General features: G+C 62.0%; 407 protein-coding genes and 14 pseudogenes (2 of these 421 running past the window's edge). 223 read left to right on the top strand and 198 right to left on the bottom strand.

Features of this window, described 5'->3' with window-relative positions; translation table 11 throughout:
* The 10 genes from X728_RS159075 to X728_RS159125 all read left to right on the top strand — a co-directional run.
* Positions 1 to 410, top strand: partial view of a type I secretion system permease/ATPase gene (locus tag X728_RS159075; protein ID WP_081732335.1) — the 3' portion only. Its footprint begins 1,372 nt before the window's first position; 410 of the gene's 1,782 nt are visible here — the last part of the coding sequence; the start codon falls outside the window, past its left edge; it ends in the stop codon at positions 408 to 410.
* Between the two features lie 48 nt (positions 411 to 458).
* Entirely contained in the window at positions 459 to 1,796 is a 1,338-nt protein-coding gene (locus X728_RS159080; RefSeq protein WP_023830930.1) for an HlyD family type I secretion periplasmic adaptor subunit, read from the top strand.
* Positions 1,797 to 3,211: 1,415 nt separating this feature from the next.
* A complete protein-coding gene (locus X728_RS159090) occupies positions 3,212 to 4,651 on the top strand; it encodes an NAD(P)/FAD-dependent oxidoreductase (RefSeq protein WP_023830928.1) in 1,440 nt (479 codons plus the stop codon).
* Between the two features lie 21 nt (positions 4,652 to 4,672).
* Entirely contained in the window at positions 4,673 to 5,848 is a 1,176-nt protein-coding gene (locus X728_RS159095) for an acyl-CoA dehydrogenase family protein (protein ID WP_023670851.1), read from the top strand.
* 13 nt (positions 5,849 to 5,861) lie between these two features.
* The gene (locus X728_RS159100; protein ID WP_023830927.1) at positions 5,862 to 7,217 is read left to right on the top strand and encodes an LLM class flavin-dependent oxidoreductase; all 1,356 of its coding nucleotides are present in this window, start codon (positions 5,862 to 5,864) and stop codon (positions 7,215 to 7,217) included.
* Positions 7,218 to 7,227: 10 nt separating this feature from the next.
* Positions 7,228 to 7,569, top strand: coding sequence for a DUF3088 domain-containing protein (locus tag X728_RS159105; RefSeq protein ID WP_023727409.1), 342 nt, complete (start codon positions 7,228 to 7,230; stop codon positions 7,567 to 7,569).
* Between the two features lie 4 nt (positions 7,570 to 7,573).
* A complete protein-coding gene (locus X728_RS159110) occupies positions 7,574 to 8,755 on the top strand; it encodes an acyl-CoA dehydrogenase family protein (RefSeq protein WP_023830926.1) in 1,182 nt (393 codons plus the stop codon).
* A complete protein-coding gene (locus X728_RS159115) occupies positions 8,752 to 10,107 on the top strand; it encodes an LLM class flavin-dependent oxidoreductase (protein ID WP_023830925.1) in 1,356 nt (451 codons plus the stop codon). Before X728_RS159110 ends, X728_RS159115 begins: the two co-directional genes overlap by 4 nt.
* Positions 10,108 to 10,181: 74 nt before the next feature.
* Positions 10,182 to 11,276 carry an LLM class flavin-dependent oxidoreductase gene (locus X728_RS159120; protein WP_023830924.1) on the top strand — a complete coding sequence of 365 codons (1,095 nt, stop codon included), beginning with the start codon at positions 10,182 to 10,184 and terminating at the stop codon, positions 11,274 to 11,276.
* Between the two features lie 51 nt (positions 11,277 to 11,327).
* Entirely contained in the window at positions 11,328 to 12,188 is an 861-nt protein-coding gene (locus tag X728_RS159125; protein WP_023701135.1) for an NADPH-dependent oxidoreductase, read from the top strand.
* 6 nt (positions 12,189 to 12,194) lie between these two features.
* Here the strand turns inward: X728_RS159125 and X728_RS01000000166435 are convergent, their stop codons facing one another.
* Both X728_RS01000000166435 and X728_RS1000000171410 read right to left on the bottom strand, forming a co-directional pair.
* A complete protein-coding gene (locus tag X728_RS01000000166435; RefSeq protein WP_245266082.1) occupies positions 12,195 to 12,896 on the bottom strand; it encodes a LysR substrate-binding domain-containing protein in 702 nt (233 codons plus the stop codon).
* Positions 12,811 to 13,215 (bottom strand): LysR family transcriptional regulator, encoded by a 405-nt coding sequence (locus X728_RS1000000171410; RefSeq protein WP_245266081.1) that lies wholly within the window; start codon positions 13,213 to 13,215, stop codon positions 12,811 to 12,813. Before X728_RS1000000171410 ends, X728_RS01000000166435 begins: the two co-directional genes overlap by 86 nt.
* Before the next feature lie 336 nt (positions 13,216 to 13,551).
* On the opposite strand from X728_RS1000000171410, the gene X728_RS159130 reads away from it, so the two are divergent.
* Both X728_RS159130 and X728_RS159135 read left to right on the top strand, forming a co-directional pair.
* On the top strand, positions 13,552 to 15,147 hold the full coding sequence (locus X728_RS159130) for an ABC transporter substrate-binding protein (protein WP_023824720.1): 1,596 nt from the start codon (positions 13,552 to 13,554) through the stop codon (positions 15,145 to 15,147).
* Between the two features lie 94 nt (positions 15,148 to 15,241).
* A complete protein-coding gene (locus tag X728_RS159135) occupies positions 15,242 to 16,837 on the top strand; it encodes an ABC transporter substrate-binding protein (RefSeq protein WP_023830923.1) in 1,596 nt (531 codons plus the stop codon).
* A gap of 80 nt (positions 16,838 to 16,917) precedes the next feature.
* Here X728_RS159135 and X728_RS01000000166430 read toward each other — a convergent pair whose 3' ends face one another.
* Positions 16,918 to 17,880, bottom strand: coding sequence for a hypothetical protein (locus tag X728_RS01000000166430; protein ID WP_245266080.1), 963 nt, complete (start codon positions 17,878 to 17,880; stop codon positions 16,918 to 16,920).
* Positions 17,867 to 18,358 carry an FAD/NAD(P)-binding protein gene (locus tag X728_RS1000000171405; protein WP_245266079.1) on the bottom strand — a complete coding sequence of 164 codons (492 nt, stop codon included), beginning with the start codon at positions 18,356 to 18,358 and terminating at the stop codon, positions 17,867 to 17,869. The genes X728_RS01000000166430 and X728_RS1000000171405 overlap by 14 nt, the downstream gene beginning before the upstream one ends.
* A 186-nt stretch (positions 18,359 to 18,544) precedes the next feature.
* Here X728_RS1000000171405 and X728_RS01000000166425 point away from each other — a divergent pair.
* Both X728_RS01000000166425 and X728_RS01000000166420 read left to right on the top strand, forming a co-directional pair.
* A pseudogene (locus tag X728_RS01000000166425) lies at positions 18,545 to 19,903 on the top strand (LLM class flavin-dependent oxidoreductase).
* A 23-nt stretch (positions 19,904 to 19,926) separates the two neighbouring features.
* Positions 19,927 to 20,983, top strand: a pseudogene (locus X728_RS01000000166420) (rhodanese-like domain-containing protein).
* A 31-nt stretch (positions 20,984 to 21,014) separates the two neighbouring features.
* Here the strand turns inward: X728_RS01000000166420 and X728_RS159140 are convergent.
* The 5 genes from X728_RS159140 to X728_RS159160 form a co-directional block, all read right to left on the bottom strand.
* On the bottom strand, positions 21,015 to 22,277 hold the full coding sequence (locus X728_RS159140) for an NAD(P)/FAD-dependent oxidoreductase (protein WP_023830919.1): 1,263 nt from the start codon (positions 22,275 to 22,277) through the stop codon (positions 21,015 to 21,017).
* An 8-nt stretch (positions 22,278 to 22,285) separates the two neighbouring features.
* Positions 22,286 to 23,503 carry an acyl-CoA dehydrogenase family protein gene (locus tag X728_RS159145; protein WP_023727399.1) on the bottom strand — a complete coding sequence of 406 codons (1,218 nt, stop codon included), beginning with the start codon at positions 23,501 to 23,503 and terminating at the stop codon, positions 22,286 to 22,288.
* A gap of 15 nt (positions 23,504 to 23,518) precedes the next feature.
* Positions 23,519 to 24,556 (bottom strand): ABC transporter substrate-binding protein, encoded by a 1,038-nt coding sequence (locus X728_RS159150; RefSeq protein WP_023830918.1) that lies wholly within the window; start codon positions 24,554 to 24,556, stop codon positions 23,519 to 23,521.
* 9 nt (positions 24,557 to 24,565) lie between these two features.
* Entirely contained in the window at positions 24,566 to 25,750 is a 1,185-nt protein-coding gene (locus X728_RS159155) for an LLM class flavin-dependent oxidoreductase (protein ID WP_023670870.1), read from the bottom strand.
* Positions 25,751 to 25,813: 63 nt separating this feature from the next.
* Positions 25,814 to 27,424, bottom strand: a complete 1,611-nt coding sequence (locus tag X728_RS159160) for an ABC transporter substrate-binding protein (protein WP_023830917.1) — start codon at positions 27,422 to 27,424, stop codon at positions 25,814 to 25,816.
* Positions 27,425 to 27,737: 313 nt separating this feature from the next.
* On the opposite strand from X728_RS159160, the gene X728_RS159165 reads away from it, so the two are divergent.
* The 8 genes from X728_RS159165 (at position 27,738) to X728_RS22495 (ending at position 34,848) form a co-directional block, all read left to right on the top strand.
* On the top strand, positions 27,738 to 28,724 hold the full coding sequence (locus tag X728_RS159165) for an ABC transporter permease (RefSeq protein ID WP_023670872.1): 987 nt from the start codon (positions 27,738 to 27,740) through the stop codon (positions 28,722 to 28,724).
* Positions 28,725 to 29,723: an ABC transporter permease gene (locus X728_RS159170; protein ID WP_023670873.1), complete on the top strand. Its 999-nt coding sequence runs from the start codon at positions 28,725 to 28,727 to the stop codon at positions 29,721 to 29,723.
* A gap of 2 nt (positions 29,724 to 29,725) precedes the next feature.
* Entirely contained in the window at positions 29,726 to 30,724 is a 999-nt protein-coding gene (locus tag X728_RS159175; protein ID WP_023670874.1) for an ABC transporter ATP-binding protein, read from the top strand.
* Entirely contained in the window at positions 30,702 to 31,649 is a 948-nt protein-coding gene (locus tag X728_RS159180) for an oligopeptide/dipeptide ABC transporter ATP-binding protein (RefSeq protein WP_023670875.1), read from the top strand. Before X728_RS159175 ends, X728_RS159180 begins: the two co-directional genes overlap by 23 nt.
* A gap of 20 nt (positions 31,650 to 31,669) precedes the next feature.
* Positions 31,670 to 32,725, top strand: coding sequence for an aldo/keto reductase (locus X728_RS159185; protein ID WP_023670876.1), 1,056 nt, complete (start codon positions 31,670 to 31,672; stop codon positions 32,723 to 32,725).
* Between the two features lie 61 nt (positions 32,726 to 32,786).
* Complete coding sequence (locus X728_RS01000000166415) at positions 32,787 to 33,425, top strand: NAD(P)H-dependent oxidoreductase (RefSeq protein ID WP_023670877.1); 639 nt, start codon at positions 32,787 to 32,789, stop codon at positions 33,423 to 33,425.
* 407 nt (positions 33,426 to 33,832) lie between these two features.
* On the top strand, positions 33,833 to 34,024 hold the full coding sequence (locus X728_RS159190; RefSeq protein ID WP_023670878.1) for a hypothetical protein: 192 nt from the start codon (positions 33,833 to 33,835) through the stop codon (positions 34,022 to 34,024).
* Positions 34,025 to 34,662: 638 nt separating this feature from the next.
* Positions 34,663 to 34,848, top strand: a complete 186-nt coding sequence (locus tag X728_RS22495; protein ID WP_023681021.1) for a hypothetical protein — start codon at positions 34,663 to 34,665, stop codon at positions 34,846 to 34,848.
* Between the two features lie 747 nt (positions 34,849 to 35,595).
* Here the strand turns inward: X728_RS22495 and X728_RS159195 are convergent.
* Positions 35,596 to 35,967 (bottom strand): response regulator, encoded by a 372-nt coding sequence (locus X728_RS159195; protein WP_023670881.1) that lies wholly within the window; start codon positions 35,965 to 35,967, stop codon positions 35,596 to 35,598.
* A 486-nt stretch (positions 35,968 to 36,453) separates the two neighbouring features.
* Between X728_RS159195 and X728_RS159200 the strand changes: the two genes are divergently transcribed.
* Entirely contained in the window at positions 36,454 to 37,146 is a 693-nt protein-coding gene (locus tag X728_RS159200) for a class I SAM-dependent methyltransferase (protein ID WP_023830916.1), read from the top strand.
* A 54-nt stretch (positions 37,147 to 37,200) separates the two neighbouring features.
* Here the strand turns inward: X728_RS159200 and X728_RS159205 are convergent, their stop codons facing one another.
* From X728_RS159205 to X728_RS159225, 5 genes are read right to left on the bottom strand one after another with little or no spacing between them, the layout of a single operon-like run.
* Entirely contained in the window at positions 37,201 to 37,467 is a 267-nt protein-coding gene (locus X728_RS159205) for an acyl carrier protein (protein WP_023670883.1), read from the bottom strand.
* Between the two features lie 55 nt (positions 37,468 to 37,522).
* A complete protein-coding gene (locus tag X728_RS159210; RefSeq protein WP_023830100.1) occupies positions 37,523 to 39,079 on the bottom strand; it encodes an AMP-binding protein in 1,557 nt (518 codons plus the stop codon).
* Entirely contained in the window at positions 39,069 to 41,096 is a 2,028-nt protein-coding gene (gene asnB / locus X728_RS159215) for an asparagine synthase (glutamine-hydrolyzing) (protein ID WP_023697128.1), read from the bottom strand. The genes X728_RS159210 and asnB (X728_RS159215) overlap by 11 nt, the downstream gene beginning before the upstream one ends.
* 6 nt (positions 41,097 to 41,102) lie before the next feature.
* Positions 41,103 to 42,083 (bottom strand): NAD(+) synthase, encoded by a 981-nt coding sequence (gene nadE, locus X728_RS159220; RefSeq protein WP_280790677.1) that lies wholly within the window; start codon positions 42,081 to 42,083, stop codon positions 41,103 to 41,105.
* A complete protein-coding gene (locus tag X728_RS159225) occupies positions 42,080 to 44,695 on the bottom strand; it encodes an AMP-binding protein (RefSeq protein ID WP_306413759.1) in 2,616 nt (871 codons plus the stop codon). The genes nadE and X728_RS159225 overlap by 4 nt, the downstream gene beginning before the upstream one ends.
* Before the next feature lie 477 nt (positions 44,696 to 45,172).
* Between X728_RS159225 and X728_RS159230 the strand changes: the two genes are divergently transcribed.
* Positions 45,173 to 45,898 (top strand): AAA family ATPase, encoded by a 726-nt coding sequence (locus X728_RS159230; RefSeq protein WP_023670888.1) that lies wholly within the window; start codon positions 45,173 to 45,175, stop codon positions 45,896 to 45,898.
* Positions 45,899 to 45,977: 79 nt separating this feature from the next.
* Here X728_RS159230 and X728_RS159235 read toward each other — a convergent pair whose 3' ends face one another.
* Together X728_RS159235 and X728_RS159240 are read right to left on the bottom strand one after the other, a co-directional pair.
* Entirely contained in the window at positions 45,978 to 46,190 is a 213-nt protein-coding gene (locus X728_RS159235; protein WP_023670889.1) for a DUF768 domain-containing protein, read from the bottom strand.
* Between the two features lie 88 nt (positions 46,191 to 46,278).
* A complete protein-coding gene (locus tag X728_RS159240; RefSeq protein ID WP_023670890.1) occupies positions 46,279 to 47,757 on the bottom strand; it encodes a calcium-binding protein in 1,479 nt (492 codons plus the stop codon).
* A gap of 1,001 nt (positions 47,758 to 48,758) precedes the next feature.
* Here X728_RS159240 and X728_RS159245 point away from each other — a divergent pair.
* From X728_RS159245 to X728_RS159265, 6 genes are all read left to right on the top strand, one after another.
* Entirely contained in the window at positions 48,759 to 49,985 is a 1,227-nt protein-coding gene (locus X728_RS159245; protein ID WP_023670892.1) for a glycosyltransferase family 4 protein, read from the top strand.
* Entirely contained in the window at positions 49,982 to 51,241 is a 1,260-nt protein-coding gene (locus X728_RS159250; RefSeq protein WP_023691498.1) for a polymerase, read from the top strand. The genes X728_RS159245 and X728_RS159250 overlap by 4 nt, the downstream gene beginning before the upstream one ends.
* 1 nt (position 51,242) lies before the next feature.
* Positions 51,243 to 53,240 carry an asparagine synthase (glutamine-hydrolyzing) gene (gene asnB, locus X728_RS159255; RefSeq protein WP_023706585.1) on the top strand — a complete coding sequence of 666 codons (1,998 nt, stop codon included), beginning with the start codon at positions 51,243 to 51,245 and terminating at the stop codon, positions 53,238 to 53,240.
* A 1-nt stretch (position 53,241) separates the two neighbouring features.
* The gene (locus X728_RS159260) at positions 53,242 to 55,443 is read left to right on the top strand and encodes an exopolysaccharide transport family protein (protein WP_023706586.1); all 2,202 of its coding nucleotides are present in this window, start codon (positions 53,242 to 53,244) and stop codon (positions 55,441 to 55,443) included.
* A gap of 69 nt (positions 55,444 to 55,512) precedes the next feature.
* Positions 55,513 to 57,681, top strand: a complete 2,169-nt coding sequence (locus X728_RS1000000167675) for a polysaccharide biosynthesis C-terminal domain-containing protein (RefSeq protein ID WP_031194976.1) — start codon at positions 55,513 to 55,515, stop codon at positions 57,679 to 57,681.
* Positions 57,682 to 57,896: 215 nt separating this feature from the next.
* Entirely contained in the window at positions 57,897 to 59,102 is a 1,206-nt protein-coding gene (locus X728_RS159265) for an acyltransferase (protein WP_050589855.1), read from the top strand.
* Between the two features lie 49 nt (positions 59,103 to 59,151).
* On the opposite strand, the gene X728_RS159270 is transcribed toward X728_RS159265, so the two are convergent.
* Both X728_RS159270 and X728_RS159275 read right to left on the bottom strand, forming a co-directional pair.
* Positions 59,152 to 60,288 carry an NAD-dependent epimerase/dehydratase family protein gene (locus X728_RS159270; protein WP_023737042.1) on the bottom strand — a complete coding sequence of 379 codons (1,137 nt, stop codon included), beginning with the start codon at positions 60,286 to 60,288 and terminating at the stop codon, positions 59,152 to 59,154.
* 158 nt (positions 60,289 to 60,446) lie between these two features.
* Complete coding sequence (locus tag X728_RS159275) at positions 60,447 to 61,124, bottom strand: helix-turn-helix transcriptional regulator (protein ID WP_023689781.1); 678 nt, start codon at positions 61,122 to 61,124, stop codon at positions 60,447 to 60,449.
* Positions 61,125 to 61,378: 254 nt separating this feature from the next.
* Here X728_RS159275 and X728_RS159280 point away from each other — a divergent pair, with 254 nt between their 5' ends.
* A complete protein-coding gene (locus X728_RS159280) occupies positions 61,379 to 63,097 on the top strand; it encodes a PAS domain S-box protein (protein WP_023824741.1) in 1,719 nt (572 codons plus the stop codon).
* 101 nt (positions 63,098 to 63,198) lie between these two features.
* Here X728_RS159280 and X728_RS159285 read toward each other — a convergent pair whose 3' ends face one another.
* A complete protein-coding gene (locus X728_RS159285) occupies positions 63,199 to 63,876 on the bottom strand; it encodes a response regulator transcription factor (RefSeq protein WP_023670902.1) in 678 nt (225 codons plus the stop codon).
* A gap of 634 nt (positions 63,877 to 64,510) precedes the next feature.
* Between X728_RS159285 and X728_RS159290 the strand changes: the two genes are divergently transcribed.
* The 9 genes from X728_RS159290 to X728_RS159330 all read left to right on the top strand — a co-directional run bounded on the left by X728_RS159290 (position 64,511) and on the right by X728_RS159330 (position 75,081).
* The gene (locus tag X728_RS159290; protein WP_023681041.1) at positions 64,511 to 65,239 is read left to right on the top strand and encodes an NDP-sugar synthase; all 729 of its coding nucleotides are present in this window, start codon (positions 64,511 to 64,513) and stop codon (positions 65,237 to 65,239) included.
* 49 nt (positions 65,240 to 65,288) lie between these two features.
* Entirely contained in the window at positions 65,289 to 66,440 is a 1,152-nt protein-coding gene (locus X728_RS159295; protein WP_023670904.1) for a DegT/DnrJ/EryC1/StrS family aminotransferase, read from the top strand.
* Entirely contained in the window at positions 66,437 to 67,111 is a 675-nt protein-coding gene (locus tag X728_RS159300) for a sugar transferase (RefSeq protein ID WP_023681043.1), read from the top strand. Before X728_RS159295 ends, X728_RS159300 begins: the two co-directional genes overlap by 4 nt.
* A gap of 44 nt (positions 67,112 to 67,155) precedes the next feature.
* A complete protein-coding gene (locus X728_RS159305; RefSeq protein WP_023711226.1) occupies positions 67,156 to 68,160 on the top strand; it encodes an SDR family NAD(P)-dependent oxidoreductase in 1,005 nt (334 codons plus the stop codon).
* Positions 68,157 to 69,434: a hypothetical protein gene (locus tag X728_RS159310; RefSeq protein WP_023741171.1), complete on the top strand. Its 1,278-nt coding sequence runs from the start codon at positions 68,157 to 68,159 to the stop codon at positions 69,432 to 69,434. Before X728_RS159305 ends, X728_RS159310 begins: the two co-directional genes overlap by 4 nt.
* Positions 69,421 to 70,680, top strand: a complete 1,260-nt coding sequence (locus X728_RS159315) for a polysaccharide biosynthesis/export family protein (RefSeq protein ID WP_023681046.1) — start codon at positions 69,421 to 69,423, stop codon at positions 70,678 to 70,680. Before X728_RS159310 ends, X728_RS159315 begins: the two co-directional genes overlap by 14 nt.
* Before the next feature lie 71 nt (positions 70,681 to 70,751).
* Positions 70,752 to 71,666, top strand: a complete 915-nt coding sequence (locus X728_RS159320) for a class I SAM-dependent methyltransferase (protein ID WP_245266077.1) — start codon at positions 70,752 to 70,754, stop codon at positions 71,664 to 71,666.
* A gap of 335 nt (positions 71,667 to 72,001) precedes the next feature.
* On the top strand, positions 72,002 to 73,714 hold the full coding sequence (locus X728_RS159325; protein WP_023737037.1) for a type I secretion system permease/ATPase: 1,713 nt from the start codon (positions 72,002 to 72,004) through the stop codon (positions 73,712 to 73,714).
* A gap of 71 nt (positions 73,715 to 73,785) precedes the next feature.
* Positions 73,786 to 75,081 carry an HlyD family type I secretion periplasmic adaptor subunit gene (locus X728_RS159330; protein ID WP_348528062.1) on the top strand — a complete coding sequence of 432 codons (1,296 nt, stop codon included), beginning with the start codon at positions 73,786 to 73,788 and terminating at the stop codon, positions 75,079 to 75,081.
* 289 nt (positions 75,082 to 75,370) lie between these two features.
* Here X728_RS159330 and X728_RS159335 read toward each other — a convergent pair whose 3' ends face one another.
* Entirely contained in the window at positions 75,371 to 76,801 is a 1,431-nt protein-coding gene (locus tag X728_RS159335; protein ID WP_023830914.1) for a hypothetical protein, read from the bottom strand.
* A 523-nt stretch (positions 76,802 to 77,324) separates the two neighbouring features.
* On the opposite strand from X728_RS159335, the gene X728_RS1000000172045 reads away from it, so the two are divergent.
* On the top strand, positions 77,325 to 77,585 hold the full coding sequence (locus X728_RS1000000172045; RefSeq protein ID WP_081732334.1) for an aminotransferase class I/II-fold pyridoxal phosphate-dependent enzyme: 261 nt from the start codon (positions 77,325 to 77,327) through the stop codon (positions 77,583 to 77,585).
* A gap of 1,295 nt (positions 77,586 to 78,880) precedes the next feature.
* On the opposite strand, the gene X728_RS159340 is transcribed toward X728_RS1000000172045, so the two are convergent.
* Positions 78,881 to 79,393, bottom strand: a complete 513-nt coding sequence (locus X728_RS159340; protein ID WP_023753040.1) for a response regulator — start codon at positions 79,391 to 79,393, stop codon at positions 78,881 to 78,883.
* Between the two features lie 53 nt (positions 79,394 to 79,446).
* Between X728_RS159340 and X728_RS01000000166400 the strand changes: the two genes are divergently transcribed.
* From X728_RS01000000166400 to X728_RS0134395, 6 genes are all read left to right on the top strand, one after another.
* A complete protein-coding gene (locus tag X728_RS01000000166400; protein WP_245263538.1) occupies positions 79,447 to 79,869 on the top strand; it encodes a hypothetical protein in 423 nt (140 codons plus the stop codon).
* The gene (locus X728_RS159345) at positions 79,862 to 80,089 is read left to right on the top strand and encodes a hypothetical protein (protein WP_245263537.1); all 228 of its coding nucleotides are present in this window, start codon (positions 79,862 to 79,864) and stop codon (positions 80,087 to 80,089) included. The genes X728_RS01000000166400 and X728_RS159345 overlap by 8 nt, the downstream gene beginning before the upstream one ends.
* Before the next feature lie 98 nt (positions 80,090 to 80,187).
* Positions 80,188 to 80,433 carry a hypothetical protein gene (locus X728_RS0134400; protein WP_023670916.1) on the top strand — a complete coding sequence of 82 codons (246 nt, stop codon included), beginning with the start codon at positions 80,188 to 80,190 and terminating at the stop codon, positions 80,431 to 80,433.
* 117 nt (positions 80,434 to 80,550) lie between these two features.
* The gene (locus X728_RS1000000172225; protein WP_155923930.1) at positions 80,551 to 80,865 is read left to right on the top strand and encodes a hypothetical protein; all 315 of its coding nucleotides are present in this window, start codon (positions 80,551 to 80,553) and stop codon (positions 80,863 to 80,865) included.
* Positions 80,866 to 81,594: 729 nt separating this feature from the next.
* Positions 81,595 to 81,771, top strand: coding sequence for a hypothetical protein (locus tag X728_RS1000000170930; protein WP_155929682.1), 177 nt, complete (start codon positions 81,595 to 81,597; stop codon positions 81,769 to 81,771).
* 1,060 nt (positions 81,772 to 82,831) lie between these two features.
* Complete coding sequence (locus tag X728_RS0134395) at positions 82,832 to 83,254, top strand: acetate/propionate family kinase (RefSeq protein ID WP_023830908.1); 423 nt, start codon at positions 82,832 to 82,834, stop codon at positions 83,252 to 83,254.
* A 305-nt stretch (positions 83,255 to 83,559) separates the two neighbouring features.
* Here X728_RS0134395 and X728_RS159375 read toward each other — a convergent pair whose 3' ends face one another.
* The 8 genes from X728_RS159375 to X728_RS159410 all read right to left on the bottom strand — a co-directional run bounded on the left by X728_RS159375 (position 83,560) and on the right by X728_RS159410 (position 93,359).
* The gene (locus tag X728_RS159375; RefSeq protein ID WP_023729554.1) at positions 83,560 to 84,312 is read right to left on the bottom strand and encodes a GGDEF domain-containing protein; all 753 of its coding nucleotides are present in this window, start codon (positions 84,310 to 84,312) and stop codon (positions 83,560 to 83,562) included.
* 165 nt (positions 84,313 to 84,477) lie between these two features.
* Positions 84,478 to 85,185 carry a thermonuclease family protein gene (locus tag X728_RS159380; RefSeq protein WP_245266076.1) on the bottom strand — a complete coding sequence of 236 codons (708 nt, stop codon included), beginning with the start codon at positions 85,183 to 85,185 and terminating at the stop codon, positions 84,478 to 84,480.
* Positions 85,186 to 85,198: 13 nt separating this feature from the next.
* Positions 85,199 to 86,398 carry an ABC transporter substrate-binding protein gene (locus X728_RS159385; protein ID WP_023830906.1) on the bottom strand — a complete coding sequence of 400 codons (1,200 nt, stop codon included), beginning with the start codon at positions 86,396 to 86,398 and terminating at the stop codon, positions 85,199 to 85,201.
* 98 nt (positions 86,399 to 86,496) lie between these two features.
* Positions 86,497 to 87,246, bottom strand: a complete 750-nt coding sequence (locus tag X728_RS159390) for a transglycosylase SLT domain-containing protein (RefSeq protein ID WP_023830905.1) — start codon at positions 87,244 to 87,246, stop codon at positions 86,497 to 86,499.
* A 34-nt stretch (positions 87,247 to 87,280) separates the two neighbouring features.
* Entirely contained in the window at positions 87,281 to 87,649 is a 369-nt protein-coding gene (locus X728_RS159395) for a hypothetical protein (RefSeq protein ID WP_023830904.1), read from the bottom strand.
* 73 nt (positions 87,650 to 87,722) lie between these two features.
* Positions 87,723 to 90,512 carry a type I secretion C-terminal target domain-containing protein gene (locus tag X728_RS1000000170140; protein ID WP_031194965.1) on the bottom strand — a complete coding sequence of 930 codons (2,790 nt, stop codon included), beginning with the start codon at positions 90,510 to 90,512 and terminating at the stop codon, positions 87,723 to 87,725.
* Positions 90,513 to 90,553: 41 nt separating this feature from the next.
* Positions 90,554 to 91,378: a VCBS domain-containing protein gene (locus X728_RS159405; protein WP_031194963.1), complete on the bottom strand. Its 825-nt coding sequence runs from the start codon at positions 91,376 to 91,378 to the stop codon at positions 90,554 to 90,556.
* Positions 91,338 to 93,359, bottom strand: a complete 2,022-nt coding sequence (locus tag X728_RS159410; RefSeq protein WP_023830901.1) for an Ig-like domain-containing protein — start codon at positions 93,357 to 93,359, stop codon at positions 91,338 to 91,340. The genes X728_RS159405 and X728_RS159410 overlap by 41 nt, the downstream gene beginning before the upstream one ends.
* A gap of 323 nt (positions 93,360 to 93,682) precedes the next feature.
* On the opposite strand from X728_RS159410, the gene X728_RS159415 reads away from it, so the two are divergent.
* Positions 93,683 to 94,621, top strand: a complete 939-nt coding sequence (locus X728_RS159415; protein ID WP_023830900.1) for a transglutaminase-like cysteine peptidase — start codon at positions 93,683 to 93,685, stop codon at positions 94,619 to 94,621.
* 85 nt (positions 94,622 to 94,706) lie between these two features.
* On the opposite strand, the gene X728_RS159420 is transcribed toward X728_RS159415, so the two are convergent.
* The 4 genes from X728_RS159420 to X728_RS159435 are packed head-to-tail and all read right to left on the bottom strand — an operon-like array spanning position 94,707 to position 100,289.
* On the bottom strand, positions 94,707 to 95,348 hold the full coding sequence (locus X728_RS159420) for a ribbon-helix-helix domain-containing protein (RefSeq protein WP_023830899.1): 642 nt from the start codon (positions 95,346 to 95,348) through the stop codon (positions 94,707 to 94,709).
* Complete coding sequence (locus X728_RS159425) at positions 95,338 to 96,627, bottom strand: HlyD family type I secretion periplasmic adaptor subunit (RefSeq protein WP_023667951.1); 1,290 nt, start codon at positions 96,625 to 96,627, stop codon at positions 95,338 to 95,340. Before X728_RS159425 ends, X728_RS159420 begins: the two co-directional genes overlap by 11 nt.
* 43 nt (positions 96,628 to 96,670) lie before the next feature.
* Entirely contained in the window at positions 96,671 to 98,803 is a 2,133-nt protein-coding gene (locus X728_RS159430; RefSeq protein ID WP_023691465.1) for a type I secretion system permease/ATPase, read from the bottom strand.
* A 37-nt stretch (positions 98,804 to 98,840) separates the two neighbouring features.
* A complete protein-coding gene (locus X728_RS159435; RefSeq protein WP_023681072.1) occupies positions 98,841 to 100,289 on the bottom strand; it encodes a TolC family protein in 1,449 nt (482 codons plus the stop codon).
* Positions 100,290 to 102,170: 1,881 nt separating this feature from the next.
* Between X728_RS159435 and X728_RS159450 the strand changes: the two genes are divergently transcribed.
* From X728_RS159450 to X728_RS159465, 5 genes are all read left to right on the top strand, one after another.
* The gene (locus X728_RS159450; RefSeq protein ID WP_023830898.1) at positions 102,171 to 102,887 is read left to right on the top strand and encodes a pentapeptide repeat-containing protein; all 717 of its coding nucleotides are present in this window, start codon (positions 102,171 to 102,173) and stop codon (positions 102,885 to 102,887) included.
* 499 nt (positions 102,888 to 103,386) lie between these two features.
* The gene (locus tag X728_RS159455) at positions 103,387 to 104,574 is read left to right on the top strand and encodes a magnesium transporter (protein WP_031194960.1); all 1,188 of its coding nucleotides are present in this window, start codon (positions 103,387 to 103,389) and stop codon (positions 104,572 to 104,574) included.
* A gap of 538 nt (positions 104,575 to 105,112) precedes the next feature.
* Positions 105,113 to 106,330, top strand: coding sequence for a tetratricopeptide repeat protein (locus X728_RS159460; RefSeq protein WP_196815051.1), 1,218 nt, complete (start codon positions 105,113 to 105,115; stop codon positions 106,328 to 106,330).
* Entirely contained in the window at positions 106,327 to 107,151 is an 825-nt protein-coding gene (locus X728_RS1000000167670) for a FecR domain-containing protein (protein ID WP_031194959.1), read from the top strand. Before X728_RS159460 ends, X728_RS1000000167670 begins: the two co-directional genes overlap by 4 nt.
* Positions 107,152 to 107,166: 15 nt before the next feature.
* Entirely contained in the window at positions 107,167 to 109,212 is a 2,046-nt protein-coding gene (locus X728_RS159465; protein ID WP_031194956.1) for an adenylate/guanylate cyclase domain-containing protein, read from the top strand.
* Positions 109,213 to 109,297: 85 nt separating this feature from the next.
* On the opposite strand, the gene X728_RS159470 is transcribed toward X728_RS159465, so the two are convergent.
* The 4 genes from X728_RS159470 to X728_RS159490 form a co-directional block, all read right to left on the bottom strand.
* The gene (locus tag X728_RS159470) at positions 109,298 to 110,272 is read right to left on the bottom strand and encodes a L,D-transpeptidase (RefSeq protein WP_023691458.1); all 975 of its coding nucleotides are present in this window, start codon (positions 110,270 to 110,272) and stop codon (positions 109,298 to 109,300) included.
* A gap of 313 nt (positions 110,273 to 110,585) precedes the next feature.
* Positions 110,586 to 110,843: a hypothetical protein gene (locus X728_RS159475; RefSeq protein WP_023830893.1), complete on the bottom strand. Its 258-nt coding sequence runs from the start codon at positions 110,841 to 110,843 to the stop codon at positions 110,586 to 110,588.
* Positions 110,844 to 111,064: 221 nt separating this feature from the next.
* Positions 111,065 to 111,268 (bottom strand): hypothetical protein, encoded by a 204-nt coding sequence (locus X728_RS159485; protein ID WP_023667962.1) that lies wholly within the window; start codon positions 111,266 to 111,268, stop codon positions 111,065 to 111,067.
* Between the two features lie 290 nt (positions 111,269 to 111,558).
* Entirely contained in the window at positions 111,559 to 112,470 is a 912-nt protein-coding gene (locus tag X728_RS159490) for a LysR family transcriptional regulator (RefSeq protein WP_023691455.1), read from the bottom strand.
* Between the two features lie 176 nt (positions 112,471 to 112,646).
* On the opposite strand from X728_RS159490, the gene X728_RS159495 reads away from it, so the two are divergent.
* The 5 genes from X728_RS159495 to X728_RS159520 all read left to right on the top strand — a co-directional run bounded on the left by X728_RS159495 (position 112,647) and on the right by X728_RS159520 (position 118,579).
* Positions 112,647 to 113,849, top strand: coding sequence for an MFS transporter (locus tag X728_RS159495; protein ID WP_023830892.1), 1,203 nt, complete (start codon positions 112,647 to 112,649; stop codon positions 113,847 to 113,849).
* Positions 113,850 to 114,148: 299 nt separating this feature from the next.
* The gene (locus X728_RS159500) at positions 114,149 to 114,976 is read left to right on the top strand and encodes a transporter substrate-binding domain-containing protein (RefSeq protein ID WP_023687783.1); all 828 of its coding nucleotides are present in this window, start codon (positions 114,149 to 114,151) and stop codon (positions 114,974 to 114,976) included.
* Between the two features lie 144 nt (positions 114,977 to 115,120).
* Positions 115,121 to 116,401 carry an FAD-binding oxidoreductase gene (locus X728_RS159505; protein WP_023830891.1) on the top strand — a complete coding sequence of 427 codons (1,281 nt, stop codon included), beginning with the start codon at positions 115,121 to 115,123 and terminating at the stop codon, positions 116,399 to 116,401.
* A 19-nt stretch (positions 116,402 to 116,420) separates the two neighbouring features.
* On the top strand, positions 116,421 to 117,392 hold the full coding sequence (locus X728_RS159510; protein WP_023712239.1) for an amino acid ABC transporter permease: 972 nt from the start codon (positions 116,421 to 116,423) through the stop codon (positions 117,390 to 117,392).
* 623 nt (positions 117,393 to 118,015) lie between these two features.
* Positions 118,016 to 118,579, top strand: a complete 564-nt coding sequence (locus X728_RS159520; RefSeq protein WP_023667968.1) for a sigma-70 family RNA polymerase sigma factor — start codon at positions 118,016 to 118,018, stop codon at positions 118,577 to 118,579.
* Here the strand turns inward: X728_RS159520 and X728_RS1000000168405 are convergent, their stop codons facing one another.
* From X728_RS1000000168405 to X728_RS159570, 11 genes are all read right to left on the bottom strand, one after another.
* Complete coding sequence (locus tag X728_RS1000000168405; RefSeq protein WP_023667969.1) at positions 118,580 to 118,756, bottom strand: hypothetical protein; 177 nt, start codon at positions 118,754 to 118,756, stop codon at positions 118,580 to 118,582. It abuts the gene before it with no gap.
* A gap of 141 nt (positions 118,757 to 118,897) precedes the next feature.
* Positions 118,898 to 119,116, bottom strand: a complete 219-nt coding sequence (locus tag X728_RS159525; RefSeq protein WP_023681089.1) for a hypothetical protein — start codon at positions 119,114 to 119,116, stop codon at positions 118,898 to 118,900.
* Between the two features lie 73 nt (positions 119,117 to 119,189).
* The gene (locus X728_RS159530; protein WP_023830889.1) at positions 119,190 to 120,092 is read right to left on the bottom strand and encodes a class I SAM-dependent methyltransferase; all 903 of its coding nucleotides are present in this window, start codon (positions 120,090 to 120,092) and stop codon (positions 119,190 to 119,192) included.
* A 4-nt stretch (positions 120,093 to 120,096) separates the two neighbouring features.
* Positions 120,097 to 121,074: a GNAT family N-acetyltransferase gene (locus X728_RS159535; RefSeq protein ID WP_245266075.1), complete on the bottom strand. Its 978-nt coding sequence runs from the start codon at positions 121,072 to 121,074 to the stop codon at positions 120,097 to 120,099.
* A gap of 8 nt (positions 121,075 to 121,082) precedes the next feature.
* Complete coding sequence (locus X728_RS159540; protein WP_031194951.1) at positions 121,083 to 122,246, bottom strand: glycosyltransferase; 1,164 nt, start codon at positions 122,244 to 122,246, stop codon at positions 121,083 to 121,085.
* 6 nt (positions 122,247 to 122,252) lie between these two features.
* Positions 122,253 to 123,185 (bottom strand): beta-xylosidase, encoded by a 933-nt coding sequence (locus X728_RS159545; protein ID WP_023687790.1) that lies wholly within the window; start codon positions 123,183 to 123,185, stop codon positions 122,253 to 122,255.
* Positions 123,178 to 123,939 carry a TIGR04290 family methyltransferase gene (locus tag X728_RS159550; RefSeq protein WP_023681093.1) on the bottom strand — a complete coding sequence of 254 codons (762 nt, stop codon included), beginning with the start codon at positions 123,937 to 123,939 and terminating at the stop codon, positions 123,178 to 123,180. The genes X728_RS159545 and X728_RS159550 overlap by 8 nt, the downstream gene beginning before the upstream one ends.
* Positions 123,940 to 123,942: 3 nt before the next feature.
* Positions 123,943 to 124,746, bottom strand: a complete 804-nt coding sequence (locus X728_RS159555; RefSeq protein WP_023830886.1) for a sugar phosphate nucleotidyltransferase — start codon at positions 124,744 to 124,746, stop codon at positions 123,943 to 123,945.
* A complete protein-coding gene (locus X728_RS159560; protein WP_023830885.1) occupies positions 124,746 to 125,846 on the bottom strand; it encodes a glycosyltransferase in 1,101 nt (366 codons plus the stop codon). The genes X728_RS159555 and X728_RS159560 overlap by 1 nt, the downstream gene beginning before the upstream one ends.
* A gap of 14 nt (positions 125,847 to 125,860) precedes the next feature.
* Positions 125,861 to 126,457 carry a histidine phosphatase family protein gene (locus X728_RS159565; RefSeq protein WP_023826375.1) on the bottom strand — a complete coding sequence of 199 codons (597 nt, stop codon included), beginning with the start codon at positions 126,455 to 126,457 and terminating at the stop codon, positions 125,861 to 125,863.
* Entirely contained in the window at positions 126,454 to 127,557 is a 1,104-nt protein-coding gene (locus X728_RS159570; protein ID WP_023681094.1) for a myo-inositol-1-phosphate synthase, read from the bottom strand. Before X728_RS159570 ends, X728_RS159565 begins: the two co-directional genes overlap by 4 nt.
* An 85-nt stretch (positions 127,558 to 127,642) precedes the next feature.
* On the opposite strand from X728_RS159570, the gene X728_RS159575 reads away from it, so the two are divergent.
* Positions 127,643 to 129,457 carry a hypothetical protein gene (locus X728_RS159575; protein ID WP_245263028.1) on the top strand — a complete coding sequence of 605 codons (1,815 nt, stop codon included), beginning with the start codon at positions 127,643 to 127,645 and terminating at the stop codon, positions 129,455 to 129,457.
* Between the two features lie 8 nt (positions 129,458 to 129,465).
* Here the strand turns inward: X728_RS159575 and X728_RS159580 are convergent, their stop codons facing one another.
* The 9 genes from X728_RS159580 to X728_RS159620 form a co-directional block, all read right to left on the bottom strand.
* Entirely contained in the window at positions 129,466 to 129,651 is a 186-nt protein-coding gene (locus X728_RS159580) for a hypothetical protein (RefSeq protein ID WP_023667982.1), read from the bottom strand.
* A 94-nt stretch (positions 129,652 to 129,745) separates the two neighbouring features.
* Entirely contained in the window at positions 129,746 to 130,786 is a 1,041-nt protein-coding gene (locus X728_RS159585) for a UDP-glucuronic acid decarboxylase family protein (protein ID WP_023681096.1), read from the bottom strand.
* Between the two features lie 23 nt (positions 130,787 to 130,809).
* The gene (locus tag X728_RS159590; RefSeq protein WP_023830884.1) at positions 130,810 to 131,913 is read right to left on the bottom strand and encodes a glycosyltransferase; all 1,104 of its coding nucleotides are present in this window, start codon (positions 131,911 to 131,913) and stop codon (positions 130,810 to 130,812) included.
* On the bottom strand, positions 131,910 to 133,004 hold the full coding sequence (locus X728_RS159595) for a glycosyltransferase (protein WP_023667985.1): 1,095 nt from the start codon (positions 133,002 to 133,004) through the stop codon (positions 131,910 to 131,912). Before X728_RS159595 ends, X728_RS159590 begins: the two co-directional genes overlap by 4 nt.
* The gene (locus X728_RS159600) at positions 133,001 to 134,131 is read right to left on the bottom strand and encodes a glycosyltransferase (RefSeq protein WP_023830883.1); all 1,131 of its coding nucleotides are present in this window, start codon (positions 134,129 to 134,131) and stop codon (positions 133,001 to 133,003) included. The genes X728_RS159595 and X728_RS159600 overlap by 4 nt, the downstream gene beginning before the upstream one ends.
* A 2-nt stretch (positions 134,132 to 134,133) precedes the next feature.
* A complete protein-coding gene (locus X728_RS159605) occupies positions 134,134 to 135,234 on the bottom strand; it encodes a glycosyltransferase family 4 protein (protein ID WP_023681099.1) in 1,101 nt (366 codons plus the stop codon).
* The gene (locus X728_RS159610; RefSeq protein ID WP_023725527.1) at positions 135,219 to 136,511 is read right to left on the bottom strand and encodes a TIGR04295 family B12-binding domain-containing radical SAM protein; all 1,293 of its coding nucleotides are present in this window, start codon (positions 136,509 to 136,511) and stop codon (positions 135,219 to 135,221) included. Before X728_RS159610 ends, X728_RS159605 begins: the two co-directional genes overlap by 16 nt.
* On the bottom strand, positions 136,508 to 137,581 hold the full coding sequence (locus X728_RS159615) for a GDP-mannose 4,6-dehydratase (RefSeq protein WP_023696367.1): 1,074 nt from the start codon (positions 137,579 to 137,581) through the stop codon (positions 136,508 to 136,510). Before X728_RS159615 ends, X728_RS159610 begins: the two co-directional genes overlap by 4 nt.
* The gene (locus tag X728_RS159620) at positions 137,578 to 138,684 is read right to left on the bottom strand and encodes an SDR family NAD(P)-dependent oxidoreductase (protein ID WP_023681102.1); all 1,107 of its coding nucleotides are present in this window, start codon (positions 138,682 to 138,684) and stop codon (positions 137,578 to 137,580) included. The genes X728_RS159615 and X728_RS159620 overlap by 4 nt, the downstream gene beginning before the upstream one ends.
* A gap of 217 nt (positions 138,685 to 138,901) precedes the next feature.
* Here X728_RS159620 and X728_RS159625 point away from each other — a divergent pair, with 217 nt between their 5' ends.
* Positions 138,902 to 139,177, top strand: a complete 276-nt coding sequence (locus X728_RS159625; RefSeq protein WP_023667991.1) for a hypothetical protein — start codon at positions 138,902 to 138,904, stop codon at positions 139,175 to 139,177.
* Between the two features lie 215 nt (positions 139,178 to 139,392).
* On the opposite strand, the gene X728_RS159630 is transcribed toward X728_RS159625, so the two are convergent.
* The 4 genes from X728_RS159630 to X728_RS159645 form a co-directional block, all read right to left on the bottom strand.
* On the bottom strand, positions 139,393 to 139,719 hold the full coding sequence (locus tag X728_RS159630; RefSeq protein ID WP_023681103.1) for a low affinity iron permease family protein: 327 nt from the start codon (positions 139,717 to 139,719) through the stop codon (positions 139,393 to 139,395).
* Between the two features lie 110 nt (positions 139,720 to 139,829).
* Positions 139,830 to 140,312 carry a DUF2269 domain-containing protein gene (locus X728_RS159635; RefSeq protein ID WP_023687798.1) on the bottom strand — a complete coding sequence of 161 codons (483 nt, stop codon included), beginning with the start codon at positions 140,310 to 140,312 and terminating at the stop codon, positions 139,830 to 139,832.
* Positions 140,312 to 141,598, bottom strand: a complete 1,287-nt coding sequence (locus tag X728_RS159640) for an SDR family oxidoreductase (protein WP_023725526.1) — start codon at positions 141,596 to 141,598, stop codon at positions 140,312 to 140,314. Before X728_RS159640 ends, X728_RS159635 begins: the two co-directional genes overlap by 1 nt.
* Positions 141,599 to 141,763: 165 nt before the next feature.
* Positions 141,764 to 142,786: an NAD(P)/FAD-dependent oxidoreductase gene (locus X728_RS159645; protein WP_023699997.1), complete on the bottom strand. Its 1,023-nt coding sequence runs from the start codon at positions 142,784 to 142,786 to the stop codon at positions 141,764 to 141,766.
* Between the two features lie 122 nt (positions 142,787 to 142,908).
* Here X728_RS159645 and X728_RS159650 point away from each other — a divergent pair, with 122 nt between their 5' ends.
* From X728_RS159650 to X728_RS159685, 8 genes are all read left to right on the top strand, one after another.
* On the top strand, positions 142,909 to 143,250 hold the full coding sequence (locus X728_RS159650; RefSeq protein WP_023696361.1) for a DUF768 domain-containing protein: 342 nt from the start codon (positions 142,909 to 142,911) through the stop codon (positions 143,248 to 143,250).
* A gap of 156 nt (positions 143,251 to 143,406) precedes the next feature.
* On the top strand, positions 143,407 to 144,441 hold the full coding sequence (locus tag X728_RS159655; RefSeq protein WP_031193032.1) for an ABC transporter substrate-binding protein: 1,035 nt from the start codon (positions 143,407 to 143,409) through the stop codon (positions 144,439 to 144,441).
* A gap of 76 nt (positions 144,442 to 144,517) precedes the next feature.
* Positions 144,518 to 145,219 carry an ABC transporter permease subunit gene (locus X728_RS159660; protein WP_245266097.1) on the top strand — a complete coding sequence of 234 codons (702 nt, stop codon included), beginning with the start codon at positions 144,518 to 144,520 and terminating at the stop codon, positions 145,217 to 145,219.
* The gene (locus X728_RS159665) at positions 145,219 to 145,890 is read left to right on the top strand and encodes an ATP-binding cassette domain-containing protein (protein WP_023829136.1); all 672 of its coding nucleotides are present in this window, start codon (positions 145,219 to 145,221) and stop codon (positions 145,888 to 145,890) included. Before X728_RS159660 ends, X728_RS159665 begins: the two co-directional genes overlap by 1 nt.
* Positions 145,887 to 147,062: a branched-chain amino acid ABC transporter substrate-binding protein gene (locus X728_RS159670; RefSeq protein WP_023830882.1), complete on the top strand. Its 1,176-nt coding sequence runs from the start codon at positions 145,887 to 145,889 to the stop codon at positions 147,060 to 147,062. The genes X728_RS159665 and X728_RS159670 overlap by 4 nt, the downstream gene beginning before the upstream one ends.
* Positions 147,050 to 148,012: a PQQ-dependent catabolism-associated beta-propeller protein gene (locus X728_RS159675; protein ID WP_023830881.1), complete on the top strand. Its 963-nt coding sequence runs from the start codon at positions 147,050 to 147,052 to the stop codon at positions 148,010 to 148,012. The genes X728_RS159670 and X728_RS159675 overlap by 13 nt, the downstream gene beginning before the upstream one ends.
* Positions 148,009 to 148,734 (top strand): ABC transporter ATP-binding protein, encoded by a 726-nt coding sequence (locus X728_RS159680; RefSeq protein ID WP_023830880.1) that lies wholly within the window; start codon positions 148,009 to 148,011, stop codon positions 148,732 to 148,734. The genes X728_RS159675 and X728_RS159680 overlap by 4 nt, the downstream gene beginning before the upstream one ends.
* Positions 148,731 to 149,537: an ABC transporter permease gene (locus X728_RS159685; protein ID WP_023830879.1), complete on the top strand. Its 807-nt coding sequence runs from the start codon at positions 148,731 to 148,733 to the stop codon at positions 149,535 to 149,537. Before X728_RS159680 ends, X728_RS159685 begins: the two co-directional genes overlap by 4 nt.
* Position 149,538: 1 nt before the next feature.
* On the opposite strand, the gene X728_RS159690 is transcribed toward X728_RS159685, so the two are convergent.
* The 13 genes from X728_RS159690 to X728_RS159750 form a co-directional block, all read right to left on the bottom strand.
* Positions 149,539 to 149,955, bottom strand: a complete 417-nt coding sequence (locus tag X728_RS159690) for a c-type cytochrome (protein WP_023712217.1) — start codon at positions 149,953 to 149,955, stop codon at positions 149,539 to 149,541.
* Positions 149,936 to 150,814: a cytochrome c oxidase assembly protein gene (locus X728_RS159695; RefSeq protein WP_023704606.1), complete on the bottom strand. Its 879-nt coding sequence runs from the start codon at positions 150,812 to 150,814 to the stop codon at positions 149,936 to 149,938. Before X728_RS159695 ends, X728_RS159690 begins: the two co-directional genes overlap by 20 nt.
* The gene (locus X728_RS159700) at positions 150,811 to 151,152 is read right to left on the bottom strand and encodes a hypothetical protein (protein ID WP_023687807.1); all 342 of its coding nucleotides are present in this window, start codon (positions 151,150 to 151,152) and stop codon (positions 150,811 to 150,813) included. Before X728_RS159700 ends, X728_RS159695 begins: the two co-directional genes overlap by 4 nt.
* Positions 151,152 to 151,757, bottom strand: coding sequence for a cytochrome c oxidase subunit III (locus tag X728_RS159705; protein WP_023704607.1), 606 nt, complete (start codon positions 151,755 to 151,757; stop codon positions 151,152 to 151,154). Before X728_RS159705 ends, X728_RS159700 begins: the two co-directional genes overlap by 1 nt.
* Positions 151,754 to 153,730 carry a cytochrome c oxidase subunit I gene (ctaD, locus tag X728_RS159710; RefSeq protein ID WP_023830878.1) on the bottom strand — a complete coding sequence of 659 codons (1,977 nt, stop codon included), beginning with the start codon at positions 153,728 to 153,730 and terminating at the stop codon, positions 151,754 to 151,756. The genes X728_RS159705 and ctaD overlap by 4 nt, the downstream gene beginning before the upstream one ends.
* Positions 153,727 to 154,740 (bottom strand): cytochrome c oxidase subunit II, encoded by a 1,014-nt coding sequence (coxB, locus tag X728_RS159715; RefSeq protein ID WP_023729516.1) that lies wholly within the window; start codon positions 154,738 to 154,740, stop codon positions 153,727 to 153,729. Before coxB ends, ctaD begins: the two co-directional genes overlap by 4 nt.
* Positions 154,737 to 155,270, bottom strand: coding sequence for a c-type cytochrome (locus tag X728_RS159720; RefSeq protein ID WP_023681119.1), 534 nt, complete (start codon positions 155,268 to 155,270; stop codon positions 154,737 to 154,739). Before X728_RS159720 ends, coxB begins: the two co-directional genes overlap by 4 nt.
* Positions 155,267 to 156,058 carry a substrate-binding domain-containing protein gene (locus X728_RS159725; protein WP_245260968.1) on the bottom strand — a complete coding sequence of 264 codons (792 nt, stop codon included), beginning with the start codon at positions 156,056 to 156,058 and terminating at the stop codon, positions 155,267 to 155,269. The genes X728_RS159720 and X728_RS159725 overlap by 4 nt, the downstream gene beginning before the upstream one ends.
* Positions 156,059 to 156,116: 58 nt before the next feature.
* The gene (locus X728_RS159730; RefSeq protein ID WP_023830877.1) at positions 156,117 to 157,994 is read right to left on the bottom strand and encodes a methanol/ethanol family PQQ-dependent dehydrogenase; all 1,878 of its coding nucleotides are present in this window, start codon (positions 157,992 to 157,994) and stop codon (positions 156,117 to 156,119) included.
* On the bottom strand, positions 157,991 to 158,773 hold the full coding sequence (locus X728_RS159735; RefSeq protein WP_023826387.1) for a heme-binding protein: 783 nt from the start codon (positions 158,771 to 158,773) through the stop codon (positions 157,991 to 157,993). Before X728_RS159735 ends, X728_RS159730 begins: the two co-directional genes overlap by 4 nt.
* 273 nt (positions 158,774 to 159,046) lie before the next feature.
* Complete coding sequence (locus X728_RS159740) at positions 159,047 to 160,096, bottom strand: chemotaxis protein CheB (RefSeq protein ID WP_023700011.1); 1,050 nt, start codon at positions 160,094 to 160,096, stop codon at positions 159,047 to 159,049.
* A 141-nt stretch (positions 160,097 to 160,237) separates the two neighbouring features.
* On the bottom strand, positions 160,238 to 161,206 hold the full coding sequence (locus tag X728_RS159745) for a manganese catalase family protein (RefSeq protein WP_023681124.1): 969 nt from the start codon (positions 161,204 to 161,206) through the stop codon (positions 160,238 to 160,240).
* A gap of 367 nt (positions 161,207 to 161,573) precedes the next feature.
* Positions 161,574 to 164,726, bottom strand: a complete 3,153-nt coding sequence (locus tag X728_RS159750; protein ID WP_023830876.1) for a GAF domain-containing protein — start codon at positions 164,724 to 164,726, stop codon at positions 161,574 to 161,576.
* 220 nt (positions 164,727 to 164,946) lie between these two features.
* Between X728_RS159750 and X728_RS159755 the strand changes: the two genes are divergently transcribed.
* From X728_RS159755 to X728_RS159765, 4 genes are all read left to right on the top strand, one after another.
* Positions 164,947 to 165,201, top strand: coding sequence for a hypothetical protein (locus X728_RS159755; RefSeq protein WP_023700013.1), 255 nt, complete (start codon positions 164,947 to 164,949; stop codon positions 165,199 to 165,201).
* Positions 165,202 to 165,329: 128 nt separating this feature from the next.
* A complete protein-coding gene (locus X728_RS01000000166390; RefSeq protein ID WP_023700014.1) occupies positions 165,330 to 166,388 on the top strand; it encodes an alpha/beta hydrolase in 1,059 nt (352 codons plus the stop codon).
* Between the two features lie 20 nt (positions 166,389 to 166,408).
* Positions 166,409 to 166,939, top strand: coding sequence for a DUF1003 domain-containing protein (locus X728_RS159760; protein WP_023681128.1), 531 nt, complete (start codon positions 166,409 to 166,411; stop codon positions 166,937 to 166,939).
* 243 nt (positions 166,940 to 167,182) lie between these two features.
* Positions 167,183 to 167,575, top strand: a complete 393-nt coding sequence (locus X728_RS159765; protein WP_023700015.1) for a response regulator — start codon at positions 167,183 to 167,185, stop codon at positions 167,573 to 167,575.
* A gap of 186 nt (positions 167,576 to 167,761) precedes the next feature.
* On the opposite strand, the gene X728_RS1000000170135 is transcribed toward X728_RS159765, so the two are convergent.
* The 3 genes from X728_RS1000000170135 to X728_RS159775 form a co-directional block, all read right to left on the bottom strand.
* On the bottom strand, positions 167,762 to 167,938 hold the full coding sequence (locus tag X728_RS1000000170135) for a hypothetical protein (protein ID WP_023700016.1): 177 nt from the start codon (positions 167,936 to 167,938) through the stop codon (positions 167,762 to 167,764).
* A gap of 192 nt (positions 167,939 to 168,130) precedes the next feature.
* On the bottom strand, positions 168,131 to 168,367 hold the full coding sequence (locus X728_RS159770; protein WP_023668023.1) for a hypothetical protein: 237 nt from the start codon (positions 168,365 to 168,367) through the stop codon (positions 168,131 to 168,133).
* Between the two features lie 19 nt (positions 168,368 to 168,386).
* On the bottom strand, positions 168,387 to 169,226 hold the full coding sequence (locus X728_RS159775; RefSeq protein ID WP_245260969.1) for a Crp/Fnr family transcriptional regulator: 840 nt from the start codon (positions 169,224 to 169,226) through the stop codon (positions 168,387 to 168,389).
* Between the two features lie 310 nt (positions 169,227 to 169,536).
* Between X728_RS159775 and X728_RS159780 the strand changes: the two genes are divergently transcribed.
* Complete coding sequence (locus tag X728_RS159780; protein ID WP_023696344.1) at positions 169,537 to 172,866, top strand: DEAD/DEAH box helicase; 3,330 nt, start codon at positions 169,537 to 169,539, stop codon at positions 172,864 to 172,866.
* A gap of 70 nt (positions 172,867 to 172,936) precedes the next feature.
* Here X728_RS159780 and cyoD read toward each other — a convergent pair whose 3' ends face one another.
* The 5 genes from cyoD to X728_RS159800 all read right to left on the bottom strand — a co-directional run bounded on the left by cyoD (position 172,937) and on the right by X728_RS159800 (position 178,081).
* Entirely contained in the window at positions 172,937 to 173,347 is a 411-nt protein-coding gene (gene cyoD / locus X728_RS159785) for a cytochrome o ubiquinol oxidase subunit IV (RefSeq protein ID WP_023668026.1), read from the bottom strand.
* Positions 173,344 to 174,030, bottom strand: coding sequence for a cytochrome (ubi)quinol oxidase subunit III (locus X728_RS159790; RefSeq protein ID WP_023668027.1), 687 nt, complete (start codon positions 174,028 to 174,030; stop codon positions 173,344 to 173,346). Before X728_RS159790 ends, cyoD begins: the two co-directional genes overlap by 4 nt.
* A complete protein-coding gene (gene cyoB, locus X728_RS159795) occupies positions 174,027 to 176,027 on the bottom strand; it encodes a cytochrome o ubiquinol oxidase subunit I (protein ID WP_023830874.1) in 2,001 nt (666 codons plus the stop codon). Before cyoB ends, X728_RS159790 begins: the two co-directional genes overlap by 4 nt.
* A 2-nt stretch (positions 176,028 to 176,029) precedes the next feature.
* On the bottom strand, positions 176,030 to 176,920 hold the full coding sequence (gene cyoA / locus X728_RS23100; protein WP_050589854.1) for a ubiquinol oxidase subunit II: 891 nt from the start codon (positions 176,918 to 176,920) through the stop codon (positions 176,030 to 176,032).
* Between the two features lie 270 nt (positions 176,921 to 177,190).
* Positions 177,191 to 178,081 carry an MBL fold metallo-hydrolase gene (locus X728_RS159800; protein ID WP_023668030.1) on the bottom strand — a complete coding sequence of 297 codons (891 nt, stop codon included), beginning with the start codon at positions 178,079 to 178,081 and terminating at the stop codon, positions 177,191 to 177,193.
* A 299-nt stretch (positions 178,082 to 178,380) separates the two neighbouring features.
* Between X728_RS159800 and X728_RS159805 the strand changes: the two genes are divergently transcribed.
* A complete protein-coding gene (locus X728_RS159805) occupies positions 178,381 to 179,538 on the top strand; it encodes a hypothetical protein (protein ID WP_023691420.1) in 1,158 nt (385 codons plus the stop codon).
* Positions 179,539 to 179,607: 69 nt separating this feature from the next.
* Here the strand turns inward: X728_RS159805 and X728_RS159810 are convergent, their stop codons facing one another.
* The 3 genes from X728_RS159810 to X728_RS159820 are packed head-to-tail and all read right to left on the bottom strand — an operon-like array spanning position 179,608 to position 182,494.
* Positions 179,608 to 180,129: a ferritin-like domain-containing protein gene (locus X728_RS159810; protein WP_023687824.1), complete on the bottom strand. Its 522-nt coding sequence runs from the start codon at positions 180,127 to 180,129 to the stop codon at positions 179,608 to 179,610.
* Between the two features lie 47 nt (positions 180,130 to 180,176).
* Entirely contained in the window at positions 180,177 to 181,319 is a 1,143-nt protein-coding gene (gene glf / locus X728_RS159815; RefSeq protein WP_023733195.1) for a UDP-galactopyranose mutase, read from the bottom strand.
* A gap of 2 nt (positions 181,320 to 181,321) precedes the next feature.
* A complete protein-coding gene (locus X728_RS159820) occupies positions 181,322 to 182,494 on the bottom strand; it encodes a glycosyltransferase (RefSeq protein WP_023817827.1) in 1,173 nt (390 codons plus the stop codon).
* A gap of 353 nt (positions 182,495 to 182,847) precedes the next feature.
* On the opposite strand from X728_RS159820, the gene X728_RS159825 reads away from it, so the two are divergent.
* Positions 182,848 to 183,765: a hypothetical protein gene (locus X728_RS159825; protein ID WP_023681142.1), complete on the top strand. Its 918-nt coding sequence runs from the start codon at positions 182,848 to 182,850 to the stop codon at positions 183,763 to 183,765.
* 259 nt (positions 183,766 to 184,024) lie between these two features.
* On the opposite strand, the gene X728_RS159830 is transcribed toward X728_RS159825, so the two are convergent.
* Positions 184,025 to 184,327, bottom strand: a complete 303-nt coding sequence (locus X728_RS159830) for a hypothetical protein (protein WP_155923928.1) — start codon at positions 184,325 to 184,327, stop codon at positions 184,025 to 184,027.
* 16 nt (positions 184,328 to 184,343) lie between these two features.
* On the opposite strand from X728_RS159830, the gene X728_RS159835 reads away from it, so the two are divergent.
* Both X728_RS159835 and X728_RS159840 read left to right on the top strand, forming a co-directional pair.
* Positions 184,344 to 184,853 (top strand): pyridoxamine 5'-phosphate oxidase family protein, encoded by a 510-nt coding sequence (locus tag X728_RS159835; protein WP_023691415.1) that lies wholly within the window; start codon positions 184,344 to 184,346, stop codon positions 184,851 to 184,853.
* 40 nt (positions 184,854 to 184,893) lie between these two features.
* Entirely contained in the window at positions 184,894 to 185,493 is a 600-nt protein-coding gene (locus X728_RS159840) for a cupin (protein ID WP_023830873.1), read from the top strand.
* Between the two features lies 1 nt (position 185,494).
* Here the strand turns inward: X728_RS159840 and X728_RS159845 are convergent, their stop codons facing one another.
* From X728_RS159845 to X728_RS159860, 6 genes are all read right to left on the bottom strand, one after another.
* Positions 185,495 to 185,791, bottom strand: coding sequence for a SemiSWEET transporter (locus X728_RS159845; protein WP_023681146.1), 297 nt, complete (start codon positions 185,789 to 185,791; stop codon positions 185,495 to 185,497).
* Positions 185,792 to 185,806: 15 nt separating this feature from the next.
* Positions 185,807 to 186,373, bottom strand: coding sequence for a hypothetical protein (locus tag X728_RS159850; RefSeq protein ID WP_023830872.1), 567 nt, complete (start codon positions 186,371 to 186,373; stop codon positions 185,807 to 185,809).
* Positions 186,374 to 186,489: 116 nt separating this feature from the next.
* Positions 186,490 to 187,266 (bottom strand): exodeoxyribonuclease III, encoded by a 777-nt coding sequence (xth, locus tag X728_RS159855; protein ID WP_023668041.1) that lies wholly within the window; start codon positions 187,264 to 187,266, stop codon positions 186,490 to 186,492.
* A gap of 68 nt (positions 187,267 to 187,334) precedes the next feature.
* A complete protein-coding gene (locus X728_RS1000000168400; RefSeq protein WP_245259911.1) occupies positions 187,335 to 187,547 on the bottom strand; it encodes a hypothetical protein in 213 nt (70 codons plus the stop codon).
* Positions 187,544 to 187,699 carry a hypothetical protein gene (locus tag X728_RS0134385; protein ID WP_155923927.1) on the bottom strand — a complete coding sequence of 52 codons (156 nt, stop codon included), beginning with the start codon at positions 187,697 to 187,699 and terminating at the stop codon, positions 187,544 to 187,546. Before X728_RS0134385 ends, X728_RS1000000168400 begins: the two co-directional genes overlap by 4 nt.
* 63 nt (positions 187,700 to 187,762) lie before the next feature.
* A complete protein-coding gene (locus tag X728_RS159860; protein ID WP_023681150.1) occupies positions 187,763 to 188,290 on the bottom strand; it encodes a ferritin-like domain-containing protein in 528 nt (175 codons plus the stop codon).
* A 422-nt stretch (positions 188,291 to 188,712) separates the two neighbouring features.
* Between X728_RS159860 and X728_RS159865 the strand changes: the two genes are divergently transcribed.
* Positions 188,713 to 190,113 carry a phospholipase D family protein gene (locus tag X728_RS159865; RefSeq protein ID WP_023830870.1) on the top strand — a complete coding sequence of 467 codons (1,401 nt, stop codon included), beginning with the start codon at positions 188,713 to 188,715 and terminating at the stop codon, positions 190,111 to 190,113.
* A 91-nt stretch (positions 190,114 to 190,204) separates the two neighbouring features.
* Here the strand turns inward: X728_RS159865 and X728_RS23175 are convergent, their stop codons facing one another.
* Positions 190,205 to 190,501, bottom strand: a complete 297-nt coding sequence (locus X728_RS23175) for a hypothetical protein (RefSeq protein WP_023830869.1) — start codon at positions 190,499 to 190,501, stop codon at positions 190,205 to 190,207.
* Positions 190,502 to 190,574: 73 nt separating this feature from the next.
* Complete coding sequence (locus tag X728_RS159870; protein WP_023830868.1) at positions 190,575 to 191,567, bottom strand: YihY/virulence factor BrkB family protein; 993 nt, start codon at positions 191,565 to 191,567, stop codon at positions 190,575 to 190,577.
* 184 nt (positions 191,568 to 191,751) lie between these two features.
* Here X728_RS159870 and X728_RS1000000170130 point away from each other — a divergent pair, with 184 nt between their 5' ends.
* From X728_RS1000000170130 to ligD, 3 genes are all read left to right on the top strand, one after another.
* Positions 191,752 to 191,976 (top strand): hypothetical protein, encoded by a 225-nt coding sequence (locus X728_RS1000000170130; protein WP_155921617.1) that lies wholly within the window; start codon positions 191,752 to 191,754, stop codon positions 191,974 to 191,976.
* Complete coding sequence (locus tag X728_RS159875; protein WP_023687836.1) at positions 191,973 to 192,266, top strand: hypothetical protein; 294 nt, start codon at positions 191,973 to 191,975, stop codon at positions 192,264 to 192,266. The genes X728_RS1000000170130 and X728_RS159875 overlap by 4 nt, the downstream gene beginning before the upstream one ends.
* 165 nt (positions 192,267 to 192,431) lie before the next feature.
* The gene (ligD, locus tag X728_RS159880; protein ID WP_023830867.1) at positions 192,432 to 195,077 is read left to right on the top strand and encodes a DNA ligase D; all 2,646 of its coding nucleotides are present in this window, start codon (positions 192,432 to 192,434) and stop codon (positions 195,075 to 195,077) included.
* Here ligD and X728_RS159885 read toward each other — a convergent pair.
* Both X728_RS159885 and X728_RS159890 read right to left on the bottom strand, forming a co-directional pair.
* Positions 195,057 to 195,941, bottom strand: coding sequence for an alpha/beta hydrolase (locus X728_RS159885; RefSeq protein WP_023830866.1), 885 nt, complete (start codon positions 195,939 to 195,941; stop codon positions 195,057 to 195,059). The two genes, ligD and X728_RS159885, sit on opposite strands and share 21 nt — an antisense overlap.
* 182 nt (positions 195,942 to 196,123) lie before the next feature.
* Entirely contained in the window at positions 196,124 to 196,594 is a 471-nt protein-coding gene (locus tag X728_RS159890; protein ID WP_050589853.1) for a GFA family protein, read from the bottom strand.
* A 192-nt stretch (positions 196,595 to 196,786) separates the two neighbouring features.
* On the opposite strand from X728_RS159890, the gene X728_RS159895 reads away from it, so the two are divergent.
* The 4 genes from X728_RS159895 (at position 196,787) to X728_RS159905 (ending at position 199,903) form a co-directional block, all read left to right on the top strand.
* The gene (locus tag X728_RS159895) at positions 196,787 to 197,011 is read left to right on the top strand and encodes a hypothetical protein (RefSeq protein WP_023830864.1); all 225 of its coding nucleotides are present in this window, start codon (positions 196,787 to 196,789) and stop codon (positions 197,009 to 197,011) included.
* A gap of 384 nt (positions 197,012 to 197,395) precedes the next feature.
* Entirely contained in the window at positions 197,396 to 198,889 is a 1,494-nt protein-coding gene (locus X728_RS159900; protein ID WP_023830863.1) for a trehalose-6-phosphate synthase, read from the top strand.
* Positions 198,890 to 199,135: 246 nt separating this feature from the next.
* Positions 199,136 to 199,300, top strand: coding sequence for a hypothetical protein (locus X728_RS1000000170925; RefSeq protein WP_023821865.1), 165 nt, complete (start codon positions 199,136 to 199,138; stop codon positions 199,298 to 199,300).
* A 339-nt stretch (positions 199,301 to 199,639) separates the two neighbouring features.
* Positions 199,640 to 199,903 (top strand): hypothetical protein, encoded by a 264-nt coding sequence (locus tag X728_RS159905; RefSeq protein WP_023830862.1) that lies wholly within the window; start codon positions 199,640 to 199,642, stop codon positions 199,901 to 199,903.
* 225 nt (positions 199,904 to 200,128) lie between these two features.
* Here the strand turns inward: X728_RS159905 and X728_RS1000000170125 are convergent, their stop codons facing one another.
* The gene (locus X728_RS1000000170125) at positions 200,129 to 200,305 is read right to left on the bottom strand and encodes a hypothetical protein (protein ID WP_023681160.1); all 177 of its coding nucleotides are present in this window, start codon (positions 200,303 to 200,305) and stop codon (positions 200,129 to 200,131) included.
* A gap of 117 nt (positions 200,306 to 200,422) precedes the next feature.
* Positions 200,423 to 200,977: a response regulator gene (locus tag X728_RS159910; RefSeq protein ID WP_050588792.1), complete on the bottom strand. Its 555-nt coding sequence runs from the start codon at positions 200,975 to 200,977 to the stop codon at positions 200,423 to 200,425.
* 158 nt (positions 200,978 to 201,135) lie between these two features.
* Between X728_RS159910 and X728_RS159915 the strand changes: the two genes are divergently transcribed.
* A complete protein-coding gene (locus X728_RS159915; RefSeq protein WP_023729494.1) occupies positions 201,136 to 204,249 on the top strand; it encodes a CheR family methyltransferase in 3,114 nt (1,037 codons plus the stop codon).
* Positions 204,246 to 204,662, top strand: coding sequence for a response regulator (locus X728_RS159920; RefSeq protein WP_023804850.1), 417 nt, complete (start codon positions 204,246 to 204,248; stop codon positions 204,660 to 204,662). The genes X728_RS159915 and X728_RS159920 overlap by 4 nt, the downstream gene beginning before the upstream one ends.
* 181 nt (positions 204,663 to 204,843) lie before the next feature.
* Here X728_RS159920 and X728_RS159925 read toward each other — a convergent pair whose 3' ends face one another.
* From X728_RS159925 to X728_RS159930, 3 genes and pseudogenes are all read right to left on the bottom strand, one after another.
* Positions 204,844 to 205,089, bottom strand: a complete 246-nt coding sequence (locus tag X728_RS159925) for a hypothetical protein (protein ID WP_023687844.1) — start codon at positions 205,087 to 205,089, stop codon at positions 204,844 to 204,846.
* 90 nt (positions 205,090 to 205,179) lie between these two features.
* Positions 205,180 to 205,582, bottom strand: a pseudogene (locus tag X728_RS1000000170120) (SDR family NAD(P)-dependent oxidoreductase); the annotation flags it as partial.
* Positions 205,583 to 206,192: 610 nt separating this feature from the next.
* Entirely contained in the window at positions 206,193 to 206,978 is a 786-nt protein-coding gene (locus X728_RS159930) for an SDR family NAD(P)-dependent oxidoreductase (protein ID WP_031194922.1), read from the bottom strand.
* Positions 206,979 to 207,506: 528 nt separating this feature from the next.
* Here X728_RS159930 and X728_RS159935 point away from each other — a divergent pair.
* From X728_RS159935 to X728_RS159950, 4 genes are read left to right on the top strand one after another with little or no spacing between them, the layout of a single operon-like run.
* Positions 207,507 to 207,968 carry a hypothetical protein gene (locus X728_RS159935; protein WP_155923926.1) on the top strand — a complete coding sequence of 154 codons (462 nt, stop codon included), beginning with the start codon at positions 207,507 to 207,509 and terminating at the stop codon, positions 207,966 to 207,968.
* A complete protein-coding gene (locus X728_RS159940; protein ID WP_023830857.1) occupies positions 207,965 to 209,185 on the top strand; it encodes a divalent metal cation transporter in 1,221 nt (406 codons plus the stop codon). Before X728_RS159935 ends, X728_RS159940 begins: the two co-directional genes overlap by 4 nt.
* Complete coding sequence (locus X728_RS159945; RefSeq protein WP_245260251.1) at positions 209,182 to 209,544, top strand: hypothetical protein; 363 nt, start codon at positions 209,182 to 209,184, stop codon at positions 209,542 to 209,544. Before X728_RS159940 ends, X728_RS159945 begins: the two co-directional genes overlap by 4 nt.
* Positions 209,545 to 209,546: 2 nt before the next feature.
* Complete coding sequence (locus tag X728_RS159950; protein ID WP_023830856.1) at positions 209,547 to 209,879, top strand: hypothetical protein; 333 nt, start codon at positions 209,547 to 209,549, stop codon at positions 209,877 to 209,879.
* Positions 209,880 to 209,949: 70 nt separating this feature from the next.
* Here the strand turns inward: X728_RS159950 and X728_RS159955 are convergent, their stop codons facing one another.
* Positions 209,950 to 210,525: a GNAT family N-acetyltransferase gene (locus tag X728_RS159955; RefSeq protein ID WP_245266074.1), complete on the bottom strand. Its 576-nt coding sequence runs from the start codon at positions 210,523 to 210,525 to the stop codon at positions 209,950 to 209,952.
* Between the two features lie 202 nt (positions 210,526 to 210,727).
* On the opposite strand from X728_RS159955, the gene X728_RS0134370 reads away from it, so the two are divergent.
* From X728_RS0134370 to X728_RS159980, 5 genes are all read left to right on the top strand, one after another.
* Complete coding sequence (locus tag X728_RS0134370) at positions 210,728 to 211,048, top strand: hypothetical protein (protein ID WP_031194920.1); 321 nt, start codon at positions 210,728 to 210,730, stop codon at positions 211,046 to 211,048.
* A gap of 635 nt (positions 211,049 to 211,683) precedes the next feature.
* Complete coding sequence (locus tag X728_RS159965; RefSeq protein WP_023725490.1) at positions 211,684 to 212,094, top strand: DUF427 domain-containing protein; 411 nt, start codon at positions 211,684 to 211,686, stop codon at positions 212,092 to 212,094.
* A gap of 40 nt (positions 212,095 to 212,134) precedes the next feature.
* Positions 212,135 to 212,554 carry an HD domain-containing protein gene (locus X728_RS159970; RefSeq protein WP_023830853.1) on the top strand — a complete coding sequence of 140 codons (420 nt, stop codon included), beginning with the start codon at positions 212,135 to 212,137 and terminating at the stop codon, positions 212,552 to 212,554.
* Between the two features lie 332 nt (positions 212,555 to 212,886).
* Positions 212,887 to 213,393 carry a ferritin-like domain-containing protein gene (locus X728_RS159975; protein WP_023668075.1) on the top strand — a complete coding sequence of 169 codons (507 nt, stop codon included), beginning with the start codon at positions 212,887 to 212,889 and terminating at the stop codon, positions 213,391 to 213,393.
* Positions 213,394 to 213,520: 127 nt separating this feature from the next.
* The gene (locus X728_RS159980) at positions 213,521 to 214,567 is read left to right on the top strand and encodes an ATP-dependent DNA ligase (protein ID WP_050589852.1); all 1,047 of its coding nucleotides are present in this window, start codon (positions 213,521 to 213,523) and stop codon (positions 214,565 to 214,567) included.
* Positions 214,568 to 215,222: 655 nt separating this feature from the next.
* On the opposite strand, the gene X728_RS159985 is transcribed toward X728_RS159980, so the two are convergent.
* Complete coding sequence (locus tag X728_RS159985; RefSeq protein WP_023830851.1) at positions 215,223 to 216,050, bottom strand: Ku protein; 828 nt, start codon at positions 216,048 to 216,050, stop codon at positions 215,223 to 215,225.
* A gap of 154 nt (positions 216,051 to 216,204) precedes the next feature.
* On the opposite strand from X728_RS159985, the gene X728_RS0134365 reads away from it, so the two are divergent.
* Both X728_RS0134365 and X728_RS159990 read left to right on the top strand, forming a co-directional pair.
* Positions 216,205 to 216,747, top strand: a complete 543-nt coding sequence (locus X728_RS0134365; protein ID WP_023700055.1) for a hypothetical protein — start codon at positions 216,205 to 216,207, stop codon at positions 216,745 to 216,747.
* 22 nt (positions 216,748 to 216,769) lie between these two features.
* Positions 216,770 to 217,390, top strand: coding sequence for an isochorismatase family cysteine hydrolase (locus X728_RS159990; RefSeq protein WP_023687850.1), 621 nt, complete (start codon positions 216,770 to 216,772; stop codon positions 217,388 to 217,390).
* Positions 217,391 to 217,702: 312 nt separating this feature from the next.
* On the opposite strand, the gene X728_RS1000000170115 is transcribed toward X728_RS159990, so the two are convergent.
* Positions 217,703 to 218,083, bottom strand: a complete 381-nt coding sequence (locus tag X728_RS1000000170115; protein ID WP_155923925.1) for a hypothetical protein — start codon at positions 218,081 to 218,083, stop codon at positions 217,703 to 217,705.
* 312 nt (positions 218,084 to 218,395) lie between these two features.
* Here X728_RS1000000170115 and X728_RS01000000166380 point away from each other — a divergent pair.
* Both X728_RS01000000166380 and X728_RS159995 read left to right on the top strand, forming a co-directional pair.
* Positions 218,396 to 224,256 (top strand): annotated as a pseudogene (locus X728_RS01000000166380) (HAMP domain-containing protein).
* Positions 224,257 to 224,350: 94 nt separating this feature from the next.
* Positions 224,351 to 226,342 carry a response regulator gene (locus X728_RS159995; protein ID WP_245266073.1) on the top strand — a complete coding sequence of 664 codons (1,992 nt, stop codon included), beginning with the start codon at positions 224,351 to 224,353 and terminating at the stop codon, positions 226,340 to 226,342.
* 544 nt (positions 226,343 to 226,886) lie between these two features.
* On the opposite strand, the gene X728_RS1000000170110 is transcribed toward X728_RS159995, so the two are convergent.
* From X728_RS1000000170110 to X728_RS160015, 6 genes are all read right to left on the bottom strand, one after another.
* Positions 226,887 to 227,063 (bottom strand): hypothetical protein, encoded by a 177-nt coding sequence (locus tag X728_RS1000000170110; protein WP_023729484.1) that lies wholly within the window; start codon positions 227,061 to 227,063, stop codon positions 226,887 to 226,889.
* A gap of 26 nt (positions 227,064 to 227,089) precedes the next feature.
* Positions 227,090 to 227,407, bottom strand: coding sequence for a hypothetical protein (locus X728_RS160000; RefSeq protein ID WP_023668087.1), 318 nt, complete (start codon positions 227,405 to 227,407; stop codon positions 227,090 to 227,092).
* Between the two features lie 268 nt (positions 227,408 to 227,675).
* A complete protein-coding gene (locus tag X728_RS160005; protein ID WP_023830848.1) occupies positions 227,676 to 228,647 on the bottom strand; it encodes an SDR family oxidoreductase in 972 nt (323 codons plus the stop codon).
* A 183-nt stretch (positions 228,648 to 228,830) separates the two neighbouring features.
* Positions 228,831 to 229,472, bottom strand: a complete 642-nt coding sequence (locus X728_RS160010; protein ID WP_023704645.1) for a hypothetical protein — start codon at positions 229,470 to 229,472, stop codon at positions 228,831 to 228,833.
* 455 nt (positions 229,473 to 229,927) lie between these two features.
* Entirely contained in the window at positions 229,928 to 230,908 is a 981-nt protein-coding gene (gene ftsZ / locus X728_RS0134335; protein WP_023696303.1) for a cell division protein FtsZ, read from the bottom strand.
* A gap of 318 nt (positions 230,909 to 231,226) precedes the next feature.
* Positions 231,227 to 232,096 (bottom strand): LysR family transcriptional regulator, encoded by an 870-nt coding sequence (locus tag X728_RS160015; protein ID WP_023804862.1) that lies wholly within the window; start codon positions 232,094 to 232,096, stop codon positions 231,227 to 231,229.
* Between the two features lie 234 nt (positions 232,097 to 232,330).
* Here X728_RS160015 and X728_RS0134330 point away from each other — a divergent pair, with 234 nt between their 5' ends.
* Positions 232,331 to 232,486 (top strand): DUF1127 domain-containing protein, encoded by a 156-nt coding sequence (locus tag X728_RS0134330; protein ID WP_023712171.1) that lies wholly within the window; start codon positions 232,331 to 232,333, stop codon positions 232,484 to 232,486.
* Between the two features lie 141 nt (positions 232,487 to 232,627).
* The gene (locus tag X728_RS160020) at positions 232,628 to 233,764 is read left to right on the top strand and encodes a DUF930 domain-containing protein (RefSeq protein ID WP_023830847.1); all 1,137 of its coding nucleotides are present in this window, start codon (positions 232,628 to 232,630) and stop codon (positions 233,762 to 233,764) included.
* An 83-nt stretch (positions 233,765 to 233,847) separates the two neighbouring features.
* Here X728_RS160020 and X728_RS160025 read toward each other — a convergent pair whose 3' ends face one another.
* The 6 genes from X728_RS160025 to X728_RS160050 all read right to left on the bottom strand — a co-directional run bounded on the left by X728_RS160025 (position 233,848) and on the right by X728_RS160050 (position 240,437).
* Entirely contained in the window at positions 233,848 to 234,591 is a 744-nt protein-coding gene (locus X728_RS160025) for a ribonuclease activity regulator RraA (protein ID WP_023830846.1), read from the bottom strand.
* Positions 234,592 to 234,614: 23 nt separating this feature from the next.
* Positions 234,615 to 235,778: a mandelate racemase/muconate lactonizing enzyme family protein gene (locus tag X728_RS160030; RefSeq protein ID WP_023691380.1), complete on the bottom strand. Its 1,164-nt coding sequence runs from the start codon at positions 235,776 to 235,778 to the stop codon at positions 234,615 to 234,617.
* Between the two features lie 31 nt (positions 235,779 to 235,809).
* Entirely contained in the window at positions 235,810 to 236,907 is a 1,098-nt protein-coding gene (locus X728_RS160035; protein ID WP_023830845.1) for an ABC transporter ATP-binding protein, read from the bottom strand.
* A gap of 124 nt (positions 236,908 to 237,031) precedes the next feature.
* The gene (locus X728_RS160040) at positions 237,032 to 237,922 is read right to left on the bottom strand and encodes a carbohydrate ABC transporter permease (RefSeq protein ID WP_023830843.1); all 891 of its coding nucleotides are present in this window, start codon (positions 237,920 to 237,922) and stop codon (positions 237,032 to 237,034) included.
* On the bottom strand, positions 237,919 to 238,878 hold the full coding sequence (locus tag X728_RS160045; protein WP_023830842.1) for a sugar ABC transporter permease: 960 nt from the start codon (positions 238,876 to 238,878) through the stop codon (positions 237,919 to 237,921). Before X728_RS160045 ends, X728_RS160040 begins: the two co-directional genes overlap by 4 nt.
* Positions 238,879 to 238,958: 80 nt before the next feature.
* A complete protein-coding gene (locus X728_RS160050) occupies positions 238,959 to 240,437 on the bottom strand; it encodes a sugar ABC transporter substrate-binding protein (protein WP_023696294.1) in 1,479 nt (492 codons plus the stop codon).
* A gap of 205 nt (positions 240,438 to 240,642) precedes the next feature.
* Here X728_RS160050 and X728_RS160055 point away from each other — a divergent pair, with 205 nt between their 5' ends.
* From X728_RS160055 to X728_RS160075, 5 genes are read left to right on the top strand one after another with little or no spacing between them, the layout of a single operon-like run.
* On the top strand, positions 240,643 to 241,353 hold the full coding sequence (locus tag X728_RS160055) for a GntR family transcriptional regulator (protein WP_023691374.1): 711 nt from the start codon (positions 240,643 to 240,645) through the stop codon (positions 241,351 to 241,353).
* A 54-nt stretch (positions 241,354 to 241,407) separates the two neighbouring features.
* The gene (locus tag X728_RS160060) at positions 241,408 to 242,574 is read left to right on the top strand and encodes a mandelate racemase/muconate lactonizing enzyme family protein (RefSeq protein ID WP_023830841.1); all 1,167 of its coding nucleotides are present in this window, start codon (positions 241,408 to 241,410) and stop codon (positions 242,572 to 242,574) included.
* Positions 242,575 to 242,629: 55 nt separating this feature from the next.
* On the top strand, positions 242,630 to 243,988 hold the full coding sequence (locus tag X728_RS160065) for a mandelate racemase/muconate lactonizing enzyme family protein (RefSeq protein ID WP_023830840.1): 1,359 nt from the start codon (positions 242,630 to 242,632) through the stop codon (positions 243,986 to 243,988).
* A 45-nt stretch (positions 243,989 to 244,033) separates the two neighbouring features.
* Positions 244,034 to 244,360 (top strand): NIPSNAP family protein, encoded by a 327-nt coding sequence (locus tag X728_RS160070; RefSeq protein WP_023712163.1) that lies wholly within the window; start codon positions 244,034 to 244,036, stop codon positions 244,358 to 244,360.
* Positions 244,361 to 244,368: 8 nt separating this feature from the next.
* Entirely contained in the window at positions 244,369 to 245,571 is a 1,203-nt protein-coding gene (locus tag X728_RS160075) for a mandelate racemase/muconate lactonizing enzyme family protein (protein ID WP_023830839.1), read from the top strand.
* Between the two features lie 74 nt (positions 245,572 to 245,645).
* Here X728_RS160075 and X728_RS01000000166375 read toward each other — a convergent pair whose 3' ends face one another.
* Positions 245,646 to 246,284: a MarR family winged helix-turn-helix transcriptional regulator gene (locus X728_RS01000000166375; protein WP_023744514.1), complete on the bottom strand. Its 639-nt coding sequence runs from the start codon at positions 246,282 to 246,284 to the stop codon at positions 245,646 to 245,648.
* A gap of 116 nt (positions 246,285 to 246,400) precedes the next feature.
* Here X728_RS01000000166375 and X728_RS160080 point away from each other — a divergent pair, with 116 nt between their 5' ends.
* Together X728_RS160080 and X728_RS160085 are read left to right on the top strand one after the other, a co-directional pair.
* Entirely contained in the window at positions 246,401 to 247,930 is a 1,530-nt protein-coding gene (locus tag X728_RS160080) for an MDR family MFS transporter (RefSeq protein WP_050589851.1), read from the top strand.
* Between the two features lie 69 nt (positions 247,931 to 247,999).
* Positions 248,000 to 248,911 (top strand): amidohydrolase, encoded by a 912-nt coding sequence (locus X728_RS160085; protein WP_023830837.1) that lies wholly within the window; start codon positions 248,000 to 248,002, stop codon positions 248,909 to 248,911.
* Between the two features lie 49 nt (positions 248,912 to 248,960).
* On the opposite strand, the gene X728_RS160090 is transcribed toward X728_RS160085, so the two are convergent.
* A complete protein-coding gene (locus X728_RS160090) occupies positions 248,961 to 249,746 on the bottom strand; it encodes a glucose 1-dehydrogenase (protein ID WP_023830836.1) in 786 nt (261 codons plus the stop codon).
* A gap of 83 nt (positions 249,747 to 249,829) precedes the next feature.
* Between X728_RS160090 and uxuA the strand changes: the two genes are divergently transcribed.
* From uxuA to X728_RS160115, 5 genes are all read left to right on the top strand, one after another.
* Complete coding sequence (gene uxuA / locus X728_RS160095) at positions 249,830 to 251,014, top strand: mannonate dehydratase (protein WP_023830835.1); 1,185 nt, start codon at positions 249,830 to 249,832, stop codon at positions 251,012 to 251,014.
* Between the two features lie 202 nt (positions 251,015 to 251,216).
* The gene (locus X728_RS160100) at positions 251,217 to 252,506 is read left to right on the top strand and encodes a D-arabinono-1,4-lactone oxidase (RefSeq protein ID WP_023815861.1); all 1,290 of its coding nucleotides are present in this window, start codon (positions 251,217 to 251,219) and stop codon (positions 252,504 to 252,506) included.
* Positions 252,503 to 253,675: an alanine racemase gene (locus tag X728_RS160105; RefSeq protein ID WP_031193055.1), complete on the top strand. Its 1,173-nt coding sequence runs from the start codon at positions 252,503 to 252,505 to the stop codon at positions 253,673 to 253,675. Before X728_RS160100 ends, X728_RS160105 begins: the two co-directional genes overlap by 4 nt.
* Before the next feature lie 79 nt (positions 253,676 to 253,754).
* Complete coding sequence (locus tag X728_RS160110; RefSeq protein WP_023830834.1) at positions 253,755 to 255,467, top strand: aldehyde dehydrogenase family protein; 1,713 nt, start codon at positions 253,755 to 253,757, stop codon at positions 255,465 to 255,467.
* 49 nt (positions 255,468 to 255,516) lie between these two features.
* Entirely contained in the window at positions 255,517 to 257,169 is a 1,653-nt protein-coding gene (locus X728_RS160115) for an FAD-binding dehydrogenase (protein ID WP_023702125.1), read from the top strand.
* Positions 257,170 to 257,408: 239 nt separating this feature from the next.
* On the opposite strand, the gene dgoD is transcribed toward X728_RS160115, so the two are convergent.
* Both dgoD and X728_RS160130 read right to left on the bottom strand, forming a co-directional pair.
* Positions 257,409 to 258,557, bottom strand: coding sequence for a galactonate dehydratase (gene dgoD, locus X728_RS160125; protein WP_023685304.1), 1,149 nt, complete (start codon positions 258,555 to 258,557; stop codon positions 257,409 to 257,411).
* A 7-nt stretch (positions 258,558 to 258,564) separates the two neighbouring features.
* The gene (locus X728_RS160130) at positions 258,565 to 259,254 is read right to left on the bottom strand and encodes a FadR/GntR family transcriptional regulator (RefSeq protein WP_245266096.1); all 690 of its coding nucleotides are present in this window, start codon (positions 259,252 to 259,254) and stop codon (positions 258,565 to 258,567) included.
* Between the two features lie 245 nt (positions 259,255 to 259,499).
* Between X728_RS160130 and X728_RS160135 the strand changes: the two genes are divergently transcribed.
* The 4 genes from X728_RS160135 (at position 259,500) to X728_RS160150 (ending at position 263,837) form a co-directional block, all read left to right on the top strand.
* Positions 259,500 to 260,489, top strand: a complete 990-nt coding sequence (locus X728_RS160135) for an arabinose ABC transporter substrate-binding protein (protein WP_023668118.1) — start codon at positions 259,500 to 259,502, stop codon at positions 260,487 to 260,489.
* Positions 260,490 to 260,559: 70 nt separating this feature from the next.
* Positions 260,560 to 262,071 (top strand): L-arabinose ABC transporter ATP-binding protein AraG, encoded by a 1,512-nt coding sequence (gene araG / locus X728_RS160140; protein ID WP_023736035.1) that lies wholly within the window; start codon positions 260,560 to 260,562, stop codon positions 262,069 to 262,071.
* An 11-nt stretch (positions 262,072 to 262,082) separates the two neighbouring features.
* Entirely contained in the window at positions 262,083 to 263,033 is a 951-nt protein-coding gene (gene araH, locus X728_RS160145) for an L-arabinose ABC transporter permease AraH (RefSeq protein ID WP_023830832.1), read from the top strand.
* 24 nt (positions 263,034 to 263,057) lie between these two features.
* A complete protein-coding gene (locus X728_RS160150; RefSeq protein ID WP_023704660.1) occupies positions 263,058 to 263,837 on the top strand; it encodes an SDR family oxidoreductase in 780 nt (259 codons plus the stop codon).
* A gap of 62 nt (positions 263,838 to 263,899) precedes the next feature.
* On the opposite strand, the gene X728_RS160155 is transcribed toward X728_RS160150, so the two are convergent.
* Positions 263,900 to 264,847 carry a GlxA family transcriptional regulator gene (locus X728_RS160155; protein ID WP_023830831.1) on the bottom strand — a complete coding sequence of 316 codons (948 nt, stop codon included), beginning with the start codon at positions 264,845 to 264,847 and terminating at the stop codon, positions 263,900 to 263,902.
* A gap of 86 nt (positions 264,848 to 264,933) precedes the next feature.
* On the opposite strand from X728_RS160155, the gene X728_RS160160 reads away from it, so the two are divergent.
* The 7 genes from X728_RS160160 to ugpC all read left to right on the top strand — a co-directional run bounded on the left by X728_RS160160 (position 264,934) and on the right by ugpC (position 272,068).
* Positions 264,934 to 265,641, top strand: coding sequence for a DJ-1/PfpI family protein (locus tag X728_RS160160; RefSeq protein WP_023691357.1), 708 nt, complete (start codon positions 264,934 to 264,936; stop codon positions 265,639 to 265,641).
* 121 nt (positions 265,642 to 265,762) lie between these two features.
* Positions 265,763 to 266,497 carry a FadR/GntR family transcriptional regulator gene (locus X728_RS160165; RefSeq protein ID WP_023668124.1) on the top strand — a complete coding sequence of 245 codons (735 nt, stop codon included), beginning with the start codon at positions 265,763 to 265,765 and terminating at the stop codon, positions 266,495 to 266,497.
* Positions 266,494 to 267,690, top strand: a complete 1,197-nt coding sequence (locus X728_RS160170) for a PLP-dependent transferase (RefSeq protein WP_023830830.1) — start codon at positions 266,494 to 266,496, stop codon at positions 267,688 to 267,690. Before X728_RS160165 ends, X728_RS160170 begins: the two co-directional genes overlap by 4 nt.
* Before the next feature lie 26 nt (positions 267,691 to 267,716).
* Complete coding sequence (locus tag X728_RS160175) at positions 267,717 to 268,994, top strand: sugar ABC transporter substrate-binding protein (RefSeq protein ID WP_023685297.1); 1,278 nt, start codon at positions 267,717 to 267,719, stop codon at positions 268,992 to 268,994.
* A gap of 231 nt (positions 268,995 to 269,225) precedes the next feature.
* Complete coding sequence (locus X728_RS160180; RefSeq protein WP_023685296.1) at positions 269,226 to 270,149, top strand: sugar ABC transporter permease; 924 nt, start codon at positions 269,226 to 269,228, stop codon at positions 270,147 to 270,149.
* Entirely contained in the window at positions 270,149 to 270,997 is an 849-nt protein-coding gene (locus X728_RS160185; RefSeq protein ID WP_023691354.1) for a carbohydrate ABC transporter permease, read from the top strand. The genes X728_RS160180 and X728_RS160185 overlap by 1 nt, the downstream gene beginning before the upstream one ends.
* A 3-nt stretch (positions 270,998 to 271,000) precedes the next feature.
* Positions 271,001 to 272,068 carry a sn-glycerol-3-phosphate ABC transporter ATP-binding protein UgpC gene (ugpC, locus tag X728_RS160190; protein ID WP_023830829.1) on the top strand — a complete coding sequence of 356 codons (1,068 nt, stop codon included), beginning with the start codon at positions 271,001 to 271,003 and terminating at the stop codon, positions 272,066 to 272,068.
* A 2-nt stretch (positions 272,069 to 272,070) separates the two neighbouring features.
* Here the strand turns inward: ugpC and X728_RS160195 are convergent, their stop codons facing one another.
* A complete protein-coding gene (locus X728_RS160195) occupies positions 272,071 to 272,946 on the bottom strand; it encodes an AraC family transcriptional regulator (RefSeq protein ID WP_023687910.1) in 876 nt (291 codons plus the stop codon).
* Between the two features lie 213 nt (positions 272,947 to 273,159).
* Here X728_RS160195 and X728_RS160205 point away from each other — a divergent pair, with 213 nt between their 5' ends.
* The 6 genes from X728_RS160205 (at position 273,160) to X728_RS160230 (ending at position 282,173) form a co-directional block, all read left to right on the top strand.
* Positions 273,160 to 274,626: an alpha-glucosidase/alpha-galactosidase gene (locus X728_RS160205; protein WP_023830828.1), complete on the top strand. Its 1,467-nt coding sequence runs from the start codon at positions 273,160 to 273,162 to the stop codon at positions 274,624 to 274,626.
* A 145-nt stretch (positions 274,627 to 274,771) separates the two neighbouring features.
* Complete coding sequence (locus tag X728_RS160210) at positions 274,772 to 276,859, top strand: ABC transporter substrate-binding protein (protein WP_023830827.1); 2,088 nt, start codon at positions 274,772 to 274,774, stop codon at positions 276,857 to 276,859.
* A 99-nt stretch (positions 276,860 to 276,958) separates the two neighbouring features.
* On the top strand, positions 276,959 to 277,966 hold the full coding sequence (locus X728_RS160215) for an ABC transporter permease (protein ID WP_023830826.1): 1,008 nt from the start codon (positions 276,959 to 276,961) through the stop codon (positions 277,964 to 277,966).
* Positions 277,967 to 279,103, top strand: a complete 1,137-nt coding sequence (locus tag X728_RS160220) for an ABC transporter permease (protein WP_023687914.1) — start codon at positions 277,967 to 277,969, stop codon at positions 279,101 to 279,103.
* A gap of 10 nt (positions 279,104 to 279,113) precedes the next feature.
* A complete protein-coding gene (locus X728_RS160225; protein ID WP_023704663.1) occupies positions 279,114 to 280,781 on the top strand; it encodes an ABC transporter ATP-binding protein in 1,668 nt (555 codons plus the stop codon).
* Positions 280,782 to 280,802: 21 nt separating this feature from the next.
* The gene (locus X728_RS160230; protein WP_023756329.1) at positions 280,803 to 282,173 is read left to right on the top strand and encodes an alpha-glucosidase/alpha-galactosidase; all 1,371 of its coding nucleotides are present in this window, start codon (positions 280,803 to 280,805) and stop codon (positions 282,171 to 282,173) included.
* Between the two features lie 29 nt (positions 282,174 to 282,202).
* Here the strand turns inward: X728_RS160230 and X728_RS160235 are convergent, their stop codons facing one another.
* From X728_RS160235 to X728_RS1000000171380, 3 genes and pseudogenes are all read right to left on the bottom strand, one after another.
* Positions 282,203 to 283,849, bottom strand: coding sequence for an acetolactate synthase large subunit (locus X728_RS160235; protein ID WP_023714588.1), 1,647 nt, complete (start codon positions 283,847 to 283,849; stop codon positions 282,203 to 282,205).
* A gap of 107 nt (positions 283,850 to 283,956) precedes the next feature.
* Complete coding sequence (locus X728_RS1000000170920) at positions 283,957 to 284,307, bottom strand: AraC family transcriptional regulator (protein ID WP_245266095.1); 351 nt, start codon at positions 284,305 to 284,307, stop codon at positions 283,957 to 283,959.
* 21 nt (positions 284,308 to 284,328) lie between these two features.
* A pseudogene (locus X728_RS1000000171380) lies at positions 284,329 to 284,865 on the bottom strand (cupin domain-containing protein); the annotation flags it as partial.
* Positions 284,866 to 285,113: 248 nt separating this feature from the next.
* Here X728_RS1000000171380 and X728_RS01000000166365 point away from each other — a divergent pair.
* Positions 285,114 to 285,647, top strand: coding sequence for a glutathione S-transferase family protein (locus tag X728_RS01000000166365; protein ID WP_280791135.1), 534 nt, complete (start codon positions 285,114 to 285,116; stop codon positions 285,645 to 285,647).
* Between the two features lie 125 nt (positions 285,648 to 285,772).
* Complete coding sequence (msuE, locus tag X728_RS160240) at positions 285,773 to 286,333, top strand: FMN reductase (protein WP_023685284.1); 561 nt, start codon at positions 285,773 to 285,775, stop codon at positions 286,331 to 286,333.
* Positions 286,334 to 286,493: 160 nt separating this feature from the next.
* Here the strand turns inward: msuE and X728_RS160245 are convergent, their stop codons facing one another.
* The 9 genes and pseudogenes from X728_RS160245 to pcaQ all read right to left on the bottom strand — a co-directional run bounded on the left by X728_RS160245 (position 286,494) and on the right by pcaQ (position 296,040).
* Positions 286,494 to 287,525, bottom strand: coding sequence for a hydroxyacid dehydrogenase (locus X728_RS160245; protein WP_023830823.1), 1,032 nt, complete (start codon positions 287,523 to 287,525; stop codon positions 286,494 to 286,496).
* A gap of 253 nt (positions 287,526 to 287,778) precedes the next feature.
* On the bottom strand, positions 287,779 to 289,224 hold the full coding sequence (locus tag X728_RS160250) for an aldehyde dehydrogenase (RefSeq protein ID WP_023830822.1): 1,446 nt from the start codon (positions 289,222 to 289,224) through the stop codon (positions 287,779 to 287,781).
* Positions 289,225 to 289,318: 94 nt separating this feature from the next.
* Positions 289,319 to 290,102 (bottom strand): annotated as a pseudogene (locus X728_RS01000000166360) (coniferyl-alcohol dehydrogenase).
* Between the two features lie 2 nt (positions 290,103 to 290,104).
* Positions 290,105 to 291,169 (bottom strand): branched-chain amino acid ABC transporter permease, encoded by a 1,065-nt coding sequence (locus tag X728_RS160255; protein ID WP_023830821.1) that lies wholly within the window; start codon positions 291,167 to 291,169, stop codon positions 290,105 to 290,107.
* Positions 291,166 to 292,062 carry a branched-chain amino acid ABC transporter permease gene (locus X728_RS160260; protein WP_023830820.1) on the bottom strand — a complete coding sequence of 299 codons (897 nt, stop codon included), beginning with the start codon at positions 292,060 to 292,062 and terminating at the stop codon, positions 291,166 to 291,168. The genes X728_RS160255 and X728_RS160260 overlap by 4 nt, the downstream gene beginning before the upstream one ends.
* The gene (locus tag X728_RS160265; RefSeq protein ID WP_023830819.1) at positions 292,059 to 292,787 is read right to left on the bottom strand and encodes an ABC transporter ATP-binding protein; all 729 of its coding nucleotides are present in this window, start codon (positions 292,785 to 292,787) and stop codon (positions 292,059 to 292,061) included. The genes X728_RS160260 and X728_RS160265 overlap by 4 nt, the downstream gene beginning before the upstream one ends.
* Positions 292,784 to 293,527: an ABC transporter ATP-binding protein gene (locus tag X728_RS160270; RefSeq protein WP_031194904.1), complete on the bottom strand. Its 744-nt coding sequence runs from the start codon at positions 293,525 to 293,527 to the stop codon at positions 292,784 to 292,786. Before X728_RS160270 ends, X728_RS160265 begins: the two co-directional genes overlap by 4 nt.
* A gap of 20 nt (positions 293,528 to 293,547) precedes the next feature.
* Entirely contained in the window at positions 293,548 to 294,846 is a 1,299-nt protein-coding gene (locus tag X728_RS160275) for an ABC transporter substrate-binding protein (protein ID WP_023830817.1), read from the bottom strand.
* A gap of 276 nt (positions 294,847 to 295,122) precedes the next feature.
* Positions 295,123 to 296,040 carry a pca operon transcription factor PcaQ gene (gene pcaQ, locus X728_RS160280; RefSeq protein ID WP_023685275.1) on the bottom strand — a complete coding sequence of 306 codons (918 nt, stop codon included), beginning with the start codon at positions 296,038 to 296,040 and terminating at the stop codon, positions 295,123 to 295,125.
* A gap of 92 nt (positions 296,041 to 296,132) precedes the next feature.
* On the opposite strand from pcaQ, the gene pcaD reads away from it, so the two are divergent.
* The 6 genes from pcaD to pobA are packed head-to-tail and all read left to right on the top strand — an operon-like array spanning position 296,133 to position 300,948.
* Entirely contained in the window at positions 296,133 to 296,942 is an 810-nt protein-coding gene (gene pcaD / locus X728_RS160285; RefSeq protein ID WP_023830816.1) for a 3-oxoadipate enol-lactonase, read from the top strand.
* Positions 296,935 to 297,348: a 4-carboxymuconolactone decarboxylase gene (pcaC, locus tag X728_RS160290; protein ID WP_023668153.1), complete on the top strand. Its 414-nt coding sequence runs from the start codon at positions 296,935 to 296,937 to the stop codon at positions 297,346 to 297,348. The genes pcaD and pcaC overlap by 8 nt, the downstream gene beginning before the upstream one ends.
* Positions 297,338 to 298,093 (top strand): protocatechuate 3,4-dioxygenase subunit beta, encoded by a 756-nt coding sequence (gene pcaH / locus X728_RS160295; protein ID WP_023830815.1) that lies wholly within the window; start codon positions 297,338 to 297,340, stop codon positions 298,091 to 298,093. Before pcaC ends, pcaH begins: the two co-directional genes overlap by 11 nt.
* On the top strand, positions 298,093 to 298,707 hold the full coding sequence (gene pcaG / locus X728_RS160300) for a protocatechuate 3,4-dioxygenase subunit alpha (protein ID WP_023696239.1): 615 nt from the start codon (positions 298,093 to 298,095) through the stop codon (positions 298,705 to 298,707). Before pcaH ends, pcaG begins: the two co-directional genes overlap by 1 nt.
* 16 nt (positions 298,708 to 298,723) lie before the next feature.
* The gene (locus X728_RS160305) at positions 298,724 to 299,776 is read left to right on the top strand and encodes a 3-carboxy-cis,cis-muconate cycloisomerase (protein ID WP_023830814.1); all 1,053 of its coding nucleotides are present in this window, start codon (positions 298,724 to 298,726) and stop codon (positions 299,774 to 299,776) included.
* The gene (pobA, locus tag X728_RS160310; protein WP_023830813.1) at positions 299,776 to 300,948 is read left to right on the top strand and encodes a 4-hydroxybenzoate 3-monooxygenase; all 1,173 of its coding nucleotides are present in this window, start codon (positions 299,776 to 299,778) and stop codon (positions 300,946 to 300,948) included. Before X728_RS160305 ends, pobA begins: the two co-directional genes overlap by 1 nt.
* Before the next feature lie 13 nt (positions 300,949 to 300,961).
* Here the strand turns inward: pobA and pcaF are convergent, their stop codons facing one another.
* The 3 genes and pseudogenes from pcaF to X728_RS160320 form a co-directional block, all read right to left on the bottom strand.
* Positions 300,962 to 302,167: a 3-oxoadipyl-CoA thiolase gene (gene pcaF, locus X728_RS160315; protein WP_023830812.1), complete on the bottom strand. Its 1,206-nt coding sequence runs from the start codon at positions 302,165 to 302,167 to the stop codon at positions 300,962 to 300,964.
* Between the two features lies 1 nt (position 302,168).
* Positions 302,169 to 302,957 (bottom strand): annotated as a pseudogene (locus X728_RS01000000166355) (CoA-transferase subunit beta).
* Positions 302,954 to 303,811 (bottom strand): CoA transferase subunit A, encoded by an 858-nt coding sequence (locus tag X728_RS160320; protein WP_023696235.1) that lies wholly within the window; start codon positions 303,809 to 303,811, stop codon positions 302,954 to 302,956. Before X728_RS160320 ends, X728_RS01000000166355 begins: the two are co-directional and overlap by 4 nt.
* 116 nt (positions 303,812 to 303,927) lie before the next feature.
* Here X728_RS160320 and X728_RS160325 point away from each other — a divergent pair, with 116 nt between their 5' ends.
* The 12 genes and pseudogenes from X728_RS160325 (at position 303,928) to X728_RS160370 (ending at position 315,833) form a co-directional block, all read left to right on the top strand.
* A complete protein-coding gene (locus tag X728_RS160325) occupies positions 303,928 to 304,698 on the top strand; it encodes an IclR family transcriptional regulator C-terminal domain-containing protein (RefSeq protein ID WP_023690763.1) in 771 nt (256 codons plus the stop codon).
* 206 nt (positions 304,699 to 304,904) lie between these two features.
* Positions 304,905 to 305,630, top strand: coding sequence for a GntR family transcriptional regulator (locus tag X728_RS160330; RefSeq protein ID WP_023830811.1), 726 nt, complete (start codon positions 304,905 to 304,907; stop codon positions 305,628 to 305,630).
* Positions 305,631 to 305,633: 3 nt separating this feature from the next.
* Positions 305,634 to 306,668 (top strand): ADP-ribosylglycohydrolase family protein, encoded by a 1,035-nt coding sequence (locus X728_RS160335; protein WP_023830810.1) that lies wholly within the window; start codon positions 305,634 to 305,636, stop codon positions 306,666 to 306,668.
* Positions 306,665 to 307,639 carry a PfkB family carbohydrate kinase gene (locus X728_RS160340; protein WP_023752094.1) on the top strand — a complete coding sequence of 325 codons (975 nt, stop codon included), beginning with the start codon at positions 306,665 to 306,667 and terminating at the stop codon, positions 307,637 to 307,639. Before X728_RS160335 ends, X728_RS160340 begins: the two co-directional genes overlap by 4 nt.
* A 33-nt stretch (positions 307,640 to 307,672) precedes the next feature.
* Positions 307,673 to 308,734: an ABC transporter substrate-binding protein gene (locus X728_RS160345; protein ID WP_023749929.1), complete on the top strand. Its 1,062-nt coding sequence runs from the start codon at positions 307,673 to 307,675 to the stop codon at positions 308,732 to 308,734.
* 65 nt (positions 308,735 to 308,799) lie between these two features.
* Positions 308,800 to 309,669 (top strand): ABC transporter permease, encoded by an 870-nt coding sequence (locus X728_RS160350; RefSeq protein ID WP_023685260.1) that lies wholly within the window; start codon positions 308,800 to 308,802, stop codon positions 309,667 to 309,669.
* Positions 309,669 to 310,457 carry an ABC transporter permease gene (locus X728_RS160355; protein ID WP_031194901.1) on the top strand — a complete coding sequence of 263 codons (789 nt, stop codon included), beginning with the start codon at positions 309,669 to 309,671 and terminating at the stop codon, positions 310,455 to 310,457. Before X728_RS160350 ends, X728_RS160355 begins: the two co-directional genes overlap by 1 nt.
* On the top strand, positions 310,457 to 311,521 hold the full coding sequence (locus X728_RS160360; RefSeq protein ID WP_023707705.1) for an ABC transporter ATP-binding protein: 1,065 nt from the start codon (positions 310,457 to 310,459) through the stop codon (positions 311,519 to 311,521). Before X728_RS160355 ends, X728_RS160360 begins: the two co-directional genes overlap by 1 nt.
* Positions 311,522 to 311,624: 103 nt before the next feature.
* Positions 311,625 to 312,789 (top strand): annotated as a pseudogene (locus X728_RS01000000166350) (Gfo/Idh/MocA family oxidoreductase).
* 54 nt (positions 312,790 to 312,843) lie between these two features.
* A complete protein-coding gene (locus X728_RS160365; protein WP_023705643.1) occupies positions 312,844 to 313,758 on the top strand; it encodes a sugar phosphate isomerase/epimerase in 915 nt (304 codons plus the stop codon).
* Positions 313,759 to 313,774: 16 nt separating this feature from the next.
* A pseudogene (locus X728_RS01000000166345) lies at positions 313,775 to 314,944 on the top strand (fatty acid desaturase family protein).
* 85 nt (positions 314,945 to 315,029) lie between these two features.
* Positions 315,030 to 315,833 carry a 3-methyl-2-oxobutanoate hydroxymethyltransferase gene (locus X728_RS160370; protein ID WP_023682254.1) on the top strand — a complete coding sequence of 268 codons (804 nt, stop codon included), beginning with the start codon at positions 315,030 to 315,032 and terminating at the stop codon, positions 315,831 to 315,833.
* On the opposite strand, the gene hutH is transcribed toward X728_RS160370, so the two are convergent.
* Positions 315,834 to 317,342 (bottom strand): histidine ammonia-lyase, encoded by a 1,509-nt coding sequence (hutH, locus tag X728_RS160375; protein ID WP_023687937.1) that lies wholly within the window; start codon positions 317,340 to 317,342, stop codon positions 315,834 to 315,836.
* Positions 317,339 to 318,340: an ornithine cyclodeaminase family protein gene (locus X728_RS160380; protein ID WP_023687938.1), complete on the bottom strand. Its 1,002-nt coding sequence runs from the start codon at positions 318,338 to 318,340 to the stop codon at positions 317,339 to 317,341. Before X728_RS160380 ends, hutH begins: the two co-directional genes overlap by 4 nt.
* Before the next feature lie 109 nt (positions 318,341 to 318,449).
* Between X728_RS160380 and X728_RS160385 the strand changes: the two genes are divergently transcribed.
* The 7 genes from X728_RS160385 (at position 318,450) to X728_RS160415 (ending at position 327,625) form a co-directional block, all read left to right on the top strand.
* Positions 318,450 to 319,883, top strand: a complete 1,434-nt coding sequence (locus X728_RS160385; RefSeq protein ID WP_023830809.1) for a DHA2 family efflux MFS transporter permease subunit — start codon at positions 318,450 to 318,452, stop codon at positions 319,881 to 319,883.
* Between the two features lie 272 nt (positions 319,884 to 320,155).
* Entirely contained in the window at positions 320,156 to 321,142 is a 987-nt protein-coding gene (locus X728_RS160390; RefSeq protein ID WP_023668176.1) for an ABC transporter permease, read from the top strand.
* Positions 321,143 to 321,202: 60 nt separating this feature from the next.
* Positions 321,203 to 322,228 (top strand): sugar ABC transporter substrate-binding protein, encoded by a 1,026-nt coding sequence (locus X728_RS160395; RefSeq protein WP_023668177.1) that lies wholly within the window; start codon positions 321,203 to 321,205, stop codon positions 322,226 to 322,228.
* Positions 322,229 to 322,306: 78 nt separating this feature from the next.
* Positions 322,307 to 324,430, top strand: a complete 2,124-nt coding sequence (locus tag X728_RS160400) for an SMP-30/gluconolactonase/LRE family protein (RefSeq protein ID WP_023830808.1) — start codon at positions 322,307 to 322,309, stop codon at positions 324,428 to 324,430.
* Positions 324,427 to 325,476: a hypothetical protein gene (locus X728_RS160405; protein WP_023830807.1), complete on the top strand. Its 1,050-nt coding sequence runs from the start codon at positions 324,427 to 324,429 to the stop codon at positions 325,474 to 325,476. The genes X728_RS160400 and X728_RS160405 overlap by 4 nt, the downstream gene beginning before the upstream one ends.
* Positions 325,476 to 326,972, top strand: a complete 1,497-nt coding sequence (locus tag X728_RS160410; RefSeq protein ID WP_023714820.1) for a sugar ABC transporter ATP-binding protein — start codon at positions 325,476 to 325,478, stop codon at positions 326,970 to 326,972. The genes X728_RS160405 and X728_RS160410 overlap by 1 nt, the downstream gene beginning before the upstream one ends.
* 245 nt (positions 326,973 to 327,217) lie before the next feature.
* Entirely contained in the window at positions 327,218 to 327,625 is a 408-nt protein-coding gene (locus X728_RS160415) for a carboxymuconolactone decarboxylase family protein (RefSeq protein ID WP_023668181.1), read from the top strand.
* Positions 327,626 to 327,670: 45 nt separating this feature from the next.
* Here the strand turns inward: X728_RS160415 and X728_RS160420 are convergent, their stop codons facing one another.
* The 12 genes from X728_RS160420 to X728_RS160475 form a co-directional block, all read right to left on the bottom strand.
* Positions 327,671 to 328,558 (bottom strand): amidohydrolase, encoded by an 888-nt coding sequence (locus X728_RS160420; RefSeq protein WP_023830806.1) that lies wholly within the window; start codon positions 328,556 to 328,558, stop codon positions 327,671 to 327,673.
* The gene (locus X728_RS160425) at positions 328,558 to 329,694 is read right to left on the bottom strand and encodes a VWA domain-containing protein (protein WP_023830805.1); all 1,137 of its coding nucleotides are present in this window, start codon (positions 329,692 to 329,694) and stop codon (positions 328,558 to 328,560) included. The genes X728_RS160420 and X728_RS160425 overlap by 1 nt, the downstream gene beginning before the upstream one ends.
* Before the next feature lie 232 nt (positions 329,695 to 329,926).
* The gene (locus X728_RS160430) at positions 329,927 to 330,808 is read right to left on the bottom strand and encodes a MoxR family ATPase (protein WP_023830804.1); all 882 of its coding nucleotides are present in this window, start codon (positions 330,806 to 330,808) and stop codon (positions 329,927 to 329,929) included.
* Between the two features lie 7 nt (positions 330,809 to 330,815).
* Positions 330,816 to 331,820: a molybdopterin cofactor-binding domain-containing protein gene (locus X728_RS1000000172040; RefSeq protein WP_023733134.1), complete on the bottom strand. Its 1,005-nt coding sequence runs from the start codon at positions 331,818 to 331,820 to the stop codon at positions 330,816 to 330,818.
* 1 nt (position 331,821) lies between these two features.
* Complete coding sequence (locus tag X728_RS1000000172035; RefSeq protein WP_023830803.1) at positions 331,822 to 333,189, bottom strand: xanthine dehydrogenase family protein molybdopterin-binding subunit; 1,368 nt, start codon at positions 333,187 to 333,189, stop codon at positions 331,822 to 331,824.
* An 11-nt stretch (positions 333,190 to 333,200) separates the two neighbouring features.
* A complete protein-coding gene (locus tag X728_RS160445; RefSeq protein ID WP_023826543.1) occupies positions 333,201 to 333,683 on the bottom strand; it encodes a (2Fe-2S)-binding protein in 483 nt (160 codons plus the stop codon).
* A gap of 60 nt (positions 333,684 to 333,743) precedes the next feature.
* The gene (locus tag X728_RS160450) at positions 333,744 to 334,538 is read right to left on the bottom strand and encodes an FAD binding domain-containing protein (protein ID WP_023830802.1); all 795 of its coding nucleotides are present in this window, start codon (positions 334,536 to 334,538) and stop codon (positions 333,744 to 333,746) included.
* 16 nt (positions 334,539 to 334,554) lie between these two features.
* Complete coding sequence (locus tag X728_RS160455) at positions 334,555 to 334,998, bottom strand: SRPBCC family protein (RefSeq protein ID WP_023746977.1); 444 nt, start codon at positions 334,996 to 334,998, stop codon at positions 334,555 to 334,557.
* A gap of 113 nt (positions 334,999 to 335,111) precedes the next feature.
* A complete protein-coding gene (locus X728_RS160460) occupies positions 335,112 to 335,939 on the bottom strand; it encodes an AraC family transcriptional regulator (RefSeq protein WP_023830801.1) in 828 nt (275 codons plus the stop codon).
* Positions 335,940 to 336,089: 150 nt separating this feature from the next.
* Complete coding sequence (locus X728_RS160465; protein ID WP_031194897.1) at positions 336,090 to 336,860, bottom strand: SDR family oxidoreductase; 771 nt, start codon at positions 336,858 to 336,860, stop codon at positions 336,090 to 336,092.
* A 39-nt stretch (positions 336,861 to 336,899) separates the two neighbouring features.
* On the bottom strand, positions 336,900 to 337,898 hold the full coding sequence (locus X728_RS160470) for an ABC transporter permease (RefSeq protein ID WP_023673048.1): 999 nt from the start codon (positions 337,896 to 337,898) through the stop codon (positions 336,900 to 336,902).
* A gap of 41 nt (positions 337,899 to 337,939) precedes the next feature.
* Positions 337,940 to 338,731 (bottom strand): ATP-binding cassette domain-containing protein, encoded by a 792-nt coding sequence (locus X728_RS160475; RefSeq protein ID WP_245259973.1) that lies wholly within the window; start codon positions 338,729 to 338,731, stop codon positions 337,940 to 337,942.
* 415 nt (positions 338,732 to 339,146) lie between these two features.
* Between X728_RS160475 and X728_RS160480 the strand changes: the two genes are divergently transcribed.
* Both X728_RS160480 and X728_RS160485 read left to right on the top strand, forming a co-directional pair.
* Positions 339,147 to 340,136 (top strand): sugar-binding protein, encoded by a 990-nt coding sequence (locus tag X728_RS160480; RefSeq protein WP_023673050.1) that lies wholly within the window; start codon positions 339,147 to 339,149, stop codon positions 340,134 to 340,136.
* Between the two features lie 179 nt (positions 340,137 to 340,315).
* The gene (locus X728_RS160485; RefSeq protein WP_023712091.1) at positions 340,316 to 341,098 is read left to right on the top strand and encodes a FadR/GntR family transcriptional regulator; all 783 of its coding nucleotides are present in this window, start codon (positions 340,316 to 340,318) and stop codon (positions 341,096 to 341,098) included.
* Between the two features lie 18 nt (positions 341,099 to 341,116).
* Here the strand turns inward: X728_RS160485 and X728_RS160490 are convergent, their stop codons facing one another.
* Positions 341,117 to 342,055, bottom strand: coding sequence for an NAD(P)-dependent oxidoreductase (locus X728_RS160490; protein ID WP_023682235.1), 939 nt, complete (start codon positions 342,053 to 342,055; stop codon positions 341,117 to 341,119).
* A gap of 117 nt (positions 342,056 to 342,172) precedes the next feature.
* Here X728_RS160490 and X728_RS160495 point away from each other — a divergent pair, with 117 nt between their 5' ends.
* Entirely contained in the window at positions 342,173 to 343,063 is an 891-nt protein-coding gene (locus tag X728_RS160495; protein WP_023712090.1) for an NAD(P)-dependent oxidoreductase, read from the top strand.
* A 118-nt stretch (positions 343,064 to 343,181) separates the two neighbouring features.
* Positions 343,182 to 343,958: a FadR/GntR family transcriptional regulator gene (locus tag X728_RS160500; RefSeq protein WP_023725423.1), complete on the top strand. Its 777-nt coding sequence runs from the start codon at positions 343,182 to 343,184 to the stop codon at positions 343,956 to 343,958.
* 149 nt (positions 343,959 to 344,107) lie between these two features.
* Here X728_RS160500 and X728_RS160505 read toward each other — a convergent pair whose 3' ends face one another.
* The 6 genes from X728_RS160505 to X728_RS0134290 all read right to left on the bottom strand — a co-directional run bounded on the left by X728_RS160505 (position 344,108) and on the right by X728_RS0134290 (position 349,657).
* Positions 344,108 to 345,214, bottom strand: a complete 1,107-nt coding sequence (locus X728_RS160505; protein WP_023673056.1) for a Gfo/Idh/MocA family oxidoreductase — start codon at positions 345,212 to 345,214, stop codon at positions 344,108 to 344,110.
* Positions 345,215 to 345,247: 33 nt separating this feature from the next.
* Entirely contained in the window at positions 345,248 to 346,084 is an 837-nt protein-coding gene (locus X728_RS160510) for an ATP-binding cassette domain-containing protein (protein WP_023712088.1), read from the bottom strand.
* On the bottom strand, positions 346,081 to 347,271 hold the full coding sequence (locus X728_RS160515; protein WP_023829208.1) for an ABC transporter permease: 1,191 nt from the start codon (positions 347,269 to 347,271) through the stop codon (positions 346,081 to 346,083). The genes X728_RS160510 and X728_RS160515 overlap by 4 nt, the downstream gene beginning before the upstream one ends.
* 82 nt (positions 347,272 to 347,353) lie before the next feature.
* A complete protein-coding gene (locus X728_RS160520) occupies positions 347,354 to 348,322 on the bottom strand; it encodes a sugar ABC transporter substrate-binding protein (RefSeq protein ID WP_023687959.1) in 969 nt (322 codons plus the stop codon).
* 62 nt (positions 348,323 to 348,384) lie between these two features.
* Positions 348,385 to 349,296, bottom strand: a complete 912-nt coding sequence (locus X728_RS23835) for a polysaccharide deacetylase family protein (protein ID WP_023752956.1) — start codon at positions 349,294 to 349,296, stop codon at positions 348,385 to 348,387.
* Entirely contained in the window at positions 349,271 to 349,657 is a 387-nt protein-coding gene (locus X728_RS0134290; protein ID WP_031194894.1) for a hypothetical protein, read from the bottom strand. Before X728_RS0134290 ends, X728_RS23835 begins: the two co-directional genes overlap by 26 nt.
* Here X728_RS0134290 and X728_RS160525 point away from each other — a divergent pair.
* Positions 349,656 to 350,900 (top strand): aminotransferase class I/II-fold pyridoxal phosphate-dependent enzyme, encoded by a 1,245-nt coding sequence (locus tag X728_RS160525; RefSeq protein ID WP_023752957.1) that lies wholly within the window; start codon positions 349,656 to 349,658, stop codon positions 350,898 to 350,900. The genes X728_RS0134290 and X728_RS160525 overlap by 2 nt on opposite strands.
* 21 nt (positions 350,901 to 350,921) lie before the next feature.
* On the opposite strand, the gene X728_RS160530 is transcribed toward X728_RS160525, so the two are convergent.
* The 4 genes from X728_RS160530 to X728_RS160545 all read right to left on the bottom strand — a co-directional run bounded on the left by X728_RS160530 (position 350,922) and on the right by X728_RS160545 (position 354,218).
* Positions 350,922 to 352,388, bottom strand: coding sequence for a PLP-dependent aminotransferase family protein (locus X728_RS160530; RefSeq protein ID WP_023829210.1), 1,467 nt, complete (start codon positions 352,386 to 352,388; stop codon positions 350,922 to 350,924).
* Position 352,389: 1 nt separating this feature from the next.
* On the bottom strand, positions 352,390 to 352,596 hold the full coding sequence (locus X728_RS160535) for a LacI family DNA-binding transcriptional regulator (protein ID WP_023705614.1): 207 nt from the start codon (positions 352,594 to 352,596) through the stop codon (positions 352,390 to 352,392).
* Positions 352,597 to 352,810: 214 nt separating this feature from the next.
* Positions 352,811 to 353,722 carry a myo-inosose-2 dehydratase gene (iolE, locus tag X728_RS160540; RefSeq protein ID WP_023752959.1) on the bottom strand — a complete coding sequence of 304 codons (912 nt, stop codon included), beginning with the start codon at positions 353,720 to 353,722 and terminating at the stop codon, positions 352,811 to 352,813.
* A 208-nt stretch (positions 353,723 to 353,930) separates the two neighbouring features.
* Positions 353,931 to 354,218: a DUF3175 domain-containing protein gene (locus X728_RS160545; RefSeq protein WP_023673065.1), complete on the bottom strand. Its 288-nt coding sequence runs from the start codon at positions 354,216 to 354,218 to the stop codon at positions 353,931 to 353,933.
* Positions 354,219 to 354,449: 231 nt separating this feature from the next.
* Between X728_RS160545 and X728_RS160550 the strand changes: the two genes are divergently transcribed.
* The 7 genes from X728_RS160550 to X728_RS160580 all read left to right on the top strand — a co-directional run bounded on the left by X728_RS160550 (position 354,450) and on the right by X728_RS160580 (position 362,437).
* Positions 354,450 to 355,622 carry an MFS transporter gene (locus tag X728_RS160550; protein ID WP_050589864.1) on the top strand — a complete coding sequence of 391 codons (1,173 nt, stop codon included), beginning with the start codon at positions 354,450 to 354,452 and terminating at the stop codon, positions 355,620 to 355,622.
* Positions 355,623 to 355,781: 159 nt separating this feature from the next.
* Positions 355,782 to 356,810, top strand: coding sequence for a LacI family DNA-binding transcriptional regulator (locus X728_RS160555; RefSeq protein ID WP_023682222.1), 1,029 nt, complete (start codon positions 355,782 to 355,784; stop codon positions 356,808 to 356,810).
* A gap of 326 nt (positions 356,811 to 357,136) precedes the next feature.
* Positions 357,137 to 358,261: a sugar ABC transporter substrate-binding protein gene (locus tag X728_RS160560; protein ID WP_023682221.1), complete on the top strand. Its 1,125-nt coding sequence runs from the start codon at positions 357,137 to 357,139 to the stop codon at positions 358,259 to 358,261.
* Positions 358,262 to 358,354: 93 nt separating this feature from the next.
* Positions 358,355 to 359,920, top strand: coding sequence for a sugar ABC transporter ATP-binding protein (locus X728_RS160565; RefSeq protein WP_023687963.1), 1,566 nt, complete (start codon positions 358,355 to 358,357; stop codon positions 359,918 to 359,920).
* Positions 359,917 to 360,897, top strand: a complete 981-nt coding sequence (locus X728_RS160570; RefSeq protein ID WP_023733121.1) for an ABC transporter permease — start codon at positions 359,917 to 359,919, stop codon at positions 360,895 to 360,897. The genes X728_RS160565 and X728_RS160570 overlap by 4 nt, the downstream gene beginning before the upstream one ends.
* Entirely contained in the window at positions 360,894 to 361,880 is a 987-nt protein-coding gene (locus tag X728_RS160575) for an ABC transporter permease (protein WP_023673071.1), read from the top strand. Before X728_RS160570 ends, X728_RS160575 begins: the two co-directional genes overlap by 4 nt.
* 2 nt (positions 361,881 to 361,882) lie before the next feature.
* A complete protein-coding gene (locus X728_RS160580) occupies positions 361,883 to 362,437 on the top strand; it encodes a gluconokinase (protein ID WP_023733120.1) in 555 nt (184 codons plus the stop codon).
* Here X728_RS160580 and X728_RS160585 read toward each other — a convergent pair.
* Positions 362,432 to 363,580, bottom strand: a complete 1,149-nt coding sequence (locus tag X728_RS160585) for a hypothetical protein (RefSeq protein WP_023830800.1) — start codon at positions 363,578 to 363,580, stop codon at positions 362,432 to 362,434. The genes X728_RS160580 and X728_RS160585 overlap by 6 nt on opposite strands.
* An 86-nt stretch (positions 363,581 to 363,666) precedes the next feature.
* On the opposite strand from X728_RS160585, the gene X728_RS160590 reads away from it, so the two are divergent.
* Positions 363,667 to 365,235 (top strand): acyl--CoA ligase, encoded by a 1,569-nt coding sequence (locus tag X728_RS160590; protein WP_081732319.1) that lies wholly within the window; start codon positions 363,667 to 363,669, stop codon positions 365,233 to 365,235.
* A gap of 65 nt (positions 365,236 to 365,300) precedes the next feature.
* Here X728_RS160590 and X728_RS160595 read toward each other — a convergent pair whose 3' ends face one another.
* On the bottom strand, positions 365,301 to 365,750 hold the full coding sequence (locus X728_RS160595) for an Rrf2 family transcriptional regulator (protein ID WP_023673075.1): 450 nt from the start codon (positions 365,748 to 365,750) through the stop codon (positions 365,301 to 365,303).
* A gap of 259 nt (positions 365,751 to 366,009) precedes the next feature.
* Entirely contained in the window at positions 366,010 to 366,996 is a 987-nt protein-coding gene (locus X728_RS160600) for a sulfate ABC transporter substrate-binding protein (RefSeq protein ID WP_023707711.1), read from the bottom strand.
* Between the two features lie 240 nt (positions 366,997 to 367,236).
* On the opposite strand from X728_RS160600, the gene X728_RS160605 reads away from it, so the two are divergent.
* Together X728_RS160605 and X728_RS160610 are read left to right on the top strand one after the other, a co-directional pair.
* The gene (locus X728_RS160605; RefSeq protein ID WP_023682213.1) at positions 367,237 to 367,509 is read left to right on the top strand and encodes an AbrB/MazE/SpoVT family DNA-binding domain-containing protein; all 273 of its coding nucleotides are present in this window, start codon (positions 367,237 to 367,239) and stop codon (positions 367,507 to 367,509) included.
* On the top strand, positions 367,509 to 367,907 hold the full coding sequence (locus tag X728_RS160610; protein WP_023705604.1) for a type II toxin-antitoxin system VapC family toxin: 399 nt from the start codon (positions 367,509 to 367,511) through the stop codon (positions 367,905 to 367,907). Before X728_RS160605 ends, X728_RS160610 begins: the two co-directional genes overlap by 1 nt.
* A gap of 14 nt (positions 367,908 to 367,921) precedes the next feature.
* Here X728_RS160610 and X728_RS160615 read toward each other — a convergent pair whose 3' ends face one another.
* The 7 genes and pseudogenes from X728_RS160615 to X728_RS01000000166340 all read right to left on the bottom strand — a co-directional run bounded on the left by X728_RS160615 (position 367,922) and on the right by X728_RS01000000166340 (position 380,764).
* Positions 367,922 to 368,962, bottom strand: a complete 1,041-nt coding sequence (locus X728_RS160615) for a sulfate/molybdate ABC transporter ATP-binding protein (RefSeq protein ID WP_023673079.1) — start codon at positions 368,960 to 368,962, stop codon at positions 367,922 to 367,924.
* A 69-nt stretch (positions 368,963 to 369,031) separates the two neighbouring features.
* A complete protein-coding gene (cysW, locus tag X728_RS160620) occupies positions 369,032 to 369,916 on the bottom strand; it encodes a sulfate ABC transporter permease subunit CysW (protein WP_023690809.1) in 885 nt (294 codons plus the stop codon).
* A complete protein-coding gene (cysT, locus tag X728_RS160625) occupies positions 369,909 to 370,760 on the bottom strand; it encodes a sulfate ABC transporter permease subunit CysT (RefSeq protein WP_023687973.1) in 852 nt (283 codons plus the stop codon). Before cysT ends, cysW begins: the two co-directional genes overlap by 8 nt.
* A gap of 18 nt (positions 370,761 to 370,778) precedes the next feature.
* Entirely contained in the window at positions 370,779 to 371,807 is a 1,029-nt protein-coding gene (locus tag X728_RS160630; protein ID WP_023733117.1) for a sulfate ABC transporter substrate-binding protein, read from the bottom strand.
* 230 nt (positions 371,808 to 372,037) lie between these two features.
* On the bottom strand, positions 372,038 to 372,721 hold the full coding sequence (locus tag X728_RS160635; protein WP_023830799.1) for a M15 family metallopeptidase: 684 nt from the start codon (positions 372,719 to 372,721) through the stop codon (positions 372,038 to 372,040).
* A 219-nt stretch (positions 372,722 to 372,940) separates the two neighbouring features.
* A complete protein-coding gene (gene pbpC / locus X728_RS160640; RefSeq protein ID WP_031194886.1) occupies positions 372,941 to 375,046 on the bottom strand; it encodes a penicillin-binding protein 1C in 2,106 nt (701 codons plus the stop codon).
* A gap of 83 nt (positions 375,047 to 375,129) precedes the next feature.
* Positions 375,130 to 380,764 (bottom strand): annotated as a pseudogene (locus X728_RS01000000166340) (alpha-2-macroglobulin family protein).
* A 277-nt stretch (positions 380,765 to 381,041) separates the two neighbouring features.
* Here X728_RS01000000166340 and X728_RS01000000166335 point away from each other — a divergent pair.
* The 8 genes and pseudogenes from X728_RS01000000166335 to X728_RS160675 all read left to right on the top strand — a co-directional run bounded on the left by X728_RS01000000166335 (position 381,042) and on the right by X728_RS160675 (position 396,510).
* Positions 381,042 to 382,981: pseudogene (locus tag X728_RS01000000166335) on the top strand (autotransporter assembly complex family protein).
* Between the two features lie 2 nt (positions 382,982 to 382,983).
* Positions 382,984 to 389,031: a translocation/assembly module TamB domain-containing protein gene (locus X728_RS160645; RefSeq protein WP_023830797.1), complete on the top strand. Its 6,048-nt coding sequence runs from the start codon at positions 382,984 to 382,986 to the stop codon at positions 389,029 to 389,031.
* A 254-nt stretch (positions 389,032 to 389,285) separates the two neighbouring features.
* Entirely contained in the window at positions 389,286 to 391,013 is a 1,728-nt protein-coding gene (locus tag X728_RS160650) for an ABC transporter substrate-binding protein (protein WP_023830796.1), read from the top strand.
* A gap of 223 nt (positions 391,014 to 391,236) precedes the next feature.
* The gene (locus X728_RS160655; RefSeq protein ID WP_023668188.1) at positions 391,237 to 392,271 is read left to right on the top strand and encodes an ABC transporter permease; all 1,035 of its coding nucleotides are present in this window, start codon (positions 391,237 to 391,239) and stop codon (positions 392,269 to 392,271) included.
* A gap of 13 nt (positions 392,272 to 392,284) precedes the next feature.
* Complete coding sequence (locus tag X728_RS160660; RefSeq protein ID WP_023668189.1) at positions 392,285 to 393,442, top strand: ABC transporter permease; 1,158 nt, start codon at positions 392,285 to 392,287, stop codon at positions 393,440 to 393,442.
* A 47-nt stretch (positions 393,443 to 393,489) separates the two neighbouring features.
* On the top strand, positions 393,490 to 395,706 hold the full coding sequence (locus X728_RS160665; protein WP_023668190.1) for an ABC transporter ATP-binding protein: 2,217 nt from the start codon (positions 393,490 to 393,492) through the stop codon (positions 395,704 to 395,706).
* Between the two features lie 142 nt (positions 395,707 to 395,848).
* Positions 395,849 to 396,076, top strand: a complete 228-nt coding sequence (locus X728_RS160670; RefSeq protein WP_023668191.1) for a hypothetical protein — start codon at positions 395,849 to 395,851, stop codon at positions 396,074 to 396,076.
* Positions 396,073 to 396,510: a TA system VapC family ribonuclease toxin gene (locus tag X728_RS160675; RefSeq protein WP_023668192.1), complete on the top strand. Its 438-nt coding sequence runs from the start codon at positions 396,073 to 396,075 to the stop codon at positions 396,508 to 396,510. The genes X728_RS160670 and X728_RS160675 overlap by 4 nt, the downstream gene beginning before the upstream one ends.
* Positions 396,511 to 396,566: 56 nt before the next feature.
* Here the strand turns inward: X728_RS160675 and X728_RS160680 are convergent, their stop codons facing one another.
* Positions 396,567 to 397,157, bottom strand: a complete 591-nt coding sequence (locus tag X728_RS160680; protein ID WP_023735994.1) for a transglycosylase SLT domain-containing protein — start codon at positions 397,155 to 397,157, stop codon at positions 396,567 to 396,569.
* Positions 397,158 to 397,373: 216 nt separating this feature from the next.
* Between X728_RS160680 and X728_RS160685 the strand changes: the two genes are divergently transcribed.
* Positions 397,374 to 398,912 carry a trimethylamine methyltransferase family protein gene (locus X728_RS160685; RefSeq protein WP_023821802.1) on the top strand — a complete coding sequence of 513 codons (1,539 nt, stop codon included), beginning with the start codon at positions 397,374 to 397,376 and terminating at the stop codon, positions 398,910 to 398,912.
* 78 nt (positions 398,913 to 398,990) lie between these two features.
* Complete coding sequence (locus tag X728_RS160690) at positions 398,991 to 401,432, top strand: FAD-dependent oxidoreductase (RefSeq protein ID WP_023712071.1); 2,442 nt, start codon at positions 398,991 to 398,993, stop codon at positions 401,430 to 401,432.
* Positions 401,433 to 401,529: 97 nt separating this feature from the next.
* Here the strand turns inward: X728_RS160690 and X728_RS160695 are convergent, their stop codons facing one another.
* On the bottom strand, positions 401,530 to 401,922 hold the full coding sequence (locus X728_RS160695) for a DoxX family protein (RefSeq protein ID WP_023707718.1): 393 nt from the start codon (positions 401,920 to 401,922) through the stop codon (positions 401,530 to 401,532).
* Between the two features lie 208 nt (positions 401,923 to 402,130).
* Here X728_RS160695 and X728_RS160700 point away from each other — a divergent pair, with 208 nt between their 5' ends.
* Positions 402,131 to 402,619 (top strand): hypothetical protein, encoded by a 489-nt coding sequence (locus tag X728_RS160700; protein ID WP_023705593.1) that lies wholly within the window; start codon positions 402,131 to 402,133, stop codon positions 402,617 to 402,619.
* Between the two features lie 75 nt (positions 402,620 to 402,694).
* Here the strand turns inward: X728_RS160700 and X728_RS160705 are convergent, their stop codons facing one another.
* A complete protein-coding gene (locus X728_RS160705; protein ID WP_023823190.1) occupies positions 402,695 to 403,471 on the bottom strand; it encodes a VOC family protein in 777 nt (258 codons plus the stop codon).
* Between the two features lie 192 nt (positions 403,472 to 403,663).
* On the opposite strand from X728_RS160705, the pseudogene X728_RS01000000166330 reads away from it, so the two are divergent.
* The 7 genes and pseudogenes from X728_RS01000000166330 to X728_RS160735 all read left to right on the top strand — a co-directional run bounded on the left by X728_RS01000000166330 (position 403,664) and on the right by X728_RS160735 (position 409,611).
* A pseudogene (locus X728_RS01000000166330) lies at positions 403,664 to 404,379 on the top strand (gamma-glutamylcyclotransferase).
* A gap of 135 nt (positions 404,380 to 404,514) precedes the next feature.
* Entirely contained in the window at positions 404,515 to 405,870 is a 1,356-nt protein-coding gene (locus X728_RS160710) for an NAD(P)-dependent oxidoreductase (protein WP_023830795.1), read from the top strand.
* A 5-nt stretch (positions 405,871 to 405,875) separates the two neighbouring features.
* Complete coding sequence (locus X728_RS160715) at positions 405,876 to 406,718, top strand: methyltransferase domain-containing protein (protein WP_023830794.1); 843 nt, start codon at positions 405,876 to 405,878, stop codon at positions 406,716 to 406,718.
* Between the two features lie 12 nt (positions 406,719 to 406,730).
* A complete protein-coding gene (preA, locus tag X728_RS160720) occupies positions 406,731 to 408,044 on the top strand; it encodes an NAD-dependent dihydropyrimidine dehydrogenase subunit PreA (RefSeq protein WP_023830793.1) in 1,314 nt (437 codons plus the stop codon).
* A 109-nt stretch (positions 408,045 to 408,153) separates the two neighbouring features.
* Positions 408,154 to 408,672 (top strand): Rrf2 family transcriptional regulator, encoded by a 519-nt coding sequence (locus X728_RS160725; RefSeq protein WP_023690826.1) that lies wholly within the window; start codon positions 408,154 to 408,156, stop codon positions 408,670 to 408,672.
* 26 nt (positions 408,673 to 408,698) lie between these two features.
* The gene (locus X728_RS160730) at positions 408,699 to 409,157 is read left to right on the top strand and encodes a carboxymuconolactone decarboxylase family protein (protein WP_023690827.1); all 459 of its coding nucleotides are present in this window, start codon (positions 408,699 to 408,701) and stop codon (positions 409,155 to 409,157) included.
* Between the two features lie 76 nt (positions 409,158 to 409,233).
* Complete coding sequence (locus X728_RS160735; protein ID WP_023804949.1) at positions 409,234 to 409,611, top strand: DoxX family protein; 378 nt, start codon at positions 409,234 to 409,236, stop codon at positions 409,609 to 409,611.
* Positions 409,612 to 409,613: 2 nt separating this feature from the next.
* On the opposite strand, the gene X728_RS160740 is transcribed toward X728_RS160735, so the two are convergent.
* The gene (locus X728_RS160740; RefSeq protein ID WP_023830792.1) at positions 409,614 to 410,336 is read right to left on the bottom strand and encodes an SDR family oxidoreductase; all 723 of its coding nucleotides are present in this window, start codon (positions 410,334 to 410,336) and stop codon (positions 409,614 to 409,616) included.
* Positions 410,333 to 411,172, bottom strand: a complete 840-nt coding sequence (locus tag X728_RS160745) for an SDR family oxidoreductase (protein WP_023821794.1) — start codon at positions 411,170 to 411,172, stop codon at positions 410,333 to 410,335. The genes X728_RS160740 and X728_RS160745 overlap by 4 nt, the downstream gene beginning before the upstream one ends.
* 99 nt (positions 411,173 to 411,271) lie before the next feature.
* On the opposite strand from X728_RS160745, the gene X728_RS160750 reads away from it, so the two are divergent.
* Entirely contained in the window at positions 411,272 to 412,144 is an 873-nt protein-coding gene (locus X728_RS160750) for a helix-turn-helix transcriptional regulator (RefSeq protein WP_023697054.1), read from the top strand.
* 9 nt (positions 412,145 to 412,153) lie between these two features.
* Here X728_RS160750 and X728_RS160755 read toward each other — a convergent pair whose 3' ends face one another.
* Positions 412,154 to 412,783 carry a TetR family transcriptional regulator C-terminal domain-containing protein gene (locus X728_RS160755; protein ID WP_023668211.1) on the bottom strand — a complete coding sequence of 210 codons (630 nt, stop codon included), beginning with the start codon at positions 412,781 to 412,783 and terminating at the stop codon, positions 412,154 to 412,156.
* 255 nt (positions 412,784 to 413,038) lie between these two features.
* On the opposite strand from X728_RS160755, the gene X728_RS160760 reads away from it, so the two are divergent.
* From X728_RS160760 to X728_RS160780, 5 genes are all read left to right on the top strand, one after another.
* Complete coding sequence (locus tag X728_RS160760; protein ID WP_023830791.1) at positions 413,039 to 414,367, top strand: aspartate aminotransferase family protein; 1,329 nt, start codon at positions 413,039 to 413,041, stop codon at positions 414,365 to 414,367.
* 69 nt (positions 414,368 to 414,436) lie between these two features.
* Positions 414,437 to 415,687, top strand: coding sequence for a Zn-dependent hydrolase (locus tag X728_RS160765; RefSeq protein WP_023830790.1), 1,251 nt, complete (start codon positions 414,437 to 414,439; stop codon positions 415,685 to 415,687).
* A 62-nt stretch (positions 415,688 to 415,749) separates the two neighbouring features.
* The gene (hydA, locus tag X728_RS160770; RefSeq protein ID WP_023830789.1) at positions 415,750 to 417,201 is read left to right on the top strand and encodes a dihydropyrimidinase; all 1,452 of its coding nucleotides are present in this window, start codon (positions 415,750 to 415,752) and stop codon (positions 417,199 to 417,201) included.
* A complete protein-coding gene (locus tag X728_RS160775; protein WP_023668216.1) occupies positions 417,198 to 417,575 on the top strand; it encodes a hypothetical protein in 378 nt (125 codons plus the stop codon). Before hydA ends, X728_RS160775 begins: the two co-directional genes overlap by 4 nt.
* A gap of 16 nt (positions 417,576 to 417,591) precedes the next feature.
* Entirely contained in the window at positions 417,592 to 417,975 is a 384-nt protein-coding gene (locus tag X728_RS160780) for a hypothetical protein (protein ID WP_031194883.1), read from the top strand.
* Positions 417,976 to 417,992: 17 nt separating this feature from the next.
* On the opposite strand, the gene X728_RS160785 is transcribed toward X728_RS160780, so the two are convergent.
* Positions 417,993 to 418,403: a cupin domain-containing protein gene (locus tag X728_RS160785; protein ID WP_023830788.1), complete on the bottom strand. Its 411-nt coding sequence runs from the start codon at positions 418,401 to 418,403 to the stop codon at positions 417,993 to 417,995.
* A 104-nt stretch (positions 418,404 to 418,507) separates the two neighbouring features.
* On the opposite strand from X728_RS160785, the gene X728_RS160790 reads away from it, so the two are divergent.
* The 5 genes from X728_RS160790 to X728_RS160805 are packed head-to-tail and all read left to right on the top strand — an operon-like array spanning position 418,508 to position 422,865.
* On the top strand, positions 418,508 to 419,299 hold the full coding sequence (locus X728_RS160790; protein ID WP_023830787.1) for an ABC transporter ATP-binding protein: 792 nt from the start codon (positions 418,508 to 418,510) through the stop codon (positions 419,297 to 419,299).
* Positions 419,289 to 419,825 (top strand): endonuclease domain-containing protein, encoded by a 537-nt coding sequence (locus tag X728_RS01000000166325; protein WP_023830786.1) that lies wholly within the window; start codon positions 419,289 to 419,291, stop codon positions 419,823 to 419,825. Before X728_RS160790 ends, X728_RS01000000166325 begins: the two co-directional genes overlap by 11 nt.
* Positions 419,826 to 420,704: an ABC transporter permease gene (locus X728_RS160795; RefSeq protein WP_023804954.1), complete on the top strand. Its 879-nt coding sequence runs from the start codon at positions 419,826 to 419,828 to the stop codon at positions 420,702 to 420,704.
* Entirely contained in the window at positions 420,701 to 421,855 is a 1,155-nt protein-coding gene (locus tag X728_RS160800; protein ID WP_023712052.1) for an ABC transporter permease, read from the top strand. Before X728_RS160795 ends, X728_RS160800 begins: the two co-directional genes overlap by 4 nt.
* 38 nt (positions 421,856 to 421,893) lie before the next feature.
* A complete protein-coding gene (locus X728_RS160805; protein WP_023830785.1) occupies positions 421,894 to 422,865 on the top strand; it encodes an ABC transporter substrate-binding protein in 972 nt (323 codons plus the stop codon).
* Positions 422,866 to 422,913: 48 nt separating this feature from the next.
* Here X728_RS160805 and X728_RS160810 read toward each other — a convergent pair whose 3' ends face one another.
* The gene (locus X728_RS160810; RefSeq protein WP_023668224.1) at positions 422,914 to 423,372 is read right to left on the bottom strand and encodes an Lrp/AsnC family transcriptional regulator; all 459 of its coding nucleotides are present in this window, start codon (positions 423,370 to 423,372) and stop codon (positions 422,914 to 422,916) included.
* A gap of 123 nt (positions 423,373 to 423,495) precedes the next feature.
* Between X728_RS160810 and X728_RS160815 the strand changes: the two genes are divergently transcribed.
* A complete protein-coding gene (locus X728_RS160815; RefSeq protein ID WP_023830784.1) occupies positions 423,496 to 424,779 on the top strand; it encodes a cystathionine gamma-synthase family protein in 1,284 nt (427 codons plus the stop codon).
* Between the two features lie 246 nt (positions 424,780 to 425,025).
* Here the strand turns inward: X728_RS160815 and X728_RS160820 are convergent, their stop codons facing one another.
* From X728_RS160820 to X728_RS160830, 3 genes are all read right to left on the bottom strand, one after another.
* Positions 425,026 to 426,675, bottom strand: a complete 1,650-nt coding sequence (locus X728_RS160820; RefSeq protein WP_023714796.1) for a thiamine pyrophosphate-binding protein — start codon at positions 426,673 to 426,675, stop codon at positions 425,026 to 425,028.
* Positions 426,672 to 427,847, bottom strand: a complete 1,176-nt coding sequence (locus tag X728_RS160825) for a CaiB/BaiF CoA-transferase family protein (RefSeq protein ID WP_023668227.1) — start codon at positions 427,845 to 427,847, stop codon at positions 426,672 to 426,674. The genes X728_RS160820 and X728_RS160825 overlap by 4 nt, the downstream gene beginning before the upstream one ends.
* Before the next feature lie 82 nt (positions 427,848 to 427,929).
* Positions 427,930 to 428,862 carry an alpha/beta hydrolase gene (locus tag X728_RS160830; protein ID WP_023733090.1) on the bottom strand — a complete coding sequence of 311 codons (933 nt, stop codon included), beginning with the start codon at positions 428,860 to 428,862 and terminating at the stop codon, positions 427,930 to 427,932.
* A gap of 140 nt (positions 428,863 to 429,002) precedes the next feature.
* Here X728_RS160830 and X728_RS1000000167645 point away from each other — a divergent pair, with 140 nt between their 5' ends.
* The 4 genes from X728_RS1000000167645 (at position 429,003) to X728_RS160845 (ending at position 432,136) form a co-directional block, all read left to right on the top strand.
* Positions 429,003 to 429,893, top strand: a complete 891-nt coding sequence (locus X728_RS1000000167645) for an alpha/beta hydrolase (RefSeq protein ID WP_023735982.1) — start codon at positions 429,003 to 429,005, stop codon at positions 429,891 to 429,893.
* Positions 429,890 to 430,339, top strand: a complete 450-nt coding sequence (locus tag X728_RS160835; protein WP_023714791.1) for a MarR family transcriptional regulator — start codon at positions 429,890 to 429,892, stop codon at positions 430,337 to 430,339. Before X728_RS1000000167645 ends, X728_RS160835 begins: the two co-directional genes overlap by 4 nt.
* A gap of 98 nt (positions 430,340 to 430,437) precedes the next feature.
* Positions 430,438 to 431,451 carry a ribonuclease gene (locus X728_RS160840; RefSeq protein ID WP_023714790.1) on the top strand — a complete coding sequence of 338 codons (1,014 nt, stop codon included), beginning with the start codon at positions 430,438 to 430,440 and terminating at the stop codon, positions 431,449 to 431,451.
* A gap of 70 nt (positions 431,452 to 431,521) precedes the next feature.
* Positions 431,522 to 432,136, top strand: a complete 615-nt coding sequence (locus X728_RS160845) for a hypothetical protein (RefSeq protein ID WP_031194875.1) — start codon at positions 431,522 to 431,524, stop codon at positions 432,134 to 432,136.
* 5 nt (positions 432,137 to 432,141) lie between these two features.
* On the opposite strand, the gene X728_RS160850 is transcribed toward X728_RS160845, so the two are convergent.
* Complete coding sequence (locus X728_RS160850; RefSeq protein WP_023830783.1) at positions 432,142 to 433,428, bottom strand: GGDEF domain-containing protein; 1,287 nt, start codon at positions 433,426 to 433,428, stop codon at positions 432,142 to 432,144.
* A 235-nt stretch (positions 433,429 to 433,663) separates the two neighbouring features.
* On the opposite strand from X728_RS160850, the gene ettA reads away from it, so the two are divergent.
* From ettA to X728_RS160875, 5 genes are all read left to right on the top strand, one after another.
* Positions 433,664 to 435,313 (top strand): energy-dependent translational throttle protein EttA, encoded by a 1,650-nt coding sequence (gene ettA / locus X728_RS160855; protein WP_023688009.1) that lies wholly within the window; start codon positions 433,664 to 433,666, stop codon positions 435,311 to 435,313.
* A 62-nt stretch (positions 435,314 to 435,375) separates the two neighbouring features.
* Positions 435,376 to 435,624: a DUF6290 family protein gene (locus tag X728_RS160860; RefSeq protein ID WP_023668236.1), complete on the top strand. Its 249-nt coding sequence runs from the start codon at positions 435,376 to 435,378 to the stop codon at positions 435,622 to 435,624.
* Positions 435,621 to 435,887: a type II toxin-antitoxin system RelE/ParE family toxin gene (locus tag X728_RS160865; protein ID WP_023668237.1), complete on the top strand. Its 267-nt coding sequence runs from the start codon at positions 435,621 to 435,623 to the stop codon at positions 435,885 to 435,887. The genes X728_RS160860 and X728_RS160865 overlap by 4 nt, the downstream gene beginning before the upstream one ends.
* The gene (gene tam, locus X728_RS160870) at positions 435,884 to 436,672 is read left to right on the top strand and encodes a trans-aconitate 2-methyltransferase (RefSeq protein WP_023830782.1); all 789 of its coding nucleotides are present in this window, start codon (positions 435,884 to 435,886) and stop codon (positions 436,670 to 436,672) included. Before X728_RS160865 ends, tam begins: the two co-directional genes overlap by 4 nt.
* 129 nt (positions 436,673 to 436,801) lie before the next feature.
* Entirely contained in the window at positions 436,802 to 437,923 is a 1,122-nt protein-coding gene (locus X728_RS160875; RefSeq protein ID WP_023690850.1) for a beta-ketoacyl-ACP synthase III, read from the top strand.
* Here X728_RS160875 and X728_RS1000000170100 read toward each other — a convergent pair whose 3' ends face one another.
* Positions 437,924 to 438,073, bottom strand: a complete 150-nt coding sequence (locus X728_RS1000000170100; RefSeq protein WP_023705569.1) for a hypothetical protein — start codon at positions 438,071 to 438,073, stop codon at positions 437,924 to 437,926.
* Between the two features lie 69 nt (positions 438,074 to 438,142).
* On the opposite strand from X728_RS1000000170100, the gene X728_RS160880 reads away from it, so the two are divergent.
* A complete protein-coding gene (locus X728_RS160880; protein ID WP_023830781.1) occupies positions 438,143 to 438,760 on the top strand; it encodes a molybdenum cofactor sulfurase in 618 nt (205 codons plus the stop codon).
* A gap of 59 nt (positions 438,761 to 438,819) precedes the next feature.
* Here X728_RS160880 and X728_RS160885 read toward each other — a convergent pair whose 3' ends face one another.
* Both X728_RS160885 and X728_RS160890 read right to left on the bottom strand, forming a co-directional pair.
* Positions 438,820 to 439,662, bottom strand: a complete 843-nt coding sequence (locus tag X728_RS160885; RefSeq protein ID WP_023705567.1) for an SDR family oxidoreductase — start codon at positions 439,660 to 439,662, stop codon at positions 438,820 to 438,822.
* A gap of 145 nt (positions 439,663 to 439,807) precedes the next feature.
* The gene (locus X728_RS160890) at positions 439,808 to 440,770 is read right to left on the bottom strand and encodes a D-amino acid aminotransferase (RefSeq protein ID WP_023830780.1); all 963 of its coding nucleotides are present in this window, start codon (positions 440,768 to 440,770) and stop codon (positions 439,808 to 439,810) included.
* Positions 440,771 to 440,922: 152 nt separating this feature from the next.
* On the opposite strand from X728_RS160890, the gene X728_RS160895 reads away from it, so the two are divergent.
* Positions 440,923 to 441,429, top strand: coding sequence for a hypothetical protein (locus X728_RS160895; RefSeq protein WP_023699619.1), 507 nt, complete (start codon positions 440,923 to 440,925; stop codon positions 441,427 to 441,429).
* 6 nt (positions 441,430 to 441,435) lie between these two features.
* On the opposite strand, the gene X728_RS160900 is transcribed toward X728_RS160895, so the two are convergent.
* Positions 441,436 to 441,750 carry a DUF2293 domain-containing protein gene (locus X728_RS160900; RefSeq protein ID WP_023705565.1) on the bottom strand — a complete coding sequence of 105 codons (315 nt, stop codon included), beginning with the start codon at positions 441,748 to 441,750 and terminating at the stop codon, positions 441,436 to 441,438.
* Positions 441,747 to 442,253 carry a tRNA (N6-threonylcarbamoyladenosine(37)-N6)-methyltransferase TrmO gene (gene tsaA / locus X728_RS160905; RefSeq protein ID WP_023699618.1) on the bottom strand — a complete coding sequence of 169 codons (507 nt, stop codon included), beginning with the start codon at positions 442,251 to 442,253 and terminating at the stop codon, positions 441,747 to 441,749. Before tsaA ends, X728_RS160900 begins: the two co-directional genes overlap by 4 nt.
* Before the next feature lie 167 nt (positions 442,254 to 442,420).
* Between tsaA and X728_RS160910 the strand changes: the two genes are divergently transcribed.
* Positions 442,421 to 443,443, top strand: coding sequence for a metalloregulator ArsR/SmtB family transcription factor (locus tag X728_RS160910; protein WP_023682157.1), 1,023 nt, complete (start codon positions 442,421 to 442,423; stop codon positions 443,441 to 443,443).
* Positions 443,443 to 444,360 (top strand): methylenetetrahydrofolate reductase [NAD(P)H], encoded by a 918-nt coding sequence (gene metF / locus X728_RS160915; RefSeq protein ID WP_023690856.1) that lies wholly within the window; start codon positions 443,443 to 443,445, stop codon positions 444,358 to 444,360. The genes X728_RS160910 and metF overlap by 1 nt, the downstream gene beginning before the upstream one ends.
* Positions 444,361 to 444,811: 451 nt before the next feature.
* Here the strand turns inward: metF and X728_RS160920 are convergent, their stop codons facing one another.
* Positions 444,812 to 445,729: a DMT family transporter gene (locus X728_RS160920; RefSeq protein ID WP_023682155.1), complete on the bottom strand. Its 918-nt coding sequence runs from the start codon at positions 445,727 to 445,729 to the stop codon at positions 444,812 to 444,814.
* A gap of 210 nt (positions 445,730 to 445,939) precedes the next feature.
* Between X728_RS160920 and X728_RS160925 the strand changes: the two genes are divergently transcribed.
* Positions 445,940 to 447,160, top strand: a complete 1,221-nt coding sequence (locus X728_RS160925) for an alanine racemase (protein ID WP_023668250.1) — start codon at positions 445,940 to 445,942, stop codon at positions 447,158 to 447,160.
* On the opposite strand, the gene X728_RS160930 is transcribed toward X728_RS160925, so the two are convergent.
* Positions 447,157 to 447,888, bottom strand: a complete 732-nt coding sequence (locus tag X728_RS160930; RefSeq protein ID WP_023830779.1) for an SDR family oxidoreductase — start codon at positions 447,886 to 447,888, stop codon at positions 447,157 to 447,159. The genes X728_RS160925 and X728_RS160930 overlap by 4 nt on opposite strands.
* A gap of 131 nt (positions 447,889 to 448,019) precedes the next feature.
* Here X728_RS160930 and X728_RS160935 point away from each other — a divergent pair, with 131 nt between their 5' ends.
* Positions 448,020 to 448,919: a LysR family transcriptional regulator gene (locus X728_RS160935; RefSeq protein WP_023830778.1), complete on the top strand. Its 900-nt coding sequence runs from the start codon at positions 448,020 to 448,022 to the stop codon at positions 448,917 to 448,919.
* 25 nt (positions 448,920 to 448,944) lie between these two features.
* On the opposite strand, the gene X728_RS160940 is transcribed toward X728_RS160935, so the two are convergent.
* A complete protein-coding gene (locus tag X728_RS160940) occupies positions 448,945 to 450,174 on the bottom strand; it encodes a lytic murein transglycosylase (protein WP_023830777.1) in 1,230 nt (409 codons plus the stop codon).
* Positions 450,175 to 450,206: 32 nt separating this feature from the next.
* The gene (locus tag X728_RS160945; protein ID WP_023830776.1) at positions 450,207 to 451,004 is read right to left on the bottom strand and encodes a GH25 family lysozyme; all 798 of its coding nucleotides are present in this window, start codon (positions 451,002 to 451,004) and stop codon (positions 450,207 to 450,209) included.
* A gap of 283 nt (positions 451,005 to 451,287) precedes the next feature.
* On the opposite strand from X728_RS160945, the gene X728_RS160950 reads away from it, so the two are divergent.
* Positions 451,288 to 452,667: a serine hydrolase gene (locus tag X728_RS160950; RefSeq protein WP_023753539.1), complete on the top strand. Its 1,380-nt coding sequence runs from the start codon at positions 451,288 to 451,290 to the stop codon at positions 452,665 to 452,667.
* 168 nt (positions 452,668 to 452,835) lie between these two features.
* Here the strand turns inward: X728_RS160950 and X728_RS160955 are convergent.
* The 4 genes and pseudogenes from X728_RS160955 to X728_RS1000000171360 form a co-directional block, all read right to left on the bottom strand.
* Positions 452,836 to 453,492 (bottom strand): annotated as a pseudogene (locus tag X728_RS160955) (methyltransferase domain-containing protein); the annotation flags it as partial.
* Positions 453,489 to 454,736 (bottom strand): DUF3419 family protein, encoded by a 1,248-nt coding sequence (locus tag X728_RS160960; protein ID WP_023830774.1) that lies wholly within the window; start codon positions 454,734 to 454,736, stop codon positions 453,489 to 453,491. The pseudogene X728_RS160955 and the gene X728_RS160960, both read right to left, overlap by 4 nt.
* Before the next feature lie 81 nt (positions 454,737 to 454,817).
* Positions 454,818 to 456,428 carry a hydantoinase B/oxoprolinase family protein gene (locus X728_RS1000000171365; protein ID WP_245266093.1) on the bottom strand — a complete coding sequence of 537 codons (1,611 nt, stop codon included), beginning with the start codon at positions 456,426 to 456,428 and terminating at the stop codon, positions 454,818 to 454,820.
* A gap of 220 nt (positions 456,429 to 456,648) precedes the next feature.
* Positions 456,649 to 458,775 (bottom strand): annotated as a pseudogene (locus X728_RS1000000171360) (hydantoinase/oxoprolinase family protein); the annotation flags it as partial.
* A gap of 177 nt (positions 458,776 to 458,952) precedes the next feature.
* Here X728_RS1000000171360 and X728_RS0134260 point away from each other — a divergent pair.
* The 4 genes from X728_RS0134260 to X728_RS160975 all read left to right on the top strand — a co-directional run.
* Positions 458,953 to 459,150, top strand: a complete 198-nt coding sequence (locus X728_RS0134260) for a hypothetical protein (protein WP_023668260.1) — start codon at positions 458,953 to 458,955, stop codon at positions 459,148 to 459,150.
* A 208-nt stretch (positions 459,151 to 459,358) separates the two neighbouring features.
* Positions 459,359 to 460,078, top strand: a complete 720-nt coding sequence (locus tag X728_RS160965; protein WP_023668261.1) for a DnaJ family molecular chaperone — start codon at positions 459,359 to 459,361, stop codon at positions 460,076 to 460,078.
* The gene (locus tag X728_RS160970) at positions 460,075 to 460,842 is read left to right on the top strand and encodes an N-acetylmuramoyl-L-alanine amidase (protein ID WP_023682147.1); all 768 of its coding nucleotides are present in this window, start codon (positions 460,075 to 460,077) and stop codon (positions 460,840 to 460,842) included. Before X728_RS160965 ends, X728_RS160970 begins: the two co-directional genes overlap by 4 nt.
* Positions 460,843 to 461,026: 184 nt before the next feature.
* On the top strand, positions 461,027 to 461,373 hold the start of the coding sequence (locus X728_RS160975) for a transglycosylase SLT domain-containing protein (RefSeq protein ID WP_023682146.1). The gene runs 358 nt beyond the window's last position; 347 of the gene's 705 nt are visible here — the first part of the coding sequence; the start codon lies at positions 461,027 to 461,029; the stop codon falls past the right edge of the window.

Raw genomic sequence — 461,373 nt, 5'->3', positions numbered from 1 at the left:
TACCGGACGGGTTCCAGACCCGCGTCGGCGAGCGCGGCACCGCCCTCTCGGCAGGGCAGCGGCAGCTCGTCGGACTGGCGCGCGCTCTTTACGGCGAACCTTTCCTTGTCGTGCTCGATGAACCCAATTCGAACCTCGATTCCGACGGCGACGATTCGCTGGCAATCGCGATCCATGGAGTGCGTCAGAGGGGAGGGATCGTCATCGTCGTTGCACACCGCCCCTCCGCGCTGTCAAACGTCGACCAGCTCATGGTCATGGCGGCTGGAACCATCCAAGCCTTCGGGCCAAAGGAAGCCGTGCTCGCCGCTGTCACAACCGCCGCGGCCGCCCAGCGTTCTGAAGCAGCTGTCAATCGCCATGGTTCCACCGTCGTTCCATTGCATGCGGCGAGTGAGCGCCATGTCTGAGGAATGTGTGTCGCAAGGTTCCAGAAACGGAGGTCCTCCGTGTCCGAAATGATCTCGCCGTTCAGGCTTCCGGGCTCCGGCTCAGTGTACGCCTCCGAGAAATCTGGCGAGGGCATTCGGGCAAACGTCCTGATCGGACTGGCGGTCTCCGTTGTGCTTGTCGGCGGCGTCGGCGCGTGGGCCGCAACGACCTCGATTGCCGGGGCTGTGATTGCATCGGGCACCGTGGTCGTCGAAAGCAGCGCCAAGAAGGTGCAGCACCAGACCGGAGGCATTGTTGGAGCCATCAACGTCCGCGAGGGCGACCGCGTGGCAGCGGGCGACGTCATCGTCCGGCTCGATGAGACCCTAACGCGAGCGAATCTCCAGATCATCGCCCAGCAGTACGACCGCACTATCGCGCGCCAGGCGCGGCTGCAGGCCGAACGGCTGGGGCTTCCATCGATCGAGTTTCCGGAAAGCCTCGTGAAACGGATGGCCGAGCCCGATGTGGAACTCTTAGTTGCCGGGGAGAAGGCGCTCTTCGAAAGCCGGACCAACGCCGGCGCCGGACTGAAGTCTCAGCTGGAGGCCAGGTCGGGGCAGCTGGCAAGGCAGATCGAGGGCTTGGCGGCGCAGCGAAAGTCGATGGATGACTCGGCGACGCTGGTGGAAAGGGACTACAACAGCCTGAAGGGGCTCTACGACAAGAAGCTGGTGTCGCTGGAAAGGGTGAGCCAGCTCCAGCTCGAACTGTCGCGCCTGCGCGGCGAGTCCGGGCGCCTCGCGGCGGCAATCGCCGAGACCGAAGGCAAAATCAGCGAAACCAGGCTGCAGGCCCTTCAGGTCGACGAGGACATGCGCAAGGACGTGAACGAGGAACTGCGCGAGCTCGACGGCAAGGAGGTAGAACTCGTTGAGCGCAGGGCCGTTGCGCAGGACCAGCTAGCGCGGACCGAAATCCGCGCTCCCCAGTCAGGATTTGTCCAGGAGCTTGCCGTCCATACCGTCGGCGGCGTAATCAGTCCCGGAGAGACAATCATGTTGATCGTCCCCGAACAGGACAGGCTCGTTGTCGACGCCATGGTCGCGCCTGCCAGCATCGATGACATCGAGCCAGGGCAGCCCGTCTCAATACGCTTCTCCGCGTTCGACGCGAATACAACCCCGGAATGCAAGGGCACCGTGCAGAGACTCTCAGCCGATCTGATCAAGGATCCGCAACGGCAGATTTCCTATTTCGTGGCGAGGACGACGCTCGACGACCAGAAGTCATGCCTGCGTGGTAGCAGGCGGCTCCAGCCCGGCATGCCCGCAGAGGTCCACATCCAGACGGGCGATCGCAACGTTTGGTCCTACGTGATGAAGCCTTTGTCGGATCAGGTTCACCGAGCGTTCCGGGAGTAAAGGTCGTCGATATGAATGCGGCGGTGTGTATCCGATTCTTCGTTCCCTGTTAGACCGCGATCATTTCCCTGTCTAGTAACTCCAGGGGTTCTTTGGTGGCGCCGGATCGCCCTCTGGATCGTGCAAGCCATCCGGCTCGGGGAAGAGGTTTTGCTCCCGTAGGTTCGACGTCAGCTCCTCAAGCTCGTTCTGCGCTCCCAAGTGCGCCAGCCGGTGTTCCGCCCAGGCGATCATGCGAAGATATTCGGAACTCGCTTGCGGGAGAAATTCAGCGGCCTTGGCAATCGTGGCGCGAAGGTCGGCCGCTTCGGGGGTGACGCAACCCAGCCGCAACGCAGATCAAAGTCAAGCAAGGGGTGCGCATTACAGCCCTCAAGATCCGAGTCGCTTCCCTGTTAGTGCGCTTTTGTTTCCCTGTTAGGCCGAATAGGGAATTTCCTCCCAAGAGTTTGAACCTGCTGCTGAATTTAAGGTCGAATTTGGCTCGGATACCGAAAATCGCCGAGAATTCGCTGTTTTTAGGCGCGTAACAGGGAAATTCAGACAGAGACAGGTTCGCTCCAGACTGCCACCACCACCAGTTTATTATATATCAATACCTTACGCCTAATTATTTGAGTTTGAGTTGAGCGTTATCGGGTAAAATCTATGGCTTCTGGGCAAAATGGTTTTGGGGCCCGTTCGTCAATTTTCTCCATCTCGTTGATGGCACTGTCACACCTAGCTCAAGCCCCCTGGGTTCGAAATACCCTGCAAGGATGCCTGCGGCAATCGGCGGCAACGACGTGCAATTAGGCGGGTTCTGAACTCGGCCGCAGTCTCAAAATGCGCTTGCCAGTTCGGTTGATCTGTGCGGATCTGGCAGCCAATTCCGACAGAATTCTCTTACCCAGCCCGGACAGGTAAAGGCTGAGGAAATCATGAGAATGGTAATCGGTAATGTCCCCAACCGCATCGTTTTCCATCGGTCGTGCTTTGAAATAGATCTCAATCGCGACCGCGACGGCGCCGTGTACTTGACGCCGGTGCAGCTCAAGGCGTGGTGAGAGCCGCCACCAATCGAAGTCCTCGAGGTCTCCTTTCGGGTGCATGACGCGTTTTTACACACGTGGGCTCGACCCCTACTTGGGTGAAGTGTCGGAAACGCAGCGTACTCCTTTCAACGGGCAAGAATTGCAGCGGAATCGACGCGGGCAACCGAGCGTTCAGATTATGTCAGCCCTGCGCGCCAATTGTTCGCTTGTCATCACGGATTGCAGGTGGTGCCGAATATCCGGCAGCAGCCCGGTGACGCTCCGATTGTGCCGTTGGATGCAAGTGAAAAAAACTACCGGGCAATCAAAGCAGACATTTCTGGACTGTTTGCCGACCGGGGCGGAGTTTGGTGTAACGCTTGAACTTCAGCCAGGACCGAAATGGCCTTACCGTCCGATCCAGATCACGACGCCCGCGAAACACTTCGACTGATCGGTCCCGATCCGCAAAATTGGGTGCCGGATCGGGAGGGCATCGACCACAATGTCTTTGTCGTTGGCGGCGGGCAGACGGGCGCGACCTTCGCCTTCGCGTTGAGGCGGGCCGGCATCGGCAAGGTCACGGTCATCGATGCGGCGCCGGATGAGGGCAAGGCCGGCATCTGGCTCACGCATGCGCGGATGAACCGGCTGCGAACACCAAAGGGCCTGCCGGGACCGGAACTCGGCCTGCCGGGCCTGAGCTTTCAGTCCTGGTACGAAGCGCGCCATGGTGCCGAAGCCTATGCCGGCTTCGACCGCATCGCGCGGACGGATTGGGCGAATTACCTGAAATGGTATCGCGACTTTCTCGGCATTGGCATTCGCTACGGCACGCGTCTCCTTCGCATCGAGCCGGCTGACGGGTATCTTCGCCTCCACCTCGATGCCGGCGGCACGCCATTGATCGAAACGGCGCGGAAGATCATTCTGGCCAATGGCTTTGGCGGCAGCGGCGGTCCAATGATACCGGCGGTGCTCGCTGCTCTGCCCCAGGTCTTTGTCGCACACAGTTCTGCGGCAATCGATTTTGCCTCGCTCAAGGGCAAAGCGGTCGCTGTCGTCGGGTCGGCGGCTTCGGCATTCGATGCGGCGGGAACAGCCCTTGAGGCCGGCGCGCAATCGGTGCGCCTGTTCGCGCGGCGCACCAGTATCGCCAGCGTGCCGATCAACCGCGTGCGGGGTTATCCCGGCGCCTATGACAACTATCCGCGCTTGCCCGATCCGGTGCGCTGGCGCCAGGCACTGCGCTTCCGCGAGGCCGGTTCGACGCCACCGCCCCATGCCGTGGAGCGGGTGGTGCGGCACAAGAATTTCCACCTGCATCTCGGTGCCCCCTGGACGAATGCGGATATCGACGGCGGCAAGGTCGTCACCGACATCGGCGCCGAGACGTTCGCTTTCGACTTCGTCATCGCCGGCACCGGCTATTTCGCCGACCCGACGCGCAAGCCGGAATTTAGCGATTTCGCCGCCTCGATCCGGCTGTGGCGTGACCAATACGCGCCGGCGGAAGGCGAACTGGATGAATTTTTCGGCGCCCATCCCTATCTCGGCCTCGGCCATGAATTCCTCGAGAAAGCGCTGGGGGAGGCGCCGTTCCTGAGGAACATCCACGTCTTCAATCCAGGCGGCTTCGTCAGTTTCGGCCTGCCGATAGGCGATGTTCCGTCGATCAGGCGCGACGTGCCGGCTGTCGTCGCCCGCATCAGCCGCGATCTCTTCCTTGCCGATCTCGACAGCCATGAGAGCCGCATCACCGGCAGCCATCCGGCCGAGTTCGGGGAGGAGGCCTACGCCTCTGCCGTCTGGCGGCCGGCACAGACCATTGCGGCGGAATAGACGCATTCCATGGACAAACGCATGACCTTCAGCCCTGACCTTTCCGACCCGTTCGTCGCCACGGCGGTCGAGCTGCGCACCATCTTCGATCGCGATGCGGTGGCGCGCGACAAGGCCGGTGGACGACCGGTCGAGCAGATCCGCCTGCTCAAGGAAAGTGGACTGCCGTCGGCGCAGATTCCCAAAAACTATGGCGGCAAGGGCGCGCCCTGGCTGTCGGTGCTGCGCGTCGTGCGCGAATTTGCCCGCACCGATGGTTCGCTAGCCCATCTCTACGGCTACCATCATCTGCCGCTCAACGGCGTGTTGTTTCGCGGTACGGACGCGCAGAAGGACCAACTGCTGACACGCTCGGCCCGCGAGAACTGGGTCTGGGGCAATTCCGGCAACGCCATGTCGAAGACCTCTACGGCCAGGCGCAACGGCTCGGGCTGGATCCTGAACGGCTTCCGGCCGTTCTCTTCCGGCTCGCACATCGCCGACTATATCCAGGTGGCATGGGAAGACGGCCAGGACCGCCTGGCAGCTGCGATCCCGGCCGATCGTGAAGGTATCGTCATCGAGGATGACTGGGATGGCGTCGGCCAGCGGCAGACGGGTTCCGGTAAAGTCACGTTCAAGGATGTGCATATCGGTGATGACGAACTGATCGGCTCGCCCGCCGTGCCGCTGACGCCGTTCCAGACGCTGATTTCACTCTTCCAGCAGGCGGTCCTGCTCAACCTCTTCGTCGGCAGCGCGCAAGGAGCGCTGAGCGAAGGCCGCGACTATACGGTCTCGCAATCGCGACCCTGGGTCTATTCCGGCTATGAGAACCACACCGACGATCCGTTCGTTCAGCGCAAATATGGCGATCTCTATATCCGCACGCTGGCTGCCGCCGAACTCGCCGATGTGGCGGCGCGCAGCCTCGATGCCGCCTATGGCAAGGGCGAGGCCTTGACCCTGGAGCAGCGCGGACAGACGGCGATCGACCTTGCCACCGCCAATGTCTATGCCGGGCAAATCGGTCTCGACGCATCGAGCGAGGTCTTCGAGGTGATGGGCGCCCGCTCGGCCACCAAGGCCAATGGCTATGACAGGTTCTGGCGAAATGTGCGCACGCACACGCTGCACAACCCGGCCGAATACAAGAAGCGCACCATCGGCACCTGGTTGCTGACCGGGGAATTCCCGGTCGGCGGGTTGTATCGCTGAGGAGGCGCGGAAAATGGCCAGGCGCAAGGACAAGCTCAAGCTTGGAGCGTTTCTTCTCTTCACCGGCCACCATGTGGCGGCATGGCGCCATCCACAGGCGGCCGAGGGGACCAGCCTCGGCGACTATGTCGAACTGGCCAGGCTCGCGGAAGCGGCCAAATTCGATGCGATCTTCTTTGCCGATGGCGTCGCGGCGCGGCTGAGCAATCTCGAGGCTGCCAGCCGCAAGGCGCATAGCGGCGTCTATCCGTTCGAGCCCATTACGCTGCTGTCGGCGCTGTCGGCGGTGACCACCAACATCGGCCTGATCGCCACGGCTTCGACCAGCTATTCCGATCCCTACAATCTGGCCCGCCAGTTCGCGTCGCTCGACCATCTGAGCGGCGGGCGCGCCGGCTGGAACCTCGTCACCTCGTCCGATCCGGATGCGGCATTCAATTTCGGCCACGATACGCATATCCAGCACGGCGACCGCTACGATCGCGCCGAGGAATTCGCCGATGTCGTGCTTGGCCTGTGGGACAGCTGGGAGGATGATGCCTTCCCGCGCGACAAAGTGAGCGGGCGCTATTTCGACAGGGACAAGCTGCATGTGCTGAACCACAAGGGCCAGCACTTCAGGGTGCGCGGTCCGCTGAACACGCCGCGCACGCCGCAAGGCCATCCGGTCGTCGTCCAGGCGGGCGCGTCCGGCCCCGGTAAGGAGCTGGCGGCGCGCACCGCGGAAGCGATTTTCGCCGCGCAGATCACGCTCGATGAAGCCACCGCCTTCTATGCCGACGTCAAGGGCAGGCTCGGTAAGTACGGCCGTTCAGAGGATGATCTGAAAATCCTGCCAGGCATCTTTCCGGTCGTCGGCCGCAGCGAAGCCGAGGCGCAGGAAAAGTTCGAACAGCTGCAGGATCTCATCCAGCCGGAAGTGGGCCTCGGTCTGGTCTCGGCGCTGGCCGGCGGCTTCGATCTGACCGCCTATCCGCTCGACGGGCCGGTGCCGGAACTGCCGGAGACCAATGCGGGCAAGAGCCGGCAGGCGCTGGTCATCGATCTGGCGCGGCGCGAGAAGCTGACGATCCGGCAGCTCTATTTGCGCATCGCCGGCGCTCGCGGCCACTGGCAGGTGGTCGGCACGCCACAACAGATCGCCGACACGATCGAAGAGCGCTTTGAGAATTACGGCGCCGACGGCTTCAACATCATGGCGCCGATCATGCCCGGCGGCTTGAAGGATTTCATCGAGTTGGTGGTGCCGGAACTGCGCCGCCGTGGCCTGTTCCGTCGGGAGTATGAGGGCAGGACCTTGCGCGACAATCTCGGCCTGAAGCGGCCGGCAAACCGTTTTTCGCGGCATGCCGCTGCGGCGGCGGAATAGGAATGAGCCGATGGCGCGAGACACGCTCTTTCTCATCCAGCCGGGTTTCGCCGACCCAAAGCATCCGGGCCAGACCTTCGTCTGCCCCTATTCCAACAAGGTCGAAGGGCTGCTCGCAGCCTTTCCCGATCTTGCCGCCAGGCTGGACGTCGAGCGCGTGCCGTTCGCAAGGCCGAGGGGTAAGGTGATCGATACGCTCGGCGAACGCCACCAGTCGCTGCCGGTGCTGGTCGTCGGCGGTGATCCGCCAGCCGACCTACCGACCGCGAAGGGCAAGGTCTTTGCCGACGACACAAGGCGCATTCTTGCGCTGCTTGCCGAGCGCCACGGCTTCCCGCATCTGCATGAGTGACCTGATGAGCTTCGATCCCGATACCTCCAATCCATGGGTCGCCAAGGCGGTCGAGCTGCGCGACATCTTTGCCCGCGACGCGGTCGAGCGCGACCAGCTTGGCGGCAGGCCCGTTGAACAGATCCGCCTGCTCAAGGAGAGCGGCCTGCTCAGTATCGTCATTCCCAAGGAATTCGGCGGCGCCGGCGAACCCTATTCGACGGCGCTGAAGATCGGCCGCGAGTTCGCCAAGGTCGACGGCTCGATCGGCCACATCTACGGCTACCATTTCAGCGCGCTGATCGCCGCAAGGCTCAATTCGGACGAACCGCGCTCAGCCGATCTGCTGCGGCGTTCGGCTGCGGGCGACTGGTTCTGGGGCAACACCGGCAACAGCTTTTCCAAGACGCTGTTCGGCCGCAAGGATGGCGAGTGGACGATCGTCAGCGGCTTCAAGCCCTTCGCCTCCGGCTCGCATGTCGCCGACTATCTTTCGACCTCCTGGGAAGACGAGGTCAGCGGCGAGCGGAAGTTCGCGGCCATCCCCGCGGATCGTGAGGGCATCACCATTCTCGACGACTGGGATGGCATCGGCCAGACGCAGACCGGCAGTGGCAAGGTCGCCTACAAGGATGTTAGGGTCCATGACAACGAACTGGTGCGCGGCTGGGTGGACGCGTCGCTGCCGATCCGCACCATCGGCCCGCTGCAGCAGCAAAGCGTGCTGCTCAATGTCTTCATCGGCACCGCCCAGGGCGCACTGCTAGCGGCACGCGACTACACGCTCAACAGCTCGCGACCGTGGATGTATTCCGGCGTCGAGCGCCACATCGACGATCCATGGATCAAGCGGCAGTATGGCGAGCTTTTGGTCAAAACGCGCGCGGCAACAGTGCTGGCTGATCGCGCTGCGGCGGCGATCGATCATGCGATCGCGCGCGGCAAGGCATTGACCGAGCAAGAGCGCGGGGAAGCGGCGGTTGCAGTTGCCGCGGCCAACGTGCTGGCCGGCAATGTCGCGCTCGAAGTCACCACCGAGATCTTCGAGGTGATGGGCGCGCGCTCGGCGGTGCGCAAATACGGCTTCGACCGTTTCTGGCGCAATGCGCGCATCCACACCTTGCACAACCCCGCCGAATACAAGGCCCGCACCGTCGGCACCTGGTATCTGACCGGCGCCTATCCCGAGCCCGGCGTCTTTCGATGAGCGGCCGGCAGCTCCACCTCAATGTCAACATCCTGCACGCCGGCTTCTCGCCGGCGGCATGGCGGATGGACGGGGTCGACCCCTATGCCGCCTTCACCGTCGACCACTATGTGCAGGTGGCGAAGATCGCCGAGCGCGCCAAGCTCGACGCTATATTCCTTGCCGATCAGGCGGCAATTTCGGATCGCATCGACTATCGGCCGATTACATCGCTGGAACCGACCATCGTGCTGGCGACGATAGCCGCCGCGACCGAGCGCATCGGCCTGATTGCGACGGCATCGACCAGCTTCAACGAGCCCTACAACATCGCCCGTCGTTTCGCGACGCTCGACCATGTCAGCGGCGGGCGCATCGGCTGGAACATCGTGACCACGGCCGATCCCGCCTCGGCCCGCAATTTCGGCCTGACCGGCGCGATAGATCATGGCCGGCGCTACGAGCGGGCCGCCGAATTCACCGAAATCGTCAAGGCGCTGTGGGACAGCTGGGAGGACGATGCCTTCATCGGCGACGTCGCCAGTGGGCGCTTCGTCGATGCCGCCAAGGTTCACGCCATCGAGCACGAGGGCGCGCATTTTTCGGTGCATGGGCCGCACAATGTGCCGCGCTCGCCGCAAGGGCATCCGGTGGTCATCCAGGCCGGCGGTTCCGATGACGGCAAGGAGCTCGCCGCGCGCCACGCCGAAGCGGTGTTTTCCGCGTCGCAATCGTTCGAGGAGGCGCTCGCCTACGCAAAGGAGCTGAAGGCCCGGGCTGTCGCCTATGGCAGAAGCGGCGGCGTGCCGCTCAACCTCGCCGGTCTGGCCACCATCATCGGCAGCACCGAGGCGGAAGCGGAGCGGCGGCAGGAAGAACTGTGGGACCGCATCCCGCTCGACTACAGCCTGACGCGGCTGTCGGGCGTGCTCGGCATCGACCGCGAGCGGCTGAGGCTCGACGAGAAGCTGCCTGACGTCATCCCGCTGCCGCCCAACGGCGGCCACACCTTCTTCAAGGCCACGCTGGCACTTGCCCGCAACAACGATTTCACCGTTCGCCAACTGATCCGGGCGCTCAACGGCAGTACCGGCCACCGCACCGTTGTCGGCACGCCGGAGCAGATCGCCGACGATATCGAAAGATGGTTTGTCGCCGGCGCCGCCGATGGCTTCAACCTGATGCCTGACGTGCTGCCGACCGGACTGGAAGTCTTTGTCGATACGGTCGTGCCGATCCTGCGCCGGCGCGGCCTGTTTCGCAGCGACTATGAAGGGCGCACGCTGCGCGACCATCTCGGCCTTATCAGGCCTGAAAGCCGTTTCGCGCCGCAGCCGCACAAGGCGTCAGGGTTGCTCGGGGCCACCCATTGAACGATCATCAAACGATAACGGCGCGGAAGGTACCGCCATTGACCTCCACGCCCGACAAAAATACAGGCCCGACAATGAGCGCTGATCCCGAATTTCTCTGGTACATCCCGAACCAGGTCGATCCCGGTCACCGCGGCGAGCCGGCCGTCGAGGACCACAACAGCCTGGACACGCTGACCAGCCACGCAAAGGCGCTTGAGGAACACGGCTGGAAGGGCGCGCTGATCGGTACCGGCTGGGGCCGGCCCGACACGTTTACCGTCGCCGCCGCGCTCGCCGCGCGGACCACCTCCTTCGAGCCGCTCATCGCGATCCGCCCGGGTTACTGGCGGCCAGCGCACTTCGCATCCGCGGTCGCCACGCTCGACCAGCTGACCCGCGGTCGCGTGCGTATCAACATAGTGTCGGGCAAGGACAACCTCGCTGCCTATGGCGACAGCGAAGGCGAGCAGAACCATCGCTATGCCCGCACCAGAGAGTTCATGCGGCTGGTTCGCAGACTTTGGACCGAAGAGAACGTCACCTTTGCCGGCGAGCACTTCAAGGTCACCGGGTCTACCGTCATGCCCCGCATCCCTGTCCGTGGAAACCGTCGCCATCCCAGGCTCTATTTCGGCGGCGCGTCGGAGGCGGCCGAGCGCGTCTCGGCCAGCGAGGCCGATGTCCAGCTGTTGTGGGGCGAGCCGCTCGACGGCGTCCGGGAGCGGATCGAGCGGCTCAAGGCCTTGAGCCGGGAACTTGACCGGGACCTCCCACCTCTACAATTCGGGTTTCGGGTCACCACGCTGGTCCGCGACACCACCGGGCAGGCCTGGACGGACGCCGAGGCGAAGGTCGCCGAAATGGCAAAGGGCCAGGGCGCCGGCTGGAATGATCATGGTCGGGCGGTAGCGGTAGGCCAGCAGCGTCTGCTCGATCTGCACACGCGCGGCGAGGTGCTGGACGACAATCTCTACACTGCGCCGGGCAAATATGGCGGCGGCGGCGCCGGCACCACCTGGCTGGTCGGCTCGGCCGCCGACGTGGCCAGTTCGCTCGGCAAGTACCGGGATCTGGGCATCACGCATTTCGTGCTCTCGGACACGCCGTATCTTTCCGAGATCAAGCGGCAAGGCGACCAGTTGCTCCCGCTATTGCGCAATAGGGTCCAAGCCGCGTTTGTTGAATGACGTGGGGTTGTCAGAACACCGAACGAGCCAGATCGCCAAATACGGACGACAATGCCACAGCCGGCCGCTTTCAGCATCCGCCCTTCCGACGCCGACCTGCGCGGTGAAGCAGCACTAAGGCGGCGTTACCGGGCGCCGCAAGAGGCGAACACTGCAAACTGGAACGAAGCCCTCGAGGCGATCCTTTCACATCGCTCGGTCCGCAACTATCTCGCCAGGCCTCTGCCCGAAGGGACGCTCGAACTGATCATCGCTGCCGCCCAGTCGGCGCCGACCTCGTCCAATCTGCAGGCGTGGAGCGTCATCGCCGTCGAGGATCCGGCGCGCAAGGCGCGGCTTGCCGGACTGGCGGCGGTCAATCGCCATATCGAGCAGGCGCCGTTGCTGCTGGTTTGGCTGGCCGACCTGTCACGGCTGCGCGCCATTGCCGAGGCAAACAGCCGGGCGGGCGAGGGGCTCGATTATCAGGAGAGTTTTCTGCTGGCCGTGATCGACGCAGCACTTGCCGCGCAGAATGCCGTGGTGGCAATCGATGCGCTCGGGCTCGGCTCCTGCTACATCGGCGCCATGCGCAATCATCCTGAGGCCGTGGCGCAAGAGCTCGGCCTGCCGCCGGAAGCCGTGGCGGTGTTCGGCCTGACCGTTGGCTGTCCCGATCTCCTGGCTGCGACCGACATCAAGCCCAGACTGCCGCAGCGTGTTGTGCTGCATCGCGAGCGCTATCAGTCAGGCTTCGATCAGGACGATCTCGCAGCGTACAACCTGACGCTTCGCACCTTTCAGCAAGAGCAGTCGATGCCCGTTGTCGACTGGACCGAACTGATGTCGAACCGCATCGGCAGCACTGCGGCGCTGAAAGGCCGTGATCGCCTGGGTGATGCGCTCAAGGCGCTGGGCTTCAAGCTTAAATAGCCAAGGCTATTCGGCGGCAACGATGGCGATGCGCGCCGGCAGTGCTGCCGGCGGTGTGAAGTCGAGTGCGCCAACCCTTCGCGCCTCAGCCTTCAGCCAGCCATGGAAGCGCTCGACGGTCGCGAGCTTCGCCTTGTGTGGCGTCGTCGCGAAGTAATAGGAAAACTCGACCGGCTGCGGCGAGCCGAAAGGGCTGACCAGCCGCCCTGCCGCAAGGTCAGGCTCGGCCAGTCGGAATTTGCCGAGACCGATGCCCTTGCCGGCAACCGCGGCGTCGAGTACCAGCGAGGACTGGCTAAGCCGTATGCCGCCGTCGACAAGGCGGCCGGACAGGCCGTTGGATCGCAGCCAGCCCTTCCAGTCGGGGCAACTTGGATCGCGCTCCGGCCCGTCCTCATGCAGGATCGGCGCGTTACGCAGCCCTTCCGGTCCACGGAAGAGGCCGTGCGTGCGGGCAAATTCGGGGCTGCAGACAGGCAGCACCGCTTCCGAGAACAGCCGTTCCGTGATGAGGCCGCTATAGGCGCCCGAGCCGTAGCGGATGACACAGTCGATATCTTCGCTGGCAAAGTCGGCAAGCCTTGTCGATGCATCGACCAGTACTTCGAGTCCGGGCACCGCCTCACGCAGCGCGTCGAGGCGCGGGATCAGCCATTTGCTGGCGAAGGAGGGCGCGACCGACACCTTGATCGGCNTTGATCGGCGCATCCTCCTCGTCGCCGGAAATACGCGCGACCGATTCGACAACGACGTCGAAAGCCTCGGTGAGCCCGGGCATCAGCGCCTGACCGGCCGAGGTCAGCAAAAGCTCGCCCCGGTTGCGCTGGAACAGCGGTTGCCCCAGGTGATCCTCCAGCAGGCGGATCTGCTGGCCGATGGCGGCGGGCGTGACATGGAGTTCTTCCGCCGCTCGCGTAAAGCTCAGGTGGCGGGCGGTTGCGACAAAGGCGCGAAGCGAGGTCAGCGGCGGAAGTCTCGCCAGCGTCGGTCGTAGCTTCCTCGGTTTGGCGCGAATGAGATCAACCATGAGGCGCATTCAACACGTTCGGACCCGGCGCGACGAGGGCGGGCTTTGCGCCAAAGCGCGCGGCGGAAAATTTCGTTTGCCGCAGCGTCGCGCCAGCGGGAACGGAAATCTAAAAAATTGTAATGTCTACTATTCTTGTAGAAATAAGACGGGCAGCACCGATTTGGGTGTCGGTCTGCTTCGCAGGCCTGGAATGAACCAGTCGTGCAAAGCGGCGCTTTCGGCCGACGATAGAAAATCATTCTTCCGGTTTTGCGCGACGGCAGGGATCATTGCGTCGAGGCGCCGGAGTGCGTTCGGCCGCCGGATGCAATCCGTTTTCCGGAGCCCAAGACCATGTCTGTCAATCGTCGTCATTTCAACCAGCTCTTGCTGCTTGGGGGTGCGAGTTTCGCATTGCCCGGCCTTTCCTTTGCAGCCGAAGGCACGCCCGTTCAGGGCGGCACGCTCAACTGGGCCTACTATCCCGATCCGACGTCGCTGATCGCCATCAACACCTCGTCGGGCACCGGCCAGGCGATCGGCCCCAAGGTGAATGAAGGCCTGCTTGATTTCGCCTACGACCTCACCCCGAAACCGCTGCTGGCCACGGAGTGGTCGATCAGCGATGACGGCCTGCGCTACACCTTCAAGCTGCGCCAGGGTGTCAAGTGGCATGACAGCAAGGACTTCACCTCGGAAGATGTTGCCTTCACCATCTTCCGGCTGAAGGAGGCGCATCCGCGCGGCCGCATCACCTACCAGAACGTGACAGCGGTCGAGACGCCCGATCCGCACACCGCCATTGTCGTGCTTTCGAAGCCGGCGCCCTATCTGATCACGGCGCTGAGCAGTTCGGAATCACCGATCGTGCCGAAGCATGTCTACGAAACGTTCAAGCCGGCAGAACAGCCCAAGCTGGAACAGACGATCGGCACCGGCCCCTTCGTTCTCAAGGAATGGGTGCCCGGCAGCCATCTGATCTTCGATCGCAATCCGAACTATTGGGATGCGCCAAGGCCTTACCTCGACCGCGTCGTGCTGCATGTCATTCTCGACCCGGCGGCACGCTCGGCGGCTCTTGAAACCGGCGAGATCGATATCGGCGCCAATCCCGTGCCGCTGGCCGATATCGAGCGGCTGAAGGCCAACCCCGCTTTGGTCGTCGACACCAACACCTATGCCTATTCCGGCCCGCAGCAGCAATTGTTCTTCAACTACGAGAACGAAATCCTGACCAAGCGCGACGTGCGTCTGGCCATCGCCCACGCGATCGACCTGCAGAAGCTGGTCGACATTGCGCTCTATGGCTATGCGCAGGTATCGCCAAGTCCCATCAGCACGGCACTGCCCAAATGGTATGACCCCAGCATCAAGGCGCGCGAACCCGACCCCAAACTGGCGGAGAAACTGCTCGACGATGCCGGCCATCCGCGCGGCGCCGACGGCACGCGCTTTAAGCTCCGGCTCGCCTACAACGCGTTCCTGCCGGCGTCCTATGCCGATTTCATCAGGCAGTCGCTGGCAGTGGTCGGCATCGACGCCGAGATCCTGAAGCTCGATCTGTCGACGTTCCTGAAGACCGTCTACACCGACCGCGCCTGGGACCTGGTGGTTGAGTCGCTGTCGAACACCTTTGATCCGACGCTCGGCGTCCAGCGCGCCTACTGGTCGAAGAATTTCAAGATCGGCCTCGTCTTCTCCAACGCCAGCCACTATGCGAACCCCGAGGTCGACCAGATCCTCGAAGCCGCCGCAATCGAGCCCGACGAAACGAAACGGCGCGAGCTCTGGTACAAGTTCCAGCACATCATCCATGACGACGTGGTGTCGGTCGACCTCGTTGCGGCCGGTGCCCAGATTGTTGCCAACAAGAAGGTCAGGGATTTCGCACCCGGAGCGCAAGGCATCAACAACAGCTTCGCGCAGATCTGGCTCGCGCCAAACGCATAGGCGCTCGGATTGCCTTGCCTTGGATCGGTGCGTGAAACCACCGATCCCGACTTTTCCCCATAAAGACAAATCGCGCAAACGCGGAGTACCGACCATGACCATCAACCGACGCCTGTTCAATCAGTTCCTGCTGCTGGCCGGCGCGAGTACCGCCCTTCCTGCCGGGGCCTTTGCCGAAGACGCCAAGCCGGTGGCGGGCGGCACGCTCAATTTCGTCTACTATCCCGAGCCCAACCAGATCGTTTCCATCAACACCAGCGCCGGTGGACCGGCCACCATCGGGCCGAAGATTTTCGACGGCCTGCTCGCCTACGACTACGACCTCAATCCAAGGCCGCAACTGGCCACCGAATGGTCGATCAGCGATGACGGGCTCGAATATGTCTTCAAGCTGCGGCCGGGGGTGAAATTCAGCGACGGCCATGATTTGACATCGCAAGACGTGGCCTTTTCGATCTCGCGACTGCGTGAAGCGCATCCGCGTGGACGCATCACCTTCCAGAACGTCACCGACATCGACACGTCGGATCCGCATGTGGTGAAGATCAAACTGTCTAAGCCGTCCGCCGCGCTGATCTCGGGGCTGGCCGCGACGGAGTCGCCTGTCGTGCCCAAGCACATCTACGAGAAGCTGAAGCCGGCGGACGATCCGTCCTTTGAGCAGATCATCGGCAGCGGACCGTTCGTGCTCAAGGAATGGGTCAAGGGCAGCCACATCATCGTCGAGAAGAACCCGACCTATTGGGATGCGCCAAAACCCTATCTCGACCGGATCATCTTCCGCTTCATCACCGATCCCGGCGCGCGCGCCGCGGCACTCGAGACGGGTGAAGTCGACATCGGCCCGAACCCGGTGGCGTTTGCCGATCTGGAGCGGTTCAAGGCGCTGCCGCAATTCGTCGTCGATAGCACCGTCTTTGCCTATAGCGGCCCGCTGCACCAGCTGATCATCAACCTGGAAAACCCGATCCTGAAGGAGAAGAAGGTCCGTCAGGCAATCGCGCATGCCATCGATCTTGATGCGATCAATGCCATCGTGTTCTACGGCTATGGCCAAGTGTCGCCGACACCGATCAGCGTCGTCAACAAGAAGTATTTCGATCCCGATGTGAAGGCGGCGACCGTCGATACGGCGCTGTCGGAAAAACTGCTCGACGAGGCCGGTTTCAAGCGCGACGCGGACGGTATCCGCTTCAAGCTCAGGCTCACCAACAACCCCTACAACCCATGGGGCTATGCTGACTTCCTCAAACAGGCGCTAGCCAAGATCGGCATCGACGCCGAGATCCAGAAGTTCGACTTCGGCACCTATGTCAAAACCATCTACACCGATCGCACCTGGGACCTGTCGACGGAATCCTGCGGCAACATCTTTGACCCCAGCGCCGGCGCGCAACGGCTCTACTGGTCGAAGAACATCAAGATCGGACTGCCATTCTCCAACGGCGCGCACTACGAGAACCCTGAGGTCGACCAGCTGCTGGAGGCCGCATCGGTGGAGCTTGACGAGGCCAAGCGCAAGCAGCTGTTCTTCAGGTTCCAGGAGATCATCGCCGACGAGTTGCCGATCATCAATCTGATCGCACCGCCGACCATCATCATTGCCCGCAAGACCGTCAAGAATTACGCGCCGGGTGCTGAAGGCCTGTCGGCCAGTTTCGCAGACGCATATATCGATCCGAACGCCTGAACCCGGCGGACATCAGCAAGAAAAGGGGCCGCGTCTCGACGCGGCCCTTTTCGTTTCTATTGTCCTGAGGTGCAGAACGGTCAGGCCAGAGCACGCAGCCTTGGGCTGGCGCCGACCAGAAGGCCGGCAAGGGCCATGGCTTGCGCCAGCTGTTCGCCGATGGAACTCGATTCCCAGGCGACGCCGCGCAGCGGATGGCCGATGGCAAACAGATTGCCGTGGGTCCTGCCGTTGCCGGAAATCACCTGGCCGTCATGCGTGGCGTCGATGCCGAAGCCGGTCGCATGCGGCCTGACGATGCCGTTCTCCAGCAGGCTCTGGACAAACGGATCGGCGATCCGCCGCCAGTCATGCTCCTGATGGCCCCGGCAGTTGACGACACCGTCGAAACGCAGCCGTTCGACCGCGCCGCTATCGCGCCAGCGGATCTCGGCGACAATGCCGCCGGCTCGCGGATGCAGTGCCAGCACCCGTCCGGCGCCGCCCGCCCAACGGCCTTGGCTTTGCGCCAGTGCGACGCGCTCAAAGCTCGGCGGCGCCGCTCGATGCGCGGTGACGTCCCAGAAAGCGCGCAGATGGCGTGCGAACTTCAGGCGCTCCTCGTCGGTGGCGCCTTGCCACAGAGCCAGGATCCACGGCCGGATCGTCAAAGGCAGCCCTTGCCAGTCCAGCCCGGCGGCCTCGATGGCCCGGCGTTCGGCCTTTACCAAGGCAAGAAGCGCCCTCGTGGTTTTCGGCAGCGGCCGCCCGGCAAGAAAATCGCGCCACGCTTCGGTATTGCGCCGAGGCTCGACGATCTGTCCGCGCCGCGACACGACGCGATAGCTGCCCTTGAAGCCGCGCGCCTCCATGCTGGCGACGACGTCGACCATGCTGAGACTCGAGCCGATCAGCAGCAATTGCCTGCTGCCGGCAAGCCGGTCGAGCGCCGCCAGATTCCAGGGGTTGGCGACATAGCGGGGATCGCCGACGATGGCTGCTTCGGTGGCCGACGGCTCGCTCTGAAAAACACCTGTCGCCAGCACGGCCTCATCGGCCAGCAATTGCTGGCCGTCGCTGGTGCCGACGCAGACTCCGGACGGACCGGTCAGCGATGTCGACGGCGGATGCCTTGATGTGGCGCAGCAAGGAACGCGGATCTGCTTCTCTGACGGCTCTGGTCAACTCCGACTGGACATAGCTGCCGAACAGCCAGCGCGGCGGGCTGGAGTCAGGCACATCCGCGGGCGGTGTCCAGCCATGCTTGGGCCCATTCGCCAGGAGCCAGCGGACGAGGTGATCTGGGTCGTCCGGGTGCAGCGAGAAGATGCGCGCCGCGCCGTTGACGAGGTGTTGTGGATCGACGGTGCTGTAGGCGACGCCGCGGCCGAGCTCTGCCCGTCGCTCGATGATGGTGATTGCCAGCGGTTCGGTCGAACGGTCGAGCAGCTTGATCGCGGCAACCGCGCCGGCAAAGCCGCCGCCAATGATGATGATTGAACGAGGGGTCGAACGCGGTGGGGAGGAAGGGGTATGAAACATCAAGGACCTTTGCGACACCGACGGTGCGTGGCTCTAGCCCATCGCTCCCGCGCCGGCCATCGTGCTTTCCCTTAACCCGATGTCAAAAAAGAATAATTGCCAGCTGGCGAAAGGCATTCTTTCGCTCAGTGGGTTTGGCAGGCGCTAGATAGGAACGCCCTTTTGCGATCAACCTGAAAGCCGCTGATGACTGAAGATCGAAAGATAAGGCTTGGCGCTTTCGTCCGCGGACCGGGCCATCATGTCGCTGCCTGGCGCCATCCCGATGTGCCGGCCAATCCGGGCCTGAGTTTTCAGCACTACGCGGACGCCGCGCGCACCGCAGAGCGCGGCCTGTTCGACATGGTGTTTCTTGCCGACAGCCTCAGCGCGCGCAATGGCGAGCAGCCGATCGAGACTTTCGAACGCACCGGCCATGTCGTGCATTTCGAGCCGCTGACGCTGTTGTAGGCGCTCTCGACCATCACGCGGAGGATTGGGCTGGTGGCAACCGCCTCGACCACCTATTGGGAGCCGTTCCACCTGGCGCGGCTGTTTGCCTCGATCGACCATCTGAGCGGCGGCAGGACAGGCTGGAACGTCGTCACCTCGGCCGACGCTCCGGCGGCGGCGAATTTCAGCCGCGACCAGCATCCCGTCCATGCCGACCGCTACGACCGCGCCGAGGAGTTCGTCGCCGTGGCGCAGAAGCTGTGGGACAGCTGGGACGACGATGCCTTCGTCGCCGACAAGGTTTCGGGGATCACCATCGACCGGCATGGCATCCATGCGCCTGACCATGTCGGCCGGCATTTCCGCGTCAAAGGCCCGCTCAACGTCGCCCGCCCGCCGCAGGGCCACCCCGTCATCGTCCAGGCCGGTTCGTCCGATGCTGGCCAGCATTTGGCGGCGCGCACGGCGGAGGTGGTCTTCACCGCTCATCCGACCATCGATTCGGCGCGCGGTTTCTACAGCGAGCTGAAGGGCCGGCTGGGGTCGTTCGGCCGCTCCGCCGACAGCTTGAAGATCATGCCCGGCGTCTTCCCGGTCGTTGCGCCGACGCGCGCGGAAGCCGAAGACAAGTTCGACGCGATCCAACGGCTGGTCGATCCGGTGGTCGGCGTGGCGCTGGTTTCCGGACTGCTCGGTGGCGTCGATCTTTCCGGCCATCCGCTCGACGGGCCGTTGCCGGAACTCGGCAGTTCCGATGCGGTGAAGAGCCGCCTGAAAGTCGTTTCCGAATTGGCCGCGAGCCGGAACCTGACGATCCGGCAATTATATCTCGCCATTGCCGGCGCGCGCGGCCATTTCCAGATCGTCGGCACGCCAAAAGATGTCGCCGACATGATGGAAGAGTGGTTCACCGGCGGTGCGGCGGACGGCTTCAACGTCATGCCGCCGATCCTGCCGACGGGCCTCACCGATTTCGTCGATCTCGTCATCCCGGAGTTGCAGCGGCGCGGCCTGTTCCGCACCGCTTACGAAGGCAGCACGCTGCGCGAGAATCTCGGCCTTGCGCGTCCGGTCCGTGGCGTTGCCGAACATCAGAAGAGGAAGGCCTCGTGAGCGCGAGCACGATCGATTCGAAAATGTTTCGCCAATGGCTGGCCGATGGCGAGGAACTGGCGGTGCTGGATATCCGGGACAGAGCGGCAGTCGGATACGCGTCGCCGCTGTTTGCCACCAATCTGCCGGCGGATCACGTCGAAGCGGAGATCGACCGCTTCATCCCGCGCAAATCGGTGCGCACCGTGCTGGCCGATGACGGCAGCTGCGTTGCCGAGCAACTGTCGAACGGTTGACCGGGCATGGTCGCAGCCAGCTTTTCGCACTGGCCGGTGGAATTCCGGAATGGACGAAAGGCGGTTTGGAAGGCTTGCCGACCTTCGGCACGCCGGGCGTCGATTTTTCGCTGGCGATCCGAGACGCGAAGGGAACGCCGGTCATCACCGTTGATGAACTAGTGGCACTCAAGGGCCAGGGCGCCGACGTGATCGTCCTCGACAGCCCGGACGGTGGCGGAGTTCGACAAGGACCATGTGCCGGGCGCCATCAGCGTGCCGGGTGCCGAACTGGTGCTGCGTTTCGCCGATCTGGGGCCGTCGCCGGACACGCGGGTGATCGTCTCCTGTGCCGGCTTGCCGCGCGCCATCATCGGCGCACAGACGCTGATCGACGCCGGCGTGTCCAACAAGGTTGCTTATCTGCACGACGGCACCAAGGCATGGCGCGAAGCGGGCCGCTCGAAATCGGCAGGACTGCTGCTTATGGTCCAGCCAGCGAGGACGCGAAGCGCTTCGCCGGAGAACACATCGCAAGACTTGCCGAAGGCGACAGCTTTCCGCGCATTTATGCCGCGACCGCGGCGGCATGGCGAAGGACGACAAGCGGACGACCTACCTGCTCGACGTGCGCACGCCGGAGGAGTTCGCCGAAGCGCATATTCCGGGCTCGATCGCGTCGGAGGGCGGGCAGTTGCTCGGCGTCGCCTACCGAACCATCGCCGTGCGCGGCGCTCGTGTCGTGCTCATCGACGACCTGCTCGGCGTCCGCGCCGCGACGACGGCGCACTGGCTGCAACGCCGCGGTTTCGAGATCGCCATCCTGTTGCATGACTTCCAGTCGGCCAGCCTGGACGCGGCGTAGAGGAAGAACTGTCGAGTGATTTTGGAGGCCGCTATTCGGCGGCTTCCTTTTGACGGCGGCGGCCTGAGAGGACATTCTTCTGCATCGCCGTCAGCGAAGACCGCACCGCATTGGCGCCGTGTTCCAGCATCCTCGCCTCATAGTCCGACAACGCTTCGAGGAGTGGTTTGTCGCCGCGTCTGGCGGCCACCAGTTCCGGCACCAGCAGCCCGGCATCATAGATCGCGGTGTTGCCGCCGAGCGCACGGAAATAGGTCATGGCATGGATGGCGTCCCCGAGCAGCGTCACCCGTTTCGTCGGCCACGGATCGACAGGCTCCGAGCTGTGGACATGCAACAGCGCCACCGTCGACGGGTCGGTGTAGCGAATGAGGTTGAGGATGTCCTTGTGCCAGTGGCCGATCTTCGAGATCAGCAAGTCGAGCAGTTCGGCGCCGGAGAGCCTTGCCAGCGCATCGTCCGTGGCGAGCTCATCCTTTTCATACGCGGTGTTCCACCAGACATAGCTGGTGGTGTTGTTGAAATGGAAACCGGCAACGTCCTTGTGGGTGTCGTCGTCCAGCCCGATCAGCCCATATCTACGATAGGCCTCGACATTGACGCGATGGCTGGTGACCATCAGCCCGTGACCTTCCGACGGCCCGATGCCGGCATTGTAGTCGAGCAGCAGCGGGGAGATCTGGTGAAGGGCTGCGGCATGCAGCGTCATCTTGCCGGCCAAGCGCCTGACGCCGGTGTCGAAGCTTCGCGCATGCGGCACCAACTGCTGGCGCACGCGCGAGCGGGCGCCGTCGGCTCCAACCAGCACATCGGCGTGAATTGCCGAGCCATCCTCGAAATGCGCCGTTACCGAGCCGTCCGGCTGCTCTTCGTAGCGTGAAAAGACCTTGCCGTAGCGCACGATGCCGTCGAGGCCAGACAGCAGCACCTGGCGCAGCGTGATGCGGCTCACCGATTTTTCGATGTGGGTATCGTCGATCTCGCCCTGCGCATTGCCGCCACCCCAGGCATCCTCGCCCAAGGTTTCGAAATTCTCGTCGAGCAGGATGTTGCGGTCCGGCGCCTGGCCGAGCGTGGCGACAAAGGCTTCGTAGAGTTCCGGCGGCAGATTGGCGATCAGCGAATCGATGCCGCGCTGGCGGATGCGCAGGCGGAAACCCTGGACATAGTCGGTGCGGGCGCGATCCTTCTCGAAGACGGCGACGCCGATGCCGTTCTTCTTCAGGCCCTGCGCCAGTGTCAGGCCGCCAGGGCCTCCACCGACGATGGCGACTTCGACATGTTCGGATGCCATGACGCCGCTCACCCGACCGCCTTGAGCCTGGGTTTGACAGCAACAGCCGGCGGCTCGGCTACCTGAGGGGCAGCGTGGCGGCTGAGCGCCGCTTTGGCGGCGATCGTGCGGATCATGTGGTTCTGTGGTGCATGCGAGCGCGCGGTCAGCGTATCGCGATGGTGGCGCTCGAGCTGGAAGTCTCTGTTGAGGCCGGGATTGCCGGCAAGCTCCAGCGCCAGCGAGGTGACGGCAACGGCATTGTCGATGACGACATGCCTGACCGTCATGCCGTCGGTGCCGACCGGTCGGCCGGCATCGACATCTTCGGCGAGCGAACGCAGCAGCCGCGTGCTGGTCGCAAGCCGAACCTCGATGTCGCCCAGCCCCGCCTGGATGTGCGGCACCGTCGATAGCGGCGCGCCGAGGCTCGCCGGCGCGTGCGTGGTGACGAAGGAGGCCAGCCGGTCACGGGCCGCGCGGGCCGCACCATGGTAGACAGCGCCGATCAGCGAAAAGAAGAACGCTGTCGGCCCTTCTTCACGTCTCAGCGGTTCAGACGCCGGCTGTGCCTCGGTAATGTCTTCGGCAGGCACCACGACATTGTCGAGGATGACATCGTCGCTGGCGGTGGCCCGCATGCCGGCGGCATTCCATGTCTTTTCGACGCGCAATCCCGGCGCATTGGTCGGCACCAGGAACGAGGCGAGGCGCGGTTGCGGCTCGTCGGTCAGCGCCAGCAAGTTCACCCATTTCAGAATGGGAATGCCGGTGACGTAATTCTTGTGGCCGGATATCCGCCAGACATTGCCGTCGCGCCGGGCAATGGTTTCGGGCGGCTTGCCATGAGCGGGCGAGCCGATCCCCGGCTCGGCCTGCGCGGCGTTGATCAAAGCAGGGCCGAGGCGGCCGGCCTCGACAATCCGCTGCACCAGATGGCGCGGCCATTTGCCGGATTTCCGCAGCGCGTACTGGCTGTTGTAATGCATGGCCAGCACCAGCGCCGTCGACGGCTCGCCACGGCCGATCTCGGCGATCACTGCCTGGGCTTCCATCAGCCCGCCACCGAGGCCCCCATGCTCGCGCGCCGTCACCAGGCCAAGCAGCCCGGCCTGGTGAAGCCGGTCGAAATTGGCGAACGGAAAATCCCCGGTCGCGTCGTGATGCGCGGCGGTCAGCGCGAAGTCGTTGGCAAGGCCGGCTGCCGTGTCGAGGAGTTGTGGAAACTCGGGAATGGTCGAGGTCATGAAGCTGGCTTCCTCTCAGGCGGCGGCGCGAATGGTCACCAGATCGAGCGGCCGGCGATCGACCCATTTCTCGACATCGAAATCGCTGGCGAGAAAACCCCAGTCGCGCAGGAAATTCTTGTAGTGGGAAACCGCCGCGACGAGTTCGGGCTGCAGTCCAAGGCCGAGATGCTTGTGGACATCCGGGCCGTTTGCGGCCAGCACCTGCTCTTCGGTGGCGCCGGATTCGCGAGCGACGAAGCGCCGCGTCTCTTCCGGATGCGCCTCGGCCCAGGCGCTGGCGCGCAGGATCGTCTCGATCAGCCGAGCGACCAGATCGGGGCGTTCTTCGGCCAGCAAATCGTCGACGGTCAGCACGCGCGGCGAACCGGAATTGATGCGGATATTGGGCTCCGGGTGGAAGCCGAATTCGGCGACCTGGATGGCGCCGATCAGATTGGCGACATTGATGCCGGCCGTGCCCTTGACATAGATGGCGTCGACCTCGCCACGGATCAGGGCTGCTGCCTCCTCGCCATAGGCCTGCTTGCGCTTGAGGCCGAACAACGATGGCCCTTCCTGGCTGTCGAGCACACTGTCGGTCAGCGCGATGTCGACGATCTCGACGTCGGCATGGCTGAGGCCCTCGAGCGACAGCGCCGATACCAGGCCCTTCAGCGCCGTCGCCCGCATGAAGTCGACAATGCCTTCCGGACGCCGGGCGATACCGAACCGGCGGCCTTTCAGGTCTCTGGTCGTTTTGATGCCGGAGCCGGGCAAGGCGATGATGGCCTGGAACTCGTCGGTCCAGGTGATGCCGACGAGACGCGTCTTGCGCCCTTCGGAACGGGCACGGATCGGCGGCACGTTGCCGCCGTGGCGGAACGACCAGTCGAGCGTGTGGTTGAAATGGCTTTGGCGGATATCGCGGTTGGGCGAGTCGATGATCGACTTCAATTCGATCCCTTCCTTGCGGAAGGTTTCGTCGAGAAGCCCGAGTTGTGCCGCAAGTCCGACAGGCGTCGGCACCGGGCAGCGTGTGTACCAGATTTCGGAGATCGCAGTCGTGGTCATGATTGCTCCTCAGACGTTGCGCAGGCCGGCCTGCTTCATCAGCGGCAGGATGTTCTCGCCGAAGAATTCGAGATCCGGCTTGAAGTCGAAGAAGGACAGTTGCAGTCCGTCGATGCCGGCGTCCTTGAGCTTGACGAACTGGTCGACGATCTGCTCGGGCGTGCCGATGAGATAGATGTTGCCGCCGACCTTGGCGTAGGGATCGTCACGGCCTTCTCGACCTTTCCAGGCCTGGGCGTCGCTGTTGAAGGTCTGGAAGCCCTTCGGCGTGCGGCTGTCGGCATGGGCGACGATCTGGTCGGCGACCGCCCAGGCTTCCTTCTCGGTCGGACGGCTGATGACCAGCGGGTTGAGCAGCGTGCGCACGGTGCGGCCGACACCGAGGGCCGCGTCCTTTACCTTCTTGGTATGCGCCGGCAGCGCCTCCAGCGCGCTGGCTATGTCTGAGCCGGCCGGGCTGGTGACGAAGACGATGTCGGAGTAACGGCCGGCAAAGGAAATGCCGGCGTCGGAGCCGGTGGCGTTGACCAGGATCGGCCGGCCGTAATTCGGCTTCGGCGTGACAAAGCCGCCGTTGAGCTTCCAGCTCGATTCTCCGGAGAAGGAGAAATTCTCGTCGTCCTGCCACAGCCGCTGCAGCACTTCGACAAACTCGGCGGCGAGTTCGTAGCGGCGGTCATGCTCGATGCGGTTCCAGCCGAACATCTCGTGTTCGACGGCGCGATGGCCGGTGACCACATTGATGCCCCAGCGGCCGCCGGAGATGTGGTCGAGAGTAGCGCCGAATTTCGCCAGATGCAGCGGATGCCACGGGCCGTAGAGAACATGCATGGTCGAGATCAGCATGATCCTCTTGGTGATCGCGGCCATGGCTGCGATGGACACGAAACTGTCAAGCGCCTGGCCGTTGAAGACACCGCCATAACCACCCTTGGGCAGCCATTGGCTGAGGGCAAAGACAAGGTCGAAGCCAAGCTCTTCCGCCCTGAGCGTCAGGTCGCGATTGTAGTCGAAGCGCCAGTCGGTCGAACGCTCCAGGGTCGAGTTGGTCCAACCACCGGCCTGGATCGGCAGGAACAGCCCGAGCAGCACCGGCTGCTGAAGCGCTTTCGACAGCGGGCTGTCGGGATAATCGGTGGGCGCCCTGAAGAAGGGCGTGCCGACGATGGAACCAGGCTTATGGGCGAGCGTCATGGCGAACTTTCTCGGATGGAGGCAGGGAACCCGTGCGTGAAGACCGCGCACGGGTTTGGCGGATCAGGCGACGATGTGGGCTGTTGCGAGGGAGCCGGCATTGCCCTCGGCGCCCACCGTGTGGTCGGCGATGCGCTTGTTGTAGAGGGTGATTTCCGGCTGGCTGACGATGCCGATGTCGGGCAGGTCCTCGACCAGGATCTGCTGGATCGCGGCCCATTGCTCGAAGCGCTTTTCGTGGTCGACCTCGACAGCGGCCGCTTCAAGGAGTTCATCGACCTTGGGGTTGCTGTATTTCGAGCCATTCGAGAACGGCACGCCCGGCTTGAAATTCTTCGACCAGTAGAGGCGCTGCACGCCGACCGTCGGGTCGAACAGATTGCTCATGCCGTTGAAGGTGAAGTCGAAATCGCGGTCGGTGTAGATGCGCTTGGTGTAGGTGGCGAAATCCTGGCTGCGCACGGTGACCGCGATCCCGACCGCGGACAGCGCCTGCTTGATGTAGTCGGCGCCGCGCTTGTAGGTCTCGCCGCTCGGGACATAGTCGTGGACAAGGTTGAGGCGGGTGCCGTCGGCACCGCGTTGCAAGCCTGCTTCGTCGAGCAGTTTCTCGGCGGCAGCAATGTCGACCGGATAGGTCTTCAGGTCGGCGACGAACCACTTCTTCAGATTGGGATTGATCGGGCCCGGAATGGTCGCGCCATAGCCGTAGTTGATGGTGTCGCGGATGATGTCGCGGTCGATGACATGGGCGAAGGCGCGGCGGACGCGAACATCCTGGAAATAGGGTTTCTCCAGGTTGAACTCGACCCGGCTGATGCCGTTGGAATACTGGTAACCCTGCTTCTCGAAGCCGATATGCGGCAGCGTTTCGAAGCGCTGCAAATCGCTGTACGGGATCGGCGTTGCCGGCGCCAGGTCGATCTCGCCGGTCTCGAGCGCCAGTGCGCGTCCCGAGGCGTCCGGAATGAAACGCACGATCAGCCGGTCGAGATAGGGGCGCGGTGCATCCCAATAGCCGGGGTTGCGTTCGTAGACGATGTGGCTGCCGCGGACCCATTCCTTGAAGACGAATGGGCCGGTGCCGATCGGAGCCGTGTTGACCGGATTCTCGGCGGCCTTGCTGCCGTCATAAAGATGCTTCGGCACGATCGGCGTTTCGGCCGCGGCCAGCGCCGTGATCAGGTAAGGTGCCGGCTTCGACAGAACCAGCGTCACGGTCAGCGGATCCGGCGTCTGGATATCGACAAGGTTGAGGAAGGTGTTGCGGCCGCGCGGATGAACCTCCTTAATCGTGGCGATCGAATAGGCGACGTCGGCAGCGGTGAATGGCTGGCCGTCATGCCACTTCACGCCTTCGCGCAGCTTGAATGTGTATTGCAGGCCATCGTCGCTGACCGACCACTGCCTGGCCAGCGATGGCCGCGGCGTGAGATCGAAATCATAGGTCAGCAGGCCCTCGGTGGTCTTTGCCGAGACGTAGACCGAATTGAATGCGGTGTGGGCGATCGTCGTCAGCACCGGCGGCTCGGCCGAGAGCAGCAGCGTCGCCGTCCCACCCTGTTTCGGCTCGGCTGCGTAGGCATTGCGCGATGCGGGCAACAGGGTGGCTCCGAGCACTGTCGCCGAAAGGCCGAGGAACCTGCGGCGGTTCGGAGTGAGGAAATGAGACATGGTGCCCTGGTCCTTTTTTGCTGCCGGCATCAATCGGCCGGTCGTCGGCAGCCGGGTGAAAAATCCATCGTTCCAAGAGCCGGCCCGTTTGTGAAAAGATTTGGCCGCCGCGCTCCCGCACTTAAGATTTCATACTTCAAATGGCTTTTTTTGTAGCATGAAACAAAATTCTATTCTGCAGTTTCGCCATTTGCAGAACAAAATTTCTTAGATCAGGTTTGACAACGTCTATAAATCTTGTCAACTAAAAAGCACGGAACTTCCGGGAAACAGTAAACCCGCATCGTCAGCCACAGCCGGGATAGCGAAAACGATGTCGACCCTGACGCGCATTGGCAGAACCTTCCGGCGCACGGCCATCCAGGCGGTGCCAACCGTTCTGGGCATCGTCATCCTGAACTTCTTCCTGCTGCAGCTTGCGCCGGGCGATGCTGCCGACGTCATGGCCGGCGAGGCCGGTTCGGCCACGGTGGAAACCATGGCTGCGCTGCGCGAGCGCTTCGGGCTCGACAATCCGCTGCTCGTCCAGCTGTTCAACTATCTCTACAACCTGGCGCATTTCAGTCTCGGCTTTTCGCCGCGCTACGGCATGCCGGTCGCCGACCTGATCGGCCAGCGGCTGCCGGGCACACTGTTGCTGATGGCGGTGGCGCTGAGTATCGCCATCGCACTCGGTCTCGTCCTCGGATCGTTGATGGCGGTGTTTTCGGGACGCCTGCCGGATCGTCTGCTTTCGGTCGTTTCGCTGCTGTTCTATTCGATCCCGGGCTTCTGGATCGGCTTGATGCTGATCGTGCTGTTCTCGGTCAAGCTCGGCTGGCTGCCGAGCGGCGGTTCGGGAACCATCGGCAGCAATCTGACCGGTCTCGCCGGCCTGTGGGACAAGGTGCGCTACATGATCCTGCCGGCGCTGTCGCTGGCACTGTTCTACGTGGCGATCTATGCGCGGCTGACGCGTGCGGCGATGCTGGAAGTCCAATCGCAGGACTATGTGCGCACCGCCGCCGCCAAGGGCTTGTCGCCAACCATCATCACCATCCGCCATGTCCTGCGCAACGCGCTGATCCCCATCACCACCATGGCCGGCATGCATGTCGGCGGCATGCTTGGCGGCGCCGTGGTTGTCGAGACCGTCTATTCCTGGCCCGGCCTCGGGCGCCTCGCCTTCGAGGCGGTCATGGGCCGCGATTTCACGGTGCTGCTCGGCATCCTGCTGCTGTCGTCGCTGCTGGTCATCGTCGCCAATGCGACGGTCGATCTGCTGCACGCCTGGCTCGATCCCCGCATCGGAGTGCGCTGAATGGCTTCAACCGATTTCGTCGCGGGCGACGCCCGCTCCCGCCGCGCCTATGCCGAGGCTCGCGAGCCTGCGGCACCGGCTGAACCCGAGGCGAAGAGCTGGAGCAATCTTCACGCGCCCGACGCGCGCTCCGCCTCTGCGGCGTCGGTACCGATTGCAGCCGGCGGCCGGGCGCTGAGGATTTTCCTCCGCAATCCCAACGCCATGTTCGGCGTGGTGTTCCTGTCGCTGGTCGTGCTCGCAGCATTGCTGGCGCCCGTCGTTTATCCGGCCGATCCGCTGTCGATGGTGGCGCGGCCCTTCCTTTGGCCGGGGCAGAATCCTGGCTTTCCGCTGGGCACCGATTCCATGGGCCGCGACGTGCTTTCCGGCATTCTGCACGGTGCGCGGATTTCGCTGTTCGTCGGCCTGGTGGCGACAGCACTTGGCCTGAGCTTCGGCATCCTTGTCGGCGCCACCGCCGGCTATTTCGGCGGCTGGATCGATGACGTGCTGGTGCGCCTGATCGAGATCTTTCAGACCATACCGAGCTTCGTGCTTCTGGTCGTCATGGTGGCGATCGCGCAACCGACGGCGCTTGTCGTGACGGTGGCGATCGCCGTCATCACCTGGCCGACGGTGGCGCGGCTGACCCGCGCCGAATTCCGCGCCATTCGCGAAAAGGATTTCGTCATGGCCGCGCGCAGCCTCGGCTATGGCCATGCCCGCATCATCTTTCGGGAGATATTGCCAAACGCGCTGCCGCCTTTGATCGTGACCTCGTCGGTGATGGTGGCAACCGCAATCCTGATGGAATCGGCGCTGTCCTTCATGGGCCTCGGCGATCCCAATGTCGTCAGTTGGGGTTCGATGATAGGAGCGGGCAGGGAGTTGATCCGCACCGCCTGGTATCTGACAGCACTGCCGGGGCTTGCGATCGTCTTCACCGTGCTGGCGCTGAACTTGATCGGCGACGGCCTCAACGACGCGCTCAACCCGCGCTTCTTGCAGGAGCGCTAGAGATGGCCGCTGCTTTGCTCAAGGTCGACAATCTGACGGTTCGCTTCCCGAGCACCGAGCCGGTCAGCCGGCTGAGTTTCGAGGTCGGCGAAGGCGAGACGCTGGCGATCGTCGGCGAATCGGGCTCCGGCAAATCGCTGACAGCACTTGCCCTGATGCAGCTTCTGCCGCGCTCGGCGAAGATCCCCAATGGAAGGATCGAGTTCGCCGGCAGGGATCTGCTCGGTCTCGACCAGAAGGCGATGCGGAACCTGCGCGGGCGCGAGATCGCCATGATCTTCCAGGAGCCGATGACGTCGCTCAACCCGGTGCTGACCATCGGCCGGCAGATCACCGAGGTACTGACGCTGCACGAAGGCATACGCGGCAAGGCAGCGCGGAACCGTGCCATCGAGCTTCTCAATCTGGTGCGTATTCCCGATCCGCAGCGGCGCATCGACGACTATCCCCACCAGCTTTCCGGTGGCATGCGCCAGCGAGTCATGATTGCCATTGCCGTTGCCTGCCGTCCGCGCCTGCTGATTGCCGACGAACCTACGACGGCGCTGGATGTGACCATCCAGGCGCAGGTGCTCGACCTGCTCGATACGCTGCGCCGCGAACTGTCGATGGCTGTCGTGCTCATCACCCACGATCTCGGCGTCGTCGCGCAGTGGGCCGACAAGGTCGTCGTCATGTATGCAGGACGCAAGGTTGAACAGGCGCTGCCCGGCGCGCTGTTCAGAACCCCGCTCCATCCCTATACGCGCGGCCTGCTGGCCGCTTCGCCAAGGCTGAAGACCAATCTGCACTACCGCGACGCCAGGCTGACGGAGATACCCGGCAGCATCGTCTCGGCCGCTGGCGAGAAAGGCTGCCCGTTCCGGCCGCGCTGCGCGGTGGCGCGCGATAGCTGCGCCCATTTCGTGCCCGACCTCGTCGAGGTGAGCGAGGATCGCCTCGTCGCCTGCCCCTACAGCTTCATTCCGGAGGTTGCGCATGGCGCTGCTCTCGGTCTCTGACCTCTCCACGCATTTCCATGCTCAGGGTGGTGCGTTGCGCGCCGTCGACGGCGTCTCGCTCGAGGTCGGACGCGGCGAAACGGTTGGCCTCGTCGGCGAAAGCGGCTGCGGAAAATCGAGCCTCGGCAAGACGATCATGCGGCTGGTCGATCCGACCAGCGGCAAGATCGAGTTCAACGGCACCGACATCACCGTTCTCGACGCCCGCCGGCTGAAGGCGGCGCGCCGCAACATCCAGATGATTTTCCAGGATCCGTTCGCGTCGCTCAACCCGCGCCACACGATTGGCGACATCCTGACCGCGCCGCTGAAAGTCCATAGCATCGGCAACAAGGCCGAGCGGCGCAAGATTGTAGAGGATATAATCGAGCGCGTCGGTCTGCCCAAGGATTCGCTTGGCCGCTACCCGCATGAATTTTCCGGTGGTCAGCGCCAGCGCATCGGCATCGCCCGGGCACTGATCCTCAATCCGGAACTGGTCGTCTGCGACGAGCCGGTGTCGGCACTCGACCTTTCGATCCAGGCCCAGATCCTCAACCTGCTGGTCGACATGAAACGGCAGCTCGGCCTGTCCTACCTGTTCATCTCGCATGATCTGTCGGTGGTCCGCTATTTCGCTGACCGGGTGCTGGTCATGTATCTCGGACGCATCGTCGAAAGCGCCGACAATGCGACGCTGTGGACCTCGCCAAAACATCCCTACACGCGCGCACTGATGGACGCCGTGCCGGACCCGGTGCGCCGGCGTCAGGCAGCGCCGATCCATGGCGATCTGCCGAGCCCGCAGAACATCCCCAGCGGTTGCCGTTTCCACACGCGCTGCCCGCTGGCGACGGATCTCTGCCGTTCGCAGGAGCCTGCATTCCGGGCGATCGCGGCGGGGCATCACGTCGCTTGCCACTACGCCGAACCAACCCTCAACTGAAAGTTCAACGGAGCAAAACAATGTCCGATTACCGCTATCTCGGCCGCAGCGCCCTGAAGGTTTCCCCGCTCAGCCTTGGCACCATGATGTTCGGCGGGCCGACCGAGGAGACGGTCGCGCACCGCATCATCGACAAGGCGCGCGAGCAAGGCGTCAATTTCATTGACACCGCCGACGTCTACCACAATGGCAAGTCCGAGGAAGTTGTTGGCCGCGGCATCAAGGCGACGCGCGATCATTGGGTGGTGGCGACCAAATTCGTCAACTCGCATGACAAGGGTCCCAATCTCGGCGGCCATTCACGCAAATGGGTGATCCAGACCGTCGAGAACAGTCTGAGGCGCCTGGGAACAGACTACATCGACCTGTTCTATTTCCACCGCGCCGTCTTCGATGCGCCGCTGGAGGAGCCGGTGCGGGCCATCGCCGACCTGATCCGCCAGGGCAAGCTGCGCTATTTCGGCGTGTCGAACTTCCGTGGCTGGCGCATCGCCGAAGTCGCGCATCTCGCCGATGAACTCGGCATCGACCGGCCGGTGGCCAGCCAGCCGCTCTACAACATCGTCAACCGCACCGCCGAGGCCGAGCAACTGCCGGCGGCAGCCTATTTTGGTCTTGGTGTCGTCTCCTACAGCCCGCTGGCGCGCGGCGTGCTGACCGGCAAATACGAGCCCAACCAGGCGCCAGCCGCCGACACTAGGGCCGGGCGTGGCGACAAGCGTATCGCCGAGACCGAGTGGCGCCCGGAATCGATCGAGATCGCCAGGCAGATCGCGGCGCACGCAAAGTCGCGCGGTGTCTCGGCCGCCGATTTCGCGCTGGCCTGGGTGCTCAACAACCGGCTGATCACGGCGGCGATCGCCGGTCCGCGCACTGAGGAACAGTGGGACAGCTACGCCAAGGCGCTGGACTTCAGGCTGACCGCCGAGGACGAGGCCTTTGTCGACCGCCTCGTCACCGCCGGCCATGCCTCGACGCATGGGTTCAACGATCCGAGCCATCCGGTCGAAGGCCGTGTGCCGCGTTCCGAGCCGGCCGCACCGATCCCGCTGACGCGGCCTCTGCGCGCCGCCTGACGGTCAGCTGTGGACTGGCGGGGCCGGCGGCCCCGTCAGAGTCTCCAATCATTTCGCACAGATGAGAGAGACCACGAATTTCCATGTCGAACGGCTGCGCCAGAACATCGTCGTGTTGTCAGGCAACACCCATAGGCCGTCGAAATCACGGAGGCTGGCGCATCATCTGGGTGAGGCACTGCGCGAAAAACTGTCGGTCACAGTGAATTTCCTCGATCTCGTCGATGCCGGCCGCGGTCTGGGTGCTGCGTTCACGCGTAAGGAATCGACGCCGGAGGCGCTGGATGTGGTGGCCGCGGTCGAACAAGCCGACGCGCTGATCGTGACGACGCCGGTCTATAATGGTTCCTATGCTGGCCTGTTCGACCTCATCGATCCGCTGGCACTCGTCGATCGCCCAGTCCTGATCGGCGCGACGGGAGGCGGCCAGCGCCACGCGCTGGTGGTCGAACACCAGCTTCGCCCGCCGTTCGGCTTCTATTCGGCGCTGAGGGTGCCGAGCGTCGTCTATGGCAGCGACAGCGATTTTGCCGACGGCAAGCTTTTGGATCCAACGGGCCTGGGCTGGCCGCACAGGCCGTGGACCAGTTCGCGACGTTGCTTTCAGCGCGGCAGCCGAAGAGCCAACCGGTCAGGCTGGCTTCAGGCTGACGGGTATCGGGCTCGGCCAGGTGCCGGCTGCCTCGGCAAACGGAACTAAGGGGTTCGGGAAGGTCGTGAACATCTTTTAGTGTAGTAGGGTGATGGCTGCCTGGAAGTTTCGCTATTCGTGCTCCATCTGAAGGCCAAACACCGAGCGTTCGGTGCTTTGGCCGTCCTCGGAACCATACGGAACGATGCGGGAAGATTTCTGATTTTTGCCCGCGAAAAACCCAACAAAATCGACGATTTTCGTTCGCCCTCCGGGCCTACCAGTCGCCTTGATGAACAAGGCTTTGCGTCGAGGGTAGACAACCTGGTTAGACAGTCGGTCAGACAAACCGCTTCAGAAGCTTCGCCATGCCCTCCACGGCGAGCCGCTCCTGCTCCGTATCGACTTTTTTATTGAAATCCCGAATTCGGTGGCCTTACAAGACCGATGTTGCCATTGCTCGTAGGTCGGCTGTGATGGATAACGTGGTTCCATTCCGCAAGGCCGTGCCTTGCGTCGAAGTGACAGAAACCTGCGGCGAATGGTTCGTCCGCGTGGTTGAGAAAGATCAGGAAATTGCCAGGTCATTCAATCAGGAATCGTTCGCGTTGTCCTTTGCAGAAGGCCAGCGGATACGCCTAGGGCTAGCGAAGGTCGTGCGCCTGTAGGGCGCTGTGGGGCGGCATTGTAGGCATTCAAGCATGAGCGGAACCTAATTTGCAGCCGCAAATTAATGTCCAATGAATGAACTCCCAAACCGGAAAAAACTCGTGCCTGACCCTCAACCTCGGCGCGGCTCCAACAAAGGTGTGTTGCTAGCGGCTGCAGCGCTGCTGTTTGCCTTTCTCGCTCTTATTCTGTTTGGGTTTTTTCAGTAAGTGCGCGCGGCGCCGGCTTCCTAGAGAGGGCAGAGCACCTGCCGACGTGATCTTCGATCGCTCGCGTCCTTGCGGCGGGGCGACTATCCAAGCCGGCTCGGTTCGTCGCTCCTGACGGGTTCGGCGGTCCCACCACAGCAGGATGATCATTCGGCAATTTTTGGCAGCGCCGGTATTCAACTCACGCCCAAAGCGATTGAACTGAAGCTGGCCGTCGATGTCGTGACTGACGCAGCATGAGCCGAACAGGCGAGGCAAGCGCAAGCCTTGGGGCCCAACCTCAGACAGACGAAGCACGCTCGTGCAGTCTGGAGACAGCGCAACGAGTTATTCATTCGGGCGCCTTCGCATCACCAGCGGAACGAAAGAGTTAACTGGCGGTTTACTAGGGAAGGATTGCAGGACGAAAAACATTGAGGATTTCTGCCATGACAATGTTGTTCGAACCACTCGACTCTGAAGGTTACAAGCGCAGCGTGGTCTACCATGCGGCACGCTTGTCCATGCTCCACAATCGAATGCTGAAGCGTTTCGACAAGGTCGATAAAGCGGCTGAAAAGGTTGAAGCCGAGGTGGAGTTGTTTGATGAAGCTGTTCGCACTCTCTACGAATGAGCGGCATGTTGACCGCCGACGTTCCTGCTAGCGCGTATACGGGCGCGGGGTTCACCGTTGCGTCACCAGGCGATGTCGCGCCGCGTATTTGGGCTTGATAAGCACGATCTAATGTATACGATTCACCCAGCCGGCCTGGCTCCCCCGCCATCGGGCCGGTCAGGCCCGACGGTTCAACGCACCACCCCAAACGACTGTCGGGCCGCTAGGACTCTCACTGCGCAGCCGGGTTCATGCTTTGCCTTTTTTTCTCGAAAAGCGCGAGCTTGGTCATATAACCAATTCTGATTTTTGCATGGCATTGGGTGCAGTTGAAGTTGGATATCACCTTCAACCACGATCCCTTTTTTATGATGACATGAGAACAGTTTGGACATTCCAGTTCCAGGTACTCGTCCCCCATATCGTTTGAAATCGGCACTACGACACTCCCCAACAGTTGCCCGTGAAACTTGCGCTTCGAGATCGGCCGGCACCTCCGTGCTCAAACCCCGAACGTGGGTCCTTGGCAGATGTTCCGCAATCCGACCTCTGGCGACCGGGATCGGACCAAAGTCCAAATCGCCGCAACAGGCCGAGAAGTGGAACCCCGGCGGATGCTTTTTGAACGCTGAATTTCCGTCCTCGCCGGTCGTAGTCCGCCGTCCTCATGGCCAAAGCGCCAATGTTGCCCTTTGTGAGACTGACCTCGTCCGGCCTACCAGGTCGCCAGGGCGCAACTCCGGTAATAATGCGGCGGAGCGAATGTCAGCGCGAAGCTGTGCGCAGGGACGCCAACTCGCTGACAGCAGCAAGGATGACAGCATCGGTTGCCGGCTTCGGCAGGAATCTGCAGTCGCGGAAAGCCGCGGGAACGTCGGCGGGGCCAAATCCCGACAAGAAGGCAAAGGGGATGCCTCGCGCCTGCAATATCCTCGCCACCGGCAGACCCGTTTCACCGTTCAGCTGGATGTCTAGCAACGCCACGTCAATCTTGTCCGATTCGACAAGACGCAGAGCGGCGGATACCGACGGCACAGGTCCGACCACCTGATAACCGGCGCGACGCAGCCGCGCGGCAGTGTCCTGCGCGACTAGCCATTGATCCTCAACAATCAGAACACTCACGCTTTCGCTCACGGCCCCTCTCTGCGATTGACCGGAAATGAGATGTCGATCCGAGACCTTCGGACAGTTGTTTCGACATGTCCGCAAACCTATAGGTAACCTCTCCATGCAGCAAGGTGAGGCTGATGCTGGAGCGGAGGCGCTTCCACCGACCACTTGCTGAATTACCGGAGCCGAAGATTAGCGCGTCAATGGAGCTGCGGTCCGCGCCTCCGCTCCATCAGAGTTGGATAGGCGTTTACCCCTCTCCACGATCCACAAAATCTAAAAGCCGCCGTACCGCGCCATTGGCTCTTCAAAGCATGAGCAGCACCTCTCTCTCCATCTTTGGCGACCTGAGATTGCAATCGGTCAATGAGCGTCAGAAGTGCGATGCACCGAGTTTGTGCCTGCAGTTTTTCGAAGGAAAGGCTTGAGAATTCATGATTTCGGAGCAGGTTTGGCTGGCGCATGAGCGCCGCAGATCTATACTGGGGAGATCAAGCGATGGGGTCGGCCATGAGCAAAGAGTTCAGTGTAGCTGATGCCTATGGCGCCGGCCGCGCCATGTTCATGGGACTTGAACTGCTGGTTTCGCCCGGTGCGCTCGTCCCCAGACCTGAGACCGAGTTGCTCGGCAAGACCGCGCTTGGTGTGTTGCATCAGATGAACCTGCCGGCTCCGCGCATAGTTGATATGTGCTGCGGCACTGGGAATCTGGCGTGCGCGATCGCCTACCATGTGCCCAGCGCCCTTGTCTGGGCAAGCGATCTCACCGATGAATGCGTCGAAACGGCACGCCGCAACACCTCACATCACGGCATGGCTGAGCGTCTTTCGGTGCTTCAGGGCGACTTGTTCGACTCTCTCATCGGCCTTGGGTTAGACGGAACTATCGACGTAATCGTCTGCAATCCGCCTTACATTTCTGAAAAGCGGCTCGAGGGCGACCGCGCCCATCTGATCGAGCTTGAGCCGCGCGAGGCGTTTGCAGCCGGCCCTTACGGCCTGAGCATTCATATGCGCGTACTGAAAGACGCACCGCGATACCTGCGGCGTGGCGGCATCCTGCTCTTCGAGGTCGGGCTTGGCCAAGACCGACAGGTAGCGGGTCTGCTGGAACGCAGCAAGGCATTCGAGAACATCCGTTCGGTCTCGAACGAAGCGGGCGAGGGCCGGGTGGTTCTGGGGCAAGTCAAGAGGCAGGCATGAATCCTGCGACAATCAGACCAAATACGGGGCTGCTCTGGGCGTTACGCTTACCCATCAGTTCATTTTGCGGATGATGTATTGCTCGATCCCCTGGATGGAATCGAGGTTTTCAGGCAGAAGTTCGCTATCCTCGACGGTAATGCCAAAGGTCTCCTCGATGAAGCCGATAATCTCAAGCACACCCGTCGAGTCGACAATGCCTTGATCGAGCAAGGATGCGTCATCCAGCAATGCCTTGACGTCGCTGACGTAGAAATTCGAAACCAAGAAACTACGAATCTGCTCGCTGTAGATTCCGGTGCGTTCCTTGATGGTCAACATGAATTCGTCCTCCGTGGCGTCACCATTAAATCAGCGACTTGGTTCTGGCCCCGTATCATGACAGCGCCGTTTTCTTGAGTTTTCCCGTGTCCGTCATCGGCAGGTTCGCCACAACGACGATGGATTTCGGGACCATGAAGTTTTCCAGACGCTTCTGGCACTCCTTCTGCAGTTCCCTTTCGCCAATGGCTCTTCCATGCTCCATCACCACAAAAGCTTTCACCGCTTGCCCGAGGAGCTCGTCGGGAACACCTATGACAGCCGCTTCTCGGACTCCTGGAATGTCCATCAGTACATTTTCCACTTCCCTTGGCGCCACCTTCTCGCCTCGCGACTTTATGATCTCATCCCCACGGCCAACGAAGTAGAGGTAACCCTCCGTATCCATCCGGCAGTAGTCGCCGGTGTATAGGACCTGCTCGCCGGGCAGCGGGCCGGGTTTGAGTTTCCTGGCCGTTGCCTCGGGCTTGCCCCAATACCCGTTCATCACCGTTGCGCCGCGAATGACGAGTTGGCCGACAACGCCTGGGCCTATCCGCCTGTCATGCTCGTCAACGATCCACATCTCCGTATTCGGGATTGCGATCCCTACGCTCAATGGCTTTCGCTCGAGGTCCTCTGGCGGCAAATAGGTGCAACGTTTGCATTCGGTGAGACCGTACATCGAATAGATGCGTGCACCCGAAAACAGCTCGCGAAGCATGAAAATATGCTTGAGGGGTAGGGCTGCCGCAGTGTTTGTGACGTAGCGGATGCTCGAGAAATCCTGGTCTTTGAGGGACCTGAGTTCGGAGAGTGCGGCAAAGATTGTGGGCACGCCGGGAAAGCCCGTAACTCCCTCCTGCCTGATCAACCCGAGGATCTGTGCCGGGAAAGCGAACGAGCGTTCGAGCACCAGCCGGGCGCCGGTACGAAAAGCCATGATCATCTGGTACAGTCCATAATCGAAGGCGAGGGGTAGGACATTGAGGATCACCTCGTCCTCGGCAATCGCCAGGTAGGAAGCGACAGACGCGCACGCGGCCATCATGTTTCTGTGCGTCAGCATCACGCCCTTGGGTTCGCCCGTCGACCCGGACGTGTAGATGATGGCTGCCAGATCAACATCGATGCACTGCCGTGCCGGCGGCGTATCCGCGCCATTGGCGAGGGCGGCGTCCCAGCGCACGGCAAACGGCAGCTGGGCGAGTTCGACGTCGTCGATCGGTCCCGATACGATCACCCGCAGAAGTGACGGGCAGCCGCGCGCCGGCTCGCGGAAGATCGCTTGCAGATGGCCGTCCGTGATGAGCGCCGTCGGCCGGCAGTCGTTGAGCAGATAATCGAGCTTGTCGCTCTTGGTGAGCGGGTTGACGATGCACACCACCGCATTCGCCTTTAGCACCGCCCAGAAGCTAACCACCGTCTCGACGGTGTTGTCGGCGAAGATCATCACGCGATCACCGCGAACGACTCCGGATGCGGACAGGTCCCAGGCGATCGCGTTGGCTCGCGTTTCGAGTTCGAGGTAGGTGACACGCTGCCTGTTGCACACCAGCGCCACCTTACTTCCGTGTCGGACGGCGGAATGGGCGAGGTAGTCATGCAGCAATGGTACGGCATCATGCAACATACAGGCGCTCTTCCCGATGTTCGCAGTCGACGTCGACGCTGAGCGTGCATTCGAGCGTTGCACTGGGACAACCCGCGACGAACTGCTGATGAAGAAGTTGGGTCGACAACACGCCGACCAGCGCCATGTTGTCGGCATTGGACAGGTCGCCATCGCCAGTTCTGGCCTGGCATTTGGCAAGCAGGTGCGTGACCCCCTTTGGATCGAAGACATTCGCCTCGCGCAGGGCCTTCTGCGAAACCGCCTCGCGAGCGTAATCCGGAGCGTCTGCGCCGACGAAGCAAAGCGCGTTGGGCGCGCGGAAGGGCTGCTTCTTGCGGGCTACGATCTCGGAGGGCAGGATGGGTGCCGCCATGCGCTTCAGCACGTGCTTTTCGTCGAGGCCGCGGAGTTTGAAGGAGGGCGGCAGCGAATTCGCGAGCCTCACAAGTTCATCGTCCAGGAACGGGAAGCGCCCCTCGACGGAGTGAGCCATCAGCATCCTGTCGCCTTGCGAGGAGAGCAGATAGCCCGACATCAGTGTTTGCACCTCGAGATACTGGTCCTGCGCAAGGGGACTCCAACGGGCAAACTGCGCGGGCAGACGGGCGAGCAACTCGGACACGGCGTCGCGGCCCTGCGTTCGAGCCCGCATATCGGCCGTAAACAAGCGCTTGATGGCCCTGGTGGTTTGCCAGCGGGTTTCATGAGCAAAGCCCGGCGCGTCGTAAGCCTGAATATTTCGCCCGAAGAACTGACGCGCCATCGCCTGCTGTTGCACCGGCGAGCGGGTGAGATAGGGGTAAAGGCGTTCCAGGAGCCGAGAGCGTCGTGTCGAAGTCGGGTGGCGCCCCCAGAAGCGGCGGACCTTGCCTTCGCGGAACAGGTCGTAGCCGGCGAACATTTCGTCAGCGCCTTCGCCGGTCAGCACGACCTTGATTCCACGCTCGCGCACTAGGCGCGAGAGCAGGAAGAGTGGCGCCGGGGCAGTCCTCAGTATCGGGCGTTCGGTGTGTCGGATTACCTCCGGAAAGATTCCGGCTATATCTCTGCGCGAAACGACCACTTCATGGTGCTCACTGCCGGTCGCCTCGGCAACCATTCGCTGGAAGCGGGTCTCGTCATATTCGGCGTCGGCAAAACGCAAGGAGAAGGTTTGGAAGCGATCGCCCGCGAAGCGCCTCGCGAGCGCGGCCACAAGCGAACTGTCCAGCCCTCCGGAGAGGTAGCACCCGACAGGCACGTCGGCGCGCACCATTCTGAGCGCCGTCGCGGCCTCAAGAGCGCTAGACACGCGGTCCACCGCGTCGTTGGAGGACCCGGGGAACTCGCCCTGCCGCGATCCGAAATTGTCGGGATAGGAAGGCTGCCAAAAAATCCGCTCACGAACGGTGCCATCCTGATAGATGCGGACACGACCCGGCTCGAGTTCGTTGATTCCGTGGAAAACTCCTTGCGGCGGAACGACCGTCCAGAGCGTGAACGTCTGATCGATGCCGGCTGGATCAAGGGCGCGAGGTATGGTTCGATCGGCCGCGAAAATGGCTTTCACTTCGCTGGCGAAATAAAGCCGGTGCGCATGCTCGCTGAAATACAGCGGGCAAATGCCGAAGCGGTCGCGCGACAATATAAGACGATTGGCCACTGAATCCCAGATCGCAATTGCCCATTGGCCGTTCATCCGCTCGAAGGCCGTTTCTCCCCACTCACGATAGGCGTGTAGCGCGACCTCCGTGTCGCTGCGGGTTCGGAAGCGGTGGCCGAGCGCCGTGAGTTTTTCACGCAATTCGACGTAGTTGAATATCTCGCCGTTGAACACGATCCACGTCGTATCGCCTGTGTCCGCCATCGGTTGCTGGCCACTGGAAAGATCGACGATGGACAGGCGCACATGCGCCAGCCCCGCGCGTCTGTCCCGGTAGAGACCGCGCCCGTCGGGGCCGCGATGCGCCAGCGCGCCCATCATCTGCATCAGCGCCTGCCGCGAAGGAGAAGCCGCTGTGGCATTCAGCGCCACGATTCCAGCGATGCCGCACATGCTCGGTCAATCTCCGCCTTCCGCGGACAGCAAAGGCCGCGCGTGAAGATAGTGGGCCGCCCTTCGTTTCGCTTCGATGTCCTTGAACACTTTCTGAAGCTGGGGCTCGGTGAGGCCAGCAACCGCCGCGAGCTCATTGCTGGCGACCCCGTGGTTCAGGCCGTAGAGGCATAGATCCATCAGGTGATAGGGCAGCGCGAAATAGAATTCTTCCTGGCTTTGGGTCATGGAAAAGGTGTCGGTGGTCGGTGGCCGCTGCCGGATTTCATCATCCACCTCGAGATATTCCGCGAGTTGATAAACCTGGGTTTTGTAAAGGTGAACGATCGGCATCACGTCGGCGGCTCCGTCGCCCTGCTTGACGAAAAAGCCCTGGTCGTACTCGAGGCGATTTGGAGTGCCGACAACCGCGTATTTGAGGCGGTCGGCGTGATAGTATTCCGTCATCTTGCGCAGGCGCTGCTTGTAGTTTGTCGCAGCAACGATCTGCAGATAGGCAGCTGGCGGCAGACGCACGGTATCTACTTTACCCTGCGGATCCTGGACCGTGAGGCGGGTTATATTGAGCCCGCTGCTCTCCAGAACCGACGCGATCACCAGCTTGCATTTCCACCCTTCCCCATAGTCGGGAACGACGGTCTGGATCGCATCGATCTGCCGGCGGTAGGCCCCAATGGCCTCCAGTGCCGGTGCTATGTCCTCAAGGACGCTTTCAATGCCAAGCTGTGCCGCGACGCGGCGGCCAAGTCTCAGGGAGTCGCCGGAAGAATCCCGCTCCGGCATGAACAGTCCCAGGACCTTGTCTTTCCCGAACGCGCGCATGCACAAGGTCGCGACGACGGAGCTGTCGATACCGCCGGAAAGACCGACAACCACGCCGCGACGATGCAGGGTGCCGAGAACCTGAGTGCGCAAGGTGTCAACGATGCGATCGACCTCCGCGCGGGCATCGAGCGTCAGCATGTCCTTGCTGAATTCCGGAATTATGTCGATGACAAGTCCTCCCTTTTGCGAGATTCGGCGGGGGAATAGGTCTGCACGATGGCCGTCTCGATAAGCGGACGGTTGGTGGCAAGGTTTGGTTCGACGACAAGGTCGATGTGGCTGCCCGTGATCGAAATGACGTCCAGGTGTGCCAAGACGCTGTCCCAGCCCAAGGCCCGCGGCATTCCCTCCCTGCGACATCGGAACAAGGTACCGGAGAGGGGCAGAGCCGGTTTCGGTGCCTCAAGCCACTGGAAGAATGACTTCGCCCTTAAAACTTCCTGCAGTTCCAGTTTGGTCCTGAAGATCGTCGGGTTGAACTCTCCATTGGCAAATCTGTCCAGAATCCTGGCCAGACGCGCTTCGCCGCCCACGGCGACGGTGATCTTCGCAAGGGCTCTGCAAGCCATCCGGTGCGCGGATATGCGGTTGGTGCGAATACGATAGAACGTACGGGTAAGAGTCTCCCAATGGTTGCTCGGCTCGTCCAGAAGGCTCGTGTCGAGGATGCCCAGGAACCGCACCGTTCGCCCGGCCTTCATGAGCCGTGCGGCAACCTCGAATGCAACCGCGCCACCCAGAGAATGGCCGAGAAGTCGCACGGAACCCGCAGGTTGGATGCGGCTTATCTGCTCGAGTGCGGCGCCAGCCATGGCGCTGAGGGTGTTGTGTCCGTCCAGTATCGCCGCAAGGCTCGGATATCGGATCGGGTTTACACGGGCGACTTTCCCCATGGCGGCTGCGAACGCAGCGAGGCTCGGACCATAGCCAACGGACCCTGGAAACAGGAAAAGAACCGGGGGGTGGTGCTTCTTTTCGCGCCCTTCGCCCGACCGTGCAGAGACGACCGCCTCAACCATCTCGTCCAAGCTCATGCCGACGGTGAATGCTTCGAGGCCCAGCTCTTGCCCGATGGCGTTTTCGATCGCCATCACGCAGTGCAGCAGCTGCAGCGAATCTCCTCCAGCATCATCCCAGTTTCCCGTGGCAGTGCCTGTGTTGAGAACCTGCGTCCACGCGTGCTGCACTATTTGACGTGTGTCCTTTGCTCCTCCGGCGGGCGGAGCATCGAGAGTGGACGACCGGGCGACTCGCGCCCTCCTTCCGTGCGAACGATCTATCTCGGCCAGTGTTGCCAAATCGACCTTACCTCCCGACAGGCGTGGGATTGCGTCAACGGGGTGCAATCGCAAGGGACGCAATGGTGCCGGCAAGGTCATTCTGAGGAGCTGGCGAAGGTCGTCTGCAAAAGCGCCGCCTGCGAAGCGCTGGGGAACCGCGAAGGCGATGAGTTCCTGCGCGGCCGTTACCATCACCACGGCATCCGCCACCGAAGGCGCGCAACGCAAGACCCGTTCGAGTTCGGCGGGCTCGATGCGTCGACCATTGATCTTGATCTGGCGCCCTTTGCGGCCGACGATCCTCAAGATGCCATCATCGTCGAGCCGAACGAGGTCCCCGGTCGAAAAAAGCCGAGCCTCGGGATCGTCGGGGTCCGGCTGCGCGGGAACGACCACACCGTTCTCCCAATGACCAAGCAGGACATAGCGGCTTTTGATCAGAAGCTCTCCACTTTCGCCTGGCCCTACATTGCGCTCCGCTTCGTCGACGATAGCGAATGTCATACCAGGGAGCAGCCTGCCGACGGGAACCGACGCGTCTTGCTCGGGCCAGTCAGGCGGCAAGAACCATTGCGAACCGATGGTTTCAGTCGATGAGTAGCCGATCTGGATCAGACACTGGTCCGAAACGGCTTTGCGCAGCAAAGCGATGTCCGTCCATGACACTTTCTCCCCACCGATTCGGGCCACTCTGAGCGGCCAGGAAGCGTCGGCGGGCGCCTCAGCCAGGAGGGCTCGAAGCAGTGCCGGCACAAGATAGGCGATCGTCACACCTTCGGACTGCAATCGAGCGCGCGTAGCGCGCAGGCCGACAGCCTCCACCTCGAGAAGATGCAACGTGGCGCCCGTCAGCAGCGCCGCAAAGATCTCCCGGCAACCGGCGATCGTGGCTGGCCCGGTCAGCGGCAGGAAAACGTCATCCGCGCTGATATGGCACGCATCGACATATTGCCGGACCCGCCATAGCAGGCTGCGTTGGCTGTTGACGATTCCCTTGGGGCGCCCGGTGCTGCCCGAAGTGTAAAGCACCAATGCGGGCGCATCGACCGAAACCATAGGGGGCTTATGCTGCTGTTCTGGGTGTTGATCGTTGGACGCCACGGCGGCCGCAATTTCGATCCAGACGATCTCTTGGGCCAATTCGACCGGGCGAACATTTTCGGCGCCTATAATCGCGCCGAGCCCCGCGGCACTGACTATATCGAAAATGCGAGAGGCGGGATCTCTTGTGTTGAGCGGGACCGAAGGCCGTCCCGCCGCCATGGTCGCCAACATCGCCACAGGATACCAAGCGGAGTTTGCTTGCAGGATGCCGATGGCCTGCCCTTCGGGGACGACGGCAGCGATATGAGTTGCCAGCGTCTCGACCGCCCGGAAAAGCTCAGAAAAAGTCAGGCGGTTCGCGCCGTCGCTGATTGCGAGCTTGTCAGGATACCGCCTGGCGACATCTCCAAGGTGGTCGAAGATTGGAGTGTCCGCAAATTTGGCACCCATCTGTCGGTAACGGCGCCAGACTGGCCCCCCTTGGTCAAGATCATATTCGGGAACGACTGACCACTTTCGGGTGGGTCGCAGATCCACCTGTAGGTTTTGATTTGCCACTTCCGAATGCAAACACACTGAGGACATTCAGGGCCCCGCCAAGCTGACGGTCGAACATCGCTCGCCGCGGAGATCTTTTCATCAATCATTCGGATGATGCCTCGATCTTGCCTAGCCAGCGCTTCCCGAGCGTCCTTCAGAAGTTTTGCCATCTGTGTCCAGCACCGGTCGTTTTTCCTTGCAAGCTCCGTCGAGCGCAAGACGGCTTGCCCAGGCAAACGGAGCGATCGGCATCTCCGCTAGAATCCGGGCTCGGTGCCCAGATTCACTGACTGGAACAATCATTCAAATGAACGTTGGTGTGATCGGAAATCCGGCTAAGCTTGATCCGTAGGGGAATGACTGCTCGTTTCGGAGACGCTTGAGCATATGATCATCGAGTTGTTTGGGCCGCCTGGCGCGGGTAAAACCACGCTGCTTCGCGGCCTCTGCCAAGGGCTGGCGAGACACGGCATCAATGTGAAGACAGTAAATGGGTATCGCCTGATTGAACCTGGATCGGCTCAGGATGACGCTCCGGAAATCCGCCATGGCATAGGAAGAATTGGCAAAAAGATTGCCACATCCGGTCCTATCTTGCTGTCGACCTTGCCAAAGGACAGTGTCGCGGCCCGGCTTCTGGCATCGATCCCTCTTCGAAGCCGCGTGTGGTCATGGCGAATGAAGGTCGACATCGCCCAACTGTGCCAGTCCTGGCGCCAAGCGCGGGAGTCGCCCGGTTGCTTCATCTTCGAAGAGGGCATGATTCAGGCTTTGTGTGCGCTGGGTGTGCTGGCTAGAACTCCAAGCCTCGACGCGGTCCGCGAGTGCCTGGCGTTCCTGCCGCGGCCGGATCTCGTTGTGCAACTCGACGCGCCCCAGGAAACGTTACGCCGCCGTCTTGTGGATAGGCATGCGCAGCAACCGCTCCTCGAGGTTATGCTGTTCGAACTTGGCGTGGACAAAGGATTAAGGCAGGCCGAAATCTCAAGAGAGGTCGGCGAGTGCCTGCGCCAGGACCGATGGCCGTTGATACAAGTCAATGGTGCTGAACCTCACGACGTGGACGGGGTCGTCGCGCGCGTTCTGGGAGAGCATGTTGGTCATGCTGCCTAGGCTGGCCCATGACCTATGATCCATGACACATTTATGCATTTGGCGCCAAGCCGGGCAGCATCTGCCGCCAAGCGCGCAATCATGTCGAATCGTGCTGATCGAGCACTTCGAGCATGGTCGTCAACATGCTTCCGACTTCCTCAGAGATTTCCTCGGGGCGGATTCCCGCTCTGATGGCATCCGCCGTTGCTTGGTCCGCAAGTTTCGCCGCAAGAGCCGGATCGGCCTTGGTGTAGAGTGGGATCTTATCCTCTACCCATTTCTGCAGGAATTCGATGCCGCGCGCGCTCATACCAAGTACAAGCTCGGCGGGGCTTCTTGGTTCCGTCAGCCATATTCAAGAACGTCAGACCATCTTGCTCAGGCTGACGTTCCCGCGGTCACGTCACGATGAACGAGGACGCCGTCAGAGCCAAGTGTGGCGATAGAGTGGCAAATTGGATCTGATGTGCGCCGCCCGAGCCGTCGCTGTCAAAGGAAAGCGCGCCGGTCGTGCTGTTATAGACGATGTGATCGCCGCTGTCGTGCGCGGCCCTGCCGGCGTAAAACGCCGAAGGGGGAAGGGCGCCTGTATGCAGGCCGGCAAACACGGTGTGGTCGAGTTGGATCTTGTCGTGGCCCACTTTGAAATCGGTGACCTTGTCGATATTGCCGACCTTGAGAGCCGAATCGAAGACAAAGACGTCGTTGCCGCCATGTCCCGTCAGAACGTCTCTCCCGCCACCGCCGTTGATAGTGTTGCTCCCGGAATTGCCATCAATGGTTTGGGCGAATTCGTTTCCCGTGAGCTTGATGGCGGCAGTTCCCAATTTGCTGGTGGTCGCAAGATGCTCGACCTGCGAGCCGGCCGACAGCGCGTAGCTGACCGATGCCAGCACGCTATCGTTGCCGCTGTGCCGCAGTTCCACCACCTTGTCGCCGGCGTTGTTGACATAGTAGGTGTCGTTGTAGCCGCGGCCCATCATCGTGTCCGCGCCAGCGGTGCCGCGAAGCACATCCGCGCTACCCGTGCCGTAGAAAATGTGATCGCCGGTGCTGGTCGGAGGGACACTTGTGGGCGGAGGCACTGTGCTGGTAGGCGGCGGCGTCGGTTCGCTGGCCGAAGGACCGCTTGCGGTGCTCTGGTTGTGTTGAAGGAACAGAGCCTGCAGCGTCGGCGAGCTCTCAAGCGCCGTGTCGCCCTGTTGAGAACCCCAAGCATAGGCATAGTCGAAGGCCGGCGAAGGCGCTACCTTGGCCCAGTGGTCCAACATGGTCTTTTCCTGAGCAACGCTGGGCAGGACATAGCGACCGCCCGTGTCGGTCGTCCAGTCGCCGCCGCCGAAGGTCTGATACACGGGAACGACCTGACTGAGCGGGATGCCCGAGGCGACGGCCGCCGCCACAGTCCTGTCGATCATGTTGTAATCAATCGTGCTTGTTCCGGTCCGTACCGGGTAGGGATCCAAGCCGTAATAGTCGATATGCGTGTTGGCAGGATTGAATGTGTTTGAAAAGTCGGGGTTAGCGGAAGACCCCATGTTCATCATGGTTATGAAGGTCTTGGCGCCGGGCAGGTGGCTGTGGATCCAGTCTGACTCCGCCTTCAGATCAGCGGCGGTGGCATAAGTTCCCCATTTGCCGGTCGGGTCCGGCTCATCGACTAGGAAGAAGCCAAACACTTTCGGATTGCCGATGAAGGGCGTGACCTTCTGGATAAAGGAGGAGGTTGCACCATCGGCTTCATTGAGCCACACCAGGCCTTTCTGGCCGGCCGGCAAGGCGTTGAGCTGGTCCAAGGAAGATACATCAACAAGATTGAATCCGGCTTTCGCGACCTCGGAGGCCGACCCGCCCGAGGCGTAATGGAGTGTTGTCATTGACATACCCTTCGTCCGATTCGGTAGGCGCCCCACACCTGCCTAGGGAAAGGATCCATTAGCGACAAATCAAATACCGGCGCCCCTTGATAGAATCTTTGATCAGCGTCCGAAAAACACAACAGCCTCGATGCTACGCTTGCCTCAGAGGTATGTAGATGATCCAAGTATGGGGTGCTCAAGCCTGCAACGAAAGCATTGCAGCGACGTCTGCCGGAGCGCCTTGTGCGTTTGCAGTGGCGGTAATCGGCCAATGCGCGCTTCGGTTGAGCCACCGCCCAAATGCGCGCTCCCGCAGGACTTCTTCGAGCTCAGACCGCAAAGGAATCGCGTCCTGGCGAAGCCCTCCCATTGCAGCCGCTCAATGCTCCTCGTGAAAAGCCTCGGCGCCAAAATGAGCAAGGCAGTACTCCACAAGGTCATGCGAGGCGCGCGCCGCTGGCAATTGCGGAGAGGCACTGAACTGGATCCCACCGGGTTCAACGGAAAGGCGGGCGTGCCGGTCCGAATGACGGCGAGCATGGCAACGCGGTCGCCCATCCGCGGGAAGAGGCGGCTGGTGGTCCGACCATATCCAGACACCGGGTGAAAGCCTGTTCCAGACGAAGCGCTCGGGAGAACTGGCGGTGCGAGTCATCACACCATCTGGGCGCGATGTTGATCCGGCGTGAGAAGGCGGGCGGAAGTTGCTTTGAACGCGGCGCGCGGACCTTTCGAACACAGCCCTTTTTTATATCCGGCCCGCCGTGTCGTACGCGAAGGTGCCGTCATTGCACCGTCAGACCGGATGATCCAACGCACTGACCGAGGCGACAGCGATTGTGGCTGCATTGCCGCATCGTTGATCAGCTTGCTTCATGCAAACAGACGAGGACAGCACGAAAGCCTGCTCCTAGCGTGGGACTGGCTGTTGTGTGTTCAGGGGCGATGAAACCGGCCATGGAAACCGCGGATAGGGTCAGCTGTTTAACGAGATTGGGATCGCATCCAGGAGCGACAGGATGAGTCCGCATCTGGTTTGCGTTGGCGGCGAGGATCATAGACTAAGAATCCCGTTTCTTTTGGCGCTTCGCGAAAGGGGTTTTCAAGTCACTGCCGTTTCGAGTGATCTCGGAGCCGCCTTCTCACCCCATGGCATTGCCCATCGCCGATTTGGGTTCGACCGCTTTGGCAGCGGCGGTGCAGAATGGGGTGCTGTCAGCGCGATCCGTGAACTGATGTCCGAACTGCGTCCGGACATCATTCAAAGTTTCGACACCAAGCCCAATATCCTAACTCCACTGGCGGTGCGCGGGCACGTTCCCGTCGTTCGCACCATCAACGGGCTTGGTTGGACATTCTCGTCGCGGGAGCCGCGGGCCCTGGCATTGCGTCCTTTCTTTTGCGGCCTTCAGGGGGTGGCGTCTCGTTGGACAGCCATGACCGTCTTCCAGAATAGTGATGATCAGGCCTTCTTCGAGCGCTACCGGCTGGTGGCTCGCGGCAAAGGGCGACTGATCCGGAGTTCTGGCATCGACCCCGATGCATTCTCGATGGCAAGGTATCGTGGTCCTTCGGCTGCCACGATGCGCGAGGAACTTGGCCTACAATCGGCCCAGGTCATAATATTTGTCGGTCGGCTCACGCGGCAGAAGGGGATTCCAACCCTCATCGAGGCGGTTCCTCGCGTTATCCGCGAGAGGCCCAACGCGCGTTTCGTACTTGTCGGCCCGCAAGACTCCGAAGGTCCGTTTGCCGTCAGCAGAGCCGATATCGAGCGCCATGTTCCCCACGTTGTCGCATTGGGGCCAAGGCGCGACATTCCAGCCCTCCTGGGGATGGCGGATCTGTTTGCGTTTCCGACGCAATATCGCGAGGGAATTCCGCGTGTCCTGCTGGAGGCGGGATTGTCCGGATTACCGATCGTCGCCTCCAACATGCCGGGCTGCAACGATGTGGTTGAGGATGGCTGGAACGGCTATCTCGTGGCGCCGCGCGATGCGGATGGCTTGGCCTCGCGGATAGTCGATATTCTTTCCGACCCCGCCCGTGGCAAGACCATGGGGAGCCGTTCCGTCGGATTCGTGCGGGAGCGGTTCTCGTTGTCGTGGGTCATCGACCAGTATTGCGACCTGTACAAGACAATCCTGGGTGGCAGATATCGCAGCAGGCTTGTTCAAGCTGCGCAGGCGAATCCGAGGGAAGAGGCGGTGCCGAGCCCCCATCGACTGGGCGAGGCGCGGCAATGATGCGTGATGCGCTTCTGGCCTTCGGCGTCGCGATGTCCTACGCGGCGCAACTCAGCATCCCAGGGCTGCCCTTCGGCTACAGCGAACTGTGCCTCACGCTCTGGATAATGCTGTCGATGACGCGAATCCTTGCTGGCGGCCAACTGGAGGTTACGCCGGCACTGGCTAAGCTTGGGCTTTTCTGGCTGATCCTGGCGCTTGCCATGGGCGTGGGTTACATCATCGGTTTTCTGACAACCACGTTGTTCCTGGATCCGTTGTTGCACGACACGCTGGCCTATGTGCTGTTGGCGTGCGTCACCTGTCTGGCCGCTGCGGAGCCCAACGCGTCTTTCCGTTTGCGTCGTATCGCCTGGTGGATGGTTGCTGTCGCGAATGCGGGCTTCATCATTCAGGTAGGGCTTGGTTTCGGCTGGCTCCATCAGGCTGGGGTCGAACCCTGGTACTGGGACCGCTTCTGCGGGTGGTCCGACAATCCGAACCAGCTTGCGCTCTACTGCGCCCTACTCGGTCCACTGGCCTTGCATCTTGCCACAACCACCAGCAATAAATGGGGAAGATGCCTTGCCCTATGCAGCCTCATATTCACCGTTTACGTCGGAAGGCTGACAAAAAGCGATACCTACCTTTATACCACGGTCCTGGCTTGTCTGATCCTTCTCGGGCTGCGGGTCCGGGCCTGGCTGGCGAGCGACGGCAATAAGGCGAGCCTTTCAAGGCAGCTTGCCGTCCTGATGGCCGTTGGCTTCCTGCCGCTGGCCCTGTCTATAGCGCCCTATGCCCTCAGCGAGGCTTCCAGCGCCGAAGACTTCGCCAAGAGCCTGACCAAAGACAAGGGCGGGGAAGCGACTGCCCAAACCGCGGCGCTTCGCCTCTACCTCTGGAATGCAGCCTTGGAGAAGGGGGCACGATCGGGATCGCTTGGACTGGGTCCGGGCCCGCATCTAGATAGTCCGCCCGTGGTCAATCAACAGTTTTTGCCGCGGCCCTTCGAGGCGCACAGCACCATCCTGGATCTCTACACTCAGGGCGGCCTGATTTCGGTTCTAGCCCTGATGTGGATCTTCGGCTCGGCTGCGTTGTCCGCCTGGCGGGCGAAGCTGGACGCTCTCGTGGCGCTCGTGGCATCGATCGCCGTTTTCAGTGCTCCGCATTTGGTCATCCGCCATCCGATCGTGTGGTTCTGTCTGACCCTCTGCCTTGCCGCCGGGACGCCGGAAGCGATCCCCGCGATTGTTCGCCAGAGGAGATGCTAGAATGTGTGGGATCGCCGGAATTTTGTTGGCGCCCGATGCAGCCAACGCAAGTGCGCTCAGGGCCATCGGACCGATGGCGACGACGCTTCGTCATCGCGGACCTGACGGTGAGGCCTTCTGGGTGAGCCGTGAAGGGGGGGTAGCCTTCGGCCACCGGCGACTGGCCATCGTCGACCTGTCCGAAGCGGGTCGCCAGCCAATGCTCTCCGCGAGCGGTCGGTATGTCATCACCTTCAATGGCGAGATATACAATTTTCGCGATCTGCGCCGTGAACTGGAAGGGGCGGGCCATCATTTCCGCGGCGCCAGCGACACGGAGGTCATGCTGTGCGCGATTGAAAGCTGGGGCCTTGATGCAGCCCTCGCGCGCTTCGCTGGCATGTTTGCTTTTGGGCTGTGGGACCTGAAGAACCGAACGCTTCAGCTTGCCCGCGACCGAATGGGGAAGAAGCCACTTTATGTCGCCCTGACACGTGATGCGCTCGTCTTCGCCTCGGAGTTGAAGGCGATCACTCGCTTCCCAGGCTTCACCCCGGAACTCGATGTCGATGCGGCGACGACAATGGTTTCCAAAGGCTGGGTGCCGGATGACCGTTGCATTTGGCAAGGCGTGTTCAAGCTGCCACCTGGATCAGTCCTGTCGGTCACTGCGGCGCAATTCGCCAACGCCCGAGGCACCGGTTCGCTTGCGCATCGCATTCACCCTTGGTGGTCGCTGGCCGATGTCGCCTGCAAGGGACAGCGCGATCCGATAGCTGCCAGCGACGAGGACCTCGCAACCGAGCTCGACAGCCTGCTCCGCCTGGCCGTCAAGGAACGAATGATTGCAGATGTGCCGCTGGGCGCCTTTCTGTCGGGCGGGATCGACAGCTCGACTGTCGTCGCCCTGATGCAGGCACAGTCCCGAAACCCCGTTCGGACGTTCACCATAGCGTTCGGGGAAGGTGGGTTTGATGAAGCTCCCCATGCGGCCGCGGTTGCTCGGCATCTGGGCACCGATCATACGGAACTTCATCTCTCGCCGGCTGCCGCGCTTGAGGTCATTCCGGAGCTGCCCCGGATTTGGGACGAGCCGTTTGCCGATGAATCGCAGATACCGACGCTGCTGGTGTCGCGCCTCGCGCGGCAACACGTAACCGTGGCGCTTTCAGGCGATGGCGGCGACGAGTGCTTCGCAGGCTATTCTCGACACTTCCTGGCAACCCGCCTCACAAAGCAGCATGAGCTGCCATTGTCATTTCGCCGGCTGTTGGCATCGGGGGCTGGGTTGCTGGCCCAAGCCTCTCAGAAAGATATCTTCGGCAATCTGCCGCTTTCGGCGAATATGCGGCATGGCTTGCGCGGTGACCGCCTGGCTCGCCTTGCCCGCCTGCTCGCGGCGCGAGATGAGGACGAACTCTTTCTGCAACTGACAAAATCTTCAGCCAACGACCTTGTTCATCGCAAGCCGTCGACAGCACCTACCGACACCACAAAGCTCGACGGCCTGCTCTCGCGTCTCCTATTCGCCGACATGACAGGCTATCTACCGGGCGACATTTTGGTGAAGCTCGATCGAGCCACCATGGCCAACAGCCTTGAGGGGCGATGCCCGATCCTGGACCATCGCGTCGTTGAATTTGCCTGGCGGTTGCCAGCCCGTGCCAAAGTCCGAAACGGGAAGGGCAAATGGTTGCTTCGACGACTGCTTGATCGTTATGTACCACGCCGACTGGTCGACCGGCCCAAGCAAGGTTTCGACGTTCCGGTCGGGACTTGGTTGAAAGGGCCCTTGCGCGGCTGGGCAACCGATATCATTGCCACGATCGGCCGCTCCGGGGACGGGGTCATCGACCGTGAGAAGGTTGACGCATGCTGGCGCAATCATCTGCATGGAAGCCAAGATAATTTCCGCGACCTGTGGCCGGTGCTCATGTTTCAGGCGTGGCGCAACGAAGCCATGCGGCCATCGACGGTCGCCACGCACCCTTCTTACCATATCGAACTGACAGGGGATTGAGATGGAAGGTTCCATAGCCAACCGCGCCCGGCGTCCGCGCGCCAAGCAGATGGAAGTTGGGACACTTGAAACCAATCTGCGCTTGATGCGGCCGCCACGCGAGCCAACGCAATCGTCACCCTTCCACCAGCTCGTCATCATCCTGACGACGCGAAAATGGTTCTTGCTTGCCGTGGCCCTTCTGGGCGGCATCCTGGCCGGACTGGCGGGCTTCACCCGCCCGGTGCTGTTCGAGGCAACGACCCAGGTCATTATCGATGCCCCGAGCAGCAGTGCTTCGGGCGGCGTGGCATCCGCCCAGGACTCGCTGGAATCGAACATCGATGATCATCTGACGATGCTCTCCTCGCAAGGCCACCTGCGTCGGGTCCTGGCAGCACTGCGCAAAGCCCAACCAGTCGACGGTAACGGAAAGACCGTCGTCAATGCCGTCCCGCCCGCGGCTGGCTCGTTCCTCATCGATCTCCTGAACAGGGCCTGGAGACAGGATAACAAGGTGGCGGAAAATCCGGACGCAGCGGACGCGCCCGAGCTGAAGGCGCTACGCAACGGAATGAGGGTCGGACAAGAGCTGCGATCGCGCGTCATCACCATCGGCTTCACCGATCCAAGTCCGGCGCGTGCGGCACTTGTCGCGAACACGTTTGCCCAGGTCTACATTCAAGATCTGGTACAAAAAAGCCGGGCATCGGATCAGGTTCATCTGGATTCGATAGTCGCCAGCCTTCCGCAAGTACAAAGGGATCTTGTCGAAGCGACAGATCGGCTGGAGACATACCGGCTCACGCATGGCGCCGTCGATCAGACTGCGGCCAACAACGCAGCCAGTGAGACAGCGGAACTCGGCCGGCAGATATTCCTATCGAAAGCCAGTCTTTCCGCGTCGGAAGCGCGCCTTCGCCGTATTGAGGACCTGCGCAAGGCGGGCGCCCCGGTCACGGCCATCGCTGAAGAAATCGGGTCGCCCGTGTTGACGGACCTGGTGGCACGCCAGTCGGGTGCCGCCGCCGACGGCGATCTGCGCAACGCGATCGCCCGCGAAATGGAGCAAAGCGTTGCCCGAATCGCTGCCGAGGCAAATGTCTACCGGTCTCAGGCTACGGCTCTTGAAAGTCGCAAGGCGATGCTCGACGCGGCCGTGGCCGACACGGCGAGCCAACTTTCGGGGCTGCGTTCCCTTGAACCTAGGGTAGCCATCGTGACGCAGCATTACAACGAACTCCTGAGCCGGCAGCAGGACTTGACACGTCGCATCGCCGCTCCTTCGCCAGGCGTAGCGGTCCTTTCGACCGCCTGGCCGCCGTCGGCCCCCACGACATTGTCGCCAATTTTCCTGATTCCTCCCGGCATGGTCGTCTTTGGTCTCATGGGGGCGGTCATTGTCCTGGTCCGCAACGGTTTCAACCAAACCTTGCGCAGTGAAGCCGAAGCCGAGGCCGAGCTTGGGGTCCCGTGCGTAGGACTGCTTCCCAGGGTTGCGGGACTTAACGCCAGAAAGCTGCGGCATCTGGTTCTGAGCCAGCAGAACTTGCCGTTCAGCCGCGCCGTGACTTCGCTGCTCGTCACTGCGGCGCCAACTCAGGGAAAGGGACAGCCGCCGCATATCATTCTCGTGACATCCAGCATCCAGGACGATGCCAAGACCGAGTTGGCATGGAGCCTGGCGCTGGCGGCAACGCGGCTGGGAGGAAGAGTGCTTTTCCTCGATCTCGATCGCAAGGATGTACGGCTCACGAACGGGTTTCGTGGTGAATTCAGCACCGACAAGGCCCGGAACTCCTTCGGCGACTATGTGAATGAACGTTGCGTGCTGAAGGATGCAATTACGAGGATGCCGGAAATCGGTATCGACCTCATGGCCGCTCCAGCACCTTCCGATGATCTCCTGACGCTTCTGTCCACCGTCGACAAATGCCAGTTCACCGAGGAGCTGCGTTCGGCCTACGACGTGGTCATCATGAACGGTCCCCTGGGCCTCGGGGGGCCTGAAACCAGGCTGCTTAAGCGCTGGGCCGATTCGGTGCTTTTTGCCGTTCGCTGGGCAAGGACGAGGCGCAGCATTGCCCGTGGTGCTCTGGATGCAATAGGAGCCGGCGGATCCGCCACCGTTCCAGTAGGGAGTGTGCTCACCCGGGTGAACCTGAAGAGGCTAGCCGGCTCCAGGCTCGGAGACAACGCCGATCTTCTGTTGGAGAGGGTTTGAAGATGCGTGTGCGATCTTCAACAGAAGCTCCAGGGAGCGATCGAGCCCCTAAATCGAGCCAGCTACACGATGATCATTGAATTTTTCGGACCTCCAGGATCCGGCAAAACAACCTTCGCACATGCGCTTGCGCAGCAGCTGCGCGGGAAAGGCTATCACGCCAAGGTCGCTCTCAGCTACAAGCCAAGCACCAGGGCCGCCAAATATGATCTCGGAATCTTTCTGTTCATATCACGGATCGTATCGGCGATGTTTTCAACAGCCAGAATACTGCTTTTTTCGGCAGGGCGAGCCGATGATATTTCCAATTCCTTTGCAATAGTGAGGATGATACCGCCAAAAAACCGAATATGGCGCGCGCGAATCTGGCGATACATCCTGCACCTTTCGCGTTGCTGGAAGTCTGCGGAGCAATCGCCCGAAATTATAATCTTCGATCAAGGATATGTTCAAGCGATTGGTTCGCTTGCGATGTTTAATGGGAGCACCAACCCCAGAGCGCTGGAAAAGGCGCTCAGCCTCGCACCGGCGGCCGATCTCACCGTCAGGCTCTTGGTGCCAGCTGCGGTCGTGGAAAGTCGCCTTCGTCGGCGGATGGAGCTTGAGCCGCCGGCGGAACGGATTTTCGAGGCCGACTTGAGCGTTAACATGCGCTCATTCGCCGTTTTTGAAGCGATGCATGACCTCCTGACAACATCTGGCCGGGAAATCATCTCCGTCGAAAACACCGATGGTCCATCGACCTTTAAAAGTATTTGTCGGATTGAGAGACAAATACTTTCTGCATTGTCGCGCTTCGATAGGTCGGTCGGCGAAAAGCAAATTGAGTTGCCGGCTCATCGCGCAGATGTAACTGGTTCAGCAACCGCACCGCCGCGCAACAAGGACATGGGCTCGCGGCTGGCTTGGGCAAGCATATTCGCCTTGTTGATCTATATTGGTGGCGCTGGTTTGACCAGTCTTGCACAGTTGGCAATTGCACGCCTTATCGGACCTCACAACTACGGTATCTATTCCTACGTTCAGGCTTGGACGTCAGTGCTCGCCTATCTGGCAACGCTTGGCTTTAATGTATCATTGTTGCGTTTCCTCCCGGCCTATAGGGCCAGTGGCAGGCTTGATCTAGCCCGCGGGGTGATAAGATTTGCGCTGCAGAGATCGCTGATAGCGGCAACCTTGTTCGGGATGATCGGCGCTGCGTCCGTCCTGTTCCTTTCAGATCCAACGGAAAGAGGGCTTGAGACAAGCATCGTGCTCGGCATGATGGCTGTGCCCTTGGTTACGGCCTATGCTCTCGGAGCCACGCTTGTGCGTGCTTTCGGCGGCGTTGTCTCGGCGTTGTTGCCGGAGCGCATCATGCGAGACGGACTCCTGCTCGTGTTGGTAGCGCTCCTGGCATTGTCGGGATTTCGAACAGTGGATGCGCCCTCGGTGACGATGGCGGTGCTTGTGAGTTCCGCTTTCACAGCGGCGCTGGTGTTCATCATCGCGAGGAGGTTTGAACCACCCGGCCTGGGACACGCCAAGCCAAGTTATGCCTCGAGGGAATGGTGGCTTGCCGTCCCCCCGCTCATGCTCATCACTGGGCTCGATGTTTTCGTCAGTCGGGCAGGAGTCCTGGTTTTGGGCTGGACAAGCCATATTGCTGAAGCGGGTATTTTCGCGCTGGCCTTGAATGTCGCGATGCTCGTGGGCCTGTCCCGTATCGCCGTGGCAACCATGTTTTCGCCAACAGCAGCCGATCTCTACGTCAGAGGCGATCGCAGAGGCCTACAACAGCTGTTCGCGCGCGCAACCCTGCTTTCTGCTGGCGGTGCCATCCTGGTGGCCGTCCCAATGATGGTGATAGTCGAGCCGTTCTTGAGCTATTTCGGTGAGGGTTATAGCGCGGGAGCGCCGATCGCACGGGTTCTGATTTTGGGATATGTCTTTGTCGCGCTGTGCGGGCCCCAACAGAATCTCCTGACCATGACTGGAAATGAATGGGCTGCGGCAACGACGATGGTAGCGGGTGCTGTGGCCAATATAATTGCCTGTGCAGCCGGAGTTGCGGTGTACGGCCTGCTTGGCGCTGCGGTGGGTGTGGCACTTGCACTGAGCATCTGGAGCATTGCCATGGCCGTCTATATCCGCAAGCGACTGAAAATCATGCCAGGCTTGGTTTTTGCCTTGCTGTCGATCAGGCCGAGCGCGGTCGATGCCCGTCAATGGCATTGGTTCTTGAGGGCGAGCAAATGAGAGCACTGTTTTCGCTACGGTGATTGCCGTCGTTCGGGCAGGAAGTCACGAAGCCCGGATCGCACAAAGGCCATAGGGCTGCACAGACGCTTCGGCGTATCTCTGTTCCGGACACCCGCGCGGGCAGCCGATACTTCGCGGGCTGTGTCCGTCATTTGAAGGATGCATCAGTTTCGGAGGCGCCCCAGGGTGTGCTCACAATCTGCGGAGCATCCATGGAACAAGCCCGAATGGCGAGCGCCTCGGCGCCTGCAGTGCGCCGTCGCTCGGAGAGATCGACGCCTGTCGAGCGCAGCCAACGCGAAACCCTCACCCAGGTCCAGGTCCTGCGCGCCCTCGCGGCTAGTTCGGTCGCGCTGCGACACGCCCAGCATGATGCGGCCACCCTGGAATTACAGGCCGGCCGCACCTTTCAGAGCTGGAATCCGATACCATGGAGCGCTGGAGTCGATATTTTCTTCGTGATTTCCGGCCTTATCATGGTGCATACGTCGCGACAGCTGTTCGCAAAGCCCGGGGGCGCGCGTCTCTTCATTTCCCGCCGGATCGCGCGAATTGTCCCGCTATATTGGGCGCTCACCTCGCTCTACATTGCGGTGGCGGTGGCCGCCCCAAATCTTCTCAACCAGAGCTACGTCGATTTCAGGTTTGTAGTCGAATCCTACTTATTCGTTCCGGCCAGTCGCCCTGACGGCGTCGTTCAGCCGGTCTACGAGTTGGGTTGGACGCTCAATTATGAGATGCTGTTTTACGTGCTGTTCACGGCGACGATCGTGCTGCCCATGCGGTGGGCAGTTACGGTCCTGCTCACGATCCTGGTTGGGATGGTGCTCTTGGGCGCTCTTGCGGCTCCTTTGCCAGAGCCTTGGGGTTTCTGGACCAATCCGATCATCCTCGAATTCGCTTTCGGCGCGATGATCGGGGTCATGTGCGCCTCGGGCCTGCGGCCTTCCGGCCCAATCAGGGCCTGTGTCGCCGCAACGGGACTGGGTGCCCTGATGCTTGCGGCGGCGTTTCCCGATATCTCGGCCGGCCTTGGTCGCCCTGTCGTGTATGGCATTCCGGCGTCTCTAATTGTTTGGAGTGCTGCCCTGGCAGAGCCGGGTAAACTGAGGCATGACAGCCTGGCGGCGAGGTGGGCCGCTGGCGTTGGCGATGCGTCATACGCTCTTTACCTCATGCATCCATTCGTGATCCGCGCCATGCGCATAATTTTCTGGCGTACAGGCTTGATCTTTGTGCTCGGCCCGTGGGCTTTCATCGGTTCGGCCTTGGCGATAACCCTGGGCGTGGCATTTATCACCCACCGTCTGTTCGAGAAGCCGCTCACCCGCTATGCGCGGCGCCTTTTGGGGGTCGGGCACAGCACAGGGCGGCAGCTTGGGTCCCTTCCATTGCCGGCGTATCCCAAGACAGATTGAAGGCGAGCCGCGACCCTGCCACACCAAGGAAATGCCGCTGTTGTGCTCACTATGCCGTTGCCGTAAGGCCGGCTGGTCGCACCTGTCCGACGGGGCATGCATGGAATTCCCGATACCATTCCACGAAACGTTGCACGCCGTCCTCCAGTGTTGTCGCCGGTGCGAAGCCAACGGCGCGGCGGAGGTCCCTGACATCGGCGCGGGTTTCCAGGACGTCACCTGGTGGTAAAGGTACGTTGACGCGAAGGGCGCGGCGGCCAAGGGCCGTCTCGATGAGCGCGATCAGATGGTTGATTTCTTCAGGCCGATCATTGCCGATATTGTAGAGCCGATACGGCGCCGAGCTGGTGGCAGGATCGGCAGCGCGACCGTCCCAATCGGGATCCTGACACGGTGGTTTGGCGAGCACGCGAACAACCCCCTCTACGATGTCGTCGATATAGGTGAAATCCCGCCATACGCGCCCGGCATTGGCGATTTCGATCGTTCGGCCCTCGGCGATGGCATGGGTGAAAGTATAGACAGCCATGTCGGGCCTGCCCCAGGGACCATAGACGGTGAAGAAGCGCAGTCCGGTTGCGGGCAAGCCGAACAGATGGCTGTAGGAATGCGCCATGCACTCGTTGGCGGCCTTGGTGGCGGCGTAGAAGCTCACCGGATGATTGGCACCATGATGCTCGGAAAAGGGTATGCGTCGATTGGCACCATATACGGAGCTCGACGAGGCATAAACGAGATGGCTGACGCCGGCGTGTCGGCAGCCCTCCAGAACGTTGAGAAACGCGACTATGTTTGACTCCACATAGGCATGCGGGTCCACGAGCGAATGACGTACCCCGGCCTGGGCGGCCAGATGCACGAAGTGCGATGGCTGGAATTCGCAGAACAGCGCTTTCACCAGCGACCGGTCCGCCAGGTCGAAGCGCATCGGCGTGAACCTCGGCTCGGCGCAGAGCCGTGTAAATCGCGCCTCCTTCAGCTTCAGGTCGTAGTAAGGCGTGAAGTTGTCGACGCCGATGACCTCGGCGCCGAGCCGCAAAAGGCGTAACGCAACATGAAATCCGATGAACCCAGCGGCGCCCGTGACGATGATCGGCCCCGTGTGCGTAAGGGTCGACGCAGCACCATCCTGCAGCCCGTGAACGATATCCGCCAGCTTGTTGACCTTCGAATCTGCTTCGGCCATGGCAAGTCACTCCCGTTTCCAGGTTCCGCGTTCCGCGCTATCTCGGCAGCGCTTGAACGATCGGAAATGGCGCGCCGGCCTTGTGATCTACGCGACAGCGCGCTCAATGCGGGCCGCCGCTGTCTGAATCAAAGCGGATGCAGACAGCAGTCGATTTCTCATGGCAAAACCGAAATGCGCCCCAAAAGAGCCACTAGTTCCGCCTGACGCCTCGTGTCGGTCTTGGCGAACAGCGAGGCGAGCTGAGAGCGAATAGTCGTGCGACTGAGATGCCAGCTACGGGCGATCTCCAAGGGCGCGTCGCCATGGGCCAGGCGTAGCGCCAACTGCGTTTCCGCGCTGGTCAAACCGAACATCCTTTGCAACGTGCGAGGGTTGGCCGCCGATTTGTTATCCCGGTCCAGCAATGCGACGACGGTTGTCCCGTCCGGTGTAACGACGCCCGTCTCGTTCATGGTCACCGGCCTGTCGCCTCTGCTGTGGATCACTACCCATGAGAGTGAGCCCGGCTGGAGGTGGACCGGAACATTCGCGACCAGCCGCCTCAACCCGGCAGCAAGCTCGACGGCTGTATCAGTTGCTTCGCCCTGGCGTGCGAGGGTGTCCCGAGCGGCAGCGTTCCATTCTATTACTTTCTTGTCTCGGTCCAGGACGAGATAGCCGCAACCCATACGATCAAGCATGCCGGTGATGGATTCCAGGCTGCGTCGTCGAGATCCGCCGACCCTTGCGTCCGGCCGGTCCACAAGGCTTATCGGCCTTTCGTGGCGGGTATCGTTCAATACAATGTATTGCCTGCCTGCAAGCGCATCGTTTCGCGTTTCAATCAGTGTCATCGCTTCCACCCAACCCATTGCTACTGACGCAAATCAAATCTGATGAAGTTGCTGCTTCAACTTGAATTTCCACATACTGCGAGAAATCTGCGAATGGTTTTTCCGCAGCGTCTCTTGGATATATCTTTCTGAAGAGCGCTCCTGACACCATGATTTTATTCGCCGGCAAAGTCATGGCAATCGGGCATTGGGATTAGGTGCCACCCCTTCGGCCTAGTCTCGACGGACTAGACCGAAAGTTGTAGTCTTTGCGCATGGGTTCGGACCTGCGCTGGCTCAAATCGAATGTGTCGAGCACTACGTGGGCTCATCTAGCTTCGCTTTTGGTGTTTGCAGCATCGATAGCATTCGAGGCGATAAGTACGGTATATGGCGGCCAGCCGTTGCCGCTTGTTGCGTTTATCCCCATAACCGTTGTCATCGTGTATCTTGAGGGCCGTTTTGTTGCCATCGCAGCAACGCTTCTGATGGCGGTCGCCGGCTTGTGGATGCGACACCTGTTGGACGGTCACCTCACTGGTGGAGACTGGACCGGGGCCGTCTTCCTTCTGGGTTCGGGTAGCCTGATCGCAGCTGTGTTCCACCGCCTGCGACAAGATCTGCATGGTGCGCTCAGGGTGGCAGAAGCGAGGCTCGGTGCCATCGACGCTGCCGCCTTGGGCTTTGCTAATACCAATCGCCATGGCGAACTGCTGCAGTCGAATAGACGGCTTTTGGAGATGACCGGCTACGCGCACAAGGAACTTGCCCAACTCAAGCTGGAGGAACTCATTGTCCCCGACGATCGAGGTACTGTGCGGAAACTTTTGGAAGATTTGGGCAATGGGACCGCGTCTGCTACGGATATCCGCGTTTTGCGCAAGGATGGCACGGCATTCTGGGCTCACCTGGCCCTGTCTTCGTCGCGGCCGGAAGAGGCGCCAAATGAGAGCGTATTCGCGGTGATTGACGATATTTCCGAGCGACAAGCGGCACGCGAGGCCCTCCGGGCTCAGAAGGAATGGCTCGATCTCGCCGTATCTGCCGGGCGCCTGGGCACATGGCAAATAGACATTGAGGATGGGACAGTCGCCGGCTCCGGCAAGTTCTGGGACATCCTTGGTCTGCCTCCGGCCCCAGTCCGCCGCTTGGAAGAACTCTCGGCCGTAATCCATCCCGTCGACTGGCCGAAGTTGTCCGCCTCGGCAAAGCCTTCATCGGCATTGAACTTTGACGTCGAGATTCGCGTCCGGCAAGTGGATGGTCACACACGCTGGATTGCATTGCGTGGACGGCAGGAAGAGCACGGCGACCGCAAAATGCGCATCGGGGTGGCGGCGGATCTGACCGAACGTCGACAAACAACTTTGCTTCGCGCCGCCGTAAAGAGACGCGAGCGCATAATGCGCGAAGAGCGCCATCGGTTCAGCAATGTGTTTCCAGTGATTAGAGCTCTGGTCAACATGATCGATATTCCCGACAATGATGTTGCCAAATACAAGGAGATGTTGATCGATTGGATTCGAACACTGGAGGCGACCCATCGCATCCTTTCTCGTCATGCCAACCTGTCAGGGATGCTCCATGAACTCGTGGACCGGGAATTGCAGCCCTTCAAGGAGACACGCGACATTACGATCAGTGGACCTTCCCTCACTGTGCCAAGCGGCGCCGCCGAGGGCTTGGCGATGATCCTTCACGAGTTGACGACAAACTCGGTGAAACATGGTGCGCTGGGTGACCCGAATGGCAAGGTCGAAGTTAAGTGGCGATTTGCATCCGAGGACGAAGGTGACGACCTCGTGTTCGATTGGGTGGAATCGGGCCGACGGAAGAGTTCAAAAGTCGTACGCCGCGGGTTCGGGTCACTGATAATCGGTGTGGACAGCACGCCGCTTGTCGGGCATTCCCCGAATATGGAAATAACCGAAGATGGCCTTCGATATTCGCTGCGTGTATCGCGCAAAGAAATTGAGGAATTTGGATTGCAATAGAGCCCCTCCAAGTCGAAGCCGAATTGGCCAATTAACCGATGGTGTGGGCCCTTTGCTGCGATTTCCTGCAAGCAAACTCGGGCCGGTTCGAGGGGCATACGTCAACTCGCCTGTCTCGTCAGCCAGCTTTGGAGCAACACAGCTGCTTCGGTACGGTTTCTAACCCCAAGCTCACGCAGCACGGCTGCGGCATGGATTTTCGTTGTCGCCTCGGCAATGTCCAGATTACGGGCAATCTCCTTATTCGAGTACCCCTCTGCCATCAGCTTGAGGACGTCCTTCTGTCTAGACGTCAGCCTAGCGACGTCGCCCGAGCCCTCGTGCCGGCGGCTGGGATTTTGAACCGGAGGTGGGGGGGCATGCGATCTCTGGTCGGCAGACGTTCGAGATAGCAGAGATGGCACATAGATCCGGCCAGCGAGGATTTCGTTTACAGCCAGCACGACTTCTTCGTCGCTCTGCGATTTGACGATATACCCGTGAAGTCCGATCGAAAGCGCGGTCAGTATCTCCGAGCGGGAATCATCCCCGGAAACGATCGCAAAGCGAGTGTCAGGATAGGCAGCCATAAAGTCGCTGAGCACTTCCTGATGGAACAGCCCAGGCATGTTCAGATCGAGGATCGCAAGATCGATGGAAGCCTGCTCCTCTAGAAGATTGACCGCGGCATCGAAACACGAAGCTTCGAATATTTCGGCGCTTGGAATTCCAGCCATGAGAGCCAGCCGGAGACCACGCCGATATAAGCCGTGATCGTCGGCAATGACGATCCGAGCCATGCAACTACCCCAACGCGTTACTCGGTTCCCGACGAGAAAACCCGCTGGAACCTCCCATTCGCCTATGATCGACAATCCGTGGTGGTCCTAAAATGGCGGCCATCCACTGGTCAACGCATCACAGTGATGTCCGCAGCGTCCCATCCACGCACATCCAGAACGTCTAATATAATACTAAATTGCGAAGCTCATCCATAGATTTTTAACCCTGGCGTGCGGTGCCCGTCCGCAAAACGATGCCGGTTTCCCATTTCTGGGTCCAAAGCCAGCTGTTCAGGACCATCGTAATCATGTGACATCTGTTATGTCGCCACCCGCTGTCGCCGGACCTGTAGGCCGGTCCGGCCCTGGCGGATCGCAGCTTTCTTGAAAGCAACTGCTTTCGTTTTATCGGCGTCATGATCAGTGCCCAATCGCGCTTCTATCGGCTGTTGATCTCGTGGCCATCTAATACCTTGAACGTTTTGAATCCCTACCATTCGAATGCACGACGACAGCCGCCCCGGCTGTCACATACCTTTTCGCATATGATGTTCGGATTGCCGCCGAGGTTTGGCCGGATTTGAGGGTGTGCCCTGGCCGGACAATGGAACACCGATCCCGAACAAAGCCAACTGCAGATCAGGAGGATCGAATGAAAGCGGTGATTCAATGTGGTGGGATGGGTACGCGCCTTCGACCGTTTACATCGGTCCTGCCGAAACCATTAATGCCGATAGGGGCCAGGCCTGTTCTTGAGTTGCTTTTGAAGTGGCTGCGGCGCAACGGCATTGAAGAGGTATATATTACGACAGGGTATCTAGGACATTTGATCCGGAGCGTCTGCGGCGACGGATCGCAATGGAACTTGAAGATCAAATATACCCAGGAAATGGAGCCACTCGGCACCGTCGGACCTCTCTCTCTGATTAGGGATGAACTGAACGAAACATTTGTCGTTCTGAACGGCGATGTCCTCACAGATCTAAGCCTGAGCCGGTTTGTAGCCGCGCACCGCTTGCATAGGGATCCCGTTACGATCGCCACGGCGTGCCGTCATATCAAGATGGACTTCGGGGTCATCGACGAGATCGACAATACCGTCCAGCTCTTCCGGGAAAAGCCGACGCTTTCCCATCTCGTCAGCATGGGTATTTACTGCATGAACCCAGATGTCCTGCGGTTCATTCCGTCCGGGATCCCATTTGGGTTCGATGACCTGATGCTGCAGATGATGCAGGGCGGCACGACCGTGCATGTTTACAAGCATGACGGTCTTTGGCTCGACATCGGTCGTGTCGATGACTTCCAGAATGCACAGGCAATTGCCTGGGAAGATCAGTCGTCCTCAATCGAGGTCGCGGCTGCCGCTGCAGCCGCATGAAAGTCTGATGCAGAGGTCTAGCCACTAACAAGGCTTTCAGGAGGTCAAGATGCTCTTGGTGAGCGCCCCGATCCTAGGCGTGCCAGAGAAGGCAGCCCTGTCGCAGGTGATTGATAGCGGCTGGCTTACGATGGGGGACAGGGTACGAGAGTTCGAACAGGCCTTTGCCAGCATGCATGGCGCGCGAGATTGCGTCGCGGTTGGTTCCTGCACCGCAGCGCTCCATCTTCTCCTCCATGCTTTGGGCATCGGCCCTGGCGACGAAGTACTGGTTCCTTCGCTGACGTTCGTGGCGACGGCGAATGCGGTGCTGTATGTAGGGGCGACGCCGGTCTTCGTCGACATCGAGTCCGTCGACGTGCCGTTGATCTCGGTTGCGGAAGCCGAAGCGCGGTGCACGACGCGCACGAAAGCGGTCATTCTCGTTCACTTCGCCGGGTATCTCGCCGATCGGGAACAATGGCAGCGGTTCGCCCGGCTTCGCGGGCTGCATATCATCGAGGACGCTGCGCACGCGCCCGGGCTTAGGGAAGTCGGGACCTTCGGCGCCGCGGCCGCGTTCAGCTTCTATGGCAACAAGAACATGACAACGGCCGAAGGGGGCGCCGTGATTGCACGTGACCCCGATCTGCTCGACAGGGTTCGCCTGGCCCGCGGGCACGGAATGACCACGGGGACGCATCAGCGGCTGAACAGTCGTACGCCGCAATATGATGTCACGATGCTCGGGTTCAACTACCGAATGGACGAGATGCGAGCGGCAATAGGGCTGGTTCAGTTGCAGAACCTGCAAGAGTGGAACGAAATCAGGCGTATCATAGCTGTCTTGTACCGACGCCTGATCGCGGACCGTTGCCCAGCCATTGTCATTCCATTTAGCGAACCCCGGACGTCGGCTTACCACATCATGCCGATCGTCCTGCCGCGCTACGCGAGCCGGCAGGATGTCATCGACGAGCTGCGGACACAGGGCATACAGACCACCATCCACTACCCGCCGGTGCACCAAATGACGTTCTACCGCGAGCGCTTTCCCGGCGTGAGTTTGCCCCGAACAGAGGATTTCGCTGAGCGAGAGCTCACAATTCCGCTGCACCCCCAGATCACTTCCGCCGCCGCCGAATCAGTCGTGGCTGCCCTGGCAGCCGCGCTCAAAACAGGCGCGCTCAAAGCAGGCGCCCAAAGAGGAACTGCTGCATGAATGCGTTAGACCCTGCCTTTCACCGGATGTTCGTTCCCAATCCTGATCACGGCTTTGCGAGACGCGCAATCGATCTTGCGGTGGCGGGCATCGCTACCGTCGCATTGGCGCCATTGATGCTGCTGATCGCCGGAGCGCTTCTGCTCGAGGGCGGTGGCTCGATCTTGTTCGCTCAGACCCGCATCGGGGCCGGCGGCCGAACCTTCCGCATGTACAAATTTCGCAAATTCGGTGTGAACTGCGGCTCTCAAGGCCTTGCGCTGACGGTCGTGGGCGATACACGCATGACCACCGTTGGCCGCTTTCTCGCAGCGACGAAGCTGGACGAACTACCGCAGCTGTGGAATGTCCTCAAAGGCGAAATGGCGATCGTCGGCCCACGGCCCGAGAGCCTGGCTTTCGCCGATTGTTTCCGGGGCGAGCTTAGGGCCGTGCTGCAATACAAGCCAGGCCTGCTGGGACCAGCCCAGGTCGTTTTTCGGCACGAAGCGCATTACTTCCCCCAATCCGTAGATCCGATCGTGTTCTACCGGGAGGTCATGTTCCCCGCCAAGGCAACACTGGACCTCTCATATTATCCGCGACGCACCATCGTCTCCGACCTCGCGTGGATGGTGCGGGGAGTGCTGGCAGTGGTCGGTTGGGTTCCGGTACCGCCGATCGACGTTTGAATATCCAAGGGAAGCGTTCCAAACAGCCAAAGGAATGCGCAGTGATGAGCTACAATGGAAAGAAAGTCCTGGTGACCGGCGCGGACGGATTCATCGGTTCGCATGTCACGGAGGCGCTTGTTCGCAACGGGGCAGATGTCACAGCCCTTGCCCTTTACAATTCCTTCGACAGCCATGGATGGCTAGACGATCTGCCGGACACCATCCGCAGCCAGTTGAGGCTCGTCCGTGGTGACGTCCGCGACAGTGCGTTCCTTAACCGGATCATGCGCGGCCAAGCCGCGGTTTTTCATCTGGCGGCGCTTATTGCGATTCCATACTCCTACGCCGCTGCCCAGTCCTATGTGGAAACCAACATCTTAGGCACGGTGAATGTCCTCGAAGCGGCGCGCCTGTGGGAGACGGAGCGGGTGATCCATACCTCGACGAGCGAGGTCTATGGAACTGCCCAAACCATGCCGATCGGCGAAACACACCCCCTGCAGGGACAGTCACCGTATTCGGCGTCCAAAATCGGCGCTGACATGATGGCGGAGTCCTACGCCAGGTCGTTCGATGTCCCTGTGGTCATCATGCGACCCTTCAACACGTATGGCCCGCGCCAGAGTGAACGCGCCATCGTGCCGACCATTATCCGGCAGGTCCTCGACCCGAAATGTCCTGCAATCATGATCGGGGATACCAGCCCGATCCGCGACCTGACCTATGTCGAAGATACCGCGACAGCGTTCCTGACCGCAGGTCTCGCCCAGCTCGAGTTCGGCCACGCCTACAACGCTGGCAGCCAACGCGCTGCGACCGTCTCGGACGTATTGGCCATTGTTCTTGAGTTGACCGATTGCAAAAAGCCGGTCCGTCGTGATGAAAGGCGCCTGAGGCCGCAAAATTCCGAAGTTCGCGCCTTGCTCGCCGACTCCTCGCGCTTTGAACGCGAGACTGGATGGCGGACACAGACCAGCCTGCGCGATGGGCTGGAGCGAACAATCACGTGGTGGCGCGAGCGCCTTAGTGAAGGCCGGGTACGGCGCGAAGTGGGTTACATGACATGACCCTGGGCGGCCGTCATGCGTTGGCGCTGTTGCTGGCTGCCGGTGCCATATCTCCCAACATCTACGTTGCCGGTGGCCGTCAAAGCAAGGCAGCGGAGGCGGCGGCCACTGCGGTCCTGAACAACCTGCCGGGCTATGTGCGCGAAACAAGGGATCCTTGGTCTGGCATGGTTTTCGCACGGATCACCAGACCGGGCGTTCTCGGCCGGGCGGGTGTATGCGGGAAGAAGTACTGCACCCACCGTTACTCAAGCGCACAGGCTTGGAATGCCGACCAGAGCCTGCTCCTGATCGCCAATGGCTGCGGTGGCCTGTGCTTTCTCGACGGACAAACCTACTTGCCTTTGTTCCACCGCAACCGCGCGACCGAATGCGAATGGCATCCCACCGATCCCGAGTTGATGATCTGCGTCGGGGGCCGGCAGATTGCGACATGGGCCCCACGTACCGATCATGAGGACGTCGTGTTCGCCTCCGGAGCGTACTCCAACCTCAAATTTGGACCCAACAAAGGCAATCCGAGCCGCGACGGCAGCCGGATTGCGGTGCGTGCAACGAACAATGACGGCAGAGCGGTGGTCTTTGGCTACGATCTAAAGCTACGGCAGAAATTCCCCGATATCGATCTTGCCGAATTCCCGGGAACAACCGGCTCCTGCTCGATCTCACCACTCGGAATCAACATAGTGTGTTCCCAGCAATTACCGGACGGAATCGAAGCGAGTTTCGTCTTCTCCATCGACGGCATATTGCGCCAGAAGTGGATGGAGCACCATCGACCGGGCCATGGCGACATGACGGTCGATTCCGACGGAAGCGAAATCTATGTCGGGATCAGCAAATCGGATCCTGACAAATATCAGGTGATCAAGCGCCGCTTGGCTGATGGCAAGGCTACCTCGCTGATGAAATATGGCGAGGCCATGCATGCGTCACTCAGGTCGCTCGGCAGGCCCGGCTGGGTGTTTCTGAGTTATGGCGGCACGCCAGCCGAACTATCGCAGCACCCGGATTGGGCGCCTTACGCTCAGCAAGTCATTGCGCTGCGTCTAGACGGCAGTCGAGAGGTCCGCCGTGTCGCAGACACGCACAACGCGCCCTTCGACTACTGGAGCGAGACGCATGCCTCTCCGTCTCCAGACGGCTCCCAGGTGGTCTGGTCCAGCAACTGGGGCGTGCCCGGTGGCCCGGTATACGATTTCGTTACTCGTGTTGAATGGCCTTTGAAGCCGGTGTTCGACCGGAAGGAGATTGTCGCAAATGATCTTCAGTAGACGATACGTTCTTGGCGCAGTCGTGATGATGTCGCTAACCTCGATGGCTTGCGCAGGCGAGGTCGAGCCCTATCAACTCTCACCTGGCGATACGGTCGAGATAGGAATAGCGCCTATCCCTGATCGGACGCAGCGCGCCATAGTCCAGATGGATGGCAATATCGCCCTTCCGGAGGCGGGGATGATCATGGTCGCAGGCCTGACGGCGTCTCAATTGCAAAGGCGAATGCAAGAGCTCTTGCCAAGCAAGATTTTTCACGTGCGTCTGACTGACGGGCGGGAGCAGACAGTTACTGTCGAGCCCGACGATGTCACAGCAATCATAGCGGACTATCGCCCGATCTATGTAACGGGCGATGTGCTCACCCCAGGACAACAGGCCTACCGTCCGCTCATGACTGTACGGCAGGCGCTGGCCGTTTCCGGCGGCTTCAGTTTTTTGCGATCACGGGCGGGCCAGGCCGGGCCTGATCCGGTCGATCTCAAGCGCGATTACGAAATGCTCTGGGGAGATTACACGAAAGAATACCTTCACGCTGCCCGCATTCGCGCCGAGCTTCAGGGCCAGGCGGATTTCGACAAGAAGACACCACAGGGATCACCTCTTTCGCCGAGCGTTGTAGCCGCGATGGCTCAGGCTGAAGCAGAGGCGCTAAAGGTTGCGCTGAGTGATTTCCGGCAAGAGCAGGATTTTCTGGAGAAGGGCCGGACGGACGCTGCCGAGCAAATTGGCGTTTTGCAGAAACGCGAACGAGTCGAGGGCGAGAGCGTGAAGGCGGATGAGCAAGATTTGGCGCGAGTGACGAAGGCATTCGATGCAGGCAATCTGACCAACACCCGGCTCGCGGATGTCAGGCGCGCGTTGCTTCTGTCTTCAAGCGGCGCGCTTCAAACCTCGGTCGAGCTGATGAGGGCGCGACGCCAGCAGGAGGACTTTGTCAGACAGCACGAACGCAACGACAATCAAAGAAGGATTGGCTTGCTGACGGATCTGAAGGACACCAACGCTCGGCTAGCGGATGTCACCGCCAGGCTCCATGCCGCCAGCGAGAAGCTGCAGCCGACCGGAGCATCCACACAGCCATTGCCGATTGCCGGCGAAACGGTACGGGCCCAGGTGACCATCGTGCGCAAGATCGGCAATGAATGGCGCAAGCTGTTGGTTGACGAAGATGCGATTGTGCTGCCGGGGGATACTCTCGAAGCCAGATTCAGCAGTGAACTGCAAAGTGTGGCAGTCCAATAGGGCGTCAGCGCAGTCCGTGCGGAGCTTACTGTTCTATCGGGGGGGCGAACCCAACTGAACGGAGATCCAAGGTGAGGCGCATTTTCAACCAGGGAGCGACCCTGACACCCTCAACGAACGCGGATCAGATGACGCAGTCTGCAAGTTATGCTTCCCATATGCCGTCAGCGCGAATTGTGCGGTCCAGGTCGCGCGCCGGTGAGTCCGGAAATTGGCAGGAATTTACGTCCAGCAAGGAGAGCAATGCGCAGGGCGGCTGGGTGTCGGACGGCTATAGGACCAGCCATTGCGCGCCCGGCTACGGCCTACATTACAACAAAACGCACAGTTCCGGCTATTATGGCGCGCTTTGGGAGAACATCGAAAAGCCCCTGATCCTCAACGTTCTTCGCCCCTTGAGCGGAGCGAGCCGAAACTGCCTCGATTTCGCATGCGGAACAGGTCGCATCGCCGAGGTAGCCGCCGGCCTCTTCAGCGAGGTGGTTGGCGCCGACGTTTCCAGAACTATGCTCGACAGCGCTCAAGTACCGCCCAATGTGAGTTTGCGTCACGTCGACGTGACAAGGGAGAATTTGGGTATGACGTTCGATGTGGTAACCGCATTTCGTTTTTTCCTGAACGCAGAGGATGAACTGAAATGGCATGCACTGAAAGCGATCAATGAGCACCTGAAAGATGGCGGGCGGCTTGTGTGCAACGTTCACATGAATGCGACGTCGCCCGTCGGCCTGGCGTGCCGGCTGCTCAATCGAGTGTCTGGACGCACAATTCGCCACACGCTGAGCGCGGCGAGGTTCAAGGCCCTCCTGACTGCCTCGGGATTCACCGTCGAGCAGACGATACCGTACGGTTACCTGCCTCGGCCGGGAAACCTGTTGCCAGGGTTCTGTGAAATGATGATGCAGCCTGTCGAGAAGGCCTGCAGAAGGCTTTGCGTTCCTGGCCAGCTGGCGCAACACTTCCTGGTTGTTGCGAGGAAGCGCTAAAGCGCGAAAATGTCCCGAAAAAGGGCAGGGGGTGGTTTTCTTGGGCCGCTCCGCCCGGCATGAAGCCCCGCCCAAATACCATGGAACGGCAGTTTTCCCCCGATTTGACATGTGGGTTCCGGGTTTCTGAGGGCAGCGCCACGATTTTGCTACATTTTGACTAAAGTCCAAGCATGTTAGTGGGGCGTAATATTAGAAGGCTAAGGGGATACGCTCCTGAACAGCAAGAGATTGTCGGTGCCCAGTGGGGCCAGTGAGCTTGCGCAACGATCTCTCACGGGAGGTCGAAGCCTATGAACCCTGGTGGAAGGAGTTCGTCGGATCTGCGAGGCGCAATGCTTGGGACCGTGCCTGGCCTGGTAGGCGTCGGCATCTTCTCGGCAGTCATAAACCTTCTCGCCCTGACCGGCTCGGTCTATATGCTGCAAATTTACGATCGCGTTTTACCTTCGCAGAGCGTTCCGACGCTTGTCGGGTTCACCATCGGAATGCTGGGTCTTTACGCTGTCTACGGGCTGCTGGATTTCGTGCGGCTGCGCCTGCTGGTTCGAGTGGGCAATCGTGTCCATAGGAATTTGAAGCAGAGGGTGTTCGGCCTCTCGCTGTCCTTGCCGCTCATTGGCGGGCAGGATGCGAACCGGATACAGCCCCTCCGTGATCTCGATCAGTTACGCGGCTTCCTTTCCGGAATGGGGCCGACTGTTATATTCGACGCTCCGTGGATTCCATTTTACCTGCTGATCATCTATTTCCTGCATCCTGCGCTCGGTCTGTTGTCCACAAGCGGTGCGATCATTGTCGTGCTGCTCACGGTCATGGCGGAAGTTCTTGGCCGCACATCGGTGACACGCGCGTCCGAGACGCTGGTGTCGCAACGCAATCTCGCCGAATCCGGACGCCGCAACGCGGAAGTCGTACGCGCGATGGGCCTTTCCGCACGGCTTGCCCACCGCTGGGGCGAGATCAATAACGCATATCTGCGGCACCAAGAGAGGCTTTCCGACGTCGTCGGCGCCACCGGGGCACTCTCTAGGGCACTGCGTTTGGCCTTGCAGTCCTGCGTTCTTGGACTGGGTGCCTACCTGGTGATAGGAGGCGAAGCCTCGCCAGGTGTGATCATCGCATCCTCCATCTTGCTGGGTCGCTCATTGGCTCCTGTTGACGCCGCTATCGCGAACTGGCGAGGCTTCGCCGCGTTCCGGCAAAGCTATTCGCAACTGGCAACGGCGCTGGCCGCTTTTCCTGACCGGGACGAACATATGGAACTTCCGCGCCCCCAAGCGGAGCTTGCGGTCGAGGACCTGACCATAGCGCCACCGGGCCAGCAAAAACCGACGGTAGCCAATGTCAACTTCCGCCTGGCTGCAGGGACGGGAATGGCCGTTGTCGGCCCGAGCGGCTCTGGCAAAAGCACGCTTGTGCGCGCGCTGGTGGGCGTCTGGCAGCCACTTCGCGGCACGGTGAGGCTGGACGACGCCTCGCTTGACCAATGGGACCAAGAACACCTTGGAGCACATATTGGCTACCTGCCCCAGGACGTCGAACTGTTTGATGGAACGGTTGCCGATAACATTTCGCGATTTGGCGGGAAGGGCGACGCCAAGGGCGTGCTGGCAGCTGCCAAGGCAGCGGGCGTCGACAAAATGATAATGCGATTGCCGAACGGTTTTCAAACACGCATGGGCGAGGGAGGAACAGCCTTGTCGGCTGGACAGCGGCAACTCGTAGGGCTTGCAAGGGCACTTTACGGCGATCCGTTTCTTGTCGTTCTGGACGAGCCGAATTCAAATCTGGACGTCGATGGCGATACCGCCTTGGCCGGCGCGATCCTGGCAGTGCGCAGACGTGGAGGCATCGTCATCGTAGTTGCGCACCGTCCTTCTGCCCTTACCAACATCGACAGGGTACTCGTAATGTCCAATGGGATGCTTCACGCCTTCGGCTCACGCGAGGAGGTCCTGGCCAACGTCATCCGCCCCTTTGCTGCGCCGGTTGAACGCCCGGCAGCGGCCGTCGCGATGCACAAAGGGGTGAGCGGTCACGCATGAGGAATATTTTTTTGTCTGAGGCGACGATGGCTCCATCGGCCCCGATCGGCAATGGGAGCCGGCGCAACGCGATGATTTCGGGCACGCGCGATGGAATCAGGGCCAACCTGATCCTGGGGGCGGCGGTCACGGTTACGTTAATTGCCGGCGGCGGGCTCTGGCTCGGTCTGACCAAGATTGCTGGCGCGGTAATTGCGCCTGCGACCGTGGTGGTCGAGAGCAACATAAAGAAGGTCCAGCATCTGACGGGCGGCACGATAGGGGGCATCTTCGCGCAAGATGGGGATCATGTACGGGCCGGCGATGTGATGGCACGGTTGGACGACACACTGACACGGGCCAATCTGCAGATAATTAGCAAGGATCTTGATCGGGCAACGGTTCGGCTTGTGCGGCTGGAGGCAGAGCGGCAAGGCCTGTCGGAGATGCAGCTTCCGTTCAGCCTTCAAGCGCGAATGGGCGAGCCGGAGCTGGCTGCGCTGGTGAACGGCGAGCGCACGCTGTTCGACAGCCGCGCTACGGCCCTCAACGGGCAGAAGGCACAGTTGCAAAGCCGCTCAAAGCAACTCGAACGCCAAGTTGAGGGACTCAAGGCGCAACAGACCGCGGAAGAACAATCCGTGGTCCTGCTGGATGGCGATCTTGTCGATGTACAGGCGCTTTTTACAAAGAAGCTGGTGTCCAAAGAGCGACTTAGCAACATCAGACTGGATGCCACCCGGGCGCACGGAGAATCAGGGCGCCTCGCGGCGGCGGTTGCCGAGGCGCAGGCCAGGATCAGCGAGACCGAACTGCAGATACTTCAGCTCGATGAACAAAGGCGTAGTGACGTAACGAGCGAACTTCGTGAAACGGAAGCCAAGCAGACCGAACTCAGCGAGCGCAAGGTTGTGGCGCAGGACGAACTGGCCAAAACCACCATCCGCGCTCCGCAATCGGGAACGGTACAGGAATCTTCCATTCACACGATCGGCGGCGTGATTGCCGCGGGCGAAGTTCTGATGATGATCGTCCCTGACACCGGCAACCTTGTGGTCGACGCGCTGATTGCGCCGTCGCGCATAGATGACGTTCGTCCAGGTCAGCGGGTCTCGATCCGGTTTCCGGCTTTCGACGCCGGTACCACGCCTGCCTGCCAAGGGTCTGTCAAGCGCATCTCGGCGGACCTGATAAAAGATCAACAGCGCCAGCTTTCTTATTTCTCGGCGCGCATCAATGTCGAAGACAAGTCCACATGTCTGACCGATGCCAAAGTGCTCAAACCCGGTATGCCAGCGGAGGTTCACATAAGTACGGACGAACACAGCGTCTGGTCTTATCTGCTGAAGCCACTTACCGACCAGATGTCGAGGGCTTTCCGGCAATGACATGGCGGCTGTGGGCGGTCGACCGCGGGCACACTGCAGGCGTGCTTGCTGACATACTGGCTGGTAGGCGACGTGATGCCGGACAGGGGTGACGCCGGCGGACGACGCGCGAGCTCGTCTGGGACATTGTCCCGGCTACAAGGCCCCAACAGGATTTTCCTGGCCGCCTCACCAAGTCCTGCTCCGACAACAGCGTTAGCGTCCTGTCATCTTTTGCGCAACAAAGAGCGCATACCGTTCCACGATCATCGACAGGGGCAATTGCCTCACGAGGAGAGGTTCTTTGCCCCTACGACGCGGCGAGGGCCCTCCGGCGGACACGGCGTGCGGCATGCACCGTTCGGTCTGCAGTCACCGCTACATTTGCCACGTCAGATGTATGCGGCAAGGCGTTCGCGCTTCCATGCGACCTCTTGTAGGGCAGCAATTCCCTGACCCGAGCATTGACCGAGGCAATTTCGACCCGCAAGTCCTCACATTCCTGCCGTCTCACATCGAGTTCAATCTGATCGGACGCCTGCTGCATGGACAGTTGCGCAAAATCTGCGGTGATCTTGGAAAGGTTCACCTTGTTGGTTTCGGCCTCCTCAGCGAGTGCGGCCAACCTTTCGTCAGTCACCTGTTTTTCCGCCAGGGCGTCGCTCCATTGTAGCTGGAGCCTGGCGATCTCGGCCGCGGCCTCGTTGTTTGCGATTGAGGCGAGTTCGAAGCGCGATTGGAGGCTTTGAACTTCTGAGCGCAATCCTCGGTTCTCAGCCTGGCAGCGTTTAAGCTCGCCATCCATGTCCGCCTGCATAATCCTGGCTGCTTCGGTCACCTCCCATAACTTGGCCTGCGCAACCTCGAGTGAGGTGTGCAATTTGATTGCCTCTTTTTCGCTCTTGCCGAGCGCACTCAGCATTTCGGAATTTCGCGCAGCTTCGTTGGCATGGATCGTCGAGAAGGCATCCAGCCTATGCCGTGCCTCTTCCTCCCGCTTCATGGCCTTTTCCAGGTCAATAGACAGGCTCACATTTTTTTCACGCAGCTGTTTGTTCTCTCGGGAGCGCCTGTCGGCCTCGACATTTGCGGCGGCAAGCATGTTCGTGAGGTCGCCAAATTCCGCTTCGTTCTTTGTGGTGGTGTTCGCCGCTTCGACCAGCTCCAGCCTTGCCGCGGCCAACGCGCCACGGAGCACTTCACACTCCTGAACAAGGCTTGCCTGGCGCTGCTGCAATGTCTCGATGGTGCCTTGACGCTCACAGTACCGTCTGTTCAGGTCATTGAGTGTTTCCGACAAGTTCCTTTGATCTGCGATCAGATTTTGATTCGCCAGCTCCAGTTCGTTCGCACGGAGAATGTCCGCGTGAAGGATGTGAAAAAACTCGAACGTCAGTTGACATGTGCCTGTAATTTCGGAAATTTTTGCGTTGATGTCCTCGAAATGGAGCTTGGCATCGTGGAACAAGCCGTTAAACGAGCTCACGGCAGCAATTCGGCTCTGCGTGTGTGAGGTCAGCCGATGCGCTGGTATCGGCGAGCTATCATCGTCGTCGCCGGCACCGCCCTCACTCCGTACGCTGTCATCCTGTTCGTTGTTGTCGCCTGCCATGTTTGGCACGTCGGCGACATCCTCCAAATCGAGGCACTGGTCGACAGCGTTAGCCAAGTCAGCTTCGAGATCGTCGAACGACCTCTCCACATTGTCCTCGGCGCGTCTGATCAAATCCCTGAACTTCATAACTTCATCCCCTGCAGCCGCATGCCCGGAACCATTGAGGCACGAGGACTGAGATGCTTTTGTATCGAGAGCTCAACTCAGCGTCTTCGTTCAATCAAACGATGCCAGGGCGCCGGCGCCGCGAGGAGCCGAGAGCTGCGATTGGAAGGCCCTACATCGGTCTAGGTGCCTGCTGACTTATTCTTGAGGACTGCGCGGCTCCCCTTCTTGCCATCGTCTTGGCGTCAATGGTGTGTTGCCTGGGCACATTAACGCTCAGGTGCAGAAGCCCCGACGAACGGCCCGGCACAGCCTCTTGTGGGGCGCATCAGGCGGCCGGGCCTAACCGGCGGTTGAGTGTTTTGGTTTGCCGGCTGACTCACCATGCGACATTGGCGAGGCAAGCGCATCATTCGAACGAATTGGGGACCGGCCGCCTGGCCGCTCAATCACACTAAGCTTCCGTTGCCGGAGCTGGCGACGAGGTGCTTTGCCTCGAGCCTTGGTATCTACATACGAAGCGGCAATACGCGCCGATTGAGCAGTGGTCCGACCCGTCAAACTATCGCTGCAAAATGCGCGGCGGAAGGCATCCGAGGATATTCTCAGAGCAGCGGTAGGAGATCGAACGCGGGCGATCTTGCTGAATTCCCCAAACAATCCCGGCGGATATGAGTTCGGCAGGGACGATCTGGAAACAATTGCCACATTTGCCGAGCGGCACAATCTATGGATCATCAGCGATGAGGTTTACCGCAGAACAGTGTTCGACGGCGAGTTCCTCTCAATAGCATTCCCGGAATGAGAGAGCGGACGATAATTGTGAACAGCCTGTCGAAGTCTCATGCAATGACCGGCTGGAGGCTAGCGTGGACGCTTGGGCCGGTCTCGGCATCAGTTCATCTGGAAAATCTTGCGCAATGCATGCTCTTCGGATCGCCGACCTGTATTCAGGATGCCGCTGCGGTGACTCTCGATGAGGCGGTGACGCATGCGTTTCTTTTCGGACGCCCTTCTGCCGTTGATGTTGACCATTGCTGTGCGGATGTTCGCCGGGATATGCGTGAACCTTATCGTCCGCTGCGGCGCTCAATTTGCTCGGGGTTCTTGGAACCGTTCCGAACTTTCTCCTTGCGCCTCCGATCGAGTTGCGCGTGCTCATGCGGGGCGCTGAGGTGTCTCGATCCGCAGTGGCGCGGCCATTATGCGACGAAGCCGATCAGCTTAGTTGAAATTTGTCCCCAGCGGACGGGAACGACGCTTGGCCATGTTAGTTGATGTGAATGGAGCAGCTAAGAAAAGATCTGGCATTGCTTACGCGACCGGGCTTCTGGATAGCTTTCGGCATTTTGTTGCTGCTTTACGGGATTCAGGTCTTTTTTCTAATTCGGGCATGCCAATGCCTTTAGCCTGGAACATCGATCCCCCTAGCTGGAACGCGGTCTGTCCATCTCCCGGCGGCTGCGGCGATAGCGTTGATCAACGATATATTCATTTATAAGCCTGCTATTCCCGGGGATGCCGAGGTTGGCAGCGCCTGCATCGTTGATTACGCACGTGGCGCTCCCCTCAAGATAGGTGGTTACCATTCTCGCGCTGCCGGTGAGCATTGGAGTCCGCACTGTGTTGGACGTGCGCTCATGCGTCGGGAAATTTCTTATAGACAGGGGAGGGTCTGTCAGGCTGGAAAATCACAAGCTGCCCCGCGAATGAGGAAGCAAAAAAGGTGCAAGACCAGATCGATTTCTTCCGGGCAACTCGGTCCTTGCATCATCGCCGATCAGCGGCCGTACCGTCGAGAACCAAAATGCGCACGATCTCAGCCGGTCGGCTTCGACCAAAACATGCGGACTACCGGACGGGGACAGTCGGTGCCGCGTCCCGTCCTGTGGCCGGCGCTATGCTGACGCTCCTACGGTATCCCGTTCACCGCCCGCGCAGGAGGGCGAATTTCCTCCGTCCTGCGCGGGACAACCGTCCACTGTTGCGGCCGCACTCAGGACTGCGGCTTATACGCCGTTCTTCCTTTGAGCGGCGTCCAGTTCGCAGGGCTAAATCACCATTGGTATGCAGACGAGCCTCTCGGCGTCTGGACAGAGATCAATTGCGCTTTGCACCAGGGTTCCTGGATCGTAAGCTCCAAACACGCTGCAGTCGCCTGATATGGTCCACTACGTTGGCCGGCTCATACGGCTTCGCAAGGTGCGGGCCTTCCTGACAAAGGTCGCCCGCCGCGATCGCAGTTCGTTCTACTGCGGCAGAAAGCACTATTTTGACCTCGGGCTTGTTCTCGCGAACCCACTTCGACAGTTGGAACCCGTTCATGTTGCCCGGCAGGTCAACGTCACACAAGACGGTGTCCACACCGAACTCCGCATAGTTCAACGCTTGTTGCGCCTCACGTGCGAAATGGGCCTCAATCACCCTGTAGCCACAGTGGCGGAGATAGTCCGCGATGACGCATCGGGCGATGACGTCGCCGTCAACCACGAGGATCGTTTGGCTCTGTTGGTTCGGGGCTTCCATTGACGGAGAACGGTCAGCAACCGGCAGGGTTCCACGCATCATGACCTGCGCGGGATGCCGACCGAAGATCGCGGCGAGATCCTGCACGAAATGATCCCTGCCGGCGGGCGCATTCAATTCAGCGGAGCGATGCCGCACTGGTGACGCCGTTTGCCACCTGGTCGACGAGACGGGCTAGAAGGCATGGTCTCGAAGCTCAAGGGCAGTCCATATCGCAGCGGCAAACGAGCGCTTGGCGCAAGATCAAGTGCTTTGAGGAAAAGGAAATGCAAATCATCGGTGCACAGCGCGAGCGCGGCAAAGCTACCCAGGTGATCATGGCTGAAAAGGGCCTCTACAAAGGCGGCGCACTCGTCAACTTCAATGCCGATGAGCGGCAAGCGCTTTGGGATCGTGTCCAGGGCAAGGTTGGCGGCCCGGTCCCGAAGGGACATAAAAAGGAAAAGGCCGAGTGGCTGAAGCCCGGACTGGTTGGCTGGGTCGAGACCCTCAAAGGCGAAGAGAAGCTGCGGCACGCAAGGCTGCTGGATTTCCGGGAGGATGATGCAAATGGCCATGCCTAAGAAAGATCAGGAACGCGCCACCTACGCCTGGATGTACGGCGCCCAAGCGCGCAAGGATGGCAAGGAGCGTGAGGTGCCAGCTTACTGGCAGGAACATGCCGACGCGTGGCTGCAGGGCTTTGACGGTGTGGCGATGGACGGTTTTGGCAAGACCAAGACCGTCAACGACGAGATGGAGGCCGAGGTCGACGAAGCTGCCGTCGAGCGCCCCGACGAATAGCCATTTTGCCGTATGCCGTATGGTCGTTTTTAATTGGAGAAGGGTTTCGTTGGGCCTATAAAGATTGCGTTTACCATTGCCTTTTTAGGGAGAATGCGATGGTTGCAACGCCCATAGAAATCGCTCAAGCCGCTACTGCGACTACGGCCACCTTGCTGAAGTGGCAGAAGTCCATGGAGGAACGCGCCACGTTTCGCCAGAACATGGATCAATCGCGAAGGGCGATTCAAGCCTCACGCGATCTGCTGAAGCGCCTTCGCCAACGTCATCGCGACGACATGGCGGAAAGTTCGGAAAATGCCAACCCGTCTACTGTGCCGATATCGCAACGCGCCGGCAGCTAGCGGGAGGCGACCAGAGCCGATGTGAAGGAGAAAGTTTCAGTGGGCTGTTCCTGGGGTCGGCAACGAAGTTTAAGCCTTGTCAACCAGCGACTTTTTTCGCCCGCGTGGAAGTGCCACATGTCTTTCGACAAGGCGCACGTGCTCGGCCTCGACAGTCACCAATGGCCGGAGGCTGACGGTTACCTTGTCCCCGTCGATGCGTGTGACAGGGCCGATCAATTCCATATGCTGGCCAATCACAGTCTTCCAAGTCGAATCGACAACAGAATGCGGGAAGCCGTAGGAGGGGATCGTCACGCTCATGCGATCGGGCGTCACCCGGCCGCGCACAATCGCCGTGACTGCGACCTCGTCGCCAACTTTGATACTTCCCCGAGCGATGCCCAAGACTTTGGAGCAGCCGGCGCCGGCGTCAAGATGAGGGCGAGCTAATAAAACCCTTCCGCGCCGCGATTGTGACGCGGGGCGATCCGATCGCCGCCAGCGACTTAGCAGACCAATTGACGACGGCGGCCGAGAAGCCTGGCATCCCTGCCGACCAAATCAACGGCGAAATCGAAAGCGTCTTCGAACTGCTCTTAGAGGTGATGCGGCGCGAGAGTTGCGCGAGGAACCAGCCCGGAGGCTTCTCCGGGGCTGTGCCGGTCCTGTCCCGTTCCAGCGGATGAACTGCGCCTTCAGGCCGGTGACCGTCTCAATCGACTTCAACAGGGGTCCATGGGCCTCAGGTAGAGCTTGGCAGTGCTCCCTGTGGTACGCCAGGAGCGGCCCGCCGATGCTCTTGTGTAGCGCTTCGGCTGCCGCCAGGAAGCGCTCGATTTCAGCCCGGGAAAGCTGTTCGGAAGGTTTGTTCTGGCCATTGGCGCTCTCCATTGAGGGCGTCGCCGCAACGAGGACCATAATCCTACATGCCAGGCCGTCTGACAAGCGCCTCGCCGGCCTTACCCGAAGGAAGACGCAGGGCCACGGCGCCAAGCGGAGCCATCAGGAGCAACCCGCAAAGATGAGCAACGGCAGGCCCGGCGACCTCCTTTGGCACATGGGACAAACAAAAAGGGCGCCGAGCCTTACCGGCGCTGCTTTGTGAGGGAGACGACGCCGGATGATGAGAGTATGCGATCATGCTAATGTCTGCGAACCATGCGAATGAAGGAAAGCCGCGTGGCAGTGCCAATCAACGACGTTGAGACCAAGGTCGGCGGGTGCGATCAGGTTCGGACCATGATGACGGGCTGGTGGGCCTGCACATGGTGGTGGCTACCGCGCTACCGCCTTGCTTTGCGCCAGCCGGCGGCCCATGCCTCTGCCTCGCTGCACAGCCAGCGCTCGCTGTACTGAAACTGATCGTCGTTTTCCAGTAATGCTCCTGCCCTGGAACGTGATAAATCGCTCATCGGTACTGGTGGAAATGTTGCCCTTGATATCGCAGCTCCCCGCGCCGGCCGTGCGGGTGCCACTCAGCCAGCCAGCTGGGATGAGCCGGTCAGGGAACCATCACCAGCGCCGGCAGATATTGCCGTCGCCACATCCACCGCCCCTTTGCGTTCTTGCGCCAGCGGTCGGCCTGATCCGCACCTTGATGACGCTGGACTTTGCCCACGCCCTCTCCCCCGAGTGCAGAATGCTTCCAAAGCGGTAGCGAATCCAGACCGGAACATTAGCGCCGTCTAACGGTCATTTCGGCAGTGTTCCGAACCGTGATTGGTAGAGCGTTGGTGGCGTTTCATCTTGTCTATTTTTCCGGCCTGACGGCAGACCAGCTGCTAGGCAGCGCCGTTTCTATGATAGTGTGTTTGCTGCTTTATCACGGTCTAGCTACGGACCCTTAACTGATGGTCCACTTCCCGGCTACCCGGCAATCGAAGGTCGCGCGACGTTCCCGACTTTTTCAGCATGATGAGAAGCGCCTCTAGGATTTGTTGTGCGCCCGTAGCCAGTGCCCATGCATTCGCGACGATCTCTTGCTCACGCTCTGTCATCCCGCCCTCCTAAAATATGTGGTCGGCGCGTGCTTTAGAAAGCTTCGCCCCAGCAGGGGCGTGCTTGACGATTTCGGCGAACAGAAAAAGTCGCCGGCTCCGCCCGACCAGGCCGGGATGGTCGTTGGGAAATTTGTTGACGGCGCTCGTGTTCACCTCACGTCCAACGCGGTTGAACTGCAGCTGACCGTCGAAGTCGTGGCTGAGAATGTCCTTGAGGCTGGTCCTTTGGTCCCCGGGTCCAGCCAGGCGTCATAGTATGCCTGGTAGAGAATGAGAGGCTGTTGATCATGTGATGATGGTGCAGCTGGTTATGTCGAGATTGGAATTGTAAGCCCAAAGCCCGGCGAACGAGAAAGGCGCGTGGCCTGGCTGGGGCAAAGCGCGCAGCTGAATGACCGGAAGCTGCAGACGGACGATTGGTCACCCTTCTCTACGAGCAATCCGGCCTGCTCGGAGTGTCAGGGATATCCGGTGGTACGCGGACGCTAATCGACTCCGATGATCCTCTTGCCGCCGAAGCAGTCGATCTCTTCGTCTATCGTATCGCACGCGAGATCGGGTCGCTGGCCGCTGCGATAGGCGGACTGGACACGCTGGTGTTCAAGGCAGGCATACGCCAAAACGCGCCATATATTCGAGAGAGGGCCGGGGCTGTGGCCGGCTGGCTTGCGGTTAATATCGACCACAAGCTGAATGGGCGAGGCGACGAGGTCATCAGCCTTGCTGGTTCCGACGTCGACGCGCTTGTGATCCCCACCGATGAAGAGAGAGCCGTGGGGATCCAGCTGCTATCTGTGTGCCTCAAGCTTTGTCGCTCGTGCCCTGAGCGCCGAACCTGATGCTACTCGCGCGGCGGGTGTCTCGGCCTGTCAGGAGTTCGGCGGCAGGAGCATGGTCCCATAGCCGGCCATCAAGGCGATCAAGGTTGCTGCAACCAGCGGCAACCAGAACTTGATCGGTCCGGCAAATGCTGCCAGCGATGCGCGGCGATGCCGTCAGCACCGTCAGGAACCAGACCTCCCACGGGTTGAAACCGCCCCATGGGTCAATCGTCCGGTTTGGCAACAAGGGCCAAGATGATCGCTGCCGCAGCCGTGCGGCAAGACATTTGCGGCGGTGTTCCTCCGGCAACGACTTGTTTCAGCTAGTTGTGGAGGTGCGACAATTGAAATCCGGGCTGGCGTTCGACGCCGGATAACAGCGATTCCGCCGATCGGAACATGTCCTCGAATTCCAACTCGTTTTCAAACACCACGCCGCCGACGCTGATGGTCAGCGTGTCCGCGGTTCCTTTTGGCGCGAAATAGGCTTGGGCCACGCGCGCCCGGATACGGTCGCCGATCTCCCTGGCGTCGTCTTCTGTCGCACCGGGCAGAAAGACCCCGAACATGGAGGTTCCGATCCGGCCCACCAGATCTTCCTTGCGTACCGATGACTGGATGGTCGAGGCTATGAGCCGCAAGGCTTCGTCACCCCAGCCAAGGCCGAAGCGCAGATTGATGGACCTGATGTGTTCGGGATGAATGACCAGGAAGGCGCCAGATCTTGGACCAGACGATTCCGGCCTGGTTGCTCTCCTTTCGACCATCGACGTGAAGACTGTCCGGTTGAGGCAGCCTGTCAGGCTGTCAAAGGTCGCCGACTTGTTGAGTTCTCTTCGATAACGGACGAGCTCGGTCCGCTGCAGGCCAATGAACAGCAAAAGCGGGCCACCGACGATGACCGGCAACAGGATCGCTGTGACCATGCTGCGGCCGAACGGCGTCAAGGCTTCCGAGAACAGAAGCAGATAATTTAGGCCAACCGAGAGGAGCAGAATTCCCGCCGATCCCAGGGCAGTCAGCCATGCGATATCTTTCCATTGCCGGGGCGAGCTATTCGCCATTGGTGTCATCATTAGCCAATCTCCCGCCTGATCGGCTGTCATAAGGCCAAGGTGCTGCACTTTCAGTTTCGAGGAAACATACAATTTTAGTAATGGCGCAATCACCTACCATCGGCCCGAAATCAGGCCTTCAAAAGCAAGGCTACGGCGGTAAAAGCGACGACACCGAATTATCGGCTATTGCGGCGGGCCGAATATCCCCATCTGCGCGTCTCTGGCCACTGCCTCCGCCTTGCCATAGATGCCACTCGCCAAGGCCGTCGCCCAGCCCTTGGAAACAAGCCACGCGCCGACATCCTGCTTGCCCAAGCTGCACGGTGCCGCAATGGCAAAACGATCGATTTCCGGCGGCACGACGCATTTCAGCGCCCGGCCGCGCAGCCAGGAATTGAACGTCGCGCGCGCACGCTGGCCGCAAGGCCAGGCGATGCCACGAAAGGAACAGGTCTCATCCAGGTCAATGCCTTGGATCCCGCTGATGGCTACCTTGCGCCCCATGGATTCGAAGGTTGCCGACGAGGTGGCAACCGGTTGGAAAAGCAAGACCTCTGGCCAATCCTTTGGCATTCGCATCCCTGCAGGCGCGGCCAGACCAAGGTCGCTGAGCGGCGGGCGCGGCTCGACCCGTTCGATTTGCGCCGGATCAAGCTGTGGCGGCGCGATAAGGTCCTGAGCAATCTTGCGTGCCCGTCCTCGCCATGGCGTATTGGCGGCGCTCGGAGGTGGTCGCATTGCCTGGCTATGATCGATGGATTGACGTGGCGCCGGCCGATTGTTCGGAAGCAGATCTGCGGCCCGGATGATCAACAAGACCCCTGCCAGGAGGAGCAGGCTTCCGAGCGCTATCAAGCGATTGTGCCTCAGCCAGCCCATCAACTCAAGCAAGGTTCCTTGCCCCTCAATACCCCGATGTCGATTTGGCGACCAGCTTGAGTGCACCTTTTCGAACCTGGTAGAAGGGCATGGATCGCTCACTGGAGCCATCCGCCCGAAACCGGAACAGGCCGGTCGATCCGCGAAATCCGCTCCGATTTTCGAGCACCTGCTTGCTGAAGCCGTCAGGCCCGGCCGAACTTGCAATTCCTGCTGTCAGGGCGACCATATCATAGGCGTAGGCGACATTGGCGTCGGCTGGATAATTGTAGGTCGTCTTGAAGCGGTCGGCGATCGGGCCGGTTTCGGTTGGGTCGAGCGTGGCGATGTAGGAGCTCTCAAACAGCGGCTCCATCGGATGTTCCAGCCAGCGGTTGGTTCCAATGACGGCGACTGCTTTTCCAGGAATGCCTTTCGTTTTGAGCGCCGCAAGGATCTGCGCCGGATTGTCGTCGCCGCTGGCGATGATGATGGCATCGGGAGCCTCGACCAGCGAGCCCATATCATTGACCACTTTGGTGCCGCCATCGCCGGCCGGATACGGAATGGTGACGGCGAGCGTCGCGCCATAGATGCTGAGGCTGTTGGCGACCCGCTTTTCAACCGCGCCGGCATTCGCTCCTGCCGCGACGAGCAACACGAACTTCTTGCTGCCTTTGGCCGCCAGGCCGGCTGCGCCCGCGGCCGCGCTGTCGGCCTCGTTGAGGCGCACCGCATAGACGCCCGGGCCGCCGGCGAAATTGTCGGCCAGCGCCAGCACCGGCGGTCGCTTCGATCCCGAGAGCTTGGCTATGTGCTGCGCGGCCGCGAGTTCGACCGGGCCGATGACGATCTTAGTTCCAGTGGTGATCGCCTTCACAGCCAATTCGCTGGCGTGCGCGCTGTCGCCCTTGGTGTCCTCGACCGTGACCGTGAGCAGGACATTTCCAAGGTCGGCCATCGCCAGCTTGGTCGCATCGAGCATCTTCCTGCCGTTTTCGCCGGCGTTGCCCGGGGCCGACAAAGGCAGCAGCATCGTGACCTTCGTCGATCCCGTGCCGAGCGATTGCGTCGCCTGGGCGGGACCGGCAACAGCGCCGGCGGCCGGCGCCCCGGGTGCGGCGATCGCCGCCGGGTCGAGCGCGTCCGAGACGCTGCCCTTCGACTGGCAGCCCGACACTATGCCCGCGAACGCAAAGACGATCGCCCACGTCCACGAACCGTGTCGCTGCCGGCCAGAATCCATGATGCCTCCCTCATATCCCGCCGGGTATTTGTCCCGGTCTCATCCGTTCATCTTACGGCAGACTTGCCTCGCCGTCTTTGCAATTGCTGGATTATGGCTCAGCCGTCGAAAAGTCTTGCCCGGAGCGCCTTGATCATTCTGGCTTGCCCGGCGCTTCGATAGTCCGTGCATTTCATGTATCGCGGGCCCGGCACGAACAGCCGGCGCACACAAATCCGCCTCGCCGGGGCAGGGGCACGATCGTCTCCTGCTGTCGGGAATGCGGAGAATCCGAACGTCGCCACCGGCAATGGCCCGGCCACCGCAAAACCTTCTCTCGCCAGGATTGCACGCGCACGCCGGCAGTAGCGGACCGAAAGTTCGGAGAACCGGGTTTCACCGTGCCCGGCACGATACTTCATGACGGTGGTGCAGAGATCGCCTGCGGCAAGGCTGTTTGCCTGCGCCAGATATCTGACGCCGAGCGCGATGTTGGTCGCCGGCGCGCCAAGCTCGTCGAGCGAGCCGCGAAAGCCGAGCATTCGCGCCGTTCCCGGCATCACCTGCATCAACCCGACCTCACCATCGGCGCCGCGCACATCGGGATCGAATTCGCTTTCGATCTCCATTACCGCGTGCGCCAGCACCGGTTCCAAGCCGTAGAGCGATGCCTGGCATGTCGCAAAGGCCTTGAATGTCGCGCGCGTCCATTCGGAGGCGGCGTCGCAGCGAACCGGCCGCGTCAAGCCGGACGGAGCTTGCTGCTCGAGGGCAGGTCGTTCCAGCCAGTTGGCACGGGCTTCAGGGGCAAAAACGGCCAGTGCGATCGCTCCGGCAATCGCTCTCGACAATCTTCCACGGGCGATCATCGTCAGCCTGTCGGCGCGACTTGATCCCTTTCGGTCAGTTCATGTACTCGACCATGCGGTCGTGGAAGCACTCGCACTTGTTGAGCGTGTCCTCGTCCTTGTAGTTCGTCTTGAGGTAGCCATAGGCCATGCCGCAGGCGACCTTGGCTTCCGACGCCCAGACGAAGGCGGGGCGGGACGAATTGATCCATTCCGAGCTGTTGGCGACGGCCACCGACTCGTCCATCAGCTTGACCACCTGGACCTTGAGATCGACGATGTTGTCGTTCAACACCAGGTTCGATGTGCCGACGGTCCGGCAATAGTCGGCCACCGGCCCGTCGATGATGTCGGCGGCATAGCCAGTCGATCCAGCCAACAGCAGCGCCGCGGCCGAAGCCAGCAATCTTGCACAACGCTTCATTTAAGTCCCTCTCCAAACTGGGGTTTTATTGTTTCGCTAATATGTAGCATGAGAGTACGGCCACGCATAAGTGCTAAATCGTGGCCGTGTGCTGTTGATGTTGTGTGTCGTCGTAGAGGATGTTGATCGTGCCGGTGGCAGGCGCATTCTGCAGAACGGCGACATCCACGAAGTTGGCCGCGTTGCCCGAGCCGCTGGTATCGACGCTCACGGTGCTGGTCGCGGTGTCGTAATGCACATAGTCGGCCATGTTGCCGGCCGGCGCCTTGTCGAACAACGCGCTCAAGTCGATCTTGTCCCCTTCACCGGCATGGTAGTCGGCGATCAGATCCTTGATGTTTAGATTGTCGATCTTGAACGTGTCGGCTCCCGAAGTGCCGGCGATGTCCGCCGACGGCTGCGTCGGGGCAACCAGCGAAGTATTGAGTTCCACCTCGATGTAGTTGCCGCTCGTGCCGTCGGCCATCTGGAAAGTGCCATTGTCGGTCACAGTCTGCCCGTCGATCTCGCCAACAGCCGGTTGCGCTGCGGTACTGATGGAGACAATACCGTTGTCGGCGAGGTGCGACAATTCCCCGGCGTCGCTGATGCCGTTGGCATTGGCGTCCTGCCAGATCAGCAAGCTGTCGAATGCCGCGTCGTTGTGGTCGATGAGGCCGTCATGGTTGCTGTCGAGCGAGGCAAGTGCTGCCGCCCCGCTGGCGAAGTTGCCACCGCCGAAGCTCGGCGTGAACAGTTCGGTGCCGTCGTCGATCTTGCCGTCATGGTTGAGGTCCACCGCCAGCATGCCATCATGGGATGTGTTCCAGGCGAGCTGTTCCTTGGCGCCATCGCCATTCATATCGAACTGGACGCCGTGGCCGACATCGGAGAAGGCAAAGCCGTCGTGGTTCAGGTCGAGGATGATGGGATCGATCGACCCTGTGATCAGGGTGTTCAGGTCCGCTATCGTGACCCCCTGGAGATCGACGAGGGTTCCCACGCCGGCACCTGCACCGGTCTGGGTGTAGACAAATGTATGGCTCACTGCCGCTATCGTTGCCGTGAAGGCGAGCGTCGCCCCCGCGTTTCCGATATCCGTTATCGTCAGATACTGGACAACCGCGGCCAGGCTTGCGGTGGATGTGACCGCCAGTGGCTGGGTAAAGGAGTCGGTCCCGAAGAAGCTGGCAATACCGTTCGTGAGCGAATGGGACTGAACCGTGTCCCCGCCGATCGTCAAGGTGGAGTCCCCGCCATTGACGTTGCCGCCGGTCGCGGCCACCAGTGTCCCGGGCAGGCTCAATTTGTCGGTGCCGGCGACGAAGTCCGTAATAATGTCGTAGCCGGAGATCGTGCCGGCGTTGCCCGCTCCGCCTATGACAGGCGTCGAGTCACCGGCCCCGATCACGAAGGTGTCGGCACCGATGCCACCGGTCATCGTGTCTTTGCCGGCGCCGCCAACGAGAATGTCATTGCCGTCGCCGCCATTGAGGGTGTCGTCACCCGAGCCGCCAATGAGCAAATCGTTTCCACCGGCACCGTTCAGGGTGTCGTTCCCGTCCAACCCAGCCAGTACGTTCGCCGAGCCATTCCCGGTAAGCGAATCCCCAAAGTTGGAACCGATGATGTTGTCCACTCCCGCGCCGGCGGTTTCAGTCACCAAAGAGCCGGAACTTGAATGATCCGCGGTCGCGCTACCTGACGAAAGCAGATCGACGACCAGAGGACTGGTAGAAGTATCACCGTCTGCATCCTTCAATAGGAGTTCGAAGTTGAGTTCGACTGACGGGACGTTTGTGACGGAGGTGACGAATGCAAATGCGCCAATGTCGAAAGACTCGCCATCGAGGCTGGGGGTTGCACCGTTGATGGAACGGGCATTCTCGATTTCAACCCTGTCATATCCGGTCCCGGACGCCGTGACGAGAACGGTGTCGTTGAGGTCGAGACCTGTGACCAGGTAACCGCCATTTCCGTCCGTCGTCAGCAGAGCGAGATTCAAACTCACGCCGTTCACCTTGATATCGGTGATCGTGTTGAGCTGCGCGTCGTTCGCTAGCGCGGCGGAGTCGTTCGCAGTGTTGGGGTCATCGCCCGCATTGTAGATGCGCACCCAGGTCTCGATGGAGTCCGCCGGGGGACTACCGTTCACCTGGACAATGGCGAACTGGAAACTATTGACGTTGTAGTGCGTCGTGTAACCATACGAATTGTTGTTTCCGGAGGTAATCGTCGCACTGTTGACGAAATCAATCCGCAGGTTGTCTCCGTCATTCATCGAGTTGTTGGCGACGCCGATACCAGTCGTACTTGCCGAGACCGACGATCCCGATGCAGCGTTGCTGGTGCCATTCGCCAGGCGCTCGAAGCCGGAGAACAACAAGTCCTGAGTGGTACCGGCCACGTCCAGCGCCTTGAATTGCTGTGTGTTAGAGCCAAGCGCGGAAAAATTGTCGATGTGGGTCTGCTGCGTGGCGCCAATCGCGGCGAACACTTCAACTTGGTAATGGTCGGCGCTGGACGCCGCGCTTCCGTCTGGTTGCAGTGTTATCTGGAAGATCTCGGTTCCGGTGCCCAGACCGCCTGTCCACCCTTGCAGCTGCATTGGGGTGGCAGGATTGGAGTCGTGGTCGACAAGGAACAGCTGGATGGGCTGACCTCCCGATGTCAGATTGACCGAACTCCCATTTATGATGCCGGTGGCCAGCTGGCCGTTTGTGATGTTGGAGAAACTGATCGCGCCAAGCTGGTCAGCGCCGACATTGTTGTCGATGTTGGCATCCGCATCCAGATCGAATGTCGCCGTGCTGCCGGCGACGTTGACGAGGACTGCCCTCTCGGGAGATAGCATCGTCGGCACATCGTCGACGACGTGCACCACCAGATTGTCGCTTGCCGTGGTGCCGCCGACGCCGTTGACGGTCANGCCGTCGGCACATCGTCGACGACGTGCACCACCAGATTGTCGCTTGCCGTGGTGCCGCCGACGCCGTTGACGGTCAGCGCGACGCTGTCGTTGAAGCCGGTGCCGTCGACGGTGTCGTTGCCGGTCGGCGCCTTGCTGTCATTGTCGATCGTCGCCGTCAGCGTGTAGCTGTAGGCCACGGTGCCCGTGTGGGCATCGCCGGTGTAGCCGGTCAGCGTCAGCACGCCTTCGCCGGTGTTGACCACGCCGTTGGTCGCCGCGAACGCCTGCACCTGGGCCAGCGTGAAGGTGGTGCCGCCGATGACAACGTTCTGGATGCCGTCGGTTGCCGAGATGGTGAAGGATCCGGTGCTGGTCTCCGTGTCGGCCAAGGCATTCGAGCCGTTCGGGTTGAGGCCGGCCTCGTAGACCGTGTTGTCGGCGCCCTGGGCTTGGGCCGTCACCACCGAGGCGCTGTCGTTGGCGCCGTCGATGGTGATGGTCAGCGTCGCCGGCGAGGTGTCGCCGTCGGCGTCCGTCATCGTGTAGTGCAGATCGTAGCTCAGATGGCTGCCGGAGGTCAGCGCCTGCGTCGCGGCCTTGCTGTTGTCGAGCACGTAGCTCCAGGTGCCGTTGGCGTTCTGCGTCAGCGTGCCGTAGGTGGTGAGCGCGGTGATCGCCGCAGCGTCGCCTCCCGACCAGGCCGAGAAGCTCTTGGGCGTATCGGCGCCCGAGGCGTCGTTGGTCAGCACATTCCCCGAGACCGTGCTGGCGCCGTCCTCGACGACCGCGTACGGGCCGTCATTGACCGCCGTCGGCACATCGTCGACGACGTGCACCACCAGATTGTCGCTTGCCGTGGTGCCGCCGACGCCGTTGACGGTCNGAGACCGTGCTGGCGCCGTCCTCGACGACCGCGTACGGGCCGTCATTGACCGCCGTCGGCACATCGTCGACGACATTGACCTGAACCGTTGCGCTCGCCTGGTCACCGTCCGTATCGGTGGCGACTACGCTGATGCCGGTCAGGTTGATGACATTCTGCCCACCCGCGTCCGGATGCGGGAAGTTGTCGAGTAGCGTCACATTGACTGTCGCGGATCCGTCCGTGCCCGCCAGAATCGGCAGCGAGGGCGCGACCAGGTCGATCTGGATGGCATCGATGCCGTTGATCGAACCAATAATCTGCGTCGGGCCGGCCAGCGTCCAGACGAAGTCGGCGCCGGCAACCCCGTTGACGTCCGCCGTGATCCCGGCAACCGACGTGAACGCCACCCCGGTGATATTGTCCGAACCGGCATGGAACGATACCGTTCCGCTGCCGTCCTCGACGTTGGTCGCGGCCGCGCTGCCGGTCGCATTGACAGTGCCGAGCCCTGCCTCGTCCACCGTGATGACAGCGTTCGTTAGCACCGAAGGGTCAGTCCCGTCGGCGATGGTGATCGCCAGCGTCGTCTGCGAGGTGTCGCCGTCGCCGTCCTTCAGCGTGTAAGTGAACGTGTCCGTCACCGGCGAGGCGTTGCTGATGCTGGAATTGGCGACGTAGCTGTAAGTCCCGTCCGGGCTCAGCGTCAGCGTACCGTACTGGCCAACGACATGGAAGTCGCCGCCCACTACGGTGGTTGCCCCGGCACCCGTCGCGCCGCTTACCGAAGCGTCGTCGGCACCCTTGGTGTCGGCGCCGGCCGGATTGCCGTCGCCGCCGAGCCCGGCGATCACATTGCCGCTCACCGTGCCGCCTTCGGTCACGCTGTCCGTGTCGGCAACCGCCGTCGGCACGTCGTCAACGATGGCGACCGCAAAGGTGGTGCTGGCCGTATCGCCGTCGACGTCCGTGACGGTGATGCTGAAATTGTCCGGAACCGTGTCGTTGGGATTGAATCCGTCCCCCTGAAGGGGATGAGTGACTGATTCGGTCACCGTGTAATTGTATTCGATAGCGCCCGTATTCGGATTGAAGGAGACGATGGTCAGGTAGCCAAAGTCGCCCGGGATATGCTGGCCGACGCCGATAACAGTGACGCCGTTGATGACGATCGACCCGATACCATCCGGCGCGTCGATGGTGATCGTTCCTTTGCCGGAGGTTTCCGCGTCGCTCGGCGCGTCGCTACCCGGCGATTGTGACGGGCCGCCGTTAAGGCCGGTTTCGCTGGCTGCCTCGTCCGGGGCAAGCAAGGATGTTGCCACAACTGAAACCGGCCTGTCGACGACAGACGGGAAGAGTTCGCGCCGATCCAGAAGCCCAAATTGCAGAGCCGTGGGCGGCAACAATGCCGACAGGTCAAACCCGTCACCGATGCCACCGGGGGGAACCGAGAAGTCTCCGCCTGCACTTGGGTTCGAACCGCCCGGGCCGGCCGATATGGAACCATCGGCACCGAAGGCGACATCGACATGGCTTGCTTCAAGCGCCGCCAGCAAGGCAACGCGCGGCACCTCGACGTCACCGATGATGAAGGTCGGCACGTTGAGCGCGCCATCCTTGATCACGATCACCGAGCCATCGGCCTGTTCGAGCACGAGGTTGTGGCCGTCGACCTTGATGTTGTCGATCGAGACGTCGGCCGGAAGCTTTACAACGTTGCTGGCGTCGGCCACGTACTCGTGGGGCGCAGCTGCCGCCGGGGCCTTTGCCTCCGCGGGTGCATCTTGTTTGACGGGCGCACCGCTGCCGACATCGACCGGTACGGGCTCGGCAGGCGCCGCCTGAGCGGCCTGCGCTACCTGCGTCCCTGTCTGCGACGTCGAGCCGCCATGTTCATCGGGAGAATGCTGGTCCCAAGAATTCGAGACGGTGTCCAATTCGTTACTGTTCGTCATAACCAAACCCCTCCGGTATTTCCCGGAAAGAGACAGTGACGGCCTCTGCTTTGCAACTATCCTGCAATCACTTTCATATATTCTGATATGCCTATCTCGGCATTTTTTACACGTGGTAAATCCAGAACATATAACCTGATATACATAGGCCGGGCCATTGTCCGTTTGATATCCTCCAATCGGGATGGGCTGGTACGCATAAGTATAAATTTGAATAAAATTTTACGCAAAATAGATGTTACTGTTTGCGAGAAACTTATCCACCTTCCTTTCCAGTAATTTGAGACAAGATTGGTACCGTCCACAGTCAAGAGGTGGGCGTCATGAAAAAAGAAAAATCTGCCCTGGGAATAACCGGGCTCAGGCTCCTCCTGCTGGCAATGGCGATCGCAAGCCTGCCGCAGCCATCATCCGCGAAAGCAATTGCCGTGAATGCCGGCGCTGCCGCTGGAGTTCTGGCGCCGGTCGAAACCCCGTCCAGTCTCGGCGGCGTTTCGCTGGCTCGGCCGCAGCCATGGCAGCCGGTTTCAGCCTACCGGATGGGCATGATTTTCAGCAGCTCTGTTGCCGTTGATGAAAAGCGTGGTTCTTCGATCGCGCCGCCCGCCGCCGGGATCGATCTGATCCAGACGGCGGCGATCATTCCCGGCGTGTTCGGTTCTGTTGCCCTGTCGATGCGCAATTTCCCGGTTTCGGCGCGCTGGGCGCCGGTCTACAAGGCAATTGTCGACTGTACCGCGAGCAGCGCGTGCGAACGCAAGAACAGCGCCTTTGCCGAGATAGTCAAGGCAGCCGGGAACAAGCGCTTCATCGACAAGTTGTCCTTCGTCAACTCAAGTATAAATCGCGCCATCGCCTACAAGAAGGACAGCGTGGTTTACGGCAAGCTCGACTACTGGGCCAAGCCCCGGGAAATCCTTGAGCGGCGGGCAGGGGACTGCGAGGATTTCGCCATCCTCAAGATGGCCGCGCTGCTGCATGCAGGCATCCCGGCGCAGAGCATGTCGCTGGTCGTCTTGCAGGATCGCAAGCGCGGTTTCTTTCATGCCGTGCTGTCGGTCAGCACCGGCAGCGGCGTCTTCATTCTCGACAGTTTGAGCAATGTAGTTTCCCGCGACACAGACCTGCCGACCTACGTGCCGCTGTATTCGTTCAGCACCGATCGTGCGTGGATCCATGGCGCGAAGACCGGTTCTGCTCAAATAGCCGATATCAAGGGCGGCCTTTCGACGGTCGCGCCTGGTGAAGGTGTGCAGCCGTAAGCTCCCATCAGAGAGTCTTGAGCGCTCTATCTCTTGTTTGACGCAATTTTCCACGGAAACCGCTCACACTTTTCCCGGAATTGCTCTAGCCGCCGAAGACGAACGCCATCAGCAGTTCCGGCTCGACCACCGGCGCCCGCACCGCGCTCAGTTGACCGCGGTAGCGGCGGTCGCCGGCGCCTATGACGAAACCGGTCGCGACCGGCGTCTCGCCATTGGCGTCGAGCCTGGCGAATATGTCGGCGACATTGAGGTCCAGCGCCAGCTTGAGATCCTGGCGCGCGTCCTCGTTCGGCGCCACCGGCAATTGCCGCCGCACCAGTTGCTGGAACGGCGCATTGAAGGTCAGGATCTTCTTCGACGATGCCAGGGCAAAGGCCGGCGAGGGACAGGCGACGAGAATGGCGCTGATGGTCTTGATCGACGCGAGCCTCTGCAAGGTGAGGTTTTGGTCGGCCAATCCACGCATGCAGGCTACGCGAATTGCCGATGTCAGGTTTCCGGCGTTGGCGTGGCTCTCTGCAATTTCCTCGATCAGTGTGCCGATCGTGCATTTGCGGCTTTCCGCCATCTGCTTCAGCGATGTCCAGAACGCCCGTTCCAGACGAATGCCGCGGCGCATGCCGCCACGCGCCACAACCCGGAACTCGAGACCGAAATCCTCACTCGCCAGCGGTGGCAGCAGCCGGTCGCGATCGACCGGGCGGGAGATCGCACTATCGCTCACTCATTGCCTCCTCCCGCGCCTTGTTGATTGGTTTCAGAAGGTAGGTGAGAATCGTTTTGCGTCCGGTCTTGATGTCGACCGAACAGATCATGCCGGGGATGATGGAATAGGTCTTGCCGTCGCGTGTCAGGGTCGATTTGTCGGTGGCTACACGCACCTGATAGTACGGTTCGCCGGTCTTCTGGTCGACAAGGCTGTCGGCAGTGATGTTCGACACCTTGCCTTCGATGCCGCCGAAGATCGAGAAGTCATAGGCGGTCACCTTGATCAGGGCATCCTGGCCCGGCCGGATGAAGGCGACGTCCCGCGGTGAGACCCGGGCTTCGACCAGCAGGGTCTCGGACGTCGGCACGATACCCGCGACGACCGCGCCGGGCTGGACGAAGGCGCCGACCGTGTTGATGTCAAGCGTGTTGACGATACCATCGACAGGCGAACGGATATCGGTACGCGCCACCTTGTCGGTGGCACCGCGTATCGTCTCGTCCACCACCGAGAGATCGGCCAGCGCCTGCGTCAGATCGCTGAGCGCTTCCTGTTGCAGCTGGAGGCCAAGTTCGTCGACCTGAAGCTTGGCTTCCGTGATGGCAGACCTGGCTTTCTTGATGGTCTCTCCGGCAAGCGTCAGCTGACCATTGAGCTCGGTCTGCTCGCGCTCGACGCGGAGCTGCTCGGTTCGCGCCATCAGGCCTTTCTTGACCATCGCTTCGACCAGCTTCGCCTCCTGGTCGCTGACGGCCAGGTTCTTGGTGAGGCGATCGGCATTGGCGTTGGCTTCGTCGAGTTCCTTCTCACGCTGATCGAGCCGCGACTTTAGAACCGACAGTTTGACTTCGAAGTTATCGCGCCGCGCGATTAGCAGCTTCTGCTCGTTGTCACAGATTTCCGGCGCCACCTTCTGGATCTCTGACGGACAGGGAAACGCGCCCTCGAGGCTGCCGGTCTGTTCGAATTGGAGCCGTGCAATGCGCGTCTGCAGCGCCCGCGCCTTGGCCTGCTGCTCGCCAAGGCTGGAAGTGTTGAAGGTGTTGTCGAGACGAATGATGAGGTCATTCTTCTTGACGACCTGACCGATCGTCACGGCGATTTCCTGAACCACGCCCGGCTCGCTGGCCTGGATGATCTGGGTCTTCGACGCCGGTATGATCTTGCCGTCGCCGCGTGCGATTTCATCGACCTCGGCGAAGGATGCCCAGGCTACCGAACTCGCAAAAAGCGCCCCGATAATGAATATCGAAGCCGACGCAAAAAGCGGCGGACGGTCTTCCCTGGCTAGCATTTACCACGTCCCAACGTGCTGTGTTCAAGCATAATTCTGTTCGTCAGGCGCTTGTTTTCTGCAGCGCTTGTATCACTTGGTCTTTCGGTCCATCGGCAACGATCTTGCCCTGCTCGATGACGATCAGGCGGTCGGCCAGCTCGAGCATGCTGAAGCGGTGCGTCGATACGATCAGGGTCGTGTTGCGATCGAAAGCCACTTTGAGCTGCTTGATCAGCTGGCGCTCGGAAGCCAGATCCATCGAGCCGGACGGCTCGTCCAGGAACACGATTTTCGGTTTGGTCAGCAACAGGCGGGCAATTGCCATTGTCTGCCTCTGACCGCCCGAGAGATTGGTGCCGCGCTCGCCGACATTCATGTCGTAGCCTCGCGGATGGCGGGAGACGAAGTCGTCGACGCCGGCAGCCTTGGCCGCCTCGACGATCTGCTCATCGGTCGCCTCCGGGCACGCCATCAGGAGATTTTCCTTGATGGTGCCGGAAAATAGATCGTTGGCTTGCGCGACGATCCCGACCGCGGCGCGAACCTCAGATGGGTGGTATTGGCGGATGTCGATCCCGTCCAGCAGCAGCTCGCCGGAGGTCGGCAGGAAAAGCCTGCCGATCAGCCTCCCCATGGTCGTCTTTCCCGAGCCTATGCGGCCGATGATGCCAATCCGCTCACCGGGCTTCACCGAGAAATTCAGGCCGGTCAGCACTTCGTTTTCGGAACCCGGGTAGACAAAGCCGACATTCCTGAATGCCATTGCACCGTTGCGAATGGGGCGGTTGACGAAACCAACCGTGTCCGGCCGATCCTCAGGCTGCGCCATGATCGAATTCACCATTCGCAGGGACAGCATCGCCTGGCGAAGTCTGGACAAGGTGATCGCAATCTGCCCAAGCGGGGCCACCGCCCGGCCCGCCAGCATGACGGTGCCGATGATGGCGCCGGTCGAGACATGCCCTTCCGAAAAGGCATAGGCGCCGGCCACGATCAAGGCGACGGTGACCATCTGCTGGATGGCTTGCGTTATGTTGCCGGCGGCAGCCGAAAGCTGTTTGATCTTCTCGGACGTGTTGGATGCGTTCTTGGAATGCTCCGCCCATTTTCGCAGAAGGTACGCCTCTGCCCGCAGCGATTTGATCGTTTCCAGCGTGGAGATGGATTCCACCAGCAGGGCCTGGCGCTGCGAAGCCTCGTTCATGGAAGCGGCAACGCGTTTGCCGATGCGCCGTTGCGTGATCAGCCCGACGATCACCGAGGCGACAAAGGCAATGGCCGGTATGACGACCAGCCAACCGCCTATCGCATAGATGACAAGAAGAAAGACGAAGACGAAGGCTGTGTCGATGAAGACGCTGATGGTGTTCGACGTGAAAAACTCGCGCACGAACTCGTACTGGGTCACCCGATTTGCATATTCGCCGGTTGAGCCGGGCCTTGCCGACAAGGACGAGTTCAGCACCTTCTCGAAAAGCATATAGGAGATGCGAAGATCGGCCTTGCGCCCGGCATAGTCGATCAGTGACGCTCTGGCGGTCTTCAAGAGCAGGTCGAACAGAATGACCGCGCCGATCCCGATCGACAGCACCCAGAGCGTCGATATCGCCTTGTTCGGCAAGATCCTGTCGTAGACGTTCATGGTGAAGATCGGTGAGGCAAGAGCCAGCAGATTGATGAATACCGCCGACAGGATGACCTTCGAATAGGTGCGCCAGAACGGCCCCATCGTGCCGGTCAGCCAATGTCGCCGCTCGATCTTGGCCGCCGAACCGACGCTCATCGCCTCTACTGCGTTGGCATAGGTTATCGAGAAGGAAACGCCGCCACTAATATAACTTCCGGAAAACTCGGATTTGCTGATTGTGGTGCGCCCGTCTTCCTGGGGAGCGGTCGTAAATCCACCGTCCTCGGTCTGGGCAAGCAGCGCAACCGGCAACTGGCTGACGCGAAACAGAATGGCGGGAAGGTCGATGCGTCCGCGAAGAAAGTCGCGATGGCTGAATTCCGTGATTTCAAGACCGATGCGTTCGGCAAGATGCCGGATGGCGTCGATATCGATGCGGGTGTCTGACAGCGGCACGCCGGCAAACAGCACGGTCTCGGAACTCGGCCTGCCGAGGTACCCGGCAACAGCGGAGAAGCAGGCCTTGAACGCCTCTTTTGGGGAGAGGATTTTGGGTTGTGGGTTCACGATCGGCCCGCAGGACTATCGTTCGTCCTTGACCTTCCTACTTCTTTCTTACCGGTGCGAGGATGTCGAAAGGCAGATCGTTCGTCTGCTCCGACGGCGTGCGCGCATACGTTTCGGTGTCGGCCGTTTCAGGCGCATTGAACTCGGCCTTGGCATAGGCGGTGGCCTGTTTTGCCGGCTGGAGATTCATGGTCTTCAGCAACTGCCCGGTTGCCGCCAGCAGCCGGTACTGCGCGAAAAGCGACGCGTAGGATGCGGTGTCGGCAAGCGTAGCTGTGTTGAACCGCGTGTTCTGCGCGTCGAGCACGTCGAGCAGCGAGCGCTGTCCGACCTTGAACTGCTCGCGATAGGACGCCACCAGCCTTTCGTTGGCGGCAGCCTGAAGCTTCAATGTCTTTGCCAGATCGGCCTGCCGGAAGCGGCGATCCCATGACGTACGGACGGCTTCCTCGATCTCGCGCAGAACCTGGTGCAGCACAAGGCGCTGCTCGCTGGTGCGGCGGACCTGCTCTTGCTCGTTGGCTTTGTCGATGCCGCCGCGATAGAGGTTCCAGCGCAGCACCAGCCGCGCCTGCAGGTCGCTGGCGTCGCCATCGTCGCCGTCGATGTCATAGCCGCCGCGGGCGCGGCCTTCGGCGATGACGGAGGGCCCGAATTTCGCCCGCGCCGCATCCACCAGGGAGGCGGCGGCGTCGATATCGCTGTTGGCCATGTGGACGCGCGGATTGTTCTGTCGCGCCAGCCCTAGCGCGTCGTCGAGCGACCTTGGCAGCGCGCTCGAGACATCGCCTGGCCTTGACGCGTTGGTCAGCGGCTTACCGACCGTCTTGAAGAACCGTATCTTGGAAGCCTCCAGTTCTTCGGTCGCCTCCTGCATACGTGCCTTGGCAGCGAACAGCCGCTCCTCGGCCTGCTGGCGATCAGCCTCGTTCAACGCGCCGCCTGCAATACCTTGCCGGATGTCGCCGAGGATTGCCTGGTGAAAGCCCAGATTCTTCTTCGCTTCTGAAACGATCGAAGCCTGCAGCATGTATTCGAGATAGTCCTGGACGACAGACAGTCCAATGAATTCAGACCGTTCCAGCACCCGGAACGATGCGCCGTCGACCCGCGACGCCTGACGGTTCAGTTCCGCCCGCCTTGCGCCGCTGTCATAAAGCGTCTGCGTGACAACGACATCGGCTTCCGCTGGATAGAGCGCGTCATCCTCTATGGACAGCGAACGCCGGGAGGAATTGTCGAGACGACGAACCCCCGCCGACGCCTCGACATCGACGCTGGGAAGATAAAGTCCCTTCGCTTGGCGTAGCTCGAATTCGATTGCTTCGCGGTTTTCGATCGCTTGGCCAATTTCGGGGTTGGACTCCACCGCAACCGCCATCGCCTCCTGGAGAGTGAGCGCGTGAGCATTCCCACAACTCAATATGGCGACCGTCGTCAGCAGGCCGAGGCGCTTGCCTATCGCCGACATAGATGTCGTATTCATTTCACCCCACCCCAACGTTCCCCTGCGCCATTATTGCCAGGCGTTACAACTCAACCGTGATTGTTCACAAATTTGCAAAATATGGGAGCACTTATTGATTTAGTGACCGCTAAAACGCTGAATTCAAGCAAAATTCTATAGAATGTCGCAAAAATGGCACATAAAATACCCACTGCGGTTTTTGGGTAACAGCCGTCCGAGTTTGAACAGGCAAGCGAAACCGCTCCGGGAAGGAGGACCGCAAGGCCACCTTATGACCTATTTGCTCCTGATGGCTTGACTATTTCTGGGTGTACTTTTTCAGCGAGGTGACCGACAACATCTTGGTTGGCAGCTACAATCGGCAGGATAATCTTAGTCCACTTGCCAAGAGCCTGGAACGGACACCCCTGCCTTTCTTCGACCTGAAGCGTGGGCATAAATCCCTGAGCCGGCGAATAAACGCCGACGACTGCTTCACTGGCCAGCGTGCCAGCATAGGGCTCGTATGACGGCCGATCAACGACTGGGTCAACCGAAGAGGTGACGGTACTTTTTGAGGCGGTTCGGTAGGCCATCGAATGCCGCAAGGTCCAAAAATCCCTCGATATTGATCCCGATAGCTGGTGAAACCTCAAAATATTTCTTGTGGCGATTTTCCGTTAAAATCAAAAGCGTAATTTTTTGACGGTTCTAGTGTCGGCCTTTCGCAGCTCAGAAAAAAATTTGACTGTAACGAGTCATACGCTGTTTAAAATGCGGAACGAAGTGGTCGGTAGCGCCACCACTTTGCGGGACGACATACGAGAGTTGCAGGACGAGCGGTCAAACATCGAGGGGCCGCCGGCTCGTTAGATACCACTACTCGTTCCTCCGCGCCATTCCAACAGCCTGAACTTCGAGGCAAGTGAGCCCGTCCTGGTCCGGCGCCTCGACTCGTAAATCCATTCCACCGATTACAACTGCCTGCAAGCTGCCGCTTGTTTGTTACTTCCCAAGTCTCATCGGCCATATCGAGGCGTTAGACCGTCAGCTGGTCGCGCGCTGTTGCCACAGCTGCCGATCTGCAACCGCCCCCATTTCCGCCGTTCTGGGCCCTGTCCCCCAACGTTTGCAAAACGAGGTCAGCTATGGTCGGCAGTTTGGGGGTCGCGGGAGCATACGGAATGATACGGGAACCTTTCAGATTTTGGCCCACCAAAAATTCAGCAAAATCAACAATTTCCGTTCGCCTTCGGGCCCACCAATAACTCACGGCTTAAGCCGAACTCTTTGTTTTGTGAATTGAGCGTTTTCCCGAAAGTATGTGCCTTTGGATCAACATAGTCGTCAGTCCGTTCGTCGATTCACCTTCTGGGATGCCACCTGTCACACGTAACCCAAGAATTTCAGCTTCGAAAGACTTCCAGCGATTCGTGCGGCAATCGGCGGCTACGACGTGCAACAGGATGGGTTCACACGACTGATGGCTCAAACCACGGGAAGGCGCTCGTTGACAGTCACTATGGTTGTCACGGCCTCACGCTTCAGGCTGTCGCTCTCCGCCCCGCCGGCGCTGGGAGGGTCACCACCGAACTTTGGATGGTGTCTCTGGCCGGGGGATATCCAGGTTTCTATGAAATCCAACGGATCTACGCTCCCCGTCATTTCCTTCGCGAGCGTCAGAAGCTCCTCCAGGCGCTGCTCACGCTCCTCGTTCGTGCACTTGAGGCGCTCATGCGCATCCGCGAAAAAGCACTCTACCGTCAAAGCCTTTCCCCACCTCTCGATAATTTCGCAAGCTGCTGCTGGCTATCGGCAGATCGTTGATGCGCAACTGTGACGGCGGTCGTTACCGTGGCTCGAGTGTCAGCAGATGTGGTAAGGCTGATTGTCGACGAGTAGCAGAGGGGTCCAGCAACAATGACTTTGAGACGAACCAGAGCTTACGGCGGATCCGGCTTGGTTCTGGCGGTTTGCACAGTATTGGCTTGGCAAAACGCCACCGCCGCTCAAGATTGCTACGCAGCCGCGACGCCTGGCGTCAATTGGCAGGAGTGTGACAAAAAGCTTCTCATCCTAGAAGGACAGGACCTGAGCGGGGCAAACCTGTTCGGTGTTGATTTCACTTCGACCGACCTCAGGAACAGCAATCTCCTTGCGGCAAATTTTGAGAAGGCATCGCTTGTGCGCGCTTCCCTGGCCGGCTCGACCGCCAAAGGCGCCCGGTTCGACAAAATCGAGGCGTACAGGACCGACTTCAGCCATATGGACGCGCAGGGCGCCGTGTTTACGGGCGCGGAAGTGCAGCGCTCGAATTTCCAGGACGCCAATCTGGTCAATGTTGATTTCACAAAGGCGGAATTGGGGCGTGCGCAGTTCCATGACGCCGATATCAGCGGCAGCCACTTTTCGTTTGCCAATCTCGCGCGGGCGGACTTCCGAGGAGCGAAGTTCACCGCACCGATAGACTTTGAGGGCGCTTTTTTCTTTCTGACCCGTATCGAGGGCCTCGATCTATCCAATTCGGCGGGTCTGTCCCAGTGGCAGCTCAACATGGCTTGCGGGGACGCCCGGACCGAGTTGCCTTCTGGCATGACGAGGCCAGAAAATTGGCCCTGTCAATTCCAGCAGGAATAGCCCGCCCGTCCGCTTCCCGCCCAAAGGCTGCCGGGCGGCAAAGCGCCTCAATCAGTCCTCGGCCGCGGGTCAAAGCACGACACTGCGGGACATTTCCGGCAATCTCATTTACCGGCGAACGACAACGACCAAATAGAGGACGGATGCCCAAGGTCAAAGGTGATACCGCTCTGGACAAGGAGCGCGCCAAAACAGAGAAGCTCCTCAAAAAGGTTGGATACACCGCCTTGAAGGAGGCCGGTGTGGTATCCAAGCGACCCGACCTCCCAAATCTAAAGGTTGAAAAGCGAGGGAAATAGCGCGGACACTCGCATGCTGACCTGACGAGGGCACGCCCAAAATGTAGACGTCTGCTTTGCCTTCTCAAGCTAGGAGCGTGCAGGCGGCGCTTGCGAGAACCACAAGGCGGACTGCTGGGCCGGAAGAACTGTCGTATTTCCGCCCCGGTGCGATCCGATACTTCACAACTTTTTCACTTTCAATTGGGGGGCCATATCATATGAACGAAGAGACCGGCGTTCAGAAGTTGGTGCGCACGCTGCGTGCTCGAGCACCTGATGACGCAGCTGAATTGCTCGCTAGAGAGTCTCCCGAGTTCATCCGCGACACACTAAAGCTGTTGCCTGACGGGCACGCCCGTAAGGTGGCCGAGCATTTGCCACAGCATATGCGGCCCATCAGCTCTCATGATGGTGACATGGGTTTCGCGATCCCCGAGTCGCTCATCGAGGTGATGGACCCGATCCCCGCCAGCGTTCCTGTCGGGACGACGGTTGCTGCCGCGGTGGAAGCTGTCAGAGGCGCCCAGGTGCCGACCGAGCTCACTTATCTCTACGTCACGGACAAGGGCAATAAACTGGTTGGCCTGGCGGTCCTGCGCGATCTGATGCTGAGCGAACCGGACGCGGTTGTCGATCACATCATGCTGCCCAGGCCGTTCGCTCTTGATGTCGGTCTCTCTTTGAGTAACGCATGCAAGGCGGCGGTACGGCGTCACTATCCTGTCTATCCGGTGGTGGATGCGGAGAACCGGCTGCTCGGGCAGGTTCGCGGCTGGCGCTTGTTCGAGCAGCAAATCATCGAGATTTCCGCCCAGTCTGGCCAGATGGTCGGCCTCCAGAAGGAGGAGCGCTCTTTTACGCCGCTGTTTTCAGCCTTCCTGAAGCGCCATCCGTGGCTGCAGTTGAATCTCCTGACGGCCTTCATGGCCGCATTCGTGGTCAGTTCGTTCACAGGCACGATCGAGAAGATCGTCGCTCTGGCGGCGTTTCTCCCAGTCTTGGCCGGGCAGAGCGGAAACACCGGCTGCCAGGCACTGGCTATGACGCTGCGTGGCCTTGCCCTGGGGGATGTGGACAAACGACCGAAGCTGCACTTGGTGATGAGAGAGGGCGCGCTCGCGGCCGCCAACGGCGCGCTCGTCGGCGTTGTTGCGGCTGCGGCGATGTGGTTCTATGCCTCGATGCAACCGGCGTCGGCGGCGCAGGCGCCGATGCTGGCACTTGTGATCCTGCTTGCCATGTCCGGATCGTGCCTCATGTCCGGCATCTCCGGCGTGCTGATCCCGTTGAGCCTGCGCCGGGTAGGCGCCGATCCGGCGGTCGCCTCGGCGATCTTCCTCACCACCGTGACCGATATTGTAGGCATGGGCCTGATGCTGGGGCTGGCAACCATGCTCGTGCTCTAGCAAGCTGCGTCCGCTGACCCGTCCCCTGGAGTCGGAGGCAACAAGCTGACCTCGTCGCGTTTAAAGAAATTGCAAGACCCAGGCCGAATCGCACACGCGTCGTGAGAACACCTTTCGGCAGCTCTCCGGCCCCTTGCGAAACGCGACGGAAGGCCTTTGGAGAAGCCGTGGGTCACCTTGAAGCATGGTGACCAGATACGCAGAATCGCCCACCCAATATTAATCTTCTCGGCTGGGCGATCCACTACTGATGAGATTTGAGTTTGTTAAGCCTTGGGCCAAAATACCTCAATCACGTGCAGCAATGTCGAGAAGAGTTTTTGACAATCAGCGCAGCCGAAATAGGAATAAACCCGATATCTTGTTGCGCAGCTGCAACAGCTGCTGAGGACTCGCATAAGTCCGGCGACCGTTCAGTCGCCTTTTTCTTGCAGTCGTGCTAAATCTCTCGCACTAGTCGGGTTTGGGGTGGGTTCTCGGCATGCAATCTTCGTTTCGAACGATCTTCGGCGTCGCCGCAGCGCTGCTTTGTGCCGGCGTGTTGCCGGCCGGCGCACAAGGTCTTTTTGGGGCCTATGACGATGCGTTTGCGGCCCGCATCGCCAGTCCGGCCGACAATGGAACGCTCGCCCAATTCGTCACGGTTGCGGTCAATGCTGGGCAATACGATCAGGCGATCTCCTCGATCGAGCAGTATCTGATCCAATACCCGCGCGATGCGCGCGCCCGGCTTGCGGCCAGCCGGTTGTATTATCATGTAGGGTCCTATGAATTGGCCCGGCGGCAGGTGCAGTACGGCATCGAAGTCGGAGGTCTGACCGCAAGTGAGCAACAGGAAGCTGTTCGCCTGCTCGCCCGCATCGAGCGCGCGTTGCGTGGCGTCACCTGGGAACTCGCCCTGACCGGCGGGGTATTCAGCGCATTCACCGATTTTGAGCCAGGCGGGGCGCAGGACGACGACAGCTTCGTCTCGCCTTACGGGCAGGCGGAAGGTTTTGTGCGGTGGGACCTCGGCACGCCAAGTGCCGACGCGCTCGTTCTTTCGGGGTCGTTGACCGCGACAGAGCGTCTCTTCACGGAAGACCTGTCGGTTCCGGGTGGCGAGAAGACTTTTATTCACGGCAACGCAGCAATTACCTGGGACAAGGGACTGCCCAACAGCGGGATCGATTCGCTGCGCCTGCTGCTTTCCGCGTTCACCGCTACGGATCGTTTCGACAGCGATATTTACGAAACCGGTATCGGCCTCAGTGGACGTTTCGTCGTTCGCCCGACGGTCGAGACGACGCTCTTCGCCGGTGGCGGCTACATCGATCTAAGCGCCTCGCAAGGCATTTTCGCCGATAGCAGGGTCTTCTATGAGGCAGGCGGCAGCTACCGCTTCCGCAATGGCCAGGCGCTCGGCTTGCGCTTTGTCGGCTCGAATGACTTCGCTTCCGGATCGGGCGAAATCAGCCGCAGCTATACGGGCGAGGTCCGCTATGGCGGCCTGTTGATGAACGTACCGGATTTTTTCGCATGGTCGCACCAGATCGCCTTATCGGCCGGCCACAGCGACACTCCCGATCTGTCCGTCGGCATCGGCACAAATATCAAGAGCGACTTCTGGCGCATTGCCTCGGAAAGCGATTTTCAGCTGACGGAAGCGCAGAAGATCAGCGTCGATCTCGCCTACCGCAAAACCAACTTCGCCCTCGCCAACCGCGACCGAAAATCGTTCGAAATGCTCATGAGCTATACGTTGACGCTCAATTGAAAGAGGCCGCGATGAGGTATCATCAGATCGTCGTTTTTATCGCCTGCCTCGCCTTCGCGGCACCATCCGCTGCTGAGACGGTCGGGTCGATGACGGCCTATCAGACCATCATCGTCCGCAATAACGGCGGGACGATGAACGTTGGCGCCGGCATCGAACTCGGCGACCAGTTGCGCAGCAATCCCACCGGTCTCGGAATGCTGGTGTTCCGGGATGAATCGAGCGCCAAGATTGGTCCAAACACCAGCCTGACGATCGATGAGTTCGTCTACAATCCGGGCTCCGGGTCGGGAAAGATCGACATCGGGATGAACAGCGGCCTGGCCCGTTTTTATGGCGGCCAGGTTTCGAAAGGGGGCGTCATGCAGGTTGCGACGCCGCACATGGTGCTCGGAGCGAGAGGCGGCATCATCGAAGTGCTGGTGGCAGCCGGCCAGACCGTCGGCATATTGCGCGCCGGCCGCATGACCTGCACGATCAATGGCAAACGGCTGGTCATCACGAACCCGGGCTACGCCTGCACGTCGGACGATGGCAAGCTTCTGGCCGGCTACGGCGGCATCGACGCCTTCCCGATCTTGGACAGTATCGACCGGATAGCGGGAACCGGCCTGCCGGGCGCACCGGGTCCTGGGTTGGACGTAAGCGCAATTTGTGCGTCGGCTCTAGGCTCCTCGCTCAAAGTCTGCGGGTCCAGGGACGGCGCACTTCCAGGAGTGGTCATGGAATTCCCTGACAGCCCAACGCCACCTGCGGGCAGCGGGGGGCGGCGGGGCGAGTGTGAGGGTGAGGGTTGCTGCTACTACTACAACTGCGATTAGGCCTGGCTGCACGAGATGAGCCACTCGGTCGGTAGGCGCTGGGCTGATTGGCGGCAAGCCGGCAGGCGCAAAATATCCGGCCTTGTGGTCGTGCTCCTGCTGCTCGCTTGCCATTTGGCTTTTGACGGGCCGTTGTCGCGCCTGCGTGAGCGGACGTACGACTTCTATCAGTTTCTCGCCCCACGTCAGGCGACGAGCAATCCTGTCGTGATCGTCTCGATAGACGACGCCAGCCTCAAGGCACATGGGCGATGGCCCTGGAACCGTGGCCTCTTGGCCGATCTGGTCGATGGCATCACGCAATCCGGTGCGGCGGTGGTCGGGCTTGCGCTGGTACTCCCCGAGGCTGACACCTCGCCTGAGGGCATCGCCGGAGACAAGCGCCTGGCAGCGGCGCTGTCCAAAAATCGAACGGCGCTTGCCGTTAGCCTGGGCAATGAAGCGACGGTTTCAGAAGCAGAACCCAAAGCCGGCTGGTCGATCGTCGGGCAAGTACCCGATACACTTCCCGGCTTCACCGGTCTTACCGGCTCGCTTGCCGAATTCTCGAACGCCGCCGCAGGCCTCGGCGTGATTCGCTCCTTGCCCGATCCCGACGGCGTACTGCGCCATGTGCCGCTGCTCTGGCTTCGCAATACCCCTCAACGCGCGCAGCTGTGGCCGTCTTTCGCACTCGAGCTCCTGCGCCTTTACGCTGGACAGGACGGTTACACAGCCCGGATGAATGCAGCCGGGTTCGACGCACTCAGGATGGCAGGCGCCATTGTGCCGCTCGAGCCGGAGGGGAGCATCCGCCTCTGGGAAACCGCCACGGACACGCCTCGCCTGTCTGCCAGCACTATCCTTTCGGGCCATGGCGATCCGCGGCTGCGGGACGCCATCGCCATTGTCGACCTGTCGGCTGTGGGCCTGACGCAGTACCTGCCCACGCCGACGAGTCCAGCGCGACCAGGAGCGGAGATCCACGCCGATGCGATCGGCCAGATGCTTGCCGGGCGCTTCCTGGCAGAGCCAGCGCACGCGCGTATGCTCGAGCGGCTCTGGTTTCTCCTCAGTGCCGTCGTTTTCATCGGGCTTTCTGGAGTGCTCGCCGGGCGTGTCGTGCTTGGCGCCATCTCCCTGGCGCTGCTGGCCCTCACGCCGTTCGTGTTCGGCGCTCTCGAGTACAGCCTGCAGGGTGCACTCTATGACCCGCTGCAGCCGGCGCTTGCAACCATCATGGTTGCGGGCTTCGAAGGCTATGTCCTCTACAGGCGCAGCGAGCAGCGCCGGTCCACCCTGACGCGACAGTTCTCCCAATATCTGTCGCCCTCCGTGGTGCAGCGCCTCGCAAGCTCGGACACCGAGGCAATCCTGTCCGGCGAGAAGCGCGAGATCACAATTTTGATCAGCGACATACGTGGCTTCACGACCATGAGCGAACAGCTCGACACCCAAGACATCGCCAAGGTGGTCAACCATTTCCTCGGCATTGCGACCGATGAGATCCTCAAGCGCGACGGCACCATCGACAAGTTCATGGGCGATGCGGTGCTGGCCTTCTGGAACGCACCGCTAGATCAACCCGATCATCGTGAGCGTGCGCTCGACGCGGGCCTGGCCCTTATCGAGCGGGTGAGGCGCGAAGACGCCGCCTTCACCGCGGATGGCCATCGCTCCATCGAAATCGGCGTCGCCATCGAGACCGGCATCTGCTCGGTAGGCAATTTCGGCTCCGAACGGCGCTTCGATTACACCGCGATCGGTTCCCCGGTGAACCGCGCGGCACGGCTCGAATCGACGACCAAGAAGCTGGGCATCCCCCTGGTGCTTGGACCCGGCTTTGCGGCAGGAGCATCGATGCCGGTCGTCCAGGCGGGCGCCTTTGAGCTCCAGGGTTTCAAGGGCGAGGTCCCGGTTTTCACCGTTCCGGAGATGCAAGCTGCTCAACAAGGTATGAGCCGCGAACTAGAGAGCCAACGTGGTGAGCAATCTGGCGCCCCCGCCATGGTGGTTGGTTCGCCGCCATCCGTGCAAATGGCGCCGCTTGATGTTGCACCCCGAACCCGAAGCACGCGCTGATCGGCCAACGGGTCGCAGGATGCGATTGTCACGGGCACCGACGGACATCTTGTTTCGGCGACATCGAGGGATGCGACGGCTTGCGTCACTCGTCCTTGAAAGTCACCTTCATATGTTTGTGCACCATTGAGGCGAGGTCCTCGGCATCCCAGTTCGTTAGCCTGATGCAGCCGTGAGAGAAGGTCTTCCCGATCTTGCCGGGTTCGGGCGTGCCGTGAATGCCGTAGCTTTCGATGGAGAGGTCGATCCAGATTGATCCCACGGGATTGTTAGGGCCGGCAGCAATGGTGAAGGGCCGCTTGGTTTTGACTCCCTTGAATGCAAAATCGGGATCGTAGTGATAGGTCGGGTTGTGCACCACCCTTTGGATCTCTGCCTGCCCACTTGGTGCCGGCTTCTCGTCGCTCCCGATCGAGGCAGGGTAGACGGCAAGCGCTTTATTGGAGGGGTCGAGCACGCGCACCTGATGAGCGCCTTTGTCGACTTCGACGCCGGCAATGGTGGCGGGAGGTTCACCCCGGCCAACATCTGGTACCAGCAGCGTGGTTCCAGCTTTCCTGAATCCGGTGCCTGGGTTTAGCCTCCTGAGCAATGGTTCGCTCACATGAAAGCGCTCCGCCAGCTTCTCGATCGAGTCGTGATAGCCAAGCCTTCTCAGGCGAGCCATCCTCTCCATGCGCCCCGGAATGCGTTTGGTGAAGGGGCCGCGTACATCTTTGCGGGTCAGTTCATAGGTGATCAGAGCTGGGCTGGTGGAGGTTGCCATCAGCTTGTCCCAAGTCGCCTGGGTGAGCTTGCCATCTGGCGCCAGTCCGTTCGACGCCTGGAAGGCCTTGACCGCCTTGGCGAAGTTCTCTCCAAGGCGGCCGTCGATGAGCCCCGGTGAGAAGCGCGCACGATCCAAAAAAATTTGCGCCTTCAGCACGGCAGGATCGAGCCCTTTCGGATCGCCGGCGGAGAATTGCGCCTGATTTACCGCGGCTAGGTCCAGCTTGGCCGCCTCCGTCCCGCCGCATGCGAAGGCGAGTGCAATGGCGAGGAGGAGAAGGAGCCTGATCATCGATTTCACTCCTTACGTTAAATCGCACCTGATCTGCTTCTATGACGCGCTGTGGCAGATCTGGTTCCATTCGCCGGTAGGGGATCATAGGCAACCAGCCTTACGCTGCCGACCGGTCCGAGACGTTTGATGCCCATGCCTTGCCCCTCACGAGAGGCGTTGCTGGCCGCGCAGATCGGCAGTGTAAAAATGGTCTGGCCATGTTGACGTGAGCTTCTACCTTCAAACTGCCCACTACCTGGACCGGCAGTCAAATGGTCTCAGGGCAGCAAGTGAGGAGATGCGCTGGGAACCGGCTTATCGGGCGGGTATTCTATTGATCTTCGGTATCGATAGATCCATGTTCCGTCGTCACTGTGATCGCGTTGTCGCCCGCGATTGCTCTAGCGTATTCGAAGCGCTCCAACTTCTGTTCTGCCGATAGGCCTTTGAACATCGCGGTGGCCGAGTTCGTGATTTTGAAGTCGCCGCAACTCGGACAGCGAAACTCCCGGATGTCACCAACTGTCTCCGAATTAACGAGCGCCTGCTCATCTGTAATCGGGCAAATTGCGGCCATCCAAGCCACCATGGTCCTCCGTCCTAAGGCCGTCCCCGATTACCCAAAAGGCATCGTCGAGTGCAAAATCCATTTCTGCCGACGCTCACCCCACCTGGAGTACTCCACCGAGTAGATTGCGCTCTCCACTCTCCAACCCAGAATGTGGATTAAAGCCAGTTCCTCGGCGAGCGATTTGCTGGTGAGCGGTAGGCGCTCTCGCTCTGGAGCCTCTCCCAAACGATCGGAGATGTTCATGTAGCGTCGGGCAGGACCGAAGGGCCGGAACGTGGCGTTTTCATCTCTTCGGCAATCACCAGTAGCGCCTCCAGAGCGACGGCGATCCCCGACATCACCGTACTTATGTCTGCGCTGCCGCCGAGCGTCGAAAGTTCGGCCGCTCGCGTTTGCATGCTTTGGCTCAGCTCTTGTAACTTCAGGCGCAGCTCGTCATCCATGGTATGTTCTCCAAGCTTGACGCTGGAGGAACGCGCCTGCTTACAACCCGTTCCGCCGGTGGCCGCAGAGAACCAGAGACACCGCAGATGCTACAACTTGCGCTGTGGCGGCGCTTAGGATGGGCGGTGGATTGAGCCTCAGCGACTGACCGTCGGCAAATAGCGGATGCTTCAGTCTCGAAAAGGTGCTGGACGGCTCGATATGCACCGCCCCTTGGCCCTGGGTGCTGGTCCCATGCACAGTAAGGCCGTGCAAGTGCGCGCGGCCTCTGGGCTCAACATTCCAGTCGTCATGGTCCAAAGTTGTCCCAAGGTGGGTTCTCACCAAAGTGGGCGGCGAGAAGCGTCACGAAGCTTTGAACTTTGGCGGAAAGATGCCTTCTTGACGGGTACATCGCGTAGATCGACCGGCTTACCGGCTTGAACTGGGGCATCACTGTCTCCAGTTGGCCCGAACGAATGGCTTCTCCAACAAGGAAAGTGGGGCAAAGTACTATGCCTGCTCCACCCAGCGCCGCATCGCGCAGGAGCTGCCCGTTCGTTGCCGTCATCCGTGCAGTGATTTTTACCGCCACTTCCCCCTTTGGTCCGTCGAACCGCCATTTTCCGCGGCTGGCGCGCAACGCGTAGTCCAGACAATCATGGTCGTGGAGATCCGACGGCTTTGTGGGACGCCCGCGTCTGTCCAGATAATCGCGCGAAGCGCAGACCACCTCGCGTGAAGGCGCGATTCGGCGAGCAACCAGATTGGAAACCGTGAGTGGAGCGATGCGTACCGCGACATCCAGGCCCTCTTCCACGATGTCAACCACACGGTCGTCCAACACCAACTCAACCGACACCTCCGGGTAGACCGCGAGATATTCTGCAACGACTCTCCCAAGGTGCATCGCGCCGAAGGAGATCGGCGCGCTGACACGCAGTGAGCCGGTGGGACGTGTCTTGCTCTCGGCCGCGCTCGTACGAACTTCCTCGACATCCTCGATTATGCGCAGACTGCGCTCGTAGACGGAGGCGCCGAGCTCTGTCAGGCTTATGCGCCGGGTCGTCCGGTTGAGAAGGCGTGCGCCAAGCCACTCTTCCAGCATCTGGACATGTTTGCTCACGGCCGCTGGCGATAGTCGCATCCGCTTGGCCGCTCCAGCGAAGCTGCCTTCACCGACGACGTTGGCAAACACGGTCATGCTGGTCAGCCGGTCCAACTGCAATCACCTCTTTCATTCACGTTTCGTGAATTCACCATCCATATCTCCCTCGATTATCAATCCGCAGTGGACAGATTATCTGAAACCAGGCCGGGATCAATTGCCCGATCCGTCTCTCTAACGTTTGCCCGAAACGTTGGCGTCGAGTGCCTTCTCGCGGGCTGGAGGTGATCATGTCTCTGACCAAAGCAGCCCTTCGGGAGAAAGAGGGAGCCACTTTTCGCATGTGGCTCTCCGTGCTCACTGTATCGCTGGGTATTTTTTCGATGATCACTGCGGAGCAACTCCCTGTGGGGCTGATTCCGGCAATTTCTTCCGAGTTGAATGTCTCTATTGGGAGTGGCGGTCTCACGGTGACGATACCCGGCGTAATTGCGGCGTTCGCTTCTATCGGTTTGCCGTTGGCAGTGGGGAGGCTCGACCGGCGTATTCTGATGGCGGGCCTGCTCGCGGTAATGGCTGCAGCGAGCGTGATTTCAGCGCTCGCAACGAACTTTCCCGTTCTGCTCGCGTCCAGGCTGCTCGTCGGGATCACCATCGGTGGCTTTTGGGCGATAGCCGGGAGCATCGCAGTACGCCTTGTTCCTGGACCGTCCGTGCCGCGCGCCATGACTATTGTCTTCGGCGGTGTAAGTGCCGCTGCGGTGCTGGGCGTGCCGGCCGGCACGATCATCGGTGATCTAGTCGGCTGGCGCGGCGCGTTCTGGTCTCTCGCCGGCCTGAGCTTTGCCACACTGCTCGCCGCCCTGCTTGTGCTTCCGAAGCTGGAGGCGGCGCAGCCTGTGGAGGTGAAAGCCCTGCGTGCGCAATTGCGCAATCCCGCCCTTCTGGCGGGCGTGGTTGCGACCGCACTGCTGGTGGCTGCCCACTACGGTGCCTACACTTTCGTGAGCCCGGTGTTGCTGGAGGTCTCGGGCGTCACTGCAGGGAGCATAGGCTGGCTACTGTTGGGGTATGGCATTCTCGGAATGATTGGCAACGCCGTCGCAGGCGTCTGGGCCGCAAAATCCGTCGGTCGCACATTGGCCTGCGTCGTCATTGGGCTCGGGGCCACGCTGGCTCTTTTCCCGTTGCTCGGGGTCACGCCGCTCACAGGAACCATCCTGCTGCTGGTGTGGGGCTTCGCGTATGGCGCGGCGCCCATTACGCTGCAGACGTGGGTGCTGAGTGCAGCATCAGAAAGCGCGGAGACCGCGACGGCCATCTACTGCTTCACTTTCAATCTTGCCATCTCCGTGGGTACCCTAGCGACCAGTCAGATCGTCGACACGATGGGCGTGAACAGGGTCCTCTGGGTCGATTCCGCCATTATCCTGCTGGTGCTGCTGCCGGTGTGCCGCGCACCCATGCTTAACCGGAACATCGGAAACTCGTAGACAGCAAGCCATCCTGTGCCGCCCATCTGGCAATGATGTGATAGGTTGAAGTAGATCTTCGTTTCCTCTGTCTTGAAAGTCACGCGCGTCACATCAAACGCGGGTTCCGCCGCACCGTGCGGGTGCCGATGCTTTGCGCCCCCGGAGGACAACTGGCTATTTGAAAAAGGACTTGATCCCCTCGTCGATATGTGTGCTGATATGAGATCGATCTCATGCCGCGCTCTCAATTGCTATTTCTCTACGGGAGCGCGCTCTGGGAAGCATATGTCTGAATGACCATGAAGAGGGAGGTTCAAGTGAGGAAATTGATCGCGTGGCTGGCCTTGGCCACTACCACGCTCGCGTTCGCGTCTGCGGCGTCGGCGGGTGAAACCATCGACCGGGTTACCTCGAAGAAGGCAATGGTGGTCGCCACAAACAGCGGTTGGCCGCCGCAGAGTTTCCTCGACGACAGCAATCAATTGGTCGGCTTCGATATCGACGTCTCGAAGGAGATCGCAAGGCGCCTCGGTGTGGAGGTCAGTTTCGACACGCCGGACTGGGCGACGATGACGGGCGGCCATTGGCAGGGACGCTACGATCTGGGTGTCGGCTCGGTGACGCCGACCAAAGCGCGGGCCAAGGTGATCGATTTCGAAGGCATCTATTATTATAGCCCCTACGTTTACGTGGTTCACAAGGACAGCCCGGCCAAATCGGTCGCCGACCTGAACGGTAAGATCATCGGCGTCGAGACCGCCACCACGTCGGAGGATTTCATCCGTAGACAACTCGAGATCGATGCTCCCGGCCTGCCGCCCATCGAATACAAGCTGGAGCCCGGTGAGATCAGGACTTTCGCTGACTCAATGCTGCCGTTCGACGATTTGAGGCTCGGCGACGGCGTGCGCCTCAACGCGGTCATCGCACCAGAACAGACGGCTCAGAACGCGATAAAGAACGGCTACCCGTTGCGTGTCCTGGAAGGCGGCTATGCCTTCCGTGAGCCACTGGTGGTGATCGCGGAAAAAGGTGATGCCGAGTGGAATGCCAAGATCGGCGGCATTCTCGACGAGATGAAGAAGGACGGTACCCTCGCGAAACTGACCACCAAGTGGTACGGCAAGGATTACAGCTCTGACTGAGAGGCATCGTGGATAAAGCTTGAGCGGGGTGCATTCAATTGAACATCCCGCTCCATCTGTTTTGGTTCAGCCGCATTTCCACGACACCGGGCGGCTCCGCCTGCCTGCAAAATGCTCTAGTGCCGCCACCTCATCATATTGATCATGACATGTCCTGACACCTATTACCGACGCACGCTTGCCGACAACACCATCAGACCGCCGCTGAGCGGCGTTTCCGAGTGCGAGACTGTCGTTGTCGGCGGCGGACTGGCCGGCCTGACGACGGCGTTGCAGCTGGCTCGCGCCGGCCAGCAGGTCGTCGTGCTTGAGGCGCAGCGGATAGGATTCGGCGCTTCCGGTCGCAATGGCGGCTTCGTCAATCCCGGTTTCGCCACCGGCACCGACAACATCGCCGCGATGGCCGGCGTCGACGCGGCACAAAAACTGCACCGCCTGTCCATCGAAGGCGTCGACTTCGTGCGGCAGACGATCCGCGATCTCGACATCAAGGCGGCAGAGCCGCGCTCCGGTATATTGAGCGTGCTTCGCCACGATGGTGGCGCCGCGCTCAAGGCATATGCCGAGCAACTGGCGCGGGATTTCGACTATCGGCTCGACTATCTCGATCGCGACCAGGTGCGAGCGGTGCTGCATTCGGATCGCTACCACCAAGGCCTGCGCGATCCCAGCGCCTTCCACATGCATCCGCTTAACTATCTGCGCGCCGTTGCTGGCGAGATCGAGCGGCTGGGCGGCAGGATATACGAGAGAACGGCTGCCGTTGAAGCCAACCTTGACGGCGCCGAAAAGATCTTGCGTACCGACAGCGGCGAAGTGCGCGCCCGCCAGGCCGTAGTTGCCACCGGCGGATATACGGGGCCACTGGTCAGTCGGCTGCAGCGGGCATTCCTGCCGATCGCCACTTACGTTATGGTGAGCGAGGAGGCGCCTGACCTCATCGCCAAGGCGATTACGACGACCGACGCCGTCGGCGATAACCGTCGCGCAGGCGATTATTACCGTGTTGTCGAAGACGGCAGGCGGCTGCTCTGGGGAGGGCGCATCACCACCCGGGCAGCCTCATCGGGCGTGTTGGCGAGGCAATTGCGCCGTGAGATGGTCACCACTTATCCGCAGCTCGAACACCTCAAGACCGAACTCGCCTGGTCCGGGCTCATGTCTTATGCCCGGCACATGATGCCCCAAATAGGCCCGTTGCAGCCGGGCGTCTGGTACCTCACGGCTTTTGGTGGCCATGGCATCAACACCACGGCGATCGCCGGCAAGTTGATCGCCGAAGCCATACTGGGACAATCGGACCACTACCGGCTGTTCGCACCATTCGGCCTTGCCTGGGCGGGCGGCCCGGCTGGACTTGCGGTTGCGCAACTCACCTACTGGAAGCTGCAGGCGCAGGATTGGTGGCGCGAGCGGGCCCGCTGACCGCAGGGAGATCGAAGACGTGATCGGCCGACTATTGCTCAACCACCCGGACGCGGCGCGCCGTGTTGGCGTGTTCTTCGTGCTCGCCGCCATCGCCGCCGGCCTGTATGGGCTCGGCATCAAAGCCAGTTGGCTCGGCAAGCTCGTTCCGTGGTCCGTCGAGTGGCTCGCCGCCAACCCGGACGTCGGGCGGGCGGTCTCGGCGGTGCTGATCGCATTGATCTTGGTGGCGAACTGGAACGCGCTGCGGTATCTCAGCCGCAAACAGCAGATTGTGGCAGTCTGGATAGAGCTGTTCGTGTTGCTAATGTTGTTTTTCTATTCCTTCGACTTGTCCTTCGCGTTCATCGCCAAGAAGATCGGCTTCCTCGTCTCGAAGGGTGTGGTGACGACCCTCTACATTTCGGCCATTTCGATCGCCATCGCCACCCTCATCGCCTTCGTTGGCGCCATCGCCAAACTTTCCCGCAACGGCGTGGTCTATGGCTTGGCGACCTTCTATACCTCTCTGTTTCGTGGCTTGCCGTTGCTGATGCAGATCTACATCATCTATCTCGGCCTGCCGCAGATTGGCTACGTGATCGGCGCCGTGCCGGCCGGTATCATGGCGCTGTCGCTCTGCTACGGCGCGTACATGACCGAGATCTTCCGGGCCGGCATCGAAAGCATCTCGCGCGGCCAGACCGAGGGTGCTACGGCACTCGGCCTTAGCGCTAACCAGACGATGTTCCTGGTCATCCTGCCGCAGGCGATGCGGGTCATCGTGCCGCCGACCGGCAACCAGTTCATTGCGATGCTGAAGGATTCTTCGCTGGTCTCGGTGGTCGGGGTCTGGGAGATCATGTATCTCGCACGCACGCAGGGCCAGACCGAATTCCGCCACATCGAGATGCTCATCACCGCCTCGATGATCTATTGGCTGCTCTCGATGGGGCTCGAGTTCCTGCAGTCGCGGATCGAAGACCGGTTCGGGCGCTCACTCAAGCGCTGATCGTCATCCGTGATTTTCGCCAAAGCGAGTTGCACAGCACCGCAACAGCCAGCTTCGGAGAGCAGCTGCAGATTGTACGCGACAGCATGCCGTTCGGCGACGTCGTGAGGGGTGAATCAACCCGGTATTTCATCGGCTTAGCCCGATCGGAGGGCAGAATAGAGCAAGTGCTGGACGAGCATGTTCGTTGGCCGACCGCCCGGCAACTACGACCGATTGCTGGATTTCACCCGCGCCAACAAATCGATAAAATCAACGACCTTAACATGTCCTCCGGGCCAACCATTATCGCTATGTATCGATGGTAGCCGAGTTCGCCACGTGGTTCGCCAATAGGTTTGTCAGGCAGTGGTTTGCGTTACCAGCCGCACGACTCGGTCCATGCCCTGCACAGCCAAACGCACCGGCGAGGCTTCCGGGAATGAAGCTCGGCATGGTGTTTCGTTCCTTTGAAGTGGGCGTGTTTGGGGGAAGACCGTAGTCGGCGTGTTCGCGCCCGGTGGAATTTTCGAAGAGTTGTTTCCAACGGCGGGAACGAACCAAACTTCCATGCATTTAGCTCTGGCTTCGTTCATTCACTCTTTCTTCTGGGAGCTGGACCATTGTCATCCGGAGGCTATCTCTTGGCCGACCAACAAACCAATGACGTTTCCATCGTTGATCTGATACCTGCCCTGCGGGCTTTCGCGCGCACCTTCTGCCGCGTTCCAGACGATGCCGACGATCTGGTGCAGGAAACGTTGACCAAAGGGCTCGCCAACATCGACAAGTTCGAACCTGGTACACGCATGAAGTCGTGGCTCTTCACCATCATGCGCAACACCTACTACACCCGGATCAAGATCGCTGCACGGGAAGCGCCAGGCCTTCTCGACTGCGCGTCTTCGAGACCGATTTCGGAAGCTACCCAGGAATGGACCGTTCAGAGCAAGGAAGTTCACGGCGCCATCCAAAAGCTGCCCGAACATCAGCGCGAGGTGCTGATGCTGATCGGCGTTTTAGGAGTGGGCTACGAGGAAACCGCCGAAATCTGCGGCTGCGCGGTAGGGACGGTCAAGAGCCGGCTGAACCGTGCCCGCGCCAACATCCTTGAGCTACTCGGGGAGAGCTCGTTGCAGACATTGATAGAAAGGCGAAATCAGCTGTCGGATGGTCAGCTCGATATAGAGGTCGACAGCCGCAGATAATCAGCTCTTCACGTCTCGCCGACGCTTCTCGACGAGAGCATTTTGCAATTGGATCGCCAGCTTGGATAGGCGGTCTGGTATCTTTTCCTGCTCTATGGCGGCCAGCAGGGAAGCAATCTCCTGATCCACTGCCATCTCGACAAGCAGATCCGTGGTATCGTCGCTCGAATGAGACATCACGTTCTCTTGATAGCATCCCTAGATCCAAGTCTGATGATGAGCGCTCGGCACTACAAGGCGTTGTCGACCGCCGAGAGGCTCACCGGCGGCCCTTGCACAGTTTTCCTCCGTGCCGCGGCAAGACGCGGCGCGGTGGCGTCAGTCCTTCAGCAACCGGTTTGCGGCGTGATCCTGAAATTGATCGGACTTGATTCGATTGCCGTCCAGCCCGCGCTCTCGGCCATGTTGCTTCCTGTCGCGGTTGGACAAAACCGCGTTTTCTTCGATCTTGTCCTTGTCCAAGGTGGTCATTGCGCCGGCGCCGGCACCTTTGCCTTGGCTGCCTTGGCCGAAATGCTTTTTGCCGCCGGATGCCATGATCTCCTCCTTCGAATCCAGGACACCGATCGGTGCCGACGCCCGAACCGGCATCGCGCTGTAATGTTCCGTCTCACCCAGCAAGCAGGAAGGCGTCGCCATCCCATGACCCAAACGGCTTCTCGCCGTCGATGACGACCCGCAATTGGTGAGCTTGCGCAAGACGGCCGATGTCGGCCCGGTCCAAAGAAAGCGATCCGCGATAAGAATAGTTGAGCAATGCGAGCCGGCCCGGCCGTTTGAGAACGCGCGCAATTTCATCGAAAAGCCGCTCAGCCATGCCGGCCAGGACCAGGTAGGGAAAGCTGTCGACCGCCAACACGCAATCGAAACTGTCGTCGTCGAAGTCGGCCAGATCGAGACCGGAGGTTTGGCGCAGTTCGACATTGCCGAGCGCTGCGCATTGCTCGGAGGCGACAGAGATCATCCGCGATGATATGTCGATGCCGACCATCCGCTTGAAGGAATTGGACAGCGCGCGCTCGAAACGTCCGATGCCGCAACCGATGTCGAGAATGTCTCGTTCAATTCCGGTGAATTCTCGCGCCTCGAGCCATTCAACGATTTCGTCGGTCATGGCTGTCAGCCGCTCGTCATCGCCAAGGGATCCTAACTGGACACTTGCGGCTGTCGAAATTGCTGCCGCGGCATCAAAACTCGAGGCCAGCCGCGTGACGACGGCAATATCCGTCTCGCCGTTACCGCGTTCATGCCGAACGGCGCCGCCTGTCGCTCGCAAAGTGGCAAGGACGCCCGGTCTGTGGCGCAGCAGTCCAGCGACCTTTCGCAGTCTTTCAGCATCGCCGGTATCCGCCGGACGGACTTTCAGCACGAACTCCGCCAATTCCGCCGCTTCAATTGTGGGCGGCAGGTGAAGCGCCAGCCTGACGAGAACAGCTTCGGCGCAGGCACCATCGGCCATGCAATCTTCGACCGCCCGTCTGACCGATGTCCGGCGCTGCGCGTGCACACTCATGACATCAACTCCGCGTCCAGATCCTCCGCATCGTCCACCTGTCGACGGCGCCCCAGCCATATTTGTAGGCCTCCTGGCCGCGCAGGAAGTCGAACTCGCGCGCATCCTCGCGGATCGACTCCGCGATCGCGTGGCCGATCAGGATCGCCCCTGGGCTCTCCTCGGCATATGCAGGATCTAGGCCGCCGAGATAGGCATAGGCGCGGCCGCGGTGGTGAAATCCGTAATAGGCGGCGACAGTCGTGCCATCGATCGCGAGCAACCAGCATCGGACCAGGCCGTGAGCATCGAGCAAGGGAAGTGAAAGCCCATGGAAGTGCTGCACGGCGGGGTCGGCCAATACACCACCTCCATGTCCAACCCAGCGTGCATGGTGCAGGCGGATCAATTGGTTCAGGAAGTTCTGATCGCCCCGGGCTGACGCCAACGCGAGCCGGCCGCGTCTGGACGCCGCTTGGCGCGCCCGGCGCAACTGGCGCCTGCGCCGAGCGGGAACGCAGCCGGCCAACGTGTCGTCGCCGGCAACAGCAAGCACGGGGCAGGCTGCATGAATTACCGGCCTCTCGACCGTTAAACCGGGATGCGCGATCGTAAGACCGGCACTGTTTTGCGGCAGATCAGACAATATCCATTGTGACCACCCGACCGAGCAGATCGTTTCGGCAATTGTGGACACGACCGCCGCCTCGATATCCCGGACAGCCAGGATGTCCAGATAATCGCTGAGCGAAATACCGACCGGAAGCAGCTTCGAACCGGCCGTTCCATGCTCGAGATAGAGTGGCGCCAGCCCGACCAGATCGCCGCCACGCCAGACCGCGACTGTCGCCAGTTCACCGGGTGCGAATGCGCGCCACCATGGCACCAGCCAGGCGGGGGATTGGAACGGCGTCGCACAGGAACTCTGCTCCCACAGTTTCCACCAGTGCGGCGTCAAGGCATCGAATTTTACGGGGTCATCGATGATTTCACTGCGCAACACTGCTTTTCTCACGGTGCCGCAGCGAAGCGCCGGCAATCTGTGCCAAGTTGTGCCAGCGCCTGATAGGCAGCCATATACGACGAGATCATCCGTTCCAGCGAAAACCGCCGTCGCGCCTCCACCCGGCACGCCTCGGCGTCCAGGCTGGGCGCCGCAAGAATGGCTTGGGCCATCTCGTCGACTGTATTGACGAGAAAGCCCGTCCTGCCGTGCTCGATTACATCCGCAAGCGCACCATTCGGGAATGCGACCACCGGGGTACCGCAGGCGAGGGCCTCCATGGCGACAAGCGAGCTTGTCTCGGCGGCGAGGCTTGGAATGACCAGACAGCGGGCTGCGTTGAGAAAGCGCCTCTTGGCGTTAAAACCGAGCGGGCCCAAGAAGCTGCGGCGAGCATCAAGACGGGATTGGACCTCGTCGCGAAAGTAGCGCGTATGTGTTTCGTAGGGGTAGACCTTGCCGCCGATGACCAGGGGCACGCCCGCCTGTTTGGCCGCGTCCAGGGCCAGGTGAATGCCCTTTTCCGGGCAGACCCGGCTGAGAACCAGGGCAAAGTCTCGCTTCGGCTGCACCAGGCTCAGTGCTTCGATGTCAACGCCGTTGGGAATCGGCGCCACCAGTCTGGCCCCTGGTGGCNGTGGCGCCGTTTGCTGCTGGGTGGGCGAGACCGCATGGAGCCACAGGTCGTCGCGCGTCGGTCGCAGAGCCTCGGCCGGATACCAGTCCAAGGGCAGGTGGAGGCTCACCAGGGTCGGACCATCGTCGGGCAGATAGGCATGAAAATCGATGCCGTGCAGATGAACCACATCGATCGGCCATCGGGCGCGGGCAGCGGCGATCGCTTTGCGATGAGCCTGCTGCGCGCGGCTCTTCGCCGCCTCGTCGAGCACGCCGTTTTCAGCCGGTATTTCCACAAGGGTACCGCTCGCGCTGGAGCCGCGGCAGCCAATGACGATAGAGCGGTGGCCGGCGCGAACCAGCGCCCGATCGAGCATCGACAGAACCTGTTCGGCACCGCCGACAGCATCGGGTCCAACGGGTGCGAGAGGGTAGGCGACATTGAGGACAGTGAGCGCCGCGGCTGGTTGGGCCTCGGTCCCGTACGCCGCACCACCTGTCGATGGTGCCGCTAATTCGTCCAATGTGTCGGGCGTCTGATGCATCGGTAGCATGACATTTCACGCTGCCGAGGCCCGCCGCGTCGGGAGCGAATTGGACGCCATGCCGGGCGCATAGCGGCGGATCATGGTTGCGCAGAATTCCGCGAACTCCTCCGGCACCAGTGGCGGGCTGGTGTGGTGGGGCATCATTCCCCGATGCTCCGGTGTAAAACAAAAGGTGACCGTCACGTCGAAATCGGCGAGTGCCTCCATCTGCCGGTCGAACCAGTCCAGCGCGTTCGGTCGGAAGCTGTCTGCCCAGGAAAGCCCCGTGCGCATATTGGTGACGCCCAGCCGCTTCATCCAGGCGACAGCATCGTCCAGCCGGGGGTCCTCGAAATGAAACCACTGCACCAGCCCCATTGCGGGCGAGTAGCGCAGGAACTCCTCCAGCGCTGGTTTTGGCGTGCCGTCCTGGCGCAGCAGCCCCATGTGGAAATGTCGATAGTAAGAAGAGCCCTCCGCCTCGCGATGCCGCGTCGTTGCTTCCCATTCGCGCGGAAGATCGTAGAGGCTGTACCACTGGATACGTGGTGCGTTGCCAATCAGCAACTCGGCGGTGCGCTTGAGCCCCCAGACCTGGATCTCTTCCGCGCCGAAGGTCGATACGCCGACTTCGCTGACCCAGATGGGAAGGTTGGTGACGGTCGCGATCTCGCCGATCTTCTGTGGCCATTCGTGGATCTGCCACAGGTTCCAGTCGAGCGGAAAGCCGTGCACGGCGACGGCATCGACATGGTCCAGCACGCCGAATTCCTTCATGCGGGTGATAAAGCCCGGATCTATCGGCGAGATGCCACCGAGTACTTTCGTCAAAGACGGGTTCTCCGACGCGATTGCGTCAGCCGACAAGATCGCCATCCTGGCAAAGCGGCTCCAATCGGGATCGAGCTCTGGGTCCCAATGCGATTTGTTGTTGGGCTCGTTCCAGATCATGGCGGCTTCAATCATGGAGCTGTCCTTTCGAGGGGTAGATGGCGCCGCCGCCGGCCGGGTCCCCGGCTGCGCGGCAGAAATAGACCTCCTGCTCGGGGTGCAGAACGATCTCGAAACCGGCGCTGCGCAGCATCGCTTCGGTGCAGGCGCGGTTTGGAATCCACCAGTTGGTGGGATCGTCGGCATAGCGGTGCTCGATAAAATGCAGCTTGGGAAACTGCGGCTGGTCGAACAGGTCATGCGTCCAGAAATGATAGTTTTCTTCCAACTCGGGCAGATCCGCGCTGCCGCGCTGCATGGACTGGAAGATCATCAGGTCACGGGCGACATGTTCGCGGATCAGGTCGAGCGCGAGCAAGGGGTGGCGCAAATGGTAAAGCACCCCCATGAACAGCACGACATCGAATGTCTCGCGCAGAGAGCCGACGTCGTAGACCGAAAGCTTCTGGAATTCGATCTCGCAATCGGCAACCTCGGCGGCAAAGCGAGCTTGCGCCAGGTAGGCGTCATCGAAATCGATGCCGAGGACACGGTCAGCACCTCGCCGTTTCATCTCGATGGAGTAGAATCCTGCATTGCAGCCGATATCGAGTACCGCCTTGCCCGTCAGATCAGCGGGAATGGCATTGGCAAATTTGCGCCATTTGATCAGCGGGTAGTTGCCCAGAAAATGGTTGGGAGCGGTTTGGACGCCGGCAAGTTCCATGTTGTGGAACCATGGGCCGAGCGCATCGATGCGGCGGCGGATTTCGGCATGGGAATGCAGCATGGCTCAGGCTCCTTCGCCAGGAACGACGGGTACATGCGACTGCGCGCCGGGCATGATCATGGTGGGCCGGCGGTGCGCGGATGGGGCGTCGTTTTCAAGCAACCGCAGAGCTGTGCGATAGCCGTTGAAAGTGCCGACATCGACATAGTCCGACCCAGCCCTGACACCAAAAGCTGTACCGCCGGCCGAGATATAGGCGTTGACCAAAGTGCCGATATATTCGTCACTGCGCTCGCGCTCACGCCAGAGTGCCGCAAGCTGATGAAGGATATGGCCCGGCATCTTGAACGCACCCCAAACCCAGTTCGTGGCGGCATCCTGTCGCTTGACCTGGATTTCGATCACGCGCTCGTGGACGTCGATGACGACGGCGTCGAAGAATTCCGGCTGATCCACCGGGAAAAGCAGAAATGAGAGCTGATCGTCGGGCAAATGGCGGAAACCGTCCTCGGGAAACCAGATCGTATCGGGAAGGCCGACCAGGACGACCTCGTCGGGCGCGACGAGGGGCGCCGCCCGGAAGATCGCATCGCACAGACCGACGGGGTTCGGCTGCACCACGAAGAGAGCCGCCGCGTCACCGTAGCCGGCGGCGTAGTATTCAAGGATGTCGGATTTGCCCGATCCGATGATGAAGCAAATCTTGTCGACGCCGGCCTGCACCATGCGCCGTACCAGATACTCGCTCACGGCGCAGGGACGCTCGGTCTGTCCATCGATCCGGCTACCGACCGGCAGCAGCTCTTTCGAGAAGCCGAGCGGCTGAATGCGGCTGCCGCGCCCGGCAGCGGGTACGATGCCCAACATCAGACCGCTTCCCTCATCGGTTCGCCGGGAGATCTTTGAAAGGCATCGTTCAGGATGCGATCCAGTTCCGCCGCGCGCCGTGCGGAAGTGTGTTCGCCCAAGACCCGGTCGCGGGCACGCCTTCGAATGCCGTCGAGCTCGCGCTCCGGCAATCGCAATGCGGCGACCACATCATCGGTGTCATGCGCCAACAAGATTTCGCGGCCGGGTTCGAAAAATTCGGCCAGGCCCGGCCATGCATCGGTGACGATGGCAGCCCCACACGCGGCCGCTTCGAAGAGCCGTCCCGACGGGCACCAGCCCTTTTGCGCCATCGCCTCCCGGGTGACGTTCAGTGTCAGGCGAGATGATGAGAAGAAAGCCGGATGGTCGGCTGGCGGAAGATGCCTGACAAAGAAGATGTTGTCGCTCCATGGGAATTCCTGCGGATATTGCGCGCCGCCAATGATGAAACGGTGGTCGGGCAGGCGCGCGGCCGGGCGGACCAGCAGCTTTTCGACGCCGGCCTGGCGATCCGCCGCGTAAGTTCCGAGATAGGACAGATCACCGGCGAATTCGGCCCGCTTCTCTGCCGGCCGGTGTTGGTCGGGATCGACATGCCCATAGAGAGGCACCACGTGACGCGCGCCTAAAACCGACTTAAGCGCCTCGATCGCAGAGCCGCCGGTGTAACTCAAAACGAGGTCGAAATCGGCAAGACCCTCAGGTCCGAAATAGGGCGGACGCTCGCCTTGCTCGATGCGGGCAAGCGTGACCGGAGTGTCGAGATCGTAGAAGACACGCAATCCGCGACCTGTCTGCTGCGCCAGCCGCGAGGCCTCCACGGCGTCGGCACAGTAGGAGGTAACGACGACGACATCCGCTTGCTTCATTGCCCGCTCCGCAACGCGACGGATGTCTTCCCAGTCCGGATAAATGACGACGTTGCCGCCATCGAGCCGATCGAGATCACGCGTCCCGGCATAGTAGGGGGTATCGCGTTCGAAGAAGGTGATGCACCATCCCAGCCGACCCAGGGCGCGGATCAGTCCGCGCCAGAGCGTGGCATGGCCGTTGCCCCATGATGATGTAACGGTGAGACCGAAAATGACCATCTGCATCCGGAAAGTCCTCGTCAGGCAGCTTCGTTCATTCGCAGGAGCTTGGAGCCCCAGTCACCCGACACGATCGTCGTGATCGAGGCTGGATCGATGTCGAAGCGGAAGCAGTCGCCGACCGGCAAGCCAAGCACCTTGCAGACGGCGGCTTTGATCACGTCGGCGTGGCTGACCAGGGCGACACACTGATTCGGATGCCGCTCGCGCACTGCGTTCATCAGTGCGACGATCCGCTCCTGGACATCCAGCATGGTCTCGCCGCTCGGTGTCCTGGCCTCCTGCCGCTGGTCGTTCCACGCCCGCCAACCGGCATCGCCATTCAACTCGTCGAAAGTCTTTCCCGACCAATCGCCGAAATCGATCTCGTCGAGTTCGGCGCAGATCGCGATTTCACCGACGCCGCAGGCAAGCGCGATCGGCACGGCCGTCTCTTGCGTACGCTCACGCGGGCTGCACAAGATGGCTTCAATAGGCTCCCGGGCCATTCGGCCACCAAGCTGCGCGGCCTGCGCCTTCCCAGCCTCGCCAAGGCAAACGCCGTCCATCCGTCCTGCAAGATAGGAGCCGACATTGTCGTGAGCTGCATGACGGATCAAAAAGAACGTTGTCGTCATTCCGCGGCATCCAGCAAAGGCTCGTCCTTGCCGGCGATGAAGGCGAGCGTGCGCTGCCGCGCTTCGGCGTCGGTGAACTGTTCGGGAGGCGACTTCATGAAATAGCTGCAGGGGCCGGTCAGTGCTCCCGCTATGCCGCGATCGAGCGCAAGCTTGGCGCAGCGTATCGCATCGATAACCACGCCGGCTGAATTTGGAGAATCCCAGACTTCCAGCTTGAGCTCGGCGTTGAGCGGCACGCCGCCGAAGGTCGTCCCTTCCACCCGGATGTAGGCCCATTTGCGATCAGTCAGCCACGGTACGTGGTCGCTGGGTCCGACATGAATATTGCCCGGCTCCAGGGGAACATCGAACTGGCTGGCCACGGACTGGGTCTTGGAAATCTTCTTTGATTCCAGCCGCTCGCGTTCCAGCATGTTGAGGAAGTCGGTGTTGCCGCCGAAATTCAGCTGATAGGTGCGATCGATGCGCACGCCGCGCTCGCGGAAGAGATTGGCCAGCAGGCGGTGAACGATGGTCGCCCCGACCTGGCTCTTGATATCATCGCCGACCAGCGGCAGCCCTCGCTGCTCGAAGCGCCGGCGCCATTCCGGACGTGAGGCGATGAAAACGGGTATGCAGTTGACGAAGGCGCAGCCGGCCTCAAGCGCGCATTCGGCGTAGAAGCGCGTCGCCTCCTCGGAGCCCACCGGCAGGTAAGAGACCAGCACGTCGGCGCCGCTGTTGCGCAGGATTTCGCTGACGTCGGCAACCGGCTCCGGCGCCTCCTCGATTTCGTCGCGCAAGTATTTTCCGATGCCGTCAAGTGTCGGTCCGCGCTCGACGCGAACGCCGTTTGCCGCCGCATCGGCAAAGCGGAACGTGTTGTTCGGGGCGGCGTAGATTGCTTCAGCGACGTCGAGGCCAACCTTGCTCCTGGCGACGTCGAATGCGCAGACAATCTCGATGTCGTCGACATGGTAACCGCCGAGGTCGGCATGCATCAGCCCTGGGATTGGTTCGTTGCTTTTTGCGTGACGATAATAGGAGAGGCCCTGCACCAGGGAGGATGCGCAATTGCCGACCCCGACGATACCGACACGAACCTTTTTCGATCCCACGAAACTGCCGCCCTATGCTGTTCAAAGGTAAGTTCCTGCCGCCGAACCACCAGCGTGCCGGAATGTTCCTTGGCCTGCCGAAAAATTGCGCAAGACAGCATGGATCGAAGCAGCGCTCGCTGCGTTGCCGCAAGGCAAAGCATTGGAAAACCGATCGATGATCGTTTACGGCGACCAGAAGCGGAGGCAGAGCGCAGAACGGCTTCGCGATGCTGCGAGCGAAATTGCTCAAAGTCTGGACCGCATGGCTCATGGCGTCCGACGCCATGCCGCGTTGGTCGGGCTATTCATCAGCGTATCGGAACTGGTTCGCGCGCTTGCCGATGTCGATTTCGAGAACAGGGGCATCGACATCTTTTCGCCGCGGCAACAGCAAGGCGCCAGATTGCTGGTTGGTGTTGCGGCAGAGGTGGCGAAGTCGTGGCGAAGCGGTTTCGCCGTGGGCGGTGGCATCGACCCGGGACTTCTCCAACTGCTGGACGGGTTGGATTGCGAGGCTGAGGTTCTGACCGGTTCGGCCGAGGGTTACGCGCATTACGCGCTTTATCCCGAAAGCTATTTGGGAGCGGCGCAGGAGTCAGGTCTCGATGCGAACACATGCGTGATCGGCATCCGCAGCATCGGCCTGGGGCTTGCCGCCATAGTGGCTGCCGCGATTGGCGCGCCGGCGCCGTTCAGCGTTCGTCCGGTCGGCCATCCTTTCCGCAGGCACATCAATGCCGATCCGCGCTCGATCGCTTCCTGGAAGAACAATCCATCGGCATGCTTCGCCGTTGTAGACGAGGGTCCCGGTCTGTCCGGCAGTTCGATGCACGCCGTCGTCGCGTGGCTGCGGGAACTGGGTATTGGTATGGACCGCATTCACCTGTTTCCCAGCCATCCTGGCGACCCGGGCATCGAAGCGTCACGGGAGGCCAGGGAGACATGGTCGCGCTGTCCGAAACATGTGGCGACGGCGCTCGAATGCACCTTCCCCGAAAGCTCGAACATTCCCACGCTGCGCGACTGGGTGGCCGAGGCGGTCGGCAGCCCCGAATTACGCCTGACCGAACTGTCTGGTGGCGAATGGAGGAGCGTCCACTACGTCGACGAAAAGCATTGGCCGCCGAGCCCGCGCGGCATCGAGCGGCGTAAATTCCTGGCGTCCGCGGGGTGTGGTCGCTGGCTCGTCAAATTCGCCGGCCTCGGCGAAACCGGACGGCGTAAGAGACGAGCCGCGGAAATGTTGGGGAAAGCCGGGTTGGGATCGCAAGTGGTCGGGCTTTGCCACGGCTTTCTGGTCGAACGGTGGATTGACGGCACCACGATGGACCAGGCGCCGCTGCCCAGAGGAAGGCTGGTCGCGGAGTTGACGCGCTATCTAACCTGGCGGGCGCTCAATCTCCGAACCTGCGAACCGGGTGCATCATTGCTCGCACTCGCGGAAATGGCTGCTTCCAATACATCTGAAGCCTTGGGCGAGAACCGAGCGGCGACGTTGCGCGGTTGGCTCTCGAAAAAAACCCCTGCGTATGTTCTGCAGCGGGTGGAAATCGACGGAAAGCTTCACGCGTGGGAGTTTCTCGTTTGTGCCGACGGCACGGTGCTCAAGACAGATGCCGTCGACCATTGCCGGGCACACGATTTGATTGGCTGCCAGCCGATAGAGTGGGACATTGCCGGCGCCCGTGTCGAATATGGACTATCCGACAGCGATGTGACGACATTGGTCGAGGGGATGGGGCTCGATATTGACAATGGCCACATCGATTTTTTCGAACCCTGCTATTTGGCGTTCCAAATCGGGCTCTGGAGCACGGCTGCGCAATCCGAAAATGGCCAGGAAAAAGCAAGGCTGGCCGCGACCGCAGACCGATACAGGGCGGGGCTGATACGATTCCTGGACGAATCTCAGGTGTAGCGTTTCGATCAATCCAGCCTTCGTAGCATGTCTGCTTCCTGCTCGAGAATAGCGGCCACTTCCTCGCGCTGCAGATGCGTCATCATCAGGCTGACGCAGCACTCGAGATAGGTGATCGAGGAGCGCCGCAGATAGGCAGCCGCCTCGCGTTCGGCAATCTTGTCGACATCCTTCGCGGGTCGCTTGGGTTGCATGAGGATGATCCTCCGTATCGGGTCCCTCCCGCCAAACTACAAGGTTGGATGGATGTTCCGCACGATCTCCGGGCAGGTCCGGCCGCGGCCCACGTCATGCAGGAAGGTTCTGCAGCCCGCCTGCGGGTCTCCTTTTGGCAAGGCCTGTCATCTGATCGCCGATGCCGGTGCCTTCGAGCGCCGCGAAATAATCGATCGTCAGCTTGAGCCCTTCGTTGAGCGGCACTCTCGGCGACCAGCCGAGCAGCGTTTTCGCACGCGAAATATCAGGCTGCCTGCGCCGAGGATCGTCTTGCGGCAGGGGCAGAAATTTCAGATCCGACTTGGTGCCGGTCATCGCCTTCACCAATGCCGCCAGTCGCACGATGGTGAATTCTCCGGGATTGCCCAGATTGACCGGCTTGCCCGGATTGGGGTCGATGTTCATCAGGCGCATCAATCCATCAATCAAGTCGGAGACATAGCAGAAGGATCGCGTTTGCTGGCCGTCGCCGAATATCGTCAGCGGACGCTTCTCGAGCGCCTGCATGATCAAATTCGAGACGATGCGACCGTCGGCCGGATCCATTCTCGGACCGTAGGTGTTGAAGATGCGCGCCACGCGGACGTCGGCCTTGCCGGCTCTTAGATAGTCGAAGCAAAGCGTTTCGGCGGTGCGCTTGCCCTCGTCGTAGCAGGCGCGTGGGCCGGTGCAGTTCACATGACCGACATAATCCTCCCTTTGCGGGTGTTGTTCCGGATCGCCATACACTTCGCTCGTCGAGGCCTGCAGCAGTCGCGCGTCATTGCGGACAGCGAGTTCGAGCAGGTTGAGGGTTCCGATCACGCAGGTACGCGTGGTGTGTATCGGGTCGGCCTGATAACGCGGCGGTGAGGCGGCGCAGGCCAGGTTGAAGATGTGATCCACGGGCTCGCCGAGATCCAATGGCCGGCAGATGTCCTGCTCGATCAACCGGAAACCCGGCCGGTCCATGATCGAGATGATGTTTTCCATGCGCCCGGTCAGAAAATTGTCGACGCAGATCACGCGCCAGCCGTTGCGGAGCAATACTTCGCAAAGATGCGAACCGAGGAAACCCGCGCCGCCGGCAACAAGCACCGTCTTTGCCCTGTGCGCCTTTCTTGTCTGTCGCATCGCTGTTTTCTCCTGTCTGCCGTTCATGCTGCACTTCCAATGTCGAGATCGAGGGCCGTCGCCCTTGGTTGGGTCAGCGCCGCCACGAATTCGCGAGCCCTGGCCCCACCGGTGTGGGAAGCGAGGACGAGTTTGCGAGCCCGGCCGGCCATGGCCAGGCGTGCGCGCTCGGACTCGCCAACGAGGATATCGATGACTTCGTCCGTCTCCGCGGCGGTGTGGATCGCCGATGCGGGAAAGAAGCTGTCGAGCCCTGGCCAGCGGTCGCTGACGATGGGCGTGCCGCAAGCCGCCGCTTCGAACAGGCGCACGCTGGGCGACCATCCTGCGGTGATCATGGAACTGCGTGTGACATTCAGCGTGTAGCGCTGACGGCTATAGAACGCGGCGTGATCGGCTGGCGGCAAATGTTCGATGCGTTCGACATTGTCCGGCCAGATGATGTCGGATGGATATTGGGAGCCGGCCACGACGAAACGGAGGTTCGGCATATGCCGTGCGGGCTCGAGCAGCAGAGCGTTCAGCGTTGTCTGCCGGTCCATGCTGTAGGTGCCGAGATAGCCGAGATCCCAGCGGATCGGATCTCCTGTCGGGTGATGCCGTTCCGGATCGACCGAACAATAGAGAGGTTCGGCATGGCGCGCGCCGAAGTCTTGCGCCAGATGGCTGAGCGTTGGTCCGCCGGTGAAGGAGAAATAGACATCGAAATACGGAATTTGCCGCGAACTCAGATAATCGCAATCGTCGGCTGAAAGCTTGGCCATGGTCACCGGGGTGTCGATGTCGTAAAAGCAGAGCTGCCCCTTGCAAAGCGAGGCGACGATGTCGATGACATGGCGTCCTTCTGGAACAAAGGATCCGATGACGATGATGTCGGCCTGCTCCAGGCACTGTGCGTAGTCGCGTTGCAGCTCCGCAGTGGTTTCGTAGTAGCGCAAGGCGCAGAACTCCGGTTCGCGCAGATCGCGGTGATTGGCGTACCATGGCACGTTGCGCTCCAGAAAAGTCACGTGGTGACTGAGTCCGTGCAAGCCTTTCAAAAGACCTCGAAAAGTGGTGGCGTGACCGTTTCCCCACGATGAGGACAGCGACAGGCCGAGAAAGACGATGTCCAGTTTCTTGGTCATTCCGCTGCCTCCACGGCCCCGTGCTCGAAATGACGTTTGAAGACGGCATCCGCCACATCCGCCCGAAGCGCGTAGGTATGGTCCGCCAGCACGCGGTGAAGTGCGGCTTGGCCGATTGCCTTGGCCCGACCGGGGGTCAGCGAGCGCATTATTTCGGCGACATCGCCGCCGTCACGCGCGACCAGGATCTCCTCGCCTGGTTTCAGGAACAGTTCCACGCCCAGCCATGCATCCGTGATGAGACAGGCGCCGGCGCCAGCCGCCTCGAACACTCGCGTGGCCGGTGAAAAACCGTTGGCGGCCATGCTATCGCGGCTGATGTTCAACACGGCTTTTGGGGTGACATTGAAGGCGTTGTGATCGCGGGTGCCGACATGGCCGAGCCAGCCTACATTGGTGGGGAGCGGCTTGTCGCCCCAACCCGAGCCTCCGAGCAGGAAACGCTGTTTCGGCAGCTGGCTGGCGGGATCGAGGAAAAACGATTCGACACGCGCTTCACGGTCCGGCAGCCGGTTTCCGAGGAACGCCAGGTCGCAGGCAAAACGCGCTTTGCTGGCGACCGGATGGTGCGTTTCGGGATCGAGCGCATTGTAGATGGGCACGCACTCCTTGGCGCCCATGGCACGATAGGCCCAGACAACGGGATCGCCGCCACCATAGGTCAGCACGAGGTCGATCTCCTGCAGTGCACGATGGAGCGGGTGGTCCGGCTCGTCGCGCAACTGGGCAAGCGTGGCTGGCGCATCCACGTCCCAGAATACGACAAGCGCGTCGCTGCGGGCGTGGTCGAGAACGGCGCGAAGCAGCGCCTCGTCTTCGAAACCGACGCCACTCGCCTTGACGACGATGTCGGCGCCGGCGGCACGTGCCGCGACCTGCATCAGCGCATGCTGGGTCGCCTCATAAACGACGACAGTGCACCAGTCGGGAGCTTCGATGTCGCGGTTCTTCTGCCGGTCGTAGACATCGGGTTCGTAGAACGTGATCTCGTAACCCAATTGCGAAAGTGCCTTGAGCAAACCGCGATAGTACGTCGCGGCACCGTTCCAGTAGGACGACAAAAGGCTCGATCCATAGAATGCGATCTTCATGCGACGGCTTCCTTTGCGGCTGTCGGGACGGCGGTGTGTCGGTTCGCGCATTGCGTGAGCACGCCGAGCAACTCGTCGACGCGGTGGCGGCAGGTGTGCCGCGAGCGGATGGTCTCGAGACCCGAGGTCACCAGGGAGGCCGCAAAGTCCTCGTCGGACAACACCGTCCGAAGCTGTTGCCGCATTTGCGAGCCATTCTCGGCAAACAGGAAGTCGACACCGGGCCTGAAAAGCTGCTCGACATCGGACCATGGCGCTGAAATCAGCGGAATGCCGCAGGCGAGTGCCTCGAACATGCGGATCGTCGGGATTCCGGGCAACCTCTCGCGATAGGGGCGCCGTGGAACGTGAACGGTGACACGATGCGCGGCGAAGGCCTTCGGCACGTCGGCATTGGCGATCCACCCCTCATAGCGCAGTCCTGCGGTGGCCAGATCCGCAAGTGCGGTCTTGGGGTAGCGTACGCCGTGAACAGCGGCATCAAGGCCGAGATCGTGCACCGGCTCGATCAGAAACTCCTTGAGTTCGGCGGTCCGCTCATCATCGCCCCAGTTGCCGATCCAGACCAGATCGGAGGTGGGGTGGATCTCCGGGTGCGGCTTGAACAGGCGATCGTCCGCCGCTTCATGCCAAGTGAAGACGCGCTTGCCCCAGCCGGCGCGCAGATAGCTCTCGCGCAAGGTTTCGCCAAAGGCGAGAACGCCGTCATAGTGCTCCAGCCGGAGCGCCGAGAGTGCCTCGGTCGCAGACACGGCCCGGTGGTGGGTGTCGTGAAAAAGAAGGATGAAGTTGCCGCCGGCGGCCCGGGCACGGCCAATACGTGCGACAAGCTCCGGATCCGTCCACTCATGAACGATCACAACGTCGGCCTCGGCAATCCAGGCTTCGTGATCAAATCCGGCGTCGTAGGTCACCGGCATCAGTTCGGGAAAATCCTTGCGGAAGCGTTCGATGGCGAACGACCCCTTCTCAGCCAGCAGATTCGACCGGCTCCAGCCATTCGCCGGCTCCAGCGCAATAGCCTGATGCCGGCGCTGGACCAGCTCTCGCATGACGCCGCGCAGGAAATGGGCATTGCCATGGTTCCAGTCGGAAACGACCGAGTGGGTGTAAAACACAAAGCGCATGATCAGCGCTCCGCCATCGCTAAGGCCGCTTTGTCGTAGACGCCGCGCATAGCCGCTGTCTGCTTTGTCAGCCTAAACCTGCGGCTGCGTCGGATGGCTGCCTGGCCAAGCTCTCGCCGGAGCTCGGCATCGCTGGAGAGACGGTTGAGGCAGGCAGCGAGATCGTGCGGATCGCGCGCGTCAAAGAATATCGCGGCCCCGTCCCATAGTTCGCGATAGGTGGCGATATCGGAAAGCACCAGGGGCGTAGCCGACATGGCGGCTTCCAGCGCGGCCAGGCCGAATGGCTCGTAGAGCGATGGCGATACGAAAATACCCGCGCGAGCCATCAACGAACGCACCTCATCGGACGGCACTGCTCCCAGAGGAACAGCATGGCTGAAGCTGACATGCTCGCCGTTTGGGCCGTTCGTCGAACCGGCGGCAAACAGAGGCCATCGCGTCAGGGACGCCGCCTGATCGACCACCGCCGCATTTTTGCCCTCGTCCCACCAGCGGGCAGCGGCGAAGACGAGCGGTTGATGCTTTTCGGCCTTCGGCAGAGGACGGGCACCATTTGTGACCACACTCAAGCGCGCGATCGGGCCGTAGCAGGTCTCTAGCATGTCGGCATGGCTGCGGCTCGGCGCGATGACCGCGTCGGCCCGATCCATGCCGCGTCTGTTGCGCTCCTTCTGCCAGGCCCATGCCCCATCCGCCGCCTGTCCTCTGACCGCATGGAACCAGGTCGTCACGCAGGAATGGGAGACCACCACGACCGGGCATGGCGCGTCGAATCCCGCCGCCTGCGAAGGCGCGTTGAAATGGACAAGGTCGATGGCGTGGTCGCGCATGGGCGCATGCAACTCCCGCGGCAGCGCGTCGAGATCACCGCCGTTGCGGGTCATCCAATCCGGCGGCGTGTTCAGCCAGATCAGCTTCGCGAAAGCCTCCGCCTCGTCGGCCTGCTGCCTGGACGGTGGCGGACCGAGGCCGGCAAGCACCACGCTATCGCCGCCGTTGACAAGTTCCCTGGCCAGGTCGAGCGCATAGCGCCACACGCCGCCCACGGCGTCGACCGTCATCAGGATGCGCCGCGAGCGCGGCGTCAGTGTCCGCAACATGTCGCCTCCAGTTCCGCCAGCGGACGCGGGCGCCTTTCCTGGATGTCGCTGAACTTCTGGAATGATGCGAGATAGTGATCATGGGCGCGCTCCCAGGCGAGGTCGTCGGGTTCGCCCCAAAGCTCGCGATAGCTTGGCGAACTCGGATATGGATAAAGCGGTACGGGTTCATTGGCCCACACGCCGTTGTCGATCAGGTGCGTTCGCCAGTAGTCCACAAGGGCAGGGTCATCCTCGACGACGCCGATCAGATTGGCCTGTACGAACGGAACGTGACGCCTGGCATTGACGAGCAGCGCGGCAAGTTCCTCGGTACCCAGCCGGCAGCGTTTCGCCAGCATCGCACGACCTTCCACGGTCAGGCTTTCGAGGCCGGCCTCGATGGAGACACAGCCAGCCGCACCGAGCAGTTCCAGCAGCTCGGGCTTCCAAAGGTCGATGCGGGTCTGCACACCGAACTTCACGTCGCGATGGATCAACGCTTCCAGCAGCGCTTTTTGCGGCAGGAAGATTTCATCGATGAAATAAATGTAGCCGACCCCCTGGGCAATCAGCCCATCGATTTCCGCTATGACAGCCTCGTGGTTTCGGCGGCGATAGGCATCGCGGAAATCGATCTTGGCGCAGAAGCTGCAATTGTAGGGGCAGCCGCGCGATGCTTCGACCTCCGCGCCGAACCCAACCTGCTTGTCATCGAACCTGTGATGGTGATGCGAATGGGCTGCGATCCAGTCTGATGGCCATTGGAGTGGCGGATGATCGACAAACGAGCTGGCGTGGACGCCGCCGTTCAAAACCACCTTGGCGTCGCGCAGGTAAGCGGTCGAGGGGACCGCGCTCCAGTCGTCGCGCCGGGCAAGTTCCGCGACGATTTCCTCGCATTCGCCGCGCACAACAATGTCGACGCCAAGCTTGCGCAAGGTTGGCGCGGGCGTAGCCGAGCCATGCGGCCCGACCGCGACTGTGCGTCCACCGCGCCCGGCGAGACGGTTGAGGAAATCGGCCGGCACGCGCAACTCGGGTGGTGCGCAGCGCCAGAACAGATAAGTCGGGGCGGTACTGACGACCGTCATTGCAGGCGCGAAATCAGCCACACGCTCGGAGAGGTCCGAGTTGTCGAGCTTCTGCAATTGCCCATCCAGCATCAACACCTCATGGCCGGCTGTTTCGAGGAGGGATTTCGAATAGCCGAGTTCCAGCGGGAGATGTGGTTGGCGGCAGCCGAAATAGATGCTGTCGTCATAGGTCCAGAACGGGTTTACCAGGGCGATTTTCATGCGACGTACCTCACGACTTCGGGGCGAGGCTGGAGCCGGTGTTGTTGCAGCCAGTCTGCGAGATCGCGAATGCCTTCGCGCCATGAAACACGAGCTTTCCAGCCAAGCATCGCTTTGATCTTGCGGGTGTCGGCGACGAAGAAGGGCTGATCGCCGGTGCGTTCGTCATCATGGCGGATCGAAAGCTCATGGCCGGTCAAGCTACGGATCTCGCTCAACAGCATGCGCAGGCTGATCGCATTATCGGGGCCGCCGCCAAGATTGAATGCCTGGCCTTTGGTCGTCTCGATACGATCGAGCGTGGCCCTGTAGGCGGCGACCGCATCGGAGACATGCAGTATATCGCGCACTTGTCTGCCGTCGCCGTAAATGGTGATTGGACGTCCCGTCAGCGCACTCAGCAGGAAGTGCGCGACCCAGCCTTGATCCTCGGTTCCGAACTGGCGCGGCCCGTAGATGCAGCTCATCCGCAGCACCGCCGTGGGCATGCCGTAGGATTTGGCATAGTCGAGCACATATTGGTCCGCCGCGCCTTTGGAGCAGCCATAGGGCGTGCAGAAATCCAGGCCGTGGGTCTCGTCGATGCCATTCGCTTGGATGATGCCGTCGCAAGGCAGGTAACGATCGCCGTCCTCGCGCACCGCGACGTCGGGCAGGCTGCCATAGACCTTGTTGGTGCTGGCGAAGACCACCGGAACAAACTCACTGCTCAGCCGCGCCGCCTCGAGGACATTGAACGTTCCTCGAAGGTTGATGTCGAAATCCTCGTCCGGTTGGACCAGGCTCGTTGTGACGGCGGTTTGCGCGGCCAGGTGGAAGATCGCCTTGGAACTCTTCAGAACGGGCGCAAGCGCGTTGGCGTCGCGCACGTCAATCGTTTCGACCATGAGGCGGCTTCCGTGTTTCTGCGCCAGCCATTCAAGGTTCTGTTCGACGCCGGGGCGGCTGAGATTGTCGATCACCAGCACCGGCTCGCCATCCGACAACAGGCTGTCGGCCAGGTTCGATCCTATGAAGCCGCTGCCGCCGACAATGGCGACGGGCGCGTCGCGTCGATTGCGCGTATTCATGACACCAGCCCACGTTCTTCAAGCTCGCGTTTCATGTCGGCGCCGCGGTCGATGGCGGACGAGTTGCGCACCCAGGAAACGAAATCGGCGAGCGAATTCTCCAGTTGTTGCCTCGGCTCGAAACCGAGCAGCTCACGGGCCTTGGAAATATCGGCGAAGCAGTTGCGGATATCCCCGGAGCGCGCCTTGCCGAGCAACTCTGGCGAGCGGTCCGGCGTTCCCATGGCCTCGGCAAGTACCCGCGCGACGTCGCTGATAGCATAGGCTCGGCCGCTGCCGATGTTGATGACGTGACCCCTTGCCTGGCGTTGCTGCAGCGCAAGACGAAAGGCGCGGGCGACGTCATCCACATGGACGAAATCGCGTTTCTGTTCGCCATCCTCGAAGATCATTGGACGTTGGCCGTTGGCGAGACGCGAAGCAAAATTGGCCAACACGCCGGTATAGGGGTTCGATAACGCCTGGCCGGCGCCGAAGACGTTGAACAGGCGCAGCGCGACCGCATCGATGCCATAGGCTTCGCCGAAGATCAGCACGGCGCGTTCCTGGGCGTATTTCGTCAGTGCATAGATAGAGGCGAGATCGACCGGCTTTTCCTCGTCCGTCGGCAGGGGGGAGAGGGGTTCGCCTTCCGGCGACAGCGGATTCCACTGTCCGTTTTTGATGTCGCTCGCCTTGCGCCGGGCATTGTCGATGCGCCGGCCGTCCGATGTAGCATAGAGGCCCTCGCCATAGACACTCATCGATGAGGCGACGACAATGCGCTCGACCGGGTGTTTGATCAGCGCCTCAAGCAGCGTCGCGGTGCCGAGATCGTTGGTGCCGACATAGCGCGCGATCTCGTACATCGACTGTCCGACGCCGACTTCCGCGGCTAGATGAATGACCGCGTCAACGCCTTCCAGCGCCTTGGCGACCGCCTCCCGGTCCCGAATGTCGCCCTTGATCAGCTCGGCCCCGGCGGGAAGGGCGACTGTTTCGCCTGCGTGCACCTGCTCCAGCAGCACATCCAAAATGCGAACCGAATAATCCTGCTCGATGAGTTCCTGGGCGACATGCCGGCCGATGAAGCCGCAGCCCCCTGTAACCAATATCCGTTTCACGACCACTCCTCAGACAGGTAATCTTGGCGACCCGAACTTTTCGGCAAAAGGTTTGTTCCCTTGGCTTCAACAAAGTTCCTTTGGCCGGCTTCGTTCGGAAGCAGCCACATCGCGCTCGCCGCGCCGTGCCGGAACATTGCCGCCCTTGTGCTGTTAGGACGCCGGCAGCCCCGACGATGCCCGATGTTGGCAACGCCGATGATCAAAGGAGATTTCAATGTCCCAGTCGCAAACGACCACCAATCACGACGAAATCCGCAAATGGGCGGAGGAGCGGGATGGACGGCCGGCAGTGGTTCGCACCAAAGGCGCGGGCGGCATCCTGCGGATCGACTTCGGCAAACCCGAGGAAGCATTCGAGCCGGTCGAATGGGATGAGTTCTTCCGCATATTCGACGAGAACGATCTGGCCTTTCTTTACCAGTCCAAGACTGGTGACGGACAAACCAGCCGTTTCAACAAGTTCGTCGAGCGCAACCAGAAGGGCGAATGACGCACTTCGAGCCGGCCGATTTGCCTGACCTGGTTCTCGGGCAAATTTTTCTGGATGCGGTGGAACAATAGGGGCTCCGATCCTTCCGTCGCTGAACCACAGCCGCAGCAAGGATCGAAGGCCTTGGCCCTGAGCGCAGGAGGCGGCGGGGCTGGATAGGCGTCAAAAGCCGGAAACCCGCTACTCGTCCTGCCGTGAAACCAAAACGCCGCTCATCAGTCGTCCTGCTGCCTGCGGTGGCGGTGTTTTTCGATTTCCTCGGGCTCTTCATCGTCGATCCGCGTGATGTTCGAGGCATTGTGGTCTGATCGCAGGATCTCATCCAGTTTGGCGTGAATGGCCTGAGTGTCGCGGTGCTCGGCACGCTGGATGAACAGCGTCATGGCCCACGTAAACAAGGTAGCCGCTCCATGCCAGTCCAGGGTCTGTCGCTCGAAGATCATCCAAAGGATTGCGTAGACCAACAGGATCAGGAATGCCGCGGGGCGGGAGGTTAATGTGCCGATTGAGGTAAGCACGCCGGTGACGGGATGATTGGCCATGCGAAAGAACTCGCGGCAGTGACCGTGGTTCCCGACCGCAGTGCATCGCGCCGGCACGAGCCAGCTAGGCGCGACGGATGAATTCACGGCGCAGTGCTTGCCGATCGCAGCTACAACGATGACCACTCGATTGCCGGGCGCGCAATCATCAGCCAGAAAATGGCGAGCACGGCGCCGAAAGCTGGGAAGCCGAAGACAAACCAGCGTCTGAACAGCTGATGGTAGCGCTCGGGAGGAGGTTGGTTGGAGAGTGCGGCCTGTGTGGCTAGATTTCGCATCTCGATCTGCATCCACACGACAGGCAGCCAGAACAGGCCCGTTAAGATGTAGAGCAGGATCGAGAGAACGATCCATCCTTCGGACAGCGAATACCCCGCAACCCTAGCGAGGCCCAGTCCGGTCAGAGGTTGTGCGACAACGGCCGTAGCCGTGAACAGGAAATCAGCCAGCACGACAATTCGGGCGATGGCTGCGATCGTCGCGGCATTCCCGGTCCGGTGTGCCAAAAGCATGAAAAAAGCAATGCCGGCACCAGTTCCGAGCAGCACAGCAGCGCCGATCACGTGCAGGTATTTAAGCACGAAGTACATCATCAGCGTTCCTCCAGAATGGCCAGCGCTGCAAAATGCAGAACGAGGATCGGGAGGATTTTGATCAGCGGCCCGAGTGGCTCAAGCCAAAGATCCGGCCGCAGAATGCTCCCAGCGGTCGCATAGAAAAGCGATACCGCGATTGCGCCGAAAAGACCAAGCCGGCTGGTTGGGCGCCAGGCGACAAGCGCCCCGACGGCGATGTCAGCCAGCGCGCCGGCGACTACCGCCGGTTCGGCCAAGGGGCCGGCAGCAGTGCCAATCAGCAAGTCAACTCCGCTGCGCCAGCCGGCGGTGAGGGAAATGATGCCGGTCATGATCCAGAAGAGCGGCAAGACGACAAAGAGCGCCGGCTTGACGAAGTAAAGACCGGCGAACCATCGCTCCTGCACGGTCGCAGGATTTAGACGCAGTGCAGATGTAAGACCTGATGGTTGAATGCCGGTCGCCGTCATCCACGGCTGGGGATCGCCGACAGCGCCACGGGCAATCTCTTTTGCTGCATTGCTGCGCATGGGCGGGCGCCAGCCCAGCTGAGCCGCGGCATCCCCGAACCTGTACAAGATAGCTGCGGCCCAATTCGGCAAGATGAACTCCCGAGCACTGCTCCATCCGAACCAGCGGCGATAGCGACCCACGACCTCGCTCATCGAAAGTGCCTCGGGCCCAGCCAGGTCCAGCGTGAGGTGCGATGGGCTGCCGGGTTTGAGGAAGAACAGGACGGTGGAGATGACGTCATCGAGTTGGACGACTTGGAGATGGCCCGTGTCGGGCATCAACGGCAAGAGCGGCAACGCCGCGAGGCCGCGAAACAGTGCACTTGCGCCGAAGGCCGGCCTTCCCAGCACTACGGAGGGGCGCAGGATGACCCAGCTAAGGCTACGTGCCATCAGTGCTTCATCGCCGGCGAGCTTGCTGGCGGAAAAGGCGGACGGCTGCTGGCGATCGACCCCGATGGCAGAAAAGTGAATCACCTTGTTCACACCTGCTTGCTCACACGCGGTGAAGAGAGCCGAGGCGCCGGTAGAATGGACATGCCGGGTGTTTTCCCGGGCACTATCCTGGAGGACGCCGGCACAGTTTACGACGGCGTCCACACCGGCGAGATAGGGGATCCAATCCTGAGGTCGCAAGGCCCGCGCCATATCCCGGGAAACGGTTTGGATCTCCGGGTGGACGCCAGTGTCTGCGTGGTGAAGCACGCGGACCACTTCATGACTCTCGCCGGCCAGGCGCGCGCAAAGCGCGGCTCCAATCAGACCTGACGCGCCGGTGACGAGAATTTTCATTCCTTCCTCCAGCCGTTCGCCAGCGCGTGCCCGTCCATCAACCCAGCGGCTGCGCCTGGGAGAACTCTAGCAAAGCCGAAGCCGGTAGTCTCACGCCGGGTGGAACAGGTTCCGGGCATCAACGCAGCCAAAGGTGAGCCGGTACGGTGCGTTCGCATCTGCAGGTCAACTTCGCCGGAAGTTCGTCGCCGGCTCGGCGCAATCGCGGAGGTCGTTATGAATGTGAGTTGCAGCCTTGGCGGCGTCTCCGAACGCAACAGCAATTTGATTGAGCCCCTCGGCCACGTCGCCAATGGCATAGAGTCCTGGCGTTGAAGTCTCAAGGTGTCGGTTGACCAGGACATAGCCTTCTGCGTCACAGTTAGCCCCCAGAGCAACCGCGAGTTCGGAGCGTACGTCGCTGCCCATCGAAGGGTACACCACATCGATGTTGCGCATCGGGGCGCCCTCGGCCATGACGACATCGAACCCGGTTCGTCGAGGGATCAGGTCATCGACCGCGTCCCAGATTTCAACTCCGCCTGCCAAGGCGGCGCCGCGGGCAGCTTCGGAAACATCATCCTGGTTATTGGCGAGCAAGGCGACCTGACTGCCATATCCCTTCAGGAACAGAGCCTCCCTGACGGCGAGATGCTCCGGACCAACAACGCCGATGCGGCTACCCCGGGCCTCATATGCATCGCAAACCGGGCACAGTCTGACAATGCCGGTTGCGATCGCCTCCTCCAGTCTTTCAATGGGAGGTGCCTTGTCCACAATGCCCGTTGCCAGAATCACGCGCCTTGCTTGGACAATCCCGCAGGTGGTCGTCAGAACAAAAAACCCCTCGCGTTTTTCGGCGTGGCCTACGCAACCATGGACAAGGCTCGCGCCGTATAGCTGTGCCTGGGCTCGTAGGCGGCCGAGCAGTTCTTCCCCGCTGATGCCGTCGGGGAAGCCGGGACAGTTGCGGGATTTTGGGATGAGCTTGGCACGCGCATGCCCCGCGTCGAGCGAGATCACCGAACGCAGAAACCTGGCTAAATACATGGCTGCAGCGAGCCCCGCGGGGCCGCCGCCGACGATGGCAACGTCAAAAACTAGTGCGCCCGAAAAGCTTGGTTCGCCCGAAAAGCTTGGCATCGGGCCTAACTTCAACTCAACGAGCTTGTTCCACAGGGTCGAAATGGACGCAATCAGGATGCACACTGCACAATAAGAGTGAACTCCAATCGAGTCGTGAAGAGAAAGGCCACTGCCTCATCAAGCCTGCAAAAACCTCGTGGCTCCCAACGCTGTGAGTACAGCACCACTGGGAAAGTGAACGCATCATGGAACTTCGGCTCACCGTCGCGCTTAGTTTGGCGAAAGGGTGGTCTGAGATGAGCGCGACCAGAGAGTTTTTTCAAAACTGGCTACAGGAGAATGTCGGCACACTTCCTGGTCGAGAGGAAGTCAGCGTCGCGGTGCTCGCTCAGCAATTCGAGCAGGATGCCGAGGTGGCTGGTTATGGGCGTGAAGTAAGGGAGGACGAACTCGGAAACATCGAAGATGCTATCGTGCAAGCGATCGAGAACGCCGGGTCCGGGGTGCAGAGCCCGAGCTCCGAAAAGAGCGATCCGGCACCTGTAATGGACGCGTTGGAGGTCGATGATGCCAAGAGCGGACCGTAGCCCCTGACACCTTCTTCTGTTCGCCTGAACAAGCCCCCGGACTGCCGTACGAGCCGAAAAACGGACCTTAGGTGCTTTCCCGTTAGTTCCATGCACCATCGAGGAACATTCCTGCCGCCACCGCGTTAGGAAAGTTCCTTCACACCCGGTGCGCCCGTGCTGACTGCTACCCTTCCAGGCGAATGGCTGACCCGGCATGATCAGGGTCACATCTCGCGGCGGGCCGCTCTTGCGGGTATTTGTTGCTGGCTATTGGGTGCTTCCGCTGAAGCCGCGCCACAGCCATCGCCGCTCGTGCGATTTGGCGTGCTGGGATTTGGCACCGCCGCCTGGGAAGTTGACGTCATGCGGCGACATGCGTTGGACGCTGTGCACGGCGTATCAATCGAGGCTCAGCGGCTTGCCGGGACCGAAGTCGGTAAGACCGCATTGCTGGCGGGCAGCGTCGACGTCATCGTTTCGGACTGGGTGTGGGTCATGCGCCAGCGCAGCGAAGGCGCTGATCTGGTATTCTATCCCTATTCTCGTGCCGTCGGCGCGCTGGAACTGCCGCAAGGCTCGTCCATTCGAACTCTTGCGGACCTCAAGGGCAAAAGGCTGGGGATCGCAGGTGGTCCGCTGGACAAAAGCTGGATCCTGTTGCGCGCGCTCGGCCTCCGTCAGGTGAAGCGCGATCTTGCTGAAGAGGTGGAGCCAGTGTTCGGCGCGCCGCCTTTGTTGGAGCAGGAATTTCTGGCGGGGCGACTGGATGCACTGCTGACGTTCTGGAATTTCGCCGCTCGTCTCGAGTCAGAGGGGGCAAGGCCTCTGCTCAGTGTCGCGCAAATCCTGCAGGGGCTTGGCGTATCCGTGGACTTGCCGATGCTCGGCTACGTCTTCCATGAAAGCTGGGCGCGGGCCAACCCGATAGCCCTCGCGCGATTCACGAGCGCGACCGCGGCAGCGAAGTCGCTGCTCGAGTCTTCGGACGACGAGTGGCGGGTGCTCGCGCCTCAATTGGGCACGGACGATCCTCACCTACAGGCGGCGTTACGCGCCGCCTATCGAGCCGGAATCCCTCGTCGTTTCGGCAAAGACGAACGTGATGGCGCGGCCCGGTTGTTTGCAATCCTGGCCAAATTGGGCGGCGAGGATCTGGTCGGCAAGGCGACGAGCCTCGATCCTGGTGTCTTCCGGGCCATACCGGCTTGAGCTCGCGCCAATGACCGATGTCCCAGCGTTCCCCATCACAATGCAGCGTTGGCAATCGGCTGCGGCATTGCTGACCATGGTGCTCGTCTGGCAGATTGCATCATGGATCGCCGCCGATCGGCTGTTTCCTGGTCCGGTCCAGGTTGTTTCGGTTCTCCTGCACGAAGCGGTTCGGGGCGAGCTGCCATACCATTTGGGCATCTCGCTTGCGCGCGTCGTGGCAAGCCTCGGGTCGGCAATACTCATCGGCGCGGCCCTTGGCTACGCGGCAGGCCGCTCGCACAGAGCCGACATATGGATGAGGCCTTGGATCGTCTTACTCCTCAACATGCCGGCGCTGATCACGGTCATTCTAATTTATATCTGGCTTGGTCTTGCCGAGACCGCGCTTGTCCTTGCGGTCGCGCTCAACAAGATCCCCAATGTCGTGGTGACTATTCGTGAAGGCGCCAGCCGGCTGGACAAGGACTTTGCCGAAATGGCTGAGCTCTATCGCTTCGGGCGTGCTGCAAAGCTGCAGCATGTCGTGCTGCCGCAATTGGCGCCGTTCTTTCTCGTCACCCTGCGCAGCGGGCTGGCATTGACGTGGAAGATCGTGTTGCTCGCCGAACTGCTCGGCCGCTCCAACGGCGTCGGGTTCCAGCTACAGGTCTATTTTCAGAACTTCGACGTCACCCACATCCTTGCCTATGCGATCAGCTTCGGCGTTGTGATGCTTGCCATAGAGTATGGACTGCTTGTGCCGTTGGAACGTCGTTTGTTCGCCTGGCGACGCTGATGCTGAGGATCAGGATCGAGGACAAGACTTTCCCCGGTGACGACGGCCAGCGCCGGACGATCTTTCGCGCGCTGTCGCTTGATATAGCCGACGGACAGGTCTGCGTCCTGACCGGCCCTTCCGGTGTCGGCAAGTCGACGCTGCTGTCGATCGTTTCGGGCGTCGACCGCGAATTTCGCGGCAGCGTGAGCGGACGACCGCTTCCGATAGGCATGCTGTTCCAGACACCGAGGCTGCTGCCCTGGCTCACCGCCTTGCGCAATGTAGAGATGGCCATCCCGGATCGCGCGCCCGATGCGGCCCGGTGGCTTGCCGCTGTCGGCCTGAAAGGCAATGAGAAGAGCTATCCGCAGCGACTCTCGGGCGGCATGGCGCGGCGCGTAGCGCTTGCCCGGGCGCTCGCCGTGGAGCCTGCGCTCCTGCTCCTCGACGAGCCATTCGCTTCACTCGACGAGGCGACCGCGCAAGCCATGCGCCGCCTGCTGCAGGATTGTTTCGCCAGTCGGCGGACTACCACGCTGCTGGTTACGCATGATCTCGCCTATGCCTCGTCGCTGGGGGATCGGGTTATTGTTCTGGAGGGATCGCCTGCGCGCATCGTGCGCGATGTCGCAATCTCTGGTGGCGATGAAGCGGGATCGTCGCGCTTTGGGCTGGGGGCGACACAATGAGACTGTTGCTGGGCCTTCTCTTTCTTTTGCTGATCACCGGCCCTGGCGCCACCGAGCAACAGACGATGGTGATCGGGTATATCGGCCAGGAGCGCAAACCGGCTCTGCCCCTTGGACCCCTTGATGAAACCGTCACCGATGACGGCCTGCAAGGCGCTCGGCTCGGCATTGCCGACGACGAAAGCACCGGCCGGTTTCTCGGGCAGAAATTTCGGCTGGAGGAAAGAATATTGAAACCAACCGAAACGCCGGACGACGCGGTAAGACAATTCGCCGATGCCGGCATCGCCTTTGTCGTCGCCGATCTCGACGCCAGTCAGCTTCTACAGGCCAGTGCCGCGCCCGGTGCCGAGCAGATGACGTTGCTCAACAGCCGGGCGCCGGACGACGTGCTTCGCCAACAGGACTGCCGTCGGAACGTGCTGCACACGATCCCGAGCCGCGCCATGCTCGCCGACGGGCTGGCGCAATATCTCGCCTGGAAGCGCTGGCAGCGTTGGTTCCTGCTTGTGGGGCCGCATCCGCAGGATCAGGCGATGGCTGCGGCCTTTCGACGGGCGGCGGCTCGCTTCGGAGCCGAGATCACGATCGACCAGCCGTGGACATTCAGGCCCGCCAACGGACGTGCCGATACAGGGCATGTCACGCTGCAGACCGAAATACCCGCGGTCACGCAGGTCAGCGACTATGATGTGCTCGTGGTCGCCGACGAGGCGGATGAATTCGGCGCCTATCTGGAGGGCCGCACTGCGCTGCCGAGAATCGTCGCCGGCACGCAAGGGCTGGTCACCACAGGCTGGAGCGCTGTCAGCGAGGAATGGGGCGCCACGCAACTGCAGGACCGTTTCCACAGGCAGGCAAGGCGCTGGATGTTGCCCAGCGACTACGCGGCCTGGCTCGCTGTGCGCAGTATCGGCGAAGCGGCGACGCGCCTGCACAGTCTCGATCCCGCGGCAATCGGCAGATATATACGCGGCGACGCGTTTCTTCTCGCTGGCTTCAAGGGGCAGGGGCTTAGTTTCCGTCCCTGGGACGGACAGATGCGCCAGCCCATTTTGATCGCCGGGCCTCGCCTCTTGATTTCCAGCTCACCGCAACCGGGCTTCCTGCATCAGCGCACGCCGCTCGACACGCTGGGCATCGACCTGGAGGAGAGCACATGCAAGTTCTGATGACGCTGTTGTTGGCGGCGTTCGCTCTTGCTGCTCCCGCCGCCGCCGAGACCATCTACGTTTCCAATGAGCAGGACAATACCGTCGCGGTCGTCGACGGCGTGACAATGACTTTGCTGGCGACGATCGATGTCGGCCGCCGTCCGCGCGGGCTGGCACTGTCGATCGACAACAAGATGCTGTTCGTCGCGGAAGGCGACGACAACCGCATCGACGTGGTCGACGTCGCGAAGCGGCGGGTCGTCGGCGAATTGCCTTCGGGAGCCGATCCGGAATTCTTCGCAGTCCATCCCGATGGCAAGCGGCTGTTCGTCGCCAACGAGAATGACAATCTGGTGTCGGTGGTGGACATCGCCACGGCCAAGGTCATCGGCACCTTGGATGTCGGCGTCGAACCGGAAGGAATGGCGGCCAGCGCCGACGGCCGCTATGTCGCCTGCACTTCGGAGACCACCAGCATGGTGCATCTGATCGACGCAGGCACGCTTGAACTCGTCGACAATCTGCTGGTCGATACCCGGCCGCGCGCGGCTTTATTCTCGCCGGACGGGAAGCAATTCTGGGTGTCCTCGGAGATCCGGGGCACTGTCACCGTCTTCGACACGGCAACGCGCGCGCAGACCGGCAAAGTCGAGTTCGAGGTGCCGGGTATACGACGCGAGGGCGTGCAGGCGGTCGGCATGGCGACGTCCCGCGATGGCACGACCGTCTATGTGGCGCTCGGCCCAGCCAACAGGATTGCGGAAGTCGATGTGAAAACGCTGGCGGTCCGTCGGCTCTACCTTGTTGGTCAACGACCCTGGCACGTTGCGCTCTCCGGCGACCAGAAGCGCCTGGTCACCGCAAACGGGAATTCCGGCGATATCTCGTTTATCGATCTGGAAAACCAGGAGGTGGTGAAATCGCTGCCGGTGGGGCGGGGGCCGTGGGGCGTCGTGATCGGGCCATGAACGCCTTGTCGGTCGAGAATCTGGGTCATAGTTTCGGGAACCGGCGGGTTCTCGACGGCGTCTCTTTCTCTGTGGCCCAAGGCAGGATGTGCATCTTGCTAGGCCGCAACGGCGCCGGCAAGACGACGTTGTTCTCGCTGATCACCGGTCTTTATCACGCCCGCTCCGGCTCGGTGCATGTCTTCGACCAGGCGATGGATGTCAACCCGTCCGCCGCGTTGGCGCAGATGGGCGTCGTCTTCCAGTTGCCGACCCTCGATCTCGATCTGACGGCCGGCGAGAACCTGCGTTACCACGCGGCCTTGCATGGGCTTAGCCAGGCCTTGAGCAAGGAGCGCTCCATCCACGAACTCGGCCGGCTGGACGTGCTGGACAGGATCGACGATCCTGCCCGAGCGCTTTCCGGGGGGCAGCGTCGCCGTGTCGAGATAGCACGCGCTCTGATGCATAGCCCACGCCTTTTGCTGCTGGATGAGCCGACCACCGGGCTCGACGTGCCGGGCCGCCGCGCGCTCGAGCGGCACGTGCGGGAGCTTTGCCGCGAGCGCGGCATTGCCGTCCTGTGGGCAACACATTTTCTGGAAGAACTAACGGCGGATGACGATGTGGTGGTGCTGCATCGAGGCACAATGCGGTGGGCCGGCCGCGCCGATCGCCTGGCTGCCGATCGCGGTGTAGCGAGCACGGGCGAGGCCTTCGCGTCGCTGACGGAGTCCGAATGAAAACGTCTCACGCAGTGCGCGCGCTCAACGGCATCCTGTGCAGGGAGATGCTGCGCACGTTGCGGCAACGCGGCCGGCTGCTCTCGGCGATGGTGCGGCCGCTGGTCTGGCTGGCAATCTTTGCCGCTGGCTTCCGCTCCGTTCTCGGTCTGTCGATCACGCCACCCTACCAGACCTATGTTCTCTATGACGTGTATGTGGTGCCCGGGCTAGCGGCCATGATGCTGCTCTTCCATGCCATGGCGAGTTCGCTGGCCATGGTCTACGATCGCGAGATGGGCAGCATGCGCCTGTTGCTGACCGCACCATTGCCGCGCTGGTACCTGCTTGCGGCGCGCCTGCTGGCCAGCGTGATCGTCGGCGTGCCGCTGGTCTATTTGTTTCTGTTGGTCGCGCGTTTCTGGGATGTGCGGCCGCCCGTTCTCGGCTACGTCGCGGTATTTCCGGCGCTCGTGCTGGCGGGCCTGATGCTTGGCGCGTTCGGCCTGCTTGTCTCCTCGGTTTCGACACAGATGGAGAACTTTGCCGGTGTCATGAATTTCGTCATCTTTCCGGTGTTCTTTGCCTCGACGGCGCTCTATCCGCTGTGGCGGCTTGCCGAGGCGGGACCGGTGCTGGCAACAATCGCCGCCTGGAACCCGTTCAGCTCGGCGGTCGAGCTGATACGCTTCGCGCTCTATCTGCGGTTCGATCCTGTCGCGGCGGTTGTGGTCCTTGGCTGCCTCATCGCCTTCTTCCTCGCGGCGGTCATCGGCTACGACCCCGGCCGGGGCTTGTGGTCCCGGCGCGGCGGCGAGGGATGAATTACCTCAACGCATAGAGATAAGCGGCGATGTCCCGCGCCTGTTGCTCGGTGATCCTCGTCGACGGCATGGCCGTGTGCGGATTGACTTCCCTCGCCGAGCGTATCCAGCGGATCATGTTCTCCGGATTGTTTGCCAGCAGGCCACCGATAAAGACCCTGTCGGCAAGGCCACCGTCCAGGCGGGGTCCGACCTGGCCTTGCGCACCCGGCACGCCGGGTATCGTATGGCAGCCGGAGCAGCCATTCGCCGTCATGATCGGAATGGCGCGAGCGCCTACGCCCCCGGTCGCCGCATCCGACTCGTGCCGGACACGGTCGCGCCGGTCGGACCACAAGGTCGCCGCTGCTACAGCCGCGGTCAGCAGCAGGATTGCGGCAAGGGCGCCCCCGATCAGCCTACCCAGGTCGGAGCGCATGTGTTGCCTCCCTGGTTGCGCTGCTGCTTATCCACAGGCCGGCGAGCAGCAGGGCGGCGCCGCCATAGATCAAGCCGGCCGGAACCCACATTACCAATCCGGCAAGTTGCTGGTCCTCGATCGCGGTCAGGCCCCACAACGCGGCGCCGGCGCCATTCTCCGGATACCAGAGTTTGGGCGACATCAGCAGCAGGACACCGAGCAGGCCGGTATGAAGCGAGGTGAAGAAAAGATGCATGACGGAGCTGCCATAGGTCTGCTGTCGACCGGGGCGCGGAAGGAGCGCCCACCAGAACAGCAAGGCTGTGCCGAGGAAGCTCGCATGCTGGGCATAATGAAGAAAGCCCTGCTGGAGCGCTGCCTGGAACAACGCCGGAATGTGCCAGATCCAGATGGCGACGCCGTGAATGATCGTCGCGTTGAGGGGGCGGATCACCAGGGCCCAAACCGATTGCAGCGTCTTTGCGCGCGTGAGCTTGCCCGTTCCGCGGCGAAGTGAGGCCGGCAAGGACCAGAGCAGGACTGCGCCTGGGCAAGCGGCGACAAGGAGGGGCGCCGCCACCGCCATCAGCAGTTCATGCTCGATCATATGGGCGGCAAACACCCGCTCGCCGAGCGCGTGGATGGGGCTGACCAGTGCTGCCGTCAGCACGCCCCAACCGGCGGCGAAAAACAACGCCTGCCGCATCCGCTCGGGACGGCCTCGGCTGCTGCGGCGCCACAACCGAGTCGCTCCGATGGAATAAAGGAAGGCAATCGCGGCCAGCGGAAACGTGATGGGAAATGCGAGCGTCCATCCGGCCTCGGGCGCGCCGGCGCCGTAGCAGATCGAGGTCGAGAAGAACGCGTCGAAGCTCATCGCAGGCACTCGTCGAGAATGAGAGCCGCGCTGCCTTGCATGATGATGACGAGGGCAAACAGCAATGCCGCAAGCATGCCGAGATCGGCGACGAACTGCTCGGTGCTGCGCGTGCGCTCAGGCTTGAAGGCGGCGCCGCCCTGCCGCTTCGCCCGCCATGACAAGGCACCGCCGAGCAGCGAAAGCACGGCGAGCACCAGTGCCACGGGAAGCACCACCGGCACCTGGCGGTTGCACTGCCATGGTACGAGTGCGTAGTTCAGCTGCGTCGAGATTGCCCAAGCCATCGGCCCCGACAGAAGACCAGCCCAGGACGTTCCCATTTTCAACGCACGCATCAGCCTAGCCTCGGCATCCAGTAGATGAGCAGATAGATCGGGATCCAGGTCAGCACCACGAAATCCCAATAGAAGACATTGTCGCCGACATCGCCGAAGCGCCGGCCGCTATAGCCATGGCGTGTGAACATCAGCACCGTCAAAACGATGGTGTCGCCGACATCGGTGATCAGGTGTGTGGTGTGCAGCCCGAGCAGCACCCAGAGCATCGAGCCATAGGCGTTCGTGTCCCAGTAGATGTTCAGCGCCGGGAATTCGAACCAGCGCACGACAAGCGGGGCCAGACCGAGCAGCGACATCACCACCAACCCGATCCGCACCGGCACGATCGCGCATTGCTTGGCGTAGCCGTGGAGGATGTGGTTCGGCACCACGCTGATGATAAACAGGATGGTGACGATCGTCCCGGGCCAATGGTTGGGTTCCGGGGCGCTTAGACGCCAATTGGGCCACAAGGTCGCGAGATAGAGATAAGCGCCGGCGGCCAACGCAAAGCCCATGCCTTCCAGCGCCATGAAGCCGAGCGTTCCCCACCAGGTCGGGCTGCGCGGACCATGTCCAAAGGTTGGGAGGTCCGAAAGATCCAAGCTGGGACGCTCACTCATCCCTCATCCTCCGGGTCGTCCTTGGGCCAGAACCAGCCGATCAAGGTGATGGCGATCGGCGCGGCGCCCCAGACGATCGCCCAGGGCGTGAAGATCGAATAGACAAACGTACCGCCGACAGCGATTGCCGCCAGCAGCGGCCAGATCGACGGTGTCGCCGATTTCTCGCGAATGTCGGGGTGGGCTTCCGCCACGGTTGAGATCAACAGCTCACGGACATCGACGCGGAGTCCGGTCGCCACAGGCGGCGCCTCCCGTTCGGCCCAGAGCGGCTCGACGTGTGTGACAATCGGTATCCGCGCGAAATTATAGCTTGGCGGCGGCGAAGACGTCGCCCATTCGAGCGTACCGGCATCCCAGGGATTGTTTCCGGCCAGTGCGCCCTTCAACGCGCCGTGTACAAGATTGAACGTGAACAGTACGAAGCTGAGGAAAAAGAGCACCGCGCCGGCGCTGATGAACAGGTTGATGTTGCCCCAGCCAAGCTCGGCCGGATAGGTGTAGACCCTTCGTGGCATGCCCCAGAGCCCGACGAGATGCATTGGGAAAAAAGCCGCGTTGAAGCCGATGAAAGCCAGCCAGAAATGCCAGCGCCCGAGACGCTCGCTCATCATGCGGCCGCTGATCTTGGGGAACCAGAAATAGGCGGCGCCCAGCAGCGGGAAGACCGAACCGCCGATCAGCACGTAATGGAAATGGGCGACGACGAAATAGGTGTCGTGCACCTGGAGGTCCAGCGGCACCGAAGCGAGCATGACGCCGGTGAGGCCGCCGATGACGAAGATGAAAAAGAAGCCGAACACGAACAGCAGCGGCGTGCGGATCACCGGCCTGCCGTCCCACAAGGTTGCCAGCCAGCAGAAGATCTGAACGCCATTGGGGATGGCGATCAGCATGCTCGACGCGGTGAAGAAGCTGGCGCCGAGCTTGGGTAGCCCCGTCGCGAACATGTGATGGACCCAGAGGCCGAACGAAAGGAAACCGACGGCAATCAGCGACAAGACCAGCCCGAGATGCCCGAACACGGGACGCCGGGCGAAGACCGGGATGATCGCGGAGACCATGCCCGTCGCCGGCAGGAAGATGATGTAGACCTCGGGATGGCCAAAGAACCAGAACAGATGCTGGAAGAGCAGTGCGTCGCCGCCCTCGGCGGGGTTGAAGATATGTGTGCCGACCAGCCGGTCGAGGATCAGGAAGGTCGAGGTGATCATCACCGCGGGCATGGCGAAGACGACGACGAAGGAGGTAACCAGCATTGCCCAGACGTAGAGCGGAATCCTGTCCAGCGACATGCCGGGGGCTCGCTGCTTGAACACGGTGACGATGGTGGCCACCGCGACGGCCAGTGAGGAAACTTCTGTATAAGTGATCATCTGGGCCCAGACGTCGGCCCGCTTGCCCGGCGCGAATTCGGGGCCTGACAGCGGCACATAAGCAAACCAGCCGACGTCGGGCGCCATGTTGAGCGCGAAAGACACCCAGGCGAATATGCCGCCCGAAACATAGATCCAGTAGCTGAACGCGTTCAGGCGGGGAAAGGCGATGTTGCGGCTGCCGACCATCAGCGGGACGAGATAGATGCCTGTCGCCTGCACGATGGGCACGGCGAAGAGGAACATCATGGTCACACCATGCATCGTGAACAGCTGGTTGTAGAGGTCCGGGCCGATCAGACCGCGCTGCGGCCCTGAGAGCTGGATGCGCATGGCGACAGCGTTGAGCCCGCCCAGGCACAGAAACACGAAGGCGGTGATCAGATAGCGCCGTGCGACGACCTTGTGGTCGACGCTCGACAGCGCGCCGATGATGCCGGGGGGCGTGCGCCATGTCCGCGTCAGCCAGCGATCCAGGCTGGCATCGTCCATGCCGGTGTCGCGCGGTCCGTCATGCTCGGGTGCGACGTCGCCCGCGGTAGAGGTTTCACGCACCGGCGGCAGGTCGCGTTCGCTTGTGAGGTCCGCGCTGCTCATTTAAGCGCCTCGAGGTAGGCGACCATGGCGTTGAGTTCGTCGCCGCTGAGCTCCACCACCGGCATGTGGGATCCGGGCTTGATGCCCTGTGGGTCGGCTATCCAAGCGGCGAGATTGCCGCGGCTCATTGTCAATGTCCCGGCGGCAAGCGTCTGCCGGCTGGCTATATGGGTGAGGTCAGGGGCGACCGTTCCTCCGGCAGGCGTGCCGCCTATTCTGTGACACATCACGCAAGGGCGTTTCAGAAACAGATCCTGGCCGGCCTTGGCCTCGTCCCCCGTCGGAGTAGCGGCCGGCTGCAACTGGTCGTTCCACCAGGCGTCGAACTTCGCACGCGGCTCGGCGATGATGAAGGTACCCATGTTTGCGTGCTGCGCCCCGCAGAACTCGGCGCATTGACCTCGGTAAACACCAGGCTTGTCGGCCTTGAGGTCGAGCACGTTCATGTGGCCGGGAATGAGGTCGAGCTTGCCCGAAAGGCTCGGAATCCAGAAGGAATGGATGACGTCGGTCGAGGTCAGAAGAAGCCGCACCGGCTCCCCGGCTGGGATATGGATCTCGTTCGCCGTGGTCAGGATGCGGCTTGGCGTGGCATCCTCATAGCGCACCTCCCACCACCATTGATGGCCGGTGACCCGAATGGTCAGTGCGGCATCCGAGCCGATCGCGGCGAGCGTCCTGTTGGCGAAGAAGCTCAGCAAGGTCAGTCCGATCAGGACAATGGCGGTCAACCCGACGGCGGTCATCACCGCGCGCAGCTTCCGGTCGTCGGCGCCGGCCTCGATCGCGAGCGGCTCCGCCTGCGCGCGCGACCGCATCATCAAGGGCACGACGAGGGCGATCATCACCAGCACCCACACCACGGCGCAGAGCGCAGTGAAGAACCAGATCAGCCATGCCAGTTCGCTCGCCGCGGGACCTTTCGGGTCGAGGGCGGATTGCCAGCCCGCGCATCCCTGGAGCAACAGAGCCCCGGCGGTGGCGAACGCCATCGAGACGAGACGTTTCACGGCGACTTCCCCAGCGTGGCCGCGTCGGGCATGCGGTTTTCCGAAGGATGCGCCATCATGTCGTCATTGCGTTGCGGTGCGGCGGAAGACGGCGCGTTGCCGCTCAGCGAGCGCACGAAAGCCGCGAGCTCCCAGATCTGGTCGTCGGGAATCTTGTCGCGGAAGCTCGGCATGCCGTTTGGCCGACCGTCGCGGATCGTGGCATGGATGCTTTCGATCGAGCTGCCATAGAGCCACTTCTGGTCCATCAGGGCCGGCCCCATGCCGCCGCCGCCATTGGCGTGGCATCCCGAACAGTTGAACCAGCCGAAAAGCCGTTTCCCTTCGCTCATGTGGAAGGCGTTGGCCTCGAAGCTCGCCGCCTTGTTGTCGCTGGCGGGGGGGCGCTGTCCGCCGGGCTCCAGCGTGGTCACAGGCGTCGGCTGCTCGCCCGATCCGAGCGCCGATTGCGGGCGCGTGTCACGTTCCTCGCGCTGGCAGGCAGCGAGCGCCAGGACTGGAAACAGGAGCATGGCCACCGCGGCTCTCATCGCACCGGGCTCCCCGAGGGATCGAGGCGGGGCACGCCATACTGTGACAGCAAGGCATCTATCTCGCCCTTGTGCCTGGACAGGGCGCCATTGACATCGCCGCGCAGCGCATCGTCTTCGCGGCGGACGCCCATCGAGATGTCATAGATCATCGGCAGTTGCGGTCCGTCGATGCGGGGCGCAACCGGCGTGATGCGGAGCGGCACCTTCTGCCTTGCGGCGAAGTAGCCGGCGAGGGGGCCCCAGACCACGGCAAGGTCGATCTCGCCACTCGCCACCGCTTCGACGATGCGCGCCGGCGGGTTGGGGGCGGAATAGTCGCCATAGACCGGATAGCCAACGAGGTGCCCGACGATACCGCGGCGGCCAAGCGCCTGGACCGGAGGCGAATTGGCGCCATCGTCGCCGATGAGCTGAACACCGATCCGCATGTCGCGCAGCCGCGGATCATTGAACGATGCTACGTCGGGGCCGTCCCTGCGGGTGACGAAGACATAGGACGATCGGTAGTAGGGCGTGGTGGTGCGCAGCATTTCGAGGTTGCTCGGCGTGCCCGGCACGAGATCGCACAGGCCCGCCTTCAGCGTATTGCGGATGAAGCCGCGACGCTGCGCCCACCAGGTATAGGTCAGCTTGGCGCCGAGATCGGACGCAACGATTTCTGCGATCCTGTTCTCGAAGCCCTGACCTGCCGCGTTGGAGAACGGCAGGTTGTTCGGATCGGCGCAGACCCTCAGCTCACGTGCGTCGGCTGTGGCCGTCAAGAACACGAAGGCAATCGCGGCCATGCCGATCGCCAGCCGTTGACACCCCTTTCGCGCCGGACCTACGGTCAAGTACAATCCATCAAGGCAGCCGGAACACATAAAGCGTGCCTCCCGAGGTTGTCGCGTTCTTCAGATCCTTCATGGCATTGACGAAACCGAGCGCGGCGGTGGCGTCACGCGGGTCAAGATCGCCCGATACAATGGCGCCGGCCCAGCCGCCGACGCCTGAGAGGATGGCGACATATTGGTGCCCGTCGGGACCGCGATAGGTGATGGGCTGGCCGATGATCCCGGACGAGGTCTTGAACTGCCAAAGCAGGTCTCCGGTCTTGGCGCTGACCGCCTTGAACCAGCCTTCCATCGTGCCATAGAAGACAACGTCGCCGGCGGTCACCACCGCGCCGCTCCACACCGGGAAATTCTCCTTGAGGCTCCAGGCGGGTTTCTCCGCGGCGATGTCCCAGGCGGTGAAGGCGCCGCGATTACCGCCGGGCCCTGGTATCATGCGGACGTTCATGCCCACATAGGGCGTGCCGGCAATGTAGTTCACCTCGACGCCTTCTTCATCCATGCACAGATTGTTGTGCGGGATGTAGAGCAGGCCGGTCTTCGGCGAGAACGCGGAAGGCTGCCAGTCCTTGAGGCCCGACGCCGTCGGACAGATATCGCGAACGACCTTGCCGGTGCCGGTCTTCTTGTCCGGGTTTACGATCAGCCGACCGGTTTTCAGATCCACACCTTTGCTGGAGTTGACCGGACCAAACGGTTTTGCCGACAGCACCTCGCCGGTTGTCCGGTCGAGGATGTAGAGATAGCCGTTGCGCTCCGGCCGGATCAGCACCTTGCGCGGCTTGCCCTGCCAGGTCATGTCGAGCAGGATCTGCTCGTTGATGCCGTCATAATCGTGGAGGTCATGCGGGCTCCACTGATAGAACCATTTCGCCGCGCCGGTGTCGGGATCGCGCGCGAAAATGCCAGACGTCCACTTGTTGTCGCCCGGCCGCAAATCCGGATTCCATGGTCCGGGATTGCCGGTGCCGTGGAAGATCAGGTTCAGATCGGGATCATAGGAAATCCAGCCCCACATGTTGCCGCCGCCGATCTTCCAGGCTTCCGGCGGCCACGTCGTGACGCCAAGATCCTTGCCTTTGTCCATGTCGTAGTGCGGCTTGAAGTCCGATCCGATCAGCACGTCCTTGTCCGGCCCGGTGCTATAGGCGATCCAGACGACATGACCGTCGCCGGCGTCGAGCGCCTTTACCCAGCCGCGAACGCCCATCTCGCCGCCGGAATTGCCGACCAGCACTTTGCCCTTCACCACAAGCGGCGCCATGGTGATGGTCTCGCCGATGTTGATGTTGCCGACATGAGTGTTCCAGATCGGCTTGCCCGTGTTCGCATCAAGGGCAATCGTGTGGCCGTCCAGCGTATTGAAAAAGATGCGCCCGTCGGCGAATGCCACCCCTCGGTTGACGACGTCGCAGCAGGCCACTCCCTGTGCCGCCGGCTCGGGATTGGGTTCGTACTTCCACTTCATCGGGGCGCCGGGCTTGGAGAGATCGAGCGCATAGACGAAGTTGGGAAAGGGCGTCACGATATACATGGTGTTGCCGACGACCAGCGGCGCTGCTTCCTGGCCCTTATTCACGCCTGTCGAGAACGTGAACGCGACCTGCAGGTTCTTGACGTTGCCTTCATTGATCTCGGAGAGTTCGCTGAAGCGCGTCGACGCGTAGTTCTTGGCCGGCATCGTCCATTGGCCGTCATCGGGTGGCGAAGCTGCGGCTGGCGGTACGATCGCTGGTGTTTTAGGAGGCTCGGACGCAGCGCCCAGAAGCAGCAGGCAGGCGAGCAGCGTCACCAGAAGGATAGCGCCAAAGGAATTCCCGGCTGCCAATTTGCGGGTACGTCGTTCTACGTCAACGCGCGTTAATGCCAACTGCGGCATAGCTTTCATTTATTGATCGAGCCTCCCACGCCGGCGCCGAGTTCGGCCGCGATGTCGGCCTCCGTTCCGGCACAAAGCGGATGGCCCCAGCCCGAAGCGCTTTTGCCGCCGGGGTCCAGATCGTAGACAATGGCATCCTTGCGATTTGGATTGACGCCTGCCGGGACCTTGTCGAAGCCGAGCGCCGCGCGGATACGCCAGGCGACATTGTGATCGGCGCATGAGGAATCGCCTGAAACGCCGAGGCCGCCGACAATGCTCTTGCCGTCGTAGAGGGCAAGCCCGCCGCCAAACACCACGACGCCTCCGATCGGCTTGCCGACGAGCGGGTCGCCGGCGCTTCCGAACGTTTTGGGATCGCCCGTATAGGCCGCGGCCTGGTTGACGGGATTGGTCTCCTGCAGGCCAAATAGCGGCCCGCCCGGCTGCACCCCCGCATAGAGATTGGCCGTAGAGAGGGCCATCTGAGCCAGGCTGAGACCGTTGGCCGTGTTGGCTTTCTCCGCTGCTATGAGCCGACTTCCCGGCCATTGCGAGTCGGGGGTGGGGCCGCTGAACGCAATCGCGCAGACAGTGCCGTCACGGGCAACGATGGCTGCCCATTCGTTGGTTTCAAAGCCGCCATTGGCTGGTCCGCCGCTTGCCTTCACGTTGGCTTTGAGGGCTGCAAGCAGCTTATCGTGATCGGCCGGACAGGGCTCCTGCGCCATGGCATCGTGCCCGTGGAACAGGCCACCCATCAGCAACAGCAGGCCAAAAAGAGGTACGAAAAGCTGCGAGCGATACATTGTCCTGGCATTCGTTTACATAACAAGGACCACCCCGGCAGACCGCAGAATGCGAGGATACGTCCAGTGCGTCAGTGCCTAACTCGCGTAATGCTTCTATGTTCCTGCTTTGCATAAAATTCGTGCAGTTGGATTTGGGTGCAGGTGTTCAATCAAAGCATGGGACCTGGATACCCGTGGCCACAGGCCAAGCGGTGAGGCAACGCGGCTGATCCAGGAAAATGCGATCGGGATGGCGCAGACGCACCCGCCCTGACAAACGCTGTTGCCTTGTCACGGCGTTCGACGATGGATGATCTCTTCAATAAGTTTCGCGTCGGCTTCGTACTCCGCGGCCCGCGCAGCCATTTGGCTGGCCAGGCTGTGTCTTTCCCGCGCGGCTTCGCGTTTTGCCGTACGTTTCGCCAACTCAGCCCGCTGCTGGTGCGCTCTTAAAAGGCTCCAAAGAGCCTGTTCCGCATCGTCAGCCTGGGCCTGCATCAAAACGTCTGCCCCGAACGCATGTCCGGTGTGGCAGCGGTAACGGGTAATCGGCCCGTCTTCTATCTCCCATAGGGGGCCATGACATTCGGGGCAGACAAATGTCGAGGGGGCGCCAAGCTGGCCTTCGGTCAGTTCCATTGTGCTGTGCTCCTGAGCTGCAATCGCTGCCTCAAGGCGGATGCCGGACGGGATTTCTGGTGTCGGTCCTGCGATTTCGGAAGCAAGCCTGTGCAACAGGCCAGCCATTTCGGACAGAGGGACGCAATGGTCGATTTCCACATTCTGCAAGGCGCTCAGCGGCATGTCGGGTACTGCAGCGTCGCCGGGGTCCTGGACTACGCTGACGCCTCCGCACATCTTGATTGCGTGCAGGCCGGCGGTGCCGTCGGAGAGGCTGCCTGTGAGCACGACGCCGATCACGCTGCCGCCAAAGCTGCAGGCCGCCGATCGAAACAGGGGGTCGATGGCGGGGCGCGCCAGGTTCTCGCGCGGCCCGCGCCGCAGCAGCATATGATCGTCATGTAACAGAAGGTGAGCTCCGGGCGGTGCAACGAAGATGTGCCCGTTTTTAACCTTCATGCCGTTGGAGGCATTTGCAACGGGCATGTTGGCAGCGCGACCGAGAATGTCGCCGAGGTAACTCGTGGGACCAACGTGCTGTACGACGAGGAGAGCCGCCGGGATGTCCGGCGAAAGATCGCGGACAAGTCTCTTCAGCGCGTCGACGCCGCCGGCCGATGCTCCGATTGTCACGATGCACCGGTTCTTGCAACCGTCGGGACGGACCTTGTCCGGCTGGCCCGCACGCTCCGAATCTGATCGTGGTGCGGCGGTGGCCATGGTTGCTTCACCCACATTCAGCACAGATGTCGATGCGAGCGCTCCGGCCAGTCCGTTGCTGGTCGGGCGCCCTGCCTTCGTCGGTGTTAGCTTCCGGCCGCATCGCGGAACATAGATGCCCGCAATGATGTCGGCTCTGTACTAACGCCTACGTGCGCGTTTGACGGCAGCCTCTGCCACGGCCGGGGCCTCCTGAATGCTTGCCGCGCCGCCAAAATCGGCGTTCTTGGTACGGCCAGCTCCCGGGCCAGCCCCTAGATCAGCGCCTGTTGTCGGATCGGAAGCCGGATCGGAAAGCGTACGGTCGGCCATCCTGGCCACCACCTTCATGTCTTTGGCCCCCAGCTTGACAGTTGCCAGGCCGTCTCCGCCGTCGACGGGCATCACCTCTTCAAGGTCATCGATCCGATCCCACTCTTCGCCGGAATTCCATGGGCCAGCGACATCGCCGTCGCCTTGAGAGGTGTTGACATACATGCTGGCGTACTTCTCTACGCCTGGGAGCTTGCCGGAAGGGAAATTGTTTTCTATCGCGTAAAGTGCTTTCTCAAACGACTTCTGGTGCGCGATCTCGCGCGTCATCAGGAAGCCGAGCGCGTCCTTGATTCCCGGGTCGTCGGTGATGTTGATGAGGCGTTCGTAAACGATCTTGGCGCGAGCTTCGGCCGCGATATTCGATCGCAAATCCACCGTAGGTTCACCGCGCGAATCGACATAGGCCGCGGTCCAGGGAACGCCGGCTGAGTCGCACAGCGCGGGAGCGCCGCCGAACAGAATTGATTCCTTGGCTGTTGTGCCGCTGGCGCCGATCATCAGGTAAAGGTCCGCTTCCTTCATTTGGCCCTCGGCCAGCTGTGCCTTAAGCCCCTTGTTGAGCATGGTGACGATTGATCCCACCACTTCGAGATGGCTGAGTTCTTCGGTCGCAATATCGAGCAACATGTCACGACGGCCAAGATCGTCCTCGCCAAGCCCTTGCGTGAAATAGCGCATGGCCGCTGCAAGCTCGCCATCGGCGCCGCCGAACTGTTCCATGATCATGCAGGCCAGGCGAGGATTCGGCTCCGAGACGCGAACGGTGTATTGCAGGCGCTTGTTGTGCATGAACATGGACATCTCTCCGGTTAGATCATCCGAACATCCCGGCAAGTTGATTGTTCCATCCGGCCATCGGCCAGTGAGCATTTTTACGGTAACTTCAGTGTTGAGCATCGCAGGGAGCCAGAGGCGGCATTTATTTCTCCGACCGGTGACCGGCGGCAACGAGATTTCGATCGTGCTGCGCCATCACAGCAATGAGCAAGGCCGCGGATGGGCAAGAGGTAGACAAAATCTGGAGGGATACTGGCTCGGAAAAGTGAAGCCGGGCCATATTAATACGATGTCGGTGTCGACACCTTCGGCCCGTTTCGCCGCACACCTTACGCGGCAAACGCCGGGTTCGGTCACACGGCGAGCGTCGCGGGCTGTTGCCCGTTCACTTTCGATCCAGCACCTTCCGGACTTTCTCTGCCAATTCGTCGATCGTGTAAGGCTTGGTCAAAAGTTCGGTTCCGAAATCGAGCGTGCCGTTGTGGACAATCGCATTTCGTGTGTAGCCGGTGGTGTAGAGCACTTTTAGCGACGGGTGCATTGTCTTGACCTGATCCACCAGCTCCCGGCCCGACATCTCCGGCATCACCACGTCGGTGAACAGAAGCGACGGCACTTGCCCGCTTTCGACGGCCACCAGCGCTTCGCGTGGACCTTGCATTTCCAGCACGGAGTAGCCCAGTTCCCGCAGCGCTTCCGCGGCCATCAGCCGGACGCGATCTTCATCCTCGACAACCATGATGATCTCGTCTGCACAGCCGGGGTGCTCGCCTGCCACGACGTCGATTTGGCTGTCGAGCACGCCATGGTGCGAGCGCGGCAAATATATCTTCAAGGTGGTTCCGATGCCCTGCTCGGAATAGATCTTCACACTGCCGCCGGACTGGCCAACAAACCCATAGACTTGGCTGAGTCCCAGCCCGGTGCCTTTGCCGACCCCCTTGGTGGTGAAGAACGGATCGAAGGCTCTTGCGACAACATCAGCAGTCATGCCCGTTCCTGTATCGGTGACCGCTATCATCACATACTGGCCGGAGGGGATCGCGTTCTCCCTGGCATAGCGATCGTCGACGTGGGCGTTTGATGTCTCGATCGTCAGCTTGCCGCCAGCAGGCATGGCATCCCTTGCGTTGACGCAAAGGTTGAGCAGCGCGCTTTCCAATTGCCCTGCGTCGGCCTCGACATGCCATAGGCCCGCAGCGAGCACGGTCTCGATCTGGATGGTCTCGCCAAGCGTCCGGTTCAGCAATTCGCTCATACCGGAGACGAGGCGATTTGGATTCAGCCGCTTCGGCGCCAGTGGTTGCTGGCGGGAAAAGGCGAGCAGTCGCCTGGTAAGTTCTGCGGCACGTTGTGCTCCATCGATCGCGCCGGTTACGAATTGGTGGACGTTGGTATCGCCGTTTCTGAGCTTGCGCTGCACAAGGTTCAGGCCGCCGATGATGACGGCCAGCATATTGTTGAAGTCGTGCGCGATGCCACCGGTGAGCTGTCCGACAGCTTCCATCTTCTGGGCTTGGCGCAGGTGCTCTTCTGCTCTGGCGCGTTCCGCAACTTCATCTTTGACACGTTGTTCGAGCGTGCCGTTGAGTGTCTGCAGCGCCTTGAACAGCCGGGAGTTGTCGATGGCCGTCGCGGCATGGCCGGCAAGCCCCAGCAAGGCCGCTTCTTGCTGTTCGGCGAACACGCCGGTCTCTGAATGACCAAGGAAGAGGCCGCCCAGGACCTCGCCCGAACGCGAGACGACCGGCACGGCGAGATAGGAACGCACCGGCAGATGGCCCTCCGGCATTCCCTTGCGGGGCCAGTTCTTTCCGTAACGCGGATCGGTGAGGATATCGTCGGAACGCACCACGCTTGTGCCGCGGAAAGTGGGCTCGAACACCGCGGTGTTGCGCGGCATGGGAAAGTTTTCGAAAGCAGAACGAGGTGCCCCCGAAAGGGCGTAGAGCACATAGCTGTCGCCCTTGTCGTCGATCACATTGTAGAAGAAAGCTCCAAATTGTGCGCCCGACAGCACGACGCCGGCATCGGTTACCGTCTGGACAATTCGCTCCACGTCAAGCTCGGCCGCCACGGCTGCCGCCGTAGCGTTCATCAACTGAAGCTGATGCTCCACCCGCTTTCGCGCGGTGACATCAACCACGGTGCCGATGAAGCGGATCGCACGGCCGGACTGGAAAAGCGCTTCCCCCGTTGCGGCAATCCAGCGCTCCTTGCCATCCCGAAGGCCGATCGTCCGGTATTCGATGTCGTAGCGGGAGGGGGTGCCCGGCGCGAGCGACTGGCGTACGGCCTCGTCGGCCCGTGCGCGATCTTCCGGGTGGAGGCCCGCCAGGAAGGCGCTTTCATATGTCACCTCCGCGTCCGGCGGCAAACCAAAAAGGGCTTTGCACCGGTCGTCCCAACGCAGCACTCCGCTGATGGGATCGTAATCCCAGGTGCCAATAGCGGCCGCGTCGGTGGCAAGCCTCAGCCTCTCCTCGCTGGCCCGTGCCGCCTGTTCCGAGCGAACGCGCTCGATGTGAGCCCAGGACCGCTCCGTCACCTCGGTCAGCAAGGACAGTTCGCGTTGCGACCAGACGCGGCGCTGCTTGTCGTGGATGGCCATCAGGGCAGTCAGTCGGCCTTGTTTGACCAAAGGCATACAGATGGTTGCCGTTATCCCGATATCCTGAAAGGTCTTCGCTTCCTCGGGAGCAATTTCCTCAAGGTTGTTGTTGATGATAAGCGGCTTGTTGGCGCTGAGGTTGGTGACAGCCAGGCGACCGAAATCGGCAAGACTGTGATATCCCCTGATGCTGGGCGAGCCAGGTGCGCTCCAATCGCCGCGGATGGTGAAATGGTCTTGGTCCTGCTCCATGTCGGCATAGGCGCAAATCGAGACGCCAAGATGTTCGCCGAGGAGCCGAGTGGTGATCTGCATGACAGCATCGGCGTCGGCCGCGAGGGCTATCTCCCTGCCGAGGCGGTCGAGAAAAGCAAGGCGTTCGGCGTTCTCACGGAGGGCCAGTTCGGCGCGAAGGCGTTCTATCGCCGTACGCGTCCGGTCCGCGACTGCCGAAATGAGGGCTACTTCCTCCGTCGCCCAGCGTCTGGGCGCGGAGTGGTTCAGGTATAACAGCGCCACCAGCCCGCCATGCTCGGTAACGGGCATGTTGATGACGGATTGGGCGCTGATGGCTTTGAGTGCCTCCGCATGGCTGCTGGTTCGCGGATCTGTCTCGGCGTTTTCAAAGACAACGGTTTCGCCTCGCTTCAAATCCTCGATATACGAGCCGTAGTTCCTGAAATTCAGCGTCCCAGCCAGGCTTTTGATGCCTGGCGCGTTCCAGTCCCTGTCAATGGTGATCGTTTCTTTCTCTAGATCGATCGTGCCGTATCCGGCTCGGCTGATGCCAAAATGGTTCCCCAGCAGTTCCGCGGCTGCGTAGGCCAGTTCTGCGGGATCCGTAATCTCGCGAATACGGTCGCCCAGCGCTGCCAAAAGCTCGAAGCGCTGCAGTTCAGATCGCGGATTGCTTGAAGTGGCCCCCATTTCGTCCCCGTTTTGCCCGGACTTAAATGCAGTCTGCGGCCAAGAGTTCCCCGCGGGACGGCAGTTTCTTTGGCGGGCCGGTCAGCCGAACACGCCGCACCGGTCATAGGTTAATGACAGCTTGGCGCGCTGTGGCGGATAAAGGGGAAACCAGCGGGCACTTGACGAGCTCCCGCTGGCTGGGTGCCCGAACCGCACTTCACTCGTTTGGAGACGTTTGATGCTTGACCGACCCATTCTTACGAATACGGACGCTCTCTATCCAGACGACCTGAGAACGCTTCGGTCGGTCTTCGACGCGCTGTGTCAGGAATTTGAGATTTCGTCGGACACTACCGCGGCAGAATCCATCGCGAGAGAGCTGGTCAGACTTTTCCAGACCGGGATGACGGAAGCGGCCATGCTGATGATTGCCGTGCGCGCACGTTGGCAGGGTGATTGGAAAATGGGAGGCAGCAGCGCTGCCCAAGCTTAACGGTCCCAACTCCGTGGAGAAGGCCTACTTTAGCCGCTTGAGCCGGTTGTACAGCGTTGTCTTGTCTGGCGGAACAAGCTTTCGCCCCGAGAGTTGGGGTCGGGAGATAGTTTCCAACAGGCACGGGCATGGCGTTCGACAGAGATGGACCGAAACTCGCGACCGGGTTGCTCGCGGCCTCGTTGGCGGCGCTGGCGGCATACAACGCCATCCGCGCCAAACGTGCGATTGCCGGCCGGGCGTGCGGACGTGTGATGGAGATCTATGGTGTGCGCCTGCATTTTATCGAAGCCGGAACCGGCATGCCGCTCCTTCTCTTGCATGGCAATGGATCTATGGCGGAGGATTTCAAGTCGAGCGGCATCTTCGATGAGGCGGCAAAGACCTACCGGGTGCTTGCATTTGATCGTCCCGGTTTTGGGCGAAGCTCACGGCCGCGCGGCCGGCGTTGGTCCGCTCGCGACCAAGCCGACCTTATACATGCCGCGGCCTGCGGGCTGGGTATAGAGAAATACCTCGTGCTTGGACATTCCTGGGGAGCTTGGATCGCCCTCGAATTGGCGCGCAGGCATTCTCAATCGGTCGTCGGCATCGTGCTGGTCTCGGGCTATTACTATCCGCCACCGCGGCTGGATCTTGCACTGGCCGCACTCCCTGCACTGCCTGTGATCGGCACCGCGTTTCGTCACACCTTGCTGCCCCCGCTTGTAAGGCTTGCTTGGCATTGGGCAATGGAGAAGATCTTTAAACCCGCCGTCGTCGCCGGCGACTTCGCCGCACTGGCCAAAGATGTCGCCAGCCGCCCTTCCCAACTGCGGGCGGTTTCTCTGGAGACAGCATCGATGCTGGCCGCGTCCCTCTTGGGAAAAGCCAACTATAGGGACATTGCCGTGCCCACCGGCATCATGGCGGGATCCGGGGACCGGTTGTTCGACGCGCAACGCGATGCACGACGCTTGCACGCGGAAGTCGGTGGGTCTCTCCTTGAGGTGGTTCCGGGCGCCGGCCATATGGTTCATCAGAGCGCCCCGCAGGCAGTGGTCGGCATGGTGCACACTATTGCAGGACGGCACGCCTTGTTCCAAGCGGGCCGTCGGCAGCGACCCAAGTCGTGTGCCGACGAGTTCAAGGCAGATCCGGCCTCGCGGGAGCCACCGGCGATAAGCGACGCCGCTTGCACGGAATGATCTCCAAACGGGGCTTTCAAATGAGCGACCAACGTCCAGCCGACATGCAGTCGGTGCTCCACCAGAACATACAGGCCCTGGTCGAGCACAGGCGGCAGCAAGAGGAGCACCAAGGCGTTCAAGCGTGGGTCGCCGGCGCTGTTTCGCGCTTCGCGGGAAGCATGACTTTCGTCTATCTGCACCTTGCAATTCTTGTCGTCTGGGTCCTCGCGAACCTTGGCGCGATACCAGCCGTCCCAGCCTGGGACCCGACTTTCGTGATCCTGGCCATGGTCGCCTCGGTTGAGGCAATCTTCCTGTCTACTTTCGTGCTGATCAATCAGAACAGAATGGCCGCCCACAGCGAGCGCCGAGCCGAACTGGATTTGCAGATCAGCCTTCTGAACGAACATGAAACCACGCGGCTGATCGAGATGGTGGCTGCCTTGACGGCGCGTCTGAATATCTCGACCCCGGCCGACAAAGAGCTGCCGGAACTCGCCGAGAATGTGGATCCCCAAAAGGTGATGACGCAGATCCAGCAAGCTTCTGGAGATCAGGAGAACGCTTGATCAAAGCGACCTCGTCGGCAACGGTTAAGCGTCGGCTACAACCTGTAATTCAGCCTCATTGTCCAAGGCTGTCGAAGCAGCTAAGCCGGTGTCGGCCTTTTCCAGGGTGGCTTCCCGACGTCACAAGTCCGCCGCGCAATCGAGGCAGCGTAGAGCTTCGATAACCAACAGGCTGCTGCGCGTCAGATGGAACCAAGTTGACGCCGAACTCGTATTAGCGGTGGCGGCTTGGGGAGATTCCGGATGAGCGAAGGTGCTGTTCTGATCGTCGAAGATGAGACAATGATCCTGCTCGACCTCGAGTCAGCTTTGGAGGAGGCCGGCTTCCAGGTCGTCGGCACTCGGAGTGCCGCCGACGCGCTGGCGGCTTTCGACCCCGATCCGACCAAGTTCAAGGCCGTGCTCACGGACATCCGTCTGGGAGCAGGACAGTCGGGGTGGGAGGTCGCTCGGCACTTGCGAAGGTCCAACTCGACCATCCCGGTTGTCTATATCAGTGGCGACAGCGCGGTACACTGGGGAGCGGAAGGCGTGCCCAACAGCATAATGATCACCAAGCCCTTTTTTCTGCCGCAGATCATAACTGCCGTTTCTCAACTTTTAAACGCGCAGCAAGGTGCAGAAACTCACCTCTAGGAATCCGACCGCGGCTCCACGAAACCACCGAACATTCTTTCTTCGGCCAATCGGCGCCGTCCCCGCGTAAAGCGTTCGCGTCTGCTTCGGTCAAATGTCGGCGGCCTCAACCAGATGTCGACCTCAGCTCCTTTCCCTCGCCACCGGCTCGCATCCACTCGGAAGCCCTCCCGAAAGCAGGGGCGCTCATTGGTTGAGCTTTCGGTCGAGTTCGTCAAGCAATGACCGATGCTCGCTGGGCATGTCCGTATCTGTCGGCAGATCCAGCAACTGGCGAAGCTGGCGACGATTGGCGTCCGATGAAATCCACTCCCGTATGAGGCGGGCTATGACCTTTTGTTGTGCCTTGCCGATTTCTTCCATGTTAGATTCCGAGCTTGTCCGTTGGACGAACTCGGCGGCTCTTTGATGGTTCCCCGTCCTGTACACAAATCGAGGCACAATCTATGGGTTAATGCATGTCGCTCAAAAGTGGCCCTGGTTTTGAGACACGACATGCCAGTGGATGTTTGCAGTCCCAGTCCGCTCGCCTAACGCTGCGCGTAGGGTGCAAATTTATACGTTCGATTTTACCCGAAGCGAGAGGCTTAGCCGCAAAATCTTGGCGCCATTTTCATCGCGCACTTCGATAAACAATTGCTGCCCGTCGACGCTCTTCAGTGACTCTCTCGTGAGGTCGACAAGGCCCTCGAATCCCGCGCGGCGGACCTCCTCGAGGCCAGCGCATTCGACACCTATTTCGTCCTCGAAGATGAGATCGCCATCGCCGCTGTCGAAGAAAAATCGTGCCATCGGAGAGCTTCCGTCACTGCTAATCTGCGGGGTTCCTTTGGTGCAGGTAGGTCGTGTCGAAATCTCCTGCGTGAGTGAGGCCAGCCCAGTCCAGTGCGTGAACTTTTGATCCCGAGGTGGCAATGAGACCTCTGCGTCGTAGTTCCTGGAGCATCCGGTTGACGTGGACCGTGGACAAACCCAGTGCATCGCCAAGGGCCGCCTGTGTAATGGGAATATCCGCCACGTGATCCTCAATGCGCCCCATAGAGCGCAAGCGAAAAATCAGTTCGCACAGGATGTGAGCCATGCGGGTGTATGCCTCGCGTCTTCCCACATTGATGACCCACTCCCTGTAAATCGCGGCATCTATCAACGTCGACCGCCAAAAAGCGGTGGCGATGCGAGGGTGCTGGTCGCAAACGGCACGCAGGGTGTCATGCCGCATGAAACCTATTCGCGCCGGCGTAAGGGTCGAGAAGTTACAATCCATGACCGACAGATGCAGCCCATGCAGATCAGGAATGTCGCCGGCGACGAAGAATGATGTGATTTGTCGCTTTCCTTCGCCCGTATGTTTGGTGGAACCGACCAAGCCATCAAGAACGACAAACGAGTAAACAGGACGGTCGCCCTCACGCACCAGATCGTGGTTGGCCGAATATTCCTTCTCCTGGATCGGAATGCCTTTCAGAACGCCGATGTCGGCCTCTCGAAGATCCGAGATGGTCTGAAGCTTGCGAATGAGTACATCCGAGGATGAGGTGGGGAACAAATTGACTACCTGGCTGATGTTGGTGATCGAACTATTATCCGCGCCAAAAGTTCCGACTGGCATGGGGACATATGCGCGGCGGCAGAAAGCGCCGCCGTGCGGCATGGTCCCATGCCTGGAGCGTTTTGCCAGCGTCGAGGGTGGTTGAAGATCCCGGAATGATCCAAGCACCAGTTTTTTAGGACAGCCATAGGTGAGCCAGGCAGCAATGCATTAACCTATGACATAGGCTCGGTTAGAAATTGTCCCGCTGGGCAGCCAGCCCCAGGAGTTCGCCGATCACGGCGCAGCTTTGACCCAGTCGCTCCCCCCAATTTCAAGGGCTGCACCCGCAGCCCGTCCTGGAACTCTTTGATGCGCCGCCAGGAACGGGGTGGCTCCGCTGACGTTGTCTCAGTGGCAAGGTGAGATTTCAGTGAACAGGCATATTTCGCGGACGGATGTCGAACAAATCGATCACACGGATGACAGCGGGTTTGCGATAGAGCACGGCGGACCGCCATCCTCAGCAATCGCGGTAGCGCTGGCCCGTGGCCTGGAGACCAGTCGGGACAAGCACATCATCCATATAGCTCCCTCGGAACGCAGTGCCGAGGAGATCGCCGGCGCCTTGCGTCAGTTCCTGCCTGACGCGGATATAATCTTGCTGCCGTCCTGGGATTGCCTGCCTTACGACAGGGTGTGGCCCACACGCGCCAATATGGGGCGAAGGCTTCGTGCGTTGCGTGAGATCGCAACGAAGCCGGATCGCCCGCGCATCGCTGTAATGTCGCTCGAAGCCATTCTGCAGCGGGTGCCGCCTGCTCCGGTCATCGCTGGCGGTTTCACAATTCTGGAGGTGGGACAAAAGCTCGACCGTGACGATTTTAGAACCTGGTCCGAAGCCATTGGCTATGTCGTCGACGAGAGGGTCGACGAACCGGGTGAGATAGCCTTTCGGGGCGATCTCATCGATATTTTCCCTGCTGGCGCGGATGGCCCCGTTCGCGTCATCGTTGATCCCGATGCCTGCATCCGGCAGCTCAAGACCTACGACCCGCTCAGTCAGCTCAGCGATCAGGTTCGAGACTCGATTACGGTCGGACCGGCATCCGAGCTGATCTTTAAAGCTGGTGAGCATCCTGAGTTGACAGCGATGCGCACGACGTCGATGGAGGAGCGCCTGGTCGCATCGTATGGCGCTATGCCATCCGTCTTCGATGCGGCATCCAGCGCTTCGATCTCCTTCCTTGAAGGGACCGACGGGCAGCCGCTCGGCAGAATTCTGGATCTGGTCGAGGATGCACGTCGTGCCAGGCAGGAGGCAGCCGGAACGAAAAAACCTTTGCCGGGACGATTTTACCTATCCCGTGAAGAGTGGGACGCTGCTCTGCTTAACCGCTGCTGCGTGAGACTAGCCGTTTCTGCCGTGGGAGTTCCCAAATTCTTCCGCCAGGCCCGACCCGGGCATGATTTCGCGGAATTCATCAGAGGGCAGACGAGTGCCGGAGTCAGAGTAGTGTTCACCGGCGATGCCTCTGAACTGCAGCGAGCAGATCGCCTGCTCGATAGGAGACTAGGCCGGCGGGCAGAGGAAGCGGCCGACTTGCCGCAAATCCTTTCGGCCGCGAGGGGCTCTGTTCTCAAGGCTGAATTCGTCCTCGACGAAGGGTTTGTCGACGCGCAATCCAATATCGCCGTGGTGGCCGCATCCGACCTGTTTGGGCCCGCGTTAAAGGCGAGCGGGAGCGCGACCACGGGCATACTCGAACCCGAGTTGCGCATTGGCGATGTCGTCGTCCATGAAGACCATGGCCTGGGCGTGCTCGCCGCGGTCGAACAGGTCGAGTTGGCTGGCCAGCAACAGGATGTCGTCAGACTGGAATATCATGGCGGGGCTTCCTTGCTGGTTCCGGTCGACGACTTTGGACGAATATGGCGCTACGGCTCGGAACCGGAGGCAGTGTCGCTTGATCGCCTCAAAGGCGAGGGCTGGCCGAAGCGACGCGAAGCTGCGTTGCGCGAGATCGACAGGCTGGCCAAACGCCTCTTGAGTCTTGCCAAAATCAGGTCCAGCCAGCCTGCCGAGATCATAAAGCCCTCCCGCACGGACTTGGCCCGTTTTGCGGCGAGATTTCCCTATACGGAGACGCCCGACCAAGCGGCCGCCATCCGCGCTGTGCTCGATGATCTTTCGTCGGGAAGAACAATGAACCGGCTCGTCTGCGGCGATGTCGGCTTCGGCAAGACAGAGGTCGCCCTGCGTGCTTGCGCCGCCGCGGCTTTCTGCGGGAAACAGGTTGCTATCATAGCGCCGACAACGGTGTTGGCACGACAGCACTATGAGACGTTCAGCCGCCGCTTCGCAGGAACCGGCCTGCAGGTCGCCCACCTTTCTAGGATGGTCGGGGCAGCGGAGGCGAGAGCGGCAAAAGAGGGTCTGCGGAGCGGCCAGGTTGCGGTCGTTGTGGGTACTCAGGCCTTGGCGTCCAGGAGCGTCACCTTCGCCAATCTTGGACTGCTGGTGATCGACGAGGAGCACCGGTTCGGGGTCAAGTTGAAGCGGGCCCTGCGGACCATGACGCCTCGCCTCCATACGCTGAGCATGAGCGCCACACCGATACCCCGGACGCTGCAATCGGCGTTGTCGGGCATCCAGGACGTCAGCGTTCTAAACTCTCCGCCCGCCAAACGACGTCCCGTTCGCACGATCTTGGCAGCGTTCGATCCAGCATCGGTGCGCGCGGCCCTCCTGCGTGAATTTCACCGGGGTGGACAGAGCTTCTTCGTGGTCCCGCGGATCGAGGATATTGCCCCGGCCTGTGACCAGCTGAACAGACTGGTGCCGGAACTCGGGGTCAAGACGGCGCATGGTGAAATGAAGGGGAGACAGCTGGACGAAGTCATGGTCGGATTCGCCGACGGTGATGGCGACATTTTGTTGAGCACCGACATCATCGAGAGCGGCCTCGATGTGCCGCGGGCCAACACCATCATCGTTTGGCGCCCCGACCGGTTCGGTCTGGCGCAGTTGCACCAGTTGCGGGGCCGGGTCGGAAGGGGGGCGGTGCAGGCCGTTGCGTTTCTTCTGACCCAGCCTGGCGTTGAACTGGCCGACGGCACCAGGGCCCGGCTTTCGACGATGCTTGCGCTCGATCGGCTCGGCTCCGGCCTGGCAATCAGTCAAAGAGACCTCGACCTGCGTGGCGCCGGAGATCTTTTCGGCGAAGACCAGGCCGGGCATATGAAGCTGATCGGAGTGGGCTTGTACGAGCACTTGCTGGAGCGGGCGGTCTCGGCGGCTGGCGGAGGGGCCAACTTCAGCAAGCAACTTGCCGAGATCAATGGCTCGGGAAAGGGGGCTTTTCCCGAGAGCTATGTCGACGAGCCTACGGTGCGCGTTGGCCTCTATGCGCGGCTCTCCCGCATCCGTTCGGAGCCGGACCTCGATACATTCAGCGAAGAGCTCGAGGACCGCTTTGGAGACATGCCTGGCGAAGTAGCCCTTTTGCTGGAATTTACCAGGTTGCGAATAGCAGCGTCGGAATTGGGCGTCGGCAAAGTCGATGTCGGTCCCGAGGCCATCGCGATCACCCCTCGGAACAAGCCGTCGGCGTCCCAATGGCGGAACAGCAAGGCGTTGGGCCTGGACTACCGGAACGGCCGCCTGATTTTCAGGCCTATCCAGCCCAGCGTCTCAGGCATCGATGCGGTTCGCTTAGCGCTTGATGCCCTACGCGCAGCCCAGCCAAAGCACGAGATCTGACGAGCCTTTTGTCTCCTGGGGCCATCCGTGCGAATGGCGCTGCGGGCGGCCGTGCGTTCGCGGGGAGCGTTCAAGGCATGGTTCCGGCTTGATGGGGTGTCATGGCAGCCATGTTTTCATTCAGATGGGCCATGATCCAGATAGAGCCCAGAACCACCAGCGCGACGATCAGCACGCCGAAGGCCAGCGCCAGGATGTTGTTGGTGTTGTCCGGCCCGGTGGTCAGGTGCAGAAAGAAGACAAGATGCACGCCCATCTGCGCAACGGCGAGCACCACCAGGGCCGAGATGACCGCGGGCTGGTAAATCAGGTCGGTTCGCGCCGCCAGGAATGACGCGATCGTGAGCAGGATAGCCAGGCCGAAGCCGAGCACATAGCCCGAGAGGCCCCCAGCCGTTTCGTGCTCGCTTATGTGTTCCTCGCCCGGCGCTGAATCGCGGCGGTCCTGCAACTCGCCGGTCTTGCTCTCGAACTCGGTCATGACGATGCTCCCAGCAGATAGACCAGGGTGAAGATGGCAACCCAGATGATGTCGAGGGCGTGCCAGAAGAGCCCGAAGCAGTGGAGCCGCCGCAAGATGTCGGGCCGAAAGCCCTTGACCCACAGCTGCGCCATCATCGTTCCCAGCCAGAGCAGGCCGAGACCGACGTGGGCACCGTGGCAGCCAACGAGCGCAAAGAAGGCAGAAAGAAATGCGCTGCGCGAGGGGCCTGCCTGCTCGCCGATCATTGCCGCGAACTCCTGTAGTTCCAGGAACAGGAACGCTGCCCCGAGCAACCCCGTGACGAGAAGCCAGAACTGCGTGGCAGCCATTGATCTGCGACGGGTGGCGAGTGTTGCCACGCCGCCGGTGAAGCTCGAAGTGAGCAGAAGGCCCGTCTGGACCGCAACCCGTGTCGGTTCGAACAGATCCTTGCCTGTCGGTCCGCCGGCGGTTGCCTTGGCGAGCACGGCGTAGGTGGCGAAAAATGCCGAGAACATGATGATGTCGGACAGGAGAAAGATCCAGAAGCCGTAGGTCACCGTGACGAACTTTGAGGCCGGGCCGCCTTCTCCGTGGCCCGTCGCAGAGCGCACCGCATGCCGACCGGTGTGATTAAGCCGATACGGGTCCCGTGCCTGGGTGCCGGCGCTGATGTCGCCGGAGAATGCGTGATCGCTCATGCCGGGCGCTCCCACCCGCGCAGCCAGGCAAACTGGGCTGCCTTGTGGTCATGATCGATGCGGGCGACCTCGTCGACAGGGATCTCGTAGTCTCCATGATCGCGCCAGGCGAATACGACGAAGGTTGCGTAGGCGCCGATGAAGCCGACGATCGCCAGCCACCATATATGCCAGATCAGCGCGAAGCCGATCAGTGTGCTGAAGAAGGCGGTGACGAAGCCAGTCGGGCTGTTGCGAGGCATCTCGATCGGCTCATATGCCTTTTCCTCGTCCGAGCTCTGTTCGATCCCTCGTTGCTTGATGCTCCAGTAGGGCTCTTCGTCTTCCACGTGAGGCAGCCGTGCATAATTGAAGACAGGAGGAGGAGAAGATGTCGACCACTCCAGCGAACGCCCGTCCCACGGGTCGCCGGTTTCGTCGCGAAACTTGTCGCGATGCCGGACCGAAACGAAAAGCTGTGTGATCTGCAGCGCCGCGCCGGCGATCATCACCACCACGCCGAAAGCGGCCACCACCAGCCACGGTGCCCAAAGGTCCATATCGATATGTTGCAGGCGCCGCGTCATGCCGAGCAGACCGACAATATAGAGCGGTACGAAGACCAGCATGTAGCCGGCCAAGGTGACCCAAAATGCCGCCTTTCCCCAGCCTTCGTGCAAACGGAAACCGAACGCCTTGGGGAACCAGTAGGTGAAGCCGGCGAATGCTCCAAACAACACGCCCGAGATGATGACGTTATGGAAATGCGCGACGAGGAAAAGCGAATTGTGTAGCACGAAGTCGGCCGGCGGGACGGCAAGCAGGACGCCAGTCATGCCGCCGACGGTGAAGGTGGTCACGAAAGCCAATGCCCAAAGCATCGGCGTGTCGAAACGAACGCGCCCGCCATACATGGTGAAGAGCCAGTTGTAGATTTTCACACCGGTTCCCACGGCAATGACCGACGTGGCGATGCCGAAGGCGGCATTAACGTCCGCTCCGGCACCCATGGTGAAGAAGTGATGCAACCAGACCATGAACGAGACGATGCAGATGAACATCGTGGCCGCGACCATCGAACGGTATCCGAACAGCGGTTTCGATGAAAAAGTCGAGAAAATCTCGGAGAAGATTCCGAAGGCGGGAAGCACCAGGATGTATACTTCGGGATGGCCCCACGCCCAGATCAGGTTGACGAACATCATCTGATTTCCACCGGCTTCGTTGGTGAAGAAGTGGAAGCCGAGATACCGGTCCAGCGTCAGCATTGCGAGCGTGGCGGTAAGGATCGGGAAGGCTGCGACAATGAGCAGGTTGGACGCGAGCGAGGTCCAGCAGAACATCGGCATTCGCAGATAGCCCATTCCCGGCGCCCGCATCTTGAGGATGGTCGTCACCAGGTTGACACCGGTGAGCAGCGTGCCGACGCCGGAGATCTGGATCGCCCACAGATAATAATCGACACCGACGCCCGGCGAGTAGGTGGTTTCCGACAAAGGGGCATAGGGCAGCCAGCCGGTGCGCGCGAACTCGCCGATCACAAGCGAGATGTTGACCAGCAGGGCTCCGGAAGCCGTCAGCCAGAAGCTGACGGAATTGAGCGTCGGAAAAGCGACATCGCGTACGCCAAGCTGCAGCGGCACGACGAAATTCATCAGGCCGATCATGAACGGCATCGCGGCGAAGAAGATCATGATCGTGCCGTGCGCGGAAAAGATCTGGTCGTAATGCTCCGGCGGGAGGTAGCCCGGCCCGTGAATCGCCAGCACCTGTTGTGTGCGCATCATGATAGCATCGATAAAACCACGAAGAAGCATGAGCATCGCCAGCACAATGTACATCACGCCGATGCGCTTGTGGTCGACCGAGCTTATCCACTCGCTCCACAGATATGGCCAGTACCCCTTCACCGTTATCCAGCCAAGCACGGCGGCTGCTGCCAGAAAGACGCCAAGGGCTGCGCCGAGGGGGATGGGTTGATCGAAAGGAACGGCCGACCAGTCGAGCTTGCCCAGCATCGTCATTCTGCCCCTTGTGGATGATGGGTCATCGTTGCCGCCGCCGGGGGGAATGCCCTTGGGCTCACCTGTGGCTCGCCGCTGGCTGCGCTCTCAGCAGGCCCCGGACCCGGTGGGAGCGTCTGCTGAACGACCGCTTCGAACAGCCCAGGCTGGACATGACCGAAGGAAGCCGGCGCCACATTTGTGCTTTGCCGGGCGAGTTCGCGATAGGCATTGGCATTCAGCACGCCGCCCCCGCCACGCAGCGATGACGCCCAGCGGGTGAAGGCATCGGCTGAAACCGCGCTCACACTGAAATTCATATCCGAGAAGCCGTCGCCGCTGAAGTGCGCCGACTGGCCGAAAAAGCTGCCCTCGCGGTCGGCCTGCAGATGCAATTCGGTCTGCATGCCGTTCATGACGTAGACCATGCTACCAAGCTGGGGCACGAAGAACGTGTTCATCACGCTGGCCGAGGTCAACTTGAAACGCACTGGAACACCGGCGGGGATAACCAGTTGATTGACAGCACCCACGCCCTGCTCGGGATAGAGGAACAGCCATTTCCAGTCGAGCGCCACCACCTGAATGTCGAGCGGCGGCTGGCTAGAAGGGATCGGTTTGCGTGGATCGAGCTGATACGATCCGTAGTAGATCAGCCCGCCAATGAACAGGATGGTGAGCGTCGGGATCGACCAGACGATCAACTCCACGCGTCCCGAATAGGTGAACTCCGGGTTGTAGCGGGCGTTGCTGTTCGAGGCACGGAACTTCCAGGCGAATGCCAGAAGCGCAACAAGCGTGGGAACAACGATCACCAGCATCACCGCCAGCGAGTTCAAAAGAATCGTGCGATTGCCGACGCCAATTGGTCCTTGGGGATCGAGCACTCCCCCCGCGCAACCGGGCAAGAATGCGCCTCCTAGGATACAGAGCAGTTGGCGTGTCAACTTAGGGCTGGATGGCAACAACACCGGTTCTGCAATCTCTCTTTGCGGGAACGCGGCTAGGGCATGCGTTCATCGGGTTTCCATCTGAGCCTCCCCATGGCGCGGAACCTCGCGGCACTTCGCGGGGTGTCGCCCCCTGAGCGAGTGCCCCAACTGTCGCCGGCCGGGTTTGTTCCGCTGGACCGAGTTACTCTGTCCGATGGTCCCGCGTTCGCCAATCCGACCATAATTTCAGAACGATGGAGGCTCGATTGGCCTAGCTATCGGCGACGCTGGCTCCCGCACGAATTTCAATTTCGGCGGGACGGCGAATACCCTGAATCGCTCAGCCAGATTATCGAGAGCCTGACGCATGCCCACTCCCGCAGCAGCCGCACCGTGTCCACTGATGACCATCTGGGGGCCTAAGGCAGCCAGATGCTTCACGGACCTTTCCGCTGCATCCCAGTCTGGCGTGAAATAGCGCGGCGGACCGTGCATCTCGAGATCCTGAATGGCGACTTCATAGACCGACTCCTGACCGGTGGTGATGAAAGCGTCTCCTACGATGAGCGAGCGGTCTTGCTCGCGCCAGAGCGAGATATGCCCAGGGGCATGTCCGGGTGTGTGCAGCCATTGCCATCCGGGCATTCCGGGGATCGATCCATCGGCGGGCAAGGGTTGCAAACGGCTGCCAAGATCGATTGGCCCGCGTGGAAAAAGCGGTGAAAGCAGCGCCATCAGTCCACCCCCAACCCAGGGATCCGGTGGCGGATAGGATGTGGTTCCGTCCAAATAGGGGTGCTCGAGTGGATGGGCGAAGACAGGCACGTCCCAGCCATTTGCGAGTTCTAGAACCGTTCCCACATGGTCGAAATGGCCATGGGTCAGGATGATTGCAGCCGGCCGTGCGTTGACGCCGAACCGCTTTTCCGCGACCGCTAGAATGCTGCTGCGAGACGTCGGCAACCCGGTATCGATCAGCACCCAGTTCCGATCTCCGCTGCCCGGTGCGCCGAAGAACACGACATTGACGATTGCTAGCCGCAAGTAACCCAGGTCCGGTGCGATGCTCCAAGCGCCGTCGCCACGATCCTCGCGCCTGGCGTGGTCGATCTCGGAAAGTCGAATCTGAACGGTCATGTGATCCCATGCCTCTGTTGTTGCCGAGCAGCCGCTCGAGTGGATGACGGCGGCGGTACATCGCCCCGAACTTGGGACGGGCCTCCTTGTTCCTCATTTGCACGCGGCTCCCGGACAGTTCACCACCGGAACAAAGGCTCTACCAATGGGTTCGGCACTACCCGGCCACGCAAGGACGAGCTGGACTGAGCAACGAACATGGGGCGCGCCCGACTGAATTCGGTATTTCGCCAACGCGGTTCCCGGTCCGGACAAGGCCGCCGAGTTCGAAGCCGATTGCCCAAAGGAGACTTCGAAAAATGAGCGAAGTGGGACGCCAGACGGAGGCCTCGGTTCCGGAAGCTTCGCGCTTCGCGAGTTTTTTCATGGCAGGCTTTGAATGCTCCTCGCACCGGCGCAAGGACGGCGTTCGCCTCGATCTTATTCGTGCGACCTCGCATAATTTGCATGCCCTGGGCGACTACCGCGGCTGCGCCGAACTCGGCCTTCGCACCATCCGCGACGGCCTGCGTTGGCATTTGATCGAAACCGCTCCCGGAACCTATGACTGGTCAAGTTGGGCGCCAATGGTCGAGGCAGCCCGATCGGCAGGTGTTCAGGTAATCTGGGACATCTTTCACTACGGATCTCCGGACCATGTCGATCAGGGCTCGCTGCATTTCATCGACGCCTATGCCTCGTTCGCGGCAGAAGCCGTCAAGGTACACCGTTCGATCACCGGAACATCGCCTCTGTTGTGCCCCATCAACGAAATCTCGTTTTTCGCATGGGCTGTCGAGGTCGGCTATTTCCCGCGCGTGGGGCCGAACAAACGTGGATGGTTCAAGCGGCACCTCGTCAAGGCCGCCATCGCGGGTGTTCGTGCAATGCGGGAGATCGATCCCGCCTGCAGATTTGTCTGGGCCGAGCCGCTTATCCATATCGCCCCTCGTGACCGGACCCGCAGCGAACGGCGCCGGGCCGAAAACGCCCGACAGGGACAGTTCGAAGCTTACGACATGTTGCTGGGCCGCGTCGAACCTGAGTTGGGCGGGAGCGAAGATGTTGTCGATGTCGTGGGCTTGAATTTTTACCCGCACAATCAATGGTACGTAAACGGGCCGACGATTCCGATGGGACACCACGAGTACCGCGCCCTGTCGGAAATGTTGCTAGAAGTTGCTCACCGGTACGGCAAGCCGATGTTCATTGCGGAGACCGGCTCCGAGGGATCCGGCGGGCCGGCTTGGCTCCACTATGTCTGCGACGAGGTGCGTTCCGCAATCAGTCTCGGAGCGCCGATCGAGGGTATTTGCCTGTACCCGATAACGGCCTACCCGGGCTGGGACAATTCGCGACATGCCGAGGTTGGTTTGTTTTCCGTCATCCAGGCTGATGGCAGGCGACACCTGCGCAAACCCACAGCAGATGAACTGGCCCGTCAGCAAGCTCTTCTCGTGGCGGACACGACGCCTTGAAGGGGCCTCAAACGGGGGAGGGGCGGGCGGGCGTCTGTTTCGAAACGCCGCCCGCGCCGGTGCGGTGCATCAGCTTTTTGCAGTCGCCCCAGCCTCGCGCAGCCTGGCATATCGCATGGTAACGTCGCTCAGATTTTCCTTGAGCCAGTTGGCCATGGCTTCCTCTTCGTTCAGGTTCTGCTTGAGGGCCCTTTCAGCATCCTGGAAGCCCCCGGCGTCGGCCAGTACCAGCAGCGAATTGTAGGCAGCAATCTCGTAGTTCTCGAATGCGAAATTCGCCAGGCTGTTCTTGATGATCTCGTCGCCGGCCATCGAATGTCCAATGGCGGCCACGCTGCCAACCATCGACAAGGCAGTGTCCTTGAGGGTGGAGTGCTCCTCACCAAGGCCCTCCAGGACGGACTCGAGTCTCGTGATCTGGCCTTCGGTTTCCTGAATGTGCCGGCGCAAGCGATCGGCCACCTCCGGATAGTTCTCTATACGCTCGACCTGAGGCTTCATGATCGACAGCGCTTGATTTTCCATGGCGTGCGCGTTCCGCAAACCGACGATAAATATCTCACGGCTTTCCGAGTTGAAGTTTGTATCCATCGAGTTTCTCCTTCTGATACCCGCCCGATCTTCCGTCTTGGAAGAAACTATCTTCTCGGCTCGGCCAACAACGGCTCCTCCGTGCGCGCCCAGGCCGGGAGGCTTTTTTGGATGCGCGCGAAAGTGGCCAGAGCCTGTCCGACTACCTGGTCCATGTTGTAATAGCGGTAAGTTGCAAGCCGACCGACAAACCACACGTCTGGGCAGCTTGCCGCGAGCGCTTCATAGCGCTTGTAGAGCACTTCGTTTTCGGGCCGGGGCACGGGATAGTACGGGTCTCCGATGTCCGTGGGATATTCGTAGGTCAGGCTGGTCCGCGAACTCTGCTGGCCGGTCAGATGTTTGTACTCGGTAATGCGCGTGTAATCTTCCGTCTGGGGATAATTGACCACGGCAACCGGCTGAAATTGCTCGCAATCCAGTGTAACGTGCTCGAAACGAAGCGAACGGTACGGAAGGTGCCCGAGCTGCCAGCCGAAATATTCATCGATCGGGCCGGTATAAACCATGCGCCTGAACGGTATCTTCTCACGAATTTCACGGAAATCGGTCTGCAGCATGATCTTGATATTCGGATGGTCGAGCATGCGCTCGAACATCCGCGTGTACCCGCCGGCCGGCATTTTCTGGAAGCTGTCGCTGAAATAGCGGTCGTCACGGTTGGTCCTGGTCGGCACTCGTGCCGTCACGGATTTGCTCAGCTGACTGGGATCGACGCCCCATTGCTTTCTAGTGTAGCCGCGGAAGAATTTTTCATAGAGCTCGCGCCCCACGGTGCTGACGACGACGTCCTCAGCCGTTCGGACGTCCTCCACCGTTTCGCGTCGCGACGCGAAGAAATCCTCCAGCTGTGCCGAGGTCAGGTCCAGCCCGTAAAGCCGGTTGATGGTGTCGAGATTGATCGGGATGGGAACCAGTTGCCCGTCTACGGCCGCCAACACCCTGTGCTCGTACGGCCGCCATTGCGTGAACTGCGAAAGGTAGTCCACTATGGCTTGGCTGTTGGTGTGGAAGATGTGCGGGCCGTAGCGATGGATGAGGATGCCGGCTTCATTGTAGCAGTCATAGGCGTTGCCTCCGACATGGCTGCGGCGATCGATCAGCAAAACGCTTTCCTGACGCTGCGACGCTATCCTTTCGGCAAGCACGCTGCCGGCGAAACCCGCGCCGACGATCAGCCAATCGAACATGGCTATGCACTCCTGCGAAGGGGCACGACCTTCTTGCGTTGATAGGCGCGCTCAATGTGAGCTGCCATGACATTCCATGTCCGTTCCCAGGACATGTCCGCAAGATAGGCATCGACTTGCTGCAGGAGCATCTGACGCGGTCGCGAAAGAACGGAGCGCAGCTTGATTTCCAGATCGTCACAGTCGGCGATTTCCACCAGCCCGGCAGCACCGTAACTGCGCACCACGTCGACGATTGCCGTCGAGATCACCGGCAGACCCGCGGCGAGGAATTCCGGCGTCTTGGTCGGGCTGATGAAACGCGTGGCCTCGTTGAGGGCAAACGGCATCCATCCGGCGTCCCAATGGCGCAAATAGTCGGGCAGATCGCAGTAGGCTTTCGGGCCAAGCCAATGCAGGTTTTCGGCTTGCGGCAGGCTTGCAGGGTCGATCTTGACGACCGGACCGAGCATGACGAAATGCACGTCCGGCATTGTCTTTGCCGCTAGCGCCACGAGATCGACGTCCAGCCGCTCGTCGATGACGCCGAAATATCCAACCCTCGGGGAAGGAATGCCGGCCTGGTCGGCTGGGTCCCTTCCTGGCCGTCTTGCGGTGTGAAAGTGCCTCACATCGATGCTGCTCGGAAATGGAAAGATGGCAGGATGCAGGTGACGCTTGGTCTCGAACAAGCTTAGACCACCGGTGAAAACCAGATCCGCGCGGCGCAGAAGCGCCTTTTCCATCTGGCCCAGCTCGGGGGGCGCATTCTTGAACGCAGAGAGTTCGTCCATGCAGTCATAGACGCATATGTCTGGGTCGAGGAATTCCGTGAAGCGAAGAGCCATTGGGGTGTAGTACCAGGCGATCAGCCGGCTATGCGGCATAGAAGCGATCGTCTGCTGCACAAATCTCCGCTGGACGGCATCTGCTTTCGCGGCCGACGTGCCGAGCGGCAGCACTGGTGTGACAATTAGAATGTTTTCCGATGCCACGCTCGTCCGCATCAGCGGCTGCGGCAATTCTTCGAAAAGGGGCTCTTCAAAGTAGACCACTCGCTGCTGAGCGGATGCGAGAGTGAGGAGATGCTGCGGACGCTGGTGAACAAAATTCCATCGTAAGTGGGAGAAGCAGACCAGTATATTTTCGCGACGAACATATTGACTGCCGGTTACCCCGCCAAAGGCCGCATCCATTGACATACTCCCTCTGTGACACTATTTATGTTACGATTAACATTTGTTAATCGCGAATGGAGAGAACTACTTAGTTCCAGCTCCTAACTTTCGATCAGGTGAGTTGTTCCAACTGAAATGAAGAAGGCCCGGTCGCCCGCTTGTTCCACGCACGAAGCGGGATCTGGTTGCGGAGGCGAGGGCGGCTGTCGGAACCCGGCCGCCACTGAAAGCGTGGTTCAACGAGGAATGCTGGTGGACAGCGGCATTGCCGTATTTGCGTTGAACTCGTTGGCTATAGAATGTGCCTAACATCAATGATTCGGCTGTATCTCTGCGCGTCTCCGACTGCCGAGGCGAATTCCGGGGCTGACATGAACATCAACTTTGAAACTAACGTTTTTCCACTGTTTCATCCGCAAAGCGTGGATGATCTCAAGGACCCGTGTCCTGTCTTCGATGGCCGTGTCTGGCACGTCTTCGGGTCAAGCGGCACGGTCACCACCGAGACGTGGAGAATCTTGCATGCCACGGCGCCCGATCTGTATGGGCCGTGGGCCGAGCATGAGCCGATCGAACTTCCAATCAACGGCACTGGTGTTGCGGCTCCCGGTGTGACCCACGAGTGCGGCGTCTTCCACATGTTCATCCAGACGGAATTCATGAAGTCGGGTGGCCGTTGCGAGCATGCGGTTTCCAACGACGGGTTCCATTGGGTAGTCCTCAGTCCGGCCATTCTGGCCATCCCGGACACGGAAGAGGACGGAATTTACGATCCGCATCCGGCAGTCATTGGCGGTGGGCGCTACCTCGTTTATTCGGCTATGCCAAAATTCACCAGGGTGCCTCAGCCCGACATCTATCTGGCGCGTAGCCAGTCCGACTCGTGGTTCGGTCCGTGGAAGCGGATCGGCAAAATCCTCGACCACAACGATGTTCCCCACCATAACACCAGAGATGATCCCGACTACGAATGGGGCATTGAGGGCGCGCAACTGATCGAATTGCCGGACGGCCGGGTGCTTCTCAATGCCACGTGCTTTCTTCCGGACGGCCTTCGGGGAAACCGGCAACGGGTGTTTTTTGCCATAGCCGACGAGGTCAGCGGACCTTACGTTTCGATCGGCCCGGTGCTGGAGCCAGGTCAACCGGGCGAGAACGGCCACTCGACAGTGATGATCGAAGGAAGTCAGCTTTCGCTGTTCTACCAGAGCCGGGTTGCCACAACCGATCACCGATGGCGCTACGGTTTGGCCAGATGCGACGTCGCTCTCTTTTCAAAGGTCGCGTGATTCCAGGCTGCCATTAGCGCCTTGAGGCCGATGCGCGTCATGAAACTCCGGAGGGTTGAAGGTGATCCGCGTCGGTGACGTTAGCAAAGTGTCATCGCGACACAGACGGATCGACGGATTGCCGCGATTGCACTTGGGGGCGGCAAGTCGGGAAGGCTGGCCTTGACTCTGTGGCTTTAGCGAAATGATTTCAGCCCGTTCGTCAATTTTCTCCGTGGCATTGATGACACCGCCAGATGCCCGACTAATGGGCTCATAGCTATTTCTTCGGTCCCTTGACAGGGAATGTCGCGTCGCCGTCTTTTTTGCCGGAGATCACCCGCGGATCGGCGCTGGCGACGCCATCGCTTCCCCCGCCCTTGTGGTCCTTTTCCGACTGACCCTTTGCGTCCTGCTCGGGTGTCCGTTTTGATGTTCGAAGCGTCTTGTCCACCATCATGGCCTCGCGTTTGCCATCCAAACTTCCGGCAATTTCGAAAGTTCCACCGCCGCTTAGCAGGTCGAAGGAACCAGTGAGTTGGAACGTCGTGGCGGGACGTGAGTTGTAAGCGAGGATATTCACCCGCAGGAGGACGCTTATGGCTAACCGCCGAGAGCAGCAGACGGACCTCACGCCCGCCGAGGCAACAGACCGCATCTGGGAACTCGCCGAGGACATCGACGTCTGCATGTTTGTGACCTGGGACGGCGAGTACAATCGAGCCCGTCCGCTATCTGCGCGTGTGGTCCGTGAAGAAAACGCCATATACTTCCTCGTCAATGACGACAGCGCCAAGAGCAAGCAGCTGTCGACCTATCCAAAGGTCACATTGGCCTGGAGTGACAACAGCCACTACAAATACGTCACGATGTCAGGCCCGGCCACAGTGACAAATGATAGGGAAAAGATCGCCGAGCTCTGGGAGAAAACTGACTCAGCCTGGTGGGATAATGCCGATGATCCCGAGATTCGTCTGATAACGGTCAAACCCGACGAAGGCGAATTGTGGGACAGCCCGGGGCTAATGATGGCTACCGCAACGATGGTGTTTGCGGCCTTTACCGGCGCCAAGCCGAATGTGGGCGACAACGCGAAGGTCGAGCTCTGAGCGAGCGGCTAAACTAACCTCTGCTTTAGAGGCAGCGTCGATGAGCATTTTGGAAACCAGCAAGAAAGTGATCGAGAACGTCACCGGTTTCGCAAGACCGCGCAAGCAAGCTGTCGCCGGATTTGTGAGGCAGCGAAAGTCGAATGAGTTCTGGTTCAAGGATGATGGACTTGTACCCAATCATCCAGCATGGCCGCTCGTCGTTAATCGCGGCGCCGTCGAATTGCCCGAAGGACTTGATCCAGCAGCCGTCATGGAGGTGCTTTTCGATGCAAACGGATGGGGCGATAGCTGGCGAAACGGCATCTATGATTACGTTCACTATCATTCGCAAATACACGAGGTTCTGGGAATTGCGCGCGGAAATGCTGAAGTCCGATTTGGCGGCAAGAAAGGACGAACGCTGTCGCTGAAGGCCGGTGACGTCGCGGTCCTCCCGGCAGGGACCGGGCACCAATGCCTCTCGGCATCCGATGATTTTTTGGTTGTCGGCGCGTATCCTCCGTTTGGGAGTTATGACGAATGTAGGAGCAAGGATCAGCATAGCGATGCGCTCGCAACCATCCCCAGCGTGGGGCGTCCGCGCAAGGATCCTGCATATGGCAGCCAAGGTCCGCTGCTGAAAAGTTGGAAGCGCTAATTTAGTCGTCGGGGTCGAAAGCCTTGGCAACTGCGTCTTTCTCAGCCTGCGGCAGGACTGTCATTGTGAGAATGAAGGCTGACAGCAGGAGACAGACGCCATTCGTGATTATGATCGGCCACTCTGCCTTCATGATGCCGAAGGCCAGCCACAAGGCGAAGCCCAACACAGTGATGGCATACGTCGGCGCGGAGATGCCGCTTGTCTCCCGTGTCCTGATGATTTTCCAGGCTTGCGGGGTGAAACTGCTCATCGAGCAGACGGTCGCGAGATAGCCGATGAGCGTGACTGTCTGCATGGAAGCGGCCCTGGCCTACGTCGCAGATATGCGCTTGAGATCAGATACGCGGACCACGCCGTGCTGGCTGACAAAGGTCAGGGTGGAGGCCGTGCTCTGGCTCTGCGAAACGCCGGATATGCGATGGTCGCCTGTGTCATAAATCTCCATCTTTCCATGATCGTCCATGACCAGGCGGCTTTGCTCAGGAAACGCTGCGTAGCGCATATTGTTTTGAGAACCAGCGGCAGACGGGCTCCCAAACTCCTCAGGCCACCATGAGCCGGCGTGGGCCATAGCTGCAGAACGATAGCTCGTGTCGTCGCGTTGTGGCTTGGCGGGATGATCGCGCAGGTAGGCCGAGAGCTCCGCCGCGATAGTGTTGAGCTTCGCCTTGAGGCTGTCATCGAACATGTCGCCGACCATCGTCATGCCGGAGGACCATTGTGACATTCCTCCGAAGTCGACGTGGCTGAACTGGGCCATGGTTCCACCACCACGCCGCAACGCCTCAAGGACAGCCATGACAGCGGCATCAGTGACGCCATGCTGGCGTGCAAGGCGCGCAATCAGTTCCGCTTCCTTTTGAGTGTTTGTCATCATTGCGTCCTTTGAATCGCTTGGCGCCGGCAGTCCTCATTGTTTGACGATAAACATGCGCGGCCAAATGTAATCACGAAGGAGCGCCACTAGGTCTTCAGGCTCCTTGCCGAGGAAGCTCAATCAAGTTCTATCCAGGCTGGCGCATGATCGCTCGGCTTGTCCCATGCACGCGTTTCGGCATCTACTCCGGCATTCTTCAGGCGATCCAATAGGGATGAACTCAGCAAGAGATGGTCCATCCGGAGCCCGGAACTCCGATCGTACCCGCCGCGGTAGGAGAAGTTCCAATAGGTGTAAATTCCTTTTTCTGGATGAATGCGACGAACCGCATCGAACCAGCCCTGAGCAAGCATTTCGGCGTACGCGCTCCGGCTCTCGGGGAAGTAAACGGCATCGCCAACCCAGCGCCCCGGCACCGCCGCGTCGATCGGGCCTGGAACGACGTTATAGTCGCCGCACAGGATGGTCGGTGAGCTATCGCCGAGCAGCACCTGGCCATAGGTGATCAAACGTCGGAACCAGCGAAGTTTGTAGTCGAACTTCGGCCCCGGCGCTGGATTGCCATTGGGCAAATACAGGCAGCCGACAACAAGCCCATTCACATCTGCCTCGATGTAGCGGCTGTGCGAATCGTCGGGATCGCCCGGCAGACCTCGACGACGTTCCAGCGGCTCAATCCCGCGAGCGAGGATTGCCACGCCATTGTAGGACTTCTGTCCGTGCCAGATTGCGCCATAGCCGGCGTTTCTAATCGCATCGACGGGAAATTTTTCGTCAGAGGTCTTCAGTTCTTGAAGGCAGACGATGTCATAGCCGGTTTCGCCAAGCCACTTGAGAAGCACTGGCAGTCGGCCGTTGACGCCATTGACGTTGAAGGTTGCGATGCGGGTCATCTCGACGATTTAACGTCTTTGCGCCGCTTCGATGCGACATAGGGTCGGTAGCCAAATCTTGCCTTTTGTCATCGTCCATCTGCATTTTTGCTCGAAGCATTGGTGCTTTGACCGGAAGCAGCGGATGTTTTTGCATCTTTGGAATGCGCAGCAATCGCCGGACCCGCGCCGGTAGCTTTACGCATATCGCCGCTCCCCTTGCCGTCAGTCGATTTCTTGCTCAACAGTCCTGAGAAATATTTTCCAAAGAAGCCCATCCGACTCTCCATCTTGGCGCTCATTCGGCGACTTTGCGGGCCCTGAACTCATCTCTGCGCTGTTCTCGCAACTGCCCAGGATCGCTGCGCGAACCGCCAAGGGCGCGGCGCCTGACCAGCGCGGCCGAACACTCAAGCAGGAAACATTCCAGTCCTTTGTAGATATGCGTGATCATGTCCTTCATCTCCCGGGACCGCCTCGGCACATTGGTCGCCGAGGCGGTTGGGTAGGCGATCAATCAAGCCGCTTTCCGTTCTGCCGCTCGTTCGTTGACGCCGGCTTCACCGAGGGCAGTCAACGCCTCGTCGGTGGCCTTCTCCTCCTCAAGTGTCGCATTGAGGAGCGCAACCACGTCATCCTTGCCGAGCGTCGTAGCCCAGGCTATCAGGGTTCCATACCTGGCGATCTCGTAGTGCTCCACGGCTTGCGCGGCACCGACGAGCCCTGCGTCGAGCGAAGTCGAACCCTTGTACTCCTGAAGGATTTCAGATCCTTCCTCCAGGATGCCGTCGATCGCCGGGCAGGTTTTGCCGCGCGCGGCCGCGCCGAGAATCTCGAAGACCTCCTCCAGACGTTCGACCTGCCCCTCGGTTTCAGCGAGGTGCTTCTCGAATGCTGCCGAAACTTGCTCTTCGGATGCGCCTTTGGCCATCTTCGGCAAGGCTTTCAGAATTTTCTTCTCGGCATAGTAGATGTCTTTGAGGCCATCGAGGAAAAGGTCCTCCAGGTCCTTGTTGTTGCCATTGGCTTTCTTGGCAGTGGGCATTGTGCCGTCTCCTCTGTTGAAAATTGCCCGTCGCGAGCATTTTCTTAACTCGGAAACCCGAACCCGGTTCCGGCATAATGGAGATATCTAAATTTAAAGGGTCGTGCGCTTCAGTGAGAACAACGACCACGTCATTCTCGTCGAAGAGCCGCGGCGGGGCGCACGCCATCGGGCTCTCGCCAACAGTTCACGGTGTGAGGGGCTGGGACTACAGGAGAAGCAAGTTCCGCCGCGGCAGCAGAGCAGTCGGGGCAACGCCTCTCAAGCCTCCTGACCGCTCTGCAGCCGCTTGATTGCTGGCCCTGCTTGCATCCAGCAATTGGGTGATTGGACGCTGCGTATGCAACCAGAATACCTCAGAATGGTTCTAGCTATGATTTGAGCGGGATGGCAGCGAGCGCCGTCCAAAGGTGGCAATTTTTATGGACGTATCACTTTCGCGAACCGCAGACGACAACATCAAAACCGGCAAGAGCGGCTTGCTGCTTGTCTCGGACAATTATGACGCTTTCGCTGTGCGCGTGCTGGCGGCAAGGAGCGCTGAGCGCAGCCTCGACCTGATGTATTACCTTTGGCATGATGACCACACCGGCCGCTTGCTGCTTCGCGAGGTTTTTCGAGCTGCTGAGCGCGGTGTTCGGGTGCGCATGCTCCTTGACGACGTCAATCCGCGTAAAAATGATGCGGCATATCTGGCGCTGAACAACCATCCAAACATCGAATTGAAGTTGTTCAATCCGAGCGGTATCAGGCGCGGCCGGATCATGCGTGGTGTGGAAGTGCTATTGCGGCTCTTTGCATTGACGCGACGGATGCACAACAAGGCTTGGATCGTTGACGACAAATTTGCCATTGTCGGCGGTCGGAATGTTGGCGATGCCTATTTCGATGCGGCAGAAACCAATTTCCGGGACCTCGATCTGCTGCTCCTGGGGCCTGCGGTACGGCAAACCGCGGCGATATTCGATGCCTTCTGGGCTTGCAATGAAGCCAAGCCAATCAAAACCTTGGGATCAGTGACTGAGCATGAGCATGCCAAATGGCTTGAAGGAAGCGATACCGGCCCCGATCCCAAATTCCTGAACGGCATCGGCAACCGGGGCTCGATCACAGAGTTTATTGCGGCCAGCAACGACGTTCATTGGGTGGATGGTGTGCGGGTCATTTCCGATCCGCCGGAGAAGGTTCGTGGTTGGAGACGTCGCAGCTGGCTTATGAAAGAGCTGCGTCCGATCATCCAGTCGACGCGCGGGTGTCTGGAGATTGTGTCGCCCTATTTCATTCCCGGCAAAAGGGGTACAGCGATCTTGCTGGACCTTGTCGGCGCCGGTGTTGACGTTTCGGTTCTGACCAATTCCCTGGCCGCCACAGACGTCGCCGCAGTCCATGGCGCTTACGCAAACTATCGCAAGCGGCTGCTGAGGAATGGGGTCAAACTTTTCGAGCTTCAGCCGTTCAACCGGCGCTCGGCAATCTCGGTGTTTGGCTCGAAGGGCGCCAGTCTGCATACGAAAGCTTTCACCGTCGATGACAGGATCGGCTTTGTTGGTTCCTTCAATTTCGATCCACGGTCAGTGTCCTTGAATTCGGAAATGGGCGTGCTGTTTGAGGATCCGAAATTGGTCGCCGAGCTGCGGCATCGATTCCAATCGGAAATATCTCCGGAAACAAGCTATCGGCTCGAACTGAAGCACAATGTTCTGCATTGGCATGGATGCGGCGAAGGCAAGATTCAGGACTATACGCATGAACCAGAAGCCGGATTTTTTCGCCGTATCCTGGCGGTCTTCGTCCGTCACCTCCCGATCGAATCTCAGCTCTAGCATCCGACGATGGCCGAGGACCTCGCGATCTCAGCAAATTGCCCTGCCGGGGATCGCGTGAGCGAAACGTGAAACCCTGATCTACCACGGGTCAGCCAGACCGCATCACACCCGGTTCTTCGACAATCGCGTCGCCAATCCCATGCTGTCCGGCGTCCGGATCACTCGGCAACACGTCGGAAAAATTGACTGTGGCGACCAGGTATCCGGCTTCATCGTAGACCTTGATAGTCGATCCCGATTGCTTGGTTCCTGACCCAGGATCCGCCGCCACCGCTACGCGCGCCATCTCTATTGCTCTCGGACTGGCCATCTCCGCACTCGCTAGCTCTTCCTCGAGAGCGGTAGTCTGGCCGGATACTGTCGTCTCAAAGCGGAATTTTGGCATGGGCAACCTCCTGTTCCTATGCAATTCCGGTGTCCGGGTTGCGTTCCAAAGAAACAGAATTGGTGGGAAGCAGCTAAGATCGCCGCGATGGCCAGACCCGTGTCGCCACGAAGGTCAGCAAACCCATGATCACAATCCAGGCCTGCACCTCGCGTTGGATGGTTGGTCTAAGGTTCGATGTCTGTCGCGACGGGCTCTCTGCCTCCACTATCGGTTGAAGGTCGGACCGACTGCCGAGACGGACGGAATAGGCCCGCGTGAACTCGGCGCCGAGCAGGAATATCTCAGACGAATAGTAAACCCAAAGCAGCACGACCAGCAGTGCACCCGCCGCGCCATAGGAGGATGCAATCGCGCTGGTTCCGATATACCAGCCAATCAGCGACTTGCCGATGGTGAAGAGCAAAGCGGTCACTGCCGCGCCAATTGCGACATCGCGCCAAGCGAGCGACCGGTCCGGCAGGATCTTGAAGATCGCGGCAAACAGAGCGGAAATCAGCACGAATGATACAATGCCGTTTATCGACGCGAGGATGATCGTGCCGAACGGCAGATGGGCGTTGATGACAGCGCCAAGCGCGGAAATGGCGGCACTCGCCGCCAACGACACAAGCAGTAGAAATCCCAACGCTGCAACCAGACCCAGGCTGGCCGCCCGCGCCCGCACCAATCGCGACACAGACATGGGTGGTGGGTCAATCTTCCAGATTGTGTTGAGCGAAAGCTGCATTTCGCCAAACACCCCGGAGGCTGTCACGAAGAGGGTGACGATGCCCACCAAGGTGGCAACAGTGCCGGCGGTTCTGTGAGAAGCGCTTTCGATGGTGCTGCGCAGAAGGTCGCCGGTTTGCGATCCCATCACGCCTGCGATTTCGGCCGACAGAGCGAGTTGAGCTGCTTCATGCCCAAAGACAAGTCCAGCAATCGCAACAACGATCAACAAGATCGGGGCCAGGGACGTAACGGCATAGAACGCCATCGCCGCACCGTGGCTGAGGGCATTGTCGTTGATGAATCCGAGGATGCTCTCCTTGCCAAGAACCCAGGCTTCGCGTGCCACCCGCATGGGGAATTCCTTTTGCCTCAACGAGCAACCTAGTGCTGTCGGCAACGAAAGCGAGACCTGCCGCCAGTGCGCGAGGCGCGATACGCCCGCTTGTCTCTGCACGAACGGCCAGAAATGTTCCATGCGGCGCCGGAACTCGCCGGGCTCGTAATGGTTATCGGTCATCCGATTGGAGTGATCAAAAATGCCTGATAATGAAAACCGTCGCGAGACCGGCGCAACGAAGTACCCGGCTAGAACAGGTCCTGATCCTTCGGATGCGTTCTCTCAGGATGCGGCCGGCAACAAGAAACCCAAGAGTGGGGTCGGTCTGACGCGGCCAGTCAACGAAGTGGATGACAAGACGCACCAATCCGATGGCCAGAACGCCCCGGCGAGGCCGGGCGGCGGAAACACGGTCAAGCCATGAACGTTGCCAATCTTCAGCTTGAAGGGTTGATGATGGCGGTCGCGTCAATCAACAATCTGCTCGTTCACAAAGGTCTGCTGTCAATTGACGAGATCGATACCGCCCTGCGAAAGGCAGAGGCGTCCATGACAGGTGACGAGCGGACCTACGAAGACATGTCACCGGCCAACCGTGACGCGATCTGCTTCCCGATCCGGCTTCTGCAGATCGCAAACAACGCGCAAGGCGAACTGGACATCCCACCATTTTCAGAGCTTGCAAAAATGGTTGGGCAAACCAAGGAACCTTAACGTCAGCGGTGACGACATGACGTGTAATCTCCGTGAAGGCCTACATTTGACGCCGATGCCAATCTGAAGCGGAAAAGCAGCGTCGGCGCCGTCTCGGCCATGAACCGAACCAAATCTCACCCACTGCGTTGAGTCCGGCGTTGCGTCATTAGTCGGGGCACTTCCATGAAAACGGGCGAGCTTTCCACCTACCGGGCCAAAAGGGATTTCGCGAAGACGAAAGAGCCCAGCGGCGAAAGCTCGATTGCGGGTTCGAACCGACTCCGGTTCGTCATCCAAAAACACGCGGCCACGCGGCTGCACTATGATCTTCGCCTCGAGCTTGGCGGGGTCTTCAAATCATGGGCTGTGACCAAAGGTCCATCACTGGATCCTCACGATAAACGACTTGCCGTGGAGGTTGAGGATCACCCGCTGGAGTACGGCGACTTCGAAGGCACGATTCCCAAAGGACAATATGGTGGCGGCACGGTGCAGTTGTGGGATCGCGGATATTGGGAACCGGAAGGCGCCATGTCTCCCGAAAAGGCGTTGGAAAAAGGCGACCTGAAATTCACGCTGCAGGGCAAGCGCCTGCATGGAAGCTTCGTCCTCGTGCGCATGAAGCATGACCGCAATGGCGGGAAGCGGACCAACTGGCTGCTGATAAAACACCGCGACAAATACGCGACAGAGGGCAATGGCGATGCGGTGCTGGCTCAGGACCGATCCGTCGCCTCGGGTCGGAGCATGGAAAGGATTGCAGCGGGGAAGGGGGCAGGTCCGAAGCCGTTCATGATCAAAGGTTCATCGTCGGCCGATGCGGATGCCGTTTGGGACAGCAAGCGCGGCCATGCGGCCGACGAGCGCGCCGCCAAGTCGGCAAAGCCTGCTCCGCGGCCGAAGCGAGCCGGTCCTGCCTCAGCGGCGAAGATGCCCGACTTCATCCCACCACAGCTTTGTGCAACGCTTTCCCGGCCGCCGGCCGGGACGAACTGGGTTCACGAAATCAAGTTTGACGGTTATCGCGTCCAGTTGCGCGTGGAAGACAAGGACATCGCGCTTAAGACCCGCAAGGGTCTTGACTGGACGGAGAAATTTGGCGCCATCGCAAAGGAGGCCGCCAGCCTCCCCAACGTCATCATCGACGGCGAAATCGTAGCGCTTGGCGAGAACGGCGCGCCCGATTTTGCCGCACTGCAGGCGGCGCTGTCGGAGCGCCGGACGAAAGACCTGATCTACTTTGCTTTTGACCTGCTATTCGCAAATGGCGTCGATCTGCGAAAGATGCCTCTCTCACTACGGAAGGAACGTCTGAGCGAGATGCTCGGCGAAGTCGATCGCGGCGAGCAAAATCTCATCCGCTATGTCGAGCACTTCAGCAATGGCGGCGACGCGGTGCTGCGTTCTGCCTGTCGCCTGTCGCTTGAGGGGATTGTCTCCAAAAAGGCCGATGCAACCTATGTTTCGGGGAGGACCGACACCTGGGCCAAATCGAAATGCCGCGCCGGGCATGAGGTGGTCATCGGCGGCTGGTCGACGACCAACGGCAAATTCCGGTCATTGCTCGTCGGCGTCAATCGCGGTGAACATTTCGCCTATATCGGCCGTGTGGGGACCGGATTCAGCGAGGCAAAGGTCAAGCAGCTGATGCCCAGGCTGCAGGAGATGAAAGCCGCGACGTCGCCGTTTACCGGCGATGGCGCACCGAAAAGGAATTCAACCGTCTTCTGGACGAAGCCGGAATTGGTCGCGGAAATCGAGTTCGCCGGCTGGACCGGGGGTGGCAATATCCGGCAGGCCGCCTTCAAAGGCCTGCGTGAAGACAAGCCCGCAAAAGACGTCGAGGCCGAGCGTCCAGCCGATCCTCAAGAGACGCCGATTGCCGACCCTGCCAAGGTGACTGGCAAGACAGGAAAAAGCCCGGTTGTCATGGGCGTCATCATTTCCAAGCCGGACAAGCCGCTTTGGCCGAATGCCGGCGACGGTCAGCCCGTCGACAAGCTCGATCTTGCAGAATATTTCGAGACCGTTGGCCCCTGGATGATCAGACATATCAAAGGTCGTCCCTGTTCACTCGTGCGCGCGCCGGATGGCTACGCCGGCGAGCAGTTTTTCCAGCGCCACGCAATGCCAGGCACATCCAATCTGCTGGAACTGGTGAAAGTCTTCGGCGATCACAAACCGTATCTGCAAATCGACCGCGTCGAGGGTCTGGCCGCGATCGCCCAGATAGGCGGCCTTGAGCTTCACCCCTGGAATTGCCAGCCGGGTCATCCCGAAATACCTGGCCGACTTGTCTTCGACCTTGACCCTGGTCCGGAAGTCCCTTTTGCGAAGGTGGTCGCGGCTGCCAAGGAAATGCGCGATCGTCTCGAAGGTCTGGGCTTGGTGAGCTTCTGCAAAACCACGGGCGGCAAAGGCTTGCATGTCGTGACGCCATTGGCGGCCCAACGCAGCAAGACGACATGGGCCGAGGCCAAGGCCTTCGCAAAGGCCGTCTGCATCCAGATGGCGGCAGACAGCCCGGATCTCTACCTCGTCAACATGGCCAAGAAGCTGCGGACATCCCGGATTTTTCTCGACTATCTCAGGAATGATCGCATGGCGACAGCCGTCGCCCCTCTCTCCCCTCGCGCCAGGGAAGGCGCGACTGTATCCATGCCGCTGACCTGGAGTCAGGTGAAGGCGGATCTCGATCCGAAAAAATACACCGTTCGCACGGTCCCGGGCCACCTGGAAAAGACCGTCGCCTGGGCCGACTACGACGATGGCGAACGGTCGATCAGCAGTGCCATCAAACGGATTGGTTCAGCAAAGCTCGCCGCATGACGACTTCGGTTCGCGCAAGAACGCCATGACGGCTGCGGCTACCGCGTCGGCTGCTTCTTCGGCCATATGATGTCCGCAATCGATCGGTTGGCCCTTTAGTTCGGTGGTCCAGGGTCGCCAAACATCCAGCACGTTGCCGTAGAGTGCCCCAAGATCATCGCGGGCGGACCAGAGCGCCAAGGTCCGGCACGCGACCCGGCGACCAGCTTTCCTGTCGTCGGCATCGTGCAATTGGTCGATGGCCAGACCTGCCCGATAGTCTTCAAGCATGCCGTGAACAACATTCGGATCGTGGATTGCGTCCTTGTAGTCGACATAGGCCTCAGCCCCCATGGACTCGGCTGAGCCGCCATACCATGCGTCAGGATCGGCCATGATTGCGCGTTCGGGCTTGTCCGGCTGTGCGAAAAAGAACCAATGCCACCAGAGCTTCGCAAAGCGGGCGTCGCAGCGTTCGAGGGCTTCCAGGATAGGGACGCTGTCCATGACGATCAGATGGCTGATCGCCGACGGGTGATCCATGGCTGTTCGGAACGCTGTGTAGCTGCCGCGGTCATGGCCTGCGATCGCAAACCGGCCAAAGCCGAGATGTCGCATTAGAGCGATGCAGTCCCTGGCTTTGGCACGCTTGGAGGATCCAGCATGGTCCACGGCGTCCGCCGGTACCGAGGACCGGCCAAAGCCCCTCAGATCGGGGCAGACAACTGTGTGGTCGGCGGCGAGAAGTGGGGCTACCCGGTGCCAGGTAACGTGCGTCCGAGGATGGCCATGCAGCAAAAGAAGCGGCGGGCCTGAACCTCCATACCTGACTCGCAGTGAGGACTCGGGCAGATCCACAGTCTCTAGCTTGAATCCTTCAAACATCCGCTTCTTTGTCGTCAGACTGTGAAAACAAGTCCCGCATGTCCATCTTCAACCCACCCCGGTGAAATTGGTTTCGGGCATTTGTCCGTTTGGAGATCTCTCTCATTCCAATGGTTCGGCCGCCGTTCCGCCAGCCCTGGCGCTGGCTTGCAGGTACGACGCCCGAGATCCAGCCTCCTGCCTCACCGGTCTCTGGGATTGCCCAGGGCGGGGTCGCGCGCCCGGGTGTAGCCCTCGACGCGAGGCAAACCGTCATCCATCCTGATAAACGGCAGCCGCATTTCCCAATAGGCTTGAGCTTGGGGATGGAACTTCTCGGGCGCGTCCATGAATCCGATCGAGATGTAGAACTCATTTGGCAAGCCTTCATCGGTGTACCCAATCGAGGTGCCACATTCCGAACAGAAGGAGCGCACGACGCCCCTGGTTTTCGAAAATGTTTTTGGTTTGGAGCCGAGCCAATCGACCTGATCTGGACGATAGCCAATCCAGATCGTCAGTGGGCTGCCGATCGCTCGTCGGCAGTCATCGTCGTGGTCGAAACAAATCCAAAAGGGATCGCCACTGAATTCAGCTGTGATGACTCCGCAAAAGCAATGCCCTTGATCAATCCGGGCCGGTTTTCTGATCGTCGTTCGGGGTTTGTCGTCCATGGTAATCTTCCGGCCAGCGTGGTGGCGCAACGCCGCGGACGGCAAGCAGTTCCTTTGGACGTCACAGAGCCGCAGATGCGCGCAACCGGCGGGCTGCTCGTCAATATCATTTGAGGCAGGTCAGGCCTTAATTTGTTGGGAACATTTTTTCAGGTCCGCACTTTGTTCGCCGTCTGACCAAAGGAGGCGACCTTGAAAACACGACGCATCGACAGGGAAAAGATCGAGAGGGCGGATCGAGAAGCCAAGTTGCTGTTGGAAGCGGAGCGGCATGCCAGGGAAGCCAAGACGGCGCGGCTTAGAGAACAGCGACAGTTGTTGGAGGCATCGATAGCGCGGACCCCGCCCGCGCCCGCAGCGGTAAAGCCGCCGCCCCGCCAACGAAAGCCGACGCGCAAGGTAATCGAGGTGGACTGACGGTTTGGTCAGTTGAGGCTTTTGCCAAGGTGGGGAGTTGATATGACAGGGCAGGGGATCCGGCAGCATGAATACCAAAGCGGTAAGTCCGGCCGTCGCCAAAGCCGCGGCTGCTCGGCGTGCCGGATCGGGCTCTCATCACCGGTGCGTCCGACGACGATCCTGGCGGCATCGCGACCTATAACAGACCGGCAGCCCCGTACCTGTTTTTCTGGCAGGCTTCACACGAGGTCGAACATCAGAAGGCCCCCCCGCGAGAGCCGCTGAAAAAGGCGCCCGAGCGGGCCGAGAATGCGATCCAGCGAATCCGGCTGGACACTTACGTCGGGAACAATCGCACGCGCGGACCGTTCCCCAAGCGATCTTCACGCTCAGGATTTGCTCTTGTTGCAGCGACCGGATGAAATTCTCAACGAGGCTTCGCAAACGGTTGGTGATCCCCTTGAGCGCGACGCCGTAGGTGGGGAGGCTGAGCTAACTGGCGATCGCGCGGTCCCGCGTCGTCTGGTTGTCGTCTCGAACAGGCTGGGAAACATTCGCGATCCGTCGCAAGCCGGCGGACTTGCTGTAGGCATCGGGGATGCGTTGGCCGAGCGTGGAGGCCTATGGCTAGGAGCAAGCGCCGAGTATCAGGACTACGCCGCGAGCGACGAACCGCTGATCCGCTTGGAACGCGTGGGAAAGATCGAGACGGCTGCGCTTACCCTGCCGTATGAGGAGTATTCGCTCTATTACAATGGCTATGCCAACAGCACGCTGTGGCCGCTTTTTCATTACCGACTGGACCTCGTGAACCACCGAGCAGAGTTTCTACACGCCTACCGGCAGATCAATGCGCGGTTCGCGAAGGCGCTCGCAGGACTGCTGTCGGGCAACGACGACCTGGTGTGGGTTCACGACTACCACCTTATGCCCTTGGCCGCCCAGTTGCGGCGGCTGGGAGTCCGGAATCGGATCGGTTTCTTTCTTCACATACCGTTCCCGCCGCCCGACCTGTTTGTAGCCACGCCCGACCATGAAGAACTCATCGATGATCTGCTTCAGTATGACGTCGTGGGATTCCAGACCGAAACGGACCTGGGGAATTTCCGGCGCTCAGTGCAGGCGGCCAACTCCATTACTTTTGATATCAATGGTTCGGCTGAGATGAACGGCCGCACGGTGTTGTCGAGGTGTTTCCCGATAGGCATCGACGTCGATTCAATCGCACGCATGGCCAATGAGGCGGCGGAGGATGTGCAGATCGATTCCATGCGCCGCCAGATTCTGGGCCTCAAGCAAATCATCGGCGTCGATCGGCTGGACTACTCCAAGGGTCTCCCCGGCCGCATGCAGGCTTTCGCTCGTCTTTTGGAAAGGCATCCGGAACACGAGCGAGCGGCAACCTATTTGCAGATTGCGTCGCCGACGCGCGAGGAGGTCAGCGCCTATGCCGACATCCGGGCCCAGCTTGAGGCAACCGCCGGCGCGATCAACGGAAGATACGCGGATTTGGCTTGGACCCCGATCCGCTACATCCACCGTGCCGTATCACGCTCTCGGCTTGCTGGCCTGTTGCGCGCTAGCCAGGTCGGATTGGTCACGCCCCTGCGTGACGGAATGAACCTCGTCGCCAAGGAATACATAGCCGCGCAGGACGAAGCCGATCCCGGAGTGCTGGTATTGTCGCGTTTTGCGGGTGCGGCCGAAGAACTTGCCGAATCCTTGATCGTGAACCCGTATGCGGTCGACGAGGTTGCCGATGCGATCGCAAAAGCGCTCGCGATGCCGCTTGAGGAAAGAATTGCAAGGCATAGTGCACTGCTCAAGCGCATCACGCGCAATGACGCAGCAGAATGGCGGCGGTCATTTCTCGCCACGCTCGCGGGCGAGAACTAGCGCCTGGCATCGATGCCTGAATCCGTCCGTGTGTCACGCGTCCCACACGGTCATAGCCCGGCCATAACCCGGCTTGCCGGAGCAGTTCGAAAGGCCTTGAAGCTGATCGTGTATCTTGTCGTCCGCATCAGAACCTTTTCGCTCGTTTGACGGAAGCGCCATAGCCCGCCTCAATGGGTGGACTATCGAAGGTCTCACGGAACACACCGCCGGTCCGGTCGTTTGGGTTCTGATAGGAGATCTGCGATGACAAGGAACCCCGGGCGAAAGGACAGTGACCTCTCTGAACAAGAGGCAATCAAGTTGGCCGAAGCCACCGACGTGTCACCCGGGCAGGCCAAAGAGCTTGCAGCCGAGCACGGCAAAGACGGCGCCAAGAAGGAAGCAAGAAATTACAAGGCGGAGGGCTGACTATGGCGGCCAGTGGATCCGCAAACGACAGAGACGCACGAGCCACCCTCTACGCACAAGGCGTAATGGAAGCCGAGCGTAAAGCGCGGGAAGAGAAAACGGCGCGATTGCGCAAAGCCCGTTTGGCGCACGAGGCGGTCAATCCGCCTGCACCCGAGCGGCAACCGGCAGTGCCGAAAGCGCCAAAGCGGGCCGCCAAACCAGGCAGCCGAAAAGCTGGAGAAGATTAGCTTCAGCTTCTTCGGCTGTGCCGGCGGAACGCGTCGGGGAAGAGCAGACCGTGCGGTCGATCTGCACGATAAATTTGTACCTCGTCGAATGACACAAAGGAGTCCAGTGATGACGGAGCATGTGTCCCGGAAGGAAGAACAGCGTGGCACCCGAAATGTACTCGGGTGGGGCGTCGTCATTGCGGCTGTGATCTTCGTCGCCCTGCTAGCCTTCTTTGTGTTCACACCCCTTTCAGGCGGATCGTGGCAGACATCGCCAGTAAAGCGCACCCCGGAACAGAACCAAGGCGGCAATGCCCCCGCCGAGACATCACCCGCGCCCGGCGTTAAAAAGAACCCGCAAGAAAATACCGAGATGCCAGGGCAGCAGTGATCGACCTTGGGCTGCGACCCAAGTTGGCCCTGATCCTCCTGGTCGTCTCATCGGCGTCATGATGGGATCAGGGCCTTCTGGGCGCAGGAACCGCTGAGCTATTGAGACTGGGGTTTCGCCCACATCGAGCGCAGAAAGATTACCGCAGCAGCATCGGTCTGGCGAACGAGGCGATGACGCCATCGTGGAACTCGAGGCAAATCAAGATGCCTAGCTGCAGGCCGTTCAGTTGGGATTTTTCAGCTGCTTTGACAACAGCAGTTGCTGCTGCAGCTCAAGGGCGAGTTTCAACAGCCGTTCAGGTGTTTCCTCTTCCGCGATTTCGTCGAGCAGCGCTGCGAGTGCGTCGCCCTCAACAGGATCGCGGAATGAGTCAGGTTTGGTTTGCGGAGGTTTGGCCACGAGGATTTCTAGCAGGAATGCGGCCGTATTTGCAAGACGAAGCGAAGCGCTCTTGGGGAGGGGTACCGTGGCGGGGGGCGGTCGACAGGGCGGCCTGCGGCAAACTATCGGACAATCTTAATTCATGATGCCAGACCTGTCGTTGCGGAGCACCTCCTCCATGAGAGTATTGAGCCATTCGCTCAAGGGAAGGTCATGCCGCGTCGACAACCGCTCCTCCAGCGCCGCCTTCAATGTCCGTTCGACGAGGCGATCGGCCGCCTGTGGGTCGCCCAGCAGCAGCCGCGCGGACAGCCTCAGTTTTGGAAGAGCGCGGAAAACATTGTCTTCACCAAGCGCTGTTGATTGCGCGGCGAGGATCCCGGCAACCGTCCTGAACCCGGCCGGCTTGGAGAGGTTTTGGGTGTACCGGAACCGCTCCGGTAGGGTGATCTGATCGTTTCCGGAGAAGAATACGAACGGGATGCCTCTGTCCGTCAGCTCATCGGCGAGGGGAAAAACAGTCTCACCGTTGAGGTCGATGTCCAGCACCGCCCCATCCGCTGAATCGATATATCGTCGAGCCCGGCTGACTGACGACACCGGCCCCAAAACGGTCGCCCCACAATCGCTGAAATAAGAGGCAAGTTCGCTTGCCAGCAAGAATTCGTCCTCGACGAGCAGAATTCGCATGCCTAATAACATAGCAGCCCTCCGGGCTTTAAACGGCGGTCGCGTCCATCGGTTCCGTGGCTATCGGCGGTGCGGGATGGGAATTTGAGTAGGAACGGTTTACACATTGGATCGAAATCAGCGCTAACGCGTTGCATTTCACTGAAGCAGGACAATTGATGCAAAAGCTGCCGAGGTTCCCCATAGTCGGTATTGGCGCCTCTGCGGGCGGCATTGCCGCCATGGAGGGATTTTTTCGCGGGATGCCGTCTTCGAGCGGGATGGCGTTCGTGATCGTCACGCATCTCAGCCCGGAACGGGAAAGTCTGCTGCACGAAGTGATTGCGCTTTACACCGGAATTCCGGTTCGTGTCGCTGAAGATGGAATGGGTATCCATCCTGACACCGTCTACGTGATGCCGCACAACGCGATCCTCACCATCGAAAATTCCAGCCTAAAGCTGCGCCAACCGAATTCCGTGTCCAGGGAGCGCAAGCCCATCGATATCTTTTTCAGCGCGCTGGCCGAGGATCAGGGCGAATACGCCGTCGGCGTCGTCCTGTCGGGCGGCGATTCCGACGGTACGTTGGGCATCAAGGCAATCAAGGAGAATGGCGGCCTGACGCTGGCGCAACTCTCCGACGAGTCGGGTCCGAGCAATCCCGACATGCCGCGCAGCGCGATCAGTTCCGGTCTGATCGATATCGCCATCCCAGCCGATGAGATGGGTGCGAAACTCATGGAATTTGCCCACAGCTTTGAACTGCTCGACGAGCTTGAAGCTGACGACGGCAAGGCCAGTGCTTTGAAACTCCGCAAGGGCCAGGAAGAAATCTACGCGATCCTGCGCAGCCATTCGGGACATGATTTCTCGGGCTACAAGGCCAAGACGTTCTTGCGTCGCGTCAGGCGACGCATGCAAATAACACAGAACACCGCGATCGATGCCTATATAGAGTTGCTTCGTTCAAATGCGGAGGAAGTGCGGTCGCTGTTTCGCGACCTGCTGATCAACGTGACAAATTTCTTCCGCGACACGGACGCTTTCAAGACCCTGGAAGAAACCGTCATCCCCAAACTTTTCGAAGGCAAGGACGCCAACGATACGATCCGCGTCTGGGTGCCCGGCTGCGCAACCGGCGAGGAAGTCTTCTCGATCGGTATGCTGATGCGCGAGCATATGGATACACTTTCGGCTGTGCCGCGCATCCAGATTTTCGCCACGGACATCGATGACGCGGCGCTGGGCATCGCACGTTCGGCGCGCTATCCGGAGTCATTGCTTGCGGGCGTTTCGCCTGGACGTCGCGAACGCTTCTTCAGCAATGACGGCACAAGTTTCATCTTGAGCAAGAGCGTACGTGATCTCTGCATCTTCTCGGCGCACAGCGTCATCCGCGATCCACCCTTCTCGCGCATGGACATGGTGTCGTGCCGGAACCTCCTGATCTATTTCGGCCCCGATGTGCAAAAGCAGGTTATTCCGACCTTCCACTATTCGCTGAAGCCCGGTGGCTATCTGTTCCTTGGCACCTCCGAAAGCATAAGCCAGCATGCCGACCTGTTTGCACCGGTCGACAAGAAACAACGGATCTTCAAGGCACGAGAACATTCGGCGCCGCCGCGGCTGCCGATCTTGTTGAATGCTGCGCCTGCAACCAACTTTTCCAGCGCCAATGACACACATGCGCGCCGCGGCTTGTCTTATTCCCTAAGGCAAACCGTTGAAGCGCAGGTTCTCGAACGCTTCGCTCCGGCTCACGTCGTCGTCAATGGTGATGGAGATGTCGTCTATTACTCGGTCCGAACCGGCAAATATCTCGAGCCGCCGCAAGGGGTGCCGAGCAGACAATTGCTCACAATGGCACGCAGCGGCCTGCGTCTGGAATTGCGCGGCGCTTTGCGGGAAGCCGCCGAGGGCCGGCGCACGGTTGTGCGCGAAGCGATAGCCATTGAAGAAGATGAAGATCGTGTCCAATTCGTCACATTGACGATCGAGCCCTTGACTGATCGCGGCAGCGGCGAGCCGCTGTTTCTCGTCCTGTTCGAGCCGGTGGGCCAGCCGCAGCCGCGGCTGGAGGCTCTAAAGGTTCGACAGCCGGTGGCATCTGGGATTGCTGATTTCGAACGCGAGCTCCGCGATACGCGCGAGCGCCTGCAATCGACGATCGAAGAATATGAGACCGCGTTGGAGGAGTTGAAATCTTCCAATGAGGAACTCGTCTCGGTCAACGAAGAGGCCCAGTCCTCCAATGAGGAGCTCGAGGCCTCCAAGGAAGAAATGCAGTCCCTCAATGAGGAATTGAACACCATCAATGCCGAACTGGTTTCCAAGATCGAGGATCTCGATCGTGCCAACAGCGATCTGAAGAACCTGTTCGAGAGCACACAGATCGCGACTGTTTTTCTCGATACCAAGCTGGTTATCCGCAGCTTCACGCCGGCGGCGTCTTCGTTCTTCAACTTGCTGCCGACCGACATCGGAAGACCGCTGACCGATCTTGCCAGCCGGCTCGATTATCCGCACCTGCGCGACCATATTGCCCAGGTTTTCAGGGCCGGCGAGATGATCGAGCACCAGCTGCCGCGCGATAGCAACGGCATCCACTATCTCGTGCGGCTGATCCCCTACCGCGACAGCGCGCGGAAAATCCAGGGCGTGGTGGTGACCTTTGTCGATGTGACGACCATGGCTGAAGCCGAAGCCCACCAGCGGGTATTGATCTCGGAACTCAACCATCGGGTCAAGAACATGCTGGCTGTTACGGTCAGTATTGCCAGTCAGACCCTGAAAAATGCTCCCTCTTCGGAGGCTTTCGCCGAAGCGCTCATCGGTCGCCTGCGCGCCATGGCGCGGGCCTACGGAGTGCTCTCGCGCGAAAGCTGGAAAGAGGTCTCGGTAGAGGAAATCGTGCGGCAGGAAGTCGAGCCGTTCGGGCTGGAACGCATCAACACCACAGGCGAGGACATTCGGCTCAAGCCTCAGCAGGGCCTGTCGCTTGGCATGGTGATCCATGAACTTGCCACGAATGCTGGAAAATATGGCGCCTTGTCCGTGCCAAACGGCGTGGTGTCCGTGACTTGGTCGGCGTCGGATCACGGTTTTCAGCTTGAATGGTTAGAAAGCGGCGGTCCCGCTGTCAGTCCGCCTGAGAAGACGGGATTTGGTCTTTCGCTGGTGAAGGGCGAAATTGAGTATCGGCTTGGCGGAAATTTTGAAACATCTTTCGGTTCCGATGGTTTGAGCTTGCGGATTGAGTTTCCGTTTGATCATCGGGAGAGCGAAACGTGACTGCATCTCGTATCCTTATCGTCGAAGATGAATGGCTGGTCGCGGAGGAGCACCGCGCAATTCTGGAAGAGGCCGGCTTCGCCATCGCCGGGCCAGTGCCGTCCGTTGCTCGCGCGAAAAAGCTGATCGAGAGTGAAGTCATATCTGCCGCGGTCCTGGACATTGGTCTCGGCGGCGAGACCAGCGCTGCCCTTGTCCCTCTTCTAGCGCAACGCGGAATTCCGTTTGTTTTCGTCAGTGGGTACACGGCATCCGACATCCCGCAAGATTTGCGTCATCACAAGATGCTGTCAAAACCCGTGTGGGCTGCTGCGCTGGTCGAGGCCGTGCGAAATATGCTCGGTGTTCAACCGACAGCTTTGGCAAGACACCAGGACAGCGGAACGGTGCCAACCCAACGAGAAGCCCGGTAACTGCACAAAGACACTGGTTTTTCATCAGATATGCGACGACATTCGGGTCCAGGCCCGAGACGGCGTCGCCGGCAAGTGCCTGCGATCCGGCCGGCACGATTGGCATGCTCCCGGTCTGGCGTACTCCAGCGCTGGGGCGAAACTTCGCCACGGCGCGACGATTGGTCAGGCGATGAGCCTATCAAACGACGGGCAGTTCGCCCTCGGTTTGCCTCGCGTCGAATAGGACGCCAAGGCCGTAAGTGACGGCGCCAGCGGCTATCATCTCTGCCAACGCTGCGCTTGACACCGGGCAATGCGGCATGACCGCCTTGATCGCGAGTTCGGCATTCGCGATCGACACGAAATCGTGCCGTCGCTTACGGGTCTCCAGATATTGTTCGATCAACATCTGCAGTCGCCTTCTTTCTATTTCATCGCCAGCCATTGGTTCCTCCTGTAGACAGTCTGAAAGCCCACCACGCCTAAGGAGCGGTGGGCCTGGCGGCCCTTTTTGAGGACCGTTGACTCGAGTGAGGCGGGCAGCGTTGCTGACCAGGATGTCGAGACCGCCGAGGGGCGTTGCTGCTTCATCGACCAGCTTTCTGCAAAAGGCCTCATTGCGGATATAGCCGGCAAGCGTTTTGACCTGCCGCTTTTATTAGGTCCACCAGTTCGTCGGCGTCTTCCTGTTCTTCGGGGAGATAGCCGAAAGCGACGTCCGCACGCTCGCGCGCGAATGCAATCGCCGCCGCACGACCAATTCCGGAATCGCCGCCGGTTATCAGCGCTTTGCGACCGGCAAGCCTGCCTGATCCCTTGTAGGTCGTTTCGCCGTGATCCGGGCGTGGCACCATCTTGGTGGCCAAACCCGGCCACTTCTGTTCCTGTGGCTTGAACGGCGGCTGGGGATATTGCGTCACCGGATTCTGTTTGAGCATCGGGCTCGCAGGGCCTGCTTTAGCAGGCACTGTTCCCGTATCGGCTGACGCCGTGGAAGCATAAGCGACGAGAATTCCTCCCGCCATGCTTCCGACGACAAGTCTACGCGCTGCGTCTGGTACATTGTCATGCTGGTCGTGGTTCATCATGGGCTCGCTTTGACGGCAGGTGACCGTTACGGAAGTGGCACCTAACCGGCCGTCGACGCGAATGTTCCCTTGTGATTGCAGTGAGTGTCGGTCGCCTTGCCCGTCTTTGCTGTGAGGCCGCGTCACGACTTTGATGCAGCCATCCTGCCTGTCGCGGAACGTCTTGTAGAGATCCGGCCCTGCTTTCAGATCGGCCCGGTGGGTAATCACAAGGAGGGATCGATTGCGGCGCTCTGGACCATGGCCAAAAGAGGTTCGAGGCAGCGTTGCGTATGCGTCTGGCCCATCCGGAAAGCCGGTCTCTTATTCATCGCCGCGCCAGACGGGATGTGATCGACCAGGCCAACACAGACGCCGTGGGGACCGAGATGGTGCCGTCCTTGCGGCAGTGATTGACTGCGTCGCACAGCACATGCGGTCTCTGCGAATGCCAGCCCGTTTGATGGCGCGAAATATTGGCTCAGTCGCTGGACGCCGACCCCGGCTCGGCCATCCTACGGTGCTGTTCGGCCAAAGTGCCTGCCGGCGTGACATGCGCGGCGGCAACCTGCAGCTTGTTTTTCCAACCGCTGACGACCTGTTCATCACCGGCCATCATCGCCTCGTAACCCGTTTTGGCGACATCGGCCGGATTGCCCTTTTCATCGGTGCCGATCTTGGTATCCATCATTTCAGCGCGCTCGAAGAATCGCGTCTGCGTAGGGCCAGGCATCAGCACGGTGACCGTCACCCCGCTATCTTTCAGCTCATGGCGGAGCGCGATCGAGAAGGAATCGATGAACGCCTTCGTGCCGTTGTAGACGGCCTGGAATGTGCCGGGCATGAAGCCGGCGATCGATCCGGTGAACAGGATGCGCCCGCGACCTCGCCGGGCCATCTTGGCGCAGAGCTCATGCGCCAGATAGACCGTTCCGGTGACATTGGTGTCGATGATCCGGCGGACTTTTCGCCAGTCCTGGTCGACGAAGCCGTTGCCGAGCCCGCGTCCCGCATTGAGAAACAACAGGTCGATATCGCGATCGCCGATCTGGGAGATCAACCGATCGGCGCCCTCGACGGTCGCCAGATCGGCCTCAATGGCTTCGACCGTTACATTGTGGGTCTCAAGTGCCTCTGCCGCCTGCCGGATAGCCGGCTCGTCGGCGGCGATGATCAGGTCGTAACCGTCTTTAGCGCACAGCTTTGCGAGTTCCCTTCCGATGCCACTCGAGGCGCCGGTCACCACAGCGAGTTTGGCGTCCGTCATCATATCCTCCATCTTCGTGCCATCGGAACCACGAGTGGGCACAATTGTTCCGCGGCGTTTGGGCTGGATTGGTCGTGCGCTGTCATGACGGTCAGGCGACGGTCGTCATCGCGGTCGTCGCGCGCATTCATGGATGGGCCGTTGCGACAAAAACCGTTCTACGCCATGAGAACTCGCCATGGCCTACCTTCAAAAAGGCCCCCCAAACGCATGGATTGAGTACTCAGAACGGATCAGTTGAAGTTGGAACAAGTGGCCCGGTTGGAAGTTCGAACCGTGCAGCGTTGTTGCCCTCCCATGTTGATGCTGCGCGATCGGGTCATCCCCTCAGCCCGATCTGCCCGCGCTTCTCCGCGCCAAAGAGAAGCGCGGGCCCCCCTCTTTTAACGGCTGTCCGGGATGGAGCGTTTTGTTACGTTGGACTAGCCGACCTCACAGGCTCGTCGTCGGTTTCGTTTGACGAGCTCTCCGAGCGCTCTAGATCATTGATGCCGGACGCAGTTGGTTCGGGCCGGGGAGGAAATCCGCGTGGCGCATCCAACGCGCGCTGTACCCCATAACGACCGTCATTTTCCGGTTGGCTGCCTGTGCTTGCTTCTGATTCTAGCCGGGTTGGCCGGATGCTCGTCTTCCAATCAGGTGGCGCAGCAATCACGAACAGCGGCCTCCGCGGCACAGACCGTATCGATGGTACTGGATGCCTGGGTGGAGGGAGCGGCACCGTCCGCCTATGCCACGGCCGCACTGCACTCGGTCGGAAAAACGCTGGCCGATGTCGAGGCGCAAATTCGATCGGCCGAGACCGCTGAACCAGCCGGGCGAGCAGGACTGACGGCAGCAGTCAACAGTTTGTCGGTGGCGGTGGCGCATGCCGAGGCGGGATTGCAGGTGAACAATCGCACTGAGGTGAAAAGCGCACAACAGGATCTTCGGGCGGCCATGCGCTCGCTCGCCGCCGCTTACACCAGCGCTTTCGGACCAAAGCCGTGAAGAAGCTTCTGGAAATATCGCTTGGCGTCGTCACCAGTGTCGGAGGTTTCCTCGAAGTCGGGTCGATGGCTACGGCGGCGCAGGCGGGTGCCGCCTTCCGATTCCAGCTGATCTGGGCCATAGTTCTCGGCACCATATGCATCATCTTTTTGGTTGAAATGGCCGGTCGGTTCGCCGCGATGAGCCATCACACGATCTCAGAGGGCATTCGTGAAAGATTTGGGTTCAACGTCTTCCTATGGCCGTTGCTCGTCGTCCTTCTCGTCAATTTCATGGTGCTGTCCGCTGAGATCGGCGGTGTGGCCATCGCACTCGAACTTGCCACCGGCATAGGCTTCCAGTGGTGGGCACTGCCGGTGGCGTTGCTGGCATGGCTGCTGCTGTGGAAAGGCACGTTTGGCTTTATCGAGAAAGGCATTTCGGTCCTCGGCCTCGTGACGCTGTGCTTCGTGGTTGGTGCGGTGATGTTAAAGCCCGACTGGACAGCGGTCGCTGGCAGCGCCGTGCCCGCGCTGCCGGCTCACGATGCCATCAATTACTGGTTCATGGCGGCCAGCATTCTCGGCGCCTCGATATCGCCTTATCTTTTCATGTTTTATTCCTCGGGAGCTATCGAGGACAAATGGGATGAAAGCCACCTTGGAGCCAATCGTGCCATCGCCGGGCTGGGCATGACCTTCGGTGGGACCATTTCGATCGCCGTGTTGATCGTCGCTGCTCTCGTTCTCGCGACGCACGGCATCGACCAGGTGGACGACTATCACCAACTGCCGTTGATGCTGATCCCTATATTCGGCTTCTGGGGGTTCGTTCTATTCGTTGCCTCGCTAGCCATTGCCTGTTTCGGCGCCGCACTCGAAGTCGGGTTGCAACAGGCATATCTGGTGGCACAGGGCTTTGGCTGGACGTGGGGTGAGGATCGAAAGCCGCGCGATGATCCGGGCTTCAGTGCCGTCTATACGGCATCATTGTTTTTGGCCGCCATTCCGATCGTGCTTGGCCTCGACCCACTGAGGCTGACCATCTTTTCCATGGCGGTAACGGCGGCGAGCCTTCCGCTGACGGTAGTTCCATTTCTCTTCCTGCTGAATGACGAACGCTATGTCGGCGAACATCGCAACGGCATCATTTCGAATGCCGCCGTTATCTTCATTATCGCGCTTGCCTTCGTGCTCGCCGTGGTGACGATTCCGCTGCAGATATTCGGAGGCACATGATGGAATTGATGCGTGATCTCCTGGACAAGCAGGTGTTCGACCGCCGGCGGGTCAAGATCGGCAAGGTCGACGGAGTGGTGGCCGAGTTGCGGCGGGGCAAACCACCAAGGATTGTCGCGATAGAACTCGGCTCCATCACTTTGGCGCGCCGCCTTGGCGCGCGGCCCGGGGAATGGATGGCGCAACTGGCGACGAGGGTGGGTGGCAAACGCCACGCCGAGCCACACAGGATTGCGTGGAAAAAGGTGCAGGACAACGGGCTCGACATCGAATGTGACATCGAGGTGGGCGAGACGTCGATTTTCGCCTGGCAGGACTGGTTGCGCGATCATGTCATCGGGCGCATCCCAGGAGCGTGATGATGAGGACAGTCAACCTCGAACATCTTGCCGGGCGACGCGTGCTCTCGCAGCGTGGAAAGAGCATCGGTCACATCGAAGAGATTCTCGCCGAACAGCGTGGCGACGAGCTCGTCGTTACTGAATTCCACGTTGGCATCTACGCCGCGTTCGAGCGTCTGTCGGCTTCGACCATCGGCGTCGCGATGCTCGACCTGTTTCGGCTGCGCCGTCGCGACGGCCTGTACCGCATTCCCTGGGATAAACTCGATATCTCCGATCCGGCGCGACCGCGGCTGCTATGCCCGATGACCGAGCTTCCCGGATGGAAAGGGCAAAAGGACCTTCGGGAGTAGATGGCTACGGCTGGGAGCCGGCGTTTTGCCGGCGAATTAGCCGTTCGTGCAGATGGCGCCTCCGCAAAGATTACTGCAGGTTCTTGCGAAGGAAGATGCGGGCGTGTCCTGGAATAACGAATTCGACCTTGCCGAATTCCTCAAACCCATGAAGCCGGTAAAATTGAGGCGCCTGGAAACTGCTCGTCTCGACGACGGCTCTCTTGCATCCACGCCTAACGGCTTCCTCCTCAATCGCCATAAGAAGCTGTGATCCATAGGATCGGCCACGCAATTTTTCAGGCAAGAAGAACATGTCGAGAAACAGGAGCCCCAGTTCCGTTCTGCCCCAAATTCCACCCCAGATCTTTCCCGAGGGGTCGGTAAGCTCCGCGCCGATCACTGCCCGGTCATCGATTCCGGTTTGTTCGATGTTGTGTCGATAGAGCGCAGCGGCCGCCTGCGTTCGTGCATCCCCGTTGTGAGCCAGAGCGATTGTAAATCCTTCGGATCGAGCCGGCATGCGTTCTGCTCCTGCGTCGGAATGGTCTTGAGATTCAACCGTCAGATTAACATCAAGGCGGCCGGTTCGCTCGCAGCTCTGATCGCCGCTTCTGTTGTAACCCGTCTTGCCCACATTCCGCATCGCGATCCGCGTCGGATGCATGCAGCCGCGCCCAACATATCGCTTTGGTGTTGAACAAAGCCCATCCTGCCCTTGTCAGGTCTCATCACAATTCGTGCGCCGTCAAGAGTGTCCACCTCGACGAAGGCTGCTGCGGATCACAATCCATTACGCCTGGAACAATGAGAAAAACCTGTCGTTGGGAAAGCGATCGCAATTCGGCGATTCAAACACGGAGACTCCAATGTTGAAGAAAATTCTAGCCGCGTCGGTGCTAACTATTGCCTTGGCCGGTTCCGCCCTGGCGCAGACAAATGGAACGGGTGCTGGCGGCACGGCTGGCACGGGTAATGGAACTGGTACTGGAACTGTTGGCAGCGGCGGCGCCGCTGGCAATGGCACTGGCAGCGGGAATGCGACCGTGCCAACCGATCCGAATTCCACAAACTCGACTACAAAATCGAACGGCATGACCGACCGTTGCAAGGACGCCGCAGGCAATGACATCGATAACAACACTGCAAGTGGCGCAACGACCTCGACCGTGCAAAATTGCAACAAGTAGCCGATGGACCTAGCGGCTTCGGCCGCCCGAAGGCCCGCCATCAAGACAATGGCGGGCCTTCGAACACGTGCCTCGCATGCTGCCTGGATACATAGGAGCACATGTGTCCAAAGAGACCCGGCGGGCCAAACTCGATCGCTTAGCAGCCTCGATTCCGAAGCACGAATTCGAATTCCTAATGAAGATTGCAAAGCTAAGCCGTCATGACTTACTTGGCCTGATCGCTAAACACGATGGCGGCAGGGACAAGGTCTATAGGGACCTTGCGGCCCACTTGGCCGCAACTGAGGCCGCCCCGGAGCCCGTACATGAGGCGGCAGCTGACGACGGCCAAACAGTTGGAGCATCTCCAGCCACGAACTCGCCCGCCGGCAAGTAGCGGCGAAGATCATTTCGGTGCCAGCCCTGACGCTCCACGGAAGCGACGACCGTGTCGTCCTTCTAAAGTCTTCGAATGGGTTGGACGAGCATTTCACCGCGCCTTACCAACGAGAACTGCTGGATACGGCAAGCGGGAGGCGCTTTAAGGCCGGCTGCCATTCAGCTTCATCGGACATGCCGGAACCTGAAGCGCCGCCGCGCATTTCGTCTCCAGGCATGACCGATCTTGCGGTAATCGCCAGGGAGAAATTCAGATGCAAACTTCAGGCGCAACTTCACAACACCACCTTGGCCGATTGGCCATAGAACCGTTTTCCGGCACGGTGACGGTGCGGTTTTCCGACGCCATCGTCGCGGCTACGGAGCGGGCGAAGGTCCTGCGTGAAGACGGGCACGAGCCCGTTTTCTATATCCCCTTCGAGGACATCTATTTCGATCTTTTCGAAAAGACCGACACCACCACCCGGTGCCCGCTCAAAGGCACCGCAAGCTACTGGCGTGTCCACGCCGTCGGCAGTTCTTCCGATGATTTCATGTGGGCCTACGAAACGCCCGATGCGGCCGCTCTGGCTATTGCAGGTCACGGCGCTTTCGATCCGGAGAAGGCCCGTATCGATGTCGACCCTGCCGAGGACAAGCGACACACGCCACATATCGTCGAATAGGTTTCATCAGGCAGAGACAATCACGGTAACGACAGGCGCGATGAGCATTTTCTACCAGGCGGCAAAGATTGCGGAGGAGGTTCACGCGTCGCAGCGCGATAAGACCGGGCGGCCCTACATCGAGCATTGCCGCCGTGTCGTCGACGCTGTCGAGACAATCGATCAGAAGACTGTTGCCTACCTTCATGACGTTCTGGAGAAAGGCGAAGGCTGGACCCGCGCCAAGCTCGAAGAAGCAGGCTTCGGACCGACAATTGCCGCGGCGGTCGATGCCATGTCGCGCAGGCCGGATGAGGAGTATTTCGCCTTTGTCCGGCGGGCTGCGTCGAACCCAGTGGCGCTCCCCGTAAAACGCGCCGATCTGGAGGACAACATCTGGCAGTCGAGGCAGGTCGGAGCGTCGGCGGCCAAATATGAAGAGGGCCTTCGCATACTTGACCAAGAGTTCTCCCGACAATAGTGCGCGCCCGACGCTGGCATTGCATCTGCCGAGGCAGCGATCGCCTGCGAGAGCTTGCGGCGCACAGCACGTTTCGGCTCTCCTGGCCGTCAGTTTTTCCGCGCCGGCGTGCGCCTGAGGGTCCTCGTCTGGACCATGGAACGTGTGATCGGGTCAAAGCTCCTCCGGAGATGGACCGCAGCGTCCCGAAAAGGAGTAACGGCCCGGCTCGGAATCAGGAACTCCTCCAGCACCGGTGCGTTGACCAGCAAGCCGGGACGAGTTCCCGGCCTCCGCGGGTGGCGGGCAAGCCGCCGCCGAACCCGAACTTCTGCACAATGAAAGGTAAGGCCATGGGCTTCTTTTCGAAGGACATCAAGACACTCGACGATCTCTTCGTGCACACGCTGCGCGACATCTATTACGCCGAAAAGCAGATCGAGAAAGCGCTGCCGAAGATGATCGGCAAGGCAACCGATCCGCAATTGAAGGCCGGATTCGAAAAACACCTCGAGCAGACCAAAGGCCATATCGAGCGCGTCGAACAGGTGTTCGAATTGCATGGCGTCAAGGCCAAGGAGGTCAACTGCCCGGCGATAGACGGCATTCTGGAGGAAGCCGACGATGTGAGCGGCGACGTCGACGACAAGGAGGTTCTAGACGCGGCGCTGATAGCGTCGGCGCAGGCGGTCGAACACTATGAGATGACCAGATATGGCACGCTCATCGCCTGGGCCAAGCAGCTTGGCCGCAGTGACTGCGCCAACGTATTGGCCAAGAACCTGAAGGAAGAGCAGGCGACCGATCGCAAGCTCACCGAAATGGCGGAAAGCAAGATCAACATGCAGGCTGCCGAGTAGACCGTCCCAGGTCATGATGAGATTGGTTGAAATCTCATCATGACCTAACCCTGTTGGAGCATGATTTTTCCAAAACCGGCACCAGTGCTGCGTTGAGTCGATCTCCATCGTTGTCCACGGAACTTTCATGACGGGCGAATCTGCCATCTCTCGCGATCTGCCGACGAGTGTAAAATCGTCTTTCGGCGTGGCGTTGAGCACGGCGCCGATGGAAGCAAAGGCTGCCGACACCTTGCCGGCCGATGCTGGCCGATGGCAATACGAACCCAAATGGGACGGGTTCCGCTGCCTGGCCTTTAAAGCCGGCGCGGCCGTGGAGTTGCGTGCAAAATCCGGCAAGCCGTTAGGGCGGTATTTCCCGGAAGTCGTCGCGATGTTGCATGAACTGAAAACAAAAGAGTTCGTGGTCGATGGTGAGATCGTCATCGAAATTGCAGGCGCTCTTTCTTTCGACGCCTTGCAGATGCGGCTGCATCCGGCGGAAAGCAGGATCCGGAAACTGTCGGTCGCGACGCCGGCAAAGCTGATCCTCTTTGACATGTTGGCGACCTCCGAGGGCGCCTTGATGCAGCAGCCGCTCTCGATTCGGCGCGCTGCACTCGAACTGTTCGTAAAGTCGGCCGGGCGAAAGGATCTCGAACTGTCTCGGGCAACGCGTGATTTGGCGGCGGCAGGCAGATGGCTTGGCCAATCCGGACAAGGTTCGACCGACGGGGTCGTTGCCAAGCTTCTCGATGACGAATATCGACCCGGCGAGCGCGCCATGATCAAAGTCAAGCGCCTGCGCACGGCCGATTGTGTCGTCGGAGGGTTCCGCTACCTGGCGAATTCGCGTGAAGTCGGCTCCCTGTTGCTCGGCCTGTACAATGACCAGGGGCAACTCGACCACGTCGGGTTCACTTCGACGATCGCCCGGGAGGACAGGGCCAAGCTTACGCGACAACTTGAAGCTTTGCGATCGGCTCCTGGCTTTACGGGAAAAGCGCCGGGCGGTCCCAGTCGGTGGAGCACGGAAAGAAGCGGACAATGGGAGCCATTGCGGCCCGAACTGGTGGCGGAGGTGCGGTTCGATCATGTCACCGGCGATCGTTTCCGTCATGGCACCAAATTTCTGCGATGGCGTCCTGACAAAAGCCCGAAGCAATGCACGTTCGAACAGATACTTGGAAAATGAGGCTTGGCGAGGCGTCGATAGGTCCACACCATCGAGACCAAATCCGTCAAGCATTCGGCGCAGCCAAATCCAGTCGCATTTCACTGGCGATCTTGAACCCGGCGGCGAGATAAACGCCTTTGCAGGAGGATGCCGGACCAAACTCGTTGTTCAGTCTGTCACCACGCCTCGCTTTGGCGGATCACGGTTCTCGTCCGGATTAGGAACTGGCACTTCGTCGGGAAGAAGATCCGGCTCAGGCTCGCGTATGTCCGGCGTCCACGTCGGCGCATCCACTGGCGGCTCTTCGGTTGGCTCTGGTTTGGGGGGCACATCTATTCTCCGGGTTTCGCTTGGGCGTGGGGTTCGGCCCGCCACCGGTCGCGCGTCGCCGCGTCTGGAGGCGAAAGGGTCTTTTTCACACCCCATGTATTTTTACCGATGGCCAGCGGTCCTGGGGCTTGTCGGCGCCCGATCAGAGTCCTGCGTTCCGGCTCCTTTGAGCGCAATGTTGGCATCCGCTGCCTCTGGCTCTTTGAGGACTGCCCTGTCGACGTTCTTGATCTCGGCCATAAGGCATCGTCCTTGGTGGCCAACGGGCAACCGCGAGAATTGTTCCGAGCTATTAAGGGCGGCTGGAGCTGCTGTGCGGACCTTCTGGCTGGGCAGTTATCAACTATGCTGTCTTGCGTTTCGGTGAGGCTCTCTTTGTGGATCTCGCCAGCCCTTCCTGTTTGAGGCTCTTCTTCAGCACCTCAGCGAGGTTGATGACATTCTCCTGTGGCCTTGGTGCGGGCTTCGGCAGCTTCTTGCCTTTGCGCTTTGCATCGATCATGGCGATCAGCGCGTCTTCATAGGTGTCTTCAAATTTCGAGGGATCGAAGGTCGTCACTTTTTTGTCAATAAGCATGCCGGCGATTTCGAGCAGATCGGCGTCGTATTTCTGCTTGGCCAATCCATCGAACACAGTGCTTTCCGAAACCATTTCGTTGTGGTTGCGAAGCTCGGTCATCACCATGCCCTTGCCATAGGGCTGAATCAGCACTTCGCGGCCGCGCTGGTAGAGCACCACGCAGGATCGAGCGGCCACGCCCTTGTTCTTCATGGCATCGCGGATCACTCCGTATGCTTCGATTGCGGCGCCGTCGGCCGGGATCAGATAGTAGGGCTTCTCGAGATAGCGCGTATCGATATCGTCAATCGATACGAATTCGCCGACTTCGAGCGTGTGCTTCGACGTCAGCTTCAACGCCTTTATGTCGTCAGGTTCGATCTGGAGAAATTCGTCTTTTTCGATCTCGAAACCCTTCACCTGATCCGCTGCATCCACCAGCTTTCCGGTCTCCTCGTCGGCGTAGACGCTCCTGACCGGCAGACCGTCCTTGCGGTTCAAAATCTTGAAATGGATCTTGGATGCTTCGCTGGTTGCGCCGACAATCTTCACGCCGCAAGTAACCGAACCAACCTTCAAGAAGCCCTTCCAGGCAGCACGTGGCGCGGCCATTTTGCGCTTATCCCGTTTCCAGCTAGGGCAACGCGTTTCCGTTCGAATTGTTCCTGCGGCGGGGGCTCGGTGCACGTCAATGTCCGGCGGGGAAGTCCTGTCGGTCTCGACAGCCGGGCCGGCGCCCTGCATCCGCAGGAACCGAAAGCGCACCATGAACATTGTCAGACACAGGCAGGAGAGTGTCATGCAAGTCGTTCGGACCGAAGTGGTGAATGCCAGGGCGCCAGACGGGCAGTCGGTTCGCCGGGTGATATTTTGCGGCGAGGGCGGCGACTGCGTTACGGTGGACATGGCAAACGTCGGGATACAAGCTGAAGATGACGTGCTTGCCCGCGCAAAGGCAATCCTGGTCCAGACAGCGACCTTTGATCTCGCAGCCAATGAATATGACGCGAGCAGCAACGGCAATTTCGACCAGGTCGAGATAACCTCTGCAAGCGACGGCGCCGGCGACGTATATGTCTTTGAGTATCGCGATGGCGAAACCAGCCGACGCATACCGCCGTCGAGGATGGCGAGCCTTGAGGCGGCCCGGTCCGAAGCTATCCGCTGCGCAATCGATCTTCTCGCCGACCTGCAGCCTGGCACGGACGCTCTGTCCGGCTGGCTTGTGAGGGTATCCAACGAAAACGGTGAATTGCTTTACACTGTTGATGTGGCTGAGGCCGATGCAGCGCGGCAGGCAGGCCAGTAACCCAACCCGACGGAATCCACCAGTGGCCGCCCAAGGACTGATTCACGGACCAATAGGCGACGATGGCCTGCATCTGTGCGTCGACATGCAGCGCCTGTTTGCGCCGGGTGGACCTTGGCCCGTGCCGTGGGCTGAAAAGGTGGTCCCGGCGATCGAAGAACTGGTCGCCAGACATGCCAGCCGTACCCTGTTCACGCGCTTCATTCCTGCCGCCCGCCCGGGCGAGGCGCCGGGAATGTGGGCAAACTACTATCGTCGGTGGGCGGAGGTAACCCTTTCCAACATCGATCCGCGCCTGATCGAGCTGATGCCTCAACTTGCACGATTTGTACCGCCGGCGACGGTGGTCGACAAACACGTCTATTCGCCCTGGACCGAGGGGCGGCTCGACGCGCTGCTGAGTGGCTCCGGCGTGCGTGCGCTCGTGATCACCGGTGGCGAAACCGACGTTTGCGTTCTCGCGACCGTGCTTGGCGCCATCGATCGTGGCTTCCGCGTCATTCTCGTCACCGATGCCATCTGCAGCTCTGCCGACCAGACCCATGACGCACTGATGGAAGTCTACCATTCCCGCTTCAGTGAGCAGATTGAGGCGGCCAGCATGGCGGAGGTGTTGGAGTGTTGGCCACAACTCACTCGCTGATCTGGGGGGCTTCAAGTGAAAGGGCCGACAATCGTCATTCTGGTCGGGTGGACTGTTTCAGTTGGCGGACGGCACTACAGTGAACCGGAAAACGTATATGAACTGCACGATTGCCTGATCTGGTCGCTCGCGTGAATCAGTGTCTGGAAGCGTACAAAGCCTTGCAGAGCTATCGACAGCGCGGCCAACCGTCATAGAATGAACAGGATACAGCGCCGAAGAATAGATGTCGGCCTTTAGCAATCTTTGCGAGACATCCGGCGCCTCTGCCGTCGGCCCTACGCTGGGAGGGTGATGTGCTGAAAAGCGAAGTCATTGACCTTGAAACCTATAGCGCAGTCTACGCTGGCTATCGCGGACATTATCTCGACGGCGTTTGCGGTCGATGAAATCCGCGCAAGGTTTCCTGAGTGTCGCTGCGACGACGAGGAATTGGTCGGGCTTATGGTCCATGCCATGTCCGGCAAGAAAATTGCCGTGAGCTTCGACCACCGGGTGGAACCGGTCAGGCGGCGTGCTGCGCTGCCGATCGCTTCGGAGAGCAAAGGACTGCGATAATTGGACCACCATAGGTCCGTTGCGATTTTGGAAGACGAGGCGTTTATCGCGCTCGAACGAATAGCTACGTTGCTTGACGCCCGAAACATCCCCTTTGTCGTCCATTCGGCAAGCTACGCCAATTCGGGTTTTCACGATCCGATTTTCCTTCAAGGGACATGGGTCGCAAAGCCTGCCTCGCCTTCCGAGTTGCGCAACGCAATTCATGCCTCTCTGGCAATGGCAAACGGCTATGACGTGTCGTGGTCGGCTGAAGCACGATAAATCCACAACCGCATCATGAAAATCCGGCGTTCAAACCAAGGCGCAACCGTCGGCCTGGAATTCACGGCACGATGGAACAAAATTGAAGATGCCGCGTTTGGGGTCTTGCGGCGCGATCCACCATTGGCCGCGGGGGCAACTTTATCCGTATAAATCCATAGGGCTGGGAGTGGCGCTGTGACCGTGCAGGCATCCAAGAAGCAATTGGACCGTCGAAGCATCCTGAATTCTCTGAAAGCCTTCCGGCGCGGCGATTTCTCCGTCCGCATCGACAATGTTTATGAAGGCCTCGATTCCGAGATAGCTGAGACTTTCAATGAGATCGCTGACCTCAACGACCAAGTGACGCGCGAGTTCGAGCGCTTGAGCCGGGTCGTCGGCAAGGAAGGGCGGATAGGCGAGCGCGGCCGGGTTCGCAATGCCACCGGCAGTTGGGAATCCAGTGTCCGTTCAGTCAATGATCTCATCGAAGACATGGTTCAGCCAACGGCTGAGGTTGCGCGCGTTATCGGCGCCGTCGCCAAGGGTGACCTGTCGCAGACCATGATGGTCGAAATTGACGGCCGACCGCTGCGCGGCGAATTCCTGCGCATCGGCAAGATCGTCAACACCATGGTCGGCCAGTTGGCCTCTTTCGCCTCCGAGGTGACGCGCGTGGCGCGCGAGGTCGGTACGGAAGGCAAGCTCGGCGGCCAGGCCCGGGTCAAGGGCGTCGCCGGCACGTGGAAAGATCTGACCGACAACGTCAACGCGATGGCCACGAACCTTACCGGGCAAGTGCGCAACATCGCGGAGGTTACGACCGCCGTCGCGTCGGGCGACCTGTCGAAGAAGATCACAGTCGATGTGAAGGGCGAAATCCTAGAACTGAAGAACACCATCAACACGATGGTGGACCAGCTCAATTCCTTCGCTTCGGAAGTGACGCGCGTGGCGCGCGAGGTCGGCACTGAAGGCAAGCTTGGCGGCCAGGCGCGCGTTGAGGGTGTTGGTGGTACGTGGAAGGATCTGACCGACAATGTGAATTCCATGGCCGAGAACCTGACTGGCCAGGTGCGCAACATCGCCGAAGTGACGACCGCGGTGGCTTTGGGCGACCTGTCGAAGAAGATTACGGTGGACGTGAAGGGCGAGATTCTCGAGCTGAAATCCACGATAAACACGATGGTGGACCAGCTGAATTCATTCGCGGGCGAGGTCACGCGCGTGGCACGCGAGGTTGGCACCGAAGGCAAGCTTGGCGGCCAGGCGCAGGTGCGCGGCGTCGCCGGCACCTGGAAGGACCTCACCGACAACGTCAACTCGATGGCCGAGAACCTGACCGGTCAGGTGCGCAATATCGCCGAGGTGACGACGGCGGTCGCGTCGGGCGATCTGTCCAAGAAGATCACGGTCGCCGTGCAAGGCGAAATCCTGGAACTCAAGGACACCATCAACACGATGGTCGACCAACTGAACTCCTTTGCCTCNCGTGCAAGGCGAAATCCTGGAACTCAAGGACACCATCAACACGATGGTCGACCAACTGAACTCCTTTGCCTCGGAAGTGACGCGCGTGGCACGCGAGGTCGGCACCGAAGGCAAGCTGGGCGGCCAGGCAGAGGTGAGGGGCGTCGGCGGCACATGGAAGGATTTGACCGACAACGTCAATCTCATGGCCGCCAACCTGACTGGCCAGGTTCGAAACATCGCAGAAGTCACCACCGCCGTGGCGCGCGGCGACCTGTCGAAGAAGATCACCGTCGACGTCAAAGGCGAGATCCTGGAGCTCAAGGACACCGTCAACACGATGGTCGACCAACTGAACTCCTTTGCCTCTGAGGTCACGCGTGTGGCCCGCGAAGTGGGATCGGAAGNTCAACACGATGGTCGACCAACTGAACTCCTTTGCCTCTGAGGTCACGCGTGTGGCCCGCGAAGTGGGATCGGAAGGCAAGCTTGGTGGCCAGGCGCATGTCGAAGGCGTCGGTGGCACCTGGAAGGATCTGACCGACAACGTCAACGCCATGGCCGGCAATTTGACAGTGCAGTTGCGTGACGTGTCGAAGGTGGCAACGGCCATTGCGACCGGCGACTTGACCCAGAAGATCACCGTCGACGCGCTGGGCGAGATCTTGCAGATCAAGGACGTCATCAACACGATGGTCGACCAGCTCAATTCCTTCGCTTCGGAAGTGACGCGTGTGGCGCGCGAGGTCGGCTCCGACGGCAAGCTTGGCGGCCAGGCCCAGGTGCGCGGCATAGGCGGCACGTGGAAGGATCTGACCGAAAACGTCAACGCCATGGCGGCCAACCTGACCGGCCAGGTGCGCAACATCGCCGAGGTGACCACCGCCGTGGCGCTCGGGGACCTTTCGAAGAAGATCACCGTCGATGTCCGCGGCGAGATCCTGGAGTTGAAGGACACCATCAACACAATGGTGGACCAGCTCAATTCCTTCGCTTCGGAAGTCACGCGCGTGGCACGCGAGGTCGGCACGGAAGGCAAGTTGGGAGGCCAGGCGCAGGTGCGCGGCGTTGCCGGCACGTGGAAGGATCTCACAGACAATGTGAACTCGATGGCCGAGAATCTGACCGGCCAAGTGCGCAACATCGCCGAAGTCACGACCGCCGTGGCGCGCGGCGACCTGTCGAAGAAGATCACCGTCGATGTGAAGGGCGAAATCCTGGAGCTCAAGTCGACCATCAACACCATGGTGGACCAGTTGAACTCCTTCGCCGGCGAGGTCACCCGAGTCGCGCGTGAGGTTGGCACCGAGGGCAAGCTTGGTGGCCAGGCGCGCGTCGAAGGTGTTGCCGGTACCTGGAAGGACCTGACCGACAACGTCAACCTGATGGCGACGAACTTGACCAATCAGGTGCGTGGCATCGCCGATGTCGTGACGGCGGTCGCGCAAGGCAATCTCAGGCGCAAACTGACGGTCGACGCGAAGGGAGAGATCGCCCTGCTGGCCGACACCATCAACGGCATGATCGAGACGCTTGCCACCTTTGCCGACCAGGTGACCAACGTCGCCCGTGAGGTGGGCATCGAGGGTAAGCTCGGTGGTCAGGCGCGTGTGCCAGGTGCCGCCGGCCTCTGGCGCGACCTCACCGACAATGTCAATCAACTCGCTGCCAATCTGACCACCCAGGTGCGTGCAATCGCCGAGGTTTCGACGGCGGTGACCAAGGGCGATCTTACCCGTTCGATCAGCGTCGAAGCCTCCGGCGAGGTCGCCGCGCTGAAAGACAACATCAACGAAATGATCCGCAATCTGAAGGATCAGACGCTGAAGAATGCCGAGCAGGACTGGTTGAAGACCAATCTCGCCCGGTTTTCGCGCATGCTGCAAGGCGAGCGCGACCTTGCCACCGTCTCGCGGCTCATCATGTCCGAACTCGCTCCTCTGGTGAACGCCCAGTATGGGGTGTTCTACGTCACCAATCGCGACGAGGAGGAATCCTATCTTGAGCTGGCGGCTTCCTATGGCGCCGAGAGCAAAGCTGCCATCAAGCAGCGGCTTGATCTGCGAGAGGGCCTGGTTGGGCAAAGTGCCGCCGACAAGCGCGCCATCATGCTGGACAATGTGCCGCCAGAATTCCTTCGGGTCACGTCAGGTCTTGGCAGCGCCTCGCCCGCCAATGTCATCATCCTGCCTGCCCTGTTCGAGGATGAAGTCAAAGCCGTCATCGAGCTCGCCTCGTTCGGCGAGTTTCGTGACACACACCAGTCGTTCCTCAACCAGCTCATGGAATCCGTCGGCATCGTTCTCAACACCATCGCTGCGACGATGCGCACGGAGGGCCTGCTCAAGCAGTCGCAACTGCTGACGTCGGAATTGCAAGCGCGTCAAACCGAGCTGACAAAAAAGCAGGAAGAGCTGCATGCGACGAACGAGGAGCTGCAGGAAAAGGCGCAGCTGCTCGAGAACGAAAAGAAGCAGGTCGAAAACAAGAATCTCGAAATCGAGATGGCGCGACGCGCGCTGGAGGAGAAAGCCGAGCAACTGGCGCTCACGTCGAAATACAAATCCGAATTCCTGGCCAATATGAGCCACGAACTGCGCACGCCGCTCAATTCGCTGCTCATTTTGTCAAACCTGCTGGCGACCAACCAGCACGGCAACCTCAACGAAAAACAGGTAGAGTTCGCCCGCACCATCAATTCGGCAGGAACCGATCTTCTCAGCCTCATCAACGATATCCTCGATCTGTCGAAGATCGAGTCGGGCACTGTTTCCATCGACATCAACGATATGCCGGTGACGCATCTTCGCCAGCATATGGAACGAACTTTTCGTCAGCTGGCAGCCGACAAGGGACTTGGCTTCACCATCAAGGTCGATCCGGCGCTTCCCGACACGGTCCGCACAGATGAGAAACGCTTGCAGCAGATTGTCCTCAACCTGCTTTCCAACGCATTCAAATTCACCTCGGAAGGCGAGGTCAGCCTGAACTTCCGGGTTGAAAAGGCCGGCCGCCGCAATGGCGCGACGCAGCCGGTGAAGGCTCTCGCGATCGCCGTCACCGACACCGGCATTGGCATTCCAGAAGACAAACAGAAGCTGATTTTCGAGGCCTTCCAGCAGGCCGACGGCACCACCAGCCGCAAGTATGGCGGCACCGGCCTTGGGCTCTCGATCAGCCGCGAGATCGCTCGCTTGCTTGGCGGCGAATTGCGGGTCGAAAGCACGCCGGGCAAGGGGTCGACATTTACCCTCATCATCCCGTTCGACGGCCCCCGCGTGACGACAGTACAGTCGACCCTGGCTCCGGCGGCGGAGGCGGTTACTGCGACAGCTCTGCTCAGCAGTCCGGCCTCGGCAGAGCTGATCGACGACCGCGATTCAATCCTACCCACCGATCGGATCGTGTTGATCGTCGAAGACGATCCGACCTTTGGCGGGTTGCTGCTTGGCCTCGCCCGGTCGGCCGGGCTGAAAGGCGTTCTGTCGACTGCAGGTTCCGGCACGCTGGCATTGGCCCGCAAGCTCGTTCCCGACGCAATCACACTTGATCTCGGACTTTCGGATATCGATGGCTGGGTGCTTTTCGATCTGCTGCGGCATGACCAGAAGACGAGGGGAATTCCCATCCATGTCATCTCGGGTGCCGAAGACATCGACAGTCTCGCACGCAAGGGGGCGTCCAGCATTTCCACCAAGCCCGTTTCCTCGGACGAGCTGATGAAGGTGTTTCAGGATATCCACTCGAAGAAGCTCCGCGTTCAGCGCCGCGTTCTGGTCGTGGACCCTGACCCGGAGCGGCGTCTGGCGCTGGTCGAGGCAATCCGCGACGGCGTAACGTCGGTCACCGCGATCGGTCGTGTTGCGGCAAATGCAGAAGACGTTGGCCTCGCCTCCTATGATGCCGTCGTGCTCGGCTTTGGACGCTCCGCCAAGGACAACGCAAAGGCGCTGGACGAGATCACGGGCCAATTCGGCGAAGCCTTGCCGCAGCTGCTGTTCTTTACGCCTCACCCGGACGCGCTTGAACAGGTACTGGCATTGAACCCGGCCTTGGCGGAAGCACCGCGGGCGGAGAACTTCGCTCAATTGGCGCTGCATATTTCGGCAACGCTGCCGGGAGAAGGTCGCCAAGAGGCCTGGGCAGGAACTGAACACAACGGCAAGTCCGATCTCGCCGGGGCGAAAGTTCTCATCGTCGACGACGACATTCGCAATATCTATTCGCTCACCAGTGTTCTGGAGACCTATGACATACAGGTTCTGCATGCCGAGCGGGGCCGTGATGGCATCGCGCTTCTTGAACAGGCGCCCGATGTCGACGTGGCATTGATCGATATCATGATGCCGGAGATGGACGGCTACGAGACGATGCGGCGGATTCGCGGCACACCGGCGATTGCTCATATCCCGCTGATTTCCGTCACCGCAAAGGCGATGAAGGGGGATCGGCAAAAATGTCTGGATGCCGGGGCTTCCGACTACATCGCCAAACCCGTCGACCTGGATCTCCTGCTGGCACTGCTTCGTGTCTGGATCGGGCGTGCCCGATCCCGTGTCGAGAGCCCGGAAAAACTTCTCCTGGCAGCGAACTGACGGCCGTTCGATGCAAAAGCTGGCAAGAAACAGGGTAAGGAAACTTGAGGTGGCAGCTCTTGCCGAAGGGCCGGCAAGAGCCCGCATCCTGGCGGTGGACGACGATGAGCGCAATCTGCTGGCGATCAGCGAAGTGCTCGCGACTGTCGGAGAGGTCATCTGCGCCCAATCGGGCGAAGAGGCTCTGCGCTTTCTGCTGAAAGAGGAGTTCGCCGTCATTCTCCTGGATGTCCTCATGCCAGGGTTGGACGGGTATGAAACGGCCGCACTTATCCGCCAGCGCGAGCAATCCAAGCGCACCCCAATCATCTTCTTGACCGCCATCAACAAGGAGGATGCGCATATGCTGCGCGGCTATGATGCCGGCGCGGTCGACTATGTGTTCAAGCCATTCGATCCGATCATGCTGCGTTCGAAAGTCGCGGTTTTCGTCGAACTCCACGAGAAGACGCTCGAGATCCAGCGCAAGGCGGAGGTCGAGCAGGGACTATTGGCGCAGGCGTTGCAGGCGCACAAGGACAAGCTTCAGGCCGAACGCGCGCTGCGCAGCGCCGAGCAACGGCAGGACGCCATCCTGAATTCGTTGCCGGTCTGCTTTCATGCTCGGGCAGCCGAGCCGCCCTTTGCGGCGCGCTTTGTTACGGAGGGCGTCGAGCGCTTGACCGGCTTTGCGCCTGAATACCTGACATCGGATCCAGAGTTCGGTCTCAGCCGCGTTCATCCCGACGATCTGCCGCGATTGAGGGAAGCGCTGCTGGCGGCAAAAACCACCGGCTCCTATACGTGCGAGTTCCGCTGGCAATGCGCCAATGGCGAGTATCGCATCTTTCTCGACCAGGGGGTGATGTCGGACGGCTCAGATGGCCGTGAACCGGAAATCATCGGCACATTGCTTGACATCACCGAGCGGCGCGGTCTTGAGGATCAGCTGCTTCAATCCCAGCGCATCGACGCTATCGGCAAGCTAACCGGCGGCCTGGCGCATGATTTCAACAACCTGCTCGCCGCAATTCTCAGTGGGTTGGGGCTGCTTGAACGCCGGGCCACGTTGGATGATCAGGCGCAACAGGTACTCGACCTGACGCGGCGTTCTGCAAAACAAGGCGCTGACCTTGTCGCGCGAATGCTGGCATTCTCGCGGCGCCAGACCCTGACGCCGGAAGCGGTGCGCCTTGCTGCGCTGGGCGACACGATGAACGGATTGGTGGCGCCCGTGCTGGGGGGGTTGATCCGTTTCGACTGGCAGATCGATGACACGATCTGGCCGGTGCATGTCGATGCAGGCCAACTTGAATTGGCCTTGATGAATCTGGTTTTCAACGCGCGTGACGCCATGCCCTCTGGCGGGACAATAACCGTGCATGCGCAGAATCGATCGATCGGGACGCAAACAGAGGATATTCCGCCGGGCGACTATGTCTTGATCGCCGTGAAGGACACTGGATCCGGCATACCCCCCGATCTTGTCGCCAAGGTCGTCGAACCGTTCTTCACCACCAAGCCGGTCGGTAAGGGAACGGGCCTCGGCCTCAGCACGGTCTACGGCTTCATGAAGCAGTCAGGCGGGACACTTCGCATAGAAAGCGTCGTCAATCGCGGAACTGCCATGCAACTCTGGCTGCCACGATCAACCGAACAGCCGGTCGATCCTGTGGTGGAACCCGACATTGAACGAGCGTTCGCCGATGCCGGGATGGAGCACCCATCAATCCTCCTGATCGACGACAGCCATGTTTTGCGGCAATTGACCGCCGAGTCCCTTCGCCAGCGTGGTTTCGAGGTGACCTGCGCGGGAGGAGGGGCGGAGGCGCTGGCCATGATGGAGCGCACTCCCAACCAGTTCGACGTCATTATCACCGACTTCGCCATGCCACTCGTATCCGGCGTCGACGTGATCCGCTTCGCGCGCAATTTGCGCTCGGACTGGCCAGCGGTCATGATCACGGGCTATGCCGATGCCCGGGAGATTGCCGATCGGCCGGCCGACGTGCCCTTGCTCGGCAAGCCCTTCCGCGACGAGGATCTGTTCGAAGCGATTTTCCTCGCGATAGAGAATGCGGCCCCCCAAAGGATCAAAACCGGCTAGCGCTTAGGGATTGTCGCGGTCTGGCCACGTCGGCAGGCCGGGCAGATCGAGACCGCACTTCGGGGCACAGCGACAAGGGCCGCATTCCTGATCGGCAATCTGGGTCATTCGCAACAGGCGGCGCTACCAGCGCACCTCGGTGTCGCGGTCTGGTAGGTCTATTCCGCAGCACACCCAACCAAGGCGCTGCGCTGAACCGTAGTTGTACCGAGGCACAAGGTGAGCCGGATCATCGAAGGTACCGACGTGCAGCGCGATCTCGGTTGGCGACGCGTCGTAGCAAAGGCTGAGCGGCGACCCGCATTCTGGGCAGAAGCCTCTTTGCGCAATCGGCGAAGACCTTCGATATGTTGGCTTTCCGGAATTCCAGGTCAGGCTTTGGCAGGGCATCCGGGCAAGAACTGCAAACGCGCTGCCGGTCGCTCGTCTGCACATATCGCAGTGGCAGTAGTGAACCCTCGGTTCGATCCCGGCGCTGAATCGGATCCTGCCACAGAGACATCCGCCATGGATGGCCAAGGAACCGGGCAGGCGCTTGCCAACCTCACGCATTAAGATCGATCAAGGCGGCGCCGAACGCTCCGATCGCAGTCAAAGAGGCACTGCCGAGGTTTTGGTCGGTTGCGAAGGCTGTCAGCGCGCCGAACCCTTCGTCGCCGAGGTCGAGCACCACGACGAAAATTCTTTGCCCGCTGACCTGGTTAGCGAGCTTGGGTTTCATCGCGTTCCGAACCTGTTGCGGGGCAGTTAATGGGCATGGTGCTCGGCATTCCGCTTGCGGGTTGCCGCTGCCTTCTTTGCCGATTCCGATCGGCTTGCGGCTGACCGTGAAGCCGATGCCTTGCCGCCGCTTTTCCCACCCTTGTGGGCCGCGGGGTGTCCGGTGTGTTTACCACGACCCGAGCCGCCTTCTTTCTTGCCGCCGCCATCGTCCTTGTTGACGGTCGCCCATGCCCGGCGCTCGGATTCCTTCTCGGAAACACCGCGCTTCTCATAGCCTTCGGCAATGTGGTCGGCTTTGCGTTCCTGTTTGTCGCTGTATTTCGATTTGTCGCCTCGTGGCATGGTCGTTCTCCCGGCTCAATGATGTTTGAACGGTATGCCGGCGGGAGAGTTCCAAGCGGAAATTCAGAAAATTGAAAACGCGAGCGAGGATTTCGACCAACACGGAGCGTTATTGCTCCGGAGCCGTGGCGGTGCCGTGTAGCGGCGGCGCACGGCACCGATCACGCGTTTCTTGAAGCGATCGAGCGCGGCAAGCGTCTCCCTGGAGACGACGTCTCCGCGTGCCGTCTACTCGGTAGCCCAATGCAACGAAATACGTTCCGCGACCTCAGTAGCCACCGACCACCGGCAGGATCTCTCCCGTGATGTAACTCGAGCAATGCGACGAGGCGAGGAACACGTAAGCCGGGGCAAGTTCTTCCGGTTGCGCTGGCCGTTTCATCGGCGTATCCGCGCCGAATTTCGAGACGTCGTCGGCTTCCTTGTCCGAAGGGTTGAGCGGCGTCCACACCGGACCTGGCGCGACCGCGTTTACCCGGATGCCCTTGCCGCCCAGATTGCCCGAAAGCGCTCGCGTGAAGGCATGAATGCCGCCCTTGGTCATCGAATAGTCAACCAGTTGCTTGGAACCGTCGATGCCGGTCACCGAACCGGTATTGATGATCGCGGAGCCCGGCTCCATGTGCGGCACGCTCTCCTGCGCCATATGAAAATAGCCGTAAAGATTGGTCTTCAGCGTCGTGTCGAAATGTTCCTCGGTCAGGTCGTTGAAGTCACTGGAATGGATTTGGAAAGCGGCGTTGTTGACCAGCACGTCGATCCTGCCGAATTTTTCGACCGTCAGCGCCACGGCGTTGCGGCAATGCTCGCGTTCACTGACATCGGCTTTTATCAGTATGCAACGCCGGCCTTCCTTTTCGACGGCGTTTTTGGTCGCTTCGGCGTCCCTGTCTTCACTCAAGTATACGATCGCAATGTCGGCGCCCTCGCGGGCGAACAAGACTGCCACCGAACGGCCGATGCCGGAATCACCACCCGTGATAAGCGCTACCTTGTCATCGAGTTTTTTCGATCCGAGGTAGTAAGGCGCATCGTAGAGCGGAGCGGGCTCGATCGCCCATTCATGCCCCGGTTTGGGTTGATGCTGCTCGGGAAAAGGTGGCTCGGGATATTTGCGGGCGCCGGCTTGCATCGCTTGTTGCATTTTGCCAATGCTCTTCGTCTCGTCTTTGGCGTCGATACCACGCTGGATATGGCGTTGCTTGGCGGCTTCGGCTGAAGTCTGCGACTTAGTCTGCATGGCTTTCTCCTGTGCTCGGAGAACGAACAACGCATGCCGGGCAAAAAAGTTTGCGCAAATATCTCGATCCCGAAAGGGCTCGCCATTGCGAACAGCCTGCGAGGGGCGTGGAGCATTGGTCGTCAATAAGATCGGAATTGCCATGCCGGTGGCGTTCACACAAACACCACATTCATTACCCGCTCAAAGCACGCTCTTTTCAGAACCATAGGGTTTGGCAATGCGGACCATGCCTTTCGTCCGAAGGCGCTGGTATAAATAGAAAATCGTCATCAAGCCGATTGCTGCTCCAGCACCAAGACACAGCGCGAGCAATAGTTCTGCACCGACACCAAACGCAAGCAGAGTAACGCCCGCCGCAGCGACGATGGCATTTATGAATGCGATCATAGTAGCTGCAGTGGTCAGGTACGCCAGGAGAGGCCCAGTACGAAGAGAAGGTTCGGCGTCATTTTCGGGCCAGCGACCGAATTCCTTGGAAAACTGGAAGGCAGCCTCGTCGCCCAAAGTTCGATAGTAGGCTCTGATCCGGGCAATGCCGATATGGGCCTGCATGTTCTCAGCGGCGATGTCGACCAACCTCAAGACGGTAAAGGCACCCAGTAAAAAGACCGATGGCAGCACAACCGCGACAAACGGCAGGAAGAACTCGGAGGACTGCGTAACAAAGCCCGTTGCCACCAGAGCGCTCGACAGAGCCATAATGTAGATGGTCGTCCGCGACGCCATTTCACTTATGGACGTGCTGATCGCTGTCTGCTGCACGAAATGCTCTGTCGTCAGGGCCGCGAGAAACGAAGCATCGGGTGTCGGCGTGTCAGCCATGGAGTATGCTCCTGTCGGGTCGACCTGAGTTTTTCTTCGATATAGCGCTTGCGAGGCTGGCCGCCACTGGATGCTCCCGACGTCTGACCCATGCCGGTTTTATTGTGCCATATCCAGCGAGCCCGCATCACCGATCAGAAAGGGCCGATCATGTGGTCAGCAGACGCTGGCCATATCGCAGGCGAAATGTCTGCCGCGGTCAATCTGTATGGCCTCCTGTTGGGGATCCGGGTCGAAGCGCATTCGCAGCGCGGTTGCAGTTGGGAGCGGTTCCGCGGCGGCGCTGATGCGAGTGCGCGCATTCGTGGCAGCGGCCTCGAAACGAATTCGGTCCCTAGGCCGGCAACGCAAATTCACCGGCAAGTTCAATGGTGCGGGCTTGCGGGCCGACTTTTCGGTGGCGAAGCCCATGACCACGGTCCACCAGACTCATAAATCAGCAGCCCGGATCCTGCCTACTGCGGTATCTCCAGGCCCTGCCGCAATCCTGTCGCGACGACTGAGACCCTGAATTTTCCGGCGAGTGCCCGGTCGAATATGGCGCCGACGATGATGTCGGCGTCGGCGTCGACCTCCTCGCGGATGCGGGTGGCGGCCTCATCGACTTCGAACAGCGTCATGTCCATGCCGCCCGAGATCGAGACCAGGACGCCCTTGGCGCCGATCATCGAGGCTTCGTCGAGAAGCGGGTTTGCTATCGCCGCTTCGGCGGCCTTCCTGGCGCGGTCCTCGCCCGTGGCTTCCCCGGTACCCATCATTGCGCGGCCCATGTCGCGCATCACCGACTTCACGTCGGCGAAGTCGAGATTGATCAGCCCCTCCTTGACGATGAGATCGGTTATGCAGCCGACGCCGGAATAAAGGACGCGATCAGCCATGGCGAAGGCGTCCGCGAAAGTCGTCTTTGCGTCGGCGATCCTGAAGAGGTTCTGGTTCGGAATAACGATCACGGTATCGGCGCATTCGCGAAGCTGCTCGATGCCCTCTTCGGCGGCTTGCATACGGCGCTTCCCTTCGAAGGTGAACGGCTTGGTGACGACCGCCACCGTCAGGATGCCGGCTGCCCGTGCAGCGTTCGCTATGACGGGCGCGGCACCGGTTCCAGTTCCGCCTCCCATGCCGGCGGTCACGAAGCACATATGGGTTCCCGCAAGGTGGTCCCTGATCTCGTCGATCGATTCCTCGGCTGCCGCGCGGCCGATCGCTGGCAGGGACCCGGCGCCCAGGCCTTCCGTGACATGGGCACCCAGTTGGATCAGCCGCGATGCTTTCGACATGGTCAGTGCCTGGGCATCGGTGTTGGCGACGATGAACTCCGCACCCTGCAGATTTTCGGCAATCATGTTGTTGACCGCGTTGCCGCCGCCACCGCCCACACCGATGACGGTTATCTTCGGCCGCATTTCCGAGATGACGGGCCTTGCCGCGGTGCTCATCGTCTTGTCTCCTTGGAATTGATCGATAAAAAAGTTCCCGGAATGCGCCGCTTGAACACGCCAGGTGCAAGAATCAGGTTCTATCGCCTTGGCACAGGGAATCAGAGGGTGAACTTTGCGGCAAGACAAGATGTGGGACTTGTACCATATACGCCTGAACGAGCCGACCTTTTGGACGAGTCTCCAGCCAATTTCCGGAATTGGCCCGGCTTCTGGCCAGCGAAAATCCACAATCCGGGATCCAACCCCTTCAAGCTTCACGCGCCCGCCTCACGCGCCAGAACCTTGAGAATCTGGCGGCCGATCGACGCCTGACGCTTAGCGGATCGGCATCTTGCCGCGAAACAACGGCTGATGGGCCCGCATCAGAGCGGCAATCCGGTCGGCAATCTTTCGTACCGGCGGGGAGTGGCGTTCCTCATGGTGGGTGACGATCCACTGGTCGGTTTCGAGTTCTGGGATAGGCTGAGCGACGCGAACCAGCCGCGGATCGCTGTCGCCGACGAAACACGGAAAGACGGAAAGGCCGGCGCCCGCGGCCACAAGTTCTCGCACCGAATGGGTGTTGTTGCCGCGCACGGCGATGCGGTCGCCATGATGGGCTTGCAGCCAGCGCGCCGAGGCGACGTTTGCTCCTTCGCCGGTGACGCCGACGAACAAGCCGGCGGCGATGCCGTTGATCAGGTGGCGTCCGGAATAGATGGCATACGCGACCTTGCCGCTCTGACGGCCGGCCAGCCACTGTTCGGTCGGGCGCTCGCTGCGGATGCCGATATCGGCGGCGCGGCGACCGATGTCGACCCGGTCGGTGGTGGTGACGAGTTCCACCCTGATGCCGTCATCGACGGTCCAGATTTCGCCGATATGGGTGGAAACGAAGGCCGAGGTCCATGGCCCGGCCGAGACGCGGACAATGCGGTCGGGCAGGTTTCCCTCGCGCCAGCGGGTTAGCGACTGCATTGCTGCTTCGACGTCTTCGGCGCGCCGCAGCAGTTCTTCACCGACCGGGGTTAGTCGGTAGCCGGTCTGCTGACGTACGAACAGCGCTTCGCCGATCTGCTTTTCGAGCGCGGTGACGCGTCGTCCGAGTGTGGCTGCGCTGAGGCGCGTGGTTGCCGTCGCCGCGCTCAGGCCACCCAGCCGCGCAACGTCGAGAAACAACCTCAGATCGTCCCAGCCAATATCCATTTTGCAGAAATGAAAAACTCCTTGCGACCGTGGCTGTAGCGCGAAGCGGACATCATGCGCAAGTATGCAGCCGTTGGAGGCGCTCGAAATTCCTGCCCTGGTGGGACAATGACAGGCACCTCGGTTGGCCAGGAAGTCAGTCCAATCCTTTGATCGTGCATACGCTTTGCGCGATTGCTTTGCGTTTTCGACCAACTCAAGAGCGTGAGGTATTTCGCTCTCAAGGAGACGATCATGTTGCATGAACTTCGACACCGTTTCGCCCGCTGGCTTGCCTATCGCCAGACGCTTGCGAGCTTGAGGCGGCTTCCAGACAGCATATTGGCGGATGCGGGCCTTTCTCGCGAAGAGATCCGCGAGCGTGCCCGCGACGCCAGCCTGCGTCGCTGAGATTGGAGGCGGGCATGCAGAGAATGGAGCCGGCGGCGAGAAGCAATCAGGCGTCGTCTCCTCACTGCTGAGCTGCGGCTGAATGCGCCAATACGGTTGCCACGCTTGATGCCGCCGCAGTTTCGCTCCACATCGTGAGGGATGAAGACCGAGAAATCCGAGCGGCGTCGGACCTTGCTGTGGGCCTTGCCCGCATCGCTGGTCCTGCATGCGCTCATCACCGCGTTCCTGGTCTATGGCCTGCCCGTGCCTGCCCAGCAGCCGCAGGAGGAGGAACCGGTCAATGTCGCACTCGTCCCGCCACCCGAACCGCCGAAGCCTGAGCCCCCGCGGCCTCCAAAGCCTGAAGCGCAAAAGCAACCGGAACCGAAAGTAGAAAAGCCTGTAGCGGAAAAGCCGCCGGCGCTCGAGGTGCTGAAACCTGTATTCCAGTTCGGCGACAAGGATACCGGCCCCGGGAAATCCCTGGATGGAGCCAGCGCGCAGGATAATTCGCCGACACCGGTCAAGGACAAGGATACGAAGCCGCCAGGTGAGCCGAAGGACGTCGAGAGCAAACCCGCCGCGTCGCCAGACTCCGGGGAGCCGGCGGGTACGACCAAGACCGAGGAGAAGCCGGCAACCGCAGCCTCCGAGCCGACCCAGGAGAAGCAGGCAACCGAGGACGCGAGCAAGCAGGGAGCAGACAAACAAGAGCCGCAAGATGCTGACAAGCAGGCAGCCGCGACGCCGTTGGCCACCCCCGGCATTGATGGTGAGATCGAGCTTCCTGCATCGGCCCAGGCGCCGAAGGCCAGGCCCGAAAACGCGCCGAAGCGCAGCCCTGCAAAGGTCTCGAAGCCTGGAGGCGGAGGCGCCAGGAAGCCTAGCTCCACGGAGGTGGCCTCAGCCGGGGCTTACTCGGGCCTTCCGGGCGTCCGCGAGCTCTTCTCGCACGGCGCTACCGGCAATGCATTCGGCACCACCGCGACCGACGGCATGTCTCGCGGTGAGCGCGTTGCCACACTTTGCGCCAACGTGTTGGCCGAGGAGCTGAAGGGCGCCGAGTTTTCTCCCGAGTGGCTACCAATGAGACCGCTGAAGTCGGGCAATATTGTTATAGATCCGGATGCGGCCTTTCGCGCAACGATCGGATGGTACCATGTGAGCTTCCGGTGTGAGGTCGACACCGACGCGACGCGAGTGTTGTCCTTCGACTCTCGTGTCGGGTCTGCCGCCTCGCCAGCCGAAAGCGCTCAGCTTGAACAGGAACTTCGCCGGCAGCATTCGGGGGGATAGCCTGCGCGTTATCATGCCCACGCGCTGGGCGACTGGTTTATGTAGCACCAAGGCGCTGTGATTGGGTGCCGCGTGGTTGCATCTCAATCCGCCGGACGATTGGCTTTGCGCCACTCCTCATATTCGCCGCGGGCATCGTCATGCAGCGGATAGTAGCGCTGCAGCGGTGCGCCCTTCATCAGCTTCTCTCGCGAGAACTCTTCCCAATCGTGATGCTTCTGGGATTCTTCGATCACCTTTGCGGCCATTGCGACGGGAAGCACAACCGCCCCGTCGTCGTCCGCCACTATGATGTCGCCGGGGATCACCGTGACACCGCCGCAGGCGATCGGAACGTTGACGGCGTTCGGATAGATGCTGGTTTGCACATGGTAGTTGGGCGTCCAGCCGCGCAGCCATAGCGGCAGATCGAGCTTTTCCACATTCGGCCGGTCGCGCATGCATCCATCAATGACGATGCCCGCGCCGCCTCTGCCCTTGAAATAGGTCGACATCATATCGCCGAAGACGCCCGAGCTCATGTCACCGCGCGCGTCGACGACGACCACATCGCCTTCCTGCGCGTGATAGAGCACGTGCCGGTGCAGTTGCGTTTCCGGGTCGGCGTATTCTCCCTCGCTGAAGAGGTCCGGCCGCTGCGGCAGGAACTGCAGCGTCAGCGCCGGCCCGACGATCGACTTCCCATGGTTCTGCGCCACCGGACCGACCATGTGCGGATTGCGGAAACCCATGTGGCCCAGCGTGCCGGCAACCGTCGCGGCGCCGATTTCCCTCAGGGCGTCAATGAGGTCTTTGGGCGGCCGCGTGATGTCAGGGGTATGCGTCATTGTGGACTCCGGTTCAATTGGGACTACCAGTTCGTAACAGACCCGTCGCGGCGCCTGAGGTGAGGCGCTTCCCAGAAACGAAAAGCCTCCGCCCGGACCGCCGCTTCGTTGACCTCGACGCCGAGCCCCGGCAGGTCGCTGACCGGATAGTCGGGACCGTCGAGCCGTGGCTGCACGGGGAAGAAGTCGGAATTGTCGAAGCCCAGCTTCGTCTCGGGTTCCCTGGTCTCGAGCCACGCGAAGTTGGGTACAGCGGCGGCGAGATGCAGGGTCGCGGCCGTGCACACCGGACCAAGCGGATTGTGCGGCATCAGGTCGACATAATGCGCCTCGCTCCAGCCAGCGACCTTCATCGCCTCGGTGAGCCCGCCGACATTGCAGACATCGAGCCGGTTGAACTGATGGATGCCGCGCTCGATGTAGGGCAGGAACTGCCACTTGCTGGCAAATTCCTCGCCGATGGCAAAGGGAATGTCGGTCATCCTGCGCAGGGATTCGTAGGCTTCAGGTGTCTCGTCGCGGATCGGCTCCTCGAGAAAGTCAAGCACGCCGCGGCCGAGCTTGTTGCAGAAGCTCGCCGCCTCTGCCACCGACAGCCGATGATGATAGTCGATGCCGAGGACGACGTCGTCGCCCAGCGCCTCGCGCGCCTTGTTCAGCATGCTCGCGGTAGCGCCGATCGACTCGCGGGGTTCGAAGATGTCCCTGCTGCTTTGCCCTACGGGGAAGAAGCGGATCGCCTGCCACCCCCGTGCGCGCAGCTCCCGGGCTCGTTCGATGGCGACGTCGCCCTCGGCCTCGTCTCCGGTCGAGGCGAAGGTGGGGATGCAGTCGCGCTGCTTGCCGCCCAGCAGTTCGTAGACCGGCACCCCCAGCGCCTTGCCCTTGATGTCGTGAAGGGCGATGTCGATGGCGGAGATAGCCGCCTGCAGAACGCGCCCGCCTTCGAAGTACTGGCTGCGATAGGCCTCCTGCCAGATTCGCCCGATCTGCATCGGGTCACGGCCGATGAGAAACTCGCGAAAATGCTCGACCGCGCCGGCAACGGCCTTTTCGCGCCCGCTCAAGCCGCTCTCGCCCCAGCCGAAGACGCCCTGGTCGGTCTCGATCTTGACGAGCATCTGATTACGCGTTCCAACCCATACAGGATAGGGTTTGATCGCGGTGATCTTAAGCTTTTCAGTCATCCCCAACGTTCCCAATGAACCCCGTCTTGTCTCAGCCGGCCTTGAGGGCCAGTTCAGTTTCGCCATCGAACAGATGCAGCCGCTCCTGGTCGAACTCGAGCCAGATCTGCTCGTCAGGTGCGACGGAGATGTTGGGGGACACGCTGATGTTGACGATGGCGCCTGACAGCAACGCCTGCACGAAGGTGACGTCTCCGGTCGGCTCCACTGTATAGGCCCTGGCCGGGACGCTGCCTGGCACCGCGCTCTTGTGGAGCCTGATGGTCGAGTGACGTGCGCCGAGCACGACTTTCCTCGACGTTGCCTTCGCAACCTTCCGGGCGTTGAGCGGCGAGAGCTCAAGGCTCCAGCCCTCCGCGCCGGTCAACGCAGTGTTGCCGTTTGCTGTCGATGCCTCCAGTGGAACAAGGCTCATCGCCGGGCTGCCGATGAAGCTGGCGACGAACATGTTCACCGGATGGGCAAAGACCTGCGCCGGAGAATCGTATTGCAACAGGTAGCCGCCGTTCATCACCGCCATCTTGTCGGCCATGGTCACGGCTTCGAGCTGGTCGTGCGTGACATAGATGATGGTCGCCTTGAGGTCCTGGTGGAAGCGCTTGATCTCCGAGCGCATCTGGACGCGCAGTTTGGCGTCGAGGTTGGAGAGCGGCTCGTCCATGAGGAAAACGGCAGGGTCGCGGACGAGGGCGCGCCCCAAGGCGACACGTTGCTGCTGCCCGCCTGAAAGTTCGCGCGGCTTGCGCTCGAGCAGGTGCGTCATGTCGAGCACGCGCGCCGCTTCCTTGACCTTCCTGTCGATCTCGTCCCTGGGCAGCTTGCGCATCTGCAGCGGGAACGCCAGGTTCTTGTAGACCGATTTCTGCGGGTAGAGCGCGTAGTTCTGGAACACCATCGCGATGTCCCGGTCCTTGGGGTCGAGGTCGTTGACCACGCGGTCGCCGATGACGATGTCGCCCGATGTGACCGGGATCAATCCCGCGACAAGATTGAGCGTGGTTGTCTTGCCGCAGCCCGAAGGGCCGACGAGCGCAACGAACTCGCCGTCATTGACCGTCAGCGAAACGTCGTTGACAGCTTTGAAGCCGCCATAGGTCTTGACGAGATCTCTCAGGACCACGTGGGCCATCGGCAACTCCCTACGGCATGATGCCGAAAAGTGTGAAGCGGTTTTCGGACGACATCATGCTCTATCTCTTTGATATAGAGGCGCATTCAGATTTCAGGTCGAACAGACCTGAAATCATCCGGCTCTAGTGTTTGACCGCGCCTTCTGTAAGGGCGCGTACGAAGTATCGTTGCAGGAGGACGAACAGCACCACGACGGGCACGCTCATCATGAAGCTGGCCGCCATCAGGCCCGGAAAGTCCGTCGTATTCTCAGAGAAGAAACGCTGTATGCCGACCGGCAGGGTCAACTGCTCGTTCTTGGAAAGGAAGGTGTAGGCATAGATGTACTCGTTCCAGGCGCCAATGAAGGAATAGATCGCGGTGGCGATGATACCGGGCGTCGACAGAGGCATCACGATCAGGATGAAGGCCTGGAACCGGGTCGCCCCATCGATCCGCGCCGCCTGCTCGAGCTGCACCGGAATGTTGTCGTAAAAGCCCTTGAGCAGCCAGATCGCCAGCGGCAGGCCGAAGGTGAGATAGGTGAGAATGAGCGAGCCATGCGTGTTCACCAGCCCGATCGCGCGCATCAGGATGAAGAGCGGCACGAGAAAGATCACCGCCGGGAACATGTTGCGCAAAAGCACGGTGAAGAACAGGAAGTTTCGACCGGGGAAACGAAAGCGCGAAAAGGCGTAGGCCGCAGGAACGGCCACGATCACCGAAAGGATTGTGGTGACCGTCGACACGTAGAGGCTGTTCCAGAAAAAACGCAGGAAGTCCTGACCGACGCTGTTTTGCGGATCGAGCAGCTTCTGGTAGCTGGCCAGGGTAGGCTCTTCCGGCCACCATTGCGGCGGGAACTGCATCGCCGCGAAGCCGGACTTGATCGAGGTGATCAGCATCCAGATCATCGGCAACGCGGTGTAAAGCAGCATGAACACGAGGAAGATGCGCCCGGCCCAACGCCATCCGTCGATGCGCATGCGGCGCCGGGCCGGACGTTGAGGGACTGTCTCGACGATCGTGCTCATGCGCTCCCCTCTTTGCGCTCGTTGCCGGCCAGCGCACGGACGTAGAAGTAGCCCAGCACCATCAGCATGAGGAACAGGAGTACCGAATAGGCCGATGCGACACCCCATCGCTGCCGGCCGAAGGCGAGCTCATAAATGTGGGTGATCCAGATGTGCGAAGCGTTCGACGGCCCACCACCGGTCATGATCCACGGGATGATGAAGGAATTGAAATTGGCCACTGCGAGCAGCAGGATCGTCACCGTCGAGACGTTGCGCAGATGCGGGAAGGTGACGTGCCAGAAACGCTGCCATGCATTGGCCCCGTCGACTTCCGCGGCGCGCAGCAACTGGTCGGGGACCGTCTGCAAGCCGGCCATCATCATGATCATGGCAAACGGAAACTCGCGCCAGATGTTGACGACGATCAAGGAGGGCAGCACCGTGCTGACGTTGTCGATGAAGTTCGGCGGCCGGTCTGCCAATCCGAGGCCGACCACCACCGCGCCGATGATGCCGAAGTCCGAATGGTAAATCCACTTCCAGATATAGGAGGCGGCAACCGCGCTGATGACCCAGGGAATGATCAGGATAGCGCGCAGGACACCCCGGCCGATAAACTCGCGGTGGAGGGCCAGCGCGGCGGCAAATCCCAAGGCAAAGGCAACGAAGGTAGATGCGATCGTCCAGATCAGGGTGTTCAAGGTGACTTTCCAGAACACCTGACTGGTGACGATGGCCGTGTAGTTGTCCAATCCGATAAAGGTCTTGTCGCGGAGCTGCAGGCCAGGCGGCGTCTTAAAGAACGACAGCTCGACCGTGTAGTAGATCGGATAGGCGATGACGATGAGCATCACGGCGATCGCTGGAAGCACGTAAGCGTAGTCGGCGCGATGCTCCCAGATATTCCGCAGCACGCCGGAGCTACCTGGTTGCAATCTTCGGCGAGCCTCGGCCTTGCCGGTCACGATCGTCACGATGGCGTGCCCTTGTTGTTCGGAGCAACCGGCTGCACGCACTATCGGCACAGCCGGTCGGATCGCAGGTCAGGCCCGGACTAGAGTCCGTCCATCAGGTTCTTCACCTTCTCGGCCGCGTCGTCCGCTGCCTGGTCGACGGTCATCGCTCCGGTCAGGGCGTTCTGCAGCATGTCCGGGACGATGATATTCATGATCTCGGGCGATTGCGGCAGCGCCGGGAACGGAATGCCGTATGGCAACATCGAGGTGGTGACATCGAGGAACTTGATGTTGTCCAGACGTTCCTTCATCCATTTGGTCTTGAAGCCGTTCAGGTTGCCCGGGTTCGAGCCGGCATACGCCATCTTCAACGACCATTCAGGGCTCGTCCACATGCAGATGATGGCCTTTGCGGCCGGCTCGTCCACCTTGCCGCCCTCGACATATTCGGGCTTCAGGATGTGAATGTTCGAGCCGCCAAACACGACGGCCCGCTTGCCGTCGGGGCCGGTCGGAATCAGGCCATAGCGCATGTTGTCGATGACAGTCTGCGCCTTGTCCTTGTCGGCGCCCGTTGCCTTCTTCTGCAGGTCGAGCATGACGTTATAGTCGGACGGGTGCGAGACCATCATGCCGAGTTGGCCGGCGACGAACAGGGGCTGGTTATCGGCCTGCTGGTTGGTGAGGGCCGAGACCGGAACCGACTTGTCGCGAACATACATGTCGTAGGAGGCTTGCAACGCCGCCTTGCTCTGCGGGCTATTGAGCTCGACCTCCTTATAGGTCGGGTTCGCGGAGGCTTCGTCGAAGACACCGCCGCCATAGGCCCATAGTTGCGGCATGAAGCGGTACGGCGTGTTGCCGGCGTTCTTGCGCGCCACGAGGCCGTAGCCGGCTATGCCGAGCTTGTCATGGATCTGCTTGGAATATTTGACGACGTCGTCCCAGGTAGCCGGAGCCTTGTCCGGATCGAGGCCCGCACGCTTGAAAATGTCGGCGTTCCAGATGAACGCCATCGTCTCATTGTTGGTGGGAATGCCGTAGGTCACGCCATCCCAGGTTACCGCCTTCATGGCGCCGGGCCAGAAATCCTCTGTGGGATAGCCCACATCTTCCGGCTTGAGCGGCTGCAGATAACCCTTCGAGGCGAACTCGGTTCCGCCCAGGATTTGCAGGCGGACCGCCATCGGCGCGGCATTGCCCAGCAGCGCCGTGCGGAACTTGTCGAGAAGGTCGTTGTAGGTGAGGGCCTGATCCTCGAGCTGGATGTTCGGATAGGTCTTGCGGAAGGTCTCGAAGAAATCCTTGTAGTACTGGCGCAGGAGATCGGGGTCGCCCTCGAACACACCCTGATACCAGAACGTCAGTCGCCCCTTGTAGTCGAGCGGGGTGACCTTGCCGCAATCGGCGGCCGTGTCGAAATCCTGTGTGCCGGCGATGGAGCGCACATATTCCGGCGACCACTTGCTCAAATCGACCGGCGGCGCACCCAGCGCCGATCCCGACATGAGCGACGCCATCAAAGCAGTGGCGACAGTGCCGCGCAGGACGGCACCGCCGAGTGTAATCCTCGTCATAGTATCCTCCCAGATTCTCCCATGCCGCTGTGCGCCAAGGGGCTCGTCCGACCGTGCGGGATGTGTCCTTCTGCTCAATGTATCCCTTCGATCATCTGGTACGTTTTCAGATCGTGGATTGCCTGTCAACGCACCCGATCGTACATTGTTTGCAAAACGCGTGTATGATATCGAGCATGTGATGTACTAATCGGGGGATCCGGCTTTGGCCGAAACAAGTGATTTCAAAGCAGAGCCACCCGTGGGGATTGATCCCATCGCGGCGTCCAGCGAGGGCGCCTCGCTTTATGAGCTGATCCGGGAAGACATCATCGAGGGACGGCTCGCCGCCAACGAACGACTTGTGGTTACCGATCTCGCCCGGCGTCACGGCACCTCGACCAACCCCGTACGCGAGGCGCTGCAGCTGTTGCGAGGGGAGGGCTTCGTCACCTTTGTCGCCAACCGTGGCGCCCGCGTCCGACCCATAGACCAGGATTTCGTCCGGGATATCTACGAGATCGGAGTCCTGATCGAGCCGGCCCTGACGCGATGGTTCGTGAACATGGCGACCGGCGAGGACATCGCCGAACTCGAACGCATCCAGGCTCTGATCGAAGAGAACAACTTCACCGACACATTGCGGCACAGTGAATTGGATACCGCCTTCCACACCGTTATGTACCAGCGCCACTACAACCGCCATGCCGCCGAGCTTTGGTGGAAGCATCGCGAAGTGCTGCGAGCCGTGAGCCGGCGTTTCAATTTCACGCTCGCGCGGCGGGCCGCCATCATGCGTGAACACCGCGAGCTCATCGCGCATATCAAAGCGGGAAATGCCGACGAGGCGGCCGAACTCATTGCCCGCCATGTCGAGGGTTCCGGCCGGCACGTTCTCGAACAGATGCGTGCGCGCAATGCCGCTCGAGCCGGATAGAATTTCCAGCCCAGAACATCATTGGTCCGGCCATCAGGCAGAGGTAGTTGAGAAATGAAAATCACGAGCGTTCGGCCGTGGCTGATCAAGTCCGATGCTTCCTATTGGGGAGAGTTCCTGTTCGTCGAGGTGACGACCGACGAAGGGGTGAGTGGCTGGGGGGAAATCACCACCACCACAAGGCTCGCCAACCGCGCCCTGTGCACGATCTTGCGGCAGATCGGTGTTGCCGTCACAGGTGAGGATCCGGCGCGCATCGAGCATCTCTGGCACAAGATTTTTCGCAGCTTCACCTATATGGGCAGCCGCGGCGCCGCAGTCGAATGCGTGAGCGCTATCGACATAGCGCTCTGGGACATTCGCGGCAAAGATCTCGGCAAACCGATCTACGAGTTGCTGGGCGGACCGGTGCGCGACGAAATCGCGCTCTATACCCATCCCAACCAGGCCAAGTTTACCAGCAAGGAGGCTGTGGTCCGCGAAATTCGAGACATTGTCGAATCCGGACACACCGGGCTGAAGTTCGATCCTTTCCCCCATCAGGGTCGCACCGCCGATGGCTTGGCGCGCGAACAGCGGGACGGCTACCTCGATGGCAGCATGACCCGCAAGGACGAGCGCGAGGCCGCCGAACTCACGGCCCTGATCCGCGAAACGGCGGGGCCCGATGTCGACATTCTGATCGATGCGCATGGCCGCTTCGATGTGCCCACCGCCATTCGCCTCTGCCGGAGCCTCGAGGAAGCCGGCCAGATCGACTGGTTCGAGGAGCCTTGTCCGCCCGAGAGCCTCAACGCCCTCAAGCAGGTGCGTGAGAAGGTCAGCGCCGCTATCTCGTGGGGCGAGCGCGGCCACACCAAGTGGGATTTCGTGCCGGTGCTCGAGAACAGGCTTGCGGACTACATCATGCCGGACGTTACCTGGACCGGCGGCATTACCGAACTGAAGAAGATTTCCGCCCTGTGCGAAGCCTACTATATCCCGGTCTCGCCCCATGACGCCGCGGGGCCGATCAACGTGGTTGCGGGAGCGCAGGTGATGATGACGGTTCCCAACTTCTACAAGCTCGAAACGTCGGAGTGGAACCTCGATAAATACAATCACCTCATCGACGAGCCACTCGATGTTTCGAACGGCAGCCTCAAGCTGACGTCGAAGCCGGGTCTGGGCGTCGAGATGAACCGAGACTACCTGCAGGCCCACGAGATAGAGCTTGGCTAGCAACGCTTATGCAGGCCGGGGGTGCGGGGCGCCACCATCAGAACGAGGATAAGCCATGGCAAAGACGGGTAGCGCCGGCGAGGCGCTCAATCGGGTAAATACGAAGTCCAGGCCGAGCGACCTGCGCATCACCGATCTGCGCGTCGCCGAGATCGTCGGCGCGCCGTTCACCTCGGCGCTGGTCAAGATCTACACCAACCAGGGCATTGTCGGCCTGGGCGAAGTGCGCGACGGCGCCAGCGCGACCTATGCGCTGATGCTGAAGAGCCGGTTGCTGGGCGAGAACCCTTGCGACGTCGACCGGCTGTTCCGGCGCATCAAGCAATTTGGCGGCCATGGACGGCAAGGTGGCGGCGTCTCGGCAGTCGAGATCGCGCTTTGGGACCTCGCCGGCAAGGCGTACGGCGTGCCGATCTACCAGATGCTGGGAGGACGGTTTCGCGACAAGGTGCGTGTCTATTGCGACACCGACGCGGACAAGCCCAGCGGCACGGAGACCGGCAAGCGGCTGAAGGCGCGGATGGATCTCGGCTTCACCTTCCTCAAGATGGACCTCGGCCTGACGCAGATTTCCCACATCCCGGGCGCGGTCGTCGCGCCGGCCGGCGTGCTCGACGGTTTCCGCACGCATGCCGGCCGCGGCCCGGCACGCACGCTGGACGAACGTCGGGCGCGCAACGCCGCCTATGACGCGCAGAATGTGCCGCATCCCTTTACCGGCCTCCACTTCACCGAAAAGGGCATCGACCTGCTCGATCAATATATCCACGAGGTCCGCGAGGTGATCGGCTACGAGATCCCGCTCGCCATCGACCATGTCGGCCACATCTCGCTGCAGGACGGCATCCGTCTCGCTCGGCGGATCGAGAAATATGCACCGGCCTGGCTCGAGGATGTGATCCCCTGGCAGTACACCGAGCAATATCGCCAGTTGCAGCAGGCAACGTCGGTGCCGATCTGCACGGGTGAGGACATCTACCTCAAGGAAGGCTTCGAGCCGCTGCTCAACGCCGGCATCTCGGTCATCCACCCGGACTTGCTGACCACCGGCGGCATCCTCGAGACCAAGAAGATCGGCGACGCGGCGCAGGAGCATGGCGTCGCCATGGCCATACACATGGCGGAAAGCCCGATCGCGGCAATGGCCGCCGCGCATGTCGCGGTAGCGACGGAAAACTTCATGGCGCTCGAATATCACAGCGTCGAAGTCGACTGGTGGGACGACATCGTCACCGGCCTGCCCAAGCCGCTGGTCAAGGACGGCTTCATCACCGTGCCCGACAAGCCTGGTCTGGGCATCGACGACATCGTCGACGAAGTGATCAGCCAGCACCTGCAGCCCGGCGTCACCGGCATCTGGCGGCCGACCGATCACTGGGACGACGAATACTCCTGGGACCGCACCTGGAGCTGACGCTACACCTCTCCCCGAAGGGAGAAGTAAACAGAAGGATCAACCATGATCTACGAACTTCGCATTTACGACTGCGTGCCGGGCCAGCTGCCGGCGCTGCTCAAGCGTTTCAACGACCATACCTTGGCGCTGTGGGATAGACATGGCATTCGCCAGGCCGGGTTCTTCACCACGGTGGTCGGCGAAAGCAGCAATCGACTGACCTATTTCATCGCCTGGGAATCCCTTGCCGAGCGCGAAGTGAAATGGAAGGCCTTCACCACCGATCCGGCATGGCTCGAGGCCCGCGACGAGTCCGAGCGCGATGGCCCGATCCTGGCCAATATTTCCAGCCAGTTTCTCGCGCCAACCGCCTTCTCGTCGGTGAAATAGAGGACATCATGAAGATCACCGATCTCAGGTGCGCCGTCATCGGCAGGCACCCCATCGTGCGCATCGTCACCGACGAAGGCCTCCATGGCCTCGGCGAGGTCGAGTACACCAAGCCTTATCTGAAACCCTGGGTGCTGCATTTCCGCGACGCGCTGATCGGCGAGGACCCGACCGATGTCGAACGCGTGATGTTGAAAATCCGCCAGCGCGGCTCGTTCAAGCCCTACGGCGCCGCCGTCAGCGCTATCGAGCATGCTCTGTGGGACATCGCCGGCAAGGCGGCAGGCGTTCCGGTCTACAAGCTGCTCGGCGGCAAGGTGCGCGACAAGGTGCGGGTCTATAACGGTTCCATCCGCAAGAAGCGCACCGGCGACAGGCCGGAGGATTACGCGGCCGACGTCAAATGGATGATGGAGCGGCCGGAAGGTTTCTTCATGGTCAAGCAAGGCATCAGCTTTCATTCCAACATGAAGACCAGCGTCCCCGACTTCCACTACGGCGTGCGTCAGCCGCCGACCTATCACGGCGCGATGGACCAGGGGCAGATCAGCGAGCGCGGCATGGCGCATATGATCGAATGCGTCATCGCCATGAAGGAGGTGCTCGGCGACAAGGTCTTGCTGGCGCTGGATTGCGGCCCCGGCTGGTTCCTGCCCGACGCCATCCGCTTCGCGCGGGCCGTCGAAAAATACAATCTGATGTGGCTGGAGGATATGCTGACGGGCGACTACGTGCCGTGGGTCAATCCGCAGGCCTATCGCGAACTCACGACATCGACGTCCACCCCGATCCATACGGGCGAACAGATTTATCTGCGCCATAATTTCAAGGAACTGATCGAAACACAGGCGGTGCGCGTCATCGGCCCGGATCCTGCCGATATAGGCGGTATCGCCGAGCTCAAATGGGTGGCCGAGCATGCCTATATGCACTCGATCATGATGGCGCCGCACGGCACGGCGAACGGTCTGCTGGGCCTCGGCGCGCTGATCAATGTCTGCGCCACGCTGCCGGCCAACTACATCGCCTTCGAATATCCCAGCGCCTCCGACCCGTGGTGGGAGGACATCGTCATCGGCCTGCCCAAGGGGCAGATCGTCAGGGATAGTATGGTCGACCTGCTCGAAGCTCCGGGACTCGGCCTCGACATCGATGCCAAAGCGGCTAAGAAATACCTGGCGGAAGAGGACGCCGGTTTCTTCGGCCGATAACGATCCGAGGCGACCTGAGCGTCAAGGGCTATCGAACGGCTCGCACACATGGGTGAGCGTCCACGCCGTGCCGCCTATTTCGTTTCGGGCAGCATCTCGTCCATCAACTGCTTGACGGCCTCGGCGGATCTTTTCATCCCGGCTTCGTCCATGGCCCAACCGGCGAAGCGTTCCAGCAAGGTGGCGAACCTTACTAGGTCCTGCTCATCCCACTGTGCCAGCGATCCGGCGAAAATCCGCCATTTGGTCTGGCGCACCGCCGCCACGAGGCGCTCACCCTTGGCGGTGAGTTTGAGGCAGATGCGGCGGGCATCGCGTTGCGATGCGACACGGCAGGCATAGCCGCGTTCGACGAGGTCGGCCGCGATGCGGCTGGCGCGCGACGGATCGATCTCGAGGCGCTCGGCGATGACGCCAACCGTCACCTCATCCTGCTGGGTAGCGCTGAAAACCGGATTGTTCGCGATGGCGCTGATCGCATCGAGATGGCTCACTTCCAGCGAAGGGTCTACGCGCGCCAGGATCATGCGGCCGAAGTCGCGGCGCTGGATCGAGCGGCGCACCTTGCTCATTACCGCATCGATGGCGGCCACGGCCTCGGCCGCCGGTTCGGACAGGCCGCTGCCGCGCGCCAGACCGGCGAGGTCCCGATCGCCGCGCGTCTGGAACAGGGATGGAAATCGATCCGGACTGCTGGATGCGTTGCTGCTCATCCATAGCGCGTTAGCAAGAATATATGCTGATGTCAATTATATGCTGAGCGCACATATCTGGTTGACACCTCTCAGCTGTGGGCACATAAATCGCGCCCCAAGCTACGGAGACACCGATGACTGTCGAGCAGACGCTGCCGGACACAGCGCCCGTGGAGGCCCAAGTCAGGCCCGACCTTACGACCTTGATCGTCTATTTCGGCGCGCTGATCGCCATGTTCATGGCCACCATCGATATGCAGATCGTCGTCACCGCCTTGCCAACCATCGCCGGCGAACTCGGCAATCTGCATCTGTTCGGCTGGGTCGGTGCCGCCTACCTGCTCTCGACCGCCGCGGTATCGCCATTCTACGGCAAGCTTGGCGACATGTATGGCCGCAAGAATGTCGTGCTGACGGCGATCGGCCTGTTCCTGCTGGGCTCGCTGGTCTGCGGCATGGCATGGTCGATGGAGAGCTTGATCGCCGCGCGCGTGCTGCAAGGCATCGGCGGCGGCGGCCTGATGGTCTCCGCCTTCGCCATGATCGGCGAATTGTTTTCGCCGCGCGACCGCGCCAAATACCAGGGTTACAGTTCGGCGGTGTTCGCGCTGTCGTCGGTGCTCGGCCCGTTGGCCGGCGGCTACATCACCAGCCTGTTCGGCTGGCGCTGGGTGTTCCTGGTCAATCTGCCGATAGGCATCATCGTGCTGGCTGTGCTGGCCTTCGCCATGCGCAGCCGGTTCAACGAAAAGCGGCACCGCATCGACTATCTCGGTGGCGCGCTGCTCGCCATAGGCACGACGGCGATCGTTTATTGGGGCTATCACGTGCTCGACCCCAACGGACCGGACCTCATCACCTTCGCGCTGCCGCTGCTGGCAGTGGCCGCCATCACCTTGTTCGTCATGGTCGAGCGGCGGGCCGAAGAGCCGATCGTACCTCTGCGGCTGTTCGGCAATTCGACGGTCAGCATCGTCTCGGGCGTGTCGCTGGTCGCCGGAACGGTGACGCTGGGCATGTTCTTCTATTTCGCCCTCTACATGCAGACGCTGACGGGCCTGAGCCCGGCCGAGGTAGGCTTCCTGTTCCTGCCGGCGTCCCTGACATCGATGGTCATCTCGATCGTGGCCGGGCGGGTGATCGCGGCAACCGGACGCTACAAATGGATGCCGGTGGTCGCCATGGCTATCGGCGGGTTTCTGATGCTGGGCTTCGTCCTCACCAACCAGCACACGCCGATCTGGGTGCTGGCGACGATGATGGCAGTATTCGGCATCAGCATGGGTCTGCAGTTCCAGGTGCTGATCGTGGCGATCCAGGCGGCAGCACCGCTGCAGGATATCGGCGCGGTGACATCGCTGATCACCCAGGCGCGAACGCTCGGAGCATCGCTCGGACTGGCGCTGAACGGCGCGGTGATGATCTGGGCGCTGAACCGGCAGACAGCCGAGCTTCCTGCAGACGCCGCCGCCCTGCTGCCGGGTGGCCTGAACGGGTTGACGCCGCACCTCGCATCGAGCCTGCCGGGCGCGATCCGCGAAGTGGTGCTCGACCATTACTCCAGTGGCTTCAACGTGATGTTCATCTGGGTGGCGGCGCTCTATTTCGTCGCCATGGGGCTGACGCTGCTGCTCGAGGACAAAGAGATCCCGAAGCGGGCCTGAGCCAAAGCTTGTGTCATGCGCTGGGTTTAGGCATTTGGCGATGATCTGAAATCACCGAGGAGGACAGCCATGATCATCGACACCCATCTGCACCTGATCGACCTGTCGGCGCTGCGCTATCCCTGGCTCAGCCGCGAGCCGGCGCTCAACCGTGATTTCCCGCATGCAGAATATGCGATCCAGGCCCGCCGCGTTGGCATCGGGGCTGCATTGCACATGGAGGTCGATGTCGACCAAGCCGACATCCAGGCCGAGACCAGCCATGTGAAGGCGCAGTCGCTGGAGAAGGGCAGTCTGTTGCGCGGGGCGATCGCCTCCTGCCGCCCGGAGGAGGCCGGCTTCGCCGCCTATCTCGGGCGCCAGCAAGCCGACCCTTTCGTCAAGGGGTTCCGCCGCGTGCTGCATGTCATGCCGGACGAGCTTTCGGACAGCGCGCTGTTTCGCGAAAACATCAAGCGGCTTGCCGGCACCGGCCTGACCTTCGACCTCGTCGTCCTGCCGCATCAGATTCCAAGGGCGGTTGCGCTCGCCGATCTGGCGCCGGATGTGCAGTTCGTGCTCGACCATTGCGGCGTGCCCGACATCAAGGCCAGTGCGGAACATCCGTGGCGCGAGCATATGACCGAGATCGCGCGGCGTCCCAATGTCATCGGCAAGATCTCCGGTGTCGTCGCCTATGCCGATGNCGAGCATATGACCGAGATCGCGCGGCGTCCCAATGTCATCGGCAAGATCTCCGGTGTCGTCGCCTATGCCGATGCCGGCTCATGGACCGTCGAGACCTTGCGCCCCTATGTCGAGCACACGATCGGCATTTTCGGCTGGGACCGCGTCGTGTGGGGCAGCGACTGGCCGGTGTGCACGCTTGGCGGTGGCCTTGCCACCTGGGTGGCGGCGACACACGCGCTGATCGCGGGCGCCAGCCCTGAGGAGAGGACGAAATTGCTGTCGGGCAATGCCAAGCGGATGTGGAAGCTGTAGCGCGGTCGGACACCGATTGCCTGCAAGCGCGCAGAACGCCATCATAGCGCTACTTCACGCCAATACCTGCCGTCAGGCCGCCATCGATCCTGTAGTCCGCGCCGGTGCAGAAACCGGCCTTCGACGAGCACAGGAAGGCGATGAGTTCCGCCACTTCCTCCGGTTCGCCGATACGGCCGAGCGGATGAGCCGCGCCGAAGCGCTTGTAGGCCTCTTCGACATCGGCATCGCTGCCGCCGTCACCGCGCGCAGCCTTCTCCAGGATCGGCGTGCGGATCGAGCCCGGGCTGACCGAATTGACGCGGATGCCTGATGCCGCGTAGTCGAGCGCCAGCGAGCGCGTCAGCGTGTGGATGGCGCCCTTGGTCGTGGCATAGGCGGCGACGTTCTGCTGGCAGGCAAAGCCCTGCACCGAGGCGACGTTGACGATGGCGCCGCCTCCGCGCTTGATCATTTCCGGAATGCCGAAATGCGCGGTCAGGTAGATCGAGCCGACATTGACCGTCATCGTTCGGTTCCAGGTTTCCCAGTCGGTGGTCGTCGCCGTGCCATAGGGATGGACGGCGGCTGAATTGACGATGACATCCAGGCCGCCGAACTTCGCGACGCCAGCCGCGACCGCGTCGCGCACCTGATCGGAAACGGCGACGTCGGTGTCGATGACCAGCGCTGCTGCTCCAGTGCTTTCCAGTTGCGCTTTCAATGACGCGTTGGCGGCGCGGTCGATGCCGCAGGCGATGATTGCGGCGCCACCGGCCGCAAGGCGCTTGGCGGTTGCCAGGCCGATTCCGGTCGTCCCGGTCACCAGGGCGACCTTGCCGTCGAAATCCATCATTTCTAAAAACTCCTCCATTTTCTATCGACTCCCATCGGGGTCCAACAATAAGTTGCCAACCTCTCGCAGAAGGAAAGCCGAAAATGGAACAATGCTGGCGCTGGTATGGGCCCGATGATCCGGTGACGCTCGATCATGTCAAGCAGGCGGGCGCCACCGGCGTGGTCTCGGCGCTCCACCATATCTATGACGGCCGGGCGTGGCCTGAGGCCGAAGTGCTGGAGCGCAAGCGCATTATCCAGGAAGCAGGACTGACCTGGTCGGTCGTCGAGAGCATTCCGGTCCACAATTCCTTCAAAATCGGCGCGCAGGAACGCGAGCGCTATGCCGGCTATTACCGCGATTCGATCCGCGCGCTGGCCAAGGCCGGCATCGCCACGATCTGCTACAATTTCATGCCGGTGGTGGACTGGACCCGCACCGATCTAGCCTACCGTCTGCCGACGACAGGCTACGCCCTGCGTTTTGATGCCGTTGATTTCGCCGCCTACGATCTGTTCGTGCTGAAGCGCAAGAACGGAGCTGACAGCTACACGCCGGCGCGTATTGCGCAAGCGGAAGCGCGGCTGAAGGAATTGCCGCCCGAGAAGATCGACCAGATCGAGCGCAATCTGATCGCCGGCCTGCCGGCTACAGAGCGCAAGTATGACCGCGACAGTTTTCGCGAGGCGCTTGCGGGCTATGACGGGATCGGGCCGAAGGAGTTGCGCGGCAACCTCGCGTGGTTCCTGCGCGAGATCATTCCGGTGGCGGAAGAGGAGGGGGTGCGCATGTGTATCCACCCCGACGATCCGCCGTTTTCGCTCTACGGCCTGCCGCGCGTCGTTTCGACCGCCGAGGATGCGCGTTTCATTCTCAATGCCGTCGACAGCCAGGCCAATGGGCTGACGTTCTGCACCGGGTCCTACGGCACGCGCGCCGACAACGACATCGTCGCCATGGTCAAGGAATTCGCCGACCGCATCCACTTCGCCCATCTGCGCAACATCACCATCGAGGATGACGGCTCGTTCTACGAGGCCGAGCATCTCGAAGGCGGCACCGACATGGCGCATGTCATCCTGGCGCTGATGCAGGAGGAGGCGCGCCGCCGCAAGGAGGGCCGCGCCGACTGGCAAATCCCGATGCGGCCGGACCATGGCCACCTGCTCGCCGACGATATCGGCAAGACAAGGATCAATCCCGGCTACTCGCTGATCGGCCGCCTGAAGGGCTTGGCCGAATTGCGCGGCATCATGCGGGCCGTGGAAACGTTTGGGCTGGCTTGAAGGGGCAACGAACTGCGTTCAATGCCGACGCCGGCTCAGCGTGCGTCGCTGTAGATAATGCGGCCGGCGCGGACGCAAGACACCTCCGATTGCTAGGTTGACAGAAAGCTGACAATGTATCATATCCGAAAAGCTGAGTATGTATCATATTATTCAGCGCTAGGAGAAAGACCGGCAAAGCCGGCGTCCCAGGGAGGCAATTTTGGGAGAGGCTATCAGCCAGTGGAGCAATTGGTCGGGCTATGTCACGGCCACGCCGCAGGCTTTTGCCGAACCGCAGAGTCTCGATGAGCTGAGTGGTGCCATTCGCAACGCGCCGGGACCAGTTCGATTCGCTGGCACGGGCCATTCCTTCACGCCTCTGGTCAAGAATGACGGGACGATCCTGTCGCTTGATCGCTTCGAGGGCCTGAGGTCGCACGATCCCGAAAGGCTGACAGCACGGGTCGGCGCCGGCACCAAGATCGGCGCGCTGGCAAAGCTGTTGCACGGCGTCGGCCAGGCGCTGCCGAACATGGGCGACATCGACAAGCAGGCGTTCGGCGGGGCGCTGGGCACCGCCACCCACGGCTCGGGCATCACGCTCGGCGCTTACCATACCCAGCTCGAGGCGATGCAGATCGTCGACGGGCGTGGCGCCGTGAAAGAGTTCGACCGTGCCAAGAGCCCCGACATGATCGAAGCCATGGGCGCTTCGCTCGGCGCTTTCGGCGCCGTCACCGAAGTGACGATCCGCAACGTGGCGAGTTACCGGATGCGGCACCGCCGCTGGACGGCGCCGATTGCCGATGTGCTTGCGCAATTCGAAAGCACCATGACGGCGCATCGTTCGGCCGAGTTCTACTATGTGCCGTTTTCCGGCCAGGCGCTGCTGATTGCCAGCGACATCACCGAGGCGCCGGCGACGGTGCGTCCGCCGACGGAAGACGACGATGCGGTGACGACGCTGAGAAAACTGCGCGACTATCTCAGCTGGCTCCCTTGGCTGCGCCGCCGTCTCATCGGCTCGGCCTTCGCCAAGGTGCCGGCCGAGGATTATGTCGAGGAGTGGCTGAAGGTCTTCACCTCCGAGCGCAACGTCAAGTTCAACGAGATGGAATACCACCTGCCGTTCGAGGAAGGGGCGCCCGCACTCAGCGAAATCATTGCGCTGCTCGAGACGCGGTTTCCAGAGGTCTATTTTCCGATGGAGGTGCGCGTCGTCGCGCCCGACAATGTCTGGCTCAGCCCCTTCTACAAGCGCCCAACCTGTTCCATCGCCATCCATCACGGCGTCGAGCGCGATCCGATGGCGTTCTTCAACGCCGCCGAGCCGATCTTCAGGAAGCGCGGCGGCCGCCCGCATTGGGGCAAGATGCACAGCCTGACATCAAGGGAATTGAGCGCGCTCTATCCGCGCTGGAACGATGCGATGGCGGTCCGCCGCGAGATGGACCCGGACAACCGCTTCGTGTCGCCCTATATTGCCAGGCTGCTCGGCGTCGCGGCATGAGCCTGACCGACACCTATTTCGCGGAAATGTCGGGCGCGCTCAGGGCAGCCGGGATCTTTCAGCCTTGCCTGGTGCTCGATCTCGACCGGCTCGATCACAACATCGCTGCGATCAAGGCGAAGTTCGCCACGGGCCTCGATCTGCGCCTCGTCGACAAGTCGCTGCCATGCCTGCCGCTGATCGACTATATCCGCGCGGCGTTTGCGACCGACAGGCTGATGACCTTTCATCTGCCGATCAGCGCCGAGATGCTGAAAGTGTTTCCCCAAGTCGATCTCCTGTTGGGCAAGCCGATGCCGGTTGCCGGCGCCAGGCACGCGCTGACGAAGGGCGTTCTCGCCGGGCTCGGCGAAGCTACGTCGCGCATCGTCTGGCTGATCGATACCGAGGAGCGGCTGGCCGCCTATGGCTCGCTTGCCGCCGAGCTCGACCGCGAGCTGCGCGTCTGCTTCGAGGTCGATGTCGGCCTTCATCGCGGCGGTATCAGCGATCCCGACTCACTGGCCCGGGCAGTTTCCGCGTTGGCGAATTACCCGCGGCTGAAATGCGAAGGCGTCATGGCCTACGAGGCGCATATCGGCCATATCCCCAAACTGCTGGGAGGACCGGCCAAGGCGCGCGTCAAGGCGATCAGCCTGTTTCGCCAGTATGTCGCTTGCCTTGCCGCCGACCAGCGCAAGATCCTCAATCTTGGCGGCAGCAGCACCGCATTGCTCTATGACAGCTGGGTCGGCGCCAATGAATTGTCCATCGGATCGGCTTTTATGCTGCCGACCGATTTCGATGTGCCGAGCCTCAGCCAATTGCGGCCTGCCGCATTCATCGCGACGCCGATCCTGAAAGTGGTCGATGTCCAGGCGCCGGGCCTCGACCAGCGCTCCTGGCTGCTGCAGAAGCTCGGGCTGTTGCCGCGGCGCGGCTGTTTTCTCTATGGCGGAAAATGGATGGCGAAGCCCGTCCATCCCGTGGGGATGAAGACCGACAAGACGTTCGGCTTTTCGACCAATCAGCAATTCATGGCGCTGCCCGACAACGTCAATGTCGGGCCTGACGACTACGCCTTCCTGCGTCCGACGCAGAGCGAATTCGTGCTACAGCAGTTCGGTTCGATCCAGGTCTATTCCGGCGGGAAATTCGTCGAGCAATGGGCCGCACTGCCGTTTTCGTAGAGCAATTCCAGGAAAAGTGTGAAGCGGTTTTCCCACAGGAATTGCGTCAAACAAAGAGATCGAAGTGGAGGAGGATAGGATGGTTGCCAAGGCAGTCAAAACCCAGCCCGTGCAGCCTGAATGGGCAGCCGAACTCGACCTCGCGCTCACCGATCTCGACGCCAGGAAGGACGACTGGGCGCAGACCTCGAATGGCGAGCGGATCGCCTTGCTGCGGCAGGTCAAGGATCACATCCGCGAGGTCGCCGAGGCGTGGGTCAAAACCGCGACGCGCAAGAAGGGCATCCCGACCGGCTCGCCGCTGGAAGGTGAGGAATGGCTGGCTGGCCCGGCGGCGCTGATGGATGGCTGCAACCAGTTCATCCACACGCTGAGCCTGATGGAGGGCAAGAAGTTCCTTGACAGACTGCCGGTCCGCACCTTGCCTAGCGGACAGGTGGCGGTGACGGTGGTTCCGAATTCGCTTTGGGACAAGGTGCTGTTCACCGGGCTGAAGGCAGAGATCTGGATGCAGCCCGGCGTGACCAAGGCGAACCTCGCCGCAAACACCGCATCGGCCTATGACGCGCCGCGCACCAGCCGCAAGGGCAAGATCGGGCTCGTGCTCGGCGCCGGCAACGTCGCCTCGATCGCGCCGCTCGACTGCCTGCACAAGCTGCTCGTCGAACATCAGGTCGTCCTGCTCAAGATGAACCCGGTCAATGATTACCTCGTTGATTTCCTGCGGCCGGCGCTGCGGCCGCTGATCGAATTCGGTGCGCTGCGCATCGTGCGCGGCAGCGCCGATGTCGGTGCGTATCTGTGCAACCACGATCTCGTTGACGACATCCACATCACTGGTGCCGCCGCCTCGCATGACGCGATCGTCTGGGGTCCCGGCGAGGAGGGCCGCAAGAACAAGGCGGCGGGCACGCCGCGCAACAGCCGGCGTATCACCTCTGAGCTTGGCGGCGTGGCGCCGACCATCGTGGTGCCCGGCCCATGGTCGAATGCCGACATCGCCTACCATGCCGAACTGATCGCCACACAGAAGCTCAACAATTCCGGTTTCAACTGTATCGCCTGCCAAATGCTCGTGTTGCCCGAACGCTGGGACAAATCCGACGCGCTTCTGGCGGCCCTCGAAAAGGTGATGCAGAAAGCCCCGTCGCGCCCGGCCTATTATCCCGGCGCGACCGAGCGCCTCGCCGCCTTCGAGGCGCATGCCGACAGCGTACAGAAATTCGAGCGGCCCGGCGGGCCGGCCTGCGTGGTGGTGCCGTTCCGGCCGGGCACGGATACCTATCTCGAAAATGCCGAGGTGTTCGCGCCGGCGCTCAGCGTCATGCGGCTGCCGGCGGGCAATGCGGAATCCTATCTGCGCGCCGCTGTCGCCTACGCCAATGAAAAGCTGCACGGCACGCTTGCCGCCAACATCCTCATCCATCCCAGGACGATCGCCGAGATCGGCCGGCAGCGCTTCGAGGAAATCATTGCCGAACTGCGCTATGGCGGCATCGGCATCAATTCCTGGAGCGGCGTTCTGTTCGCGCTGCTGCGCCCGACCTGGGGTGCTTTCCCTGGCCACACGCTCGACGACGTGCAGAGCGGCATCGGCGTCGTCCACAACACCTATTTGTTCGACAGACCGGAACGCAGCGTGCTCGAAGCGCCGTTCCGCATCATGCCGAAGCCGGCCTGGTTCCTGACCCACAAAAGGGCACACATGGTCGGCCGCCTGATCACCGAGTTCAACTACCAGCCGAGCCTCCTGAAGCTGCCGCGCATCATCTGGAACGCGCTGCGCGGCTAGCAACGAGCATCCGATCTCGAAAACAAAAGCCGGCACAGGAGCTACGACAATGGCTGACGCGGACGCAATCATCGTTGGCGGCGGGCTGGCCGGCCTGGCCGCAGCCGCGGAACTCGGCGATGCCGGCAAGCGCGTGATCATCGTCGAGCAAGAGGGTGGCGGTTTTCTCGGCGGCCAGGCATTCTGGTCGCTCGGCGGCCTGTTTTTGGTCAACACGCCCGAGCAGCGCCGCCTGCGCATCAAGGACAGCCGCGACCTCGCCTGGCAGGATTGGCTGGGTTCTGCCCAGTTCGACCGGCCCGAGGACCATTGGCCAAGGAAAGTGGCGGAAGCCTATGTCGATTTCGCCGCCGGCGAGATGCGGCCGTGGCTCTACGCCATGGGCATGCGCTGGTGGCCGGTGGTCGGCTGGGCCGAGCGCGGCGGCGCGCTGGCCAATGGCCACGGCAATTCAGTGCCGCGCTTCCACCTGACATGGGGCACTGGGCCGGGCGTGGTCGCGCCGTTCGAAAGGCGCGTGCGCGAGCACGTCGCCAAAGGGCTGATCACTTTGAAATTCCGTCATCAGGTCAGCCGGCTGATCAAGACCAACGGCGCGGTCACCGGCGTCGCGGGCGAAATCCTGGAGGCATCCGATGTCGAGCGCGGCAAGCAGTCGAGCCGCACGGCCGTCGGCGATTTCGACCTTTCGGCCGGTGTCGTGATCGTCACCTCCGGCGGCATCGGCGGCAATCATGAGTTGGTTCGCAAGGTCTGGCCGGTCGGGCGGCTGGGGCCGGCGCCGAAGCGTATGGTTGCCGGCGTGCCGCACCATGTCGACGGCCGCATGGTGGCGATCACCCAGGACGCCGGCGGGGCCGTCATCAACGCCGACCGCATGTGGCACTATGTCGAGGGGATCAAGAACTGGAATCCGATCTGGCCGAACCACGGCATCCGCATCCTGTCTGCGCCGTCGCCGCTATGGTTCGACGCTCTCGGACAACGCATGGAGGCGCCGTTCTTCCCGAGCTTCGATTCGCTCGGCACCTTGAAGCGTATCCTGTCGACGGGACACGATTATTCCTGGTTCGTGCTGACCAAGACGATCGCTTCGAAGGAGTTCGTGCTCTCGGGTTCGGAGCAAAACCTCGACTTTACGGCCAAGGATTTTCGGGCCGTGCTGAAGAACCGGCGCGGCGGCAAGGCGCCGCCATCGGTGGCGGCGTTCCTGGAAAAGGGCGAGGACTTCGTCGTCCGCGACAACCTGGCCGACCTGGTCGCCGGGATGAACGCGCTGTCAGGCGACAATCTGCTCGACTACGACCGGCTCAACGCCCAGATCGTGGCGCGCGATCGCGAGGTCGACCATGCCTATACCAAGGATGCGCAGGTCACAGCCATCCGCGGCGCTCGCAACTACATTGGCGACAAGATCTTCCGGGTGACCAAGCCGCACAAGATACTCGATCCCAGGCACGGGCCGCTGATCGCGGTGCGCCTCAACATCCTGACGCGCAAAACGCTTGGCGGCCTGCACACCAATCTCAATTCGCAGGTTCTCGACGGCAATGGCGAACCCATTGCCGGGCTCTATGCGGCAGGCGAGGTGGCCGGCGGCGGTGGCGGCGGCTATCACGGCTACAATGCGCTGGAAGGGACATTTCTCGGCAGCTGCATCTTCTCCGGCAGGAACGCAGGCCGGCACGCCGCGGGCAGGTGACGCGGCTGGCGGGCCAAGAAAAGGTCGATGAGAACAGGACATCCGCCATGTTCCATGGATAGCGACTGCTTTCGATCGCTTGCGGCAACCCAGGCGGTCAGCGAGTTGCGGCTTGCCGGCGCCGACGGTTCCCATGCGCTGGTGCTCGGCGCTGCGGCCCATCAGAGGCCTGCGTTACGCTGGCGCCACCGCGAAATTGAGCTTGAGGTCCTGAAGGCCTGGCCGCAAGGTCGGCCGGGCTACCACTCGGCGAAGGAGCCGTCCTTGTGACGCCAGACCGGGTTGCGCCAGCGGTGGCCTTCCTTGGCCCTTTCCTTGACGTAGTCCTCGTCGATTTCGACGCCGAGGCCGGGACCATCGGGGATTGCGACATAGCCATCCTCGTAGCGAAAGACGTCCTTGTTGGCGGCATAATCGAGCAAATCGTTTGCGGCGTTGTAGTGGATGCCGAGGCTCTGTTCCTGGATGAAGCAGTTGTAGCTGACGGCATCGAGCTGCAGGCAGGCGGCGAGCGCGATCGGGCCGAGCGGGCAGTGCGGCGCGACCGCAATATCATAGGCCTCGGCCATCGCCGCGATCTTGCGGCATTCGGTGATGCCACCGGCATGCGAGAGGTCGGGTTGGATGATGTCGACGGCGCCTTGTTCGAACACCGATTTGAAATCCCAGCGGCTGTAGAGCCTCTCGCCGAGTGCGATCGGCGTCGAGCCGAGGGCGGCGATCTCCTTCAGCGCCTCGCGATTTTCGCTCAGCACCGGCTCCTCGATGAACATCAGCCGGTAGGGTTCCAACTCCTTGACCAGCATGCGCGCCATCGGCCGGTGGACGCGGCCGTGGAAATCGACGGCGATGCCAATGTTGGACCCAACGGCCTCGCGCACCATGGCGACTCGTTCGACAGCCGCATCTATTCTGTCATGGTTGTCGACGATCTGCAGTTCCTCGGTGCCATTCATCTTCAGCGCCTGAAAACCGCGCGCCACCACTTCCCTGGCGCCATCAGCCACTTCCGCCGGCCGGTCGCCGCCGATCCAGGAATAGACCTTGATGCTGTCGCGCAGCTTGCCGCCGAGCAGTTCGTGCACAGGCACGCCGAGCGCCTTGCCCTTGATGTCCCATAGCGCCTGGTCGATGCCGGCAATGGCGCTCATCAGGATCGGCCCGCCGCGGTAGAAGCCGCCGCGATGCATCACCGTCCAATGGTCCTCGATCAGGCGCGGGTCCTTGCCGATCAGATAATCGCCAAGTTCCTTGACCGCTGCCTCGACCGTCAGCGCACGGCCTTCGACCACAGGCTCGCCCCAGCCGGTGACGCCGGCATCAGTCTCGATCTTCAGGAACAGCCAGCGCGGCGGGACGATGTAGGTGGTGAGCGAGATGATTTTCATGCTGGTCTCAGTTGTTCTTGAGTTTCTTGGCGCTGACCAGGTCGCGCGCCGCAAGGTCGAGGATCCGGCCTGCCGCCGCACGCGCCGCCGCGGCATCGCGCATGCGCAGTGCCTCCACCACCTCGCGGTGCGCCGCCACTGCTTCCATGCGCCGAGCGAGCGAAATGGTCGCCGTTGCTTCAAGCGAGAATTTCAGCCCGGTGTCGATCAGATTGCCGATCTGGCGGAAGATCGGGTTGTGGCTCGCGGCATAGACGATCTGGTGGAAGGTGATGTCCGAGCGCGAGAAGGCGGCGAGATCCTCGCCGGCATTGGCCATGCCGCGCCAGGCGGCTTCGAGATCGGCGATCTCCTGCAGCGTCGCACGAGTCGCCGCCAGTTCAGCTACCAGAGGTTCGATGGCGCGGCGCGTCTCGAGGATGGCGTCGAACAATTTGTCGTCCAGCACATGCGGCGCGTGCCAGGCCAGCACCTGCGGGTCGATGATGTTCCAGTTGTCCTGTTCACATACAACCGTGCCGATGCGCGGCCGCGACAGCACCAGCCCCTTGGCGGCCAGCACCTTCAGCGCCTCGCGGATGACGGTGCGGCTGACGCCATATTCGACGCCGAGCTCGTTTTCGGTCGGCAGAGACGAGCCGGCGGGATAGCGTCCGGAAAAGATGTCTGAGGCAAGCGCCTTGGTCACATCGGGCATGACGCGCGGGCGGCGGGTGTCGCCTGATGCCTTCTTCGAAGTTTCGGTCACCTCAGCCCTCCTCCAAGGCGGCGAAACCACTGATCTCGCGTCCCCGGCCTTACCGGATGCGGATGATTTGCGCCAGCGATCCCTGGTCGGAGCATGTAGCTCAATTATCATACCAGATCAATTGACGAGTATGATAAAAAGAATTAGAGACTCTGCATCCGGGCTGAGCGCCCGGCCATCGCTGGGAGGTAATCATGCGACTTCTGAAGACCGCGCTCGTCGCGGGCGCCCTTGCCGTGCTGTCCGTCACGACCATCGCTGCATATGCTCAGGACACCAAGATAGGTTTTATCGTCAAACAGCCCGAGGAGCCGTGGTTCCAGGACGAATGGAAGTTCGCCGACCAGGCCGCCAAGGAGAAGGGTTTTACCCTGGTCAAGATCGGCGCCGAGGACGGTGAGAAGCTGATGTCGGCGATCGACAATCTCGGCGCGCAGGGCGCGCAAGGCTTCATCGTCTGCACACCTGATGTGAAACTCGGCCCCGGCATCGTCGCCAAGGCCGCCGCAAACAATCTCAAGCTGATGACCGTTGACGACCGTCTGGTCGGCGCAGACGGCAAGGCGCTGGAAGACGTGCCGCATATGGGCATTTCGGCGACCAAGATCGGCGAGGCCGTCGGCCAGGCGATCGTCGACGAAATGAAGGCGCGCGGCTGGAAGGCCGACGAGGTTGGCGCCATCCGCGTCTCCTATGATCAGTTGCCGACCGCCGTCGACCGGGTCGAAGGCGCCATCTCGGTGCTCAAGGCCAACGGCTTCAAGGCCGAGAACATCTTCGACGCGCCTCAGGCCAAGACCGACACCGAGGCTGCACTGAATGCGGCGACGGTGGTGCTCAACGCCCATGCCGACATCAAGAAGTGGGTCTCCTTCGGCCTCAACGACGAAGCCGTGCTCGGCGCCGTGCGCGCTTCCGAAAGCGTCGGCATCCCGGCCGAAAACGTGATCGGCGTCGGCATCGGCGGTGCGGATTCGGCGATCAACGAGTTCAAGAAGCCGACCGCCACCGGCTTCGTCGGCACGGTGATCATCTCGCCGAAGCGTCACGGCTACGAGACTGCGCTCAACATGTATGACTGGGTCGCCAACAACAAGGAACCCGAGAAGCTCATCCTGACCGCCGGTGCGCTGGCCAAGCGCGACGACTACCAGACGGTCCGCAAGGGTCTCGGCATCGAATAATCCTCCCTGTACAAACAGGCGGCGGCTCACAGTCGCCGCCTGTTTGGCATGGCAAAAGGATAGGCGCCCCATGTCCTTTCTCGACTTCTCGGAAATCACCAAGACCTATCCGGGCGTCAAGGCGCTGTCGGACGTCTCGTTCGGCGTCGACAAGGGCGCCGTGCACGGCCTGATGGGCGAGAACGGCGCCGGCAAATCCACGCTGATCAAGATCCTGTCCGGCGACCAGCATGCCGATGACGGCGAGATCCTCATCGACGGCAAGATGCAAGCCTATGCAACGACGCGAGATGCCTTCGACAATGGCGTCATCGTCATCCACCAGGAACTGCAGCTGGTTCCCGAGCTCACTGTTGCCGAAAACCTCAGCCTCGGCCGCTTCCCCGCCAACGCCGGCATCATCGCCCGTGCCAGGATGCTGGACGATGTTGGCGCCAAGCTGAAATCAGCCGGCATCGACATCGATATCAGCCGCAAGGTCAAGACGCTGTCGATCGGCGAGCGCCAGATGGTCGAGATCGCCAAGGCGATCATGCTCGACGCGCGCGTCATCGCTCTGGACGAGCCGACCTCGTCATTGTCGTCGCGCGAAAGCGAAATCCTGTTTGCGCTGATCGACCGCCTGCGCGGCGAGGGCAAGGTCATCATCTATGTCTCGCACCGGCTGGACGAAGTGTTCCGCCTCTGCGACAGCCTGACCGTGCTGCGCGACGGCAAGCTCGCGGCGCACCATGCGTCGCTGAAAAACGTCACACGCGACCAGGTCGTCGCCGAAATGGTCGGCCGCGAAATCTCCGATATCTGGGGGTTTCGCCCACGCCCGGCCGGCGATGTCCGGCTGAAGGTCGACGCTGTTTCCGGAGTAAAACTGACGACGCCTGCCAGCTTCGAGGCAAGGGCCGGCGAGATCGTCGGCTTCTTCGGCCTGATCGGCGCGGGGCGCTCGGAACTGATGCGGCTGGTCTTCGGCGCCGACCGGCGCTCAGGCGGCACCATCAGCGTCGACGGCAAGGTCGTTCATGCCACCGATCCCCATGACGCGATCCGCGCCGGCATCGTTTTGTGCTCGGAAGACCGCAAGCATGACGGCATCATCCAGGGCCGCTCGATCGAGGAGAACATCAACATCTCGTCGCGGCGTCATCACACGCGCTTCGGGATCCTGAACCGCGCCAGCGAGATCGCCACCGCCGAGACCTTCATCAAGAAGCTCAAGGTGCGCACGCCGTCGCGCAAGCAGGACATCATCAACCTCTCCGGTGGCAACCAGCAGAAGGTCATTCTCGGCCGCTGGCTGTCGGAGCAGGGCGTGCGCGTGCTTATCGTCGACGAGCCGACACGCGGTATCGATGTTGGCGCCAAAGCGGAAATCTACGAGTTGCTCTACCAGCTTGCCGAAGACGGCATGGCGATCGTCGTCGTCTCGTCCGAACTGCCGGAAGCGATGGGCATTTGCGACCGCATCCTGGTGATGTGCGGCGGGCGCATCAGCGCCGAACTCGCCCGCGACCAGTTCGCCGAAAAAGCGATCCTGGCCGCTGCTCTTCCCGATCAGAAAACCCCCGACGCGATCGCATCCTGAGGATCTTTACCATGACCGATCAGTTGAAGAAGATCCTGCTCGGCGAACAGGGCCTCGTCGTCATCTTCATCGTCGCCTTCGTGCTGGTGTCGCTGCTGGTGCCGAACTTCCTCACCGACCGCAACATGCTCGGCCTGCTGCAGTCGGTGGTCACCGTCGGCATTGTCGCCTGTACGATGATGTTCTGCCTTGCCGCGCGTGACTTCGACCTCTCGGTCGGCTCCATCGTCGCCTTTGCCGGCATGGTCGCGGTAATGGTGTCGAACTATACCGGTTCGATCCTGCTCGGGCTTCTCGCGGCAATCGCCTGCGGCGCCTTCGTCGGCTTCATCAATGGCGTCGTCATCGCCAAATTCCGCATCAACGCGCTGATCACGACGCTTGCCACCATGCAGATCGTGCGCGGCCTTGCGCTGATCGCATCCGATGGCCGCGCCGTCGGCATCAACAGCCCGGATTTCTACCAGCTGGCGCTATCCAAGCTGTTCGGCATTCCGACGCCGGTCTGGGTCCTGGCCGTGCTGTTCTGCATCTTCGGTTTTGTCCTCAATCGTACCGTCTTCGGCAAGAACACGCTGGCCATCGGCGGCAACCCGGAGGCCTCGTGCCTGGCCGGCGTCAATGTCGACTGGACGCGCATCTGGATCTTTGCTCTGCAAGGCGTGGTCTGTGGCATCGCCGGCATCCTTTTGGCCTCGCGCATCACGTCGGGCCAGCCCAATGCGGCGGTCGGGCTTGAACTCTCGGTCATCTCGGCCTGCGTGCTCGGCGGCGTCTCGCTTGCCGGCGGCCGCGCCACCATGTCGGGCGTCATCGTCGGCGTGCTGATCATGGGCATTGCCGAAAACGCCATGAACCTGCTCAACATCCCAGCCTTCTACCAGTACATTGTGCGCGGCGTGATCCTGCTGCTTGCCGTTTTGCTCGACAATCTGCGTTCGTCGGCACTGGGCCGGCGCTGACCATCTTGCAGTGGAGTGACAGCCATGGCTGAGCGCCTGTCCGGCAAACGCATCTTCCTCACCGGCGCCGCGCAAGGCATCGGGCTTGCCATCGCCGGGGCCTGCCTGGCCGAAGGGGCAAAACTGTTCCTGGTCGATCGCGACGGCGCGCTGCTGGACAAAACGGTCGCCGGCCTTGCCGCACCGCAGGGCCATGTCGGACATACCGCAGCCGACATCAGCGACGGGGCCGCGATTGCCGCTGCCGTCAGCCGGGCGACCGACGCGATCGGGCCGATCAACGCGCTGATCAACAATGCGGGGATGAATGTGTTCTCGACGCCGCTCGAGGCGACCGAGGAGGAGTGGAACCGCAATTTCGACGTCAACGTCAAGGGCGCCTGGAATTGCAGCAAGGCGGTGCTGCCAGGAATGATCGCAAATGGTGGTGGCGCGATCCTCAACATCGCCTCGACGCACAGCTTCACCATCATCCCTCATACCTTCCCTTATCCCGTGGCCAAGCACGCGCTGCTTGGGCTGACCAAATCGCTGGCGCTGGAATATGCCGGGCAGGGCGTGCGCGTGAACGCGCTGGCGCCCGGTTATGTCGAGACGCAGAAGGCGACCGACTATTGGAACAGTTTTGCCGATCCGGTTGCGGCGCGCGCCAGGACGCTGGCGCTGCATCCCGGCGGTCGCATCGCCTCGGCGCGCGAGATCGCGCTGGCCGCTGTGTTCATGATTTCTGAGGAGTGCCCGTTCATGAACGCGGCGACCCTCGTCGTCGATGGCGGGCTCAGCCAGCTACAGCATCCCGCCTGAACGCTAGAGAGGCTCTATTTCTACCGCATCGACCGCCGGCCTAATGGAGCAAGCAGTCGCGATCAGAAACGCTCGCGATAGGCGCGCGGATTGGTGCCCAGCACGCGCAGAAAGCCGCGCCGCATGGTTTCTTCCGAGCCGAAACCGCAGCGGCGGGCCGTCTGGTTGACGGGCTGGCCCCGCTCCAGCATCCGCCGCGCCGCCTCGATCCGGATCTCCTCGATCGCGCGGGCAGGTGTCCGGCCGGTGGCCTCGCGATAGCGCCGCGAGAAGCTGCGCGGGCTCATATTGGCGTGGTCGGCCAACTGCGTGAGCGACAGGTCACCGGCCAGATTTTCGAGGATCCAGCCATGCAGCCGGTCGAAGCGCCCGTCGCCTTGCTGCAGCTTGAGGGTCTGGCTGAATTGCGCCTGGCCACCGGGACGTTTCAGGAAGACCACCAACTCGCGCGCCACGCCGATCGCCGTGTGCCGGCCAAGGTCGGCCTCGACGAGGGAGAGGGCGAGATCGATCCCCGCCGTTACGCCGGCGGATGTCCAGACATTGCCGTCGCGGATGAAGATCGGATCGGGTTCGAGCCGGACCGCGGGAAAGCGCCGGGCGAACTCCGCGCAGCGTCCCCAATGGGTCACCGCGCGGCGGCCGTCGAGCAGGCCAGCCGTCGCCAGCAGCATGGCGCCGCTGCAGACGGAAGCGGTTCGGGTGGCATCGCGCGAGCGACCGGCGATCCACTGGACCAGCACGGGATCGTCGCAGGCCGCGTTGACGCCCCATCCTCCGGGGACAAGCAGCGTGTCGATCTTACCTCCGTGGGTTGGCAGCACTGCTGCCTCCAGCACGAGACCGGCCGATGTCCGGATGCGCGGTGAGGCGGCGACGACCACGACCTCGTAAGGAGCCGGTTCGCCGGCCTGCCTTTTGAAATCATTGGCGCTGGCAAAGACCTGCAGCGGTCCGCTGACGTCGAGGAGCTGGATGTCGGGATAGGCAAGTACTTCGATACGGCGCATTGGTTTGGCCCGAAGCGAGGGATGAATGGCAATCGTGCCAAACCATGATGCCGTAGATTGCCGGAAGTCAACCCACGGAGATTTCCATGCCCCTTCGTTTCGGCATCCTCGTATTCCCCGACGTCCAACAACTCGACCTCACCGGCCCATACGAAGTCCTGGCATCGGCCAAGGATGCCGAGGTGGAACTGATCTGGAAGGATCGCAACCCGGTGACGTCATCGACGCGCCTCTCGCTGACGCCAACCGCGACCTTTGACGATTGCCGGCCCCTCGACGTGCTGTGCATTCCTGGCGGGGGCGGGGTCAACGCGCTGCTGGAGGACCAGACAGTCCTCGATTTCGTGTGGGAGCGCGCGGGGCAGGTGCGCTACATCACCTCCGTTTGCAGCGGTGCCCTGGTGCTTGGGGCGGCCGGACTGCTGAGGGGCAAGCGCGCGACCACGCACTGGTATGCGCATGATTTCCTTGAGGAGTTCGGAGCGATCCCGGTCGACGAGCGTATCGTCGAAGACGGCAAGCTCATCACCGCCGGCGGCGTCACTTCGGGGATCGACTTCGGCCTGGCGCTGGTTGCGAGGCTGCTTGGACAGGAGGAGGCCGAGATCGTGCAGCTCTCGCTCGAATACGCCCCGGCTCCTCCCTTTCGGTCCGGCACGCCCGCCGAGGCGTCGCCTGCGGTGCTGGCGCAGGCAAAAAAGCGCCTCTCTGGTTCGAGGCGGGTTCGCGAGGCAATCTTCGCTCGCTGGCGCGAGGCTCGCGCCGCCGCTGCGCCGGCGCGCATCCACGGCTGAAGCAGCAAGGCCGAAGGTGCATCCCCTGGCCCTTCGGCCTTGCTGCGTTTCCACTGTTGACAGGTCCCTTCGTCTGTGCAGAAATTGGTTGGACCATTGAACCACTTCGGTAATAGCCCCGGTGACCGAATTCAGCCTTCCGCCGATCCAGACGACGGCCCGCGACGACGCGGTGCTGAAGGCGTTGGCCGGCTTCGTCATGCGCGAGAAGCTGGAACCCGGTGAGAGGCTGCCGACCGAACGCATCCTCGCTGAGCGTCTGAAGGTCAGCCGCAACACGGTGCGCGAGGCGCTGACGCGCTGGGAAGGGCTTGGCCTGGTCGAGCGCCGGCAGGGCTCGGGCACCTATCTCAAGGCCGCCGTCTCGCTCGACATGCTGCACATGCCGCTGACGCTTGCCGGCGGCAATGATTTCACCGGCCTGATGCGCACGCTGGAAATCCGCCGCGCGCTGGAAGCGGAAGCCGCCGCCCTTTGCGCCATTCGTGCCGACAAGGACGACCTCGCCGAGATCGAGCGCAAGCTCGACATCATGGAGGAAGAGTTTCTCAGCCGCGCCGGCATGTCGTCGGAAGAGGACTGGGAATTCCATCAGGCGATCTACCGCGCCTGCGGCAATCCGCTGTTCGAGCAGATTATCGCCGCCATGCACGAACTGTTCCACCGCTTCTGGGAACATCCGCTCGGCGTGCGCGATTTCGGCCACGCAAGCTTTCCCTACCACCGCACCATGTTCGACTGCATCGCCGCGCACGATCCGGAAGGCGCCCGGGCCGAAGCGCTGAAGCTGATCGCCACGGTCGAGGACGATTTGAAGCGCGGCGCCGCCAACCTCAAACTTTCGGTCCGCACATGAACGAGCACAGCTTCGACCCCGGCATTTCCGGCAGCGACTATCTCGCCGAGGCGGCGACGCTTCTGGCGCATGACGACCCGTTCCCCGGCAATGCGGTGGTGCCGCCGATCTACCAGACCTCGCTGTTCACCTTCGCCAGCTATGCCGACATGGCCGACACCTTTGCCGGGCGCAGGAAACAGCCGATCTATTCGCGCGGCGACAATCCGACGGTGATGGAATTCGAGTCGCGCGTCGCAGCGCTTGAAGGTGCTGAAGCCGCGCGTGGTTTTTCGAGCGGCATGGCTGCGATCAGCGCGACGTTGCTGGCTTTCGTCGGCGCAGGCGAACGCATCCTTGCGGTGCGCAATTGCTATGGCGACGCCTACCGACTGTTCGAGCGGCTGTTTCCGCGCCTGCATATCAAGGTCGACTATGTCGACGGCTCCGATCCGGATGCGGTGGCCGCGGCACTTCCCGGTGCGAAACTGCTCTACCTGGAAAGCCCGACCTCGATGATGTTCGAGCTGCAGGATCTCGAACATCTGACGCGGCTGGCGAAAGAGCAGGGCATCGTCACCACAATCGACAATTCCTGGGCGACGCCGGTGTTCCAGAAGCCGATTCTGCACGGCGTCGATCTGGTGCTGCACTCGGCCTCGAAATATCTCGGCGGCCACAGCGATACCGTCGCCGGTGTGGTGGCGGGCTCGGCCGCCCATATCAAGCACATCAACGACCAGACCTACTCGCAGCTTGGCGCAAAGCTGTCGCCCTTCGAGGGCTGGCTGCTGTTGCGCGGCCTGCGCACGCTGCCGCTGAGACTGCCGCATCACATGAAGAGCGGGCTCGTCATCGCCGAGCGCTTGAAGGCGCATGACAAGGTCGAGCGGGTCAATCATCCCGCCTATTCCAACCATCCCGGCAAGAAGACGCTTGCCGGCTATGCCGGGCTGTTCTCCTTCGAGGTGACGGAGGATGTCGACATTCCCGCTTTCGTCGATGCGCTGAAATTTTTCCGCATCGGCGTCAGCTGGGGCGGTCATGAAAGCCTCGTCGTGCCGGCAAAGGCCTCGCTCGAGCAGACACCGGGTCTCAATTCGATGGCGCGCTTCGGCGTCAGCCCCCGAACCATCCGCTTCAATGTCGGATTGGAAAGCGTCGAAGACCTCTGGGCCGACATCGGCCAGGCCTTCGACAAAGCAAAAAAATGACTGGGTTCAAAATGGGAGTTCTGAACATGAAACGACTGAGCATCATGCTTGCCACCGCTGCCGGCCTGGCGATGTCCGCCAGCGGCGCATTGGCCGACACCACCCTCAAGCTGGTCGAGGTCATCACCAGCCCGCAGCGCACCGAATTCCTGAAGAAGCAGATCGCCGAGTTCGAGGCCGCCAATGCCGGCGTCAAGGTCGAGGTGGTCTCGCTGCCCTGGGGGCAGGCCTTCGAGAAATTCCTCACCATGGTGCAGGCCGGCGATACGCCCGACATCGTCGAGATGCCGGAGCGCTGGATGGGCCTGTACGCCACCAACGGCCAGCTCGAGGATCTCGGCCCTTACATGGCCAAATGGGACGACGCCAAGACGCTGGGCGACCGCGCCAAGCAGTTCGGCTCGACCGTCAACAACACCCAGTTCATGATCCCGTACGGCTACTATGTGAATGCGCTGTTCTGGAACAAGAAGCTGTTCAAGGAGGCCGGTCTCGACGGCCCGCCGGCGACACTCGACGACTTCATCGCCGACTCCAAGAAGATCTCCGCCATTCCAGGCAAGTACGGCTATTGCTTGCGCGGTGGGCCGGGCGCCTTCAACGGCATGCACATGTTCATGAACATCGCCGCTGGCAAGGGCGGCTACTTCAACGAGGACGGCACCTCGACCATCAACGAGGAGGGCTCGGTCAAGGGCCTGCAGATGCTGGCCGACATGTACAAGGACGGGCTGGCGCCCAAGGATGCGGTGAGTTGGGGCTTTAACGAGACCGTCACCGGCTTCTATTCCGGCACCTGCGCCATGCTCAACCAGGATCCGGATGCGCTGATCGGCATTGCCGACAAGATGAGTGCCGACGATTTTGCCGTGGCGCCGCTGCCTGTGGGGCCAAGCGGCAAATCCTATCCGACGCTGGGCTATGCCGGCTGGGCGATGTTCGCCAATTCGCAGCACAAGGACGATGCCTGGAAGCTGATGGCGACGCTGTTGTCGCCCAAGGACAATCTCGAATGGGCCAAGGAAGTCGGCGTCGTGCCGATCCACAATGGCGCCGACCAGGATGCCCACTTCAAGACCGAGCAGTTCAAAGGCTGGTTCACCGAACTCAGCGACACTTCCAAATATGAAATGGTGACGCCGCCGACACATCTGGAGAACCTCGGCAATTTCGTCGACCAGGTGGCGATCAAGAATTTCCAGGAAGTGCTGCTCGGCCAGAAGTCGGCCAAGGACGTTGCCGATCAATGGGCCGCGTTCCTGACCAAGGAACAGCAGGACTGGCTGGCCAAGAACAAGAAGTAGTTCTTCCACCTTCTCCCCGTTTACGGGGAGAAGGTGGCCCGAATGCATGTCGCCCAAAAGTGCGTAGCGGTTTTGGGACAACGACATGCACAGACAGGCCCGGATGAGGGGCAGCGCGAGCACCCCAAGGCTGGCGCCGCCCCTCATCTGCCTGCCGGCATCTTCTCCCCGTGAACGGGGAGAAGGGTGCTGTTGCCGCTGTCGGCACCCACCCATGATTGTTGAGCGCTAATGACTTATGCCGTGTCCGAAATACGATCCGCCGGCCGGCCGCGAAAGAAGCGGCTGACGCATGCAGCAATCGAGCCCTGGCTTTATCTCAGCCCGGCGATCGTTCTGCTGGTCGTGGTGCTGCTGGTGCCGCTGATCATCGGCATCAGCTATTCGTTCCGGAAGTTCTCCGCCTTCAAATCCGAATATGTCGGTCTAGGCCAGTATCAGGCGATGCTGACCGACCAGGTGCTGGGGCAGGCGCTGGTCAACACGCTGTGGTGGACCGTCGCCAGCCTGTTCTTCCAGTTCTTCCTCGGCCTGGGTCTGGCGTTGCTGCTCGACAAACCGTTTGTCGGGCGCAAGTTCGTGCAGGCGGTGGTGTTCCTGCCCTGGGCGGTGCCATCTTTCCTGTCGGGCCTGACCTGGGCGTGGCTGTTCAATCCGATCATCGGACCACTGCCGCATTGGCTCTTCACGCTCGGGCTGAAGGCCGAGCCGACCAATGTGCTGTCCGATCCGGCGACCGCCATGTGGGGGCCGATCATCGCCAACATCTGGTTCGGCATTCCGTTCTTCGCCATCACGCTGCTGGCGGCGCTGAAGTCGATCCCGTCGGAACTGCATGAGGCGGCCGCAATCGACGGCGCTTCGCCTTGGCAGCGCTTCACCAAGGTGACGCTGCCGTTCCTAGCGCCGACCATCGTCATCACCGTCATGCTGCGTACGATCTGGATCGCGACCTTCGCCGATCTGATCTTCGTCATGACCGAGGGCGGGCCGGCCGGCTCGACCAGCACGGTGCCGGTCTACATCTATGTCAGCGCCTTCAAGTCGCTGGACAAGGGCTATGCCTCCGCGGTGGCGGTGCTGCTACTGGTACTGCTCATCGCCTATGCGATCGCGCTGATCGCCATCCGCCGGTTGCTGGTGAGGCACGTCTGATGATTGCCGGACGCTCTACCTCCTCGCGCATCTTCAGCGGCGTCGGCCTCTACGCGGCGATTGCCGCCTATATGATCTTCGCCCTGTTCCCGATCTTCTGGACGCTGAAGATTTCGGTGACGCCGGAGCGGCTGCTCTATTCCGAGGGCATCACGCTGTGGCCGTCGCAGACGACCTTCCGCAACTTCATCACTGTCCTGGAAGCCTCTGACTTCCCCCGCTATTTCCTCAACAGCGTCATCGTCTCGGTGTCGACCGCGGCGCTCGTCACGGTCATCGCCACCCTCGCCGGCTACGCCATGTCGCGCTTCACCTTTCGCGGCAAGGCGACCCTGGCGATCATGCTTTTGCTCACGCAAACCTTTCCGCTGGTGATGGTCATTCCGCCGATCTACCGCGTCATGGGCGAGCTTGGCCTGACCAACAGCCTGGTCGGTCTGATCATCATCTACACGGCCTTCAACACCGCCTTCGCCACCTTCCTGATGCAGTCCTTCTTCGACGGCATTCCGAAGGATCTGGAGGAAGCGGCGATGATCGACGGCTGCACGCGGGCGCAGGCGATGCGCAAGGTGATCGTGCCGCTGACCTTGCCCGGCATGGGCGCCACGCTTGGCTTCGTCTTCACCGCCGCCTGGAGCGAATTGCTGTTCGCGCTGATGCTCATTTCCAGCGACGACCAGAAGACGTTTGCCGTCGGCCTGCTCACCTATATCGGCAAGTTCGCCGTCGACTGGGGGCAGATGATGGCGGCGTCGATCCTGGCGCTGATCCCGGTCTGTATCTTCTTCGCCTTCCTGCAACGCTATCTCGTCACCGGCCTCACCGCCGGCGCGGTCAAAGGATAATCGATGGCTTCCGTCACGCTGCAAAACGTCGAGAAGGACTACGGTTCGCTGCGCATCCTGCACGGCGTCGACCTCGAGATCGCCGATGGCGAGTTCGTCGTGCTGGTCGGCCCGTCCGGCTGTGGCAAGTCGACCCTTTTGCGCATGATTGCCGGGCTGGAGGAGGTGTCGGGCGGCGAGATCCATATCGGCGATCGGCTGGTCAACGATGTCGCGCCGAAGGACCGCGATATTGCCATGGTGTTCCAGTCCTACGCGCTCTATCCGCACATGGACGTGTCGTCGAATATGGGCTTCAGCCTGCTTTTGAAGAAGGCGGAGAAGACGACGATCGACGGCAGGGTAGGGGCGGCGGCCAAGCGCCTCGGCCTCGACAGTTTCCTCGGACGTCTGCCCAGGCAACTGTCCGGCGGCCAACGCCAGCGCGTGGCCATGGGCCGCGCCATCGTGCGCGACCCCAAAGTGTTCCTGTTCGACGAACCGCTCAGCAATCTCGACGCCAAATTGCGCGTGCATATGCGCGCCGAGATCAAGGCGCTGCACCAGCAGCTCAAGACCACATCGGTCTATGTCACCCACGACCAGATCGAAGCCATGACTATGGCCGACCGCATCGTCGTCATGCATGACGGTTACGTCCAGCAGGTCGGCCATCCGCTCGAACTCTACGATCGGCCGATCAACACCTTCGTCGCCGGCTTCATCGGCTCGCCCGGCATGAATTTCTTTCCGGCGACAGTCGCCAAGGGCGGCAAGGTGGATGCGGTGCTGGCCGACGGCCAGAAGCTGAGATTGCCTGATGGCTTGCCATCGAAGGATGGCGATGTGCTCACCGTCGGGCTACGGCCGGAGCACATCCAGCTTGCCGACGATGGTCCGCTCAAGGCAGAAGTCGAGGTGGTCGAGCCGCTCGGCCTGTCGACGCAGTTCTATGTCCGGCTCGCCAACCAGCTGGTTTGTGTCTTCGTCATGGGACGCAGCACTATCCGGCCTGGCGATAAGGTGCGGCTGTCTGCCGATCCGGCGGCGCTGCATCTGTTCGATCCCGCAAGCGGCAACCGCATCGGGTAATCCTATCGAAGGCTGCCCAGGCTGGCATACATGCCGGTGGTGCGGAACTGCGTCGGGTTGATGCCGTAGAGCCGGCGGAAGACTTTCGAGAAATAGTTGGCGTCCTCGAAGCCGCACAGGATGGCGACCTCCTTGACCGGCAGGAAATCGGCTTTGGTTAGCAGCTTCGCCGCCCGCTGCAGCCGCTGCTGCAGCACGAACTCGGCCGGCGGAACGCCTTCGCTCTCGGCGAAGCAGCGCGAGAAATGGGCGCGGCTGAGGCCGCTGATCTGGACGAGCTCGGCCACGGGCAAGGGCTTGTCGAGATTGGCGTTGATATGATCGATGACCGGCTGCATGACGCTCTGTTTCTCAGTGAAGGCGTGCGAGCCGAAGACATCGTCGTAAAGCGCCATCGCCGCCTCATAGGCGATTGCCGAAGCAGCGCCAGGCGAAGCGCCGCCCTTGATCAGGCGCAGGCTGCAATCGGCGAGATGATCGATCGTCTCCGGCTGCAGCCGAAACACCGGGCCGGAGACGCTGAGTATGGATTTGTGGACGCGCAGCGCCTCCTCGCCATTCATCGAGATCCAGAAATATTCCCAGCGGTCGCCCTTCTCCAGCCAGTAGCGATGGTTGTGTGGCACCAGCACCAGCAGCGTGTCGTTGGCCTGCAGGCGGTAGTTGCGGTTCTCGTAGCGCAGCTGGCCGGTGCCGCTGATCGTGTGCTGCAGCACGGTGAACGGCGTCTGGCCGCGCTTGCGCCCATCCCAGTCGTAAGTCACGCCCTCGCGTACTTCATAGCCGGTGCTGGTCGGCATGGCATGCAGGCGCTGGCGGCCGCGGGGCAGCGAAATGGTGCGCATCAACTGTCCGTTGGCGATCAGATCATGCAGCACAAAATTACCCTCGAAAGCATAATCGTTCTCTGGCCGCGCCCTGGAATAACGGCATAATCCAAATCCTGAGAACGCGAAAGACCCGCGGTCGAGGAGCGGGCGGGGAGGAGAACGAGCCGGAATTCCGGCTCGAATGGCATGCGCGCCAAGGCGGGCCGCCATTCCCTTTCCTGTTGCTCCTTACCCGGCATTCGAATGCATCGAGGTGAGGTGATGAGTTTCAAAATCGCTATTATCGGCGCCGGCAGCGTCGGCTTCACCAAGAAGCTGTTCACCGATATTTTGTGCGTCCCGGAATTCAGCGACATCGAATTCGCGCTGACCGATCTCAGCGAACACAATCTGCAAATGATCAAGGCGATCCTCGACCGCATCGTCGAGGCCAACAAGCTGCCGACCAGGGTGACGGCGACGACCGACCGCCGCAAGGCGCTGGAAGGCGCGCGCTACGTCATCAGCTGCGTGCGGGTGGGCGGGCTCGAAGCCTATGCCGACGATATCCGCATTCCCTTGAAATACGGCATCGACCAGTGCGTCGGTGACACGATTTGCGCCGGGGGCATCCTCTACGGCCAGCGCAACATCCCGGTCATCCTCGACTTCTGCAAGGATATATTGGAGGTCGCCGAGCCAGGCGCCAAATTCCTCAACTATGCCAACCCGATGGCGATGAACACCTGGGCGGCGATCGAATATGGCAAGGTCGATACGGTCGGCCTCTGCCACGGTGTCCAGCACGGCGCCGAACAGATCGCCGAAGTGCTCGGCGCCAAGTCGCACAGCGAACTCGATTATGTCTGCTCCGGTATCAACCACCAGACCTGGTTCATCGATTTGCGGCTCAACGGCCGCAAGATCGGCAAGGACGAACTGGTGGCTGCCTTCGAGGCGCATCCGGTCTATTCGCAGCAGGAAAAGCTGCGCATCGACGTGCTGAAGCGCTTCGGCGTCTACTCCACCGAAAGCAACGGTCATCTCTCCGAATATCTGCCCTGGTATCGCAAGCGGCCGGACGAAATCACCCGCTGGATCGACATGTCCGATTGGATCCATGGCGAGACCGGCGGCTATCTTCGCTACTCCACGGAAACCCGCAACTGGTTCGAGACGGAATATCCGCAATTCCTCGAAGCGGCGTCGAAGCCGCTCGACGTATCGAAGCGCTCGAACGAGCATGCCAGCCATATTCTCGAAGCGCTGGAGACGAACCGCGTCTATCGCGGCCACTTCAACGTCAAGAACACCGGCATCATCACCAATCTGCCGCAGGACGCGATCATCGAATCGCCCGGTTTCGTCGATCGCTTCGGCATCAACATGGCGTCAGACATCACGCTGCCGGAAGCCTGCGCGGCCACCTGCATGGCTTCGATCAACGTTCAGCGCATGTCGGTGCATGCGGCTGTTACGGGCGACATTGACCTGCTCAAGCTCGCGGTGCTGCACGATCCGCTGGTGGGTGCGGTGTCGACGCCGGAAGAGGTCTGGCAGATGGTCGACGAGATGGTCGTCGCCCAGGCGCGTTGGCTGCCGCAATACGCCGATGCCGTGCCGGCCGCCAAGGAGCGGCTTTCGAAATCGATGGTGAAAACCCGCGACTGGGCGGGTGCGGCGCGGCGCAAAGTGCGCTCGATCGAGGAACTGCGCGCCGAAAAAACGGCCCTGAAACAGGCCGGCTGAGAATGCTGGCAGGCGGACAGCGGGAGGCCGGTTCGCCAATCAGCCGTCATGAATAGATGCGGCAGCAGCAGACGTCGAAACATCTGGGAGGAACACAATGAGGAACTTTCGTGGAATTGGCATTCTCGCCGGTCGAAGAATTGGCATTCTCGCCGGGCGAAGAATTGGCATTCTCGCCGGGCTGGCGCTGAGCGTCTCGGCATCGGCGCTTGGCAGTGCATACGCGTCCGAGCCGACCACGCCGCCGGCGCCGGCGGCGTTTCCCGCCGAGGGCAAGATCAAATACGTCGCCCGCGATTCCATCCTGGAGTTCAAGGCGCTGCCCGAATATCACGAGCCCGAGTGGGTCACCGAGAGATACGTCAAGACTGGCAAGCTGCCGCCGGTCAAGGATCGCCTGCCGAAGGAGCCGCTGGTGTTCAAGACCGGCAACATGCCGGACGGCATCGGCGTTTATGGCGACACCATGCGCCACGTCATTGGCGGCCGGCCGGAAGGCTGGAATTATGGCGCCGGCCAGACCCAAGGATGGGGCGGCATCGACATCGGCCTTTCGGAATGCCTGACGCGCACCGCGCCTTTGTTCCAAGTCGAGGCCAAGGACACCGAGCCGCTGCCCAACCTCGCCAGGAGCTGGGACTGGTCGAAGGATGGCCACACGCTGACCATGCACCTGGTCGAAGGCGCCAAATGGTCTGACGGCGTTGCCTTCAATGCCGACGATGTCATGTTCTACTGGGACGATGAGGTCGTCGACCCCAATGTCTCGCCGCTGAACGGCGCCACAGCGGAAACCTTCGGTGTCGGCACGACGCTGAAGAAGGTCGACGACTACACCGTCGAGTGGACCTTCAAGGACGCTTTCCCCAAACAGTATCTCTACGCCATGGCCTACGGCACCTTCTGCCCCGGCCCGGCGCATATCCTGAAGCCGCAGCATCCGAAGTACTCGAAGAATACCTACGAGCAGTTCAAGAACGCGTTCCCGCCGGAATATATGAACATTCCGGTGATGGGTGCCTGGGTGCCGGTGGAGTATAGGCCCGACGACATCATCGTCTTGCGCCGCAATCCCTACTACTGGAAGGTCGACGAGAAGGGCAACCAGCTGCCCTATCTCAACGAACTGCACTACAAGCTGTCGACCTGGGCCGACCGCGACGTGCAGGCGGTGGCAGGGGCCGCCGACTTCTCCAACCTCGAGCAGCCGGAGAATTTCGTCGCTTCGCTGAAGCGAGCGGCGGACAAGGACGCGCCGGCCCGGCTCGCCTTTGGCCCGCGCCTGATCGGCTACAATCTGCGCATGAACTTTTCCGCCAATGGCTGGGGCAATCCCGACGAACGCGGCCAGGCGATCCGCGAGCTCAATCGCAATGAGGACTTCCGCAAGGGCATCACCATGGCGCTCGACCGCAAGGCGCTCGGCGACTCGCTGGTCAAGGGGCCGTTCACCGCCATCTACCCCGGTGGCTTTTCCTCGGGCACCAGCTTCTATGACCGCAACTCGACCGTCTACTATCCCTTCGACATCGAGGGCGCCAAGGCGGAACTGGCCAAGGCTGGTCTCAAGGATACGGATGGCGACGGCTTCGTGAACTTCCCGGCCGGGACCGCCGGCGGCAAGAATGTCGAGATCGTGATGCTGGTCAACAATGACTACGGCACAGACAAGAGCCTCGCCGAAGGCGTCGTCGGCCAGATGGAAAAGCTTGGCATCAGGGTCGTGCTCAACGGCCTCAACGGCACCCAGCGTGATGCCTCGCAATATTCCGGCCGCTTCGACTGGCTGATCAGGCGCAACGAGCAGGAGCTGACTTCCGTCGTGCAGAATACCGTGCAACTCGCGCCCGTCGGACCCAAGACCAGCTGGGATCACCGCGCGCCCGAAAGCGGCGTGGTCGACCTGATGCCGTTCGAAAAGGAGCTTGTCGACATCGTCAACAAGTTCGTCTCCTCGTCAGACAATGACGAGCGCGCCAGCCTGATGAAGACGTTCCAGAAGATCTCGACGGAGCATGTCTACAATATCGGACTGACCGAATATCCCGGCGCCCTGATCATCAACAAGCGCTTCTCCAACATCCCGCAGGGAACGCCGATCTTCATGTTCAACTGGGCCGAGGATTCGATCGTGCGCGAACGCGTCTTCGTCGCCGCCGACAAGCAGCAGAAATACGAACTCTTTCCCGACCAGCTTCCCGGCAAGCCCGGCGACAAGGGTCCGACGAACTGAGTTTCCTCCCCTGGCTGACGCCCGGCCGCGCTGCGCGCGCGGCCGGGACGGAGTAAGGTCAGCGGCAACAGATTAGATCCAAGGAGGAGAAACGGTCCGATGCTGCGATTCCTGGCCATGCGCATAGCATCGGCGGTGCCGGTCATGGTCATCCTGAGCCTGGTCACCTTTGCCATCATCCAGGCGCCGCCGGGCGACTATGCCGACTATATCCGTTCGCAGCTCATCAACCAGGGCGGGGCGTCTTTTGCCGAAGCCGACGCGCAGGCGCAGGCCTATCGGGTCGAGCACGGCCTCGATAAACCGCTGCCCGTCCAGTACCTGAACTGGGTCGCCGGCATCATCACCCGCGGCGATTTCGGCTACAGCCTCTATTACAACAAGCCGGTCGCCGCAGTGGTCGGCGAGCGGCTGCCGCGCACGCTGCTGCTGGCATTGGTCTGCCATCTGCTGGCGTCGGTGCTCGGCATCACCTTCGGCATCTGGGCGGCGACCAGGCAATACACATGGATCGACTCGGTGCTGTCGGCCATCTCCTTCCTCGGCATGACGGTGCCGCGCTTCCTGATGGCGCTGATCATCGTCTATCTCCTGGTCTTCCAGTTCAACGTGTCGGAGATCGGCAGCTTCTTCTCGCCGCAATATGGCGGCGCGCCGTGGTCGTGGGCGAAATTCGCCGACCTCGTCAAGCATGTCTGGCCGGTGGTGGCGATCGCCACCTTCGGCGGGCTCGCCTACAATATGCGCGTCATGCGCGGCAATCTGCTCGATACGCTGAACGCGCAATATGTCGAGACGGCCAAGGCCAAGGGCCTGACCGGCAGCGCCGTCGTCATGCGCCATGCCGTGCCCAACGCACTGCACCCGCTCATCATGTATCAGGGCGTGGTGCTGCCCTACATGCTGACCGGCGAGATCGAGGCGGCGATCATCTTTGCGCTGCCGACGGTCGGGCCCGCCATCGTCGGCTCGATGGCGGTAGGCGACGTTTATGTCACGGCGACCTTCATGATGGTGCTGTCGGCAACGCTGATCGTCGGCAACATCATCGCCGACATGCTGCTCGCGCTGCTCGATCCGCGCGTACGCCAGTTCAGGGAGAGCTAGATGCTGGCGCGTGACCCATCCCCGCCGCCGCCCCCGGCTGAAGCAACCGCGATTGCGACCCCACGCGGCAATGAGAGCTATATGGCGCTGGTCTGGCGCCGGCTGAGGCGCTCCTGGACCGGCATGGCCGGGCTGATCCTTGTCGTGCTTCTGGTGCTGATGGCGCTGTTCGCCGATTTCTTCGCGCCGATGGACCCCAAGGTGACCGATGTCGCTTTCGCCCCGCCGCAAGTGATGAGTTTTCACGACAGAGACGGGAATTTCGTGCTCCAGCCGCGGGTCTATGCGCTGGCGGATTCTGCAGACCTCGACCCGGTCACCTTCCAGCCGGTCGTCGGGCCGGATTACGAGCATCCGCGCCTGCTCGGCTTCTTCGTCAAGGGCGCCGACTACCGGCTGCTTGGCCTGATCCCCGCCAACCGGCATTTCTTCGCTTCGGCCGACGGCCAGCCGGTGCATTTTCTCGGCACCGACAAATTCGGCCGCGATGTGTTGTCGCGCGCCATCCAGGGCTCGCGCGTCTCGCTGATGATCGCGCTGACGGTGGTGTTCATCATCACCGTCATCGGCACCACAGTCGGCATGGTCTCGGGCTATTTCGGCGGCCGCTTCGACGTCTGGATGCAGCGCTTTGTCGAGCTGGTGCTCGCCTTCCCGCAATTGCCGCTCTATCTTGCGCTGACGACGCTGATCCCGGTGACCGCGCCGACCAACGTCTTCCTCGCCTTCGTCATCATCGTCATGTCGGCGCTGGGCTGGGCGCAGATGTCGCGCGAGGTGCGCGGCAAGACGCTGGCGCTGGCGCGGATCGACTATGTGCGCGCTGCCATGGCGGTTGGCGCCACCGACATGCGTATCATCATGCAGCACATTTTCCCCAATGTGATGAGCCACGTCATCGTCGCCGTGACGATCGCGATCCCGACGGTGGTACTGCTCGAAGCCTTTCTCGGCTTCCTCGGCTTCGCCGTGAAACCGCCGCTGATCTCATGGGGGCTGATGCTGCAGGACACGGCTACCTATTCGGTCATCGGCACCTATCCGTGGATCCTGTCGCCGGTCGGCTTCGTGCTGATCACCGTCTTTGCCTTCAACGCGCTGGGCGACGGCCTGCGCGATGCCGTCGATCCCTATTGAGGTGGCCGGGATGACCGTAGCGCTCGCAGCCACCTTCGCACCAGCCGTCCGGCTCGACCATGCCGGCCGCCACGACCAACCCATCATCGATGCCCGCAACATCGAGGTCGCCTTCAAGGTCGAGCACGGCGTCGTCGACGCGGTGAAGGATGTCTCGTTCCAGCTCTATCGCGGGGAGACGATCGCCATCGTCGGCGAGTCCGGTTCCGGCAAGTCGGTGACGGCGCGCGCCGTCATGGGGCTCTTGTCAAAGCGGGCCACCGTGTCGCCGAAATCCACCATCGACTATTGCGGGCAGGACATACTGAAATTCCCCGAGAGCGCCCGGCGCAAGTTGCGCGGCAATCGCATCTCGATGATCTTCCAGGAGCCGATGAGCTCGCTCAACCCGATCTATACGGTCGGCAGTCAGATCGTCGAGGCGATCAGAGTGCATCGAAAGGTCAGCCGCAAGCAAGCCTGGGCGCGGGCGCTCGAGCTTTTGCGGCATGTCCAGATCCCCGAGCCGGAAGCGCGCATCAAGCAGTATCCGCACCAGATGTCGGGCGGGCAGCGCCAGCGCGTGATGATCGCCATGGCGCTCGCCAACGACCCCGATGTGCTGATCGCCGACGAGCCAACGACAGCGCTCGACGTCACGGTCCAGGCGCAGATCCTCAATTTGATCCGCAATCTGCAAAAAGAACTCAGGATGGCGGTCATCCTGATCACCCACGACCTCACCGTGGTGCGGAAATTCTCGGACTATGTCTATGTCATGCAGCATGGCGAGATGTGCGAGCACAACGTTACCGAGCGGCTGTTCGCCGACCCGCAGCATGCCTATACCAAGCGGCTGCTCGCTTCAGAGCCGCACGGCAAGCCGCAGCCGCTGCCGGAAAACAGCGGCACCATCCTCGAGGCCCGCAATATGCGCGTCTGCTTCATGCTGCGCCATGGCAGCTTCCTGAAGCCGGACTGGCGCGAGCTGGTCGCCGTCGACGATCTCGGCCTGAAGCTTTGCCGCCACGAGACACTGGGGCTGGTCGGCGAATCCGGCTCCGGCAAGACCACGTTCGGTCTCGCCTTGCTCAAGCTCACCGAGGCCAAGCGCGGCGAGGTCAGCTTCGACGGCCAGCCGATCCACGGCCTGTCGCGCGCCGGGATGCGGCCGCTGCGCTCGCGCATGCAGGTCGTTTTTCAGGATCCGTTCTCGTCGCTTAACCCGCGTATGACGATCGGCCAGATCATCGAGGAAGGGCTGGTCGTCAACAGGATCGGCGCGACACGGCGCGAGAGGGTCGGTCGGGTGCGCGACGCCCTGGTCAGCGCCGGCATGCCCGGCGATATCCTGTCGCGGTTCCCGCACGAATTTTCCGGCGGCCAGCGGCAGCGCATCGCCATTGCCCGAGCCATCGCGCTGGAGCCCGAATTCATCCTGCTCGACGAACCGACATCGGCGCTCGACCTTTCGGTGCAGGCGCAGATCATCGACCTGTTGCGCAAGCTGCAGGACGAACGCGGCCTTAGCTATCTCTTCATTTCGCACGACCTCAAGGTCGTGCGCGCGCTCTGCCACCGTGTCATCGTCATGCAGAACGGCAAGATCGTCGAACAGGGGACTGTCGACGAGGTCCTCACCCATCCCAAGACCGCCTACACCGAACGGCTCGTCAGGGCCGCCTTCGACGTGGCGTAGCAAAGTGCCGGAGGTTTAATAGTGGCAAGACATCCCAGGATCACCTTCATTGGCGCGGGTTCGACCGTGTTCATGAAGAACATTGTCGGCGACGTGCTGCAGCGCCCATCGCTGTCAGGCGCGACGATCGCGCTGATGGACATCAATCCGCAGCGGCTGGAAGAGAGCGCCATCGTCGTCAACAAGCTGATCGCGACGCTGGGCGTGAAGGCGAAGGCCGAGACCTATTCCGACCAGCGCAAGGCGCTCGCCGGTGCCGACTTCGTGGTCGTCGCCTTCCAGATCGGCGGCTTTGAGCCCTGCACCGTCACCGATTTCGAGGTGCCGAAGAAATACGGCCTGCGCCAGACCATTGCCGACACGCTCGGCGTCGGCGGCATCATGCGCGGCCTCCGGACCGTGCCGCATCTGTGGAAGATCTGCGAGGACATGCTGGCCGTCTGCCCCGACGCGATCATGCTGCAATACGTCAACCCGATGGCGATCAACACCTGGGCGATCTCAGAGAAATACCCTGAGATCAAACAGGTAGGCCTCTGCCACTCGGTGCAGGGCACGGCGATGGAACTGGCGCACGATCTCGACATTCCCTACGACGAGATACGCTACCGCTCGGCCGGCATCAACCACATGGCCTTCTACCTGAAGTTCGAGCACCGGCAGCCGGATGGCTCTTACCGCAACCTCTATCCGGACCTGGTCCGCGCCTATCGCGAAGGCAGGGCGCCGAAGCCGGGCTGGAACCCGCGCTGCCCCAACAAGGTGCGCTACGAGATGCTCACGCGGCTCGGCTATTTCGTCACCGAAAGCTCCGAGCATTTCGCCGAATACACGCCCTATTTCATCAAGGAAGGCCGCCCCGACCTGATCGACAAGTTCGGCATTCCGCTCGACGAATATCCCAAGCGCTGCATCGAACAGATCGAGCGCTGGAAGGGCCAGGCCGAGGCCTATCGCTCGGCCGACCGCATCGAGGTCGAGCAATCGAAGGAATACGCGTCCTCGATCATGAACTCGGTGTGGACCGGGGAGCCTTCGGTGATCTACGGCAATGTCCGCAACAATGGCTGCATCACCTCGCTGCCGGACAATTGCGCCGCCGAGGTGCCGTGCCTGGTCGACGGCTCCGGCATCCAGCCGACCTATATTGGCGAGCTGCCGCCGCAACTCACCGCGTTGATACGCACCAACATCAATGTGCAGGAACTGACGGTGCAGGCGCTGATGACCGAAAACCGCGAGCACATCTACCACGCGGCGATGATGGATCCGCATACGGCCGCCGAACTCGATCTCGACCAGATCTGGGCGCTGGTCGATGAGTTGCTGGCGACACATGGCGACTGGCTGCCGACCTGGGCGCGTGTGAGCGCCAAGGTCCGGGCCGCCTGAGCGCTGCTGCGGCGGTATCTACTCCACCGTCAGGCCTCCGGTGGCGCCGGCAACCGGTGGCGCAGTTCCTCGACCAGCACGCGCTCGTTCTCCGAATAGTCGATCGGAACGACGACGAGATGGACGCCACCGCCGGCAAAAGCCTGTTCAAGCGTCGATTGTATTTCTGAGACGGCGCCGACCCTGGTTCCCTTGGCGCCATAGGCCTCGGCATATCTGACGAAATCGGGATTGCCGAAGGTCATGCCGAAATCGGGGAACTGGTCGACCGCCTGCTTCCAGCGGATCATGCCGAAAGCATTGTCCTCGATGATCAGCACGACCAATTTGAGCTTCAGCCTGACGGCGGTTTCCAGTTCCTGGCTGTTCATCATGAAGCCGCCATCGCCGCAGATCGCCATGACGCGGCGGCCGGGATAGAGCATCGCGGCCGTCATCGCCGAGGGCAGGCCGGCGCCCATCGTGGCCAGGGCGTTGTCGAGCAGCAGCGTGTTGGCGACGCGCGTGCGGTAGTTGCGCGCGAACCAGATCTTGTACATGCCGTTGTCGAGCGCCAGGATGCCATCGGCCGGCATCACCGCGCGCACGTCATGCACCAGACGCTGCGGCGTGAAACGGTCTTCGGTGGCGCGGGCGGCAATGCGGCTCAAAATCCCTTCGCGCAGCGGCAGTAGCGCCTGCGCGTTGGGGATCTTGCCCTCGAGGCGGTCGGCAAGCAGCCTGAGCGAAGCGCCGATGTCGCCGACCACTTCGGTCTGCGGGAAATAGACCTGCTCGACATTGGCCGGCTGGTAACCGACATGGATCACCTTCGGTCCCTTGTCGCCCATAATGAAGGGCGGCTTCTCGATCGTGTCGTGGCCGATAGTGATGATGAGGTCGGCCTGTTCGATGGCCTCATGCACATAGTCGCGCTCGGAGAGCGCGGCGGTGCCCATGTAGAGTTCGGTGCCGCCGGGCACCGTGCCCTTGCCCATCTGCGTGGTGAAATAGGGAATGCCGGTCCTGATCACGAACTGGGCGAGGTCGGACGTCGAGCGCGGCCGCGATGCGGCGGCGCCCAGCATCGCCAGAGGACGCTGCGCCTTGATGATCATCTCGGCGGCACGGTCGAGCGCCAGCGGGCTGGCCAGCGGAAGCTCGACCGGATGCGGCGGGATCAGCGCGACATCGTCGCACTCCTCGGCCGCGATGTCTTCGGGCAGTTCCAGATGCACCGGCCCCGGACGCTCCTCCTCGGCAATCCGAAACGCTTCGCGCACCACGGCGGGAATGGTCTTCGCCGAGATGATCTGACGTGACAGCTTGGTCAACGGCTTCATCGCGGCGACGATGTCGACGATCTGGAAGCGGGCCTGGCGCGACGAGCGGATGCCCTTCTGCCCGGTGATCATGATCATCGGCATGGCGCCGAGCAGCGCATAGGCGGCACCCGTCGTCAGGTTCAGGGCGCCGGGTCCCAGCGTGGTGATGCACACACCTGGCTTGCCGGTGAGCCTGCCATGGGTGGCGGCCATGAACGCCGCCGCCTGCTCATGACGGGTGAGGATGAGCTGGATCGAGGATTTGCGGATGGATTCGACGACGTCCAGGTTTTCTTCGCCGGGAATGCCGAAGATGCGATCGACGCCCTCATTCTCGAGGGCGGCAACAAGCAGGTCAGAACCTTTGGGCACGAAGCATCTCCTGGGCAAAGCGGCGGCGAACCGCGTCGGGATATGATCAGACATAGTGCTGGCAAAGTCCTACCGCGAGGCCCGGCCGCCGCCAATATCGCTCTGCCTTACAGATCCTTCCGTTTCCTGAATTGGCCGGGCGAGACGCCGGCGTGGCGCCTGAAGGCGGTGGAGAAGGCGGCTTCCGAGCTGTAGCCGACCGCCTCGGCGACTTGGCCCAGGCTCTTGCCCTCGTGCAGCAGCCGGCTGGCCTGCCGCATGCGGCAGCCGAAGAGATAGGCCATGGGCGCTTCGCCGACGAGATCGCGAAAGCGGGCGGCAAAGGTTGCCCTGGAGAGCCCGACCGCGCGTGCCAAAGTCTCGATCGTCCAGTCGTGGCCATAGGCTTCATGCAGGGTCGCGAGCGCTCTGGCGATCGCGGGGTCCTGCAATCCCCTCAGCCAACCTGGATTGTCCATGCTTTCCAGACCGGAGCGCAAGGCGCGCGTGACGATGGCCCCAGACAGGCGAGCCATGACCACGTCGCTGCCGGGACCTTCGTCGGTCGCTTCCACCAGCAAAGCCTCGACATAGCCACGCAGCCATTTGGGCAGACGGCCATTCGATCCCCGGATGTGAACGATGCGCGGCAGGCCGGCAAGTGCCGGATGGTCGACGTCGCGAAAGGCGAAGGCGCCGCACAGGATGACGGTCTTTTCGCCTTAGCCGCCGCTGCGAATACGCCCGGCTGCGGTTTGGGTCGCCAGTTCGGCGGCGGGGACGTTCGCGCTTTTGAGCGCGCCGGGCGACCGCAGCACATGCGGATCGGCGCGCGGTGCAATGATCAGGTCGCCGGCATCGAGAGGCTCCACATCTTCCTCACCGAACACCGCCTCGCATCGCCCCTTGATGACGACGTGAATGCCGCGAAGCCCAGCATGGCTGAACGAGATCGCCCAGGGCGCGGCCAGTTCGAGGCGCCGGTACCCGGCGGCTGCGAAGTGCAATTCGCGCATGAGGGTAGCCAGGAGATCCACGCTCCGCTCCAGAAACAGACGATAGATAAATCAATCTAGACGCTGTCGAATAGCGCGCCGGCCTTACTGGACCTAGCTATGCCCGACAGGCCGCTTGTCGGCGATAACGAAACTCAGGAGTTATTCATGCCGCCAATCGAGCTTTTTGTCGCGCAGCTTTGTCCCTATGCGCACCGTGTCAGGCTCGCCCTTGCCGAGAAAGGCCTGCAGGCGACGGAAATCGAAATCGATCTGCGCAACAAGCCGGCGTGGTTCCTGAAACTCACGCGACTGGAAAGGTGCCGCTGCTGCGCCATCAGGGGCAATATGTCAGGGAGTCGGCGATCATCTGCGAATATCTCGATGATGCATTCCCCGAACGGCCGATTTTCCCCAGGGATGCTCAGGCCCGCGCTGAGGCGCGCATCTGGATCAGCTTCGCCGACACGCAGCTTTACGCCCGGACGGCAACCATGATGCACAGTTCCGACGCTATGGTTCATAAGCGGATCAAGGCCCAGCTTGCCGACGATCTGCGCTTTGTGGAACAGCATGCCTTCGCCCTGCGAGGGGCGGACGAACGGTTTTTGCTGGGCTCGGAATTCAGCGCCGCCGACATCGCCTTCTATCCCTGGTTCGAACAGCTGTGCGTGCTTGAGAAATATCTGGGCTTCGTCATGCCGACCGAATGCGAGCGCCTGCTGCGGTGGCAGGAAACGGTTGCCGCAAGGGAGGCGGTGCGGACCTGCGCAAGGTCGCCCGGCTTCTATCTGGAATCCTATGGCCGGCTTCTCGCGGCCTGAGACGAGCGGGCAAACGGAAAAAAATTCCTCACTATGGTGCTGCAAGGTCAGTCATTTGCTTCTTGCGGCAGGCGCAAGCCTGTAAATATGCGGTATGAAAGCCCGCCGCGAGAGGTGAGAGAAACATGCCCAATCCAACCGTCGTCGGGTTTTCCGGCAATTTCACCAGGCCGTCCAAGACGCGTGGTTTTGTCGACCAGGTTGTCAGGGATATTGCGCGCCAGCATGGCCTGTCGGCGAGCACCTATGACATCGAAGACCTCGGCCCGTCGCTCGGCGCTGCCAAATGGGCGCGCGATCTCGACGGCCAGGCCCGGGCAGTCTTCGACAGCGTCGTCAATGCCGATGTGCTGGTGGTGGGGTCACCGACCTACAAGGGCAGCTACACCGGCCTGTTCAAGCACTTCTTCGACCTCTTCGATCCCGCTTCCTTGCGCGGCAAGCCGGTGGTGCTGCTTGCCACCGGCGGCAACGATCGCCACGCGTTGATCGTCGAGCACCAGTTGCGGCCGTTGTTCGGCTTCTTCGAGGCGCTGACGCTGCCGACAGGGGTCTATGCCACGGACAAGGACTTTTCCGACGGCGTGCTGCGGGCCGAACCCATCCTGAAGCGCGTCGATCAGGTCGTCGGCGAGGTCGGGCTGGTGCTGGCCAATCGCTCAGCTGCCGGCGTCGCGGCCGGATAGCACGCAGATTTTTACGTCATCCGCAAATCAATACCCCGCCGGCCAGGCCTGGCGGGGTATCGCCGTGCAAAGGTTCCCGCGCTTGCGGTCATCCTGAGCGACGATGACAACGCGGCTTGGCCAACTCCGAAATCCATTTCAGACGGATTTATCGCGATAACTAGTTCCTGTCCGCCGGCTTCGAACGCATCCTTGACACGGTCTCGCGCTCGGCGCGCTTGGAGCGCAGCGGCGGCAGGCCGCGGTCGATCAGGTCCATGTCTTCCAGAACCATGTCGCCCATGCGCTTGAAGGCGATGTCGAGCGCGCCGGCGCGGTGGGCGGAGCGCAGGAAGCCGGGGATCGCACGGACAGGATGGTCCGCCGCCAGCGGCTCTTCGGGGAAGACATCGCTGGCGGCAAGGATGTGACCACTCTTCACCGCCGCCATCAAGGCCGGAAAATCGACGACGCCGGCGCGGCTGAGCAGGATGAAGGCGGCGCCCTTGCGCATGCTGGCAAAAGCATCGGTGCCGAGAAAACCCTGGTTCTCCGAGGTCACCGAAGCGACGACGAAGACGAAGTCACTGGTCGACAGCACCTCGTCGAGCGAGGCCGGTTCGACGCCATTGTCGATCAGGATCGATGGCGGCAGCCAGGGATCGAAGACCTTGGTGCGGGTGCGAAAACCCGACAGCAGTCGGTTGAGCGCACGGCCGAGATCGCCGAAGCCGATGATGCCGACATCGGCGCCGGACAGAAGCCGCGCCGTCAAATTGCCGTCACCGCCCCACAGCTCCTCGCCTTTGCGGAAGGCGAGGTCAGCATCGACGATGTTGCGGGCGAGGTTGAGCGCCATGGCGAGGCCAAGCTCGGCCACCGGCTCGGCGAAGACGAGGCCGGTGGTGACGACATGGATGCCGCGCGCAAACAGCGTCTCATAGGGCATGTTGTTGATGAGGTTGGTCTCGACATTGAAGACGCAACGCAGCGCCTCCATCTGGTCCAAGGTCTCGGTCGAGATCGGCGGCTGGCCGATAATATAGCGGGCTTCGGCAAGCACGTCGGCGGGCAAGTTCGCCACGCCCTCGGCCGTCGTCTCGACGACGCGGTAACGCGCTTTGAGGCGCGCCAGCTGCGGTGAGGTGAAGATCAGGTCGAGCGTGCGTGGTTCCGGCGCGCTGATGACCAGCGGCAGGGCCTTGTTTGGCATAACGATTCCTCCCCGGCGCGATCCGTATCGCGTATTTTGCTTTGCACTTGTGGTAGTCCCCAAAACCGCTTGCCGCCGTCCGGCGGCATGTGCTTGAGGGGTAAAATACCCACGATTAAACGATTTACAACTCCGGGAGGGGCCGCCGATCGCGTGGCTCGAGCCTTGCCGGGTTTTGATGCGGGAATCCGTTGGCTCGCCAGGCAACGGCCCTGAGGGCTCCTTTCCTTCTCCCCTGTGAGAGAAGGTGGAGTCAAAACGGATAGTGCTGCCCCGGATCCTCGATGGTCAGCCAGCGCAGGTCGGTGAACTCGGCAATCGAGGCCTTGCCGCCGAAGCGGCCGTAGCCTGAACCCTTGACGCCGCCGAACGGCATTTGCGCCTCGTCGCCGACGGTCGGGCCGTTGATGTGGCAGATACCGGCTTCGATGCGCGCGGCAACCGCCATGGCACGGCGGATGTCGCGGCTGAACACGGCTGAAGACAGGCCGTATTCGGTATCGTTGGCGACACGTACCGCTTCGTCCTCGCCCTTTACGCGGATCACCGGCTTGACCGGGCCGAAGGATTCTTCCGAATAGACGCGCATCGCCGGCGTCACGTGGTCGAGCAATGTCGCCTCGACCACGGTTCCGGTGCGCTTGCCGCCGGCCACAAGCCTGGCGCCCTTGGCGACGGCGTCGGCAACCAGTTCTTCCATCTTGTCGGCGGCTTGGTCGCTGATCAGCGAACCGAGCACGACATGGCCGCGCGGGTCACCGGCAGGCAGCTGCGCCGCGCGGGCGGCGAGCTTGGCGACGAACTCGTCGGCGACCTTTTCATCGACGACCAGGCGCTCGGTCGACATGCAGATCTGGCCCTGATGCATGTAGGCGCCGAAGGTCGCCGCATTGACCGCGGCGTCAATGTCGGCATCGTCGAGCACGACCAGCGGCGCCTTGCCGCCGAGTTCGAGCAGCGCCGGCTTCAAGTGACGGCCGGCGAGTTCGGCAATGATCCTGCCGACCTTGGTCGAGCCGGTGAAGTTGACACGTCTGACTGCAGGGTGCGCGACCAGTGCCTCGACGATTGTCGCTGCGTCCTTGGGATCATTGGTGACGACATTGATGACGCCCTTGGGCAGGCCGGCCTCGACCAGCACCTGGCCGATCAGCCGGTGTGTGCCTGGGCACATTTCGGAGGCTTTCAGCACAACCGTGTTGCCGCAGGCGATCGGCATGGCGATGGCACGGGTTCCGAGGATGACCGGTGCATTCCACGGCGGGATGCCGAGGCAGACGCCGGCCGGCTGGCGGATCGCCATGGCCAGCGTGCCGGGCTTGTCGGAGGGAATGACCTCGCCCGAAATCTGCGTCGTCATGGCGGCTGCCTCGCGCAGCATTTTGGCGGCGAGCATGACGTTGAAGCCGGCCCAGGGGCCGGTCGCGCCGGTTTCTTCCATCATCAACTTGGTGAATTCGCCGACCTTGGAGTCCATGACATCGGCCGCCTTGGACAGCAAAGCGCGGCGCTCGCCCGGACCGGTCTTCGACCACGTCTTGAAAGCGGCAGCAGCGGCTTCGACCGCGGCATTGGCGTCGGCGATGCTGGCTGCGGCAGCGCGGGTCGCCAGCTTGCCGGTGAACGGGTCCATGCGCTCGTAAGAGGCTGAGCCGGAGGCATCCCTTTTGTCGCCGTCGATCAGAAGTCCGATGTCCATTGTTCTCTCCCTCGCTCGCCGTGGAGCGTCTTTTCTATCTATTATCGACCACGATCTGATCCGAACACCGGCTCCCACTTTTCGGGATCATGGTCTAGAAGCCGAGCACCTCGGCATTGATCGATGCTTCAAGCCCACCGTCAACCGGCACATTGGCGCCGTTGACCCAGCGTGCGCCGTCCGAGCACAGGAACAGCACGACAGGCGCGATGTCGCCCGAGGTTCCGGCGCGCCCGACCCTGGCGATGTCGCTGTCGACGCGGGCGTCACCCAGCACATTGCGGAACTGTTTGAGGATCGGCGTCTCGACCGGGCCGGGGCTCACTGCATTGACGCGGATGCCGCGGCTCCTGAACAGATCCTGATGTGCGGCGCGCTGCGTCCACAACAGCAGCAGCTCCTTGGAAACGGGATAGCCTTCCTCGTTCTTCACCTGATGGTCGGCGATCATCTTCGCCACATCGGGAAAGCCTTCGATGCCGACCATCGATGCCGCGCGGTTGAGATTGGCGCGCCAGCCATAGCCGGATCGAGGCGACGTTGACCACGGCGCCGCCTTCACGAAGTCTTGGTGCGAGGCCTTCCGAGAGCGCGCGCAGGCCGTAGAAGTTGACGGCCAGTGTCGACACCGCACCGGTGTTGCCGGGGAGGCCGGCGACATTGCAGAGCGCATCGATGCGCTGCGGCAGGCGCCCGAGGAGATCGTCGACGCCGGCCTTGGATGAGATGTCAGCCTTGACGAAACTGCCGGCCGATGCTGCCGGTTCACGCATATCGACGCCGATCACGTCAGCGCCCAGTTGGCCGGCAAGTTCGGCCGTGCGAGCGCCGATACCAGAGGCGACACCGGTGATGAGGATGGTCTTGCCGAACAGCATGGTCACGCCTTTTCACTATGCGTTGCGGCCTGTTGCGGCGAAGGCGTCGCGTCACTATCGCCGGCGTTTGCCGGCAGCCTGACCCGGTAGCCGACCGGTAGCAGGCGCAGGCCAAAGCGCTCCTCCAGCGTTCCCCACACGCCGCGCGGCAGAAACAGCGAGAACAGCACCGCCGTGGCGCCGAGGCCGATCAGATACCAGACGCCGGTGCCGCCGAACCAGGTCTCGATGAGGAAGAACAGAAGCGCACCCAGAATGGCGCCCTCGAAGGTGCCGATGCCGCCGACCAGCACCATGAAGATCATGTAGGCGGTCCACTGGACGTTGAAGTAGGTTTTCGGCTGGAAGGTGATCGACGTGGCCAACCACAGCGCGCCGGCCATGCCGATGCCGAAGGCGGCGAGCACGAAGAGCAGCCGCTTGGTTCCGGTGGCGCGCACGCCGACCGATGCCGCGGCCTCCTCATTGTCCCTGATGGCGCGGATGGCCGCACCCGTGCTGCCACGCAGCAGGCTAAACAGGATGGCAAGGAGCGCCGTCATCGCGGCCAACGCCAGCCAGTAGATCGTCGCCCGCCTGGAACCGGCGTCATAGATGTTGAGCGAGATCAGCGACGTCCCGGTCTCGCCTTGCACCAGCCGGTCGAGATTGACCAGCAGATGGGTGAGCGCCGCGATCACCCACATGCCGATGGCGAACTCGCCGTTCTTCAGCTTCAGCATGAACAGCGACATTGGCCAGGCGATCGCGCCGACGATGATCGCCGAAACGAACAGCGAGGCGAACGGGTTGAGGCCGGCATCGGCCAGACGGATGGCGAAATAGGCGCCGAGGCCGAAGAACACTTGCTGTCCAACCGAAACCAGCCCGCCGAAGCCGGCCAGCGCGTTCCACATCGCTGCCAGGATCACATAGATGAACAAGGCGGTAAGGCGGTCGACGGCGCCGGCCGACAGGAAGTGCGGCGCGATGCCAAGCAGCGCGATGATGACGACGACCGCAATCGCCGAGATGCGCGAGGCGGAGGTGCCGCGCTCGATGACGGGGTCGTTTAAAACCGCGCTCATGATGCTTTCCTCGCGGGCAGGCGCAGCAGGCCGCGCAGGCCGAGGCCGGAGGTGGAGAGCCGGATGAACAGCACGATCAGGAAGGCGACATGGCCGCCGATCAGAAAACCTTGCGGATGGATCTGCGCGCCGAGCGTCTGGGCGAGCGCCAGAACGATGCCGCCGACCAGCGTGCCCCATAGCGAACCGGCGCCGCCGATCACCGCCGCCTCGAAAGCGAACAGCAATTGAGGTGCGCCGGTATAGGGATCGAAGGTGGCGCGCATGGCGAGGAAGGCGCCGGCCAGCCCAACGGTGACCATGGCGATGGCGGCGGCGAGGGCATTGGCGCGGCGCGCATCGACGCCGACGAGACCGGCCGTGTCGGGATCTTCCGACGTGGCGCGGATCGAGCGGCCAAGCCTGGTGCGGGTGAGGAACAGCTGCAGTCCGCCAAGCAATATGACGGCGGCGGCGAACATGATCACGGCAAGCTTGCCGACATAGATGCTGCCCGGCCATTCCCAGGAATCGTAGGAGAGGCTGCCGATATAGGGCGCCAGCGAACGTGTGTCGGCGCCGAACTGCTCGAACAGCGCATTGTCGATGATGATGGCGAGGCCGAACGTGGTCAGGATCGGCAGGAGCGCGCCGCCGCGGGCGCTGCGCTCGAGCAGGAAGCGCTGCAGCGCCCAGCCGATGGCCGCCATCAGCGGCAGCACGATGAGCAGGCCGACGAAGGGCGAGATATGGAATTGCGAGGCGAGCCACCACAGCGCATAGGCGGAAAACACGGCCAGGCTTCCATGTGCGAGGTTGATGATGCGCATCACCGAAAACATGAAGGAGAGGCCGCAGGCGATCAGCGCGTAGTAGCCGCCGAGCAGGATGCCCTGGACGATCTGGTTGCTCATGCCGGCACACTCCCGGCGCTTTTTCTGTGCAGACCGAAATAGGCTTTCGTCACTTCATCGCGGGACATGCCCTTGCTCGGGCCTTCCAGCGCGACGCGTCCTTCGAGCATGCAGATGACCTTGTCCGAGACCGAGAGCGCGCGATTGAGGTCCTGTTCGACCAGGATGATCGTCGTGCCGGAGCTGATCAGGCCTTGCAGCGAAGCGTATACGCGATCGACCACCAGCGGCGACAGGCCGAGCGAGACCTCGTCGAGCAGCAGCAGTTCGGGATTGCTCATCAAAGCGCGGCCGATGGCGGTGGCCTGCTGCTCGCCACCGGAGAGATGCCCGGTCTTGGCATGGCGGCGCGGCTTCAGATTGGGGAACGTGTCGAGCACTCGTTCCACGCTCCAGTCGCCGGGACGGCCGGCGGTCTTGCCAAGCAGGAGGTTCTCCTCGACCGTCATCTGCACGAACAGTTTTCGCCCTTCCGGCACCAGCGCGACGCCCATGCCGACGCGCTTATGCGAGGGAACGCCGGTGATATCGGCGCCGTCCAGGAGCACGCGGCCGGCCGTCGGCTCATGGGCGCCGGCGATCGCCCGCAGCAGCGTCGTCTTGCCGGCGCCGTTGGCGCCGACCAGCGCCAGCGTTTCGCCGCGCTCGATCGTAAAGCTCACACCGCGCACCGCCTGCAGCAGGCCGTGCCGGACAACCAGGTTCTCGATTGCGAGCAGGCTCATTTCGGGCCTCCGCCGAGATAGGCGCGCACGACTTCCGGGTCGGCCATCACCGCTTGCGGCTCGCCATCGGCGATGATCTTGCCGGCGTCCATGCAGATCAGCCGCTCTGCCACCTGCAGCAGGATGTGGACGATGTGCTCGATCCAGACGATGCCGATCTTGCGGCGGCGCAATTCCTTGATGGTATCGACAAGTTCGCTCGTCTCGCCATCGGTCAGTCCGCCGCCGATCTCGTCGAGCAGAAGCAGCGTAGGCCTTGCCGCGAGCGCGCGGGCAAGTTCCAGCCGCTTGCGGTCGAGCAGGCCGAGCGTTTCGGCGCGCCGGTTGGCCACGCCCATCATGCCGCACAGTTTCAGCGACTCCAGCGCCTCTTCATAGGCCTCGTCGCGGGCGAGACCGGCGCCATGCGACGCGGCAACAAAAACGTTCTCGAACGTGGTCATGCCGCTGAACGGCTTGGGCACCTGGTGCGTGCGCACCAGGCCGAGACGACAGCGCGCTGTAGCCGGCATCGCGGTCACATCGCCACCCTTGAAGGCGACCGTGCCGGCGCTCGGCGGGAAGGCGCCTGACAAGATGCTGAGCAGCGTCGTCTTGCCGGCGCCGTTCGGGCCGACGATGCCGACGGCCTCATCGGCATTCATGGCGAAGTCGACATCGTCGAGCACCACCAGCGCGCCGAAGCGTTTCTGGATGCCGGCAGCGCGGAGGATCGCGGCGTTTGCTGAACCGTTCACGATGCGATCCCCGTAACCGACCGTCAGCTGTTATACGGCTGGAGCTTGGCCTCGACCGGAACCTTCGGGTCGGTGGCGTTCTCGGTCACGACGTAGTCGAGCGGGAATTTGCCGCCTTCCTTGGCCGCCACCCATTGGGTGCCGATGATCGGGCCGGGAGAGACATTGGCGACCGGGCCGCTGGTGAAGTCGACCTTGCCGATCATGGTCTCGGTGTTGAGCGTGCTCAGCGCCTTGGCGACGGCCGCCTTGTCCTTGGCGTCGGTGCTTGCCTTCAGCGCCTCGAAGCCGGCGTCGAGCAGCGACATCGAGGCGCCGAGCTGCTGCGTCCACTGCTTGCCGCTTGCGGCCTCATAGCCGTCGGCCAGTTCGGTTCCCGACACGCCGGTCAACGGCGACTTGTAGGGGAAGGCCTTGTGCCAGTAAGCGGCGCTCGAAATCTTGTTGCCGAGATCGCCGAGCGCCTCGATGTCGGATGGAAACAGTCCGGTCTTGGCGACCTGGCAGATCTTGATCTGCTTGATCAGGCCTTGCTGCGCGGCCTGGCGCCAGAAGGCGGCGAAGTCCGGCGGGATCGGGAAGGAGTTGAAGATCTCGATGCCTTCCTGCTTGAACAGCGCGATCTGCGAGGAATAGTCGGTGGTGCCGGTCTCGTAGGCACCGGGATCGACGATGGTGAAACCCTGTTTTGCCAGCAACGGCGCCAGATGGGTGCGGATGGCATTGCCGTCGGCGTCGTTGGGATACATGACGCCGACCTTCTTGTTGGTCTCGATCAGGTTCCATTGCGAGATGTAGGTCCGGAAGAACTCGTCGACGCCGAAGCCGAAATGATAGGTCCATTTGAACGGCGAGGGTTCGCCGGGCTTGGCGCCGCGGCCGAAATACCAGGCCTCCCACGGCATGACGGTGGAGAGGCAAGGCACGCCGGCGGCTTCGCAGGCGTCGGCGACCGGGTTGATCACCTCCGGCGTGGACACCGCCAGCATCAGGTCGACGGCCTGGTTGTTGATGAGGTCCTTGGCGAGCTGGCCGGCGCGCGACGGGTCGGATTGCGTGTCCTGGTCGATGATCTCGACACTGTATTTCTTGCCGCCGATGTCGAGGCCGTTGGCGAGCGCCTTGCGGGCGAGATCGAGCACATAGCCGTCGGTCTGGCCGAAGCCGGCGAGCGGCCCGGTGCGCGGGCTGACAAAGCCGACCTTCAGCGTGTCGGCGGCCTGCGCGAATGCCTGGCCGCGGCTGAGCGCAAGTGCCGCGGCGCCGGCGAGCGATGTGGCGATGAACTGGCGCCGCGAGACGCCGGATTTGCTTGAGGTCATGCTGGTATTCCTCCCTTTCCTGACGGCACCTGGAGGTCACCGCCGGCCTGCTCAAAATCGATGCCGCCCGTTCTTAAGATCGGAGATCGCCCCGGCAGGCCTTGAGGCGGCAGCGGAACGCCGCCAATTCCGATAACGGCACGATTTCGATCCTCCCATCGTCACAGTGCCCTAGGTTTTTGGTTTGGTAAAATGATATTTTGCGGTGTTTCGTTAACCAACAGGTTATGGAAATACGGCTGAAGGCCCGCTCTGCGCCAGATTGGCGAAAGGTGCTCAGGCGTTCTGGCTGGCCGCCTCGCGAATGGTCTGCAGCAGGATGGTGAAGGCCGGCGAAGGCGCAGTGTCGGTCCGCATCGTCAGGCCGACCGGCCCTTTGGTTTCCTCGGTGTTGACGGGCAAGGCGACGAAGGCGCCGCTGGAGAGTTCGTTGGCGACGACGCCTGTCGATATGATCCAGACCGCGTTGCTTTGGCGCAGGAAGGCACGGCCGAAGGAATCCGAGACGGTCTCGATCTCGGTCGCAGGCGCCGTCATGCCGTTGGTGATGAACAGGCGGTCGACGAACGGGCGGATGACCGATTCCCGCGTCGGCATCAGCACCGGAAATTCATCGAGCCGGGCGAAGATGTCCTGGCCCGGCTGCAGCAGCGGATGGCCGGCCCTCACCACGAACAGCACCGGTTCGGAATAGAGATGCTCGAAGAAGAAGCCGGTCATGTTTTCCGGCGCCGCAAGCCGGCCGACGACGAGATCGAGCGCACCGACGCGCAACTGTTCCAGCAGGACCGCGTTCTCGCCGGTGACGATCTTGATCGCAGCACCGGTATTTTCACTCAGGAACAGGCTTATGGCGCGTGGCATCACCTTGGCCGACACTGTCGGGAGCGCGCCGATGCGGATCGGATGCCGGTTGATGGCGCCGTCCTGGCGGACGGAATCGACGCCGCGCTTCAGTGCCGTGATCGCCGTGCCGGCATGGCCGAGAAAGATTTCGCCAAGCCGCGTCACCCTGATGCCGCGGCCGTCGCGTTCGACGACAGCGATGCCAAGCGCCTCCTCCAATTCGCGCAACGTCTTGGTCACGGCCGGTGGGCTGACATGGAGAAAGTCGGCCGCCCTCGCCACGCTGCCTTGCCGCGCTACCTCAAGGAATGCCTGCAGGTGACGGAACCTTATGCGGCTTTCGGACATGTTCTCATAACCTAGCAGTTAATGAAACGGCGCAAAATATCATTTTACCAAACCAAATGCCTTGTGCAATGTGAACACGGAGGATCGAAATCGTGCCATTCGTCAACATTGGCGGCATCACGCTGCACCATCGCCATCTCAAGGCGAAGGGAAATGCGCGGCCGATCGTGTTCATCAATTCGCTGGGCACCGACTTCCGCATCTGGGACGAGGTGTTGTCCGAACTGGGTGGCGAAATGCCTGTGTTGGTCTACGACAAGCGCGGCCATGGCCTGTCCGACATTGGTGGCGTCAGCTCGATCGACGAGCATGTCGATGATCTGTCGGGCCTGATCGATCATTTCGAACTGAACAATGCGGTGCTGTGCGGCCTGTCGGTGGGCGGCCTGATTGCGCAAGGGTTTTATGCCCGGCGCCCCGAAATCGTCGACGGCCTCATCCTGTGCGACAGCGCCCACAAGATCGGCACGGCCGACAGCTGGAACACCCGCATCGAAACGGTCGAAAGCAAAGGCATCCAGGCCATCGCCGATGCCGTGCTCAAAATGTGGTTTACGCCTGCCTTCCACGCGGACCGTGTCGCCGAGCTCGACGGCTACTGGAACATGATGACCCGGCAAGCCGTCGCCGGCTATGTCGGCACCTGCGCCGCGGTGCGCGATGCCGATTTTACCGAGGCCGCGCAGGCGATCGCGGTGCCCACGCTTTGCGTCGTTGGCGACCAGGACGGCTCGACGCCGCCGGATCTCGTCCGCTGGCTGGCCGATCTGATCCCAGGCGCACATTTCGAAATCATTCGTGACGCCGCGCACATCCCTTGCGTCGAACAGCCCGAGGCGCTGACCACCCTGATCCGCGATTTCGTCGCGGCGCTTCCACTGAGAAAGCAGACCCATGGATGAACTGCCCAAAAACGAAACCAGATACCGAACCGGGCTGACCGTCAGGCGCTCGGTGCTCGGCGACCCTCATGTCGATCGCAGCGAGGATGCCGTCACCGATTTCGACCGGCCGTTCCAGGAGCTGATCACCGAGGCAGCCTGGGGCACTGTGTGGGCGCGTCCGGGCTTCAGCAGGCGCGAACGCTCGATCGTGACGCTGGCACTGCTGGCCGCCCTTGGCCATGATGAAGAGGTCGCCATGCATGTGCGCGCCACCGCCAACACCGGTGCGTCGCGCGACGATATCTGCGAAGCGTTCCTGCATGTCGCGATCTATGCTGGCGTGCCGGCCGCCAACCGCGCCTTCAGGATCGCCAAGGAGGTGTTTTCGGAAATGGACGGAAGCAGGGCTGGCCATGCCAGCTGATGCCGGCTCGAACCGCAGGCCCGAGAGCGGAGCCTTCTTCCAGCGCGACCGCGGCTGGCATCCGCCGGCGCTGACGCCCGACTACAAGACTTCGGTGCTGCGCTCGCCGCAAAAGGCGCTGCTGGCCTTCGACAACACGGCGTCGGAAATCACCGGTCCGGTGTTCGGCCACGCCATGCTCGGCGAACTCGACAATGACCTGACCCACAACTTCGCCAAGCCCGGCGAGAGCGCAATCGGCGAGCGTATCATCGTCTATGGCCGCGTGCTCGACGAGCGCGGCCAGGGCGTCTCCGGCGCGCTGCTCGAATTCTGGCAGGCCAATTCAGGCGGCCGTTACCGCCACAAGAAGGACGGCTATCTCGCGCCGCTCGATCCGAATTTCGGCGGCTGCGGCCGCACCATCACCGATGCCGATGGCGGCTATGCCTTTCGCACGGTGAAGCCCGGTCCCTATCCCTGGCCGAACGGGCCCAATGACTGGCGGCCATCGCACATCCATTTCTCGGTGTTCGGCCACGGCTTCGCACAGCGGCTGATCACGCAGATGTATTTCGAGGGCGACCCGCTGATCTGGCGATGCCCGATCGTGCGCGGCATCCGCGACAAGGCGGCGATCGAGACGCTGGTCGCCGCGCTCGATATGCAGGCGACAATCCCCTTCGACGCGCGCGCCTACAAGTTCGACATCGTGCTGCGCGGACGCCGTGCCGCGCTGTTCGAAAACCGGCCGGAGGGCAATTGATGGCGCAATCGCTGACCCGGCTGAAGGAGAGCCCGTCGCAGACCGCGGGGCCCTACGTGCATATCGGGCTGACGCCGAATTTCGGTGGTATCGGCGGCGTCTACCCGACAGACCTGGGCGCCACGATGCTCAACGACAACGCCAAGGGCGACCGCGTTGGTTTGCGCATTCGCGTGCTCGACGGCACCGGCACGCCGCTCAGGGATGCCTTGATCGAAATCTGGCAAGCGGATGCCAATGGCTTCTACAATTCGCCGGCCGAATTGCGCGGCGATGCCGATCCGGATTTTCAGGGCTGGGGCCGTCAGCCGACCGACATGGAAACCGGCCTGTGCAGTTTTCAGACGATCAAGCCGGGACGCGTGCCGTATGGCGACGGCCGGCTGATGGCGCCGCATATCAGCCTGTGGATCGTCGCCCGCGGCATCAATATCGGCCTCCACACGCGGCTCTATTTCTCCGACGAGGCCAAGGCCAATGCCGAGGATCCGATCCTGGCCCGCATCGAGCACAAGGTGCGCGTGCCGACGCTGATCGCCGAGCGGCAAGGCGACAACTATATTTTCGACGTCCATCTCCAGGGGGAGAAGGAAACGGTCTTCTTCGACAGCTGACGGAGGAAACCAGCACATGACCGTATCGCCCTTCGACCATCCGCTGCTTTCCGGCCTGCTCGGCGACGAGGAGGCGGCTCGGCATTTTTCGGTGGATGCGGAAATCGCCGCCATGCTCGATTTCGAGCGCGCGCTGGCGCAAGCGGAAGCCGAAAGCGGGATTATCGGCACGGATGCCGCCGCGGCGATTATACCTGTCCTGTTGTCATACAAGCCGGACACCGCGCGGCTGCGGGCCGGTGTGGCGAAGGATGGCGTGATCGTGCCCGAACTGGTGCGCCAGTTGAAGGCAGCGGTCGGCGCGCCGCACGACGCCGGCGTGCATTTCGGCGCAACCAGCCAGGACGTCATCGACACTGGCCTGGTTCTTCGGCTGCGCCGGCTCATTGAACATCTCGACCTGCTGCTGACTGAAAACATTTTGCGGCTGGTGGGGCTGGAAGAACGTTTTGGCAGCCGTGCATTGACAGCGATTACGCGCATGCAGCCGGCGATCCCAATTCAGGCGTCGGACCGCGTGGCGGTGTGGCGCACGCCGCTGCAACGGCATCAGCAGAGACTCTCGGAGCAATCCAAGGGTCTGCTGGTAGTGCAATTCGGCGGCGCCGCCGGCACGCTGGAAAAGCTCGGCGACAAAGGCCCCGCAGTGCGCGCCGCCCTTGCCGCAAAGCTTGGCCTTGGCGATGCGCCGCAATGGCACAACCAGCGCGATGCGCTGGCCGAGTTCGCCGGTTTGCTGTCGCTCATCACCGGCAGCCTCGGCAAGTTCGGCCAGGACGTCGCCCTGATGGCGCAGAGCGGCACCGAGATCAAACTATCCGGCGGCGGCGGCTCGTCGGCCATGCCGCACAAGCAGAACCCGGTGAAGGCGGAAGTGCTGGTGACGCTGGCGCGCTTCAACGCCACCCAGCTTTCCGGCATGCATCAGGCGCTGGTGCATGAGCAGGAGCGCTCCGGTGCTGCCTGGACGCTGGAATGGCTGCTCTTGCCGCAGATGGCGGTTGCGACCGCGGCTGCGCTACGGCTCGCCGCCGAACTCGCCGGACAGATCGAAAGCCTGGGACACTGATGCGCACCCGGATTGTCATTGTCGGCTCCGGACCGTCCGGGCTGCTGCTTGGCCAGCTTCTCGGCACCATTGGCGTCGAGACGGTGATCCTCGAACGTTCGAGCCGGGAGCATGTGCTTGGCCGGGTGCGGGCAGGGGTGCTCGAACAAGGCACCGTCGAGTTGCTGGAAGAGGCGGGCGCAGCTGTAAGGCTGCATGCCGAGGGCCTGCTGCATGCCGGCATCTCGCTTGCGTTCGGCGGCGGCCTGCACCGGCTCGACCTCACGGCACTGACCGGCGGCAAGCATGTCACCGTCTATGGTCAGACCGAAGTGACGCACGATCTGATGGACAAGCGCGAGGCGGCCGGGCTGACCACCGTCTATGAGGCGGCCAACGTCGCGCTGCATGGTTTCGATGGCGAAGCGCCCTACGTCACCTACGACAAGGACGGCGTCAGCCATTGCATCGACTGCGACTTCATCGCCGGCTGCGACGGCTATCACGGCGTTAGCCGCAAATCGGCGCCTGGGCGGGCGCTGAAAACCTTCGAGCGGACCTATCCCTTCGGCTGGCTCGGCGTGCTGGCCGAAGTGCCGCCGGCCGATCACGAACTGGTCTACGCCAACCATGAGCGGGGCTTTGCGCTGTGCTCGATGCGGTCGACGCATCGCAGCCGCTACTATGTGCAGGTCCCGGCTGACGAACAGGTCGACGCCTGGAGCGACGGTCGCTTCTGGGACGAATTGCGCAGTCGCCTGCCGGAACAGACCGCAGCCGCGGTCGTTACCGGCCCGTCCTTCGAAAAATCAATCGCGCCGCTGCGCTCCTTCGTCGCCGAGCCGATGCGCTTCGGCCGGCTGTTCCTGGTCGGCGACGCCGCCCATATCGTGCCGCCGACGGGCGCCAAGGGGCTCAACCTCGCCGCCAGCGATGTGCGCTATCTCTTTGCTGGGCTTCGCGAATTCTATCTGGACAAATCACCAAGCGGGCTCGACGCTTATTCAGCCAAGGCGCTGGCCAGAGTGTGGAAGGCGGTGCGCTTCTCCTGGTGGATGACGACGATGCTGCACCGCTTTCCCGATACGGGCGAGTTCGGCCAGCGCATCCAGGAAGCCGAGCTCGACTATCTCGTGCATTCGCAAGCGGCGTCGACCGCGCTGGCTGAAAACTATGTCGGTTTGCCCTATTAAGGGCGGTGCAAACTCAAACCCGTTCGAGCGCCACCGCGATGCCCTGGCCGACGCCGATGCACATGGTGGCCAGCGCATAGCGGGCGCTGCGCTCGCGCAGTTCCAGCGCAGCCGTGCCTGCAATGCGCGCGCCCGACATGCCCAAGGGATGACCAAGCGCGATGGCGCCGCCATTGGGGTTGACGTGCTCCGCGTCCTCGGAGATGCCGAGTTGGCGGAGCACGGCGATGCCTTGGGAGGCGAAAGCTTCGTTGAGCTCGATGACATCGAATTGCTGCGGTGTCAGGCCGAGGCGGGCGCAGAGCTTTTGTGTCGCCGGGGCAGGGCCGATGCCCATGATGCGTGGCGCCACGCCGGCAGCAGCGCCGCCGAGGACGCGGGCGATCGGCGTCAGGCCGTATTTTTTCACAGCCGCTTCGGAGGCGATGATCAGCGCTGCCGCGCCGTCATTGACGCCGGACGCGTTGCCGGCGGTGACGGTGCCGCCCTGGCGGAACGGCGTCGGCAATTTGGCTAGCGACTCGACCGTGGTGCCGGCGCGGGGATGCTCATCCTTCGATACGATAATCGCATCGCCCTTTTTCTGTGGGGTCGTCACCGGGGTAATCTCCTTCGCCAGCCGGCCATTGGCCTGTGCCGCGACGGCCTTGTCCTGGCTGCGCACGGCAAAGGCGTCCTGGTCGGCGCGCGACACTGAAAAATCCTCGGCGACGTTCTCGCCGGTCTCCGGCATGGAATCGACGCCATACTGTTTCTTCATCAGCGGGTTGATGAAACGCCAGCCGATGGTGGTGTCGTGGATCTCGGCATGGCGCGAAAAGGCGGTCTCGGCCTTGGGCATGACGAAGGGGGCGCGGCTCATCGATTCGACGCCGCCGGCGATCATCAACTCGGCTTCGCCCGCCTTGATGGCGCGGGCGGCGATGGTGAGCGCGTCCATGCCGGACCCGCAGAGGCGATTGACGGTCGAGCCTGACACTTCCTGCGGCAATCCGGCGAGCAGGAGCGACATGCGCGCGACATTGCGATTGTCCTCGCCGGCCTGGTTGGCGCAGCCATAGACGACGTCGTCGATGGCCTGCCAGTCGATGCCGGAATTGCGCTCGACCAGCGCCTTCAGCGGAATGGCGCCGAGATCGTCGGCCCGCACCGACGACAGCGAGCCGCCGAAACGGCCGATCGGGGTGCGGATGTAATCGCAGATGAATGCCTCGGTCATGTCATGCAGCCTTTTCTTTTCCGCTTCCCTCATGCGCCGCCTTGGTGCGGGCCTGCAGGTCACGCAATGTCGTCAGCTCGAGTTCCGTCGGCGCCGGCGTTTCGTCAAGCGCCTCGGCGAACTTTACGATTCAGCCGCAGCTGTCCTGCACCTCAAGCCGCGTTGCGCCGGGATGCAGCGACACCACGGTGAATTCCTTGCTCATCGGGTCGGGCTTCCAGATGGCGAGGTCGGTGATCAGCAGCGTCGGTCCAGCGGTGTCGATGCCTAGGCGCTGGCGGTGATCGCCGCCATCGCCATGGCCAAAGGAGGTGAAGAAGTCGATCTTCTCGACCATGCCGCGCTTGGACTGCGCCATGGTGATGTAGATCTCCTTCGACGAGGTGGCGATCTCCGGCGCGCCGCCGCCGCCGGGCAGGCGGGTCTTGGGATGCGCATAGTCGCCGATGATGGTGGTGTTGATGTTGCCGAACTTGTCGAGCTGGGCGGCACCGAGGAAACCGATCGAAATGCGGCCGCCTTGCAGCCAGTAACGAAACATCTCCGGCACCGAGACGGTCGTGACGGCGGTGTCGCAAAGTTCGCCGTCACCGATCGACAGCGGCAAAACATCGGGCGCGGTACCGATGGTGCCGCTTTCATAGATCAGCGTGATGTCGGGCGCATGCGTCAGCCGCGCGACGTTGCAGGCGGCTGACGGCGCGCCAATGCCGACGAAGCAGACATCGTCGTTTTTCAGGGCTCGGCTGGCGGCAATCGTCATCATCTCATTGGGAGTAAAGCCGCTCATCCCGCGCTCCTCAGATGCTTTACGCGGCCGGCGAAATCGTCCGCCGTGCGATCGAGGACATTGGCCTGCATCCAGGTCTGGAATTTTTCACGGTCGGCGGCGATGTCGTCCCATTCGAGATAGGCGGCGTTGTCCCTGGCATAGTAGCCGTGCGTGTAGGAGGGATGCGAACCGCCTGATACCACCGAGATCGCAGCGATGGTCCAGCGCGGCAGCACGGTGAGGTTGGGATGCAGGTCGTCGAAATTGTCGACGACTTCCTCTACCGTCACCACGGCGCGCTTGGCCGCGAGCACCGCTTCCTTCTGGATGCCGATAATGCCTTCGACCAGAACATTGCCTTTTTTGTCGGCCTTCTGAGCGTGGATGAAGGTCACGTCCGGTCGGATGGAAGGAACGGCGGCAAGCACCTCGCCGGTGAACGGGCAGGTGACCGAGCGGATGTTGGGATTGACTGCCGCCAGCCCGGCGCCGCGATAGCCGCGGAACACCGCGCAAGGCAGGCCGGCAGCTCCCGCCTCGTAGGCGTTGGCCATGCCGGCATGGCTGTGCTCCTCGATCTCGATCGACCGGGGGAAGCCGTTCTCGATGGCGTCGCGGGCGCGGCGCAGCAGGCCGACGCCGGGATTGCCGACATAGGAGAAGATGATCTTCTTGGCCATGCCCATGCCGATCATCTGGTCGTAGATCAGGTCGGGGGTCATGCGGATGAGCGTCAGGTCGCGAAAGCCCTGGCGGATGGCCTCATGCGCCGCCGCCGTCGGGATCAGATGCGTGAAGCCTTCGAAGGCGACCGTATCGCCATCATGCAGGTTCTCAGCCACGGCCTGTTTGAGCGGCAGGAAATTGACCATCGCCAAGAACTCCGAAGTTCAAAAAGTTCGTATTGCGAACATTTGTTTTGTATGAGATATTTTTACATCGCGCCGCCGAGACGAGTCAAGGCGGCGCATTGTCTTGCGGAGGCCGCATGGAGGACAAGGCAAAGACGCGCGACCATGTCGGCTCGCTGGAGCGCGGCCTTGCAGTCATGGAGATACTGGCCCGGCATCCGGCCGGGATGACGCTGACCGAAATGGCGGAGGAGGCGGGGCTGACCCGCGCCGGCGCGCGTCGCTTCCTGCTGACGCTGACCGCGACCGGCTATGCCACGCAATCCGGCCGGCAGTTTTCGCTGTCGCCGCGCCTGCTCGCCATCGTGCGCTCTTGGCTCGGCGGCGCCTCGCTGTGGACATTCGCGGCATCCATCATGCGCGACGTCGCGGGCCAATTCGACGAGGCCTGTAACGCGGCGGTGCTGTCGGGCGAGGAAGTCGTCTATGTCGCGCGCATTCCTGGCCGCCGCATCCTCAGCGTTTCGCTCGATGTCGGCACCAGGCTGCCGGCGCATTGCACCTCGATGGGGCGCGTCCTGCTTGCGGGGCTGGGCGCGGATGAGCTGAAGGCCTTGCTTGCAGAGGCGAGGATCGAACGGCGCACGCCGAAGACGATCACCAGCCGCGCCGCGCTGGCCAAGGCCATCGACGCGGCGAGGGCGGATGGCTTTGCCGTCGTCGATGAAGAGCTGGAACTTGGCCTGCGCTCGATAGCGGTGCCGATCTATGACCGCGCCGGCAAGACCGTGGCGGCGATCAACGTCTCGACGCAGTCGGCGCGGTTCTCCGTCGAGGCGATGGAGCGGGATATCCTGCCAGCGCTGCGGACGGCCAAGCAACGGATTGAGGAATTTTTCTTCGTGTGAGCGCAAGGCTAATCGCCTGAGGGAAGCGCTGCCCCCGCTCTGTCTCGGAGACGGGACGCCCTGCGCGGTTAGCGTCGCCATGCGAACAAACGATGCCCGGGGCACCTGAGCACAACGCATATGCGTGAATCCAAATATATCGTTGACGTCGCCCTTCAACTCCAATATCGAACAGGACTATACAGGTTTACTGAACAGGTACCCATATGAAGCGGCGCGCGGTTCACCTTTCTCCCGGCACGGGCAAGCCCGAGCAGATCGCCACCGTTCTCGAACATGAGATCCGCTCCGGCGTGCTTGGCTTCGGCGACCGCCTGCAAAGCGAGAACGAACTCGTCCAACGCTTCTCCGTCAGCCGCAACACGATCCGCAAGGGCCTTGAGGAGCTGTCCAGCCGTGGGCTGATAACGACCAAGGTCGGCATCGGCTCTTTCGTGACCTTCGACGGCAAGCCGGTCGACGACGCCATCGGCTGGTCGCGGGCGCTGGCCAATGCCGGCGCCAATGCCGAGACGCGGACGCTGCGGCTTGAAGTGATCGAGGATGCCGATCTTGCCGCGCTGCTTGGCATCGAAAGCCCGTTCTTCATCGCCGTCGACCGGGTGCGCACCAATGCCAGCGACGGCCATGCGATCTCCATCGAACGCAGCCGCCTGCCGCTGTCGCCCGAACTGGAGGACGTGCCGCTGCGCGGTCTGCGCGAAGGCTCGCTGCACCAGACGCTGCGCGGCGCCGGCCTCATCCCAGACCATGGCGAGGAATGGGTCGGCATCGAGATGCTGAATGCCGAAGACGCCGCCATTCTCGGCTGCCCGCAAGGCACGCCGTTCCTGCGCGGACGCCGGCTGACGCGTGCGGCCGACGACCGGCCGATCGAATATGTAACCAGCCTGCTCAACCCGGCGCATTTCGCGCTGCATATGAGGTTTTGAGCGATGCCGGACAGAACCAACGACACGCTCGATCTCGCCATGGGCGCGCTTGTCGGTGGGGCGCTCGGTGATGCGCTGGGCATGCCGACGCAGCTTCTGTCGCCGGCGCGGATCGCCGAGCTATACGGCCATGTCGAGGATTTCGTGGCGCCGTTTGCCGATCATCCGGTGTCGAAGGGGCTCGTTGCCGGCACCATCACCGACGATACCGAACAGGCGCTGCTGCTTGGTCGCATTCTGGTCCAGTCCGGCGACCGCTTCGATCATGCGCGCTGGGTGAACGCACTGCTCGACTGGGAGCGCGAGGTCAAGGCGCGCGGCAGCTATGACCTGCTGGGACCATCGACCAAGCGCGCCATCGACGCCATCAATGACGGCGTGCCGGCGGAAGAGGCGGGAAGCCGGGGCGACACCAATGGCGCGGCCATGCGCATCGCGCCGGTCGGCATCATGATGCCGCTGGAACCGCTCGACGCTTTCGTCGCCAAGGTGGCCGAAACTTGCCGTGCCACGCACAACACCTCGATCGCCATCGCTTCGGCCGCAGCAGTTGCCGCCGCCGCCAGCCACGGCGTCGCCGGTGGCGACTGGCGTGCCGCTTCCGACAGCGCGGTAGCAGCCGCGCGGCGAGGCGCCCGGCTCGGACATTGGGTGACTGGTGGCGATATCGCCGCGCGTATCGCCTGGGCGCAGGAGCTCGTGCGCGGCAAGACCATGCGGGATGCGATCGGGCTCATCACCGATCTCGTCGGCACCGGTGTGGCCAGCCAGGAGTCCGTGCCGGCAGCTTTCGCCGTGCTTGAAGTCGCGCAGGGCGATCCCTGGCAAGCGGCAATCATCAGCGCCAATCTCGGCGGCGACACCGACACGATCGGCGCGATTGCCTCAGGCATGGCCGGCGCCTGCGTCGGCTTTTCGCAACTGCCGCAACAACACATTGCCGGGCTCGTCGGCATAGATATGGGGGAGGTGCGCTCGCTTGCCGAAGACCTCGTCGCGGCGCGCACGGCAAAGGCCAGCAAGGATGCCGCGGCATGAGTGGGCGTCTGGTCCATATCGGCAGCGCCGTCGTCGACTATGTCTACCGCATCGACGCCTTGCCGGCGCCGGGCTGCGAGAAGACCGCGTCGAGCTTTGCGCAGGTCGCCGGCGGCGGCTTCAACATGATGGTCGCGGCCAGCCGCACCGGCATGACGGTGGTGTTCGGCGGCCAGCTCGGCAGCGGACCGAATGGCGATTTTTTGCGCGCCGCGTTTGCGGCCGAAGGCATCATAACGCTGACGTCGCCATCCCCTGTCATGGACAGCGGCAATTGCGTCGCCATGATCTCCGGGGATGCCGAGCGCACCTTCGTGTCGTGGCCCGGTGCGGAGAGCATTCTCAGCCTCGAGATGATGAGGCCCGTGGTGGTCGCGTCTGATGATTGGGTGTTCACGTCGGGCTACACGCTGAGCTATCTCGGAAGCCGCAACGCGCTGACCGACTGGATCGAGGCGCTGCCAGAAAACATTCCCTTCGTTTTCGATCCAACGCCGGTCATCGCGGATATCCCGCGTCCCATCCTGTCGCGGGTGCTTGCCCGTACGACATGGCTGAGCTGCAACATGACGGAAGCGGTCGAGATCGCTGGGCAAGGCGATGTCGAGGCACTCGCCGCCCGGCTGCTCGCCGACCACTGCCCAAAGGCCGAAGGCGTCGTTATCCGCGCCGGCGCCAAGGGCTGTTTCGTGAGGTTGGTCAATGGCGAGACGCAGACCATTGCCGGCTTCAAGGTCGATGCCATCGACACCAATGGCGCCGGCGACACCCATATCGGCGGTTTCGTCAGTGCACTCTCGCGCGGCGTGCATCCCTTCGAGGCGGCGCGCTATGCCAATGCGGCGGCAGCACTTTCCGTCACCCGCCATGGCGGCTCATCGGCGCCGACCGACAGCGAGATCCAGACTTTCCTGAGCCAGGCCGCCACGGGCGAGCCGGGCCAGAACCAGAAGGCCCATCAGACAGCCTGACCCGCCAAGCGGGCAAACAAGAGAGGAACGAACATGCGCATGCCAAGACTGACTGCCCTGCTGACGGCGACCGCCGTCATCACCTCCGCGCTCACGCTGGCCGCCAGTGCCGCCGAAGTGCATGTGCTCAACTGGAAGGGCTACGGCGCCGACGAGCCGTGGGCGATCGAAGCCTTCGAAAAGGCGACCGGCAACAAGGTCGTCAACGACTTCTTCAATTCCGAACAGGAAATGCTGACCAAGATCCGCACCAATCCGGGCCTCTATGACGTGGTCATGATCAACGCCGCCTTCAACGATCAGGCGATGGCGGAAAAGCTGATCCAGCCGATCGATGTCTCGAAGCTGCCGAACTATGCCGACATCAGCAAGGACAAGGCGCAATCACCGATGCTCGACCATGACGGCAAGGTCTATGGCGTGCCGTGGGTGTGGGGCCTGACGGCGCTGGCAATCAACGAAAAGTCCTTCGACAAGCCGCCGACCTCGATCGCCGAAATGTGGGACCCAGCGCATAAGGGCCGGGTCGTCATTCGCGACGACGCTGTCGAAGCGGTGCAGTTCGGCGCCATCGCCACCGGTCAGAATATCAACGACATCAAGGATATGGAAGCGGTCAAGGCGAAGCTGACCTCGCTGATGCCGCAGATCAAGACGTTCTGGAGTTCGGAGAACGACTGGAACCAGATGGTCGCCTCCAACCAGATCGACATCGGCACCTATTGGAGCGGCTCGGCCGACCGTGCCAAGACGCATTTCAAGCTGCCGGTCTCGCTGGTCGTTCCGCAGGAAGGCGCCGTCGCCTGGCTCGACGCCTTCTCGATCCCGGTGGGCTCGAAGAATGTCGAGGGTGCGCAGGCCTTCATCAACTGGATGATCGATCCGAAATTCTATGTCGAATGGGTCACCAAGGTCGGCGCGCCGGTGTCGGCCAACACCAAGGCGGTGGAAGCGCTGCCTGAAGACTCCTTCAACCGCAAGGTGATGGGCGATCCCGAGGTGGCCAAGCGCATCCAGTTCCAGGCGCCGATCACCGACTCGCAGCGCGAGGCCTATCTGGCGCTGTGGCAGCAGCTCAAGGTCGACGTGAAGTAACGCTCACGTCCGGACCAGCCGGCGGTTGCGCCGGCTGGCCCTTCAATCCTGGGGAGGAGGGTATCATGGCAGTACAGGGTGCGGTCGCGTCGCGCAGCGGGCTGAGATCGGCCCTGCCGCTGCTGGCGCCGGCCTATCTCTGGCTGACGGTGGCGATCTTCCTGCCGCTCTCGGCCATGGTATTCTTCTCCTTCATGACCGACCTGCCGCTGTCGGGAAAGCCATGGGCGTTCACCCTTGGCAATTACGCCGCCTTCTTCTCGCAGAGCCTGTACCTGACGCTGCTGCTCGCTTCGCTGCGGCTCGGCCTCGAAGTGACTTTGTGGTGCGTCGTCATCGGCTACCCCGCCGCCTATGTGCTGGCCAAGGTGCTGAAGGGGCGCAGCCGCGAGGCGATCTTCCTGCTGGTCATCCTGCCGTTCTGGTCGAACGGGCTGGTGCGCATCTTCTCCTGGGCGATGGTGCTGCGCGAGGGCGGCATCCTCGACACGGCGCTCAACGCCGTGCTGCCGTTCAAGATCAACATCGACCTGATGTATTCCTATCCCGCAATCATCATCGGCCTGGTGCACTCCTACGTGCCCTATATGGTGCTGACCTGCTATCTCACGCTGCAGGCAATCGACGACTCGCTGATCGAGGCCGGGCGCTCGCTCGGCGCCTCGCGGCTGCAGGTGCTGAAGCGGGTGATCATCCCGCTGTCTATGCCCGGCCTGGTGGCAGGTGCGGCACTGATCTTCGTGCCGGTCGTCGGCTCGTTCATGGAGCCGCGCATTCTCGGCGGTCGCACCGGCACCTTCTACGGCACGGTGATCGAAGACCAGTTCGTCGCCGTGTTCAACTGGCCGCTTGGTGCGGCATTGTCGTTCATCCTGCTCGCCGTCGTGCTGGTCATCCTCGCAGTTGCCTCGCCGGTGCTGCGGAGGGCTGCTTGATGATGACGACCCGCATCCTCGAAGGACTAGGCCGCTTCTACATCGGACTGCTGCTCGTCTTCCTCTATCTGCCGATCATCATCATGGCGCTGATGTCGTTCAACGTCTCGCCCTTCTACCAATTGCCGTTCGAATGGACGACGGAATGGTATGCCTCGCTCTGGCAGAACGACCAGCTGATCGCGGCGACCTGGAACAGCCTCGAGATCGCGGTCATCACCACGCTCATCTCAGTGGTGCTTGGCTCGGCCGCTTCGCTGGCGCTCTTCCGCTACGACTTCCGCGGCAAGAAAGTGCTGCAGGCGTTGCTGTTCCCGCCAATCGCCATACCATGGCTGATCACCGGCACGGCGATGCTGATCTTCTTCTTCGGCGTCGGCATCGGCCGCGGCCTGTCCGCCATCCTGCTCGGCCATGTCGCGCTGGCGCTGCCCTATGTCATCGTCGTCGTCTCGGCCCGGCTGCAGACTTTTGCACCGGAGCTGGAAGAGGCGGCGCGCTCGCTCGGCGCCAACCAGTGGCAAGTGACGAGGCGTGTGACGCTGCCGTGGATCATGCCCGGCGTCATTGCCGGCGGCTTGTTCGCATTTGCCGTGTCGTTCGACCAGTTTGTCGTCTCCTACTTCCTGGCGACGCCGGGGCAGACGACGCTGCCGGTGGAAATCTACGCCGCGATCCGCAAGGGGTTCACGCCCGAGATCAACGCGGTCTCGACCATCATCATCGTCGTGTCGATGGCGCTGATGCTGCTCACGGCGCGCTTCTTCAAATTCGGCGGAGAGAAATAATGGCCGGCGTGCAGGTATCGAACGTCTCGCGCAGTTTTGGCGCGCACAAGGCGCTGGACGACGTCTCCATCGATTTTGCCGATGGCGGCTTTTATGGGCTGCTTGGCCCCTCGGGCAGCGGCAAGACCACGCTGCTGCGCCAGATCGCCGGCTTCGACTTTCCCGACTCCGGGCGCATCGCCATTGGCGGCGAGAGCGTCGAACGGGTGCCGGTCGAAAAGCGGCGCATCGGCATGGTGTTCCAGAACTATGCGCTGTTTCCCAATATGAGCGTTGCCGACAATGTCGCCTTCGGCCTGTCGGTGCGCGGCGAAACGAAAGCGACGATCGCCACCGAAGTGCAGCGCGCGCTCGATCTCGTCCAACTCGGGAAGCTCGGCGAGCGCCGGCCGCACCAGCTCTCCGGCGGTCAACGCCAGCGTGTGGCGCTGGCGCGCGCCATCGTCACCAAGCCGCGCGTGCTGCTGCTCGACGAGCCGCTCGGCGCGCTCGACAAGGCGCTGCGTGTCGACATGCAGATCGAGCTGAAGCGCATCCAGCGCGAGATCGGCATCACCACCATCTTCGTCACCCACGACCAGGAAGAGGCGCTGACGATGAGCGACCGCATCGGAATCTTGCGGGACGGCAGGCTCGTGCAGGAAGGGCCGCCGGAGGAGATCTACGACCGGCCGAAGAGCGAGTTCGCCGCCACCTTCCTCGGTGACGCCAACATTTTTCGCGGCGATGCGACCGGCAACGGCATCCGCCTGCCGGACGGCACGGCGATTGCCGCCGGGGTGGGTGATCGGCTTGCCGCCGGTACGAAGGCCAGCTGCGCGGTGCGTCCCGAACGCATTCGCATCGCCACCGATGCCGGGGCATCGAGCGGCAATGCCAACACGCTGAAGGGGCAAGTCTCCAAGCGCATCTTCGCCGGCAACAACAGCACCTATTTCGTCGAGCGCGCCGGCCAGACGTTGAAAGTCATCGTCCAGAATACCGGCAGTGACCGGCTGGCCGAGGGCCAGAATGTAATGCTCAGCTGGTCGCCGGAAAGCACTGTGCTGATTGCCGCAAACTAGTTCGCACCGTCACCCCGGCATGGTTCTGATGGGAATTGATGGAGCGGACCTTGGCTGATGGGCCGGCCATGGCGTTATATCCTGTCGTCCAAGGGAGGAATGGATGGCAGGCCAGGGTTTCGAGCCGGATGTAAGGGTTCGCGCCAGCGAATACCGGATCGGCTGCATCGGCGCCGGCATGATCATGGCCGAATGCCATCTTGCCGCCTATGGGCAGGCCGGTTTCCCAGTCGTTGCCATCGCTTCGCGCACCAAGGCCAGCGCCGAGAAGGTAGCTGCACGCTGGAGCATTCCGACCGTCCACGACACGCCGGAACAACTGATCGAGAATCCCGAGATCGAGATCGTCGACCTTGCCTTTCCACCCGACCAGCAGCCGGCATTGATCCGCCATGCGCTGAAGCAGCCTCACATCAAGGCGATCCTGGCGCAGAAGCCGCTGGCGCTGTCGGTCGATGAAGCCGTGAAACTGCGCGACGAAGCCGCAAAGTCCGGCAAGATCCTCTCGGTCAACCAGAACATGCGCTACGACCAGTCGATGCGCGTCCTGAAGCAGATCATCGACAGCGGCGCACTGGGCGACATCGTCTTTGCGCAGATCGACATGCATGCGATCCCGCACTGGCAGACTTTCCTTCAGGACTACGACCGGCTGACGCTCGCCAATATGAGCGTGCATCATCTCGACGTGCTGCGCTTCCTGTTCGGCGATCCCTCGGAAATCGCCACGCTGACACGCAAGGACCCGCGCACTACATTCGAGCATAGCGACGGCATCACCGTCTCGACGCTGCGCTTTCCCTCCGGCGTGCTCGCCGTGTCGCTGGAGGATGTCTGGTCCGGACCGCGCCAGGAGGGCTATGAGGACGACCAGCACATCAACTGGCGCGTCGACGGCANTGGAGGATGTCTGGTCCGGACCGCGCCAGGAGGGCTATGAGGACGACCAGCACATCAACTGGCGCGTCGACGGCACCAAGGGTGTCGCCAAAGGCACGATCGGCTGGCCGAAAGGCGTGGCCTCGACGCTGACCTATGCGTCGACCAAGACGACCGGCGGCGAATGGGTCAGCCCGAGCTGGGACACGATGTGGTTCCCGCATGCCTTCATCGGCGTGATGGAGCAATTGCAGCATGCGGTGAAGACAGGCGCGCCGCCGGCGCTCTCCGTCGCCGATAACGTCAAGACAATGGCACTGGTCGAGGCGGGCTACCGCTCGATGGCGCAAGGCCGCACCGTCAAACTGTCCGAGATATCGATCGACTGAACATGCCGCCGAATAGTGTGGCGGCTGAATCGCTTACCGGGAGGAGTTCACATCATGATGCAGGCAGGTATCTTCACCGGCTATTTCCCCTATGAGCTCGCGGAGGCCGCCCGCCGCATCCGTGCACTCGGCTTCAACACAGTGCAGCTCGACATGCATTTCAGGGATGTCGATCTCACGGCCGGGCAGATCACCGGGGACAAGGCGAGAACAGTGCGCGACACGTTTCGCGACCACAATCTGCCGGTCTGCTGCATCTCGGGCTACACCAACATCATCCATCCCGACAAATCCGAGCGCGAGAAGCGCGTCGGCTATCTCAAGGAAATCATCCGCAATGCGCGCGACTTCGGCTCGCCCTACGTGATCTCGGAGACCGGCACCTACAACACCGAATCCGACTGGGTGCATCATCCCAAAAACAAGACCGAGGAAGGCTTCGAGGAATGCCGCAAGGTGATCTCGGATCTTGCCCAGACGGCTTACGACCATGGCGCGGTGTTCCTGCTCGAAACCTATGTCAACAATGTCGTCGGTTCGGTCGAGGAGACGGTCAAAATGTTCGCGCAGGTCGACCATCCGGGCCTCGGCCTGCTGATGGATCCGACCAATTATTTCGAGGCGCACAACATCGACCGCATGGACCAGGTGCTGAACCAGGTGTTCGACACGCTGGCCGACAAGATCCGCATCGCGCACGCCAAGGACGTCAAGCGCTCAGGCAGCGACAAGACCGAGAAGCATGCCGATATCGGCGACGCGGACGCGCATGAGGGGCTGACCTTCCGCGGCGTCGGCGAGATCGAGCTGCCGGCGCCCGGGCTGGGATCGCTGAATTACGATCTCTATCTGCAGCGGCTCAGTGAGAAGCACCCGAACATCCCTGTTATCATCGAGCATCTGACCGAGGACGACGTGCCGCGGGCGAAAACATTTCTCGACGGGAAGTTCCGCGCCAACGGGCTTTGAGGTAGGCGAGACGGTGATGGCGACGGCGGCCAAGACAAAGCGCGATTACGGCCTGGTCGGCGAAAGCACCCGCCGGGCGATCGAGACCGGGATGGCCTCGGCCGAGTGGTATCACACCGACGTGCCGCGCAAGGCAATGAAGGAAATGATGCAGCGCTCCGACGGGCCGGCGATCCGCGATACAGTGATCTGGATCGCAGCCATCCTGGGCTCGGCCGCCGGCATCGTGTGGTTCTGGGGCACGTGGTGGGTGGTGCCGTTCCTGCTCGTCTATGGCGTGCTCTATGGATCGTCGAGCGATTCGCGCTGGCACGAATGCGGCCATGGCACCGCCTTCCGCACACGCTGGATGAACGATGCGATCTACGAAATCGCCAGCTTCATGGTGGTGCGCAATCCGGTGCAATGGCGCTGGAGCCATGCGCGGCATCACACCGACACGATCATCGTCGGCCGTGACGCCGAGACGCGGTAATGCGGCCGCCAAATCTGGTCAAGGCGGCGCTTGCCTTCACCGGCATTCTCGATTTCCGTTATTCGCTGCCGATCCTGGCGCGCCAGGCGTTGGGCAAGCTGTCGGACGACGAAAAGAGCTACATTCCTGAGACCGAACAGGGCAAGGCCATCACGGCGGCGCGCTGGCATGTCGCCGTGTACGTTGCGACGATCGCCCTCGCGATCGCGCTGGGTTCATGGCTGCCGCTGGTGCTGATCGGCCTGCCGCGTTTTTATGGCAGCTGGCACATGGTTCTGACCGGCCTGCTGCAGCATATCGGGTTGGCCGACAATGTCGTCGACCACCGGCTGAACACGCGCACCGTCTACATGAACCCGGTCAGCCGCTTCATCTACNTTGGCCGACAATGTCGTCGACCACCGGCTGAACACGCGCACCGTCTACATGAACCCGGTCAGCCGCTTCATCTACTGGAACATGAATTACCACGTCGAGCATCACATGTTTCCGATGGTGCCCTACCATGCGCTGCCGAGGCTGCACGAGCTGGTCAAGCACGACCTGCCGGCGGCGAACCCGTCCATGTGGCATGCCTATCGCGAGGTCTGGCCGGTGCTGCTGAAGCAGCTGCGGTACGAGGATTATTTCCTCAAGCGCGAATTGCCGCCGACGGCGCGGCCCTATCGCGGTGAATTTCACGAGCTCGATATGTCGGCAGCGGCCGAGTAGCGAATAAACCACCCGCCTTCTATCCGGCCTGTTACGGGGCCGGTAAGGTGACCGGGAAAAGCAACCAGCCAACAGGGACATCCCGATGAGCCGAAAGAGACCGACCGTCGCCGATCTGCGCGCCATGAAGGGCAAGCGCCAGCTGACCATGCTGCGCGTCCTGACCATGGACGAGGCCGAGGCTGCCGAGCGGGCAGGGGTCGATATCGTCTCGGTGCCGCCCGAGCTGGTGCTCAACCCTGAGTATCGCGATGCGGCGCCCAGCCTGTTCACCATGCCGGGCGAGAATTTTTATGAGATCGGCACGGCGGACGATTTCCTGCGCTGGGCGTTCCGGCTCTACAAGGCCGGCGCCGACGCCGTTTATTGCAGCGCCGGTTTCGCCACCGTGAAGCGGCTCGCCGACGACGCGATCCCCGTCATCGGCCATGTCGGCCTCATTCCGTCCCGCGCCACCTGGACCGGCGGCTTCAAGGCCGTCGGCAAGACCGCCGACACCGCCATGCAGATTTTTGAGGCGGTCAAGCAGTATGAGGCCGTTGGAGCTCTCGGCGCCGAGATCGAAGTGGTGCCGATCGAGGTGGCGAAGGCGATCTCGGAACGGACCTCGCTGATCATGCTGTCGATGGGTGCGGGCACCGGCTGCGACGCGCAATATCTGTTTGCCGACGATATTCTTGGCCAGAACCGGGGCCACATGCCGCGCCATTCCAAGGTCTACCGCAACTTCGCCGCCGAGTACGATCGTCTGCAGGCGGAACGCGTCGCGGCGTTTTCCGAGTACGTTGCCGACGTCGATAGCGGCGCCTATCCGGAAGACAGGCATGTCGTGCGCATGGATCCGGCCGAGCTCAGCCTGTTCATGAAACGGGTGGACGCAAAGGGCTAACTACTCGGCCTCCTTGCCGATCATCGCTGCACCTTGCCATGTTCCGTCAGCGAGCATGGCATGGAGCACCTCGGCATCCGTTCCCAGCGGCCGGTCCTCCCTGAGCATCGCTACATGCGCGCGCACCGCGGTATGGACCGCTGCTGTGCCGGGCGCCAGCTTGAGACCGTCGCGCAGGTCCACGGCCTGTGCGGCGGCCATCAGTTCGAAGGCGATCAGCCGTCGCCACAGCGCGATCATCCCGGCGCATTTCGACACGGCAAGCGGCGTCTGCGTGGCGTGGTCCTCTACGCCTTCGGACACGGCCAGGAAATCCAGCATCACCGGATTGGCCTTGTGGCGGATGCCGGCCAGGATTGCCGTTGCGGTCTTTTGCAGCGGCACGAAACCGGCCGAGGCGCCGCCGACCGGTGACAAATATTTTGGCAGGCCGTTGCGGCCGGAGCCGGCGAGCTGGATGAAGCGGGCAACGCTTGCCGCGGCACATTGCGCGATCGCCAGGCCGAGCGTCTCGAAGGCAAGCGCCAGCGATGCGGTGTGGAAATTGCCGGTCGACAGAACCAGCCCGTCATCGCCCAGCACCAGCGGATTGTCGGCGGCGGCATTGAGTTCGATCTCCAGCGCCAGCCGCGCCTGATCGATCGCCTGGATCAATGCACCATGGATCGACGGCATGCAGCGGATCGACAACGGGTCCTGCAAGGTGGTCGGCGCCGGCTCCTCGTCACGGGCAAGCAGGTCGCGCAGGCCCTTGGCCGCGAGTTGCTGGCAGGCTGCCGGCCGCGCCAGATGCAGGCGCGGATCGAGGATGGTGCGGTTGGCGCCAAACCCTTCCATGGTCAGCGCGCCGGCCTGCTGCTGTTGCGCAAAGGCCGACAGCGCGTCGGCCAGTACCAACGCGCCAGTGCCGGCTGATACCGCCGAGGCGTTGATCAGCGACAGGCCGTCTTTCGGCGCCAGGCTGATCGGAGCCAACCGCGCCATCATCAACGCCTTGGCCGCCGGCATGCGCCGACCCTGATAGTCAGCTTCGCCGTCGCCGGTCAGCAGACGGGCGAGCGCCGTCATCAGCACGAGATCGCCGGCGCCGATCGAGCCCAGCTGCGGCATTACCGGATGCACGCCGGCATTGAGCGCATCGACAAGGGCGGTGAAAGCCGCCGGCGAAATGCCGGAACCGCCAACAGAGAACATCGCGGCACGGGCAAACATGGTCGCCCGCACCGCTTCTTGCGGCAGCGGCTCGCCGACAGCGCCGCTTCGCCCTTCCAGCAACTGGCGCTGGAAGGCGCTGGCATCGCCCTCGACCGACGTGCCGAGATTGGCGCCGAGCCCGGTGTTGAGGCCGTAAATCTGCTGGCCGGACGCGGCGACCTGATCGAGCACTTTTCGCGCTTTGTCGAGCCTCTCGATGACTGTCGGTTCAACCTCGACCTTGCGGCCGCCGCGGGCGACCTGCGCAACGTCCTCGACGCTGACGCCGGCGCCGGTGAGGACGAGCGCGCTCATGCGAAGCGCAGCCTCTGGCCGATGCCTTTATCAGCAGCCTTGGCCAGCATCGCCTTGCCCAGCGCAATGTCGGACAGCGACAGGCCGCGATGCCAGAACAGGATCGTCTCGTCGTCGCTCTGGCGTCCCGGCTTGAGACCGGCAGCGATCTGGCCGAGCTCGGCGTGCAGCGTCGCTTCGCTCAGCCGCCCGGTCTCGACATGGGCGCGCAGCGAGCCGAACTTGCCGCCTTTGCACTGGCCCCAGTCGTCGACGACCATTTTCTGCATGATGTCGGTCAATGACAGCTCCACCGCGCTCATCGTACCATAGGGCACGACCAGCGCACCGGGCTTGATCCATTCGGTCTTGAGCAGCGGCTGCGGCTCCGGCAGCCGCGAGGCCTCGACGACGATGTCGGCGCCCTTGATGCAGCTTTCCCAGTCGGCAACCGCGGTAACTTTCTTGCCGAGATCGGCCGAGAGTTTGGCGGCGAAGCCGTCGCGGCTTTCCGGGCGGCGCGAATGGACGCGGATCTCGTCGAAGTCGAAGAGATGGTCGAGCAGGCGCACATTCCAATAGGCGGTGCCGCGCGCGCCGATATGGGCCAGCACCTTGGAGTTCTTGCGCGCCAGATGTTTGGCGCCAATGGCGGTGACGGCGCCGGTGCGCATGTCGGTGATGACGGTGGCGTCGAGAATGGCGCGCGGCGTGCCGGTGCGCGGATCGAACAGGTTCAAAATGCCAAATTCTGAAGGGAGCCCGTGCAGATAGTTGTCGACATAGTCGCCGACGATTTTCACGCCCGCCGTATCGAGCGGCGCAACGTAGCCGCGCAGAACGTTGAAATGGCCATGGAAGGAAGGGGCGGGTTCAAGATGGACGCGCGGCTCGATCACCGTCTGGCCATTGCCTTGCGCGATAAGCCCGGCTTCGACAGCGGCAATGATTTCGCCGTCGGTCATCTCCAGGGCTTCGATATCGAGGCCATTGAGGTAGTCGATATAGATAGGCTTCATGCAATGTCCTTGGCCGCCCGCCCATCCATAACAGGCTGCGAGCCGACACGGAAGTTTGTTGGATAAGCTCTGGACGGGGCCAGCCATATGCTGTTCAACGCGGTTCGCCATGACTGCCGTTCCCGACACCGAGGCCTCCGCCGTAACCGCCAGCAATGCGCGGCGCGTGGCGTTGATCGTTGCCATCGCCTTTTTCATGCAGCTGCTGGATTCGACGATCATCTCGACCTCGCTGCCGCAGATGGGACAATCCTTCGGCGTGCCGGCGGTGGCGATGAGCATCGGCATCACCGCCTATATGCTGACCATGGCAGTGTTCGTGCCGCTGTCGGGCTGGCTTGCCGACCGCTTCGGCGCGCGCAACATCTTCCTGCTGGCGATCGTACTGTTCACGCTGGCCTCGCTGGCCTGCGGCTTCTCGCAAAGTCTGCCTCAGTTCGTTGCCGCTCGCGTCGTGCAAGGCCTTGGCAGCGCGCTGATGACGCCGGTCGGGCGAATTCTGGTGCTGCGCAATGCGTCGAAATCGGAGCTGCTCAACGCCACGGCGCTGATCACCTGGCCGGCGTTGTTTGCGCCCGTGGTCGGGCCGGTGCTTGGCGGCTTCATCACAACCTATCTCTCCTGGCACTGGAATTTCTTCATCAACGTCCCGCTTGGGCTCGTCGGGCTGGCGCTGGTCGCGCGCTTCATTCCGGGCGACCGCGCGGCCGATCCCAAGCCGCTGGATTGGCCGGGGTTTTTCCTCACGTCGCTGGGGCTCGCGCTGCTGCTCTACGGCCTTGAGCGCATCGCACATCCGGAAGACGGCGCCTTGCCCGCCGTGCTGCTGGTTGCCGCCGGCATCGTCATCGGCTGGCTGGCGGTGCGGCATCTCCGGCGCGCGCCGCATCCGCTGCTCGATCTCAGCGCGTTCAGGGTGCAGACCTTCGCCATCTCTACGCTTGCCGCCGGCACCATTTTTCGCGTGGCGATCAACGCCACGCCGTTCCTTTTGGCGCTGCTGTTTCAGGTCGGCTTTGGCCTTTCGCCGGTCGATGCCGGCTTGATGATCCTGGCCTATTTCCTCGGCAATCTCGGCATGAAGACGGTGACGACGCCGACGCTGCGGCGCTTTGGTTTTCGCACGGTCATGGTCGTCAACGGCCTGATCGCCTCGGCCTCGATCATGGCCTGCGCGGCGATCTCGCCCGAAACGCCGCACGCGCTGGTAGTGATGCTGATGCTGATCGCCGGCCTGACGCGCTCGATGCAGTTCACGGCGCTGAATACTCTGGCCTTCGCCGACATCGATGCCGCGCAGCGCAGCTCGGCGGCGACTTTGTCGTCCATGCTGCAGCAGATATCGATGCTGTTCGGCGTGGCGGTGGCGGCTGCCATTCTCAACCTGTCGCAGATCGTCAGGGACCGGCCGGCGCTCGACCTCGTCGATTTTCGCATCGCCTTCCTGATCATCGGCGCCATCGGGCTGGTGGCGGCGTTGCGGTTCCTCGTGCTGCCGCCCGGTGCAGGCGCCGAAGTTTCAGGCCACACGTCCAGGACCTGAATTCGCGATTTTCGCCGCTCAGGCGGCAATTAATTCCGCCTTGTGCTTTCGCCTCAGAACGGCACCTTCGCGCATACGCGCAATGGCGCAACCAAATGCCAAAAGCGCAGCCTTTTCCTAGCATTGCGCCAGTTCTAGCAATCGGTGCGTCCACTGGAAGATTATCACTGCCAACGGGTGTTCCGAGCGCGGATTCATTTGACGAAGCGGCGCCGAGCCGATTAGCTTTCTTCGGAAGGGGTGGCAGAGCTGCCATCGGGGCGAATGCAGACATGAACACGATTGGCTGGCCAAATGTCAGGAGCCTGAATCAGGAAGGCATTGTCTTTGCCATCGCCGTGGTGCTGTTCGTCGCCGCTGCCATTGGGCTGCCTGGTTTCATCGCTGCCAACAATCTCGTTGCCATCGTCCGCTCGGTGTCGGTGCTGGGCATTTTGGCGCTCGGCATGGCGGTCGTCATAATCGGCAGGGGCATCGACCTGTCGGCGGTGGCGATCATGGCGATGTCGGTCGCCTGGTATCTACAATTGCTCAACGCCGGAACGCCTGATGGGCTCGCCTTCGCCTATGTGCTGGCAGGCGTGCTCGCCATCGGCCTGCTCAACGGTTTTCTCGTCGCCTATGCCGACGTGCCGGCGATCTTCGTGACGCTGGCGACCGGCTCCTTCGTCTTCGGCTATGTCCGCTCGCAACTGATCACACAGGATGCGGTGCCGGTGCCTCAGGGCCATTGGGTGGAGTTGCTCGGCGGCCTGCGTTTCCTCGACATTCCGATCGAAGTGTTCGTCTTCGCCGGGCTCGCCTTCCTGTTCTTCCTGTTCCTGCGCTACACCAAATGGGGCCGCTACATCTATTTCGCCGGCGACAATCCGGTCGCCGCGCGCAACATCGGCATTCCGGTGCGGCCAATGCTGGTGCTGCGTTATGTGGTTTCGGCCTTCGTCGCGCTGATCGCCGGCCTGCTGACGGCGTCGAGCCTGCACTCGATCAATACCCGCGTCGTCAACTCGACGCTGCTCTATGACATCGTGCTGGTGGCGGTGATCGGCGGCATCGGCCTTTCCGGCGGGCGGGGCGGGGTGCGCAATGTGCTGGTGGGCGCTGCACTGATCGGCATCCTGTCGAACGCGATGACCATCATCGACATTCCGCTGCTCTATCAAAACCTGATCAAGGCGGCGATCCTGCTCGGAGCCATCATCGTCGACGGCATCATCAATCCGCGTGACGAACAGACCGCGCAGCAGGGCGACATCTAAGGGGTACCCGACCGGGTCATGCCGACCGGCCGGCAATAAGTGAAAAACAGAGGATGTGACATGAAACTGATCAGAACACTGATGGCGGCCGCCACGGCGCTTGCCGCTACCGCCTTCGTCGCGCCGACCTTCGCCGCCGACGATCCGGGCCCGGCCGCTTACGCGCAGGCGCTCAAGGGCAAGCGCGTCATGCTGGTGCCGCTGGCGATGGGCTTCGACCTTGCGCAGGGCTGGTCGCACTATCTGAAGACGGAAGTCGAAGCCTGGGGCGGCACCTTCGAAACACGCGATCCGAACTGGGTCGTCGATGCCGGCGCACAGGCGATCACCGACGCGATCTCGTCCGACACAAGGCCGGACGTGCTGATCATCCATGCGCCGGATCTCAACTCCTATTCCAAGCTGATGAAGAAGGCGCAGGCTGCCGGAACCTACGTCATACTGGTCGACAATCCCGCCAACTTCCCGGCCGACGCCTTTGTCGGCAGTGACTGGGACCGGCTCGGCCAACTCGAGGCCGAAGCGGCGATCAAGGGCTGCGGCGAGAATTCGTCGAAGAAGATCGGCCTTGTGCAGGGTGATCAGGCCAACTCGTCCAGTCTCTACCAGTATGCCGGCATCATGAAGGTGCTGGAGAAGCACCCCGACTTCAAAGTCGTGGCCAAGCCCGACTCCAACTGGGATCCGACGACGTCGCGCAACGTGACGACGACAATGCTGCAGCAGAACCCGGACATCTGCTCTATCATCGACTTCTGGGATGGCGACGCCACCGGCGCATCCGCCGCCATCCGCGACGCCAAGCTCGACGGCAAGGTGTTTTTGGTCACCACCGGCGGCGGCGAGAAGGCGGCCGATTGCGACAAGCTGCAGGACGGCACCTATGGCGCCGTTGTCATGACAGACCTTGCCCGCCAGTCCGGCGACATGAACGCTATCATCAAGTTCCTGCTGCAGAGCGGCCAGCCGGCCGGCACGTCGCACACCTACATCTACACGCTGGAGAAGGCTACGACCAAGGCCGACCTCAAGCCCGACAGCTGCTGGGACCTGAAGGCGCTGCAGGCCGAAGCGGCGGCGAAGTAAGCCGCGCTTTTCGACTGAAATAAACGAGGTGACTGGACAATCCGGTCACCTCGTTCCCTCATGGAATAGCAGCCGCCGATGTCCTTTCGCGAACGCCTCCAGTCCTGGCGCTACAATCTCGTGCCCGACCATCTGGTCGGCGAGATCCTGACAAAACGCTGGACCGACAACGCCATTCCGTTCCTGGCGCTGGTGGCGACGCTCAGCGTGTTCGGCTCGATCATTCCCGGCTTCTTCAAGCTGACCTCGCTGCAGGAATCGACCCGCCAGCTCGGCGAGTTCTCGATGGTGGTCACCGGCATGACGGTGGTGATGCTGGGCGGCGGCATCGACCTGTCCGTCGGCTCGATCTTCGCGCTGTCCTGCTTCTCCGCCGTCTATGTCTTCTTCATCCTCGAACAGTCTATCTGGCTGGCGCTGGCGGCATCGCTTGCCACCGGCCTGATCTTCGGCGCCGTCAACGGCTACCTCGTCGGCTACCTCAAGCTGCGCGCCTTCCTCACCACCCTGGTGACGTTCATCTTCGGCCGGGCGCTGTTCGATATTCTCGTCACCACCTACGCCGCCGACGTGCAGCTTTCCCAGGCGACATCGGATGTGCTCGACTTCATCGGCGACAGCACCTTCTGGGGGCTTTCGGTCTCGGTGTGGCTGGCGATCATTCTTGCCATCGTCACCCATATCGCGCTGACGCGCTCACGGCCGGGCTGGCATGTGCTGGCGGTCGGCGGCTCGCGGCGCTCGGCGCACAATGCCGGCATTCGCGTGCGCCGCACCGTGTTCATGACCTATGTCTTTTCCGGCTTCTGCGCCTCGATCGGCGGCTTCCTCATCGCTTGCCGCCTGAGTGGGGCAGGGCCGGGCACCGGCCTCAACCTGGAGATCATGGCGCTGACGGCGGCGGTGGTCGGCGGCGTCAGCCTGGGTGGTGGCCGCGGCTCGGTCATCAAGGGGCTGATGGGCGCCATCATCGTGCTGACCATGACCAACGGGCTGATCCGGCTGGGCTATGGCACCGGCACCAACCAGATGGTGCTGGGCATCATGCTGGCGGTGGCGGTGACGATCGACATCCGCTGGCTGAAGAACCGCCATAAGGTGCTCAACGAAGTCTATGTCGCGCCGGTCTATCTCAAGATGGGCGAGACACAGTCTGCGGTGCCGGGCTCAGGCACGCCCTACGCGCTCGACAACCGGCTGTCGGCGGCCGACCATATCGGGCTCGGCGAGTTGGAAGGGCCGGAAGACGTCATCCTCGACCGCGACGATCACCTCTATTGCGGCACGCGCCATGGCGAGATCGTCCGCTTCTTCGCGCCGGACTATATGAAATCGGAGGTGTTTGCCCATATCGGCGGCTTTCCGCTGGGCCTGGCCTTCGACAAATCGGGCAATCTGATCAGCTGCGTCGGCGCCATGGGGCTCTATTCCGTCTCGCCGGATCGGGATGTGAAACGCCTGTCGGCGGAGACGTCGCGCTCCTGGACCTCGATCGTCGACGATGCGCGGCTGCGCGACCCCAATGATTGCGACATCGCGCCGGACGGGCGGATCTATTTCACTGACTCCACCAAGCGCTATGACGCCCACGATTGGGCGCTGGACTCGATCGAGAACCGCGCCACCGGCCGGCTGCTGGTCTATGACCCGAAGGACGGTTCGACGAAGACACTGCTCGACGGCTACCGCTACACCAATGGCGTGTGCATGGCGCATGACGGGAAGTCGCTGTTCTTCGCTGAGAGCTGGGCCTGCCGTGTGCATCGATACTGGCTGGAAGGGCCGAAAGCAGGCACCGCCGAATGCGTCATCCGCGACATGCCGGGCTATCCCGACAACATCAACCGCGCCTCGGACGGCAATTACTGGATGGCATGGCTCGGCATGCGCACGCCGAGCTTCGACCTGTCGCTGCGCCATCCCGATATGCGCAAGCGCATGACGCGCCGGCTGCCGCAGGACGAGTGGCTGTTCCCCAACATCAACACCGGCGGCGTGGTGAAATTCAACGACAAGGGCGGCATTGTCGAGGCGATGGGCGACCTCACCGGCGGCGCGCATCCGATGGTCACCTCGATGCGCGAGCACAAGGGTTTCCTGTTCGTCGGCGGCATCCTTAACAACCGCATCGGCCGCTACAAGATTGCGGGCGCCGACCCGAACTGGACCAGTTCCGCTTCTTATTGGGGAGCGAAGCCATGATCCTCGATCCTGTGCTCGACCTGTTTCGTGGCAAGGCGGTGACCATCCCACCGCTCGACGGTGCCTTCCGTCCCAACACGCGGCTGGACGAGGCGCCAGTGTTCGCCGATTTGACGGAGCCCGACAATCTTCTGGTTGCCGATGGCCGGCTGCTCGTTTCCAGCGGCAATGCGGTATATTCGCTTGCCGCAGGGGTGGAGCCGAAGGTTGTCGGGACCTTTCTTTCCCCCATCACGGCGCTGGCTCTATCACTGTCGGGCGAACTGACGGTGGGGTTGGAAAGCGGCAAGCTGCTGGTTGCCGGCAAGGAGGTTTCGCTGCCGGCCGGCGTCAGCTGCATCACCGCGCTTGCCTATGCAGACGACGGCACGTTGTGGCTGGCCAATGGCTCGGCTGAGCATGCGCCGTCGCTATGGGCCGCCGACCTGATGAAGAAGGGCGCGTCCGGATCGCTTTGGAGGCGGGACGCAGCCGGCGGCGGGTTCCGCAAAGTGGCCGGCGAGATCGCCTTTCCCTATGGGCTCTATCCCACGGGGCGGGATGTGCTGGTCAGCGAAAGCTGGCGTCACCAACTCGTTCGCTTCGATGGTGCAACCTGTAGCCGCTCGACGGTGCTGACGCATCTGCCCGGCTATCCCGCGCGCCTCGCGCCGGCCGGCGATGGCGGCGCGTGGCTGGCTCTGTTCGCGCCACGCAACCGGCTGATCGAATTCGTTCTCCAGGAAACCCACTATCGGCGCGACATGCTAGACCAGGTGGCGCCGGCCTACTGGATCGCGCCGGCTTTGGCCTCCAATCGCAGCTTCCTCGAACCGCTGCAATGCGGCGGCATCCGCACCATGGGCATCCACAAGCCCTGGTCGCCGAGCCGCTCCTATGGGCTGGTGGTCAGGCTCGACCGGACCATGCAGCCGCAATTCAGCCTGCACAGCCGCGCCGACGGCACGCGCCATGGCATCTGCAGCGTGGCGGAAACGGACGGCCGCCTGTTCATCGCCTCCAGGGGCGGCGATTGCGTGCTGGCCATCGACGCAGGAGGTCTCTGATGGAACCGATCGTGCGCCTGGAAAATGTCACCAAGAACTATCGCGGCGTGCCCGCGGTCAGACAAGTCAGCTTCGAACTGCGCAAGGGCGAAATCCACGCGCTGCTCGGCGAGAACGGCGCCGGCAAATCCACGCTGACCAAGATCATCGCCGGCGTCGTCGACGCCACCTCAGGCAAGATGTTCCACAAAGGCCGCGAGATCGCCTACGCCTCGCCGCATGCGGCGCTCGAGGCCGGCATCGCCATGGTGTTCCAGGAGACCAGCCTGGTGCCGTCGATGACGGTGGCGCAAAACCTCTATCTCGGCACCGAAAAATTCCTCAACCGGCTGCGCGGCACCTACATTTCGGCGCAGCAGTTTTTGCAGTCGCTGAACTTTCCGGTCGACCCCAACGCCATGGTGGCGACGCTGGGCGCGGCCAAGCGTCAGATGGTCGAGATCGCGCGCGCCGTTCACCACAATGCCGAGATCATCATCTTCGACGAGCCGACGGCGACGCTGACGCCGGAGGAGAAGCGGCACTTTTTCGCACTGATCCGGCGGCTGAAGGCGAACGGCGTCTCGATCGTCTTCATCAGCCATGCATTGGAAGAGGCGCTGATGATCGCCGACCGCATCACAATCCTGCGCGATGGCGAGCTGGTCATAACCGACGACACATCGGCCTTCGATCGCGACAAGATCGTCGCCGCCATGGTCGGGCGTACACTGTCGGGACAGATCTATCGCCAGCGCGACGAGGCCAGGCTGCGCAAGGCCGGCAAGAAGGTGCTGTCGGTGCAGGACATTTCGATGAGCAATGTCGTGCGCAACACCTCCTTCTCGATCTTCGAGGGACAGATCACCGGCGTGTTCGGGCTGATCGGCTCCGGCCGCACCGAGACCTTCAAGATCGTCTCCGGCATCTACAAGCGCGATTTTTTGCGCGGTGGCGCGATTGAACTCGACGACAGGCCGGTGCGCTATCTCGTGCCCAGTGAGGCGGTCGCCGACGGCATCGTCTATGTTACCGAGGACCGCAAGAGCGAGGGCATTTTCGAGACGATGGGCATCGCCGAGAACCTGTTCGGCGGGCTGCTGGCGGCGGGCCGCGAAAAGGCCTGGGTGATCAACCAGCAGGAGATGCGCACGCTTTCCGCTGAATGGACGAAGACGCTGAACATCAAGGCGATCAACGACAATGCCCGCGTGGTCGAGCTTTCCGGCGGCAACCAGCAAAAGGTGGTGATCGGCAAGGGGCTGGTGCAGCAGCCGCGTATCGTGATCTTCGACGAGCCGACGCGCGGCGTCGATGTCGGCGCCATCGCCGAGATCCACCAGATCATCAACCGGCTGGCCGACGAGGGATTGGCCGTCGTCGTTATCTCGTCCTACCTGCCGGAAATCATGAACCTGTCGGACCGGATTCTGGTGTGCCGGCAGGGCCGCATGGTCGAGGAGTTTTCGCCCGCCGAGGCGACGGAGGAGAAGATCATGTATGCGGCGGTTCATTAGGTTTCTGGTCGGTGTTTGAGGGTGCGCATACGTCGCCAATTGGCGAAGGCCTCAGCGCCTTCGTCATCCTCGGGTCTCCGCGACGGCGCTTCGCGCCTGCTTCGCACGTGAATGAAGCTGAGATGCTTCGGCCAATCGCCATGGTTCTGTCAGCATCAAAAACTGAATCGGAATAGCCGGTTAGCCGCCCTTGCTCGAGACCTGATTCAACCACCTGATCCACCGATTCAACGAAAGGAAACGCCATGGCCGCCACAAAACTCCTCAGCGATGCTGAGGTCGAAAAAATCCCGGTTGCGAAGGCTGTGTTCGATGACATCCGCGCGACGCGCAAATCGGATTTCGTCAACAATTTCTGGCGTGGGCTCGCCAACGATCCGGCCTTGCTGAAACGGACATGGGAACAGGTGAAGGTGGTGATGGCCACGGAGAGCGCCATCGACCCGCTGACCAAGGAAATGATCTATATCGCGGTGTCGACCGCCAATGGCTGCTCCTACTGCGTCCATTCGCATACGGCAGCCGCCCGCGCCAAAGGCATGACCGATGCGCAGCATGGCGAGATGGTGTCGATCATCGGGCTGGCCGGGCAGACCAACCATCTGGTGACGGCGATGCAGATTCCGGTCGATCCTGAGTTTGAAGTGAGGTGAGGGGCGGATTTCCCTTCTCCCCTGTGGGAGAGGGGAAGCAGTGCGCTATGCCGGTCTGTAAACCTTCTCGGCCGTGTTCCAGAGGATATCCGCCTCGGCGGCTGCGCCATGCTTGCCTACCGCGGCGCGGTGCGCCTTGATCAGTTCGGCATGGGTCGTCCAGAGTTTTTCGATCGGGAAGTTGGAGCCGAACATCAGGTGGTCAGCGCCCAGAATGTCGATGGCATTGTCGACGATGTAGGCAATCAACGCCGGATCGTTGCGGTGGGCGAAGGTGCCGAGGCCCGACAGCTTGGCGTAGAAGTTCGGCGCTGTTGATAGCGTACTCAGGCCGGCTTTCCAGGCCTCGGTGGTTTCCGGCTCCATGCCGGTCAGCATGCCGGCATGGGTGAGGATGAAGTTGATCTGCGGGTTCTCGCCGACCAGCGTCAGCCCGTCCTTCATCTGGGCAGGGAAAAGCTGCAGGTCGAAGGACAGGCCATAGTCTTTAAGCCGCGCGACATTGGCCCGCACCTTGGGGTCGATGACCTGATCGGCCGAGGCAGCGAAGCGGAAGGCCGGCGTCTCGTGCCAATGCAGCTGCATGCGCACGCCGCGCAGCAGCGGGTACTTTTTCAATCGATCGATCTGGGGCCGGACATCGTCGACAGTCATATCGGTATAGCCGACGATAGCGTGCGGCCAGCCGGTCTCGTCGGCAGTCTTCTGCAGGAAGGCGACTTCTTTTTCGAAATCCTCCTTGGCCCAGTTGGTCTGGACATAGACGGCCTTCTCGACACCTGCGCCTTGCTGATCGGCGAGAAATTCCTCGATCGGATAGTCGCGGCGAATCGGCTCGTAGGGGCCAAAAATGCGCGGCACCATCGGGCCGACCAGCCAGGGCTGATCCTGCTGGCGCCAGATGTGGAAATGCGCGTCGATGGCTTTCTGCATCACGATACCCTTTTCCAGATTGCCGACGCCGCCGGGGCAGGGCGGGCGAGCGACAGGATGAAATCGGTGAGACTCCCGAGCGAAGAGCCGTCGATGAGATCGTCGAGATCGGGCAAGATGGCGCGCAACGCCGCTGTTGCCGGCTGGAAGCGCGGATCGCCGGCCAAAGGTGTGGCCAGCGACAGCCGAAAGGCGCGGGCGCTCAGTCGGCGCATTGCGGTCTCGAGATCGGCATGGTCGCCGCGCTCCAGCGCGTCCGACAGGATGATCACAGCAGCGCCGCGGGCGAAGGCTGAGAAACGGGGCACCGAGAGGAAGGCGAGCAGGGTCGGTCCCATGCGCGTGCCGCCGTCCCAGTCGTCTACGAGTGCCGCCGCTCGGGCGAGAGCCTGGTCGCGATCGCGGATACGCAGTGCGGACGTGATTCGGGTGAGCTGCGTGCCGAAGGTGAAGATTTCGGCACGGTCAGCACCTTGTACGGCGGCGTGCGCCAATTTGAGATAATCCGATGTGTGCAGCTTCATCGAGCCGGAAACGTCGATGAGGATCAGCAGTTTGCGCGGCACCGTCTGGCGGCGGCGGAGCTGCGGCGAGGGGATATCGCCATCGGCGCTGACGATTTCCCTGAGCGAGCGGCGCAGGTCGAGCTTGCCGCGCGAATGGGTGCGCACGGTGCGGAATGAGCGGCGGGCGGGCAGGGCTGAAGCGAGCTTGCGGCGGAAGGGCCCAAGGCCGTCGTCGTTGCGGAGGAAATCGCGGCTGCTGAGCTGTTCGATTGCCGACGACAGCTCGCCGCCTTTCTCCTGGCGCGTGGTCTGTTTCTCCTCCTGGCGCGTGCCGCCATCGTCCTTGATGCGGGTTTCCTCGTCTTCTTCGCCTTCGACGGAGGGTCTGGCGTCGCCGTAGAAATGGCTGCGGAAATGCGCCTCGAATTCGCCGCGGCGATCGGGCGGGGGGGCAAGCGTTGCGAGCGCCGCCTCGCGGATGTCGGCCATCGAGCGGGGACCGAGCAGGGTGACCGCCTGCATGAAGCTGGAGACCTGCTCGGGGGCGACGGCAAAGGCGTGGCGGCGCAGCAGCCGGGCGAAGTGGAGGAAGGGCGCGGAGGCGAGAGGAAGGGTTCCCTGACGCATCATTCCTTCGCGCCCCCCTCTGTCCTGCCGGACATCTCCCCCTCAAGGGGGGAGATTGGCTTCGGCGCTTCGGTTCTTTCTGCGCCGCTGGAGATTGGCGAAAGCCAGGATGACGGCTGATCTCCCCCCTTGTGGGGGAGATGTCCGGCAGGACAGAGGGGGGCGCTGTCCCGCCAGCGTTGCAGAGTGCCCAGGTGAGGCCACCTCGCTGTGAACGAGCTGTTGACCTCACACGTCACCCCAGCGCCTCCTCGATAATCCGGCCAAGCTCCGGCGCGATCGCGGACAAATCCTCCTCGTCCTTGATAAGCACACCGATGGCGCGGCGGAAGGCTTGCGGCCATGGGCTGCCGCCTTTCTCCAGTATGGTGGCGGCGTTGGCCCATTCTACGGCCTCGGAGATGCCGGGCGGCTTGGCCAGCGGGCGGACGCGGATCTCCTCCACAGCGGCCGCCACGGCGCGGGCGGTGGTCTCGGCGACATCGCCGGCGCGCAGCATGATGATGGCGGCTTCGCGCTCGGCGTCGGGATAGCCGATCCAGTGATAGACGCAGCGCCGACGCAGCGCCTCCGCCAGTTCGCGGGTTCGGTTCGAGGTCAGGATGACGATCGGCTGCGCCTCGGCGCGGATCGTGCCGCGCTCAGGGATGCTGATTTGGAAATCGGAAAGGAATTCGAGAAGCAGCGCTTCGAATTCGTGGTCGGAGCGGTCGATCTCGTCGACCAGCAGCACGCGCTGCTCCGGCGCCCGCAGCACCTGCAGCAATGGCCGCGCGATCAGAAAGCGGTCGTCGTAGATGTCGATCTCATGCTCGCCGGCATGGCGGATGGCGAGCAGCTGGCGCTGGTAGTTCCATTCGTAGAGCGCGTGTGCTGCGTCGATGCCTTCATAGCATTGCAGCCGCACCAGATCTCGGCCGAGGAGCTGTGCGACCGCCTTGGCAGCTTCGGTCTTGCCGACGCCGGGCGCGCCTTCCAGCAGCAGCGGCTTGCCGAGCCGTATCGCCAGGAAGATGGCGGTGGCCAGGCTGTCGTCGGCGAGGTAGCGCGAAGCAGCGAGATGCTGTGCCACTGCCTCCGGCGAGGTCGCGACAGTCACGGCATTCGGCTCCTGCATGTCGTCCTCAGTTCGCCGCTTGCGCCTTCAGCGCGCGCAATATGCGCTCCGGTGTGATCGGCAGCGTGTCGATGCGCACGCCGACGGCGTCGAAGACGGCATTGGCAACCGCGGGGATCTGCGGGTTCGCGCACATTTCGCCTGGTCCTTTGGCACCGTAAGGACCATCCGCCGACGGCCGCTCCAGCACGATGATCTCGGTTTGGGCGAGATCGCCCGGTCCCGGCATCAGATACTGGTTGAAGTCGGTGCCGCCATGGTCGCGGTTGGGATAATAGGGCTCGGTCGTTTCGTAGAGCGCGTGGCTGATGCCCATCCAGGAACCGCCGACCAGTTGCTGCTCGACCATTTTCGGGTTCAGCGCGCGGCCGATCTCAAAGACGTTCTTCACGGTCAGCACCGTAACCTCGCCCGTCTCGTCATCGACCTCGACTTCGGCCACCGTGCAGGCATGGGCGTAGCAGGTCGACGGCTTCATCGCGCCGGTCTCTTTCTCCGGATAGGAGCGCGGGATCAGGAACATGCCGCGCCCGGATATCGAGCGCCCGCGCTTGAAATGCGCCGACAAGGCGACATCGAAGATCGAGATCGACTTTTGCGGCGCGCCCTTGACCAGAATATTGCCCTGGCCGTCAGTCTCAAGGTCGGAAGCGTTGACCTCCAGCTCTTCCGCCGCCACTTCCAACATCACCTGGCGCGCTTCCTTGGCCGCCTGGATGACGGCATTGCCGGCGCGGTGGGTGCCGCGCGAGGCGAAGGTACCCATGCAGTGCGGACCGGTGTCGGTGTCGGCGGTGTCGATGGTAACCCGGTCCGTCGGCACGCCGATGGTCTCGGCGCAGATCTGCGCCATGATCTGCTTCAAGCCCTGACCGAGATCGACGCTGGAAAGCGTCACCATGAAATTGCCGGTCGGCGTCGAATGCACCAGCGCCTGCGTCGGGTCGCCGCCAAGGTTCATGCCCGTCGGATAGTTGATCGCGGCGACGCCGCGTCCGCGCCTTAGCGCCATCTCAAGCTCCCTTCTTGTAGGAGGACATCGCCATATACTTCTCCGCCACAGGCCAGTTGGAGGCGCGCGACGCCTCCTGCATGCACTCGATCAGCGCCGCTCCTTCGGTCGGCTGGCGATGCGCCTTCATGTCGCCATCGCGATAGGCGTTGATGAAGCGGAATTCGAGCGGGTCCATGCCGATCAGCCGCGCCAGCTTGTCCATCTGCACCTCAAGCGCGAAGTCGCCGATGGTGACGCCGAAGCCGCGCATCGCGGAGGAGGGGGTGCGGTTGGTGTAGACGCAGTAGGTGTCGATCCAGACATTGGGAATGGTGTAGGGGCCGGGATAGTGCGCCGCTCCCTTCTGCGCGCCATAAGGCGAGTGGCGCGAATAGGCGCCGGCATCGGTGTAGCCGGTCACCTTGCGAGCCACGATGCGGCCATCGTTCATCACGCCATCCTTGATGATTATCTTTTCGGCCGCTCGGGGTGACGAGATCTGCATCTCCTCCTCGCGGCTGTAGATGAAGGAGACGGGACGTCCTGTGAGCTTGGCGCCAAGAATGGCGATCGGCTCGACGATGACGTCGACCTTGCCGCCAAAGCCGCCGCCGACAGTGCCGCCGACGAAATGCAGTTTTGAGCCGGGCATCTGCAGGATGATCGAGGCGTTGTCGAGGGTGAAGAACATCGCCTGGGTGTTGGTGTAGCAGGTGAAGCGGTCATTGCCTTCGGGCACCACGACGCAACCGGTGGTCTCGGTCGGCGCATGCTCGATGGGCGAGGATTGATAACTCTGTTCGAGGATGTGGTCGGCGCCGGCGAAGCTCGCCTCGACATCGCCGAAGCGCACCTTGCGGCATTCGCCGCGGTCATAGAGGTAATAATTCTGGCCGTGATATTCGTTGACCAAAGGCGCGCCGGGCTTCAGCGCTTCTTCCATGTCGAAGACGGCCGGCAGCACCTCATAATCGACCTTGACCTTGGCTGCCGCTTCCTGAGCCGCTCGCTCGGTCTCGGCCAGCACCGCCACCACCGCCTCGCCCTTCCAGCGTACCTTGCCGTCGGCCAGCACCGTCTCGTCTTCCGGTCCGACCTGGATCAGGATCAGGATGGTGTAGACATTGTGCGGCACATCCTTGGCGGTGAGGATTTTCACCACGCCGGGATGCTTCTCCGCTTCGGAAGTGTCGATCGAACGGATGCGGGCATGGTGGTGCGGACTGCGCACCATTTTCAGGTGAAGCATATTCGGGAAGTTGCGGTCGGCGAAATAGGCGGTCTTGCCCGTCACATGGCCCTGCGAATCCAGCCGAGGCCGCCCATGGCCGATCTCGTGCAGGCCGTCCTTGCGCTGATCGGCGAAATAGTTTTTGCGCAGTTCCATTCTTTTGGTCCTTAGGCCGCGTTCTGCGAATTGGCTCGGGCCGCGGTCAGCACCGCCTGGATGATCGGCTCGTAGCCGGTGCAGCGGCAGATGTTGCCGGACAGCGCCTCGCTCACATCCTCGCGGCTCGGATTGGGCGTGTGGTCGAGCAGCACCTTGGCGGCCATGATCATGCCCGGCGTGCAGAAGCCGCATTGCGTGGCGAAGGCATCGAGGAAGGCACGCTGCAGCGGGTGCAGCACGCCGGCCTCGGCGAGGCCCGATGTGGTGCGGATGTCGGCGCCGCTGCAGGTCTCGGCCAGGATCAGGCAAGAGAGACGGAGTTCGCCGTCGATGATGACCGAACAGGCGCCGCAGGTGCCCTGGTGGCATCCGCCCTTGGGCGAGGTGTCGCCGATCTTGTCGCGCAGCGCGTGCAGCAGTGTCGTGCCGCTGTCGACAAATTCGGCCTTCTCCGAGCCGTTGAGCGTGAACTGAACCGGAACCTTTGCCATGTTTTCCTCCCAGCGCGCCTGCCCGATTGATCGGACAGACGCGCGCCCCCCAAGCGGTGGTTAAGTAAGCAGCAGCCGGCCGAGATGGACCGGGAGAACCTCGGCGCGATACCAGGCGCTGGCGATCGGATCGGTGATTGGCGAAGTGCCTTCACCGGCTGCAGCCAGCGCCGCTGCGATGCCGCCCTGGTCAAGCCTGCTGCCGATCAGTGCCTTTTCCGCAGCGCGGGCGCGCATCGGCCGGTCTGCCATGCAGCCGAGCGCGATCCGCGCCGAGGAGACAGTGCCGTCGCCGGCCTGTTCGAGAACGGCGGCGATGCTGAGCACCGAGACGCCCTTCGGCTTGACCCGCGACACTTTCAGAAAGCGGAAATTCTCAGCCTTCGGCAGTGCGAAGGCGACTGACGTGACGATGGCGCGGCTGCCGTCCCGCTTGGCCAGGAAATCCTCGATAGGCAATTCCCCATCATCGGTGCCAACCGTCGCATCCAGCGCCAGCAGGGCGACAGCGAAATCACCGTAGGGCGCGGGTGCGAACAGATTGCCGCCGACAGTCGCCATATTGCGGATTGCCGGGCCGCCGACGGCGCGTGCGGCCTTGGACAGCGCCGCAAGCTCCGGATGGCGGGCGATAGCCGCCATCGTCACCGAAGCGCCTATGCGGACCTTGCCGCCGGCAACAGTGATCCCGGAAAGGGTCGGATCGGTCGAGCGGACAAGGCCGGAGACGGAGATATCGCCTTCATTGGCGGCGCGCACGACCAGTGTGCCGCCGCCGAGATAGCGGGTGCCGGGCGCCTTCAGCGCCGAGTTGGCATCCCTGACGGCCGAAAAGGTCTGGAGGGCAAGCGCCATGGCAGTCTCCCCTGACTCAGCTCTGGCCAGAAAAATGGCTCTTCAACGCATTGAAGCCACCCTGGAAGACATTGGCGGCCATGCCGGCGGCGATCTTGTCGGCCTCGTCGGGTGCCGCGTCGAAGCTCGCGGTCCATTCGGCATAGGTGCGGTCGCCGTCTGTCACGCGGCGCAATTGCAGCGTCGCCTTGTGATTGGTCAGCGGTTGCGGCGTTTCGAGGATCGAATAGCTGACGCGGAAATCCGCATCGGAGAAGTCGAGCAGTTTTTCGCGGATACGCGCGCCGCTGGCGAGCTCGAAACTACGCACGCAGCCGATGGTTTCGGCGCTCTTGCCGTCTTCGATATGGCTCTTGACCATGCGCGGATGCCAGCCCGGCAGGCCGTTGAAGTCGCGGATGCGCGCCCAGACCTTTTCGACCGGCGCGTCGATGACGCTGGAGACGGTGACTTCAGCCATATGATCATTCCCCTACGAATTCGATACGCTGCAGGGTAGGGCGGCGGCCGGCGCTGCGCTTATCAATGGGTCTTGCGGCCCTATCAAGGAGTCTGAAAAACGAGCGGCTTGGCTCAGGCCATGGCCCGCGCCGCCTCGCGGTAAAGCGTCGGCGGCACCCCGACATGGTCGCGGAAGAAGCGCGAGAAATTGCCCTGGGTGGTGAAGCCGAGATTGCAGGCGACCGAGATCAGCGGCTCCTGCGACCACTGCAGCTGCCGCACGGCTTCCTCCATGCGCAGCGTGTTCCAGTAGACATTGGGCGTCAGATTGGTCTGTTCCTTGAATAAAGCAAAGAAGTGCGGCCGCGACAGGCCGACGCTGCGGGCGACGTCGTCGAACGAGATGCGTTCGCAGACATTGGCCTTCATCAGCTGGATTGCCTTGCGGACGCGGAAATCCTGCATTGTGTTGACCCGGATGCGCGCCTCCTGCGGCGCCGAGGCGTCGGCGGCGTCGAGCAGGCTATCGATGAAGCGCTCGATCTCGTAATTGGCGACGTCGTCGATGCTTTCATTATCGCTCAAATGGTCGAGCAGGTTGGCGGCGGCCTGATGCAGCCAGGGTTCGAGCGTGATTGCAGCCTGTGCAAACAACGGCGCCGACGAAGGCAGGTCGCGGCGCCGGCGCGCCCAATCCGGATCGATGTAGAAGGCGAGGAACAGGCCGGGCCTGCCGTTCTGCCACAGAATGTGGCTGTGCGGCTGGTAGGAATTGATGCCGGCGGCGGTGCCGGGACCCAGCGGCACCGTCTCGCGGCCGACGGTCATCTCGCCGGCCGTGCCCTCCAGCCAGATGATGATGTGGGCCTCGACATGCGCATGGGTGACGAAGTCGCTGGCGACATTCAGGACAGAAACATGTCCGAACCGGCCCCAATAGAGCCTGATCGCGTCCGTCATGGGTTATACCTCCCGCAGACGACTGGCCTCCCTTCGCCTGCAACGGGATTGTGCGGCTGAGTTCGGGGTCGCGTCAAGGCGCGGGGCGAAAGCCGCTGTGTGCTGCCGGCCGCAGTGGTGGATTTTCAGACTGAGCGATAGGGTTTCCCGTCAAACCGAAGCCGTCATGCCGCCGTCGACATAAAGCGTATGGCCGTTGACGAAGGATGAGGCGTCGGAGGCGAGGAACACGGCGGCGCCGATCAGTTCGTCGACATACCCCCAGCGGCCAGCCGGCGTGCGCTTTTCCAGCCAGGCGGAGAATTCCTGGTTGTCGACCAGCGCCTGGTTCATCTCGGTGCGGAAATAGCCGGGGGCGATGGCATTGATCTGCAAGCCGTATTTCGCCCAGTCGGTGCACATGCCACGTGTCAAATTGCGGATTGCGCCCTTGGTGGCCGTATAGGGCGCGATGTTGGGCCGGGCGAGTTCGCTCTGCACCGAGCCGATGTTGATGATCTTGCCCTTGCCGCGCGCGATCATATTGCGGGCGACCGCCTTGCCGGCATGGAAGGCGCCGGAGACATTGGTCTTGAACAGCCGCTCCCACTGCTCCTCGGGAAAGTCCTCGAGCGGAGCGCGGAACTGCACGCCGGCATTGTTGATCAGGATGTCGATGGCGCCGATCTCGGCCTCGATGCGGGCGACATCGGCATCGACCGCGCGAAAATCCGTCACGTCGAAGGTCGAGGGGTGCGCTTTGAAGCCGGCGTCGCGCAAGCCGGCGACAGCACCGGCAACCTTGCCGGCATCGCGGCCGTTGAGCACGACACTTGCGCCATGCTCGGCAAGGCCGCGCGCCAGCGCCAGGCCGATGCCCTGGCCGGAGCCGGTGATCAGCGCCAGCCGGCCGTTGAGCTCGAACAGGGATTTCGATGTCAAGGCAACGGTTTCCAGCCGAAAGGTTCAGTCCAAAAACATTCAGTCATTGCGCCTGAAGTTGCGGATCCGGTCGAACAGCACCGCGAGCAGGATGGCGCCGCCGATGAACACGCCTTGCCAGAAAGCATTGATGCCGAGCAGACCAAGGCTGTTGCGGATCACCTCGATGAGCGCGGCACCGACAATGGCGCCGAAAGCGGTGCCGACGCCGCCGGCGAGATTGGCGCCGCCGATGACGGTGGCTGCGATGACCTGCAGTTCCATGCCGGTTCCGAGATTGGTGGTGACGGCGCCAAGCCATCCGGTCTGGATGATGCCGGCAATGCCCGCCGCCAGCGCCGAGATCATATAGACGGCGACCTTGATCTGCTTGACGGGAACGCCGGTCAGCGTCGCCGCGTGCTCATTGCCGCCAATGGCGAAGATGTGGCGGCCAAACTTGGTCCAGCGCAGCGTGAATCCGGTGATCAGCGCCAGAAGGATCATGTAGAGGACCGGATTGGCGATGCCGAACACCCAGGCGCCGCCGCCCAGCGCCAGAAGCTTGTCGTGATCCGGGCCGAACTGGAAGACGACGGTGTTGTTGGAGGCGACCATGGCGAGGCTGCGGGCAATCGACAGCATGCCGAGCGTCACCACGAAGGGTGGAAAGCCGAGATAGGCGATCATGATGCCGTTGAAGGCGCCTATGGCGAGCGCAGTGGCGATCGAGGCGAGGATGCCGACTTCTATGGAGTAGCCGGCATGCATGGTGACGGCCAGCACCATCGACGACAGGCAGAGCACCGATCCAACCGACAGGTCGATGCCGCCGGTGATGATGACGAAGGTCATGCCGAGCGCGATGATGGCGACGAAGGTGATGTTGCGGGTGATGTTGTAAAGGTTCTTCGACGTGGCGAAGGCGTCGGTGGCAAAAGACAGGAACAGGCAGGCCAGGATGACCGCGATCACCACCCAGAAGGTCTGGCTGGCAAACAGTCTTGCCGGCAAGGATTGCTGTTTTTGTTCGATCGGCTGGTCAATTGTCAGTGCCATCGTCGACCTTCATGTGCTGTGCGTGGTGAAATTCGCTGAGATCAAACCTGTTCGATGGCGCCGGTGATCAGCCCGGTGACTTCCTCGGGCGAACTTGACGCAATCGTCTTGTCGGCGACCTTGCGGCCGCGCCGCATGACGATGACGCGGTCGGCAACGGTGAACACGTCAGGCATGCGGTGGCTGATCAGCACCACTGCGATGCCTTGGTCGCGCAAATGGCGGATCAGGTTCAGCACTTCGGCGACCTGGCGCACCGAGATCGCGGCCGTCGGTTCGTCCATCAACACGATCTTGGCCTGCGACAGCATGGTGCGGGCAATCGCTACTGCCTGGCGCTGGCCGCCCGACATCTGCTTGACGAGGTCGCGCGGACGGGTCTCGGACTTCAACTCGGCGAAGAGCTGGCCGGCGCGCTTGTACATGGCGGCATAGTCGAGGATGCGTAAAGGGCCGAGGCCGCGGCGCAATTCACGGCCGAGATAGACATTGGCGGCGGCGGTCAGATTGTTGCACAGCGCCAGGTCCTGGTGGACGATCTCGATGCCGTGCTGGCGAGCTTCCGCCGGCTTGTGCAGGATCAACTCCTTGCCGTCCATGCGCATGACGCCATGGCTGGGGCGGAAATTGCCGGCGATCATCTTGACCAGTGTCGACTTGCCGGCGCCGTTGTCGCCCATCAGGCCGACCACCTGTCCGGGCTCGATCGACAGCGATACGTCGTTGACCGCCTGGATGGCGCCGAAATGCCTCGAGATATTGGTGAGTTCGAGAACCGCCACCAGTCTTTGCCTCCCCGTGTTTTGCGACCCGCTGCTGTTCCCGGCGTGAATGCCGGCGCTGCTTTGGCCCCGCTCTCCCCATCTCCTCCCGGAAACAGCGTCAGCGTTCTTTTACGCAAAAGCCGGCGCTCGTCAATCAATTGTCGGACGAATTGAAGCGTTGGTTATCCAAAAATCCGTTTTGTAGGACAAATAGCATTGACGTTGGCCGCAAGCCGATATTAGCTAAGCGTCGGAGGAGATTATGCCGATGCCGCTGGCGGTTAGCCGGGCGGAATCGGCGGAGGTTTATCGGTCGAGGTTGCGGCGCCACCCATGTGTTGAGCCGGGCCAATGCCGCATCTGGAAATGCTTATCGATCTGTCTTGGCGACACGAGTGCTCGTGAAACGAACCTCGGTCATTAAGCATCCGGTCGATCTGTGTGGCGGGCACGCCGTGTCCGTCTGTTTCAAGGGAGGACTGACATGAGGAAAACACTTTTGCTCGCCGCCGTCGCCGCCATGGCGCTGGGCGCCGGGCCGGCTTTGGCCAAGAAACAGCTCGTCATCGTGGTGAAGGGTCTCGACAATCCATTCTTCGAAGCCATCCACCAGGGTTGCGAGAAATGGAACAAGGAAAATGCCAGCTCGGAATATGAATGCTTCTACACCGGCCCGGCGTCGACCTCGGACGAGGCCGGCGAGGCGCAGATCGTTCAGGACATGCTGAGCAAGGCCGACACGGTGGCAATGGCGATTTCGCCATCCAACGCGCCGCTGATCGCTCAGACGATCAAGACCGCCAATCCGACGATCCCGATCATGACGCTCGACGCCGATCTCAGCAAGGAAGATGCCGCGCTGCGCAAGACCTATCTCGGCACCGACAACTATTTGATGGGTCACAAGATCGGCGAGTACATCAAGAAGGGCAAGCCGAACGGCGGCACGATCTGTACCATCGAAGGCAATCCCGCGGCCGACAACATCCTGCGCCGGGCGCAGGGCATGCGTGACGCGCTGTCGGGCAAGGAAGGCCTGGCGGCACTTGCCGGCGAAGGCGGCTGGACCGAAGTTGCCGGTTGCCCGGTGTTCACCAATGACGACGGCGCCAAGGGCGTGCAGGCGATGACCGACATCCTCGCCGCCAATCCCAAGCTCGACGCCTTCGGCATCATGGGCGGCTGGCCGCTGTTTGGCGCACCGCAGCCCTATCGCGACCTGTTCGGGCCGCTCAAGGACCGCATCGCCAGCAACGACTTCGTCATCGGTGCCGCCGATACGATCGGCGATGAAGTGGCGATCGCCCGTGACGGCCTTGTAACTGCTCTGGTTGGTCAGCGGCCGTTCGAAATGGGCTACAAGGCACCATCGGTGATGATCGATCTGGTCGAAGGCAAGGCCGTCGCCGATCCGGTGTTCACCGGCCTCGACGAATGCACCAAGGACACGGTCGACACCTGCATCCAGAAGTAGGTTCTCGATTTCGGGGCGCCCTTTGACGGGCGCCCCGTCTCTTCCCGGACGGACGCAACGGTTGGGGCAGCAGGCTCCGGCTTTGACGCGTCTGTAGTTTGGATTTTCGGCAACGAGATCGGCGCGCCGTGCAGGTTCGGACCAGTCCGGACGCAGACGGCCGACGCATTGGAACGTGAATGCCGGACGAGAAATCAAAGAAGCGAGCCGAGCGGGCCAAGGCACAAGCCAGCCGCGGTCCGGCTGTCATGCGCAGGGCCGGTGCCGCGCATTTTCCGGGAGCGAGCGTCCATGTCTCGCTGGCCGGCGAGATCGGCCTCAGAATCGTGCGAGGCGATTATCCGCCCGGCACGATTCTGCCCAACGAGGCCAAATGGGCCGAGACCTTCGATGTCAGTCGTTCGGCGGTGCGCGAAGCCATCAAGATGCTGATGGCCAAAAGCCTGCTGGCTTCACGGCCCAAGATCGGCAGCTGGGTCGAGCCCAGGGAACGCTGGAACCTGCTCGACCGCGATGTGCTGGCCTGGTACGCGACCGGGCCGGACCGGGAGGCCTTCCTGCGCACGGTGCAGGAGTTCCGTCACATCATCGAGCCGGAAGCGTCGGCCTTTGCCGCCACGCGGCGCAGCGACGAGCAGATGGACGAGATCAGCCAAGCCTGTCGTGAGATGGGCGAGGCTTTGAACCTGCAGGAGCGTATCCGCGCCGACACGCGTTTTCACCTCGCCATATTGCGCGCCTCGGGCAACGATCTGCTGGTGCCGCTTGGCGTTCTGATCGAGTCGGCGCTCGATCATCTCTTTGTCTTCGTCACACGCGAGACCAGCGATCAGCGGCGGGCGCAGGCGCTGCATGAGGCGATCGAGAAGAACATCCGCCTGCAGCGTCCTGCGGCCGCGCGCAATGCGGTGCACAAACTGCTCGCCAACACCGACGATGTTATCGGCCGGTCGAGGCGCTGACACAGGCTTTTCGCCACCTCAAATCGTCTGCTTCTTGCCATCCTTGCTGGGCATCAGGTCGACGCCGTTGACCTTGCCGATATATGTCGCCAGCATCGGCACGAATTGCTCGGCCGGGCCAGTGGCATGGGCACCGGCGAAGGAGTTCTTGGTGGCGTTGCCGAGCGGGTTGGCGATGCCGGCCGCACCCGCCATCGATTCCAGATAGGTCAGGTCCTTGAAGGCGTTGGCGATGGTGAATTTATGCGCGTCGCGGTCGCCCTCCAGCGTCCAGCGCATGAAGGTCTGGTAGAAGCCGCAATCCATGCGGCCGTTGCGGATGACGCTGTCGAAACGCGGTGGCGAGATGCCGACCTTCTCGGCCAGCGCCAGCGCCTCGGAATAGATCGCGGCATAGCCCAGCGAGATGAAGTTGTTGAGCAGCTTCATGCGGTGGCCGTCACCGGTATCGCCAATATGGACGATGCGGCCGGCCCAGGTTTCGATGACCGGCTTCACACGGGCAAACAGCGCGTCGGGCGCGCCGACCATGGCGTCGAGCGTGCCTTCCCAGGCTTCCTTCGGGGTGCGGCTGAGCGGTGCATCGACGAAGTCGACGCCGATCTCCTTCAGTTCCGCCGCCAGCGCTACCGTCGAGACCGGATCGGCGGTCGAGCAGTCGACGACAACCGAGCCTCTTTTCAGGCCCTCCTTGAGGCCGCCGGGGCCACGGATGATGGCTTCGACCTCGCGCGAGCCGGTGACGCAGATGAAGACGATATCGGATGCCGCTGCCACCTCACGCGAGGTGGCCACTTCCTTCGCACCGCGGCCAGCCAAGTCTTCCGCCGGCTTGCGGTTCTTGCGGCCGAGGAAGGTCAGGCCATAGCCCTTGTCCACGATGTTCTTGGCAATGCCGTGCCCCATCAGGCCAAGGCCGATAAAGCCGATCTTTTCGCTCGCGGCGGTCGTGGTCATGTCTTGAAGTCCTGTTGCGATGATTGATAGTGGGCGCCGCCGTCTGGCGGGCGAGGGTGGTTGCGGAATGCCATATTGTCTGACAATACACGGAAATCCTAGGCATTGGAGACGAAAATGACGAAGCGGATCATGTTCACCGGCGGCAGCGGCAAGGCCGGTCGCCATGTCGTGCAATATCTGGTCGAACAGGGCTGCCAGGTGCTCAACATCGACACCAGGCCGCTCGACAATCCCAAGGTACGCACGCTGATCACCGACATCACCGACAGCGGCCAGGTGTTCAACGCGCTGTCGAGCTATATGGGTCTGCACGAATTCGACCCGTCGCTGCGCCCGCAGCCGGTCGATGCCGTGGTGCACTTCGCCGCCATACCGCGCATCATGATCACGACCGACAATGAGGTGTTCCGCATCAATGCGATGGGCACCTACAACGTCATCGAGGCGGCGGTGAAGCTTGGCATCCCCAAGGTGGTGATCGCGTCCAGCGAGACCACCTACGGCGTGGTGTTCGCCAATGAACCGCGCGACCCCAAATATTTTCCCCTCGATGAAGAATACGACGTCGATCCGATGGACAGCTATGCTCTGTCCAAGGTCGTCAACGAGCACACGGCGCGCGCCTTTGCGCAGCGCAACGGCACCGATATCTATGCGTTGCGCATCGGCAACGTCATCGAGCCGCACGAATATTCGCTGTTTCCGAAGTGGTTTGCCGATCCGGGCTTTCGCAAGCGCATCGCCTGGAGCTATGTCGACGCGCGCGATCTCGGCCAGATCGCGCTGCGCGCCGTTGAAACGGACGGGCTCGGCTTCCAGGTGTTCAACGCCGCCAATGACGACACCTCGTCCGACCTGCCGACAGCGGAACTGTTGAAGCGGTTTTATCCCGACGTGCCGGTCAAGACGAAGCTCGGCGAATATGAAACGCTGCTTTCCAACCGCAAGGCCAGGGACATGCTCGGCTTCCGTCCCGAGCACAGCTGGCGCAAATACGTCAAATAGGACTGGCAAATTGGGCTTTGGGGCAAGGTTGTAACCTGATCTGTGCACAGGCGCAGGCTTTGCCGTCTGCGCCCGGCACTCTGCTTGACAGCTTTCGAAATCCGGACTTTGTGGACGCATGAGGGACGGAAAGCCGAATAAGGGAACGAAGCCTGAAAAGGGGGCATCCGCCGAGCGCCCGGCGGCCCTTCGCCGGGCTGACGCGACCCGGATGCCCGGCACCAGCGTGCATGCGTCACTGGCCAGCGAAATCGGGCTTCGGATCGTGCGCGGCGACTATCCGCCGGGCACCATCCTGCCCAATGAAGCCAAATGGTCCGAAACCTTCAACGTCAGCCGCTCGGCGGTGCGTGAGGCGATCAAGATGCTGATGGCCAAAAGCCTTCTGGCATCGCGCCCCAAGATCGGCAGCTGGGTGGAGCCCAGGGAGCGCTGGAACCTGCTCGATCGCGATGTGCTCGCCTGGTACGCGACCGCGCCCGACCGTGAGGTGTTCCTGAAGACGGTGCAGGAATTCCGCCATATCATCGAGCCGGAAGCGACTGCCTTCGCCGCCATGCGACGCACCGAAGAGCAGATGGCCGAGATCAGCCAGGCCTGCCGCGAGATGGGCGAGGCGCCGAGCCTGCAGGAGCGCACGCGCGCCGATACGCGTTTCCATCTGGCCATCCTGCGCGCCTCCGGCAACGATCTGCTGGTGCCGCTCGGCGTGCTGATCGAATCCGCCTTCGATCATCTGTTCACCTATACGACGCGCGAACTCGACGATCTGCAGCATGCACAGCAACTGCACGAGGCGATCGAGAAGGCCATCCGCCTGCAGCGGCCGGAGGCGGCCCGCAACGCGGTGCGCAAGCTGCTCGCCAATACCGACGGCGTCATCAACACCCGGTAGGATATGCTGATATTCAGGTGAGGCCGGCCTGCAAACGCCGGCTTTCTGCGCTTCCGGTGCTCACTTACTTAAGTACGCTCCGCTCCGGTTCTCGAAATCCAACGTTTTCGGCGCGGCCTGACCTGAATCTCAACACATCCTGCGAGCGCTCAGCCGGCCTGCGAAGTGGCCAGGTGCTGCCTGGTCAGCGCGACCAGCAGCGCCTGGTCGCGGGCGGCGTGCTCGGGGCGGTTGACCACCTCGTCGCCATTGACGATCGCACCCCAGAAGCCGCGCAGTTCCTCGACGAAGGCTTCGCCGTAGCCGGCACGCAGATCCCTTGTCGACAGTGTGTGGCCGTCCGAGGTCTTCACAGTCAGCCGGGTCGGATGATGGTTGAGCCAGGGCGAGGGGAATTCGAGCTCAAGGCTGGCATCGTCGAAGAAGAGCGTGATGCGTTCCTTGTAGTCGGCGAGCTTCGGCACGGTGAGATGCGTCATCGTCCACAGCGCCTGGCCGTCGAGCAGTTTTACCGCGCCCTGGCCGCCATCGCCATTGGCGAAGATCTGCGCGCCGACAACCTCGCCCTCCGGCACGCTGAGCGCGTCGAGCAGGCCGTGCACGGCATTCACATCGTGAATCAAGGCGGAGCTGTAAGCGCCGGTAAACCCACGGAAAGCCAGATCGGTCATGGGCTGGCCGATGGCGCGCTCGACCTGTTGTTTCTGCCTGGCTTGCGCGGCGGCAATCAGCTCCTCGGGAATGTCGTTGCCGCGCTTGTAGCGCTGGTGGGCGATGAACGGCCAGGCATCGGGATCGTTGACCTCGACCGAGACGGACCGCAACGTCTTTGCCGTGCCGGGCAGCGAGGCCAGCGCCAGCCGGTAGCTCGGATCGAAGCGCTTCATATAGCCGACCTGCATGACCTTGCCGGCCTTGTCGCGCGCGGCGATGATCTCGGCGATTTCCGCCGGGGAATAGCAGAGCGGCTTTTCGCAGAAGACATGCAGGCCGCGCCCGAGTGCGGCCAGTACCTGCTCGTGATGCAGCGGGTCGGGCGAGCCGATGACGACGGCGTCGAGCTTCTGGCCGAACAGTTGCTCCGGCGTTTCGAAATTGGCGATGCCGTGAATTTCGCTGACATATTCCCGCGAAATCCTTGACGGGTCGGCAACGCCGACCAGTTCGAACAGGTCGCCGAGCCGCAACAGGTTTGGAATATGCTCGACCTGCGAAATCATGCCGGCGCCGATGACGCCGACGCGTATCCTGCTCATGCTGTTAATACTCTCTGCAAAAGTGTTCCAGGCTCAGGGTGCGGCGGCCGGCCGGTTGCCGATCTGCGCCAACAGCCCGGCAATCTCAGCTTCCACCGCCTTCAAATCCTCGCCGCCCGACATGATGGAAATCACCTCGTCGCGCGAGATCTCGGACTTGGCGTATGTACCGCGATTGCGGCCGCGGTTGAGCAGCGTGAAAGTGTCACCGACAGGGTAGGCGTGGTGGATGTTGTGGCTGATGAAGATCACGGCCAGGCCGCGCATGCGCGCCTCGATGATGAATTTCAGCACCATCGCCGCCTGATGCACGCCGAGCGCCGAGGTCGGTTCGTCCAAAATCAGCACCTTGGCGCCGAAATGCACGGCGCGTGCGATCGCCACCGACTGGCGCTCGCCGCCCGACAGCGTGCCGACGGCCTGCGTCGGGTCGCGCACGTCGATGCCGATATCGGCCATCGCCTGGCGGGCAATTGTGTTGGCGCGCTCCTTGTCGAAGCGCGAGAAGGGCAGGCGGCTTCTGGTCGGCTCGCGGCCGAGGAAGAAGTTGCGCGTGATCGACATCAGCGAGATCATGCCGAGGTCCTGGAAGACCGTCGCGACGCCGAGGTCCTGCGCGTCGCGCGGGCTGCGGAACGTGACGGGCTTGCCGTCGACGAAAATCTCGCCCTTGGTCGGCCGGTGCACGCCCGACAGAACCTTGATCAGCGTCGACTTGCCGGCGCCGTTGTCGCCCAGCAAGCAGTGCACCTCGCCGGGATAGACCTTGATGTCGATATCCTGCAGCGCGCGCACCGAGCCGAAATTGACCGATACACCACGCAATTCCATGGCTGGCTGGATGGCCGGGGATGGGTTTGGATAGGTCATTTGCCACCTCCGCGTCCGAGCGCCTTGAGGCGGATGTAGTTGTTGACGAGCACGGCCATCAAGATGACGATGCCGAGGAAGACCTTGAACCAGTCGGTGTCGATGCCGGTGTAGAAGATGCCCATCTGCACCAGGCCGAAGATCAGCGCGCCGAACAGCACGCCATAGACGGTGCCGTAGCCGCCGGTGAGCAGCACGCCGCCGATGACCGCGGCGATGATCGCCTCGAATTCCTTGAGCAGGCCGCGCGTGGTGTCGGCGGAGCCGGCCTCCATCACCTGGATGGTGGCAAGCAAGGTCGCGGCACAGGCGGTGTAGATGAACAGCGCGATCTTAACCCGGTCGACCGGCACGCCGACATTGCGGGCGGCATTGAGGTCGCCGCCGGTGGCGAAGATCCAGTTGCCGTATTTGGTCTGGGTCAAGACATAGCCGGCAAGCGCTGTCAGTCCGAGCCACCAGACGATCGACATCGGAATGCCGACGACGAAGGGAATGCCGTCGGTGCGGGTGGCGATCCAACCTTGCGTGCCCATCCATTGGAAGAAGCCAGTCAGGAGATGGCCGTTGAACAGGCCCGCGGTTGCCGGGTCCGGCGCGCCGTCGAGGATGTAGGGGATCTGCGTGCGGCCGGTGACGGCGCGGGTGATGCCGATCGACAGGCCGCGCAGGATGTAGAGCGACGCCAGCGTCACGATGAAGGAGGGCAGGCGGGTCTTCACAACGATCAGGCCGTTGACGTAGCCGGTGAGGATGGCGACAGCGAAGGCGCAGGCGATGCCGCCCCACAGCGGCAAGCCCCAATATTTCACCGTCAGTCCGATGACGACGCCGGCGAAGCCGACCATCGAGCCGACGGAGAGATCGAACTCGCCGGCGATGATGAGAAGGGCTGCGGCCGTGGCGATGATGCCGAGTTCGGCTGCCAGCGTCAGGAAGGTCATCGACCCCTGTAGCGAATAGAGGTTCGACGCACCCGGCAGCAGGGCGAAGATGATGACGGTGGCGATGAGGCCGCCGGCGGCACCGGCTTCGGGCCGGCGCAGCCATTGCGTCAGCCGGCCGGTGCTGGCCAGCCGCTCGTCAGTGCCGGCAGCCCGTTTCGACGTCATGCCGAAACGGTCCTTGCCCAGTACCCCGGGGGCCGGCGCTTCTGGAGGTATCGCCTTGTCTTCCACAACAGCCATTAGGCTCCCCAATCGCTCACTTCGCAATCTCGACCAGAGACGGGGAGCGCATGGCGGCTCCCCGATCCGTTTTGGTCTTGCCTTAGCGGATGCCGTCCTTGGCGAGCGCCAGGATCGCCTTGGCCTTATCGGGCGAGTCGATGAACAGCGGACCGGTGTAGGCGTTGTTCTGCGGCCAGAAGCCATGTGTGGCATGCTCGACCAGATAGATCACCGGCAGGTATCCCATCAGATATTGCTGGGCGTCCATGCCGAAGCCCATTTCGCCGGCGACGACGGAATCCAGGACTTCGGGGCTGATGTCGAAGGTGTAGAGCTTGATCTTGCCGAACAATTCCTTCTGCCGGAAGAACGGGATCAGCGGATTGGCGGCAGTGGCGCCGAGCGCGAAGACGGCCTGGGTGTCGGGATGCGCCGACAGATAGGCCTCGGTGCGGCGCTGGATGTCGGCCGGATCGGGCGACACGGTAAGCACTTCGGTGCCGCCGCCTGACGGCTTCAGCCCATCATTCAACCCCTGGCAGCGCTGGTCGAGGCTGACATTGCCGACCTCGTGGTTGATGCAGACGACTTTGAGCGTGCCTTCCTTGGCCAGCCGCTCGCCGGCCTTCTTGCCGGAATCATATTCGGAGACTGTGCCGACGTAGAGAGAGGTGCCGAGTTCGGCGCCTTCCTTCTCGCCGGAATCCAGGACGACCATCGGAATATTGGCGGCAAGGCCGGCCTTGACCGATTTACCAAGCGCATTGGCGTCGGCAATGGAGACGGCGATGCCGTCTGGATTGGTGGCGATGGCCGCGTCGAGCAGGCGGGCCTGCTCGACCACGTCGAACACTTGCGGCGCATAATATTCGACCTTGGCGCCGGTCAGCGCCGCCGCATCGTCGACGCCGCGCTTGACCACCGACCAGTAGGGATCGGAGGCCGAGCCATGCACCACGAAGGTGATGCGGACATCCTTGGGATCCTTCAGGCCGGCCGCTTGCACGACGCCCGCCAGCATACTCATCGAGACAAGCGCGCCGAGCGCCAGTTTCAGAACAGTCTTCATGTCATTCTCCCATTGTCGTTGCAGTTCCAATTCCCTCTTTGCGCCTCGGCCGACGGATCGGCTTACGGCGCTGACCGGGTGGCCGCTTTGCGGGCCTTTGCCGGTGTCGATGCCCCGAGCCGTGCACGAAGCTCCTCGCGCAGCGGCTTCATGCCGATGATGTCGATGTCCTGCGCGCCGAGCCAGTCGCGGAAAGCCTGGTCGCGGAAGAGTTCGTATTCCTCGGTGCGGATATAGGCGGAGCGCGGCTCGATGAGTTCCAACTCGCCCGGCGCGTTGAAGTGCAGGCAAAAGAAGGTCAGGCCTTCGCGCACCCCTTCGACCAATGCCCTGTAGGCGGGCCCTATCGGCTTGGAGCGTGGACGGCCCCAGGTCGTCTGAATGGCGGCGTCGAAGATGACAAAGCCCTTGGCCCGGGCTTCAGTGACGCCGCGCTGGAACGCCGCTTCGGTGACGCCAACCAGATTGTCGTTGGGCGAATAGGCCGACAGCGTTTTGGTCAACAGCACCGGCAAGCGATATTCCAGGCCGAGCTTGATGTAGACGTCGCAAAACTCGGGCGACAGCGCTGCCCCCATATGGGCGTCAAGATGAGTGACGTCGATGCCGGCGCGGTAGGCGGTGTCGATCTGGGCGCGAAGCTCGGTTTCCACCGCTTGCGGTGCTGCCTTGCGGCGGGTGGTCGCGACATCGGGCCAGAAATAGCCGAACTCGTCCGTCAGGCCGGCCGCGCGCGACGGCGACGTCAGCGGCCGCCATTTGTAGTGCTGCTTTTCGCTGTTCAGCGTCAGGTGGACGCCGAGATCGAGCCGGGGATCGGCGGCTGCCGCTTCGGCCATCTCAGGGAACCATGGGCACGGCACCATCACGGCGCCGGAGCTGCAGGCGCCCAGTGCGGTCAGTTCGAGGAAGGCGCTGTTGGCGCCATGGCACATGCCGACATCGTCTTCATGCAGGACGAGCTGTCGCGTCATGGACGGCCACCGTCTTGCCGGCCACCATCTTGCCGGCCACCATCTTGCCGGCACCCCGGTTTCGAGGGTCTTCCAAAGTGTGTCCCGTGCTGCATGGAACCGACCGTTTGCCCAACTGGACGCGATGGAACGCCCAATGCGGGCTTTCCGACAGGGCCACTTCAGCGAATTCGGATGGGTACGATTTTTCCGCGGGCCTGCATTCTGGAATGTCGATTTCATTCGATATGCCCACAGTCGGCGCTAAACGCCGCTCCGACGTGAGCAGGATGGCTTGGTCCGATCGCAGCGGAGTGGTTCTTTCAAACAGCGGCCGCAGGCGTACTGCTTTCATACCATCAGCGATGTGGAGACTTGCCATGTACACTGCCGGCGAAGAAGAGATCGAAGCCATTGCCAGGGTGATCCGCTCGGGTGCGCTGTTTCGCTATGGCGAGAACAGCGAGTGCAACCGCTTCGAGGCCCGCTATGCCAGGCATCTCGGCGTCGAGCATTTTGCGCTGGCCGCCAGCGGCACCTATGGGCTCGCCGCCGGCCTGATCGGCCTCGGCATCGGCCCGGGCGATGAGGTGCTGGTGCCGGCGCACACCTATATGGCGACCGCCACAGCAGTGCTGTCGGTCGGCGCCATTCCGGTCATTGTCGATATCGACGAGAGCCTGACCATCGACCCGGCCGCTCTGCGCGACGCCGTCGGCCCGGGCACCAAGGCGGTCATCCCGGTACATATGTGGGGTGCGGCCTGCAACATGAACGCCATCATGGACATCGCTAAAAAACGCGGTCTGCTCGTGCTGGAAGATGTCTGCCAGGGCATTGGCGGCGGCTATGAGGGCAAGAAGCTCGGCTCCATCGGCCATGCCGGCGCCTACTCCTTCAACTACTTCAAGAACATCACGTCGGGCGAGGGCGGCGGCATCGCCACCAGCGATCCGAAAGTGGCCGAGCGCGCGCGCTGCGCCATCGACCCCTGCCACTTCTACTGGCAGGGCCGCAGCGACAGCATCAAGCCGTTCGCCGGCATCGGCGCGCGCGCCTCGGAATTGATGGGTGCAATGCTCAATGTCCAGCTCGACCGTCTCGACGGCATCATCGAGGCGATGCGGGCGGAGAAGAAGAAGGTGCTGGCCGGCACGCGCCATCTCGGCAATCTCGGTCTGACGCCGTCGCCGATGAACAGCCCCGACGACGATTGCGCGGCGCAGGTGATGTATCTGCTGCCCAGCGAACAGGCGGCGCAGACTTTTTCGAAGACCATTCCGAGCGTCATTGCCGGCAAGACCGGCCGCCACAATTTCACTCAGTGGGACCAGGTGCTGATGCATGAGGGCGCGCATCATCCGGCGCTCAATCCGTACACGCTGCCGGAAAACAAGGGCCTGCGGCTGACCTATGCCGACGATCTCGGCAAGGGTTCTCTCGACATCCTCAACCGCACGGTGATGATCGCGACGAATCCGGCGCATGGCGACGCCGACATCGACGACATGGTCCATAACATCGATGCGGCGGCCCGTGTGGCGCTGGAGAATGCCTCGCTGGACGATGTCGAGGTGCGCAAGGCAGCGCCCGTCGATCTGCAGAAATTCGATAGTGTGAATTGAAGCGCTCAGCGCTGGATCGGCCTATTGCCGGTCCAGCCGCATGAAGGCAGCGCGCAACGCCAGCACCGCGCGCAGGATCTGGCGTTCGTCCATCGCGGCATAGCCGAGCAGCAGGCCGTGTTCCGGCTCGCTCGAATGGTAGTTGATCGAGATGCCCTGCACGTCGAGGCCCTCCTTGACGGCGGCGGCGACGACGTCGCTGTCCTTGTAGGGTCGGATAAAACTGGCCAGCAGCTGCATGCCGGAATCGTTCTCGGTCACAGTCAGCCATTCGGCCAGATGCTCCTGGCACAGCTTGACGAAATTGGCTTGCCGGCGCGCATAAAGGCGGCGCATGCGTTTCAGATGCGTGGCGAAATAGCCTTGCGTGATGAAGTCGTTGACCGTCGCCTGCAGGATCAGCGGCGCGAACTGGCCGGTGATCGAGACGGCGCGGTCGAAGGGGACCGACAGTTCGCGCGGCACGATGAGATAGCCGATGCGGAGCGCCGGGATCAGCGTCTTGCCGAAGGAGCCGATATAGACGACCCGGTCGGCGTGATCGAGGCCGCGCAGCGCCGGTACCGGCCGGCCACGGTACCGGTACTCGCCGTCATAATCATCCTCGACGATCCAGGCGCCGTGGCGCTCGGCAATGTCGAGCAGTTGCAGCCGCTCCTCGATGCGCATGATGGTGCCGAACGGCCACTGGCAGGATGGCGTCACATAGATCAGCCGCGGCGGCGGCAGCTCTGGGTCTGCGAGATGCCAACCGTGGCGATCGACCTTCAAGGGCGCGAGCTGCGCGCCGCTGGCGAGAAAGGCGCTCTTGGCGCCGAGATAGCCGGGCTCCTCCATCCAGACATGGTCGCCTTCGTCCATCAGCACGCGCGAAGCGAGGTCGAGTGCTGCCTGCGCGCCGGTGACGATGATGACCTGGTCGGCGGTGCAGTTGATGCCGCGCGACAGGCTGATGGTCGACGCAATGGCCTGGCGCAGACCGGGATGGCCGGCAAAGGAGATATAGCCGAGCAAGTTCTCGTCGCGGCTGCGTGCGTTGCGCACCAGAAGGCTCGACCAGATGGTGAAGGGGAAGGACGCGGTTTCCGGCACGCCGGGATGGAAGTTGATGACACCGGCATTGCGCGGCGGCTGCGGGCCGTTGACGATGGTCTGACCGCGCCGCGAGAGCTTTTGCGGAGCGGCAAGCCCGGCGCGCAGCGCGGCCGGCGGGCGTTTCTGCTGGATCGGCGCCACCCAGGTGCCGGACCCGGCGCGCGCCTCTATAAACCCTTCGGCGAGCAGCTGGTCGTAGGCGGCGATCACCGTGTTTCGGCCGACCTTGAGATCCTCGGCCAGCGAGCGTGTCGATGGTAGCAGCGTGTTCTGCTGGATCTGGCCGTCGAGGATGAAGCGCCGCAGGGCGCCATAGATCTGTCGGTGCATCGGTTCGTCCGAGCCGCGGTCGACCGACATGATGTCGAGGGAAAGGCGCATGTGGTCGGCCAAGCTAGTCTCCGACGAGCCTGGCTGCGCGCGCGATCTTTTCTTCGTTAAGCAGGCAAACGGTCTCGAGCACCAGCCGTCTGGTTGCGGGACGGACCTCACGGCTGTTCTTCAGCGCGCGGTGAACGGTTGCCGCGCCGAGTTCCGCCTTCTCGGCGATCTCACGGATGGTGCAAAGCCGTTCCATGCCGAGTGCCGCCTCGAATGCCATGTCGCTCCTCCATCCGCATCAAGGCATGCCTCGTCGCCAGCCTCAAGCTTGAAACGCCGGGCCGGCAACTCGGGGGCAAAAATTTCGATGCCAAGAACTGTGCGATCCGCGCCGCCAAGGGAGGGCGGCGGCGCGGATCGCCGGGCGCTTTCGCGTCGCTACCCCTACCGAGGCGCGCGCCCAACCGGCCCAACCACCAGCCCCCCGGCGGTGGTTAGGCCAAGTCTCGTATCGCGACGTCGAACCCGGCCGCGCAGGCCGATTTGAGAAGCGAAGCGTAACCTTTCGTGGCATAGGTCAAGGGGTGTGCCTTGGCCGGATCCTGCTCGGCCTCGACGACGATCCAGCCTTCGAAGCCGCGCTTGGCCAGCGGCTTCAACAGCGACAGGAAATCGACGGAACCGTCGCCGGGCACAGTGAAGATTCCTTCCATCACTGCCGCCATGAAACTCATGTCCTCGCGCCGTGCCTTCTCCAGCACGGCCGCGCGGACGTCCTTGCAATGGAAATGCACGATGCGGTCGAGATGCCGGTTCAGGAGGGAGGCCGGGTCGCCGCCTGAGAACAGACAATGGCCGGTATCGAACAGCAGGCCGACGCTCTTGCCGGTTGCGGCTATCAGCCTGTCGACCTCGTCATCGCTCTCGACGATGGTGCCCATATGGTGATGGAAAGCCATGCCGACGCCGAAGGCAGCCATGCGGTCGGCGAGTTCGGTCAGCTTCTCGCCATAGGCGGTCCATTCGCCGTCAGCGAGGCGCGGACGCTGTGAGATCGGCGCGAAAATGCCGTCATGACGGCCGCGCGAGGTGTCGGCATAGACGACGACCTTGGCGCCGAGGTCGCGCAGCAGGGTCAGATGCGAGGTGAGGGCGGCGAATTCCTCGTCGACCGTGCGGTCCAGAATGCGGCCGTCATACCAGCCGGAGACGAGCTCCAGTCCGTAAGAAGACAGGATCGGTCCAAGCTCGTCGCTTCGCCTGGGGAATTTGCCGCCGAGTTCGGTGCCGCGATAGCCGGCCTGCCTGGTTTCCGACAGGCATGTCGCGAGCGGCGTATCGCCGCCGAGTGCGGGAACATCGTCATTGCTCCAGGTGATGGGATTGATGCCGATCTTGACCGTCATGCCGCTACTTCAAAGGGCTCGGGGAAACACAAAGCCGAGGCCGGCAAACTGAGGGGAAAGAGGACCTGTCACTAGGTCCAGTTGAGGTGAATTTGGTAGAGCCAATCGGGAGCGCTAAAGCGCGTCCCGTTTGAACGGACTAAGTCGACGCGCTTAGGTCTTTGCATGTCGTTGTCTCAAAACCGGCGCCACTTTTGAGCGACATGCATTAATCCTGCTGCGGCCTTCCGAAGGCCGCGCGCAGTTCGTCCTTGGCGTCCTCGAGCACTTTCCGGCGCGCCTGCGGCAGGTTCTTGCCGGCGCGGTTGATGTAGAAATTCAGCATCGACATGGCCGACTGAAACGGCTCGGCCTTGCGGCGGTCGCTGTGCTCGGCCGAGCGCTTGAGCGAGGCCGCGATCTTCCTGGCGTCGTCGGCTTCGAAGATGTGGTCCTCGAGGTCCATCGCATCGCTGTGCTCGGTCACCTCGGCCGACCATTTCTTTTTCGCGGTCATGACAAACTCCTTCCTGTCGCAAAAACTCGGGCAGGCCGCCGCCGGTTCCCGAGAAAGTCGCCGGGCCGCTGGAGCCACGGATCATGGCCCTGTGGCGCTGCCCGTCGCGGTGAATGCGCCGATAGTGGCGACACAACGGTCGACTTCCCAGGACCGTAGACAGGAAACGCCTTGACCCCGATCGTCGCCAATCAGGCGGATAGCCCCGGCATCGACAGCAGCTACGCCTGGATGCGGCTTGCCATCTCCATGCTGCTGGCGACGATCGGTGCAGTCGGCATGTGGGCCGTCGTCGTCGTGCTGCCGGCCGTGCAGGCCGAGTTCGGCGTTGACCGCGCCGCGGCATCGATGCCCTACACCGCAACCATGGTCGGCTTCGCCGCCGGCAATGTGCTGGTTGGCCGCGCGGTCGATCGCATGGGGTATTGGATCCCGGCACTGCTATCCTCGGTGGCTCTCGCCGCCGGCCTGCTGCTCGCCGCGCTGTCGACCTCTATCCTGCAATTCACCCTTGCCCAGGGCGTGCTGATTGGTGTCGGCACATCGGTGATCTTCGGGCCGCTGATCGCCGACATCTCGCACTGGTTCAACCATCGGCGCGGCGTCGCCGTCACGGCGGCGGCTGCTGGCAACTATCTCGCCGGAGCGCTCTGGCCAACCATCATGCCGACACTGATCAAGGCGGAAGGCTGGCGCTTCACCTATGCCGGCATCGGTGTCTTCTGCCTGGTCACCATGGTGCCACTGGTGCTGTTGTTGCGGCGCGCTGCTCCGACGGCGGCTGCCGCCGGTTCGCCCGGAAGCCGGCCAGTGCAGTCGATTTCGCTGTCGCCGGCGGCGTTACAGGTGCTGCTGATCGTTGCCGGTCTCGGCTGCTGCGTGGCGATGTCGATGCCGCAGGTGCACATCGTCGCCTATTGCATGGATCTTGGCTACGGCATTGCGCATGGCGCCGACATGCTGTCGATCATGATGGCGGCGGGCGTCGTCAGCCGGCTTGCCTCCGGCTTTGTCGCCGACCGCATCGGCGGCGTGAAAACCCTGCTTATCGGTTCCGTGCTGCAATGCCTGTCGCTTTTGTTTTACATCCCGTTCGACGGGCTTGCCTCGCTCTATGTGGTGTCGCTGGTGTTCGGCCTGTCGCAAGGCGGCATCGTGCCTTGCTATGCCATCATCGTGCGCGAATACCTGCCCGCCAAGGAGGCCGGCCAGCGTATCGGCATCGTCATGATGGCGACCATCTTCGGCATGGCGATCGGTGGCTGGATGTCGGGCTGGATCTACGACCTGACTGGCTCTTACGCCGCCGCGTTCCTCAACGGGATCGCGTGGAACTTGCTGAACATAGTGGCCATCGGGCTGCTGCTGTGGAAAGCAAAACGCAGTGCTGCCCTGATGGCTTAGGAAGGCAGGATTGCCCTGTTGCTTGACAAGGGCGATTGGCTGCGCGACGCCAGCAGGCGAGTGGGTGCGGCAGCAGCCGGTTGGCATGGTGGCAGTGGAAAAGCTGGACATGGTTTCGCAAGGGCGCAGCGGCCGGGGCCCGGCACGTGGAGGATGTCCATGACCAAGCCGCGCTCGCGTCGTGGGGGCGGCCGCCCGACCCTATCAGATGTGGCGCGCAAGGCCGGCGTCGGCGCCATCACCGTGTCGCGGGCGCTGCGCGAACCGGAACGCGTCAGCCAAGATCTGCGGCGCCAGATCCAGGCCGCCGTCGACGAACTCGGTTATGTCCCGGATCCCAATGCACGGGCGCTGGCCTCGGCGCGCGCCGATGTGTTCGGCGTGCTGGTGCCGTCGCTGACCAACAACGTCTTCGCAGAAGTGGTGCGCGGCATCTATGACAGCCTGTCGGACGGCCCGTTCCGCGTCCAGCTCGGCAACACCCATTATTCCGGCCTCGAGGAGGAGCGCCTGCTGCAGGTGTTCGCACCGCAGCGCCCGGCGGCGCTGATCGTGGCCGGCATCGACCAGACGCCGACCTCGCGAAAGCTGCTGGAGAGCGCGGGCTGCCCGGTGGTGCAGGTGATGGAGACCGGGCCCGATCCGGTCGACATGCTGGTCGGCTTCTCGCATTTCGACGGCGGCCGCACCGCGACCGAGCATCTGATCGAGGCGGGCTACCGGCGGATCGGCTTCATCGGCGCACGCATGGACCCGCGCTCGCAGCGGCGGCTTGCCGGCTATCGCGCGGCAATGGAGAAGGCCGGCCTGTTCGACCCGCGGCTGGTCACCACCACGCCGCTACTGTCCAGCGTGACGCTCGGCCGCGAGCTGCTTCGCGATGCGCTGGCCAAGATGCCGGCGCTCGACGGCGTCTTCTGCAACAATGACGACATCGCGCTCGGCGTTTTGTTCGAATGCCATAGCGCCGCGCTCAACGTGCCGAAAACAATCGGCATTGTCGGCTTCAACGACCTCGAAATGATGCAGGCGGCGTTCCCGCCGCTCACCAGTATCCGCACCCCTCGCTATGAAATCGGCCGTCGGTCTGTTGCCATGGCGCTGGCGGCGATCGCAGGACGAAGGCCTGAGCAGCGGGTCGTCGATCTTGGTTTCGAACTCAAGCCCCGCGAGAGCACCGCACGCTGAACATGCTTTGGCCGGCCTCAGCAAATGGTGCTTTACACAACGTCATGGTAGCGCTACCATTTTCGTCGGGCAGACGTTTTGATGAGAGGCCGTGCCTGTTTATTATACATAAGCAACAGCTCATGCTTGTTTATTATGTATAATATGCTAGTTTCGTTTCTCGCCTGTGAAGCGGCGAGGGGGAGGGGATCGGGCCGGCTTCGGGCCCTTGAGACGTGGCGCCGGCCAGGCTGGAGGGCCTTCGGCAGGCGTGGAAAACACACCACGACAAACAGCATCAAATTAACAAGCAGCAGTAAATAAAACTACAACTGGGAGGAATATCGATGATCAAGTCACTTGTTGGTGGCATCGTTGCCGCCACTGCATTCGTCATGCTGAGTTCGTCGGCCATGGCCGACCCGGAAGTTGTCAAGGGCCCGTCGGCTGAGCCGGATTGCTTTGCGCCCTGGGCGGCCGATACGCAGTTCTTCAAGTTCCCCAAGAAAGACGGCCCATACCGCATCGCACTCGCCAATGGCTATATCGCCAACACCTGGCGCATCCAGATGGTGCAGACCGCCAAGGCCTATGCGGCCCAGCCGGAGGTCGCCGCGAAACTGAAGGAATTCAAGGTCGTCTCGACCGGCGAGGACGTGCCGGCTCAGATTTCGGCGATCAACAACTTCATCGATTCCGGCTATGACGCGATCGTCGTCAACGCCCAGAACCCGACCGCTTTCGGGCCGGTCATCAAGCGCGCCAAGGAAGCTGGCGTCATCCTCGTCGCCTTCGACAATATTCTCGATACCAAGGACGCCATCAACGTCAATGTCGACCAGAAGGGCCTTGGCGAATTGTGGGGCAAATGGCTGGTCGGCCATGTGCCGAATGGCGGCAAGGTGCTCGAAGTGCGCGGCGTTGCCGGAACTTCCGTCGACACCGACCGTCACAACGGCATCCATGAAGCGCTCGATGCCTCCGGCAAGAAATGGGACGTCACCGAGGTGGTCGGCAAATGGGACGACGGCGTGGCACAGAAGGCCACGGCCGACGCCATTGCCACCAACGGTCCGTTCGACGGCATAACCGGGCAAGGCGGCGACACCGGAATCGTGCAGGCGATGATCGATGCCAAGCATGCTTTCGTGCCGTTCGGCGGGGAGACCGAGAACGGTTTCCGCAAGTTCTGCGCGGCACATGCCGGCGACGGGCTGAAATGCTCATCGGCCGGCACCGGTCCGGCGCAGGTCGCGGTCGCCATCAAGACGGCGATTGCCGCGCTCGAAGGCAACGTCGTTCCGCAAGCAGTGAAACTGCCACTGGCGATCGTCGAGGATCCGAACTTCAAGGCCGGTCAGGATTTCTTCCCCGACCAGTCCGACAATTTCTTCGTCGGCAATTCCTTCCCGACCTGCGGCATCAATTTCACCGCGCAGGAAATCATGGGCCAGACCAAAGCTGACCAATAGGGCTGACCAATAGGCGGCATATCCGGCGCCGCGGGATCTCCGCGGCGCCGGCCACTCGATATCCCTTGAAGTCAAACTGCCTCGGGAGGGCCGATGGACGGTGCGGTTCCGCTCTTCCGGATGGAAGGCATATCCAAGCGCTATGGTGGTGTGCGGGCGCTGGAAAAGGCCGAGCTTTCGGTCTCGTCCGGTAGCATCCACGCCATTCTCGGCGAAAACGGCGCCGGCAAATCGACGCTGATCAAGGTCATGGCGGGCGTCGTCGCGCCCGACGAAGGCCGCATGATGCTGAACGGCAGCGAGGTGACGTTCGCTTCGCCTGCTGCTGCAAACAAGTCCGGCATCGTCTGCATCTTCCAGGAGCTGTCGCTGGTTCCCGAACTCAGCGTTGCCGACAACATCGTCATCTCCGATCCGCCGAAGCGTTTCGGCATGATCGACCGCAAGGCGCAGCGCCGCATTGCCGAGGATGCGCTGGCACGCGCAGGTGCGGCCGACATCCATCCATTGGCGCTGGTCAAGGATCTTCCGCTTTCAAGAAGACAGATGGTCGAGATCGCCAAGGCATTGGCCAGGAAGCCGCGCATCCTGATCCTCGACGAGGCGACCTCGGCGCTGACCGCGACGGACGTCGCCAGGATATTCAGCGTGCTCAAGCGATTGCGCTCGGAAGGGCTGGCGCTGCTTTACATTTCGCACCGCATGAACGAGATCGCCGAGCTTGCCGACCACTGCACGGTGTTTCGCAACGGCCGCAATGTCGCCAGCTACAAGGCAGGCACAAAGAGCGACAACGAAGTCGTCGAACTGATGATCGGGCGCGAATACAGCCATATTTTCCCGCCGAAACCCGCGCGCACCGCAGCCGCCGCCGTTCCCGTGCTGGAGGCGCGCAAGCTGTCCTGGACGGACCGGCTGGACAATGTCTCGCTGACGGTCGGGGCAGGCGAGGTCGTCGGCCTTGGCGGCCTGGACGGCCAGGGCCAGCGCGAATTGCTGCTTGCCTTTTTCGGTGTGCTGCGCGGCCTCGGCGGCCAGATCCTTATCGACGGCAAGCCTGTTTCGATCGCCAGCCCCCAAGCGGCGCGCGACGACCGCATCGGCATGGCGCTGATCCCGGAGGACCGCAAGACCGAAGGCCTGATGCTGCCAATGACGGTGCGCGAGAACCTGTCCTTTGCCGCCCTAGACCGGCTGTCCAAGGCCGGCATCATCGACCGCGCCGCCGAACAGCGGCTGATCGACGACATGGTCGGGCTGCTGGCGATCAAGACGGCCGGCCTCGACATTCCGGTCGGTGCGCTGTCGGGGGGCAACCAGCAGAAGGTGGTCATCGCCAAATGGCTGATGCGCCAGCCGCGTATCATCCTGCTCAACGATCCGACGCGCGGCATCGACGTCGGCACCAAGCAGGAACTCTATCAACTGATGCGCAAGCTGGCGGATGCGGGGGCGGCGATCCTGTTCTATTCGACCGACTATGACGAACTGATCGGCTGCTGCGACCGCGTGCTGGTGCTCTATGACGGCGCGGTCAAGCGCGAGCTGGTCGGGGCCGAGATCACCGAGCGGGCGCTCATTGCAAGCGCGCTCAACATCCACGGCGATGACGCCGGCGCGAGAGACGATGCCGGCGCAAGACAGGGAGCGGACGCGTGAAAGAGTGGCGCTACTGGCTGGCCGAGCAGCGCGGAACACTGATGGCACTCGGCATATTCATTGTCATGTTCGTCATCTACACCTCGAACCATCCGGCGGGCTTCACCGCCAATGTCGTGCAGACAGCGTCCAACAAGGGCGTGCTGCTCGCCTTCGTCGCCATGGCGCAGACACTGGTCGTGATCACCGCCGGCATCGACCTCTCCGTCGGCATGATCTTCACGCTGACCAATTGCCTCGCCTCCTGGCTAGTCATCGGCACCGGCCTCGAGACCGCTTTCGGCGTCATCGCCGTGCTCGGCACCGGGTTCCTGTGCGGGGCGATCAACGGCGCCATCGTCATCTACGGCCGCCTGCAGCCGATCGTCGCCACGATCGCCACGGGTGCGGTCTATTTCGGCATCGCGCTGCTGCTGAGGCCGTTTCCCGGCGGTTCGGTCAACGAAGGTCTCGCCGACGCGCTGACCGGACGCCTGTTGGGCGTGGTGCCGGCGAGCCTGGTCGTGCTGCTCGCCGTCGTGCTCGTGGTCTGGGTACCGTTCAGCCGCTCGGTGCTCGGGCGCGCGGCCTATGCGGCCGGATCCTCGGAGACGGCGGCCTACATGTCCGGTGTGCCGATAAGGCGCGGCAAGTTCGCTGCCTACGCGCTCGCAGGCCTGTTGGCCGCGATCGGCGGACTGTTCCTGACCTTCTTCACCTATACGGGCGATGCAGCCTATGCCAGCGGCAACGCCTATACGCTGTTTTCAATCGCCGCGGTGGTGCTGGGCGGCGTCTCGCTGTTCGGCGGCAAAGGCAGCGCCATCGGCGCCATCTTCGGCGCGCTGGCCTTCCGCACCATCGGCGACCTGTTGTTCGTGTTCGATTTCGACCCGCTATGGCAGCCACTGTTCCAGGGCGTTATCCTGCTGGTTGCGGTCAGCCTCGGCGCCTTCGCACTGTTTCGGGTCCGCAACCGGCTGGAGTGGTTCCTGTGAGCGAAACGACGTTGGGCGGCATCGCCGGCCGCATGCCGAAATTCATCCGCCGCGCCGATCCGGCGGTGCTGACGGCCTTCGCCTGCATCGTGCTGTTGCTGTTCCTAGGCAGCCTCTATTCCAGGAGCTTTCTGTCGCCTGAATATCTCTTGCAGCAGCTCAAGGTGGCCTCGTTCCTCGGCGTCATCGCCACAGGCATGATGCTGGTCATCCTGCTAGGCCAGATCGACCTGTCTGTGCCGTGGGCGGTGGCGGCGGGCGCGATGATGGCGTGTGCGGCTGCGGCCTATGGCCCGATCGGTGTGGCGCTGGCCATCCCGTTCGGCATCTTTTGCGGGGTGCTGATCGGCATCGTCAACGGCTTTGGCGTCGCCTATCTGCGCATACCCTCGATGATCATCACGCTCGCCACCAACGCTGTCGCGCAAGGGCTCATGGTCGTTTATACCGGCGGCTACTCGCCACAGGATTCGGCCACCGGCGCCATGCGCTATCTTGCGACAGGTTTTACCATTCCTGGCGTGCCTAACGCCGTCATCATCTGGGCGCTGATTGGTGCCGCGATGGTGTTCGTGCTGTCCCGCACCAGCTTCGGCCGCACCGTCTACGGCATCGGCAACCGCGAGCGTGCCGCCTATCTCTCCGGCATCGATACAAGGCGCGTGGTGATGATCGCCTTCGCTATCTCAGGCGGGCTGTCCGCCTTTGGCGGAGTGCTTCTCGCCGGCTATGCCTCCAAGGCGGCGCAATCGATGGGCGATGCCTATCTCCTGCCGTCGATCGCCGCCGTGGTTCTGGGCGGCACCTCCATCCTGGGTGGCCGCGGCTCCTATCTCGGCACCGTCGCCGGTGTCATTCTGATCACCCTCCTGCAGTCCATACTCTCGGTCATGCAGATGCCGGAGGCGGGGCGGCAGATCGTCTATGGCCTGGTCATCGTCGCCATGCTCCTGCTCTACGGCCGCGCGCCGGCAAGCCGCTGACCGTGGACGAAGAGACGGCACAGGCGCCAATGGGCGCTACCGGCTCAGTGCCTCGGGCCATTGTGGTGATGGGCGTCGCCGGCTGCGGAAAGTCGGCTGTCGGCAAAGCATTGGCAGCAGAGGAAGGGGCCGTCTTTGTCGAGGGCGACAGGCTGCACCCGCCCGAAAACGTCGCCCGCATGGCGAGCGGTGAGCCGCTCACAGATCAACTGCGTGAGGGCTGGCTCGATGCCATCGGCGAGCGGATCGCCGACCTGACCGGCAGCGGCCAAAGCGTGGTTGCCGCCTGCTCGGCGCTGAAGCGCAGCTACCGCGATCGTCTGCGCGGCTTCCGCCGGGATATCGTTTTCATCTATCTGGAGATCGATCCCGCTACCGCCAAGCAGCGTGTCGCCAGCCGCAAGGGGCATTTCATGCCGGCAAGCCTGGTCGAAAGCCAGTTCGCCATCCTTGAACCGCCTGGCGCCGACGAGCGGGCGCTGACGGCCGACGCCACACTTCCAGTGGCTGAGATCGTCACCGCCGTTGCCAGCCTGCTGGCCGGCGCAAAATCATGAACCACCCTCGTCGGGCAAGGCGGTTTCCGGCCGTTCGGTGAACCGGTCATGGCCTGACCAGACCATCATTTGCTCGGGATAGAGTTTCAACGCCTCCAGCAAGCGGTCGCGCTTGAGCAATATGTACTCGGCCTGAAGCGCCGTGTTCTTGGCGCCGCCGGCTCTGGTCGCGGGCTCGCCGGCCTCTGCCGGGGCCGGCACCAGTTCGGGACTTAGGACGGCGCGGTATTGGCGGAACGGATCGGTCTCGAAGGTCGACATGGAAAACAGCGCCGCCTTGCCTCTGGCAGCGAAATTCGTCGGCGCCGAGGCGAGGTGGGTCCAGCCGCTCTCGCCAAGGCCGACTTCGGTGAATGTCGAGCCGGCATGCACCGTGTTGGTCACCAACACCACGCCGTTGCTGCCAAGGATCTTCTGGATCCGGCCGGTGACCTGGTAGGCGTCGCTGCGGTCGAACACGATCCGGCTTTTCAGGAAACGGTTCTCGACCCGAACCATCGGCGGGTTCAGGAAGCGCAAGCCGAAGGTCGAATCGGATATGCCGTGAGCCCTGACACTGAGCTGGTGTGTCTCGATTCCGGCTTCATGGAGAGCGCGTTTGCCGATTATGGTCTGGGCCGTGAACTGATCGCACCAGATGATAGCGCCGTGGCCGCGCTTCAGCGCCGCTTCCAGACCTTCCAGGCCTTCCAGCCGGATATCAGGCGACCACCGGCGGCCGATGAGATGCGCGGCAAGCAGCAGACGCCGACGGTGGTTGGCGCAGAGCAAGGCCCTGAACTGCCTTTGCGCATCGATGCCATTGCCGAGCACGGCGCGCGTCGCGGCGGCGTAGCGCACGAAATCCTTGCGGATGTGGCGCTTGAGGCGCAGTCCCGATACGCGGCTGCAGATCGCGGCCCACCAATTGACCGGCAGCAATGCCGCGACCCCGAGATAGAAGGCGGCCAGCAGCAGCTCGCGGAAATCCCTGTTGTTGAAGGTGCGCAACTTGCCGGCGCGGACCAGCTTGCGGCTGAAGAAGCGAACATTCTCGGCGCGTTCGGGCACCAGGATGTCGGCGATGATTTCCGTATGATAAATGACGGCGGACGATGGTGTCCGGTCGGCTTTCCGGGATTTTCCCAGCCACGGCAGCCTCATCCGATCGGTGTCCACCTGTTCTTGCGTGCGTCCGGAAATCGCTTTACTGCGTCTGCCACGGGCGCGCAATCGGCGCCGGCAAGGCCATGGTGAACGCCATTCAGGGTTCGAACTTGAAACAGGCCCTATCGGTAGCACTTCCTCAACTGGAGCCCTGGCAGCCGGCTGCTGTGGCGCTGATGGCGCCGGACCGGCCATCCCTAAGCTTTGCCGGCCTCGCCAATCTTGTCGACAAGCTCTGCGGCGATCTCGCCAGGCGTGGCGTTGCCCGCGGCACGGCCGTCGGCATCGTCTTGCCCAACGGCCCGGAAATGGCGGCCTGTTTCCTGGCGGTCTCGGCGTTGGCGACGGCGGCGCCGCTCAATCCGGCTTACGGCGAAGACGAATTCCGCTTCTATCTCGGCGATCTCGATGTGAAGCTGCTGCTGTGCGGACAAGGCATGGGCGATGCCGCGCGCAACGCCGCAAAGGGGCTCGGCATTGCGGTGCTCGACGTCGTCGTGACTGACGGCGCCAAGGCCGGCGAGTTTCTGCTGGCGGGCGACGCCGAGGTGGAGGCTGCCAGCGAGGCTCGCCTCGACGATATGCAGTTCAACGGACCCGACGATTTCGCGCTTGTCCTGCACACATCGGGAACCACGGCGCGACCGAAGATCGTCGGCTTGCGGCAGCGCAATCTGCAGGCATCGATGGCCAACATCGCCAGCACCCTGGCGCTGTCGGCAAACGATATGTGTCTCAACGTGATGCCGCTGTTCCACATTCACGGGCTGATGGCGGCGCTCAGCGCACAGCTGGCAGTCGGCGGCGCTGTTGTCTGCACGCCGGGCTTCAACCCGCTCAAATTCTACGGCTGGCTGGGCGATTTCCGGCCGAGCTGGTACAGCGCGGTGCCGACCATGCATCAGGCGATCCTGGCGCGCGCCGCCCGCAATGGCGAAACCATCGCGGCTGCGCGGCTGCGCTTCATCCGCTCGTCTTCGGCAGCGCTTCCCGACACCGTGTTCCGCGACCTCGAGCGCGTCTTCGGCTGTCCGGTGGTCGAGGCCTATGGCATGACCGAGGCGGCGCACCAGATGACATCCAACGGCCTGCCGCCGGCACGCCGCAAGCCAGGCTCGGTCGGCCTGCCTGCGGGTCCGCAGGTGACGATCCTGGACGACAAGGGGACGATCCTGCCGGCGGGTGAAAAGGGCGAGATCGCGGTGCGCGGCGCCAACATCCATGATGGCTATCTCGACAATCCGGTGGCCAATGAAGCTGCCTTCAGCGATGGCTGGTTCCGCACCGGCGACCAGGGCCTCATCGACGAGGATGGCGATCTGAAGATCACCGGGCGGCTGAAGGAGATCATCAATCGCGGCGGCGAAAAGATCTCGCCGCTCGAGGTCGACAATGTGCTGCTCGATCATCCGCTGGTGGCGCAGGCGGTGACCTTCGCCGTGCCGCACGCCATGCTCGGCGAAGAGGTGGGTGCGGCCATCGTGCTGGCCGAGGGCGCCACCGCCGATGCCGAGCAGATACGCGATTTCGCGCGCAGCCGGATCGTCGAGTTCAAGGTGCCGCGCCACATCCTGTTTCTCCAGGAGATACCCAAGGGTCCCACCGGCAAAATCCAGCGCGTCGGCCTGGCCGGCAAGCTCGGCCTGGTCTGAGGACTCTCATTTCAGCATGATCTTGTCCGAAAACCGGTTCGCACTTTTCGGGACCATGCTCTAATTTAGATCTGCGATGTCAGCTCGACCGGAAAATCATCATTGTCGGCGTCGCGCATGGCGGCGAGGCTGCGATTGTCCAGCACTTCGGCGATCGCCTGGCGCACTTCCAGCATCATGTGCCGGACTTGGCAGGTCGCCTCGTCGCAATCCTCGCAGCGCTGGTATTGCGTGCGGCTGGCGCAGGGTATGGGAGCGAGCGGGCCGTCCAGCACGCGCACGACGTGGCCGATCTTGATTTCGGAAGCCGGCCGGGCGAGGCGATAACCGCCTTCCTTGCCCTTGCGACTGAGGACGAAACCGGCATTGCGCAGCTCGCCCAGAATGGCATCCAGGAATTTCTTCGGGATGTTGTTGGCGATCGCGATGTCGTTGACGAATGCAAGCTGGCCGACCGGCAGGCCGGAAAGATGCACGAGGGCCTTGAGGCCGTATTTGCCTTTTTTGGTAAGCATGCCCGCTTCAGTTCATGAAAACCCCAACCACCCGCATCTGGCGGTTGTTTGTGTGCAAATCATGACGTTTCGCCTGAACAACCCGGTTTCGCGTAGAACAAGCCGCCCGATTGCACGTTGGGCACAAAGGCGTTGATTCTTTGTAACGTTTTTCACCGATCGCGACAGATTCCGCCTGAAGCCGTTTGTCGGCGCGCGAAAACGAAGAAGGCGGCAAAGCGCCGGCTTTCTTGTGAGGTGAGGTCGAACGCTGCTGATATCAGCGGCTGCCATAGGTCTGGTCGAGCAGACCGCCGGCGGCGAAGTGCTCCTTCTGTACCTTGTCCCAGCCGCCGAAGACGTCTTCCACAGTCAGCAGGCGGACATCGGGGAAGTCGGCCTTGTATTTTGCCGCGACTTCAGCGTTGCGGGCGCGCAGGCCATTTTCAGCCGCGATGGTCTGGCCCTCGGGCGTGTAGAGGAAATCGAGATAGGTCTTGGCGAGGTCACGGCTGCCGTGCTCGTCGGCGACCTTGTCGACGATCGCCACCGGGAATTCGGCGAGCAGGCTGACCGTTGGCGTGACCTGTTCGAACTTGTCGTTGCCATACTCCTTGCGGATGCCGCGCGTTTCCGACTCGAAGGTGATCAGCACGTCGCCGATCTCGCGTTGCACGAAGGTGGTGGTGGCGGCGCGCCCGCCGGTGTCGAAGATCGGCACGTTGTTGAACAGCTTGGTGACGAACTCCTTCACCTTGGCGTCGTCGCCCTTGAAGGCTTCCTTGGCGTAGGCGGTTGCGGCCAGATAGGTGTAGCGCGCATTGCCCGAGGTCTTGGGGTTGGGGAAGATCACCTGCACGTCGTCGCGCACGAGGTCGTTCCAGTCCTTGATGTGCTTGGGGTTGCCCGCGCGGACGAGAAAGGATGGGAGCGAGTAGAAGGGCGAGGCGTTGTCGGGGAAATCCTTCTGCCAGTCGGCGGAGACGAGGCCTTTCTTGACCAGAAAGTCGATGTCGGTGACCTGGTTGAAGGTGACGACATCGGCGCCGAGGCCTTCGGCAATGGCGCGCGCCTGCGCCGAGGTGCCGGCGTGCGACTGGTCGACGGTGACGCCCGGATGGCCGGCGACGAAAGCCTTGTTCACCTGGGCGAACAATTCGCGGCCGACATCATAGGAAGCGTTGAGCAATTTGTCGGCCGACCAGGCCTGCGAACAGGCGAGGATCAGGCCGGCGACAGTGGCGACGCTGAGGAAAAATCGCTTCATGAACACAGGCTCCGATGTGCAATGCGTTGCCAGAACATAGCCGGGCCGGAGGGTGTACTGCGAGGCACACGGGGCAGACGTATGGCGTTGCAGCGAAAAAGAAATCGCTGAAGCAGGTTATCGGCGAAATTTCATTCCAGCCGAAATGCCGATGCGTTGGGGTTTTCTGTGGTTTGCAATTCGAGGCCGAGTGGCATATACAAATGGCATATACAAGTGGAACAGACAGGGGAGGCTGCCATGCCGCAGCACCGTCACTCAATACCACCCCCCAGGGAGGCGAAGTTGTTTCGCAACAACCGCAGTCAGGCGGTTCGCATCCCTGTCGAATTCGAGCTGCCTGGCGAGAAGGTCCTGATCAGCCGCGATGGCGACCGGCTGATCATCGAGCCGGTCCGTCAACCAGGCCTCACCGCCTTGCTCACCCAATGGGCGAAAGAGCCGCCGCTTGGTCCTGAAGACGACTTTCCCGAGATCCATGATGCGCCCGTGGGGCCTGAGGATATCTTTTGATGCGGTTCATGCTGGACACCAACATTCTCAGCGACATGATCCGAAACCCTACCGGCAAGGCTGCCAGTGCGGCGGTTCGCGCGGGAGACGGTGCCCTGTGCACCAGCATCGTTGTCGCCTCGGAGCTGCGTTATGGCTGCGCCCGCAAGAGATCGGCCAAGCTGCTCGCCAAGGTCGAGCAATTGCTCGCCGAGGTTCCTGTGTTGCCGCTCGATGTGCCGATGGATAACGAATACGGAGCACTTCGTGCCGAGCTGGAGGCCAGAGGCCAGCCAATCGGCCACAATGATCTTTTCATTGCTGCCCATGCCTGTGTGTTGGGGACGACACTGGTGACGGCCAACACCGCTGAGTTCCGTCGGATCAAGGGCCTGACGGTCGAGAACTGGCTGGAGTAGCGCCGGATCGATGTCTATGCCGCCGGGAAAAGCTTCCAGCGCCTCGGCCTGAACGCCACCCGGCTCTTCTGCGCCGCAGGATGGTCCACAGGCAGTTCGATCTCGACGCGCTGGCGCTCGCCGCCGATTTCCAGTTCGACGCGTCTTGTGCCGGCGACGCGGCGGCTGGCGGCGACCGTGCCGGCGATGCAGCCGCTGCAGCCGTCGAGCAGTTCGATATCGTGCGGGCGGAAGTACAGCGTCGCATCGCCCTCGGGTGCGTGCGGCGCCGACACGCCGATCGGACGGTCGGCGAGCCAGATCTCGCCATTCTCAACCTTGACCGGCAGCATGCTCGATTCGCCGATGAAGGAGTAGACGAAGGGCGAGTTCGGCGTGTCGTAGATCTCGTCGGCGGAGCCGACCTGCTCGATGCGCCCCTGGCTCATCACCACGACGCGGTCGGCAAGCTCGAGCGCCTCTTCCTGGTCGTGGGTGACGAAGACGGTGGTGTGGCCGGTACGGTCATGGATCTCGCGCAGCCAGCGGCGCAGTTCCCGGCGCACCTGCGCATCGAGCGCGCCGAACGGCTCGTCGAGCAACAGCACCTTGGGCTCGATGGCCATGGCCCGGGCGAGCGCCACGCGCTGGCGCTGGCCACCCGAAAGTTGCGCCGGATAGCGCTTTTCCAGGCCGGAAAGCTGAACGAGATCGAGCAGTTCGGAGGCGCGTCGGCGGATTTCGGCCGCCGGTGGTCGCGACGGTCCATGCCGCACCTTGAGGCCGAAGCCGATATTGTCGGCGACCGTCATGTGCCGGAAGAGCGCATAGTGCTGGAAGACGAAGCCGACATTGCGCTCCTGGATCGAGCGGTGCGAGGCGTCCTCGTCGCCGAAGAAGATCTTTCCGCGCGTCGGCCGCTCCAGGCCGGCGATAAGCCTCAGCAGCGTCGTCTTGCCGGAGCCGGATGGCCCAAGCAGCGCGATCAGCTCACCCGATTTGATGTCAAGCGATACGTCATGGAGGGCCGGAAACCGGTCAAACTCCTTGCGTACGTTGGCAACGCGAACTTCCATCAAATGTCCCTTTTTAGTGGATGCATGTCGTTATCCCAAAACCGCTTCACACTTTTGGGCGACATGCATCTAATGTCCGCGCGTCGCGGCGATCTCGGCGCCGTAGCGCATCTCAAGAAGTGTTTTCAAGACCAGCGTGACCAGCGCCAGGCCGGCAAGCAGCGAAGCGACGGCAAAAGCGCCGACGGCGTTGTACTCGTTGTAGAGGATTTCGACATGCAACGGCATGGTGTTGGTCAGCCCGCGTATGTGGCCCGACACGACCGACACCGCGCCGAATTCGCCCATCGAGCGGGCGTTGCACAGAAGCACGCCGTAGAGCAATCCCCATTTGACGTTGGGCAGCGTCACGTACCAAAAGGTCTGCCAGCCATTGGCGCCCAGAGAGAGCGCGGCTTCCTCGTCGCCGTTGCCCTGTTCCTGCATCAGCGGGATCAGTTCGCGGGCAACGAAGGGGAAGGTAACGAAGATGGTCGCGAGCACGATGCCGGGCACGGCGAAAAGGATCTGGATGCCGTGCGCCTTCAGCCATTCACCGAACAGTCCCTGAGCGCCAAACAAAAGCACATAGACCAGGCCGGAAATGACCGGCGAGACCGAGAAGGGCAGGTCGATCAGCGTGGTTAGAAAAGCCTTGCCCTTGAACTCGAACTTGGCGATCGCCCAGGCAGCCGAAATGCCGAAGACGACGTTGAGCGGCACGGCGATCACCGCCACCAGCAGAGTCAGCCGGATCGCCGAGCGCGTATCGGGATTGGAGAGCGATTCCGTGTAGGCGCCAATGCCTTTCGCCAGCGCCTCGTGGAAGACGATGATCAGCGGCAGCAGCAGGAAGATGGCGAGGAAGGCGAAGGCCACCGCCATCAGCAGCAGCCGCACCGGCCGGCTTTCGGTCACCGCCGCCGACCGGCTCTCGTGATGCGGTTCGTAGGATTTGATCTCGGGGTCAGCCATAGCGCTTGCGACTCCATGACTGCGCCAGGTTGATGACCAGCAGCATCACGAACGACAGCAAAAGCATGATCGCCGCGATCGCGGTGGCCGCCGGATAATTGTACTCCTCGAGCCGGATGACGATCAGAAGCGGTGCGATCTCCGACTTGTAGGGAAGGTTGCCGGCGATGAAGATGACCGAGCCGTATTCGCCGACGCCGCGCGCGAAGGCGAGTGAGAAGCCGGTGATGATGGCCGGCGCCAGGCCGGGAAACAGGATGCGGGTGATGATCTGGAAGCGGTTGGCGCCGAGCGTCGCGGCGGCTTCCTCCACTTCCTTGTCGATCTCCTCCATGATCGGCTGCACCGTGCGCACGACAAACGGCAGGCCGATGAAGACAAGCGCCACGACAATGCCGAGCGGCGTGTAGGCGACCTTGATGCCGAGCGGCGCCAGGAGATGGCCGATCCAGCCATTAGGCGCATAAAGAGTGGTCAGCGCGATACCGGCCACTGCCGTCGGCAGCGCGAAGGGCAGGTCGACCATGGCGTCGACGACGCGGCGGCCGGGGAAGCGGTAGCGCACCAGCACCCAGGCGACGAGCGTGCCGAAGACGACGTTGACGGCGGCTGCGATGAAGGCTGTGCCGAAGCTGATTTCGAGTGCGTTGATGGTCCGGCGGTCGGTGGCGATCGCCCAGAAATCGGTCCAGCCGAGGGCTGCCGAGCGCCAGATCAGGCCCGACAGGGGGATGAGGATGATGAGCGTGAGGTAGGCAAGCGAGAAGCCGAGCGTCAATCCGAAACCCGGAATGACACTCGGCTGTCTGAATCGCCACCCCGCCTTGGCGGGTGCTATGGTCATGTCGTCCTGATCTAAATCCTACTGGGCCGGCTTGTAGATCTGGTCGAATATACCACCATCGCCGAAATGATAAGGCTGTGCCTTCTTCCAGCCGCCAAAAAGCGGATCGTCGATGGAGATCAGCTTGATTTCGGGCGTCTTCGGAATGTCAGCCGCATCCACCAGCTCGGGCTTGGCCGGACGATAGTGGTTCTTGGCGATGATCGTCTGGGCTTCCTTGGAATAGAGCCAGCCGAGATAGGCTTCGGCGACCTTGCGGGTGCCCTTGGCATCGACATTGGCGTCGACGATCGCCACCGGCGGCTCGGCCAGGATCGAGGTCGGGGGATAGACGATCTCGAAATTGTCGGCTCCGAATTCATTGAGCGCCAGATAGGCGTCGTTTTCCCAGCCGATCAGCACGTCGCCGATGCCCTTTTGCGCGAAGGTGACCGTCGAGCCGCGCGCACCGGTGTCGAGCACCGGAGCATTGGCGTAGAGCTTGCCGACGAATTCCTTGTTCTTGGCCTCGTCGCCGCCATCATTGGCGTTGGCATAGGCCCAGGCGGCAAGGTAGTTCCAGCGGGCGCCACCCGACGTCTTCGGGTTCGGCGTGATCACCTGGACACCGTCCTTGACCAGATCGCTCCAGTCGTGGATGCCCTTCGGGTTGCCCTTGCGGACCAGGAAGATGATGGTCGAGGTGTAAGGCGCCGAATTGTTCTCGAACTTCTTGCGCCAGTCCGGGTTGATCTTCTTCGACTTGGTGACGATGGCGTTGATGTCGCCTTCGAGCGCCAGCGTGACCACATCGGCATCGAGGCCGTCGATCACGGCGCGGGCCTGGGCGCCCGATCCGCCATGCGATTGCTGGATGGTGACCGTCTCGCCGGTCTCGGCCTTCCAGTGTGCGACGAAGGCTTCGTCATAGGCTTTGTAGAGTTCGCGTGTCGGGTCGTAGGACACGTTCAGAATGGTGGTATCGGCAAACGCGAAACCGAGCGTGCCGAACTGGATCGATGTGGCGACCAGTGCGCCGAGCAGTTTCTTGAAATGAGCTTTGGTCATTCCCGCCTCCGTTGGTGACGGCTGAACTCTATCGAATTGATAGAAATTAGATGCATTCAACGTTGCCTTTTTTGTCCGCTCGAAGGAAATTTTCGCCGATATTGGGTTTCGGAAGGAAATATTTTCCTCATATTGGTCTAACCCAAATCCGGCCGGTTTGACGCTATTTAGGAGCTGACACCGCAGAAGCAAGGCCGAGCGAGGGAAGGCTCGGTGTAGCACCGGGCGGTTCAGCCCGCAGTGATGGGAAAATCGAAGCGCAGCTTTGGAAACGGCTCATCCCGAAGCGTGTAGTGCCACCACTCGCGCGCATAATTCTTGAAGCCGCCGGCGCGCATGGCGTCGAGCAGCCTTTTGCGGTTTGCCGCCGCTTCTGCCGCCAATGGGCGATGTACGGTTTCGCTTGCCGGGTCGAAACAGTCGAAGCTGGTGCCGAAATCGAGCGTGCCGGCGCCGGGGGCGCCGCAAGCGGCGGATGACTTGTTCTTGCCGTCGCTGCGGGCGATGGCGACATCGACGGTCGAGCCGCGCGAATGGGTGGACAATTCGCCGATATAGCCCTTGGCGATGAGGTCGCCGCGCTGCACCTGAGGGTACCATTGCGGATCGGGCGGGCCGCCCTCTCTGGTCCATTTGCCCATGTCGGCAACGGCGCGGGCCGGGCGGTAGCAGTCGAAGACGACCAGCGTCAGGCCATCGGCGGCGAGCGCTTTCTGCACACCGGACAGCGCATGCGCAGCTTGCTTCGTGAGGATGCAGATTGGGGCGTCGTAGCCATCGGCCTTGCGATGCAGGAAATTTTCCAGGCCGGCATAGCGGATGTCCTGGCGGATCGAGGGATCGACATCGGCCAGGCGGACGAAGCCGGCGGGCAGGGGATCGGCGTCGGCGGGGGAGCAAGTCGAAACGAACATGGATAGGGCTAAGGCCAATCCTCGATGCAAGCGCTTCGGCACACCCCCCTCTGGCCTGCCGGCCATTGGCCGGCAGGCCAGAGGGGGGTGCCTCGCGCCGGGTTTCAGGCGAAGAAGCCCAATCCCCTGAATCGCTTGGCNGGCCGGCAGGCCAGAGGGGGGTGCCTCGCGCCGGGTTTCAGGCGAAGAAGCCCAATCCCCTGAATCGCTTGGCGCCATCTATTCAACGAACACCTTCACGCTGGCTGCGCGTCCCACGGCGTCGATGACGGTGAGCGTCGAATAGCCGGCGCCGTCGGGCAGCCAGGTCGCGGTGCGGCGGCGGTCGATGCCGACGAGCGGCTTGCCATTGGCCAGCCAGCGGAACGGCGCGCGGCCGCCTTGCAGTTTCAGCACCAGCGGCGAGGCCTCGGCGGAATTGGTGGCGAGATCGACGCGGGCGCCGTTGGGCGGGAAAATGATCGTCGGCGCCGGTTCCGTCGGGCCTGCCTGCACCAGTCCGTCGGCGCCGGCGCCGAAGCGCCCCAATGTCACCGGCAGGTCTTCGCGCCTGGCCTTGAGGACACCGGCCGGCTGGCTGGGCAACGGGACGGCGGTGAGGCCGGAGCGGACGAAGCCCTCGAACAGGATGGGGGCGGCCGAGACATAGCCGGACAGGCCGGGCACCGCACCGGCATCGGCGCGGCCGACCCACACACCCAGCACGTAGCGGCCGTCGAAGCCGACCGACCAGGCGTCGCGGTAGCCGTAGGACGTGCCGGTCTTGTAGGCGATGCCGCGCTGCAAGGCGCCCTCGGGCGGCTTTACGCCCGACAATATGTCGGTGATCTGCCAGTTCGCCTGGGCGTCGAGGATCGTGGCGGTGGTGCGCTCGGCATTGGCCGGCTCGGTGCCGTCATGCAGCGTGTTTGCCTTGCCGCCATTGGCGAGGCCGGTATAGAGCTGGACGAGATCGCGCAGCGTTACGCCGACGCCTCCGAGGCCGATGGCGAGGCCCGGCGCCTCGTTGACCGGCAGCACCGGGCTGACGCCGGCCTGGCGGAAGCGCGCCATCAGCCGTGCCGGGCCGACCGAGTCGAGCACGCGGATCGCCGGAACGTTGAGCGACAGCTGCAGCGCCTGGCGGATCGAGACATCCCCCTGATAGCCCATGTCGAAATTCTTTGGCCGGTAGCCGCCGAAATCGACCGGACTGTCCTCGATCAGCATTTCCTGCGCCACCAGCCCTTGCTCGAAGGCGAGGCCATAGATGAACGGCTTCAGCGTCGAACCGGGCGAACGCACGATCCTGGTCATGTCGATCCAGCCGGAGCGGCTGGCATCGAAGAAATCGGCCGAGCCGACTTCGCCAAGAATGTCGCCGGTGCGTGCGTCCGCCATCACCATGGCGACCGACAGGCGCGGGCCAAGCTTGATCGCGGCATCGCGCGCCACCTGTTCCAGCCCTTGCTGGACGCTTTTGCGGATCGTAAGCTGCAGTGGCTTGCCGGGCACGGCCTTGGGCAGCATGGCGTAGGCGGCGTGCGGCGCCAGCGCCGGCAATTTGCGGCGCAGGCCCGAGACATCGTCGAGGGCGGCGCGCGCGGCCTCGCGCTCGCCAAGCAGGCCTGCCGAAACCATGCGGGTCAGCACGCGGTCGCGGGCGGCATGAGCGATGGTGAGATTGCGGTCGGGCCGGCGCTTTTCCGGCAATTGCGGCAAGGCGACGAGCAGTGCTGCTTCCGAGACCGTCAGCCGCTTCGGCTCTTTGCCGAAATAGGCGAGCGAGGCGGCGCGCACACCTTCAAGATTGCCGCCATAGGGCGCCAAGGTCAGGTAGCGTTCGAGGATCTCCTGCTTGGACAGCCGCCGCTCGATCTGGATGGCACGCAGCATCTGCTTGATCTTCGAGCCGAGGCTGCGGTTTTCGCGTGGCTCGATCAGCCGGGCAAGCTGCATCGACAGGGTCGAGCCGCCGGAGACGATATGGCCGCTGGTGGCGAACTGGCCGGCGGCGCGCGCCAGCGCCAGCACATCGACGCCATCATGGTCCCAGAAGCGCTTGTCTTCATAGGTGACCAGCATGTCGACGAACTGCTTGTCGACCTGGTCGAGATGAGTGTCGAGCCGCCAGTAACCGTCCGGCGTGGCGAAGGCGCGCAACAGCTGGCCGTCGCGGTCCTGGACCTCGGTGGAGACGGTGAGCCTTCCGGGCAGCGGCGGCGGAAAAGCGCGGTCGAGTTCCCAGAGAGAAGCGGCAGCGATCGCCGCAAAGCCGACGAGGGAGGCGGCGGCGATGCCTGTTCGACGGAGAAATTTTCTGGAGAGCATGGTGGTGCCCTTCATCCGCCTGCCGGCTCCTTCTCTCCGCATAGCGGGGAGAAGGAGATGGTCGCGGACATCGGCGTGTTCATCTCCGTCAAGGCGCCTTACGGCGCCTTGATCTCCATCATGCCGGTGGCGGTGCGGGCCGAATATTGCGGCCGGTACATGTCCTCCACCGTGGCTGCCGGATGGGCATAGGTGCCCGGCGTTACCGCACGCACGACGTAGGCCAGCATGATGTTGCGGTCGCCATCGCCGTCATTGGGATTGAATGCCGCGACGAAACGATCGTCGCGGAATTCGAGATGGGCTGCATCCGTTTGCGCCAGCCAGGTGAAGTTCGACAATTGGGCGCTGGAGACAAGGCCCGGATTGTCGATCTCGAAGCCGGCCGGCAACAGGTCGGTGATCAGCAGGCGCGAAGGCCAGCGGTTCTGCTCGTAAACCTTGAGCACGACCACGTAGCGTTCGTTCTGCGTCGCCTGGGTGACGTTGGCTTCGGTGCCATCGAGCTTGTAGTAGGTGCGGTCGATGGTGAAGCCGTCGCCGCCGGCCGGCAAGGGCTCTACCGGCGAGGCGACCGTGGTGACGACCGCCTGCAGCGGCGTGGCGCCGGTGTTGGCGATGGTCAGCGGGCTGTCGGCAATGTCGGTGCCGCTGAGGTGGTTGGAATACCCACCGGCATGCGGCGCGCCGTTGACCGAGAGCGTGATCGAGTCGTTGCCCGACTTCAGCGCGCGGGCCGCCAGAAGCATCCAGGACTCGTCCTGCGTGCTGGTCCAGCGGGCATCGGCGCGTTCCCTTGCCACCAGCCGGATCAGCTCCGGCACGATGGTCGGCACCGGCCTCGATTCGGCGGCGAGCGCCAGGATCGCGGCGCCATCACGCAGCCGCGAGCCATAGTCGGACCGGTAGTAGTCGTATTCGGTGGTCGACTTGGCCAGCTGCAGCGCCGTCTGGAAGGTTGCTTCCGAACGCTGCGCGTCGCCGTAGAGCGCCAGGCTCGCCGCCAACTGGGCGACGGCCATCGGGCTCGAGAAGGCTTCGAGCTTGGTGTCGGCGTAGTAGCGCAGATCGCCGACCGAGGCCTTCTTGTTGCGGGCCAGAACATAGAGCGCGTAGGCGATTTCGCTGCCGCGATCCTGGACGTCCTGGTCGTAACCGACCGAGTTTTGCAGATTGCTCAGCGCCTGGCTCATCGCCAGGGCCGGCACGTCGTAGTTCTGCTCGCGCGCCCGGGTCAGGAAGTCGGTGACGTAAGAGTCGAGCCACAGATCGCCGGAGCCCGGACCCCACAGGCCGAAGCTGCCGGCCGAAGCCTGGTAGCTCAGCACCTTGTAGATGGCGGCCTGCACGCGGCCGTGCAGTTCGGGATCGCTTTGCATGCCAACGCCGGACGCCAGATCGTTGACGTAGAGAAGCGGCATGGCGCGGCTGGTGGTCTNGGGATCGCTTTGCATGCCAACGCCGGACGCCAGATCGTTGACGTAGAGAAGCGGCATGGCGCGGCTGGTGGTCTGCTCGGCGCAACCATAGGGGTAGCGGTCGAGCGTCATCAGCAGCGACGGCACGTCGAAGGCGGCAGCCTGCGAAACGCCGACACTGATCGAGGCGCCGTCGAGCAGGCTTGCCGCGAGCAGCTCCTTGTCGACGCGCAGCGAGCCGCCATTGCCCTTGAGGTCGACGACCAGACGGTTGGTGACCGGCAATTGCGCCGGACGCACCGGAACATACAGCGTCTGCTCGACGGAGGTGCCGTCGCCATGGGCGAGCTTGATGGTGATCGAGGCATTACCCGCCGTCTGTGCAACCAGCGGCACAGTCAGCGTCTGGCGCTTGCCCTTGGCGAGAGTCAGCTTTTCGGGCAACGGCTTGTCGCCGGTCGAGAGGTCGCCGGTCGTGGCGATCGACAGGGCATAGTCGCCCTCCGGACCGTCGGTGTCGGCGACATCGAGCCGCATGATCGCTGCATCTCCAGGCGCCAGGAAGCGGGGCAGGCCGGCGGTGATCACCACCGGATCGCGCACGATGACATCGGTCGTGGCATGGGCGACGGCCTCCTTGGTCCAGGCGACGGCCATGACGCGCACGGTGCCGTTGAACTGCGGGATGTCGAAGTCGATCCTGGCCTTGCCGTCGGCGTCGAGCTGGACCGGGCCGGAGAAGAAGGCGACCAGCTTTTCGGTCGGCGGACTGCCTTGCGGCTGCATCGAGGCGCCGTCGCCGCCGGTCCTGAGCTTGCCGCTGGTGCCGAGCGAGCCGTCGATGAGACGGCCATAGATGTCGCGGACTTCGAGCCCGAGCATGCGCTGGCCGAAATACCAGCCCTCCGGATCCGGCGCCTTGTAGTTGGTGAGGTTCAAAATGCCGACATCGACGGCAGCGACCGTGACATAGGCATTGCTGCCCGGCGCTACGCCGGCGACCGAAACCGGGATCGACAGCTGCTGGCGCGGCATCGTCTTGTCCGGCGGCGTCAGGGTGACGGCGAGCTTTTTCGAGCCTGGGTCGACCGTCAGCCATTTTACGCCGATGGCGCGCGCCGGCATGCGGGTTTCCTGCGCATCGCCGGGCCGGAACAGGGTTGCGGTGATGTAGGCGCCGGCGCCCCAGTCGTCACCGACCGGGATCTCGACCGTGCTGCCGCCGGCCGGCACGGTTGCCGTGACGGTCTTGAGCAGCTTGTCGGCGCCGATGGTGACCAGCAGTTCGCCGGCAAAATGCGGCGACACTTTCAGCTTGGCCACGTCGCGGACGGCATAGCTGTCCTTGTCGAGAGCGATCTCGAGCCCGTCAGGCGTTTCGGTGGAGGTCGAGGAGACATACCAGCCGGCGTCGAACTCATAGCTGGTCGCCGGGCCCTCGGGATCGGCAGTCTCGATCTCGAGCCGGTACTGGCCCCAGTCGACCGGCATCGTCACGGTCGCCTCGGCATCGGCGCTGAGATCGACCTGGCCGTTGGCGATCGACTTGGTGAAGGTGACCGGTTCGTAGTTCCACGAGTTGTTGTTGCGATACCACTGGTAATTGCGTTCGACCTTGACGAGCGACCACTGCGCGCCCTTCAGCGTCTCGCGCTTGCCGTCGGGATCGACCGCGATGAGGCTGAATTTGGCGGTGCCGCCCTGCGGCACCTCATTGTCGGCGAAATCCGGACGAATGCCGATCATGTGGCCTTGCGGGCGGATGCCGATGTTGAGCGAGCGCTCGATGGCGCGGCCGCCGGTTTCGCGCATGCGAACCGTGACCTTGGCGTCGACCAGCTTGGTGGTCGCGGGCAACTGGTCGACCGTGACCGGGAAGGTCGCCTTGCCGTCGTCGCCGACCACCGGCAGACCGGTGAACGGGGTGACCGAAGGCTCGGCCGACTGCTCGTCGGCAAGGCCGAACGAATAGCCGGCGAAACGGTCCCAGTCGCGCGCCGTCGACAGCGTCAGCTCGCCTTCGAGCGCGAGGCCGGCGGCCGGCGCGCCATAGAGGAAGCGGCCGTCAATGTCGATGTTGGCGGTTTCGCCCTGTGCGATCTCCTGCTTGTCGGACTTCATGTCGAACTCGATGCGATCCGGCACGAAGTCTTCGACCAGGAACATCTGGCTGGAAACGGCCGCCTGCTTGGGATCGGTATAGATCGACACCGTCCAGGTGCCGCGCATGGCGTTGGCTTCCAGCGGCAGGTCGACGGCATAGCCGCCGGCCGAGACGCCATCGGCAACGATGCGGCGGTTCTCGACGCCGTCGGGACGGGTGAAGATGAAGGTCAGCGGCAGGTTTTCCACCGCTTTGGAGGCGCCGTCGCGGGCAAGGGCTGCGACATGCACATCCTCGCCGGCGCGGTAGATGCCGCGTTCGGTCCAGGCATAGACATCGAGCGCGCCCGGTGCGGCGCGTCCGGCGACGCCGCGATCGGACAGATCGAAGCCGGCGCGGCCCATGTCGAGGAAGACGAAATCGTTGTCGCCCTGCTTGGCCATCAGAACGGCCGGCACCATGCCGCCGTCGCCGCGCGTCAGGCCGGGGTTGAAGACAGCATGGCCTTCGGCGTCCGACGTGGCTGTGCCGAGGATTTCATTGTTCCTGGCCAGCAGCGTCAGTTCGGCGCCGGCGATCGGCTTGGCGGTTCCGAGCGAGCGGGCAAAGACATTGAGGCCATCCTGGCCGGTATAGGTCGACAGGCCGATGTCCGAGACGACGAACCACTGCGTGGCAAGCGAATTGTAATTGTCCTCGTCATTTTCATTTACCGCTTGCGCGGTCAGCACGTAGACGCCGGGCCTGCGCTGCGGCAAGGCTTCGTCGACCGGGAACGAAGTCGTGACGTCCTTGTTGAGGTCGTTGGCGATATCGAGCTGCCCCTGCCAGACCGGCTCACCCATCTGGTCGGAAATGCTGGAGATATCATAGCCGTCGAGCTGCTTCAGGAACTGATAGCCGGACAGAAGCTGCGCCAGCGAACGATCGCCGATGCGGTAGAGCTTCATCTGCGCGGCATTCATGTTGACGGTGACGACCGGGATGCCGCGGCGGGCGCCGGCGGGCAGCACGAAGCTGTCGCCGGTGAAGCGGGCGGACGGCGCGCGGTCCTGCACATAGATCGACAGCACGACCGGAGCGGCGGTGACCTCGCCAATGGCGGCCGGCAGGCCGGCGCGGAAGGTCACTTCGTAATGTTGGCCGTGCTCCAGGCCTTCGACGCAGATCTGCTTGTCCTTGGCCTCGACGCCCTTGGGCGGCTGGTTGTCGACGGTGACGAACTGGGCGTAGTCGACGCCGGTCTTGACCAGCTCCTCGGAAAACTGCGCGCAAATGCGCGGCGCGCTGGTGTCGGCGTCGATCGAGTGATCGATGACGCGGAAGCCCTTGCGGGCCTTGAGATCCTCATATTCGGCCTTGACCGCCGGCGAACTGACCAGCGCGAGGCTGGCTTCATAAGCCTGCAGGGCTGGACGGTAGAGATCGCGGCGGTCGAGGCCGTTGCCGAGCAGCGCCAGCACTTCGGCGCGGGTCTTGGTGGTGCGCAGCAATTTGTAGGCGTTGATGGCGGCGGAGGTGCCTTTGACCGGCAGATTGTAGGATTCGGAGGTGCCGCTGGCCGGCTGTATGGCAAGCGTTTCACGCGCCAGACCGAGCCAAAGCTGGCCGTCGTCAGGCAGGACCGAGACCGCGGCCTCGTATTTGTTCATGGCCTGGCCATGGTCGCCGGTCAGTGCAGCCTGTTCGGCGGCGGCGCGGAGTGATTCCAGCCCGTCGGTCGGCTTGTCATAGGCCGGATCGGTCAGCTTGTTGCGGTATTGCTGGGCCTGGTCGGCCATCCAGTTGGGGAAGAAGGCGAGTTCCGGCGGGGCGCCGATATCGGGGTCGCCATCGACATTGACGACCTTGCCCGCGACCGCGCCGCTGAANGAGTTCCGGCGGGGCGCCGATATCGGGGTCGCCATCGACATTGACGACCTTGCCCGCGACCGCGCCGCTGAAGGGTTTCAACTGGTTATAGTCGGATTTTAGGAAGCACCATTTGGCCTTGTTGTTGTAAGTAAAGGCGCGGCAGGCGGGGTCGCCGAGGCATGTCGTCTTGCACTGATCGAGGCTGACATTCTGGTCCGATCTGAGATCGAAGCCGAAATAGTCGGAATTATTTGAGGTCACCACCCGGCGGGCTTCGGCCGCTTGCGCTACAGACCCCCAGGCGAAAATGAGAAGAATCAAGATCGACAGACCACGAGCCGCCGCGCGCATCGCCATAACACCCTCCAGACACTGCTACGTCCGCGGCATGTTCAAGCTTCAGTCAAGCTTGTCAACACGAGGACGGGCAGGTTTCCGCCCGCCAACGGTTCCCAAACCGGCCAATGACCGGTATGCCGATAGTTCATCCACGGGAAAGGGATCACGCTTTCTTGCGAAAACGCAGAAGGTGTGAATTCCAAGCCCTGCCTATTTCAGACAATTGGATTGTGGCCCCTTTACGAGCGCTTCAAAACTTCATTCCAATTTTAGTTTTGTAACCTAGGTTGTCCTGATGCCGGCGTATGAAGCGCAGATGTCGAAGGTAAGTGCGCCACGGCGCACGCTTTCGCGCGCGCTGATTGTGGCGTTGGCGTGCTCGAGCGTGCTCGTTGCCGAATCGGGGTCGGCGGCCGCCTTCGAGCTCTTCGGCATCAAATTGTGGGGCTCTTCGAATGACGAAGACGCCGATATCGTCGACCCGCTGCGCTATGCGGTGACCATCGAAGCGCCCGATGCCGACAAGGACCTGATCAAGAAGCTCGAAAACGCCTCGTCGCTGAAATCCGACGAGGACCGCCCGGTTTCCGGCTCGCTCGGCCTTCTGGCAAAGGCGCGTAGCGACCGCGAACAGCTGGTCGCCGCGCTTTATGCCGACGCCCGCTATGAAGGCGTCGTCACCATCACCATCCAGGGCAAGGCGCTCGACGATTTGCCGCCCGATGCCGAATTCACGGGTCCGCAGCCGATCCCGGTGGTGGTCAGCATCGCCAGCGGGCCCAAATTCACACTCGGCAATATCAGGCTGGAGGGCGATGCCGCCGGGCTGGCGAGCGCCGATTTCGGCCTGATAGCCGGCGGCGATGCCGGCTCGGGCGCCGTGCTCAAGGCCGAGGCGCTGATCGTGCGGGCGCTGAAGCAGGAGGGCCGGCCGCTGGCCCGGATCACCGACCGGCAGGTCGTGGCCGAGCACACCACCTCGACGCTCGACGTGACGCTGACGGTGGCCGCCGGGCCGGTTGCCGGCTATGGCGATACCACCGTCGATGGCACCGAGAAGGTCGATCGCGAGTTCGCCGAATATATGACCGGGCTGAAACGCGGCCGGCGATATTCGCCTGACGAGATCGACGGTGCCCGCGACCGGCTGCTGAGGCTCGAAGTGTTCAACAGCGTGACGCTGAAGGAAGCCGACAGTCTCGACGCCGACGGCAACATTCCGATCGGCGTTCAGGTCAGCGAGCGCAAACCACGCTATTTCGGCGTCGGCGGCACTTTCTCCAACACCGAAGGGCTAGGCCTGGAAGGCTATTGGGGCCACCGAAATCTGTTCGGCCGGGCCGAAAAGCTGCGCATCGAGGGCAAGATCAGCGGCATCGGCAGCAACGATCTCAGCGAACTCAACTACAATGCCGGCATCATGTTCGAGAAGCCGGGGGTGGTCGGGCCGGCCTCGAAATTCATCGCCAGCGTCAAGACCGTACTCGAACATCCCGACGCCTACGACCATTTTTCGGTCAAGGGCAGCACCGGCCTGTCCTATGAGATCGACAAGAAGCAGACGGTTTCGGCTGAAGTCGCGCTCGACTATTCCAGGATCACGGACGCCTTCGGCAAGCACAAATACCTGATCGCCAGCATTCCGCTGCAGTATGTCTATGACAACAGGGACAACCGGCTCAATCCGACCAGCGGCTTCAGGGTTCTGGCCTATGCCGAACCGAGCTACGACATTCTGAGCNCATTCTGAGCGGCGCCGCCTTCCTCAAGCTCAGGGGCGAGGGGTCGGCCTATCAGTCGCTCGACACGGCCTCGAAATTCGTGCTTGCCGAACGCGTCGCGCTGGGTTCGATCGTCGGCACCGGCCTTCAGAACGTTCCAGCCGACAGGCGCTTCTATTCCGGCGGTGGCGGCTCGGTGCGGGGCTATGCCTATCAGGGCATCGGAGCGAAGGACATCGACAATCAGCCGATCGGCGGGCTTTCCTTCTTCGAAACATCGGTCGAAATGCGCATTGCGCTGACCGACACGATCGGCATCGTGCCGTTCGTCGACGCCGGCACTGTCTCGACCACAGCGACGCCGGACTTTTCCGACGTGAAGGTCGGCGCGGGCGTTGGCCTGCGCTACATCACGCCGTTCGGGCCGCTGCGCATCGACGCCGCCGTGCCGCTCAACCGCGACCGTGGCGACCCGCGTTTCGGCATCTATGCCGGCATCGGACAGGCGTTCTGACGATGAAGATTTTGAAACGCATCCTTCGCCTGTTTTTCTACACGCTGCTGATCGTGGCGGCGGCGGGCATCGGCGCGCTGGTCGTGCTGACCAAGACCGAGCGCGGCCGCGAAAATCTCGCCGGCATCATCTCTGACATGGCCTCGTCAGGGGACAGCAAAGTCACGGTCAGCGGCATTAACGGTATCTGGTCCGGCGCGCTGACGGTCGACCATGTCGTGCTGGAAGACCGCGAGGGCGCCTGGCTGGTGGCCCGCAAGGTGGCCGTCGACTGGTCGCCGCTGGCGCTGTTGTCGAAGAATTTCAGCGCCGACCGCATAGCGGCCGAACGGATAGAACTGGCACGGCTGCCTGTGGCGAGCACCGTGCCGAGCCAGAGCGGGTCGGGTGGCCTGCCGGTTTCGCTTGATATCAGAGCGATCGATTTGCCGGAGATCGCGCTTGGCCAGCAACTTGCCGGCAGCGGCATTGCCGAGCTTGCGGCCAAGGGATCGGCCAAGGTCGATGCGTCGCCGCTGGCGATCCAGACGGTGCTCAACGTTACCCGCCATGACGGCAAGCAAGGCAATGTCGACGCCAACATCCACTTCGCGCCGGATGAGAACAAGCTCGACCTCGATCTCAAGGCTTCCGAGCCGGCCGGCGGCATCATCGCCAATCTCCTTAAACTGCCCGGCGCGCCGCCGGTCAACATCGTCGTCTCGGGCACCGGGCCGCTGGCCAACTGGAGCGGCGTCGGCACCTTCATGGTCGATGGGCAGATCGTTACCCAGCTCACCGGCCGGCACCAGCTGACCGACAAAGGCAACCGGATCGAGGCCAAGGGCGACGGTTCGTTCGAAGGGTTCCTGCCGGAACGGTTCAAGTCGCTGTTTGCCGGCAAGACCAGTTTCGACCTCGCCGGCACCGCGACCGCAGCCGGCGGCGTCGACATCGAGCGCGCTGCGATCGAGAGCGACGCAGTTCATGGCACCGCTGCCGGCATGGTCGACCCCAAGGGCGCCAGTGACCTTTCGGTCGAACTGGTGGCCAAAGCCAAGCCGGTCACGGTCAATGTCGGTACCCCGGCGCAGCCGATCATGGTGGCCATCAACAATGTGACCGCGCGCGCCTTCGGTGACGGCAAGGCGCCGATGATTGACGCCAGCGCTTCACTGGTCTCGGTGGTGGCGGGCGGCTCTCAGGTGAACAATCTGGATGCGAAGATCCATTCCGACGGTTTCGACATCGAGAGCCGCAGCGGCCCGGTCAGTGTAAGTCTGGCGGCCGCCGGGCTGAAGACCGACGTGGCGACGCTGGCGCCGCTGATCACCGGCAAGCTGACGGCCTCTCTTGCCGGTTCGATCAGCAGGGACGAGATTTCGCTCGACGAAGGCACGCTGCGCAGCGATGCTCTCAATGCCGGGCTGACGGCTAAGGTGACGCTGGCCGATCTCGCCATGACGCTGAAGATGAATGCGGATGCTGTGTCGACGGCGCTGCCGCCGCAGATCAGTTCGCTGCTTGGCGAACGGGTCAAATTCTCGGCGACCGCGACGCGCGATCCGCAGGGCTCTTTCGCCGCCAACTCGATCGAACTCACTTCCGGTTCGCTGAGCGCCAGCGGCACCGCCAGCGCGCAAGGCAGCGATATCCAGGCCGACATCAAGGGCAAGCTCGGCGACGTCTCGGTGCTGTCTTCGCTGGTCGGCGTGCCGATCGCCGGCGGGGTCGATTTCGCGCTGACGGCAAGCGGCGCGCGCAACGCACCGGATTTCTCGGTTTCGGCCGACAGTGCCAGCCTGACGGCCTCCGGCCGCACCGTCAAGGACATCAAGCTGACCGCATCGGGCAAGGCCGACATTGTGAGCCCGGCCGCAGATGTCTCGCTGACCGGCGCGGTCGACGAACAGCCGCTCGCCGTCAAGGCGGCGCTGGTGACGAGCGACGGCAAGCGCTCCATCAAGGGGCTCAGCGTAGCGCTGGGCGACAACAAGGTGTCGGGCGACCTCGCGCTCGATGAAAAATTCCTGCCGCTGGGGACGCTGACGATCTCCGCCCCCGACATCGCGCCGCTGGCGTCGCTGGCCGGGCAGACGGTGGCCGGCGATATCGGCGGCACCGTGGTGTTCTCCAAAGACGGCGAGGCGCCCACCGTCGCCATCAATGCAGCCAGCGTGTCGATCGCGCGCGGCGATGTGGCAGCCAAGGCAGTCACCGTCAGCGCACTGATCGCCAACTATCTCACCAGCCCGGCGATCTCCGGCACGATCAAGGCCGAGAGCGTGACCTCGGGAACGACCGTCGTCAGCGGCATCGGCGTCGACCTCAAGCGTGACGGCGACTGGACGAATTTCACCGGCGGAGCAACCATATCAGGCATTCCGGCGACAGCTGCCGGGCGGGCGAAGATTGCCGGCGGCGCGACCAGCGTCGAGATCGCGTCCGGCGAGGCGACGGTGCGCGGCATCAAGGTGGCGATCGCCGAGCCGTCGAGCCTGACCATTGCCGATGGCATAACCAACATTCAAAGGCTGGTAGTCGATCTCGGCGGCGGCTCGGTGACGCTGTCGGGCACGGCGGGCCAGACGCTCGATCTGGCGGCGACCTTCTCGGCGCTGCCGGCTGCGCTTGCCAATGGCTTTTCGCCCCGCCTCGATGCCGCGGGCACGCTCGACGGCACGGCGCAAATCACCGGGCCGTCAGCAAATCCCGACATTCGCTTTAATACAAAACTGGCCGGCGCCGAGACCAGCCAGACCCGTCAGGCCGGGCTCGGACCGCTCGATGTCGATGCGGCCGGCAGCTATTCGACGGCCGGCGGCATCGTGCTGGATCAGGCGACGCTGTCGGGCCAAAAAATCTCCGGCAAGGCAGCCGGCACCGTCAACCCGAACGGCGCCAGCGATTTCGCGCTCGATCTGACATCGTCCGGTCCGAGCCTGCCGTTGACGCTGGGCAGCGCGGAAAGCCCGATCAAGCTCGAATTGCAGGCGCTGTCGGTGAAGGCGGCCGGGCAGGCTGCGCAAGCCAAGCTCGACATCTCGGCGGTACTGCCTTCGGTGGCGACGGATGACGCCAAGGTCGAGGGCATTGCGCTTGCGCTGCATTCCGATGCATTTGATATGAAAAGCCGAACCGGTCCGATCTCGGGCACGGTGACGGCGGACAAGATCGGTCTGGACAATCCGACCATCGCGCCGCTGATCGCCGGCAAGATCACCGCCAAGATCGCCGGCAGCCTGGCGGCGGACGCGATCACCATCGACAGCGGCTCGGTGCAGGCCGATGCGCTGGGCAGTGCCTTCAATGGCCGTGTCGGCTTTGCCGATGGAGCAATCGACCTCAACCTCAACGCCGACGTGCTGTCCGCGGCATTGCCGGCTGCGGCGCGCGGCGTGCTGGCAGAGCGCACGCAGCTCAGCGCCACGCTGAAGCGGGATGCCAATGGCAATGTCAGCGCCAATCCGGTCAGACTGGCGTCGGGCGCACTGACCGCGGACTGTCAGGCCAGTCTCGCCGACAACAAGCTCAGCGCAGATATCAAGGGTGCACTGGCCGACATCTCAATGTTGTCGAAAGATGCCAAAGGCGCGATCAGCTTTGCACTCAACGCGCAGGGGCCCAGCCTGGCGCCGGACCTGTCGCTGACGGTCAACAGCGACCGGCTGCTGGTGGCGGAACGCGAAATCACCGGGTTGAAGCTGACCGCCACCGGCAAGGCCGATGCCGCCAATCCGGCGGCCAATGTGCAACTGACCGGCAATGTCGCTGGACAGGCGCTGCAAGGTAGCGCGGTGCTGGCGACGGCGGACGGCAAGAGCGCCATCAACGGACTGCTGTTGTCACTCGGCAAGAACAGGATTTCCGGCGACCTTGCGCTCGACGAGGCTTTCGTGCCGGTCGGCACCATCGCGCTCGACCTGCCGGATATCGGGCCGCTGGCGGCGCTGGCGCTGGAAAAGGCCGAAGGCGATGTGCGCGGCACTATTGCATTCTCCAAGACCGCGGATGGCCCGAACGTCGCGGTCAAGGCTGCGACCGCTTCGATCACGCGCGGCGACCTGCAGGCGAAGACGGTGTCAATCGATGCGCTGGTCGCCAACTATCTCGCCGCGCCGGTCATCTCGGGCAAAATTCGCGCCGACAGCGTTATTTCCGGTGGCACCGCCATCAGCGGCATCGATGTCGATTTGAAGCGCGACGGCGAATGGACCGGGTTTTCCGGCGGCGCCACCGTCAAGGGCATTCCGGCGAAGGCTGCGGGCAGGGTAAAGGTGGCTGGCGGCACCACCACCATCGAACTCGCTTCCGGCCAGGCCACGGTGCAGGGCATCAAGGCGGCCATCGCCCAGGCCTCGACCGTCAGCATCGCGAACGGCACCACGACGCTGGACAAGCTGGTGCTCAATCTCGGTGGCGGCACGGCGACGGTGACCGGCAAGGTCGGGCAGGCACTCGACATCAGTGCCGCGCTGTCGAAGGTGCCGGCTTCGCTGGCCAACAGTTTTTCGCCGGGCCTCCAGGCCGCCGGTTCGATTTCAGGAACAGTCAAGGTAACCGGCGCGCCGGGCAATCCGACTGTCGCTTTCGATATCGATGCTGGTGGGGTGCAGACCTCGCAGACGCGCAGCGCCGGTCTTGGCGGCATGAATATCTCTTCGTCGGGAACATTCGCCGGCAAGAAGCTCACCTTCAACGCTGACATCAGCGACGGCGCCGGGCTTGGCCTCAAGGGCGGCGGTACGGTGACGACGGCCGGCACACCAGCGCTGGTGCTCGACTTCAACGGCAAGGTGCCATTTTCCTTCCTGGCCGCCAAGCTTGCGGCGCAAGGGCTGTCGCTCAGCGGTACCGCCAACGTCAATATCCAGATGCGCGGCCCGGCGGCGTCGCCGGTGATCGGCGGCACGGTCAGCACGTCGGGCGCCCGCCTGGTCGACGCGCGTTCCGGCCTTGCCGTCAACGACATTGCCGCCGACATTTCGATCGGCAACGGCGTTGCCCGGATCAACCGGCTGACCGGCACGCTGTCGACACGCGGCAGCCTGTCGGCCTCCGGCACCCTCGGCATCAATCCGGCGCAAGGTTTCCCAGCCGATTTGTCGATCAAGCTGGTTGACGGCCGCTATACCGACGGCAGGGTGGTGACAGCCAATCTCGGCGGCGACCTGACCATCAAGGGGCCGCTCACCTCGGCGCCGGTGATTTCGGGCACCGTCAACCTGGCCAAGACCGTCATCACCGTTCCCGATAAGCTGCCGGGCTCGCTGGCAGCGCTCGGTGTCAAGCACAAGAACGCGCCCGCCTCCGTGCGGGCGCAGGACAAGGCCTTGCGACCGGCGGCGGCCAGCGGGGGTGGCGGCAGTGGACTTGTCCTCGACGTCACGGTCAATGCGCCGAACCAGATCTTCATCCAGGGCAGGGGTGTCGATGCCGAGTTCGGCGGTTCGCTGAGGCTGACCGGCCCGGCGGCTTCGCCGCAGGCGGTCGGCACCTTCACCTTGCAGCGTGGGCGGCTGTCGATCCTCGGCAAGCGGCTGACCTTTACCGAAGGCACGGTCGGCTTTTCGGGCTCGCTGGTGCCCTACCTCAACTTGACCGCGACATCGACCACGACCAGCGCCACCGTCACCATCGTCGTCTCGGGCGAAGCGACCAATCCGAAATTCGACTTCTCATCGGTGCCGGCGCTGCCCGAGGACGAGGTGCTGGCGCAGCTGATTTTCGGCCGCTCTATGTCGAACCTGTCGCCGCTGCAGATCGCGCAGCTGGCCGAGGCCGCCGGCCAACTGGCCGGCGTCGGCGGCTCGACCTCGCTGCTCGAAAACCTGCGCAGTGCAATCGGCGTCGACGACCTGGATGTGACCACCGATGACCAGGGCGGGACGGCCGTGTCTGCGGGCAAGTATCTCAATGACCGCACCTATGTGACGATCCAGAAAGGCGACAGGCCAGGATCGGGCAAGGCGACGATCGACCTCAATGTCGGGCGCGGCGTCAAGCTGCGCGGCGAGGCCAACGATGGCGGCGAGGCCAAGGGCGGCATCTTCTACGAAAAGGAATATTGAGTTCCTGGCCCTTACCGCCGCCGGAACTGGCGCTGTCTCAACCCGCCCAAAATGTATCAATTTACTCGCCTAAGCAGATTCCGGCGGAATCTGGGCGCGCTAGCACTTTTGCGCCAAGTCTGTCGTTATCACGCGAACCGCTCCCTTTTCAAAGTTGCACATTCCCTAACAGGTTCCGTAGCCATGCCGTCTTTGACATCACGGCAGGGATGCGGAATGTTAAAAGGCGGAAAGCCAACAATGGGAGTTAAGGTATGACAAATTACAAGAGTAATGGCGATCGCGTTCCCGATCACATCCTGGCCATGGCCGAAGAAGCCAAGGCAGGCAAAGTCGATCGCCGCGAGTTCCTCGCCATGGCGAGCGTGTTCGGCGCGTCGACCGCGATGGCCTACGGCATGCTCGGCGTAGCCGTGCCGACCCAAGCCAGGGCCGAAGAGGTGCAGGGCAAGAAGGGCGGCATCCTTAAAGTCGCGCAATGGGTCAAGGATCCCAAGGATCCGCGCAAGGCCGACTGGTCGGAAATCGCCAATGCCGAGCGTCAGGCGCTTGAGCCGCTGGTCAAGTACACCAGCGAATACACGTTCCGCCCGTACCTTCTGGAGAGCTGGGAGGTCAACGACGACGCCACCGAGTACACGCTGCATGTGCGCAAGGGTGTGACCTGGTCGAATGGCGATGCCTTCACCGCCGATGACGTCATCTTCAACCTCAAGCGCTGGGCCGACAAGAAGGCCGAGGGCAATTCCATGCCTGGCCGTCTCGGCACGCTGGTCAAGGACGACAAGCTCGACGAAAGCGCCGTGACCAAGGTTGACGACCACACCGTCAAGCTGAAGCTCGGCAAGGCTGACATCGCGCTCATTCCGAACATGTGCGACTATCCCGGCCTCATCGTGCACAAGAGCTTCGACGNCGGCAAGGCTGACATCGCGCTCATTCCGAACATGTGCGACTATCCCGGCCTCATCGTGCACAAGAGCTTCGACGAGAAGGGCGGCGACTTCAAAGCCTGCCCGATCGGTACCGGCCCGTTCGAGCTCGTCTCCTACGATGTCGGCCAGAAGGTGGTCTACAAGCGCCGCGAGGACAACAAGTGGTGGGACGGCGAGGTGTTCCTCGACGGCATCGAATTCGTCGACTACGGCACCGATCCGGCAGCCATGGTCAGTGCCTTCGAGGCCGGCGAAGTCCATACCAATTTCGAGACCTCGGCCGACTATGTGTCAATCCTCGACGGACTGGACCTGGTCAAGTCCGAAATCGTCACCGCGTCGACCATCGTGTGCCGCACCAACATCAACAACAAGCCTTACGGCGACCAGAAGGTACGCAACGCGCTGCAACTCGCGGTCGACAACAATGTCGTCCTGCAGCTTGGCTACGGAAATGCCGGCACGGTGGCTGAAAACCACCATGTCTGCCAAATCCACCCGGAATATTACGAGCTGCCCAAAGTCGCTCGCGATCCGGCCAAGGCCAAGGCGCTGATGGCGGAAGCCGGCCAGGCCGACTTCGAGCATGAGCTGATCACGGTCGACGAAGACTGGCACAAGAATACCGGCGACGCCATCGCCGCGCAGATGCGCGACGCCGGCCTCAAGGTAAAGCGCACGGTGCTGCCGGGCTCGACGTTCTGGAACGACTGGACCAAGTATCCGCTGTCGATGACCAACTGGAACATGCGCCCGCTCGGCGTTCAGGTTCTGGCGATCGGCTACCGCACCGGCGAGGCGTGGAACGAGTCGGCCTATTCCAACCCCGAATGGGATGCCAAGCTCAATGCAGCATTGGCCGTTGCCGATGCGGCCAAGCGCAAGGAGATGATGAAGGACATCGAGCAGATCCTGCAGGATTCCGGCATCATGATCCAGCCATACTGGCGCAAGCTCTACAGCCACTCGGTCAAGGCGGTGCAGAATTACAAGATGCATCCGACCTTCGAGCGCGACTACGGCAAGGTCTGGCTCGACCAGGCGTGATCGGAACGTCAGGGAAGGGGCGCTTCGCTCCTTCCCGTCACGCCTCGCTTGGTCCAGAACCGGAAGCCGCCGCAGCAAAAAGTTGCGGACTCTCCTGAAAGACCGTTCAATAAAACTGGGTTGATTGCATCCGAGTGCCGATTTGACGGCCAACTCTGCCGGCAACGGCAAAGCTGGTTTTTCGAACTGGCTCCAACCCCAACCAGACCGGCAGGGGACCGCCATGCTTTCTTTCGTAATCCGGCGTCTCGGCACCATGGCATTGACGATGCTGTGCCTGACGATGATCGTCTTCTTCCTGATCAACCTCGAGCCGAATTTGAAGAAGCTGGCGATCAGCCAGACCGAAATGCACACATCGGCCGAACAGCTCGAAAGCTGGCTGGTCAACCATGGCTACCGGCAGAACTTCTTCGTGCGCTACGGGCAATGGCTGGGCGTCGTCCCGAAGCAACCGGTGACCGATCCGGCGACCGGCAAGCCGACGCAGCGTTTCTCCTTCTGCAACGATCCGCTGGAGCCGAAATTCTCCGGCATCCTGGAAGGTGATTTCGGCTGCTCGACGAAGTTCAAAACCTCCGTTGCGTCAAAGCTCTTCCCCGCACTCGCCGCCACCGGCATTCTGATGCTCTGCGTGCTGTTGGTGATGGTACCGATTTCGCTGCTGATCGGCATCCTGGCCGGCATGCGCGAGGGCTCGCGAACGGACCGAACGCTGTCCGTCGCCTCGATCGCGTCGACGGCGACGCCCGAATATGTGTCCGGCGTCATCTTCACCGTCATCTTCGCCTCCTGGCTCGGCTGGCTGAACGGTTCGGCCGCCTCGGCAAGCCAGGGCATCACCTTCTACAATTTCACCCTGCCGGTGATGACGCTGGCGATCTACGGCATCGGCTACATCGCCCGCATGACGCGCGCCTCGATGGTCGAGGTGATGACGCAGCAATATATCCGCACCGCCCGGCTGAAGGGGCTTTCCTTCGGCAGCGTCGTCGTCAAGCACGCGCTGCGTAATGCGCTGATCGCGCCGTTCACCGTCATCATGCTGCAATTTCCCTGGCTGCTTACCGGCGTCGTCATCGTCGAGGTGATGTTCCGCTACCAGGGCTTTGGCTACACGCTGGTCGAAGCCGCCGGCAACAACGACATCGATCTGCTGCTTGGCTGTTCACTGGTCTCGGTGTTCATCGTGCTGATCACGCAGCTCATCTCGGATGTCGGCTACGCGTTCCTCAATCCGCGTATCAGAGTTCAATAGGGGGCTGGGGCAGATGCAGGTCGAATATATCGGTGCCTTCAATGTCGTGCTCGGCGTGATTGGGCGTTTCTGGCCGGTCTGGTTAGGGCTTGCCCTGGTGATGGGAGCGAGCTTCGCCTACAAGAAAAGGCTCGGCCTCTACGGCCAGCTGTTCGATAGCGGCGTCGGCATAGTGGGTGTCGGCATCTGCCTGTTCTGGCTGTTCACGGCAATCTTCGCGTCGACCGTCGCGCCCTTCGATCCGCTCGCCCAGGTGCCGATCATGAAGGATGCGCTGCCGGGCGCGCTCGAGCCGGTATCGAAACTCATCTACTATTTCGGCGGCGACAAGCTCGCCCGCGATGTCTTTTCGCGCATGGTCTATGGCAGCCAGATCGTGCTGATCATCGCACCGGCTGCGACCGGTTTCGCGCTGATGGTCGGCATTACGCTCGGTCTGCCCGCCGGCTACTATGGCGGCCGGATCGACACCGTGCTGTCCTTCCTGGCCAATCTGGTGCTGGCCTTCCCGGTGATCCTGCTGTTCTACCTGCTGGTGACGCCGGGCATCATGGATACGCCGATCCCATACGCCATGGCCGGGCTGTTCTTCCTGTTCCCGATCATCTTCTTTTCGGTGCTGTTCTGGACCCGCTACAAGAACCGGCCGGACCGCCTCTATATATTGCTCGGGCTGACGCTGATCATCGGCGGCTGGGTCTATGCCGGCCTGGTGTTCGACGCCGATCCGTTCAAGATCATCCACATCGATCCCAACCAGCTCAACATCTTCGTGGCGGTGGTGTTCGCCTCCAGCCCCGGCGTATTCCGCATCGTGCGCGGCCTGGTGATGGACATCAAGACGCGCGACTATGTGGCGGCGGCGCAGACGCGCGGTGAATCGCCCTGGTACATCATGCTGTGGGAGATCCTGCCCAATGCGCGCGGGCCGCTGATCGTCGATGCCTGCCTGCGCATCGGCTACACCACGATCCTGCTCGGCACGCTCGGCTATTTCGGGCTGGGCCTGGCGCCGGAGAGCCCGGACTGGGGCACCGCAATCAAGGACGCCAGCCGCCTGCTGCGCTCCTTCATCCACCCGGCGCTGCCGCCGACGATCGCGCTGATGTCGTTCGTGCTGGGCTTGAACCTGCTTGCCGACTCGCTGCGCGAACAATCGATGAAAGACTGATCTGCGGGTTTCGGCCCGCGAGCATGAAAATAGGATTGGAGCGACCCATGAATGAGGCAGTTCGAAATCCCGGCAACCCGACCCTTGGGCCAAGCGCTGCGCCGATCATCGAGATCGAGAACCTGTCGATCTCCTTCTTCACCCGCAAGGGCGAGATCCCCGCCGTCATGGACTTTTCCTGCACGGTGATGCCGGGCGAAGCCATGGGCATCGTCGGCGAGTCCGGCTGCGGCAAGTCGACCGTGTCGCTCGGCATCATGCGCGACCTCTCCAACATCGGAAAGATCGTCGGCGGCAAGATCAAGTTCCAGGGCAAGGACATGGGCGAGCTGTCCGACGAGGAGTTGCGCTCCATCCGCGGCAACAAGATCGCCATGATCTACCAGGAGCCGATGGCGAGCCTCAATCCGGCGATGAAGGTCGGCCAGCAATTGATGGAAGTGCCGCTGATCCACGACAAGGTGTCGAAGGAAGAGGCTTACAAAAGGGCGCTCGAAATGGTGCGCTCGGTGAGATTGCCCGATCCCGAACGCATGATGCGTTCCTATCCGCACCAGCTGTCCGGCGGCCAGCAGCAGCGCATCGTCATTGCCATGGCGCTGCTGTCGAAGCCGGCGCTGCTTCTGCTCGATGAACCGACGACGGCGCTCGACGTGACGGTGGAGGCCGGCATCGTCGAACTGGTCAAGGGGCTGGGCGAGAAGTTCGGCACGTCGATGATCTTCGTGTCGCACAATCTGGGCCTCATCCTCGAGACCTGCGACCGCATCACGGTGATGTATTCGGGCGAAGCGGTCGAGACCGGCAAGATCAAGGACGTGTTCGACCGGATGCGCCATCCCTATACGCAAGGGCTGTTCCGCTCGATTCCGCTGCCGGGCGCCGACAAGAATTCGCGGCCGCTGATCTCTATCCCCGGCCAGTTGCCGCTGCCGCATGAGCGGCCCAAGGGCTGCAATTTCGGCCCGCGCTGCCACCATTTCGTTGAGGGCGTCTGCAATGCCGCCGAAATCCCGATGATCGAGGTCGCCGGTCACGAAGGGCATTTCTCGCGCTGCGTGCGCTTCAACGAGATCGACTGGGAAGCGCTGCCTCCCGGCGCCAAGAAGGTCAATGAGAAGGTCGTGCCCGGCGCGCCGGTGCTCAAGATCGAGGATTTGAGAAAATACTACAAGGTCGGCGGCAGCGAAGTGTTCGGCTCCAGCGAAGGCCGCGTGGTCAAGGCCAATGAGACGATCTCGTTCATGGCGCGCGAATCCGAGACCGTCGCCATCGTCGGCGAGTCCGGCTGCGGAAAGTCGACACTGGCCAAGGTCCTGCTGGGGCTGGAGACGGCAAGTGCCGGCACAGTGACGCTGGGCAACAAGGAGATCCAGTCGACCGGCATCGAGAAGCGCAGCGTCGAAACGGTGTCGTCGATCCAGATGGTGTTCCAGAACCCGTTCGATACACTCAATCCCAGCCACTCCGTCGGTTCGCAGATCATCCGCACGCTGGAAAAATTCAAAGTCGGCAACAATGTCGCCGAGCGGCGCAAGCGCATGCTGGAGCTGCTCGACCTGGTGAAGCTGCCGCGGGCCTTCGAGACGCGCAAGCCGCGTCAGCTCTCAGGCGGCCAGAAGCAGCGCATCGGCGTGGCGCGTGCCTTTGCCGGCGATGCCAAGGTGGTGGTGGCCGACGAGCCGGTGTCGGCACTCGACGTCTCGGTGCAGGCGGCGGTGACCGAGCTGCTGATGGACATCCAGCGCAAGAACAAGACGACGATGCTGTTCATCAGCCACGATCTGTCCGTCGTGCGCTACATCGCCGACCGCGTCGTCGTCATGTATCTCGGCTACATCGTCGAGCAGGGCACGACCGACCAGATCTTCGCGCCACCCTATCACCCCTACACAGAGGCGCTGCTGTCGGCGATCCCGATCGCCGACACCAGCGTGGTCAAACGGCACATCGTGCTCGAAGGCGATATCCCGTCGGCGATGAACCCGCCGAGCGGCTGCCCGTTCCAGACGCGCTGCGGCTACAAGAGGCTGGTGCCGGACAATCTGTGCGAGACCAAGGTGCCGCCGGTGAAGCATCTCGGCGATGGCCATATGAGCCTGTGCTGGCTGTCGGACGATGTGCTGGCGACGATGGAGCCGGTGATCAAGTTCGACAGGGAACACGCAGCGCATGAGGGCGTGCCGGAAGACGCACCGGATGGGATCGGCCCCGGTTTCGCCGGCGAACCGCCGAAGCGCCCGCATGGCAAGAAGCCGAGCTGACCAGCCATAGAGGCAATGCCGCTCGTTGGCGCATTGCCGCAGCGTCGCCATAGCTCAAGGAACGACAGCTACGTTCGCTTGAATATTGCTGTCCATTGCTTTATGTGATGCGTGATGTTTGATGCGCCATAGGGAGCATATTGTGAGAACCACACTTGCAATCGATGACGATGTCCTACTTGCGGCCAAGGCCATGGCGCGACAGCAGGATCGCAGCGTTGGCGACGTCATTTCCGATCTGGCTCGCCGCTCACTGCGCAGGCCCCCGACCGGCGGTGAACGCAACGGCATCCCCTTGCTTGCATCGCGGCCCGACGGCCCGATGGTCGATCTCGAAATGGTCAATGCGCTTCGCGACGAATTGCCGTGACCTTCCTGCTCGACGTCAATGTGTTGATTGCGTTGATCGATCCGGCTCACGTCGCGCATGAAGATGCCCATCGGTGGTTCCAATCCTCCGGGCATTTATCATGGGCAACATGTCCCATTACCGAGAATGGCGTCATCAGGATTGTAAGCAACCCGAAATACCCCAATTCTCCGGGTTCGCCCGCCGTGGTGGCGCAGGTTGTCGGCAAGCTGCATGCCCTTTCAGGACATCAGTTCTGGCCTGACGAGATCAGCCTTGTCGGTTCCAACGACATCGATGCAGCCAGGATCCTCACCCCGGCACAGGTAACGGATAGCTATCTGTTGGGACTCGCCAAGGCGCGTGACGGCCAATTGGCGACGTTTGACCGAAAGCTGTCGACGGCAGCGGTAAAGGGAGGGAGGTCGATCCTCCACCTGATCCCAAGCGAATGAATTGCTGAGTTCCGCTTCGATCGCAAACTGCGTGGCTGCAAGACCGCTTGGCAACGTCAGCTGCCGCATTGCTGCAGCTGTTCGGCATAGTCGCGGGCCATCTTTTCGGTCGCCCTGGCATAGCCCTGCACGCCGGCATCGCCACGGTTACCGCGGCCGTAGGCGGTCCAGCCAAGATAGTAGGCGAGATAGAGATTGTAGGTGTCGTTGCGGGCGACGCCGAACGTGTCTGATGTCTTGGAATGATACCAGCCGACGAAATCGACGGCATCGGCAAACTTGGTCCGCCTCGCCGCCCAACTGCCGGTTTCGCTCTGATATTGCGACCATGTGCCGTCGAGCGCCTGCGAGAAACCGGTGGCTGACGAGACATGTTTCCACGGAATGAAGCCGAGCAGTTTGGTACGCGGCGGCTTGGCATTGCTCTTGAAACCGGATTCCTTGCGCACCGTCGCCATCAGCACAGGGACGGGGACGCCGTATTTCTGCGAGGCGCGCTCGGCGGCCGACTGCCAGTTGTCGAACCAGCCGTCGTTCTGGTCGAAGACGGCGCAGACATTGTTGATATGGTTGGGCGGCGTCGCGCAGGCCGGCAAAGCCAGCAGCACGCCAACCGCTACAATTTTACTCAAACTCGAACTACGCATTGGAAAACGAATAGGCCGAAATCATAAAGGGAATCTTTCGGCGTTTCTTAACGGCTTGCCGGCCCGCTGCGCTCAGGGGGCCTGTATCATTATTCCGACCTTTCGCGTCGCCTTTATCTCCGTCAGAATTCAAAAATGCCGCCTTGGCTAAAATCACGTCCGCGAAGGGCGGATTTCTGACAGCGATGTCCGGATGCCGGCGCTCTGATGCCAGGCATGAATGAACCAAGACGCAAGCGCGGCGCGGAGCGAACCAGCAACCGGGGGCCTGCCGCCATCCCGCAACTTCCACTGCGGCGGGTGACCAATCCCTATCCGCCGATGGCGATGCTCTCAGTCGACCAGGTCGAAGCGATCCACGAAGCTTCGATGCATATTCTGGAAAATTTCGGCATCGAGGTAATGTCTCAGCGGGCGCTGGCGCTGTTCGAGAATGCGGGCGCAAAGGTCGACCATGCGACCGCGAATGTCCGCATCGACCGTGGCCTTGTGGCCGAGGCGCTGAAGACCACGCAGTCCAGCTATCGACTGACGCCGCGCAACCCCGCCAACACCATTCATCTCGGCGGCAACACGATCAATTTCACCCTCGTCGCCGGGCCGCCCAATGTGCACGACATGGAGCGCGGCCGGCGCGCCGGAAACTTGCACGACTATGCCGATCTGACCCGGCTGGCGCAGCATTTCAACTGCATCCACATGCTCGGTAACCAGGTCTGCGCGCCGGTGGAACTGCCGGCCAACACCAGGCACATGGATACCTATTTCACCAATCTGACGCTGACCGACAAATCGTTCCATGTCTCGGCGATCGGACGAGGCCGGGCGCTGGACGGCATCGAGATGATGGCAATCGCGCGCGGGCTGACGCTGGACGAGATGCGCGATGATCCCGGCATTGCCACCATCATCTCGGTCAACTCGCCGCGGCGTTTCGACGAGATGATGGCCGAAGGGCTGATGACCATGGCTGAGTTCGGCCAGTCGGTGGCGGTGACGCCGTTCACGCTGATGGGCGCGATGAGCCCGGTGACGCTCGCCGGCGCCCTGGCGCAGCAGAATGCCGAGGCGCTGTTCGGCGTGGTGCTGACGCAACTGGTGCGCCCCGGCGCGCCGGTGATGTACGGCGCCTTCACCTCCAACGTCGACATGAAGTCGGGCGCGCCGGCCTTCGGAACGCCGGAGAACACCAAGGCCAACATCGCCTCGGGGCAATTGGCGCGGCGCTATTCTCTGCCCTACCGCACGACGCCGGGGTCGGCATCGAATGCGGCGGACGCGCAAGGCGCCTACGAGACGCTGATGGCGCTGTGGGGCGCTGTGCTTGGCCACGGCAACCTCGTCTATCATGCCGCCGGCTGGCAGGAAGGCGGGCTGACGGCATCGTTCGAAAAGCTCATCATCGATGTCGAGATGATCCAGCACATGATGGAATTCCTGCGCCCGATCGTCGTCGATGAGGCGGAGCTTGCTGTCGAGGCGCTGGGCGCGGTGCCGACCGGCGGCCATTTCTTCGGCGAACCGCACACGCTGGAACGCTATGCCACCGCCTTCTACCAGCCGATGCTGTCCAACTGGCAGAATTACGAGGCATGGCAGGAGGCCGGCGGCCTCGACACGACGGCGCGCGCGACCCGGCTGTGGAAGAAGGCGCTGGAAGACTATGTCGAGCCGGTGATGGATATCGCCGTGCGCGAGGCGCTGGAGGAGTATGTGGCCAGGCGCAAGGAAGCGATCGGGCAGGGCGAGCCGTGACTTTTTCAGCGTCGGCGCGCGGCGCTGCCTTTCTGATTCACCTTATCTCCTCAACTCATTGATAATAGAGCAAAACTCATGAAATCGCATGCAAAGGTCGTGGTCATTGGCGGTGGCGTCGTCGGGTGCTCCGTGCTGTTCCATCTGGCGCGTCATGGCTGGACCGATGTCGTGCTTTTGGAGCGCGACGAGCTGACCTCCGGCTCGACCTGGCATGCGGCCGGCGGCATGCACACGATCAATGGCGACCCCAACGTCGCCAAGCTGCAGAAATACACGATCTCGCTCTACAAGGAGATCGAGGAGCTGTCGGGACAGGCGACCGGCGTGCATCTGACCGGCGGCGTACTTCTGGCGGCGACCGAGGCGCGGCTCGACTGGCTGCGCGGCGTCGTCGCCAAGGGGCGTTACCTCGGCATCGACCTTGAGGAAATATCGGCCAATGAAGCGGCCGAGCTGATGCCGCTGCTCGACCCGAAACAATTCGTCGGCGCCGTCCGCAACAAGGAGGACGGCCATCTCGATCCCTCCGGCGTGACGCATGCCTATGCCAAGGCCGCGCGGAAACTGGGCGCCGAGGTCGAGCGCTTCACCAAGGTCGAGGACATTGTGCGCCGGCCCGACGGCATGTGGCGCGTCATCACCAACAAGGGCGAAGTGGTGGCCGAGCATGTTGTCAATGCCGGCGGGTTATGGGCGCGCGAGGTCGGCCGCATGGTCGGGCTGGAGCTGCCGGTGCTGGCAATGGAGCACATGTACCTGATCACCGAGGATATGCCCGAGGTGGCGGCGTGGAACGCCAAGACCGGGACGGAAATCATCCATGCCGTCGATTTCGACGGTGAGCTGTACCTGCGCCAGGAGCGCGGCGGCATGCTGATGGGCACGTATGAGAAGGCCAACAAGGTCTGGTCCGAATTCCAGACACCGTGGAATTTCGGCCATGAACTGCTGGAGCCGGATATCGACCGCATCGCGCCGTCGCTCGAAGTCGGCTTCCGGCATTTCCCGGCCTTCGAGAGGACCGGCATCAAGCAGATCATCAACGGCCCCTTCACCTTCGCGCCGGACGGCAATCCGCTGGTCGGGCCGGTGCGCGGCCTTCCGGGCTTCTGGGTCGCCTGCGGGGTCATGGCGGGCTTTTCACAAGGCGGCGGCGTCGGTCTGGCGCTGTCCAACTGGATGATCGAGGGCGATCCCGGCGCCGACATCTGGGCCATGGATGTGGCGCGCTATGGCGACTGGGCGACGATGGCCTACACCAACGCCAAGGTGCGCGAGAATTATTCGCGCCGCTTCTCGATTCGCTTTCCCAATGAGGAGCTGCCCGCCGGGCGGCAGCTGAAGACGACGCCGATCTACGATTTGCTGTCGGCCAAGGGTGCGCAATGGGGTGTGTCCTATGGGCTGGAAGTGCCGCTGTGGTATGCGCCCGAGGGTGTCAGGGACGAATTCTCGTGGCGGCGTTCCAGCGATTTTTCCCATGTCGCCAATGAGGTCGCGACGGTTCGTGAAAGCGTCGGCCTGGCGGAGATTTCGAACTTCGCCAAATACAAGGTGACGGGAGAAGGGGCGGCCGCTTGGCTCGACCGGATCTTTGCCTGCAAGTTGCCCAAGCCAGGCCGCATGACGTTGGCGCCGATGCTGAAGGATGACGGCAAGCTCATCGGCGATTTCACGCTGGCCAATATCGGTGCCCCCAATTCCAACGGGACCGAGTGGTTCATCGCCGGCTCCGGTATCGCCGAGCAGTATCATATGCGCTGGTTCGAGGCGCATTTACCTGCGGATAGCTCAGTGCGCATGGAGGCGCTGGGGCAGAAACTGACCGGTCTGGCGATCGCCGGACCCAAGGCGAGGGAGGTGCTGGCAAAGGTCAGCCGCGCGGATGTCGCCAACACAGCATTCCCCTTCATGGCCGTCGCGAAAATGGACATCGGCATGGCGCCGTGCCTGGTCGGCCGCGTCAGCTACACCGGCGATCTCGGCTACGAGATCTGGGTGGCGCCGGAATATCAGCGCGCTGCCTTCCAGGCGTTGATGGCGGCAGGCGCGGAATTCGGCCTCGGCCTGTTCGGCTCGCGCGCGCTCAATGCGCTGCGGCTGGAGAAAAACTACGGCTCATGGGCGCGCGAATACCGGCCGATCTACGGGCCGCTGGAGGCCGGGCTCGACCGTTTCGTCGCCTATGGCAAGGATGCCGATTTCATCGGTAAAACCGGCGCTCTTGCCGAGCGCAAGCAGGGCGGCAAGCTCAGGCTGCGCACATTTATCCTCGATGCCGACGATGCCGATGTCATCGGCGACGAGCCGATCTGGTACGGTGGCGCGGTGCGCGGTTGGGTGACCTCAGGCGGCTATGCGCATCACTCGAAAAAATCCGTCGCCATCGGCTATGTGCCGAAGGAGATCGCAGACAAGAGCGACGGCTTCGAGATCGAACTTTTGGGCAAGCGCCACGCGGCGCGCGTTCAGGCAGCGCCGCTCTTTGACGCGAACTTCGAGCGAATGCGCGCCTGAAGCGCTTCGGCTTCGCCGAGGCGCTTCAGAGTCTTGTTTTGTGCAAGTCGTTATCCCAAAACCGCTGCGCACTTTTGGGCGACATGCATCAGGCGCGTCAGGTGCTGCGGCGGTTGTCGAGCGCGAAGGCGCCGGCGCCGGCAAACACCAGATAGAGGAAGATGAAGCAGAAGGAGATTGCCGCGTCGCCGCTGTTGTTGACCGGGAAGAAGTCGCGCGGGTAGTGCGCCATGAAATAGGCGATGGCCATCTCGCCGGCCAGAAGGAACGCGACCGGGCGGGTGAACAGACCGAGCGCCAGCAGGATGCCACCGGCGAACTCCAGGATGCCTGCCGTCGCCGTCAGGCCGCTAAGAGCGTGAGGCTCGGCGCTGACCGGAAAATTGAACAGTTTCTGCGAGCCATGCTCGAGGAACTGCAGGGCCGTCATGATGCGCAGGACGCCGAGTGCCTGCGGCTGAAATCTGGCGAGACCGTCAAAAAGCTTCATCTAAACTCCATTTTTCCAACCCTGCGGCCCGGCCATAAATTATCACCCGGCGCTGGACCATTCACTTCGCGTGGCCTGTCATCAACAATCGGTGATTGGAAATCACTTCCAGTCTGGACTTCAAAATTTGTTCTCGTTATGGTTGCATACAGCTCGTTTAAGTTGTATGCCTGCGTGTAGACACTCCAAACCAAACGGGTTCCTAGCCATGAAAAAAGTCGCCGTCAGCCTGTTCGCAATTCTCGCAAGCACCAGTTTCGCCATGACCGCTGATGCTGGCTGCGATGCCTTCAAATGGCCGGTGACACGCGAGCAGGAACTGTTTCCGGCTGCGCCCGCCGCGCAGTCCGGTGCCTCTCTTGCTTTCGGCGAAGCCGCGGATATGGCGCTGGAGCCGGTCGATGCGGTCAGCTTCACGGTCTCACCGCAACGCGCGCCGGCAGCCGGCACGTTCGGCGCGACGGCAAACGTGGCGGTGCCACCGGAAGGAGAGCTCCAGATCAGCCTGTCCGACGAGGCCTGGGTCGACGTCATTCAGGATGGCCAAGCCGTGAAATCAGCGGGTTTCACCGGCGTGAAGACCTGCCCCGGCATCCGCAAGAGCGTGCGCTTCAAGCTGACGCCTGGCGCAGCCACGATCCAGCTCAGCGGCGCCAGGAAAGAGAACCTCAAGGTCGCGGTGCTGGCGCCGGAGTGACCGCGCCCGGACGCGCCTCTCATCGCACCGGCAGTGCGATGAGAGCAGTTCCGTGCAGGCGAGTACCGGAGGGGATCAGCGGCCCGGCGCGATCAGCGCGAAATAGGCGCCTTGCGGATCGGTGAACTGGGCAATCCATTGGCCGGTCGGCACCGGCATCGGACCCATGACGATCTTGCCGCCATTGTCGGTGACGCGTTTGGCGGCTGCGTCGATGGCATCGACATTGAAGTAGAACAGCCAGACCGGTACCGGCAGCTGTTGCGGCTTGTTCATGATGCCGCCGCCGGATTCAGGGCCGGCCGAGAAGGTCTGATAGATGCCCATCTCGCCGACGTCCATGCTACCGGCATCGGTCCAGCCGAACTGGCTTGAGTAGAAATCGAAGGCCTTCTGGCGGTCGGCCGCATAAAGCTCGTGCCAGCCGACATGGCCCGGCGTCGTTGCCGGAAGGACGGGCTGGTCGGGCCCACTGGGCTGCAGGAACATGAAGGCGGCGCCTTGCGGGTCGGCGACGACGGAGAAGCGGCCGACGCCGGGAATGTCGTCGGGTTCGCGGTGAACAGCCCCGCCGGCGGCTTTCAGTGCCTCGGTCGAGGCATCGGTATCGCTGGTGTGGATATAGCCGAACCAGGCCGGCTTCAGACCCGTCCTGGCTGCTTCCTCGGGCAGGGTCATCAGCCCGCCGACGCCACGCTCGGCGGAGTTCACCACGATATAGCGCGGCATGCCGGGCGCCTTGTCGAAGGGCTCGGCCCGCCAGCCGACCACGCTGGTGTAGAACGCTTGCGCCGCATCGAGGTCGCTGGTCATCAACTCGTACCAGAAGAAGGGCATTGGGGATCTCGGCATTCTCGGTCTCCTCACCTATGCATAGATCGTCGTCCGATCCATCAAAGGACGTTTTCAGCGACGCGAATCCGACAGCGAACCGGAGAAAATTCAACGGCTGCGTTGACACATCGTTCCGCACTTCGCCCCACCGACGCCTTGCACGTGCGGCGGTTTTCGACTTTCCTTGGGCAAACGAGGGGTAGTCGTTTCATGCGCCTTATGTCGCTCACGCCTGAGCTTGTGTCACTGTGTCATCGCGAAGAGGTCGATCCCGGACCCGACTGCAGCTGGACGCAGCTGAACGATGAGGATTTTCGCACGCTTGCCTTACGGCTCTCCGACGAAGCCGATGCGGGGCCGTTATGGGTGTTCGCCTATGGCTCGCTGATCTGGAAGCCGGCTTTCGAGCCCGTCGAACGCCAGCGCGCCACTGCGTTTGGCTGGCATCGCTCCTTCTGCCTCGACATGGTGCGCTGGCGCGGCAGCGTCGCGCAGCCGGGGCTGATGATGGCGCTCGAACGCGGCGGCCGATGCGACGGCGTCATCTACCGCCTGCCCGACGGCGACAAGCCGCAGCAGATCGAAAGACTGCTGCGGCGCGAGATCGACGATCATGAGAGTGTCAGCTCGGTCCGGTGGGTTCCCGTGCGCACCCAGCAGGGCCGGATACGGGCGCTCGGCTTCTGGGTCGGGGTGACGGGCAGGGGAACCTCGCTCGGGCAGCCGCTGGACACGGTGGCGGGGGTGCTTGCCAGAGCCTGCGGCCATGTCGGCTCAGGCGCGGAATATCTCTACAACACCATCAGCCACCTCGAGGAATTCGGCATCCGCGACGCAATCTGTGGCGGCTGCAGCAACTGGTTGCCGACGAGATCCGGTCGATCCATGGCGGCGCTACGAGCTCCGGCCTTTCGCCCGTGCCATAGGCTGAAAGCCATAACATGAGTAGTCAAATCATATTATGAGCTAGTCTTTTCAATGGCTTGCGGCGAAAATTGACCAATTGATAAAAAAATAAAACGTGCTAGCCTTCCCCAAAACGAAAACGTGGGGAACTGACGATGCCAGAAGGCCAGTTCAAGGACGGCATTGCCGGCGGCCGGCTTGCCGCCGACCAGTACGCCGAGAATTTTTCCGACCTGCATCCGCCGCTCGATCACCACGAGGCGCTGGTCGAATCCGACCGCTGCTATTTCTGCTACGATGCGCCGTGCATGAATGCGTGCCCGACCTCGATCGACATTCCGCTGTTCATCCGCCAGATCTCGACCGGCAACCCGATCGGTTCGGCCAAGACGATTTTCGACCAGAACATATTGGGTGGCATGTGCGCCCGCGTCTGCCCGACCGAGACGCTGTGCGAAGAGGTCTGCGTGCGCGAGGTGGCGGAAGGCAAGCCGGTGCAGATCGGCCGCCTGCAGCGCTACGCCACCGATGTCGCCATGGCCGAGCACAAGCAGTTTTATCCGCGCGCTGAAACAACCGGCAAGTCGGTCGCCGTGGTCGGCGCCGGGCCGGCCGGCCTCGCCGCCGCGCACCGGCTCGCTCGCCACGGCCATGACGTTACCATTCTGGAAGCCCGCCCGAAGGCCGGCGGCCTCAATGAATATGGCATCGCCGCCTACAAGAGCATCGACAATTTCGCCCAGGCCGAGGTCGACTATGTCACGGGGATCGGCGGCATCGATATCCATAACGGCAAGGCGCTCGGCCGCGACTACCAGCTGTCGGACCTAATCCTGAATTACGATGCCGTCTTCCTCGGCATGGGGCTTGGCGGCGTGAATGCGTTGCGCACGGATGGCGAGGACGCCGATGGCGTTGTCAATGCGGTCGAGTTCATCGCCGAGCTACGCCAGGCCAGCGATCTCGCGAGCCTGCCGGTCGGCCGGCGCGTCGTCGTCATCGGCGGCGGCATGACGGCGATAGATGCGGCCGTGCAATCGAAGCTGCTCGGCGCCGAGGAGGTGACGATCTGCTACCGGCGCGGCCAGGAACACATGAACGCTTCCGAGTTCGAGCAGGATCTGGCTGCCGCCAACGGCGTCACCATCCGCCACTGGCTGCAGCCGAAGCGGGTCATTGCCGAAGGTGGCAAAGTGTCGGGCATCGAGCTCGAATACACCGCGATGAACGGCGACAGTCTTGTCGGCACCGGCGAGCGGCTGACGCTGACCGCCGACCAGGTGTTCAAGGCAATCGGCCAGAGCTTTGTGCCGGCGGCACTTAACGGCAGCGGTGCTGCGATCGAACTCGAGGCCGGCCGCATCAAGGTCGATGCGGAAGGGCGCACCTCGCTCGCCAATGTCTGGGCGGGCGGCGACTGCATTTTTGGCGGTGACGATTTGACGGTTTCGGCCGTGGCGCAAGGCCGCGATGCGGCGGAGAGCATCAACCGGAGTCTGACACAGGGATAGAGATCATGGCCTCAGTGGAATCGGGCATCGCCCGTCACTACGACGTCTCGGATCTTGAGCAGCACATTCTTGCCGTGCTCGCCGATACCGGCGTGGAAATTGCCCATCTACGCGCTGGCGATCTCGAATCGGTCGACGAGTTCCACATTGGCGGTATCGCCGCCACCAGGGAACTCATCGGCCAGATGGGTTTGAAGCCGCGGGCCAGGCTGCTCGACATTGGTTCCGGCGTGGGTGGTCCAGCCCGCTTCGCCGCCAACAATGCCGGCGCCGATGTCACCGGCATCGATCTGACGCAAAGCTATGTCGACATCGCGACCAGCCTGTCGAAGCGGGTGGGAATGGCCGACAAAGTCCGGTTCGTGCAGGGCAGCGCGCTGGACATGCCGTTCAGCAACAAAAGCTTTGATACGGCCATGATCCTGCATGTCGGCATGAATCTTCCCGACAAGAAAAAGCTGATGAGCGAGGCGGCGCGTGTGCTCAAGCCGGGCGGCGTCTTTGCCGTCTACGATGTGATGCGGCTCAAGGCAGGTGCGCTGACGTATCCGCTGCCATGGGCATCCGACGAGAGCATGTCCTTCGTCGCCACGCCCGACGACTATCGTTCGGCTGCCGCCGCCGCGGGGTTCTCTGTAACCGCCGAGCGCCCTCGTGGCGCCTTCGCCATCGAATTTTTCGACACGATACGGGCGCGCATGGCTGCGGCGCAGGCGGAAGGAAAAAAGCCGCCGCCTGGCGTTAATCTTATCATGGGCGAGAACGCCGGCACCAAGATCGGCAATCTCACCCCCGCGCTTAAAGGCGGCATTCTCGCACCCGTGGAAATGCTCCTTCGTCTCGGTTAAAAGGGACCTGCCATGGCAGACATCCGCAACAATTTCGTCGGCATCAAATCGCCCAATCCTTTCTGGCTGGCTTCGGCGCCGCCGACCGACAAGGCCTACAATGTCATCCGCGCCTTCAAGGCGGGCTGGGGCGGCGTCGTGTGGAAGACGCTGGGCGAAGAAGGTCCGCCGGTGGTCAACGTCAACGGCCCCCGTTATGGCGCGATCTGGGGGGCGGACCGGCGCCTGCTCGGCCTCAACAATATCGAGCTGATCACCGACCGCGATTTGCAGGTCAATCTGCGCGAGATCAAACAGGTCAAGAAGGATTGGCCCGACCGCGCCATCGTCGTCTCACTGATGGTGCCATGCGTCGAGGAAAGCTGGAAGGCGATCCTGCCGGTGGTCGAGGAGACCGAAGCCGACGGCATCGAGCTCAATTTCGGCTGCCCGCACGGCATGTCGGAACGCGGCATGGGCGCGGCTGTCGGCCAGGTGCCTGAATACATCGAAATGGTAGTGCGCTGGTGCAAGGCCAACACCCGCATGCCTATCATCACCAAGCTGACGCCGAATATCACCGATGTGCGCAAGCCGGCGCGCGCCGCACTCTCCGGCGGAACCGACGCGGTGTCGCTGATCAACACTATCAACTCGATCACCGGCGTCGACCTCGACAGTTTCGCGCCGCAGCCGACCATCGACGGCAAGGGCTCGCATGGCGGCTATTGCGGCCCGGCGGTGAAGCCGATCGCCATGAACATGGTGGCCGAGATCGCCCGCGATCCGGAAACGCGCGGCCTGCCGATCTCCGGCATTGGCGGCATCACCACCTGGCGCGATGCGGCTGAATTCATGGCGCTCGGCGCCGGCAATGTGCAGGTGTGCACGGCGGCGATGACATACGGCTTCAAGATCGTGCAGGAGATGATCGCCGGTCTCGAAAACTGGATGGACGAGAAAGGCCACGCCTCGCTCAACGACATTGTCGGCCGCGCCACGCCCAACGTTACCGACTGGCAGTATCTCAACCTCAATTACATCGCCAAGGCGCGTATCGACCAGGACGCCTGCATCAAATGCGGCCGCTGCCACATCGCCTGCGAGGACACTTCGCACCAGGCAATCACCAACATGGTCGACGGCGTCAGGCATTTCGAGGTGATCGAGGCCGAATGCGTCGGCTGCAATCTGTGCGTCAATGTCTGCCCGGTCGAGAACTGCATCACCATGGAGCCGCTGGCCGCCGGCGTGATGGACCAGCGAACCGGCAAGCCGGTGTCGCCGGTCTATGCCAACTGGACGACGCACCCGAACAACCCGATGGCCAAGGTGGCTGCGGAGTAGGGAACGGGTCGAAGAAAAAAGCGGCGCTTTCGAGCGCCGTTTTTCATTTTCCAATTGCAGATAAAATTTATCTAGGATAAAAGATATCCATGAATAGGAGCGCAACATCGTGAAGCTGGGCGAGGGTGTAGAAGCGGCCATCCATTGCGCGGCCACACTGGCCAGCGTGGAGGGCAACAGCACGATGCCGGGTGCTGCTTTGGCAGAGTCCTTCGGCCTGTCGCCGAGCTATCTGCTGAAACATCTGAACCAGCTGACTGCTGCGCGCATCCTGGAATCGGTGCCGGGACCGGCGGGCGGCTACCGGCTGGCGCGTCCGGCCGAGCGCATCACGCTGCTCGATATCGTGCTTGCGGTCGAGGGTCGCGAGCCGGCCTTCCGCTGCGGCGAGATCCGCCAGCGCGGCCCGGTCAAGATCGATGCTTCGGCCTATGTGAAGCCGTGCGGCATCAATGCCGCGATGCTGAAGGCCGAGCGCGCCTATCGCGCGGCCCTCGCGGAAACCCGGTTGTCCGACATCCTGGCTGACTACAAGGCCGAAGGCGATCCGCGATCGTTTGCCGCCAGCTGTGCCTTTGTCGCGCGCCATCAGCGGCCGCAGAAACCCGCTGCAGCCAAGCAGAGTTAACCCCCGCCAGACAGAAAGGAAAGACGATGAAACAGAGACTGCAATTCTTTGCCAAGGCGCCGGAAATCATGAAGGCGGTGTCAGCGCTCAACAAGGCGGTCGACGAATGCGGGCTTGAAGTGAGCCTGCTGCATTTGATCAAGCTCCGCGCCTCGCAGATCAATGGCTGCTCCTACTGCGTCGAGATGCATAGCCGCGAGGCGAGGCGCGATGGCGAAACCGAGACACGGCTCTATCTGGTTTCGGCCTGGCAGGAATCGCCGCTGTTTTCCGAGCGCGAACGCGCGGCGCTTGCTTGGACCGAGGCAACGACCCTGATCGCCAACAATGGCGTTTCGGACGAACTCTATGCCCGCACGCTAGAGCACTTCTCGGAAGAGGAACTGGTCAAGCTGTCGGTCGCGATCGGCATGATCAACACCTGGAACCGGCTCTGCATCCCGTTCCACGCCATTCACCCGATGCCGGCTGCCAAAGCAGCCTGACCGTCCGGTTAGTCATGGAGCGCCGTGGAAAGGGCGGCGCTCCACCTGTTTCATGCTTAAGTACGGGGAAGATTTCATGCCTGTCGATTTGCCTTCGACCTTTTTGTTTCTCGGCCGCCTGTTGCTCGGCGGCGCCTTCGTTTTCGCCGGCCTGCGCAATGTTCAGAACGAGGCGTTCCTGACCGGGCTGATGGCCGCGCGCGGCGTGCCGCAGGCGAGATTGGCGTTGTGGGCCGGCATCGTCCTGCAAACCGTTGCCGGGGCGCTGGTGATGGCCGGCCTGTGGACCGCGATCGCCAGTGCTGTGCTGGTGCTGTTTCTCATTGTCGCGACGCCGATGTTCCACAATTTCTGGGACCATCAGGGCCCGGACCGGGCCTCGCGCATCAACGGCTTCGTCGGCAACGTCGCCCTCGCCGGAGGCTTTCTCACGCTGATCGCACAGTCGCTGTAAGGTCACGCCGCGAAGCGCAAACCGCCATCGCAGGTCAGCACCTGGCCGGTCATGAAGCCGTTGGAGACGAGAAAGGCGATTGCGCCGGCGACGTCTTCGGCGCGGCCGATCCTGCCCACCGGGGTTTTGCCGGCATATTCGCTGAACACCGCCTGCCGCTGGTCTTCGGCCAGAAAATCCCACCATGGCGTGTCGATGACGCCGGGCGCCACGACGTTGACGCGCAGAGGCTTCAGTTCGACCGCCAGGATCGGCACCACCGTCAACAGCATGCCGTTGACGGCGGCGATGCCGGCCACGCCGGGCACCGACAATTGTGCCGACACCGCCGAGATGAAAGTGACCGATCCCGATCTGTTGAGCGTCGGCAAGGCTGTCTGCAAACAGGACAGCTGCGGCCGGACTTTCTCGTCGACGCCGCCGGCGATGTCTGAGAGGTCGAGGGTTTCGAACGGCCCAAGTCCCTTGCCGCCGCTGGCAGCCAGCACGAGGTGATCGAACGGTCCGAGTTCCCCAAAGAACTGGCGGACTTCGTCCGGCTTCGAAGCATCGAAGGCAGCTTTCTCGGCGGTGCCGCCGAGGCTCTTCCAAGCGCTGGTGAGCTTGTCCTGGTTTCGTCCGGTGATGGTCACCTTCATGCCCGGGCCAAGCAGTTTTCGCGCCGTCGCCAGGCCGATGCCGGATGAGCCGCCGATGACGACCGTGTGTTCGATCTTGCCGGTCATGAATGCTGTTCCTTCGATTTTGGGGAAGCCTGGCCGACGAAGTCGAGGCTCAGGGTTCGCAATTGCTGTCTGGCCTTGGCGTCATAGGCTTGTGCGTCGGCGCGGGCCTCCCTTTGGCCGTCGAAATAGAGGCCGCTGCGGCCCTCCAGCGCGGGCGATGTCGCGAGGTTGAGAATGGCGTCGGCGCCGGTTTCGACCGAGCTCCATGGCGTCACGCCGGCCTGGCGGACCATGGTGGTGTTCATGTAGCTCGCCGGATGCAGAGCGTTGACGGTGACGCCGCTGCCTTTCAACTCTCCGGCCAGGTCGATGGTGAACAGGATCTGCGCCAGCTTGCTCTGGCAATAGGCGCGCACGCCGTCATAGGAACGTGTCAGCATGACATCGCCGAAATCGATCGCCTGCTGGCCGGCCGAAGCGACGTTGATGATGCGCGCCGGCGAACTCGCCTTGAGCAGCGGCAGCAGTTCCGAGGTCAGCAGGAAACCGGCGAGATAGTTGACCGCAAGGCGCAGTTCGAAGCCGTCGGCGCTGAGCTGTCGCTTGGCGCCGGCCGTGCCGATGCCGGCATTGTTGATGAGGATGTCGAGCCGGTCGGTTTTTGCGCGTACGGCCTCGGCAAGGCGGCGGATCTCGGCTAGCGAGGCGAGGTCGGCGGCGAGGAACTCGGCTTTGCCGCCGGCGGATTCGATTTCTGCGACGGTTGCCTTGCCGCGAGCCGCGTCACGGCCATGCACCAGCACGCGCGCGCCGCCGGCGCCCAGCCTTTGCGCGACGACACGGCCGACGCCGTCGGTCGAACCGGTGATGAGGATTGTCTTGTCTTTCAGATCCATATTCAGAGCCTCCATCTCTCTGGATGGAAGATGGGGCGCCTGACCCAGCCCAAACAGTTCAAACTTTATCCTGGTATCAATACTGCTATAATAGCTCTCATGGATGCCCCCACGCACTCCGCTGAAGACAGCCGCCGGCGCGAGCTTGGCGCCTTCCTGCGCTCGCGCCGCGAAAGATTGACGCCGTCCGCCACCGGCATCGCGACCGGCCTGCGGAGACGCACGCCAGGCTTGCGTCGCGAGGAAGTGGCGATGATCGCCGGCGTCGGCACCACCTGGTACACATGGCTAGAGCAGGGGCGCGAGGTCAGACCCTCGGTGGAGGTGCTAGCGGCGCTCAGCGAAGCGCTGCGCCTCGACGCCGTTGAAAGGCGGCATCTGTTCATCCTGGCAGGCCGCCAGCAACCGGAGAACCGCGTGGCTGCGCCGGAAAAGGTCGATGGCCCGCTAATGCATATGCTGGAGAGCCTGGTGCTGCAGCCGGCCTATGTCGTCGGGCGGCGCTGGGATGTGCTGGCCTGGAATCCGGCTGCGGTAGCGGTGTTCGGTGATTATGGCCTGCTAGAGGGCGACGCCCGCAACATCGTCCACATGGTGTTCACCAATCCGCATCACCGGCGCCTGCTGGTTGACTGGGAGCAATTGGCGCGCACCGTGCTGGCCTCGTTCCGGGCGGAAAGCGCCCGCTATGTGGGCGATGCGGATTTCGAGCGGCTGATCGTGCTTATGACGCGCTCAAGTCCGGAGTTTCGCGACTGGTGGCCGCAACGCGACGTGGCACGCCGATTGTCGGGGGTGAAACATGTCCGACATCCGAGCGCCGGCGCCATGACGTTCGAGCATATGAGCCTGTCGATCGACGACGGCTCGGACATGAAGCTGATCGTCTACACGCCGCTGGCCGAACAGAATTCGATCGAGAAGCTGCAGAATTTGCTTGAGGCGATGCCGGCGGAGCGCCGCAGCGCCTGACGCCCAAGGTCAGCCCTTCGGCTTCAGCCCATCAATGAACAACTGCTCCAGAAACCGCGCCGCATCCTCGAAGCGGCCGTCGCCGCCGCGATCGGGCCCAAGCACCGCGCGGACCTGGACATCGAAATCGGCATAGTGCTGCGTCGTCGCCCAGATCGAAAAGATCAGGTGCCAGGGATCGGTGCGGGCGATTTTTCCTGCGCGCATCCAGCCCTTGATGACGTTGGCCTTCTCGTCGACCAGCGTTTTCAGCTCACCCGCCAGCAGCGGCATGATGCGCGGCGCGCCTTGCAGGATCTCGTTGGCGAACAGCCGGCTTTCCCTGGGAAAATCACGCGCCATTTCGAGCTTGCGCCGGATGTAGCTCCTGAGCTCGGTCAGGGGGTCGCCGATGTCGTCGAGTTCACGTAGCGGCGCCAGCCACGTCGCCAGCAGCCGCTCCATCAGCGTTTCGTGGATGTCTTCCTTGCGGCGGAAATAGTAGAGCAGGTTCGGCTTCGACATCCCGGCGGCCTCGGCGATCTGGTCGATGGTCGAACCGCGAAAGCCGTTGGCGGAGAAGACTTCGAGGGCTGCCTCCAGGATCAGTTCGCGCTTTTCCTGCTGGATGCGGGTGCGGCGAGGGGCTGAGCCTTCCATGGCGCCGCTCACCCCTGCAAGCCTTGGCCGCAGGGTTCATCTGGACCAATTCTCTGGACCAGTTTTTCTCTTACCCGTGGAGCGCACTTCGCAGGCCGCATTTCCGCTAGTAATCCCTTGACCGCCGACAGGGCGGTGCTAACGTTTGTCCAATCGGTCAAAAATTTGCGTAGCATGAAAACGCAGCAAAGACCAAGCTTTGGAAAGACCAAGCGTTAGCCGCACCGAAACAGGTTACAAGGGGAAGTCTTGGTCATGTCCAACCGGCTGAAAGTCACGCCGAACGATCTCAGCGCATTCTGGATGCCGTTCACGGCAAACCGGCAGTTCAAACAGGCGCCGCGCATGTTCGTGTCCGCCAAGGACATGCACTACACCACCAGCGACGGCCGCAAGGTGCTCGATGGCACCGCCGGCCTCTGGTGCGTCAATGCCGGCCATTGCCGTCCCAAGATCACCGAGGCGATCCAGCACCAGGCGGCCGAACTCGACTATGCGCCGGCCTTCCAGATGGGCCACCCGATCGTGTTCGAACTGGCAAACCGCCTGGTCGATCTCGCGCCCAAGGGCATGGACCATGTCTTCTTCACCAATTCCGGTTCGGAATCGGTCGAAACGGCGCTGAAGATGGCGATCGCCTATCACCGTGTGAAGGGCGAGGGCGCGCGCACCCGCCTGATCGGCCGCGAACGCGGCTATCACGGCGTCAATTTCGGCGGCATCTCGGTCGGCGGCATCGTCACCAACCGCAAGATGTTCGGCACGCTGCTCGGCGGCGTCGACCACATGCCGCACACGCATCTGCCGGAAAAGAACGCCTTCTCCAAGGGCGTGCCGGAATATGGCGCGGAACTCGCCAACGAGTTGGAGCGCATCGTTGCCCTGCATGACGCCTCGACCATCGCCGCCGTCATCGTCGAACCGGTCGCCGGCTCCACCGGCGTCATCCTGCCGCCGAAGGGCTATCTGCAGAAACTGCGGGAGATCTGCACCAAGCACGGCATTTTGCTGATCTTCGACGAGGTCATCACCGGTTTCGGCCGTCTCGGCGCGCCGTTCGCAGCGGATTATTTCGGCGTCACGCCCGACATCATGACCACCGCCAAGGGCGTCTCCAACGGCGTCATCCCGATGGGCGCGGTGTTCGTGAAGAAGGAAATCCACGACGCCTTCATGAGCGGCCCCGAGCACATGATCGAGTTCTTCCACGGCTACACCTATTCGGGCAATCCGATTGCGTGCGCCGCGGCACTCGGCACGCTCGACACCTACAAGGAAGAGGGCCTGCTCACCCGCGGCGAGGAACTGGCGCCGTACTGGGAAGATGCGCTGCATTCGCTGAAGGGCGAGCCGCATGTCATCGACATCAGGAACATCGGCCTGATCGGCGCGATCGAACTGGCGCCGATCGCAGGCAGCCCGACCAAGCGGGCCTTCTCGGCCTTCGTAAAGGCGTTCGAGCGCGGCGCGCTGATCCGCACCACCGGCGACATCATCGCGCTGTCGCCGCCACTGATCATCACCAAGGGCCAGATCAACGAATTGATCGACCATGTCAGAGAAGTGCTGAGGGCGATCGACTAATCTATCCAGCCAGTCGGGCGGCGGCGGGAACCGCCGCCCGGTTGGTTATATGAAATGAGAGGACTTTGAATGGCCGCCCCAGGCGAGAATCTGCGAATCAATTCAGACCGTTTGTGGGATTCCATCATGGAGATGGCGAAGATCGGCCCCGGTATTGCGGGCGGCAACAATCGCCAGACCGTGACCGACGAGGACGGCGAGGGACGGCATCTGTTCAAGCGCTGGTGCGAGGCGGCCGGGCTCGAAATGGGCCTGGACGAGATGGGCACCATGTTTGCCCGGCGGGAAGGTGCTGATCCCAGCCTGCCGCCGGTTTATGTCGGCAGCCATCTCGACACGCAGCCGACCGGCGGCAAGTATGACGGCGTGCTCGGCGTGCTCGGCGGGCTGGAGATCATCCGCTCACTTAACGATCTCGGCATCCAGACCAGGCATCCGATCGTCGTTACCAACTGGACCAATGAGGAAGGCTCGCGCTTTGCCCCGGCGATGATGGCGTCCGGCGTGTTCGCCGGTGTGCTCGAGCAGGCGGACGTGTATCAGCACACCGATAAACAGGGGAAAAAGTTCGGCGAGGAGCTGGAGCGCATTGGCTGGAAGGGAACCGAGAAGGTCGGCGACCGCAAGATCCACGCCTTCTTCGAACTGCATATCGAGCAGGGGCCGATCCTCGAGGACGAAGGCATCGACATTGGCGTCGTCACCCACGGCCAGGGCCTGAAATGGCTGCAGGTAACGCTGACCGGCAAGGAGGCGCATACCGGCTCGACGCCGATGCCCAAGCGCCGTAATGCCGGTCTAGGCATGGCGCGCGTGGTCGAGCTGGTGCATGAGATCGCCATGGACTACCAGCCCGACGCCGTCGGCGCGGTCGGCCACATGGAGGTGTTTCCGAACTCGCGCAACATCATCGCCGGGCGCACCGTCTTCACCATCGACATCCGTTCGCCCGAGAAGGAAGTGCTGGACGCGATGGATGGGCGCATACGCGAAGGCATCGACACGATCTGTGAGGCGCTCGACATCCAGTACAAGGTCGAGCAGGTCGGCGCTTTCGATCCGGTCACCTTCGATGCCGGCTGCGTCAAGGCGATCCGCGACGCCGCCGATCGGCTCGGCTATTCCCACCGCAACATCGTCTCGGGCGCCGGCCACGACGCCTGCTGGATCAACCGCGTTGCGCCGACTGCCATGGTGATGTGCCCCTGCGTTGACGGGTTGTCACACAACGAGGCTGAGGAAATCACCAAGGAATGGGCCGGCGCCGGCGCCGACGTGCTGTTCCATGCGGTGGTAGAGACAGCGGGGATCGTGGCGTGAACTAAGATCTGTATTCAAAACGACGCTCACAAGAAGCGCGAAGAGAACAAGGGAACACGACAATGACCAAAGTCATCCGAAACGGCACCATCGTCACCGCCGACCGCACCTGGAAGGCCGATGTGCTGATGCAGCACGGCAAGATCGTCGCCATTGGCTCGAACCTGCATGGCGACCATGAGTTCGACGCCAGCGGCTGTTACGTCATGCCGGGCGGCATCGATCCGCACACCCATCTCGAAATGCCGTTCATGGGCACCTATTCGGCCGACGATTTCGAGTCCGGGACGCGTGCGGCCCTTTCCGGTGGCACCACGATGGTGGTCGATTTCTGCCTGCCGGCGCCGCAGCAATCGCTGCTGGAAGCGTTGCAGATGTGGGACAACAAGACCTCGAAGGCTGCCTGCGACTACTCCTTCCACATGGCGATCACCTGGTGGGGCAAGCAGGTGTTCGACGAGATGGCCACCGTCGTCGACAGAGGCATTACCTCGTTCAAGCATTTCATGGCCTACAAGGGCGCGCTGATGGTGGACGACGACGAGATGTACGCGTCGTTCCAGCGCTGCGCCGATCTCGGCGCGCTGCCGCTCGTTCATGCCGAGAATGGCGACGTGGTTGCGGCGCTGTCGCAAAAGCTGCTCGCCGCCGGCAATAATGGCCCCGAGGGACACGCCTATTCGCGGCCGCCGGAAGTGGAAGGCGAGGCGACCAACCGCGCCATCATGATCGCCGACATGGCCGGCGTGCCGCTCTATGTCGTGCATGTGTCCTGCGAGCAGAGCCACGAAGCCATCCGCCGCGCCCGCCAGAAGGGCATGCGGGTTTTCGGCGAGCCGCTGATCCAGCATCTGACGCTGGATGAAAGCGAGTATTTCGATAAGGATTGGGACCATGCGGCGCGCCGCGTCATGAGCCCGCCCTTCCGCAACAAGCTGCACCAGGATTCGCTGTGGGCCGGCCTGCAGGCGGGATCGCTGCAGGTGGTGGCGACCGACCACTGCGCCTTCACCACCAAGCAGAAGCGCAATGGCGTCGGCGATTTCACCAAGATCCCGAACGGCACCGGCGGGCTTGAAGACCGCTTGCCCGTGCTGTGGACGACGGGCGTCAACACCGGGCGGCTGACGATGAACGAGTTCGTCGCGGTGACTTCGACCAACATCGCCAAGATCCTCAACATGTATCCTAGGAAGGGCGCCATCGTCGAAGGCGCGGACGCCGACATCGTGGTGTGGGACCCCAGCGCCAAGAAGACCATCACCTCGAAGAAGCAGCAATCGGTGATCGACTACAACGTCTTCGAAGGTCTTGAGGTGACCGGCCTGCCGCGCTTCGTCTTTTCGCGCGGCGAATTGTCGGTCGAGGAAGCGGATGTCAAGGCCAAGCCCGGCCATGGCGAATTCGTCGCCCGCGAGCCGAACGCGGCGGTCAACCGGGCTCTGTCGACCTGGAAGGACATTACCGCGCCGCGCAAGGTGGAACGCACCGGCATTCCGGCGACAGGCGTTTGACGTTGCGGAGCCCGGGGGCGCTCATTTCACTGGTCGTGGCGATGGTGGTCGCTGGTCCGGCAACAGGGGCCGAGAGGCTGGCCGGCTCCTGGGGCAACGATGCCGGCTGTGTCTTTGCAAAGGCCGGTTTTCAGGGCCGGGACGATTATATCGTGCTGACCGCCGAAGGCATCGAGACCTATGGCAGCGGCTGCCGGTTCGCGCAGCAATTGACGTGGGCGCCGGGCACGCAATCGCTTGATGCGACCTGTTCCGCCGAAGGCGAGGCGGGGACGACGGCTGAAACCGTTGTGGTCACCAACAAGGGCGAGGGTGGGTTCTTCGTGACCATTCCCGGTCTTGAAGAAATGGGGCCGTTGCAACCGTGTTCGTGACGTTGGAGCTGGGGGAATGAGCGCGCGCGGTTTGGGGCCGTCTGTTGCGATGGTAGTCGTTCTGGCTGCGGGTCAGGCCCTTGCGGCAGGCATCGACCTGACGAAACCCTATGGGGACAAATATGGCTGCATCAACCGCAACGGCCAGGAAGTCGCCGCCGATCGGATGCTGCTTTTGACCGACGAGGCATTGGTCACCGCCGCCAGCGCCTGCACCTTCACGGACAAGCAGGCGCAGGCTGATGGGTCGCTGGTGGTGACGGCAACATGCGAGGCGGAAGGCGAAGAAGGACAGGAGCCGACCAAATTCACCATCAAGCGCAGCGCCAAGAACGCCAAGAAGCTGACGGTCGCCGACGACGACGGCAATGTCATGGGCGAAGTGGCGCGGTGCAAATGACGGCAGTCCCGTCAGCGTCAGGCCACCAGCGCATCCAGTTCCGGCAACAGGACGACGCTTTCCTGTTCATTGGGATCGGTGCGGGCGATGACGGCCGAGGACGGGGCGTTGCTCAGGTTGGCCGGCAGATGCGGTACGCCGGCCGGGATGTAGAAGAGGTCGCCGGCCTTGACGACGATGTGGTTCTCGAGCCTGTCGCCATACCATGTGTGGACCTCGCCCGAGAGCACATAGATCGCCGTCTCATGGCGTTCATGCAGATGCGCCTTGGCGCGGGCGCCAGGCGGCAGGGTGAGCAGATGCATGCAGATGCCGGACGAGCCGACCGTCTCGGCTGCAATGCCGGCAAAATAGGTCAATCCCTGCTTGCCTTCATAAGTGCTTTCAGGACGGATAAGGTGACAAGTGGGTTTGGGCGACATCGGCAAGGCTCCGGGCGTCGATTGGGTGGGATTGGACGAGTGGAAAGCAACATCAACGCGAATGCAACGGCATTTCATCCTGGGCGGCTGCGAGAGGCAGGCAGCAAGCGATGACGGGACAATCGCCAGCCGTCGTCTCGGCAAGCAGACTTGGCCTTACCTTTCAGACCAATGACGGTCCGGTAGAGGCGCTCTCCAATGCCGACCTGACCATCGGCAAGGGCGAGTTCGTCTCCTTCATCGGCCCATCGGGCTGCGGCAAGACCACCTTGCTGCGCGTCATCGCCGATCTGGAAAAACCGACATCGGGCACGATCTCGGTCAACGGCATGACGCCGGAACAGGCGCGCGAGAAACGCGCTTATGGCTACGTCTTCCAGGCGGCAGCCCTTTTCCCGTGGCGCACGATCGAGCGTAACGTGGCGCTGCCGCTGGAGATCATCGGCCTTTCGAGAGCGGAGCAGGCCGAGCGCATCAAGCGCACGATGGAGCTCGTCAACCTCTCCGGCTTCGAGAAGAAATACCCCTGGCAGCTTTCCGGCGGCATGCAGCAGCGCGCTTCGATCGCCCGCGCGCTCGCCTTCGACGCCGACCTGTTGCTGATGGACGAGCCCTTCGGCGCGCTGGACGAGATCGTGCGCGACCATCTCAATGAACAGCTTCTGGAATTGTGGGCGCGCACCAACAAGACGATCTGCTTCGTCACCCATTCCATCCCCGAGGCGGTGTATCTGTCAACGCGCATCGTCGTCATGTCGCCGCGCCCAGGTCGGGTTACCGACATCATCGAATCGACGCTGCCAAAGGAGCGGCCACTGGACATCCGCGAGACGCCGGAATTTTTGGCGATCGCGGCCAGGGTACGCGATGGCTTGAGGGCAGGGCACAGCTATGATGATTGAGGGGGCGAACGACCGGCTGGCTCCTCTCCCCAACGGGGAGAGGGTGGCCGGAGCGAAGCGGAGGTCGGGTGAGGGGGCGGCGCCGACGGATCCGACCAAGAGAAATGTCGGGGCAACCGCTCGCGCCCGAAAGCTGCGGTTTGACGAGACCGAAGCTGAATACCGGCTTTGGGGGGAATTGAGAGGACGTCATCTCAACGGCTACAAATTTGTGCGGCAAGTGCCGCTCGGACCTTTCATCGCGGACTTCGTCTGCCGCGAGCAGGGGCTGATTGTCGAGCTTGATGGCAGCCAACACGCGGATTCACTGACCGATCCCGCCAGGACAGCCTGGCTGAACGGACAAGGTTATTCGGTTCTGCGCTTCTGGAATCACGAAGTTTTGGCTGAGCGCCGAGCGGTCCTGGATACGATCTTGGCTTGTCTCGACGGAAAGATTTCTACCCCCTCACCCGACCTCCGCTTCGCTCCGGCCCTCCTCTCCCCGTTGGGGAGAGGAGGGCGCCCCGCTGGCGAGGCGCGCTAGATGGACACCTTCCGCGAAAAACTCATCCCCGTGACCTCCATCCTCCTGGGCGTGGTGGTGCTCTGGTATGTCTTCGCCGTCGTCCTCAACGCGCCGTTCCAGCGCGACCTCGACCGGCGCGCCGGGGAAACCCACGGCACAGTCGAATTCATCGGCAAGACGCTGTCGCAGCCCAAGCCGACGCTGCCGGCGCCGCATCAGGTGGCGGTGAACTTCTTCGAGAACACCTTCCTGCGGCCCATCACATCGAGCCGCAGCCTCGTCTACAATGCCTGGGTGACCCTGTCGTCGACGTTGCTCGGCTTTGCCTTCGGCACGGCGCTCGGCATCGTCATCGCGGTCGGCATCGTGCATGTGGCGACGCTCGACCGCAGCCTGATGCCGTGGATCATCGCCTCGCAGACGATCCCCATTCTGGCGGTGGCGCCGATGATCATCGTCGTGCTGGGGGCGATCGGCATCAGCGGTCTGATCCCAAAGGCGATGATCTCGACCTACCTGTCGTTCTTCCCGGTGACGGTGGGCATGGTGAAGGGCCTGCGCTCGCCCGAACTCATGCATCTCGACCTGATGCACACCTACAATGCCAGTGTCTCGCAGACCTTCTGGAAGCTGCGGGTGCCGGCCTCGGTGCCGTTCCTGTTCACCTCGATGAAGGTGGCGGTGGCGGCGAGCCTGGTCGGCGCCATTGTCGGCGAACTGCCGACCGGTGCTGTCGCCGGCATCGGCGCCAAGCTTTTGGCAGGCGCCTATTACAGCCAGTCCATCGACATCTGGTCCGCCCTTGTGGCGGGCTCGGTGGTGGCGGCCCTTCTGGTCATGGTGGTCGGCATAGCCGGGCGCCTCGTTGACCGCGCGATGGGCGGGAGGCCGGCATGAACTGGCTGAAGCCCTCCTGGCAAGCCGTGCTGGCCATTGCGCTGTGCCTCGTCGCCGTCGCGCTCGGCGCGATGTCGAAGCCGGAAGCGGCCACCCTTGCAGACCCGACGGCAAGTTTCGACTACCCCTATTTCGGTATAAAGACCCCGATGATCGGCCTGGCCGTGCTGGCGGGGCTGATCTCGATGATCAGAATTTCGGCGGTAGCCGAGGCTGCGGTGCTGTTTATCGGCGCTCACCTTGTCGCCTGGATGCTGATCTCGGGCATTACAGGGTTCGAAGGCACGGCAATGGCGCCTTATTTCCTGCTGCTCGCGGCTGCCTGGCTGCTGGCCTGGCGCTGCGTGGCGGTGCTGTCGGGGCTTCGGCCTATGGCAAAAGGGGCGCGGATGGCGCTGCGCCTCATCATCCCGGCGATCTTCGGCGCCTGGATCCTGATCATATGGGAAGCGGTGACGCGTGGCGCCGGCATTCCCTTCATCCTTTTGCCGCCGCCGAGCGCCATCGGTGTGCGCATCGCCAGTTCCCTGCCGGTGCTCGGCGCCGATATCAGGCAGACCATCTTCAAGGCGGTGATCTTCGGCTACATCGTCGGGAGCGGCGCCGGCTTCCTGGTGGCCATCGCCGCGGACCGGGTGCCGTTCCTGCGCCGCGGTCTGCTGCCGATCGGCAATATGGTCTCGGCGCTGCCGATCATCGGTGTGGCGCCGATCATGGTGATGTGGTTCGGCTTCGACTGGCCGTCCAAGGCCGCGGTCGTCATCATCATGACCTTCTTCCCAATGCTGGTGAACACGGTTGCCGGTCTTGCCGCCTCCGGCCATATGGAGCGCGATTTGATGCGCACGTATGCGTCGGGCTACTGGCCAACACTCTTGAAGCTCAGACTGCCGGCGGCAGCGCCCTTCATCTTCAACGCGCTCAAGATCAACTCGACGCTGGCGCTGATCGGCGCCATCGTCGCCGAGTTCTTCGGCACGCCTGTGGTCGGCATGGGCTTTCGCATCTCGACCGAGGTCGGGCGGATGAACATCGACATGGTCTGGGCCGAAATCGCAGTTGCAGCACTGGCGGGTTCGGTCTTTTATGGCGTGGTCGCTCTCGTCGAGAGAGCCGTCACGTTTTGGCATCCCTCTGTCCGTGGTGGATAGGGCGGTGGGTTCGGGTGTTAACTTCAGAGGGTAAAAACATGAAAAGACTGATCATTCCGATGCTGGCCGGCGCGATGTCGCTGGCCGCGTTCCAGACAATGGCCGCCGACAAGGTGACGTTGCAGCTGAAATGGGTCACGCAGGCGCAGTTTGCCGGCTACTATGTCGCCAAGGCCAAGGGTTTTTATGAAGCCGAAGGCCTCGACGTCGACATCAAGCCGGGCGGTCCCGATATCGCACCCGAGCAGGTGATCGCCGGCGGTGGCGCCGACGTCATCGTCGACTGGATGGGCGGGGCACTCGCCGCGCGCGAAAAGGGCGTGCCGCTGGTCAACATCGCCCAGCCGTTCAAGAAGGCCGGCATGGAGCTGGTCTGCCCGAAGGACGGCCCGATCAAGACCGAAGCCGATTTCAAGGGTCACACGCTCGGCGTCTGGTTCTTCGGCAACGAATATCCTTTCTACGCCTGGATGAACAAGCTCGGCCTGAAGACCGAAGGCGGCCCGGATGGCGTCACGGTTTTGAAGCAGAGCTTCGACGTGCAGCCGCTGATCCAGAAGCAGGCGGATTGCATTTCGGTCATGACCTACAACGAGTACTGGCAGCTGATCGATGCCGGCTACAAGCCGGACCAGCTCACCGTGTTCAACTACTCGGCGATGGGCAACGACCTGCTTGAGGACGGGCTCTATGCCTCGGAAGACAAGCTCAAGGATCCGGCTTTCGAAGACAAGATGGTGCGTTTCGTGCGCGCCTCGATGAAGGGCTGGAAATATGCCATCGACAACAATGACGAGGCCGCGGGCATTGTCATGGACGGCGGTGGCCAGGACGAAAACCACCAGAAGCGGATGATGAGCGAAGTCGCCAAGCTGATCGACAATGCCGACGGCAAGCTCGACCCGGCGACCTACGAGCGCACCGCCAAGGCGCTGCTCGACCAGAAGATCATCACCAAGGCGCCGACCGGCGCCTACACCACGGCCATCACCGACAAGGCGATCAAATAAGCCTGGCCAGGCAATTTCGACCTCGAGAGCGGCGCCTTTGACCAAATGTCAGAGGCGCCGTTCCTTTATGGTGTTCATGACGAAGCTGGTCTCGATCGAAGCGACGCATTTCAGCCGCGCGATCTTTTCCTTGATGAAGCGCTCGTACTGTTCGAGGCTGCCGGTCACCACCTTCAGCACATAGTCGCGCGCCCCGGTGACGAGGTGGCATTCCAGCACCTCTTCCCACCCGCGGATGGCGTCCTCGAACATGACGATCTCGTCCTCGTTCTGGCGGCTGAGCCGGACGGTGGCGATGGCGACCATGTTCCACCCGAAGGCGGCCGGGTCGACCAGCGTGGTATAGCCCCTGATGATGCCGGCCTCCTCCAGCCGGCGTACCCTCCTCAAACATGGCGACGGCGACAGGCCGATGCGCTCCGCCAGCTCATTGTTGGTGATGCGGGCGTCGGCCTGCAGCTCGCGCAGGATCTTGCGGTCGAAATCGTCGGCTATCTTCTGTTGCACTTTTGCTCTCGCTCGGCAATTTGTTGCCGGAATGCAGCCATGCGAGGCTGAAAATAGCAAGGACTGGTGGACCGGGATCGCATAAATTGCTGGACGAGACTCCTCCAGAACGCAGGAAAAGCCATGACCGCGCCGCGCCCGTCGAAAACCCACATCGGCAACCACAAGCTCCATCCGGAAACGTTGATGTTGAGCTATGGCTTCGATCCGCAACTGTCGGAAGGCGCCGTCAAGCCGCCGGTGTTCCTGACCTCGACCTTCGTGTTCAAATCGGCGGAGGAGGGACGCGACTTCTTCGACTACACATCCGGCCGCAAGGAGCCGCCGAGCGGCACGGCGTCCGGCCTGGTCTATTCGCGCTTCAATCATCCCAACTCGGAGATCGTCGAGGACCGGCTGGCGGTCTATGAGGGAACGGACGCCTGCATCCTGTTCTCGTCGGGCATGTCGGCGATCGCCACGACGCTGCTCGCCTATGCCCGGCCGGGCGATGTCATCCTGCATTCGCAGCCGCTTTACGGCGGCACCGAGACGCTTTTGACGCGCACGCTGTCCGGCTTCGGCATCGGCGCTGTCGGCTTCGCCGACGGCGTCGACGACAAGGCGGTGCGGGCCGCTGCTGATGCAGCGGTGGCGAAGGGGCGTGTCTCGGTCATTCTCATCGAAACGCCGTCGAATCCGACCAACAGCCTGGTCGACATCGCACTGATCCGGAAGTTTGCCGACGAGATCGGCGCAAGCCAAGGATCAACGCCGATCATCGTCTGCGACAACACGCTGCTCGGCCCGGTGTTCCAGCGACCGATCGAACATGGCGCGGATGTCTCCGTCTATTCGCTGACCAAATATGTCGGCGGCCATTCCGACCTGATCGCCGGTGCGGCGATGGGCAGCAAGGCGGTGACCAAGCCGATCAAGGCGCTGCGCGGCGCCATCGGCACGCAACTCGACCCGCATTCCTGCTGGATGCTCGGCCGCTCGCTGGAGACGCTGTCCATCCGCATGGAGCGCGCCAACGACAATGCGCGGCTCGTGGCCGAATTCCTGCGCGATCACGCCAAGGTCGAGAAGGTGCATTACCTGCCGTTCCTGGGCGAGGATACGGCAGCGGGACGGGCCTACAATGCGCAATGCAGCGGCGCCGGGTCGACATTTTCTTTCGATATCAAAGGCGGAGAGAAGGCGGCCTTCGCATTTCTCAACGGGCTGCAAATATTCAAGCTGGCGGTGAGCCTCGGCGGCACGGAGTCACTCGCCAGCCACCCGGCGGCGATGACGCACTCCGGCATTCCCTTCGACGTGCGCCAGCGCATTGGCGTGCTGGAGACCACGGTCAGGCTGTCGATCGGCGTCGAGCATCCGGACGATCTTATCGCCGACCTGACGCAGGCGCTGGCAGCGGTCTGATAGCTCGCTTGTAGATATCAGGAAAGGGGCGATCGTCTTGGCAGCGTCGGCGGGACAGCACCCCCCTCTGTCCTGCCGGACATCTCCCCCTCAAGGGGGGAGATCAGCAGCTCTGACCATAGCGCCCTGTCTGCAACGCTGCAGATTGGCGAAGGGCGACATGACATCCAATCTCCCCCCTTGAGGGGGAGATGTCCGGCAGGACAGAGGGGGGTGTGACGGAACTCGGCTTTCGCTGCTAACTTCTCAGCTCTTGTCGCGGATCTGCGTCATCGTCCGCGTCGGCGTGATCGCCTCGGGGTCGAGCCTGATTTCGACGATCGCCGGCTTGCCGCTGGCGCGGGCACGCTCGAAGGCAGGGGCAAAATCTGCCGTGTTCTCGACCGTCTCGCCGTGGCCGCCATAGGCGCGGGCAAGAGCGGCAAAGTCAGGGTTCTTCAGATCGGTGGCGACGACACGGCCGGGATAGTCGCGCTCCTGGTGCATGCGGATGGTGCCGTAGATGCCGTTGTTCACGACGATAACGATGATCGGCAGGTCGTATTGCACGGCGGTAGCGAATTCCTGTCCGTTCATCAGGAAGCAGCCGTCGCCGGCAAAGGCGATCACGGTGCGGTCGGGATGGAGCGCCTTGGCGGCGACCGCAGCCGGGGTGCCGTAACCCATCGAACCGGAGGTCGGCGCGCCTTGGGTGGCGAAGCGGCGGAAGCGGTGGAAGCGGTGCACCCAGGTGGCGTAATTGCCGGCGCCGTTGGTGAAAATGGCGTCATCGGGCAAAATCTTTTCCAGATAGTTCATGATCGGCCCCATCTGGACCGGGCCGGGGCCGGTCTCAGGCGGCGTCGACCAGTCGAGGTAGGCAGCGTGTGCTTTCGCTGTCTCATCCGCCCAGGCTGGCGTGGAGGTTGGCTTGCGCTTGGCAAAAGCCTCGACGAAGGCCGAAGGCGAAGCGTTGATCGCCAGGGTCGGCCGGTAGACGCGGCCGAGTTCGCCGGCATCGGCATGGACATGGACCAGCGTCTGGTCGGGGTAAGGGCTCTTCAGCAACGTATAGTCGGAGGACGGCATCTCGCCCATGCGGCCGCCGATCAGCAGCACCAGGTCGGCCTGCTTGATGGCGGTGGCCAGCTTCGGGTTGATGCCGATGCCGACATCGCCGGCATAGTTCGGGTGCAGATGGTCGAACAGCATCTGGCGGCGGAAGGAGCAGCCGACCGGCAGCGACCAGGCCTCGGCAATGGTGCGCATACGTGCCACCGCTTCCTCGTCCCAGCGTGTGCCGCCGAGGATGACGAAGGGACGCTTGGCTTTGGCCAGAAGCTTTTCCAAAGCATCGAGTTCGGCTTCGCCGGGCCGGGTTTCGACCGGCGTGTGCGGCAAGGCCGCGGGCGCGTCGACAAGACTGGTCAGCATGTCCTCCGGCAGCGAGACGACGACGGGGCCGGGGCGGCCCGATGTCGCGACAGCAAAGGCGCGGGTGACGAGTTCGGGGATGCGCGCGGCATCGTCGATCTCCACCACCCATTTGGCGATGTCGCCGAAGAAGCGCTTGTAGTTGACCTCCTGGAAAGCCTCGCGCTCCTTGGCGTGGCTGGCGACCTGGCCGATGAACAGGATGACGGGTATCGAATCCTGCATGGCAATGTGAATGCCGGCCGACGCATTGGTGGCGCCGGGGCCGCGGGTGACGAAGCAGATGCCGGGCTGGCCGGTCAGCCGCCCCTGGCAGTCGGCCATCATGGCGGCGCCGCCTTCCTGTCGGCAGACAATGGTGCGGATGGGCGAGTCATGCAATGCGTCGAGCACCGCGAGATAGGATTCGCCGGGCACGCAGAAGATGCGGTCGGTGCCGTTCGCCTCGAGTGCGTCGACAATCAGTTGTCCACCGGTCTTCATCGTCCAGACTTCTCCAGTTCGGCAAGAATTTCTTCGGTATGTTCGCCAAGGCGTGGCGAAGGGCGTTCATAGACCAGCGGTGTGCCGGACATCACCATCGGCGCGCGCACCGAGGGCAGACGATTGCCATGGCCATCGTCGAGGTCGAGGCGCATGCCGCGTGCGATCGTCTGCGGGTCGGCAAACATCTGGCCGATATTGTTGATCGGGCTCGCCGGCACGCTTGCCGCTTCGAGCTTGGCCAGCAACGGGTCTCGGTCCCAGTTCTTCAGCGTCTCGATCATGTGCTCGCGCAATTTCACCCGGTTGGCGACGCGGGCCGGATTGGTGGCGAAATCGGGATTCGCTGAGAGATGGTCGAGTCCGACGGCGGCGCAGAATTTGGCGAACTGGCCGTCATTGCCGACCGCCAGGATGATATGGCCGTCCCTGACCGGGACAACCTCATAGGGCGCAATGTTCATATGCGCATTGCCCATCTGCACCGGCGCCTTGCCGGAGACGAGATAGTTGAGGTTCTGGTTGCCGAGTGCGGAAATCTGCGTGTCGAACAGCGCCATGTCGATATGCTGTCCCTGGCCGGTCTTTTCGGCATGGCGAAGCGCTGCCTGGATGGCGATCACCGAATAGAGGCCGGTGAAGATGTCCGATATGGCGACGCCGGCTTTTTGCGGCTCGCGCCCGACCTCGCCGGTGATCGACATCATGCCGGCCATGGCCTGGATGATGAAATCATAGCCGGCGCGGGGTGCGTAAGGCCCATCCTGGCCGAAGCCGGTGATCGAGCAGTAGACGAGCTTTGGATTGATCGCCTTCAGGCTCTCGTAATCGAGCCCGTATTTCTTGAGGCCGCCGAGCTTGAAGTTCTCGATCAGAATGTCGGCCGTGGCAACCAGCCGGCGCACCGTCTCGGCCCCTTCGGGCGTCGAGAAATCGACGGCGATGGAGCGCTTGCCGCGATTGCAGGAGTGGTAATAGGCGGCCGACAGGTTCTCGCCATCATGGCTCATGACGAAGGGAGGACCCCATTTGCGGGTATCGTCGCCGCCATCGGGGCTCTCGACCTTGATTACATCGGCGCCGAGATCGGCCAGCAATTGTCCTGCCCACGGGCCGGCCAGGATGCGGGCGAGTTCGACGACGCGGACGCCTTTCAGCGGAGGTTCAGCCATAAATCACCAAAAACGGGTCGGAACCGCAGCCTCTATCAACCCGGGATGCCGCTGTCACGGGCCTTGCGGTGGGCCAGCGATGTCAGCGTTTGAGCACGCTATCGGCCCAGGCAGCGAAATCGTCCATGACGACATCGCGGTTCACCTCGTTCAAGCTTTCGTGGCGGGTGTCGGCGTAAACCTTTGAAACCAGATTCGAAAAGCCCATCGCACGCATGCGCTTGGCGAGATGGTCGATGCCCTTGCCATAGTCGGAGGCCGGATCCTTCTCGCCGCCGACGATGCTGACGGGCAGGTCGCGCCTGATGCCGGCAAAGCCCGCATCCTTGCCGCCTTTCTGCGCCATCTCCACGACATCGCGCCACATCGAGATCGAGGCATCCCAGCCGCACAGCGGGTCGGCAATGTATTTCGCCACTTCTGCCTCGTCGCGCGACAGCCAGTCGAAGAGCGTCTTGTGGCTGGGCACCGCCTTGCCCCAGGCCTGGAAGGTCAGCCTGGGCAAGATGCGTGAGGGGACATCGGAGCCGAGCCTGAAGCGCTCATAAGCGAGGATGGCGAGCGCAAGCCGGCCGAGCAAGCCTTGTGAGAAATTGCCGTTCCAGATCGCCGCGGCGTGGACGCGCGGCGAGTGCGCCAGCAGGTAGTTGAGCGCCACCGACGCACCCATCGAATGGCCGAACAGGATGACCGGCAGGCCGGGCTGCTCCCTTGCGATCAAATCGTGGACGGCATCGACATCGGCGATCACCTTGGCCGGGCCGCCTGTGCCGGCGAACCTGCCGAGCGGGGCATCGGGCGCCTTGGTCGCGCCATGGCCGCGATGGTCGTGGACGTAGACATGAAAGCCGCGGGTGCTGAGGTAATCGGCGAAGCGGGCATAGCGCGCCGCATGTTCGGCCAGGCCGTGATTGACCTGGACTACCGCGCGTGGAGAGCCCCCCGCGTGCTTCACATAGAGGTTGAGCGTGGCCCCGGTCGGAGAGGCCAGCGTCGTCTGCTTGTCAAATGCCATGTCTCGCTCCTCGGCGACTGTTGGGCGACGGCGGGACCGACGTCAAGGGGAGGTCGAAATCAGCCGGGGTCACTATTGACAGCTTGCTGTCAATTTGGTTATATGACAGCATACTGTCAAAGTACATCGGGAACATGAGTATGAAAACCGTTTCGACCGTTTCGCGCCGCGCGTTTCTGCTGGCGAGCCTTTCATCCGCAATGCTCCTGCCCGGCATTGCTTCCAGCCAGACCAGGGAGATGACCATGAAGACCTCAACCATTGCCGGCCCGCAGGGCCAGCTTGCCGGCTACGACATCAAATCCGGCGACGGCCTGCCGATCCTGTTCGCGCATGGCGACTGCAGCCGCGCCACACAGTGGAACCGGGTGATGCAGCTCACCGCAGGTGGCCGTGAGGCGGTCGCCTTCGATTTTCGCGGCCATGGCGCATCGGCGCCTGCAGCTGATGCCGACTACGGCTATGACGGCCGTGCCGACGATATTGGTGCGGTGGCCGATGCGTTCGGCCTGAAGCGGTTTGTCCTCGTTGCACATAGCGGCGGCAGTGGGGCCGCGCTCGCCTATGCCGCCGGCCATGCCGACCGTGTTGCCGGCATCCTGCTGGTCGATCCGGCGACCGATCCGCGCGCCCTGCCCAAAGAGATTCGCGACGGGTTCGTGCGCGATCTGGCGGGGCCAAACGGCGGCGATGTCCTGAGCGCTTATTACACCTCGATCGCCGGCTCCAACCCAGATGTCCGCAAACAGGTCATCGCCGATGCGGCGGTGGTCGATCCGGCGGCTCGGGCAGGCGTCGGCAAGGCGCTGGCGGAATGGAATCCCGAACCGACGCTCGACGCCTATCACGGGCCGATCTTCGTGCTGGCCACGGAGGCCAATGACAATGCGGCGGCCCTGTTTCGGCTGCGCAGCGGAATTGGCCACAGAACCGTCGCCGGTTCCGGCCATTGGGTGATGCTTGACAAGCCGGAGGCGGTGGCTGAAGCCGTCAACACTTTCGTTTCCACCATCGAGGCCGGCCAGAAATGACAAGCAGGACCGAAGCCGGAGATGTGCTCACCGAACTGGTGCTTGCCGTGTTCCGGCTGAATGGCGGGTTTCTCGACGCGGCCGACCGGCTGGCGGAGCCTGCCGGGTTGACGGCGGCGCGCTGGCAGGTTCTGGGCGCGGTGCTGAAGGAGCCGAAATCGGTGGCCGACATTGCCCGCCACATGGGGCTTGCCCGCCAGAGCGTGCAGCGCCTTGCCGACATTCTGGCCGCCGAAGGGCTCGCCGCCTATGCGGACAACCCGGCGCACCGCCGCGCCAAGCTCCTGGCGATGACCGATGCGGGCCGGGCCGCGATCAGGGATATCGGCACGCGCCAGCATGTCTGGGCCAACCGCATCAGCGAGGGCATCGAGCCTCGCGTGCTTGAGACCGCGCTTGATCTGCTGCGTATGTTGACGAAGCGGGTCGAGGAGGGCGGGGTCTGATCGACCGAGCGATTGTTTTTTGCGGCGGACGAAAGAAATCGTAATTCTGACATGTCACACGTTTCTAGCTTGCGCTATGAAACGCTAGGAGTGCTGGAATGCGGATATCGGCGATATGGGGTGCGGTGTTGGTGGCGCTGGCCGGTGTCGGCTTAGCGCGCGCCGACGTGAAGATGAGCGGCTCCTTCGTGGCCGATGCTGCCTGTCCAGCAACGCAGGCAATCAAGAGCGGCAAGAACCCCGGCAATATCGCGACAACGGCTGGACAGAGCTACGACCTCCTGGCCGGCAACAAGGATGCGCCGACGCATTACCTCATCCGCGTGCCGGGCGCCGATCCTGAGCGTCGCTGGGTCAAGATCAGCTGCGGTCATGTCACCGGCGGCAGCGCAGCCGCCCAGCCGGCCGCGCCCGCCGATCAGGGCAAGCCTGCGGCGCCGGCTTCAGGAAAACCCGAATATGTTTTCGCGCTGAGCTGGCAGCCGGCCTTCTGCGAAACCAAGTCGAGCAAGCCCGAATGCCAGGCGCAGACGGCGGGCGGCTTCGACGCGTCGCATTTCACATTGCATGGGCTCTGGCCGCAGCCGAACGGCAATTTCTATTGCCAGGTGCCGGCGAGCGACAAGGCCAATGACAATCCGGCCCATTGGGCAGACCTGCCGCCGGTCGATCTCGATGCCGCTACGCGCGCCGAGCTCGACCAGGTTATGCCGGGCACCGCCTCCAAGCTCGAACGGCATGAATGGATCAAGCACGGCACCTGCTACGGCAAGAGCCAGCAGGAGTATTTTGCCGAGGCGCTGAACCTGATGCGGGCGGTGAATGCCTCGCCGGTGCGCGAGCTCTTCACCAGGAATGTCGGCAAGCAGCTGACTTCGGACCAGATCCGCAGCGCCTTCGACAGCGCCTTCGGCGCCGGGTCGGGCGCGCGGGTGCGTGTCTCCTGCCTGGTCGATCCGTCGAGCGGCAGGCGGCTGATCGGCGAGCTGACGCTCGGCCTGACCGGCCCGATCGGCCCCGACAGTTCGCTGAGCACTCTCATGCTCGCCTCGGCGCCGACGACCAAGGCGGGCTGTCCGAAGGGCTCGGTCGATGCGGCCGGGTTCCAGTAGGATATCCGTCTGTCGCTTGGCAGTGACGCGGTGATATGGTCTGGATGTGTTTCATTCGGCGGGGGTGGCGATGAGTGGCATGACATCAGGCGCGCTGGCGCGGCTGGCTTTCTGGGCCAGGGGGATGACCGCCATTAAAGACGGCCGCATGGAATGGCCGGGCTTTTCCTATACCGATGCCGAGTGGGCGCGCATGCGCGTGCTTGCCGCGCCGATCGGGGCAAGCCGCTACCAGCTGTTCACTTGGGTCAATGCCGCGATCTTCATCGCCATTGCCGCGCTCGGCATCGTCTGTGTCTTCCTGCCGCTGGCGACACTTTTGTTTCCGGTGCCGGCCGACACCAGCGCGCTCAAATTCTCGGCTCTGCTGGCGGCGTGTGCCTTCCTCATAATCGGGCTCGGCTTGCCGATCTCCATGCGCCTGTCGAGCGCGTTGGCCATCTCTCGGGAGATGCGCGCCGGTCTTGTCGGCGAAGCCGGTGACGAAGCGCTGGCAGCAAAAGTGTCTTGGCAGATCAACCGCATCATGCTGGTCATGTGCGGCCTGCTGGTGCCCGGCATTCTGTTGTTCATCGCTTATGACATCGATGCCAGTCCGATCATCACCGTGCTGAAATGGCTGGCCATCGCGCTGATAGCCGTTTCAGTTGCGGTCGGCGCGTTGCAGCAGCGCAAGCGGAGCTGACAGCCTTATCCGCTGACGCCACGCGTGGGCAATGTCCACGCAGTTAGGTCTTCGGCATCGTCATGCGCTTCGCCGACGACGCGGTCACGCCCGGTGGACTTGGCCCTGTAGAGACGCTCGTCGGCAAGGGCGAAGAGATCGGCAAGCGAGCCTACGGTCTCATCGACAGTGGCGATGCCGGCGCTGACGCTGATGTCGAACCGGTTTACGCACGCTTTGACGGCCTGGCGGAGGTTTTCTCCGAGCAACCTGGCGACCGCATGCGGCTGCGAGCAAAGGATGGCGAACTCCTCGCCGCCGATCCTGAAAACCTGATCGTGTGCGCCGGCCGCCTGGGTCAGCACCTGGGCGATCGATCTCAGCACCCTGTCGCCCTCGGCATGGCCGAAGCGATCGTTGATCGACTTGAAATGGTCGACGTCGACGATCAGCAGGCTGAGCGGTTGGGCCGTGCGCAGGCTGACGGCAACCAGACGTTCGCCGTCGCTGTCAAAGCGTCCCCTGTGCAACAGGCCGGTGAGGCCGTCGCGGCCGACATGTTCGACCACGGCTTCGTAGCGCTCGCGATAGGTCAAGGTGTTGAAGACGTCGGACAGCCCGCGCGGTGCCACGACCTGCCGCGTTTCGAACCATCTGAGGTAGGCGACAAGCATGGCGCTGTAGGCAAAAGCGGCACCCATCTTCGCGAACCAGCCGCCGAAGAAGACCGCGATCGGCGCGCCGGCGACGAAATGCAGGGCGGTGAAAAATCCGGCCTGGTCGAAGGTGAGCACGCAGGCGACGCAAATCAGGATGCGGGAGAACGGCGCCTTGCGCAGATAACGCCCGAGCTTTTCGTAAAGCAGGATGATCAGGATGGCGTCGATGAAGAGCAGCGTCGTGCCCCACACCATCAGCCAGCCCAACTGGTCGATGAAACCGATATCGGGAAGCTTGCCGTCGGAAAGGGCTGAAATATCGTGCAGGCGCAGGATCAGGACCAGCCCGATCATCAAGGCGTTGCCGAGCAAAAGGCCATAGATCGGCTGGCGCACCGTGGCCGCATCTTCCTTCATGTAGAGCAGAAGCAGCATCACCAGCTTGCCGGAAAACAGCACCGCCGAGCCTGGCGAGACCATGCCGAAGGGCAGGGCGACATAGAAGACGCTGGCGAGATAGGTTTCGAGGAAATGCATGGCGCCCAGCGCGCAGACGAAGACGCCGAGGCCGATGCGATCCCTGAAGCGGAACAGCGTGACCATGACGCTGAAGTAGACGACCGCTTCGGCAAGGAGCAGGAAACTGTTCAGCACTACCTTCGGTCCGATCTCTACTTTCGATCGCGACAGGCCAGCGATCGATCCTGTTTTGACGCTGAAGGGTTAACCGGGGATTTCAACGCTCCCTACAACCGGCGGAAAACTTAACGTGCGGTGTACACCCGGCTTGAAATGGCAAAAGCGATTGCCGTTCGGCCCGGCATCGCCTACATAGCGGCCAACCTCCATTCAATCCGACATTTTCGGTCAATCATCAAGGAAAGCGCGCGTGGCACGCCAGTTCATCTATCACATGGCCGGCCTCAACAAGGCCTATGGCACCAAGAAGGTGCTTGAGAATGTCCATCTCTCCTTCTATCCCGACGCCAAGATCGGCATCCTCGGCCCCAACGGCTCGGGCAAGTCGACGATCCTCAAGATCATGGCCGGGCTCGACAAGGAGTGGAACGGCGAAGCGTGGCTCGCCGAAGGCGCTACCGTCGGCTATCTCGCGCAGGAGCCGGCGCTCGATGCCAACAAGACGGTGTTCGAGAACATCATGGAAGGCGTCGCCGCCAAGACCGCCATCATCGAGCGCTACAACGAATTGATGATGAACTACTCCGACGAGACGGCTGACGAGTCGGCCAAGCTCCAGGACGAGATGGACCGGCTCAATTTGTGGGATCTCGAACAGCAGGTCGAGATGGCGATGGAAGCGCTGGGCTGCCCGCCCAAGGATTCCGAGGTCACCAAGCTTTCGGGCGGTGAGCGCCGCCGCGTCGCGCTCTGCCAGCTGCTGCTGCGTCAGCCCGACCTCTTGCTGCTCGACGAACCGACCAACCATCTCGACGCCGAAACCACGGCGTGGCTCGAAAAGCATCTGCGCGCCTATCCGGGCGCCGTGATGATCATCACCCACGATCGCTACTTCCTCGACAATGTCACGGGATGGATCCTCGAGCTCGATCGCGGCCGCGGCATTCCCTATGAGGGCAACTACACCAAATACCTCGAAGCCAAGGCCAAGCGCCTCAAGCAGGAAGGTCGCGAGGACGACGCCCGCCAGCGCGCTATCGGCCGCGAGCGCGAGTGGATCCAGTCCAGCCCGAAAGCCCGCCAGACCAAGTCCAAGGCGCGTATCCAGGCGTTCCAGGACCTGCTGGATGCAGCCGACAAGCGGCGTCCGAGCGATACGCAGATCGTCATTCCGCATGGCGAGCGGCTCGGCAATGTGGTGATCGAGGCGGAAGGCTTGTCGAAGGGCTTTGGCGACACGCTGTTGATCGAGGGTCTGGAGTTCAAACTGCCGCCGGGCGGCATCGTTGGCGTTATCGGGCCGAACGGCGCCGGCAAGACGACGCTGTTCCGCATGATCACCGGCCAGGAAACGCCGGATGCCGGCTCTGTCCGCATCGGCGAAACGGTGAAGCTCGGCTATGTCGACCAGAGCCGCGATGCGCTCGATCCGTCAAAGACGGTGTGGGAGGAGATTTCCGGCGGCGCAGAAGTGGTCAAGCTCGGCAAGTTCGAGGCCAACACGCGCGCCTATTGCGCGTCGTTCAACTTCCGTGGTGGGGACCAGCAGCAGAAGGTCGGCAACCTCTCCGGCGGCCAGCGCAATCGCGTGCATTTGGCAAAGATGCTGAAGACCGGCGGCAATGTGCTGCTGCTCGACGAACCGACCAACGACCTTGACACGGAAACGCTGGCGGCGCTCGAAGACGCGCTGGAAAACTTTGGCGGCTGCGCCGTCATCATCTCGCACGATCGTATGTTCCTCGACCGTCTGGCCACCCACATCCTGGCCTTTGAAGGTGACAGTCATGTCGAATGGTTCGAGGGCAATTTCGAGGATTATGAGCAGGACAAGATCCGCCGGCTCGGCCCCGAGGCCGTCAACCCGCACAGGATGACGTACAAGAGGCTGACGCGGTAGGGCTGCGGCGATCCGTTGCAGGCGGTGTGCGTTTGACCTAAATTGATCGGATGGAGTCGTCCATGATCACAGTCAAACTGCCGCAAAAAGCCGAGAAACTGCTGGCCGAAATGGCCAAGGCCAGCGGTCGCACCGCCGACCAGGTTGCAGCCGAAGCGATCCTCGAGGCCATCGAAGATTGGCACGACGCCGCAATTGCGGACGAACGCCTGAGAGATGATGACGGTGTGCGCATTCCGCTGGATGAAGTGATCCGGAAGCTCGAACGTCGTGAAGCCGAGGAGCGTCGCAAGAAGCCTGCCGCTGAATGACCTGGCGTGTCGAGTTCACGCCGCGCGCCGAGAAAGACATCGAACGGCTTTCGACGAAAGATCAACGGCGCATCCTGGAGTTCCTGAATCAGAGAGTTTCAGCGCATCCCAATCCGAGAGCCCTTGCCAAGCGCCTGACGGGCACAAAGGAAGAAGCTTGGCGGTTTCGTGTCGGTGACCACAGGATCATTACTCAGTTCCAGGACAGCCGGCTTGTCGTGCTGGTCGTGGAGGTTGGCAACCGTCGTGAGGTTTATCGATGAACAGCACAGCCGCAAAACCTGACTGGTCCGCCGCCCAATATCTGAAATTCGAGGATGAGCGGACGCGGCCCGCGCGCGATCTTGTTGCGCAGGTGCCGGTGGATTTCCCGCGCCGGGTGGTCGACATCGGCTGCGGCCCGGGTAATTCGACCGAGCTGCTGGTCGAGCGCTGGCCGGATGCTGATATCAGCGGCTTCGACACCTCTCCCGACATGATCGAGAAGGCGAAGGCGCGCCTGCCCAGCGTCAATTTCGACCTCGCCGATGTCTCGACATGGCGACCGGCCGAGCCGGTCAACGTCATCTTCGCCAACGCGGTATTCCAGTGGCTGCCCACCCACCCGGTAGTGTTCCAGCGGCTGATGGGCTTTCTCGCCCCCGGTGGCGCGCTCGCCGTCCAGATGCCCGACAATCTGCTTGAGCCGTCGCATCAGGTGATGCGCGAGACGGCCGCCGAAATGCCGTTCGCCGCCAAGATGGCAGGTGCTGCGCGCGGACCGCTGCCGGCGGTGTCGTTCTATTATGATCTCTTGTCGCCGCTCTCCGACCGGGTGGATATCTGGCATACAGCCTACAATCATCCGCTGACCGACGCCGAGGCGATCGTCGAATGGGTGAAGTCGACGGGGCTGAAACCTTTCCTCGATCCGCTCGACGCCGACGAGCGCAAGATCTTCCTCGACAGCTACACGGCCAAGATCGCCAAGGCCTATCCGAAGACCGCAAACGGCAAGGTGCTGCTGCGCTTCCCGCGCATTTTCATCGTCGCCAAGCGGGCCGGCTAGCACTCCCGATGACATCCGGCCACAGCCTGTGGTTTAAGCCGGCGTAAACCGGTGGGGTGAGAAGTGTTGTGTCGCGCCCCCTGGTCGTTCACATGAGAACGACAACGCCTGCGCATGGACGGACTGGATATGCATCGCGTCATCATCAGCGGCATTGGCGTTGAAATCCCTGAAGCCAAGATCACCAATGAAGAACTGGTCGCCAGTTTCAATGCCTGGGTCGACACGGAGAATGCGCGCCGGCAAGGCACGGATGAGACGCTGCTGCAGAAATCCGACAGCGCCTTCATCGTCCATGCCTCGGGCGTCCAGACCCGGCATGTGATCGAGCGCGAAGGCATTCTCGATCCGACTCGCATGGCGCCGCGCATCCCGGCGCGACCGGACGATGCACTGTCGCTGCAGGCCGAATTCGGCGTGGCCGCGGCCCGGAAGGCGCTCGACCATGCCGGGCTGAAAGCCTCCGACATCGACCTGGTGATCTGCTCGGCCTCGCACCAGCAGCGGCCCTATCCGGCGATCGCCATCGAAATGCAGGAGGCGCTGGGCACCAAGGGCGCCGGCTTCGACATGGGGCTTGGTTGTTCATCGGCCGCGGCCGCCTTGCACATTGCGGCCAATCTGGTGCGGGCGGGCGCGCACAAGCGCGTGCTGGTGGTCACGCCGGAGATCATCACCGGCCATCTCAATTTCCGCGACCGGCAGACGCATTTCATCTTCGGCGATGCATCGGTGGCGATGGTGGTCGAGGGGCTGGGCGAGGGCGAGAGGCGGCCGGGGCGTTTCGAGGTGCTGGACACGCGCACCTGGACCCAGATGTCGAACAATATCCGCACCAATCTGGGCTATCACACCCGCACCGCCCAGGACGATCCTTACATGATCAACCTCGAAGGCAATCTGATCAAACAGGTCGGCAACAAGGTGTTCAAGGAAGTCACCGTCGCCGGCCACAAATTCATTGTCGAATTCCTCGCCGAGCACGGGCTGACGCCGCAAGCCATCAGGCGATTCTGGCTGCATCAGGCCAATGCGCGAATGAACGCCATGATCCTGAAACTGGCCTTCGGCCACGAGGTCGACCATGACCGCGCGCCGATGGTGCTGGAGCGGCTCGGCAACACCGCCGGCGCTGGCGCCATCATCGCGCTGTCGGAAAACCACGCCGACATGAAGCCCGGCGATTTCGGCGTGCTGTGCGCCTTCGGCGCCGGCTATTCGATCGGCGGCGCGCTTTTGCGGATGCTGTAATCAGGCCGGCATGAACGGCACCAGCATCGGCACGCGGCGGGCATAGTCGTCATAGGCGTTGCCGAGTTCTCCGCGCAGAAAGCGTTCCTCCAGCCTTGCCTTCATGACGATGCCGATGGACGCTATCAGCCGGTTTGATCGAATCATCATCGCTTTCGACTGGACCCGAGCCCACGGCTACGGCTATTTGCGACGTCATCCTGCAGAAGGAACGAAGCCATGCTGGACCTCTTCCCGGAGTCTGAGAAGCCGGTCGACATCATCCCCGCCAGGAAGCTGTCCGCCAAAGTGGCCGCTTTGTACGTCGCACCTTCGAATCAGTTCCAGACGCGCCCGGTGGAAGCATTGCAGCTCGGTTTCGAAGGCATCGACGGCGACTTCCACGCCGGCGCCACCCGTCGTTCCGGCGGTCGCGAACCCTGGTATCCGCGCGGCACCGAAATCCGCAACGAGCGGCAGATATCAATCGTAGCAGCGAATGAACTCGGCGTCGTTGCCGAGCGGATGGGGCTGACCGAGATCAAGCCGGAATGGATCGGCGCCAATCTGCTGATCGAAGGCGTGCCGCATCTCTCGATGCTGCCGTCAGGCACGCTGCTGTTCTTCAGAGGTGGCGTGACGATCAAGGTTGATGCGCAGAACGGACCTTGCCGGCTTGCCGGACGTTCGATTGCCGAAAACGCCGGGATGGCCGATCCGGAGGCCGGCGCGCTGGCCTTCCCGAAGGCGGCGAAACGGCTGCGCGGCCTCGTTGCCTGGGTCGAGAAACCGGGTCGTATGACAACAGGGGAAGAGATCTCGGTGCGCGTGCCCGAGCAGTGGATTTATCGATCCTAGCACCGGGCTAGGGCAAGGGCTGCGCCGCCGGGGCGACGCAGCCGGATTTCAAGACGCGCTCAGGCCGCCTTGCGGTTCTTCTTGGCGCCCTGCGCCTCGACGGAAACGTAGTCCCACTTTTCCCACAGCGCGATGCGGTTGGCGTATTCCTGCTTGATCATCGGCAGGCCGCCATCGCCGAAGAAGACGCGCAGCGGCGGCTCGGCCGCGTCGACGATTTCAAGCATCGCCGGTCCGGTGGCATCGGGGTCCCCGGCGACCGAGTTGGCGCGGCGTTCCGCCATCTTGGCGCGGGCCGGCGCGTAAGCCTCGATCGCTTTGGAGACCTTGGCCGAGGCGCCGGACCAATCGGTGGAGAAGCCTCCCGGTTCGACAAGCGTCACATGGATGCCGAATTCGGCGACCTCGATGCTGAGCGACTGGCTGAAGGCTTCGAGCGCCCATTTCGAGGCATGGTAAAGGCCGAGCGAGGCGAAGGCGTTGACGCCGCCGATCGACGAGATCTGGATGATATGGCCGGAGCCCTGCGCCCGCATGATCGGCAAAGCCGCCTGGGTGACCCAGAGCGCGCCGAACACATTGGTTTCGATCTGGTCGCGGGCTTCCTGTTCGCTGACTTCCTCGATGGCGCCGAAATGGCCATAGCCGGCATTGTTGATGACGACGTCGAGCCGGCCAAAGCGCTTGTGCGCCTCGGCGATGGCCGCATCGACGGCCTTCTTGTCGGTGACGTCGAGCTTGATGGCGGCGACATTATCGCCGTATTTCGCGACGAGATCGGCGAGCGTGCCGGCATCGCGCGCGGTTGCGGCGACACGGTCGCCGCGGGCGAGTGCGGCCTCGGCCCAGACTCGGCCAAAGCCTTTCGATGATCCGGTGATGAACCAAACCTTGCTTGTCATGACGTGGAATCCTTGCCCATGCGGGCCGTGAACTGGGAAGCGGAGGCTTCTCCGCTTCCGCGATATACGGTGTGTCGAGCGATTTTCCAGAGGCGAGGGGGAATCTTTTTGGTCACGACATCGTGTGGAGCAGGATCTTCGCCGGTCAGGGATAGCGCACCGGGCTTGACCAGGCCGGGTCGTCATGCTTTTGCCAGTAGAGCGCCATCAAGCGCTTTGTGATCGCGCCTATCTTGCCGTCGGCGACAGCAGCGCCGTCGATCACCGTCACAGGCATGATGCCGCCGGCGGTGGAGGTGATGAAGACTTCGTCGGCTCCCTTCAGCGCGGTGACGCTGACATCGACTGGAGCGGCGACAAGGCCTGCCTCGGCGCAGAGGTCGAAGACGGTGCGCCTGGTGATGCCGGGCAGCACGCCGGCGGCTGGCGTCGACAGCCTGCCGTCCTTGACGCAGAACACGTTGAAGCCGGGGCCTTCGGCGACATTGCCGTTGAAGTCGAGAATCAATGCGGTTTCGGCCCCACGGTCATAAGCGTCGTAGAGGCCGCGCACGAGGTCGAGCCAGTGGTAGTTCTTGATCGCCGGATCGATCGAGACCGGCGGAATGCGCACCTTGTCGCTAATGGCGACATGCAGGCCGCGCCGCAACTGCTCGGCATTGGCGACCGAGCCGAAGGGAACTGCGAAGGCCATGAAGCGGTTGACCGCCTGGCGCGGATCGCGGCTGAAGGTCGGCGAGGCGCCGCGTGTGCACAGCATTTCGACATAGGCGGCTTGATGGCCCGACAGCGCCACGCAATTGTGCAGAATCTCGGCCACGCCATCGCGGTCGGACGGGATCGTCATGCGCAGTTTTTGCAAGCCGGCGAAGAAGCGGTCGAGATGCAGGTCGAGCCGGAAGAAGCTCCCGTCCCAGACATGCACGGTGTCGTAGGTGGCGTCGGAATGCAGAAAGCCCCAATCCAGCACCGAGATCTTGGCCTGCGACATCGGCAGATACTGGCCGTCGAGGAAGGCGATGCCGTCGGGATAGGAATGCGGATCGATGTGGCGGTCGGACATGGAAGGAAATGGCACGATGCTACCCGCTGCTGAGCTTCGGTTCATGGCGATTGGTCCCTTCGGCTTCATACGGCAGAGTCAAGCTAGTGGTCCCCTGCAGGCGGCATAGGGCCACCCAACCATCGCCGTTTGTCCTAGGTAGCACATTCGATATGCCCTATGGTCCGGCTTGAAAATATCCGGCCGGGAGGGGCAAAATGGGCAGATCTTTTCGGACCATCAGCTTTGCAATTTTCCTCGTCTTCGTCACTGGCCATGCCTTCGCGCAATGCGCTCGCGAGGGCGAGGCGCTGTGCCAGAACGGCCAGACCTATCGTTGCGAGAAGACGGGCAGCGAGTTGACGCCGATCTTTCAGAACGTGCCTTGCGTGGTCAACGCGGCGGGGCTCAACGGCGTCTGGACCGGCAGCGGTCATCAAAGTCCGGCCGGGGCTGCCGGCGCCGATTGGGCGATCGCAATGACAATCGGCGATGGCGCCGCGTCGATCGACTATCCGTCGCTCGGCTGCGGCGGATCGTTGACCGAGATTTCTCGCGACGACAGTTCGGCGGAATACCGGGAAAACATCAGCTACGGCCAGGACAAGTGCATCGACGGTGGCGGCATCACCGTCCGATTTTTCAAAGGGAACCTGTCCTGGACCTGGGTTGGCCAGGCCGACGGCCAGCCCTACAATGCGGTTGCCGTATTGAAGCGACGGTAGCTGAAGTTATTCCTCTTCGTCCTCTGAATCGAGCAGGCGCGTGGCGCGCCAACGGGTCAGCACCATGTTTGTTTGCTCGATGACGAAGAACCGCGCCGAGTCGCGGTCATAGCCCTCGGCCAGCAGCTTTTCATAGTCGGTATGGCCGTGCCTGATATGGGCGATCGTCGCCAGCCAGACCGCGATGCCCGGCGGCAGCGTCTTCATGTGCACGGCGCCGGCCTCGGTGCGGATTTTCTCCATATCGGCATAGGGCGCCAGGGGCAGCAGTGCGGTCAGCGCCTTGGCGATGGCGCGGCGGCGGCCGGTGGGCGCGCTCATTTTTCGTCACGCCCGGCAATGGTCGCCTCGGGAAAGGCGTCGGTCGAGGCGAAATAGGGCTTGATGTCGATCACCGGGGTGCCGTCGAACACATCGATGGCGTCGATGTCGATGCGGCCGTTGTCGATGTCGACGGCCATCAGCCTGGCGATATGCAGCCCGACTGGGTTCGGCCGGGCAGGGGAGCGCAGCGAGAAAACGCCTTTCGGCTCAGCCGCATGGCGGGGTCTCTGGACAATCAGTGCCCGCGGCGCGTGATGCAGCCAGGACAGGAGGACGATGTGGCTGGCCCGCTCCAGCGCAAGCAGGCCGTCGCGATAGGGTGGGTCGATGAGAACAGTGGCCGCCTGTCCTGTCTCGCGGGCGGCGCGCATGTTCTTCGGGCAGCTTTCGCGCGTGGTCCATGGCGAGGCGATGCGGCCGATAAACACGATATGGCCATCCGCCGGCATGTCAGCCGGGTCAGTCTGCAGGAGCTTTTCGCCGTCGCGCTTCTCGAACATGGCTTTCGCCCTAGCACAAGTTTCCAGCTGATCGTCAGGGAAAAGCGGTTCTCTCAGGCGGGGATCATGTGTGCGGCATTTTCTTGTCAGGAAGCGACATAGGCCTTGCCATGTCGTCAAAGCTGACATAAACATATGTTTATATCTTTTTCAACGAGAACGCGCCGATGCATGTTTCGCTCGATACGATGGTTGATACGTTGAAGGCTGCGGCCGAATCGAGCCGGCTCCGCATCCTGGCGCTGCTGTCGCGCGGCGATCTCACCGTGTCCGACCTCACCGAGATCCTCAGCCAGTCGCAACCGCGGGTGTCGCGGCATTTGAAGCTGCTGCTGGAGGCCGGGTTGATCGGCCGCTACCAGGAGGGCTCGTGGGCCTTCTTCCGGCTGTCGGATACGGATTCCGCGCGCGACTTCGTCATGGGGCTGGTCTCTGGCATTCGCGGCGCCGATCCACAGGTCGAGCGCGATCTCGAGCGGTTGGCATCGGTCAAGCGCAAGCGCCAGGACCGTGCCGCCGAGTATTTCTCCGAGAACGCCGCCAGTTGGGATCACATCCGCTCGCTGCATGTGCCGGACCGCGCGGTGGAAGCCGCACTCCTCAAGCTGGTCGGCAAGCGGCCATTCCAGTCGATGCTAGACCTCGGCACCGGTACCGGGCGGCTGCTGGAGATATTTTCGCCGCTCTACCGGCGCGGTGTCGGCATCGACATGTCGCGCGAAATGCTGACGGTGGCGCGGGCCAATCTCGACAAGGCAGGCATCGCCAATGCCCAGGTCCGCCAAGGCGACATTTTCGCGCCGCCGGTCGAGCGCGACGCCTTCGACCTCGTCACCATCCATCAGGTGCTGCACTATCTGGACGATCCCGCCCGCGCCATCCGCGAGGCGGCAAGGCTGCTGCGCCCGTCGGGCCGGCTGGTGATCGTCGATTTCGCGCCGCATGCACTGGAATTCCTGCGCGACCAGCATGCGCATGTCAGGCTGGGCTTTTCCGACCGCCAGATCTCCGAATGGTTTGCCGATGCCGGGCTCGATCTCGAGGATGCCCAGGAATTCGAGCCGCGCGGCGGCAACGAAGCCAGGCTCACCGTCAAGCTGTGGCTCGGCCGCGACCGCCGCATGCTGATCGCCGAGCCTTCAAATGACACCCAACCCACCAAAGCGTACCCTATGGGGGAAATCGCCTGATGAACCAGTTCCGCTTTTCCCGCCGTCCCGACATTGGCGACAAGGTCCGCGTCTCCTTCGAGTTCTTCCCGCCGAAGACCGACGAGATGGAAGCCAGGCTCTGGGACACCGTCACCAGGCTGGAGCCGCTGAAGCCGAGATTCGTCTCGGTGACCTATGGCGCCGGCGGCTCGACGCGGGAGCGCACGGCGCGCACGGTCAAGCGCATCCTGAACGAGACGGCGCTGACGCCGGCGGCGCACATGACCTGCGTCGACGCCGCCCGCCATGAGGTCGATGCCGTGGTCCGCGAATTCGCCGATATGGGCGTGAAGCGCTTCGTTGCGTTGCGCGGCGATCCGGCGGCGGGTGTCGGTACGGCCTACCGGCCGCATCCCGATGGCTATGCCAATGGCGCCGAACTTGTCGGAGCGCTGAAGGACGCCGGCGATTTCGACATCTCGGTCTCGGCCTATCCCGAAAAGCATCCGGAAAGCCCCGACTTCGCCACCGACTTCGACATGCTGAAGCGCAAGGCCGACAATGGCGCGACGCGGGCGATCACCCAGTTCTTCTTCGACAACGATCTCTACGAGCGTTATGTCGAGAAGGCGCGCCGTGCCGGCATCTACATCCCGATCGTGCCTGGCATCCTGCCGGTGCACAATTTCACCCAGGTCGCCAATTTCTCGGCGCGCTGCGGCGCGCTGGTGCCGGCATGGCTGGCCGAGCGTTTCGAAGGGCTGCACAACGATCCGCAGACGCATGCGCTCGTGGCGTCTGCCGTGGCGGCCGAGCAGGTGCTCGATCTCGTCGAGCGCGGCGTCAGCGACTTCCATTTCTACACCATGAACCGGGCCGACCTGGTGTTTGCCATCTGCCATATGATCGGCATCCGCTCCCACGAAACAGAGGCAGCTGGATCCGCCGCGGCCTGAGCTTCATCGTGGTACGAAATCTGAAATGCAAAAGGCCGGGCGAAACACCCGGCCTTTCGAATTTGTGGGCTATTGCTGCTGTTTTCTTCCGCTCCGGCGGTTACGGAAGAACACCTATGATAAGGGCGCCAATGAAGGCAAATGCAGCACAGATCATCAATGCGTTGATTGGCCTCGTAAGTCCCATGTCATAGTCTCCTCTTCAAGAGCTATGGGTGGAGTCTAGGGGCATTTGTGCCACAGGCAAGCGGAAAATATGCTGCAATGCGACGCGATTGTGGAATTTGCGACCTGCCACCTGTCGTTAAGCGTTGAAACTCTTCGGGAAAAGCCGCTGGCAGCCTGTGAATAAATTGTGACGCGGCCGTGGCGAAAGCGAGGCATGGCAGCGCTACCAGACCTAAAGCGCGTCGTTGTCCCAAAACCGCTGCGCACTTTTGGTCGACAGGCATTAGCGCCGACCAAACAACCGGCCATCGATCGTCACCAGGCCAAGCGCGATCAGTGCCATGCCGCAGAACTCGAACAGAGCGAGCCGCTCGCCGAGGAACAGGAGGCCGAGCAGGATGGCGCTGGCCGGGACGATGAGCGTGACCAGCGAGGCGTTGGTGGCGCCGGCCGAGGCGACGAGGTTGAAATAGAGGATGTAGGCGAAGGCGGTGGAGAGCAGCGCCAGCGCCAGCACCGCCGTCCAGACCGGCGGCGAGGCCGAGAACAGGCCGGCCGGGCCATAGGTGAGCAGCACCACCGGGATCATGATGATGGTCGACGCCGTCAATTGTCCGGTGGCGATGACCGGCGAGGGCACGCCCTTGAAGCGGCGGGCAATCATCAGCGCGACGGCGTAAGACAGCGAGGCGCCGATCAGCGCGAATTTCGCCCAGACCGGGCCGCCGAGCCCGGCCAGCAGGCCGGGGCCGATCATGACAGCGGTGCCGGCGATGCCGAGCCCGATGCCGGCAAGCTTGTTCCAGGAGAGCTTTTCGTCCGCTGTCAGCGCGTTGGCGAGGATCAGCGTCCAGAACGGCGTCGTCGCATTGAGCACCGAGGCGACGCCCGCGCCAAGCGCGGTCTGGCCGGCAAAGATCAGCGAGAACGGGACGACATTGTTGGCGAGCGCCAAAAGGAAAAACAGGCCGGCATGCGGGAAGGCGAGGCGGAAGGACGGACCGCGAATGCCGAGATAGAGCTGCAGTGCAATGGCCGCAATGGCAACGCGAAACAGCACCAGCACCAGCGGGTGCATTTCGGCAACGGCGATGCGGGCAAAGAAGAACGAGCCGCCCCAGATGGCGCCGAGCAGCAGAAGCTGTCCCCAGTCCCTCAGCGTCATCGGTCCGCGCTGCACGGCTGTCGTGGCTATTGCCATCGTGAACGTCCTTCCCCGCGGCATCAATGCCAGCCACTCAGGCAGAAGGCATATCGGGTCCGGCGACAAGAGCCACCCGAAACCTGATTGCTGGCAACAGTGCTGCCAGAGGGTGCGCCGCTGGGTCAGTGCCCGCCAGACACAGAATTGTTTTCTTTGGCCGCTAGCTTGGATTAATTGTGCGCAGCCGAGAAGTCAGGGGATTCGTCCATGCAGCGATTCGAGAATGCCCGCGAGGCGGCGCTGGCGCTTCGGCCGGACGATCCGGTCTACTGCTTTCGCCCGCAGGTGCTGAAGGCGGATGCCAAACAGTTCATGGGCATGTTTCCCGGCAAGACCGCTTACGCAGTCAAGACCAATGGCGAGCAGATCGTGCTGAAGGCGCTGGTCGAAGCCGGCGTCACCGCTTTCGATGTGGCCTCGCCCGGCGAGTTCGCCGCAGTTCGCGCCGTCTCACCCGACGCCGAGATGCTCTACATGCATCCGGTCAAGGCGCAGTCGGACATCAAGCTTGCGCTGGAAAAATACGCCATCCGCGTCATTTCGCTCGACCATGAGGACGAGATCACCAAGCTGACGCGGGTGGTGCGGGCGCTTGACATCGATCCGGGCTCCATCAGCGTGTTCGTGCGCATCCAGACCAAGGGCTCGGCGGCCTATGAACTGTCAAAGAAATTCGGCGCCGGGCCGGCCTATGCTGTGGAACTCGCCGAGCGACTCAACCGCACCGGCTACAAGGTCGGCCTGTGCTTCCATGTCGGCAGCCAGATCGAGGATCCCGACACCTATGAGCGGGCGCTGGCCTCCGCCGATTGGGTGCGCAACCGGCTGACCTTCGACATTGCGGGCCTCGATGTCGGCGGCGGCTTTCCCGCCGAGTACGGCCATGACCCCAATCGCAAGCAGATCGAGATGCCGTCGCTCGGCCAGATCATGTCGCGGCTGTCGGGCGACCTGAGGGAATACCAGTTCGACCAGATCCCGTTGGTGGCCGAGCCCGGCCGGGTGATCGTGGCGCGCTGCCTGTCGCTGATCGTGCGGGTGCTGCTGCGCAAGGGCAAGCGGCTCTACATCAATGACGGCATCTGGGCGTCGCTGTCGGATTCTTGGACCGGCAAGATCACACTGCCGGCCCGCTTCATCCCCGATCCGGCCATCCGCTCGCGCAATGGCGAGGAAAAGAACATCGTGCCGTTCAAGGTCTGCGGCGCGACTTGCGATTCCGTCGACATCCTGTCCCGGCCGTTCTGGCTGCCGGAAACCGTCGACACCGGCGACTGGATCGAGATTGGCCATATCGGCGCCTATTCGCTGTCGCTAAGAACCCGCTTCAACGGCTTTTATCCCGATACCTTCGTCGAGGTGACGACACCCTTCGATGAAGGCGATGCGCCGCAGGGATTCGCCAGCCTGGAGACAATGGCGGATTAGGCGACGCCTCCACCGGCCTGGATATTCTCGCCGGTCAGCCAGCGGGCCTCGTCGCTGGCCAGGAAGACCGCGACATCGGCAACGTCGCGGGGCGCGCCGATCCTGCCAAATGGAGACATGCCGGCCGCCACGGCGCGATCGCGCTCGGGAAGCAGGTCCGTGTCGGTGAAGCCAGGCGACAGCGCATTCACGGTGATGCCGCGCGGTCCGAGTTCACGCGAGAGCACACGGACGAATTGTTCGACGGCGCCCTTGCTGCCGAGATAGAGCGCCGTTTGCGTGAAGAACATCTTGGTGCCGCCGGTGGAGACCGCGATGATGCGGCCGCCGTTTCGCACACGGCGCGCTGCTTCCTGAAGCACGAAGAACGTGCCCTTGGCATTGGTGCCGAAGACATGGTCGAAATCGGCTTCGGTTGCCTCGGTCAGAGGCTTGATGACGGCGACGCCGGCATTGGCAACCACGATGTCGATCGCGCCGAACTCACTCTCAGCCTCGTCAAACAGGCGATGAATATCCGAGACGCTTGATATGTCGGCCTGGACGGCGATCGCCTTTCCTCCCTTGCCGGCGATGGCGGCCACGACCTCGTCAGCGGCTTCGTGGTTGCCGACATAGTTGACGACGACGGCAGCGCCCTTGGAGGCGAGTCCTTCGGCGATGGCTCGCCCAATGCCGCGCGAACTGCCGGTGACGAGTGCGGTTTTGCCTTGCAAGGACTTGGGCATGATACGTTTCCTTCAATCATTCAGGCCCGTGCCGGTTTCATCTGACGGGTCCGCTAGTCGAGAGATAGGGCCATGCAACTGATCAGATAATGGCCTATTATCTGACTAGCTTGTTAATCTAGGGATACACAATGCGCGGTTCTGAATTCACCGAGTTCAAGGCATTCGCCGCAATCGTGGAAGAGCGTAGTTTCGTCCGCGCCGCCGCCCGGCTGCGTGTTTCCCCGCCGGCGCTCAGCCAGTCGATCCGGCAACTGGAGGCTCGCATCGGCGTCAGGTTGCTGAATCGCACGACGCGTAGTGTTTCACCCACTGGTGCTGGCGAGACGCTGTTTGCGCGCCTTGCCGTTGCGTTCGAAGAGCTGGAGGGCGCCGTAGCGGACATTCATGCCGCGCGTGATCGGCCGGCGGGTTCGCTACGAATAAACGTGCCGCGTGTTGCCGCGGTGCGGTTCATCGGCCCGATCCTTGGCGACTTCCAACGCGCCTATCCTGATATCGCGCTGACCGTCATCGTCGACGATACCCTGACCGACATTGTCCGAGGACGGTTCGATGCCGGAATCAGGCTTGGCGAGCGGCTGGAGAAGGACATGGTGGCAGTGAAACTGAGCGGGGATTTGCAGATGGCGGCGGTGGCCGCTCCCGTCTATCTCGAAAATCGGGCCATACCGCGCCATCCGCAGGAGTTGCATCAGCACCAATGCATAAAATTCCAGTGGCCTGGTGGCGGCAACCTCTATCGATGGGAGTTCGCGCGCGGCAAACGGTCTCTGGAAATCGCCGTCGAGGGCAGCCTGACTGTCAACGACACCGAGCTGATGCTGAACGCGGCGCTGGGTGGAGCAGGCGTTGCCTACATGATCGACTATCAGGTCCAGTCCTGGATCGATGCGGGCAGGCTGATGAGATTTCTAGAGCCCTGGTCGCCCAGCTTTCCAGGCTTCTTCCTGTATCACCCGAGTTCGAGGCACGTCCCCCCGGCTTTGCGGGCATTTATCGACTTCGTCCGGGCAAGGAGTAGGGAATAAGGAACTCAGCTTGGGCAGATTCTACTCACAGTTTCCCCAAAAGCTCCGGCGTCGGCCAGCCGTCTACCGGCATGCCGAGCCGCATCTGTTCCTTGCGGATGGCTTCGCGGGTGTTGGTGCCCAGAATGCCGTCGACGGTGCCGACGTCATAGCCCCTGGCTTCGAGCTTGGTCTGCAATTCCTTCATCTGGTCGCCATTGAGCCCGGTTTCGGGATTGCGCGGGTCGAACTGCTTTGCCCCGGCCAGCCGGCTGGCGAAGTTGGCGGCGGTCAGCGCGTAGGTGAAGGACTGGTTCCATTCGAGATAGACGTCGAAATTGTCGTAGGCGAGGAAGGCCGGACCTTTGCGGCCCATCGGCAGCGCCAGGCCGGCCTTCAGGCCATTGTCGATCAGCGGCGTGCCATCGGGATTGGTGACGCCCCAGGCGGCCCATTGCGACAGCGGCAACTTGTTGGTGCGGCCGGTCTGCTCCCAGGGCATGTCCTCGGGCACGCGCACTTCCTCGATCCAGGGCTGGTCGCGTTTCCAGCCGCGCGACAGCACCTTGTTGGCCGTGGTCATGATCACGTCGGGTACGCTGCGCCTGAGGTCGACGATGCCGTCGCCGTCGCCGTCGACTCCGCGCGCGAGATAGTCGGAAGGCAGGATCTGCGTCTGGCCGATCTCGCCGGCCCAGGCGCCGGTGACGTCGGCCGGAACGACGCCGCGATCGATCAGCGTCAACAGCGGCACCAGTTGCGGCCGAAACAGCTGGGGGCGGCGGCAGTCATGCGACAGCGTCACCAAGGCGCTCAGCGTGTGGAAATCGCCCTGCACGGCGCCGAAATCGGTCTCCAGCCCCCAGAAGGCGGTGATGATCGGCGCCTGGACACCGAACTGCTGGTCGGCGCGCGCAAAGATTTCGGCGTATTTCTTCAGATTGACCGCGCCCTGCTTCAGCCGGTAGGCCGAGATCATGCGGTTGGAGAACTGGATGAAGGTCTGTGCGAAGACGCCCTGGGCGCGGTCACGCGCCAGCACCTTGTCGTCGACGGTGGCGGCTTCCAGTGCGTCAAGGCCCACAGCGCCGACACCGGCCGCCTTGGCTTCCGCCGCCACGCCTTGCTTCCAGGTTTCGAAGTCGCCGCCGCATTCCTGCGCCCCCGCCGGCATCGCCGTAGCGCCGAGCAGCAGGGCCGCGAGCAGCCCGGAGCGCAGGCGGCTCCTCGACTGTTTCCGGCGTAAATATCCCAGTGGTTGCAGGTAGGTGCGCATGGGACGTCGAAAAGCCGGCGGCAGAGCCGGTGTCAACGGGTGTTCTGCCGCAGCCACTTTTTCCAGGCTGACTCAGTGCCGTTGAAGACGTTGATATCGGACTTGCCGGTCATGCCGGGAACGATACCGGTTCCGGTGTATTGCCAGAAGGTGAAGGGGTGGCTGCCGTACTTCTGGCGGGGGTGGCCGGCGACCGAGCGCAGCCAGTAGGGATAGCCGCGGAAGGTCGAAAGGTCGTTATCGTCGAAGAAGTCGACCGAGGTGTAGATGATCGGCTTCTTGCCATAGTGCCGCTCGATCATCTCGAGAAAGGTGGTCATTTCGGCCCGCACCGTTGCCGAATCCGGGCGCAGCCTGCAGGTCGGCGATTGCGGGTTCCACTCCATGTCGAGCACCGGCGGCATGGCCGAGCGGTCGACGGGCACGTTCTGGATGAACCAGCGCGCCTGGGTGGCGGCCGGCGTGCAGAAATAGAAGAAATGGTAGGCCGCGCGCGGAATGCCATTGGCCTTGGTGCGCGACCAATGCTCGTTGAAATACTCGTCGAAACGGTCGCCGCCCTCGGTCGCCTTGATGAAGGCGAAGGAGATGCCGCTGGCCTTGGCCGTCGGCCAGTCGACCGAGGTCTGGTATTTGGAGACGTCGGTGCCGTGAACGGCATAGTTCCAGGGCGCGCCGGTATCCCATTCATGCGGCTTGGAGTCTTCGAAACGCGGTGCGCGCACGGCAACCGTCGGGCTGCTGGATGGCGACATCGAGGGCACGAGATCGCTGGCGGTCGAGCAGGCGGCCAGCAGCGTCAACGTGATGAGGGCCGCAAAACGGCGCATCGCATTTCCCGAGCCGGAATCAGCCGGTCGCTGTTGGGTTGTCGTTGCAAGTGCCCCTCAGGCGATCGCCCCACAGCATCGCCTGATACGCTATTTTCGTGCATGTCGTTGTCTCAAAACCGCTGCGCACTTTTGGGCGACATGCATCAGTGATCGCCGATCATGGTTGATAACAGGTTGACGGCGCTCGACAAGAACACCGATTGTGCGGAAGCAATGGCGGCAAATCGATGACATAAATCGGGCCGCAAGCCACGGCCAGCGGAAAAGCAGGGACGGAAAGATGCGGATCGCCGTGAAGATCATCAAATGGCTGCTCGGCCTGGTCGTGTTGGCCATAGCCGCCCTGTTTACCTGGCTCTACATCGCGCCGCCCGACCTGATCCGGGTCGGTTCCGGTTATTCCGCCAAGATTGTCTGCTCCAATGTTTTTATCGCCGGCCGTGATCCCAATGAGGTGCTTGCCATCGACGTGCAGGCGCCCGGCCATCCGCTTCTCAGGCTGATGAAGGTGTCGGTCGACAAGAACAGGGGGACCGTCTCGGCCGGGCTGCTTGGCTTCCTCGGCAAGAGCGTTGCCGTTGCGCGCGCCGGCCTGGGTTGCGCCTCGGTTCCCGATGGCGACGTCGGCAAGGCACGGCGCACGTCAATCCCTGCCGAGGCGTCGGCGGCCACCAAGGGCGATCTGTGGCCCGAGGGAGATCGAGTCGATGCCTCGCAAAATCCCGAAATCAACAAGATCCTCGACGGTGCGGCGATGACCGGCATCGGCATGCGCGCCGTGGTGGTGGTCAAAAATGGCCGCATTGTTGCGGAGCGTTATGGCGACGGCTTTTCGGCGAAAACGCCGCTGCTGGGCTGGTCGATGACCAAGACAGTCAACGCCGCGCTCGTCGGCACGCTGGTCAAGGACGGCAAGATGGCGGTGACCAATCAGGGCCTGTTCGGCTCATGGAAGGCGGACGGCCGCGCCGCCATCAGCCTTGCCGATATGATGGCGATGTCGAGCGGACTCGAGTTCAACGAGGATTATGGCGACGTTGCCGATGTGACGCGCATGCTCTACCTCGAACCGGATATGGCGGGCTTCGCCGAGGCCAAGCCGCTGACCGGCGACGTCGGCAAGGTCTTTTCCTATTCGAGCGGCACGGCGGTGATGCTGTCGCGGCTGTGGCAGGATGCTATCGGCGACAAGGACAAGGCGCTGATGTGGCCAAGGACAGCGCTGTTCGGGCCGCTCGGCATGCAAAGCGCGGTGCTCGAAACCGACGAGGAGGGTACCTTTGTCGGCTCATCCTACCTCTATGCCACGGGGCATGACTGGGCGCGGTTCGGCCAATTCCTGCTGCAGGGCGGCGTCTGGAACGGCAACCAGATCCTGCCGGCCGGTTTCGTCGACTGGATGCGCGAACCGGCACCGGCCTCGAAAGTCTACGGCAAGGGGCAACTTTGGATCGAAGCCCCGGGGGACGAAGGAAATCCCGGCGCCGGCGTCGCCGCCGGCCTGCCCAACGATACCTACTGGATGGAGGGCCATGACGGCCAGACGGTCGCCATCATCCCGTCGGAGCAACTGGTGGTGGTGCGGCTGGGGTTGACGCCGGCCAAGCTCGGCTACCGGCCGCAGGTGATGGTCGGCGCGCTGATGAAGGCACTGCGCTAGCTCCCTTTACCCTCCCCTTGATGGGGAGGGTCGGCGCGTAGCGCCGGGGCGGGGTGCCTGGCACTTCACCCCCCCCCCCCCCCCCCCCNGGGGCGGGGTGCCTGGCACTTCACCCCCACCCGCGCCTTCGGCGCGACCTCCCCCATCGAGGGGGAGGTAAGAGTGCGCGATCTTGACGACCGCCAGCCAGGCATAGCCGCGATAAAGCGCGCGGAAACAGAAGCTTGCGCCGGTTCGCCGAGATTCCGATTCCAAGACTTCGCGCAATGATTCACGTGGCGTGACATGGAATTTCTTGAGCCAGCCGCGCAGCAATGACCGGAACCAGTTGGGCAAGCCTTCCTGCTGGCCGAAATCGACGACATGCAGCGAGCCGCCGGGCGCGAGTGCCGCAAGGGCTGCCGAAACCGTCTTTTCCCAACCGGGGATCATCGACAGCGAATAGGACACGAAGATGCGGTCGAAGCGCTCGACGCCGAACAGCGTCTTGGCGTCGAAATCGGTGGCGTCGCCGCGCGCCAGCACGGCGCGGCCGGACAGGCCGTCGCGGCCGATCGCCTTGCTCGCCGTCTCCAGCATCTCGGCCGAGATGTCGAGGCCGTAGAGGCGGGCGTCGGGATAGCGGCGGGCGGCAAGCGCGATGTTGCGGCCGGTGCCGCAGCCAAGTTCGAGCACTCTGCCATTCGCCGGCACATCCAGCCCGGATATCATCTGGTCGCGGCCGAGCAGGTAATATTTGCGAGTCAGGTCGTAGATGTGGCGCTGCCAGCGATAGACGCCGTCCATCAGTTCGGCATGGTCGGCCGGCAGCTCGCTCGCGCTCATGCCGCGCGCTTCACATAGAGGTGGAAGCCGCCATAGATGGCCGAGCGGTCGCGGGCCGAACAGTCGCGCGAGGCCTCGTCCTCGTAGGTCCACTGGTCGAGCAGCGAGATCGAGACGCGGCCCGGCAGCAGGCTGGGCTCGGCGGCGGTACGGAAGATGACTCGGGCGCCGACCGAGGCGGTGCGGGTGATCTCCGACCAAAGGGCATTGAGCTGGTCGTTCGTCATCCAGTCCTGCGCGTCGAGCAGGACGAAACGGTCGACGGTGCCTGCGTCCTTGCCGGCCAGAAATTCGATCAGATTGGAGTGGTGGATGCCGACGCGATCGACATTGTTGCGGATCGCCTTGTAGTTGGCCTCTTCTAGATAGGCGGGCAGGGCGGCCTCACCCGGATTGGGATAGCGACGGGCGAAGGCTTGCCAAGCGAAGTAGTTGTTCTTCAGCGGAAAATCGCAAGCGAGCTTTTCCAGCCGGGCCTTCAGCACGCTGGCCATCGAACCATCGCCCGAGGTGATCAGCGAATCGTACTGCGCCGGCGGAATGCCGAGGCCGAACAGCGAAGCCTTGCGCGAGGTAGCCCAGCGCAACAGCTTCTTGTCGAAGACCGGCGCCAGCTCTTCGTTGAAGAAGCGGCGCTGGTCGGCGAGGCTCTTCGACGCCATGATACCGGCGGGATCGACGCCGAAGAATTTGGCGCTGCGGTGGCCCATGGCGATGAACAGGCCGAGCAGGCCGGTCTGGTAGAAATTGCGGTCGAAGACGGTGATGCGCCGGCGGCCGCGCCAGCTGCGACGCTCCCAATAGTGGCGGCTGACCGGGTCGAGATGCGGCGCGATGAAGCGGTCATAGGCTTGCGAATTGTGGTTGGTGTCGGCGGCGCCGAAGAAACGGAACAGATCGCCCTGCGAGGGCAGATGCCGCACCGCCTCCAGCTTCATCCGGTTCAAGGCGATGTGGGCGGCGTTGAGGTCGACCGCATCGACGCGTTCAGGCGAGCGGGTGAGGTAGGCGAGGATGTTGCAGCCGCCCGACGCTATGGTGACGACGCGGTGGCCCTGGCCAAGCTGCATGGCCTCCATGTCGAGTTCAGGGTCTTCCCAGATCTGCGGATAGACGAGACCGGAGAACAAGAGGGCGAACAGCCGCTCCGAGATGCCGGCCTTCGACAGCGGGCGGTTCCGGTAGACGGCTTTTCCAACTTCCTTGCCGCGGCGAAAAACGAGATCTGCCGAAACGTCCGTCATGGCTAATGATTCCCCGTTTGCTTTGGCGCAAGCGGGTAGCGCAGGGGCATGACAGGCGGGTGACAGGCTGTTGACGCGAGTTCAGGCCTTGCCAAATCCCCCCGGTGTCGGCGTTGTCAGGATGACGGCGTCGCCGGCGTCGAGCACGGTCTGGTCGCAGGCCTTCAGCGTCTCGACGCTGCCGTCCTGGCGGCGGACCTTGGTCGAGCCGACCTGGCCGTCACCGCCGCCATCGAGGCCTTGCGGCGGGCGGTTGCGGTGCGAGGACAGTATGGCGCATTCCATCTTTTCGAGGAAACGGATCGTCCGCCTGGTGCCGTCGCCGGCATCCCATTTGCCTTTGCCGCCGGAGCCCTCGCGAATGTGAAAATCCTCGAGCAAAACGGGAAAGCGCAGTTCCAGCACCTCAGGGTCAGTGAGTCGCGAATTGGTCATGTGGGTGTGAACCCCCGATGTGCCGGCAAAGCCACGGCCGGAGTTCATCTGTCCGGCCGGCGAACCGGAGCAGATCGTCTCGTAATACTGGTACTGCTTGTTGCCGAAGGTCAGGTTGTTCATCGTGCCTTGCGCATTGGCCATGGCGCCCATGGCTCCGAACAGCGCGTTGGTGACATGCTGCGAGGTCTCGACATTGCCGGCGACGACTGCTGCGGGGTAGGCCGGCTTCAGCATCGAGCCGTCGGGGATGATGATGTTGATGGGCCTGAGGCACCCGGCATTCATCGGGATCATGTCCTCGACCATGACGCGGAAGGCATAGAGCACGGCGGCGCGGGCGACGGGCTCGGGCGCGTTGAAATTGTTCTTCTCGACCTTCGAGGTGCCGGTGAAGTCCACGGTCGCCTCGCGCTTTTGCCGATCGACGGTAATCTTCACCTTGATCACCTGGCCGGTGTCGGTCGGGTATTCGTACTCGGAACTATCGGGCAGCCGCTCCAGCACGCGGCGCACGCTTTCGGCGGCGTTGTCCTGGACATGGCCCATATAGGCTTCGACGACATCGAGGCCGAAATGGCCGACCATCTTGCGCAATTCCGCCACGCCCTTTTCGTTCGCGGCGATCTGCGCCTTGAGGTCGGCGATGTTCTGGTGCGGGTTGCGGGCGGGGTAGGCGTGGTCGGTGAGCAGCGTTTGCAACTCCGTCTCGCGGAATTTTCCACGATCGACAACGCGGAAATTGTCGAACAGCACGCCTTCCTCGTCGACCGTGGTGGCAAGCGGCGTCATCGAGCCGGGGGCAGTGCCGCCGATATCGGCATGATGGCCGCGTGAGGCTACGTAGAAGATTACTTCCTCCCCCCTTGAGGGGGAGGTGGCGGCGGAGCCGCCGGAGGGGGTCGTTGCGGCAGTGCTCGACGCTCTTGCGGTGCCTTCTGAGAGGACCCAACCCGGCCGCTGCGCGGCCACCCTCCCCTCAAGGGGGAGGGAAAACACCGGCGTCACCACCGTGATATCAGGCAAATGCGTGCCGCCATTGTAAGGGGCGTTCAGCGCAAAGACGTCGCCGGGATGGATGTCGCCGGAGTTCAGCCGGATGATGGTTTCGACCGAGCGGTCCATGGAGCCGAGATGCACCGGCATGTGCGGCGCGTTGGCGACCAGCGCTCCATGACGGTCGAAGACGGCGCAGGAAAAGTCCAGCCTTTCCTTGATGTTGACGGAATAGGCGGTGTTCTGCAGCGTGACGCCCATCTGCTCGGCGATCGACATGAAGAGGTTGTTGAAGACCTCCAGCATCACCGGATCGGCTTCGGTACCGAGGGCAGCCGTGCGAACTTTCCGTTCCGTGCGGCGAATGACGACGTGATTGAGGTTGGTGATTTCGGCCTGCCAGCCCGGCTCGACGACGATGNACGATGGTCTGGTTCGGCTCGATGATCAAAGCGGGGCCTGGGACCAGATTGGATGGGCGCAGGTTTTCGCGGCGATGGATGCCGGCCTCATGCCAGCGGCCCTCGGTGTAGATGCGCCGCGTTCCGGACGCACCCGCTTCAACCCTTGCCGGTCCGGCGGGCGCAACGGCTTCGGCCGTGGTCTCGACGATCTCGGCGCCTTCCACGCCAACGGTCTCGACGATCATCGGCTTGTCGTCATAGACGAAACCGAACTGCGCCTTGTGGGCCAATTCGAAATCGCGCCTGGCCTGGAAGATAGAGTCCTGTTCGAAATTCACCGGCAGCGTGGTGTCGGTGCCGTCATAGCGGATGTGCAGCACCGGCTTTGCCGCAATCTTGTCCTGCGCAATGCCTTGCGCTGCCAATTCGGCGATGACGGCTTTTTTCAACGTGCCGATGAGGCTGGCGATCTCGGTCCTGGATTCTTCGGCAAGCGGCTTCAGGAGCGCCTGCTGGCGCGACGCGAAAACCGACGACAGGCCGATACCATAGGCTGAGAGCAGACCGGAAAAGGGGTGGATCAGTACCGCCTCCATGCCGAGCGCGTCGGCAACCAGGCAGGCATGCTGGCCGCCGGCGCCGCCAAAACAGTTCAAGAGATATTCAGTGACGTCATAGCCGCGCTGCACGGAGATCTTCTTGATGGCATTGGCCATGTTTTCCACCGCGATGGTGACGAAGCCTTCGGCGACGGCTTCCGGCGTGCGGCCATCGCCGATTTCGACGGCCAGCGCAGCGAATTTTTTGCGCACGGCGGCCACATCGAGCGGCTGGTCCTGGCCTGGGCCGAAAATTGCCGGGAAGAAATCGGGCTGCAGCTTGCCCAGCATGACATTGGCGTCGGTGACGGCCAGCGGGCCGCCGCGCCGGTAGGCGGCGGGGCCAGGATTGGCGCCGGCGGAATCCGGGCCGGCGCGGAAACGGCCGGCTTCGTAGTGCAGGATCGAGCCGCCGCCGGCAGCGACGGTATGGATGCGCATCATCGGCGCACGGATGCGCACGCCGGCGACCTCGGTGTCGAAGGCGCGCTCATACTCGCCGTCATAATGGGCGACGTCGGTCGAGGTGCCGCCCATGTCGAAACCGATGACTTTCTCGAATCCGGCGAGTTTCGCCGTCTCGACCATGCCGACGACACCGCCGGCCGGGCCGGACAGCAGCGCGTCCTTGCCCTGAAACATGTCGGCGGCGGTAAGCCCGCCCGACGACATCATGAACATCAGGCGAGGAGATTGGCCAATCTCCCCCCTCGTGGAGGAGATGCCCGGCAGGGCAGAGGGGGGCGTGACGGAATGAGGCGCTGGCGGGACAGCGCCCCCCCCTGTCGGCTTTGCGGACTGCCCTTCGCTATGGCTCCGGGCGTTCGTCGCTGAAAAAGCCAAATCGTTGGCTTTTTCTCGGCCTTTGGCCGACCGCTCCTCACCCCCCACAAGTGGGGAGATTGGCGTCGCGCCCAGTTCTCCCGCCACCCTTTGCACATAGCGCGACAGGATCGGCGACAGATAGGCATCGACCACGGTGGTGTCGCCGCGGCCGACCAGTTTGATCAGCGGCGAGACTTCATGGCTGACCGAGACTTGGCTGAACCCGATCTTGCGGCAGACTTTCGCCACCGCCTTCTCGTGGTCGGGATATTTCCAGGCATGCATGAAGACGATGGCCACCGCATCGATGCCGTCGGCCTTCGCCTGTTCGATGGCGGGCCGGCAGGCGGCGATGTCGAGCAAGCGCTCGACCTCGCCATTGGCGCGCACACGCTCGTCGATCTCGATGACTCGCTCGTAGAGCTGTTCGGGAAGGATGATCTCCTTGGCGAAGATGTCCGGCCGCGCCTGATAGGCGATCTTCAGCGCGTCGCGAAAACCCTTGGTGATGAGCAAAAGCACACGGTCGCCCTTGCGCTCCAGCAGCGCATTCGTGGCAACGGTGGTACCCATCTTGACGTCACCGACCAGGCCCGGAGGAATAGCGGTGCCGGATTTGAGCCCCAGAAGCTCGCGGATGCCGGCTATGGCCGCGTCGGGATAGGCTTCGGGATTTTCCGACAGGAATTTCCTGGGATGCAAACCGCCTTGCGGATCACGTCCGATCACGTCGGTAAAGGTGCCGCCGCGGTCGATCCAAAAATCCCATTTCTTGTCCACGCAGAACTCCGGCATTGCATTTGGGTCCAGACTGTTAGTTCGGCATCGCCCGGCCCGCAATCGGTAGTGCGCGGATGTTACATCAGGAAACGCAACGTTACGAAACTCATGGCCGTTTGATGCATTTTGCCTTCGACCGTTCACCGCAACGTGAGCGTGTGTTGAAGGAGAGATGTCATGAAAAAGCTCATTCTTGCTTCCGTTTCCGCCCTGGCCCTGTTCGGCGTTGCCGCCTGCAGCGACAGCGGTACGGATAACACCACCACCCAGAGCACCAATCCGCCAGCCGCCGAGCCCATGAAGCCGGCGACGCCGGATGCACCGAAGCCTGCAGAACCGGCTCCGGCAACACCTGCTCCTGCCCCCGCGCAGTAGCAGCAGTCTCGGTCACTTTGACGTACGAGAGAGGAGGCCGGCTTCGCGCCGGCCTTCCTGCGTTTAGGTCGATTCGGGGCTCAAGGGCCTTGAACCGGCTCTTTCCTACGGTTTGGGATCTGGCGCGTCGGTTGCTTGCGTAAATTCGGTCCACTCTGCGGCGCTGTCTTGGCTTGATAGCAATGGCCGGCGGCCCTAATAAGCGCTCATGTCGATTTGGGATCGCCTCGGCGACTTCATCACCCGCGTTTCATCTTCAGCCACGTCCGGCGTAGCCGATGTGGTTGAGGCCGTGCGCACGGTTTTCTCCGGTGACGCTGATCTGCGCCGGCGTGTTGCCTTCTCTGTGGCGATGATTGCGCTGTCAGCCAAGATGGCCAAGGCCGATGGCATCGTCACCCAGGACGAGGTTCGCGCGTTCCAGGAAATATTCGAGGTGCCGCGAGAACAGACCCGCAATGTGGCGCGGCTTTACGATCTGGCCAAGCGCGACGTCGCCGGGTTCGAGACCTATGCCGAGAGTATGGCGCAGATGTGCGGCTCGGGCCATTCGAACTGCGTCATGCTGGAAGACATACTCGACGGTCTGTTCCATATCGCCAAGGCGGATGGGCTGGTGCATGAGCGCGAAGGGATTTTCCTGCACCGTATTGCCGAGATTTTCCGCATCGACGAGGTGCACTACGAGGCCATCATGGCCAGGCACGTCAATCTCGGCGCCGGCGATCCCTATATCGTGCTCGGCATTGAGCGCGGCAAGCCGTTCGAGGAGGTCAGGAAGCGATACCGCAAGCTGGTCTCCGACAATCATCCGGACCGGCTGATCGCGCGCGGCCTGCCGCAGGAATTCATCAAGATTGCAACGACCAGGGTCGCGGCGATCAACGCGGCCTATGAAATGATCGAGCGGGGCCTCAGGCACGCATGACCGGCTTCTCGCCCGACGAGCCAAGCGCGGAGGTCAGGGTATCGCCGAATTTCGGCCCGCGGCGCGAAACGCTCAGGCCCGACATGATCGTGCTGCACTATACCGGCATGGCGACTGGTGCTGCCGCGGAAGCCTGGTTGTGCAACCCCGCAAGCGAAGTCTCGTCGCACTACCTCGTCCATGAGGATGGCCGCATCATCCAGATGGTGCGCGAAAGCGACCGCGCCTGGCATGCCGGTGCAAGTTCCTGGTTCGGTCGTCGCGACATCAACTCCTGTTCGGTCGGCATCGAAATCGTCAATCCCGGCCATTCGCTCGGCTATTCGGCCTTTCCCAAGCGGCAGGTGGAAGCGGTGATCGGGCTTTGCCTTGGTATCATCGAACGCCATTCCATTACGGCGCAAAGGGTGCTTGCCCATTCCGACATCGCGCCGGGGCGCAAGATCGACCCGGGCGAGAAATTCCCCTGGAATGCGCTGTTTGCGGCCGGGGTCGGCCATCTCGTGCCTGCGGCGCCGGTCCGGCGCGGCGCGGTGCTGAAAGCCGGCGATACCGGCGCCCAGATCGAGGCACTGCAGTCTATGCTGGCGCTCTATGGCTATGGCGTCGAGATATCAGGTGTCTTCGACCGCCAGACCGAAATCGTCGTCGAAGCTTTTCAGCGGCATTTCCGACCACGCCTGGTGGATGGCGTCGCCGACGGCTCTACGTCTAGCACGCTGCAAAGCCTGCTGACTTCCCTTAGGTCAGTTGCGTCTAAATAATCTTTTCCTGATATTCAAGTTACAGCCTGTCACTGAAAGTGAATTGCCTCGCCTTGTTCGACACAAATTCCGCCCTCAAAGGCAGTTCGTGCAAGTTATCGGACCTCCAGCCCCCCGGATGCTCCGATATTGATTAGGCGTTGCTGCGTGAAGATCTTCGCGCGGCCAAACAGAACAGGACCACATGCAGAAATTGACCGTTGTAACGGCAGCTATTGCTGCCGGAGTAATGACTTTTGCCTTCAGCACGGCCGATGCCGCACCACTGAGCCAGAGGGCAGACCAGGGCTTCATCGCCGCACCCGCCAAGGCCACCATGACGAAGGCAAACCCGAAAGCAAAAAGGGCAACCACCGCGAAAGTGCGCAAAGCAGCCGTGGTGAAGGCCAGAAAAGCCACGGCCAAGAGGCATTTTAAGCGCAACAGGAAGAGCGTCGACCTGACGACGACCGCATCGATCCGCCCAAGCACCGCTGCGGAGTCGACTGCGGCAGCCGCGCTTGGCGGCCAGTATTCGGCAATCATTGCCCG

The sequence above is a fragment of the Mesorhizobium sp. L103C119B0 genome (genome assembly GCF_000502235.1).
Taxonomy (GTDB): domain Bacteria; phylum Pseudomonadota; class Alphaproteobacteria; order Rhizobiales; family Rhizobiaceae; genus Mesorhizobium.
This window is presented reverse-complemented; position numbering and strand designations above follow the sequence as displayed.

What these genes read in the sequence shown, in the direction of transcription:
- X728_RS159080 (WP_023830930.1), top strand. Translation starts at nt 459, where the DNA reads ATGATCTCGCCGTTCAGGCTTCCGGGCTCCGGCTCAGTGTACGCCTCC.
- X728_RS159090 (WP_023830928.1), top strand. Translation starts at nt 3,212, where the DNA reads ATGGCCTTACCGTCCGATCCAGATCACGACGCCCGCGAAACACTTCGA.
- X728_RS159095 (WP_023670851.1), top strand. Translation starts at nt 4,673, where the DNA reads ATGACCTTCAGCCCTGACCTTTCCGACCCGTTCGTCGCCACGGCGGTC.
- X728_RS159100 (WP_023830927.1), top strand. Translation starts at nt 5,862, where the DNA reads ATGGCCAGGCGCAAGGACAAGCTCAAGCTTGGAGCGTTTCTTCTCTTC.
- X728_RS159105 (WP_023727409.1), top strand. Translation starts at nt 7,228, where the DNA reads ATGGCGCGAGACACGCTCTTTCTCATCCAGCCGGGTTTCGCCGACCCA.
- X728_RS159110 (WP_023830926.1), top strand. Translation starts at nt 7,574, where the DNA reads ATGAGCTTCGATCCCGATACCTCCAATCCATGGGTCGCCAAGGCGGTC.
- X728_RS159115 (WP_023830925.1), top strand. Translation starts at nt 8,752, where the DNA reads ATGAGCGGCCGGCAGCTCCACCTCAATGTCAACATCCTGCACGCCGGC.
- X728_RS159120 (WP_023830924.1), top strand. Translation starts at nt 10,182, where the DNA reads ATGAGCGCTGATCCCGAATTTCTCTGGTACATCCCGAACCAGGTCGAT.
- X728_RS159125 (WP_023701135.1), top strand. Translation starts at nt 11,328, where the DNA reads ATGCCACAGCCGGCCGCTTTCAGCATCCGCCCTTCCGACGCCGACCTG.
- X728_RS159130 (WP_023824720.1), top strand. Translation starts at nt 13,552, where the DNA reads ATGTCTGTCAATCGTCGTCATTTCAACCAGCTCTTGCTGCTTGGGGGT.
- X728_RS159135 (WP_023830923.1), top strand. Translation starts at nt 15,242, where the DNA reads ATGACCATCAACCGACGCCTGTTCAATCAGTTCCTGCTGCTGGCCGGC.
- X728_RS1000000171405 (WP_245266079.1), bottom strand. Translation starts at nt 18,358, where the DNA reads ATGTTTCATACCCCTTCCTCCCCACCGCGTTCGACCCCTCGTTCAATC.
- X728_RS159140 (WP_023830919.1), bottom strand. Translation starts at nt 22,277, where the DNA reads ATGGCATCCGAACATGTCGAAGTCGCCATCGTCGGTGGAGGCCCTGGC.
- X728_RS159145 (WP_023727399.1), bottom strand. Translation starts at nt 23,503, where the DNA reads ATGACCTCGACCATTCCCGAGTTTCCACAACTCCTCGACACGGCAGCC.
- X728_RS159150 (WP_023830918.1), bottom strand. Translation starts at nt 24,556, where the DNA reads ATGACCACGACTGCGATCTCCGAAATCTGGTACACACGCTGCCCGGTG.
- X728_RS159155 (WP_023670870.1), bottom strand. Translation starts at nt 25,750, where the DNA reads ATGACGCTCGCCCATAAGCCTGGTTCCATCGTCGGCACGCCCTTCTTC.
- X728_RS159160 (WP_023830917.1), bottom strand. Translation starts at nt 27,424, where the DNA reads ATGTCTCATTTCCTCACTCCGAACCGCCGCAGGTTCCTCGGCCTTTCG.
- X728_RS159165 (WP_023670872.1), top strand. Translation starts at nt 27,738, where the DNA reads ATGTCGACCCTGACGCGCATTGGCAGAACCTTCCGGCGCACGGCCATC.
- X728_RS159170 (WP_023670873.1), top strand. Translation starts at nt 28,725, where the DNA reads ATGGCTTCAACCGATTTCGTCGCGGGCGACGCCCGCTCCCGCCGCGCC.
- X728_RS159175 (WP_023670874.1), top strand. Translation starts at nt 29,726, where the DNA reads ATGGCCGCTGCTTTGCTCAAGGTCGACAATCTGACGGTTCGCTTCCCG.
- X728_RS159180 (WP_023670875.1), top strand. Translation starts at nt 30,702, where the DNA reads ATGGCGCTGCTCTCGGTCTCTGACCTCTCCACGCATTTCCATGCTCAG.
- X728_RS159185 (WP_023670876.1), top strand. Translation starts at nt 31,670, where the DNA reads ATGTCCGATTACCGCTATCTCGGCCGCAGCGCCCTGAAGGTTTCCCCG.
- X728_RS01000000166415 (WP_023670877.1), top strand. Translation starts at nt 32,787, where the DNA reads ATGAGAGAGACCACGAATTTCCATGTCGAACGGCTGCGCCAGAACATC.
- X728_RS159190 (WP_023670878.1), top strand. Translation starts at nt 33,833, where the DNA reads ATGGATAACGTGGTTCCATTCCGCAAGGCCGTGCCTTGCGTCGAAGTG.
- X728_RS22495 (WP_023681021.1), top strand. Translation starts at nt 34,663, where the DNA reads ATGACAATGTTGTTCGAACCACTCGACTCTGAAGGTTACAAGCGCAGC.
- X728_RS159200 (WP_023830916.1), top strand. Translation starts at nt 36,454, where the DNA reads ATGAGCAAAGAGTTCAGTGTAGCTGATGCCTATGGCGCCGGCCGCGCC.
- X728_RS159205 (WP_023670883.1), bottom strand. Translation starts at nt 37,467, where the DNA reads ATGTTGACCATCAAGGAACGCACCGGAATCTACAGCGAGCAGATTCGT.
- X728_RS159210 (WP_023830100.1), bottom strand. Translation starts at nt 39,079, where the DNA reads ATGTTGCATGATGCCGTACCATTGCTGCATGACTACCTCGCCCATTCC.
- asnB (WP_023697128.1), bottom strand. Translation starts at nt 41,096, where the DNA reads ATGTGCGGCATCGCTGGAATCGTGGCGCTGAATGCCACAGCGGCTTCT.
- X728_RS159225 (WP_306413759.1), bottom strand. Translation starts at nt 44,695, where the DNA reads ATGGGTGCCAAATTTGCGGACACTCCAATCTTCGACCACCTTGGAGAT.
- X728_RS159230 (WP_023670888.1), top strand. Translation starts at nt 45,173, where the DNA reads ATGATCATCGAGTTGTTTGGGCCGCCTGGCGCGGGTAAAACCACGCTG.
- X728_RS159235 (WP_023670889.1), bottom strand. Translation starts at nt 46,190, where the DNA reads ATGAGCGCGCGCGGCATCGAATTCCTGCAGAAATGGGTAGAGGATAAG.
- X728_RS159240 (WP_023670890.1), bottom strand. Translation starts at nt 47,757, where the DNA reads ATGACAACACTCCATTACGCCTCGGGCGGGTCGGCCTCCGAGGTCGCG.
- X728_RS159245 (WP_023670892.1), top strand. Translation starts at nt 48,759, where the DNA reads ATGAGTCCGCATCTGGTTTGCGTTGGCGGCGAGGATCATAGACTAAGA.
- X728_RS159250 (WP_023691498.1), top strand. Translation starts at nt 49,982, where the DNA reads ATGATGCGTGATGCGCTTCTGGCCTTCGGCGTCGCGATGTCCTACGCG.
- asnB (WP_023706585.1), top strand. Translation starts at nt 51,243, where the DNA reads ATGTGTGGGATCGCCGGAATTTTGTTGGCGCCCGATGCAGCCAACGCA.
- X728_RS159260 (WP_023706586.1), top strand. Translation starts at nt 53,242, where the DNA reads ATGGAAGGTTCCATAGCCAACCGCGCCCGGCGTCCGCGCGCCAAGCAG.
- X728_RS1000000167675 (WP_031194976.1), top strand. Translation starts at nt 55,513, where the DNA reads ATGATCATTGAATTTTTCGGACCTCCAGGATCCGGCAAAACAACCTTC.
- X728_RS159265 (WP_050589855.1), top strand. Translation starts at nt 57,897, where the DNA reads ATGGAACAAGCCCGAATGGCGAGCGCCTCGGCGCCTGCAGTGCGCCGT.
- X728_RS159270 (WP_023737042.1), bottom strand. Translation starts at nt 60,288, where the DNA reads ATGGCCGAAGCAGATTCGAAGGTCAACAAGCTGGCGGATATCGTTCAC.
- X728_RS159275 (WP_023689781.1), bottom strand. Translation starts at nt 61,124, where the DNA reads ATGACACTGATTGAAACGCGAAACGATGCGCTTGCAGGCAGGCAATAC.
- X728_RS159280 (WP_023824741.1), top strand. Translation starts at nt 61,379, where the DNA reads ATGGGTTCGGACCTGCGCTGGCTCAAATCGAATGTGTCGAGCACTACG.
- X728_RS159285 (WP_023670902.1), bottom strand. Translation starts at nt 63,876, where the DNA reads ATGGCTCGGATCGTCATTGCCGACGATCACGGCTTATATCGGCGTGGT.
- X728_RS159290 (WP_023681041.1), top strand. Translation starts at nt 64,511, where the DNA reads ATGAAAGCGGTGATTCAATGTGGTGGGATGGGTACGCGCCTTCGACCG.
- X728_RS159295 (WP_023670904.1), top strand. Translation starts at nt 65,289, where the DNA reads ATGCTCTTGGTGAGCGCCCCGATCCTAGGCGTGCCAGAGAAGGCAGCC.
- X728_RS159300 (WP_023681043.1), top strand. Translation starts at nt 66,437, where the DNA reads ATGAATGCGTTAGACCCTGCCTTTCACCGGATGTTCGTTCCCAATCCT.
- X728_RS159305 (WP_023711226.1), top strand. Translation starts at nt 67,156, where the DNA reads ATGAGCTACAATGGAAAGAAAGTCCTGGTGACCGGCGCGGACGGATTC.
- X728_RS159310 (WP_023741171.1), top strand. Translation starts at nt 68,157, where the DNA reads ATGACCCTGGGCGGCCGTCATGCGTTGGCGCTGTTGCTGGCTGCCGGT.
- X728_RS159315 (WP_023681046.1), top strand. Translation starts at nt 69,421, where the DNA reads ATGATCTTCAGTAGACGATACGTTCTTGGCGCAGTCGTGATGATGTCG.
- X728_RS159325 (WP_023737037.1), top strand. Translation starts at nt 72,002, where the DNA reads ATGCTTGGGACCGTGCCTGGCCTGGTAGGCGTCGGCATCTTCTCGGCA.
- X728_RS159330 (WP_348528062.1), top strand. Translation starts at nt 73,786, where the DNA reads ATGATTTCGGGCACGCGCGATGGAATCAGGGCCAACCTGATCCTGGGG.
- X728_RS159335 (WP_023830914.1), bottom strand. Translation starts at nt 76,801, where the DNA reads ATGAAGTTCAGGGATTTGATCAGACGCGCCGAGGACAATGTGGAGAGG.
- X728_RS159345 (WP_245263537.1), top strand. Translation starts at nt 79,862, where the DNA reads ATGCCTAAGAAAGATCAGGAACGCGCCACCTACGCCTGGATGTACGGC.
- X728_RS0134400 (WP_023670916.1), top strand. Translation starts at nt 80,188, where the DNA reads ATGGTTGCAACGCCCATAGAAATCGCTCAAGCCGCTACTGCGACTACG.
- X728_RS1000000172225 (WP_155923930.1), top strand. Translation starts at nt 80,551, where the DNA reads ATGTCTTTCGACAAGGCGCACGTGCTCGGCCTCGACAGTCACCAATGG.
- X728_RS159375 (WP_023729554.1), bottom strand. Translation starts at nt 84,312, where the DNA reads ATGATGACACCAATGGCGAATAGCTCGCCCCGGCAATGGAAAGATATC.
- X728_RS159385 (WP_023830906.1), bottom strand. Translation starts at nt 86,398, where the DNA reads ATGGATTCTGGCCGGCAGCGACACGGTTCGTGGACGTGGGCGATCGTC.
- X728_RS159390 (WP_023830905.1), bottom strand. Translation starts at nt 87,246, where the DNA reads ATGATCGCCCGTGGAAGATTGTCGAGAGCGATTGCCGGAGCGATCGCA.
- X728_RS159395 (WP_023830904.1), bottom strand. Translation starts at nt 87,649, where the DNA reads ATGAAGCGTTGTGCAAGATTGCTGGCTTCGGCCGCGGCGCTGCTGTTG.
- X728_RS159415 (WP_023830900.1), top strand. Translation starts at nt 93,683, where the DNA reads ATGAAAAAAGAAAAATCTGCCCTGGGAATAACCGGGCTCAGGCTCCTC.
- X728_RS159425 (WP_023667951.1), bottom strand. Translation starts at nt 96,627, where the DNA reads ATGCTAGCCAGGGAAGACCGTCCGCCGCTTTTTGCGTCGGCTTCGATA.
- X728_RS159435 (WP_023681072.1), bottom strand. Translation starts at nt 100,289, where the DNA reads ATGAATACGACATCTATGTCGGCGATAGGCAAGCGCCTCGGCCTGCTG.
- X728_RS159450 (WP_023830898.1), top strand. Translation starts at nt 102,171, where the DNA reads ATGACTTTGAGACGAACCAGAGCTTACGGCGGATCCGGCTTGGTTCTG.
- X728_RS159455 (WP_031194960.1), top strand. Translation starts at nt 103,387, where the DNA reads ATGAACGAAGAGACCGGCGTTCAGAAGTTGGTGCGCACGCTGCGTGCT.
- X728_RS159465 (WP_031194956.1), top strand. Translation starts at nt 107,167, where the DNA reads ATGAGCCACTCGGTCGGTAGGCGCTGGGCTGATTGGCGGCAAGCCGGC.
- X728_RS159470 (WP_023691458.1), bottom strand. Translation starts at nt 110,272, where the DNA reads ATGATCAGGCTCCTTCTCCTCCTCGCCATTGCACTCGCCTTCGCATGC.
- X728_RS159475 (WP_023830893.1), bottom strand. Translation starts at nt 110,843, where the DNA reads ATGGTGGCTTGGATGGCCGCAATTTGCCCGATTACAGATGAGCAGGCG.
- X728_RS159485 (WP_023667962.1), bottom strand. Translation starts at nt 111,268, where the DNA reads ATGGATGACGAGCTGCGCCTGAAGTTACAAGAGCTGAGCCAAAGCATG.
- X728_RS159495 (WP_023830892.1), top strand. Translation starts at nt 112,647, where the DNA reads ATGTCTCTGACCAAAGCAGCCCTTCGGGAGAAAGAGGGAGCCACTTTT.
- X728_RS159505 (WP_023830891.1), top strand. Translation starts at nt 115,121, where the DNA reads ATGACATGTCCTGACACCTATTACCGACGCACGCTTGCCGACAACACC.
- X728_RS1000000168405 (WP_023667969.1), bottom strand. Translation starts at nt 118,756, where the DNA reads ATGTCTCATTCGAGCGACGATACCACGGATCTGCTTGTCGAGATGGCA.
- X728_RS159525 (WP_023681089.1), bottom strand. Translation starts at nt 119,116, where the DNA reads ATGGCATCCGGCGGCAAAAAGCATTTCGGCCAAGGCAGCCAAGGCAAA.
- X728_RS159530 (WP_023830889.1), bottom strand. Translation starts at nt 120,092, where the DNA reads ATGAGTGTGCACGCGCAGCGCCGGACATCGGTCAGACGGGCGGTCGAA.
- X728_RS159545 (WP_023687790.1), bottom strand. Translation starts at nt 123,185, where the DNA reads ATGATTGAAGCCGCCATGATCTGGAACGAGCCCAACAACAAATCGCAT.
- X728_RS159550 (WP_023681093.1), bottom strand. Translation starts at nt 123,939, where the DNA reads ATGCTGCATTCCCATGCCGAAATCCGCCGCCGCATCGATGCGCTCGGC.
- X728_RS159555 (WP_023830886.1), bottom strand. Translation starts at nt 124,746, where the DNA reads ATGTTGGGCATCGTACCCGCTGCCGGGCGCGGCAGCCGCATTCAGCCG.
- X728_RS159560 (WP_023830885.1), bottom strand. Translation starts at nt 125,846, where the DNA reads ATGCAGATGGTCATTTTCGGTCTCACCGTTACATCATCATGGGGCAAC.
- X728_RS159565 (WP_023826375.1), bottom strand. Translation starts at nt 126,457, where the DNA reads ATGACGACAACGTTCTTTTTGATCCGTCATGCAGCTCACGACAATGTC.
- X728_RS159580 (WP_023667982.1), bottom strand. Translation starts at nt 129,651, where the DNA reads ATGCAACCCAAGCGACCCGCGAAGGATGTCGACAAGATTGCCGAACGC.
- X728_RS159585 (WP_023681096.1), bottom strand. Translation starts at nt 130,786, where the DNA reads ATGCGACAGACAAGAAAGGCGCACAGGGCAAAGACGGTGCTTGTTGCC.
- X728_RS159590 (WP_023830884.1), bottom strand. Translation starts at nt 131,913, where the DNA reads ATGACCAAGAAACTGGACATCGTCTTTCTCGGCCTGTCGCTGTCCTCA.
- X728_RS159595 (WP_023667985.1), bottom strand. Translation starts at nt 133,004, where the DNA reads ATGAAGATCGCATTCTATGGATCGAGCCTTTTGTCGTCCTACTGGAAC.
- X728_RS159600 (WP_023830883.1), bottom strand. Translation starts at nt 134,131, where the DNA reads ATGCGCTTTGTGTTTTACACCCACTCGGTCGTTTCCGACTGGAACCAT.
- X728_RS159605 (WP_023681099.1), bottom strand. Translation starts at nt 135,234, where the DNA reads ATGTTGCGGACACTGACGCCGCGCTCGCGGCGCATCCTGATGACGGTC.
- X728_RS159610 (WP_023725527.1), bottom strand. Translation starts at nt 136,511, where the DNA reads ATGAAAATCGCCCTGGTAAACCCGTTCTGGACCTATGACGACAGCATC.
- X728_RS159615 (WP_023696367.1), bottom strand. Translation starts at nt 137,581, where the DNA reads ATGAATACGCGCAATCGACGCGACGCGCCCGTCGCCATTGTCGGCGGC.
- X728_RS159625 (WP_023667991.1), top strand. Translation starts at nt 138,902, where the DNA reads ATGTCCCAGTCGCAAACGACCACCAATCACGACGAAATCCGCAAATGG.
- X728_RS159630 (WP_023681103.1), bottom strand. Translation starts at nt 139,719, where the DNA reads ATGGCCAATCATCCCGTCACCGGCGTGCTTACCTCAATCGGCACATTA.
- X728_RS159635 (WP_023687798.1), bottom strand. Translation starts at nt 140,312, where the DNA reads ATGATGTACTTCGTGCTTAAATACCTGCACGTGATCGGCGCTGCTGTG.
- X728_RS159640 (WP_023725526.1), bottom strand. Translation starts at nt 141,598, where the DNA reads ATGAAAATTCTCGTCACCGGCGCGTCAGGTCTGATTGGAGCCGCGCTT.
- X728_RS159650 (WP_023696361.1), top strand. Translation starts at nt 142,909, where the DNA reads ATGGAACTTCGGCTCACCGTCGCGCTTAGTTTGGCGAAAGGGTGGTCT.
- X728_RS159660 (WP_245266097.1), top strand. Translation starts at nt 144,518, where the DNA reads ATGGTGCTCGTCTGGCAGATTGCATCATGGATCGCCGCCGATCGGCTG.
- X728_RS159665 (WP_023829136.1), top strand. Translation starts at nt 145,219, where the DNA reads ATGCTGAGGATCAGGATCGAGGACAAGACTTTCCCCGGTGACGACGGC.
- X728_RS159670 (WP_023830882.1), top strand. Translation starts at nt 145,887, where the DNA reads ATGAGACTGTTGCTGGGCCTTCTCTTTCTTTTGCTGATCACCGGCCCT.
- X728_RS159675 (WP_023830881.1), top strand. Translation starts at nt 147,050, where the DNA reads ATGCAAGTTCTGATGACGCTGTTGTTGGCGGCGTTCGCTCTTGCTGCT.
- X728_RS159680 (WP_023830880.1), top strand. Translation starts at nt 148,009, where the DNA reads ATGAACGCCTTGTCGGTCGAGAATCTGGGTCATAGTTTCGGGAACCGG.
- X728_RS159685 (WP_023830879.1), top strand. Translation starts at nt 148,731, where the DNA reads ATGAAAACGTCTCACGCAGTGCGCGCGCTCAACGGCATCCTGTGCAGG.
- X728_RS159690 (WP_023712217.1), bottom strand. Translation starts at nt 149,955, where the DNA reads ATGCGCTCCGACCTGGGTAGGCTGATCGGGGGCGCCCTTGCCGCAATC.
- X728_RS159695 (WP_023704606.1), bottom strand. Translation starts at nt 150,814, where the DNA reads ATGAGCTTCGACGCGTTCTTCTCGACCTCGATCTGCTACGGCGCCGGC.
- X728_RS159700 (WP_023687807.1), bottom strand. Translation starts at nt 151,152, where the DNA reads ATGCGTGCGTTGAAAATGGGAACGTCCTGGGCTGGTCTTCTGTCGGGG.
- X728_RS159705 (WP_023704607.1), bottom strand. Translation starts at nt 151,757, where the DNA reads ATGAGTGAGCGTCCCAGCTTGGATCTTTCGGACCTCCCAACCTTTGGA.
- ctaD (WP_023830878.1), bottom strand. Translation starts at nt 153,730, where the DNA reads ATGAGCAGCGCGGACCTCACAAGCGAACGCGACCTGCCGCCGGTGCGT.
- X728_RS159720 (WP_023681119.1), bottom strand. Translation starts at nt 155,270, where the DNA reads ATGAGAGCCGCGGTGGCCATGCTCCTGTTTCCAGTCCTGGCGCTCGCT.
- X728_RS159725 (WP_245260968.1), bottom strand. Translation starts at nt 156,058, where the DNA reads ATGGCCGCGATTGCCTTCGTGTTCTTGACGGCCACAGCCGACGCACGT.
- X728_RS159730 (WP_023830877.1), bottom strand. Translation starts at nt 157,994, where the DNA reads ATGAAAGCTATGCCGCAGTTGGCATTAACGCGCGTTGACGTAGAACGA.
- X728_RS159735 (WP_023826387.1), bottom strand. Translation starts at nt 158,773, where the DNA reads ATGTATCGCTCGCAGCTTTTCGTACCTCTTTTTGGCCTGCTGTTGCTG.
- X728_RS159740 (WP_023700011.1), bottom strand. Translation starts at nt 160,096, where the DNA reads ATGGCCACCGCCGCACCACGATCAGATTCGGAGCGTGCGGGCCAGCCG.
- X728_RS159745 (WP_023681124.1), bottom strand. Translation starts at nt 161,206, where the DNA reads ATGTTCATGCACAACAAGCGCCTGCAATACACCGTTCGCGTCTCGGAG.
- X728_RS159750 (WP_023830876.1), bottom strand. Translation starts at nt 164,726, where the DNA reads ATGGGGGCCACTTCAAGCAATCCGCGATCTGAACTGCAGCGCTTCGAG.
- X728_RS159755 (WP_023700013.1), top strand. Translation starts at nt 164,947, where the DNA reads ATGCTTGACCGACCCATTCTTACGAATACGGACGCTCTCTATCCAGAC.
- X728_RS01000000166390 (WP_023700014.1), top strand. Translation starts at nt 165,330, where the DNA reads ATGGCGTTCGACAGAGATGGACCGAAACTCGCGACCGGGTTGCTCGCG.
- X728_RS159760 (WP_023681128.1), top strand. Translation starts at nt 166,409, where the DNA reads ATGAGCGACCAACGTCCAGCCGACATGCAGTCGGTGCTCCACCAGAAC.
- X728_RS159765 (WP_023700015.1), top strand. Translation starts at nt 167,183, where the DNA reads ATGAGCGAAGGTGCTGTTCTGATCGTCGAAGATGAGACAATGATCCTG.
- X728_RS1000000170135 (WP_023700016.1), bottom strand. Translation starts at nt 167,938, where the DNA reads ATGGAAGAAATCGGCAAGGCACAACAAAAGGTCATAGCCCGCCTCATA.
- X728_RS159770 (WP_023668023.1), bottom strand. Translation starts at nt 168,367, where the DNA reads ATGGCACGATTTTTCTTCGACAGCGGCGATGGCGATCTCATCTTCGAG.
- X728_RS159775 (WP_245260969.1), bottom strand. Translation starts at nt 169,226, where the DNA reads ATGCCGCACGGCGGCGCTTTCTGCCGCCGCGCATATGTCCCCATGCCA.
- cyoD (WP_023668026.1), bottom strand. Translation starts at nt 173,347, where the DNA reads ATGACCGAGTTCGAGAGCAAGACCGGCGAGTTGCAGGACCGCCGCGAT.
- X728_RS159790 (WP_023668027.1), bottom strand. Translation starts at nt 174,030, where the DNA reads ATGAGCGATCACGCATTCTCCGGCGACATCAGCGCCGGCACCCAGGCA.
- cyoB (WP_023830874.1), bottom strand. Translation starts at nt 176,027, where the DNA reads ATGCTGGGCAAGCTCGACTGGTCGGCCGTTCCTTTCGATCAACCCATC.
- X728_RS159800 (WP_023668030.1), bottom strand. Translation starts at nt 178,081, where the DNA reads ATGACCGTTCAGATTCGACTTTCCGAGATCGACCACGCCAGGCGCGAG.
- X728_RS159805 (WP_023691420.1), top strand. Translation starts at nt 178,381, where the DNA reads ATGAGCGAAGTGGGACGCCAGACGGAGGCCTCGGTTCCGGAAGCTTCG.
- X728_RS159810 (WP_023687824.1), bottom strand. Translation starts at nt 180,129, where the DNA reads ATGGATACAAACTTCAACTCGGAAAGCCGTGAGATATTTATCGTCGGT.
- glf (WP_023733195.1), bottom strand. Translation starts at nt 181,319, where the DNA reads ATGTTCGATTGGCTGATCGTCGGCGCGGGTTTCGCCGGCAGCGTGCTT.
- X728_RS159820 (WP_023817827.1), bottom strand. Translation starts at nt 182,494, where the DNA reads ATGGATGCGGCCTTTGGCGGGGTAACCGGCAGTCAATATGTTCGTCGC.
- X728_RS159825 (WP_023681142.1), top strand. Translation starts at nt 182,848, where the DNA reads ATGAACATCAACTTTGAAACTAACGTTTTTCCACTGTTTCATCCGCAA.
- X728_RS159835 (WP_023691415.1), top strand. Translation starts at nt 184,344, where the DNA reads ATGGCTAACCGCCGAGAGCAGCAGACGGACCTCACGCCCGCCGAGGCA.
- X728_RS159840 (WP_023830873.1), top strand. Translation starts at nt 184,894, where the DNA reads ATGAGCATTTTGGAAACCAGCAAGAAAGTGATCGAGAACGTCACCGGT.
- X728_RS159845 (WP_023681146.1), bottom strand. Translation starts at nt 185,791, where the DNA reads ATGCAGACAGTCACGCTCATCGGCTATCTCGCGACCGTCTGCTCGATG.
- X728_RS159850 (WP_023830872.1), bottom strand. Translation starts at nt 186,373, where the DNA reads ATGATGACAAACACTCAAAAGGAAGCGGAACTGATTGCGCGCCTTGCA.
- xth (WP_023668041.1), bottom strand. Translation starts at nt 187,266, where the DNA reads ATGACCCGCATCGCAACCTTCAACGTCAATGGCGTCAACGGCCGACTG.
- X728_RS1000000168400 (WP_245259911.1), bottom strand. Translation starts at nt 187,547, where the DNA reads ATGAGCGCCAAGATGGAGAGTCGGATGGGCTTCTTTGGAAAATATTTC.
- X728_RS0134385 (WP_155923927.1), bottom strand. Translation starts at nt 187,699, where the DNA reads ATGATCACGCATATCTACAAAGGACTGGAATGTTTCCTGCTTGAGTGT.
- X728_RS159860 (WP_023681150.1), bottom strand. Translation starts at nt 188,290, where the DNA reads ATGCCCACTGCCAAGAAAGCCAATGGCAACAACAAGGACCTGGAGGAC.
- X728_RS159865 (WP_023830870.1), top strand. Translation starts at nt 188,713, where the DNA reads ATGGACGTATCACTTTCGCGAACCGCAGACGACAACATCAAAACCGGC.
- X728_RS23175 (WP_023830869.1), bottom strand. Translation starts at nt 190,501, where the DNA reads ATGCCAAAATTCCGCTTTGAGACGACAGTATCCGGCCAGACTACCGCT.
- X728_RS159870 (WP_023830868.1), bottom strand. Translation starts at nt 191,567, where the DNA reads ATGCGGGTGGCACGCGAAGCCTGGGTTCTTGGCAAGGAGAGCATCCTC.
- X728_RS1000000170130 (WP_155921617.1), top strand. Translation starts at nt 191,752, where the DNA reads ATGCCTGATAATGAAAACCGTCGCGAGACCGGCGCAACGAAGTACCCG.
- X728_RS159875 (WP_023687836.1), top strand. Translation starts at nt 191,973, where the DNA reads ATGAACGTTGCCAATCTTCAGCTTGAAGGGTTGATGATGGCGGTCGCG.
- ligD (WP_023830867.1), top strand. Translation starts at nt 192,432, where the DNA reads ATGAAAACGGGCGAGCTTTCCACCTACCGGGCCAAAAGGGATTTCGCG.
- X728_RS159885 (WP_023830866.1), bottom strand. Translation starts at nt 195,941, where the DNA reads ATGTTTGAAGGATTCAAGCTAGAGACTGTGGATCTGCCCGAGTCCTCA.
- X728_RS159890 (WP_050589853.1), bottom strand. Translation starts at nt 196,594, where the DNA reads ATGGACGACAAACCCCGAACGACGATCAGAAAACCGGCCCGGATTGAT.
- X728_RS1000000170925 (WP_023821865.1), top strand. Translation starts at nt 199,136, where the DNA reads ATGACAAGGAACCCCGGGCGAAAGGACAGTGACCTCTCTGAACAAGAG.
- X728_RS159905 (WP_023830862.1), top strand. Translation starts at nt 199,640, where the DNA reads ATGACGGAGCATGTGTCCCGGAAGGAAGAACAGCGTGGCACCCGAAAT.
- X728_RS159910 (WP_050588792.1), bottom strand. Translation starts at nt 200,977, where the DNA reads ATGCGAATTCTGCTCGTCGAGGACGAATTCTTGCTGGCAAGCGAACTT.
- X728_RS159915 (WP_023729494.1), top strand. Translation starts at nt 201,136, where the DNA reads ATGCAAAAGCTGCCGAGGTTCCCCATAGTCGGTATTGGCGCCTCTGCG.
- X728_RS159925 (WP_023687844.1), bottom strand. Translation starts at nt 205,089, where the DNA reads ATGGCTGGCGATGAAATAGAAAGAAGGCGACTGCAGATGTTGATCGAA.
- X728_RS159930 (WP_031194922.1), bottom strand. Translation starts at nt 206,978, where the DNA reads ATGACGGACGCCAAACTCGCTGTGGTGACCGGCGCCTCGAGTGGCATC.
- X728_RS159945 (WP_245260251.1), top strand. Translation starts at nt 209,182, where the DNA reads ATGATGGAATTGATGCGTGATCTCCTGGACAAGCAGGTGTTCGACCGC.
- X728_RS159950 (WP_023830856.1), top strand. Translation starts at nt 209,547, where the DNA reads ATGAGGACAGTCAACCTCGAACATCTTGCCGGGCGACGCGTGCTCTCG.
- X728_RS159955 (WP_245266074.1), bottom strand. Translation starts at nt 210,525, where the DNA reads ATGCATCCGACGCGGATCGCGATGCGGAATGTGGGCAAGACGGGTTAC.
- X728_RS0134370 (WP_031194920.1), top strand. Translation starts at nt 210,728, where the DNA reads ATGTTGAAGAAAATTCTAGCCGCGTCGGTGCTAACTATTGCCTTGGCC.
- X728_RS159965 (WP_023725490.1), top strand. Translation starts at nt 211,684, where the DNA reads ATGCAAACTTCAGGCGCAACTTCACAACACCACCTTGGCCGATTGGCC.
- X728_RS159970 (WP_023830853.1), top strand. Translation starts at nt 212,135, where the DNA reads ATGAGCATTTTCTACCAGGCGGCAAAGATTGCGGAGGAGGTTCACGCG.
- X728_RS159975 (WP_023668075.1), top strand. Translation starts at nt 212,887, where the DNA reads ATGGGCTTCTTTTCGAAGGACATCAAGACACTCGACGATCTCTTCGTG.
- X728_RS159980 (WP_050589852.1), top strand. Translation starts at nt 213,521, where the DNA reads ATGACGGGCGAATCTGCCATCTCTCGCGATCTGCCGACGAGTGTAAAA.
- X728_RS159985 (WP_023830851.1), bottom strand. Translation starts at nt 216,050, where the DNA reads ATGGCCGCGCCACGTGCTGCCTGGAAGGGCTTCTTGAAGGTTGGTTCG.
- X728_RS0134365 (WP_023700055.1), top strand. Translation starts at nt 216,205, where the DNA reads ATGAACATTGTCAGACACAGGCAGGAGAGTGTCATGCAAGTCGTTCGG.
- X728_RS1000000170110 (WP_023729484.1), bottom strand. Translation starts at nt 227,063, where the DNA reads ATGAAACCCAAGCTCGCTAACCAGGTCAGCGGGCAAAGAATTTTCGTC.
- X728_RS160000 (WP_023668087.1), bottom strand. Translation starts at nt 227,407, where the DNA reads ATGCCACGAGGCGACAAATCGAAATACAGCGACAAACAGGAACGCAAA.
- X728_RS160005 (WP_023830848.1), bottom strand. Translation starts at nt 228,647, where the DNA reads ATGCAGACTAAGTCGCAGACTTCAGCCGAAGCCGCCAAGCAACGCCAT.
- X728_RS160010 (WP_023704645.1), bottom strand. Translation starts at nt 229,472, where the DNA reads ATGGCTGACACGCCGACACCCGATGCTTCGTTTCTCGCGGCCCTGACG.
- ftsZ (WP_023696303.1), bottom strand. Translation starts at nt 230,908, where the DNA reads ATGAGCACCGCGGCAAGGCCCGTCATCTCGGAAATGCGGCCGAAGATA.
- X728_RS160015 (WP_023804862.1), bottom strand. Translation starts at nt 232,096, where the DNA reads ATGGATATTGGCTGGGACGATCTGAGGTTGTTTCTCGACGTTGCGCGG.
- X728_RS0134330 (WP_023712171.1), top strand. Translation starts at nt 232,331, where the DNA reads ATGTTGCATGAACTTCGACACCGTTTCGCCCGCTGGCTTGCCTATCGC.
- X728_RS160020 (WP_023830847.1), top strand. Translation starts at nt 232,628, where the DNA reads ATGAAGACCGAGAAATCCGAGCGGCGTCGGACCTTGCTGTGGGCCTTG.
- X728_RS160025 (WP_023830846.1), bottom strand. Translation starts at nt 234,591, where the DNA reads ATGACGCATACCCCTGACATCACGCGGCCGCCCAAAGACCTCATTGAC.
- X728_RS160030 (WP_023691380.1), bottom strand. Translation starts at nt 235,778, where the DNA reads ATGACTGAAAAGCTTAAGATCACCGCGATCAAACCCTATCCTGTATGG.
- X728_RS160035 (WP_023830845.1), bottom strand. Translation starts at nt 236,907, where the DNA reads ATGGCCCACGTGGTCCTGAGAGATCTCGTCAAGACCTATGGCGGCTTC.
- X728_RS160040 (WP_023830843.1), bottom strand. Translation starts at nt 237,922, where the DNA reads ATGAGCACGATCGTCGAGACAGTCCCTCAACGTCCGGCCCGGCGCCGC.
- X728_RS160050 (WP_023696294.1), bottom strand. Translation starts at nt 240,437, where the DNA reads ATGACGAGGATTACACTCGGCGGTGCCGTCCTGCGCGGCACTGTCGCC.
- X728_RS160060 (WP_023830841.1), top strand. Translation starts at nt 241,408, where the DNA reads ATGAAAATCACGAGCGTTCGGCCGTGGCTGATCAAGTCCGATGCTTCC.
- X728_RS160065 (WP_023830840.1), top strand. Translation starts at nt 242,630, where the DNA reads ATGGCAAAGACGGGTAGCGCCGGCGAGGCGCTCAATCGGGTAAATACG.
- X728_RS160070 (WP_023712163.1), top strand. Translation starts at nt 244,034, where the DNA reads ATGATCTACGAACTTCGCATTTACGACTGCGTGCCGGGCCAGCTGCCG.
- X728_RS160075 (WP_023830839.1), top strand. Translation starts at nt 244,369, where the DNA reads ATGAAGATCACCGATCTCAGGTGCGCCGTCATCGGCAGGCACCCCATC.
- X728_RS01000000166375 (WP_023744514.1), bottom strand. Translation starts at nt 246,284, where the DNA reads ATGAGCAGCAACGCATCCAGCAGTCCGGATCGATTTCCATCCCTGTTC.
- X728_RS160080 (WP_050589851.1), top strand. Translation starts at nt 246,401, where the DNA reads ATGACTGTCGAGCAGACGCTGCCGGACACAGCGCCCGTGGAGGCCCAA.
- X728_RS160090 (WP_023830836.1), bottom strand. Translation starts at nt 249,746, where the DNA reads ATGATGGATTTCGACGGCAAGGTCGCCCTGGTGACCGGGACGACCGGA.
- uxuA (WP_023830835.1), top strand. Translation starts at nt 249,830, where the DNA reads ATGGAACAATGCTGGCGCTGGTATGGGCCCGATGATCCGGTGACGCTC.
- X728_RS160105 (WP_031193055.1), top strand. Translation starts at nt 252,503, where the DNA reads ATGAGCCTGACCGACACCTATTTCGCGGAAATGTCGGGCGCGCTCAGG.
- X728_RS160110 (WP_023830834.1), top strand. Translation starts at nt 253,755, where the DNA reads ATGGTTGCCAAGGCAGTCAAAACCCAGCCCGTGCAGCCTGAATGGGCA.
- X728_RS160115 (WP_023702125.1), top strand. Translation starts at nt 255,517, where the DNA reads ATGGCTGACGCGGACGCAATCATCGTTGGCGGCGGGCTGGCCGGCCTG.
- dgoD (WP_023685304.1), bottom strand. Translation starts at nt 258,557, where the DNA reads ATGAAAATCATCTCGCTCACCACCTACATCGTCCCGCCGCGCTGGCTG.
- X728_RS160130 (WP_245266096.1), bottom strand. Translation starts at nt 259,254, where the DNA reads ATGCCCGATGTGACCAAGGCGCTTGCCTCAGACATCTTTTCCGGACGC.
- X728_RS160135 (WP_023668118.1), top strand. Translation starts at nt 259,500, where the DNA reads ATGCGACTTCTGAAGACCGCGCTCGTCGCGGGCGCCCTTGCCGTGCTG.
- araG (WP_023736035.1), top strand. Translation starts at nt 260,560, where the DNA reads ATGTCCTTTCTCGACTTCTCGGAAATCACCAAGACCTATCCGGGCGTC.
- araH (WP_023830832.1), top strand. Translation starts at nt 262,083, where the DNA reads ATGACCGATCAGTTGAAGAAGATCCTGCTCGGCGAACAGGGCCTCGTC.
- X728_RS160150 (WP_023704660.1), top strand. Translation starts at nt 263,058, where the DNA reads ATGGCTGAGCGCCTGTCCGGCAAACGCATCTTCCTCACCGGCGCCGCG.
- X728_RS160155 (WP_023830831.1), bottom strand. Translation starts at nt 264,847, where the DNA reads ATGCGCCGTATCGAAGTACTTGCCTATCCCGACATCCAGCTCCTCGAC.
- X728_RS160160 (WP_023691357.1), top strand. Translation starts at nt 264,934, where the DNA reads ATGCCCCTTCGTTTCGGCATCCTCGTATTCCCCGACGTCCAACAACTC.
- X728_RS160170 (WP_023830830.1), top strand. Translation starts at nt 266,494, where the DNA reads ATGAACGAGCACAGCTTCGACCCCGGCATTTCCGGCAGCGACTATCTC.
- X728_RS160175 (WP_023685297.1), top strand. Translation starts at nt 267,717, where the DNA reads ATGAAACGACTGAGCATCATGCTTGCCACCGCTGCCGGCCTGGCGATG.
- X728_RS160180 (WP_023685296.1), top strand. Translation starts at nt 269,226, where the DNA reads ATGACTTATGCCGTGTCCGAAATACGATCCGCCGGCCGGCCGCGAAAG.
- X728_RS160185 (WP_023691354.1), top strand. Translation starts at nt 270,149, where the DNA reads ATGATTGCCGGACGCTCTACCTCCTCGCGCATCTTCAGCGGCGTCGGC.
- ugpC (WP_023830829.1), top strand. Translation starts at nt 271,001, where the DNA reads ATGGCTTCCGTCACGCTGCAAAACGTCGAGAAGGACTACGGTTCGCTG.
- X728_RS160205 (WP_023830828.1), top strand. Translation starts at nt 273,160, where the DNA reads ATGAGTTTCAAAATCGCTATTATCGGCGCCGGCAGCGTCGGCTTCACC.
- X728_RS160215 (WP_023830826.1), top strand. Translation starts at nt 276,959, where the DNA reads ATGCTGCGATTCCTGGCCATGCGCATAGCATCGGCGGTGCCGGTCATG.
- X728_RS160220 (WP_023687914.1), top strand. Translation starts at nt 277,967, where the DNA reads ATGCTGGCGCGTGACCCATCCCCGCCGCCGCCCCCGGCTGAAGCAACC.
- X728_RS160225 (WP_023704663.1), top strand. Translation starts at nt 279,114, where the DNA reads ATGACCGTAGCGCTCGCAGCCACCTTCGCACCAGCCGTCCGGCTCGAC.
- X728_RS1000000170920 (WP_245266095.1), bottom strand. Translation starts at nt 284,307, where the DNA reads ATGGACAATCCAGGTTGGCTGAGGGGATTGCAGGACCCCGCGATCGCC.
- msuE (WP_023685284.1), top strand. Translation starts at nt 285,773, where the DNA reads ATGCCCAATCCAACCGTCGTCGGGTTTTCCGGCAATTTCACCAGGCCG.
- X728_RS160245 (WP_023830823.1), bottom strand. Translation starts at nt 287,525, where the DNA reads ATGCCAAACAAGGCCCTGCCGCTGGTCATCAGCGCGCCGGAACCACGC.
- X728_RS160250 (WP_023830822.1), bottom strand. Translation starts at nt 289,224, where the DNA reads ATGGACATCGGACTTCTGATCGACGGCGACAAAAGGGATGCCTCCGGC.
- X728_RS160255 (WP_023830821.1), bottom strand. Translation starts at nt 291,169, where the DNA reads ATGAGCGCGGTTTTAAACGACCCCGTCATCGAGCGCGGCACCTCCGCC.
- X728_RS160260 (WP_023830820.1), bottom strand. Translation starts at nt 292,062, where the DNA reads ATGAGCAACCAGATCGTCCAGGGCATCCTGCTCGGCGGCTACTACGCG.
- X728_RS160265 (WP_023830819.1), bottom strand. Translation starts at nt 292,787, where the DNA reads ATGAGCCTGCTCGCAATCGAGAACCTGGTTGTCCGGCACGGCCTGCTG.
- X728_RS160275 (WP_023830817.1), bottom strand. Translation starts at nt 294,846, where the DNA reads ATGACCTCAAGCAAATCCGGCGTCTCGCGGCGCCAGTTCATCGCCACA.
- pcaQ (WP_023685275.1), bottom strand. Translation starts at nt 296,040, where the DNA reads ATGTCCGAAAGCCGCATAAGGTTCCGTCACCTGCAGGCATTCCTTGAG.
- pcaC (WP_023668153.1), top strand. Translation starts at nt 296,935, where the DNA reads ATGGATGAACTGCCCAAAAACGAAACCAGATACCGAACCGGGCTGACC.
- pcaH (WP_023830815.1), top strand. Translation starts at nt 297,338, where the DNA reads ATGCCAGCTGATGCCGGCTCGAACCGCAGGCCCGAGAGCGGAGCCTTC.
- pcaG (WP_023696239.1), top strand. Translation starts at nt 298,093, where the DNA reads ATGGCGCAATCGCTGACCCGGCTGAAGGAGAGCCCGTCGCAGACCGCG.
- X728_RS160305 (WP_023830814.1), top strand. Translation starts at nt 298,724, where the DNA reads ATGACCGTATCGCCCTTCGACCATCCGCTGCTTTCCGGCCTGCTCGGC.
- pobA (WP_023830813.1), top strand. Translation starts at nt 299,776, where the DNA reads ATGCGCACCCGGATTGTCATTGTCGGCTCCGGACCGTCCGGGCTGCTG.
- pcaF (WP_023830812.1), bottom strand. Translation starts at nt 302,167, where the DNA reads ATGACCGAGGCATTCATCTGCGATTACATCCGCACCCCGATCGGCCGT.
- X728_RS160320 (WP_023696235.1), bottom strand. Translation starts at nt 303,811, where the DNA reads ATGGTCAATTTCCTGCCGCTCAAACAGGCCGTGGCTGAGAACCTGCAT.
- X728_RS160325 (WP_023690763.1), top strand. Translation starts at nt 303,928, where the DNA reads ATGGAGGACAAGGCAAAGACGCGCGACCATGTCGGCTCGCTGGAGCGC.
- X728_RS160330 (WP_023830811.1), top strand. Translation starts at nt 304,905, where the DNA reads ATGAAGCGGCGCGCGGTTCACCTTTCTCCCGGCACGGGCAAGCCCGAG.
- X728_RS160335 (WP_023830810.1), top strand. Translation starts at nt 305,634, where the DNA reads ATGCCGGACAGAACCAACGACACGCTCGATCTCGCCATGGGCGCGCTT.
- X728_RS160340 (WP_023752094.1), top strand. Translation starts at nt 306,665, where the DNA reads ATGAGTGGGCGTCTGGTCCATATCGGCAGCGCCGTCGTCGACTATGTC.
- X728_RS160345 (WP_023749929.1), top strand. Translation starts at nt 307,673, where the DNA reads ATGCGCATGCCAAGACTGACTGCCCTGCTGACGGCGACCGCCGTCATC.
- X728_RS160350 (WP_023685260.1), top strand. Translation starts at nt 308,800, where the DNA reads ATGGCAGTACAGGGTGCGGTCGCGTCGCGCAGCGGGCTGAGATCGGCC.
- X728_RS160355 (WP_031194901.1), top strand. Translation starts at nt 309,669, where the DNA reads ATGATGACGACCCGCATCCTCGAAGGACTAGGCCGCTTCTACATCGGA.
- X728_RS160360 (WP_023707705.1), top strand. Translation starts at nt 310,457, where the DNA reads ATGGCCGGCGTGCAGGTATCGAACGTCTCGCGCAGTTTTGGCGCGCAC.
- X728_RS160365 (WP_023705643.1), top strand. Translation starts at nt 312,844, where the DNA reads ATGATGCAGGCAGGTATCTTCACCGGCTATTTCCCCTATGAGCTCGCG.
- X728_RS160370 (WP_023682254.1), top strand. Translation starts at nt 315,030, where the DNA reads ATGAGCCGAAAGAGACCGACCGTCGCCGATCTGCGCGCCATGAAGGGC.
- hutH (WP_023687937.1), bottom strand. Translation starts at nt 317,342, where the DNA reads ATGAGCGCGCTCGTCCTCACCGGCGCCGGCGTCAGCGTCGAGGACGTT.
- X728_RS160380 (WP_023687938.1), bottom strand. Translation starts at nt 318,340, where the DNA reads ATGAAGCCTATCTATATCGACTACCTCAATGGCCTCGATATCGAAGCC.
- X728_RS160385 (WP_023830809.1), top strand. Translation starts at nt 318,450, where the DNA reads ATGACTGCCGTTCCCGACACCGAGGCCTCCGCCGTAACCGCCAGCAAT.
- X728_RS160390 (WP_023668176.1), top strand. Translation starts at nt 320,156, where the DNA reads ATGAACACGATTGGCTGGCCAAATGTCAGGAGCCTGAATCAGGAAGGC.
- X728_RS160395 (WP_023668177.1), top strand. Translation starts at nt 321,203, where the DNA reads ATGAAACTGATCAGAACACTGATGGCGGCCGCCACGGCGCTTGCCGCT.
- X728_RS160400 (WP_023830808.1), top strand. Translation starts at nt 322,307, where the DNA reads ATGTCCTTTCGCGAACGCCTCCAGTCCTGGCGCTACAATCTCGTGCCC.
- X728_RS160405 (WP_023830807.1), top strand. Translation starts at nt 324,427, where the DNA reads ATGATCCTCGATCCTGTGCTCGACCTGTTTCGTGGCAAGGCGGTGACC.
- X728_RS160410 (WP_023714820.1), top strand. Translation starts at nt 325,476, where the DNA reads ATGGAACCGATCGTGCGCCTGGAAAATGTCACCAAGAACTATCGCGGC.
- X728_RS160415 (WP_023668181.1), top strand. Translation starts at nt 327,218, where the DNA reads ATGGCCGCCACAAAACTCCTCAGCGATGCTGAGGTCGAAAAAATCCCG.
- X728_RS160420 (WP_023830806.1), bottom strand. Translation starts at nt 328,558, where the DNA reads ATGCAGAAAGCCATCGACGCGCATTTCCACATCTGGCGCCAGCAGGAT.
- X728_RS160425 (WP_023830805.1), bottom strand. Translation starts at nt 329,694, where the DNA reads ATGATGCGTCAGGGAACCCTTCCTCTCGCCTCCGCGCCCTTCCTCCAC.
- X728_RS160430 (WP_023830804.1), bottom strand. Translation starts at nt 330,808, where the DNA reads ATGCAGGAGCCGAATGCCGTGACTGTCGCGACCTCGCCGGAGGCAGTG.
- X728_RS1000000172040 (WP_023733134.1), bottom strand. Translation starts at nt 331,820, where the DNA reads ATGGCGCTAAGGCGCGGACGCGGCGTCGCCGCGATCAACTATCCGACG.
- X728_RS1000000172035 (WP_023830803.1), bottom strand. Translation starts at nt 333,189, where the DNA reads ATGGAACTGCGCAAAAACTATTTCGCCGATCAGCGCAAGGACGGCCTG.
- X728_RS160445 (WP_023826543.1), bottom strand. Translation starts at nt 333,683, where the DNA reads ATGGCAAAGGTTCCGGTTCAGTTCACGCTCAACGGCTCGGAGAAGGCC.
- X728_RS160450 (WP_023830802.1), bottom strand. Translation starts at nt 334,538, where the DNA reads ATGGCGCTTGCCCTCCAGACCTTTTCGGCCGTCAGGGATGCCAACTCG.
- X728_RS160455 (WP_023746977.1), bottom strand. Translation starts at nt 334,998, where the DNA reads ATGGCTGAAGTCACCGTCTCCAGCGTCATCGACGCGCCGGTCGAAAAG.
- X728_RS160460 (WP_023830801.1), bottom strand. Translation starts at nt 335,939, where the DNA reads ATGACGGACGCGATCAGGCTCTATTGGGGCCGGTTCGGACATGTTTCT.
- X728_RS160470 (WP_023673048.1), bottom strand. Translation starts at nt 337,898, where the DNA reads ATGGCACTGACAATTGACCAGCCGATCGAACAAAAACAGCAATCCTTG.
- X728_RS160480 (WP_023673050.1), top strand. Translation starts at nt 339,147, where the DNA reads ATGAGGAAAACACTTTTGCTCGCCGCCGTCGCCGCCATGGCGCTGGGC.
- X728_RS160485 (WP_023712091.1), top strand. Translation starts at nt 340,316, where the DNA reads ATGCCGGACGAGAAATCAAAGAAGCGAGCCGAGCGGGCCAAGGCACAA.
- X728_RS160490 (WP_023682235.1), bottom strand. Translation starts at nt 342,055, where the DNA reads ATGACCACGACCGCCGCGAGCGAAAAGATCGGCTTTATCGGCCTTGGC.
- X728_RS160495 (WP_023712090.1), top strand. Translation starts at nt 342,173, where the DNA reads ATGACGAAGCGGATCATGTTCACCGGCGGCAGCGGCAAGGCCGGTCGC.
- X728_RS160500 (WP_023725423.1), top strand. Translation starts at nt 343,182, where the DNA reads ATGAGGGACGGAAAGCCGAATAAGGGAACGAAGCCTGAAAAGGGGGCA.
- X728_RS160505 (WP_023673056.1), bottom strand. Translation starts at nt 345,214, where the DNA reads ATGAGCAGGATACGCGTCGGCGTCATCGGCGCCGGCATGATTTCGCAG.
- X728_RS160510 (WP_023712088.1), bottom strand. Translation starts at nt 346,084, where the DNA reads ATGACCTATCCAAACCCATCCCCGGCCATCCAGCCAGCCATGGAATTG.
- X728_RS160515 (WP_023829208.1), bottom strand. Translation starts at nt 347,271, where the DNA reads ATGGCTGTTGTGGAAGACAAGGCGATACCTCCAGAAGCGCCGGCCCCC.
- X728_RS160520 (WP_023687959.1), bottom strand. Translation starts at nt 348,322, where the DNA reads ATGAAGACTGTTCTGAAACTGGCGCTCGGCGCGCTTGTCTCGATGAGT.
- X728_RS23835 (WP_023752956.1), bottom strand. Translation starts at nt 349,296, where the DNA reads ATGACGCGACAGCTCGTCCTGCATGAAGACGATGTCGGCATGTGCCAT.
- X728_RS160525 (WP_023752957.1), top strand. Translation starts at nt 349,656, where the DNA reads ATGTACACTGCCGGCGAAGAAGAGATCGAAGCCATTGCCAGGGTGATC.
- X728_RS0134290 (WP_031194894.1), bottom strand. Translation starts at nt 349,657, where the DNA reads ATGGCAAGTCTCCACATCGCTGATGGTATGAAAGCAGTACGCCTGCGG.
- X728_RS160535 (WP_023705614.1), bottom strand. Translation starts at nt 352,596, where the DNA reads ATGGCATTCGAGGCGGCACTCGGCATGGAACGGCTTTGCACCATCCGT.
- iolE (WP_023752959.1), bottom strand. Translation starts at nt 353,722, where the DNA reads ATGACGGTCAAGATCGGCATCAATCCCATCACCTGGAGCAATGACGAT.
- X728_RS160545 (WP_023673065.1), bottom strand. Translation starts at nt 354,218, where the DNA reads ATGACCGCGAAAAAGAAATGGTCGGCCGAGGTGACCGAGCACAGCGAT.
- X728_RS160550 (WP_050589864.1), top strand. Translation starts at nt 354,450, where the DNA reads ATGCGGCTTGCCATCTCCATGCTGCTGGCGACGATCGGTGCAGTCGGC.
- X728_RS160555 (WP_023682222.1), top strand. Translation starts at nt 355,782, where the DNA reads ATGACCAAGCCGCGCTCGCGTCGTGGGGGCGGCCGCCCGACCCTATCA.
- X728_RS160560 (WP_023682221.1), top strand. Translation starts at nt 357,137, where the DNA reads ATGATCAAGTCACTTGTTGGTGGCATCGTTGCCGCCACTGCATTCGTC.
- X728_RS160565 (WP_023687963.1), top strand. Translation starts at nt 358,355, where the DNA reads ATGGACGGTGCGGTTCCGCTCTTCCGGATGGAAGGCATATCCAAGCGC.
- X728_RS160585 (WP_023830800.1), bottom strand. Translation starts at nt 363,580, where the DNA reads ATGAGGCTGCCGTGGCTGGGAAAATCCCGGAAAGCCGACCGGACACCA.
- X728_RS160590 (WP_081732319.1), top strand. Translation starts at nt 363,667, where the DNA reads ATGGTGAACGCCATTCAGGGTTCGAACTTGAAACAGGCCCTATCGGTA.
- X728_RS160595 (WP_023673075.1), bottom strand. Translation starts at nt 365,750, where the DNA reads ATGCTTACCAAAAAAGGCAAATACGGCCTCAAGGCCCTCGTGCATCTT.
- X728_RS160600 (WP_023707711.1), bottom strand. Translation starts at nt 366,996, where the DNA reads ATGAAGCGATTTTTCCTCAGCGTCGCCACTGTCGCCGGCCTGATCCTC.
- X728_RS160605 (WP_023682213.1), top strand. Translation starts at nt 367,237, where the DNA reads ATGCCGCAGCACCGTCACTCAATACCACCCCCCAGGGAGGCGAAGTTG.
- X728_RS160610 (WP_023705604.1), top strand. Translation starts at nt 367,509, where the DNA reads ATGCGGTTCATGCTGGACACCAACATTCTCAGCGACATGATCCGAAAC.
- X728_RS160615 (WP_023673079.1), bottom strand. Translation starts at nt 368,962, where the DNA reads ATGGAAGTTCGCGTTGCCAACGTACGCAAGGAGTTTGACCGGTTTCCG.
- cysW (WP_023690809.1), bottom strand. Translation starts at nt 369,916, where the DNA reads ATGGCTGACCCCGAGATCAAATCCTACGAACCGCATCACGAGAGCCGG.
- cysT (WP_023687973.1), bottom strand. Translation starts at nt 370,760, where the DNA reads ATGACCATAGCACCCGCCAAGGCGGGGTGGCGATTCAGACAGCCGAGT.
- X728_RS160630 (WP_023733117.1), bottom strand. Translation starts at nt 371,807, where the DNA reads ATGACCAAAGCTCATTTCAAGAAACTGCTCGGCGCACTGGTCGCCACA.
- X728_RS160635 (WP_023830799.1), bottom strand. Translation starts at nt 372,721, where the DNA reads ATGTTCGTTTCGACTTGCTCCCCCGCCGACGCCGATCCCCTGCCCGCC.
- pbpC (WP_031194886.1), bottom strand. Translation starts at nt 375,046, where the DNA reads ATGAAGGGCACCACCATGCTCTCCAGAAAATTTCTCCGTCGAACAGGC.
- X728_RS160645 (WP_023830797.1), top strand. Translation starts at nt 382,984, where the DNA reads ATGAAGATTTTGAAACGCATCCTTCGCCTGTTTTTCTACACGCTGCTG.
- X728_RS160655 (WP_023668188.1), top strand. Translation starts at nt 391,237, where the DNA reads ATGCTTTCTTTCGTAATCCGGCGTCTCGGCACCATGGCATTGACGATG.
- X728_RS160660 (WP_023668189.1), top strand. Translation starts at nt 392,285, where the DNA reads ATGCAGGTCGAATATATCGGTGCCTTCAATGTCGTGCTCGGCGTGATT.
- X728_RS160665 (WP_023668190.1), top strand. Translation starts at nt 393,490, where the DNA reads ATGAATGAGGCAGTTCGAAATCCCGGCAACCCGACCCTTGGGCCAAGC.
- X728_RS160680 (WP_023735994.1), bottom strand. Translation starts at nt 397,157, where the DNA reads ATGCGTAGTTCGAGTTTGAGTAAAATTGTAGCGGTTGGCGTGCTGCTG.
- X728_RS160685 (WP_023821802.1), top strand. Translation starts at nt 397,374, where the DNA reads ATGAATGAACCAAGACGCAAGCGCGGCGCGGAGCGAACCAGCAACCGG.
- X728_RS160690 (WP_023712071.1), top strand. Translation starts at nt 398,991, where the DNA reads ATGAAATCGCATGCAAAGGTCGTGGTCATTGGCGGTGGCGTCGTCGGG.
- X728_RS160695 (WP_023707718.1), bottom strand. Translation starts at nt 401,922, where the DNA reads ATGAAGCTTTTTGACGGTCTCGCCAGATTTCAGCCGCAGGCACTCGGC.
- X728_RS160700 (WP_023705593.1), top strand. Translation starts at nt 402,131, where the DNA reads ATGAAAAAAGTCGCCGTCAGCCTGTTCGCAATTCTCGCAAGCACCAGT.
- X728_RS160705 (WP_023823190.1), bottom strand. Translation starts at nt 403,471, where the DNA reads ATGCCGAGATCCCCAATGCCCTTCTTCTGGTACGAGTTGATGACCAGC.
- X728_RS160710 (WP_023830795.1), top strand. Translation starts at nt 404,515, where the DNA reads ATGCCAGAAGGCCAGTTCAAGGACGGCATTGCCGGCGGCCGGCTTGCC.
- X728_RS160715 (WP_023830794.1), top strand. Translation starts at nt 405,876, where the DNA reads ATGGCCTCAGTGGAATCGGGCATCGCCCGTCACTACGACGTCTCGGAT.
- preA (WP_023830793.1), top strand. Translation starts at nt 406,731, where the DNA reads ATGGCAGACATCCGCAACAATTTCGTCGGCATCAAATCGCCCAATCCT.
- X728_RS160730 (WP_023690827.1), top strand. Translation starts at nt 408,699, where the DNA reads ATGAAACAGAGACTGCAATTCTTTGCCAAGGCGCCGGAAATCATGAAG.
- X728_RS160735 (WP_023804949.1), top strand. Translation starts at nt 409,234, where the DNA reads ATGCCTGTCGATTTGCCTTCGACCTTTTTGTTTCTCGGCCGCCTGTTG.
- X728_RS160740 (WP_023830792.1), bottom strand. Translation starts at nt 410,336, where the DNA reads ATGACCGGCAAGATCGAACACACGGTCGTCATCGGCGGCTCATCCGGC.
- X728_RS160745 (WP_023821794.1), bottom strand. Translation starts at nt 411,172, where the DNA reads ATGGATCTGAAAGACAAGACAATCCTCATCACCGGTTCGACCGACGGC.
- X728_RS160750 (WP_023697054.1), top strand. Translation starts at nt 411,272, where the DNA reads ATGGATGCCCCCACGCACTCCGCTGAAGACAGCCGCCGGCGCGAGCTT.
- X728_RS160755 (WP_023668211.1), bottom strand. Translation starts at nt 412,783, where the DNA reads ATGGAAGGCTCAGCCCCTCGCCGCACCCGCATCCAGCAGGAAAAGCGC.
- X728_RS160760 (WP_023830791.1), top strand. Translation starts at nt 413,039, where the DNA reads ATGTCCAACCGGCTGAAAGTCACGCCGAACGATCTCAGCGCATTCTGG.
- X728_RS160765 (WP_023830790.1), top strand. Translation starts at nt 414,437, where the DNA reads ATGGCCGCCCCAGGCGAGAATCTGCGAATCAATTCAGACCGTTTGTGG.
- hydA (WP_023830789.1), top strand. Translation starts at nt 415,750, where the DNA reads ATGACCAAAGTCATCCGAAACGGCACCATCGTCACCGCCGACCGCACC.
- X728_RS160780 (WP_031194883.1), top strand. Translation starts at nt 417,592, where the DNA reads ATGAGCGCGCGCGGTTTGGGGCCGTCTGTTGCGATGGTAGTCGTTCTG.
- X728_RS160790 (WP_023830787.1), top strand. Translation starts at nt 418,508, where the DNA reads ATGACGGGACAATCGCCAGCCGTCGTCTCGGCAAGCAGACTTGGCCTT.
- X728_RS01000000166325 (WP_023830786.1), top strand. Translation starts at nt 419,289, where the DNA reads ATGATGATTGAGGGGGCGAACGACCGGCTGGCTCCTCTCCCCAACGGG.
- X728_RS160795 (WP_023804954.1), top strand. Translation starts at nt 419,826, where the DNA reads ATGGACACCTTCCGCGAAAAACTCATCCCCGTGACCTCCATCCTCCTG.
- X728_RS160800 (WP_023712052.1), top strand. Translation starts at nt 420,701, where the DNA reads ATGAACTGGCTGAAGCCCTCCTGGCAAGCCGTGCTGGCCATTGCGCTG.
- X728_RS160805 (WP_023830785.1), top strand. Translation starts at nt 421,894, where the DNA reads ATGAAAAGACTGATCATTCCGATGCTGGCCGGCGCGATGTCGCTGGCC.
- X728_RS160815 (WP_023830784.1), top strand. Translation starts at nt 423,496, where the DNA reads ATGACCGCGCCGCGCCCGTCGAAAACCCACATCGGCAACCACAAGCTC.
- X728_RS160820 (WP_023714796.1), bottom strand. Translation starts at nt 426,675, where the DNA reads ATGAAGACCGGTGGACAACTGATTGTCGACGCACTCGAGGCGAACGGC.
- X728_RS160825 (WP_023668227.1), bottom strand. Translation starts at nt 427,847, where the DNA reads ATGGCTGAACCTCCGCTGAAAGGCGTCCGCGTCGTCGAACTCGCCCGC.
- X728_RS160830 (WP_023733090.1), bottom strand. Translation starts at nt 428,862, where the DNA reads ATGGCATTTGACAAGCAGACGACGCTGGCCTCTCCGACCGGGGCCACG.
- X728_RS1000000167645 (WP_023735982.1), top strand. Translation starts at nt 429,003, where the DNA reads ATGAAAACCGTTTCGACCGTTTCGCGCCGCGCGTTTCTGCTGGCGAGC.
- X728_RS160835 (WP_023714791.1), top strand. Translation starts at nt 429,890, where the DNA reads ATGACAAGCAGGACCGAAGCCGGAGATGTGCTCACCGAACTGGTGCTT.
- X728_RS160840 (WP_023714790.1), top strand. Translation starts at nt 430,438, where the DNA reads ATGCGGATATCGGCGATATGGGGTGCGGTGTTGGTGGCGCTGGCCGGT.
- X728_RS160845 (WP_031194875.1), top strand. Translation starts at nt 431,522, where the DNA reads ATGAGTGGCATGACATCAGGCGCGCTGGCGCGGCTGGCTTTCTGGGCC.
- X728_RS160860 (WP_023668236.1), top strand. Translation starts at nt 435,376, where the DNA reads ATGATCACAGTCAAACTGCCGCAAAAAGCCGAGAAACTGCTGGCCGAA.
- X728_RS160865 (WP_023668237.1), top strand. Translation starts at nt 435,621, where the DNA reads ATGACCTGGCGTGTCGAGTTCACGCCGCGCGCCGAGAAAGACATCGAA.
- tam (WP_023830782.1), top strand. Translation starts at nt 435,884, where the DNA reads ATGAACAGCACAGCCGCAAAACCTGACTGGTCCGCCGCCCAATATCTG.
- X728_RS160875 (WP_023690850.1), top strand. Translation starts at nt 436,802, where the DNA reads ATGCATCGCGTCATCATCAGCGGCATTGGCGTTGAAATCCCTGAAGCC.
- X728_RS1000000170100 (WP_023705569.1), bottom strand. Translation starts at nt 438,073, where the DNA reads ATGATGATTCGATCAAACCGGCTGATAGCGTCCATCGGCATCGTCATG.
- X728_RS160880 (WP_023830781.1), top strand. Translation starts at nt 438,143, where the DNA reads ATGCTGGACCTCTTCCCGGAGTCTGAGAAGCCGGTCGACATCATCCCC.
- X728_RS160885 (WP_023705567.1), bottom strand. Translation starts at nt 439,662, where the DNA reads ATGACAAGCAAGGTTTGGTTCATCACCGGATCATCGAAAGGCTTTGGC.
- X728_RS160890 (WP_023830780.1), bottom strand. Translation starts at nt 440,770, where the DNA reads ATGAACCGAAGCTCAGCAGCGGGTAGCATCGTGCCATTTCCTTCCATG.
- X728_RS160895 (WP_023699619.1), top strand. Translation starts at nt 440,923, where the DNA reads ATGGGCAGATCTTTTCGGACCATCAGCTTTGCAATTTTCCTCGTCTTC.
- X728_RS160900 (WP_023705565.1), bottom strand. Translation starts at nt 441,750, where the DNA reads ATGAGCGCGCCCACCGGCCGCCGCCGCGCCATCGCCAAGGCGCTGACC.
- tsaA (WP_023699618.1), bottom strand. Translation starts at nt 442,253, where the DNA reads ATGTTCGAGAAGCGCGACGGCGAAAAGCTCCTGCAGACTGACCCGGCT.
- X728_RS160910 (WP_023682157.1), top strand. Translation starts at nt 442,421, where the DNA reads ATGCATGTTTCGCTCGATACGATGGTTGATACGTTGAAGGCTGCGGCC.
- metF (WP_023690856.1), top strand. Translation starts at nt 443,443, where the DNA reads ATGAACCAGTTCCGCTTTTCCCGCCGTCCCGACATTGGCGACAAGGTC.
- X728_RS160920 (WP_023682155.1), bottom strand. Translation starts at nt 445,729, where the DNA reads ATGGCAATAGCCACGACAGCCGTGCAGCGCGGACCGATGACGCTGAGG.
- X728_RS160925 (WP_023668250.1), top strand. Translation starts at nt 445,940, where the DNA reads ATGCAGCGATTCGAGAATGCCCGCGAGGCGGCGCTGGCGCTTCGGCCG.
- X728_RS160930 (WP_023830779.1), bottom strand. Translation starts at nt 447,888, where the DNA reads ATGCCCAAGTCCTTGCAAGGCAAAACCGCACTCGTCACCGGCAGTTCG.
- X728_RS160935 (WP_023830778.1), top strand. Translation starts at nt 448,020, where the DNA reads ATGCGCGGTTCTGAATTCACCGAGTTCAAGGCATTCGCCGCAATCGTG.
- X728_RS160940 (WP_023830777.1), bottom strand. Translation starts at nt 450,174, where the DNA reads ATGCGCACCTACCTGCAACCACTGGGATATTTACGCCGGAAACAGTCG.
- X728_RS160945 (WP_023830776.1), bottom strand. Translation starts at nt 451,004, where the DNA reads ATGCGCCGTTTTGCGGCCCTCATCACGTTGACGCTGCTGGCCGCCTGC.
- X728_RS160950 (WP_023753539.1), top strand. Translation starts at nt 451,288, where the DNA reads ATGCGGATCGCCGTGAAGATCATCAAATGGCTGCTCGGCCTGGTCGTG.
- X728_RS160960 (WP_023830774.1), bottom strand. Translation starts at nt 454,736, where the DNA reads ATGACGGACGTTTCGGCAGATCTCGTTTTTCGCCGCGGCAAGGAAGTT.
- X728_RS1000000171365 (WP_245266093.1), bottom strand. Translation starts at nt 456,428, where the DNA reads ATGGGCGTCACGCTGCAGAACACCGCCTATTCCGTCAACATCAAGGAA.
- X728_RS0134260 (WP_023668260.1), top strand. Translation starts at nt 458,953, where the DNA reads ATGAAAAAGCTCATTCTTGCTTCCGTTTCCGCCCTGGCCCTGTTCGGC.
- X728_RS160965 (WP_023668261.1), top strand. Translation starts at nt 459,359, where the DNA reads ATGTCGATTTGGGATCGCCTCGGCGACTTCATCACCCGCGTTTCATCT.
- X728_RS160970 (WP_023682147.1), top strand. Translation starts at nt 460,075, where the DNA reads ATGACCGGCTTCTCGCCCGACGAGCCAAGCGCGGAGGTCAGGGTATCG.